This is a genomic window from Nocardia salmonicida (genome assembly GCF_036142455.1).
Classification (GTDB): Bacteria; Actinomycetota; Actinomycetes; order Mycobacteriales; family Mycobacteriaceae; genus Nocardia; species Nocardia salmonicida.
Genome location: NZ_CP108014.1, coordinates 4993194 through 5454566 on the forward strand (window position 1 = coordinate 4993194; position 461373 = coordinate 5454566).

Annotated in this window: 390 protein-coding genes, 7 tRNA genes and 2 pseudogenes (2 of these 399 running past the window's edge); 182 read left to right on the top strand and 217 right to left on the bottom strand. The window is 67.7% G+C overall.

Features of this window, described 5'->3' with window-relative positions; all coding sequences use genetic code 11:
• The 7 genes from OHS03_RS23495 to OHS03_RS23525 form a co-directional block, all read left to right on the top strand.
• A protein-coding gene (locus tag OHS03_RS23495; RefSeq protein ID WP_328657076.1) for an amidohydrolase family protein crosses the window boundary here: on the top strand, positions 1-1246 show its 3' portion. The gene continues 23 nt to the left of window position 1, outside the view; only the last 1246 of its 1269 coding nucleotides appear in the window; its start codon lies beyond the left edge, outside the window; its stop codon occupies positions 1244-1246.
• A 61-nt stretch (positions 1247-1307) separates the two neighbouring features.
• The gene (locus OHS03_RS23500; RefSeq protein ID WP_328657079.1) at positions 1308-2732 is read left to right on the top strand and encodes an FAD-binding oxidoreductase; all 1425 of its coding nucleotides are present in this window, start codon (positions 1308-1310) and stop codon (positions 2730-2732) included.
• 14 nt (positions 2733-2746) lie between these two features.
• Positions 2747-3772, top strand: a complete 1026-nt coding sequence (locus tag OHS03_RS23505) for an ABC transporter substrate-binding protein (protein WP_328657080.1) — start codon at positions 2747-2749, stop codon at positions 3770-3772.
• Complete coding sequence (locus tag OHS03_RS23510) at positions 3769-4536, top strand: ABC transporter ATP-binding protein (protein WP_328657082.1); 768 nt, start codon at positions 3769-3771, stop codon at positions 4534-4536. Before OHS03_RS23505 ends, OHS03_RS23510 begins: the two co-directional genes overlap by 4 nt.
• Positions 4533-5297, top strand: coding sequence for an ABC transporter permease (locus OHS03_RS23515; RefSeq protein WP_328657084.1), 765 nt, complete (start codon positions 4533-4535; stop codon positions 5295-5297). The genes OHS03_RS23510 and OHS03_RS23515 overlap by 4 nt, the downstream gene beginning before the upstream one ends.
• Positions 5294-6076, top strand: coding sequence for an ABC transporter permease (locus OHS03_RS23520; RefSeq protein ID WP_056813598.1), 783 nt, complete (start codon positions 5294-5296; stop codon positions 6074-6076). Before OHS03_RS23515 ends, OHS03_RS23520 begins: the two co-directional genes overlap by 4 nt.
• A complete protein-coding gene (locus OHS03_RS23525) occupies positions 6073-7086 on the top strand; it encodes a LacI family DNA-binding transcriptional regulator (RefSeq protein WP_328657086.1) in 1014 nt (337 codons plus the stop codon). Before OHS03_RS23520 ends, OHS03_RS23525 begins: the two co-directional genes overlap by 4 nt.
• Positions 7087-7112: 26 nt before the next feature.
• Here OHS03_RS23525 and OHS03_RS23530 read toward each other — a convergent pair whose 3' ends face one another.
• The gene (locus OHS03_RS23530) at positions 7113-7679 is read right to left on the bottom strand and encodes a DUF4245 domain-containing protein (protein ID WP_328657088.1); all 567 of its coding nucleotides are present in this window, start codon (positions 7677-7679) and stop codon (positions 7113-7115) included.
• Positions 7680-7806: 127 nt separating this feature from the next.
• Here OHS03_RS23530 and glpX point away from each other — a divergent pair, with 127 nt between their 5' ends.
• Both glpX and OHS03_RS23540 read left to right on the top strand, forming a co-directional pair.
• On the top strand, positions 7807-8850 hold the full coding sequence (glpX, locus tag OHS03_RS23535) for a class II fructose-bisphosphatase (protein WP_056813608.1): 1044 nt from the start codon (positions 7807-7809) through the stop codon (positions 8848-8850).
• Between the two features lie 128 nt (positions 8851-8978).
• Positions 8979-10379: a class II fumarate hydratase gene (locus OHS03_RS23540; protein ID WP_328657090.1), complete on the top strand. Its 1401-nt coding sequence runs from the start codon at positions 8979-8981 to the stop codon at positions 10377-10379.
• Positions 10380-10431: 52 nt separating this feature from the next.
• Here OHS03_RS23540 and OHS03_RS23545 read toward each other — a convergent pair whose 3' ends face one another.
• From OHS03_RS23545 to phoH2, 3 genes are all read right to left on the bottom strand, one after another.
• Positions 10432-11286: an acyl-ACP desaturase gene (locus tag OHS03_RS23545; protein ID WP_328657092.1), complete on the bottom strand. Its 855-nt coding sequence runs from the start codon at positions 11284-11286 to the stop codon at positions 10432-10434.
• Positions 11287-11369: 83 nt separating this feature from the next.
• Positions 11370-11996 carry an LGFP repeat-containing protein gene (locus tag OHS03_RS23550; protein ID WP_328657094.1) on the bottom strand — a complete coding sequence of 209 codons (627 nt, stop codon included), beginning with the start codon at positions 11994-11996 and terminating at the stop codon, positions 11370-11372.
• A 183-nt stretch (positions 11997-12179) separates the two neighbouring features.
• A complete protein-coding gene (phoH2, locus tag OHS03_RS23555) occupies positions 12180-13574 on the bottom strand; it encodes an RNA 5'-3' helicase PhoH2 (RefSeq protein WP_082843528.1) in 1395 nt (464 codons plus the stop codon).
• A gap of 307 nt (positions 13575-13881) precedes the next feature.
• Between phoH2 and OHS03_RS23560 the strand changes: the two genes are divergently transcribed.
• Positions 13882-14154: a hypothetical protein gene (locus OHS03_RS23560; RefSeq protein ID WP_328657097.1), complete on the top strand. Its 273-nt coding sequence runs from the start codon at positions 13882-13884 to the stop codon at positions 14152-14154.
• Here OHS03_RS23560 and OHS03_RS23565 read toward each other — a convergent pair whose 3' ends face one another.
• On the bottom strand, positions 14155-14574 hold the full coding sequence (locus tag OHS03_RS23565) for a limonene-1,2-epoxide hydrolase family protein (protein ID WP_328657099.1): 420 nt from the start codon (positions 14572-14574) through the stop codon (positions 14155-14157).
• Positions 14575-14618: 44 nt separating this feature from the next.
• A complete protein-coding gene (locus tag OHS03_RS23570; protein ID WP_328657101.1) occupies positions 14619-15332 on the bottom strand; it encodes a TetR/AcrR family transcriptional regulator in 714 nt (237 codons plus the stop codon).
• A 108-nt stretch (positions 15333-15440) separates the two neighbouring features.
• Here OHS03_RS23570 and OHS03_RS23575 point away from each other — a divergent pair, with 108 nt between their 5' ends.
• Positions 15441-16616, top strand: coding sequence for an FAD-dependent monooxygenase (locus OHS03_RS23575; protein ID WP_328657103.1), 1176 nt, complete (start codon positions 15441-15443; stop codon positions 16614-16616).
• Here the strand turns inward: OHS03_RS23575 and OHS03_RS23580 are convergent.
• Both OHS03_RS23580 and OHS03_RS23585 read right to left on the bottom strand, forming a co-directional pair.
• On the bottom strand, positions 16592-18082 hold the full coding sequence (locus OHS03_RS23580; RefSeq protein ID WP_328657105.1) for an amidase: 1491 nt from the start codon (positions 18080-18082) through the stop codon (positions 16592-16594). The two genes, OHS03_RS23575 and OHS03_RS23580, sit on opposite strands and share 25 nt — an antisense overlap.
• Positions 18079-19407 (bottom strand): purine-cytosine permease family protein, encoded by a 1329-nt coding sequence (locus OHS03_RS23585; protein WP_328664379.1) that lies wholly within the window; start codon positions 19405-19407, stop codon positions 18079-18081. Before OHS03_RS23585 ends, OHS03_RS23580 begins: the two co-directional genes overlap by 4 nt.
• A gap of 154 nt (positions 19408-19561) precedes the next feature.
• On the opposite strand from OHS03_RS23585, the gene OHS03_RS23590 reads away from it, so the two are divergent.
• Entirely contained in the window at positions 19562-20545 is a 984-nt protein-coding gene (locus tag OHS03_RS23590) for an LLM class F420-dependent oxidoreductase (RefSeq protein ID WP_328657106.1), read from the top strand.
• A gap of 2 nt (positions 20546-20547) precedes the next feature.
• Here the strand turns inward: OHS03_RS23590 and OHS03_RS23595 are convergent, their stop codons facing one another.
• The 4 genes from OHS03_RS23595 to OHS03_RS23610 form a co-directional block, all read right to left on the bottom strand.
• Positions 20548-21846 carry a hypothetical protein gene (locus OHS03_RS23595; protein ID WP_056813630.1) on the bottom strand — a complete coding sequence of 433 codons (1299 nt, stop codon included), beginning with the start codon at positions 21844-21846 and terminating at the stop codon, positions 20548-20550.
• Positions 21847-21850: 4 nt separating this feature from the next.
• The gene (locus OHS03_RS23600; protein WP_131816804.1) at positions 21851-22063 is read right to left on the bottom strand and encodes a hypothetical protein; all 213 of its coding nucleotides are present in this window, start codon (positions 22061-22063) and stop codon (positions 21851-21853) included.
• Between the two features lie 178 nt (positions 22064-22241).
• Positions 22242-23537 (bottom strand): serine hydroxymethyltransferase, encoded by a 1296-nt coding sequence (gene glyA / locus OHS03_RS23605; protein WP_056816047.1) that lies wholly within the window; start codon positions 23535-23537, stop codon positions 22242-22244.
• A 196-nt stretch (positions 23538-23733) separates the two neighbouring features.
• Entirely contained in the window at positions 23734-24945 is a 1212-nt protein-coding gene (locus OHS03_RS23610; RefSeq protein WP_056813633.1) for a hypothetical protein, read from the bottom strand.
• 199 nt (positions 24946-25144) lie between these two features.
• Between OHS03_RS23610 and coaA the strand changes: the two genes are divergently transcribed.
• Positions 25145-26077 (top strand): type I pantothenate kinase, encoded by a 933-nt coding sequence (gene coaA, locus OHS03_RS23615; protein WP_056813636.1) that lies wholly within the window; start codon positions 25145-25147, stop codon positions 26075-26077.
• Positions 26078-26121: 44 nt separating this feature from the next.
• Here the strand turns inward: coaA and OHS03_RS23620 are convergent, their stop codons facing one another.
• The 3 genes from OHS03_RS23620 to OHS03_RS23630 all read right to left on the bottom strand — a co-directional run bounded on the left by OHS03_RS23620 (position 26122) and on the right by OHS03_RS23630 (position 28708).
• Positions 26122-27249 (bottom strand): hypothetical protein, encoded by a 1128-nt coding sequence (locus OHS03_RS23620; RefSeq protein WP_328657108.1) that lies wholly within the window; start codon positions 27247-27249, stop codon positions 26122-26124.
• Between the two features lie 83 nt (positions 27250-27332).
• Complete coding sequence (locus OHS03_RS23625; RefSeq protein ID WP_056813643.1) at positions 27333-27899, bottom strand: hypothetical protein; 567 nt, start codon at positions 27897-27899, stop codon at positions 27333-27335.
• Positions 27900-27928: 29 nt separating this feature from the next.
• On the bottom strand, positions 27929-28708 hold the full coding sequence (locus tag OHS03_RS23630; protein WP_056813646.1) for an isoprenyl transferase: 780 nt from the start codon (positions 28706-28708) through the stop codon (positions 27929-27931).
• Between the two features lie 152 nt (positions 28709-28860).
• Between OHS03_RS23630 and trhA the strand changes: the two genes are divergently transcribed.
• Both trhA and OHS03_RS23640 read left to right on the top strand, forming a co-directional pair.
• Complete coding sequence (gene trhA / locus OHS03_RS23635) at positions 28861-29526, top strand: PAQR family membrane homeostasis protein TrhA (RefSeq protein WP_084465817.1); 666 nt, start codon at positions 28861-28863, stop codon at positions 29524-29526.
• A 115-nt stretch (positions 29527-29641) separates the two neighbouring features.
• The gene (locus OHS03_RS23640; RefSeq protein WP_328657109.1) at positions 29642-31123 is read left to right on the top strand and encodes an adenylate/guanylate cyclase domain-containing protein; all 1482 of its coding nucleotides are present in this window, start codon (positions 29642-29644) and stop codon (positions 31121-31123) included.
• Between the two features lie 54 nt (positions 31124-31177).
• Here the strand turns inward: OHS03_RS23640 and OHS03_RS23645 are convergent, their stop codons facing one another.
• Complete coding sequence (locus tag OHS03_RS23645; RefSeq protein WP_328657111.1) at positions 31178-33229, bottom strand: thioredoxin domain-containing protein; 2052 nt, start codon at positions 33227-33229, stop codon at positions 31178-31180.
• A gap of 264 nt (positions 33230-33493) precedes the next feature.
• On the opposite strand from OHS03_RS23645, the gene OHS03_RS23650 reads away from it, so the two are divergent.
• Genes OHS03_RS23650 through OHS03_RS23685 form a run of 8 tightly spaced genes read left to right on the top strand, consistent with a single transcriptional unit; the run spans position 33494 to position 44706 of the window.
• Positions 33494-34699: an MFS transporter gene (locus OHS03_RS23650; protein ID WP_328664380.1), complete on the top strand. Its 1206-nt coding sequence runs from the start codon at positions 33494-33496 to the stop codon at positions 34697-34699.
• Between the two features lie 13 nt (positions 34700-34712).
• On the top strand, positions 34713-35948 hold the full coding sequence (locus OHS03_RS23655) for an aminotransferase class I/II-fold pyridoxal phosphate-dependent enzyme (protein WP_328657113.1): 1236 nt from the start codon (positions 34713-34715) through the stop codon (positions 35946-35948).
• A complete protein-coding gene (locus OHS03_RS23660; RefSeq protein WP_328657116.1) occupies positions 35945-37510 on the top strand; it encodes a carboxyl transferase domain-containing protein in 1566 nt (521 codons plus the stop codon). The genes OHS03_RS23655 and OHS03_RS23660 overlap by 4 nt, the downstream gene beginning before the upstream one ends.
• Complete coding sequence (locus OHS03_RS23665) at positions 37507-39543, top strand: acetyl/propionyl/methylcrotonyl-CoA carboxylase subunit alpha (protein ID WP_328657118.1); 2037 nt, start codon at positions 37507-37509, stop codon at positions 39541-39543. Before OHS03_RS23660 ends, OHS03_RS23665 begins: the two co-directional genes overlap by 4 nt.
• A 41-nt stretch (positions 39544-39584) precedes the next feature.
• A complete protein-coding gene (locus OHS03_RS23670; protein ID WP_328657121.1) occupies positions 39585-41180 on the top strand; it encodes an ABC transporter substrate-binding protein in 1596 nt (531 codons plus the stop codon).
• 6 nt (positions 41181-41186) lie between these two features.
• Positions 41187-42188 (top strand): ABC transporter permease, encoded by a 1002-nt coding sequence (locus OHS03_RS23675; RefSeq protein WP_328657123.1) that lies wholly within the window; start codon positions 41187-41189, stop codon positions 42186-42188.
• Positions 42188-43054: an ABC transporter permease gene (locus OHS03_RS23680; RefSeq protein WP_328657124.1), complete on the top strand. Its 867-nt coding sequence runs from the start codon at positions 42188-42190 to the stop codon at positions 43052-43054. The genes OHS03_RS23675 and OHS03_RS23680 overlap by 1 nt, the downstream gene beginning before the upstream one ends.
• Positions 43051-44706, top strand: a complete 1656-nt coding sequence (locus tag OHS03_RS23685; protein ID WP_328657126.1) for a dipeptide ABC transporter ATP-binding protein — start codon at positions 43051-43053, stop codon at positions 44704-44706. The genes OHS03_RS23680 and OHS03_RS23685 overlap by 4 nt, the downstream gene beginning before the upstream one ends.
• Here the strand turns inward: OHS03_RS23685 and OHS03_RS23690 are convergent.
• The gene (locus OHS03_RS23690; RefSeq protein WP_328657128.1) at positions 44663-45283 is read right to left on the bottom strand and encodes an alpha/beta fold hydrolase; all 621 of its coding nucleotides are present in this window, start codon (positions 45281-45283) and stop codon (positions 44663-44665) included. The two genes, OHS03_RS23685 and OHS03_RS23690, sit on opposite strands and share 44 nt — an antisense overlap.
• 66 nt (positions 45284-45349) lie before the next feature.
• Here OHS03_RS23690 and OHS03_RS23695 point away from each other — a divergent pair, with 66 nt between their 5' ends.
• The gene (locus tag OHS03_RS23695) at positions 45350-46141 is read left to right on the top strand and encodes a helix-turn-helix domain-containing protein (protein ID WP_328657130.1); all 792 of its coding nucleotides are present in this window, start codon (positions 45350-45352) and stop codon (positions 46139-46141) included.
• Between the two features lie 58 nt (positions 46142-46199).
• Here the strand turns inward: OHS03_RS23695 and OHS03_RS23700 are convergent, their stop codons facing one another.
• Both OHS03_RS23700 and OHS03_RS23705 read right to left on the bottom strand, forming a co-directional pair.
• Entirely contained in the window at positions 46200-46580 is a 381-nt protein-coding gene (locus OHS03_RS23700; protein ID WP_328657131.1) for a type II toxin-antitoxin system VapC family toxin, read from the bottom strand.
• A 20-nt stretch (positions 46581-46600) separates the two neighbouring features.
• Entirely contained in the window at positions 46601-46873 is a 273-nt protein-coding gene (locus OHS03_RS23705; protein ID WP_328657132.1) for a type II toxin-antitoxin system Phd/YefM family antitoxin, read from the bottom strand.
• Positions 46874-47062: 189 nt separating this feature from the next.
• Here OHS03_RS23705 and OHS03_RS23710 point away from each other — a divergent pair, with 189 nt between their 5' ends.
• From OHS03_RS23710 to OHS03_RS23745, 8 genes are all read left to right on the top strand, one after another.
• Positions 47063-48271: a transcriptional regulator gene (locus tag OHS03_RS23710; protein ID WP_328657134.1), complete on the top strand. Its 1209-nt coding sequence runs from the start codon at positions 47063-47065 to the stop codon at positions 48269-48271.
• 203 nt (positions 48272-48474) lie between these two features.
• A complete protein-coding gene (gene adh, locus OHS03_RS23715; protein ID WP_328657136.1) occupies positions 48475-49992 on the top strand; it encodes an aldehyde dehydrogenase in 1518 nt (505 codons plus the stop codon).
• The gene (locus OHS03_RS23720; protein ID WP_062984631.1) at positions 49992-50369 is read left to right on the top strand and encodes a DUF779 domain-containing protein; all 378 of its coding nucleotides are present in this window, start codon (positions 49992-49994) and stop codon (positions 50367-50369) included. Before adh ends, OHS03_RS23720 begins: the two co-directional genes overlap by 1 nt.
• A 161-nt stretch (positions 50370-50530) precedes the next feature.
• Positions 50531-51958 carry an ethanolamine permease gene (gene eat, locus OHS03_RS23725; RefSeq protein WP_328657138.1) on the top strand — a complete coding sequence of 476 codons (1428 nt, stop codon included), beginning with the start codon at positions 50531-50533 and terminating at the stop codon, positions 51956-51958.
• A 46-nt stretch (positions 51959-52004) separates the two neighbouring features.
• On the top strand, positions 52005-53417 hold the full coding sequence (locus tag OHS03_RS23730) for an ethanolamine ammonia-lyase subunit EutB (protein WP_328657140.1): 1413 nt from the start codon (positions 52005-52007) through the stop codon (positions 53415-53417).
• Positions 53414-54271, top strand: a complete 858-nt coding sequence (gene eutC / locus OHS03_RS23735; RefSeq protein ID WP_328657142.1) for an ethanolamine ammonia-lyase subunit EutC — start codon at positions 53414-53416, stop codon at positions 54269-54271. The genes OHS03_RS23730 and eutC overlap by 4 nt, the downstream gene beginning before the upstream one ends.
• A 64-nt stretch (positions 54272-54335) precedes the next feature.
• On the top strand, positions 54336-54734 hold the full coding sequence (locus OHS03_RS23740) for an NUDIX hydrolase (protein WP_056816067.1): 399 nt from the start codon (positions 54336-54338) through the stop codon (positions 54732-54734).
• A gap of 92 nt (positions 54735-54826) precedes the next feature.
• Positions 54827-55000: a hypothetical protein gene (locus tag OHS03_RS23745; RefSeq protein ID WP_156677424.1), complete on the top strand. Its 174-nt coding sequence runs from the start codon at positions 54827-54829 to the stop codon at positions 54998-55000.
• Positions 55001-55010: 10 nt separating this feature from the next.
• Here the strand turns inward: OHS03_RS23745 and OHS03_RS23750 are convergent, their stop codons facing one another.
• A complete protein-coding gene (locus OHS03_RS23750) occupies positions 55011-55259 on the bottom strand; it encodes a hypothetical protein (protein ID WP_328664381.1) in 249 nt (82 codons plus the stop codon).
• On the bottom strand, positions 55259-56125 hold the full coding sequence (gene mca, locus OHS03_RS23755) for a mycothiol conjugate amidase Mca (protein WP_131816803.1): 867 nt from the start codon (positions 56123-56125) through the stop codon (positions 55259-55261). Before mca ends, OHS03_RS23750 begins: the two co-directional genes overlap by 1 nt.
• A 119-nt stretch (positions 56126-56244) precedes the next feature.
• Between mca and OHS03_RS23760 the strand changes: the two genes are divergently transcribed.
• Positions 56245-56709 carry a DUF4307 domain-containing protein gene (locus OHS03_RS23760; protein ID WP_328657143.1) on the top strand — a complete coding sequence of 155 codons (465 nt, stop codon included), beginning with the start codon at positions 56245-56247 and terminating at the stop codon, positions 56707-56709.
• A 278-nt stretch (positions 56710-56987) separates the two neighbouring features.
• The gene (gene greA / locus OHS03_RS23765) at positions 56988-57479 is read left to right on the top strand and encodes a transcription elongation factor GreA (RefSeq protein ID WP_056813695.1); all 492 of its coding nucleotides are present in this window, start codon (positions 56988-56990) and stop codon (positions 57477-57479) included.
• A gap of 90 nt (positions 57480-57569) precedes the next feature.
• On the opposite strand, the gene OHS03_RS23770 is transcribed toward greA, so the two are convergent.
• Positions 57570-58712, bottom strand: coding sequence for a cystathionine gamma-synthase (locus OHS03_RS23770; RefSeq protein WP_328657146.1), 1143 nt, complete (start codon positions 58710-58712; stop codon positions 57570-57572).
• 100 nt (positions 58713-58812) lie between these two features.
• Here OHS03_RS23770 and OHS03_RS23775 point away from each other — a divergent pair, with 100 nt between their 5' ends.
• Positions 58813-59994: an acyl-CoA dehydrogenase family protein gene (locus tag OHS03_RS23775; RefSeq protein WP_063054373.1), complete on the top strand. Its 1182-nt coding sequence runs from the start codon at positions 58813-58815 to the stop codon at positions 59992-59994.
• 1 nt (position 59995) lies between these two features.
• Here OHS03_RS23775 and OHS03_RS23780 read toward each other — a convergent pair whose 3' ends face one another.
• Together OHS03_RS23780 and OHS03_RS23785 are read right to left on the bottom strand one after the other, a co-directional pair.
• Positions 59996-60277 (bottom strand): hypothetical protein, encoded by a 282-nt coding sequence (locus OHS03_RS23780; protein WP_328657148.1) that lies wholly within the window; start codon positions 60275-60277, stop codon positions 59996-59998.
• A gap of 157 nt (positions 60278-60434) precedes the next feature.
• Positions 60435-61736: an NtaA/DmoA family FMN-dependent monooxygenase gene (locus OHS03_RS23785; RefSeq protein ID WP_328657150.1), complete on the bottom strand. Its 1302-nt coding sequence runs from the start codon at positions 61734-61736 to the stop codon at positions 60435-60437.
• 158 nt (positions 61737-61894) lie between these two features.
• Here OHS03_RS23785 and OHS03_RS23790 point away from each other — a divergent pair, with 158 nt between their 5' ends.
• Positions 61895-62239, top strand: a complete 345-nt coding sequence (locus tag OHS03_RS23790) for a DUF6401 family natural product biosynthesis protein (RefSeq protein ID WP_328657152.1) — start codon at positions 61895-61897, stop codon at positions 62237-62239.
• Between the two features lie 65 nt (positions 62240-62304).
• Here the strand turns inward: OHS03_RS23790 and OHS03_RS23795 are convergent, their stop codons facing one another.
• Positions 62305-63147, bottom strand: coding sequence for a mechanosensitive ion channel family protein (locus tag OHS03_RS23795; RefSeq protein WP_328657154.1), 843 nt, complete (start codon positions 63145-63147; stop codon positions 62305-62307).
• 397 nt (positions 63148-63544) lie between these two features.
• On the opposite strand from OHS03_RS23795, the gene erm reads away from it, so the two are divergent.
• Positions 63545-64369 carry an ErmE/ErmH/ErmO/ErmR family 23S rRNA (adenine(2058)-N(6))-methyltransferase gene (erm, locus tag OHS03_RS23800; RefSeq protein ID WP_328657156.1) on the top strand — a complete coding sequence of 275 codons (825 nt, stop codon included), beginning with the start codon at positions 63545-63547 and terminating at the stop codon, positions 64367-64369.
• A gap of 48 nt (positions 64370-64417) precedes the next feature.
• Here the strand turns inward: erm and OHS03_RS23805 are convergent, their stop codons facing one another.
• The gene (locus OHS03_RS23805) at positions 64418-65665 is read right to left on the bottom strand and encodes a Glu/Leu/Phe/Val dehydrogenase dimerization domain-containing protein (protein ID WP_328664382.1); all 1248 of its coding nucleotides are present in this window, start codon (positions 65663-65665) and stop codon (positions 64418-64420) included.
• Between the two features lie 156 nt (positions 65666-65821).
• Here OHS03_RS23805 and OHS03_RS23810 point away from each other — a divergent pair, with 156 nt between their 5' ends.
• Positions 65822-66793: a LysR family transcriptional regulator gene (locus OHS03_RS23810; protein WP_328657157.1), complete on the top strand. Its 972-nt coding sequence runs from the start codon at positions 65822-65824 to the stop codon at positions 66791-66793.
• Here the strand turns inward: OHS03_RS23810 and OHS03_RS23815 are convergent.
• Positions 66761-68143, bottom strand: coding sequence for a cystathionine beta-synthase (locus OHS03_RS23815; RefSeq protein ID WP_328657160.1), 1383 nt, complete (start codon positions 68141-68143; stop codon positions 66761-66763). The genes OHS03_RS23810 and OHS03_RS23815 overlap by 33 nt on opposite strands.
• An 87-nt stretch (positions 68144-68230) precedes the next feature.
• On the opposite strand from OHS03_RS23815, the gene OHS03_RS23820 reads away from it, so the two are divergent.
• On the top strand, positions 68231-69100 hold the full coding sequence (locus OHS03_RS23820) for an SGNH/GDSL hydrolase family protein (RefSeq protein WP_328657162.1): 870 nt from the start codon (positions 68231-68233) through the stop codon (positions 69098-69100).
• A gap of 61 nt (positions 69101-69161) precedes the next feature.
• Positions 69162-70382 (top strand): acetyl-CoA C-acetyltransferase, encoded by a 1221-nt coding sequence (locus OHS03_RS23825; RefSeq protein ID WP_328657164.1) that lies wholly within the window; start codon positions 69162-69164, stop codon positions 70380-70382.
• A 62-nt stretch (positions 70383-70444) separates the two neighbouring features.
• On the opposite strand, the gene OHS03_RS23830 is transcribed toward OHS03_RS23825, so the two are convergent.
• Positions 70445-71302, bottom strand: coding sequence for a Bax inhibitor-1/YccA family protein (locus tag OHS03_RS23830; protein WP_328657166.1), 858 nt, complete (start codon positions 71300-71302; stop codon positions 70445-70447).
• Between the two features lie 150 nt (positions 71303-71452).
• Complete coding sequence (locus OHS03_RS23835; RefSeq protein ID WP_328657168.1) at positions 71453-72601, bottom strand: class I SAM-dependent methyltransferase; 1149 nt, start codon at positions 72599-72601, stop codon at positions 71453-71455.
• Positions 72602-73002: 401 nt separating this feature from the next.
• Between OHS03_RS23835 and OHS03_RS23840 the strand changes: the two genes are divergently transcribed.
• The 9 genes from OHS03_RS23840 to OHS03_RS23880 all read left to right on the top strand — a co-directional run bounded on the left by OHS03_RS23840 (position 73003) and on the right by OHS03_RS23880 (position 78650).
• Entirely contained in the window at positions 73003-73584 is a 582-nt protein-coding gene (locus tag OHS03_RS23840; RefSeq protein ID WP_328657169.1) for an AMIN-like domain-containing (lipo)protein, read from the top strand.
• A gap of 24 nt (positions 73585-73608) precedes the next feature.
• A complete protein-coding gene (locus OHS03_RS23845; protein WP_328657171.1) occupies positions 73609-74136 on the top strand; it encodes a hypothetical protein in 528 nt (175 codons plus the stop codon).
• Positions 74137-74201: 65 nt separating this feature from the next.
• Positions 74202-74798 carry a DUF305 domain-containing protein gene (locus tag OHS03_RS23850; RefSeq protein ID WP_328657173.1) on the top strand — a complete coding sequence of 199 codons (597 nt, stop codon included), beginning with the start codon at positions 74202-74204 and terminating at the stop codon, positions 74796-74798.
• A 156-nt stretch (positions 74799-74954) separates the two neighbouring features.
• Positions 74955-75494 carry an Rv2240c family protein gene (locus tag OHS03_RS23855; RefSeq protein WP_328657175.1) on the top strand — a complete coding sequence of 180 codons (540 nt, stop codon included), beginning with the start codon at positions 74955-74957 and terminating at the stop codon, positions 75492-75494.
• Positions 75495-75582: 88 nt separating this feature from the next.
• The gene (locus OHS03_RS23860) at positions 75583-76890 is read left to right on the top strand and encodes a serine hydrolase domain-containing protein (RefSeq protein ID WP_328657178.1); all 1308 of its coding nucleotides are present in this window, start codon (positions 75583-75585) and stop codon (positions 76888-76890) included.
• A gap of 108 nt (positions 76891-76998) precedes the next feature.
• Complete coding sequence (locus OHS03_RS23865; protein ID WP_328657179.1) at positions 76999-77730, top strand: GntR family transcriptional regulator; 732 nt, start codon at positions 76999-77001, stop codon at positions 77728-77730.
• 86 nt (positions 77731-77816) lie between these two features.
• A complete protein-coding gene (locus tag OHS03_RS23870) occupies positions 77817-78092 on the top strand; it encodes a hypothetical protein (protein ID WP_056813742.1) in 276 nt (91 codons plus the stop codon).
• A 148-nt stretch (positions 78093-78240) separates the two neighbouring features.
• Positions 78241-78396, top strand: coding sequence for a DUF6131 family protein (locus OHS03_RS23875; RefSeq protein WP_165610278.1), 156 nt, complete (start codon positions 78241-78243; stop codon positions 78394-78396).
• Between the two features lie 41 nt (positions 78397-78437).
• Positions 78438-78650 (top strand): hypothetical protein, encoded by a 213-nt coding sequence (locus tag OHS03_RS23880; protein WP_056813745.1) that lies wholly within the window; start codon positions 78438-78440, stop codon positions 78648-78650.
• A gap of 43 nt (positions 78651-78693) precedes the next feature.
• Here the strand turns inward: OHS03_RS23880 and OHS03_RS23885 are convergent, their stop codons facing one another.
• Entirely contained in the window at positions 78694-79398 is a 705-nt protein-coding gene (locus OHS03_RS23885) for an MHYT domain-containing protein (RefSeq protein WP_328657181.1), read from the bottom strand.
• A 182-nt stretch (positions 79399-79580) separates the two neighbouring features.
• On the bottom strand, positions 79581-80027 hold the full coding sequence (locus tag OHS03_RS23890) for an SRPBCC family protein (RefSeq protein WP_328657183.1): 447 nt from the start codon (positions 80025-80027) through the stop codon (positions 79581-79583).
• 217 nt (positions 80028-80244) lie between these two features.
• Here OHS03_RS23890 and OHS03_RS23895 point away from each other — a divergent pair, with 217 nt between their 5' ends.
• From OHS03_RS23895 to OHS03_RS23905, 3 genes are all read left to right on the top strand, one after another.
• Positions 80245-81732 (top strand): peptide MFS transporter, encoded by a 1488-nt coding sequence (locus OHS03_RS23895; protein WP_328657185.1) that lies wholly within the window; start codon positions 80245-80247, stop codon positions 81730-81732.
• Positions 81733-81786: 54 nt separating this feature from the next.
• A complete protein-coding gene (locus OHS03_RS23900; protein WP_328657187.1) occupies positions 81787-83298 on the top strand; it encodes an APC family permease in 1512 nt (503 codons plus the stop codon).
• A 116-nt stretch (positions 83299-83414) separates the two neighbouring features.
• Positions 83415-83488, top strand: a tRNA-Leu gene (locus OHS03_RS23905).
• Positions 83489-83676: 188 nt separating this feature from the next.
• Here the strand turns inward: OHS03_RS23905 and OHS03_RS23910 are convergent.
• Positions 83677-83895, bottom strand: a complete 219-nt coding sequence (locus OHS03_RS23910; protein WP_328657189.1) for a hypothetical protein — start codon at positions 83893-83895, stop codon at positions 83677-83679.
• 322 nt (positions 83896-84217) lie between these two features.
• Here OHS03_RS23910 and OHS03_RS23915 point away from each other — a divergent pair, with 322 nt between their 5' ends.
• Complete coding sequence (locus OHS03_RS23915) at positions 84218-84766, top strand: carboxymuconolactone decarboxylase family protein (protein ID WP_328657192.1); 549 nt, start codon at positions 84218-84220, stop codon at positions 84764-84766.
• Positions 84767-84922: 156 nt separating this feature from the next.
• Positions 84923-86167 carry a hypothetical protein gene (locus OHS03_RS23920; RefSeq protein WP_328657194.1) on the top strand — a complete coding sequence of 415 codons (1245 nt, stop codon included), beginning with the start codon at positions 84923-84925 and terminating at the stop codon, positions 86165-86167.
• A gap of 16 nt (positions 86168-86183) precedes the next feature.
• Here the strand turns inward: OHS03_RS23920 and OHS03_RS23925 are convergent, their stop codons facing one another.
• The 4 genes from OHS03_RS23925 to OHS03_RS23940 are packed head-to-tail and all read right to left on the bottom strand — an operon-like array spanning position 86184 to position 89756.
• Positions 86184-86633, bottom strand: coding sequence for a cupin domain-containing protein (locus tag OHS03_RS23925; protein ID WP_328657196.1), 450 nt, complete (start codon positions 86631-86633; stop codon positions 86184-86186).
• A gap of 27 nt (positions 86634-86660) precedes the next feature.
• The gene (locus OHS03_RS23930) at positions 86661-87887 is read right to left on the bottom strand and encodes an acyl-CoA dehydrogenase family protein (RefSeq protein ID WP_056813771.1); all 1227 of its coding nucleotides are present in this window, start codon (positions 87885-87887) and stop codon (positions 86661-86663) included.
• Positions 87888-87939: 52 nt separating this feature from the next.
• Complete coding sequence (locus tag OHS03_RS23935) at positions 87940-88518, bottom strand: TetR/AcrR family transcriptional regulator (RefSeq protein WP_328657198.1); 579 nt, start codon at positions 88516-88518, stop codon at positions 87940-87942.
• Complete coding sequence (locus OHS03_RS23940) at positions 88515-89756, bottom strand: cytochrome P450 (RefSeq protein WP_328657200.1); 1242 nt, start codon at positions 89754-89756, stop codon at positions 88515-88517. The genes OHS03_RS23935 and OHS03_RS23940 overlap by 4 nt, the downstream gene beginning before the upstream one ends.
• 96 nt (positions 89757-89852) lie before the next feature.
• Between OHS03_RS23940 and OHS03_RS23945 the strand changes: the two genes are divergently transcribed.
• The 3 genes from OHS03_RS23945 to OHS03_RS23955 are packed head-to-tail and all read left to right on the top strand — an operon-like array spanning position 89853 to position 90808.
• Positions 89853-90119, top strand: coding sequence for a YdeI/OmpD-associated family protein (locus OHS03_RS23945; protein WP_328657202.1), 267 nt, complete (start codon positions 89853-89855; stop codon positions 90117-90119).
• Positions 90120-90164: 45 nt separating this feature from the next.
• Positions 90165-90380 carry a type II toxin-antitoxin system CcdA family antitoxin gene (locus tag OHS03_RS23950; protein WP_328657203.1) on the top strand — a complete coding sequence of 72 codons (216 nt, stop codon included), beginning with the start codon at positions 90165-90167 and terminating at the stop codon, positions 90378-90380.
• Complete coding sequence (locus OHS03_RS23955) at positions 90377-90808, top strand: type II toxin-antitoxin system VapC family toxin (protein WP_328657205.1); 432 nt, start codon at positions 90377-90379, stop codon at positions 90806-90808. Before OHS03_RS23950 ends, OHS03_RS23955 begins: the two co-directional genes overlap by 4 nt.
• 34 nt (positions 90809-90842) lie before the next feature.
• On the opposite strand, the gene OHS03_RS23960 is transcribed toward OHS03_RS23955, so the two are convergent.
• The 8 genes from OHS03_RS23960 to OHS03_RS23995 all read right to left on the bottom strand — a co-directional run bounded on the left by OHS03_RS23960 (position 90843) and on the right by OHS03_RS23995 (position 100188).
• Positions 90843-91802 (bottom strand): Ppx/GppA phosphatase family protein, encoded by a 960-nt coding sequence (locus OHS03_RS23960; protein ID WP_056813787.1) that lies wholly within the window; start codon positions 91800-91802, stop codon positions 90843-90845.
• A 45-nt stretch (positions 91803-91847) separates the two neighbouring features.
• Positions 91848-92369, bottom strand: coding sequence for a DUF501 domain-containing protein (locus OHS03_RS23965; RefSeq protein WP_056813790.1), 522 nt, complete (start codon positions 92367-92369; stop codon positions 91848-91850).
• The gene (locus OHS03_RS23970) at positions 92366-92944 is read right to left on the bottom strand and encodes an FtsB family cell division protein (RefSeq protein ID WP_056813793.1); all 579 of its coding nucleotides are present in this window, start codon (positions 92942-92944) and stop codon (positions 92366-92368) included. The genes OHS03_RS23965 and OHS03_RS23970 overlap by 4 nt, the downstream gene beginning before the upstream one ends.
• Positions 92945-92967: 23 nt before the next feature.
• Positions 92968-94254, bottom strand: a complete 1287-nt coding sequence (gene eno, locus OHS03_RS23975; protein WP_056813794.1) for a phosphopyruvate hydratase — start codon at positions 94252-94254, stop codon at positions 92968-92970.
• A gap of 115 nt (positions 94255-94369) precedes the next feature.
• On the bottom strand, positions 94370-95086 hold the full coding sequence (locus tag OHS03_RS23980; protein ID WP_328657208.1) for a lytic transglycosylase domain-containing protein: 717 nt from the start codon (positions 95084-95086) through the stop codon (positions 94370-94372).
• Positions 95087-95192: 106 nt separating this feature from the next.
• On the bottom strand, positions 95193-97751 hold the full coding sequence (locus OHS03_RS23985) for an ABC transporter ATP-binding protein/permease (protein WP_328657210.1): 2559 nt from the start codon (positions 97749-97751) through the stop codon (positions 95193-95195).
• Positions 97748-98677 carry an ABC transporter permease gene (locus tag OHS03_RS23990; RefSeq protein ID WP_328657213.1) on the bottom strand — a complete coding sequence of 310 codons (930 nt, stop codon included), beginning with the start codon at positions 98675-98677 and terminating at the stop codon, positions 97748-97750. The genes OHS03_RS23985 and OHS03_RS23990 overlap by 4 nt, the downstream gene beginning before the upstream one ends.
• Before the next feature lie 5 nt (positions 98678-98682).
• On the bottom strand, positions 98683-100188 hold the full coding sequence (locus tag OHS03_RS23995) for an ABC transporter substrate-binding protein (protein WP_328657215.1): 1506 nt from the start codon (positions 100186-100188) through the stop codon (positions 98683-98685).
• Positions 100189-100518: 330 nt separating this feature from the next.
• Here OHS03_RS23995 and OHS03_RS24000 point away from each other — a divergent pair, with 330 nt between their 5' ends.
• The 5 genes from OHS03_RS24000 to OHS03_RS24020 are packed head-to-tail and all read left to right on the top strand — an operon-like array spanning position 100519 to position 106522.
• Positions 100519-101595 carry a TauD/TfdA family dioxygenase gene (locus OHS03_RS24000; RefSeq protein ID WP_328657217.1) on the top strand — a complete coding sequence of 359 codons (1077 nt, stop codon included), beginning with the start codon at positions 100519-100521 and terminating at the stop codon, positions 101593-101595.
• Positions 101567-102577, top strand: coding sequence for an ornithine cyclodeaminase family protein (locus OHS03_RS24005; RefSeq protein ID WP_174552007.1), 1011 nt, complete (start codon positions 101567-101569; stop codon positions 102575-102577). Before OHS03_RS24000 ends, OHS03_RS24005 begins: the two co-directional genes overlap by 29 nt.
• On the top strand, positions 102568-104022 hold the full coding sequence (locus OHS03_RS24010) for an alanine racemase (protein ID WP_328657218.1): 1455 nt from the start codon (positions 102568-102570) through the stop codon (positions 104020-104022). Before OHS03_RS24005 ends, OHS03_RS24010 begins: the two co-directional genes overlap by 10 nt.
• 36 nt (positions 104023-104058) lie before the next feature.
• Positions 104059-105093, top strand: coding sequence for a PLP-dependent cysteine synthase family protein (locus tag OHS03_RS24015; protein ID WP_328657220.1), 1035 nt, complete (start codon positions 104059-104061; stop codon positions 105091-105093).
• Between the two features lie 37 nt (positions 105094-105130).
• Positions 105131-106522: an MATE family efflux transporter gene (locus tag OHS03_RS24020; RefSeq protein ID WP_328657221.1), complete on the top strand. Its 1392-nt coding sequence runs from the start codon at positions 105131-105133 to the stop codon at positions 106520-106522.
• 50 nt (positions 106523-106572) lie between these two features.
• Here OHS03_RS24020 and OHS03_RS24025 read toward each other — a convergent pair whose 3' ends face one another.
• The 4 genes from OHS03_RS24025 to mfd form a co-directional block, all read right to left on the bottom strand.
• The gene (locus OHS03_RS24025; RefSeq protein WP_056813802.1) at positions 106573-107148 is read right to left on the bottom strand and encodes a TerD family protein; all 576 of its coding nucleotides are present in this window, start codon (positions 107146-107148) and stop codon (positions 106573-106575) included.
• 38 nt (positions 107149-107186) lie between these two features.
• Positions 107187-107672, bottom strand: a complete 486-nt coding sequence (locus tag OHS03_RS24030) for a hypothetical protein (RefSeq protein ID WP_056813804.1) — start codon at positions 107670-107672, stop codon at positions 107187-107189.
• Positions 107673-107872: 200 nt separating this feature from the next.
• Positions 107873-108580 carry a nucleoside triphosphate pyrophosphohydrolase gene (locus OHS03_RS24035; RefSeq protein WP_328657223.1) on the bottom strand — a complete coding sequence of 236 codons (708 nt, stop codon included), beginning with the start codon at positions 108578-108580 and terminating at the stop codon, positions 107873-107875.
• Positions 108577-112191: a transcription-repair coupling factor gene (mfd, locus tag OHS03_RS24040; RefSeq protein WP_328657225.1), complete on the bottom strand. Its 3615-nt coding sequence runs from the start codon at positions 112189-112191 to the stop codon at positions 108577-108579. Before mfd ends, OHS03_RS24035 begins: the two co-directional genes overlap by 4 nt.
• A 218-nt stretch (positions 112192-112409) precedes the next feature.
• Between mfd and OHS03_RS24045 the strand changes: the two genes are divergently transcribed.
• Positions 112410-113669: a DUF7159 family protein gene (locus OHS03_RS24045; RefSeq protein WP_328657227.1), complete on the top strand. Its 1260-nt coding sequence runs from the start codon at positions 112410-112412 to the stop codon at positions 113667-113669.
• Positions 113670-113727: 58 nt separating this feature from the next.
• Positions 113728-114351 (top strand): TIGR03085 family metal-binding protein, encoded by a 624-nt coding sequence (locus OHS03_RS24050; protein ID WP_056813823.1) that lies wholly within the window; start codon positions 113728-113730, stop codon positions 114349-114351.
• A 1-nt stretch (position 114352) separates the two neighbouring features.
• Here OHS03_RS24050 and OHS03_RS24055 read toward each other — a convergent pair whose 3' ends face one another.
• Positions 114353-115000 (bottom strand): TetR family transcriptional regulator, encoded by a 648-nt coding sequence (locus OHS03_RS24055; RefSeq protein ID WP_328657229.1) that lies wholly within the window; start codon positions 114998-115000, stop codon positions 114353-114355.
• 160 nt (positions 115001-115160) lie between these two features.
• Positions 115161-115799, bottom strand: coding sequence for a TetR/AcrR family transcriptional regulator (locus OHS03_RS24060; RefSeq protein ID WP_194827177.1), 639 nt, complete (start codon positions 115797-115799; stop codon positions 115161-115163).
• Between the two features lie 313 nt (positions 115800-116112).
• Here OHS03_RS24060 and OHS03_RS24065 point away from each other — a divergent pair.
• The 6 genes from OHS03_RS24065 to OHS03_RS24090 all read left to right on the top strand — a co-directional run bounded on the left by OHS03_RS24065 (position 116113) and on the right by OHS03_RS24090 (position 120761).
• Positions 116113-116183: transfer RNA gene (locus OHS03_RS24065), tRNA-Gln, on the top strand.
• Positions 116184-116276: 93 nt separating this feature from the next.
• Entirely contained in the window at positions 116277-117767 is a 1491-nt protein-coding gene (glmU, locus tag OHS03_RS24070; protein ID WP_328657231.1) for a bifunctional UDP-N-acetylglucosamine diphosphorylase/glucosamine-1-phosphate N-acetyltransferase GlmU, read from the top strand.
• The gene (locus tag OHS03_RS24075; RefSeq protein WP_056813833.1) at positions 117764-118744 is read left to right on the top strand and encodes a ribose-phosphate diphosphokinase; all 981 of its coding nucleotides are present in this window, start codon (positions 117764-117766) and stop codon (positions 118742-118744) included. The genes glmU and OHS03_RS24075 overlap by 4 nt, the downstream gene beginning before the upstream one ends.
• Before the next feature lie 393 nt (positions 118745-119137).
• Entirely contained in the window at positions 119138-119572 is a 435-nt protein-coding gene (locus OHS03_RS24080; protein ID WP_328657232.1) for a hypothetical protein, read from the top strand.
• An 80-nt stretch (positions 119573-119652) separates the two neighbouring features.
• Positions 119653-120318 carry a DUF2461 domain-containing protein gene (locus OHS03_RS24085; RefSeq protein WP_056813838.1) on the top strand — a complete coding sequence of 222 codons (666 nt, stop codon included), beginning with the start codon at positions 119653-119655 and terminating at the stop codon, positions 120316-120318.
• A gap of 68 nt (positions 120319-120386) precedes the next feature.
• Complete coding sequence (locus OHS03_RS24090) at positions 120387-120761, top strand: hypothetical protein (protein ID WP_063915530.1); 375 nt, start codon at positions 120387-120389, stop codon at positions 120759-120761.
• Here OHS03_RS24090 and OHS03_RS24095 read toward each other — a convergent pair.
• From OHS03_RS24095 to egtA, 5 genes are all read right to left on the bottom strand, one after another.
• Positions 120758-121519: an MmpS family transport accessory protein gene (locus OHS03_RS24095; RefSeq protein ID WP_328657234.1), complete on the bottom strand. Its 762-nt coding sequence runs from the start codon at positions 121517-121519 to the stop codon at positions 120758-120760. The genes OHS03_RS24090 and OHS03_RS24095 overlap by 4 nt on opposite strands.
• A gap of 108 nt (positions 121520-121627) precedes the next feature.
• A complete protein-coding gene (egtD, locus tag OHS03_RS24100; protein WP_328657236.1) occupies positions 121628-122599 on the bottom strand; it encodes an L-histidine N(alpha)-methyltransferase in 972 nt (323 codons plus the stop codon).
• On the bottom strand, positions 122596-123474 hold the full coding sequence (locus OHS03_RS24105; protein ID WP_328657238.1) for a class II glutamine amidotransferase: 879 nt from the start codon (positions 123472-123474) through the stop codon (positions 122596-122598). Before OHS03_RS24105 ends, egtD begins: the two co-directional genes overlap by 4 nt.
• Positions 123474-124808 (bottom strand): ergothioneine biosynthesis protein EgtB, encoded by a 1335-nt coding sequence (egtB, locus tag OHS03_RS24110; protein WP_328657240.1) that lies wholly within the window; start codon positions 124806-124808, stop codon positions 123474-123476. Before egtB ends, OHS03_RS24105 begins: the two co-directional genes overlap by 1 nt.
• An 82-nt stretch (positions 124809-124890) precedes the next feature.
• Complete coding sequence (gene egtA, locus OHS03_RS24115) at positions 124891-126174, bottom strand: ergothioneine biosynthesis glutamate--cysteine ligase EgtA (protein WP_328657242.1); 1284 nt, start codon at positions 126172-126174, stop codon at positions 124891-124893.
• Between the two features lie 122 nt (positions 126175-126296).
• On the opposite strand from egtA, the gene OHS03_RS24120 reads away from it, so the two are divergent.
• Entirely contained in the window at positions 126297-127475 is a 1179-nt protein-coding gene (locus OHS03_RS24120) for an aminotransferase class V-fold PLP-dependent enzyme (protein ID WP_328657244.1), read from the top strand.
• Here the strand turns inward: OHS03_RS24120 and OHS03_RS24125 are convergent.
• A complete protein-coding gene (locus OHS03_RS24125; protein WP_328657246.1) occupies positions 127465-128025 on the bottom strand; it encodes a TetR/AcrR family transcriptional regulator in 561 nt (186 codons plus the stop codon). The genes OHS03_RS24120 and OHS03_RS24125 overlap by 11 nt on opposite strands.
• Positions 128026-128123: 98 nt before the next feature.
• Here OHS03_RS24125 and OHS03_RS24130 point away from each other — a divergent pair, with 98 nt between their 5' ends.
• Both OHS03_RS24130 and OHS03_RS24135 read left to right on the top strand, forming a co-directional pair.
• Entirely contained in the window at positions 128124-128780 is a 657-nt protein-coding gene (locus tag OHS03_RS24130; RefSeq protein ID WP_328657248.1) for a lysophospholipid acyltransferase family protein, read from the top strand.
• 122 nt (positions 128781-128902) lie between these two features.
• Positions 128903-130546, top strand: a complete 1644-nt coding sequence (locus tag OHS03_RS24135; RefSeq protein WP_328657250.1) for a fatty acyl-AMP ligase — start codon at positions 128903-128905, stop codon at positions 130544-130546.
• Between the two features lie 192 nt (positions 130547-130738).
• Here OHS03_RS24135 and pth read toward each other — a convergent pair whose 3' ends face one another.
• Together pth and OHS03_RS24145 are read right to left on the bottom strand one after the other, a co-directional pair.
• Positions 130739-131317, bottom strand: coding sequence for an aminoacyl-tRNA hydrolase (gene pth, locus OHS03_RS24140; protein WP_328657252.1), 579 nt, complete (start codon positions 131315-131317; stop codon positions 130739-130741).
• Between the two features lie 23 nt (positions 131318-131340).
• On the bottom strand, positions 131341-131961 hold the full coding sequence (locus tag OHS03_RS24145) for a 50S ribosomal protein L25/general stress protein Ctc (RefSeq protein ID WP_056813862.1): 621 nt from the start codon (positions 131959-131961) through the stop codon (positions 131341-131343).
• Between the two features lie 483 nt (positions 131962-132444).
• On the opposite strand from OHS03_RS24145, the gene OHS03_RS24150 reads away from it, so the two are divergent.
• Positions 132445-134085, top strand: a complete 1641-nt coding sequence (locus OHS03_RS24150) for a peptide chain release factor 3 (RefSeq protein WP_328657254.1) — start codon at positions 132445-132447, stop codon at positions 134083-134085.
• Positions 134086-134103: 18 nt separating this feature from the next.
• On the opposite strand, the gene OHS03_RS24155 is transcribed toward OHS03_RS24150, so the two are convergent.
• Both OHS03_RS24155 and OHS03_RS24160 read right to left on the bottom strand, forming a co-directional pair.
• Entirely contained in the window at positions 134104-134667 is a 564-nt protein-coding gene (locus OHS03_RS24155; protein WP_328657256.1) for a nuclear transport factor 2 family protein, read from the bottom strand.
• A 240-nt stretch (positions 134668-134907) separates the two neighbouring features.
• On the bottom strand, positions 134908-135780 hold the full coding sequence (locus OHS03_RS24160) for an Abi-alpha family protein (RefSeq protein WP_082843540.1): 873 nt from the start codon (positions 135778-135780) through the stop codon (positions 134908-134910).
• A gap of 396 nt (positions 135781-136176) precedes the next feature.
• Here OHS03_RS24160 and OHS03_RS24165 point away from each other — a divergent pair, with 396 nt between their 5' ends.
• Together OHS03_RS24165 and OHS03_RS24170 are read left to right on the top strand one after the other, a co-directional pair.
• The gene (locus OHS03_RS24165; protein ID WP_235569380.1) at positions 136177-137391 is read left to right on the top strand and encodes a DUF445 domain-containing protein; all 1215 of its coding nucleotides are present in this window, start codon (positions 136177-136179) and stop codon (positions 137389-137391) included.
• The gene (locus OHS03_RS24170) at positions 137382-138227 is read left to right on the top strand and encodes an Abi-alpha family protein (protein ID WP_328657258.1); all 846 of its coding nucleotides are present in this window, start codon (positions 137382-137384) and stop codon (positions 138225-138227) included. Before OHS03_RS24165 ends, OHS03_RS24170 begins: the two co-directional genes overlap by 10 nt.
• Here the strand turns inward: OHS03_RS24170 and OHS03_RS24175 are convergent.
• Both OHS03_RS24175 and OHS03_RS24180 read right to left on the bottom strand, forming a co-directional pair.
• Positions 138224-140014, bottom strand: coding sequence for an ABC-F family ATP-binding cassette domain-containing protein (locus OHS03_RS24175; protein ID WP_328657260.1), 1791 nt, complete (start codon positions 140012-140014; stop codon positions 138224-138226). The two genes, OHS03_RS24170 and OHS03_RS24175, sit on opposite strands and share 4 nt — an antisense overlap.
• A gap of 201 nt (positions 140015-140215) precedes the next feature.
• Complete coding sequence (locus tag OHS03_RS24180; RefSeq protein WP_056816101.1) at positions 140216-141151, bottom strand: 4-(cytidine 5'-diphospho)-2-C-methyl-D-erythritol kinase; 936 nt, start codon at positions 141149-141151, stop codon at positions 140216-140218.
• Positions 141152-141302: 151 nt separating this feature from the next.
• Here OHS03_RS24180 and OHS03_RS24185 point away from each other — a divergent pair, with 151 nt between their 5' ends.
• Complete coding sequence (locus tag OHS03_RS24185) at positions 141303-141509, top strand: heavy-metal-associated domain-containing protein (protein WP_062984973.1); 207 nt, start codon at positions 141303-141305, stop codon at positions 141507-141509.
• Positions 141510-141789: 280 nt separating this feature from the next.
• Here OHS03_RS24185 and rsmA read toward each other — a convergent pair whose 3' ends face one another.
• The 5 genes from rsmA to OHS03_RS24210 all read right to left on the bottom strand — a co-directional run bounded on the left by rsmA (position 141790) and on the right by OHS03_RS24210 (position 147459).
• On the bottom strand, positions 141790-142674 hold the full coding sequence (rsmA, locus tag OHS03_RS24190; RefSeq protein ID WP_056813872.1) for a 16S rRNA (adenine(1518)-N(6)/adenine(1519)-N(6))-dimethyltransferase RsmA: 885 nt from the start codon (positions 142672-142674) through the stop codon (positions 141790-141792).
• A gap of 34 nt (positions 142675-142708) precedes the next feature.
• Positions 142709-143863, bottom strand: a complete 1155-nt coding sequence (locus tag OHS03_RS24195) for a lipase family protein (protein WP_328657262.1) — start codon at positions 143861-143863, stop codon at positions 142709-142711.
• A gap of 84 nt (positions 143864-143947) precedes the next feature.
• On the bottom strand, positions 143948-145099 hold the full coding sequence (locus OHS03_RS24200) for an alpha/beta fold hydrolase (RefSeq protein ID WP_328657264.1): 1152 nt from the start codon (positions 145097-145099) through the stop codon (positions 143948-143950).
• A 205-nt stretch (positions 145100-145304) separates the two neighbouring features.
• The gene (locus OHS03_RS24205) at positions 145305-146432 is read right to left on the bottom strand and encodes a resuscitation-promoting factor (RefSeq protein ID WP_328657265.1); all 1128 of its coding nucleotides are present in this window, start codon (positions 146430-146432) and stop codon (positions 145305-145307) included.
• A gap of 172 nt (positions 146433-146604) precedes the next feature.
• A complete protein-coding gene (locus OHS03_RS24210) occupies positions 146605-147459 on the bottom strand; it encodes a TatD family hydrolase (RefSeq protein WP_357364994.1) in 855 nt (284 codons plus the stop codon).
• Between the two features lies 1 nt (position 147460).
• On the opposite strand from OHS03_RS24210, the gene metG reads away from it, so the two are divergent.
• The gene (gene metG, locus OHS03_RS24215; protein ID WP_328657269.1) at positions 147461-149029 is read left to right on the top strand and encodes a methionine--tRNA ligase; all 1569 of its coding nucleotides are present in this window, start codon (positions 147461-147463) and stop codon (positions 149027-149029) included.
• A 53-nt stretch (positions 149030-149082) separates the two neighbouring features.
• On the opposite strand, the gene OHS03_RS24220 is transcribed toward metG, so the two are convergent.
• Positions 149083-149835 carry an isocitrate lyase/PEP mutase family protein gene (locus OHS03_RS24220; RefSeq protein ID WP_328657271.1) on the bottom strand — a complete coding sequence of 251 codons (753 nt, stop codon included), beginning with the start codon at positions 149833-149835 and terminating at the stop codon, positions 149083-149085.
• 33 nt (positions 149836-149868) lie between these two features.
• On the bottom strand, positions 149869-150354 hold the full coding sequence (soxR, locus tag OHS03_RS24225; RefSeq protein ID WP_056813892.1) for a redox-sensitive transcriptional activator SoxR: 486 nt from the start codon (positions 150352-150354) through the stop codon (positions 149869-149871).
• Between the two features lie 153 nt (positions 150355-150507).
• Here soxR and arcA point away from each other — a divergent pair, with 153 nt between their 5' ends.
• Together arcA and OHS03_RS24235 are read left to right on the top strand one after the other, a co-directional pair.
• Positions 150508-151749, top strand: a complete 1242-nt coding sequence (gene arcA, locus OHS03_RS24230) for an arginine deiminase (RefSeq protein ID WP_328657273.1) — start codon at positions 150508-150510, stop codon at positions 151747-151749.
• Positions 151746-152111, top strand: a complete 366-nt coding sequence (locus OHS03_RS24235) for a GntR family transcriptional regulator (RefSeq protein WP_405148463.1) — start codon at positions 151746-151748, stop codon at positions 152109-152111. The genes arcA and OHS03_RS24235 overlap by 4 nt, the downstream gene beginning before the upstream one ends.
• Positions 152112-152121: 10 nt before the next feature.
• Here the strand turns inward: OHS03_RS24235 and OHS03_RS24240 are convergent, their stop codons facing one another.
• The gene (locus tag OHS03_RS24240; protein ID WP_328657274.1) at positions 152122-153726 is read right to left on the bottom strand and encodes a dolichyl-phosphate-mannose--protein mannosyltransferase; all 1605 of its coding nucleotides are present in this window, start codon (positions 153724-153726) and stop codon (positions 152122-152124) included.
• A 191-nt stretch (positions 153727-153917) separates the two neighbouring features.
• Here OHS03_RS24240 and rsmI point away from each other — a divergent pair, with 191 nt between their 5' ends.
• Positions 153918-154748 (top strand): 16S rRNA (cytidine(1402)-2'-O)-methyltransferase, encoded by an 831-nt coding sequence (gene rsmI, locus OHS03_RS24245; protein ID WP_328657276.1) that lies wholly within the window; start codon positions 153918-153920, stop codon positions 154746-154748.
• Positions 154749-154764: 16 nt separating this feature from the next.
• Here rsmI and OHS03_RS24250 read toward each other — a convergent pair whose 3' ends face one another.
• The 6 genes and pseudogenes from OHS03_RS24250 to OHS03_RS24275 all read right to left on the bottom strand — a co-directional run bounded on the left by OHS03_RS24250 (position 154765) and on the right by OHS03_RS24275 (position 162048).
• On the bottom strand, positions 154765-155892 hold the full coding sequence (locus OHS03_RS24250) for a glycosyltransferase (protein WP_328657278.1): 1128 nt from the start codon (positions 155890-155892) through the stop codon (positions 154765-154767).
• A gap of 177 nt (positions 155893-156069) precedes the next feature.
• A pseudogene (locus tag OHS03_RS24255) lies at positions 156070-156783 on the bottom strand (GAF domain-containing protein); the annotation flags it as partial.
• Positions 156784-156813: 30 nt separating this feature from the next.
• Positions 156814-158631, bottom strand: a complete 1818-nt coding sequence (locus OHS03_RS24260; protein WP_328664384.1) for a putative bifunctional diguanylate cyclase/phosphodiesterase — start codon at positions 158629-158631, stop codon at positions 156814-156816.
• 68 nt (positions 158632-158699) lie between these two features.
• Entirely contained in the window at positions 158700-160868 is a 2169-nt protein-coding gene (locus OHS03_RS24265; RefSeq protein WP_328657280.1) for an Rv1355c family protein, read from the bottom strand.
• Between the two features lie 299 nt (positions 160869-161167).
• Positions 161168-161608, bottom strand: coding sequence for a hypothetical protein (locus OHS03_RS24270; protein WP_056813908.1), 441 nt, complete (start codon positions 161606-161608; stop codon positions 161168-161170).
• Positions 161605-162048, bottom strand: coding sequence for a GyrI-like domain-containing protein (locus OHS03_RS24275; protein ID WP_056813911.1), 444 nt, complete (start codon positions 162046-162048; stop codon positions 161605-161607). The genes OHS03_RS24270 and OHS03_RS24275 overlap by 4 nt, the downstream gene beginning before the upstream one ends.
• A 190-nt stretch (positions 162049-162238) precedes the next feature.
• Between OHS03_RS24275 and OHS03_RS24280 the strand changes: the two genes are divergently transcribed.
• Positions 162239-164536, top strand: a complete 2298-nt coding sequence (locus OHS03_RS24280) for a glycosyltransferase family protein (protein WP_328657282.1) — start codon at positions 162239-162241, stop codon at positions 164534-164536.
• Positions 164537-164717: 181 nt separating this feature from the next.
• Here the strand turns inward: OHS03_RS24280 and OHS03_RS24285 are convergent, their stop codons facing one another.
• Positions 164718-165644 (bottom strand): alpha/beta hydrolase, encoded by a 927-nt coding sequence (locus OHS03_RS24285; protein WP_235569384.1) that lies wholly within the window; start codon positions 165642-165644, stop codon positions 164718-164720.
• Positions 165645-165968: 324 nt separating this feature from the next.
• Here OHS03_RS24285 and OHS03_RS24290 point away from each other — a divergent pair, with 324 nt between their 5' ends.
• The gene (locus OHS03_RS24290; RefSeq protein WP_328657284.1) at positions 165969-167453 is read left to right on the top strand and encodes an MDR family MFS transporter; all 1485 of its coding nucleotides are present in this window, start codon (positions 165969-165971) and stop codon (positions 167451-167453) included.
• A 68-nt stretch (positions 167454-167521) separates the two neighbouring features.
• Here OHS03_RS24290 and OHS03_RS24295 read toward each other — a convergent pair whose 3' ends face one another.
• From OHS03_RS24295 to OHS03_RS24320, 6 genes are all read right to left on the bottom strand, one after another.
• Positions 167522-169111 carry a glycosyltransferase family protein gene (locus OHS03_RS24295; protein ID WP_328657287.1) on the bottom strand — a complete coding sequence of 530 codons (1590 nt, stop codon included), beginning with the start codon at positions 169109-169111 and terminating at the stop codon, positions 167522-167524.
• A gap of 520 nt (positions 169112-169631) precedes the next feature.
• Positions 169632-169704, bottom strand: a tRNA-Ala gene (locus tag OHS03_RS24300).
• 97 nt (positions 169705-169801) lie between these two features.
• Entirely contained in the window at positions 169802-170809 is a 1008-nt protein-coding gene (gene sepX / locus OHS03_RS24305) for a divisome protein SepX/GlpR (protein ID WP_328657289.1), read from the bottom strand.
• Between the two features lie 136 nt (positions 170810-170945).
• Positions 170946-171596, bottom strand: a complete 651-nt coding sequence (locus OHS03_RS24310; protein WP_056816118.1) for a GNAT family N-acetyltransferase — start codon at positions 171594-171596, stop codon at positions 170946-170948.
• Between the two features lie 12 nt (positions 171597-171608).
• Complete coding sequence (glp, locus tag OHS03_RS24315) at positions 171609-172868, bottom strand: molybdotransferase-like divisome protein Glp (RefSeq protein WP_328657291.1); 1260 nt, start codon at positions 172866-172868, stop codon at positions 171609-171611.
• Positions 172869-172905: 37 nt separating this feature from the next.
• Complete coding sequence (locus OHS03_RS24320) at positions 172906-173832, bottom strand: UTP--glucose-1-phosphate uridylyltransferase (protein ID WP_328657293.1); 927 nt, start codon at positions 173830-173832, stop codon at positions 172906-172908.
• Between the two features lie 222 nt (positions 173833-174054).
• Between OHS03_RS24320 and OHS03_RS24325 the strand changes: the two genes are divergently transcribed.
• The 4 genes from OHS03_RS24325 to mscL all read left to right on the top strand — a co-directional run bounded on the left by OHS03_RS24325 (position 174055) and on the right by mscL (position 176393).
• Positions 174055-174654, top strand: a complete 600-nt coding sequence (locus OHS03_RS24325; protein ID WP_328664386.1) for a 5-formyltetrahydrofolate cyclo-ligase — start codon at positions 174055-174057, stop codon at positions 174652-174654.
• Positions 174655-174725: 71 nt separating this feature from the next.
• A complete protein-coding gene (locus tag OHS03_RS24330) occupies positions 174726-175040 on the top strand; it encodes an FmdB family zinc ribbon protein (RefSeq protein ID WP_328657296.1) in 315 nt (104 codons plus the stop codon).
• 90 nt (positions 175041-175130) lie between these two features.
• Positions 175131-175799, top strand: coding sequence for an SAF domain-containing protein (locus OHS03_RS24335; protein ID WP_328657298.1), 669 nt, complete (start codon positions 175131-175133; stop codon positions 175797-175799).
• 147 nt (positions 175800-175946) lie between these two features.
• On the top strand, positions 175947-176393 hold the full coding sequence (mscL, locus tag OHS03_RS24340; RefSeq protein ID WP_301903581.1) for a large conductance mechanosensitive channel protein MscL: 447 nt from the start codon (positions 175947-175949) through the stop codon (positions 176391-176393).
• Between the two features lie 72 nt (positions 176394-176465).
• Here mscL and OHS03_RS24345 read toward each other — a convergent pair whose 3' ends face one another.
• The 9 genes from OHS03_RS24345 to OHS03_RS24385 form a co-directional block, all read right to left on the bottom strand.
• Positions 176466-177122, bottom strand: coding sequence for an MspA family porin (locus tag OHS03_RS24345; RefSeq protein WP_328657300.1), 657 nt, complete (start codon positions 177120-177122; stop codon positions 176466-176468).
• Between the two features lie 61 nt (positions 177123-177183).
• Positions 177184-177852 carry an MspA family porin gene (locus OHS03_RS24350; RefSeq protein ID WP_328657302.1) on the bottom strand — a complete coding sequence of 223 codons (669 nt, stop codon included), beginning with the start codon at positions 177850-177852 and terminating at the stop codon, positions 177184-177186.
• 340 nt (positions 177853-178192) lie between these two features.
• Positions 178193-178852, bottom strand: a complete 660-nt coding sequence (locus OHS03_RS24355) for an MspA family porin (RefSeq protein WP_056813942.1) — start codon at positions 178850-178852, stop codon at positions 178193-178195.
• A 66-nt stretch (positions 178853-178918) separates the two neighbouring features.
• A complete protein-coding gene (locus tag OHS03_RS24360) occupies positions 178919-179599 on the bottom strand; it encodes an MspA family porin (RefSeq protein WP_056813945.1) in 681 nt (226 codons plus the stop codon).
• Between the two features lie 524 nt (positions 179600-180123).
• Entirely contained in the window at positions 180124-180345 is a 222-nt protein-coding gene (locus OHS03_RS24365) for a hypothetical protein (protein ID WP_056813948.1), read from the bottom strand.
• Complete coding sequence (locus tag OHS03_RS24370) at positions 180342-180836, bottom strand: MogA/MoaB family molybdenum cofactor biosynthesis protein (protein ID WP_228537147.1); 495 nt, start codon at positions 180834-180836, stop codon at positions 180342-180344. The genes OHS03_RS24365 and OHS03_RS24370 overlap by 4 nt, the downstream gene beginning before the upstream one ends.
• Before the next feature lie 47 nt (positions 180837-180883).
• Entirely contained in the window at positions 180884-182257 is a 1374-nt protein-coding gene (locus OHS03_RS24375; RefSeq protein WP_328657303.1) for a S1C family serine protease, read from the bottom strand.
• A gap of 92 nt (positions 182258-182349) precedes the next feature.
• Positions 182350-183804 carry a sensor histidine kinase gene (locus tag OHS03_RS24380; protein WP_328657305.1) on the bottom strand — a complete coding sequence of 485 codons (1455 nt, stop codon included), beginning with the start codon at positions 183802-183804 and terminating at the stop codon, positions 182350-182352.
• A gap of 9 nt (positions 183805-183813) precedes the next feature.
• The gene (locus tag OHS03_RS24385) at positions 183814-184500 is read right to left on the bottom strand and encodes a response regulator transcription factor (protein WP_056813964.1); all 687 of its coding nucleotides are present in this window, start codon (positions 184498-184500) and stop codon (positions 183814-183816) included.
• Positions 184501-184791: 291 nt separating this feature from the next.
• Between OHS03_RS24385 and OHS03_RS24390 the strand changes: the two genes are divergently transcribed.
• The 6 genes from OHS03_RS24390 (at position 184792) to OHS03_RS24415 (ending at position 190491) form a co-directional block, all read left to right on the top strand.
• Positions 184792-187611: an ATP-binding protein gene (locus OHS03_RS24390; RefSeq protein WP_328657307.1), complete on the top strand. Its 2820-nt coding sequence runs from the start codon at positions 184792-184794 to the stop codon at positions 187609-187611.
• On the top strand, positions 187608-188012 hold the full coding sequence (locus OHS03_RS24395) for a roadblock/LC7 domain-containing protein (protein WP_056813970.1): 405 nt from the start codon (positions 187608-187610) through the stop codon (positions 188010-188012). Before OHS03_RS24390 ends, OHS03_RS24395 begins: the two co-directional genes overlap by 4 nt.
• Before the next feature lie 6 nt (positions 188013-188018).
• On the top strand, positions 188019-188390 hold the full coding sequence (locus OHS03_RS24400; protein WP_056813973.1) for a DUF742 domain-containing protein: 372 nt from the start codon (positions 188019-188021) through the stop codon (positions 188388-188390).
• Positions 188391-188394: 4 nt separating this feature from the next.
• Positions 188395-188994: a GTP-binding protein gene (locus tag OHS03_RS24405; RefSeq protein ID WP_056813977.1), complete on the top strand. Its 600-nt coding sequence runs from the start codon at positions 188395-188397 to the stop codon at positions 188992-188994.
• A complete protein-coding gene (locus OHS03_RS24410; protein ID WP_328657309.1) occupies positions 188987-189763 on the top strand; it encodes an MHYT domain-containing protein in 777 nt (258 codons plus the stop codon). Before OHS03_RS24405 ends, OHS03_RS24410 begins: the two co-directional genes overlap by 8 nt.
• A gap of 503 nt (positions 189764-190266) precedes the next feature.
• Positions 190267-190491 (top strand): hypothetical protein, encoded by a 225-nt coding sequence (locus OHS03_RS24415; protein ID WP_056813982.1) that lies wholly within the window; start codon positions 190267-190269, stop codon positions 190489-190491.
• A gap of 54 nt (positions 190492-190545) precedes the next feature.
• Here OHS03_RS24415 and rpmF read toward each other — a convergent pair whose 3' ends face one another.
• Genes rpmF through mrf form a run of 3 tightly spaced genes read right to left on the bottom strand, consistent with a single transcriptional unit; the run spans position 190546 to position 192290 of the window.
• Complete coding sequence (gene rpmF / locus OHS03_RS24420) at positions 190546-190719, bottom strand: 50S ribosomal protein L32 (protein ID WP_328657311.1); 174 nt, start codon at positions 190717-190719, stop codon at positions 190546-190548.
• A gap of 3 nt (positions 190720-190722) precedes the next feature.
• Positions 190723-190989 carry a type B 50S ribosomal protein L31 gene (locus tag OHS03_RS24425; protein WP_328657314.1) on the bottom strand — a complete coding sequence of 89 codons (267 nt, stop codon included), beginning with the start codon at positions 190987-190989 and terminating at the stop codon, positions 190723-190725.
• Positions 190986-192290, bottom strand: coding sequence for a ribosome hibernation factor-recruiting GTPase MRF (gene mrf, locus OHS03_RS24430; RefSeq protein ID WP_328657317.1), 1305 nt, complete (start codon positions 192288-192290; stop codon positions 190986-190988). Before mrf ends, OHS03_RS24425 begins: the two co-directional genes overlap by 4 nt.
• Positions 192291-192393: 103 nt before the next feature.
• Here mrf and rpmB point away from each other — a divergent pair, with 103 nt between their 5' ends.
• From rpmB to rpsR, 4 genes are read left to right on the top strand one after another with little or no spacing between them, the layout of a single operon-like run.
• A complete protein-coding gene (gene rpmB / locus OHS03_RS24435) occupies positions 192394-192630 on the top strand; it encodes a 50S ribosomal protein L28 (protein ID WP_328657319.1) in 237 nt (78 codons plus the stop codon).
• A 9-nt stretch (positions 192631-192639) separates the two neighbouring features.
• Entirely contained in the window at positions 192640-192810 is a 171-nt protein-coding gene (rpmG, locus tag OHS03_RS24440; protein ID WP_056813994.1) for a 50S ribosomal protein L33, read from the top strand.
• Positions 192810-193115 (top strand): 30S ribosomal protein S14, encoded by a 306-nt coding sequence (rpsN, locus tag OHS03_RS24445; RefSeq protein WP_328657321.1) that lies wholly within the window; start codon positions 192810-192812, stop codon positions 193113-193115. Before rpmG (OHS03_RS24440) ends, rpsN begins: the two co-directional genes overlap by 1 nt.
• A gap of 36 nt (positions 193116-193151) precedes the next feature.
• Positions 193152-193409 (top strand): 30S ribosomal protein S18, encoded by a 258-nt coding sequence (gene rpsR, locus OHS03_RS24450; protein ID WP_056814000.1) that lies wholly within the window; start codon positions 193152-193154, stop codon positions 193407-193409.
• Between the two features lie 181 nt (positions 193410-193590).
• On the opposite strand, the gene OHS03_RS24455 is transcribed toward rpsR, so the two are convergent.
• Complete coding sequence (locus OHS03_RS24455) at positions 193591-194148, bottom strand: LysM peptidoglycan-binding domain-containing protein (RefSeq protein WP_056816130.1); 558 nt, start codon at positions 194146-194148, stop codon at positions 193591-193593.
• 169 nt (positions 194149-194317) lie between these two features.
• Between OHS03_RS24455 and OHS03_RS24460 the strand changes: the two genes are divergently transcribed.
• Positions 194318-194761 carry a hypothetical protein gene (locus OHS03_RS24460; RefSeq protein ID WP_328657324.1) on the top strand — a complete coding sequence of 148 codons (444 nt, stop codon included), beginning with the start codon at positions 194318-194320 and terminating at the stop codon, positions 194759-194761.
• A gap of 55 nt (positions 194762-194816) precedes the next feature.
• Here the strand turns inward: OHS03_RS24460 and purH are convergent, their stop codons facing one another.
• From purH to sucC, 6 genes are all read right to left on the bottom strand, one after another.
• Positions 194817-196382, bottom strand: coding sequence for a bifunctional phosphoribosylaminoimidazolecarboxamide formyltransferase/IMP cyclohydrolase (purH, locus tag OHS03_RS24465; protein WP_062986985.1), 1566 nt, complete (start codon positions 196380-196382; stop codon positions 194817-194819).
• A complete protein-coding gene (gene purN, locus OHS03_RS24470; protein ID WP_328664388.1) occupies positions 196375-197055 on the bottom strand; it encodes a phosphoribosylglycinamide formyltransferase in 681 nt (226 codons plus the stop codon). Before purN ends, purH begins: the two co-directional genes overlap by 8 nt.
• Before the next feature lie 36 nt (positions 197056-197091).
• On the bottom strand, positions 197092-198615 hold the full coding sequence (locus tag OHS03_RS24475; protein ID WP_328657325.1) for a cell division protein PerM: 1524 nt from the start codon (positions 198613-198615) through the stop codon (positions 197092-197094).
• Positions 198616-198729: 114 nt separating this feature from the next.
• Positions 198730-199758 (bottom strand): DUF5336 domain-containing protein, encoded by a 1029-nt coding sequence (locus OHS03_RS24480; protein WP_328657327.1) that lies wholly within the window; start codon positions 199756-199758, stop codon positions 198730-198732.
• Between the two features lie 204 nt (positions 199759-199962).
• Positions 199963-200880, bottom strand: a complete 918-nt coding sequence (sucD, locus tag OHS03_RS24485) for a succinate--CoA ligase subunit alpha (RefSeq protein WP_056814017.1) — start codon at positions 200878-200880, stop codon at positions 199963-199965.
• Positions 200881-200892: 12 nt separating this feature from the next.
• Positions 200893-202059 (bottom strand): ADP-forming succinate--CoA ligase subunit beta, encoded by a 1167-nt coding sequence (gene sucC / locus OHS03_RS24490; protein ID WP_056814020.1) that lies wholly within the window; start codon positions 202057-202059, stop codon positions 200893-200895.
• Between the two features lie 517 nt (positions 202060-202576).
• Here sucC and OHS03_RS24495 point away from each other — a divergent pair.
• Both OHS03_RS24495 and OHS03_RS24500 read left to right on the top strand, forming a co-directional pair.
• A complete protein-coding gene (locus OHS03_RS24495; RefSeq protein ID WP_328657329.1) occupies positions 202577-203617 on the top strand; it encodes a M23 family metallopeptidase in 1041 nt (346 codons plus the stop codon).
• A gap of 73 nt (positions 203618-203690) precedes the next feature.
• Complete coding sequence (locus OHS03_RS24500) at positions 203691-205112, top strand: DUF1731 domain-containing protein (protein WP_328657331.1); 1422 nt, start codon at positions 203691-203693, stop codon at positions 205110-205112.
• 14 nt (positions 205113-205126) lie between these two features.
• Here the strand turns inward: OHS03_RS24500 and OHS03_RS24505 are convergent, their stop codons facing one another.
• A complete protein-coding gene (locus OHS03_RS24505; RefSeq protein ID WP_235569487.1) occupies positions 205127-207469 on the bottom strand; it encodes a UvrD-helicase domain-containing protein in 2343 nt (780 codons plus the stop codon).
• Between the two features lie 616 nt (positions 207470-208085).
• On the opposite strand from OHS03_RS24505, the gene OHS03_RS24510 reads away from it, so the two are divergent.
• A complete protein-coding gene (locus OHS03_RS24510) occupies positions 208086-208379 on the top strand; it encodes a chorismate mutase (RefSeq protein WP_056816138.1) in 294 nt (97 codons plus the stop codon).
• Between the two features lie 101 nt (positions 208380-208480).
• Here OHS03_RS24510 and OHS03_RS24515 read toward each other — a convergent pair whose 3' ends face one another.
• Positions 208481-209938, bottom strand: coding sequence for an NAD-dependent succinate-semialdehyde dehydrogenase (locus tag OHS03_RS24515; RefSeq protein ID WP_328657333.1), 1458 nt, complete (start codon positions 209936-209938; stop codon positions 208481-208483).
• A gap of 247 nt (positions 209939-210185) precedes the next feature.
• On the opposite strand from OHS03_RS24515, the gene pgi reads away from it, so the two are divergent.
• Complete coding sequence (gene pgi, locus OHS03_RS24520; protein WP_328657335.1) at positions 210186-211829, top strand: glucose-6-phosphate isomerase; 1644 nt, start codon at positions 210186-210188, stop codon at positions 211827-211829.
• Here pgi and OHS03_RS24525 read toward each other — a convergent pair.
• The 4 genes from OHS03_RS24525 to OHS03_RS24540 form a co-directional block, all read right to left on the bottom strand.
• Positions 211798-212373 carry a potassium channel family protein gene (locus OHS03_RS24525; protein WP_328657337.1) on the bottom strand — a complete coding sequence of 192 codons (576 nt, stop codon included), beginning with the start codon at positions 212371-212373 and terminating at the stop codon, positions 211798-211800. The two genes, pgi and OHS03_RS24525, sit on opposite strands and share 32 nt — an antisense overlap.
• A 77-nt stretch (positions 212374-212450) precedes the next feature.
• On the bottom strand, positions 212451-213116 hold the full coding sequence (locus tag OHS03_RS24530) for a nucleoside/nucleotide kinase family protein (protein ID WP_328657339.1): 666 nt from the start codon (positions 213114-213116) through the stop codon (positions 212451-212453).
• A 49-nt stretch (positions 213117-213165) separates the two neighbouring features.
• A complete protein-coding gene (locus tag OHS03_RS24535) occupies positions 213166-214794 on the bottom strand; it encodes an acyl-CoA dehydrogenase family protein (protein ID WP_328657341.1) in 1629 nt (542 codons plus the stop codon).
• A gap of 18 nt (positions 214795-214812) precedes the next feature.
• Positions 214813-215418: a TetR/AcrR family transcriptional regulator gene (locus OHS03_RS24540; protein WP_328657343.1), complete on the bottom strand. Its 606-nt coding sequence runs from the start codon at positions 215416-215418 to the stop codon at positions 214813-214815.
• A 63-nt stretch (positions 215419-215481) separates the two neighbouring features.
• On the opposite strand from OHS03_RS24540, the gene OHS03_RS24545 reads away from it, so the two are divergent.
• Both OHS03_RS24545 and OHS03_RS24550 read left to right on the top strand, forming a co-directional pair.
• Positions 215482-216279: a crotonase/enoyl-CoA hydratase family protein gene (locus OHS03_RS24545; RefSeq protein ID WP_328657345.1), complete on the top strand. Its 798-nt coding sequence runs from the start codon at positions 215482-215484 to the stop codon at positions 216277-216279.
• Positions 216279-217616 carry a hypothetical protein gene (locus OHS03_RS24550; protein ID WP_328657347.1) on the top strand — a complete coding sequence of 446 codons (1338 nt, stop codon included), beginning with the start codon at positions 216279-216281 and terminating at the stop codon, positions 217614-217616. Before OHS03_RS24545 ends, OHS03_RS24550 begins: the two co-directional genes overlap by 1 nt.
• On the opposite strand, the gene OHS03_RS24555 is transcribed toward OHS03_RS24550, so the two are convergent.
• On the bottom strand, positions 217617-218306 hold the full coding sequence (locus OHS03_RS24555; RefSeq protein ID WP_328657350.1) for a TetR/AcrR family transcriptional regulator: 690 nt from the start codon (positions 218304-218306) through the stop codon (positions 217617-217619).
• 57 nt (positions 218307-218363) lie between these two features.
• Here OHS03_RS24555 and OHS03_RS24560 point away from each other — a divergent pair, with 57 nt between their 5' ends.
• Positions 218364-219038, top strand: a complete 675-nt coding sequence (locus OHS03_RS24560) for a DUF4386 family protein (protein ID WP_328657352.1) — start codon at positions 218364-218366, stop codon at positions 219036-219038.
• Here OHS03_RS24560 and OHS03_RS24565 read toward each other — a convergent pair.
• Both OHS03_RS24565 and OHS03_RS24570 read right to left on the bottom strand, forming a co-directional pair.
• Complete coding sequence (locus OHS03_RS24565; RefSeq protein ID WP_328657353.1) at positions 218987-219688, bottom strand: TetR/AcrR family transcriptional regulator; 702 nt, start codon at positions 219686-219688, stop codon at positions 218987-218989. The genes OHS03_RS24560 and OHS03_RS24565 overlap by 52 nt on opposite strands.
• 43 nt (positions 219689-219731) lie before the next feature.
• A complete protein-coding gene (locus OHS03_RS24570) occupies positions 219732-221030 on the bottom strand; it encodes an alpha/beta hydrolase (protein WP_328657355.1) in 1299 nt (432 codons plus the stop codon).
• A gap of 132 nt (positions 221031-221162) precedes the next feature.
• Between OHS03_RS24570 and OHS03_RS24575 the strand changes: the two genes are divergently transcribed.
• Positions 221163-223265: a bifunctional lysylphosphatidylglycerol flippase/synthetase MprF gene (locus OHS03_RS24575; protein ID WP_328657357.1), complete on the top strand. Its 2103-nt coding sequence runs from the start codon at positions 221163-221165 to the stop codon at positions 223263-223265.
• On the opposite strand, the gene OHS03_RS24580 is transcribed toward OHS03_RS24575, so the two are convergent.
• A complete protein-coding gene (locus OHS03_RS24580) occupies positions 223262-223954 on the bottom strand; it encodes a pyridoxamine 5'-phosphate oxidase family protein (protein WP_328657359.1) in 693 nt (230 codons plus the stop codon). The two genes, OHS03_RS24575 and OHS03_RS24580, sit on opposite strands and share 4 nt — an antisense overlap.
• 79 nt (positions 223955-224033) lie before the next feature.
• Between OHS03_RS24580 and pdxR the strand changes: the two genes are divergently transcribed.
• The 3 genes from pdxR to OHS03_RS24595 all read left to right on the top strand — a co-directional run bounded on the left by pdxR (position 224034) and on the right by OHS03_RS24595 (position 227169).
• Positions 224034-225410: a MocR-like pyridoxine biosynthesis transcription factor PdxR gene (gene pdxR / locus OHS03_RS24585; protein ID WP_328657361.1), complete on the top strand. Its 1377-nt coding sequence runs from the start codon at positions 224034-224036 to the stop codon at positions 225408-225410.
• A gap of 71 nt (positions 225411-225481) precedes the next feature.
• Positions 225482-225727 (top strand): DUF2630 family protein, encoded by a 246-nt coding sequence (locus OHS03_RS24590; protein WP_056814059.1) that lies wholly within the window; start codon positions 225482-225484, stop codon positions 225725-225727.
• Positions 225724-227169, top strand: a complete 1446-nt coding sequence (locus tag OHS03_RS24595; RefSeq protein ID WP_328657363.1) for a dihydrolipoyl dehydrogenase family protein — start codon at positions 225724-225726, stop codon at positions 227167-227169. The genes OHS03_RS24590 and OHS03_RS24595 overlap by 4 nt, the downstream gene beginning before the upstream one ends.
• On the opposite strand, the gene OHS03_RS24600 is transcribed toward OHS03_RS24595, so the two are convergent.
• On the bottom strand, positions 227162-228031 hold the full coding sequence (locus tag OHS03_RS24600; RefSeq protein ID WP_328657365.1) for an Fpg/Nei family DNA glycosylase: 870 nt from the start codon (positions 228029-228031) through the stop codon (positions 227162-227164). The genes OHS03_RS24595 and OHS03_RS24600 overlap by 8 nt on opposite strands.
• Before the next feature lie 43 nt (positions 228032-228074).
• Positions 228075-228815, bottom strand: a complete 741-nt coding sequence (gene cobF, locus OHS03_RS24605) for a precorrin-6A synthase (deacetylating) (protein WP_328657367.1) — start codon at positions 228813-228815, stop codon at positions 228075-228077.
• Between the two features lie 58 nt (positions 228816-228873).
• Here cobF and OHS03_RS24610 point away from each other — a divergent pair, with 58 nt between their 5' ends.
• The 6 genes from OHS03_RS24610 to OHS03_RS24635 all read left to right on the top strand — a co-directional run bounded on the left by OHS03_RS24610 (position 228874) and on the right by OHS03_RS24635 (position 233145).
• Positions 228874-229677 (top strand): thymidylate synthase, encoded by an 804-nt coding sequence (locus OHS03_RS24610; RefSeq protein WP_056814079.1) that lies wholly within the window; start codon positions 228874-228876, stop codon positions 229675-229677.
• Positions 229678-229679: 2 nt separating this feature from the next.
• Positions 229680-230159 (top strand): dihydrofolate reductase, encoded by a 480-nt coding sequence (locus tag OHS03_RS24615; protein ID WP_062987001.1) that lies wholly within the window; start codon positions 229680-229682, stop codon positions 230157-230159.
• Between the two features lie 105 nt (positions 230160-230264).
• On the top strand, positions 230265-230591 hold the full coding sequence (locus OHS03_RS24620) for a cupin domain-containing protein (RefSeq protein WP_056814086.1): 327 nt from the start codon (positions 230265-230267) through the stop codon (positions 230589-230591).
• 77 nt (positions 230592-230668) lie between these two features.
• A complete protein-coding gene (locus OHS03_RS24625; protein ID WP_328657369.1) occupies positions 230669-231724 on the top strand; it encodes a Dyp-type peroxidase in 1056 nt (351 codons plus the stop codon).
• Positions 231725-232522, top strand: a complete 798-nt coding sequence (locus OHS03_RS24630) for a family 1 encapsulin nanocompartment shell protein (RefSeq protein ID WP_328657371.1) — start codon at positions 231725-231727, stop codon at positions 232520-232522.
• A 95-nt stretch (positions 232523-232617) separates the two neighbouring features.
• Entirely contained in the window at positions 232618-233145 is a 528-nt protein-coding gene (locus OHS03_RS24635; protein ID WP_062987003.1) for a hypothetical protein, read from the top strand.
• 22 nt (positions 233146-233167) lie between these two features.
• On the opposite strand, the gene OHS03_RS24640 is transcribed toward OHS03_RS24635, so the two are convergent.
• Positions 233168-233848, bottom strand: coding sequence for a TetR/AcrR family transcriptional regulator (locus OHS03_RS24640; protein WP_328657374.1), 681 nt, complete (start codon positions 233846-233848; stop codon positions 233168-233170).
• A 217-nt stretch (positions 233849-234065) separates the two neighbouring features.
• Between OHS03_RS24640 and OHS03_RS24645 the strand changes: the two genes are divergently transcribed.
• The 4 genes from OHS03_RS24645 to OHS03_RS24660 all read left to right on the top strand — a co-directional run bounded on the left by OHS03_RS24645 (position 234066) and on the right by OHS03_RS24660 (position 239193).
• Complete coding sequence (locus OHS03_RS24645; protein ID WP_328657376.1) at positions 234066-235604, top strand: amino acid permease; 1539 nt, start codon at positions 234066-234068, stop codon at positions 235602-235604.
• Positions 235605-235718: 114 nt separating this feature from the next.
• Entirely contained in the window at positions 235719-236465 is a 747-nt protein-coding gene (locus tag OHS03_RS24650; protein ID WP_328657378.1) for a DUF1989 domain-containing protein, read from the top strand.
• Positions 236462-237076: an urea amidolyase associated protein UAAP2 gene (locus OHS03_RS24655; protein WP_328657380.1), complete on the top strand. Its 615-nt coding sequence runs from the start codon at positions 236462-236464 to the stop codon at positions 237074-237076. The genes OHS03_RS24650 and OHS03_RS24655 overlap by 4 nt, the downstream gene beginning before the upstream one ends.
• The gene (locus OHS03_RS24660; protein ID WP_328657381.1) at positions 237073-239193 is read left to right on the top strand and encodes a 5-oxoprolinase/urea amidolyase family protein; all 2121 of its coding nucleotides are present in this window, start codon (positions 237073-237075) and stop codon (positions 239191-239193) included. The genes OHS03_RS24655 and OHS03_RS24660 overlap by 4 nt, the downstream gene beginning before the upstream one ends.
• A gap of 15 nt (positions 239194-239208) precedes the next feature.
• Here the strand turns inward: OHS03_RS24660 and OHS03_RS24665 are convergent, their stop codons facing one another.
• On the bottom strand, positions 239209-240204 hold the full coding sequence (locus OHS03_RS24665) for an NAD(P)-dependent alcohol dehydrogenase (protein WP_328657382.1): 996 nt from the start codon (positions 240202-240204) through the stop codon (positions 239209-239211).
• 96 nt (positions 240205-240300) lie between these two features.
• On the opposite strand from OHS03_RS24665, the gene OHS03_RS24670 reads away from it, so the two are divergent.
• Complete coding sequence (locus OHS03_RS24670) at positions 240301-240942, top strand: TetR/AcrR family transcriptional regulator C-terminal domain-containing protein (RefSeq protein WP_328657384.1); 642 nt, start codon at positions 240301-240303, stop codon at positions 240940-240942.
• Positions 240943-241042: 100 nt separating this feature from the next.
• On the opposite strand, the gene OHS03_RS24675 is transcribed toward OHS03_RS24670, so the two are convergent.
• A complete protein-coding gene (locus OHS03_RS24675) occupies positions 241043-241207 on the bottom strand; it encodes a hypothetical protein (protein ID WP_156677429.1) in 165 nt (54 codons plus the stop codon).
• Positions 241208-241854: 647 nt separating this feature from the next.
• On the opposite strand from OHS03_RS24675, the gene OHS03_RS24680 reads away from it, so the two are divergent.
• Genes OHS03_RS24680 through OHS03_RS24690 form a run of 3 tightly spaced genes read left to right on the top strand, consistent with a single transcriptional unit; the run spans position 241855 to position 245775 of the window.
• A complete protein-coding gene (locus OHS03_RS24680; protein WP_328657386.1) occupies positions 241855-243987 on the top strand; it encodes an MMPL family transporter in 2133 nt (710 codons plus the stop codon).
• Positions 243988-243992: 5 nt separating this feature from the next.
• Positions 243993-245138, top strand: a complete 1146-nt coding sequence (locus OHS03_RS24685) for a sensor histidine kinase (protein ID WP_328657389.1) — start codon at positions 243993-243995, stop codon at positions 245136-245138.
• A gap of 1 nt (position 245139) precedes the next feature.
• Positions 245140-245775, top strand: a complete 636-nt coding sequence (locus OHS03_RS24690) for a response regulator (RefSeq protein WP_328657391.1) — start codon at positions 245140-245142, stop codon at positions 245773-245775.
• Between the two features lie 25 nt (positions 245776-245800).
• Here the strand turns inward: OHS03_RS24690 and OHS03_RS24695 are convergent, their stop codons facing one another.
• The 3 genes from OHS03_RS24695 to cobM all read right to left on the bottom strand — a co-directional run bounded on the left by OHS03_RS24695 (position 245801) and on the right by cobM (position 291922).
• Positions 245801-246835, bottom strand: a complete 1035-nt coding sequence (locus OHS03_RS24695) for an ATP-grasp domain-containing protein (protein WP_405148528.1) — start codon at positions 246833-246835, stop codon at positions 245801-245803.
• A 151-nt stretch (positions 246836-246986) separates the two neighbouring features.
• Positions 246987-290759 (bottom strand): non-ribosomal peptide synthase/polyketide synthase, encoded by a 43773-nt coding sequence (locus OHS03_RS24700; protein WP_328657392.1) that lies wholly within the window; start codon positions 290757-290759, stop codon positions 246987-246989.
• A gap of 419 nt (positions 290760-291178) precedes the next feature.
• A complete protein-coding gene (gene cobM, locus OHS03_RS24705; RefSeq protein WP_328657394.1) occupies positions 291179-291922 on the bottom strand; it encodes a precorrin-4 C(11)-methyltransferase in 744 nt (247 codons plus the stop codon).
• A gap of 92 nt (positions 291923-292014) precedes the next feature.
• On the opposite strand from cobM, the gene OHS03_RS24710 reads away from it, so the two are divergent.
• Together OHS03_RS24710 and OHS03_RS24715 are read left to right on the top strand one after the other, a co-directional pair.
• Positions 292015-292704: a thioredoxin-like domain-containing protein gene (locus OHS03_RS24710; protein ID WP_328657396.1), complete on the top strand. Its 690-nt coding sequence runs from the start codon at positions 292015-292017 to the stop codon at positions 292702-292704.
• Positions 292705-292727: 23 nt separating this feature from the next.
• Positions 292728-293882: a TerD family protein gene (locus OHS03_RS24715; protein WP_328657398.1), complete on the top strand. Its 1155-nt coding sequence runs from the start codon at positions 292728-292730 to the stop codon at positions 293880-293882.
• Between the two features lie 11 nt (positions 293883-293893).
• Here OHS03_RS24715 and OHS03_RS24720 read toward each other — a convergent pair whose 3' ends face one another.
• Genes OHS03_RS24720 through OHS03_RS24730 form a run of 3 tightly spaced genes read right to left on the bottom strand, consistent with a single transcriptional unit; the run spans position 293894 to position 296175 of the window.
• Positions 293894-294319: a PPOX class F420-dependent oxidoreductase gene (locus OHS03_RS24720; protein ID WP_056814116.1), complete on the bottom strand. Its 426-nt coding sequence runs from the start codon at positions 294317-294319 to the stop codon at positions 293894-293896.
• A gap of 60 nt (positions 294320-294379) precedes the next feature.
• Complete coding sequence (locus OHS03_RS24725) at positions 294380-294997, bottom strand: LuxR C-terminal-related transcriptional regulator (protein ID WP_062987034.1); 618 nt, start codon at positions 294995-294997, stop codon at positions 294380-294382.
• Positions 294994-296175 (bottom strand): ATP-binding protein, encoded by a 1182-nt coding sequence (locus OHS03_RS24730; RefSeq protein ID WP_328657400.1) that lies wholly within the window; start codon positions 296173-296175, stop codon positions 294994-294996. Before OHS03_RS24730 ends, OHS03_RS24725 begins: the two co-directional genes overlap by 4 nt.
• A 130-nt stretch (positions 296176-296305) precedes the next feature.
• Here OHS03_RS24730 and OHS03_RS24735 point away from each other — a divergent pair, with 130 nt between their 5' ends.
• The 4 genes from OHS03_RS24735 to OHS03_RS24750 all read left to right on the top strand — a co-directional run bounded on the left by OHS03_RS24735 (position 296306) and on the right by OHS03_RS24750 (position 299967).
• Positions 296306-297346 carry an ABC transporter permease gene (locus OHS03_RS24735; RefSeq protein ID WP_328657402.1) on the top strand — a complete coding sequence of 347 codons (1041 nt, stop codon included), beginning with the start codon at positions 296306-296308 and terminating at the stop codon, positions 297344-297346.
• Positions 297347-297431: 85 nt separating this feature from the next.
• On the top strand, positions 297432-298142 hold the full coding sequence (locus tag OHS03_RS24740) for an ABC transporter ATP-binding protein (protein WP_328657405.1): 711 nt from the start codon (positions 297432-297434) through the stop codon (positions 298140-298142).
• Positions 298143-298177: 35 nt separating this feature from the next.
• Positions 298178-298609: an NYN domain-containing protein gene (locus tag OHS03_RS24745; RefSeq protein WP_328657407.1), complete on the top strand. Its 432-nt coding sequence runs from the start codon at positions 298178-298180 to the stop codon at positions 298607-298609.
• 47 nt (positions 298610-298656) lie between these two features.
• On the top strand, positions 298657-299967 hold the full coding sequence (locus OHS03_RS24750) for a chloride channel protein (RefSeq protein ID WP_328657409.1): 1311 nt from the start codon (positions 298657-298659) through the stop codon (positions 299965-299967).
• Here OHS03_RS24750 and OHS03_RS24755 read toward each other — a convergent pair.
• A complete protein-coding gene (locus tag OHS03_RS24755; RefSeq protein ID WP_062987040.1) occupies positions 299927-300529 on the bottom strand; it encodes an SACE_7040 family transcriptional regulator in 603 nt (200 codons plus the stop codon). The two genes, OHS03_RS24750 and OHS03_RS24755, sit on opposite strands and share 41 nt — an antisense overlap.
• 88 nt (positions 300530-300617) lie before the next feature.
• Between OHS03_RS24755 and OHS03_RS24760 the strand changes: the two genes are divergently transcribed.
• The 8 genes from OHS03_RS24760 (at position 300618) to OHS03_RS24795 (ending at position 311624) form a co-directional block, all read left to right on the top strand.
• Positions 300618-302225 (top strand): carboxyl transferase domain-containing protein, encoded by a 1608-nt coding sequence (locus OHS03_RS24760; protein ID WP_328657411.1) that lies wholly within the window; start codon positions 300618-300620, stop codon positions 302223-302225.
• 5 nt (positions 302226-302230) lie between these two features.
• Positions 302231-304324, top strand: coding sequence for an acetyl/propionyl/methylcrotonyl-CoA carboxylase subunit alpha (locus tag OHS03_RS24765; RefSeq protein ID WP_328657413.1), 2094 nt, complete (start codon positions 302231-302233; stop codon positions 304322-304324).
• Positions 304321-305481: an acyl-CoA dehydrogenase family protein gene (locus tag OHS03_RS24770; protein ID WP_062987042.1), complete on the top strand. Its 1161-nt coding sequence runs from the start codon at positions 304321-304323 to the stop codon at positions 305479-305481. The genes OHS03_RS24765 and OHS03_RS24770 overlap by 4 nt, the downstream gene beginning before the upstream one ends.
• A gap of 92 nt (positions 305482-305573) precedes the next feature.
• A complete protein-coding gene (locus OHS03_RS24775) occupies positions 305574-306038 on the top strand; it encodes a MaoC family dehydratase (RefSeq protein ID WP_056814141.1) in 465 nt (154 codons plus the stop codon).
• A gap of 40 nt (positions 306039-306078) precedes the next feature.
• The gene (locus OHS03_RS24780) at positions 306079-306894 is read left to right on the top strand and encodes an HpcH/HpaI aldolase/citrate lyase family protein (RefSeq protein ID WP_328657415.1); all 816 of its coding nucleotides are present in this window, start codon (positions 306079-306081) and stop codon (positions 306892-306894) included.
• Between the two features lie 56 nt (positions 306895-306950).
• Positions 306951-308894: an acetoacetate--CoA ligase gene (locus tag OHS03_RS24785; protein WP_056814147.1), complete on the top strand. Its 1944-nt coding sequence runs from the start codon at positions 306951-306953 to the stop codon at positions 308892-308894.
• 12 nt (positions 308895-308906) lie between these two features.
• A complete protein-coding gene (locus OHS03_RS24790; protein ID WP_328657417.1) occupies positions 308907-310121 on the top strand; it encodes a TetR/AcrR family transcriptional regulator in 1215 nt (404 codons plus the stop codon).
• 81 nt (positions 310122-310202) lie between these two features.
• Complete coding sequence (locus tag OHS03_RS24795; RefSeq protein ID WP_328657419.1) at positions 310203-311624, top strand: DUF1254 domain-containing protein; 1422 nt, start codon at positions 310203-310205, stop codon at positions 311622-311624.
• A gap of 8 nt (positions 311625-311632) precedes the next feature.
• Here OHS03_RS24795 and OHS03_RS24800 read toward each other — a convergent pair whose 3' ends face one another.
• From OHS03_RS24800 to mftA, 9 genes are all read right to left on the bottom strand, one after another.
• On the bottom strand, positions 311633-312292 hold the full coding sequence (locus OHS03_RS24800) for a putative DNA-mimic protein (RefSeq protein ID WP_328657421.1): 660 nt from the start codon (positions 312290-312292) through the stop codon (positions 311633-311635).
• A gap of 30 nt (positions 312293-312322) precedes the next feature.
• On the bottom strand, positions 312323-312538 hold the full coding sequence (locus OHS03_RS24805; protein ID WP_056814159.1) for an MbtH family protein: 216 nt from the start codon (positions 312536-312538) through the stop codon (positions 312323-312325).
• Positions 312535-314661 carry an AMP-binding protein gene (locus tag OHS03_RS24810; RefSeq protein WP_328657423.1) on the bottom strand — a complete coding sequence of 709 codons (2127 nt, stop codon included), beginning with the start codon at positions 314659-314661 and terminating at the stop codon, positions 312535-312537. Before OHS03_RS24810 ends, OHS03_RS24805 begins: the two co-directional genes overlap by 4 nt.
• Positions 314661-332630, bottom strand: coding sequence for a non-ribosomal peptide synthase/polyketide synthase (locus OHS03_RS24815; protein WP_328657425.1), 17970 nt, complete (start codon positions 332628-332630; stop codon positions 314661-314663). The genes OHS03_RS24810 and OHS03_RS24815 overlap by 1 nt, the downstream gene beginning before the upstream one ends.
• 423 nt (positions 332631-333053) lie before the next feature.
• On the bottom strand, positions 333054-334418 hold the full coding sequence (locus OHS03_RS24820; protein WP_328657428.1) for a GAF domain-containing protein: 1365 nt from the start codon (positions 334416-334418) through the stop codon (positions 333054-333056).
• A 105-nt stretch (positions 334419-334523) separates the two neighbouring features.
• Positions 334524-335906 (bottom strand): mycofactocin dehydrogenase MftG, encoded by a 1383-nt coding sequence (mftG, locus tag OHS03_RS24825; RefSeq protein WP_328657430.1) that lies wholly within the window; start codon positions 335904-335906, stop codon positions 334524-334526.
• 10 nt (positions 335907-335916) lie between these two features.
• Positions 335917-337314: a mycofactocin biosynthesis glycosyltransferase MftF gene (mftF, locus tag OHS03_RS24830; protein ID WP_063003989.1), complete on the bottom strand. Its 1398-nt coding sequence runs from the start codon at positions 337312-337314 to the stop codon at positions 335917-335919.
• Between the two features lie 140 nt (positions 337315-337454).
• Positions 337455-338930, bottom strand: a complete 1476-nt coding sequence (mftC, locus tag OHS03_RS24835) for a mycofactocin radical SAM maturase (protein ID WP_082843567.1) — start codon at positions 338928-338930, stop codon at positions 337455-337457.
• Positions 338931-338932: 2 nt separating this feature from the next.
• Positions 338933-339037 (bottom strand): mycofactocin precursor MftA, encoded by a 105-nt coding sequence (gene mftA, locus OHS03_RS24840; RefSeq protein ID WP_101468422.1) that lies wholly within the window; start codon positions 339035-339037, stop codon positions 338933-338935.
• Between the two features lie 183 nt (positions 339038-339220).
• On the opposite strand from mftA, the gene mftR2 reads away from it, so the two are divergent.
• Both mftR2 and OHS03_RS24850 read left to right on the top strand, forming a co-directional pair.
• Positions 339221-339853: a mycofactocin system transcriptional regulator MftR2 gene (gene mftR2, locus OHS03_RS24845; protein ID WP_328657433.1), complete on the top strand. Its 633-nt coding sequence runs from the start codon at positions 339221-339223 to the stop codon at positions 339851-339853.
• 37 nt (positions 339854-339890) lie between these two features.
• On the top strand, positions 339891-340946 hold the full coding sequence (locus tag OHS03_RS24850) for a 2Fe-2S iron-sulfur cluster-binding protein (RefSeq protein WP_328657435.1): 1056 nt from the start codon (positions 339891-339893) through the stop codon (positions 340944-340946).
• Here the strand turns inward: OHS03_RS24850 and OHS03_RS24855 are convergent.
• The 3 genes from OHS03_RS24855 to OHS03_RS24865 all read right to left on the bottom strand — a co-directional run bounded on the left by OHS03_RS24855 (position 340943) and on the right by OHS03_RS24865 (position 343824).
• Positions 340943-341683 (bottom strand): DNA alkylation repair protein, encoded by a 741-nt coding sequence (locus OHS03_RS24855; RefSeq protein WP_328657437.1) that lies wholly within the window; start codon positions 341681-341683, stop codon positions 340943-340945. The two genes, OHS03_RS24850 and OHS03_RS24855, sit on opposite strands and share 4 nt — an antisense overlap.
• Positions 341684-341772: 89 nt before the next feature.
• Complete coding sequence (locus tag OHS03_RS24860) at positions 341773-342537, bottom strand: glutamate racemase (protein WP_056814186.1); 765 nt, start codon at positions 342535-342537, stop codon at positions 341773-341775.
• A gap of 87 nt (positions 342538-342624) precedes the next feature.
• Positions 342625-343824 carry an NAD(P)/FAD-dependent oxidoreductase gene (locus tag OHS03_RS24865; RefSeq protein WP_328657439.1) on the bottom strand — a complete coding sequence of 400 codons (1200 nt, stop codon included), beginning with the start codon at positions 343822-343824 and terminating at the stop codon, positions 342625-342627.
• 218 nt (positions 343825-344042) lie between these two features.
• On the opposite strand from OHS03_RS24865, the gene OHS03_RS24870 reads away from it, so the two are divergent.
• Together OHS03_RS24870 and OHS03_RS24875 are read left to right on the top strand one after the other, a co-directional pair.
• Positions 344043-344399, top strand: a complete 357-nt coding sequence (locus OHS03_RS24870; RefSeq protein WP_056814191.1) for an SPW repeat domain-containing protein — start codon at positions 344043-344045, stop codon at positions 344397-344399.
• Positions 344399-345016: a TetR/AcrR family transcriptional regulator gene (locus OHS03_RS24875; protein WP_328657441.1), complete on the top strand. Its 618-nt coding sequence runs from the start codon at positions 344399-344401 to the stop codon at positions 345014-345016. The genes OHS03_RS24870 and OHS03_RS24875 overlap by 1 nt, the downstream gene beginning before the upstream one ends.
• On the opposite strand, the gene OHS03_RS24880 is transcribed toward OHS03_RS24875, so the two are convergent.
• Positions 344942-346492 carry an MFS transporter gene (locus OHS03_RS24880; RefSeq protein WP_328657443.1) on the bottom strand — a complete coding sequence of 517 codons (1551 nt, stop codon included), beginning with the start codon at positions 346490-346492 and terminating at the stop codon, positions 344942-344944. The two genes, OHS03_RS24875 and OHS03_RS24880, sit on opposite strands and share 75 nt — an antisense overlap.
• Positions 346493-346595: 103 nt before the next feature.
• Here OHS03_RS24880 and OHS03_RS24885 point away from each other — a divergent pair, with 103 nt between their 5' ends.
• Positions 346596-347498, top strand: a complete 903-nt coding sequence (locus OHS03_RS24885; protein ID WP_328657445.1) for a helix-turn-helix transcriptional regulator — start codon at positions 346596-346598, stop codon at positions 347496-347498.
• A gap of 50 nt (positions 347499-347548) precedes the next feature.
• On the opposite strand, the gene fusA (OHS03_RS24890) is transcribed toward OHS03_RS24885, so the two are convergent.
• Positions 347549-349627, bottom strand: coding sequence for an elongation factor G (fusA, locus tag OHS03_RS24890; protein WP_328657446.1), 2079 nt, complete (start codon positions 349625-349627; stop codon positions 347549-347551).
• Between the two features lie 270 nt (positions 349628-349897).
• On the opposite strand from fusA (OHS03_RS24890), the gene OHS03_RS24895 reads away from it, so the two are divergent.
• Both OHS03_RS24895 and OHS03_RS24900 read left to right on the top strand, forming a co-directional pair.
• Positions 349898-350329, top strand: coding sequence for a PPOX class F420-dependent oxidoreductase (locus tag OHS03_RS24895; RefSeq protein WP_056814202.1), 432 nt, complete (start codon positions 349898-349900; stop codon positions 350327-350329).
• 194 nt (positions 350330-350523) lie between these two features.
• Positions 350524-350841 (top strand): nitroreductase/quinone reductase family protein, encoded by a 318-nt coding sequence (locus OHS03_RS24900; RefSeq protein WP_328657448.1) that lies wholly within the window; start codon positions 350524-350526, stop codon positions 350839-350841.
• Between the two features lie 85 nt (positions 350842-350926).
• Here OHS03_RS24900 and tuf read toward each other — a convergent pair whose 3' ends face one another.
• The 7 genes from tuf to hppD all read right to left on the bottom strand — a co-directional run bounded on the left by tuf (position 350927) and on the right by hppD (position 357754).
• The gene (gene tuf, locus OHS03_RS24905) at positions 350927-352117 is read right to left on the bottom strand and encodes an elongation factor Tu (RefSeq protein ID WP_056814209.1); all 1191 of its coding nucleotides are present in this window, start codon (positions 352115-352117) and stop codon (positions 350927-350929) included.
• A gap of 136 nt (positions 352118-352253) precedes the next feature.
• Entirely contained in the window at positions 352254-354356 is a 2103-nt protein-coding gene (fusA, locus tag OHS03_RS24910; RefSeq protein ID WP_056814212.1) for an elongation factor G, read from the bottom strand.
• 33 nt (positions 354357-354389) lie between these two features.
• Positions 354390-354860 carry a 30S ribosomal protein S7 gene (gene rpsG, locus OHS03_RS24915; RefSeq protein WP_056814216.1) on the bottom strand — a complete coding sequence of 157 codons (471 nt, stop codon included), beginning with the start codon at positions 354858-354860 and terminating at the stop codon, positions 354390-354392.
• Between the two features lies 1 nt (position 354861).
• On the bottom strand, positions 354862-355236 hold the full coding sequence (rpsL, locus tag OHS03_RS24920; protein WP_056814220.1) for a 30S ribosomal protein S12: 375 nt from the start codon (positions 355234-355236) through the stop codon (positions 354862-354864).
• Between the two features lie 271 nt (positions 355237-355507).
• The gene (locus tag OHS03_RS24925; protein ID WP_328657450.1) at positions 355508-356053 is read right to left on the bottom strand and encodes a DUF3558 domain-containing protein; all 546 of its coding nucleotides are present in this window, start codon (positions 356051-356053) and stop codon (positions 355508-355510) included.
• A complete protein-coding gene (locus OHS03_RS24930; RefSeq protein ID WP_328657452.1) occupies positions 356050-356580 on the bottom strand; it encodes a DUF3558 domain-containing protein in 531 nt (176 codons plus the stop codon). The genes OHS03_RS24925 and OHS03_RS24930 overlap by 4 nt, the downstream gene beginning before the upstream one ends.
• Positions 356581-356611: 31 nt before the next feature.
• Positions 356612-357754 carry a 4-hydroxyphenylpyruvate dioxygenase gene (gene hppD, locus OHS03_RS24935; protein ID WP_328657455.1) on the bottom strand — a complete coding sequence of 381 codons (1143 nt, stop codon included), beginning with the start codon at positions 357752-357754 and terminating at the stop codon, positions 356612-356614.
• Positions 357755-357886: 132 nt separating this feature from the next.
• Here hppD and OHS03_RS24940 point away from each other — a divergent pair, with 132 nt between their 5' ends.
• On the top strand, positions 357887-358402 hold the full coding sequence (locus OHS03_RS24940) for an Lrp/AsnC family transcriptional regulator (RefSeq protein ID WP_194826803.1): 516 nt from the start codon (positions 357887-357889) through the stop codon (positions 358400-358402).
• A gap of 18 nt (positions 358403-358420) precedes the next feature.
• Here the strand turns inward: OHS03_RS24940 and OHS03_RS24945 are convergent, their stop codons facing one another.
• The 9 genes from OHS03_RS24945 to OHS03_RS24985 form a co-directional block, all read right to left on the bottom strand.
• Positions 358421-359059: a GntR family transcriptional regulator gene (locus OHS03_RS24945; protein WP_328657457.1), complete on the bottom strand. Its 639-nt coding sequence runs from the start codon at positions 359057-359059 to the stop codon at positions 358421-358423.
• Between the two features lie 29 nt (positions 359060-359088).
• Positions 359089-360081 (bottom strand): isopenicillin N synthase family dioxygenase, encoded by a 993-nt coding sequence (locus OHS03_RS24950; RefSeq protein ID WP_328657458.1) that lies wholly within the window; start codon positions 360079-360081, stop codon positions 359089-359091.
• A gap of 11 nt (positions 360082-360092) precedes the next feature.
• On the bottom strand, positions 360093-361262 hold the full coding sequence (locus OHS03_RS24955; protein WP_328657460.1) for an ABC transporter substrate-binding protein: 1170 nt from the start codon (positions 361260-361262) through the stop codon (positions 360093-360095).
• 15 nt (positions 361263-361277) lie between these two features.
• Entirely contained in the window at positions 361278-362120 is an 843-nt protein-coding gene (locus OHS03_RS24960; protein ID WP_056814245.1) for an ABC transporter permease, read from the bottom strand.
• The gene (locus tag OHS03_RS24965) at positions 362120-362905 is read right to left on the bottom strand and encodes an ABC transporter ATP-binding protein (protein ID WP_328657463.1); all 786 of its coding nucleotides are present in this window, start codon (positions 362903-362905) and stop codon (positions 362120-362122) included. Before OHS03_RS24965 ends, OHS03_RS24960 begins: the two co-directional genes overlap by 1 nt.
• Positions 362906-363017: 112 nt before the next feature.
• Positions 363018-364331, bottom strand: coding sequence for an amidohydrolase family protein (locus tag OHS03_RS24970; RefSeq protein ID WP_328657464.1), 1314 nt, complete (start codon positions 364329-364331; stop codon positions 363018-363020).
• Between the two features lie 127 nt (positions 364332-364458).
• On the bottom strand, positions 364459-365571 hold the full coding sequence (locus OHS03_RS24975; RefSeq protein ID WP_328657466.1) for a winged helix DNA-binding domain-containing protein: 1113 nt from the start codon (positions 365569-365571) through the stop codon (positions 364459-364461).
• A 66-nt stretch (positions 365572-365637) separates the two neighbouring features.
• On the bottom strand, positions 365638-366612 hold the full coding sequence (locus OHS03_RS24980) for an NADPH:quinone oxidoreductase family protein (protein WP_056814252.1): 975 nt from the start codon (positions 366610-366612) through the stop codon (positions 365638-365640).
• Positions 366613-366667: 55 nt separating this feature from the next.
• Entirely contained in the window at positions 366668-368560 is a 1893-nt protein-coding gene (locus tag OHS03_RS24985; protein WP_328657468.1) for a serine/threonine-protein kinase, read from the bottom strand.
• A 187-nt stretch (positions 368561-368747) separates the two neighbouring features.
• Here OHS03_RS24985 and OHS03_RS24990 point away from each other — a divergent pair, with 187 nt between their 5' ends.
• The gene (locus OHS03_RS24990) at positions 368748-369518 is read left to right on the top strand and encodes an acyl-[acyl-carrier-protein] thioesterase (protein ID WP_056814260.1); all 771 of its coding nucleotides are present in this window, start codon (positions 368748-368750) and stop codon (positions 369516-369518) included.
• Between the two features lie 182 nt (positions 369519-369700).
• Here the strand turns inward: OHS03_RS24990 and OHS03_RS24995 are convergent, their stop codons facing one another.
• Positions 369701-371368, bottom strand: coding sequence for an FAD-dependent oxidoreductase (locus tag OHS03_RS24995; RefSeq protein WP_328657469.1), 1668 nt, complete (start codon positions 371366-371368; stop codon positions 369701-369703).
• Positions 371369-371523: 155 nt separating this feature from the next.
• On the opposite strand from OHS03_RS24995, the gene OHS03_RS25000 reads away from it, so the two are divergent.
• A complete protein-coding gene (locus OHS03_RS25000; RefSeq protein ID WP_056814265.1) occupies positions 371524-372015 on the top strand; it encodes a SixA phosphatase family protein in 492 nt (163 codons plus the stop codon).
• Positions 372016-372031: 16 nt separating this feature from the next.
• Here the strand turns inward: OHS03_RS25000 and OHS03_RS25005 are convergent, their stop codons facing one another.
• Entirely contained in the window at positions 372032-372235 is a 204-nt protein-coding gene (locus tag OHS03_RS25005; protein WP_056816178.1) for a hypothetical protein, read from the bottom strand.
• Positions 372236-372340: 105 nt separating this feature from the next.
• Here OHS03_RS25005 and OHS03_RS25010 point away from each other — a divergent pair, with 105 nt between their 5' ends.
• The 5 genes from OHS03_RS25010 to OHS03_RS25030 all read left to right on the top strand — a co-directional run bounded on the left by OHS03_RS25010 (position 372341) and on the right by OHS03_RS25030 (position 375589).
• Positions 372341-372709, top strand: coding sequence for a VOC family protein (locus OHS03_RS25010; protein WP_328657470.1), 369 nt, complete (start codon positions 372341-372343; stop codon positions 372707-372709).
• 88 nt (positions 372710-372797) lie between these two features.
• Positions 372798-373262 carry a MerR family transcriptional regulator gene (locus tag OHS03_RS25015; RefSeq protein ID WP_328657472.1) on the top strand — a complete coding sequence of 155 codons (465 nt, stop codon included), beginning with the start codon at positions 372798-372800 and terminating at the stop codon, positions 373260-373262.
• On the top strand, positions 373259-374275 hold the full coding sequence (locus OHS03_RS25020) for an aldo/keto reductase (RefSeq protein ID WP_328657474.1): 1017 nt from the start codon (positions 373259-373261) through the stop codon (positions 374273-374275). The genes OHS03_RS25015 and OHS03_RS25020 overlap by 4 nt, the downstream gene beginning before the upstream one ends.
• A 10-nt stretch (positions 374276-374285) precedes the next feature.
• The gene (locus OHS03_RS25025) at positions 374286-374603 is read left to right on the top strand and encodes a GNAT family N-acetyltransferase (RefSeq protein ID WP_328657476.1); all 318 of its coding nucleotides are present in this window, start codon (positions 374286-374288) and stop codon (positions 374601-374603) included.
• Complete coding sequence (locus OHS03_RS25030; RefSeq protein WP_328657478.1) at positions 374600-375589, top strand: pirin family protein; 990 nt, start codon at positions 374600-374602, stop codon at positions 375587-375589. The genes OHS03_RS25025 and OHS03_RS25030 overlap by 4 nt, the downstream gene beginning before the upstream one ends.
• A 121-nt stretch (positions 375590-375710) precedes the next feature.
• On the opposite strand, the gene OHS03_RS25035 is transcribed toward OHS03_RS25030, so the two are convergent.
• Together OHS03_RS25035 and OHS03_RS25040 are read right to left on the bottom strand one after the other, a co-directional pair.
• Complete coding sequence (locus OHS03_RS25035) at positions 375711-376190, bottom strand: SRPBCC family protein (protein ID WP_328657479.1); 480 nt, start codon at positions 376188-376190, stop codon at positions 375711-375713.
• Entirely contained in the window at positions 376187-376519 is a 333-nt protein-coding gene (locus OHS03_RS25040; RefSeq protein ID WP_056814285.1) for an ArsR/SmtB family transcription factor, read from the bottom strand. Before OHS03_RS25040 ends, OHS03_RS25035 begins: the two co-directional genes overlap by 4 nt.
• Before the next feature lie 124 nt (positions 376520-376643).
• Between OHS03_RS25040 and OHS03_RS25045 the strand changes: the two genes are divergently transcribed.
• Entirely contained in the window at positions 376644-377900 is a 1257-nt protein-coding gene (locus tag OHS03_RS25045) for an FAD-dependent oxidoreductase (protein WP_328657481.1), read from the top strand.
• Positions 377901-378043: 143 nt separating this feature from the next.
• Here OHS03_RS25045 and OHS03_RS25050 read toward each other — a convergent pair whose 3' ends face one another.
• Positions 378044-378889 carry a helix-turn-helix transcriptional regulator gene (locus tag OHS03_RS25050; protein ID WP_328657483.1) on the bottom strand — a complete coding sequence of 282 codons (846 nt, stop codon included), beginning with the start codon at positions 378887-378889 and terminating at the stop codon, positions 378044-378046.
• Positions 378890-378989: 100 nt separating this feature from the next.
• Here OHS03_RS25050 and OHS03_RS25055 point away from each other — a divergent pair, with 100 nt between their 5' ends.
• Complete coding sequence (locus OHS03_RS25055; protein WP_328657485.1) at positions 378990-380000, top strand: aldo/keto reductase; 1011 nt, start codon at positions 378990-378992, stop codon at positions 379998-380000.
• Between the two features lie 80 nt (positions 380001-380080).
• Positions 380081-380770, top strand: a complete 690-nt coding sequence (locus tag OHS03_RS25060) for a hypothetical protein (RefSeq protein ID WP_328657487.1) — start codon at positions 380081-380083, stop codon at positions 380768-380770.
• Between the two features lie 16 nt (positions 380771-380786).
• On the opposite strand, the gene OHS03_RS25065 is transcribed toward OHS03_RS25060, so the two are convergent.
• Positions 380787-381317: a CGNR zinc finger domain-containing protein gene (locus OHS03_RS25065; RefSeq protein ID WP_328657489.1), complete on the bottom strand. Its 531-nt coding sequence runs from the start codon at positions 381315-381317 to the stop codon at positions 380787-380789.
• Between the two features lie 38 nt (positions 381318-381355).
• On the opposite strand from OHS03_RS25065, the gene OHS03_RS25070 reads away from it, so the two are divergent.
• Positions 381356-382357 (top strand): EamA family transporter, encoded by a 1002-nt coding sequence (locus tag OHS03_RS25070; protein WP_328657492.1) that lies wholly within the window; start codon positions 381356-381358, stop codon positions 382355-382357.
• Positions 382358-382375: 18 nt separating this feature from the next.
• On the opposite strand, the gene cynS is transcribed toward OHS03_RS25070, so the two are convergent.
• Positions 382376-382825 carry a cyanase gene (gene cynS, locus OHS03_RS25075; protein ID WP_063004009.1) on the bottom strand — a complete coding sequence of 150 codons (450 nt, stop codon included), beginning with the start codon at positions 382823-382825 and terminating at the stop codon, positions 382376-382378.
• 159 nt (positions 382826-382984) lie between these two features.
• Between cynS and OHS03_RS25080 the strand changes: the two genes are divergently transcribed.
• A complete protein-coding gene (locus OHS03_RS25080) occupies positions 382985-383818 on the top strand; it encodes a formate/nitrite transporter family protein (protein WP_328657494.1) in 834 nt (277 codons plus the stop codon).
• A gap of 26 nt (positions 383819-383844) precedes the next feature.
• Here OHS03_RS25080 and OHS03_RS25085 read toward each other — a convergent pair whose 3' ends face one another.
• The 6 genes from OHS03_RS25085 to rplJ form a co-directional block, all read right to left on the bottom strand.
• Positions 383845-384192, bottom strand: coding sequence for a hypothetical protein (locus tag OHS03_RS25085; RefSeq protein ID WP_328657496.1), 348 nt, complete (start codon positions 384190-384192; stop codon positions 383845-383847).
• 94 nt (positions 384193-384286) lie between these two features.
• On the bottom strand, positions 384287-388240 hold the full coding sequence (locus tag OHS03_RS25090; RefSeq protein ID WP_056814320.1) for a DNA-directed RNA polymerase subunit beta': 3954 nt from the start codon (positions 388238-388240) through the stop codon (positions 384287-384289).
• Positions 388241-388345: 105 nt separating this feature from the next.
• Positions 388346-391846: a DNA-directed RNA polymerase subunit beta gene (rpoB, locus tag OHS03_RS25095; protein WP_056814323.1), complete on the bottom strand. Its 3501-nt coding sequence runs from the start codon at positions 391844-391846 to the stop codon at positions 388346-388348.
• 557 nt (positions 391847-392403) lie between these two features.
• Positions 392404-393483 carry an ABC transporter ATP-binding protein gene (locus tag OHS03_RS25100; protein ID WP_328657498.1) on the bottom strand — a complete coding sequence of 360 codons (1080 nt, stop codon included), beginning with the start codon at positions 393481-393483 and terminating at the stop codon, positions 392404-392406.
• A gap of 234 nt (positions 393484-393717) precedes the next feature.
• Positions 393718-394104: a 50S ribosomal protein L7/L12 gene (gene rplL / locus OHS03_RS25105; RefSeq protein WP_056814330.1), complete on the bottom strand. Its 387-nt coding sequence runs from the start codon at positions 394102-394104 to the stop codon at positions 393718-393720.
• 62 nt (positions 394105-394166) lie between these two features.
• Positions 394167-394730, bottom strand: a complete 564-nt coding sequence (rplJ, locus tag OHS03_RS25110; RefSeq protein ID WP_062988862.1) for a 50S ribosomal protein L10 — start codon at positions 394728-394730, stop codon at positions 394167-394169.
• Between the two features lie 415 nt (positions 394731-395145).
• Here rplJ and OHS03_RS25115 point away from each other — a divergent pair, with 415 nt between their 5' ends.
• Positions 395146-396756 (top strand): MFS transporter, encoded by a 1611-nt coding sequence (locus OHS03_RS25115; RefSeq protein ID WP_328657500.1) that lies wholly within the window; start codon positions 395146-395148, stop codon positions 396754-396756.
• Positions 396757-396831: 75 nt separating this feature from the next.
• Here OHS03_RS25115 and rplA read toward each other — a convergent pair whose 3' ends face one another.
• From rplA to OHS03_RS25165, 10 genes are all read right to left on the bottom strand, one after another.
• Positions 396832-397545 (bottom strand): 50S ribosomal protein L1, encoded by a 714-nt coding sequence (rplA, locus tag OHS03_RS25120; RefSeq protein WP_056814341.1) that lies wholly within the window; start codon positions 397543-397545, stop codon positions 396832-396834.
• A gap of 78 nt (positions 397546-397623) precedes the next feature.
• Positions 397624-398058, bottom strand: a complete 435-nt coding sequence (gene rplK, locus OHS03_RS25125; RefSeq protein ID WP_056814343.1) for a 50S ribosomal protein L11 — start codon at positions 398056-398058, stop codon at positions 397624-397626.
• 216 nt (positions 398059-398274) lie between these two features.
• Positions 398275-399096 carry a transcription termination/antitermination protein NusG gene (nusG, locus tag OHS03_RS25130; protein ID WP_062988970.1) on the bottom strand — a complete coding sequence of 274 codons (822 nt, stop codon included), beginning with the start codon at positions 399094-399096 and terminating at the stop codon, positions 398275-398277.
• A 107-nt stretch (positions 399097-399203) separates the two neighbouring features.
• Positions 399204-399572 (bottom strand): preprotein translocase subunit SecE, encoded by a 369-nt coding sequence (gene secE / locus OHS03_RS25135; RefSeq protein WP_062988858.1) that lies wholly within the window; start codon positions 399570-399572, stop codon positions 399204-399206.
• Positions 399573-399603: 31 nt separating this feature from the next.
• Positions 399604-399676 (bottom strand) — tRNA-Trp (locus OHS03_RS25140).
• Positions 399677-399870: 194 nt separating this feature from the next.
• Positions 399871-400941, bottom strand: coding sequence for a fused (3R)-hydroxyacyl-ACP dehydratase subunits HadA/HadB (locus OHS03_RS25145; protein ID WP_328664392.1), 1071 nt, complete (start codon positions 400939-400941; stop codon positions 399871-399873).
• Between the two features lie 163 nt (positions 400942-401104).
• Positions 401105-401275 carry a 50S ribosomal protein L33 gene (rpmG, locus tag OHS03_RS25150; protein WP_056814348.1) on the bottom strand — a complete coding sequence of 57 codons (171 nt, stop codon included), beginning with the start codon at positions 401273-401275 and terminating at the stop codon, positions 401105-401107.
• A 36-nt stretch (positions 401276-401311) separates the two neighbouring features.
• Positions 401312-401387: transfer RNA gene (locus OHS03_RS25155), tRNA-Met, on the bottom strand.
• Positions 401388-401446: 59 nt separating this feature from the next.
• A tRNA-Thr gene (locus tag OHS03_RS25160) sits at positions 401447-401519 on the bottom strand.
• Between the two features lie 239 nt (positions 401520-401758).
• Positions 401759-401841, bottom strand: a tRNA-Tyr gene (locus OHS03_RS25165).
• 175 nt (positions 401842-402016) lie between these two features.
• Here OHS03_RS25165 and OHS03_RS25170 point away from each other — a divergent pair.
• Positions 402017-402508, top strand: a complete 492-nt coding sequence (locus OHS03_RS25170; RefSeq protein ID WP_056814350.1) for a YajQ family cyclic di-GMP-binding protein — start codon at positions 402017-402019, stop codon at positions 402506-402508.
• A gap of 119 nt (positions 402509-402627) precedes the next feature.
• On the opposite strand, the gene htpX is transcribed toward OHS03_RS25170, so the two are convergent.
• Both htpX and OHS03_RS25180 read right to left on the bottom strand, forming a co-directional pair.
• Entirely contained in the window at positions 402628-403494 is an 867-nt protein-coding gene (gene htpX / locus OHS03_RS25175; protein WP_056814353.1) for a zinc metalloprotease HtpX, read from the bottom strand.
• Positions 403495-403555: 61 nt separating this feature from the next.
• A complete protein-coding gene (locus tag OHS03_RS25180) occupies positions 403556-404578 on the bottom strand; it encodes a polyprenyl synthetase family protein (protein ID WP_301903708.1) in 1023 nt (340 codons plus the stop codon).
• 145 nt (positions 404579-404723) lie between these two features.
• Here OHS03_RS25180 and OHS03_RS25185 point away from each other — a divergent pair, with 145 nt between their 5' ends.
• From OHS03_RS25185 to OHS03_RS25195, 3 genes are read left to right on the top strand one after another with little or no spacing between them, the layout of a single operon-like run.
• Entirely contained in the window at positions 404724-405989 is a 1266-nt protein-coding gene (locus OHS03_RS25185; protein ID WP_328657502.1) for a geranylgeranyl reductase family protein, read from the top strand.
• A 22-nt stretch (positions 405990-406011) separates the two neighbouring features.
• Positions 406012-406473: a helix-turn-helix transcriptional regulator gene (locus OHS03_RS25190; RefSeq protein WP_328657504.1), complete on the top strand. Its 462-nt coding sequence runs from the start codon at positions 406012-406014 to the stop codon at positions 406471-406473.
• Positions 406474-406482: 9 nt separating this feature from the next.
• Positions 406483-406899 (top strand): VOC family protein, encoded by a 417-nt coding sequence (locus tag OHS03_RS25195; protein ID WP_062988852.1) that lies wholly within the window; start codon positions 406483-406485, stop codon positions 406897-406899.
• A gap of 42 nt (positions 406900-406941) precedes the next feature.
• Here OHS03_RS25195 and OHS03_RS25200 read toward each other — a convergent pair whose 3' ends face one another.
• Positions 406942-407439 carry a DUF2505 domain-containing protein gene (locus OHS03_RS25200; RefSeq protein ID WP_328657506.1) on the bottom strand — a complete coding sequence of 166 codons (498 nt, stop codon included), beginning with the start codon at positions 407437-407439 and terminating at the stop codon, positions 406942-406944.
• 113 nt (positions 407440-407552) lie between these two features.
• Here OHS03_RS25200 and OHS03_RS25205 point away from each other — a divergent pair, with 113 nt between their 5' ends.
• The 4 genes from OHS03_RS25205 to OHS03_RS25220 all read left to right on the top strand — a co-directional run bounded on the left by OHS03_RS25205 (position 407553) and on the right by OHS03_RS25220 (position 414434).
• Positions 407553-407993: a DUF3592 domain-containing protein gene (locus tag OHS03_RS25205; RefSeq protein WP_328657507.1), complete on the top strand. Its 441-nt coding sequence runs from the start codon at positions 407553-407555 to the stop codon at positions 407991-407993.
• 72 nt (positions 407994-408065) lie between these two features.
• Entirely contained in the window at positions 408066-409208 is a 1143-nt protein-coding gene (locus OHS03_RS25210; RefSeq protein ID WP_062988848.1) for a glycosyltransferase family 4 protein, read from the top strand.
• 51 nt (positions 409209-409259) lie between these two features.
• Positions 409260-409973, top strand: a complete 714-nt coding sequence (locus OHS03_RS25215) for a demethylmenaquinone methyltransferase (protein WP_328657509.1) — start codon at positions 409260-409262, stop codon at positions 409971-409973.
• A gap of 198 nt (positions 409974-410171) precedes the next feature.
• Positions 410172-414434 (top strand): bifunctional nitrate reductase/sulfite reductase flavoprotein subunit alpha, encoded by a 4263-nt coding sequence (locus OHS03_RS25220; protein ID WP_328657511.1) that lies wholly within the window; start codon positions 410172-410174, stop codon positions 414432-414434.
• A 9-nt stretch (positions 414435-414443) separates the two neighbouring features.
• Here the strand turns inward: OHS03_RS25220 and OHS03_RS25225 are convergent, their stop codons facing one another.
• Positions 414444-415487 carry an aldo/keto reductase gene (locus OHS03_RS25225; protein ID WP_328657512.1) on the bottom strand — a complete coding sequence of 348 codons (1044 nt, stop codon included), beginning with the start codon at positions 415485-415487 and terminating at the stop codon, positions 414444-414446.
• Positions 415488-415569: 82 nt separating this feature from the next.
• Between OHS03_RS25225 and OHS03_RS25230 the strand changes: the two genes are divergently transcribed.
• Positions 415570-416202 (top strand): TetR/AcrR family transcriptional regulator, encoded by a 633-nt coding sequence (locus tag OHS03_RS25230; protein WP_062988843.1) that lies wholly within the window; start codon positions 415570-415572, stop codon positions 416200-416202.
• Between the two features lie 57 nt (positions 416203-416259).
• Here OHS03_RS25230 and OHS03_RS25235 read toward each other — a convergent pair whose 3' ends face one another.
• A complete protein-coding gene (locus OHS03_RS25235; RefSeq protein ID WP_328657514.1) occupies positions 416260-416850 on the bottom strand; it encodes a TIGR03086 family metal-binding protein in 591 nt (196 codons plus the stop codon).
• 181 nt (positions 416851-417031) lie between these two features.
• Here OHS03_RS25235 and OHS03_RS25240 point away from each other — a divergent pair, with 181 nt between their 5' ends.
• Positions 417032-417262 carry an Rv3202a family protein gene (locus OHS03_RS25240; protein WP_328657517.1) on the top strand — a complete coding sequence of 77 codons (231 nt, stop codon included), beginning with the start codon at positions 417032-417034 and terminating at the stop codon, positions 417260-417262.
• Here OHS03_RS25240 and menD read toward each other — a convergent pair.
• From menD to OHS03_RS25255, 3 genes are all read right to left on the bottom strand, one after another.
• Positions 417259-418890 (bottom strand): 2-succinyl-5-enolpyruvyl-6-hydroxy-3-cyclohexene-1-carboxylic-acid synthase, encoded by a 1632-nt coding sequence (gene menD, locus OHS03_RS25245; protein ID WP_328657520.1) that lies wholly within the window; start codon positions 418888-418890, stop codon positions 417259-417261. The genes OHS03_RS25240 and menD overlap by 4 nt on opposite strands.
• Before the next feature lie 269 nt (positions 418891-419159).
• Positions 419160-419420, bottom strand: coding sequence for a hypothetical protein (locus OHS03_RS25250; RefSeq protein WP_056814399.1), 261 nt, complete (start codon positions 419418-419420; stop codon positions 419160-419162).
• A 366-nt stretch (positions 419421-419786) separates the two neighbouring features.
• A complete protein-coding gene (locus OHS03_RS25255) occupies positions 419787-420233 on the bottom strand; it encodes a DUF6918 family protein (RefSeq protein ID WP_056814402.1) in 447 nt (148 codons plus the stop codon).
• A gap of 141 nt (positions 420234-420374) precedes the next feature.
• Here OHS03_RS25255 and OHS03_RS25260 point away from each other — a divergent pair, with 141 nt between their 5' ends.
• From OHS03_RS25260 to OHS03_RS25280, 5 genes are all read left to right on the top strand, one after another.
• Positions 420375-421268 (top strand): 1,4-dihydroxy-2-naphthoyl-CoA synthase, encoded by an 894-nt coding sequence (locus OHS03_RS25260; RefSeq protein ID WP_056816187.1) that lies wholly within the window; start codon positions 420375-420377, stop codon positions 421266-421268.
• Between the two features lie 13 nt (positions 421269-421281).
• Positions 421282-421674, top strand: a complete 393-nt coding sequence (locus OHS03_RS25265) for a VOC family protein (RefSeq protein WP_063004020.1) — start codon at positions 421282-421284, stop codon at positions 421672-421674.
• Between the two features lie 357 nt (positions 421675-422031).
• Entirely contained in the window at positions 422032-423156 is a 1125-nt protein-coding gene (menE, locus tag OHS03_RS25270) for an o-succinylbenzoate--CoA ligase (RefSeq protein ID WP_328664394.1), read from the top strand.
• A gap of 59 nt (positions 423157-423215) precedes the next feature.
• Positions 423216-424202, top strand: coding sequence for an ATP-binding cassette domain-containing protein (locus tag OHS03_RS25275; protein WP_328657521.1), 987 nt, complete (start codon positions 423216-423218; stop codon positions 424200-424202).
• Entirely contained in the window at positions 424199-425023 is an 825-nt protein-coding gene (locus OHS03_RS25280; RefSeq protein ID WP_328657522.1) for an ABC transporter permease, read from the top strand. Before OHS03_RS25275 ends, OHS03_RS25280 begins: the two co-directional genes overlap by 4 nt.
• Positions 425024-425077: 54 nt before the next feature.
• Here OHS03_RS25280 and OHS03_RS25285 read toward each other — a convergent pair whose 3' ends face one another.
• On the bottom strand, positions 425078-428698 hold the full coding sequence (locus tag OHS03_RS25285; protein WP_328657524.1) for an AfsR/SARP family transcriptional regulator: 3621 nt from the start codon (positions 428696-428698) through the stop codon (positions 425078-425080).
• Positions 428699-428810: 112 nt separating this feature from the next.
• On the opposite strand from OHS03_RS25285, the gene OHS03_RS25290 reads away from it, so the two are divergent.
• Both OHS03_RS25290 and OHS03_RS25295 read left to right on the top strand, forming a co-directional pair.
• A complete protein-coding gene (locus OHS03_RS25290) occupies positions 428811-429275 on the top strand; it encodes an SRPBCC family protein (protein ID WP_062988831.1) in 465 nt (154 codons plus the stop codon).
• A gap of 56 nt (positions 429276-429331) precedes the next feature.
• Complete coding sequence (locus OHS03_RS25295) at positions 429332-430204, top strand: 1,4-dihydroxy-2-naphthoate polyprenyltransferase (RefSeq protein ID WP_328657527.1); 873 nt, start codon at positions 429332-429334, stop codon at positions 430202-430204.
• On the opposite strand, the gene OHS03_RS25300 is transcribed toward OHS03_RS25295, so the two are convergent.
• The 5 genes from OHS03_RS25300 to OHS03_RS25320 form a co-directional block, all read right to left on the bottom strand.
• Complete coding sequence (locus OHS03_RS25300; protein ID WP_056814429.1) at positions 430201-430596, bottom strand: phage holin family protein; 396 nt, start codon at positions 430594-430596, stop codon at positions 430201-430203. The genes OHS03_RS25295 and OHS03_RS25300 overlap by 4 nt on opposite strands.
• Before the next feature lie 63 nt (positions 430597-430659).
• Entirely contained in the window at positions 430660-431235 is a 576-nt protein-coding gene (locus OHS03_RS25305; protein WP_328657530.1) for a Clp protease N-terminal domain-containing protein, read from the bottom strand.
• A complete protein-coding gene (locus OHS03_RS25310; RefSeq protein WP_328657531.1) occupies positions 431235-431456 on the bottom strand; it encodes a helix-turn-helix domain-containing protein in 222 nt (73 codons plus the stop codon). The genes OHS03_RS25305 and OHS03_RS25310 overlap by 1 nt, the downstream gene beginning before the upstream one ends.
• Positions 431457-431546: 90 nt before the next feature.
• Positions 431547-432632, bottom strand: coding sequence for an L-cysteine desulfhydrase Cds1 (gene cds1, locus OHS03_RS25315; RefSeq protein WP_328657534.1), 1086 nt, complete (start codon positions 432630-432632; stop codon positions 431547-431549).
• The gene (locus OHS03_RS25320) at positions 432629-432955 is read right to left on the bottom strand and encodes a DUF4229 domain-containing protein (protein ID WP_062988812.1); all 327 of its coding nucleotides are present in this window, start codon (positions 432953-432955) and stop codon (positions 432629-432631) included. Before OHS03_RS25320 ends, cds1 begins: the two co-directional genes overlap by 4 nt.
• A gap of 215 nt (positions 432956-433170) precedes the next feature.
• Here OHS03_RS25320 and OHS03_RS25325 point away from each other — a divergent pair, with 215 nt between their 5' ends.
• The 3 genes from OHS03_RS25325 to OHS03_RS25335 all read left to right on the top strand — a co-directional run bounded on the left by OHS03_RS25325 (position 433171) and on the right by OHS03_RS25335 (position 434416).
• The gene (locus tag OHS03_RS25325) at positions 433171-433380 is read left to right on the top strand and encodes a BldC family transcriptional regulator (RefSeq protein ID WP_056814442.1); all 210 of its coding nucleotides are present in this window, start codon (positions 433171-433173) and stop codon (positions 433378-433380) included.
• Between the two features lie 114 nt (positions 433381-433494).
• Positions 433495-433686, top strand: coding sequence for a hypothetical protein (locus tag OHS03_RS25330; RefSeq protein WP_063054496.1), 192 nt, complete (start codon positions 433495-433497; stop codon positions 433684-433686).
• A 79-nt stretch (positions 433687-433765) separates the two neighbouring features.
• Positions 433766-434416: a hypothetical protein gene (locus tag OHS03_RS25335; RefSeq protein WP_328657536.1), complete on the top strand. Its 651-nt coding sequence runs from the start codon at positions 433766-433768 to the stop codon at positions 434414-434416.
• A 79-nt stretch (positions 434417-434495) separates the two neighbouring features.
• Here the strand turns inward: OHS03_RS25335 and ccsB are convergent, their stop codons facing one another.
• The 7 genes from ccsB to hemL all read right to left on the bottom strand — a co-directional run bounded on the left by ccsB (position 434496) and on the right by hemL (position 440851).
• Positions 434496-435452, bottom strand: a complete 957-nt coding sequence (ccsB, locus tag OHS03_RS25340) for a c-type cytochrome biogenesis protein CcsB (RefSeq protein ID WP_062988809.1) — start codon at positions 435450-435452, stop codon at positions 434496-434498.
• A gap of 31 nt (positions 435453-435483) precedes the next feature.
• Entirely contained in the window at positions 435484-437112 is a 1629-nt protein-coding gene (gene resB / locus OHS03_RS25345; RefSeq protein ID WP_328657538.1) for a cytochrome c biogenesis protein ResB, read from the bottom strand.
• The gene (locus OHS03_RS25350; protein WP_131816567.1) at positions 437112-437927 is read right to left on the bottom strand and encodes a cytochrome c biogenesis CcdA family protein; all 816 of its coding nucleotides are present in this window, start codon (positions 437925-437927) and stop codon (positions 437112-437114) included. Before OHS03_RS25350 ends, resB begins: the two co-directional genes overlap by 1 nt.
• Positions 437924-438160, bottom strand: coding sequence for a hypothetical protein (locus tag OHS03_RS25355; protein WP_194826878.1), 237 nt, complete (start codon positions 438158-438160; stop codon positions 437924-437926). The genes OHS03_RS25350 and OHS03_RS25355 overlap by 4 nt, the downstream gene beginning before the upstream one ends.
• A complete protein-coding gene (locus OHS03_RS25360; RefSeq protein WP_056814454.1) occupies positions 438157-438798 on the bottom strand; it encodes a TlpA disulfide reductase family protein in 642 nt (213 codons plus the stop codon). Before OHS03_RS25360 ends, OHS03_RS25355 begins: the two co-directional genes overlap by 4 nt.
• The gene (locus OHS03_RS25365) at positions 438795-439412 is read right to left on the bottom strand and encodes a histidine phosphatase family protein (protein ID WP_301908144.1); all 618 of its coding nucleotides are present in this window, start codon (positions 439410-439412) and stop codon (positions 438795-438797) included. The genes OHS03_RS25360 and OHS03_RS25365 overlap by 4 nt, the downstream gene beginning before the upstream one ends.
• A 119-nt stretch (positions 439413-439531) precedes the next feature.
• Entirely contained in the window at positions 439532-440851 is a 1320-nt protein-coding gene (hemL, locus tag OHS03_RS25370; protein WP_328657540.1) for a glutamate-1-semialdehyde 2,1-aminomutase, read from the bottom strand.
• A gap of 207 nt (positions 440852-441058) precedes the next feature.
• On the opposite strand from hemL, the gene OHS03_RS25375 reads away from it, so the two are divergent.
• Entirely contained in the window at positions 441059-441445 is a 387-nt protein-coding gene (locus OHS03_RS25375) for a hypothetical protein (RefSeq protein WP_328657543.1), read from the top strand.
• On the opposite strand, the gene OHS03_RS25380 is transcribed toward OHS03_RS25375, so the two are convergent.
• From OHS03_RS25380 to OHS03_RS25400, 5 genes are all read right to left on the bottom strand, one after another.
• Positions 441446-441670: a hypothetical protein gene (locus OHS03_RS25380; protein WP_328657545.1), complete on the bottom strand. Its 225-nt coding sequence runs from the start codon at positions 441668-441670 to the stop codon at positions 441446-441448.
• 76 nt (positions 441671-441746) lie between these two features.
• Entirely contained in the window at positions 441747-442010 is a 264-nt protein-coding gene (locus OHS03_RS25385; RefSeq protein WP_328657547.1) for a hypothetical protein, read from the bottom strand.
• Between the two features lie 212 nt (positions 442011-442222).
• Positions 442223-442735 (bottom strand): hypothetical protein, encoded by a 513-nt coding sequence (locus OHS03_RS25390; RefSeq protein ID WP_245661450.1) that lies wholly within the window; start codon positions 442733-442735, stop codon positions 442223-442225.
• Positions 442732-443709 (bottom strand): porphobilinogen synthase, encoded by a 978-nt coding sequence (hemB, locus tag OHS03_RS25395; RefSeq protein WP_328657549.1) that lies wholly within the window; start codon positions 443707-443709, stop codon positions 442732-442734. The genes OHS03_RS25390 and hemB overlap by 4 nt, the downstream gene beginning before the upstream one ends.
• 42 nt (positions 443710-443751) lie before the next feature.
• Positions 443752-444930, bottom strand: a complete 1179-nt coding sequence (locus OHS03_RS25400; protein ID WP_328657551.1) for a serine hydrolase domain-containing protein — start codon at positions 444928-444930, stop codon at positions 443752-443754.
• A 254-nt stretch (positions 444931-445184) separates the two neighbouring features.
• On the opposite strand from OHS03_RS25400, the gene OHS03_RS25405 reads away from it, so the two are divergent.
• Complete coding sequence (locus OHS03_RS25405) at positions 445185-445463, top strand: hypothetical protein (protein ID WP_056814469.1); 279 nt, start codon at positions 445185-445187, stop codon at positions 445461-445463.
• A 56-nt stretch (positions 445464-445519) separates the two neighbouring features.
• Here the strand turns inward: OHS03_RS25405 and OHS03_RS25410 are convergent, their stop codons facing one another.
• The 5 genes from OHS03_RS25410 to OHS03_RS25430 form a co-directional block, all read right to left on the bottom strand.
• Positions 445520-447094, bottom strand: a complete 1575-nt coding sequence (locus OHS03_RS25410; protein WP_056814472.1) for a bifunctional uroporphyrinogen-III C-methyltransferase/uroporphyrinogen-III synthase — start codon at positions 447092-447094, stop codon at positions 445520-445522.
• Positions 447091-448122, bottom strand: coding sequence for a hydroxymethylbilane synthase (gene hemC, locus OHS03_RS25415; RefSeq protein WP_328657553.1), 1032 nt, complete (start codon positions 448120-448122; stop codon positions 447091-447093). The genes OHS03_RS25410 and hemC overlap by 4 nt, the downstream gene beginning before the upstream one ends.
• Entirely contained in the window at positions 448119-449591 is a 1473-nt protein-coding gene (locus OHS03_RS25420) for a glutamyl-tRNA reductase (RefSeq protein ID WP_328657555.1), read from the bottom strand. The genes hemC and OHS03_RS25420 overlap by 4 nt, the downstream gene beginning before the upstream one ends.
• Positions 449592-449667: 76 nt before the next feature.
• Positions 449668-450531 (bottom strand): redox-sensing transcriptional repressor Rex, encoded by an 864-nt coding sequence (locus OHS03_RS25425; RefSeq protein WP_328657557.1) that lies wholly within the window; start codon positions 450529-450531, stop codon positions 449668-449670.
• 206 nt (positions 450532-450737) lie between these two features.
• Complete coding sequence (locus OHS03_RS25430; protein ID WP_062988786.1) at positions 450738-451019, bottom strand: glutaredoxin family protein; 282 nt, start codon at positions 451017-451019, stop codon at positions 450738-450740.
• A gap of 88 nt (positions 451020-451107) precedes the next feature.
• On the opposite strand from OHS03_RS25430, the gene OHS03_RS25435 reads away from it, so the two are divergent.
• On the top strand, positions 451108-452133 hold the full coding sequence (locus tag OHS03_RS25435; RefSeq protein WP_371852035.1) for an HAD family hydrolase: 1026 nt from the start codon (positions 451108-451110) through the stop codon (positions 452131-452133).
• Here OHS03_RS25435 and OHS03_RS25440 read toward each other — a convergent pair whose 3' ends face one another.
• The 9 genes and pseudogenes from OHS03_RS25440 to OHS03_RS25480 form a co-directional block, all read right to left on the bottom strand.
• Positions 452134-453150: a lysophospholipid acyltransferase family protein gene (locus OHS03_RS25440; RefSeq protein WP_056814491.1), complete on the bottom strand. Its 1017-nt coding sequence runs from the start codon at positions 453148-453150 to the stop codon at positions 452134-452136.
• Positions 453147-454181, bottom strand: a complete 1035-nt coding sequence (locus tag OHS03_RS25445; protein ID WP_082843570.1) for an NAD-dependent epimerase/dehydratase family protein — start codon at positions 454179-454181, stop codon at positions 453147-453149. Before OHS03_RS25445 ends, OHS03_RS25440 begins: the two co-directional genes overlap by 4 nt.
• 237 nt (positions 454182-454418) lie before the next feature.
• Positions 454419-454520: a 30S ribosomal protein bS22 gene (locus OHS03_RS25450; protein WP_003402602.1), complete on the bottom strand. Its 102-nt coding sequence runs from the start codon at positions 454518-454520 to the stop codon at positions 454419-454421.
• A gap of 188 nt (positions 454521-454708) precedes the next feature.
• Positions 454709-454990: a helix-turn-helix domain-containing protein gene (locus OHS03_RS25455; protein WP_228537168.1), complete on the bottom strand. Its 282-nt coding sequence runs from the start codon at positions 454988-454990 to the stop codon at positions 454709-454711.
• Positions 454991-455134: 144 nt separating this feature from the next.
• Positions 455135-455953, bottom strand: a complete 819-nt coding sequence (gene proC / locus OHS03_RS25460) for a pyrroline-5-carboxylate reductase (RefSeq protein ID WP_056814499.1) — start codon at positions 455951-455953, stop codon at positions 455135-455137.
• A gap of 28 nt (positions 455954-455981) precedes the next feature.
• Entirely contained in the window at positions 455982-456848 is an 867-nt protein-coding gene (locus OHS03_RS25465; protein ID WP_328657559.1) for a thioesterase family protein, read from the bottom strand.
• Between the two features lie 168 nt (positions 456849-457016).
• Positions 457017-457901, bottom strand: coding sequence for a sugar phosphate isomerase/epimerase family protein (locus OHS03_RS25470; RefSeq protein WP_328657560.1), 885 nt, complete (start codon positions 457899-457901; stop codon positions 457017-457019).
• 16 nt (positions 457902-457917) lie between these two features.
• Positions 457918-458136, bottom strand: a pseudogene (locus OHS03_RS34740) (Rv0497 family membrane protein); the annotation flags it as partial.
• Between the two features lie 1841 nt (positions 458137-459977).
• Positions 459978-460964: a Ppx/GppA family phosphatase gene (locus OHS03_RS25480; protein WP_328657563.1), complete on the bottom strand. Its 987-nt coding sequence runs from the start codon at positions 460962-460964 to the stop codon at positions 459978-459980.
• 119 nt (positions 460965-461083) lie between these two features.
• Here OHS03_RS25480 and OHS03_RS25485 point away from each other — a divergent pair, with 119 nt between their 5' ends.
• Positions 461084-461373 carry the 5' end (the start) of a DUF3109 family protein gene (locus OHS03_RS25485; RefSeq protein WP_056816206.1) on the top strand. The gene runs 535 nt beyond the window's last position, so only the first 290 of its 825 coding nucleotides appear in the window; it begins with the start codon at positions 461084-461086; its stop codon lies beyond the right edge, outside the window.

Sequence of the window (461373 nt, forward strand, 5' to 3'; positions counted from 1 at the left end):
GTTCGTGCCGGTGCACGACGGGGCCGAACCCTATCGGGGATTCCTTACTGCCGAGAACGGCGTCGTCACCGCGACCGGACCCGGTTCACCCGAGATTCCGCCCGGCGCCACTGTGGTGGATCTAGCGGGCAAGCTGGTGCTGCCGGGCTTCGTCTCGGCGCACAGCCACCTGTGGCAGTCGGTGTTCCGCGGCCTGGCCGACGGCTGCTCCACCTACGGGTGGATCGAGCAGTTGCACATGCGATACGGCCCGCTGCTCACCGAGTCCGACATGTACGCCTTCACCGTGCACGGCGGTCACGACCTCCTGCGCCACGGCATCACCACGGTCTGCAACCACACGCACAGTTTCGGCGGCGGTGCGGCCGGGCAGTGGCGCGCCGCCCTGGATCTGCCACAGCGAACGGTCTACGCGCACAGTCCTTCTCGCACGGACACCGCGGCCGAACGCCGGGCAGGGATAGAACAGTTCCAGAAGATCACCGCCGAGGTCGACGATCCGCACATCCTCGGCCGTTCCTACAACACCACTTGGCCGCTCGACGAACCCGAGATGCGCGCCGAAGCCGAACTACTGACCGAGTACGGCATCGGCAAGCACCTGCACTATCTCGAGGATCCAGCCGCCGCCGACCGTCAGCGCGCCGACTTCCCGCTACTGCTGGCGACCGGAAGTGTCGGTCCCGACACGGTTTTCGCGCACTTCATCCACACCACACCCGAGATCGTGGCCGAGGCGGGCAGGCGCGGCGCGGCCATGGCGTGGAATCCGTTGTCCAACGGCAGGCTCGGCTCCGGCGTTCCCGACATCCTCGGATATCGCGCCGCGGGCCTGCGGATCGGGCTCGGCGTGGACGGCCAGGCCAGTGCCGACGTCGCCGATCCGTTCCAGAACATGCGCACCGGGCTGTACCTGTTGCGCGCGGCGGCCAGGGACGCGACGGTGTTGAGCAGCCGGGAGATCCTGCGGATGCACACCCTCGGCAGTGCCGAAGCGCTCGGTGTCGAGGACCGTGTCGGCAGCCTGGAGCCGGGCAAGTTCGCCGACTTCCTCGTCATCGATCCGGAGCGCCCGAGCACGGGCCCCCTGTCACCAGACCTCTACGCGCACACCGTACTTGCGCTGTCCGCTGCGAACATCACCGATGTTCGGTTGGGCGGGCGCACCGTATCGGCGGGACTTTTCGAGCCCACCGCCACCGGCGCGATCCACGAGCGCGTCGCCGCTCTACGCGCGCTGCTCTGACCCGAATTCTCGATGCCGGACGTCCCGGCATCCCTCTCGAAACACCTTGGAGCACTACCCGATGTCACCTATCGAAGCCCTGACAAAGCTGCGGACCGAGCTCGGTCCCATCGACCACTCCACCGACGCCCGTAAGTTACGCAGCAAGAGCCGCGACCGCTTCGCGCAGAGCCCGGTGCTGCGAGACCTGTTGCGCGGCCGCAACGCCGAGATCTTCATCGCCCCGCGCGACAAAGAGGAACTGCGCACCGCCGTCGCCGCGTGCGCGCGCCATCGCATCCCGATCACCGTGCGCGGCGCGGGTTCCGGGCAGTTCGGGCAGGGCGTGCCGCTCAGCGGTGGCGCGGTGATCGACGTGACCGCCCTGGCCGGGGTCCTCGGTTGGCACGGCGATCGCGGCAGGCAGATCCCGCGCACCGTACGGGCGCTCACCGGCACGGTGGTGGCCGATATCGACGCCGCGATCCGCCCGTCGGGTTGGGAGTTGCGCATGCATCCGTCCACCTCGCAGCAGGCCACCATCGGCGGCTACATCGCGGGCGGACACGCCGGAATCGGCAGCTGCCAGTGGGGAATTCTGCGTGACACCGGCAATATCACCGCGCTGGAAGTGATGACGGTGGAAGAACATCCGCGCCTGATCGAACTGCGCGGGCGCGATGTGAACACCGTGCACCACGCCTACGGCGCCAACGGCATCATCACCGAGGTCGAGCTCCCGGTCTCCCCGGCCTGGGAATGGCACGAGCTGGTGATCTCGTTCCCGGAATTCGAACAGGCCGCACGGTTTTCGGTCGACATCTGCAACAGCGACGGTGTGCTGAAGAAGGTCGTCTCGCCCCACGCACATCCACTCCCGCAGTACTTCCCCGATCTGGCGGGTCTCGTACCAGACGGCGAGGCGATGGTGCTGCTGATGGCGGCCGTGCAGTCGGTGCCGAATGTGGAGGATCTCGTGCACGCCAACGGCGGCCGGATCCGCTACCGCTGTCTCGAGGGCAAGGGCGCCTACGGCGCACCGCTGTACGAATTCACCTGGGGCCATTCGATGATGCACTACCAGCGCCGCAACAAGAAGCTGATCGGACTGCTCGCGCTGTACCCGCAGCAGAACCTGTACGAGTCGATCCTGCGGATTCACCGCGACTTCGCCGAGCTCGGCCCGCTACATCTGGAGATGAAGCGGATCGACGGTGGCCTGTCGTGCCAGGGCTCGCCGGTATTCGAGTTCGAGAGTCAGCAACAGCTGGCCGCGATCACCGCACAGTTGCAGCAGGCCGGGCTGTTCATCGCCAATACCCACACGCCCGTCCTCGGCGCCAGTGGCATGAAGCCGTGGGGACCGAAAGAGGCTGCGTTCAAACGGGAATTCGACCCCTACGGCCTGCTGGCACAGGGCAAGGCCGACGACGTCGTCGGCACCGACACCGTTTCCACCTCGACCGCGCTGCCCAACAGCGGCTGGTCCTACCGACTGAGCAATTGAGAAAGGCGCCCATCATGCAACTCTCCCGTCGTCACGCCTTGCGGCTGACCGGCTGTGTCGGCGTCGCCGCCGGCCTTGCCGCCTGCTCCCCCGCCGCCTCACGTTCGACCGAATCCGGCAATGCGATTGCCATGCAACTGGGTTGGATCAAGAACGTCCAGTTCGCCGGTGAATACCTGGCACTGGAGAACGGTCACTTCCGCGATGCCGGACTGTCCGTCGACCTGCTCGCCGGTGGCGCGGCGGGTACCAGCACCGAAGCCGGTATCGACACCGGCAAGGTGTGGATCGGCACCTCCACGCCGCAGAAGGTGGCCGCCGCGGTGGAACGCGGTGTGCCGGTACGCATCATCGGCGCGACCCTTGCCACGAGTCCCGCGTGCATCACCTCGCCGGAGTCGAAGCCGTTGCGGACACCGAAAGATCTGGTGGGCAAGCGGGTCGGCGTCGCGGACCACAACCTGCCGACGTTCGAGTCTCTGCTCACCGCCAATGGCGTCGACCCGTCGTCGGTGAAAGTCATTCCGGTGCAGTTCGATCCGTCGCCGCTGGTCAACGGCGAGGTCGACGCGTGGTCCGGGTTCACCACCAACGAGCCGGTCTCGCTGCGCGCCAAGGGATTCGCCACCTATTCGTTTCTGTACAACGATTTCGGATTACGCACATGTGCACAGGTTTTCGTTGTCTCCGAACAGTCGCTGGTCGACGAACGGGCCAAGTGCAAGGCGTTCCTCACCGCCGAGATCAAGGGCTGGAAGGACGCGCTCGCCGATCCCGATCGCGGTGTCGCACTGGCCGTACAGAAGTACGGTGCCGATCAAAAGCTCGACACCGCGCAGCAGCGTGCCCTGCTCGACGCGACACTGCCGCTGATCCAGACGCCCGATACCCGCCGCGACGGACTGCTCACCCTGTCGACGAGTCTGATCGCCGACACGGTGACGGCGCTGGGACGGACGGGTTCCACGGTGACCGCTGCCCAGCTGTTCGATTCCTCGCTCCTCACCGAGCTCTACACCGAGCATCCGGGGTTGCGATGACCGGCATCGACATCAGTGGACTGACCAAGACATTCACCGCGGGCAAGCGCAAGGTCGAAGCGCTCGCCGAGGTCGACCTACGGAGCAAGCAGGGCGAATTCCTGTCGCTGCTCGGACCTTCCGGCTGCGGCAAATCGACCATTCTGCGAATTCTGGCCGGTCTGGACACGCCGACCGCCGGCTCGGCGCTGGTCAACGGACGTACCCCCGAGCAGCTGCGGACCGAACACGAGCTGGGTATCGCCTTTCAGGACTCCGCCCTCTTGCCTTGGCGCAGTGTGCGTTCCAATATCGCGTTGCCCCTCCAGGTGGCGGGGCTGCCGATCGACCACGCGATGATCGACGGCCTCATCGAACTCGTCGGTCTCACCGGCTTCGAGGCGGCCAAACCGGCACAGCTGTCCGGCGGTATGCGGCAACGGGTTTCGATCGCCCGTGCGCTGGTGGTGAAGCCGTCGGTGCTGCTGCTGGACGAGCCGTTCGGCGCGCTCGACGACATGACCCGACAGCGGTTGAACATGGAACTGCTGCGGATCTGGACCGAGAAGCCCGCCACCACGTTGATGGTCACCCATGGCATCGGGGAGGCGGTGTTCCTGTCCGACACCGTCGCGGTGATGTCGACGCGGCCGGGACGCGTGCTGGAGCTGGTCGATATCGACCTGCCGCGACCACGGGCACCGGAGATGATGCGCACACCGGAATTCCATGCGCTGCACGATCATCTGTCGGGCCTGTTGTTCGGGGAACGGCGGCCCGCGTGAACGCCCGACTCGCCGGACTGCGTGGCCCCGCGGTCCTGATCCTGCTGTGGGCGGTGGCCGGTCTCAGCACGTCCGCCGTGCCCACCCCGTGGGCAGTCCTGGCCTCCGTAGCCGAGGACGGATTCGCCCTCTACGGCCCGAACGCGTCGATCACCGCGTGGGGTGCGGTCCAGGGCTTCGCGTTCGGCAACATCGCCGCCCTCGCCGTCGCACTCGCCGTGGCGGTGTTCCCCCGCACCGAACCCCTGGCCGCCCAGCTGGCAGTGATCAGCTATTGCGTGCCACTGCTCGCGCTCGGCCCGATCGTGCTGGTGGTATTCGGCGGACGCACGCCGACGGTCTTCCTTGCCGCGGTCTCGGTGTTCTTCACCTCCATGATCGGCACCCTCACGGGCCTGAAATCAGCCAACCGCACCAGCATCGATCTGGTCGACGCGTACGGCGGCAACGGCTGGCACCGCCTCGTCCGGGTCCGGATCCCCGCCGCCCTGCCCGCCGCGACCGCCGCACTCCAGATCGCCGCGCCCGCAGCCGTTCTCGGTGCGATTCTCGGGGAGTACCTGGGTGGGGTGGACAGTGGTGTCGGCGTCGCGCTCACCGCCGCGCAGTCCTCCTACGATCTGCCGCGCACCTGGGGCATGGCTCTGGCGGCCGGATTACTTTCTGGCGCAGGCTATTTCGTTGCCTCCTCGGCTGGCAAGATTGTTCGGACCCGGCTGTACGGCCCGGGCCCCATCACGCAACCGGAGAACGAATCATGAAGAGTGTCTGGGCTTTCCTCGGCTCGGTGGCGCTGGCCACGGTGCTCGTGCTCGCCGTGTGGTTCGGCTTCCTCGCCGCGTTCCCCCAGATCGGACCGCGAATCGGCCAGACCCCGATGGACGTGTGGGCCTACCTGTTCGACGGCGAACCCGCGCATCGCGCGCAGATCGTCGACGGGCTCACCATCACGCTGCGCGACGCGGGCCTCGGATTCGTCGTCGGGATGAGCCTGGCGCTCAGCGGCGCCGCGCTGGCCCTGCTGTCGCGCGAATTCGAGCGCAGCGCGGTGCCGGTGGCGACCCTGCTGCGCTCGATCCCGCTGGTCACCCTCGCGCCGATCCTGGTGGCCACCTTCGGCCGTGGGCTGACGATGGTCGCCGTCACCGGCGCGCTCGTGGTGTTCTTCCCCGCCTTCGTCACCCTCGTGGCCGGGCTGCGTGGCGCGCCGGCGCAGAGCATGGACCTGATCCGCGCCTACGGTGGCAGCGAGGCCGCGGCGCTGCGCATGGTCGCGCTGCCGGCCGCCCTGCCCTCGCTGTTCGCCGCGCTGCGGATCTCGGTGCCCGGCGCGCTGATCGGCGCGCTCATCGCCGAATGGCTCGGTACGGGTGCGGGATTGGGGTCCTCGATGCTCAAAGCGATTCCGCGCTACGACTATCCGCAGCTGTGGGCCTCGATCGCGGTGGTCGCCGCCGCGTCGATCGTGCTCTACACGCTCGTCGGCGCGGTCGAACGTGTCGTCGCGCTGCGCTTCGCCGATGCCTCGGTAATCTCATGACCACGAAGGAGGTGCGCGTGCCACCGAGGCCGACCATGCGCGATATCGCGGCCGCAGCGGGTGTCTCGCCGTCGGCGGTGTCGCTCGCGCTCGCGGGCAAGGGCCGGATGGAAGACAGCACCCGTGCCCGCATCCTGGCCACCGCCACCGAACTCGGCTACCGGATCAACCGCGAGGCCAGGGCACTGCGCACCGGGCGAACGATGATGATCGGACTGGTCACCTCGATGGTCGCCGATCAGGTCGACGACCACGAATCACGCCTGGACTGGTACACCCGCACCGCACTGGCCGCCGCCAACGAGTCCTTTCGGCACGGCTACGCGCTGGTCCTCGTCCCACCGCTGGGCGAGCACGACCAGGTCCACGATCTCGCCGCCGACGGCGTCCTGCTCATCGACCCCGACCCGGCCGAAGGCTTCGTCGAAACGGCGGCCGCCCGCGGCCTGGCGGTGGTGACGATCGGCGGTCACGCGCCCGCCCCGGCGAGCTCGGTATCGCTCGACCGCGACGCGGCGGTCGACCTGGCGATGACGCATTTCCTGAGCACCGGCGCTCGCCGACCCGCCCTGCTGGTCGACAACAGCGGCAGACAGAATGCGGCCGCCTCCAGAACCGCCTACGAACACTGGTGCGACATCGCGGGCATGACGCCGATCGTGGCGACCGTCGATTTCGCCGGGGGCGGCGGCCGCACCAGACTCGCCCATCGCGCGTGCGTGCAACTGCTGACCGAACGCCCCGACGTCGACGCCGTCTACGCCCCGCTGGACTCGGTCGCTGCCGGTTGCGTCACCGCGGCCCGCGAACTCGGCCGCACCATCGGCGCCGACCTGGGCCTGATCACCTCCGAGGGCAGCATCGCCCGTGACAACGATCCGCCACTCACCGCGATCGACACCCATCGCGAAGAACAGGCGGCGGCGGCGGTTCGCATGCTGGTCACAGCCCTCGCCAGCGGCGAAAGGCCACCGAACCAAACTTTCCTACCCAGCCTGATCGTGCGCTGAACCCACCTCGAGGCCGGGTGTGGCGGCTACTTCGACAGCGGTTGGGCCGCGGTGATCGCCGTGGCCAGCGTCGTGAACGCGGCTTCGTTGCCCGCGCCGGTGATCAGGATCCGCACCCCACCGAGGTCGGCGATCCAGCCGGTTTCCTCGGTCGGCTCGGTGTAGACGACCCACTTCTGCCCGGCCACCTCTTGTGTCCCGGTCGGGTAGCGCGAGCCGAGTTCCTGCCGCGACAACGCCTCCTCGGAGGCGCCGGTCTGCGAATACCGCATGTAGGTGCCCTGCGGCGTGATGTAGCCGACCGTGCTCACCGCACCGCCACCGGCGGCGGCGATGGTGTCGCGGCTGCCGGAGTTCGAGGTCCAGCCCTGCGGCAACGTCGGGTTGCGGATCGGGAACGACAGCGTCTTCGCGTCGGACTTCAGTGCGGCGTCGGCGTCGAAATGCGGGATCTGACCCTGCGTCGGGCCATTCGTCGCCACCGTGCACTGGCTCGCCACGCCCGCCAGCACCACCGCGGCCAGCACCAACGGGATCAACGACCAGAACAGATCGCGGTAGTCGTTGAAAATGCGGTGCTTGGTCTGTGCCACGGCTACCAGTATCCACTCGAGCCATGACCAGGCCGCCCAGGGGTCATCGCAGGAGGTCGTGCACGAGCGTGCCGTTTCGAAATGCGACAATGCCCCCGTATCACCAACGCCAAGGAGGCACTCCGCAATGACGCCCACCTCGCCCGTTCACAGCCGCCGCGAGGCACCTGATCGCAACCTCGCACTGGAGCTGGTCCGCGTCACCGAGGCAGGCGCGATGGCGAGTGGCCGTTGGGTCGGCCGTGGCGACAAGGAAGGTGGCGACGGCGCTGCCGTCGACGCCATGCGTCAGCTCGTCAGCTCGGTGTCCATGAAGGGCATCGTCGTCATCGGCGAAGGCGAGAAGGACGAAGCGCCGATGCTCTACAACGGTGAGCTCGTCGGCGACGGCACCGGCCCCGAGGTCGACTTCGCGGTCGACCCGGTCGACGGCACCACCCTGATGTCGAAGGGCTCCCCCGGCGCCATCTCCGTGCTCGCGGTCGCCGAGCGCGGCGCCATGTTCGACCCGTCCGCGGTGTTCTACATGCACAAGATCGCCGTCGGCCCCGACGCCGCGGGCTCGATCGACATCACCGCCCCGATCGGCGAGAACATCCGCCGCGTGGCCAAGGCCAAGCGCCTTTCGGTGTCCGACCTGACCGTCTGCATCCTGGACCGTCCTCGCCACGAGGACACCATCCAGCAGGCGCGCGACGCGGGCGCTCGCATCCGCCTCATTTCCGACGGCGACGTCGCGGGCGCCATCGCCGCCGCGCGTCCCGAGTCCGGCGTCGACATCCTGGTCGGCATCGGCGGCACCCCCGAGGGCATCATCGCCGCCGCCGCGCTGCGCTGCCTCGGCGGTGAACTGCAGGGCATGCTCGCCCCGAAGGACGACGAAGAGCGGCAGAAGGCGATCGACGCGGGTCACGACCTGGACCGCGTGCTCTCGACCACCGACCTGGTCTCCGGCGACAACGTCTTCTTCTGCGCCACCGGCGTCACCGACGGCGACCTGCTGCGCGGCGTGCGCTACTACGCGGGTGGCGCGTCCACCCAGTCGATCGTGATGCGGTCCAAGTCGGGCACCGTCCGCATGATCGACGCCTACCACCGCCTGACCAAGCTGCGCGAGTACTCCTCGGTCGACTTCGACGGCGACGACAGCGCGAACCCGCCGCTGCCCTGACATCAGCGGCCGGGGCCGCGGGTTCGCGGCCCCGAGGGCTCGCCCTTCGATGTATTCCCGCGGGCGGTGTGGGAATCGCCGCTGGTGTGGGGCCACCATTCGTGGTGTTCTCGTCCTAGGGTCGAACTATGGCTGACGACGACGGGCAGTACCGGATCGAGCACGACACCATGGGGGAGGTTCGCGTCCCTGTCGACGCCCTGTGGCGGGCGCAGACGCAGCGGGCCGTCGAGAACTTCCCGATCAGCGGACGTGGGCTCGAACGAGCCCAGATCCGGGCGCTCGGTCTGCTGAAAGCCGCCTGCGCGCAGGTCAACAAGGATCTGGGCCTGCTCGATCCGGTCAAGGCCGACGCGATCATCGCGGCGGCGGGCGAGATCGCCAACGGTGAGCACGACGACCAGTTCCCGATCGACGTGTTCCAGACCGGTTCGGGCACCAGCTCGAACATGAACGCCAACGAGGTGATCGCCTCGATCGCCGCGCGTAACGGTGTGACCGTGCACCCCAACGACGACGTGAACATGTCGCAGTCGTCCAACGACACCTTCCCCACCGCCACACACCTGGCCGCCACCGAGGCCGTGATCACCGACCTCGTTCCCGCGCTCGACCATCTGCGCCTCGCCCTGCTCGACAAGTCGCAGCAGTGGCGCACCGTGGTGAAGTCGGGCCGCACCCACCTGATGGACGCGGTGCCGGTGACGCTCGGTCAGGAATTCGGCGGCTACACCCGCCAGATCGCCGCGGGCATCGAGCGCGCGATGGCCACCCTGCCGCGCCTGGGCGAGTTGCCGATCGGCGGCACCGCGGTGGGCACCGGACTCAACGCGCCCGCCGGATTCGGCACGAAGGTCGTCGCGGAACTGGTGCGTACCACGGGAATCGACGCGCTGCGCGAGGCCCACGACCACTTCGAGGCGCAGGCCGCGCGCGACGGACTCGTCGAGGCCTCCGGCGCGCTGCGCACCATCGCCGTCAGCCTGACCAAGATCGCCAACGATATCCGCTGGATGGGTTCGGGCCCGCTCACCGGGCTCGGCGAATTGCAGCTGCCGGACCTGCAGCCGGGTAGCTCGATCATGCCGGGCAAGGTGAATCCCGTACTGCCCGAGGCGGTGACGCAGGTAGCCGTGCAGGTGGTCGGCAACGACGCGGCGATCGCGTTCGGCGGAGCAAGTGGCGCCTTCGAGCTCAATGTCTACATCCCGGTGATGGCCCGCAACCTGCTGGAGTCGATTCGCCTGCTGGCCAACGTTTCTCGACTGTTCGCCGACAGGTGCGTGAGCGGCCTGGTGGCCAATGAGGAGCACCTGCGCACGCTCGCCGAATCGTCGCCGTCGATCGTCACCCCGCTCAACTCGGCCATCGGTTACGAGGAAGCGGCCGCCGTCGCCAAAGAGGCACTGCGCGAGAAGAAGACGATCCGTCAGACCGTCATCGATCGCGGGCTGGTCCCGGACAAGCTCTCGCTCGAAGAGCTCGACCGCAAGCTCGACGTGCTGGCCATGGCCGACGTCGACCGCTGAGAACACGAACGGCCGCCACCTCGCAGGAGGTGGCGGCCGTTCGCGCAGCGGCTCAGGCCAGGTGCGCGAGTTCCGCGCGAGCCTTCTCGCCCGCTTCGCTGAAATCGGTGCGGGAGAAGATGTTCCAGCGCTGCAGCAGCGGCTTGAACACCAGTTCGTCCTCGTCGGCACGGTCGTAGATGCCCGCCTCGGCCAGCGCCTCGTCGCTCGATCCGCCACCGGGCAGATCCACGTGCGGCACCCGGAAGTCGGCGACTCGATCGGCGATCGCGCGCACCCCCTGGTCGGGAACCAAGTCGAGGGCGGCGGCGACGAGCGTGGCGAAGAACTCGGCCTGCAGCTCGTCGTCGGCGGCCAGCTTCTCGGCCATCGCGGTGACGGTCGGGTTCTCGCCGAGCGCGGCGGTGTTGCGATGACGGATCGCGGCAGCGGCCTCTTCGAACGCGCAGGTGGCCAGCACGTCGATCAGGTGCATGGGGGGCCGGTTGAAACCATCGGTCATGTGCTGCATGCGGGCCCGCTCGAGCGCGATCGGGTCCACCGCGCGCGTGAGCATGAGGTAGTTGCGGATCATGATCTCGTGGCGGTTCTCCTCCGCCGTCCACCGGCCGACCCAGCGCCACCAGGGGCCGATGCGCAGGTGCTTGCCGAGCTCACGGTGGTAGGACGGCAGATTGTCGGCGACCAGGACGCTCACGGTCAGCGCGAGCCTGGCGGTCTCGCTGAGCTCGGACTGTTCCGGGCTCCAGTCGGTGCCACCGAGGAAGGCGAAGTTGCGCCCGTCCGACCACGGCACCTGCTCGTGCGGCTGCCAGCCGTCGGCCACCTCGATGTGGCGACGCAGGTTGATTTCCACCTCGTCCGCGAGCGAATCCAGCAGCTCGCGGTCGGTCAAAGTTTTCTGCACCCAGACAACCTAGTACCTCGTACGCAAGCGCGGGGACCTACGGGGTGAACCGGGCCCCCGCGCTGGGGCGGAACACAACGCTCTTACTTGGGCGTCACCGTGATCTCACCGTTGACCCAGGTGATGGTGCCGCCGGTGAAGTCGCTCTGCTTGCCGCCTGCGATGTCCTTCTCGTCGCTGGTCGGGTAGCCCAGCGTGCCGTTGGCGCCGCCGTTGGCCTCCCACGCCTCGCGAATCTCACCCCACACGATGTGGGCACCGGCATCCTTGCTCCAGTAGATGGTGCCGCCGGTGAAGTCCTGGTACTGGCCGCCGTCGGGGCCGGATTCCTGGGCTTCTTCCGGTACGCCGAGCGGGCTGGCCGCGCCGCCGGCCGCCACGTACTTCTTGTAGACCTCGCCGGAGATGGTGATGTCACCGTTCGGGGTGGAGACGGTGGTCGATTCACCTGCGGCTCCACTGGTGGTGGCCGCACCGGAGGTGGTCTCGGTACCGGAGGTGGTTTCCGAACCCGGGGTGGTGGTCATGCTGCCCATGCCCGGCATGGTGGTCGCGCTGCCCCCTGGGGCGCCCATCGCGGAAGTCACCGAGGCGACGGCGTCGTTGGCCTTGTCCTGGTCGTCGTCGCTGCAGCCGGCGGCGAGCAGCAGACCCGCCGCGGCCAGGACCGCGGCGCTCCCGGCAACAGTACGTCGAGCGAAGTGGTTCATATCCATCCTCTCGCGAGTGGCTCCCCCCGGGGGTGCCCCGGATTGGAGCCTGGCCGACATCCGCAACGGCCCGGCGGAACAGTGTTCGCCGAGCCGTTGCTGGATTGGTGTCGGAGCGGATATTACCCACCGTTTGCGGTAATCAAACGGATTCGGACCGTGACGCGGCCCGATTGCCGGTGATTACGCGCTGGGCCCGTACTCCTCGAGCATCTCGGTCACCAGCGCCGCGATCGGCGAGCGCTCGCTGCGAGTGAGCGTGATGTGCGCGAAAAGCGGATGGCCCTTGAGCTTTTCGATCACCGCCGCCACGCCGTCGTGCCTGCCCACCCGCAGATTGTCGCGCTGGGCGACATCGTGGGTGAGCACCACCCGAGAACCCGTGCCGAGACGGCTCAACACCGTCAGCAGCACATTGCGCTCGAGCGACTGCGCCTCGTCGACGATCACGAACGAATCGTGCAGCGACCGACCACGAATGTGGGTCAGCGGCAGCACTTCGAGCATGTCGCGACTGAGCACCTCCTCGAGCACCTCACGGCTGGCCAGCCCGTCGAGCGTGTCGAAGACGGCCTGTGCCCACGGGCCCATCTTCTCGCTCTCCGAACCCGGCAGATAGCCCAGTTCCTGCCCGCCCACCGCGTAGAGCGGCCGGAACACGACCACCTTGCGCTGGGTCCGGCGCTCCAGTACCGCCTCGAGCCCGGCGGTCAACGCCAGCGCCGACTTACCGGTACCGGCACGCCCACCCATCGACACGATCCCGATGCTCTCGTCGAGCAGCAGATCGAGTGCGATGCGCTGCTCGGCCGAGCGCCCGTGCAGACCGAATGCCTCCCGCTCCCTGACCAGTTGGATCCGCTTGTCGGCGGTGACCCGGCCCAGTGCGCTGGAGCTGCTGCCCAGCAACCGAACACCGGTGTGGCACGGCAGTTCTCGCGCATCGTCGAGGTCGATCACCGAATCGGTGTAGAGCTGATCGATCTGGGAGCCCGAGACGTCGAGTTCCACCATTCCGCTCCAGCCGGAGGTCACCACGTCCTGGGCGTGGTATTCGTCGGCCGACAAGCCGACCGCGCTGGCCTTGACGCGCAGCGGGATGTCCTTCGAGACCAGCACCACGTCTTCGCCCTCGGCCGAGAAGTTCAGCGCGCAGGCCAGGATGCGGGAATCGTTGGTGTCGGAACGGAACCCGGCGGGCAGCACCGACGAGTCGGTGTGGTTGAGCTCCACCTGCAGGGTGCCGCCGTCGGTGCCGATGGGCAGCGCCTGGTCGAGCCTGCCGTGCTGCACACGCAGGTCATCGAGCATGCGCAGAGCTTCGCGGGCGAACCAGCCGAGCTCGTGGTGGTGCCGTTTCGCCTCCAGCTCACTGATCACGACCAGGGGTAGGACCACACTGTGTTCCCCGAACCGGGTGACGGCCCAGGGATCCGACAGGAGTACAGAGGTGTCGACGACAAAAGTCTTGCGACCGGAACGTGAGGGGCGAGCCCCTTTCTTCGAGGCCGAATTGCTCGAGGCCGAGGCCGAGGCCGTGTGCTTCGCGGAAGCGGAAACGGAGCGTGCAGCAGTCACGGTGGGCTCCTTATGTGTTCGCACGGCACCCGCGCGAACGATCTCGCTGGACCGGTCCGTCCTTGTGGGCGTTCGACGCTGAGTCAACCGCCCCGAGGGCCAGGTGCCGGCCCTCTCGCACTGAGTAGCTCAGTCACGGTCAGGACCTCCCGTACGAATCACACCGACGCGACTCGCATCACCGACGCTACCGCCGAATTCGTAGCCGCGCTGCTGGACCGGCACACGTGTCCGTGAATTTGTCGTTAACCGGCACTGTCGCGCCGGATCCGGCGCGTCCGCGCCGCCGAGCGCTAGAGTCGATGGCATGGCCGATGAACAGGATCTGGACAAGCTGTCGTCGAAAGAACTGCACGATCGCGCGGTGAAGACCGCCGTGCACCGCGGTGATGTGAAGTTCCTGTGGGAACTGCTCAAGTCGATCCCGGCAGCCCAAGCCGAGGCGGGCGACCTGGGTGAGAGCTCGGCCGACATCAAGTACGTGCTGCCGATGATCGACGACTACTTCCACGCGGGCGACGGCAAACTGGCCGATGTGCTGCGACCGACCTACCTGGCGTATCTGCGCAAGCACCAGTAGTCAGCGTCCGCGGATCGCCTCAACCACGCCCACGATGGTGCCGCGCAGGACGTTGCCCTTGCTGAAGTGGTCGTCCCACAGCACGATTCGGCCGTCGCGCAACTCGAAGGTGCCGCTCACCCAGAAGCCGATCCGCACCGGGCCCACGTGCAGGTAGTCGGTGCGGTCGGTGAGCACGATGTCGCCATCGGCGGCGATGTGGTGGATCTCCGCCGAGAACCCGAGCTTGGGACGATCCAGGCTGCGCAACACCGCGGCGACTCGCTTCTTGCCACGCACGCTGGGCAGCGAGGCGTTCTTCCAGACGATCTCGGGATCGAGCAGATCCAGCGACTCGTCCACCGCACTGAGCTCGAGCGCGTTGAAGAATTCGCGCACGATGGTGACAGCGGGCTCCGGCAGTTCCGGCTCGTCGGTCATGAGATGAGCCTAGGGCCCCGATCGCCGTGGGACCAGTGGTCCGCTCAGTTCCGCTGGTCGATCAGGACGGCGAGTCCGGCGATGATGCGGTCGACGCCGAACCGCAGGGCGTCGTTCGGGCCGCCTCTGCCCGCCGGGGCGGCGGCTTCCTCGGCGAAGGCCGCGAGTACCTCGGGGTAGCGGCCCGCGGCGGCGGTCATCATCGCGGTGAACTGCTCGGTGAACTGTAGTTCGCCGTCGCCGCTCACCGAGGCGACCTGCTGGGCCAGATTGCGGGCGTGACCGTTGAGCAAGACGATCGTGTCCAGCTTCTCCGAGCCGGTGAGGCCGGTCCCCGCCAACGCGGTGAGCGCGGCTTCGGTCCACCCCATCTCGTTCGGACCGAAGGGGCGCATGCCGAGGGTGAGCTCGATCGTCCACGGGTGCGCGAGATAGCGGGCGAAGATCGCCTCGCCCCAGTCCCGCAGACCGGTGCGCCAATTCTGTTGCGCACTCGCGGTATTCGGCGGCTCGCCCATCGCCGCGTCGAGCATCAGCGCGGTGAGCTGCTCCTTGCCCGGCACGTACCGGTACAGCGACATCTTGGTGAAGCCGAGGCGTTCGGCCAGGCGCTGCATCGACAACGCGGACAGCCCCTCGGCATCGACGAGCGCGATGGCCTCGGCGACGATCCCGTCGAGGGTGAGCGCGGGTTTGGGCCCGCGCTTGGGGCGCTGCGTGGTCCCCCACAGCAGCTCGACTGTGGTCGGCGGCGGCATCTGTCCATCCTCTCGAAAATCATCTTGACGCGAAACTGTGTCTACCATACTCTTATCTGCATCCACCGGATACAGATTCCATCGGACACAGAACTTCTAGGAGATCCCGTGCGTACCGTTCTCATCTCCGGCGCCAGCGTCGCCGGCCCCGCCCTTGCCTACTGGCTGCATCGATACGGCTTTTCCGTCACCGTCGTCGAGCGCGCCCCCGCACTCCGAGCGGGCGGACAGGCGGTGGACTTCAAGGGCAGGACCCACCTCGCCGTGCTCGAGCGGATGGGCATCCTCGACGAGGTTCAGGCCAGGCGTACCGGCACCACCGACCTGGTTCTCGTCGACGCCGACGGGCGCGAGCTCGGGGTGATGTCGGGCGAGTTCACCGGCGGCGACCTCGAGATCCTGCGCGGCGACCTGGCCGAGATCATGTACGACAGGACCGCCGACTCCGTCGAATACCTCTTCGGCGACACCATCACCGACCTGCACGACACCGGCGACGGGGTGGCGGTGCGGTTCGAGCACAGCCAGCCGCGCACCTTCGACCTCGTCCTCGGCGCCGACGGAATCCATTCCCGGGTAAGGAAATTGGCGTTCGGCCCCGAATCCGACTACGTCACACACCTGAATTATTACTACTGCGTGGCAGGCGCGAGCCGCTGGAGCGACGCGGCCACCCCCCGCGACAAAGCGTCAGGCTACGCCCACAACACCCCGGGCAAACTCGCCATCGACAGCGGCCCGAAGGCGCAGCAGATGTACATGTTCGCCGCTCCCGAACTCCACTTCCCCCGCGACGACGCCGCCGCCCAACGCCAGATCATCGAAGAAACCTTCGCCGACATGGGCTGGCACGTTCCCCGCATGCTCACCGACCTGGCCGACTTCGACGACATCTACCTCGATTCGATCAGCCAGGTCCGCCTGAACGGCGCCTACACCCGCGGCCGCGTCGCCCTCGTCGGCGATGCCGCCTACGGAAACACCCTGGCGGGCTTCGGCACCGGCCTCGCCGTCGTCGGCGCGTACGTGCTCGCGGGCGAACTGGCCGCCGCCGCGGGCGATCACGTCGCCGCCTTCGCCAACTACGACCGAATCATGAAGCGCTACGCCAAAATCGCGGGCAACACCAACGCGGGCCACTTCCTCGCACCGAAGACCGCCCTCGGCATCAGGGCCCGCAACTGGTTCCTCGGCTCCCGCTTCTTCACCCTGATGATGAAGTACGGCGACAAAGCCGCCAACGACATCGACCTGATCGACTACCCGCAACTGGTCGGGGTGTGAGACGGCAGATCGCCGAGCGGCGGGCGCAGGTGCGCCCATGGTGCCGCGCGTTCGATCGCGGCGGCCAGGCGCAGCACCGTGGCGTCGGCGAGGTGGCGGCCGATGATCTGCACACCTACCGGCAGTCCGTCGCGGGTCGACCCCGCGGGCACGCTCGCCGCGGGCTGGCCGGTGAGGTTGGCGGGATAGTTGAAGCCGATCCAGGCGGAGTCCGACACCTGGTGACCGTCGATCTCGGTGGGACCGCGCCCCTCGATCGGGAACGCGGGTACCGCCGAGGTCGGGGTGACCAGCACGTCGTAGCGAGTCATCAAGCGCGCCATGGCGTTCACCACCGCCTTACGGGTGATATTGGCGTCGGTGAACTGGTGCGCCGTCCACGGTGCGCGCAGCCAATCGACCAGGTGCGGTGACATCCGATCCCCGTGCCGATCGATCATCCGGCGCATGCCGGTCAGATCCGTCTCTGCCACGATCAGTGCCGAGAACGCCTCGGTCGGATCGGGCCACTCCGGCACCACCTCCTCCACCACACAACCGAGCCGATCGGCGATGACATCGGTGACCGCCGCGGTGACGACACGGCGTACCTCGGGATCGACTGCGAGATAACCGAAATCGACGCTGAACCCCACCCGCAATCCCGCTACGGAATCCTCGCGCGCGCTGCCCGCCGCGGCGGCGCCGAGCCAGTCGACGTCACCACAGGGAATCGAGTGCCGGTCGCGGGGATCCGGTCCGGCGAGCACCGACAACATCAGCGCGGCATCGGCGACCGTGCGGGTGATCGGGCCGATGTGTTCGATGCTCTCCCAACCGGATACGCCGGGCATTCGTTCGTCGCGGCACCCCGGATACACCGGGATGCGACCCATGGACGGCTTCACCCCCACCAGCCCGCACAGCGCCGCGGGCACCCGGACCGAGCATCCGCCGTCGCTGCCGAGCGCGACGGTCGCCATGCCCGCCGCCACCGCGGCGGCCGAGCCCGCGCTGGAACCGCCTGGGGTGAGCGCGGGGTTCCATGGGTTGCGGGTGGTCGGGAACAGCGGATTGTCACCGGTCGCGCTGTAACCGAACTCGGAGGTGTTGGTCTTGCCGAGGCAGATCGCGCCCGCCGCCAGACTGCGTCGCACCACGATGTCGTCTTCGTCGGGAACGAAGTCTCGATACACCCACGAGCCGAAGGTGGTGCGCACTCCCGCGGTGCTCAGCAGATCCTTGATCCCCATCGGCACCCCGGCCAGCGGACCCGGGTCGCCGCCGTTGGCCAGCTTGTCGGCGACCCGATGCGCCTGTGCCAGAGCTAGTTCCGGTGTCGGGGTGCAGAAGGCGTGCAGGGTGGGGTCGAGCTGTTCCATCCGGGCGAGCGCGGACTCGACGACCTCGACCGGGGAGACCTCGCGGGCCCGGATCAACGCGCCGAGTTCGGTCGCGCTGCATCGGGTCAGCTCCCCCGCACTCACGCCGGCACCTTCGCGGCATCCACCACAGCTGTGCGCGTGCGGCTTTCGACTGCGAGCGTTACGCCGACCAACACCGCGAAGGCGACGACGAAGCCGACCACCGCGTCGACCGAGCCGGGCAGTCGGTAGTGCGCGATTCCCGCCGCCGTGGCTCCCAGCGCCCACGCGGCGAAGGCGCTCCATCGGATATCGACCAGTGCCGAATAACCGCGCCGGTTACGCAACAGATGATCGGCCAGCAGCACGGCGCCGATCGGCGGCACGAACACCCCGAGCAGCATCAGCCAGTCCACGATCCGGCTCCACACTCCGGTCAACGCGATGATCGTGCCGACACCGCCGAGCGCCAACGCCATCCCGCGCATACGCAACGGCGTGATCCCCGACCAGCCGACGGCGCCGTTGTAGAGGCAGTGCGAGGCGACCGAGCCGAGATTGGTGAGCAAGAACAGCACCGCGAGACCGGTGAGCAGCGCGCCGTGCCCCGTGAGCAGGCCGAGGAACGCGCCGCCTTCGGTACCGGGATCGCCGACCCCGCCGACCGCGACCACAAGCCCGCCGACCAGGAAGGAGATGGTGTTGGCGAACGGAAAAGCGCTGGCGGCGGCCAGTACCGCGCTGCGGCCGTCGGCCGCCCAGCGGGTGAAGTCGGCGGTCATCGTGCCGGAGTCGGCGAAACCGGCGATCACGATGCCGACACACGCCAAGAAACCGAGCGCGTCGCCGTGCGCCTCATAGGACAACACCCCGCTCAGCGTGGCGTCGCCGTCGCGCAGGCCGAAGTACAGCGCGATCGCCGCCATCACAAGGAACAGCGGAGCGCCGATCATCCCGATCACCGAGAGCGCGCGGATGCCCGCGACCGTCAGCGCGGTGTAGATGACGGCGCCCAACAGCGCACCCCACAGCGGACTCCAGCCGAACACACCATGCAGGGTCGTACCGGTGAGACCGATCTGATACGAGAACCAGCCGATCACCACACTCGCGAGAAACCCTGCGGCGACGACCTTTCCACGTCGCCCGAAGGCCGACATGGCCTGTAGCGAGAAGTTGCGGCCGGAGTTGCCCGCGATCCAGCTCAGCGCGCCGACATAGCCGAAGAGCAGCAGGTTGCCGAGCAGGATCGCCCAGAAGCCGAGAACCAAGCCCTGATTGAATACGATCAGCCCACCGAAGACCGCGTTCCCGATGCACATCGGGAAGCCGACCCACACCGCCGCGACCGATAGCGTGCTTCGCCTAGCAGCAATCGGCACTGGTAAATGCTCATATTCCGCGGCTGAATCGAGTTCATCTGACGCTGGGGCCGACTGGACCGACATGATGCTCACCGGACTTCCTGTGATATTTTCGTATACGAAATCACGGGGAAGGGTAGGCAGGCCAGATTACCGTCGGGCGCTTCGCCGGTTACGTCGATGTGACTCACCCCCAGCGGTTGACTTGGAGTGCACTCCAGGTCATATCGTCGATCTCATGACCATTCGACTCGGTTATCAGATGCCCAACTTCAGCAACACGTCCTCGGTGCGTGCGCTGTTTCCCGCGGTGATCGCGCAGGCCAGGGAGGCGGAGGCGGCGGGCTTCGATGCCGCTTTCGTGATGGATCACTTCTATCAGTTACCGGTGATCGGCGAGCCGGAGGAGCCGATGCTGGAGGCCTACTCGGCACTGTCCGGTCTGGCTACCGCGACCGAGCGAATTCAATTGTCCGCCTTGGTAACCGGCAATACCTATCGGAATCCGGCGCTGCTCGCCAAGACGGTCACCACGCTCGACGTGGTGAGTGGCGGGCGGGCGGTGCTCGGGATCGGGGCGGGGTGGTTCGAGCTCGAGCATCAGCAGTACGGGTTCGAGTTCGGCACGTTCACCGAACGATTCGAGCGGCTCGACGAGGCATTGCAGATCATCACGCCGATGCTGCGCGGGCAGCGCTCCACCTTCGACGGCAAGTGGTACCGCACCGAGAACGCGATGAACGAACCCCGCATCCGCGACGACCTGCCGATCCTGCTCGGCGGTGGCGGCGAGAAGAAGACCTTCGGCATGGCGGCCCGTTACGCCGACCACCTCAACATCATCTGCAACGCCACCGAACTGCCACGCAAACTCGACGCCCTGCACCAGCGGTGCGCCGAAGCAGGACGCGACCGCGCCACCCTCGAAACCAGCTTCCTCGCCTTCGTCATCGTCGACCAGGACGGTGACCGCGCCAGGAAACTACAGTCCGAGATGCTCGCGCGGCTCGGTATCGACCTGTCCACGATGACCGACGCCGAACGCCTCGCCAGCATCGCCGACCGCCAATTCGTCGGCACCCCTGACGAAGTCGCCGAACAGGTCAAGGCGCGCGTGCTCGACCACGGCGTCGACGGCATCATCGTCAACCTGATCACCAACGGCCACGAACCCGGCGTCATCGAGCAGGTCGGTCGCGCCCTGCGCCCCCTGGTGAGCTGAGCTCACCACGACGCGAAGTGGTCTTCTCCCCGTTGACGGATCTGTTGGCGACGGCGGAAGAAGACCTCTTCGGGGGTGACGGTGGTCAGGGCGTCGGTGATGCGGCTCAGACGGGTGTCGTAGCGGTTCTCGTGGATGTGGCGTTCGATGCCGGCTTGCCATTCGGGGGAAAGGCGCGACCAGATCGCGGCGACCCTGGCCTGGGCGGCCGGTTCGGATTCGGCGAGTAGTTGCAGGAGAGCGGGCCAGTAAGTGGCGTCGGTCGCGTGGGCGGGCAGGGCGGCTACCGAGGTCTCGTCCAGTTCGGCGAGGGTCGCGGCGATGTGACGGCGGGCCGGTTCGCTCAGTCGGGCCGACAGTGCGAACAGGCCGCGCCACGGGTCGGCTTCGTTTTTGCCGTCCAGCGAGCGGACCAGCGCGCCGAGCACGTCGGTGTCGGCGAACTGGGGGTTCGTCGACAGTGCCCACAGCGCCACCGGATTGAGCCGGCCGATCACGGTGAGTAGGGCGGTGGACGCGTTCCGGTTGACCGCGGTGAGCAGGAACCGACCGACCTCGTGGGTGGTGCCGCGGCCGAAGAAGATGTCACCGAGGCTGCCCGCGATATCGGGGGCGACCTTGCAGAACAACGCGAGCATGGCGTGATGCAGGGTGGGTGGACCGGCCAGCACCGTCTGGAGCATTCCCGGGATCCGCTGTCGCGGGCCCGCGAGCAATTGCCGGACGATCCGGCTCAGCGTGTGCGCGGGGTAGGCGTAGGCGGCGGTGAAGATCAGCCCGGCGTCATCGTGGACCGTCTGCTCCAAGGCCGCGATCAGCGGCTCGTCCACCACCGCGAGGAACCGCGCCGCCGTCACGTAGTCGCGACGCCGCAGCAGCTCGTTGATGATGAGGGTGATCGGCTCCGGACTGCCGTATCGCATCAGCTGTTCGAAGACGTTCGGGTCGAGGTACGGCGCGCCGTCTGCCGCGTAGACGGCGTCGACCGCGCACAACGCCTGCGCGCACTTCACCGGATGTTTGACCCCGACCGCGCCGAGGAATCTGGCCGCCAGTACCGGCGGCACCACCCGCTCGAACAGCGCGACGCCGAGTCCGACCGGAAAGATCGGCACGACCGGGCCGATCCGGCGGAACGTAGCCGCGTGCTCGGCGTGCAGCGCGCGCAGAATCTGCTGGTGCATCGCCGAAAGGTGCACCGCGCCGAGACGAGCCAGCGGCGCGAGGTGTTGCGGCGGCACCTGCAGCGTGCGCGCGAGTACGACGAGTTGAGTCTGGGCTTCCAGTTCGGTCTCGATCATCGGTTCAGCTGCCGAACATGATCTTGCGGGTGATCTTGCGCAGCGGACCGGGCATCGCGATGAGCGCGGCGTCGATGGCCCGGCGCAATGCCCGCACCTCGTTGGCCCGCGCGGCTCGGAACAGTTCGATCAGCTCCCTGGCCTCGGCCTCGGTGAGCAACTCGAACGCATGCACCTCCCCGCCGACCTCACGCGCAAGCTCACGTCGATATCCCATGCGGACTGACCATGCCGTATTCCATTACCCCCGTAGGCACTTACTCAGAATTTTGTGCGTTCCGACAATCACACGTCACAACCCCTGTCACCGCGACACGCTCCTGCTACGAACGGCGAATCGCCCCGGTAGACCGAGTTTTCGGTCTACCGGGGCGATTCGCGAGTGCGAGTCGGTCTCAGCCGAGCAGGCGCCAGTCCTCGAGGCCCTGGTAGAGCGGGACGCTCTGGGCCAGCTTGGAGACCCGACCACGCAGCGTGTCGGTGTCGGAGGAGCCCGCGAGGGTGGCGGCGATGATGTCGGCCACCTCGGTGAACTCGGCGTCGCCGAAACCACGGGTCGCCAGCGCGGCCGTGCCGATGCGCAGGCCCGAGGTGACCATCGGGGGGCGCGGGTCGAAGGGGACCGCGTTGCGGTTGACGGTGATGCCGACCTCGTGGAGGAGGTCCTCGGCCTGCTGACCGTCGAGCTCGGAGTTGCGCAGGTCGACCAGGACCAGGTGCACGTCCGTGCCGCCGGTGAGGACGGAGACGCCCTTGTCCTTGACGTCGGCGCCGGTCAGACGCTCGGCGAGGATGCGGGCGCCGGACAGGGTCCGGACCTGCCGGTCGGCGAACTCCTCGGTGGCGGCGATCTTGAACGCGGCGGCCTTGGCGGCGATCACGTGCATGAGCGGGCCGCCCTGCTGGCCGGGGAAGACCGCGGAGTTGAGCTTCTTGGCGAACTCCTGCTTGGCCAGGATCAGGCCGGAGCGGGGGCCGCCGAGCGTCTTGTGCACGGTGGAGGACACGACGTCGGCGTAGGGCACCGGCGAGGGGTGCAGACCGGCGGCGACCAGACCGGCGAAGTGGGCCATGTCGACCCACAGGTAGGCGCCGACCTCGTCGGCGATCTCGCGGAAGCGAGCGAAGTCCTGGTGACGCGGGTAGGCCGACCACCCGGCGACGATCACCTTCGGCTTGGCCTTGAGTGCGATGTCACGCACCTCGTCCATGTCGATGCGGTGGTCTTCCTTGCTCACGCCGTAGGAGTGCACGTCGTAGAGCTTGCCCGAGAAGTTCAGGCGCATACCGTGGGTGAGGTGCCCGCCGTGCGCGAGATCGAGGCCGAGCAGGGTCTCGCCCGGGTTCATCAGCGCCATCAGCACCGCGGCGTTGGCCTGCGCGCCCGAGTGGGGCTGCACATTGGCGAACTCGGCGCCGAACAGTTCCTTGGCGCGGTCGCGAGCCAGGGTCTCCACCACGTCGACGGCCTCGCAGCCACCGTAGTAGCGGCGGCCCGGGTAACCCTCGGCGTACTTGTTCGTGAGGACGGAGCCCTGCGCCTGCAGGACCGCGCGCGGCACGAAGTTCTCCGAAGCGATCATCTCGAGGGTGTCGCGTTCGCGGGCGAGCTCGCCCGCCATCGCGGCGGCCAACTCGGGATCGAGCTCACCGAGAGACTGGGTATTCACCGAAGCGGTCGTCTGCGTCACGCCTGCGAGTCTATTGCCGACCGTGTACGCGCCGAGCACGGGGATACCGCAACACCGTCCGAGCCGCCACCTGAGAGACCAGGGTCACACCACGCCTGACCAGGTTCGATAGCCGTCGAACACGACAGACTCGGCGAAACGACCCGTCCGACGGTGACCGATGACACAGAGATGACCGCCCCGCCCGGCTGCGCCGTCATCCAGTAGCGACGCTCATCCGCCGGATCGCCCCCGGCGTCAGCGGCTCATCGAGCAGACGCCCGAACCGCTCGACCCGATCCTGGGCGCCGACCGCGCCGTCGAGCCAGCCACCGAGCAACCGGTAGCCCTCGACATAGGTGCTGATGTAGGCCCGCCACAGCGGCGAGGAGAGAAACCGCAACGACTGCCGCGCCCGCTCCGGCGTCGCCAGGATCCACCGCTGCAGAAACAGCGCCACCTCGTCCTCGCCGCGGTGCTGATCGTGCAGCAGCAGCGCGGCGTCCTGACGCACGTTCAGCAATTTCGCCGACGCGGTCGAGAAGCGTTCGGCCCGTTCACCGTCGAAACGAAGGCCGAGGTCGGCGTAGATCTCCTGGGCCCACACGCCCCAGCCGGGTCCGACGATCGACTGCAGGGCGAGGTCGGCGAGGCCCTCGGCCATCAGGCACTGCGGGGTGTTGACCAGGAACAGAGTCTGCTCGTCCTCGCCCGCCGCGACCAGTCCGGCTTCCTTGCGGCAGTGCTCGGTGTGATGGCCGGGGTAGGCCTCGTGCGCGATCAGCGCGGGGAGGTTGCCCATGTGCTGTTTGAGGTCGGAGTTGATCGCCACCGTCGAGGCGAAATTGCCGAGGTAGTAGTTGAAGCCGGACCAGGGCTTGTCGCCGACGACCTCGTAGGTGACGTGCTCGTGGTCGGGTAGCGGATACCGGTCGCGCACCCGCTCACGCAGGGCACTGGAGAATGCTTCGACGCAGGTAGCGAGCTTTTCCGGCGGGATCTCGTCGCCGCGACGGTAGGCGGCGGCGCGTTCGGCGAGCGGGCCGTCGCCGCCGAGCACCTCGTCCATCTGCCGGTGCGCTTCGCGATAGTCGTCTGGGTCACCCGGTGCGATGTCGACGTCGAAATAGGCGCGGACCTCGTCGACGAAACCGATCTGCTCACCGGCGAACTTGCGAGCCGAGCACTCCATCGCCACCAGGTGGGCATCGAGGAATTCGGTGCGCTGAGCCGAGAGCCCGGCATCGGGCAGGGCGGCCCGCAGGTCGACGGCGCGCCGGGCCAGCTCGGCGGGTTCGGGGACGGCGGCGTTCTCGACATCGCGACGCAGTTGCGGATCGCCGGTATAGGCGTCGACGAAGCCCTCTTCGAGGCGATCGAAAGCCAAACCGAGGCGCAGATATTCAGTGACAAGTGGATGTGACCCCATCCGCCCGACATTACGTGGTCTCCCGGAAAATGGCGCCTTACCTCGGCATTGTCACTAGTTACCGACCGGTAGCCAAACCCCCTGTTGCGCGCGGACGGCGAGCACGGAGCACAATCTCGCTATGCGGTCAGAGTTATCCCGGATCTCACCAGACGGGCAGCCAAGCTGTGCGGATGCGCCTGGACGGAGGGTCGGGTAGGTGGCACGGATGAGTGAACCGAGCCCCTATGTGGAGTTCGATCGAAGCCAGTGGCGCACCCTGCGCAAATCGACTCCCCTCGTCCTGACCGAGGACGAACTGACCGGCCTACGCGGTCTGGGTGAGCAGATCGACCTCGAGGAAGTCGCCGAGGTCTACCTGCCGCTGGCCAGGTTGATCCATCTCCAGGTCGCGGCGCGGCAGCGGTTGTTCGCCGCCACCGCCACCTTCCTCGGGGAGAAGCACCCCGACAAGCAGGTGCCGTTCGTGATCGGCGTCGCGGGCAGTGTCGCGGTCGGCAAGTCGACCACCGCGCGCGTGCTGCAGGCGCTGCTGGCGCGCTGGGATCATCACCCGCGGGTCGACCTGGTGACCACCGACGGATTCCTTTATCCCACCGCCGAACTCACCCGCCGCGGCATCATGCACCGCAAGGGTTTCCCGGACAGTTACGACCGGCGCAAGCTGCTGCGGTTCGTCACCGAGGTGAAGTCGGGCGCCGAAGAGGTGTGCGCGCCGGTGTATTCGCACAAGTCCTACGACATCGTGCCCGACGAGAAGCACTGTGTGCGTCAGCCCGACATCCTCATCGTCGAGGGCCTGAATGTGTTGCAGACCGGTCCGCGACTGATGGTGTCGGACCTGTTCGACTTCTCCATCTATGTCGACGCCCGCATCGAGGACATCGAAAACTGGTATGTGCAGCGCTTTCTCGCGTTGCGCAAGACCGGCTTCGCCGACCCCGACGCGCACTTCCACCACTATGCGGCGTTCAGCGACGAGCAGGCCACCGCGGCCGCGCGCGATATCTGGAACTCCACCAACCGACCCAACCTGGTGGAGAACATCCTGCCCACCCGTCCGCGCGCCACCCTGGTGCTGCGCAAGGACTCCGATCACACGATCAACAGGTTGCGCCTGCGCAAGCTCTGATCAGCCTGCGCGGCAACAGATTCCGCGATCCGATCGCGAACGGGTCAGCCGTTCGCGGTCGGCGGCGCACCGAGCGAGATGACCTGCTTCGCCAATTCCTCACGGACACCGCCCCTGTGCACAACCAACACCCCGTGCGGAGTGCCGCGCGCATCGGTGGGTTCACCGGCGACCACCTCGATCACCGACCCCGGCACCCGCCGGAGCATGTCGACCACCGGGTACTCCCCCACCGGCGCCCATCCCTGCGCCGCGGACTGCAGCCGGTCGACCATGCTCGGCGCGCCGACGAGATCGGCCCATTTGCGGGTGGCGATCGTGATCGATCCGTCTTCGCTCCAGCGCGGGCTGTACACCGCGGAGCACTCGCCCGGCAGCGTGGGCAGCGACCGGACACCGTTGGTCGCGACATCGATGGTGGCCACGTTGCCGCTGCCGCAGGTCGCGCTGCGCGCCGTCGCCCCGGCCAGGACGAAGGTGTGCCCATCGGGTCCGGCGGCGGCGGAGAGTCCGGCGTCGATGCCGGGCACGCGGCCCAGCGGCAGGATGGCGTCGGCGCCGATGGCATAGAGGTGGCTCTTCTCCCACCACAGTCCGCGCGATTCGACCCTGGCCAGCAGCACGAATTCATCGGTGGCCGCCACCAGCTCGGCGCCGTTCCACGTGCCACCAGTCAATGGACTCGGCGAATCCGGCAGGATGATCTCACGTTCGGGTGCGGCGGGCTCGGAACCGGCCAGATCCATGCTCATGATCTCACCGGGCTCACGCCACCAGCCGATCACCGAACCACGCAGCCCCACCGCGTTGGTGCAGTCGCACGGTATGCGGGTCACCGACCGGTCCCGCACACCCAGCGCCACCAGCGTCTTACTGCTCGTCTCCACCGAGAACGCGTACTGCCCGTCCTCGGTGAAGGTCACCGCGGCCGACGAATGGCCGAAACTACCCGGCGCCCGCACGGTTTCGGCGCCGTGCACCACCGCCAGCTCGGCGTCGGTGCGATAGGCGAACACGGGCCCCTTGGCGGCCTGCTCCTCGGCGGGTGTCAGTCGTGGCGGCGCGGGCTGCTCGACCTCACCGCAGCCCGCGACGACCATCGCGGCGCCGCACACCGCGCCGAGCACCGCGATCCGCGCACGCCATCCGCTCGCCTTCGTCGCAATTCCCACAGCTCACACCCCTGCAATGTGTCGTCGGGCCCGGTCTCGCGCAGCAGCCTAGCCGGGGGACGTCGCGGATCGGGCTTACTCCGCTACAACTTCCAGGCCGCGTCGAGCCTGGTCGCCACGTCGATATTGCGGACGGCCGCGATCTCGGGCTTGCGGATCTCCTGGGCGACATACCGGGCGACGAATCGGCGGATCTCGTGGTCGACACTGGCCAGCACGCGCAGCAGCTCACCACGCTTGGAGCTACTGGCGACATTGACCCGCACATCACCGGGACGTGGCTCGGCGATATCGATGACCACCCGCAGCGGGTCGGCGGTGCGCGCGGTGAGATGCAGATGCACGGTGCCGTCGACGCGGAACCGCGACCGGTCCACCGCCAGATCGAGGACCAGATCCACATGCAACGGGATGGTCAATTCGAAGGAGATGAACGCGTCGACGAAACGCAGGATTCGTGGCTGCATGAGCTCCACCTGCGCGGTGACCTTCGCCAGCCGCCCCGGCCCCACCCCGATCGGCCCGAAATCGAAAGCGGCCCCGGTGAGTTGGCCGAACGCGTCGGCGATGCGTTGCTCGGAGACGGCGTATTCCAGGAAACGCCTGCCGAATTCCTCATAGCTGATGTAAGAAGGCTGTTCGGGTTCCACTGACCGCAGAGTACGCGACGGCTACGACATCACACGCCGAAACGGCGGTGCCGCGCCGCGTAATCCCTTAGTGCGCGCAAAAAGTCGACGCGCCGGAACTCCGGCCAATACGCCTCGGTGAACCAGATCTCCGAATAGGCGCTCTGCCACAACAGGAAACCCGAAAGTCGCTGCTCACCAGATGTTCTGATCACCAGATCGGGGTCGGGCTGACCGGAGGTGTAGAGGTGCTGGCCGATCGCGTCGACCGTAATCGACTGCACCAGGTCCTCTCCCGACTCCCCCGACGCGATCTCCTGCCGCACCAGCGACCGCACGGCGTCGGTGATCTCCTGGCGTCCGCCGTACCCCACCGCGACGTTCACGTGCACGCCGTCGCGCCCGCTCGTCCGCTCGGCGGCTACCCGCAGGCGCTTGGCGATCAGCTCGGGGAAACCCTCGAGCGACCCGACGATCCGCACGCTCCAGTTCTGCTCGGGGGCGGACAGTTCCTCGACGACATCGGTGATCACTTCGAACAGGGTCTCGAGCTCATCGGCATCGCGGCGCAGGTTCTCGGTCGAGAGCAGGTAGACGGTGACCATCTCGATGCCCTGGTCGGAACACCAGCCGACGAGCTCGGCGATTTTCAGCGCGCCGACCCGATGGCCGTGGCTGACATCGGTGAACCCGTTCTCGCGCGCCCAGCGACGATTGCCGTCGCACATCACGGCGACGTGGCGAGGGTGCTGCTTGTCTGCCAGCTGCTGTGACAGCCTGGCTTCGTAGATGCGGTACGGCAATCCACGCACCCGACCAAGAAACTCCACGCCCGCACCCTACGCTCCCCCGCCTCTCCGGGAATTTTGCCGGTCGTGGGCGGGGTGTGGTCGGGGGCACGTTCTGTGGTGTCGAGGTGGGGGTTTGACGTACGGTTGGGAGCGTAACTTACGGTACCGTAGGTTTTGGCCCTGGAGGTTTCGTGGAGGCAGTTCTGACTGAGATCGGCACGGTGAGCAAGCCGCGGTTTCGGGGGTGGATTCACACCTGGGCGGTGGGCGTTGCCGCTGTCGCGGTGACGGTGCTCGTGGTGTTCGGGTTCCTGACGTCGTTGACGGCGGGATGGTCGACCTTGCTGTACGGGATCTCGGTGTGCGCGCTGTTCGGGGTGAGCGCGGTGTATCACCGGGTCACCTGGGCGAGCGTGCGGACCCGGGTGCGGATGAAGCGGGCCGATCATTCGATGATCTTCCTGTTCATCGCGGGCAGCTACACGCCGTTCGCGCTGCTCGGATTGCCCGGGCGGACCGGGCAGATCCTGCTGGTCGTGGTGTGGGCCGGAGCCATCGCCGGGATCGCGCTGAAGCTGTTGTGGCCCACCGCGCCCGCCTGGGTCGGGGTGCCGCTGTATCTGTTGCTGGGGTGGGCGATCGTGCCCGTGATTCCCGAGCTGCTGCGCAACGTCGGGGTCGCGCCGCTGGTGCTGCTCGCGGTCGGCGGCGTGATCTACAGCGTGGGGGCGATTCTGTACGCGACCAAGTGGCCCAATCCCTGGCCCGACTTCGGACATCACGAGTTCTTCCATGCGGCGACGGTGGTCGCGGCCCTGTGTCACTACATCGCGATCTGGCTGGTCGTGCTCGGCTGAACGGCGCGTGCGCGTCGCCCCGGTCGGCGCGCCTTCTATGCTCGGTAGTTGTGTCACCCGTCAGCGCAGCTCGTGATGCCCGGGCGTCCTCGGGCGCCGGGTCAGGGCGTGTGCGGTGAACCGGCTGGTCCGGTGGGCGCTGCAGTCCTACTGGGGGCTGGCGCTGGTGGTCATTACCGCCAACATGGTCGGAGTCACGGCCATCTTCCTGGTCAGCTGGGCGGGCGGGGTGTTCAGCCGCCTCGGCAACGATTGGCGCGACGCGGCAGCGCTGATCCTGATCTATCCGATCATCGCCTTCTCGGTCGGGATCGGGATCGCCCTCTACGACCGGCGCCGATATATGCGCTGGCTCGACGACAACCGCAAACCGACGCCGGAGGAAGCGCGAATCCTGATCCGGCTACCCGCCGCGATCACCCTGCGCGCGATCATCCTGTGGACGCCGGGCGTCGTGTTGACGGTGTGGCTGGTCGACCGGTTCACCGACTATCACAACATCACCGTGCTGCTGGCCGGATTCGCCCTCGGCGGGCTGGAAGCGGCGGGCGCGATCTATCTGATCCTGGACCGCCTGATCCGACCGGCGGTGCCCATCATCGCCGCGGTGCTCGGGCCGACCGTGCATCCCACCTCGACCGTGCTGGTGCGGGTGCTCGTCACCTGGGCGGTATCCAGTGCGCTGCCGGGGCTGATCATCATCGTGGTCCTCAGCGATACCACCACGTCCGCGGAGGACCGGGTGCGCGCCGCCTTGCTGTTCTCGATCGTCGCCCTCGGTGTCGGCGCGCTCGCCACCGCCTTGCTCGCGCGCTCGGTGGCGACGCCGATGCGCGCGATGTACCGGGCGCTGGACCGGATCACCCGCGGCGAACTCGATGTGCGGGTGCCGGTCGGCAGCGCGAGTGAGATCGGCCGGCTCGAACACTCGGTCAACGAACTCGCCGCCACCCTGCGCGATCGGATGCACACCGAGGACGTCTTCGGCCGACACGTCGGCTCCACCGTGGCCGAACGCGCGCTGTCGGGCAGCACCGACCTCACCGGCGATGTGCGCATCGTCTCGGCGCTGTTCATCGACGTCACCGGCTCGGTCCAGCTGTCCGCCGAAATGGCGCCGGAGGATTTCGTCCACAAGCTCAACCGGCTGCTCGCCACGGTTGTCGCGGCCACCGAGGACAACGGCGGCCTGGTGAACAAATTCGCCGGCGACGCCGCCCTGTGCATCTTCGGCGCCCCTTCCGCCCTGCAGGACAACGCCACCCCTGCCCTTCGTGCCGCCCGCCGCATCCGCGACGAAGTAGTCGCCACCGGCGAACTCGACGTCGGCATCGGGGTGGCCCGTGGGCAGGTGTTCGCCGGCGACGTCGGCGCCGACACCCGCCTCGAGTTCACGGTCATCGGCGACGCCGTCAACGCGGCAGCCCGCCTCACCGCCGTCGCGAAGGAAGCGCCGCGACGGGTACTGGTGAGCGATTCGGTGTGGCAGGCCGCCACTCCGACCGAGCGGTCCAAGTGGAAGCGCTACAAGGACTTACGCCTGCGCGGAATCCCCGGGCGAACACGAACCTGGACGGACATCTCGCCGGGTAAGTGAGTCCGAGCAGCCGATAGCTATCGACCGACGATCAGGCGTACCGCGCGGATCCGCTCACCGCCGCAGTGATGCTGTCAGGTCGGCGGGGTCGGTGACCGGAAGGTCGCAGACCGAGCCTCGGCAGACGTAGGCGGCGGGGGTCCCGTCGACCAGCGGCCGGTCGGTGAGGAGCGGGGCGGTGTTCGGTGGAGCCGCGAGGATGATCGTGCCGCCGGGCGCCGAAGCGCGGGCTGCGGCGAGGAGTTCCATTGCGGCGGCGGATTTTTCGGTCGCAGCGATGGCTACCTGATACGGCCCGCGGACCGCGGCTTCGGCGACGGAGAGCCAGTTGCCCGCGGTCCGGGGTGCGCGCGCCAGCAGGATCGCGCCACGGGCGAGGGTCTGGTCGGCGAGTTCGCGGTAGCGGACGGCGCGCTCGGTGTCGGCGACCGCCGATGCGGTGAGCAGGGCCTCGGCCAGGGCGGAGGCGCCGGAGGGGGTGGCGCCGTCGACGGGGTCGCGCGGGCGGGCTACCAGGGTTTCGGCGTCGTCGGCGGTATCGAACCAGCTGCCTGGGCGTTCGGGGTCGGCGAAGTGGTCGATCGTGTTGTCCAGCAACAGCTGTGCGGCGGCGAGCCAGTCCGGTTCACCGGTGGCCTGGTAGAGGGCGAGCAGGCCGGTGGTGAACCAGGCGTAGTCCTCGAGGACACCGGGCGGGGTGCCCGCGACACCGTCGAGGGAGGCGCGGCGCAGTCTGCCACCGACGAGATGGACGTCGAGCAGGTAGCGGGCGCACCGCACGGCGGCGGCGATCCACGACGGTTCCTCCAGCGCGGCACCGGATTCCGCGAGCGCGGTGATGGCCATACCGTTCCAGGCGGTGACCACTTTGTCGTCGCGGGCAGGCTGTGGGCGCCGGGTGCGGACCTCGAACAGTTGGGCGCGCAGTCGGTCGAAACGCGACGACTGCTCGGCGTCGACGGGGTCGCTGTGCCGGGTGAGCACCGAGGTGCCCTGTTCGAAATTGCCCGCGGTGGTGACGCCGAGAGCGTCGGCCGCCCACATCCCTTCGAGCGGACCGAGTTCGCCGACCAGCTCGGCGGGCGTCCACACGTAGGTGGCGCCCTCCACGCCGGGACCGTCCGGTTCGAGATGGGTGTCGGCATCGAGCGCCGACGCGAAACCGCCGTCGGCGGTCCCGAGATCACCCAGCAGGAATTCGACCGTCTCACGAGTCACCCTGTGCGGCAACGATTCCAAGGGGGTCGGGGGCGTGCGCCGCGAGAGGTGGGCATAGGCGCGCAGCAGCAGGGCGTTGTCGTAGAGCATCTTCTCGAAGTGCGGCACCAGCCACCCGGCATCGACCGAGTAGCGCGCGAAACCACCACGCAACTGGTCGTAGATCCCGCCACGCGCCATCGCCTCGGCTGTGCGCTCGACCAGATCGAACACGGCCTGGTCGCCGGTGCGCTCCCAGTGCCGCAGCAGTCCTTCCAGCAGCGCCGACGGCGGAAACTTCGGCGCCCCACCGAATCCGCCGTGGGTCGCGTCCTCGTCGGCGGCGATCTCCAGCACAGCCTTGTCGAGCAGTTCGGGAACAATGGTGAATTCGGCGTCGGGCAGGCCCGCTGCCTGCGACTGGAGCGCATCGGTCACCTGACGCGCGGCCTTGTCCACGTCGTCGCGCCGGTTGAGCCAGGTCTCGGCCACCGCGCTGAGCAACTGCGTGAACGACGGCATCCCCCCGCGCGGCTGCTTGGGGTAGTAGGTACCGCAGTAGAACGGCGCGCCGTCGGGGGTGAGGAAGCAGGTCATGGGCCAGCCGCCCTGCCCGGTCATGGCCACGGTGGCATTCATGTACACCGCGTCCAGATCGGGACGCTCCTCCCGATCCACCTTCACACAGACGAAATCGGCGTTCATCTGCTCGGCCGTCGCGGTGTCCTCGAAGGACTCGTGTGCCATCACATGGCACCAGTGGCAGCTCGCGTAGCCGATCGACAGCAGGATCGGCACGTTCCGCTCGGCCGCCTCGGCTAGGGCATCGGCGTCCCACTCCCGCCAATGGACGGGGTTGTCGGCGTGTTGACGCAGATAGGGCGAGGTCGCACCGGCCAATCGGTTCACGGTTCCACCCTGCCACACGCGACGAGCACAGGCCGCGCCCCAGGTGTCGAACGCTCTCGCCGTTCGGCCCGATGCGCTCAGGCAATTTCCTCGCATCCTCGTGCGAGGCACCGTGCCGTCATGAATACGCCACCGAATATTTACCTTTCCTAACTGAAATCAACGCGATCGCAACGGTGTTCGACCGCTTCGCCTGGCCGTATACCTATAACTCGGATCCAGCATCCTGCGTCATTCGCTCGGCCATAGGGGAGTGCATTGTCTGTGCAAGCGGAAACCGGCGAAATTCCGGCTTCCGCGGCAACACGCCGAGCAGTTGTCACAACGGCATGTGTCGCGGTCGCGGTCGCACAAATGGCGACAACCATCTATCTGCCGAGCATGCCCGCGCTCGGCACCGACATCGGCACCGGTGACGGCGTCCTACAGCTGTCGGTGGCCGTGTTCGTGGTGTTCGCCGCGCTCCCGGTCGTCGCGTGGGGCAGGGCGGCGGAGCGGTTCGGTCGGGTGCCCGCCTTCGTCGCGGCCGGGCTGTTGTTCGTCCTCGCCAGCGCGGGTCTCGCGCTGATCACCAACGCCCCGGAGTTGCTCGGGCTGCGCGTGGTCCAGGCGATCGGCGCGGGCGGTATCGCGGTCGTCGGCCGGATGATGATCAAAGATCTGTTCACCGGCGCCGAGCTCGCGCGCCAACTCGCGCTGTTGTCGATGGCGTTCGTCGTCGCGCTCGGCGGCGGGCAGGTGATCGGCGGCATCGTCACCTCGACGGTCGGGTGGCGATACGGATTCGTCGTGCTGGCCGTGCTCGCCGCGGTGCCGGTCGCCTTCGCCCTGCGCATCTCACTGCCCCGGCGTGAACCGGGGCCGAGGGACAAAGGCACAGCTAGACGCCTTTTCACCGACCGGGTCTTCGTCGTGAGCGCGGTCGCGGGCGGCATCGGATTCGCCGTGATCGTGATGATCCAGCAGAAGTCCGCGTTCATCTTCACCGACCGGTTCGCGCTCTCGCCGTGGGTGTTCGGCCTGTTCGGCGTCCTCTACGGTGCGGCCTACCTCGGCGGCGCGACCTACGTCCGACAGCGCGTGCGACAGGTAGGAGCGCATGCCATGATGCGGCAGGGGGCCGCGATCATGCTCGCGGGCTGCGTGCTCATCACCGTCGTGTGGGCCTTCGATCTGCCACGGGCGATCGCACTGCCGATCTTCCTCGCCGGGTACGTCACCACGACCTTCGGCCAGGCGACGCTGTTCCCCAACAGCGCCGCGCACGCCGTCAGCCACCTCGCCACCGGAGCGGCCATCGCCGTGTCGTGGTGCGCGCTGGTGCAGCAGGGCCTCGCGGGCATCGCCTCGCTGGCAGGCCCCACCCTGTCCGGGCTGCTCGCCTGGTCCATCGCCATCACGCTGCTCGCCGCGGCAAACGTGCTCGTCGTCGCGGCGCCCGAGAAAACTGACGCACCTTCGCCAACATAAGGAATGAACGCCAGTGCCCAGAAACCAATTCGCAAATATCCGCAGGCAGTTGCAACTGAGCAATACATTTTGGGACGACAGCACCGCCCACGGATTGGTCGATATCATCGCCGATGATATGCGCGACGGAATAGTGCATTCGCGCGACGGTCGCACGATCGTCAACTTCTCGTCCTATTCCTATCTCGGTTTGGACAGCGATCCACGAATAGTCGAGGGTGCTCACCGCGGACTCGACGAAACCGCGACGATCAATTCTTCTATTTCCCGGATGCGCATCCGGCTCGGCCTGCTGGAGGAGGCCGAACAGCGACTCTCCCGGACCTTCGGCGCGCAGGCGGTCACCGTGTCGTCGTGCGCGGCCGCCGCGTGGGCGACCCTGCCGCTGCTCGCCTCCGGCGAACTCACCGACGGGCACCCGCCGCTGGTGGTTTTCGACAAGAACGCGCACTTCTGCCTGAACGCGATGAAGCCGCTGGTCGCGGACGAGACCGAGCTGGTGACGATCGAGCACAACGACATCGACGCCTTGGAAGAGTTGTGCCGCACGCATTCGCACGTGGCCTACGTCGCCGACGGCGTCTACAGCACGGGCGGCGGGGCGCCGCTGGCCGAGCTGCACCGGCTCCAGGATCACTACGGCCTTTTCTTGTATTTCGATGAGGCGCACGGTATTTCGACACTGGGTAGCCGTGGCCGCGGATATGTTCTCGGAGCGTACGAAGGCTGGCGCGAGCGGACCCTCGTGATCGCCTCGCTCAACAAGGGTTTCGGCGCCAGCGGTGGCGTGATCTTCTTCGGCGCGGCGGGCGACACGTCGCGCACACCCACCCTGCTGCGTACGAGCGGGCCGCTGATGTGGTCGCAGCGCATCAACACGGCCGGGCTCGGCGCGATCATCGCCGCCTGCGAGCTGCACGACGACGGCACCGTCGATCGTCTTCAGGTCGAGCTCCAGGAGCGGGTCCGCCTGTTCGACTCGCTCGTCGATACCGACCTCGCCGGTGACGGACTGCCCATCCGGTTCGTCAGCATCGGCCAGGAGGACGTCACGGTCGCCGTGGCACGAGACATGCTCGACGCCGGCTTCTACACCTCGCCGGTGTTCTTCCCGATCATCCGTCGCGGCAGCGCGGGCCTGCGCCTGATGTTGCGAGCCGACCTCGACCCCGACACGATCCGCCGCTTCGCCGACACCCTGAGCTCGAGCCTCGCCGAGCATCAGGACCGGGAGGAACTACCAGCATGACCGCCGTCATCGAGAACACCATCGGGTTCGAAGCCCAGCGCACCCTGCTGCGCGATCACACCGCCGGGATCGTGGCGCCGCGTCGACGCAAAGGCGACACGAAACTTCCTGTGCGCGAACGGGTCAACCGCATCCTCGACCCCGGTACGCCGTTCCTGGAGATCGGCAGGCTCGCCGCGCACGAGGTCTACGACACCGATCTGCCCGCCGCCGCGCTGATCGTCGGCATCGGCACCATCCACGGCAGGCCGTGCATGGTGTTCGCCAACGATCCACACGTCAAGGGCGGAACCTTCTACCCGCTCACGATCAAGAAGCACCTGCGCGGACAGAAGCTGGCCAGGGAGTACCGCCTGCCGTGTGTGTATCTGGCGGACTCGGGCGGCATCTACCTTCCGTTGCAGGAGGAGATCTTCCCCGACGAGGAACACCTCGGAAAGATGTTCCGCAATATCGCGGAGATGTCGGCGCTGGGGCTGCCGCAGATCTCGGCGGTGCTCGGCATCTGCACCGCGGGCGGCGCCTACATCCCCGCGATGAGCGACGAGACCGTGATGGTGAAAGACCTCAGCACCGTGTTCCTCGGCGGTCCGCAGCTGGTGGAGGCCGCCACGGGCGTGGTGGTCGACGCGCAGACCCTCGGCGGCGCCGACCTGCACGTGCGCGAAACCGCGGTGGCCGACCATCTCGCCGCGAACGAACTGGAAGCGCTGGCGATCGTGCGCGACATCGTGTCTCGCACCCCCGGTGACCGCGTGCATCCCCCCGCGTTCGAGGTGCTCGAGCCCGCCGACGATCCGGCGCGACTACCGGATCTCATTCCGGCGACCACCAAGAAGGAGATGGACGTTCGCGCGATTCTGCGCTGCGTCGTCGACGCCACCTCGTGGGTCGAGTACCGCAAGGACTACGGCGTCACGATCGTGTGCGCCACCGCCCGGATCGCGGGGTATGAGGTGGGGATCATCGCGAATCAAGGCGTGATCTTCCCCGACAGCGCGCTCAAGGCCACCAACTTCATCCAGATCTGCGAGCAGCGTCGCATTCCACTGTTGTTCGTGCACAACGTGAGTGGGTTCATGGTCGGCGAGGAGTACGAGCGGGCCGGGATCGCCAAACACGGCGCGAAGATGGTCAACGCGGTCTCGTGCGCCACGGTGCCGAAGATCTCGCTGGTGATCGGCGGGAGCTTCGGCGCCGCCAATTTCGCGATGTCGGGGCGGTCGATGGGCGGCCAGTTCATGGCGATGTGGCCCAATGCCCGCTCCACCGGGGTCGGTGGCGAGCAGGCCGCGGCGGTGATGGCGATCCTCAAGCGTGACCGGTTGCGCCGCGAGGGCAAGGAACTCGGCGCCGCCGAGGAAGCCGCTATCAAGCAGCCGATCATCGACAGTTTCGAACGGCAATCGCTGCCGACCTACATCGCGGCGCGCATGTGGATCGATGCCGTCGTCGAACCGGAGGACACCCGGTCGTGGTTGGCGCGGTGCCTGTCGCTGGCTCACGAGCGCTGGGATCGACCGCAGCCGGCGGGTTCGAACTTCGGGGTGTTCCGGCTGTGATCTCCCGACTACTCATCGCGAACCGGGGCGAGATCGCCGCCCGGATCGCCCGCACCTGCGATCGCCTCGGCATCGAGTACGTGACGGTGAGCGTGGCGGCGGACCGGTCGCTCACCTATCACGCGGCGGCGGTGTCGACCGTCGCGCTGCCCGAGCGCGACAACCACGACGCCGCGGCAACCAGGACCCGGCCCACCGGCTACCTCGATATCGACGCACTGGTGCACGCCGCGACCGAAACAGGCTGCGACGCGGTACATCCCGGATACGGCTTCCTGTCCGAGAACGCCGATTTCGCGCGTGCGGTCCGTGCGGCGGGATTGGTGTTCGTCGGCCCGAGTTCGCGGGTGATCGAGACGATGGCCGACAAGTCCTCCGCGCGCCAGGTCATGGCCGAGGCAGGGGTGCCCGTGCTGCCCGGCACCATGCGGGCCAGCGATGACCTCGACGCCCTGGTGAACGCGGCAGCCGACATCGGGTACCCGCTGATCGTCAAGCCCGCGGGCGGCGGTGGCGGCAAGGGCATGTCGGTGGTGCGCGCGGCCGCCGGACTCCGCGAGGCGCTGGCGTCCGCTTCACGCACCGCCACAGCGGCTTTCGCCGATGGCCGTCTGCATCTCGAGCGCTACGTCGAACGCGCACGCCACATCGAAGTTCAGGTGTTCGGCGACGAATTCGGCCGTGCCGTGCACCTTTTCGACCGTGACTGCTCGCTACAACGGCGCCATCAGAAGGTGATCGAGGAAGCTCCGGCTCCGCGAATTCCCGATGCGGTGCGCGCGGCGATGTTCGCCGCCGCGGTGCAGGGCACGAAGGCTTTGCAGTACGTGGGCGCGGGCACTTTCGAATTCCTGCTGGTCGGTGACGAGTTCTTCTTCATCGAGATGAACACGCGGTTGCAGGTGGAGCACACCGTCACCGAGGAGATCACCGGCATCGATCTGGTGCAGTGGCAATTGCGGGTCGCCGCGGGCGAACCGCTGCCCGCCGACCAATCCGACATCGCGTACTCGGGCGCTTCGGTGCAGGTGCGGATGTACGCCGAGGACCCGTTCCGGTCGTTTCTGCCGTGCCCGGGCGGGCTCGAGGTCACCCACTGGCCCGATGTTCGCGTCGAACGCGCCTTCACTCGCCATCTCGACGTCACCGGCGGATTCGATCCGATGATCGCCAAACTCGTCGCCAGCGGCGCCACCCGCGACGACGCCCTCACCGCCGCCCGCCGGGCCTGCGAAGACCTTCGCTGGCAGGGCATTTCGACCAACCTCGGTTTCGTCGCACGCGTCCTGTCCGCCCCGATCGTCGCGGCGGCCGAGCACGACACCGCCTATCTGGACCGGATCGATCCGGTCGCCGAGTTCGGCGATCCCGACGAGCTCAGTGCCCTCGCGGTGGCCGCGGCGCTCACCGCACCCGACCGCGCGACACCCTGGTCGACCGGCGCGCCCGGCGGTGATCGGGCCTGGCTCGATCCCGCCGACCGCGACCTCGGCAGTCTCGATCTGTCGGTCGACGGGCGCGCGGTCACGGTGCGAGTCGGCGGCTACGAGGGCGACGCGGTGCTCGTGCGCGCCGACACCGTCGACCCGACCAGCCCCGCTACGCAGACCACCGACCAGAGCGCCGCCACCCGGCAGACGGCCGAGGTGGGCGTCACCGCTCGACGAACCGACGGCGACACGATCACGATCGGCTCGACCCCGTGTGTCGTACGACGCGACGGCGAGGGCTGGACATGCCAGGTAGCCGGGGTTTCCCGGCAGGTGCGCTACGCCGAATACCGCTCGCTCGGCACGACCGCGACGGATCCCGAGATCCGCTCGCCCATGCCGGGCACCCTCGTACAGCTCCATGTCGAATCTGGCAACCCGGTCGAGAAGGGGCAACTGCTCGGCGTGGTCGAGGCCATGAAACTCGAACACGAACTGACCGCCACCCATGCGGGGATCGTCACCGTGACCGCGGCCGAAGGCGCCGTGGTCACCACAGCTCAATCACTGTTTCTCATCGAAGAGAGGGGCGCCGCGCTGTGATGCGACATCGGCGACTATTTGCCACAGCTCTGGTATCGGCGGTGGCCGTGCTGGCGACCGCGTGTGGCGGAACGGACACCGCGGCACGCGAATCGGCGCAGCCGGTCAGCGGCGGCTCGTTGACGTGGGGGGTGGAGACCGAGCCGACCACGTTGAATCCGCACCTCAACGGCCAGAGCAATACGCATCTGATGTTGCGCAACGTCTTCGAGTCGCTTCTCGCGCGCACGACCGAGGGCGGTTTCGTGGCGGGGCTGGCCACGGGCCACGAGATCTCGCCCGACGGTCTCGTCTACACCTTCCCCCTGCGCGAGGGGGTGAAGTTCACCGACGGCAACCCGCTCACCGCGACCGCCGTGGCCCGCAACTTCACCACGATGCAGGATGTGTCCTATTCCGGCGGTTGGTCCGCCGGGCCGCTGTCACACCTGGCCGCGGTCACCGCCCGCGACGAGCGCACCGTGGTGTTCACCCTGAAGGACCCGTACGCGCCGTTCCTCGACTTCGCCGCCGGTTTCCCCATCATCTCCTCGGCCGCGTGGGACAAGCCGCAGCTCAAGGCCGGTGGGCCGGAGATCGCGGGTACCGGTCCGTTCATCCTCGACCGCTACGTGAAAGGTCAGGAACTGCACTTCCGCAAGAACCCCGACTACAACTGGGCGCCGCAGAGCGCCAAGCATCAGGGTCCGGCCTACCTCGACGAGGTGACCTACCGTTTCCTGCCCGAGTCGTCGGTGCGCACCGGCGCGCTCACCTCCGGTCAGGTCGACCTCATCGAAGGCGTCTCCGGCAACGACGCCTCACTGTTCCGCGACAACCCCGACTTCACCTATACGACCGGGCTGAACAACGGCAGCCCGTACACGCTGTACTGGAACGCGACCTTCGGCCCTGCCACCGATGAACGAGTCCGCAAGGCGCTCAACAATTCCGTCGACGTGAACGCGGTGCTGCAGTCGATCTATCGCGGCGAGCGCACCCGCGGCTGGGGTATCGCCTCCAGCGTCGACACCCTGTTCTACGACAAGAGCGTCGAGGGCACCTACGGCGCCGACAAAGCCGCCTCGAACCGGCTGCTCGACGAAGCCGGATGGACGGCAAAGGATTCCGAAGGATTCCGGACCAAGGACGGCCAGCGGCTGACCGTCGAACTGGTGCAGGCCCAGTCGACCGTGCGCGATCAGCGTGAGGTGCTGTTGCAGGCGGTGCAGGCGCAGGCCAAGCAGAACGCGGGCATCGATCTGAAGCTGTCCTACGTCGACCTCGGCACCTACAGCGAGCTCCGCAAGAAGAACGCCTTCGGGTCGATCGCCAACTCCGACACCATCACCGGCGGCATCGACATCGAGAACCACTGGTACCCGCCGACGCCGCTGGGCACGCTGAACTACAGCCGCGCCACCGATCCCGAACTGTCCGCCTGGCTGCGGGCCGCCGCCTCGACCACCGACTCCGCCGAGCGGGCGAAGCAGTACGCGGCATTGCAGCGGTTCGCGATCGTCGACAAGGCCTACGGGCTGCCGCTCTACATTCCCGAGAACCAGATCGCGACGGCGGCGCACGTGTACGGCGCGGGATACCGTCCGTACAAGCAGCTTCCGGAGAACGCGTACGACATCTGGGTCGATCGTGGATAGGCGACGATGACGCCGGAAGCGATCGCGCCGGACATCGTGACCGCCACAGCGGACAGCGATGCTCGCATCGGCACAGCCAAACGAATTGTGCTGCGGTTGATCACGGGTCTCGGCGTGCTGTGGGGTGCGACCACGCTGTCGTTCCTCGGAGTGCGGCTGGCGCCGGGCGACACGGTCGACGTGTTGCTCGGCGAACAGCAGCGCACCCCCGAGGTCGAGGCGGCCATCCGCGCGGAATGGGGACTCGACAGTCCGGCCGTCGTTCAGTACGGCCGCTATCTGTGGAATGTGGCGCACGGGGATTTCGGACGTTCCTATGTGCTGCAGCGGCCGGTGTCGGAAATCATCAGCTCGCAAGCCGGTCCCACCTTGGCGCTGACGGGTGCCGCGTTGCTGGTGGCGCTGGTGTTCGCGGTCGTCGTCGCGACGAGCACGGCGCAGCGGCGACGATCGCGCGCCATCGCGAATGCGGTGGAGCTCGCTCTTGTTTCGACGCCCTCCTTCTGGCTGGGCATCGTGCTGCTGTCGGTGTTCAGCTTCCAGCTGAAGATCTTTCCGGTGGCGGCGAACAAGGGCCTGTCGGCCTTGGTGCTGCCCGCACTCGCGCTCGGTCTGTCGCTGGGCGCGGTGATCTCCCAGGTATTGCGCGATGGGCTGGAGCGGGCGCTCGACGAACCGTTCGCGGTGACGGTGCGGTCGTGGTCGGTGAGCGAGAGCGCGTTGCGGCTGCGGCACGGTTTGCGCCACGCGTCCCTGCCCGCGGTGACCTTGACCGGCTGGCTGGTCGGTGGATTGCTCGGCGGGGCAGTGATCATCGAAGAGGTCTTCGGCCGTCCCGGACTGGGGCGGGTCACTGTCGAAGCCGTTCTCGCGCAGGACCTTCCCGTCGTGCTGGCCGTGGCGATTCTCTCGGCATTCGTCTACGTCGTGATCAGCACGCTGGTCGATCTGCTCTACCTGTGGCTCGACCCACGACTGCGCCGCGACTCACGCAAGGGAGAGCAATGATGACTGCCATCGGAGCGCGGCGAACAACCGACCGAATCAGCCTGCGCGCCAAGGGTTTCGTAGTATCTCCAGGTGTCGCCGTCGCAGCACTGACAGTGGGGCTGGTGGCGATCGCGGTGGTGGCCCCCGCCGTGCTGACCGGCGCCGACCCGCTCGGCGCCGATCCGCTGGCCGCCCAACTGCCGCCGAGTGCTCAGCACTGGTTCGGCACCGATCACCTGGGGCGTGACGTCTTCACCCGCGTCGTCCACGGCGCGCGCTACTCGCTGCTCATCGGCATCACCGCGGTCGCGATAGCGGTCGTCGCGGGCACGGCGCTCGGTCTGCTGTCCGGGTTGGCGCGCGGACCGCTCGACGAGCTGATCACCCGGTTCCTCGACGTGGTCTCCGCGTTCCCGGATCTGCTGCTGGCGCTGGTCCTGATCTCGTTCACCGGCCCCGGCACCACGAACCTGATCTTCGCGCTCGGCATCGCCTCGATCCCCCGGTTCGCCCGGGTGGTGCGCGCGCAGACCCTCGTCGTGCAGGAGTCCGGGTATGTCGAACAGGCGAGAACATTCGGGCTCACCAGAGCAACGCTGGTGCGCCGACACGTCCTGCCGCACGCGGTCGCGCAGGTCCCGATTTTGGCCACCATCGGCCTCGGCACGGCGATTCTCGGCGCGGCCGGTCTGAGCTTCCTGGGGATGGGTCCGCAACCGCCGGAACCGGAATGGGGCGCGATGCTCGCCGAGGGGCGCAACTATCTGCGCAATGCCTGGTGGATCGCGGTGCTGCCCGGTGTGGCGGTCACCGCCACGGTCATCGCGGTGAGCTCGCTCGGCCGGCACTGGCAGCGCCACTACGACGGAAGGCCAACGACATGAGTCTGATCGCGGTCGAGAATCTGCGAGTCGGGTTCGCGGGCAAGGAGGTGGTGCACGGCATCGATCTGCGGATCGAGCCGGGCAAGGCCGTCGCCCTCGTCGGCGAGTCCGGGTCGGGCAAGTCGGTGACGGCGCGCGCGCTGGTCGGCCTGGCCGGTCCGGGCGCAGGGGTGCGCGCCGACCGCCTAGACCTCTTCGGGCAGGACGCGCGTGGTCATCGCGATCGGCAGTGGCGGCGAATCCGGGGCAGCGACATCGGATTCGTCCTCCAGGACGCGTTGGTCTCCCTCGATCCGCTGTATTCGATCGGTAGCCAACTCGCCGAAGCGCAACGCGCGCTGACCGACCTGCGCGGGCAGGCGCTCACCGAACGCAGCGTGCGACTGCTCACCGACGTCGGCGTCCCCGAACCCGAACTGCGGCTGCGTCAGTATCCCCACGAGCTGTCCGGCGGGCTGCGTCAGCGCGTGCTGATCGCGACAGCCCTGGCAGGCGATCCGCGTCTCATCGTCGCCGACGAGCCGACCACCGCGCTCGATGTGACTGTGCAGCAACAGATCCTGGAACTGCTTCGCGCCCGCAAGGCCGACGGCACGGCACTGCTGCTGATCAGCCATGACCTGGCGGTGGTCGCCGAGGTGGCCGACCGGGTGCTGGTCATGCGTGACGGGGAGGTCGTCGAGGAGGGCAGCACGCACGACGTGCTGACCCGTCCGGAGCACCCGTACACGAAGAAGCTGCTCGCGGCCGTACCGTCCGCCGCCTCGCGCGGTTCGAAGTTGTCGGTCTCCGAACTCCGTGAGCTGCCGCCGCGCTCGGTGGACAACGCCCGGGTCGTGCTCTCGGTCCGCAATCTGCGCAAGACCTACGGCTCCGGATCAGCCGCCCGCACCGTGGTGGACAACGTCGACTTCGACCTGTTCGGCGGCGAAACGCTGGGCATCGTCGGCGAATCGGGTTCGGGCAAGACCACGACGGCCCGTCTCGCACTGCGGCTCATCGCACCGTCGTCCGGGCGGGTGGTGGTCGACGGCGAACCGTGGAGTGAGCTCTCCGACAAGGAATTACGCCCGCTCCGTGGGGCGGCGCAACTGATCGCCCAGGACCCCCTCAGCTCCTTCGACCCCCGCTACACCGTGGAGCGCGTCATCGGCGAGAGCCTCGACACGGTCGGCCTGCGCGGCAAAGCTCGCACCAAGCGCGTCCACGAAATCCTCGACGCCGTCCGCCTCGCCCGCGATCTGCTCCCCCGCCACCCGCGCACGCTCTCCGGCGGCCAACGCCAACGCGTCGCCATCGCCCGAGCCCTCGCCCCCAACCCCGCCCTCCTGGTAGCCGACGAGCCGCTCTCCGCCCTCGACGTCTCCGTCCAAGCCCAAATCCTCGACCTACTCGCCGAACTCCGAGCCGATTTCGGCACCGCCCTGCTACTCATCTCCCACGACCTCGGCGTAGTACACCACCTCGCCGACCGCGTGCTCGTGATGAAAGACGGCCAGATCGTCGAATCCGGCGAAGCCGACACCGTCCTACGCTCTCCCCGGCACGAATACACCCGCCAACTCGTAGCCTCGGTCCCCCGCCTCCCCGAGGCCACCGATCGCGTGATCAGAGCAGCAGACGAGCCAGCTCGGCGGGGCTCGACATCATGACCATGTGCCCACCGTCCATCTCGACCGGCTCGATCCCCAGCCGGGAGGCTACGAGTCCACGCATGAAGTCGGCGGGGAAGAAGCGGTCGTCGCGCAGCAGGATGAACCGGGTCGGCACCTCGGGCCACGACGCCAGCGGCCATGGGGACTCCATCGGGGTGCCGGACTGGCCGCACTCGTATTTCTCCGCCTCGGCCCGCTGCTCGGGGGTGAGCTGGTTGTAGAACACGTCCTCATCACCCGAGGTCGCGTGTCCCGTGTTGGCCCACCAGTCGCCCGGCGCCTCGCCGGGCGCCGGAATCATCGCTGATACCAACACCATTCGCCGCACCGGCACCCGCTCGCACACGAGCGGTGCGGTGAAGCCGCCGAACGAGTGCGCGACCACGACCACATCGCGTTTCTCGCCGATCGCCTCGACTACCGCGTCGGCGTATTCCCCCAACCCGGCGCTGTCGTCCTCGCTCGGCAGCGGCACGGGCACCGCGTCATGGCCGCGGCCGCGCAGTTGGTCGGCCACCTGCCCCCAGTAACCCGCATCGCAGCCCGCACCCGGGATCAGCATGAATGTGCTCATGCACCTTGATAGCAAGGACCACCGACAAGGGCGCCTGTTCGCGAACACGTCGATACCCTGGCAAGGGTGAGCGACAACGCCCGTTCGGTGATCCGCGGTTCGACGCGGACCCCGGCCGCGTGGGCGCGTCGAGGACACATCGGTTACGTGGGCCCCGACCTCGGCGTCGACGCGCATTCGCCGCCGGTCGCGATGCTCACCGTCGGGCTGGACGGCCCCCTGATTCTGCACACCGCGCGCGGCACGATTCGCACGGGCAGCTGCTTCGCACCGGCGCGAACCGCGCAGCGCGTCGTTGCCACCGAGGGATGGATACTGACACTTTTCGTAGACCCCTCCAGCGCTCCCGCCACCATGATCGCGGACGAAATGACCTCAGCTACAGGTCCTTTCGGGCTCTCTCACCGCCGCGAGCGGGAACTTGTCGAGATGTGCCGTGCTCCGATCGTCGACCCCGATCTCCTCTACGCCCGTGCCGTCGCGGGCCCGAACCTGGTCAGCGACCCACGTATCGCAAGGCTCACCGCCACCATCCGCGACGCCCCGAACCATGCCCTGCGCGCCGACCGGATCGCCGCGAACCTCGGCCTGTCCACCGGCCACTTCCTGCACCTGTTCACCCAGCACTGCGGCACCACATTCCGTGGCTACCAGCGCTGGAACCGCATGATCTCGGCGGTGACGAACGCCATCACCGGCCACGACCTCACCCGCTCCGCCATCGATGCCGGCTTCGCCACCCCCTCCCACTTCAGCGAATCCTTCCGCGAGATGGTCGGCCTCCCCGCCACCAAAATGCTCCACGCGGGCATCCACTTCGACCTCGGCACCAGGATCATTCCGCCAGGATCAGTGTGAGGGCGAGCCCACCTCCGCCCAGTCTCGATCAGCGATGGTCGGCCGTGTCTGTCTCAGCTCACAGCGCGACGATCTCGAGCATTGATTCCAAGCCCTTGAAGTCGGCCGCGTTGCGCGTATACAGCGGCAGATCGTTGGCGGAGGCGATCGCGGCGATGAGTAGATCCATCCGTCGCGGACGCGGGTCGCGTTTTGCCGCGATCGTCAATGCAACCAGGGTTCCGTACCGCGTCGCGGCGGCCTCGTCGAAAGGCATCGGGTCGAACTCGATGATCGCTGCGCCGAGCTGCTCGGAGCGCTCCGCACGCGCGACCGGATTCTTGGCCATCGCGACGCCTCGATTCAGCTCTGCCAGCGTGATCGCGGTAATTTCAGGTGTCTCCGGCAAATCCTGTGGGTCGAGCTGGCCCAGATCGAGGTAGGTGCAGGTATCGAGCACGCCGATGGGATGACGGATGCTCACCGTTCACCCCACGGGTCGTCGTCGCCGATCCGGTCTTCCGAACCGAAGTACTCGTCTGCCTCTTGGCGCATCAACGCATAGTCCACCCGAGGCAACGCGCGATGGCGCGCAACCAACTCTGCGGCACTGCGCCTGCGTCGACGGTTCACCGGTCGAACCTCCGCGATCTCGACGCCGTTGCGTGTTACCCGGATGGTCTCACCCGCCTCCACCGCGTCCATGATCGCCGCCGAATTGTTCCGTAGTTCGCGCTGGCTGATCTGCCTCATGGCAATAGCGTAGCCCGGTGCGCTACATCGCGCTACAAGCGGTAAACACCTCGGAACCGGAGTTCAGCGGGAGTCGATGCGGTGATGGTTGCGGTGGCTCAGGCTGACGAAACCGCGGCTCAACGGCGGGGGCTGCGGCATGATGAGATATGGATTCCTCGTCCAGTTCATCGAGTAGGAAGACCCGAGATGGTGCAGCTCACGCTTTCCGCGCAGCGCGCTGCGCTGGAGCGGGAGTGGGCGATGTGGGTGCCGGGTGGGGTTTCGGGGGTGGGGCCGAGTTCGGGGGTTCGGACCGAGGTGGCGCAGTCGTGGTCGCGGTCGTTGCGGACGGTGGATCCGGGGCGCGATCACGCGCCGGTCAGTGAGACCGATATCGGGCCTCGGTGGGCGGAGTCGCCGTTGCGGGGGCCGATCACCGAGCTGAAAGAGCAGTTGCACAGTGTCGCCGACGACGCGGGGTACGTCGCGGCGGTCACCGATGCCTCGGGGACGATTCTGTGGACGTACGGCGGGCCGGTCATGCGCAGGCGGGCCGAGCAGGTGAACTTCGCGCCCGGTGGCCGGTGGGACGAGGCGCACATGGGGACCAACGCGCTGTCTCTGGCGTTGCGCACCGACCAACCGCACACCGTGTTCTCGGCCGAACATCTCGTCGCGGCGCTGCACGGTTGGGTCTGTTATTGCGCGCCGATCCGCGCGGCCGACGGGACATTGCTCGGCGTGCTCGACCTGTCGACCACCTGGAAGCGCTCGCACCCGCTGGCCATGGCCACCGTGCGCACCATGACCAGCGCCATCGAGTCGAAATTGCACGCCGCCGTGCCCGCCCCCGCCGGCATGCGGCTGACCTGTCTCGGAACCGGGCGGTTGATGCGCGACGGTCAGCAGATCCGGTTGCGGCCACGCCACCTCGAGATCCTGACCCTGCTCGCCCTCGACGACGACGGCTACAGCCACGAACGCCTGCACTACGCCGTCTACGGCGATCGCGCGGTCGGCGCGAGCACGCTCAAATCGGAGATGTCGTACCTGCGCCGCGCCACCGGCGGCGACATCACCAGTCGCGTCTACCGCTTCACCACTCCCCTGTCCTGCGACGCCGTCGACGTGCTGCGCGCCATCGAGCGAGGCGATCTCGACACCGCCGTGCGCCTGTATCACGGTCCGCTGCTTCCCGATTCGGAGACGCCGGGCATCAGCGAATGGCGCGACTACCTCGAAGTCGCCATGCGCAACGCGGTCCTGAACAGCCCGGACGCGAATCACGCGCTGACATACGGCGATTGCGCACCCGACGACGTCGCCGTCCACGAACACGCGCTCGCCCTGCTCCCCGCCCGCGACGCCCGTCGCGCGGTCGCCACCGCACGCCTGTACAGCGCGCTGCGTACATAGGCCCTCGTTCTCGGCGCGCCTCCGCCTCTGGACTGAGTGGAGGGTGCGACGAAGGAGTGCCCGGAGGGAGGGAAGAGGCGGAGTCAAGCGCCGAGAACCGCGGCACCAGCCGCCAATAGATACAGCTTCAACGTTTCATCAACCCTGGTACCGGATAGTGATGGGCGTCACGCTTCACCGGAATCAGCGAGGAGCCACCACACATGATCTACGCCAAGCCGGGCACCGAGGGCAGCATTGTCAGCTACGCGCCGCGATACGACAATTTCATCGACGGCAAGTGGGTTCCGCCGGTCGAGGGCCGCTACTTCGAGAACACCTCCCCGGTGGACGGGCAGCCGTTCTGCGAGATCGCCCGCTCGAGCGCCGCCGATGTGGAACTGGCTCTCGACGCCGCCCACCGCGCGGCCCCCGCCTGGGGTGAGACGTCGGCCGCCGAGCGCGCCAACATCCTCAACAAGATCGCCGACCGGATCGAGGCCAACCTCGAGCCCCTCGCCGTCGCCGAGACCTGGGACAACGGCAAGCCGGTCCGCGAGACCCTCGCCGCCGACCTCCCCCTCGCGGTCGACCACTTCCGCTACTTCGCCGGAGTGCTGCGCGCGCAGGAAGGCGGCATCAGCGAGGTCGACTCCGACACCATCGCCTACCACTTCCACGAGCCGCTCGGCGTTGTCGCACAGATCATTCCGTGGAACTTTCCGATCCTGATGGCCACCTGGAAGCTCGCTCCCGCCCTCGCCGCGGGAAACGCGGTGGTGCTCAAGCCCGCCGAGCAGACCCCGGCCTCGATCATGAAGGTCATCGAACTCGTCGCGGATCTGCTGCCGCCGGGAGTTCTCAACGTGGTCAACGGTTTCGGCGTCGAAGCGGGTAAGCCGCTGGCCTCCAGCCCGCGCGTGGCGAAGGTCGCGTTCACCGGCGAGACCACCACCGGCCGACTGATCATGCAGTACGCCAGCGAGAACATCATTCCGGTCACCCTGGAGCTGGGCGGCAAGAGCCCCAATATCTTCCTGGCCGATGTGATGGCCGCCGACGACGACTACCTGGACAAGGCGATCGAAGGGTTCGTCATGTTCGCCCTCAACCAGGGCGAGGTGTGCACCTGTCCGTCGCGCGCGCTGATCGCCTCGTCGATCTACGACGAGTTCATGGCTCGCTGCGTCGAGCGCACCAAGGCCATCATCAGCGGCAACCCCCTCGACGAGACGACCATGATCGGCGCCCAGGCCAGCAACGATCAGTTCGAGAAGATCCTGTCCTACATCGACATCGGCAAGAAGGAAGGCGCCGAGGTGCTCACCGGCGGCGCGGTCCGCAGCGTCGACGGGCTGGCCGACGGCTTCTACATCGAGCCGACGATCTTCAAGGGCAGCAACGACATGCGCGTGTTCCAGGAGGAGATCTTCGGCCCCGTCGTCGCGGTCACCACCTTCGACTCCACCGAGGAGGCGCTGTCGATCGCCAACGACACCCTCTACGGTCTCGGCGCGGGCGTGTGGACGCGCGATATGAACACCGCCTACCGCCTCGGTCGCGGCATCAAGGCCGGTCGGGTGTGGACCAACTGCTATCACGCCTACCCCGCGCACGCGGCGTTCGGCGGCTACAAGAAGTCCGGCATCGGGCGCGAGAACCACAAGATGATGCTCGATCACTACCAGCAGACCAAGAACATCCTGGTCAGCTACTCGGCGACGAAGCTCGGCTTCTTCTGATGGTGCAGCGCGTCGACCTCACCGACAAGGCGGCGGCGCTGCTGCGGGACTTGACCGGGCAACACGGCCCGGTCATGTTCCACCAGTCCGGTGGTTGCTGCGATGGCAGCTCGCCGATGTGTTATCCGCGTGGGGAGTTCCGGGTGGGCGGTTCGGACGTGCTGCTCGGGTACCTGCCCGGCGAGACGCCGTTCTGGATGAGCGCCGACCAATTCGAATACTGGAAACACACCCACCTCACCGTCGACGTGGTGCCCGGCCGCGGCGGTGGATTCTCCCTCGAGGCTCCCGAAGGCGTGCGGTTCCTGATCCGATCACGTCTGTTCACCGACGAGGAAGCGGCCGCGCTCGAATCGACGCCGCCACCCACCGGGTGATCTGAAACACCCGTAATCAGATCGTTTTCGCAGGTCAGCGGTGCTCGATACGCACCGCTGACCTGACGGATCCACGGCCGTAACAGTCGTCAACCATTCTTCAACTCTCGACGATCACCGTTGCCGCCGAACGCGTATCGCTTGTTGATGAGGAGCTCCCCGTGAGTACAGAAACCAGCCCCGCCACCGACGAGGGCGCACCGGTCGACGACTATCTCGCCAAACGCACCCTCCGCAAGGGATCAGCGGGCTGGGTGCTGCTCGCGGGCCTCGGCGTGAGTTACGTGATCTCCGGCGACTTCTCGGGCTGGAACTTCGGTCTCGCCGAGGGCGGTTTCGGTGGCCTGCTGATCGCCACGATCGTCATCGCCGCGATGTATCTGGCCATGGTGCTCGGCATGGCCGAACTGTCCTCGGCGCTGCCCGCGGCGGGCGGCGGCTACACCTTCGCCCGGCGCGCGCTCGGACCGTGGGGCGGATTCGCCACCGGCACAGCGATTCTCATCGAATACGCGATCGCGCCCGCCGCCATCGCCACCTTCATCGGCGCCTATGTGGAATCGCTGAACCTGTTCGGGATCACCGACGGCTGGTGGGTGTATCTGGCGGTCTACGCGCTGTTCATCGGCATTCACCTGGCCGGTGCGGGCGAGGCGCTCAAGGCGATGTTCGTGATCACCGCGATCGCGCTGGTCGGTCTGGTGATCTTCGCCTTCGCCGCCGTCGGCAAGTTCGACGTGGCCAACCTGACCAATATCGCGGCCGATCCCGCGGCGACCGGATCGTCGTCGTTCCTGCCCTTCGGATACCTGGGCATCTGGGCCGCCATCCCGTTCGCGATCTGGTTCTTCCTCGCCGTCGAAGGCGTGCCGCTGGCCGCGGAGGAAGCCAGCGAGCCGGAGAAGAACGTGCCCAAGGGCATCATCGTCGCGATGCTGCTGCTGTGCGTCACCGGCGCGGTGGTGCTGTTCCTGGTGACCGGCGCGCTCGGCGCCCAGAGCGCATCCGCCTCGGGCAACCCCCTCGTAGAAGCGCTGGGCGACAGCTCGGCGGCCAAGGTCGTCAACTACATCGGCCTGGCCGGGCTGGTCGCCAGCTTCTTCTCGATCATCTACGCCTACTCCCGCCAGACCTTCGCGCTCTCCCGCGCCGGCTACCTGCCGACGGCCCTGTCGGTGACCAATTCCCGCAAGGCGCCGATGCTGGCGCTGATCGTGCCCGGCATCATCGGCTTCGCCCTCTCGCTCACCGGCAAGGGCGCGATGCTGCTGAACATGGCGGTGTTCGGCGCGGCCGTGAGCTACGTGCTGATGATGGTGAGCCACATCGTGCTCCGCAAGCGCGAACCGAACATGCCGCGCCCGTATCGCACCCCCGGCGGCATCGTCACCACGGGGTTCGCGCTGGTCATCGCGGCCGCGTCGGTGGCGGCGACCTTCCTGGTCGACCCGACCGCGGCGCTGTGGACCCTCGGTGTGTTCATCGCCTTCATGGCGTACTTCGGGCTCTACAGTCGCAAACACCTGGTCGCCAAGTCGCCGGACGAGGAATTCGCGGCGATCGCCGAGGCGGAATCCGAGCTGGAGTAACGCGCAGATACCCCGGTGGCCGACAGATCTTTTCGAAAGGGACCCGATGACCGTGTACCGCAGCACAATCGGCGTCATAACCTACACCTTCGACGGTTTGATCGACCTGATGGCCAAGGCCACCCCCCTGCGCAGCGGCGACGAACTCGCCGGCTGCGCTGCCGCCACGGATGCCGAACGCGCCGCGGCGCAATGGGCGTTGGCGGAGGTCTCGCTGACCACATTCCTCGATGACGTGCTCGTGCCCTACGAGACCGACGAGGTCACCCGGCTGATCATCGACAGTCACGACCGGGTGGCCTTCGCGCCGATCGCGCACCTGACGGTCGGCGGACTGCGGGACTGGTTGCTCGCGGTCGCCGCCACGACGGATTCGGCGGCGACCCTGGCCGCGGTGTCGCCGGGGTTGACGCCGGAGATGGTGGCCGCGGTCAGCAAGATCATGCGCAATCAGGATCTGATCGCGGTGGCCAAGGCGGCCGAGGTGACCGCGGGCTTCCGCACCACCATCGGTCTGCCCGGCCGGTTGAGCACGCGGTTGCAGCCCAATCATCCGACCGACGATCCGCGCGGGATCGCCGCCGCCACCTTGGACGGACTGCTGCTCGGCTGCGGCGATGCGGTGATCGGGATCAACCCGGCCACCGATTCGCCGCAGGCCACCTCGGATCTGCTGCATCTGCTCGACGAGGTGCGATCGCGCTTCGACATCCCGACGCAGTCGTGCGTGCTCTCCCACGTCACCACGACCATCGGGTTGATCGAGGCGGGGGCGCCGGTGGACCTGGTGTTCCAGTCCGTGGCGGGGACCGAGGGCGCCAATACCGGCTTCGGAGTGAATATTTCGCTGTTGCGGGAGGGGAACGAAGCGGGACGCTCGCTACGGCGCGGCACCGTCGGCGACAACGTGATGTACCTCGAGACCGGGCAGGGGTCGGCGCTGAGCGCGAATGCCCATCTGGGCGTCGGCGATCGGCCGGTGGACCAGCAGACGCTCGAAGCGCGCGCCTACGCCGTGGCACGGGATCTTCAACCGCTACTGGTGAATACGGTCGTCGGCTTCATCGGACCCGAATATCTCTACGACGGCAAGCAGATCATCCGGGCCGGGCTCGAAGACCACTTCTGCGGCAAGCTGCTCGGTCTGCCGATGGGCGTGGATGTCTGCTACACCAACCACGCCGAGGCCGACCAGGACGACATGGACACCCTGCTCACCCTGCTGGGCGCGGCCGGTTGCGCCTTCGTCATCGCGGTGCCCGGCGCCGACGACGTGATGCTCGGCTATCAGAGCCTCAGCTTCCACGACGCCCTCTACGCCCGCCAGGTCCTGAATCTGCGTCCCGCACCGGAATTCGAGGCTTGGCTGTCGAGGCTGGGCATGCTGGACGCGAACGGGCGTGTGCGACAAGTAGAACCGTTGTCCTCACCTCTGCGCGCGCTGACGGCCACCCGATGAGCGCGCCACGGCAGCCGGGCAAACCCACCGGCGCGGCACCTGCGAACCAGCCCGTTGCGGCCCCGCCGGTTGCCGCTCCCGACCCGGATTCGACTGTCACCGAGGACTTCTGGCGCGACCTGCGTGGCAGCACGCAAGCCAGGATCGGACTCGGCCGCACCGGCGACGCGCTACCGACGACCGATGTGCTCGCACTGCGCGCCGCCCACGCCGCAGCCCGCGACGCCGTGCACCTTCCGCTCGACGTCGAGTCCTTCACCGAGCAGATCGCGGCCGTCGGGCTCGGCACTCCGGTGACCGTCGCCAGCCGAGCGGCGGACCGCGCGGAATACCTGCGCCGACCAGACCTCGGTCGACTCCCCGACAACCTCACCGCGGTCCCCGACACCGGCGCCGACATCGGATTCGTCCTCGCCGACGGCCTGTCCCCCTTGGCTCTCACCGACCACGCCCCCGGCCTACTCGCCGCTCTCGCAACAGAACTCGGTGATCGCTACACCCTGGCCCCGCCGGTCGTCGCCACCCAGGCCAGAGTGGCGCTGGGCGACCATATCGCCGAAGCCATGGGCGTACGCACCGTCCTTGTCCTGATCGGCGAGCGCCCCGGCCTCTCGGTCGCCGACAGCCTCGGCATCTACCTCACCCATCTGCCCCGCCCCGGCCGTGCCGACGCCGAACGCAACTGCATCTCCAACATCCACCCGCCCGACGGCCTCACCTACGCCGACGCGGCCCGGGTGGTGGCGGGCCTCGTCGCGGGCGCCCGCGCACTCGGCCGCTCCGGTGTCGACCTCAAGGACACCTCCCGCGCCCTGACCGGCGCCGATCCCCGCACGATCACGCCGTCACCGTGAGCTGACCCAGACACCAGAGCCGTTCGATATGAACCGAAGCCGTTCGGTCCATAGAGTGATCCCCATGATCCGCACCGCCGCCCTCGCCCATGTCCGCGACCGCAGGCTGATTCAGACGCGTCCCGAAGGCAAGGATGTCTTCTACATGGCGGGCGGCAAGATCGACCCCGGCGAGACCCCTTTACAGGCGTTACATCGCGAGATCGAGGAAGAACTCGGCGTCGGCCTCGCCGGTGTCGCCGAGTTCGGCGTCTTCGAGGCCGAAGCCTTCGGACACCGCCGCAACACCGGCCTGCACATGACCTGTTTCCGTGCCGAACTCACCGGAGAACCCTTCGCCACCGGCGAAATCGCCGAATTCCGCTACTTCACCGTGAGTGAATACGCCGCGATGGAGCACGTCGCTCCTGGTTCGATGATGGTGTTCCGGCGCCTGCACGAACTCGACCTCATCGACTGGTGATTCGCGGCCGGCTTCGATTGGATATCGGCCGAAACGAACCCACGAACGGCAGCGATCCCATAGCTGTGAACATGCCGATATCCACCGCGCCGATGACTGTCTCCGAGCGCCGCGCAGCCCTACGCCGACTCGTCGCGCTGTTCGGCATGATGAACACGATGATCGAATTGAACGCCAGTGGGGCGCCGCGGTCGGTGGCCGAGCAGGCCGCCACCGCGCGCGACCTGGTCGGCGAACTCGTCGCCGACCTGGCCGCGGCGCGCTAGGCGCCCGTGCCTACTGGGAACCCTGCTTCGGTTCGGAATCCTCGACGGTGATCACGCCGGGCTCGGTGCCCTCGTCGGCCTTCTGATCCGGCTCCGGATGCTCGGGTTCGAACGTGTCGGGCAGGCCCTTGAGGTGCTTGTTCATCGAACGGACCAGCAGCACCGTGCCTGCCAGCAGGATCAGGATGACCAGCAGGCCGAGGGGCGAGGCCTTGCCGAATTCGGGGCCCGTCGGTTGCTGTGCGAGGTAGACCAACATCACCGGTCGTTTTCCTCGATGCCGGCGAACAGGTCTGTCTCCGGGATGGCGGTGGATACGCGCGTCTTGGCCAATTCGAACTCCTCGGTCGGCCAGAGCCGCTGCTGCATCTCCAACGGGATCGCGAAGAACGCGCCATTGGGATCGATCTGGGTCGCGTGGGCGCGCAGAGCGTCGTCACGCTGGGGGAAGTATTTCGAGCATTCGATCTGGGTGGTGACCCGGCCCATGATGTCGCTGCGCGCTCGCGTGTACTGCTTCATCCGGTCCAGCCACTCCTGCAGCGGGAACGGTTCACCGATGCGCTCGTACTCCGCTGCGAACGCTTCCAGTCGCTTCATGCTGAAACCGTGGTCGTAGTAGAGCTTGAGCGGCGTCCACGGCTCGCCCGCCTCGGGGAAGGCGCTGGGATCGCCCGCCGCCTCGTAGGCGGCCATCGACACCTCGTGGCAGCGGATGTGGTCGGGGTGCGGGTAGCCACCGTTCTCGTCGTAGGTGGTGATCACCTGCGGCTTGAACTCGCGGATCACGCGCACCAGCGCTTCGGTGGACTCCTCGAGGGGCACCAGCGCGAAGCAGCCCTCGGGCAGCGGCGGCAGTGGGTCGCCCTCGGGGAGGCCCGAATCGACGAATCCCAGCCAGTGCTGGCGTACGCCGAGCGCGTGGGCGGCCGCGGCCATCTCCTCGCGCCGCACTTCGTTGATCCGGTCGAGCACACCGGGCGTGTCCATGGCCGGGTTCAGGATGCTGCCGCGCTCACCGCCGGTCAACGTCACGACGAGCACCTCGACGCCCTCCGCGGCGTATCTGGCGGTCGTCGCGGCGCCCTTGCTCGATTCGTCGTCGGGGTGGGCGTGCACTGCCATGAGGCGAAGGCCACTCACTTCTCGTTCACCGTCGCTCTCGCTCGCGGGTGTCAGATGTCGTTACCTATAGTTCCATCCGACCCCCTGTTTGTTCCGACCACCCCCGGGAGCGCGAACCGATGACCGAGCCCGCACCGGACTCCGCCGCGACCTCGGCCGCCGCAGCAGCGCGACACGCCGACCGTTACGGCACAAAACCACCTGCGCGTCGCCTGTGGCTGATGGTTTTGCTCGGTGTCGGCGTCGTTGTCGTCGGCTTCGCGGTGGCCTATCTCGGCTTCCAGAAATATGGTCCGAAGGCGATCGAGACCGAGCAGCTCGGCTATGTGGTCGTCGACGACGCCACCTTGGAAGTGCGGATCAAGGTCACCCGCGACGATCCACAGCAGGCCGTGGTCTGCTTCGTCCGGGCGATGGATCGCGACGGCGCCGAGGTGGGGCGGCGCGAAGTACTCGTCCCCGGCTCGGATTCGACCAGCGTGCAGGTGACCACTACGGTCAAGTCGTCGGCACGCCCTTCGGCGGGCGATATTTATGGTTGCAGCGACCAGATACCTGGGTATCTGCGCACCAGCGCTCAGTGACCGCGCACCAGCGCTAGGTGGTCCGGCGGACCTGAAATGCCCGGCTGACTAGGCTGACCTGCATTTTTGTGAGACATGCTAAAATGGGCTGATACACGGTTCCGGGGTTCGGAGCCGTGTTTGCTGCATTGGCGGCCAGCGGTGCTGTTTGCGGGTATCGGGTTCACCCCCAGGATCGCTCCAGCCGTCGGGCTGGTGCATGCCCTCCTTCGGGAGGAATCGCGCTGGTTTCTCAGGAATCCCGGTGCGCCGGGAACAACTACTAGGGAGTGATCGAGATGACCGAGAATGTGACCTGGCTTACCCAGGAGTCGCACGACAGGCTCAAGGGCGAGTTGGACTCGCTCATTGCCAATCGTCCGGTCATTGCCGCCGAGATCAACGAGCGTCGCGAAGAGGGCGACCTCAAGGAGAACGGTGGCTACCACGCCGCGCGTGAAGAGCAGGGCCAGCAGGAGGCGCGTATCCGCCAGCTGCAGGAACTGCTGAACAACGCCAAGGTCGGCGTCGCCCCCACCAAATCCGGCGTGGCGCTGCCGGGCTCGGTCGTCACGGTCTACTACGACGGCGACGAAGGCGATACCGAGACCTTCCTCATCGCCACCCGCGAAGAGGGACTCGGCGCCACCGGCCTCGAAGCCTATTCGCCGAACTCGCCGCTGGGCGGCGCGCTGATCGACGCCAAGGTGGGCGAGACCCGCGAGTACACACTCCCCAACGGCAACACCATGAAGGTCACGCTGGTCAGCGCGGAGCCGTACCACAGCTGAGCCGGCTGAACCCGTACGTCGAGAACCCGAACGCAAGCGGCCGCATCCGGAATCCGGATGCGGCCGCTTCGTCATGTGTGGGGGTCCGGCTCAGCTCAGGGCCTGCTCGACGTCAGCGAGGAGATCGCTGATGTCCTCGATGCCTACCGAGAGGCGAACCAGGTCGGCGGGGACTTCGAGGGCCGAGCCCTCGGTGCTGGCGTGGGTCATCGCGCCCGGGTGCTCGATCAGCGATTCGATCCCGCCCAGCGATTCGGCCAGGGTGAAGATCTCGGTCCGCGAGCAGAACTTCAGCGCCGCTTCCCGGCCGCCGGCCAGTCGCACCGAGATCATGCCGCCGCTGCGACGCATCTGCTTCTGCGCGATCTCGTAGCCGGGGTGCGTGGGCAGACCGGGGTAGATGACCTGCGAGATGGCCGGGTGATTGGTCAGGAACTCCGCGATGACCTCGGCGTTGTCGCAGTGCTTCTCCATCCGCACGGCCAGCGTCTTGATGCCGCGCAGCGTGAGGAAGGCGTCGAACGGGCCGGGCACCGCGCCCGCGCCGTTCTGCAGGAACGCGAAGTCCTTGTCGAGCTCGGCGCTGTTGGTGATCAGCGCGCCGCCGACGACATCGGAGTGTCCGCCGATGTACTTGGTGGTGGAGTGCAGGACGACGTCGGCGCCGAGCAGCAGCGGCTGCTGCAGGTACGGCGTGGCGAACGTGTTGTCCACGACCAGCTTCGCGTCGGCCTCGTGGGCGATATCGGCCAGCGCGGGGATGTCACCGATGCTCAGCAGCGGGTTGGTCGGGGTCTCGATCCACACCAGCTTGGTATTGGGGCGAATGGCCGCGCGCACCGCGTCGAGGTCGGCGATGTGGGCGGGTGAGTGCTCGATGCCCCACTGGCTGAAGACCTTGTCGATGAGCCGGAAGGTGCCGCCGTAGGCATCGTCGGGGATGACGATGTGGTCGCCGGGGCGCAGCATGGCGCGCAGCGCACAGTCGGTGGCCGCCATACCCGAGGCGAAGGCGCGCCCGTAACTGCCCGACTCGAGGGCGGCGAGGTTGGCTTCCAAGGCCGTGCGGGTGGGGTTGCCGGTGCGCGCGTACTCGTAGCCGCCACGCATGCCGCCGACGCCGTCCTGGGCGAAGGTCGAGCTCGCGTAGATGGGCACATTCACCGCACCGGTCTGAGGATCGGGTTCGTATCCGGCGTGCACGGCCCTGGTGGAGAATCCCAGCTCACTCATATACCTCAGACTAGTTGGCCGGTTCGGGTCGCTTTCGCAGGGGTTCTCGACATGGTCGATGTGCCGGATTCGGTATCGGTACTGCGGTTAAGCTCACGCCATGGTCACCGTCGAAGAGTTGTTCGCCATTGATCCGTTGCTGTCGCCGGAGGAGCGCGAAATCCGCGACACGGTGGCGCGATTCGGGGAACGCAGGCTGCGGCCACACCTCGCGGACTGGTTCGAGGAGGGAACCTTCCCTGCCCGCGAGATCGCGCCGGAGCTGGGCAAGCTCGGACTGCTCGGCATGCACCTCGAGGGCTACGGCTGCGCAGGCGCGTCGGCCACGGCCTACGGGCTCGCCTGCCAGGAGCTCGAAGCCATCGACTCCGGCGTGCGCAGCATGGTGTCGGTGCAGGGCTCGCTGGCGATGGCGGCCATTCACTTCTTCGGGTCGGAGGAGCAGAAGCAGCAGTACCTACCCGCGATGGCGGCCGGTGAGGTGATCGGGTGCTTCGGACTCACCGAACCCGACTTCGGGTCCAACCCCGGCGGGATGCGCACCCGGGCGCGCCGCGACGGTGACGACTGGATTCTGAACGGGTCCAAGATGTGGATCACCAACGGGTCGGTGGCCGATATCGCGATCGTCTGGGCCTACGCGGACGAGCCGGGCACGGACAAGCCGCGAGTGCGCGGCTTCCTGGTGCCCGCGGGCACACCGGGTTTCACCACTCGCGAGATCCACCGCAAGTTGTCGCTGCGCGCATCGATCACCGCCGCACTGGATTTCGACGACGTCCGCTTGCCCGCCGATGCGGTACTGCCCGAATCGCTCGGGCTCAGTTCGCCGCTGGCCTGCTTGAGCGAGGCGCGGTTCGGCATCATCTTCGGCGCGCTCGGCGCCGCGCGCGACTGCCTGAGCGCGGCGATCGACTACGCCCGCACCCGTGACGTGTTCGACAAGCCGCTGGCCGGCTACCAGCTCACCCAGGCCAAACTGGCCGATATGGCGCTCGAGCTCGGCAAGGGACAGTTGCTCGCGCTGCACCTGGGCCGGTTGAAGGATCGTCACGAGATCACCGGCGAGCAGATCAGCGTGGGCAAACTGAACAGCACCCGCGAAGCCATCAAGATCGCTCGCGAATGCCGGACCATCATGGGCGCCAACGGAATCACCCTCGACTACCCCGTGTTGCGGCACGCCAACAACCTGGAGTCGGTGCTGACCTACGAGGGCACCGCCGAGGTGCACCAACTGGTCATCGGCAAGGCGCTCACCGACGCCAACGCGTTCCGGTAGGTCAGGGACCGGCGGTCAGGCCCGGCCTCGGCGCGGGCCTGATCATGCCGCCGGCGAAGGCCGCGGCGAGCATCACGATCACGACCGTCAACACGGTCAGCGCGATGGGCACGGTGATCGCTGTGGGGATGCCGAGCAGCGTCAGACCGGCCACACTGCCGCAACCCCAGAAGATCGCGGCGGCCAGCCGACCGAACAGCGGTGCGTAAGGCGAGCGACGCCAGGCGCCTGCGATTCGCGTCTGAGCCGAATACCCTGCGCTAGCAGCGATTACCGTGCTCATGCCGAACAGATGAACGGCCGGGTCGGTGACCTGCACTGCGGATCCCTTCGCTCGCCGAGCTCGTTTGCCGAAAGTTGCCTCGGAACGGTTATACCCATTCAGAGTCCATCGGACGCCCGGTTCGCGCAACTCCGCAGTATCGATCAGATCTCGTCGGCTACGCCCTCGTCGCTCCGGTCGGCGCAGGCAGTTCCAGGTTCTCGCGGTAGGTGCCGCCCAGATAGTCGGTATCGAGCAGACCTCTACGACGCAGCTCGGGCAGCAAGCCGTTGACGACGAAATCGTGGGTGCGTTCGTCGGTGAGCCCGCCGAGGGAGATCACGTCGAGCACATTCGCCCGATAACGCTCCTCGATCGCGTCGGCCAACTGTTCCGGCGTGCCCGCTGCGGCCCAGTGCCCGGTGTCCTTGGCGGCGATGACGAGTTCGCGCAGGGTCGCGCCGGAGGCCGCCAGCTTGCCGAAGATCTCGACCCTTCCGCGTCGGCGGTGGACCGAATCCAACTGCGGCAGCAGACTTTCCGGGATGGGCTTGTCCAACGGCAGGTCGGACAGGTCGATGGCGCCACCCAGCATGTCGGCCAGTTGACGACGACCCGCCTCGAAATCGGTGGCTTCGGCGGCCTCGCGGACCAACCTGCGAGCTTCCTCCTCCGTCGCACCGTAGGTGGCGTGGAAGGAACTGAAGATGAGCGGAAGCCCGTCCGGCCTGCCCAGTTCAGCGGCGCGGGTGCGAATCTTCTTCGTATAGGTGACCGCGTCCTCGAGCGTCGCCAGCGAGGTGAAGACCACCTCCGCGAATCGCGCGCCGAGTTCCACCCCACCGGCGGACTGACCGGCCTGGAACTGCACCGGCCTGCCCTGCGGCAACGGCGGGATGTTCAGCGGACCACGCACCGAGAAATGCTGTCCGGCATAGTCGATCGGCCGTACGAGCGATTCGTCCAGTGCCGCACCGCCTTTGCCATCCGGCCGAAGCGCACCGGGCTGCCAGCTGTCGAACAGCGCGTTGACCACCTCGAGGGACTCCGTGGCACGCGCGTAGCGCTGCTCGGGGCTCGGCAGGTCACCATCGCCGTAGTTCTCCTCACCCAGCGAGGAGGTCACCACGTTCCAGGCCGCGCGGCCGTTGCTGATGTGATCGAGCGTGCCGAAGAGCCGGGCCAGATTGTAGGGGTGATGGAAGGTCGTGGAGACAGTAGCGATCAGGCCGAGATCGGTGGTCACCGCGCCGAGGGCCGCGAGCTGGATCAGTGGTTCCTGCGCGCCGATCGCCCCCTGTGCGCCGAAGCTGAGCAGGTCCGCGGCGAAGATCGCGCCGAACTTGTTCTCCTGCGCGATCCGCGCGATCCGCACCGCTTCGTCGAGCGTCGAGCGGGTCGAGTCGAGGGCCGCGGCGTACACATCGCGCGATCCGCTGACCCCGGTGACGGTCTTCAATTTCCGACGTTCACTGCCCATGGACGACAGTCCAGCAGGGCGCAGGCGGAGCGACCATGGTTGCGCTCACCCGAATTCGATCGAACGCGACGAGGTTGCGGAATATTCGCCATGTCACCCTATTGATCTTGAAGAGATCCAATCTTTACCGGGACTGGATAGATTGCTACCATATTGCAATGTTTGTGCCCGGTCCCGCGTTGCTCGAACTCTCGGCGCAACGACAATTACAACAGTTGAACACCGAGTTCGGAGCCCCCGCGGCAGCCGTCGCCGCGGTGGTGCCCGCCCTGTCCGCCCAGTTGGATCAGCACGCCGCCGCGGTGCGCGACATCCTCGTACTCGGTGTCGATGATTCCGCTCGCGTGCCGATGACCATTCTGCTCGCCGGTTATGTCCGCGGGCTCCTCGACCATTTCGCCGAGCGAGCCGACGGATTCTTGGCCGGCGCGCCTGCCGACTGGCACGACGCCGACTGGCTGCAGTTACGGCTGGCCGCGGTGTGCGCGTACGCCGCCGACTGACACCGACCCAGGACAGACAGCGGCGCACCGCCACCCGAAGGTGACGGTGCGCCGGTGCCGATCGGCTATCGAGCCGTTTCGCCACCCCAGCCCGGTTCGCCTTCCGGGTAGCTGGTGCCGGGCGTCACCCTCGCCTGCCGAGCCTGCTCGGCCGTGCTCGGCGCCACCTGCTCGCCCTGACGCGCCGCGTCCTCGCGTCCACGCTGGTATGCCTGGGCGTGCCCCTTCATCGCGGGCATCTCCGATTCCAGGTTGCCCAGCCAATTGCTCCAGCGCTGCTCCATGGGCCTGACCAGGCCACCGCCGACACCGACCACCAGGATGCCGCCGATGGTGGCGAGCACGGCGATCAGGATCGGCGTGGTCACCGAGGTCGCCACGCCGATCTGGTTCAGCGCGGCGATGATGCCGATACCCCAGATGAACACGGCCGCGATCCGGCCGAGCATCTTCCCGTAGGACAGCCCGCCGAGCACGTTGGAGATCAGGTCGCTCACCGCGTGGGCGATGGCCGCGGCGATCACCACGATCACGATCGCGATCACGGCCCTGGGCAGCCAGGCCACGATGCTGGTGAGCAGGGCACTGACCGGGTTCGGCCCGAATACCGCGAAACCGATCTGCAGCGCGATCAACAGAATCGCGTAGTAGGCGATCTTGGCGATAATGTCGGAAGCGTCATATTTACTGCGGGACATCATATTTCGCAGTTCGCCGCGTTCGACGAGCTTATCGAATCCGACGCGCTCCAGCACCGCGTTCACGATCTTGGCGACTACCTTCGCGATGATCCAGCCGACGAGAAGAATGGCGATGAATGCCACCGCTTTGGGGACGAACTGCGCGACCGAACTCCACGCATCGGTCAAGCCCTGCTGGAAATCTATCGCAATGACGGAGTTGTCCACGGCCTGTCCTTTCGCTTTCCGATCAGTGCGGCTGAATTGCCGAAGCACCTGTCCGAGGTACTTACCCAGGTAATCTTCGTCGAATCGTGAAAGTAGCGATGAATTTGCCGACGGCCGGTCAGTGCCATACTTTCCGGTCGATCGGCCCGAGGGATCGCGCTCGCCACGCACTCGGGTCCGCTACTGGTGGTGTCCACACCCTCCCGACCGAAAATTCGGTTGCTCACCGTCGCGCCGATTCCTAGAGTCGGTCGCATGTCGTGTCACTTCTTCATTCGCATCCGCCACAACCGGGCTCTGGCCCGCTAGCGGACGCGGATAACTGCATCGGCGTCCACCGGCGCGCCAAGGGCCCTTCGAGCTTCCATCAACTCGAAGACCCGAAGGGGCAACTGCCGTGGCGCAGGACTATTCACACCGAAACTATTCACACACACAGCGCAAGGTCACCGGCAAGAGTGGCGGTCGGACCGCCCGTGACCAGGCGAGAAGAACACTGTCACAGAACTTCCTGGTGGATCGTGGCGCCGTCGACTCGATCGTGACGGCGGCCGACCCGGCGGGGACAGTTCTCGAACCCGGTGCGGGCGAGGGCATTCTCACGCGCGCCTTGGCTCGTCGCGGAGCGCGGGTCACCGCCTACGAGATCGACCCACTACTCGCGGCCAAGCTCTCGGCGCGCACGCGTTCCGAGGACGGAATCCGCGTCGTCCGTGGTGATTTCACCACGGCGAAGGCTCCCCGCGAGCCGTTCGCCGTGGTGGGCAACATCCCGTTCTCCGTGACCGCCGACATCGTCGACTGGTGCCTGACCGCACCCGCTCTGACCTCGGCGACGTTGCTCACCCAACGCGAATACGCCCGCAAACGCACCGGCGACTACGGCCGCTGGAGCCTACTGACCGCGACGACCTGGCCGTGGTTCAGCTGGGAACTTCGCGGGCAGATACCCCGCGACAGCTTCCGCCCGATCCCGTCGGTCGACTCCGCGATCCTGCGGATCGTTCGACGAACGCAACCCCTTGTCCCCCACCGTGATTCCTACACCGAGTTGGTACGCACCGCCTTCTCGGGATCAGGCGGCACGGTCCGGGCTTCCCTGCACACCCGCTACCACGGCGTGGACGAGGCCATGGCGGCCGCGGGCATCGCCCACGACACCGTGGTCGCCTATGTCCACCCGGATCAGTGGGTGGAGTTGCATTCGATGCTCACCTGCTGACGGACGATCGGTGCTGCCTTCCGCCCGAAGGCAGCACCGACGTCGGCCTCAGGGAATGACGACCGGCCCGGTGAGCGGTGACGGGTCGTCGGCCCAGCGGTGGCCGATCTCGCGAGGAGTGACGCCTTCGTCGGTCCACGCGGTCAGCAGCTGTGCCACCTTGTCGTGCATGGTGGTTCGCAGTCGGTCGAAGGAGGTGTCCGGGGTGTCGTCCACTTCGCCGAGCAGCAACCACCACGCCCAGGCCACCGCACCCGCGTTGGCGACGAAGTCGGGCAGTACCGGGATGCCGCGGGCGGCGAGCATGGCCTCGGCCTCCGGTGTGGTGGCGGCGTTCGCGGCTTCGACGATGACGTGGGCCCGGATGTCGTAGGAGTTGTCCGGCGTGATCGCGTACGAGATCGCCGCGGGCACAAGGATATCGACATCGGCGGCGACGATGGCGTTGCGTGGCAGCTGCTCGATACCCTCTGGCAGGCGGGACCGGTCGATCTCGCCGTAGCCGTCGCGCAGATCCAGCAGCGCCGGAATGTCGAGCCCATCGGCACACGACAGCGTGCCCGCGGCATCCGCTATCGCGGTGATCGTCATCCCGGCCTCGTGCAGGTAGTAGGCCGCCGCACCGCCCATGGTGCCGATGCCTTGGATCGCGACCGTCGTCTGAGCGGGTGCCTGCCCCCACTGCACCGCCGTGGCGAGACAGGCGTGCGCGACGCCGTAACCACCGATGACGTCACCGAGCAGGAAGCCGCCGTCTACCGCGGCATTGAGCCCGTTGCGGACCCGAGCCAGCGTCGCCACGGGGTCGGCGGCGCGCCGGATTGCCGCGTGGAAGCTCTGGTCCAGGTCGAGCTTTTCGAAGACTTCGTCGATCAGGTGCTGCGGAACCCCCAGGTCCTCCGCGGTCACCCAGTGCGCGTCGAGCCACGGGCGCATCGCCTCGCAGAATCGCCGCAGCACCTCCACGGCGCGCGGGTCCTTGGGATCGAAGTCGATCCCGCCCTTGGCGCCGCCGATCGGCAGGTCGAACGTGGCGGTCTTGTTGGCCATGCCGCGCGCCAGATCCTCGACCTCACCCAGGGTGCAACCGGCCCGCATCCGGGTGCCGCCGGTGGCCAAGCCGCCGCGCAGGGTGTGGACGACGAGGTAGCCGACCGCGTCGGTGAGCGAATCCGTCCACTGCAGACGCATGTACGGCTGGCTGCGGCGGACCGCGGGAGCAACGGCCGGGTCCGTGGATGTGGCCGCAACAGTCTGTGAAGTCACCTGCGGCGTTCCCCCATTCGGGTTCAGCATCGTCATGGCGCCCCACCTCCTCATTCGTCGTGATCGCCTGTGGCGGACCTCGTCGTCCCGGTAGCACCAAGCGTGCGTCACCCCCGCCGGCGCGTCTATTTACGGATCGTTCACGGCACCGTTCACGGTTCCTGCACAGTGCCTACCCTCGGTGCTATGGACCTGTCTCTGGCCCGGCTGCGAATGTTGCACGAGCTACACCAACGCGGCACGATCACGGCCGCGGCGGCTGCTCTGCACTACACCGCGTCGGCGGTTTCCCAACAGCTCGCACAGCTCGAACGCGACGCGGGCACCCGGCTGTTCGAACGACGTGGGCGCCGCGTGCAGCTCACCGACCTCGGGATCGTGCTCGCCGAGCACGCCGAGGAGATCCTGGCCGCGGTCGAGCGCGCGACCCAGGCGCTGGAGGAAGCGGGCGGATCGGTGACCGCGAAGATCACCGCCGGGGTGTGGGCGTCGGTGGCCTCCGGCCTGCTCCCCGACGCGCTCACCACCCTGGCCGCCTCGCATCCGGGCATTCTGGTGCGCACCACCGAGCTCGCGCCGGAGTCGACGGCCGCGGCCGTCCGTGACGGCACGCTCGATCTGTCCTTCGTTCTGGACTACTCGAACTATCCGATGACCTGGGACCGTGGCCTGGAGCGAGCGGTCATCGGTGTCGAACGGATCCACGCGGCCGTCCCCGCCGGCGCGGTGCCCGCGGCCAGCGTGACGCTGGCCGAGCTGTCCGAACATCCGTGGATCATCGCGCCCGCCCGGTCGCACTTCGGGCACGCGGCGCGGCTGGCGTTCCAGTCCGCCGGACTACGGCCGCGCATCGACCACGAGTTGGAGGAGCAGGCGACCGCGATGTCGATGGTCGCGGCCGGACTCGGCGTCACGCTGGTATCGGATCTGGGTTTGGCGTTGCGTCCACCCGGGGTGGACATCGTCGCGCTCGGCGACGCCCTCACCCGGACGGTGTCGCTGGCCTACCGCACCAACTCGGCGGGCCGAGCCGCGCTGCTCCTGGTGGTGGACGCGATCCGGACCGCCGCGGCCAAGAAGGGACTCGCCGCCGAGATCCGCACCGCGCCCACGGTACGTCGAGCCTCAGATACTGCCGGTGCTCAGGAAACCGAGTAGGTCGTGGCGGGTGATCACGCCGACGGGCTTGCCGTCTTCGACGACCATCAGAGCGTCGGAGTCCGACAGGGCCTTGGTGGCGGTGGAGAGGGGTTCGCCGGAGCCGATCAGCGGGAACGACGGGCTCATGTGCTGGGCCACCGAGTCGGTGAGGTTGGCGCGGCCCTCGAAGACGGCGGAGAGCAGGTCGCGTTCGGTGACGCTGCCCGCGACCTCGCCCGCCATGACCGGCGGCTCGGCGCCGACGACGGGCATCTGTGACACGCCGTATTCGCGCAGGATCTCGATGGCGTCGCGCAGGGTTTCCGACGGGTGGGTGTGCACCAGGTCGGGCAGGGCGCCGGACTTGCCGCGCAGCACGTCGCCGACCAGCGGTTCGGGGCCCGCTTCCAGCGGAGTCTGGAGGAAGCCGTAGGAGCTCATCCACTTGTCGTTGAAGATCTTCGACAGGTAGCCGCGGCCACCGTCGGGCAACAGCACGACCACCACGGCGTCGGGATCGCGGCGGGCGACCTCGATCGCGGCGACCACGGCCATACCGCAGGAACCGCCGACCAGCAGGCCTTCCTCGCGGGCCAGGCGCCGGGTCATCTCGAAGGAATCCGCGTCGGAGACGGCGATGATCTCGTCGGGGATCGACGCGTCGTACGCCGAGGGCCAGAAGTCCTCGCCGACACCCTCGACCAGATACGGGCGACCGGTGCCGCCGGAGTACACCGAGCCCTCCGGATCGGCGCCGATGATCTCGACCTTGCCGCCGGAGACTTCCTTGAGGTACCGGCCGGTGCCGGAGATGGTGCCGCCGGTGCCGACGCCCGCGACGAAGTGGGTGACCTTGCCCTCGGTGTCGGCCCAGATCTCGGGACCGGTGGTCTCGTAGTGGCTGTCGGGACCGCCCGGGTTCGAGTACTGGTTGGGCTTCCAGGCGCCCTCGATCTCCCGGACCAGGCGATCGGAGACGTTGTAATAGCTGTCGGGGTGCTCCGGCGGCACGGCGGTCGGGCAGACCACGACCTCGGCGCCGTAGGCACGCAACACGTTGCGCTTGTCCTCGCTGACCTTGTCCGGGCAGACGAACACGCACTTGTATCCGCGCTGCTGGGCGACCAAGGCCAGGCCGACACCGGTGTTACCGGAGGTCGGCTCGACGATCGTGCCACCCGGCTTCAGCAGTCCGTCCTGCTCGGCGGCGTCGATCATCTTGACCGCGATCCGGTCCTTGGAGCTGCCGCCCGGGTTCAGGTATTCGACCTTCGCGGCCACCAGACCCGCGTTGGGGCCGACCACCGAGTTCAGCCGAACAAGGGGGGTGTTACCGATGAGGTCGACCACATGATCCGCGATGCGCATTCCTCCATCGTTGCAGAACCTCTGATTTCGCGAGTACATGGGTAACTCGTCGGGTACTGGCGAACCCGCGTCGTAGAATTTTCGGATGTGAGCGCACCTCGAATCAGCTGGCGGACCGCTGTCGTGACCGGAGCGACGACGGTGCTCGCCGGATCGAGCGCAGGGACGGTCTCCTGGGCGACCTATCGTTTGCTGATGACGCAGGCGGGTGCGGCGCGCGCGGTGATCGGCCGCGACACCTCCAAACCGCCCGAGGCCGACGGCGTGTACGCGCCGGGCGCCACCCGTCCCGAGCCGTGGCGCAAGAACACGCCGGTCGACCTGCATCTGATGATCTTCGGCGACTCCACCGCGGCGGGGCTCGGTTGTCTCGGTGCCGCCGATGTGCCGGGAGTGCGGTTGGCCCGCGGTCTGGCCGAGGCCACCGGCCTGCGAATCCGGTTGAGTACCAAAGCGATCTCCGGCGCCACCTCGAAGGGCCTGGCCGGACAGGTCGACGCGATGTTCGTCGCGGGCCCACCGCCGGACGCGGCGGTGATCCTGGTCGGCGCCAACGACATCACCAAGAAGCACTCCATCCGGGCCTCGGCGGGCAGGCTCGCGGCTGCGGTGTCGCGGCTGCGTCAGGCCGACGCGCTGGTGGTGGTCGGCACCTGCCCGAACCTCGGCACCGTCACCGCGATCCAGCAACCCCTGCGCACGATCGTCGCGAACTGGAGTGTGCGGCTGGCCAAGGCGCAGACGGTGGCGACCACGATCGCGGGCGGTATCGCGGTGCCGATGGGTTCACCGCTTGTCGCGTCCGAGTTCCGGGCCGCACCCGAAACCCTGTTCGCCACCGACGGATTCCACCCGTCCGCGGCGGGCTACGAACTGGCCGCTGCGCAGCTGCTTCCCGTGCTGATCGCGCAGGTGCGCGACCGCCCTGCTCTTCCCGTGGGGCAGCTGGAGACGTAGATTCGAGAATGACCGGCATGTAAACAGCCGTTCACGTCGAACAATGCGAAAAGGAGTCCTCATGCCCGAGGCCGTCATCGTCAGCACCGCCCGTTCCCCGATCGGCCGTGCCGTCAAGGGGTCATTGGCGGGAATGCGCCCGGACGACCTGACCACGCAGATGGTTCGTGCCGCGCTGGCCAAGGTGCCTTCGCTGGATCCGACGCAGATCGACGACATCATCCTGGGCACCGGCTCCCCCGCCGGCGAGGGTGGCTTCGGTATGGGCCGCATGATCGCCATCGAGCTCGGCCTCGATGTCGTCCCCGGCACCACCGTGCAGCGCTACTGTGCGTCGTCGGTGCAGACCACCCGGATGGCCTTCCACGCGATCAAGGCAGGCGAGGGTGATGTGTTCATCTCCGCGGGCGTGGAGACCGTCTCGCGCTACGCCCGTGGCTCGGCCGACAGCTCGCCCGACACCAGGAACCCCATTTTCGACGAGGCCGTCGCCCGCACCGCCAAGGCCGCCGAAGGTGGTGCCGGTATCTGGCACGACCCGCGTCAGGACGGCCTGCTCCCCGACGCCTACATCGCGATGGGCCAGACCGCCGAGAACGTGGCGTCGCTGACCGGCATCCCGCGCGAAGACCAGGACCGCTGGGGCGTGCGCTCGCAGAACCGTGCCGAAGAGGCCATCAAGGCCGGGTTCTTCGAGCGCGAGATCACCCCGGTGACCCTGCCCGACGGCACGATCGTGAGCAAGGACGACGGCCCGCGCGCCGGCGTCACCTATGAGGCGGTCAGCCAGCTCAAGCCGGTGTTCCGTCCCGACGGCACCATCACCGCCGGTAACTGCTGCGCGCTCAACGACGGCGCCGCGGCGCTGGTCATCATGAGCGACACCAAGGCCAAGGAACTCGGCCTGACCCCGCTGGCCCGCATCGTCTCCACCGGCGTGTCCGGCCTGTCGCCCGAGATCATGGGCCTCGGCCCGGTCGAGGCCGTCAAGCGCGCGCTGGCGATCGCGGGCAAGTCGGTCTCCGACATCGACCTGTTCGAGATCAACGAGGCCTTCGCCGTGCAGGTGCTCGGCTCGGCGCGTGAGCTGAAGATCGACGAGGACAAGCTCAACGTCTCCGGCGGCGCGATCGCGCTCGGCCACCCGTTCGGCATGACCGGTGCCCGCATCACCACCACCCTGCTGAACAACCTGCAGACCTACGACAAGCAGTTCGGCGTGGAGACCATGTGCGTCGGCGGCGGCCAGGGCATGGCGCTGGTCCTCGAGCGCCTCAGCTGAGCTGAGATAGACCGAAAAAAGCGGCCCACCTCGATGAGGTGGGCCGCTTTTTCGTGCTCGGATCAGTCGCGCTGGAAGTAGCTCAGCAGGCGAAGGATCTCGACGTAGAGCCAGACCAGGGTGATGGTGAGGCCGAGGGCCACGCCCCACGCGGCCTTTTCGGGGGCCTGTGCGCGGATCAGCTGGTCGGCGGCGTCGAAGTCCAGCAGGAAGCTGAACGCGGCGATCGCGATGCAGACCAGGCTGAACACGATCGCCAGCGCGCCGCCGTCGCGCAGGCCGAAGCCGCCGTCGGTGAAGAAGCTCGCGATCAGGTTGCCGACCATCAGCACCAGCACGCCGACCATCGCGCCGATGAGCATGCGGGTGAAGCGCGGGGTAACGCGGATCGCGCCGGTCTTGTAGACGACGAGCATGCCGAAGAACACGCCGAACGTGCCGAGCACCGCCTGGCCGATCAGGGCGCTACCGCCCACCCCGCCGAAGGTGACGTCGGTGAACATCAGAGACAGCGCGCCGAGGAACAGGCCCTCGAAGGCCGCGTAGGACAGCACGATGGCCGGGTTGTCCATCTTGCGACCGAAGGTCGCGATCAGGACGAGCACCAGGCCGACGATCGCGCCGCCGATGACGAACAGTGGGGCCAGCGACGGGTTCGCGCTCGACAGCGCGAAGGAGATGATCGCCGCGACGGTCAGCACCGCGAGGGTGATGCCGGTCTTGGTGACCACGTCGTCGATGGTCATCGCGCGGGTGGCAGGGGCCTGCTGGAATTGCTGGCCGTACTGCTGCCCGTATTCGCCGTATTGCTGGTTACCGAGCTGGCCCGCGCCGGCTACGCCCGAACCGAAGTTCGCGTAACCGCCGACACCTTCCTGGCGGGGAAGGTTCTTGAACACCGGATTCGATGAGGTACGCACCGTGCGCCTTTCCTGGAGTTACGAGTCGCTGCAGAAGCTCCAACTGGCCTGTTCAACGTGTCACGATCGGACAAAGTTCCCAGCGATCAGGTCGATGACCACACCGCAGGCCCGTTCGGACAAATCGGACTCTACAGCTTTCGGGTCGTCCTATCGTTGTACGTCGCGCAGACCACGAACGGACCGCGTGACCGTGAACTTCTGGTTCCGGCCGATCACATCGGTGCGACCCACCATCCGCTCCACCACGCCGCGATAGTTCAAGTGCGAGTTGTAGACCATCCACAACTCACCGCCCGGCCGCAGCACCCGCCCGGTCTCGACGAACATCTTGATCGCCGAACCGGTGTGCACTGCTGCCCCCACGTGGAACGGCGGATTGCACAGCACAAGGTCGGCGCTGTTGTCGGCGGCCGAGGACATGGCGTCGTCGCGCACCACCGTCACCCGGTCGGCGACGCCGTTGGCAACGGCGGTAGCCCTGGCCGAGGCGACGGCGGCGGCGGACTGGTCGGTGCCGACCACCCGGATGTGCGGCCGCGATTTGGCCAGCGCGACCGCGAGAATGCCGGTGCCACAACCGAGGTCGACGGCATCGCGCGCGTCGGGCTTCATCCGGTCCATGTGTTCGAGCAGGAAGCGGGTACCGATGTCGAGGCGCGAGCCGGAGAACGCCGAGCCGAACGCGACGACATCGCCGTCGATCTCGATGACGTGCTCGCGGACAGGGAACCGGGATTCGCCCATCGGCAGCGGCTCGCCGACCACGAGCACCCGCGACTTCTGCCTGCCCCTGCCCGCACGGACCCGCGCGAATGATTCGGCGAGTACGTCGTTCATCGCGGGAGTGAGGTATTTGTCACGACCACCCGCGAACACCACCACATCGTCGGCGGCGTAGCGGGCGATGGCCTCGGCGATCTCGGCGACGCCCGACAGCATCCGCGGCAACCGCATCAGGATCACGCGCGCGCCGGCGAGCAGGTCGGCGTCGAGGGAGTGGGTGGTGTAGCGATCGGTGAGCCCGAGGGTCTTGGCGTTGGCCGCCAGCGCCGATTCGCCGGTGATCAGGTCCTGGTGGACGCGAATACCGGTGAGTCCGTGCTGCGCGGCGAGGCCGAGCGTGAGCGCTCCGTAGGCGTCGCCGATCACCGCAACATCACCGCTACCCGCGGCCGCGAGGGCGTCGGCTGCCGTGTCGAGGATCAGTCGGTCGGCGGCATCGACGGCATAGAGGTTCGGCGCCTCCACATCCGGATACCGGCGTAGTCGGTCGAATACGTCGTCAACACTGTCCACCCGGCAAGTGTGCTAGATCGTTGCCCCACCGTCACATCCGGGCCCGCTATCTGCTGTAGCGGCGACTCGCGACGGGTCTTCGTCGGATGTATTTCACTGAGCAGTAACGGGTTCCATCGATTTGCGACGCCCTTGCAGATCGCTCCGAATTCGCGGATCCGCCGAATTCCATTATTCCCCAGTGCTTCGGACGCGATCGTCGACCGATTTCGCGCCGCAGCCGATCACCGCAGGTGGCGCTAACTACCGAACTGGTACGCGTTCAGCGAAAATCCGGGCTGCGACCTGCGGGCGCCAACCGGAACAGCTCCTATTCCGTGGCCATCAGCAAACTTTCCGTAGCCGAAACACCCCGTGCTCCTTCGCCCACGACGCCGCCGTCCCTGCGTAGCATCAGGCACATGCGCAACGCCCTCGTGTTCGTGCTGATCGCCGCGGCCGCGGTTTCGGTGTCCGGCTGCGGCACCGACGACGCACCGGCCGCGGCTCCACCGACAACGACGAGCACCGCAAGCAGGTTCGCGGAGGCCACCGGCGAGGCGCCCGCCGACGCGAGCCCGAAGTCCGGCGCGGCCTCCACCGATGCGGCGCTCACCGTCACCGATATCCGGCTCGGCCGGCAGCCCGGCTTCGACCGCGTGGTCTTCGCCCTCGGCGGCACCGGGGCTCCCGGGTGGCAGGTGTCCTACACCGATCAAGCGGTGCAGGACGGCAGCGGCAAGACCGTCGACGTGGCGGGCCGCGCGATTCTCGAGGTACGGATCCTCGGCTCCGCGTATCCGTTCGACTCGGTCGTCCCCCCGTTCGCCGGGCCGGACCCGGTGACCGATCCGAGCACACCGGCCATCACCGGGGTCTACAAGAAGCTGGTCTACGAGGGCGTCACGCAGTCGTTCATCGGCCTCGACGCCGATCAGCCGCCGTTCACCGTGACCGCACTGGCCGATCCCCCGCGCCTGGTCGTCGACATCGCCACCCGGTAACCCTTACCCCTACCGGGTATCGCGATGACGATCGCTAGACTGGCCGCCGTGATGGACCAGCATCCGCCCGCGCGCGCACCCGGCCTTGCCAGGGCGCTCGCTGTGCTGATGCTGCTGGCCGGAATCGTCGCCATGCACTCCGCGGTCTTCGGCACCGCCCACGCGAGCGACAGTGCGCACGGCCCGGCTCCAGTCCTCACCATGGCACCGCCCGACCACCGATCCGGGGCTCCGACCGACGAGCACGCCACGATCCTCGCGACCGAGCACGCCGCCGCTCTGCCCGAAGCATCGCCGACGCTGCCCGTCGCCGCTCCGTCCGACCCGCACACGGGCTGCGGCGCGGCAGGCTGCGACGAGCACGCTGCCGTCCACGCCTGTGTTTTCGTTCTGGCCGCGCTCGCCATCGCGCTGACCCTGGTCCTGCTCTACCGCCTCGGCGATACCTCCGAGGCCACCCGGCACCCGTCGATGTCCTGGCGAGGCCGACGGACGCGCCCACCACCATGGACCGTCCTCACCCTTTCCCAACTGGCGATTCTGCGGATCTGACAGGCGTGGCACTTCTCGTGCCTCGCCAGTTTCGACACCTCACCCGAATCCCCAGGAGGATCACCATGCCCATCAGCCGTACCCATATCCTCGTCGCCGCGGCCGCCGCCGTCTTGCTCGCGGCCGGTTGTAGCGACGACAGCACCGCCACCCACCCCACCGAGCACTCCACCACCACCACCAGCGCTGCCGCGAGTACCGACTTCAACGATGCCGACGTCAGCTTTCTGCAGATGATGTACCCGCATCACGCGCAGGCCGTCGAGATGGCGAAGATGGTGCCGAGTCGCACCCAGAACCAGCAACTCATCGCGCTGGCCGCCCTGGTGGAGAAGGCGCAGGCGCCGGAGATGCAGCAGATCACCGACCTGCTCGTCGGCTTCGGCGAACCCGCCCCGAGCGCGACCGAAGGGCACGGCGGGCACGACATGCCCGGCATGATGACCGACGCGCAGATGGGCAGTCTGCAAGCGGCGAACGGCGCCGATTTCGACCGGCAGTGGCTGGAGATGATGATCGCCCACCACGAGGGCGCGGTCGGGATGGCCCAGACCGAGCTGAACGTCGGCGTGAATCCGCCGTCGCGGCAGCTCGCGACGAAGATCATCGCCGATCAAGAGGCCGAGATCGCCACCATGCGCGGCATGCTCGCGCAGAATTGAGCGGGGGCGGCGCCGGAGACGACACTCCGGCGCCGCATCTGAAGTTCGTCATCGAAATCGCCACCGCGACCTGACGTCACCCGGAAGTAGCCAGTACGGTCGATATGTTCGGCTCCGGCCCAACCGGTGCCTGCAGTCTCGAGGCAGGAGAGAGAAATGCGAGTACTGGAACGGCTGGGGCTCGGAACCGCGCTCGCGGCCACCGCGACCGGAGTGATCTTCATCGGCGCCTGTTCCAAGCAGGTGCCGGGCACCGCCGAGGTCAACCAGAGCGAGCTCGCCTCGTACACCTCCGAGGTGGCGGCGTCGTCTGCGGCGGCCTCGTCATCGAAGGCGGCGAAGATCGAGGCGGCCAACGACACGGCGTGCGACGGCCTGCGCTCGGCCAACAAGACCTCGGTCACCTCGTTCAACGCCTATATCGCGGCCTCCAACGATCAGGCGCCCGATACCGATGCCAAGGCCACCGACGCGGTCACCACCCTGCGCAACAGCGCCAAAGACCTCGACCGCAAGATCACCGGGGACGTGATCGCCGATCTGTCCGTGCCGCTGCGCGACTACATCCAGAAGACCAACACCCTCGCCGACACCCTCGAACGCAGGGCGCCCACCGACGAACTCAACGGTGTGATCGACACTTTCAACACGTCCAAGGACATCGCGATCGGGGTGTGCACGCCGTACGGCAGCTGATCGCCTCGTAACAAGAACGTGATCGTTCACGATTCCCCTCCCGACACACCATCTGGAGGGGTACGTGCAGGGCTATTTGAAACACGTTGTGGCAGCATCGATTACCGCGCTGACCCTGGTTTCGGGGGCATGGCTCCCCAGCCCGGCGACCGCCGACCCGGTCACCGCGAAGCAGTGTGAGGTCACCACCGGCCGCACTCCACAGTCCGCGACACCGGCCGAGGCCGCGCTCGACCCCGCCGTACTGGCCACCGCCATGGCGCGAGCGACCGACGTCACCCGCTTCAATATCCAGCTGTTCCGCAACAACTGCCTGATCGCGACCGGCCCGCGCAACGCCGAATCCGGTGGGGTGGCGTGGAATCTGTGGAGCGGGACCAAGAGCGTCGTGGCGCTCGTCGCCGGTGCGGCCGCCGACGAGGGACTGCTACGGATCGACGAGCCGATCGGCCGGTATCTGCCCCCTGGGCTCGGCGATGCCGGGCACCGTGAGATCACCGTGCGCAATCTGCTCACCGAGTCCTCCGGCATGGAAGTCGCCGTCGCCGCCGAGGGCGCGACGGGACTGGCCCAACTCGATCCCAATGTCGTCGCCCAAGCACTCGCGATGCCGATCGAACGCCCGCAGGGCACGATGTTCCGCTACAGCCAGCGCGCTGTCGACCTGCTGGTCTATGTGATCCAGCAGTCGGTGGGCGAGGACTTCCAGTCCTTCGCCCAGCGGAAGTTGTTCGACCCGTTGGGTATTGCCCGCAGCGACTACTACTGGGCCCGCGACCGCGCCGGAAACACCTACGGCCACGCGCATTTGATCCTGCCGCCGGACGACTTCGCGAAACTCGGTCTGCTCGTGGGCAATCGGGGCCGCTGGAATTCCCAGCAGGTGATCTCCGAGGACTACATGCGTGCGGCGGTATCACCGTCGCCGAGCATGCCCTGCTACGGCTTCCTGTTCGTGATCAACGGCGCACCGTGCCGCCTCGAGTTCCCCGGACTGCCCGACGACGCGGTGAAGATGTCGGGCATGCTGCGCAACGACAGCTTCATCGTGCCCAGCCTCGGCATAGTGCTGAATTGGACCGGCGTCGCGACGGTCGGCAGTTCGACCACCTACACCCACGACGTGCTGCGCACGCTCGTCTCCGCGTTCCGCGACCAGCAGGTTCCCGATCCCGGTCCGTTTCGGGAGCGTCCCGATGTGAGCGTGACCGACCCGATGATCGCGCGGCCCGATGCCTTCTTCGGCACCCTCGGCGTCGGCCCGTACGCCTACCCCGGCTGCAACTTCCTCGACTGCCTCGGCGAGACTCCGAAGGCCCCGTTCGCGGATTCGCCACCGGGATGCGTCATCCTGGGATGCGTCGGCACCGACCCACGCACGCCGGGCATCCGCTGAGCCGGGCATAGATCTCTGGGTTCCCGGGCGCCGGTCGCGTATTCTCGAATCAACCGGATAGGACCAGTAGGGACCGGTCGGCCTACCAGGAAAAAGGAGCCACTGGCGATGCCCGCACCGCTGCGCGACAGCGCAGTGCCCAAACACGAACAGCTGCGCGCGATTCTGCTCCAGAAGTGCACGCGCGAGCTACAACCGGGTGATCTGCTCACCAGCGAGCGCAATCTGATGCAGGACTACGGCGTCAGCCGGATCACCGTGCGCGAGGCGGTCGGTCAGCTGGTCAACGAAGGGTATCTGGTCAGGGTTCGCGGCAAGGGCACCTTCGTCGCGCATCGGCCCGTGCAATCGCGGCTGCACCTGGCCTCTTTCACCGAGGAGATGCGCGCGCTCGGCCACCATCCGACCACCCTGGTGCTCGTCGCCGAGGAAGCAGTCGCGCCCGAGGCCACCGCCCGCGGGCTGCGCCTGCCCCAGGGCGCGCTCGCCTACCACGTGCGGCGGTTGCGCCTGGCCGACGAAGATCCGGTCAGCGTCGACGACGCCTGGTTCAACCCCGAACTGGTCCCCGGTCTGATCTCACACGACCTCACCTCGTCGATCTACCGGACCACGGCCGATCGCTACGGCAGGCCGATCGAACGAGCGGTGCAGACGGTCGACGCCCAAGCCGCGGAGGCCGGTGTCGCGGCCCTGCTCGGCGTCAAGAAGGGCGCTCCCGTACTGCATTTCGACCGGGTGTCGTTCAGCGCGGAGGTGCCGATCGAGCACACCCAGAGCTGGTACCGCGCCGACCGCTATCGCGTGCAGATGGAAGTGGGTCAGCGGCCGCAGTCGTAGCCGACCACGCCGATCCGGTGTGAAATCACCGTATTTCAGTTACCGTCTGGGTTGCTATCACAGCGAAGCGCTCGGAGGTATCACCCATGTCCATCCGTCAATCCACCGCCGCCAGAGCGGGCCTACTGGCCGTGCTCGCCGCGGGAACCCTGCTCGGCGCCGGCGGCACCGCCAACGCGGTCGGCAGCGCCGATTGGGACCTGCTCCCCTCCGGTTCGGTCGAGCTCGGCCCGCCCACCGGTAGTTCGATGGGCTCGGTCGACGTCGGCAGCGGCACCGGCTCGTTCGACGCCGACCTCGGCTCGAGCGCCCCGCGCCCGGTCTCGACGGGCTCGGCCGCGCTGCCGATCTTCGCCCGCTGATTCACCCGACTGCCGTGGCCGACCAGGTCGGCCACGGCAGTCGGTCTCTTGCGGCACAGCCTGTTTCGGATCGGAAAAACCGGGCAAACGGCCTATGTGGGTGCCCACCGGTATTCCACAGTCCCGACACCGAACAAGGTGAGCTCTGATGATTCTTCTCGGCGCAGTACTTCTCATAGCCGGACTCGTTTTCGGCATCCCCCTCCTCAACACGGTGGGAGTCATCCTCTTGGTGGTCGGCGTAGCGCTGGCATTGATCGGCAGCACAGGACGTGCAGTCGGCGGCCGACGACACTACTACTGACCATGCGCAGAATCCGTCGAAGTAGTAGTAGAGGACCGGTCATGACAGGCAGTAGTTCTCGCATCATTTCGATCGTCGTACTGGTGTGGTTGCTGATCGGAGTACTGGCCGCGGGTCAACGCGGTTACTACACCGAACGCGATCAGAACTGTGCGACCCTCGGCACCATCGCGGTGACCCTGATCGCGGGCCCACTGAACTATGTGGGCGCCAATCCGAAGGTCGATGACTGCGAGCTACCCCAGCCGAGCTGATGGATACCGCCGTGGCCGAATATTCGGCCACGGCGTTAATCCGTCAGTCCGGTCGACTCTCGCCGACCTCCAACTCGGCCAACCCGACCACGATCACCAATCCGGTGACCACCAACGACACCGTCGCGATCAACGGCAGCAGCAATTGCACCGGAGTGAGGCCGTCCACCACGGTCATCGGGTCGCCGTGGCGGACGCGCATGGCCGCCATCGCCGTGTAGTGCGTGCCGCACACCGCGATTCCCATGACCAGCGCGGCGCCTGTTGTCATCAGCAGACCGCGCACGTGCAGCATGAACCACAGCGCCACCGTGGCCGCGACCACGGCGATCACGATCGACAACGCCATCAGCGCGGGCTCGTATTCGATGACGGCTCTGGCGCGTATCGCCCACATCCCCAGGTAATGCATGGCGGCCACCCCCAGCCCGGTGATCGCGCCGCCGAAGGGCAGGGTCACCCACTCGTTGCCCCCACCGGTGACGATGGTGAGCCCGATCAGCACCACCACGATCGCGATCACCGCACTGACCAGCGTCAACGGCACGTCGTAGCGGATGGGCGCACCGCCGATGCTGAACCCGAGCATGGCCGTGAAGTGCGTGACCCAGATGGCCGCTCCGCCCAGCCCCACGGCCGCGGCGATGAGCCAACCGAGCGGCGCCGACGACGCCTTGGCGTGCACCGCGCACCGTAGCCCCAATACCGAACCGATGAACGACAGGCCGAAGGCCAGCACCGGATTCATCCAGCCATTATTGAAGTGCTCGATATGAAGCACGCGCTTTTCCCCTGATCTACGTATTCAGTTAATCGGTAGAGACTAAACCAAGCGCGCAGATCGAACACAGCGACAGAGAATTCCACGCAAATATTTCAGCGCGAAATACTCGCTATCGAGAAATACGGACCGGTCGGAATTCCTGTGAGTCATTCATTCTGCGAACGTGCACGAATCAATGCGGCCAGCCGATCGAGGGATTCCTGGTTACGCGCCGAGAAGAGCAGATCCTGCGCTACCCCCGGAATCAACTGAGCGGGTCCGCTCCCGGCGCGTTCGACCATCCGGATCGTGGTGTGCCCCGGGGGTTGTTCGACGAGCGTGAGCGTGATCAGCGCCGAACCGACCGACCACAGCCGCGCCTCCAACTCGAGCCGGTGCGGCGGGTCGATCGCGCGCACCACCGTCGTATCGCTGATCAGCACCGGCCACAGCCCGAAGCGGTAGTGGATGCGGCTGCCGACGGCAGGCCAGCCGGGGTCGACCTCGCGGATATGCGAGGCGCCGACCACCCAGCTCGCGTAGAGCCAGCCGTCGGCCAGGGTCGCGAACGCCCTCTCCGGCCGCACGGGGACGGTCACTTGGGCTGTCAGCACGTCTGGTTCCTCGTCCGTCGCGGGAGTCCGGTCACCACAGCCTAATTGGCGCAGCGCTCCTCTCCCCGCGTACCGCCGCGGCGTTCGCGGCGGCGCGCCCCCTTGCGTCGGCGCCCCCGCCGGAGGTGTTCGCGACGGCCCGGCGGGTTCGGCACGCCGAAGCCGCGACGATGCGGGAAAATTGCTGTCCACCGTTTCGACGTGGGATCGTTCCCTTATGTCCACCGAAGAAACCCGGCTCGGCGACCCGCCGAACCCTGCCGACAAGGCGGCCGAACGCACCGTGTTCGGTCACCCCATCGGGTTGACCAACCTGTTCGGCGTCGAGCTGTGGGAGCGTTTCTCCTTCTACGGCATGCTCACCATCCTGGGCTACTACCTCTACTACTCCACCACCGAGGGCGGCCTCGGGATCGCCCAGAGCACCGCGCTCGGCATCGTCGGCGCGTACGGCGGCCTGGTATACCTGTCCACCGTGCTCGGCGGCTGGATTGCCGACCGGGTGCTGGGGATGGAGCGGACGGTCTTCTACGGCGGTGTCGTGGTCGTGGCCGGACACCTCGCGCTGGCGGTGTTGCCCGGCTTGACCGGCGTCGGCGTCGGCTTGGTGCTCGTCGCGCTCGGCAGTGGTGGGTTGAAGGCGAACGCGTCGTCGTTGCTCGGCACTCTCTACGCGCCCACCGACGCGCGGGTCGACGGCGGATTCACGCTGTTCTATCTCGGCATCAATATCGGTGCGTTCTGTGGCCCGCTGCTGACCGGCCTGTTGCAGCGCGAGTGGGGATTCCATGTGGCCTTCGGCGCCGCGGCGGTCGGTATGTCGCTCGGTCTGGCCCAGTACGTGATCTTCCGTCGCAACCTGGGCACCCACGGGCGCGAGGTGCCCAATCCCATCACCCGTCGCGAGCTCACCCCGGTACTGATCGGCGTCGCCGTCGCGGCCGTCGTGGTGCTGGCGGCCGTGCTGACGAAGCTGATCACCCTCGAGAATCTCTCCGACGTCACCACCGGCGTCATCGTGGTCGCCTCTGTCGTGTATTTCGCGGTGATGCTGCGCAGCGCCAAGGTGACGCAGGTGGAGCGGACGAGGGTGGTCGCGTTCATCCCACTGTTCATCGCCAACGCGGTGTTCTGGTCGCTGTTCCAGCAGATGTTCACCATGCTCGCGGTCTATTCCGACGAGCGCGTCGACTGGCGGATCTTCGGCTGGGAGGCGCCGGCGAGCTGGATCGGTTCGGTCGAGCCGGTGTGGATCATCGCGCTCTCACCGCTGTTCGCGCTGATGTGGACCAAACTCGGCAATCGCGCGCCGAGCACGCCGATCAAGTTCGCGCTCGGCGTGATCGGGATGGGCATCGCGTTCTGGTTGTTCGCGCTGCTCAGCGGTTTCGACGGCAAGACCGTGCCGGTGCTCGCGGTCTTCTTGATCCTCGGCGGCTTCGCGGTCTCGGAACTGCTGCTCTCGCCGATCGGTCTCGCGGTGACCACCCATCTCGCGCCCGCCGCGTTCCGCTCGCAGATGATGGCCCTGTATTTCTTCTCCGTCGGTATCGGCACGTCGATGGCGGGCACGCTCGCCCGCTTCTACAGCCCCGACAGCGAGACTGCCTACTTCGGGTTCAGCGGCGCCGCGGCCATCGTGGCCGGTCTCGTGGTTGTCGCGTGCGCGCCCTGGATCAAGCGCCGCATGCAGGGCGTGCACTGACCTGATTTCCGGGTAATCCCCGATTACGTTTTTCGCAGCAGAAGGAGAAATACCGTGCCGACACCGCAGGACGCTCCAGGCGTGGGCCGATCGCCCGGCCGCTGGGGCGGGTTGTTCCGCACCAAATCCGTCGAGCAGTCGATTCTCGATACCGATGATCCCGATTCCAAACTCCGCAAAGATCTGACGGCCTGGGATCTCACGATCTTCGGTGTCGCCGTTGTCGTCGGTGCGGGCATCTTCACGCTCACCGCGCGAACCGCGGGCAATCTGGCCGGGCCTTCGGTCTCGCTGGCATTCGTTTTCGCGGCGATAGCGTGTGGTCTCACTGCGGTCTGTTATGCGGAATTCGCTTCGACCGTGCCCGTTGCCGGTAGTGCCTATACCTATTCCTATGCCACCTTCGGGGAACTGGTGGCGTGGATCATCGGCTGGGACCTGATCTTGGAATTCGCACTCGCCGCGTCGGTGGTCGCGAAAGGCTGGTCGCAGTATCTCGGCACGGTATTCGGATTCGATTCCGCCACTGTGCAATTAGGTTCGATCACCTTCGACTGGGGCGCGGTATTACTGCTCGCCGCGCTCGGTGTGCTGCTCGCCATCGGCACCAAGGTGTCCTCGCGGGTGTCGGCGGTCGCCGTGGCGATCAAGCTCGCGGTCATCGCGCTGGTGCTCGTTCTCGGCATCACCTATTTCAAGGCGTCCAATCTGAGCCCCTACATCCCGCCGTCGCAGCCCGCCGAGGAAAGCGCCAGTGGTCTGCACCAGACGCTGTTCCAACTCATCACCGGCGCGGGTGACACCAACTTCGGCTGGTACGGCCTGCTCGCCGCGGCCAGCATCGTGTTCTTCGCGTTCATCGGTTTCGACGTGGTGGCCACCGCCGCCGAGGAGACCAAGAACCCGCAGAAGGCGGTGCCGCGCGGCATCCTGGGTTCGCTGCTGATCGTCACCGTGCTCTACGTGGCGGTGACGCTGGTGCTCACCGGCATGGTGCCCTACACCGATCTGTCCGGCGAGAATGCCACGCTGGCAACGGCATTCCAGATCCTCGGCGTGGACTGGGCCAAGAACGTCATCTCCATCGGCGCCCTGGCCGGCCTCACCACCGTGGTGATGGTGCTGTTCCTCGGGCAGACCCGCGTGCTGTTCGCGATGTCGCGCGACGGCCTGCTGCCCCGCGGACTCGCCCACACCGGCAAGCGCGGCACGCCGGTGCGGCTCACCGCCATCGTCGGCGTGATCTGCTGCGTGCTGGCCGGTTTCGTCGACTTCGGCACGCTGGAGGAAATGGTGAACATCGGCACGCTGTTCGCCTTCGTGCTGGTCTCGGTCGGCGTCATCGTGCTGCGCCGCACCCGCCCCGACCTGCCCCGCGGCTTCCGCGTCCCGCTGGTCCCCTTCATCCCCATCCTGGCAGTCGCGGCCTGCGTATGGCTGATGGTGAACCTCTCGGTGGAAACCTGGCTGCGCTTCGTGATCTGGATGGCCATCGGCTTCGCCGTCTACTTCGCCTATGGCCGTCGACACTCCGTCCTCGGCAAAAAGAGCGCGAGTGCAGACTGACCAGCACCTTCGATGACATGATCGGTCCCGGCGTGGTCTATCCCGACACGCCGGGCCGACCTTGTCGACCAACAGGATTCCGGTACACCCGTACGATTCGCTACGCTATCCGGGACGCCCCTATAGCCCAATTGGCAGAGGCAGCGGACTTAAAATCCGCACAGTCAGGGTTCGAGTCCCTGTGGGGGCACTCTTCATCGCAGGTCGCGGGCGCTATCTGCGCTTCTCCCCCGGTCGACTGGCCTGCTCGGTCCGCAGTGAGTCCGCAAGCGCTCGCGCGTCCTGCCCATAGCCGCCACCGGATCAAGAGCGTCCGCGGCGGCAACCGGATGGTAGGGGTCGGCCCGCCGGACTGACCCCTGGCCACTTCGAAGCGGGCTAGCCGACTGCTACCCGCCAGCCGTTTCCGTCACGCTTGCAGGTGTAGTTGGGGACGTTGATGTCGCCCTGCGAAATACGCTCGTCGACCTTGCGCTTCGCGGCAGCTTGGCAATCCTTGAGGTTCGCGTACTGGGCCGCCTGCGCCGCGGGTGCCATGGCGACCATGGTCCCTGTGGCGATCGCGCCCATCAGCAGTCCTGTAACAATCTTCTTCAATTCAGATCTCCCCTGGTGTGGATGGCTTCGCCCCTTGGGGCCTTGACACCCATGAAATTAGAGAGCGCTGCATACGGTCGACATGCGAAATCCTTAAAGTGCCGGCCACGGTGCGATGGGTATTGCACTGCGCTCCAACGGATTACACGGCAGCCCCCCTTGGTGGCGGCATGTCAGTGTCTTGTCCGACAACGGGCCCGCCAGGGCCGCATGGGGGCGGGCTCTCCGCCGGCAGGAAGCGAGGCGGATCACTCTGGGGTTCGGTGGGGTCTCGGCGTAGGTTCATCGGTAGGTGAATCGTCGGCACGAAGGGGTGTTATCGATGCGGGTGGTCAAGCGGGTTCGGGGATACGTCAAGGTCATCGGGCAGGCTCGGCGTCATCGGGGGGATCTGGTGGGGTGGCTCGGGCGGCGGCCGCAGATCGCGGCGGCGACGCTGACCTATGAGACGGCGTTGTTGTTCAGTAACAAGCTGGATCCTCGGCTCAAGGAGTTGGCCGAGCTCAAGACGGCGGGGCTGGTGGCTTGTCAGTTCTGTCTCGATATCGGGTCGGCGCTGGCGCATACAGCGGGGCTGACCGAGCAGCAGCTCATCGATCTGCCTCGGTATCGGACCAGTGATGCCTATACCGAGCTGGAGAAGTTGGTGATCGCCTTCGCGGAGGCGATGACGGTTACTCCCGCGGTCGATATCGACGAATTGCGTGACACGCTGCTCACGCACCTGTCGAAGGCGCAGCTGGCCGAGTTGGCGGCGAGCATCGCGTGGGAGAACCAACGGGCCAGGCTCAACCAGGGTCTCGGTGTGCAGCCGACAGGGATGGCCGACGGGCTGGCATGCGCGATGCCGGAACCACGACGAGCCCCGTAGAACGGCGGCGACCGGACACACCGTCGACGGTCCACCGCTACGTGGCGTGGGGCGCTGCCATGGGGTGCACTATGTTGGTCGCGAGCCGACCACGGTGACGTGGGCGCGCGGGATTCTTCGATAGTTCGCCAGTTCGAGCTCAGCGAGGGGATCGTCATGCATTCGGTCGGTGCTGTGATAGTTCGCGTCTGTTGTGTGGTGGCAACGGTGCTGGCCGCGGTGGGGTTCGCCGCGCCCGCCTCCGCGGATCCGCCGGACTCGGTGCTGTGCGCGTGGCGGTTCATGTCCAACAGCACCGTGCTGAATGTGGCTTTCCCCGACGCGAATTCGACATATTGGGTGATGCCCTATGCGCTGGGGCCTGGCGACTCGATCGAATTGTCCGGCACCTATCCGGCCGCCCGGTATTTCTCGTTGAACACCTACGGGACCGACCTCGACACCGTGGACACGTTGCGCGACGACCAGATCGTCGCCGACGCGGGCAGTGCCAATCCGTTCGTCGACGCTGACGCCGCATCGCTGCCCGCGTCGCAGCGGCGCTGGCACGCCACGTTGGTCAACGGACCGGCCGACCACAGCCGCAACGAGATTCAGGCTGTCGCGAACGGTCAGAGCACGCCGATCGGCTTCGTCATAGTCCGTGTCTATGTTCCGACCGACCCGGCCTCGCCCAGTGGCGGCGTCCCGCTGCCTGATGTGAAGCTCTCGATCGCGGGCGCCGACGTGCCCGCCCAGCCGTGCGCACAGCCCTTCGACCCGGCTTCGTACACCGGTCCCGTCGCCGACGCGGCCAAGGCTGCCTTCGACCGGGCGATCGCCGGAGCGGCATCGGGCGCGTTCCCCGGCAACACACCGGAGGCGACGTTCAGCAACCCGGCGAGCACCTCCGGGCTCTTCCCGAACGGCGACAACAAATACATCGGAACGCGGATCAGCTATCAGCCCGGACGCCTGCTGGTGGTGCGTGGCAAGGCGCCGATATTCCCGAATACCCGTGCGGGACAATCACCTACCGATCCGAGCCAGCAGGTGCGGTATTGGTCGATGTGTCAGAACGACCTGCGCTCGCCCTACCCCGTTGTGGCCTGCGCGGCCGACTTCCAAACCGCGCTCGACGGGTCCGGCTACTACACCTATGTGGTCGCCGCCCCCGCGGACGTGCCCGCGAATCTCGACCCGAGCGTGACGGTAATCCCCTGGGGCAGCACCGATGTGGACAAGGTGCTGTTCCTGCGGAACATGACCCCGAGCGCGACGTTCTATCCGAATTCGATCCAGGCGTCCCAGGACTCCGGCGACGACCCGGCCACCACGATGGGCCCTTACTACCCGAGAACCGCTTATTGCAGCACCGAAACGTTCGCGACAGGCGGCGCCGGAGCCTGCCTCGGCGCCTGAAACCCACGAGCGGCGGCTATGGGCAGTCCGGGGCAGGGGCGTCCACGAAGAGCGGTTCATTCGCGAGGTTGATATACGCGACGTACAACTCGGCAGGTTCGTTGCCTAGGTTGCGGCCTACATGGACGTGGTCAGGGCCGACGGTCTCGGACAAGCCCTGGCCCGCGGAGTACGTGGTCGGCACGCAGTCTGTCTCGTATCGGGCCAGCTGGCCCGCGGTGACCACCGCGAGAACAGTGCCGTCGTGGTAGTGCCAGCCGAGGGTGCCCCCGGGCGCGATGGTGATCCGCCGGAAGGTGAACTTGCTCGGCAAGGAGGCGAAAGGGCTGAATGCGCTGACATCGACCTGGGTCAGCGGTTCGACGGTCACACCGGAGGCCGGGGTGGCCGAAGTCGACGGCGCGAGGGCGACGACCGCGGCGACGACCACCACGGCGCCGGCAAAAGCATTCCGGTGGATTCGCATCTTCGTAGTATACGAGCGAACTACCAGCTACCCGGCGGTCAGACCCTTGGCGATGTGGGTTACCTGGATTTCGTTGCTGCCCGCGTAGATCATCAGCGACTTGGCATCGCGGGCCAACTGTTCGACCTTGTACTCGGCCATGTACCCGTTGCCGCCGAACAGCTGCACGGCCTCCATCGCGACCTCGGTGGCGGCGCGAGAGGAGTAGAGCTTCATCGCCGAGGCCTCGGCGAGGGTCACCTTGTCGCCGGCGGCGGTGCGCTCGATGGCGTTGAAGACCATGTTCTGCACGTTGATTCGCGCGATCTCCATCTCGGCGAGCTTGAGCTGGATGAGCTGGAACTGCGCGATCTCCTTGCCCCACAGCGTGCGGGACTTGGCGTAATCGACGCAGAGGCGGTGACATTCGTTGATGATGCCGAGCGCGAGGGAGGCGATGCCGATGCGTTCGGCCGCGAAAGACTCCTTGGCACTGTCTTTTCCGTCGCCCTTGGCCGGGTTCTCGGTTTCGCCGAGCAGCCGGTCGGGGGTGATGCGGACGTTCTCGAAGAACAGTTCGCCGGTGGGCGAGGAATTCATGCCCATCTTCTTGAACGGGGGGCTCTGTACGAAACCGGGCATGCCCTTGTCCAGCACGAACGGCAGCACTTTGCGGTCGCGGCGGTCGGTGCCGTCACCTTCGTCCAGCTTGGCGTAGACGACGGTGACGTCGGCGTACGGACCGTTGGTGATGAACGTCTTGCGACCGTTCAGGATGTAGTCTTCGCCGTCACGGCGCACATAGGACTTCATGCCGCCGAACGCGTCGGAGCCCGAATCGGGTTCGGTGATGGCCCAGGCGCCGACCTTGGCCATGGTGACCAGTTCGGGCAGCCAGCGTTTCTTCTGCGCCAGGGTGCCGCGACTGCGGATGGTGCCAACGGTGAGACCGAGGCTCACCCCCATGGAGGCCACCAGCCCGAGGCTGACGCCGGCGAGCTCACTGTTGAGGACGACGCCCATGCTGCCCGCACCGCTGAAACCGCCGCCCGACTTACCGGAGCCGGTGGTACCGGCCTCTTCGCGGGCGAGCGCCTTCTCGAGCCCGTCGCGCGCCATCTCGTCCAGCCCGAAGGTGGCGTACAGCTTGCGGATGATGTCGAACGGCGGCAGCGCGCCACTCTCCAGCTGGTCGACGTGCGGGGTGACCTCCTTGGCGATGAAGCCGCGCACAGCGTCGCGGAACATCAGGTCTTCGTCTGACCACTGGTACATATCTGAACTCCCGAGGGATCGCCGGAACTTTCCCTCGAATATAGAACACGTTCTAGTTCGGTGAGACGAAGGTGCGGGTGATGACCGGGGCGACGAACTCCTCGAGCATGGCCCGTTCGTCGGCGGCGTCGCGGCCGGGAGCCGACAGCAGCGAGACGATGACGCGGGTGAGCCAGCGGGCCAGCCTGCTGCGTTCCGGGTCGGTCAGGTCCGCGGGGCCGAAGATGGTCGCGGCCAGGGATTCGATGACGTCGGAATCCTGACTGATGCGACCCGCCGTGCCGGAGTCGGCGGGGCGGAACCAGGCGATGAGCAGGGGGTTGGCGCGGACTTCCTCGACCGCGCCGAGCATGGCGGCGATGATGCGTTCTCCCGGGTCGGCGATGTCGCGGAACCGTTCGTCGAGCTGGGCGACGATGCGGCGGGTCTCGCGGTGCACGAAAGCCAGACGCACCGCGTGCCGGTTGTCGAAGTAGCGGTACAGCGTGGCGCGGGAGCAACCTGCTGCCTTGGCGATGTCGGCCATGCCGACCGCGGCCACCCCGTGCTCGGCGAACAGTTCGGCGGCCGCGTCGATGATGCGTTCGGCGGCCAGGTCCGCCCGATCGGCGCCCAGCCAGTCACCGCTCATGACGAGCCCTCCGCGCGGAACGGCACCGAGACCGGCCAGCGCACGTAATTGCCCTGCGACCACTGCACCGCGTCGAGGTCGACGGTGAAGTCGGGGCAGCGGGTGAGCAGTTCCTCGAGCGCGACGCGCGCCTGCATGCGGGCGGCGGCCGCGCCGAGGCAGTGGTGGTGGCCGTGACTGAAGCTGAGGATGCGCTTGGGGTTGCGCCGGATATCGAGTTCGGCTGCGGTGGGGCCGAATTCGCGTTCGTCGCGGTTGCCCGAACCGTAGAGCAACAGCACGCGGCGGCCCTCGGGGATGATGGTGTCGTGCAGTTCGACATCGCGGGTGGTGGTGCGGGCCAGGCCCTGCACCGGTGAGGTCATCCGGAGGAACTCCTCGATGGAGTCCGGGATGAGCGAGGGATCGTCGATGAGCAGCTGCCGCTGGTCGGGGGCGGCGGTGAGCAACTGGACCGCACCGCCGAGATTGCCGGTGGTGGTGTCGTTGCCGCCGGTGATCATCGTGAACGCGAAGCCGAGGATCGCGACCAGACCTTCGTTGTCGCCGTCGGCGCCGAGACCGGAGGCCAGCAGGTGCGAGATGGTGTCGTCGCCCGGTTCGACGCGGCGGCGGGCGATCAATTCACTGAAATAGCCGACCATTTCGCCCACCGCGGTGAAGGCGTTCTGGTCGCCCGCGGCAAGCCCGGCCCCCGCGACCGCGCCGCCGACGATGTTCTCGGTCCACGCGTCGAACTTCTCGTGATCCTGTTCCGGCACACCGAGATAGTGTGCGACCACCATGGTGGGCAACGGCTTGAACAGGTCCTTGACGATGTCGCCCTCCCCCGCCGCACGCAGCCGCTCGATGCGTTCGACGATGAATCTCCGCACGGCGGGCTCGACCGAATTCACCTGGCGCGGAGTGAATCCCGGTGACACCCGACGCCGGAAATCGGTGTGCTCCGGCGGGTCCATGAAGACGAACGGCTTCACGGCGCCGAACCCGGCGGCGACCAAGTCGACGTAGTCGACGGTCAGTCCCGACGCGGAGGAGAAGGTCGCGGGGTCGCGCGCCGCCATCCACACGTCGGCATGCCGGGACAACACGTAGAAGTCGTTGTCCTCCTGCCCGGCGGGGACCACACGGTGAACAGGGTCGTGATCACGCAGTGCGGAATACATGGACCACGGATCGCGCCAAGTGTCTCCGGAGCGAAGTTCGAACCGCACCGAATGAGACGTCGTTGTACTCATGACTCCATAGTGAGACATATCAATCATTTTGTCTAGTAGCGCCGGCCACCCGTCCTGGTAACCGCAGGTCGAACGCTTGCGCGCTACCGTGGACTGATGAGTAGTCGACAAGTCTCCGGGGGCGTGGTGCACGAGTTGCCCGCCGATCTACGTGCGGCGCTGCTCACCAACTCGGTGGCGCTCACCGCGTGGCAGGACATCACGCCGCTGGCTCGCAACGAGTTCATCTGCTGGGTCGAGGACGCGAAGCAGAACGCGACTCGCGAACGGCGGATTCGGCGCACCCAGGAGGAGCTGGAAGAAGGCCAGCGGCGGCCGTGCTGCTGGCCAGGATGTAAGCATCGCGAACGCACCGGCAGCTAGCGCCACACGGCGGATATACACACATTGGTGTGTATAGTTCGGTGTATGGCGAGACTCAATGTGTACGTACCGGATGAGCTGGCCGAACGTGCCAGAGCAGCCGGGGTCAATGTTTCGGCGTTGACTCAGGCAGCGATTGTGGCCGCACTCGAAACGAATGCGACGTCGGCGTGGTTGGCCGATCTCACCGATCGCCCCGAGATTCCACATGACCGCGTGCTGGCGGCGATCGACGCGGCCCGAGACGAGTTCGACCAGTGAGCGAGGCCGAGCAGATCGTCCTCGATGCCAGTGCCATGGTCGATCTGCTCGTTCGCAACGACCGGACCGATGCGGTCAGCAAGCGGATCTCGGCAGCCGTCCTCCACGTGCCGGCACACTTCGACGTGGAGGTGCTCTCCGCGCTCGGCAGACTGAATCGGGCCGATCTGGTGTCCGCTGCCGAGGTCGAGACCGCACTCGGTCGCCTCGCGAGGGCGCCGTTGACCCGTCACCACGTCGTGAACCTGACGACGGGCGCCTGGAATCGTCGAGCTGCGATCAGGCTCGCCGACGCACTCTATGTCGAACTCGCGGAGCAGTTCGAGATGCCGCTTGTCACAACGGATGGTCGACTGGCGCGGGCTTACCCGGAAGCCGAGCACATCGGCGACGAGGCAGGTGGGCCGGAGTCGGACTCGGCCCCTTAGCGGTTGCGCGCGCCCCGGGTGCTCGAGGCGAACATCAGGCGGCGGCGTTGACGATCGACATGGCGATGCCGTCGAGGATGTCGTGTTCGCTGACGATGAGTTCGGAAACTCCCGCGCGCTCGGACAGTTCGTCGGCGAGAACCTCGGTGATCACCGCGCCGCCGCCGATCACGTCGACCCGGCCCGGATGCATCGGTCCGAGGGCTGCGCGTTCGTCGTGGTTCATGCCGATCAAGCGGTCGCAGACCTGGTGGACTTCGGCGAGACTCAGACGGGTGAGATGCACTCGCGCGGAGTCGTATTCGGGGAGGTCGAGGGCGACGGCGGTGATGGTGGTCATCGTGCCTGCCACGCCGACCCAGGTGTGCACCTTGTCGACGGGGACCTTCGCGAAGGCCTCGTCGAGCTTCTGCTGAGCGAATTCCCTTGCGGCAGCGACCTGGTCGGCCGTGGGCGGGTTGCCCGCCAGACAGCGTTCCGTGATGCGGACACAGCCGATATCCGCGGAATAGGCTGCCTGGACGCCATTTTCATCGCCTACGACCAGCTCGGTCGAGCCGCCGCCGAGGTCGACCACGACGAAAGGTCCTGCATCAGCGGACAATTCACCGACGGCACCGGCGAAGGACAGCCGTGCTTCTTCGTCGCCGGTGATCACTTCGGCGACCGCGTCGGGCACTACGCGGCCGAGTTCGGTGCGGGTCATCGAGAAGAAGTCGTCGCGGTTGGCGGCATCACGGGTGGCGGAGGTGGCGACCATGCGCACGCGCGAAACACCCTGCGCCACCATCACATCGACGTAATCGGACAACGCGAGGCGCGTGCGTTCGATGGCTTCGGGCGCGAGACGGCCGGTGGCGTCCACCCCCTGGCCGAGGCGCACGATGCGCATCTCCCGGTGCACGTCGGTGAGCCCGCCGTCGGCCCCCACCTCGGCGATCAGCAGGCGGATCGAGTTGGTGCCGCAGTCGACTGCGGCGATGCGCTCACTCATGGTGTCCTCCAGAGGTCTCGACCCGCGCACGGGCACTGACCGCGATTATGCCTGTTCGTCGGGTGTGCTCGTGGCAGGCCAGTCGGCGGGGATCGCGGTACCGCGGAAACCGGCGTCGGCGGCGAGGGCGACGGCCTCGTCCCCGAAGGGGTTCAGACCGGGTCCCTTGGCGAGCGAGTGCGCGATCAGCACGTGCAGGCACTTGACCCGGTCGGGCATCCCGCCACCGGTGAAATCGGTGCCGAGCGACTCGATTTCATCGCGTTCGGCCAGGTAGCTCTCGTGCGCGCGCCGGTAGGCGGCGGCCAGTTCGGGATCGGTGGCGAGGCGTTCGGTCATCTCGCGCATCACCCCGGCCGATTCCTGCCTGCTCGCCTCGGCGGTGAGCCGGGGGTCGGTCAGGTAGTAGAGCGTGGGGAACGGGGTGCCGTCGGGCAGGCGTGGCGCGGTCTTCACCACGGCGGGCAGGCCGTCGGGGGTACGGTAGGCGACTTCGAGCACGCCGCGAGGCTCGCGACCCAACTGCTTCGCGATGATCTCGAGGTCGTCGGCGTTCGGTGTCGTCACCGTGGTCCTTCCGGGGCTGGTTCGGAGATGCTGCGCCACAGGTCGGTGTACCAGGGGTCGGGCGCCGCTGTTCGGGTGCTCATCGGCGGCGGCGCTGGCGCCTCGATGCCGGGAATCTGCACGATGTAAGGGGTTTCGCCGGGCATCACCAGGCGCAGGCGGTCGCGCGCTTCGGAGCGGATGTAGGCCGGATCCTGTTGTTGCGCACGACGATTACGCAGATCGGCCAGGTCGGCTTCGAGTTCGGTCCGCTGCTTGGCCAGCGCCACGGCTTCGGCGCGCTGACTGAAGTAGGTGCGCGTCGGCACGGCCAAGGTCAGCGCGAGACCGCACAGCACCGCCGCCAGGATCACCGCTTTACCGGTCGAGAGACCGAGGATGGTGTGCTCGCTGCGTTCCAGCTTGCCGCTGGACTTACGGGTAGCACCCGCGGGTTGCGGGTGGCGCCGCGTCGGGCGCTTGGCCGCGGTGGGGCGGCCGGGCGTGTCGAGGCTGGGGCGGGAGCGCGCGGCCCGCGACGTGCGCCGGTCACCTCGTCCACCTGGACTGGTCCCACGCGCACGTCGCTCGGTCATTCGCTACCGCCCCTGCACTGCCTTCAGAATTCGCCGGTGAAACGCGGGAAGGCCACGTCACCCGCGTAGCGTGCCGAATCACCGAGGGCGTCCTCGATGCGCAGCAGCTGGTTGTACTTGGCGACCCGCTCGGAGCGCGCGGGGGCACCGGTCTTGATCTGGCCCGAACCGACGGCGACCGCGAGGTCGGCGATGGTGGTGTCCTCGGTCTCGCCCGAACGGTGCGACATCATGGTCTTGTATCCGTTGCGGTGCGCCAGCTCGACGGCGTCGAGGGTCTCGGTCAGCGTGCCGATCTGGTTGACCTTCACCAGCAGCGCGTTGGCCGCGCCCTTGGCGATGCCCTCTTCGAGGCGCTCGGGGTTGGTGACGAACAGGTCGTCACCGACGAGCTGCACCTTGTCGCCGATGGCGTCGGTCAGCGCGACCCAGCCGTCCCAGTCGTCTTCCGACAGCGGGTCCTCGATGGAGACCAGCGGGTACCGGGTGAGCAGATCCGCGTAGAACTCGCCCATCTCGGCGGCGGTGCGGACCTTGCCCTCGAACTTGTAACCCTCGCCCTCGGTGTAGAACTCGGTGGCGGCCACGTCGAGCGCCAGCGCCACATCGGTGCCGAGCTTGTAGCCCGCGCGCTCGATGGCGACGCTGATCAGGTCGAGAGCCTCCACGGTGCCCGCGACGTCGGGGGCGAAGCCGCCCTCGTCACCGAGACCGGTGGACAGGCCCTTCTCTTTCAGCACGGCCTTGAGCGAGTGGTACACCTCGGTGCCCCAGCGCAGTGCCTCGCGGAAGGTGGGCGCGCCGATCGGGGCGACCATGAATTCCTGCACGTCCACGCCGGTGTCGGCGTGCGCGCCACCGTTGAGGATGTTCATCATCGGGACCGGCAGCACGTGGGCGTTCGGGCCGCCCAGGTAGCGGAACAGCTCGAGGCCCGAGGACTCGGCGGCACCACGTGCCACGGCCAGCGAGACACCGAGCAGGGCGTTCGCGCCGAGGCGGGACTTGTCGGGGGTGCCGTCCAGATCCAGCAGGACCTGATCGACGGTGCGCTGCTCCACGGCGTCGAGGCCGATGATGGCGGGCGCGATCTCGTCGAGGACGCCCTCGACAGCCTTGGTCACACCCTTGCCGCCGTAGCGGTCGCCGCCGTCACGCAGCTCGACGGCCTCGTGCTCGCCGGTGGACGCACCGGAAGGTACGTCTGCCCTGGTCAGGGTGCCGTCGTCGAGGGCGATCTCGACCTCGACAGTGGGATTGCCGCGCGAATCCAGAATCTCGCGAGCTCCGACCTGTTCGATAATGGCCACGAAAACTGCTCCTTACGACGGAAGGCACGGTAGGTATCACGGGAAAGGGCCGTGCGGTGCCGAGCCTATCGTCTCGGCGGAGTGTGGAGTAACCGGCACTCCGGGCCGTGCGCAACTACACGCGGCGGCCGATGCTGTATATGGCGGCGCGATCGCGCACCACACGCATGTATTTGTTCGACTGGTTGTAGGCGAACAGGGCGCGCTGCCAGCCGTCAGCCGAGGTCAGATCGCCGCCGCGGGTGCAGAGGTAGCGGGCGGCGGTGAGGGCGGCGTCGTCGATGTTCTGCGGGTCGGCCACGCCGTCGCCGTTGGCGTCGACGCCCCAGCGCTTCCAGGTTTCGGGGATGAACTGCAGCGGGCCCACCGCGCGGTCGTAGGTGGTGTCGCCGTCGAGGCTGCCGCCGTCGGTGTCGCGGATGTCGGCGTTGCCCTTGGTGCCGTCGAGGGCGACGCCGATGATCGCCGGGCGCACCGTCCCGTCGGCGTCGACGCCCGCGCCGCGATGGGTGCCGTGCCCGCTCTCCACGCTGGCGATGCCGGCGATGGTGGTCCAGGCGATCCCGCATTCGGGCTTCGACTTCGCCAGCACGGCGGCGGCGTAGCCGTAGGCCTCCAGCGCGACCGGCTCGATGCCGATCGCCCCGGACTGCTCGTCGGCCCAGCCGCGCAACTGCTCGGCCGCGCGGCCGGGTGCGTCGACATCGATCATGGGCAGCGCGACTCCCGGCCCCGGCGGCATGTCATCGGGGATCGACGCGAGCGAACTGCACCCCGATAAGAGGGCGCTGATCGCCACCGCGGCGAGTACGCCGACCTTCTGCACTGACATCTGTTCAATCATCCAGATCCAGCAGTGTTCGTGCACATCTCACAGGGAGTTCTCAGCTCCGTGTCCCCGAGATTCCGGCCGGACCGAGGCGGTTGTCCGGGCGGTGTCAGCCGAGTAGCGCGGCGGTGGCTCGGTGGGTCGGGGTGGTGAGAACTGTTTCGGGGGTGCCGGATTCGACTATTCGGCCGTGGTCGAGGACGAGGAGGTCGGTGCAGTGGCCGCGGACGAGGGTCATGTCGTGGCTGATCAGGATGACCGCGGTGCCGTGGTCGGCGCGGAGGCGGTCGAGCAGGGACATGATGGCGGCGGCGGTGTCGGTGTCGAGGGCGGTGGTGATCTCGTCGCAGATCAGGACCGCTGGGTCGGCGGCGAGGGCGCGGGCCAAGGCGACCCGTTGGCGTTGGCCGCCGGAGAGTTGGTGGGGGCGGCGGTCGGCGAGGTCGGCGGGGAGGTCGACGGCGGCGAGTAGGGCGGTGACGCGGGGGCGAATTCCGGGTCTGGGGACGCGTGCGATGCGACGCAAGGGGCGCGCCAGGGTCTGCTCGACGGTGCGTCGGGGGTTCAACGCGGCCCGAGGGTTCTGGGGGACGAATTGAATACCGTTGGCGCCGAATCGAATTCGCCGCCGACTTCCCACCGGAACCCGCACACCATCTACCTCCAGCGATCCGATGGCATCGGCGTGCAAACCCGCGATCACCCGTGCGAGCGTGGTCTTTCCCGCCCCGGAAGGACCGACGACAGCAAGGGCAGCACCTGCGGGCAGGCTGAAACCGATGTTCTCGAGCACCCTGTGGCCACCCGCGTCGGCATGGATCGCCTCGGCGCGCAAGGCAATCTCCGCCGGGTCGGTTCGATATGCCGTCCTGCTCCCCGGAACCTCGCCCGACAAGTCGGTGCGCATGTCGGCGATGCGGTCGGCGCCGGAGACCGAGGCCCGTACCGAACTCCGGGCCGACAGGCGAGCATCCTCGACGGAATCAGCTACCGCAACAGCGACATTCATCGACCTATCGCCGGGCGGGTGGAGTTCGATCACGGTGTCGGCGATGGCCGTGATCGCCTCGGTGTCGTGGCCGGAGAGGAGGACGGTGGTCTTGTTCTCGGTGGCGAGGGTCGAGATCAGCTGGGCTATTTCGGTGCGAAGAGTGCCGTGCAGGCCCGCGAGTGGTTCGTCGAGTACGAGGATTCGGGGGCGGCGCAGGATGGCGCGGGCCAGGGCGACACGGCGTTGCTGGCCGCCGGAGAGCCGAGCGCAGCGGCGGCGGAGATGGGCGGGGTCGAGGCCCACTTGTTCGAGGACGGCCAGGCGGTCGGCGGCGGAGGCGCCGGGCGCCGCCTCGGCCAGGACTGCCCGGACGCGAAGCAACGGGTTGAGTTCGGAGCCGGGATCCTGGCCGACATAGGCGATCTGCCCACGGCGGAAAGCGCGCAGCGCGCCCGCGTCGAGCGCGAACACATCATGTCCCGCGACGAGCACCGCGCCCTGCCCACTGGCACCGGCGGGCAGATGTCCGAGCAGCGCACGCATCGCCGTCGATTTCCCCGACCCCGACGCCCCGGTGAGCGCGGTGACCGTCCCCGATGTCAACCGAAACGACACCGGCGCCAGCAACACGGCCCCACTGTCGGCAACGACGCTGAGCCCGTCTACCACCGCCGCGTCCCCTGAATCCACCACGGAGATCCCGCATACCCCTGCCCTCCCCGAATCCCTCGGGCGCCCAGCATCTCCCGCTTTTCCAGCGACGCTTACTCCCCCGTCTCCCCCGCTGAGTGCGCCCCTCTCAGCTCGCGGCTTCGAGACCCCGACCGCGTCGAGAGCATCCGAGGTTCTCGCGGTCCGGCGATTCCTCGGCCCACTCGTCACCACCAAATTCACACCGACCGCCACGATGGCGATGGCAGCGCTCGGCGCCAGCACCGCCCAGGGGTTCAGCAGCAGCCCGGAGGCATTGTCGCGGACCATGATCGCCCAGTTGTCGGGGCCGAGGGCGGAGACGCCGAGGAAGGCGATGGTGCTGACGAGGTAGACGGCGACGACGAAGCGCAGGCCGAGCTGAGTGGTGAAGACAGCGCGCAGGTTCGGCAGGATTTCGCGGAAGACCAGGTGCGACAGCGACTCTCCGCTGGCGACGGCGGATTCGACGTAGCCGGAGGCAGCGATGGTCGAGGCGGAGGCCGCGAAGATTCTGGCGCAGTAGGGAACTCCGAAGAGCAGGGATACGGCGACCAGCGCGGTGACGCCACCCTGTGGCCATGCGGTGAGTACCAGCAGGATGCCGAGGACAGCGGGCAGCAGGATGACCAAGTCGCCGCAGAGTTCGATGACCTTGCCCGCGCGCGGGCGCACGGCCGCGACGGCGCCGAGGACGGCCGACAGCACGGTTACCGCCACCGCGATCACCGCGGAGACGGCCAGCAGCTGCGTGCCGCCGGTGAGCAGGTGGCTGAGCACATCGCGGCCGAGCCGATCCGTCCCGAGCAGCGCGTCCCCACCCGGCTGCGCGAACGGCATCCCGACGGCCTTCTCCCCCGGATGGGGCGCGAAGAGCGGCCCGGCCACCGCGAGCAGCACAACCAGCCCCACACCGCCCGCCATCGAATACCGCCACCACCTGGACATCCGCGGCACCGCTCTACCTCCCGAGTTGGACCTCTTCACCGCGCGCTCCTCGATGCCCACGCCCGAACCAGGTCGGCGACGGCGAGCAGCACCATGATGACGATCGCCGTCAGGGCGACCACCGCGGCGACCATGGTGGCGTCACGGTCGGCGACGGAACCGGCGAGAACGGCGCCGATACCGGGGTAGTTGAAGAGTGTCTCGACCACCAGGGCGCCGCCGAAGAGCATGCCGACCGAGGTCGCGTACCCGGCGACAATGGTCGGCGCGGCGAACGGCAGCATGTGCCGGATCAGGATCGTGCGGGTAGGGAGTCCGTCCAGCACCGCGCTTTCCACATGGGGTGCGGCACCGACATCGAGCAGGGCCGAGCGCACGACTCGGGCGTTCCAGCCGATCTGCGGAATCGCCAACGCCAGCACCGGAAGTACCAGCATCTCGGGGCCGAGGGGAAAACCGGAACGGCCCGTGATGGTGACGGCGGGCAGCCAGCCGGTGGCCAGGGAGAACACCAGGATCAGCAAGGTGCCGCAGACGAACTCCGGAACGGCCACCGAGATCGTGCTGACAGGCTGCAGAATTCGCGAGCCGAGCGCGGTCGGCCGCATCGCCCACCAGCAGCCCAGCCCCAGGGACAAGGCGATGGTCAGCAGCAAGGCGAGCCCACCCAGCAGCAGAGTCTGCGGAAACTTGTCGGCCAGCAGCGCGCCGATCGAGTTCCCGCGCGCGGTCTGCCCGAAGTCTCCGGTGAGTACCCCGCGGATCCAGTCCAGGAACTGCACCGGCAGTGCGCGATCCAGGCCGAGCTCGTGTTCTTTCGCCGCCAGCGCGGCCGGATCCGCGTCCCTGCCGAGCGCCGCACGTGCCGCGTTGCCCGGCAGCAGATCCACCGCGACGAACACGATGGCCAGCAATGCCACCAGGAGCGCGATCCGCCGGAACATCGGCAGGGCAAAGGTTTTCATGACACTCACGCCAACCAGGCACGTTCCAGCTGAACGCGCGCGAACCCGCCGAGCGTCGGCAGATCACGCACCGTCGACGCGGCGATGTCGACACCGTCGGCCATGCCCCACACCAGATAGCCGCCCCGCTCGAACTCGATGCGCTGCAGTTCGCGCACCGCACGGGTGTACTCGTCACCGGACGCGGCGAGCGCCTTCGCGTCGGCGGTGTCGAATTCCGGCTCACGGAAGGCGGTTTCGTTGCGGTTGGAGCCGGAGGTCATCAGCTTGTCGGCCAGGAACACCACCGAGTCGTTGGTCCCCCACGACACCGTGTACAACGGTGCGTTGAGCCAGGTCCGGTCGTAGAACGCCGCCGATTCCACCACCTGCACGTCGAGCCGGACGCCGATCTCGGCGAGCTGGGTGGCGATCACCTTCGCCGATTCGACCTCGCCCGGCACCTCGGCCTTCGTCACGAACGGGTAGCTGCGCCCGGTGTCGAAGTTCGCCTCGCGCAGGAGGGTTTTCGCGCGATCGACATCGCGGTCACGACGCAGCGCGGTGTCGTAGAGCGGGTCGGCGGTGCCGAGAACATCGGCGGCGACGGTGCCGTAGCCGGAGTGCACCTGGTTGACCAGCGCGGTCCGGTCGACGCCCAGACGCAATGCGGTGCGCACCCTGGCATCGGCGAACGGGCCGTCGGCGACACGCATCGCCACACCGAGCATGGTGTCGTCGGCACGCCGGATCACCTGTAGGTCACCGCGTCCCGCGGCGGTACGCCCGGCGATCGCGCCCACGTTGGAGGCGAGGTCGATCTGGCCGCCCAGCGCGGCGTTGCCCAGCGCGGTGACGCTGTCGAACATCGTCACCTCGATGGCGTCGAGCAGGGGCGGCGTGCCGTGCCAGCGCTCGTTACGCACCAGCCTGGCGTTGCCGCCCTGATAGGACTCGAGCCGGAACGGCCCGGTGCCGATCGCGGCGGCGAAGTCGGTGGTGTCCTTCGGCACAGTGAAGGTCATGAGCCGAAGAAGCAGTGGCAGTTGGGTATTGGGTGCGGGCAGCGTGAACACGACACGGTTCGGACCGTCGGCGACGATGTCGTTCTCGGCCACCGGCATCTTCGAGGCGCCACCGACCGAGCGCAGGCGCCGCATCGACCACACCACGTCGTCGGCGGTCACCGGCGCACCGTTGTGGAAGGTCGCGCCCTCGGCGATGGTGAAGGTCCAGCGGCGGTTGTCCTGGCTCGGCTCCCAGCGCGAGGCGAGGCGCGGGGCGACAGTCGGGTCCGCGCCGGGAACGGTGAGTGCGTCGTAGACGAGCGAGGCGATGAGAAAGTCGCTGTCGTTGCTGAGATTTGCGTGCGGATCGCGTTCGCTGCGAGCCGCGGTGCCGAGCGCGCCGACGCGCAGAGTGCCACCGCGTTGCGCGGTGGCGGATCGATCATCGCTGGTGCATGCGGCGGCCAGCAGCACCGCGGTGACGCCGATGCCGGACTGGAAGAGCTGCCTGCGAGTGAAACCCATCGTGTTGCCTCCTCGAACCGCGTGCGCCGAAACCCCTTTTCCGGCGCCGCAAACCAGGCGAGGCTAGCCTAAAACTTACACCGAGTGGGGAGCTTCACATCGACCGTCACCGAACCGCAGCGACCTGACGACACCCCGGTCAGCGTTCGCTTCGGCAGTTCGGGGGTAGAACGCTATGTTATATGGATCGGCTATTTCCCTGGCCGACACGTTAGGTAAGTCTTGCCTAATCAGAGTATAGGCACTACCTTCGCACATCGAGTCTGAAGATCACCCGCGTTCGACCGATGCGAAGAAGGGAAGCCGGTGAAAAGCGTTCTCTCCGAACGTATGACGATTCACCAGCACGACATCGAGTATCGCGAGCTGGATCCCCGTGCCGCCACGGCGCTGCGATCGCTCGCGACCGATATCCGCCACCGATTAGGTGACGCACTACACACCGCGACTCTGCACGACCCTGCACTGATCGCCCAGATTACCGAGCGCGTCGGCGAACTGCCCGACAGCGTGCGCCACGCCGTTCGACCACCCGCCACCGCCGCAGGCGCGACCGTGGTGCGCGGATTGCCCGTCGACGACGCCGAATTCGGTGCGACTCCGGCGCATTGGCAGGCCGCGGCCGAGCACGCGCACCATGGCTCACTCGAGCTGGATATCACGATGTTGCTGCTCGGGCGTTGTGCCGGTGAGCCTTTCGGCTGGCACGGGCAGCAGGGCGGCAGGCTGGTCAACAACATCGTGCCCGCCGAGGGCCACGAGCAGGAGCAGTCGGGCGCGAGCAGTTCCACCCTGCTCAGCCCGCACACCGAAGACGCTTTCCACGCTCAGCGCGCGAACATGCTCATGCTGGCCTGCCTGCGCAACCCCGACCACGTCGCCACCACGGTCTCCTCGGTGCGAGAAGTACGCCTGTCCGACGACGATCTGCGCACGCTCACCACCCCGACGCTGCCGATCCTGCCCGACGTCTCCTACGGCACCGGGTTCGATCAGCTCGCACCGTTGCCCACGCTGTGGCTCGACGGAAATAATGCTGTCACAGCACGTTACGATCCCGCCTACACCCCGATCGACGACGCGGACGCGGTTTTCCGCGCCGCCTACGCCAGGCTCACCACCGAACTCGCCAGGGTCAGTCACGCCCCCGCGCTGGCCCCCGGCGAGATCCTGCTGGTGGACAACGATGTCGCCGTACACGGGCGCGTTCCGTTCCGCGCGCGCTACGACGGCACCGACCGCTGGCTCAAGCGTGTCAATATCCGGCTGCCCGAACGCCGTCGGCGCGCGCAGGAGTCGTCCGAGAATGGGTATGGCCAACGTGTGGTCGCCCCGTTCCGGGCGGTCGCTGATCGGACAGCAGAGCGGGGCATTGCAGATGAACGAGGATCCGTTGAACAACCGTGACCGCGGCATCGGGCTGCGGGTGCTCTCCCGCAGCGACCTGGCCGACGTGCCGATCAGCCCCGCCGAGGTGGTGCGCGCCGTGGAGGAGGCCTATCTCGCTTTCGCGGCAGGCGAATCCGACAATCCGCGCAAGCTGAGCGTCGCCGACCCCGGCGGCTCGTCTGTGTCCTATGCCATGCTCGGCCGCGACGGGCGGCGGCGCGTGGTGGCCATGAAGACTTCCTACAAATTCGACCCCGGCCACGACCGCAGCACCAAGCGGTATTACACGACCATCACCCTCTACGACGACACCACCGGCGCCCCCATCGCGATGATGGACTGCGCGCGGGTCGGCGCGTTACGCACGCCGGCCGTGTCGGCGCTGCTGGTGCGCGAGACGGTCCGACGCGGGGCGGAGAGCGTGCTGCTCATCGGCACCGGCACCCAGGGACGTAATGCGTTGCCGCACTTGCTCGCCGCGAACCCACAGCTGCGCAAGCTGATGGTGTACGGCACGCATCCCGAGGGGCTGGCCGCCGTGCACGCGCACCTGGCCGACGCGGCGCCGCACGCGCTGCTCGACGTGGTCGACGACCCGTACGCCGCGGCGGCATCCGCCGATGTGGTGCTGGCCACGGCCGGACCCGGTACCGAGGTGGCGCTCGAATCCTCGCATCTGGCACCGGGTTCGGTGGCGGTACTGGTCGGCTACGGACTGGCGCCGTCGACGCTGGTCGAAGCCGATCGGGTGGTGGCCACCAGCGCGGCGCAGATGGCACTGACGGGTACCGACATGGTCGGACCCGACGGGACCCTGCGGTCGGTGGATGCCGAACTGCCGCAGGTACTCACCCGCAGCGCCGTGGCGCGTCGCAACGAGGACGAGAAGATCTTCGTCTACAACAGCGGGCTGGTACTCACCGATATCGCGGTCGCGCACGCACTGGCCGCCAGGGCGATCAGCGAGGGACGTGGCACGGAGGTGCCGTTGTGGGACTGACGGGTGCGCAGCCCGGGGTCACCGGGGACAGCACCCCACTCGCCGCGCCCCGAACCGACGCGCGGGTGCCGCCGAGCCCGCCGCACATCGCGGACCTGGCCGTCGACTCGGCACCGACGGCAACCGACGAGCGGCTGGGGCACTGCGCACCACCCATGCCCGCCTACACCGACGTGGCGGAACAGCGGCTGCTCGCCGATCCCCGCCTGCTCGGGGAGATCGCCGATGCGGTCGGTGGGCCGTTCCATGTGCTGTTCCCCGAGCGGGTCTCGGTGAATATCAAAGCTTTTCAGTCAGCGTTCGGCGAGGTCGACGGGTTCGTCTACTACGGGAAGAAGGCGAACAAGGCCGCGTGCGTGGCTCGTGCGTGCGCGGAGAACGGCGCGGGGATCGATGTCGCCAGCACCGGCGAGCTGATCGCGGCGTTGGGACAAGGGGTGCGCGGCGAGGATCTGATGGTCACCGGGCCCGCGAAATCCGATGAGTTGCTGTGGTTGGCCGCGCGGCATCGAGCACTCATCGCTGTCGACGCACTCGATGAACTCGACCGCCTCACCGCACTGGATCTGCCGGTGCGGGTGCTGCTTCGGGTCTTGCCCGAAGGTTCGACCAGCCGGTTCGGGCTCGATGCCATGGAACTCGAACAGGCGATCCAAGCCATCGCCGTCTCCGGACCGATCACGCTGTCGGGCTTCAGTTTCCATCTGTCGGGCTACGACGCGGTCGCCCGCTCCGAACAGGCGGCCGCGCTGGTCGGGCACTGCGGGCGCGCACGGGCGAACGGTCATCTCGCGGATACGATCTCGATCGGCGGCGGCTTCGGCGTCGACTATCTCGATGCGTCGACGTGGGCCGAGTTCCGGAACAACGTCAGCGACAACTGGTTCCACGCGAGCCCACCCGGCGACTTCTACCCCTATCACTTCCCGGTTCCCGGCGCGGCCATGCTCGAAGCCGTCCTCGCCCACAACGATCTCGCCGGCCTGTTGCGCGACAACGGAATACGACTGGCGATCGAGCCCGGCCGGGCGCTCCTCGACCGTGCGGGCAGTTCCGTCTTCCGGGTCCAAGGCGTGAAAACCCGAACCACGCAGGGAAACCCGTACGACATCCTCACCGTCGACGGCACCAGCCTCAGCCTGTCCGAGCAGTGGTTCGACAGCGAATACCTCCCCGATCCCGTGCTGTGGCCGCAAGGCCCCGGCCGGCTCACCCCCACCTGCGTCGGCGCCACCACCTGTCTGGAGTCCGACCTGTTGAGCAGACGGCGCATCCCGCTCCCCCGCCGCGCACGCACCGGCGACCTGCTCGTCTACCCGAACACCGCCGGGTATCAGATGGATTCCAACGAATCCCCCTTCCACGAACTCCCGCTCCCGCCCAAAGTGGTGCTGCGCGAGGGCGCCGACCGACCGCGCTGGAGTCTGGACAGCACAGCCCGCTGATCCACCCGAGCTCTCAATCCGATGGAGGAACACCCCATGGCTCTCGTCACGCGCGTGACGGACCTGATCGGCCGCACCCCCCTGTTCGAACTCGCCGTCACCGACGCCGGTACCCGGTTGTTACTCAAGCTCGAACAGTTCAATCCGACCGGCGCCGCCAAGATCAGAATGGCTCGATCGATGGTGCTCGACGCGGAGCGGCGAGGTTTGCTGCGCGATGGCGGGCATATCATCGAGTCGACGTCCGGCAACACCGGACTCGGCTTGGCGGTGGTCGCGGCCGAACGCGGCTATCGGTTCACCGCTGTGGTCGACAACCACGCCTGTAAGGACAAGTTGCGCGCGATGCAAGCCATGGGCACCGACCTGGTGTTCGTCGCCGATGACGGTGACGACGAGCTCGCCACCTCGGCGCGGGAAGACCTCGCCGAGGCCATGGCGGCCGCCCGCGACGACGCGTACTTCACCGAACAGCACAACAACGACGCCAACGCCGTCGGCTACTACGCCGTGGCCGAGGAATTGCTGGAAGACGTCGAGCGGGTCGACATCCTGCTCTCGGCGGTCGGCACCGGCGGCTCGCTGTTCGGCACCGCCACCCGCCTGCGCGACCTCGGCAAGCCCGCCAGGGTGATCGGGATCGAGCCGGTCGGATCCATCGCCTTCGGCGGCGAGGGCGGGCCGTATTGGCAGTCGGGCACCGGCACCCCGCCCGGGGCGACCATCGGCACCGCCGTCGACTACGCGCTGCTCGACGAGGGCGTGAAGGTCAGCGATGTCGACGCCTTCGCCACCACCCGCGCCGTCGCGAGGACACACGGTCTGTTGATCGGCGGTTCGGCGGGCGGTTCGGTGCACAATGCCTTGGCGCGGCTGGAGGAGTTCCCGGCCGGGTCCACCGTGGTGACCATCGTGTGTGATGGTGGCGAGAAATATCTCGACACCGTGTTCGACGACGACTGGATGCGCGCGCGCGACCTGCTCGACTCCGCCGCCGAAGCCGAAGTGACCACGCTGCTGCGCCGCTATTCGCCGCTGCGGCATCAGGACGAATTGATGGAGGTCAGGTGAGCGCGAACGCGCGCGAGACGAACCACGGAGCGGGTGGGTGAACGGCACGCCGACCGATAGCAGCGCGCTGGCCAGACTGGCGACGCCGATCGCGCTCACCCAACTGGCGCAGATCGCGGTCTCGACGACCAACCTCGCGCTGATGGGCACGCTCGGTGTGCGCGAGGTCGCCGCGGGCGGGCTGGCGCTGGTGCTGTTCAACCAGATCCGCACCATGTGCGTCGGGCTGATCACCGGCACCGGGAATCAGATCGCGGGCGCGCTCGGCGCGGCAGGCAAGCGTGGCGGTTCGGCCGACGCCGAGGTGCGTGCGGTGGTGCGGGCCGCGTTCGTGATCGCGACTCTCGCAGGCCTGCTCGGTGGGGCTCTGCTGATCGGGCTCGGCTGGGTATTGCCCTGGCTCGGCCAGGACGCGGCGGTGCTCGAACTGGCCCGGCCGATGATGATCGCGCTCGCGCCCGGATTGCTGCCGTGTCTGTGGTTCCAGGTGTTGCGGCAGTACACCGTCGGCATGCAGCGCCCGCAGGCGCTGCTGCTGGTCACGCTCGGCTCGGTGGCGTTGAACCTGGTGCTCGCGCTGGCCTTCATCCACGGCTGGGCGGGTATTCCGGTGATGGGTCTGACAGGTGTGGGCATCGCGACCTCGCTGGTCTTCCTGATCACCTTCGGGGTGTTCTGGGCGATGGTGCGCCACGACGAACAACTCGGCCGCACGCTGCCGTCGACGCCGTGGCCGGTGTGCTGGGCGACGGTGCGCGAGGAACTGCGCCTCGGCACCCCGATCGCGCTCACCTACGGTTCGGAAGCGGGCATGTTCTCGGTGCTCGCGTTGGTGATGGGCAGTTTCGGGCCCGCCGCGCTGGCCGCGCACAACGTCGTCTACCAGATCATCTACATCGTGTTCCAGATGGCGATCGGGCTGTCGCACGGTGCGTCGATCCTGGTCAGCGACGCTGTCTCGCGCGAGGAGTTCACCCGTGCGAGGGCGCTGGCCTGGTTGGCGTTGCGGATGGCCGCGGTGATCGCGATCGTCACCGGTGTCGTCTATGTGCTGGCCCCGGACATCATTCTGGCGCCGTTCCTCGACACCACCGACACCGACACGATCGCCATCGCGCACACCCTGCTGCTCATCGGCATCGTGCTGCAGTTCTTCGACGCCGCCCAGAACATCGGCACCGGGCTGCTGCGCGGTCTGAAGGAGACGTCCGCGGGCTTCCGGCTGTCGCTGGTCGGCTACTGGGGCGTCGGCCTGCCCTCGGCGCTGCTGCTCGCGTTCCCGCTGCATCTGGGCGCGGCGGGCGTGTGGTGGGGTCTGACGGCAGGCTTGGCCACCACCGCCGTGCTGATGCTGCGCAAGTACTTCGCGCTGCTCGATCAGGTCAGCATGACGCCGCCACGACGCGTGCCCGTCACCCAGTCACGATGAGCACGACAAAGGCGGGCGACCTCGAGTCGCCCGCCTGATGTCGCGGTTCGTCAGAGATTCACGCCGTAGTCGCGAGCGATGCCCGCCAGGCCCGAGGCGTAACCCTGGCCGACCGCGCGGAACTTCCACTCGTTGTTGTGGCGGTAGAGCTCGCCGAAGACCATCGCGGTCTCGGTGGACGCGTCCTCGGACAGGTCGTAGCGCGCCAGCTCCACGCCGGTGTTCGCGTCGGTGACGCGGATGTAGGCGTTGCGGATCTGGCCGAACGACTGGCCGCGCGCCTGGGCGTCATGGATCGAGACGGGGAAGAAGATGTTGGTGATCGTCGGCGGGGTGGCGGCCAGGTCGACGTTGATGATCTCGTCGTCGCCCTCGCCCTCGCCGGTCAGGTTGTCACCGGTGTGCTCGATGGTGCCTTCCGGCGAGCGCAGGTTGTTGTAGAAGATGAAGTGCTGATCCGAGAGCACCTTCAAATTCGTCCCGGTGGCCAGCGCGCTGGCGTCGAGGTCGTGGTCGGCACCGGTGGTGGTGCGCACGTCCCAACCTAGCCCGACCGCCACCTTGGTGAGGTTGTCGGTCTGCTTCGACAGCGAGACATTGCCGCCTTTGGCGAGTGTGACGCTCATGAAAACCCTTCTGTCCAGATGATGTGCCGTAGAGGAACTTACGCTGTGGGTCCGGCGTCGATCCACGTTCGCAGGGTCTCGACCCGACCCTCGAGCGCTCGCAATTCGGTGTCGTCGAGAACGGTGCGCTGGATGCCGCGGTCGACGGCGAACGCGGACTGCCGATGGTCGTCGATCACATCCACGTCCAGCTGCACCGCGGTGTAGTCCTGTGCCGACGGCATCTGCTCGGCGAGGACCGTCGCCCGTCCGCGCGCGCACAACGCCACATTGCCGCCGCCGAGGATCAGCAATGCCACCTCCGGCCGCGCCCGCAATCGCGCCAGCGACCCACGATCGGACTTCAAGCTGAGGAGAATCCGCCGGTCACCCGCGCGCACCGGCCAGGAGACCGGGATCGCGTGCGGCCCCGGATCGGTGGTCACCAGCACCGCGATGGTTTCCTGCGGCCATACCGGCAACACGTCCAGCTCAGGATGGTCGGACGCCACGTCCTGCCTTGCCGAATCTACCTCTGTACCCATCAGCCTCACCTCGACGATCGCCGGACCCCTGCCCCGCCGCGAACGACGAGCTGCCTCGATTCTAAAGCGGTGCGGCCCTTGCTCGCTGGTGCGCGCATGATTGGCCACAAGATCTCAGCAACGTCTCAGACGCTGACGCCGTTCCCCGAACCCACGATCGACCATTAGCCGATCGGTAACTGACCGCCAGCGGGTAGTGCTCAGCGCGGCCAGAAGGTGTGCCAATCCTGGCTGGTGAGCGGCGAGCGGGTGCCCCGTTCGGCTTCGGCGGCGTCCTCGGCGGCCCGGATCGCGGTGGCGAAGTCGATGGACGCTGTGCGCAGGCGTTCCTCGGCCGAGTCGGGGCCGCCGAGCTCGACCACGCGCAGGGAGTCAGGGACGAGGTCGGCGGGCAGCCCCGCGGCGGCACTGCGGGTGCGGATCTTCTCGGCGAGGGCGAGGGCGGGTTGGGCCATCGCTATGCCATCGAGGCAGGAGCGACGGGACTTCTCCGCGGATTTGCGCTCCTCCCAAGCCTTTTCCTGCGCCGCGATCTTGTCGTCCACCGAGGCCCCCGAGGAGAAATCGGCGTCGGTGAGGTAGGGGCTGCGGTGGACGAGCTTGCCGACCAGGGTCGCCGCGACGTCGTCGACGGTGAATTCGCCCGCGTGTTCGGCGATTCGGGAGTGGAACAGCACCTGCAGCAGGAGATCGCCGAGTTCTTCCTTGATGGTTTCGGCATCGCCTGCCTGGATGGCGTCGAGGAGTTCGTAGGTCTCCTCGAGGAGGTAGGGCCGCAGGGAATCGTGGGTCTGGGTGCGTTCCCAGCCGCCGAAATGCCAGAGGCGGTCCATCACCTCGACGGCGTCGGACAGTCCCGCGGCGACCACCGCGGTGTCGGCCTGCTCCTGGGAGATCTCCGGGCTCATCGGGCCGCCGCGGTTTCCGTCGGAACCGAGAGATCCACCATTCCTTGGGGTTTGCCGTCGAGCACCAGCAGTAGATCGGCGACGAACTGCAGCACTGCCACGTCACGCACCCGGTCGGCGCCGACGCTGTCGGTGATCCGCGGCAGCGGCAGGGTGATCAGACCGCTCGCCGGGCGATAGTTGGCGGCGGGGTAGATCCGCTTGAGCCGAAGTTGTTTGGAGTCGGGCAGATTCAGCGGGGCGATCTTGAGCGAAGAACCGGTGACCACGATCTCGGACACGTCGTACTCGCGCGCGAGCAGGCGCAGCTTGGCCACCGCCACCAGTCGCCCGACCTCCACCGGCAGCGGGCCGTAGCGGTCGACGAGCTCTTCGATGACCGCCGCCAGGGCCGTATCGTCCTGGGCGGAGGCGAGTTTGCGGTAGCCCTCCAGCCGCAGGCGGTCGCTGGCGATGTAGTCGGGCGGGATGTGCGCGTCGACGGGCAGATCGATACGCACCTCCTTGTTCTCCTCGGTGACGATCGGCTTGCCGTCGGCCGCCGCGCGGTAGGCCTCCACCGCCTCACCGACCAGTCGGACATACAGATCGAAGCCCACGCCCGCGACGTGACCGGACTGTTCGGCGCCCAGCACATTGCCCGCGCCACGGATCTCGAGGTCCTTCATCGCCACGGCCATACCCGCACCGAGATCGGAGTTCTGCGCGATGGTGGCCAAGCGGTCGTAGGCGGTCTCGGTGAGCGGCTTCTCCGGCGGATACAGGAAGTACGCGTAGCCGCGCTCACGGGAACGACCGACGCGACCACGCAACTGGTGCAGCTGCGAAAGCCCGAGGGAGTCGGCACGTTCCACGATCAACGTGTTCGCGTTGGAGATGTCGAGGCCGGTCTCGATGATGGTGGTGCAGACCAGCACGTCGTATTCGCGCTCCCAGAATCCCTGCACGGTCTTCTCTAGCTGGTCCTCGTTCATCTGACCGTGCGCCACGACGACGCGCGCCTCCGGCACCAGATCACGAATCTTCTTGGCGGCTTTGTCGATCGAGGACACCCGGTTGTGCACGTAGAAGACCTGGCCGTCACGCATCAGCTCACGGCGGATGGCGGCGGTGACCTGCTTGTCGTTGTAGGCGCCCACGTAGGTGAGCACCGGGTGCCGTTCCTCGGGCGGGGTGAGGATGGTCGACATCTCGCGGATGCCCGCCAGGCTCATCTCCAGGGTGCGCGGGATCGGGGTGGCCGACATGGTGAGCACGTCGACGTGGGTGCGCAGCGCCTTGATGTGTTCCTTGTGCTCCACGCCGAAGCGCTGCTCCTCGTCGACCACCACCAGGCCGAGGTCCTTCCAGCGCACACCGGTCTGCAGCAACCGGTGCGTGCCGACCACGATGTCGACCGAGCCGTCGGCCATCCCGGCCAGGATCTCCTTGGAATCGGCGGCATCGGTGAACCGCGACAGACCACGCACCGTCACCGGGAAGCCCGCGACACGTTCGGTGAAAGTCTGCAGATGCTGCTGAGCGAGCAGGGTGGTCGGCACGAGCACGGTGACCTGTTTGCCGTCCTGCACCGCCTTGAACGCGGCGCGCACGGCGATCTCGGTCTTGCCGTAACCGACATCGCCGCAGACCACGCGGTCCATCGGCACCGCCTTCTCCATGTCCGACTTCACGTCGGTGATGGCGGTCATCTGGTCGACGGTCTCGGTGAACGCGAAGGCGTCCTCCATCTCCTGCTGCCACGGCGTATCCGGGCCGAAGGCGTGACCGGGCGCGGCCTGGCGCGCGGCGTAGAGCTGCACCAGCTCCCCGGCGATCTCGCGAACAGCCTTGCGCGCCTTGCGTTTCGTGTTCGCCCAGTCGGAGCCGCCGAGCTTGGACAGGCTCGGCAGTTCGCCACCGACGTAGCGGGAGAGCTGGTCCAGCGATTCCATCGGCACGAACAACCGGTCGCCGGGCTGGCCGCGCTTGCTCGGCGCGTATTCGATGACCAGGTACTCGCGCCGCGCGCCGCCGATGGTGCGCTCGATCATCTCGACGAACCGGCCGATGCCGTGCTGGTCGTGCACCACCATGTCGCCCGAGGTGAGGGCGAGCGGGTCGACCTGGTTGCGGCGCTTGGCGGGCAATCGCTTGCCCTCGGTGGGCGCGGTGACCCGGTTGCCGGTGAGGTCGGACTCGGCCACGACCACCAGACCGGCGTCGTCGAAGATCAGGCCGTCGTGCAGCGAACCACACAGCACCCCGACCACGCCCGACTCCGGTGCCGCACCGGCGGGCAGCAGGGCGGCGGGCACCTCGGCCTCGCCGAGCCGCTCCAGCACGCGTTGCGCGGTGCCGTGGCCGGTGACCACCACGACCGCGCGGCCGCCGGTGGCGACGTGCGCGCGCAGCGACGCGAAGATGGTGGCGACCAGTTCCTCGGAGCCGCGGGCGGTCGGCCCGGCGGATACCGGCAGGTTCACCTCGATCGGATCGCCGGAGCTGAGCGGACTCAACGTCCACCAGGGCAGGCCGAGTTCGTCTGCGCTGGTGTGCAATTCGGGCAGGCTGCGGTAGCCGGAGGCAGCCAGGTCGAGGCCGTTGGCGCCCAGCGGCGCGTCGCTGCCGAACGAGGCAGCGGTCCACGATGCTTCGAGGAATTCCTCGCCGGTGCGCACGAGATCGGCTGCGCGGGTGCGGATCTTCTCCGGGTCGCACAGCAGCAACTGGGTGCCCGCGGGCAGTGCCTCGGTGAGCAGGCTGAGCTTGCCCGGCGCCAGGACCGGCAGCAGAGCCTCCATGCCGTCGACGGGAATGCCGTCGGCGATCTTGTCCAGCATCTCGACCAGGGAGGCGTCGGCCTCGTTGTCGGCGACGACCGCGGCGGCGCGTTCGCGCACCGGCGTGGTGAGCAGCAACTCGCGACACGGCGACGCGACGACCAACTCGACCGTGTTCTCGCTGAGCGAGCGCTGATCGGCGACCGAGAACGGACGGATCTCGCTGACCTCGTCTCCCCAGAACTCCACGCGCACCGGATGATCCGCGGTCGGCGCGAACAGATCGAGGATGCCGCCGCGTACCGCGAACTCACCGCGCTTGCCGACCATGTCGACGCGGGTGTACGCGAATTCGACCAGGCGAGCGAGCAATTCGTCGAAATCGTATTCGCCGCCGACGCGCAGTACGACCGGTTCGATATCGCCGAGCCCGGCGGTCATCGGCTGCATCAGCGAACGCACCGTGGTGACCACGACCCGGAGCGGATCGGGGTAGACGGGGTCTTCGGGATGGGCCAGCCTGCGCAGTACCTCCAGCCTGCGGCCCACTGTGTCGGGACCGGGCGAGAGACGTTCGTGCGGCAGGGTCTCCCAGGACGGGAACATGGCTACCGACGGGCCGATCATCTCGGTGAGTTCCACGGTCAGATCGTCGGCCTCACGACCGGTCGCGGTCACCACCACCAGCGGGCGCTGGTCGGCGATCGTCGCGGCGACGAACGGCCGTACGGCCGACGGTGCGACCAATTCCACCCCGGACTTGCCGACCAGGTCGGTGACCGTCCGCAGCGCGGCGTCACCCGCGACCACTTCGGCCAGACCGGCGAGCGGAGGACGAAGGGAGGACATTGTTCGCTCCTGAATGCGCAGACGGGATCGGCGAGGCAGCCGTCTCGAAGTCTAGATGAGTGATTCCAGGGGGTCGGCCCGCGGCTGACCCCGGAGTGCGCGCTGCGTCGGGGGTGGTAGGCGACCTGTGAGAGACATCACATAAGGGATTTCGACCAGTCGCAGAACGCATTCGCCACGAACCTCCGAAAGCTATACGTCTATCGAGTAGGTGATTCATGACGACCACGGTCGGAATATCAGCGGAACGCACTGTCGTCCGGGGGGTGCTCCTGTCCAACGCACCGGGGAAACGGCCCGAGGTCCTGCAGGCAGTCGAGCAGCGGGTGGCAGACGGGGGCTCGATCGTCGGTGTGCTCGACGCACTCACCGAGTCGTCGCCGGTCGTCGCCGACGTTGCCGTGGCCTATCACACGGCGGAGGACCGGCAGCGGATCGTGTCGCAGCTGGCGGACGGGCAGTGGCGGGCATCGTCGCTGGTTTCGACCCGATCGGCACTGTTCGCGCTGGTCGGTGACATGCCCGAACTCACCGAGTTCGAGACCGTGGTGCTGCTGAACCTCGCCGATCGCACCGCGACCGCCGTGGTGGTCGGGCCGGATCGTCGGCAGATCCTGGCGTCGGACACCTGGACCACCGGATTCGCCGACGGCACCTCGCTCGACGGTCCGGTGGAAGCGTTCGATGCCGACGCGATGACCGAGACGATCGCTCAGGTGCGATCGATGCTGGAGTCGATTCCGACGCATCCCGGCGCGGTGGCCCTCTGTGGTTCATCGGCGGCCGATCCCGAGATCGCGGGCGCCTTGCGTTACGCACTCACCGCGCGCGTAGTCCTCGTGCCCGACTTCGCCGAGGCAACAGCGCGCGGAGCCGCGCTGATCGCCGCCGACCAGGTGCGACAGCAATCCGCCGAACCTCCGCGCGCGCCTCGGCGTCCCAAGCGGCTACTGCTGACCGCGGCGGCGCTCGCGGCTTTCCTCGGCGTGTCCGGATTCGCGGTCGCGCAGGTACTGGACGACAGCACCCCGACCACGAACGCGGGTTCCCTGGACACGACCAGCCATTCGCCATCCTCGACGCCGACAACCGTCGAGGCCCCGCTTCCGACCTCGCCACAACCACCGGCTGAGCCCGCTCCACCACTGGCACCTGCGCCTGACCCCGGCGTACCGTCGGCCGCCGCGCCCGCGCCGCCGTCGGCCGCGACGGCCCCGACCGCGCCTCGTGGTCCGAATCCGCCCACTCGGGTTCCAGCACCCGAGGACGGCCCCACAGACTCCTCCGCGCCACCGAGCTCACCGGAAGCGGCCGCTCCGAGCGCCCCTCCGACACCGGCGAAGGTCGGCCCTCCGGGTCCGCAGGGGCTGTTCCCGGGAGAATCGCCGCCCCCGGCGGCGGGCTCGGACCCCGCGGCGGAACAGGCGTGGTGGGCCAACCATTGGAACCTGAAGCGACAGTGGATGAACGGCGGCTGAAACACACCGCTGGGTGGGATCGCGCGGGGGTGAACGCCGACGCGCGTATGGTCGAGGCGTGAGTCTGGCTCGACGTGAACGCCACGCCCTCGTGGAAACGATGACCGAGGCCGGCCCTGCCGCGCCGACCCTGTGCGGCACCTGGACGGTGCACGACCTCGCCGCCCACCTGGTGGTCCGGGAACGCAGGCCCGACGCTTCGATCGGCATCATGTTCCGGCCGATGGCCGGGTACCTGGCGGCGAAGCAGGCGCAGATCGCACAGCGCCCGTTCGCCGAACTGCTCGAGCTGGTCCGCACCGGCCCGCCGTGGTGGTCGCCGCTACGCCCGGTCGACGCGGTGGCCAACCTCAGCGAGATGTTCGTCCACCACGAAGACGTGCGCCGGTCCGAACCGGGCTGGGAGCCAAGGCAATTGGCGGAGAGCGACGAAGAGCGCCTCTGGAAGACCCTGCGCACCGTCGCCCGTGCGGCCTACCGCAAGTCGCCGGTCCCGGTCGTCCTCGCGACGCCGCAGGGTGCCAGGATCACGGCGCATCGTGGCGACGGCGCCGAAGTGGTGCTCACCGGCCCGCCGTTGGAACTCCTACTGCACGCCTTCGGCCGCGACGAAGTCCGGATCACGCCGACCGGTGCCGACGCCGACGTGCGGGCAGTGCTCGGCACCGACCGCAGCGTGTGAACTAGACGACGTAGCGGCGCAGCCTGCGCGCGGCGAATTCCCGGAAGTACGACAGCTTCTCCGGCGGCACCAGCGAGGGCAGCAGGAAATACCAGGCCCGCTCCATCCGCGCCGCCATCTGATCCATCGTCTCGGTGCCGACCGCGACGATGTGCACGCCCGCGGTCAGTTCCTGCAGCAGCACGCCGACCACATCGGGATCGAGGTCGGCGATCAGATCGCCCTGGGCGATGGCCCGTTCCGACAGCAGCCGGTAGGTCTCACCCCAGGTCTTGGCGATGTTGTCGCCCTGCGCGCCGCGATAGTCACCGATCTGATGGGTGAGCTTGAGCATCGCCCCCACCATCGGATCGTTCATCGATAGATCGGCCACCACATAGGTGATCCCGATACCGGCTTCCAGCGCGGGCACCCGGGAATCGAAGAAGCCCTGACACGATCCGATCAGGCGTTCGTTGCCCTGATCGACCACCGCCCTGGCCAGCTCCTCCTTGGAGCCGAAGTAAAAGTACAAGGCGCCCTTGGTCACATTGGACTGCGCGATGATTTCGCTGAGGCTCGCGTTGGCGTAGCCCAAACGGAGAAAGACATCGGCAGCGCCAGCAAGGACGGAGTCGCGGGTGATCTCCGCGCGTGCTTGCCTAGCCATCAGATCCGCCTGTCATCCAATAATCCAGCCATCCTGAAGTAGACCGACATCCCGAAATTTGATCGACATACCGCCCGGCAGCACCCAAAAGGATGGGTGAACCGTACCACCAGGCGCCAAAGTGGCAGCCGAATCATGGATTCGGTCCACACTGCGTGCGCTAACGTCCGGTTACCCCACCGATAGTTGGTGTAGTCCCCGTATTCCATTCGGAGCTGAGCCCCGGTTCGGCTTCCAAATGACTCAAACCGTTCCAACACAGATTCACCAGGTGCGCCGCGACCACCTCTTTGGGCGGGGTTCGCTCGTCGAGCCACCAGGTGGCGGTGGTCGACACCATGCCGACCAGGGCTTGGGCGTAGAGCGGGGCGAGGCTGGTATCGAGATCACGGCGGCCGAAATCGCTGGCGAGCAGATGCGCGACCTGGTTGACCGCCTCGTTGAGCAGGCTCGAGTAGCGACCGTCGGAGCTGGCCGCGGGCTGATCGCGGACCAGGATCCGAAACCCGTCGGTCCGTTCCTCGATGTAGGTGAGCAGAGCCAGCGCGACCTGCTCCAGTCGCACCCGCGAGCGATTCTGGGTGAGCGAGGAGGTGATCATCTCCAGCAGCATCGACATCTCGCGATCGACGACCACCGCGTAGAGACCTTCCTTGCCGCCGAAATGCTCGTAGACGACCGGCTTGGACACCTGCGCGCGCTGCGCGATCTCCTCGATCGATGTCGCGTCATACCCCCGCTCCGCGAACAACGCGCGACCGATCTCGATCAACTGCTGCCTGCGTTGTGTTCCGGTCATCCTCGGCCTGGTAGCGCGACCCGGCTCACTGGAAGACATACTCCCCCGCCTCTCCGTGCCTGTTGCCGGTCTTCACGTGCTCCTCCACTACCGCACCGGACCGACGGACGTGCGCGGTCGAAGTTGTGGGCGCCCCCGAGGAGTAACCCAGGTACTCGCGAAATCTGTACGAACGTTCCAGAAGGCTAACAACGCGCCGCGAGGCGGTGCGCGACAGGCGTACACAAGATTCGCCCGGGGGCGGGATCGTGTGCGAGGATCACTGGCGTGCCGTAGCACAGTGGTGGGCCTCGACGGCCCACTGGTGTGGCGATCCGCCGTAGTGTAATGGCAGCACCTCTGATTTTGGTTCAGATAGTTCAGGTTCGAGTCCTGGCGGCGGAGCACACACGGACACAGTGACGTATCGTCGGCCCGCACCATCTACCGACCGAACCCGCCACAGCACACTCGCTGACAGGCAGCCGAGGGAGATCCATGCCACCGCAGACCGCCGTCGTCGTTCTCGCAGCAGGTGCTGGGACGCGAATGCGGTCGAAGACTCCGAAAGTGCTGCACCCGTTAGCAGGCCGGTCGATGCTCTCGCACGCGCTGCACGCCGCCGCCGAGATCGATCCGACCCACCTGATCACCGTCGTCGGGCACGACCGCGAGAAGGTCGGAGCCGCCGTGGCGGACGTGGGTAAGGAGCTCGGCCGCGAGATCGTGTGCGCGGTGCAGGAGCAGCAGCTCGGAACCGGCCACGCGGTGCAGTGCGCACTGGGTTCGATCCCGGCGGACTTCGACGGCGACCTTCTCGTCACTTCGGCCGATGTGCCACTGCTCGACGGACACACCCTCTCCGCGCTGCTCGACGAGCATCGCAGCTATGCCGAGCGGCCCGCCGTGACGGTCCTGACCTTCGTGCCCGAGGACGCCAACGGCTACGGCCGGATCGTGCGCGACGACGACGGCCAGCTCGCCGAGATCGTCGAGCACGCCGACGCGACCCCCGAACAGGCCAAGATCAAAGAGGTCAACTCCGGCGTCTACGCGTTCGACGCGTCGGTGCTGCGCACCATGATCGGCCGACTCTCGACCGCCAACGCCCAGCACGAGCTCTACCTCACCGACGTGCTTCGACTGGCCCGCGAGGCCGGTCGCCCGGTGCACGGCGCGAGGCTGGTCGACTCGAACAAGGTCACCGGCGTCAACGACCGGGTGCAACTGTCCCAGGCCGGCGCCACCCTCAATCGCTACATTCTCGAGCGCCACATGCGTGCGGGCGTCACCATCATCGACCCCGCGACGACCTGGGTCGACGCGAGCGTGCGGATCGGACGCGACGCCGTGCTGCGGCCGGGTACCCAGCTCTTCGGCGAGACCCAGATCGGCGAGGACGCCGAGATCGGGCCGGACACCACGCTCACCGATGTGTCCGTCGGCGAGGGCGCGAGCGTGATCCGCACCCACGGTGAGCGCGCCGAGATCGGCGAGGGCGCCACCATCGGACCGTTCAGTTATCTGCGGCCGGGCACGGTCGTCGGTGAGGAAGGCAAGCTCGGCGCTTTCGTCGAGACCAAGAACGCCTCGATCGGCGCGCACTCGAAGGTGCCGCACCTGACCTACGTCGGCGACGCGACCATCGGCGAGTACAGCAACATCGGCGCTTCCAGCGTTTTTGTGAACTACGACGGGGTGAACAAGCACCACACTGTGGTCGGTTCCCATGTGCGGACCGGTAGCGACACCATGTTCATCGCGCCGGTCACCGTGGGTGACGGCGCCTATACGGGTGCGGGTACTGTACTGCGCAGAAGCGTTCCACCGGGTGCACTTGCTGTGTCGGGTGGGCCACAGCGCACTATCGACAACTGGGTGCAGCGCTACCGTCCAGGAACCGCTGCGGCGCGCGCGGCGGCGGAAGCCATCGCGGCAGACGAGACGTCTTCGAAGACAATCGAGCAAAAGGATGGCAACCAGCAGTGACCGCGTTCTCGATCGACAATCAGAAGAACTTGATGCTCTTCGCAGGCCGGTCACATCCTGAGCTTGCCGAACAGGTCGCCAAGGAACTCGACGTCGACATCACTCCGCAGACCGCGCGTGACTTCGCCAACGGTGAGATCTTCGTCCGGTTCGAGGAGTCGGTCCGCGGTTCCGACGCCTTCGTGCTGCAGAGCTTCCCCGCGCCGCTCAACCAGTGGCTGATGGAACAGCTCATCATGATCGACGCGCTCAAGCGCGGTTCGGCCAAGCGGATCACCGCGGTGCTGCCGTTCTACCCGTACGCACGCCAGGACAAGAAGCACCGCGGCCGCGAGCCGATCTCGGCCCGCCTGGTCGCCGACCTGCTCAAGACCGCGGGCGCCGATCGCATCATCAGCGTCGACCTACACACCGACCAGATCCAGGGCTTCTTCGACGGCCCCGTCGATCACATGCACGCGCTGGTGCAGCTGTCGGACTACATCCGCACCAACTACCCCTCGGACAATCTCGCGGTGGTCTCCCCCGACGCGGGCCGCGTGAAGGTCGCCGAGAAGTGGGCCGACGCGCTCGGCGGCACGCCGCTGGCGTTCATCCACAAGACCCGCGACCCGCTGGTGCCCAACCAGGTGAAGTCCAACCGCGTCGTCGGTGACGTCGAAGGCCGCACCTGCGTGCTGATCGACGACATGATCGACACCGGTGGCACCATCGCCGGTGCGGTGAAGGTGCTCAAGGAAGCGGGCGCGGGCGACGTGATCATCGCGGCCACCCACGGTGTGCTCAGCGATCCGGCCGCCGAGCGCCTCGCCAACTGTGGCGCCAGGGAAGTCGTCATCACCAACACGCTGCCGATCAGCGAGGACAAGAAGTTCCCGACGCTGACCGTGCTGTCGATCGCGCCGCTGCTGGCCCGCACCATTCGCGAGGTCTTCGAGAACGGCTCGGTCACCGGCCTGTTCAACGGCAACGCTTGAGCTGTTCCGCCTCCCCGCGAATCTTGGCCAGACCGAGGTGCGGGGTGAGTAGGGGACGCGGCAAGACTCCCTGGGTGGAGGGTTAGCTCGTGCCCGGTGAGTTACCCATGTTCTCTCGAGATCAGTCGGTGCGCTTGTCCTCGGACAATGGCGCGCCGGCTGGTCTTTGGTGCATGGTGGTCCTGTAATTCGGGACGGGAGGGGGGCGGTATGGGGACTGAGCCGGAGCGGCGGGTCGAGCTCGGTAAGGATCGGGGTGTGCCTCGGGTGCAGGATGCGCCGGAGGTGTCTGATTCGTCGGGCGGGGAGCCGTGGGGTGGGATCGCCAACCCCGTGACACCTCGCGATGCGGCGCCGTATCCGCCGCCACCTGCCGTACAACCTTGGGGTGCAGTGGCGAATCCGGGTCCGGCTGTCGAGATGCCGCCGTATCCGCCGCCTCCGCCGGTTTTTCCCGCTCCTGGTTATCCCGCCGCTGGTTATCCCGTTTCCGGTAATCCGCCGCCGGGTTATCCCGCGCCCGTCCGGGCACCGTATGGCGTTGCGCCGTATCAGCCGTATCCGCCGCAGCCGGGTTATGGGTACCGGGACACCACGCCGCTGTGGTCGATCTTCAGTTTTTGCTGTGCCGCCGCGTCGGTGTTCGGCGGGTTGGCGTTGTGTGGGCTGCCGGTGCTGATCACCGCGCCGACGGGCATCGTGCTCGGGCTGGTCGGGCATGCCAAGGGCGAGGAAATGGGCAAGTGGGCCGCCATCGTCAACGGTGCGATCGCGGCGCTGGCCGCGCTGGCCGTCGTCGTGTTCGTGGCGATGATCGGCGGTATCTGAGCCGTGGCGCGCGATACTGGTAGCGGTAACCTGACCGATCAGGCCTGCTCCCCCGAACAGAACTGAGAAACGCCGCACCGATGGATGCTTTCACCGGATTCCCGCTCACCGGACTCGACTTCTACGAAGACCTCGAGGCCGACAATTCGAAGGCTTTCTGGAACGCGCACAAACACATCTACGACGACGCCGTGCGGGCCCCGATGACCGCGCTCGCCGCCGAACTGGCGGCGGAATTCGGACAGGCCAAGATCTTTCGGCCCTACCGTGATGTCCGGTTCTCGGCCGACAAGCTGCCCTACAAAACGCACCAGGGTGCGGTGGCGGCGGTGTCGCCCGGCGTCGGTTGGTACGTGCAGATCGGGGCGGCGGGGTTGTTCGTCGCCGGCGGCTGCTTCCGGCCCTCGCCCACGGCCTTGGCCGTCTTGCGGGCCACGATCGACGACGAGGTGCGCGGCGCGGAACTCGAGAAGATCCTGGCCGCGACGACGGCAGCCGGTTTCACCGTCGGCGGCGACAAGCTCAAAACCAAGCCGAGAGGCTATGCCGTCGACCATCCACGCATCGATCTGCTGCGCCACAAGTCGCTGACTCTGCACCGCGAGTTCGGCGCGCCGGACTGGCTCACCACCCCGGCCGCGGCCACCGAGATCCGCCGCGCGTGGAACGACCTCCGGCCGCTGGTCGAGTGGTTTGCCGCCGTCCTGGAGGGCGTCCCGGAGGACACGAGCGGCAGGCGCCCGTAGTAGCGGTGACCGACCGGCCCGAGCGTGCCTCGTGACGCCACGGCTCTCGGAGGCCGATACTGGGAACCATGAGCCGTGAACCGTTGGACATGGACATGGGCGATGACGATCAAGCCGACGACATCGTCGAATACGAGCGCTATGTGGAGGACCCACCTGCGGACCACGTGATCCGCAACCACGAAGCCGAAGCCGACGGCTTCCTCGGCATCAACGAGGAAATGTCCGAGGAGTACACCGAGAGCGGGTCCCGCCGCGAGGCGTTGGCACAGGACGAACGCCCCGCCGAGGAAGTCGCGATGGGAGTACGCGGCGACGACAAAGTCGATGGCGACCTCTTCGACGACGACGCCGTCAACGGCGAGGAAGGCACCGAAAAGGCCCTAGAGGGCGACGAGAACCTCACCAGCGGCGAATACCTCGCCGACGAACTCGACCTCTAACTCCCCGCGTCGCCGGTGCACGACACGCTGGCATACGGCCCGCTGGCCGTTTGCTCGGCGAGCACCTCGTCGCCGACGAGGATCCTGCAGGTGACATCGCCACCGTCGGCGTCGGCCGAGGCGGTGAGGGTGACGGTTTTGAAGATCCCGTCGATGCTGACCTCCTTCGTCCAGGGCAGAGCGGCGTCGGTGTCCTGCGCGATGTCCATATTGCGACCGGAGTAGGTGATCGAACTGGCCTGGCCGGTTCCGTCGACCTGATACGTCACGTTCACGGCGCGATTGATCTCGTTGTCGACCTCGTTCACCGTCGTCGCGACAATGGCGATGCACGAGCCGAGTCCGACCAGGAACACCAGTAGGACCCCACCGAGAACCCATGGCCAGACCTTGCGCTTCTTGGGCGGCGGGTAGCCACCTTGCGGATAGCCGCCCTGCTGGTACGGCGGGCCACCCTGCTGGTTCCAACCTTGTGGCTGTCCGTAGGGCTGCTGTCCATACGGCTGTTGTCCGTAAGGCTGTTGTCCGTACGGCTGCTGCTCATACGGCTGTTGTCCGTAAGGCTGTTGTCCGTACGGCTGCTGCCCGTACGGCTGCTGCTCATACGGCTGTTGTCCGTAAGGCTGCTGCCCGGACGGCTCATAGCCGGGCGGCTGGTCGCCCGACGGCGGAGAACCCGATGGCTGTTCACCGGAAGGCTGCTGATTGTGCGGGTCCGGCGACGATCCAGGAGGCTGCTGACCAGGTCGATCCGACATGTGAGCTCCTTTGCTCGGCGACGTGGCCCACTACACGCGTGAGACCTGGGTCACATGTTGATCTTACTGCGCGGGTCCTTTCGGTCGGAAGAGCCGCCGACCCCCTGATCAGCGGCGTTCGGCCAGGGCCAGGATGAACCGGTCGTCGGGGTCGGTCCAGGTGTGAGTGGGGGTGAAGCCGGCTTTATCGAGTTCGGCGGCGAGGGATTCGGGGCGGAATTTGGCGGAGATCTCGGTCCGCATTTCCTCGCCTGCCGCGAAATCGACGGTCAGGTCGAGTCCGGCGACGGTGGCTTTCATCGCTTCCGTAGCGCGCAGGCGCATTTCGATCCATTCGTTCTCGGCGTCCCAGATGGCGACGTGTTCGAATTTCTCCGGGACGAAGTCGGCATCGAGCCGGTTGTTGAGGACGTGCAGGACATTGCGATTGAATTCCGCGGTGACGCCCGCGGCGTCGTCGTAAGCGGGGACCAGGATCGCGGGGTCGATGACTAGGCCGGCGCCGAGCAGGAGCAGTTCGCCGGGTTCGAGGACCTCGTTGATGCCTGCCAGGAATTCGGCGCGCTCGGCGGGGACCAGGTTGCCGATGGTGCCGCCGAGGAAGGCGATCATGCGGCGACCGCCCCGGGGCAGGTTGTGCAGGGTGTCGGTGAAGTCGCTGACCACTCCGTGCACGGACAGGTTCGGGTACTCGGTCGCGATCTCGGCGGCCGCACCGCGCAGCGCCGAGGCCGAGACGTCCTGCGGAACGTAGGTTTTCAGTGAGCCTTCAGCGGTGAGGGCGTCCAGCAGCAGACGGGTCTTGGCGGCCGAGCCGGAGCCGAGCTCCACCAGCACCTCGGCGTTGGCCGCCGCGGCGATCTCGCCGACGACCCGCTCGAGGAGGGCTCGCTCGGTGCGGGTCGGGTAGTACTCGGGAAGTCCGGTGATCTGCTCGAAGAGTTCGCTGCCGCGTGCGTCGTAGAACCACTTGGGCGGCAGGGACTTCGGATCGGCGGTCAGACCGGTGCGGGCGTCGGTGCGCAAGGCCGCGGTGAGATCGTCGTCGGTGAGGTGGATGTCCAGCAGCGGCGCGGTCATGAACGGACCCTTTCGGTGGCGGGGAGTTCGAGAGCGGTGATGGTGCAGTGGCCGGGCGTGGCGACGACCAACTGGCGGTCGGTGACGGATTGCCAGCGCGGGTCGGCGTCGTAGGGTTCGGAGGACAACACGGTGTGGTCGTCGGCGACGAGCACCGACAGGGAATGCCAGCAGGTGGTGGCCCACAGCGCGGCGCCGTTGCCGAGCAACAGGTTCAGCCGAGCTGTCGGCTGATGGCGCAGGATGAGCGCGACCAGCAGTTGCACGGCCTCAGCCGGAGAGGTGATCGGCCCCTCCGGGGTGATCGCCCGGAGCAGACCTCGCAGCAGCACCCATAGTGCGGCGGAGTCGGTGAACGCCTCAGCTCGGAGCAGCACTGCGGGCGAGCTGAATGGTGTTGCGGGGGAACCGGGTCGAGCTACAACGGCGGGCGCCGCGGTGGCGAATACTTCGTCGATGTCGGCGAGTACGGCCACGAGGGTTGTTCGCCAGTCGGGGATGACGCCGTTGTGACTGAAGGCCCAGTGTTCGTCGGTGAAGGGGGCGCAGGCGGAACGCTCCACCGGCATGCCGACGGTGGCCGAGCGGACAGCGGCGATCACCGAGCGGGATTCGAGTTGGCCGAGGACTTCGGCGACAGCGGGATCGGTCCAGATCGGGGCCTGGTTGCGGTAGCGGGTAACGGCGTCACGGGCGGCTTCGAAGCCGATATCGGCTCGGCGCCACCAGGCGACGCCGAAGCCGTCGGCGTTGATGGTGCCGCCCGCGCGCATGTCGGCAGGGGCCCAGGACTGGGCGAACAGCGAGTGCGGGCCGCGCATCACCAGCTCGCCAACGCCCACCGGCGGGCCGACGTAACCGAGGTGTCTACACATCAGCGTTCGTCCTCGCGCAGGTCTCTGGCGAGGCGGAAACCGGCGAAGATCTGTCGGCGGATCGGGTGGTCCCAGTTGCGGAAGGTGGCGCGGCAGGCGACCTCGTCGGTACCGAAGGAGCCGCCGCGCAGGATGCGGTAGTCGCCGCCGAAGAAGACCTCGGAGTACTCGCGGTAGGGGAACGCGCGGAAGCCGGGGTAGGCCTCGAAACCCGAAGAGCACCATTCCCAGACATCGCCGATGAGCTGGTGCACGCCGGTGGCCGACGCGCCGGCCGGGTAGGCGCCGACCTCGGCGGGTTCGAGGTGTTGCTGGCCGAGGTTGGCCAGGTCGGCGTCCGGTTGGTCCTCACCCCACGGGTAGCGCCGCGACGCTCCGGTTTCCGGATCGAAGCGCGCCGCCTTCTCCCACTCGGCCTCGGTGGGCAGTCGCTTTCCGGCCCAGCGAGCGAAGGCCTCGGCTTCGAACCAGCACACGTGCACGACCGGCTGGTCGAGCCGCAGCGGGGTGCGGACGCCGAACGCTGTGCGCGTCCATCCGTCACCGTCGCGCTCCCAGAACTGCGGCGCGACCAAGCCCGCCTCCTGGCGGTGCGCCCAGCCGCGCTCCGACCACAGCTCGGCCCGGTCGTAGCCGCCGTCGTCGATGAAGGCGAGGAACTGCCCGTTGGTCACCGGTGCGACATCGATCGCGAAGCCGTCGACCTGCACCGGATGGGCTGGGCGTTCGTTGTCCAGCGCCCACGGATCGGCCGACGTACCCATCAGGAATTCGCCTGCGGGAATGACGATCTCGCCGCCGACCCGAACCCGCGCGACCGGCGCGGGCGGGGCCGAGAGCACCGGCGCGCCGATCCGCAATTGGTGGGTGGCCAGCATGGTCTCGTCGTGCTGCTGTTCGTGCTGGGCGATCATGCCGAAGACGAAACCGTTGTCCACCAGCGCAGTACCGGCCAGATCGCTGGAATCGAGGACATCGAGGACCTTTTCGCGCACCGAGCCGACGTAACCGCGCGCCTGCTCGGGATCCAACAGCGGCAGCGCCGGACGATTGACCCTGGCGTGCTTGAACGCGTCGTAGATTTCATCGATATCAGCGCGCACCGCCTCGCGCCCACCGACATCGCGCACCAGCCACAGCTCTTCCTGGTTCCCGATATGTGCCAGATCCCAGACCAGCGGCGACATCAGGGGCGAATGCTGCGCGACGAGATCGGCCTCGTCCAGGCTGTCGGTGAGCGTGGCGGTGCGGCGGCGAGCACGAGAGAGGACCTCGGCGATCCGGGCGCGCGTGCGGTCGCGGTCACTGTGGTCGGCGGGGACAGAAAGACTCACGAGAGCTCCGAAACAGACTGGTCGACAACGACTTCGGACAGAAGGACAGCGGCTCGCCCGCGATGGACGATCAGCCGTGAGGTCATCGCGACGAGCCGTTGCGCGAGGAGTCGACCTCGGCGAGCGGACTGCGACCGGACCTACATCGGCGGGCCGAGGCTGCCAATTCCGCCGCGGCCTCAGGGGTTCGCGCATGGGCGGCGGCCAGGTCGAACACATCCACCGCCGCGCGGCGCAATTGCGGCTCGAGCAATCCGCAGCGGGCCGACGTCAACCACTCCCCCGCGGTGGGCGCGGCGAGAGCGGTCGCCTCGGCGACGACGGCGGGGGTCGACAGCAGGGCATCGAACAGGTGGATCGGGGTGGTCCACGCTTCGCCGGGTTGGGTGTCGAGGTAGCGCACCTCGAGGTGACCGGACGGTCGGACCGGGGGAAACAGCGTGGTCAGGTGGTAGTCCAGGTCGGCGCGGGTGGGGCGGCGGCCGACTTCGTCGTCGAGGGCGCCCGACAGCCAGTCGGCGAAGGTGGCGCCGGGCGGCGGGAACCAATCGGCGTCCTCATCGGCACAGCGCACGCACAGCAGTGGCACGTCGAGGGCCCAGTGCGCGTAGGAGGTGATCGGGTCGGCCCAGTCGGCCACCGGGGGTCTGGCACGGGACGGGTCGAGGCGTAACCAGGTACGCATGCGCTGGGAGGCCCAGTCGCCCGGCGGGACGCCGTGCAGGCGCGGTGAGCAGGCGAAGGCGGCGATCAGGGTGGGGCCGAGCGCGTAGAGGGCGGTCCAGCGGGCCCGTATCTCGGCGGGATCGGCGCCCGCGTCCACACTGACCTGGGTGGCGGCGGTATTGCACATCATCAGCGTGCCGAAGGGGCCGACGCCGTCGAAACGACGTTCCATCGCCGCGTAGCGGGGTAGTCGGAGCAGGCGCTCGGCGGGACGGCCCGCATCGGCGGCGGCGGCGAAGATGCTGATCTCTCGGGCGGCGAGCAGGTCCCGCAAACGGGCCGCGTCAGCGCGCAGATACTGCGTCAGCGCTGCCGGATCGGCGAACGGTGCGCTGGAAAGTTCGATCTGACCACCGGGTTCGAGGGTGACCAGGCTCCCCCCTGGCAGGGGAACGGCGGCCGAGGCCGGGGCGATGGAGGTCGGTGCGTGCGGCCCGAGGGCCGCTGCCAGCTGGTCGAGCGAGGGGCGTGAACCGGTGGGCCCCGCGGTGAGCCACTCCAGTTCGGCGCCGATCAGCGCAGGTGGTCCGAGCTTGAAACACACGCCGCCGACATAGGCCTCCGCAGCCACCCTGGACGACATTTCGCCCTGGTCGGGGGCGTAATCGGGCCACGATGAGCGTTCCAGAGTGACCGCCATACCAACCTCCACGTGCTGCGTGCTGCCGGGGAACCTGCGTTTCGCTCATTCCAGAGTAGCGAGAACCACCGACAGGGAAAGTGTCGAAAAGGCCAACGACTCAGGGCGCTATCGTCGTCACCATGCTTGACCTCGCCGCGATCAGAGCCGCCACCTCAGGACTTTCCACCGGTCAGGTCTTCCTCGACAGCGCTGGATCGTCTCTGCCGCCGAAGATCGTCATCGACACGATGATCGCCCATTTACACCGCGAAGCCGAGATCGGTGGCTACCGCGCGGCTAACGAACGCCTCGACGACCTCGCCAAGGTGAAGACCTCGATCGCCACCCTCATCGGCGCCACCCCCGACACCCTCGCCCTCAGCGACAGCGCGTCCCGGTCATGGGCCGATTTCGCCTACTCGGTGCCCCTGAAACCCGGCGACCGCATCCTGATCTCCGGCGCCGACTACGCCAGCAACGCGATCGCCGCGCTACAGCGCGCGAAGCGCACCGGGGCCGTGGTCGAGCGTATTCCCAGCGACGACACCGGACGCCTCGACACCGACGCGCTCGCCGACATGCTCGACGAGCGCGTGCGACTGGTGTCGCTCCAGCACGCACCGACCAACGGCGGCCTCGTGAACCCGGTCGCCGAGGCCACCAGGATCGCCCACGAAGCCGGTGCGCTGGTACTGCTCGACGCCTGCCAGTCGACCGGCCAGCTGCCCATCGACGTCACCGAACTCGGGGTCGACGCCATGTCGAGCACCGGCCGCAAATGGCTGCGCGGCCCCCGCGGCACCGGGTTCCTCTATGTCCGTGCCGAATTGGCGCGGACGATGGAACCGGCCCGCCTCGACCTGCACAGCGCCGAGTGGGTGAGCCCCGGCGAGTATCGCCTCGCCGACGACGCGTCCCGTTTCGAGTTCTGGGAATGCGGCGTAGCCGCCCGTCTCGGCCTCGGCGCGGCCGTCGACTACCTGCTCGAACAAGGCCCCGACGAGGTCTACACGGCCGTCGCGAACCGCGCCGAGTACCTGCGCAAGACGCTGCCCGAGCTGCCTGGCGTGACCGTGCGCGACCTGGGTACCGAGCACAGCGGCATCGTGTCGTTCACCGTCGACGGCCACGACCCCGACCAACTGCGCGACCGCCTGGCCGAGCGCGCGATCACCGTTACCGTCAGCCGCGCGGGCTCCACCCTTCTCGACATGTCGGAGCGCACCCTGCCCGCCGTCCTGCGGGCCTCTCCGCACTGCTTCGTGAGCCCGGAGGATCTCGACCGCTTCGTCACGACGCTGGCCGACCTCAGCCGCTGAGCCTCGCGAGGTGCTCGCGGACGATCCGGTCCACGAGCACCCGCGGGTCCTGATCGGGGGCAACGATTTCCAGCGTCCGGTTGACGGCGATCGTCGCCAGACCGTGCACATTGGTCCACAGGGCCAGTGCGCGCTGCGGCGCCGACTCAGCCGCCACCGCCGCGACCAATTCGACCACCTGCCCGTACAGCGGCTGCGTCGTCGCCCGCAGGTTCTCGCCCGAACCCTCCAACAGATCGTGGCGAAACATCAGCGTGAACATCTCGGGCCGCGACACCGCGAAATCCACGTAGTCGACCGCCATCCGACGCAATCGTTCGCGCGGGTCATCGATCGTGGCGAGGACCGCGAACCGCTCGATCAGCTCCCCGAATCCGCGGGCCGCGATCGCCGCGAGCAGGGCCGCGTGGGTGGGAAACCACCGCCGCGGCGCGCCGTGCGAGACGCCGGCGGCCCGCGCGATCGCGCGCAGCCCGAGTGCGCCGACGCCGTCGGTCTCGAGCAGATCGACGCCGACGTCGATCAGGCGCTCGCGCAACGATTCAGGCATACCGGCAATTCTGCACACCAGCTCGGCGGCGTTCGCCGTCGCATACGTAGACAGTGTCTACTAGTCTTCGGTAGACACTGTCTACCGAAGGGCTGCCCATGTGGTACCTGTTGTGCAAATACGTCCTCATCGGCCCGGCGCTGCGCCTGCTCGGGCGCCCGCGCGTCGAAGGACTCGAACACATTCCCCGCACCGGCCCGGTGATCATCGCGGCCAATCACCTGGCCTTCATCGACTCGCTCTACCTGGCCCTGGTGATCCCCCGGCCACTCACCTTCCTCGCGAAGCAGGAGTACTTCACCGGCACGGGGCTGCGGGGGCGATGCAAGCGCTGGTTCTTCTCGGCCGCGGGCCAGGTACCGGTGGACCGAACCGGCGGCGACGCGGCCGCAGGCGCGCTCGCGGCGGCCACCGCGATCCTCGACGGCGGCGGCGCCTGGGCAATTCACCCGGAGGGCACACGGTCACGGGATGGCAGGGTCTATCGTGGTCGCACCGGGGCGCTGCGCGTTGCCATGGCCACCGGGGCGCCAGTGGTGCCCGTGGTCCTGGACGGTACCGATCGCATGAATCCTCGCGGTCGGAAACTGTTGCGTTTCACCAAGGTACGCATCACCGTCCACCCCGCGAGGCACTATCCCGCAGCAGTTCATCACGCCCAGGTCAGAGCGGCAACAGACCTGCTGATGCGGGAAATTGCCACGTTATCGGGTAGACCATATGTAAACCGCTACGCAGCCACCTTCGCTGGCTAGGGCGCAACAGCAGGGGTGCTGGGGTGTCAGCCCGGGTTAACACCCGCGGGGCGGGGCGGGATTTCTTGTTGGGAGTGCAAAGCACGGCCGTAACCGATCGTTGGCGTAAAGGGAGACCGACGTTGAGCAGGTTCACCGACGAAATGTTTGGCACAGCGCTGACCAGCCCGAAGGGACTGGTCACCGGAGAGCCGGAGGCACCACTGCGGCAGACCTGGGGGGAAATCCATAGGCAGGCACGGCGAATGGCGGGTGGTCTCGCGGCCGCCGGGATCGGGCACGGCGACGCTGTCGGCGTGCTGGCCGGTCTGCCCGTCGACATCGCGCCTGCCTGCCAGGCCATCTGGATGCGCGGCGCGTCGATCACGATGTTGCACCAGCCGACGCCGCGCACCGACCTGGAGGTCTGGGTGCGCGACACCGAAACGGTGCTGCGCATGATCGACGCGAAGGCCGTGGTTCTCGGCGCCCCGTTCGATGCCGCCGAACCGGTGTTGCGGGAACGCGGGATCGCTGTGGTGCGGATCGAAGACCTGCACGGTGGCCCGGATGCCGATCCGGTGCCCACCTCGGAGAGCGATATCGCCCTGCAACAGTTGACCTCCGGGTCGACCGGATCGCCCAAAGCGGTGCGAATAACCCACGGCAACTTCTACGTCAACGCGTACGCGATGTTCAACCGGGTCAAGTTCCAGACCGACGACGACGTGATGATCAGCTGGCTGCCGCTGTTCCACGACATGGGCATGGTGGGCTTCCTCAGCGTGCCCATGCAATTCGGCGCCGAGGTGGTGTGCGTGACACCGCTGGACTTCCTGGCCAGGCCGCTGCTGTGGGCCGAGCTGATCGACAAGTATCGCGGCACCGTCACCGCCGCACCGAATTTCGCGTACTCCCTGCTGGCACGGCGACTGCGGCAGGCCGAGCCGGGCACGATGGATCTGTCGAGCGTGCGCTACATGTGGAACGGCGCCGAACCGGTCGACCCCGACACCATGACCGCCCTCGCGGCGGCGGGACAACAGTTCGGGCTCAACCCGATGGCGCTCACGCCGGTCTACGGCATGGCCGAGACCACCCTGGCCGTATCGATCCCCGACCCCGGCTACGGGCAGGTGCTCGACGTGATCGACGCCGACCTGCTCGAAGCCGTCGGCAAGGCGGTGCCGGTCGCCGAGGACGGCCACCACGGCACCCCGCGCAGGCTGCCGACGCTGGGGCACCTGGTCGACGACCTGGAGGGCCGCGTCGTCGACGCCGAACGGCAGCCGCTGCCGGTTCGCTCGGTCGGCGTCATCGAATTGCGCGGCCCCGCGGTCACTTCGGGCTATGTCACCGTCGACGGCTTCCGCCCCGCCCAGGACGCCGACGGCTGGCTCGACACCGGCGACATCGGCTACTTCACCGAAGACGGCCTGATGGTGGTGTGCGGACGCATGAAGGACGTCATCATCATGGGCGGCCGCAATATCTACCCCACCGACATCGAACGAGCCGCCCTGCGGGTATCGGGAGTCCGCCCCGGCAACGCGGTAGCGGTGCGTCTGGACGCCGGTGAGAAACGCGAAAGCTTCGCGGTGGTGGTCGAATCCAACGACTACCAGGACCCCGACGAGGTGAAGCGCATCGAGCGGGAGATCGTCCACGAGGTCTTCGCCGAGGTGGGCGCGCGCCCCCGCACGGTAGCCGTCCTCGGACCGGGAGCCCTCCCGAAGACCTCCTCGGGCAAACTCCGCCGCGCCGACACCGCGGTGCATTTGCGGTAGCCCAACCTAGATCCGCCATGACAGCACTCCCAGCCCCCACCCGCGACCCCTAGGGAGCGGCGGCCACGAAGTGGCCGGTCGCGGCCGGGTCGCCGGTTAGCCACCGGGGCGTACGCGACGAAGGAGCAAGCCCCGGTGGCTAACCGGCGGCCCCTCGGGGCCGCGACTCGAGCGCGCCAGCGCTCCGATAATTCAGTGCAGGTTGTTCTGGGCCGCTTCCAGCCCGACCTTCAACAACAGCTCCACCGCGTCGGCGGCCTGCTCCACGATCACCGGAACCTCTTTGCGCTCCGGCGCGGCGAAGGGCTTGAGCACGTAATCGGCCGGATCCTGCCGACCGGGCGGACGTCCGATCCCGATCCTGGTCCGCAGGTACTCCTTGGTGGTCAACGCCTGCGAGATCGACCGCAATCCGTTGTGTCCACCTTCGCCGCCGCCCTGCTTGAGCTTGAGCGTCCCGAACGGCAGATCCAGTTCGTCGTGGACCACGATCACCTGGTCCACCGGCACCGAGAAGAACTTAGCCAGCGCGGCGACCGGCCGACCGGACAGGTTCATGAAGGTGCGCGGCTTCGCGAGGAGGATCTGGCGTCCGTCCAGTCGCGCCTGGAGCAGGTCGGCACCGGACTTCTTGTGCACGGCAAAACGGCCGCCGATGCGCTCGGCGAGCACATCGGCGACCAGGAAGCCCACATTGTGGCGGGTGCGCTCGTATTCGGGGCCGGGGTTACCCAGTCCGACTACGAGCGCGGGCCCGGAAGATTCGGTCATTGCCCGAATCGTAGTGCGCGGTCTTACTCGGACTCGGGAGCGGTCTCCGCGGTCTCGGTCTCGGCGGCGGCTTCACCCTCGTCGTCCATCTGCGAGGCGGACGGCGCCTCGATCACGTTGACGATCAGCGCTTCCGGGTCACCGGCCAGGGTGACGCCCTCGGGCAGCGCGATGGTGCCGGCCAGGATCTGGGTGCCGGGCGCGATGCCGTCGACCGAGACCTCGATGGTCTCGGGCAGGTTCATGGCGTCGGCCTCGATCGACAGGGTGTTGAGCTCCTGGGTGATCAGGGCGCCGGAGACGGCATCGCCGACGACCACGACGTTGACGTCGGTGGTGACGCGCTCGCCACGCTTGACGATCAGCAGGTCGGCGTGCTCGATGTAGCGACGGATCGGGTGGACGACGACCGACTTGGTCATCGCCAGCTGCGGCTGGCCGTCGATCTGCAGGTTCAGGATGGCGTTGGTGCCGTGCAGACGCAGGATCGCGGCGAACGCCTTGGCGTTCAGCGACAGGTGCTGCGGCTCGGCGTGGTGGCCGTACAGCACGGCGGGCACGTTGCCGTCGCGACGGGTACGGCGAGCGGCGCCCTTACCGAATTCGGTGCGGACGGCGGCTTCGATCAGATTGGCGTCGGACATACTGAATGCGCTCCTACGGCTGGTCATGGGTGACCCAACTCCGGGGTCAAGGTCTACTCGTCGGACGAAAGAACGAACGAGGACGGCCCAAACAAACTCAGCCGAGCCGCGTCGATCACGGTGTGCGCACCAAACGGGCACTCACCCTCGCCGAGACAACCCGCCAACCATACCGCATAGCAATCCGCGATCTAAAACCGCCATGACCGCACTCCGAACCCCGCACCTGCGACCCCTAGGGAGCAGCGGCCACAAAGTGGCCGGTCGCGGCCGGGTCGCCGGTTAGCCGCCGGGGCGTACGCGACGAAGGAGCAAGCCCCGGTGGCTAACCGGCGGCCCCCAGGGGCCGCGACTCGAGCGCGCCAGCGCTCCAAAAAACACAGCGTCAAACCTCCTGGGACTACCGAACAATTGATCCCCCCTGTGACCACCCCTTCAGCCCCTCGTACCCTGGAAAGGCTGCCCCCACCGAAAGGCTCCCCTTTGTCCGAGTCCGGAGAGAACGTCGCCCCCACCCCACGCGGGTTGCCCGCCGAGGTGGCCCGCCGGCGCACGTTCGCCGTGATCTCGCACCCAGACGCGGGTAAGTCGACGCTCACCGAAGCACTGGCGCTGCACGCGCGGATGATTTCCGAGGCGGGCGCGATCCACGGTAAGGCCGGTCGCAAGTCGACGGTGTCGGACTGGATGGAGATGGAGAAGGCGCGCGGTATCTCCGTGAGTTCGACCGCGCTGCAGTTCAACTACCGGGCCGCCGGGTCCGATATCGACAATGTGATCAACCTGGTCGACACCCCCGGCCACTCCGATTTCTCCGAGGACACCTACCGGGTGCTCACGGCCGTCGACGCCGCGGTGATGCTGATCGACGCGGCCAAGGGCCTGGAACCGCAGACGCTCAAGCTGTTCCAGGTGTGTCGCCACCGCGGCATCCCGGTGATCACCGTCATCAACAAATGGGACCGACCGGGTCAGGCCCCGCTGGAATTGCTCGACGAGATCAGCGAGCGGATCGGCCTCACGCCCACTCCCCTGTTCCTGCCGGTCGGCATCGCGGGCGATTTCCGTGGCCTGCTGCGCCGTGGGCCCGAGGGCGAGCCGAGCGAGTACATCCACTTCACCCGTACCGCCGGTGGCGCGACCATCGCCCCCGAGGAATACCTGAATTCCACCGAGGCCGAAGCGCGCGAGGGCGAGGCGTGGACGACCGCGGCCGAGGAGAGCGAACTGCTCTCGGCGACCGGACAGGACCACGATCAGGAGATGTTCCTGGCAGGCCAGACCTCGCCGGTGATCTACGCCTCGGCCATGCTGAATTTCGGTGTGCGCCAACTGCTGGAGACGCTGGTGGAACTGGCGCCCGCGCCCGGCTCGCGCGCCGATGTGACGGGCAAGGAACGCACGACCGGTGACCCGTTCAGCGCGGTGGTGTTCAAGGTGCAGGCGGGGATGGATACCGCCCACCGCGACCGGCTGGCGTTCATGCGGATCGTGTCCGGGGAGTTCGAACGCGGCATGGTGGTGACTCACGCGCAGACCGGTCGCCCGTTCGCCACCAAGTACGCGCTGACGGTCTTCGGCCGCGAGCGCACCACGGTCGACACCGCCTATCCCGGCGATGTGGTCGGCCTGGTCAACGCCACCGCGCTCGCACCGGGCCACACGCTGTTCGTCGAGAAGAAGGTGGAGTACCCGCCGATCCCGAGCTTCGCGCCCGAGCATTTCGCGACGCTACGCGCGCAGAGCGCCGGCAAGTACAAGCAGTTCCGCAAGGCCATCGACCAGCTCGATTCCGAGGGCGTGGTGCAGGTGCTGCGCAACGATGCCCGCGGTGACGCCACCCCGGTACTGGCCGCGGTCGGTCCGATGCAGTTCGAGGTCGTCACCGCCCGGATGCAGGGCGAGTTCAACGTCGAGACCCAGCTGGACTTCCTCCCCTTCACCCTGGCCCGGCGCACCGACGCCGAGTCGGCGCCCGAGTTGGATCGCCAGCGCGGCGTCGAGGTGTTCACCCGCACCGACGGCGTGATCCTGGCGCTGTTCAGCGACAAGTGGCGGCTGCAGTACATCGAGAAGGAACACCCGAAGCTCACGCTGGAACCGTTGGTCGCGACCGCGGACTAGGGCTGTCTGGGTCGGCCGCTACGCGGCCGGTCCCGGATTGCGTTCCACCGAGGAGATGTGGTTCTCCTGCGCGATCATTCCCCAGCGACTCGCGGTGACACGCAGGCTCGGCAGGTCGCTGAGCGAGAGCACCACCTCGTAGGTGCGCTCGTATCCGGTGTGCGAGATACGCCAATGTCCGTCGTCGCAGCGCACATAGCTGTCGGTGTAGAACGCGGCGCCGCGCAGGCACATGTTGTGTTCGGGGATGATCACGGTGTCGGCCAGGTACCAGGTACCGCTGGCGGTGTCACCGTCGACATCGACCTCGGGGTGGTCGCAGCGGTGCTCGGTGATCACGTGCGGCCCCAGGGTGTTGCGCAGGAAGGCCAGGAAGGCCTCGCGTGACTCGAACTGGAGGTATTCGCTGTAGGTGGCGGTGGCCTCGGGGATCATCGTGTCGGCGAACTCGTCCCACGACTTGGTGTCGAGGCTGCGCAGGTAGCGGTACTTCAGCCTGCTGATCGCGATGAGGTCGTCGGGGTGATCCGGCGGGCGCTCGATCGGTACGGGCTGTTCGTCGTCCAGCTGCTCTGACGCCATCCATGCCTCCCCCGAGTTCGACCCGGCGACCAACGGCGTGTCATCTCCGGGCAGTAACGGCGTAGGGCCTGTCCACGCGGCCGCGACAGGTTCGTCGACGTGCACGTTCGGAGATTCCGGACCCTGCTCCATCTCTCCACGATCCCACCGGAAACGGCTCGCCGCGCGTTCTGTATCAGATCGCTATCACTGCTGACACCGGAGTGTGACCTCCGGCGCCTGCCGTCCCGGCTGTCTGGGCTACCCGATGGTGAAGCAGGTGCGGCAGAAATCCTCACCGAATTCCGAGAGGCGAAGGCTCTTGCGCACGATCTTGGGCGCACGGCCCGCCTTCTTGAGCGCCTGCTCCACGACAGGCTGCACTTCCAGCACCATGTACCGGCTCAGCACGACCGGATCGTCGGAGGTGAGCGTGAGACCGAGTCGGTTGAGGTTGATCAGGTAGGACCGTGAGCGGTCCGGGTAGCGCACGCCCGCCTGCTCGGGGACCGAGGTCAGATCGCCCTGCACCAGCTCGGAGCCGATGCCGAGCGGTCGGTTGGTACGCACGTCGACGGAAGGTTGCGGACCGTTGAGGGCCATGAACCGCAGGATGCGGGCCTCGTCGGGAGCGACCTCGTCGAGGATGCGGTCGTAGGCCGGGTGCACGTCCTCGGTGAAGTACACGTCGGCCGAGCGGGCCAGCAACGCGTCGCCGCGCCGCCGCAGGTCATCGGTGGTGGCCGACTGCAGGTACGGGCCGACCGTGATGGCCTGCTGCGATGCCCCGTTGGGCGTCGGCACATAGCTGACGATCTCGCGCACCGACCCCTCGGTGACGCCGAGTGCGCTGCGGGCGATGGAGCGCAGGGCATTGCCGGTGCGCTCGGCGATATCGGCGGAGGATTCGCCGTCCAGCGCCGCCTGCGCCAGTTCCTTGGTGACCTCGTAGGTGGTGCCCACAGCCCACTGGCTGCCGCGCACGGCGGTACCGGCGGCCAATCCGGCGGCGCGGAAAACGCCACGGATCAACCGTGCCTCATTACTGATCTGTCGCTGCTCGACATCCGAGCTGCGCTCGACGGCGCGGGTACCGGCACGGGCCAGGTCCTGTCCGGTCCTGTCGTCTGTCACGTCCTACTCCGAAGTCTCGCCATGTGAACAGTCCTGCCACCGCGCCCCCTGTGCGCAAGTTTGTGGGCTGTCACCAAATGTGGTGGTGGTCATTGTTCCGACTTGCAAGGGTGAGTACGGCATTCAGGACAGGGTCTGTGACTGATGTCTCAGACACTACCCTGTGGTCTGACGCACGACGAATGGACCCAGTTCGTCAACTCACAGTAGGGTCACCTCGCCGCGGGGGTGATAAATTTTGGTTCTCGGTGAGGCGGTGGTCACCGGGTATCGGCAGGAGGGCGTGTCGTGTTGGAGAGTGTGTTCGGGTTACACCCGACACTCCTGCTAGAAATTGTGACCATTCCTCTTTTCACAGGAATTATCGGCTACATAACCAACTGGTCCGGCATTCTCATGCTGTTCCAGCCGATTCAATTCCATGGAGTCCGACTGCCCGGTTTGCGCGCGGTCTTCCCTTTTCTGCCCAAGCGGATCCAGGTATTGCCGCTGCTCAGCTATGACGGCCGGATCGGCTGGCAGGGCATCGTGCCCTCGCGCGCCGACAAGATGGCCAGCATCGCGGTCGACAAGGGGCTGTCCAAACTGGGCAGCGTCGCCGACTTCTATCGCGAGCTCGACCCGGAGAAGCTGGCCGAACATCTGGCCGAGGTGGCCGACGCGCAGATCCGCGACATCGTCGAGGTGATCCTGCGCCGCGAACACCCCCAGCTCTGGTACAACCTGCCCGTTCAGGTCAGGGAGATGATTCATCAGCGGGTGCGCTCGCAACTGCCCGAGATCTTGCGCGACCTCACCATGGAGCTCGGCGCCAATATCGACCAACTGCTCGACGTGAAGCAGATGGTGATCCGCTACTTCCAGGCCCGGCCGCAATTGCTCAACCAGCTGTTCCAGGTGCTCGGCGCCAAGGAGCTGCGGTTCATGCAGAATTTCGGCTTCTACTTCGGCGCGCCCTGCGGGCTGCTACTGGTGCTGGTGCTGCACACCACCGGGCTCTCGGCACTGGTCGTGCTGCCGGTCGGCGGGATCATCATCGGCTGGGTGGTGAACTGGATCGGGATCAATATGATCTTCGCGCCCGCCACGCCGAAGTGGTGGTGCCCGTGGCGGCAGGGTCTGCTGATCAAGCGCCAGCCCGAAATCACCGCGGGGTACGCCGCATTGGTATCCACCGAGGTCGTCACCGTGGCCAATATCGGCGACGAACTGCTCAACGGCCCGCGCTCGGACCGCACCCTGCAGATGCTCGAGGACACCCTGCGCCCGGCCGCCGACCGTGCGCTCGGGCCCGCGCGGCCCGCGGTGAAATTCATGCTCGGCAGCCGCGAGTACGACACGCTGCAAACAACTCTCACCACGCAGGCCATGACGATCGCGCCGATGGCGTTCGCCGACCCGGCGTTCAACGCTCAGCAGAGCAGGCAGGTCAACGATTACATCGCCCGGCAAATGTCCGCACTTTCGCCCCATGACTTCGTGGACATGCTGCGCTCGGCGATCAAACAGGACGAATGGTTACTTTTCGTCCATGGCGGTGTGCTGGGACTGCTTGCCGGATACGCTCACATCCTGGTCTTCGGAACAGGAGTAGCGACGACATGGATGTAGACGACGGGACCCCGTCCACCGACATGGTGCGACGACCGGTACCGCCGCTCGAGGCATCAGGCGACAAGCGTGGCCTGCTGCCTGTCTCACCGGTGCGCACTGTGCGGGCCGCGACCGGCGTGGCACGGGTCGCGTTGACCGCTGCCTCGGGGATGACGCTGTGGACCCTGGACACCGCGCTCGGGGTGACCGTCACGGTGGTGCGCGGCAGCATGGCGGGCAACCCGCCCAACGAGGTGCTCGCCGAAGCGGAAAACGCAGTACGCGACCGGCTTCGGCACGCGCTCGGCCTGCCGACGGGCGCCGACCACCGCGGTGACGACGGCGCGCCGACCCTGCGCGAGCAGGGCGCCGAACTGCTTCGCCTGTCCGCCAGCACACATGCCGCACTGCCCGACACCCATCCGGCCTATCCCGGCATCCTCGCCGAGATCACGCCGGACGAGGCACGGATCCTGCGATTCCTGCACGTCGACGGGCCGCAACCGGCCATCGATGTGCGCACCGGCCGTCAGCGGGCGTTCGGTGGCGAGCGGTTGATCAGCGGACTCACCATGCTGGGTGAGCATGCGGGCCTTCGGTTTCCGAACCGGGTGCCGCAATACCTGCCCAACCTGCGCAGGCTCGGGCTCATCGAGTACACCCGCGACCCCGTCGGCAACCCGCACCGCTACCAGGTCATCGAGGCCCAGGAGCAGGTGCGGGAAGCGTTGCGGCGCCCCGGTTTCGGCACGAAGGTGACCTACCGCAGCATCCTGCTCACCGAATTCGGCGCCGACTTCGTCCAGACCTGTTTACCCGTCGTGATCAACGACGGTCGCGAGACCGCGACCTAGTTCTCGCCGAGCTCCGCCAGTTCCATCCAGCGTTCTTCTGCTGCTTCCTTTTCGGCGACGACTTCCTTGAGTTCGGCTCCCAGCTTGATCAGCTTGTCGGGATCCGTCGCGGCGTCGGCCAGCGCCTTGTGGAGTTTCTGTTCGCGCTCGTCGAGCTTGGCGATGCTGCGTTCGACCTTCGACAGCTCCTTGCGGGCGGCGCGGCGGTCGGACGAATCCGTCGAGGTGCCACCGGTCTTCGCGGTGAGCGGCTTGGCGTTGCCCGCCATGGCGGCGCGCTTGTCGAGGTAGGAGTCGATGCCACCGGGCAGGTTGGTGAGTTTGCCGTCGCCGAACAGGGCCCAGGTGGAGTCGCAGATGCGCTCGACCAGGTAGCGGTCGTGGCTGATGACCACCAGCGTGCCCGCCCAGTTGTCGAGCAGGTCTTCGAGCTGCTGCAGGGTGTCGATGTCGAGGTCGTTGGTCGGCTCGTCGAGCAGCAGGACGTTCGGTTCGGCCATCAGAATGCGGGTCAGTTGCAGGCGACGGCGTTCACCACCGGAGAGGTCGCCGACCGGGGTGCGCTGGCGGGCCGGGGTGAACCCGAGCCGTTCGGCGAGCTGGCCGGCCGAGATCTCCTTGTCGCCGAGCATGATTCGCTGCGCGACCTGCTGCACGGCCTCGAGCACCCGCATATCGGTGGGCAGGTCGTCGAGTTCCTGACGCAACCAGCCGATCTGCACGGTCTGGCCCTGGATCCGCTTGCCCTTGGCGGGTTCGGTCTCCCCGGCCAGCGCGCGCAACAGCGTGGTCTTACCCGACCCGTTGACGCCGACCAAACCGACCCGCTCGCCCGGCGCGAGTCGCCAGGTGAGGTCGTCGACCAGCACACGACCGTCGGGGGTGGCGAGCGCAACGTCTTCGAGTTCGATCACCACGCGCCCCAGGCGCTTGCGCGCGAACGCGGCCAGCGAGACCGAGTCGCGCGGCGCGGGCACATCGGCGATCAGCGCTTCGGCAGCCTCGACGCGGTAGCGCGGCTTGGAGGTGCGGGCCTTGGCGCCGCGGCGCAGCCAGGCCAGTTCCTTGCGGGCCAGGTTCTGGCGACGCGATTCCGAGGCGTCGGCCTGACGTGCGCGTTCGGCGCGGGCGAAGATCCAGTCGCCGTAGCCGCCCTCGTAGACCTCCACCTTGCCGCCGACGACCTCCCAGGTGCGGTTGGCGACGGTGTCGAGGAACCAGCGATCGTGGGTGACGACGACGAGTGCGGTGCGACGGGCGACCAGGTGTTCGGCCAGCCACTGCACCCCCTCGATGTCGAGGTGGTTGGTCGGCTCGTCGAGGACCAGCAGGTCCAGGTCGCGCACCAGCGCCGCGGCCAGCGCGACGCGGCGGCGCTCGCCACCGGAGAGGTTGGTGACCAGAGTGTCGAGCCCGAGATCGGCGATGCCGATGCCCTCGAGGATCGAGCGCACGCGCGAATCGGCGGCCCATTGATGGTCGGCGATGTCGACGGTGGACAGATCATCGGAGAGCCCGGCGAACACGATCGAACCGATGCTCGCGCCCTCCGGCAGCACGCCACGCTGGGTGACCACGGCCATCCGCAGCCCACCCACCCGGCTCACCCGGCCCTTGTCGGGCGGTTCCAGTCCGGTCAGGACCTCGAGCAGCGTGGTCTTACCGCCACCGTTGAGGCCCACCACCCCGATCCGTTCCCCCGCGTGAATTCCGAGGGAGACGTCATCCAGCAGCGGCTTGACGCCGAAGCTCTTGGAGACCTGTTCCAGGTTGATCAGGTTGGACATAGATGTAGCCTGTTCCGCCTCCCCGCGACTTCTGGCCAGACTCAGGCGCGGGGAGGCGGTGCGTCGGCGGCCTACGTTGGATTGCTGGATCAGTGGGCCCGTCCCCGGCGAAGTTACCCATGTCCATACAAGATCTGTTGCCTGTGATCATAGAGGACCGGCCGTCGGCCGCTCTGGCCCCTGCCGCGGCGGCCGTGTCCGTCAGCGGTTGGGCTGCGTCTCACTGTCGAGCACACGCGCTCCCGAAACCGGTCCACTCGCGGTGCGCACGCTGCGACACACGCCCGCGCCCGCCAGTTCGGCGGCGACACCGATCGCGACTTCCTCGGATTCGCAGAGGAAGGCGCAGGTGGGGCCCGACCCCGAGACCAGGCCGGCCAACGCGCCCGCGCCGACGCCCGCGCGCAGGGTGCGGCGCAGCTCCGGTTTCAGCGAGAGGGCCGCGGCCTGCAGGTCGTTGCCGAGCAGCGGCGCGAGGGTGTGCGGGTCGCCCGCGGCCAGTGCCTGCATGAGTTTCTGGGGGTCGCCGAGACGCGGCGGCTCACCTTCGGCGCGGAGGCGGTCGAGTTCACGGAAGACCGAAGGGGTGGACAGGCCCTCCTTGGCCAACGCGAGGACCCAGTGAAAGGTATTGCGCGACAGCACCGGAAGTAGGCGTTCGCCGCGACCGGTGCCAAGCGCGGTGCCGCCGTGCAGCGCGAACGGGACGTCGCTGCCGAGTTCGGCGGCGATCGTGGACAGTTCGTCGCGGGTCAGCCCGAGGTCCCACAGCTCGTTCAGCCCGACCAGGGTCGCGGCCGCGTCGGCACTACCGCCCGCCATGCCACCGGCCACCGGGATGCCCTTGGTGATGGCGATCTCGACCAGCGGGGCACGGCCTGCCAGGTGCGCCAGGCGGACCGCGGCCTTCCAGACCAGGTTGGTGCGGTCGGTGGGCACCTCGGCGGCGCCTTCGCCGGTGACCCGCACGGCGAGCGAGGCCGACGGGGCCAAGCGGAGGTCGTCGGCGAGGGACAATGCCTGGAAGACGGTGGTCAGGTCGTGGTATCCATCCGGACGCAGATCAGCGACTCCGAGATGCAGGTTCACCTTCGACGGAGCTCGCACGACGACCGGGCTGGGCACAACTGACAGCACGATCACCAAGCGTAATAGGTTCGGCCGACTAGTACGCACGCCGAACACCCGCCGCTCGAACAAGGGGTTGCGCAAGGTACCCATGGGGGGTATCTTCGTCCGTGCCGGGGACATACCCCTGGACCGTATGTTCGAAGCGAAGGAGTCGGCCATGGCCACCACCACTTACACCGTCACGGGGATGACCTGCGGACATTGCGCGAGCTCGGTCAAGCAGGAGATCGGCAAGATCGACGGCGTCACCAGTGTGGATGTCGACCTCGCCAGCGGTCTCGTTCGCGTGGACAGCGCGGGCGAACTGGCCGATACCGAGGTGGCCGCCGCGGTCGACGAAGCGGGCTACGCGCTCAGCGCCTGATTTCCGCGCCGCCGGTGCACGGCTGACCAGCCGTTCACCGGCGGTTCACCCCTGTCGCGCAGCCCGACGAATCATCCACAATGTCATCCACATCCGTCCCCAGACGTGGTGAGACACGAATTCCGGGGTGCGACCGGGAACGCCACCCGCCGACCATGATCAACTCCGGACACGGCGAAAACCGGTTATCCACAAGTGCTTTCACAGGGACCACCCGACCCGCGTCGATGAACGGACGGTGTACTGCGGGTTCCCCTGCGAGAAACCATGATTCGCGGACCTAAGTCGTCGCCGCCAATCGGACGAACGCCGCGGTTTCGAGGGTCTCCCCCCGTGCCGTCGGATCGATGCCCGCGGCGACGAGCCTGCGCTCTGCCTCGACGGGCGAGCCTGCCCACCCGGACAGCGCTGCCCGCAACGTCTTCCGCCGCTGGGCGAAGGCCGCGTCGATCACCTCGAACACCCGGCGGCGATGCGCCTCGTCCATCGGCCACGGCGGTTCGACATAGCGGTCGATGCGCACCAGTCCCGATTCGACTCGCGGCACCGGCCAGAAGACCTGCGTCCCCACATGACCCGCGCGACGAACCTTGCCGAAGAAACCCGCCTTGACGCTCGGCACCCCGTACACCCGATTACCGGGCTCGGCGGCCAGCCGGTCGGCCACCTCGGCCTGGACCATCACCAGCGACACCATGATGCTCGGCAACGTCGCGAGCAGGTGCAACAGCACGGGCACGGCCACGTTGTACGGCAGATTCGCCACCAGCGCGGTCGGCACGGCGGGCAACTGCTCCGGGCGCACCCGCAGCGCGTCGGCCTCGACCACCCGCAGACGCTCGACCAAGCCGGGTGCGCGATCGGCGACGGTTTCGGGCAGGTAGTTGGCCAGCACGGGGTCGATTTCGACGGCGACCACCTGATCGACCACGTCGAGCAGCGCCAACGTCAGCGAGCCGAGACCGGGACCGACCTCGAGCACGGTGTCGCCCGCACCGACACCGGCCGCGGACACGATGCGACGCACGGTATTGCCGTCGTGCACGAAGTTCTGTCCGAGTTGCTTGGTGGGTCGGACGCCGAAACGTTCGGCCAGCGTCCGGACCTCGACGGGACCGAGCAATGCGGCACGGCTACCTCGAGCGGAATTCTCTGGTTCGGACACCGCTAGAACCTACCAACCTCGCCGATGAGGCAGCTCAGCGCTGTGTCGGGGCGGCGTTGACACGGGCGAGGAAACCGTCGATGGCGGCGAGCTGCTCGGGCGAGACCGAGCCGTGCTGGCCGGTGCCGGTGACCACCTGCTGATCGACGCCGTTGGCCGCGAGCTGGGCGACCAGCGCCGCGTGCAGTGGGGACGGTACGACCGTGTCGGTGACGTTCATCGTCAGCAGGATCGGGGCGTCGTAGCCGCTGGTCGGCAGCATCATGTACGCCGCGAGCGGCTCACGCAGCGGGGCGAGCGGGCGCGCCAGGAAATCGGCCGAGGTCACGCCCTTGGTCGCGGCGAGAATCTCGTCGAGACACTGGGTGCCCGCGTCGTCGACGAGCGCCTTGCCGCGCTCCGTCAGATAGGAGTCCACATCGAGTTCCGGGTGCGTGGCGCGCAGCCCGGCCAGGATGCTGACGACGAACGACGTGGTACCCGAAAGCCCGGGCGCCGACGGGATGTCCGGCCCGAGCAACGGCAGGATCTTCTCCACATCGGAGGCGGCGTCGATGGCGGCGGTGCCGCGGAAGTCCAGCTCGGGAGCGTATTCGGCCTGTACGTGCGCCGCGCTCAGCGCCGCGTGACCGCCCTGGGAGGTGCCCGCCGCAGTCCAGGTCCGCGACAGTTCAGGGCTGGCGGCACGGGCCGCGCGAACCAGGTCGATCGTCGCGGTCGCCTCGCTGCGCACTTCCAGATACGGGTGCGGGCCGGTGTCGAAGCGGCCGAGGCCGAGGTAGTCGGGGGTGACCACGGCGAAGCCCTGGTCGACGAACCGCTTGATCAGCCGGTCCTCGGACGCGCGATGCAGCGGCAGCGGCGCGAGCTCCGGGTCGGCCTGACCGCCGCACCCCGGGCCGGAGCCCGACGTGCCGTGGGCATAGGCCACGATCGGCCAACCACCGGCCGGGGCTTCGCCTTCGGGGAGGAACATCGCGCCGCTGGCCGGGCGCTGGGCGCCCGCCGAGTCGGTCATCCAGTATTCGACCGAGGAGCCCCTGGCGAGCCCGTGCCAGCCCGCGGGCTCGGCCTGCACCGAGATGAGCGAACCGGGGGTCTCGGCCGTTGCCGGGGTGAAGCCGGCGGCCGTGACAGCGCTCGCGGCCAGCGCGGCGACAACGGTCGCCCGGATCGGGTTCTTCAGCACAGTTCGGTCTCTCTACCAGGCGATCAAGATTTTGGACGAGTGTACAGATCAACGACCGTCGGGACCCCGAATGACAGAGAACCCTTAACCTGCGACGACCCGACCCAAGAACTCGTCGATCGCGGCCCACATCGCCGGATTCAGCTCGCAGTGACTGCCTGTCCCGACCACCGGCGTGTAGTTCACCCCGCCCGCGGTGAACTGCGCGGCCAGCGCCGCGTGGAGCGGCGAGGGCACCGTGCGGTCGGTGGCGTTGACCAGCAGCAGGATCGGCGCGTCGTACCCACTGGTCGGGACGGTCATGTAGTCGGCCATCACCGAGCGCAACGGCTCGTCTCCGAGCGAGCGGCTGAGCATCGCACCCAGCGTGAGATCGGCGACCCGGTCGTCGATGGCGTCGGAGCACATGGCACCGATCTCGTCGACGACCTGGCGGCCGAGCGGGCTCAGGTAGCTGTCGACCTGCGCGTCCGGGCGAGCGGCTCGCAGTCCGGCCAGGATGCTGGCCGAGAACCCCAGGATTCCGCCGCTGAGGCGATCGGGGTTCCCCGGCCCGAGCAGCGTGGCCACCTTCTCCACGTCCGACTCCGGGTCGATCGCGATGGTGCCGCGGAAGTCCAGCTCCGGCGCATAACTCACCTGCCGGTGCGCGGTGCCGAGCGCGGCCTGCCCACCCTGCGACATTCCCGTCGCCACCCAGACCGGCGACAGATCATCACGCACGGAATGCGCGGCCCGGAGCATATCGATCGTGGCAGTGGCCTCGGTGTCGATCCCGAGGTACGGATGCGGACCGGTGTCGAACCTGCCGAGACCCAGATAATCCGGCGCGACGACAGCGAACCCCTTCGACACCAGATGCCGCAGGAAAATGTCCTGGCCCACTTGCGATTGCGGCCACGGCGCACCCGCCGGATCCGACTGCCCGCCACAGCCCGCGCCGAGTCCCGTGGTCCCGTGGTCGTAGGTAGCGACCGGCCAACCACCCGCGGGCGCGACGCCGGTCGGCAGATACAGCGCGCCACTCGCGGGCTGCGGCACACCCCCCACACCCCGGGTCCAGTAGTCGATGACCTGGGCCCCCGACATCCCATGGAACCCGTCACCCTGCGGAACAACCGCGATCACCGTTCCCGGCGCGTCCGCGTGCGCCACCGTCACCGGCGCGCACACCCCGACCCCCGCCGACAGCACCACCGTGGCAATCGCACGCCACCAGGCCGAAACCGTAGACATCCCAACCACCCGTCGACTCGTTCAACGACCCGACTCCGCCGCACGAGCACAGCAGACTCGGCGAAACGAGAGCACTGTACCGGCAGTTCCGCCTCTCCGGGGGTATTCAGCGTGCCGTCCGGGAGCTCGATTGCTAGTTCTCGGCCTTGCGTCAGGTGCGCACCGGATGGGAGGTGGCTGGGGAGTTACCCATGTTCTTGCGAAATCAGCTGATGCCCAACCGTCCGGTGCAAGCAGGCCACGCGCCCCAGCCCTGTCGCGCCCGAGTCACCTCGGCGATCGCGATCTGCTCTTCCCGACTCGCCAGATCGGCGCGCGGCGCGTACTTCAACCCGCCCTGTCGTTCCCACGTGCTCTGATCGAACTGAATGCCGCCGTAGTAACCGTTGCCGGTGTTGATCGCCCAGTTCCCCGTCGACTCACACTTGGCCAGCGCGTCCCACACAGCGCCGTCTCGCACCGGCGGCACCTCGGTGCCCGGCTTGGCGCCCTTACGAATCGTCTTGGGCTGCGCGGGCGTGATCACATTCGAATTCACCTGCACGCGTGAGGCTTCGGCACCGTTGACCATCCGCACCGCGAACGTCGCCTCGTGCAGCCCGGGCATGCCCGGGTTCTCGACCACGGTGCGGCTCATGTTCATGGTCACGTCCTCGATCACCGTTTCGACGGGATCGAGGGGAAGGGTTTCGGTGCGCTGTTCGGTGTGCTGGCGCGTGACGACGACCCGCATGCCCTCGGCGAGCGGCGTCGTCGCGGCGGGCTCGGTGAAGTCCTCGTCCTTCAGCGGAACGCCTGCGGCAGCGAGGAATTCACCGATGGTCGCGGCGGCGAGGCGCACATCGGTCGGGGCGGCGCCACCGTCGACCAGCGAGATATTGCGCGGGGTGTACACGCTCAGCGCCGCACCGGCGAGGGGCAGCTTCTCGGCGCGGGACGGCAACACCTGGGTGTCGGACGGGATCTGCATCGACGCGAGCGCGTCGCCCGCGGTGGTGCCGGTCGTCCACACCATGCGCTCGACACCGTCGACGGTGACCGTGATCTCGCGGCCACGATTGAAAGTGATCGTGGCGCCGTCGCCGACCTTGGCGCCCGCCGCGGGAATCACCTCGTCGTGTTCGCCGATCTCGTAGCCCGCGTCGGCCAGAATGGCGCGCACATCGCGCGACATCGTCGAGAGCTCGGTCCGTTCGCCGTCGATGACCAGCGCCACCGTCTTGTGGTTCACGATCGCCAGCGAGGCGCCGACGAGAAGAATCAGCAGCATGGCCGCCACCGCTGCGAACAGCAGCGGTGAACGTGACGAGTTGATCCGCGCAAAAGCTGACATGATTACAGGACGATAACGACGAGGTGCGCGGTAGACAACACCAGGCCGCCCGAACAGCGGGATCGTAGATCACAATTCGATATAGACAGCGCTGGTAGATAACAACGTGAGCGCACGAATGTGAGCCGACTCACGTTTAATGTCCAGCCCCCTGCCGAACAGACGAAACGGACTACCGAATCCGATACAGCCTGCGCGCGTTGGCGGTGGTGATCTCGGCCAGCGCCTGCGGGTCCTGTTCGCGCACTTCGGCCAGCGCGCGGACGGTGTACGGCAAGCAGTACGACTCGTTCGGCGCACCGCGATACGGGTGCGGCGTCAGATACGGCGCGTCGGTCTCCACCAGGATCTGGTCGTCGGGCACCAGCTTGGCGGCCTCTCGAAGTTCGTGCGCGTTCTTGAAACTCACGGTGCCGGAGAAGCTCAGCACGTACCCCTCCGCCACACAGGCTTCGGCCATCGTGGCGTCGGAGGAGAAGCAGTGGAAGATCACCGTGTCCGGCGCGCCCTCGTCGAGCAGCACCGTGAGCAGGTCGTGGTCGGCGTCGCGGTTGTGGATCATCAGCGGTTTGCGCACGCGTTTGGCCAGGTCGATGTGCCAGCGGAAACCCTCGATCTGGGTTTCGACGTCGGCGCAGCCGTCGAGCTTGCCCGGCCAGTAGTAGTCGAGGCCGGTCTCACCGACCGCGACCACGCGCGGGTCGGCGGCGAGGTGCTCGAGCTCGGCCTTCGCCTTGTCGTCGAGGGCGTTGGCCCGGGTGGGATGCAACGCGACAGCGGCGTACACCCGCGGATCCCACTGCGCCGCCCGCACGGCCCACTGCGCGGCCGCGAGATCGTCGGCCACGGTCACCACGTGCCCCACACCGGCCGAGGCGGCGCGATCCACGATGGCCGTGGTCGACGCGGCATCGGTTGCGCCACAGGCATCGAGGTGGGTGTGGGCATCGATCAGGGGCGCGAGCGGCGTCGGAACTGGCGGAGCCGGACGATTCGTATTTGCCACCCGGATTACAGTAATGGGCATCATGAGTGCAGCCGAAGGCGCCGAGGCGCCCGCCTTCTACGTCACGACGGCCATCGCGTACCCCAACGGTGCGCCGCATATCGGCCACGCGTACGAGTACATCTCCACCGACGCGATCGCCCGGTTCAAGCGACTCGACGGTTATGACGTGTTCTTCATGACCGGCACCGACGAGCACGGTCAGAAGATGCAGCAGACCGCTGCCACCGAAGGCATCCCGGTACAGGAACTCGCGGCCCGCAACTCCGATGTCTTCGAGGCGATGGACAAAGCCCTCGACATCTCGTTCGACCGCTTCATCCGCACGACCGACGAGGACCACCAGGCCGCATGTGTGGCTATCTGGGAGAGGATGCTCGCCAACGGCGACATCTACCTCGGCAACTACTCCGGCTGGTACTCGGTGCGCGACGAGGCCTTCTACAACGAGGACGAGACCACCCTCCTCGCCGACGGCACCCGCGAGTCCACCGAGACCAAGACCCCGGTCACCTGGACCGAGGAGTCGAACTACTTCTTCAAGCTCTCGGAGTACCAGGACAAGCTGCTCGCCCTCTACGAGGAGCGCCCCGAGTTCATCGCGCCCTCGACCCGGCGCAACGAGATCGTCAGCTACGTCAAGGCCGGTCTGAAGGATCTGTCGATCTCGCGCACCACCTTCGACTGGGGCGTTCCGGTCCCCGGCGAGCCCGACCACGTGATGTACGTGTGGGTCGACGCGCTCACCAATTACCTGACGGGCGTCGGCTTTCCGAACACCGACTCCGCCGCGTTCGAGAAGTTCTGGCCGGCGAACCTGCACATCATCGGCAAGGACATCACCCGCTTCCACACGGTGTACTGGCCCGCGTTCCTGATGTCGGCCGGGATCGCGCTGCCGGACCGGGTGTTCGTGCACGGGTTCCTGTACAACAAGGGCGAGAAGATGTCGAAGTCGACGGGCAATGTCGTCGACCCGCTCTCGCTGGTGTCCACCTACGGCCTCGACCAGGTGCGTTTCTTCCTGCTGCGCGAGATCTCCTACGGCCAGGACGGCAGCTACAGCAACGACGCCATCGCGGGCCGGATCAACAGCGACCTGGCCAACGAGTTCGGCAACCTGGTCCAGCGCAGCCTGACGATGGTCAACAAGAACTGCGACGCCAAGTCCCCCACGCCCGGCGAGTTCACCGACGAAGACCGTGCGCTGCTCGACCGCGCGAACGGGCTGCTCGCCAAGTGCCGCGCCGAGTTCGACGTCCAGCAGATGCATCTCGCCCTGGAAGCCATCTGGCTCACCCTCGGCGAAACCAACCGCTACTTCTCCGCCAATGCCCCCTGGGCACTGCGCAAGTCGGGCACCGAAGAAGACCTGGCCCGCATGGCGACGGTCCTCTACGTCACCCTCGAGGTGGTCCGCATCGTCGCCATCCTGGTCCAGCCGGTGATGCCCGGCTCCGCGGCCAAGATCCTGGACCTGCTCGCCCAGGAAGGCCGCACCTTCACCGATATCGCCACGCCCCTGGCCCCCGGCCTCGACCTGCCCGCGCCGGAACCGATCTTCCCGCGCTACATCGAGCCCAAGGAATAGTCGAACGAGCTGTGGCGCACGGCCTTTCGTCGTGCGCCACCCAGAGCCCGGCTTTATTTCCAGGCGGCCAGCAGGTTGGTCGCTTCGGCGCCCAGCGCGGCCTGCAGGAACGGGCCGAAGCTGATGCGCGCTACGCCGAGTTCGGCGAAGTAGTCCTTGGCCGGGGCGCCCGGCTGCCCGATCGCGTTGACCGGCAACGGCAGCTCGGTGGTGAGCCGACGCAGGTCGGCGTCGGCGTGCTTGCCCACGGGGTAGAGAACGTCGGCGCCCGCTTCGGCGGCCAGGGTGAGGCGGGCGATGGCGCGGTCGAGGCGGTCGGCCTCGTCGCCGTCTTGACGCACGAACAGGTCGGTGCGGGCGTTGACCACGACATGCACGCCCGCCGCGTCGGCGGCTTCGCGCAGACCGCGGACCAGATCGGCGTGTTCGGCGGGCGATCGCAGGCGCTTGCCTTCGCTGTGGACCGTGTCCTCGATATTGAGGCCGACGGCGCCCGCGGCGAGCAGCCCGTCGATGAGCTGCAGCGGTTCGAGGCCGTAGCCGGATTCGATGTCGACCGAGACCGGGAGTTCGACGGATCCGGTGACCTGGGTGACGCGGGCGAGGAGCTCATCGAAGCTCATGCCCTCGCCGTCGGCGCGACCGATCGAGTCGGCGACCGGATGGCTGCCCATGGTCAATCCCGAAAAACCAGCGGCTACAGCGACATTCGCCGACCACGCGTCCCACACCGTCGGCAGCACCACCGGATTTCCCGGACGGTGCAGTTCGAGCAGAGTCTTCGCCTTGGCATCCAGAGAAGTCATACCCGCGATGATGCCCCAGGCACCCGACAAGAGCTAGACGCAGCCGGATTTGGGCGGGCAGTTCAGCTGAACATCGAGCACGCGCGCACCGGGGCCCTCCGCGCCGAGTCGGTCGTGCTCGTTGACGAGCTTGCACGAGCCGAGCGAGAGACAGCCACAGCCGATGCAGCCGGTCAGGTTGTCGCGCAGGCGCACCAACTGCGTGATGCGATCGTCGAGATCTTCGCGCCACGTGGTCGACAGGGTCTCCCAGTCGCGGCGGGTGGGCGTGCGCCCCTCGGGGAGACGATCCAGCGCCGAACGGATCTCGCTGAGCGGGATCCCCACCCGCTGCGAGATGCGAATGAAGGCGACCCGACGCAATGTCTCGCGAGAATATCGACGTTGATTGCCACTGGTTCGACGGCTCGATATGAGACCTTCGCGTTCGTAGAAGTGCAACGCGGACACTGCAACTCCACTACGATCGGAAAGCTGCCCGGGGGTCAGCTCCTTCGTTTGCCAATCGGCCATCGTCATCTATAGCTCCTCCCACTACCACCTAAACAATACTTCAGGTATTCGTGTCGTGTACGAAAAATGGGCGGAACACGTGTCAGAGGCGAGCACACTGTGGCCGAACCCAGCGCGTTGCGGCTCGCAGACACACCGTCCTCGCATTACGGTTTGCCAATGGGAACCGCCCCCGACTCGCGCCTGACCGTCACCTCCGAGGTCGGCCAGCTACGGACGGTGCTGCTGCACCGCCCCGGCGCAGAACTACGCCGCCTCACCCCGAGCAACAACGACCAGCTGCTTTTCGACGGAATCCCCTGGGTCGAACGCGCACAAGCCGAACACGACGCCTTCGCCACCGTACTGCGCGACCGCGGCGTAGAAGTGCTGTTGCTGGCAGATCTGCTGACCGAAACCCTCAGCGCCAGTGGAGCAGCCAGAATCCAGGGCATCTCGGCGGCGGTCCACGCCCGCAGGCTCGGCCACGGCCTGGCCGACCAGCTCGCCGCCGAACTGCGCAAATTCGACGCCCCCGCGCTCGCCGACATCCTGATGGCCGGGATGACCTTCGACGAACTGCCGTTCGGCCCCGACGCCGCCTCACTGGTGCGGCGCATGCACCACGGCAGCGACTTCGTCATCGATCCGCTGCCGAATCTGCTGTTCACCCGCGACTCCTCGTTCTGGGTCGGCCCGAAGGTCGCGATCACCTCGCTGGCGCTGCCCGCCCGCAGCCGCGAGACCTCCATCACCGATCTCGTCTACGCGTTCCATCCGCGCTTCCTCGGCGTGCGACGGGCCTACGAATCGCATACCGCGCCGATCGAGGGCGGCGATGTGCTGCTGCTCGCCAAAGGCGTTGTCGCCGTGGGCGTCGGCGAGCGGACCACGCCCGCGGGCGCGGAAGCGTTGGCGCGCAGCCTGTTCGACGACGATCTCGCGCACACCGTCCTGGTGGTGCCGATCGCGCAGAATCGGGCGACCATGCATCTGGACACCGTCTGCACCATGGTCGACACCGACGCGGTGGTGATGTACCCGGGCGTGCGGAAATCATTGGAGGCGTTCACGATCCGCCGCGAGGACGGCTTCTCCGGACGCGGTGACCTCGAACGCATCAGCATCAGCGGACCCGAGCCCTTCCTGCCCGCCGCCGCCAAGGCGATGGGCATCCCGAAGCTGCGCGTGATCGACACCGGCCGCGACGGACCCGACGCCGAACGCGAACAGTGGGACGACGGCAACAACACCCTCGCCCTCGAGCCAGGGGTGGTCGTGGCCTACGAACGCAACGAGATGACCAACTCGCGCCTGACCGAGGCGGGTATCGAGGTCGTCACCATCAGCGGCTCGGAGCTGGGCTCCGGCCGCGGCGGCCCCCGCTGCATGTCCTGCCCGCTGTCCCGAGACGAGGTGTGAGCACCGTGTTCCACGTCGAGCTGTCCACTGATTCCACCCAGCCGCCCTACGAGCAGTTGCGCACGGCTGTGATCGACCAGGTCCGCGCGGGCACGCTCACCGCGGGCACCAAGATTCCCACGGTCCGAGCGCTGGCCGCCGACCTCGGCATCGCCCCCAACACCGTCGCCCGCGCCTACCGTGAGCTGGAAGCCGACGGCGTCCTCGAAACCCGTGGCCGCCAGGGCTCTTTCATCGCCTCCTCCGGCGACCCGACCCGCGACATAGCCAGCCGCGCCGCCGTCGACTACGTGACCACGATCCGACGACTCGGCCTCGACGACGCCGACGCGATCGAATTCGTCCACCGCGCCATGGACTGACTGCCCGCCCCTACCGCCAACTCGGCAGCCAGAGGTGGTCCTGCCAGTTCTGCGGCGTGATCGCTTGACCCGTGAGGATCGGCCACAGCCAGACGAAGTTGGCGATCACCAAGCCCAGATAGATGCTCACGATCAGCAAGCCGAGGGCGTAGCGCTCGTTCACGGGGGCGGGCAGATAGGTGCCCGTGGGACTGCGCGGTAGCCCCGCGGGTCGCGCCGATCCGAGGATGTCACCGAGCGCCAGGGCCATCCCCATCACCAGGAACGGTGCGAGCACCACCGCGTAGAAGAAGTACATCTGCCGGTCCAGCGTCAGGAACCACGGCAGCAGCCCGGCGCCGTAGCCCACCAGCACCGCCGCGTAGCGCCAGTCGCGGCGCACGATCGAACGCCACGCCATCCAGCCGATCAGGGGCAGCGCCAGCCACCACAGCGCGGGCGTGCCGACGGCCATCACGGCCTTCACACACTGCGCTTCGCCGCAACCGGTGACCGTGCCGTCGGCGTAGTAGTAGAGCATCGGGCGCAGGCCCATGGGCCAGGTCCACGGCTTGGATTCCCACGGATGGTGGTTGCCCGCCGAATTGGTGAGGCTGGAATGGAAGTCGAGGGTCTCGCCCTGGTAATACCAGAGCGAGCGCAGCGCGTCGGGCAGGAACGCGAACGTGCCGCCGCTGCCGACCTGATTGCCCACCGCGTACCGGAACACCCCGTTCTCGCTGGCGAACCACGCCCAGTACGAGGACAGATACACCACCAGCGGAATCACCACCAGCACGTACAGCGCGGGCCCCACATCGCGGATCATCGTGCCGCGCCACGGCCTGCGCACCCCGTACGCGCGTCGCGCGCTCACGTCGAAGGCCACGCTCAGCAGGCCGAAGAACATGATGTAGTAGATGCCCGACCATTTGGTGCCGCACGCCAGCCCGAGCAGCACTCCCGCGCCGAACCGCCACCAGCGCACGCCGAGTCGCGGGCCCCAATCCGAGACGCCGACCCGGCCTGCCAGATCCGCGCGAGCCATGCGCTCGCGGACTTCGTCGCGGTCGACTATCAGACAACCGAAAGCGGCGGTGACCAGCAGCGACATGAAGATGTCGAGCATCCCGATACGAGAGGAGACGAAGGTCAGCCCTTCGGCGATGAGCAGCACTCCCGCGAACGCGCCGATCAGCGTCGACCGTGCCATCCGGCGCACGATCCGCACCACGAGCAGCACCAGGATCGTGCCCGCCAGCGCCGCGGTGCCGCGCCAGCCCCAGGCGTTGTAGCCGAAGATCGCCTCGCTGATGGCGATGAACTGTTTGCCGACCGGTGGGTGTACCACCAGGCCGTAGGCGGGGTTGTCCTCCACACCGCCGCCGGTGACCATCTGCCAGGCCTGTGGGGCGTAGTGCTTCTCGTCGAAGACGGGGGTGCGCGCATCGGTCGGATAGTTCAGGTTGACGAACCTGGTCAGCGCGGCGATGACGGTGAGCACCGCGGTGACCAGCCAGCCACGCGCGGTGTCGAGCGGGCCGAAATCGGCGGCCGGGCGCCGCGGCGCGGGACTCACCAACGCCGACACCGGACGCGACGGGGGCATCGCGCGCTCATCGGTCACCGGGATCACGCCCCGATCGTAGGCGGTACGCCCACCGAAGTCCGACCCGACACTGCGCCCCCTCGTTTCCCCACCTACGCGCGCACAGGGCCCGCGCGCTCGCCTGACAGAATGGATCGGGCGCCATCTGCTCATCGCACGCACCGCTCGCCGTACTGATCGCCTGCGGCCCCAAAATACCGGAGAGGCGGGACAACACTGTGTTGGTCTTAGCGGCAACCCCCATGGGCGATATCGGCGACGCGTCGCAGCGACTGCGCGACGCGCTCGGTTCGGCCGACGTGGTCGCCGCCGAGGACACCCGCCGCACGAAATCACTCGCGAAGTCGCTCGGCGTCGAGATCACCGGCCGCGTCGTGAGCTTCTACGACCATGTGGAAACCGCCCGCATCCCCGCCCTGCTCGACGATATCGCGAGCGGCCTGACAGTCCTGCTGGTGACCGACGCGGGCATGCCGTCGGTGAGCGACCCCGGCTACCGCCTGGTCGCCGCCGCTGTCGAACGCGGTCTGCCGGTCACCTGCCTACCCGGCCCCTCCGCGGTCACCACCGCGTTGGCCCTGTCCGGTCTGCCGGTGGAACGCTTCTGTTTCGACGGGTTCGCCCCGCGTAAGGGCGGTCAGCGCCGAGAGTGGCTGCGCACCTTGACCTCCGAACAACGGGCCATCGTCTTCTTCGAAGCCCCGCACCGCCTCGCCGAGTGCATGACCGACGCGGTCACCGTCCTCGGCCCCGACCGCCGTGCCGCCATCTGCCGCGAACTCACCAAGACCTATGAGGAAGTCGTGCGCGGCACCCTCGGTGAACTGGCGGCCTGGGCCGCCGACGGGGCCCGCGGCGAGATCACCGTGGTTCTCGAAGGCTCCCAACCGGTTTCGGCCGAGCCCGCCGAATTGGTCGACGAGGTCGAGACATTGGTGGCCGGTGGAATGCGGCTCAAGGACGCCTGCGCCGAAGTCTCGGCGGGCCGAGGCGCCTCCCGTCGCGAGCTCTACGACGCCGTCCTGGCCGCCCGGTCCGCCGAAGCCTGACCACGCCGCCGGGGCCTCAGCGCCCCAGCACCGCGAGCATCCCCGCGACCGCGCGCGGCCAGCCGAACTGTTCGGCACGGGAGCGGGCGGCGAGGCGGCGGCCCGAGGTCGGCATGGCAAGGACGTCGGTGACGGCTCGGGCGAAGGCTCGGGGTCGGTCGGCGGCGATGGCTCCGCATTCGGCGGTGACGATGTCGGCGAGCGCGGAGGAACGACTGGCCACTACCGGGGTGCCCGCGGCCAAGGCTTCCAGAGCCGCGAGGCCGAAGGTTTCGTGCGGGCCGGGCGCCAAGGAAACATCCGCGGTGGCAAGGAGTTTCGCCACCATCGCGCGCTCGTTGATGAAGCCGGTAAAGTGGACCGCCGGTTCACCACCGGGGAGGGCGGGCAGGGTGCGGGCACGGCGTTCGAGTGATTCGCGGCGAGGGCCGTCACCCGCGACGACCAGTCGGGCGGGTACCCCGGCCCGGTGCAGGGCGCCGACCGCTTCGATGCTGCGGTCCACGCGCTTCTCCACCGACAGTCGTCCGCAGTGCACCAGCATCGGATGTCCGTCGACCCCGAGATCGGCGCGCAGGCCGAGGTCACGGCGGCGTGGACTGAACAGGTCGAGGTCGACGCCGAGCGGCACCAGTTCCACGTTCGGCGCCCCGATCCGCAGGAACTCCTCGCGCGCGAAATCGGTGGTGCACACGACCATGTCGTATTCGGCGGCCGTGCGCCGATTGGCCACATCGGCGCAGCGGCGCGCGGCGGGCCCTGGCAGGAACTGGCCGAGCAGCCGGTCGAGGCGCTCGTGCGAGATCATCACGCTCGCCACCCCACGACGCCCCGCCCACCGACCGAATCCACGCAGCGTGAGCCGGTCCGACACCTCGAGCACATCCGGCGACAACCCGGACAGCACATCGGCCACCCGCCGCGGGTCAGCCGCCCGATAACCACCGGTCCACGGAATTCCCAATGCGGGCAGAGTAATTCGCAGCGCGCCCGTGGGCAGCACCTCTTCCGAACGACGCGACCCCGGCACGATCAGCACCACCTCGTGCCCCGCTGCCACATATCCCTCACCCAGGTGGTGCAGGGCAGTGCGCAACCCACCCGATCGCGGGCCGTAGAAATTGGCTAGCTGCACGATGCGCACCCGCCGATCGTCGCGCCGCGCGGGTTACCTACGGCTCCCGCCCGAGGAACGGGAGGTGAACAGCGTCGAAAGATGCGACAACCCATGCTCTGACACCCTTGCCAGCAGGATCTGGCACCCGTCGAGACCCCGAGCTCCGGACCATACGGCGGCGATCAGGCGTCACTCGGTCGATCGCTACCGGCCGGCCAGACCCGCAGCAATCCATGACCGGTGGCGGCGGTGGTGATCGTCACCAGCTCGGCGTCCGCCTGGATCCAACCCCTCCACGAAACGCACCCGCACCGGGAGTCGCCGTGCAGTGCCCGGCTGCCGGGCAGCGTCGGCGCAGGCCGCACGCAGCGCGGCGAAATCAGTGGGGTCGATGGTCGGTCGTGCACTTGCCACCATCTGGAATCGGCGAACGGCGTCGTCGTCACCGAGCATGTCGACCTCGCCCTGCCAGTGCCCGCCCGGTTCCAGCTTGGTGACCATGTCGAAATAGTCGACCCTGCCGTCGAAGCGAACCATCCGCCCGAACGCGTCGGGCGGCGTGCGCACCACCTGCACCTGCTCCGATTCCCTGGCGAACGCGAGCTCTTCCAAACCGGGCCCGTGGTGGGCGAGTTCGGTGACCGCGTCCCAATCCCAGGCAGCGACCCGTCGTTTCGGCCGCACCGGCGTATCCACCGGACCGATCCAGATCTGGACGCCATGTACCCCGCCGAATGCGCACCGGACCGGCTCGGCCAGTACCACGTTGTCACCCACGACCGTGCGTTCCGGGTCCCCCGAAGCCGCACTTCGCCGACCAGCGTCGACAACGAGACGGGCACGCGCCGGGCCTACGCTACGGTGCAGGCGTGCAGCCACGGTCCACGGTTTGGCCTGGGCGTCTTCAGCGACGAGAGTGGGTTCGAGATCTCCGGCGAACGTCCGCGATCAGCTCGGTGCCACGCCGCGGCCGGCGCGTGGCAGATCGAGATCGAGCGGGATGCGGCCCTCCCGTAGCTGTGCCTCAACTTCTTCGGCGGGCATGGGTCGTGCGATCAGGAAGCCCTGCGCGCGATAGCAGCCGAGGCCGACGAGCGTGCGGGCCGCCATCGCCGTCTCGACGCCCTCGCCGACCACGCCGAGGCCGAACGAACCGGCGAGTCCGATAATCGATTTCACGATCGCCAGGTCGTCGTTACTGTCACCGAGTCGCTGGACGAACCCGCGGTCGATCTTCACCGCGTCCACCGGCAGCGCCTTGAGATGCGACAGTGAGCTGTAGCCGGTGCCGAAATCATCGATGGCGATCTGCACGCCCATTCGCTTGAGTCCGCGCAATGTGAGCCGGGTGCGGACCAGGTCTTGCACCACAACGTGTTCGGTGATCTCGAGGCAGACCGAACTGCCGTCGATGCCGAACATGTGCAGGACATCCTCGATTCGTTCGACGAAGTCCGCCGAAACCAGCTGCACCGGAGAGACATTGATCCGGATAACGACATTCGAGGCCAGGCCGCGCCTGCGCCAATCAGCGAACTGCGCACAGGCGGAGCGGATCACCCACCGGCCGAGTTCGCCGGCCAGGTTGGTGGCCTCGGCGACCGAGACGAACGCACCGGGCGGCAGCAGCCCGCGGGTGGGATGCTGCCAGCGCACCAGCGCCTCCAGCGCCACGATCCGGCCGGTCCGTAAGTCGACCTCGGGTTGGTAGTGCAGCACCAGCGACCCGTCCGACACCGCGGTGCGCAGGTTGAGCTCCACGTCGTCCTGCAGTTCGAACTGCGCGCGCATGGCATCGGTGAACACCGCTACCCCGTTGCCGCCGCCGGACTTCGCCGACAACAGCGCGTGATCGGCGCGGCGCAGCACATCCGACACCGAGGTCTCCCCGGGAATGCCGAGTGCTACACCGACACTCACACCCCGGCTCACCGATTCCTGCCCCACCGAGACGCGGCGGCCGATGAGCTCCTGGATGCGGGTCGCCTCCAGTTCGGCAGCTACGGCGTCCATCGGCTTCGCGGGCACGATCACGAACTCGTCACCCCCGAGCCGGGCGATCATGTCGGTGGGTTCCAAATTCTGGCGCAGTCTGTGCGCCAGGGTGCGGATGAAGTTGTCGCCCGCGCTGTGGCCGAGGAAATCGTTGAGCGCTTTGAGCCGGTCCAGGTCGAGGAAGAAGGTAGCGATCGGGCCCTGGTTGCCCGCCTGCAGCCGCTGCTCCATGTATTCGAGCAGGGCGCGGCGATTGGCCAGCCCGGTCAGGTCATCGTGCAGGGCGATGTAGCGCAGCTGTTCCTCCGCCACCACGCGCGCCTGTAACTGCGCGAACAAGGCGGCGATCGCCTTGAGGACGTTGAGCTCCCGGTTGCTCCAAGCGCGGTCACCCATCTTCACGAAGCCGAGCACGCCGGTGGACTCGCCGCGCGAGACCAGCGGCACGCAGGCCATGGCCACCTCCGGGATGCCCGAGGACTTGCGGATCGTCTCCTGATAGTCGGCGCTATCGGTGCCGGGCCGCACGACCAGCGGTTCGACGGCGTATTCGAGCACCCGGAAGACCGAGTCGGCGTGTTCGAATTCGACGACGCGCAGCGGATCGGGATCTGGGATATCAGCGCGAGGTGGCCATTCCGCGATAAGGACGGTCGCACGCCGCGCACGGTCGGTGTGGCGTAAATAGCTCACATCGACATCGAAGTGCTCGACCAGGGCGGCGAGCACACGCTCGCTCACCGCCACCATGGTCGTGGCGTCGACACCCATCAACTCGGAGGCGACCTGTGTCACCAGTGAGTCGAGCGTTTGCCGAGGCACATTGTCTCCGATCCGCGCTATCCGTCGTTGCTACTGCCGGGCACCGGCACAGTCCTACTGCCGGGCACCGGCAACCGTCGACTGCGAACGCTCGCAGCCGCGGCGTAGCTCAGACGAAGAACCAATGCCACGTTCTCATCCTCAGGGATTCCCAGCAGGTCCAGGAAACGTCTCTGAATGCTGGCAAGTGTATCTGTGAACTCGGGAGAAACGCTGTGCAAATCATCCCGCCGGTCGGCATAGAGGAACACCGGCGACACCGGCTGCACCGCCAGACCCAGCAGGTGCGCACGTAGCCACACCCTTTCCACCGCCGCGCCGGCTCGTGCGTAGTCGGCCAGATCCGGTCCGCCGTCGCGGCCGGCGAAGGTGATCGCCACCAACGCGGAGCTGGCCCGCACTCGATCGACGGTGAACTCACCCAGTGCCGAACCCGCCGACCACTCGCGTAACCGGTCCATGACATCGGTACGGCGGCCGACCTGCATCTTCGCCAGTTCGTCCGGGGCCGGGTCGAGCGTGCGCACGTCGATCCCGGTGGTCGAGTCCTCGCCCGGCCACCGCAATTCGGCGTAGAGCTCTTCGTGGAGCTGGGGGGTGAGGTAGCGGACACGATCGCTGGCGCCGAGCAGCAATGCCGCCTCGGCCAGCGCGTCGGCGTGGGTGATCGCGCGCACGCTCGCCCGCTCGGCCGCCGCGGCGTCGGCCAGCGCGGGCAGGACTGATTTCGGCAGCGGCGTCGTGACGCCGAGGCGGCGGTTGGTGTGTCTGGCGAGCGCGAGCGGATAGTCGGCGGCGAGGTCGGGGTCGGTGCCCGCGCGCAGCCGCAATCGGGCGATCAAGGGAGCCGCCGGGTCGTCGACGATCAGTTCCTGGTCGGCGAGCAAGCCGTGCGCGGCGGCGGCCGCGCGGGCGTTGTGCAGTGCGGCGCCCACCGCGACGGCACTGCCACGCAGGTGCACGTCCATGGCGGTGGTCGTAGCGGGGTCGAGGGCGAGCTCGATCGTGGAGGTGTCGCCGCGCAACCGCCACGGCTGGATGTTGCCCCCCGACGGCGCGCGCTGGGCGCAGGCGAGAATCGCCTCGACCGGGTCGGCAGGCGGCGGTTCGACGGGCTCATCGACGACGGCGTCGATGCCGTCGTCGAGATAGCCGGGCTCAGCGAGGGAGTCCAGGGCCGCCTCGAGATCGACGCGGGTCCGGCCGGAGGACAACTTGGCGCCGAGCCCGATCCGGCGGACGGCCGCGGTCACGATCGCGGCGCCCAGCTGCACATCACTGCCGAGTTGTGGCCAGGTGGTGATCGTTTCACCGATCTCGGCGAGACTGGCCGCCATTCGCGACGACAGTTGTCCCGGGTCGAGAATCCGCAGCACGTGCGGCGCCTTGGCCTTGGTGTCGAGGCCGGCCAGCTGCTCGCCGGTGGTCGCGCCGAGCAGTCCGTGAAAGGGTTCGCGATCGGGTTCGAGGTCGTATCGCTCGACGTCGAACAGCCCACGGTCACTGGTCTCCATCAGCAGCGGGATCCGGTGCCTGCGCGCGGCCTCGCGGACCGCGAATTTGATGTCGAGGGAATCGCATTCCTCCACGACCACCGAGAGCCCGTCGAGGAACTCGTCGACCGTGTCGGCCAGCACGCCAGCGGGCCAGATCTCGACCGGCAGGAAGGGGTCGAGTTCGGCGATCCGGCGCGCGGTGACGACGGACTTGTTCACGCCGACATCGAACAGTCCGCCCGGCACCCGATTCAGATTCGACAATTCGATCGTGTCGAAGTCGGCGAGGCGAAGCAGCCCGCAGCCACCCTCGAGCGCGAGGGTGTAGGCGATCGAGTGGCCGACACTCTGCCCGACGACGCCGACGACCAACTGGGCGAGGCGCTGTTGTTCGCCGCTGGTGAGTTTGTTGCGGTTACGGTCCGAGCGGATCGCCCGGAACGCGGCAGGCCCGAGGATCGCGACCAGCGCGCGCCGCCACGGGTAGTAGATCCAGCGTTCCTCGGCGGGGTCGATCCCGGGCGGCAACCCGGTCAGCCGATCCAGTTCGGCACGCAGCCCCGCGCGCAGGTCATCGGTGCGCATCCCAGGTCGGCCTGCCAGCTGCCGCAGGGTTGCCGCGTCGGTGGGGTCGGTCGGATCGAGGACGAGGGGGCGATGATCCATCGCCGGATATTCAGGGTCGGTCATGGAGCGAGCCGACCCCGCACCCGGAGCACCCCGACGCGACGGTGAATGCTCCGCAACCTCACTCCAGCCCGCATAGCTTCGTCAGCCATCGTGTTCCTACTCCGTGCTCAACGCCTGCGCGCGGTCGGCGTCCTTCCGATGCCAACTCGTGCAGTATCCGTCATTCCGAAGGAATCCACCATACGAGTGGCTAATTTTCCGGTAACCTTCTGAGCCAGTTGAAATAATCCCAGGTCAGAACGGGCGAATGCGCGAAAGGTGAACGAGTCAAGACCGATCGGTTCGAATTCGGCTAACTTTCAGCTATCGACAGTGATCGACACGAACAGTTCCACCGTGTCGGGGCCGTGCCACACTTCGATCTCCTCGCGGTAGGCGCGGGAGATCTCGGCCGACGCCGTCGCGTCGTCGACCTGGGCCCACACGTCTTCCACCGGGTCGTGATAGTCACCGTTGGGCGCGAAACGGGCGTAGATGCCCTTGGGAACGCGCAGCATGAGATCGCCCACCGGCACGTCGGCCGGGGTCGCGTATTCGCGCGCGACCAGCGCGTTCCAATTTCCCGCCGGATCGGGGACGTAGACCGTGTGCAGCGGTTCACCGGCGCCGGGCCGGTCGCGCAGTCGGTCCTTGAGGAACTCGATCAGATCGCTGTTGCTCACTTTGAAGCTCGGATGCACCCGGGGTACGGCCAGGCCGCCGTACAGCGCCGCGCCACGGACCACGATCGAATAGGTCATCGCGGGTCGACCGCCAGGTACAGGTCGATCTTGTAGGCGTGCGGGTAGCACTCGAAATCGCCGGTGAAGGTGCGCTTGATCTGGTTGTGCTCCTCGGCGTAGGCGATCTGGGTCCACAGATCCGTCATCACCTGCGGGAAATTGCCGACCGAGGAGAAGCGCGCGTACGCGCCGCGCGGCAGCCGAGCCGCCAGATGTCCACGAGTCACCTGGTCGAGCGATTCACACTGATAACCCACGATCTGGGTGTTGTACGTGCTCAACTCGCCGGTGTAGTCGGTGTAGGCGCTGGCCAGTGGCCCGCCGAGATCCTGATGCAAGACCGCCGACCATGCCGCTTCGAGGTCACGGTCGCGCAGCTCACCGAGTGCGCGTTTGGGACTGCGAACCGGAAGACCGGCCACCCAGGTCTCGTCCCGCTCGACGATTTCGAACTGCAATTGATGACTCTCTCGAAGGGTCCTGCTCGGGTTGCGCAATGCTATCAAACCCCACCCTAACCATATCTGAGCTGGACAAATGTCCACCACCGCCGAATGGACGCCTGGCGCTATTGTTCGATTCATCTCCATGCTCTAAGCTCCCGCGCTCGTGTGGGTACGCGCGGTGCTGGAACCGCGGAAACAAGTCGTGGGTTGGGCCGGTGTCGTCATCGCGGCCGTGCTGGTCGGATATCTCGCTGTGCTGCTGGGGGATTCGCGGCACTTCTACACCGACGACACCGAGGCGCAATACGTGCCGATGTGGCAGTTGCTCGGTACCGAATTGCGGGCGGGCAGATTCCCGGCGATGGTGCCGTGGGAATGGATGGCGGGCAATTACAGCCTCGAAGAGGCCGGACTCTACAACCCCGCGCAGTTGCTGGTGTACGTGCTGGCGCCCTCGTTCGACAATCTCGCGCTGTACGCGACCACCGTGAAATTCGTGTTCTCGGCGATCGCCGCGCTCGGCGTCTTTCGCATCTGCCTGGCCTACGGCGCCCGCGCGCCATGGGCCGCGGTCGCCGGAGTGGCGTTTCCGTTCAGCGGCTGGTTCCTGTTCTTCGACGAGGCCAGCTGGTTCACCTCGCAGACCGGCACCGCCTGGCTGGTGCACGCGTGGGCCTCCGCGGTGCTCTACGCCCGAGGGCGGACCGGACCGATTCCGCTGTTCGTGTTCCTGTACCTCGCGCTGACCATCCAATACGCCTTTCCCGCAGTCGAATCCGGTCTGATGATCGCGACGGTCGCCGCGGGCGAGTACCTGCACCAGCGGCGGTGGGCGCCGGTATTGCGCCTGCTCACCGCGTCCGGCCTCGCGGTGCTCGCGTCGATGATCGCGAATCTGCCGATCCTGCTGTCCTCGCAGGCCACCTGGCGCGGTGACGTCTCCACCATCCACAACGACCCGTTCCTGACCGTGCCGTGGTCGGAATCGCTCAATGCCAGCCTGCCGAGCACCGTGCCCGCGTTCACCGCGTGGTGGGGGCATGTGCAGCCGCTACCGATGGTCTACATCGCGTGGTTCGTGATTCCCGCGCTCGCGTTCATCGACTGGAAGGCCGCCGCGCGCGCCGCCGCGTCCTGGAGCGGGATCGCGCTGTTCGCGGTGGCGACCCTGATGTGGACGGCCGGGCCGGGCGCGATCGGTCCACTGCGGTGGCCGGCGCGGGTGTTGCCGATGCTCGCGATCGCGTTGCTGGTGCTGGTGTGTGTGCTGATCAGTCGCTACGGGGATTTCTCGTCGTCGAGGCGGCGTTACGCGGCGGCGGGCGCGCTGATCGCGTTGCTGTTCCTCCGATCGTTCTCCGCCGCACCGAAACTCGTCGAACGGCATGCCCTCGCGGTGTTCGTGGTGCTCGGTCTCGGGGCCGCAGTGGTGTGGTCGGCCCGCACGCGCGGGATCGCCGCCGCGGCGGCGTTGACGATTGTCGCGACGTTCCCGATCGCCTTCGTCCAGGTGGCGTCGGCGCCACGGACCCCGATGTCGTACGGATTCGCCGAGCAGCGCTCGGACATGACCGCCGCGTTCCCCGACTTCGGCGGGCGCACACTGCAATTGGCGGACCGGATCATGGTGCGCGACGAAGAGCGAACGCTCGCAGGCACTTACGGCTCCATCGCACTGGGCAGCTACGCCAAGAACCTGGGGCTGCAATACGTGAACGGGTACACCCCCGTGGGGCACGCGGCCTTCGCCGGCTTGCTGTGCATGGCATGGGACGGCGGCACCTGCCCCGACGCGTACAAGAGGGTCTTCGCTGTCGAACCGTCGACCGACACACCGATCGTCGATTTGATGCGGCTGGATCGCATCGTCCTGCAGCGCAGTCAGTATCCGAACGCGGGAAACGACCCGGCCCCCGCGGGCTGGAAGTTCGTCCACTACCCCGGTCACGAACACCAGATCTGGGTACTGGAACGACTGAACCCACTACCCTCCCCCGGCGACCTGATCGCCCACGAATCCGGCGTCCACGCCAGCGTCATGCCCGAAGCCGGCCTCACCAACCGCGCTACCGTCTCGTCCGGGACCGGCGGCCGAATCGTGTTGTCCCGCCTGGCCTGGCCCGGCTACACAGCCACCCTCGGCAACAGCGAAATCCCCGTCCGAGCCGTCGCGGGAACCTTCGTCGCGGTGGACATTCCCCCCGGTACCCGCAACGCGACCCTCACCGTCACCTGGCGCCCACCCGGCCTGTCCATCAGCCTCACCACCGCCCTGCTGGCCCTGATCGGCATCACGACCCTGCAGTGGTTGTTCCGCCGCACCCGTCGGCACAACCCACCCGAAACCCTCGAACCCCACCCCTCGAGCAATCCCCCGACCCCCCAACTGGTCACCGTGATACCCACCCCGTCAACCCCATCCCCCGCACACCCGCCCCCACCGCGAACCCCAGCCGAGCCCTGCCTCCAACAACCCACCCACCGCACTCCCGACCCCTAGGGAGGGACGGCCACGAAGTGGCCGGTCCGCGGCCGGGTCGCCGGTCAGGCGCCGGTGCGTAGGCGACGAAGGAGCAAGCACCGGTGCCTGACCGGCGGCCCCTCAGGGCCGCGGACACGCGCGCGCCAGCGCGCCAAAAACACAGCGTCAAACCGTCCGGGACTACTTCTCACCCGATCTCTCACCCGATAGCGGCAGCCAAATGCGGCCAAGCCTCATGCAAGTCAGCCTGAAACTGCCCCCAGGTATGCGACCCGCTAGGCCGATGCACATGCACAGCCGGAATCCCCAACTGCCCCAACCGCCCCGCGAAAGCAGCCGTACACGCCCCCGCGAGAGCCTCGATCGGCGGCATCGGCAAACCCCGATCCTGCGCACCCGGAACCCCCGTCGCCGCGGACAGGAAAACAGCCTTCCCCGCGAGCCGCCCCGCGTTGGCGAAGACATCGTGCTCCTGCCACCCCGGCCCACCGGGCAGCCCCCACATATTCCCCGGATTCCCACCGCCACGCACCGCCTGCGCGCTGGCCATCGCGATCCCCATCGGATCCGACGCCCACGGGCAACCACTCAGCGCCGCCACCGCGGAAAACCGCGAACCACTCCGAATCGCGAGATCCAGGGCCGAGGACGCGCTCATCGACACACCGGCGATGGCATTGCGCCCACTCGTCTCGAGCGCGCCGTCGATCACCCCGGGTAACTCCTGCGTCAGATAGGTCTCCCACCGCACCCGGCCCACCCCGGGGTCATCGGAGATCCAATCGGTGTACAGCGTGTACGCGCCCCCGACCGGCATCACCACATTCACGAACTTGTCGGCGAAGAAGGTGCGTACGTCGGTGTTGTCCCACCACGAGATCCCGTCCGCCCCACCACCGGCCCCGGTGAGCAGATACAACGTGGGCGCCCCGGCCCCCGCCGCCTTGATCACCTTGTTCTGGATGACCCGCCCCATCGCGGGCGAGTACACATCGATCTGCGCGGACCTGCCACCCAGCGGCGCCTCGCCCGCCACATAGGCCCCCGGATCGGCCGATGCCTTCGCGCCCCCGAGAGCGGCAACAATCGCGCACACCACAGCAAGCCACGTTCTCGATGCAGTCACCTCATCGGTATACCCCGCATTTCGGGCGCCACTCCGGGAACACACCGGCGCGCCGTAGGTCGAAATCGGGCAGTGACCAGGCTCACCATCCCGCCCGAGATTCGCTTCGATATCCCCGGGACCTGCGACTTTCGATACGTTCGCGCTGACGCGAATCCGGAAAACCAGGTGATTTGTGTCGTACCCGCCCGGAATACTGACCGGCGCCCGATGAGTTGGACCGACGGAATCCGTCTTCTCTCTTGTGGTGCCGGGACGTCGTCGACTCGGCATCGGGCCACAGCTCACGCCCCGCCGTACCCATGTCCTCCGGAGGTTACCCCGATGCCAGCCGATCTATCCACGCCGACGACGAAGGGCAAGACACCGACCGTCATCCGCGTGCTGGTGCTCGCGACCTTCGTCGTCATCCTCAACGAAACCATCATGATCAACGCGATTCCGCGGTTGATGAGCGATCTCCACGTCACCGAGGTCGCCGCGCAGTGGGTCTCCACCGCGTTCATGCTCACGATGGCCGCGATCATTCCCACCACCGGCTGGTTCCTGCAGCGGGTCACGACCAGGCAGGCCTACGCGGCCGCGATGGGCGTGTTCATCGCGGGCACCGTGATCTCGGCGCTCGCGCCGACGTTCGCGGTGCTGTTGGTCGGCCGCGTCATCCAGGCGGGCGGCACCGCGGTGATGATGCCGCTGCTGATGACCACACTGATGACCGTCGTGGCGGAACAGGACCGTGGTCGCGTGATGGGCAACGTCACCCTGGCCATCTCGGTGGCGCCCGCGATGGGCCCGGTCATCTCCGGCCTGATCCTGCAGATCGCCATCCCCGGCATCGACTCGTGGCGGCTGCTGTTCGTGGTGATGCTGCCGATCGCCGGTCTGGTCACCTGGCTGGGTCTGCGTCAGCTGGAGAACGTCGGCGAGCCGCAACCCGGCACGCTCGACCTCCCCAGCGTGGCGCTGGCGGCTCTCGGCTTCGGCGGATTGGTGTTCGGGCTGAGCAAGTTCCACGGTGACAGCTACACCACCGCGGCACTGATCACCGCCGCCGGCGTCGCGCTGATCGCGGCGTTCGCGCTGCGTCAGATCAGCCTGCAGCGCAACGGAACCCCGCTGCTGGATCTGCGCGTCCTGCTGCAGGGCACCTACACCAAGGCACTGGTCCTGATGTCGATCGCGTTCCTGGCGATGATGGGCTCGATGATCCTGCTGCCGCTGTACCTGCAGAACCTGCGCGGTCTGAGCCCGCTGGAGACCGGCCTGCTGGTGATGCCGGGCGGTCTGGCGATGGGCCTGCTCGGCCCGACCGTCGGCAAGCTGTTCGACAAGTTCGGTGGACGCCTGCTGGTGATCCCCGGCTCGATCGGCATCGCGGCCTCGCTGGCCGGTTTCACCCAGATCTCGATGGACATGCCGTACTGGCAGCTGCTCGGCCTGCACATCCTGCTGATGGTGTCGCTGGCCGCGACGTTCACCCCGGTGTTCACCCTGGGCCTGGGCGCACTGCCGATGCACCTGTACTCGCACGGCAGCTCGATGCTGGGCACCATCCAGCAGGTGGCGGCGGCCTTCGGTACCGCACTGGTGGTCACCGTCATGTCGGCCCGCAGCACCTCGCTCATCGAAGAGGGCACCCCGGCGGCCGTCGCCACCCTCGACGGCATGCGCCTGGCCTTCCTGATCTCGGCCACCCTGGCCCTGGTCGTGATCGCCATGGCGGTCCTGCTGCCGAACCGCGCGGCGACCGACCCGCACGCCGCACCCGTGCAGGACGAGGCGGACGAGCCGGAGCTGGTCAAGAACTGACCTCCCGGAACCCAAAGACGAACCCCCGGCCGCCTTCGCGACCGGGGGTTCGTTTGTGTCGTCCTCGCTCAGTGCGTGGGTCGGGTGGTGGTCCGACCGTCTCGCCAGAGGCCGAGATCGAAATACAGCGTGGTCATGGAGTCCCACATGGTCGACCACTGCTGCTTCGGACCCTTGCAGACCCAGACGGCGGTCATGCGGTCGATGCCGGGAATGCCCATGGGATCGTCGAGGTGGACTACGCGCTCCACCTCGGTGAAACGGGTGCGCAGTTCGTGTTCGGCGGTGTCGAGCCCGACGTAGACCACCGACGTCGCCGAGTCCGGTGGCGGGCCGAAGAACCCGAAGCCACGGCTCGGGCTATAGGTGGCGGGTAGCCCGTGCTGCCTGCCGAACTGTTCTACGGCACCTGCTTGCGGATAGCCCTGCGCGACGATGACGGCGTCGGCCTTTTCCGCAGGCGTCAGCGTGCGGTAGCCGTCGTTGACGGCGGAAACCATCAATGACCAATTGGTGTTTCCGAAGAATGCCGTTCGGAGTCCGAGATCGATCGCGTCCTCGGCCTGTGTGCGCCAACTGGGCGCGAGGGGTATCACCGTGAGTGTCACGATGGTCGTCAGCACCGAGATTCCGGCGATCGGAACCAGCGCCACATTCATCCACCGTTTCCGGTCGTACTGCCAGAGGCCGGCGGCGCCGAAGGCGAACATCGCGGGAAAGAGACCGCCCGGATAATAAGGCCGTCCATGCGTGAACATGACAAATGCGGTCATGATCACAAGTGCCACCGCGATAAATCGATACGGGCGCAGCGACTCCTGTTCGAAGGCCGCCCAGAGTCCGATAGCGAGCAACAATGTGCCCAGGATGCCGGCCAAGATGGGAAACTGCGGAAGAAATCCCACCGGACCGTAACCGGTGGCATCCTGCTCGGCTCCGATGACCGCACCCATTGCCAGCTGTGGCCAATTGTGTTGTGACTGCCAGTAAAGAATCGGGATCAGCGACGAAGCGAGAATGCCGGTCGCCACCCACAGCGCGGGGCGGCGCAGGATGTCGCGGGGGCCGCACAGGACCACCGCTGTGCCCAGGCACGCCCAGACGATGGGGATCATCCACTTCACCTGCATATCAAGGGCGGCGACCAGTCCGGCTACGACGATCAGCCAGTCCTGGCGCGTGCGAACCCAGCGAATGAACAGCCAGGTGATCACGGCCGTGAAGGTGGCATCGAAGGAGAACGTGCTCAGCACGACCTGATTGGCCGCCAGTCCCGACAACGCGTACGCGGCCGCGGCGAGCATCTGAACGCGGTGGCTGCCCCGGAGTTCGTAGGCGATCAGTGCCGCCACGACTACCGCACCCACGCACATCAGGACAGCCGGGAAGCGCAGGGCCGTCACCGATCCCGGCGCGAGCTGGTCGGCGATCCACGCGAACATCGGCACCACCACGCCCTGATCGGCATAGGTGTAGTCGAGTCGCCGTCCGGCGGAGAGGAAATAGAGCTCGTCACCGAAGTAGTCGTAACGGCCCGCCGTTGCCGTCAGCGCGATCGCGGCGATCGAAGCGATCAGCGCGACGCCACGATACGCGAACGACGGATGGGTATTCGGTATTTCTTCGGGCTCGGTACGAACCTCGATGACCGCTGTCATGAACTGCCTCTGATGCTTTCCAACAGACGCGTTCGACGCCCCTCCCGATGGTGACGTCACATCTGTTCGCTGGTGAAACGATTCCTCCCCGGCAGCGAACTTGGTGAGCGAGCGCTCGCGGTCCTGCGCGGATCATGTGATTTACCGGAACGTTACTGCCATTCAGCAGGGTCCGCAAATGCATCGACCTGCACAGTAATAGCCATTTTCGGTCTATCGGCTACCACTTGGTCAGCGTTACCAACGTGACCGATATTACGGTTTATATAGTTTGCGAATAAGTTGAATCCAGTGCTGTACAGCAAAATGAAGCTTTCACAATGAAATTCTACATATACCGACACCGGGAATGAAACGACTATTACTCACCAGTAAATATTCATCAATGTATCGTGCCATAACTATTGGGGGCATGCGATCTATTCGTATCGCGCCTAGAGTGCGCGCCACGGCGGAGGGGCGGCGGATGTTCGCCAGGTACAGAGAAAGGGCCCGGTCGGTGACCGGGCCCTTCTGGGGGTGGAGCTAAGGGGAATCGAACCCCTGACCTTCTCGATGCGAACGAGACGCGCTACCAACTGCGCTATAGCCCCGTGCGGCTCTGGCGAACCGCGCTGTGACACTGTATCAGGGGTTGCGCCCCGATACCGAATCGGTACTCTGACCTGCTGATTTGCGTGGTTGCACCAGTTACTCGCCGACGGCTTGACCGAGGTCTTCGACCCGGTTGCGGAGTGCGCGAGAAGTGGCCGGATCGAAGATTTCGAGGAACTCGAACCTCGGGTCCTCGTCGTCGGTGTCGAGCAGGGTGGAGCGACGGCGCAGGGCGCGTGCGGTGTCGCGGTCCATGGTGCGCCGGGTGGTAGCCGCCTCCGGAGTGGCTTCAGCGGCTTCCTGGCGCTTGCCGCGAGTGAGGCGAGCCGCGCGCCTGCGGCGGATCTCCTCCTCCAGGTGGACCTGCTTACGCAGGTAGGCGAGATAGCCCGTGAGCACCGCCGCCGACAGCCCGCACGCCCACCAGAACATCGAGTTGAGCAGCAGTCCGAACGCGGCGAACAGGATCAGGCCGACGATCAGGCCCATGACCGCCCGCTGGCGAAAGCTGTAGCGGGCGGCGCGGGCGATCGCGTCGGCCTCGGGGTCGTAGCCGCCGCGACCGCGGCGCGACGGGGTGAAGTCGTCGTCATCGTCGAATTCGGCGTCCTCGACGACGAGGTCGTCGAGTCGGGCCGGCGGCGCGGGTGGGATGCGCGCGGCGACGGGTGGGTCCTCGTCGGCGTCCGCCGAGACCGGCTGCGCCGCAGCATCTTCTGTTTCGTCGTCGTCGGGATCGGCTGTCGCGGTGGGCTCTCCGAGGTCGTCGGGGTCCGCCTCGGCTTCGGCGGCCTCGAGTTCGACTGCGGGGGTCAGCTTTTCGTCGTCATCTTCGGTGACGGGCTCTTCGGTCGTCATCCGATCCTCCGAATCAGTTCGGTGGGAGCGCTTGCGAAGCACACGGGGTCGGTAATCGGGGTCACTCTCGTGACCGCCCGCCGCGCCGATGCGGATCCGTCGTTCGGCCCCGCCACGGTGCAGCACGCGTGTGGCGAGCGCGGCATCGGTGGTGCGGCGGATCCGGGGATGCCGGTCCGCCAGGATCGGGAACAGGACGAAGACCCACAGCACCACCAGTCCGATCCACAGGATCGAATTCGGCATCGCGGTCATCACCTCCCGTCCCCACCTACGTGTTGTCCCTCTGTGGACGCACCACTGACGTCCGTAGGTTAATTCGGGCAGACGCACCCGTGTGGCAGGCGCGCCGTGCACACCTGCCACATGAGTAACAGAAATTTCACGGCAGCGCCGCTCGACCCTCCCTGACCAGGCGATCTACCACAGTGCCCATAACCTCTTCGACGGTCAGACCGACCAGTAGGTGATCACGCCACGCACCGTCGACATCGAGGTAGCGGCGCAGCAGCCCCTCCTCCCGGAAGCCGACATTGCGCAGAACCGCCTGGCTGGCAAGATTTTCCGGCCGCACCGTCGCCTCGACGCGATGCAGGCCGACCGGGCCGAAGCAGTGGTCGAGGCCGAGCGCGAGCGCGGCGGTCGCCACCCCCTGACCGCCGAGATCCTTGGCCACCCAGTACCCGATCCAGCCCGAGCGCAGCGCGCCGCGAACAACGTTGCCGATGGTCAACTGACCGCTGAACTGCCCGTCGACCTCGATGACCAGCGGGATCATCGCCCCGCGCCGGGCCTCGGCCTTCAGGCTCGTCCACAGCGACGGCCAGTTCGACGCGTGATTGCGCGCCTCCCAACTGCCGCGCCCGGTCGGTTCCCAGCGCTCGAGGTGGTCGCGGTCGCGCAGCCGGATCCGGCTCCACGCGGCGGCATCACGAAAACGCACCGGTCGCAGGGTCACCTTGCCGCCCGCCACCATTACCGGACCGAGCCGGGCGGGCCAGCCGGGATGCTGTCCGGCCCGGAATACGTTCATGGATTCCATTTTTCAGCCGCGCTGCGCCAAGAACGCGACTTGCACTTCGTCACCGGTGCGGAAATCGGTGTCGTCGGGTTCCACCACGATCAGGCTGTTGGCCTCGGCGAGGGACACCAGCAGATGCGAGGAGCCCGCGTTGCCGTTGCCGAGCGGCTGCACCAGGTAGTCGCCGGTCGTCTCGTCGCGCAGCAGTTGCGCGCGCAGGTAGCCCTTGCGGCCCGGCATCGAGGTGATGGGAGTGATGGTGCGCGCGCTCACGATTCGACGCATCGGCTGACGGCGGCCGAGCGCGATCCGGATCAGCGGACGGACCATCACCTCGAACACCACCAAGGCACTCACCGGATTCGCGGGCAGCAGGAAGGTGGGCACCTCGTCGCGCCCGAGCCGGCCGAAACCCTGCACGGAGCCGGGGTGCATCGCCACCCGGTCGACCTCGAGCTCGCCGAGGCCGTCGAGCGCCTCGCGCACCTGATCCGAGGCCCAGCCGCCGACCGCACCAGCGATCACCACGACCTCCGAGCGCACCAGCTGCCCTTCGACCACGTCACGCAGTCGGCGCGGATCGGCGCTGACGATGCCGACCCGGTTCACATCGGCGCCCGCGTCGCGCGCGGCCGCCGCCAGGGCATAGGAGTTCACGTCGTAGACCTGGCCGGGACCGGGCGTGCGGTCGATGTCGATCAGCTCGCCACCGATGGAGATCACCGAAAGGCGCGGGCGCGGATGCACCAGCACCTTGTCCTGGCCGACCGCGGCGAGCAGGCCCACCTGGGCCGCGCCGATGATCGTGCCCGCCCGGACAGCCACGTCACCGGGCTGCACGTCGTCACCGATGCGGCGGACGTAGTCGCCCGAGCGAACCGGCTCGAAAACCTTGATCCTGGCCCGCCCACCGTCGGTGAACTCCACCGGCAGCACCGCGTCGGCCAGGGTCGGCAGCGGCGCGCCGGTATCGACCCGGACGGTCTGGCGCGGCTGCAATCGGATGGGCTGGCGTGAACCGGCCACCACCTCGCCGACCACCGGCAGGGTGAGGTCGATCAGCTCACCCTCCTCGTCGCGCACGTCGGTGCCCGCGGCGGTGACGTCGACGCTGCGCACCGCGTACCCATCGATGGCGGCCTGATCGAAGCCGGGCAGCGGCCGTTCGGTGATGACGTCTTCCGCGCACAGCAAACCTTGGGCTTCGGAAATCGCCACCCGGACCGGCCGGGGTGCGACCGCAGCCGCGGTGACCTTGATCAGCTGATCCTCAACCGAGCGCATCGAGCTCCTGAATCTATGGCGGTGTACCTGACCGCGTTTAGGCGACGGGCGACTGTGGATCCCACTCCGGACTGAGCCGGAACTTCAGCCACTCGCGCAGTTGCGGGCCGTATTCGTCCCGCTCGAGGGCGAAATCCACAGCAGCTCGAAGATAACCGCCCGGGTTGCCCAAGTCGTGGCGCGACCCACGGTGGACCACCACGTGTACCGGGTGGCCCTCGGCGATCAGCAGTGCGATGGCATCGGTGAGCTGCAGTTCCCCGCCCGCGCCCGGCTCGATCCGGCGCAGTGCGTCGAAGATCACCCGGTCGAGCAGATAGCGGCCGGCGGCGGCCAGGGTCGACGGCGCGTCGGCGAGATCGGGCTTCTCGACCATGCCCTTGACGCGCAACACGTCGGTCTCGGCTCCGTCGGCGCATTCCTCGACGTCGAAGACACCGTAGGCGCTGACCTGCGATTTCGGCACGTCGATGGCGCACAGCACGGAGCCGCCACGCTCCCGGCGGACCCGGCTCATCGTCTCGAGCACGCCACACGGCAGCACCAGATCGTCGGGCAGCAGGACGGCGATGGCCAATTCGTCGTCGTCGAGGACGGCTTCGGCCTGGCCGACCGCGTGGCCGAGCCCGAGCGGCTCCTCCTGGACGACCGATGTCACGTCGAGCAGCGCCGGGGCCTTGCGAACCTTCTCCAACAGCGCGAACTTCCCGCGCTCGGCCAGGGTGCTCTCCAACACCAGGTCCTCGACGAAGTGGGCCACGACGCCGTCCTTGCCCGGCGAGGTGACGATCACCAGCCGGTCGGCGCCGGATTCGGCGGCCTCGGCCGCGACCAGCTCGATGCCGGGGGTGTCGACCACCGGCAGCAACTCCTTGGGCACCGTCTTGGTGGCAGGCAGAAACCGCGTCCCGAGTCCGGCCGCGGGTACCACCGCAGTGCGGAAACCGGAAGTCTTGTCTGTCATGCGCATACCCTATCCATTCAGTGCCGTCCGATCGCCTCCTCGCGACGATCCGGCGTCGGCAAGAGCTTAGGCGTACCTCCGCCTTCGCTCCGGCCGTGCGCAAAAGAGTTCGGATCGCTGCGCGCCTGTGCAGACTATGCGTACCTCCGCCTTCGCCCTGTCCGTGCGCGAAAGACTTCGGATCGCTGCGCGCCTGTGCAGACTATGGTGGTCGCTGTGGAGATGCCCGGTGAGCGCACCAAATATGCGTGGCGCGGCGAGATCCTGGCCACTCGCGCACAAGTGCAGCCCACCGAACACGCCGTCGACGCGGCCGCGCTCGCTTCCTCGGCAGCCCGCTTGGCCGGGCCCGATGACGTCGTGTGCGCCTACGTGCCCATTCGCGGCGAACCCGGCGATCTGCGCATGCTCGACGTGCTGCGCGCGCGTGGCGCCACGGTGTTGCTGCCGGTGACCCGCGAGCCCGGTCCGCTGAGCTGGGCGCGCTACGAGGGCGCGGATTCGCTGCGCAAGGCCCGCTACGGCCTGCTCGAACCGGCCACCGAGACGCTGCCACCCGCCGTGGTGGCCGACGCCACAACGATCCTGGTTCCCGCCCTCGCGGTGGATCGACGCGGCGTCCGGCTCGGGCGTGGTGCCGGGTATTACGACCGGACGCTCGGCGCTGTCCGTGCTGACGTGCGCCTCATCGCCGTTGTACGGGATAATGAGCTGGTCGACCTGCTTCCCGAGGAACCGCACGATCGGCGGATGGGTTGGGTACTCACCCCGGGTGGCGGGCTGCAACAGCTGGGCCGCGACCTCCCCGTTTCGCCGGAATGAAACGGCGATTCGCGACGTTGGCAGTGTCGGCGGTAGAGTGCTAGATCGACGAGAGACTTGCGGAGGATCCTGTGCCAACTTATTCGTATGCGTGCACCCAGTGTGACAACCGCTTCGACATCGTTCAGTCCTTCTCCGACGACACACTGACGGAATGCCCGCAGTGCTCCGGGAAGCTGCGCAAGCTGTTCAACTCGGTCGGCATCGTGTTCAAGGGCAGCGGTTTCTACCGCACCGACAGCCGTGGCGGCGCGTCCACCGCGAGTGAACCGGCGAAGACCTCGTCCGAGAGCGGCAGCAACGGGTCGAGCACCAACGGGTCCGGCAGCAACGGCGATTCGTCGTCGAGCGCGTCCACCAGCTCCACTCCGGCCGCCGCCAGCTGATCTATTCCACAGTTGTCCACAGCCCCGTAGTTATCCACAGGCGGGGCTTTCGGCGGCTTTGCCGCCGTGCCGCGGTTCTACGCTGTCGCCATGACTCGCAGTCTCGCCGATCTGGGACGTGGCAGTTCCTGGCGCTTCGCCCTCGGTAACCGTCCGGCCTGGGCCGACGCGCTGCTCGCCCGACGTATCGCCGCCGCTGTTCTCGCCGTGGCTGCCGTGGTGCTGTTCGTGCGTGGTGATCCCGGTGGCACGAGGGTGGCGGTTGTTGTCGCGGCCCGCGATCTCGCACCCGGTCGGCTGCTCGCCGCCGACGATCTGCGTGTCGATCAACATGAATCCCGTTCGCTGCCAACAGGTTCGGTCGCCGATACCGCTCCCCTGCTCGGCGCGACACTGACCGGAGCCATGCACGCCGGGGAAACCTTCACCGATCTGCGCGTCGTCGGGCCACGGCTGGCCGCTGCGGCCGCGGGTAGCGCCGATGCACGGATCGTGCCGATTCGATTGGCCGATGCAGCGGTGGCTGATGTGTTGCGGTCGGGTGATCGAGTCGATGTCGTCGGGGTCGAGGATGCGGGCGGGCCGGGGGCGAGCCAACCCGCGCGGACGCTGGCCACCGATGCCGCGGTCGTGCTCGTCACCGCGACGGGCGATCGGCGCGGGGCGGAACGGGTGGTCCTGCTCGCACTGGACACCGAATACGCCACCGCCGTCGCCGGCGCGTCACTGCGGACGGCACTGACTGTCGTCTTCCACTGACCGCCACCTCTGTCGCCCACAGAGAGTTCGCGAGAAATTTGCCCGAACTCTCGTTAGCATCGGATAGGAACCAAGCAGACCGTTTCGCAACATTCGATATGGAGCGCAGCGCCCCGGGCCGGCTCCTGTACGAAGGAGACATCGGCAATGCTCAAAGGTTTCAGGGATTTCCTACTTCGCGGCAATGTGGTCGACCTGGCGGTCGCTGTCGTCATCGGCACGGCGTTCGTCGCGATCGTCACCGCGTTCACCACGGGGATCATCAATCCGCTGCTCGCGGTGTTCGGCGGATCGAACGAGATGGGGCTCGGCTTCCAGCTCATCGCGGACAAACCGGCCACCTTCATCGAAATCGGGCCGATCATCACCGCGGCGATCAACTTCGTGCTGGTCGCGCTGATCCTCTACTTCGTCCTGGTGGTGCCCGCGACCAGGGCGAAGAAGCGTTTCTCCGCCGCCGACGAGAAGCTCAGCGAAAACGAATTGCTCATCCAGATCCGAGACCTGCTCGCCGAACAGCACAGCCGCTCGAACGGCAAGCACAGCTACCTGGCCGAACCGGCGTCGGATACCGACGGTAAGAAAACCTACTGATCCGGCACTCCCGCAACGCATCGGGTCCCGCTCACCAGGTGAGCGGGACCCGAGTTCCTACCTGGTGATTGCTCAGCCGAGGCTGAACGGCGCACCCCAGAGGGTCACCCAGCTGATGACGTTGTCGGTTTCCACCTCGACGCTCACGAACGAACGAGCCTGGGCGTAACCACCGCAGCCGGACAGGCCGATGGTCTCGTCGGCCCAGGTCACCGAGCCCGACCCGCCCTTGAAGGCATTGCGGGTCTTGTGGGATTCATTGCCGTAGTCGTCGGGCATTTCGAGATCGAGGACGTAGAAGGACTTCGCCTGGCCGGGGCCGACGGTGAGCTCGCCGCCGGTGTTCACCTCGCCGAACTCCACGCCCTCCACGACCTCGCCTCCAGCGTCTCCGAGCGCATCACCACCGGCGATATTGACCTGGCAACCCACGGTGTAACCGGGGAAGATCTTGCCACCGCCGTCACCGGAGACCGAGACCTGCGCACTACCGGAAACCCAGGCGTTGCGATGCGCTGGAGTGGACCCCATGGACGGATTGATGTTGGCGGACTCGCCGATCAGGCTGATGTCGACGACAGTGCCGTCGGACAGCGTCTTGGTGATGTGGCCACCCGGCAGCGGAACCACGGTGTCGGCATCGGCCGCACCCGTGAACAGCAAACCCGATGCCACAGTCGCCGCCGCCATGAATCCGGCTGCGCGCGCCATGCTCTTACGGTTGATCATCACTGTGACCCCTCGAGGGTGAATTCGCGTGAACGAGAAAGAGTTTCGATTCGGCCGATGATCAGCCGATGCTGAACGGCGCGCCGTACAGCGTGGTCTTGGAGTAATGGTCGCCGATGATCTCGACCACCGAGTAGGACCGGGCCTGCGCGTAGCCCGCGCACCCTTGGATATCGATCTCCGCGTCTTGGTACTCCACCGAATAGACGCCGGGCTTCAGAATGTCCTTGGCATCGATCTGCACGAAGGCGACCTGCCCGGGGCCGAGGTGAAGGCCGATCGCACCACCGGCCGAGGCGCCGAGGGTCGATACTCCACCGGCGAACCCAGCAGCGATCGCCTCGTCGCCGATGCTCACCTGGCAACCGACGATGTAACCCGTATTCAGCTGTGACGCACCATGCGTCGAAGAATTATTGGAGCCGGAACGGTTCGTCGGACCGTTGTACGGCCCGACCTCGCCCTCCGGCGTGACCTGCACATCGGCGCGGGCATTGCCTGACACCCACACGACGCGACCAGCGCCGTTGGCGGCCAGCGACGGGGAGATCACGGCACGCTCACCGGTACGACTCAAAGTGACACCGGGGCCGGCCTTCTGGCCGTCCGGCAACGGTACGACGGTGTCCGCATCGGCAGCACCGGCAGACAACAGGCCGATCGTCACGGCCACGGCGGCGCCTACGCTCCAAGCGCCGCGACGCCCGCGGTTGGTGCGGTTCTCGCTCATTCTTCCCCTCGAGGTATACGCAAATCCGACCTCGACCATCGAGGTCGATATCTGTGTTGCGCCCGGACCCAGCTGGGGTGTGTCACCAGGACATGCACCGCTGGCAACAGGACAGATGCGCCCTGCCGGGAGGTGGATCGAGAAGCTGTTGGTCACCGGATCGGCGCGAGCTCAGCCGATCGGCGAACGAAAACGCAAGTGACTTCGACTGCAAGAGCAGTCGATTCGGGTTCAACATAGTGAGACTGACTCGTAATGTCCAGTGCTACTGGAGTTCGCGCACACAAAACGGGCCGGTCGCAGAGCGACCGGCCCGTTTCGAGTGCGGGATGCGAACAGATCAGCCGAGGCTGAACGGAGCGCCCCACAGGGTCACCCAGGAGATGACGTTGTCGGTCTCGACCTCGACGGAGACGAAGGCGCGCGCCTGCGCGTAGCCGCCGCAGCCGGTCAGGCCGATGGTCTCGTCGGACCAGGTCACCGAGCCCGAGCCGTCCTTGAACTTGTTCGACTTGCCGTGCGACTCCGAACCGAAGTCGTCGGCCTTTTCGAGGTCGAGGACGTAGAACGACTTCGACTGGCCGGGGCCGAGCGAGAGCTCGCCGCCGGAGGTCACGCCCGCGTCGACGTTGCCCTCCCAGTCGCTGCCGAGGTCGCCGCCGCCGGAGACGCCGCCGCCCGCGATGTTGACCTGGCAACCCACGGTGTAGCCGGGGAAGATCTTGCCGGAGCCGCCGTCGGAGACGGAGACCTGAGCGCTACCCGAAACCCACGCGTTGCGGTGGACCGGGGTGGAACCCAGCGACGGGTTGATGTTGGCCGACTCGCCGACCAGGGCGATGTCGACCACGGTGCCGTCGGACAGCGTCTTGGTGATGTGGCCACCCGGCAGCGGAACGAAGGTATCGGCATTGGCCGCGCCCGTCGAGAACAGGCCGACGGCCACGGTGGCCGCAGCGCTGACGCCCGCCACCTTCGCCATGAACTTACGGTTGATCATAGGATTTGTCCCTCGAGGATTGAGTTCGCCGAAGCGAGAAGAAGATTCGTGCCGGATCGAAAGACGTCAGCCGATGCTGAACGGCATGCCGTACAGGGTGGTCTTCGAGTAGTGGTCGCCGATGATCTCGACCACGGTGTAGGCCCGAGCCTGCGCGTAGCCGGCGCAGCCCTGGATCTCGATTTCCGCGTCCTGGTAATCGATCGCGTACGTACCGGCCTTCAGGATGTCCTTCGAGCTGATCTGCACGAACTTGACCTCGCCCGGGCCCAGGTTCACGCCGATCGAGCCACCGGCGGTCACGCCGCCGGTGCTCAGGCCACCGGACAGGCCGGCGCCGATCGCGTCATCGGCGATGCTCACCTGGCAACCGACGATGTAGCCGGTGTTCAGCTGGGAGGCGCCGTGGGTGGAGGAATTGTTGGAACCGGGGCGGCCGGTCGGGCCGTTCCACGGGCCGACCTCGCCCTCGGGGGTCTCGTTGACCTCGGCGACCGCGGTGCCCGAGACCCACACGACGCGACCCGCGCCATTGGCGGACAGCGACGGCGAGATCAGCGCGGACTCATGGGTGCGGGTGATGGTCACGCCAGCAGGGCTGACCTTCTGGCCGTCCGGCAACGGCACGAAGGTGTCGGCATTGGCGGCACCGGTCGACAGCAGGCCCAAGGCCACGGCGGCCGCGGCAGCGCCGACGCCCGCGGCACGGACGCCACGGCGCACACCGGTGGTGCGGTTCTCGCTCATACTTCCCCTCATCAGGTGTCTAACAGCCGACCTCGACTTTCGAAGCCGGACAAGTGGACCTCACAGGGCCCAGATCAGTGTGTCGCCCCTTTGTTGCCGTTACGTAACTAACTGTTATTTCGACGATACGGCCGGGGCCGGTGTGGCGAACCCGAGCCAGGGCTCCACCGGGTAGTTCAACGCACAGAAGCGGGAGTACTGCGGGGACCGATAGTTGGTGGCTCAATGGCGAACATTAAACGCCGTTCCACGGATATGGCAACGAAAGAGTTCGTAAATTTCACTGTGAAGCGCAGCACACATTCGTACATCGCCACATGCTTTGACGTGCATTGATGCAGTCGAAAAGGCTCCTGTCATGGCACCTTGACAGGAGATAGCCATGGGTAGCGATTCGGGCCTTCCAACGACAAAAGACCACGCTTTCGCGTGGCCTCGAGTATTTGTCGGCAGTGCCCGTTCGCGCTGAAATAGGCTATTCCGATACCGCCTATTACGTAGCGGCTACGTAGATAACGGGCCGATCACCCGTGATGCGGGGGAACCTGGGACCGTAACCATTCGTCCGCGCCGGAGTCGCGTGATCGGTCGCCGCGCTCGTCACCGGTGGTCTCGGGCAGCACATCGCCGAAGATCCTCGCCAGCCGCGCCGCCTCGGCGGCCTTGCGTCGGAGCTCGTCCGCCGACGCGGGTTCCCGGCCCTGATCATCGGGGCCGGGAACCGCGTCGCGCGGATCGGATGTCATTCGTCCAGACCGGACAGTTCGCCGATCACCTTGCTGGCCAGTGGGCCGAGGGTGGCCATGCCGTCGCGGACCGACGCACGGGTACCGGGCAGGTTCACCACCAGGGTGCTGCCGGAGATGCCCGCGACGCCACGCGACAGACCGGCGTCGAGCGAGCCCGCCACGCGACCCGACGCGCGCAGCGCCTCGGTGATGCCGGGCAGTTCGCGGTCGAGCACCTGGGTCGTGGCCTCGGGGGTGATATCGCGCGGCGACATGCCGGTGCCGCCGACCGAGATCACCAGGTCGACACCGCCGATCACCGCGGTGTTGAGAGCATTGCGGATCTCGACCTCCTCGGCCTGGACCGTCACCGAGGCGTCGACGAGGAACCCGGCCTCGTTGAGCAATTCGGTGACGAGTGGGCCGAGTGAATCCACGCCGCCATGAGCCGTCCGATCGTCGACGACAACAACCAGTGCGCGCCCTGCCACGGGAGCATCGATGTCCATGGTCATCACCGTAGCGCTTACGCACGACAGGTTTGCGTTCGAACGCATCATCGGCCGCCTTCGGCCGCCGCGGCGGTGAGCGTGACCTCGGCGATCTTGGAATTGCCGCCCTGTTCGTCGGTGTAAGTCACCTTCACCTTGTCTCCTGGCTGGTGCGAGCGGACGGCGGCGATCAGCGCGTCGCCCGAGTCGATGGGACGGTCGTCGAGGCGGGTGATGACCGCGCCCGCCGGGATGCCCGCCTTGGCGGCAGGGCCGTCGGGGGTGGCCTCGAGTACGCGCGCGGCGGTGTCCTGCGGGCGCAGTTTGATGCCGATCTGGGCGTAGGTGGCGTGGCCGGTCTTGATCAGTTCGTCGGCGACCCGGCGTGCCTGATCCACCGGGATCGCGAAGCCGAGGCCGATCGAACCGCTCTGGGCGCCGCCCGCCGCCTCGCCGCCGAGGCTGGCGATGGCGGTGTTGATGCCGATCAGCTTGCCCTGCCCGTCGACCAGCGCACCGCCGGAATTGCCCGGGTTGATCGCCGCATCGGTCTGGATCGCGTCGATCACCGGGTTCACCTGGCTCGGGGCTCCCTCACCGCTGGTCGAGACCGGACGGTTGAGGGCGGAGACGATGCCGGTGGTGACAGTGCCCGCCAGGCCGAGCGGCGAGCCGATGGCGATCACGGGCTGGCCGACCGCCAGTCCGTCGGAGGTACCCAACTCGATCGGCGTGAGCCCGGTCTTGCCGCTGACCTTGATGACAGCCAGGTCGGACACCGGATCCGCGCCGATCATGGTGGCGGGCGCGGTGCTGCCGTCGCTGAACACCACTTCCATCTTCGCCGAGGCGCCCGCGCCCGCGGCGACGTGGTTGTTGGTGAGGATCAGCCCGTCCGTGGACAGCACGACCCCGGAACCTTCTCCGGACGCACGACTACCCGCGACCTTGATCATCACGACACTGGGCAATACCCGCTGCGCCACCGCCTGAGTGGACCCGGCGGGCGCGTTGGCGACATTGTTCACCGCGGGCTTGGGCGCCTCGAGCGCGTTGGTCACCGGTGCGGAATTCGAATCGGTGGCGAGCACGCCGACAACCCCACCGATACCACCGCTGACCAGCGCCAAGGCGGTCGCTCCGGCGATCAGGCCGAGCCGCAACGGCTTTCGCTGCGGAGTCGGCGCGGGGCCGAACGCCTGCGGCGCGACGCTGTGCGGGGCCGGACCACCCTGCGGATGCTGGTGACCGAACGGCGCGGGGCCGCCATAAGGCGCGGGGTTGCCGTAGGGCCCGCCATAGGGAGCCTGGCTCGGGTGGGCGGCTTCGCCGCCGTAGGGCGGCTGCTCGCCCTGGTGCCCACCGAACGAAGGCTGATCCGGTTGCCCACCGGTCTCGGCGGGGTGGTCAGCAGGGTGCCGCTGGGGATCGTCGGTCATGGTGTCTGTCTCCTCACGCTTGCAGACCAGCTTCCTGACGGCTACTGAGAGGCGCCTGAGATCGGACTATCAGTTCGCCGTGACTCCGCCGATCACTCGGCGCCGGACTCGTCGAGCACGGTCGGCGCCTCCCCGGGCAACACGATGCGCACCAGCGCGCCGCCACGATCGGAGGTGTCCACCGCGATGGTGCCGCCGTGTTTGGTCACCACCTGCTTGACGATCGCGAGCCCGAGCCCGGATCCGGGCATCGAACGCGAGGCGGTCGTGCGGTAGAAGCGTTCGAAGACCAGTTCGCGTTCGTCGGTGGGGATACCGGGGCCCGCGTCGCCGACGGCCAGTTCGAGCAGACCGGGACCGGCCGGGCGCATGGTGATGCGCACGACCGCGTCGGGCGGACTCCACTTGGCCGCGTTGTCGAGGACGTTGAGGACGGCCCGTTCCAGGCCCGCCTCGTGCCCGTAGACGAACCACGGCGCCAGATCGGCAACGAAGGTGATCCCCACCCGCCTTCGTCGCGCACGCTCGAGCGCACGCTCGGCCACCTCGCCGAGATCCACCCGCTCGTACACGGTTTCGGGAGCGTCCTCACGGGCCAGATCGACCAGGTCGCCGACCAGTGTCGACAGCTCACCGATCTGGGCGACCACATCGGCGCGCAATTCGGCCATGTCCTCGTCCGGCAGCCGGGGCGCACCCGGCCTGCCCGAGGCGATGAGCAGCTCCATATTGGTGCGCAGCGAGGTGAGCGGAGTCCGCAGCTCGTGACCGGCGTCGGCCACGAGTCGGCGCTGCCGGTCGCGTGACTCGGTCAGCGCCCGCAGCATCGTGTTGAAACTCTCGGTGAGCCTGGCCAATTCGTCGTCACCGGTCACCGGGATCGGCGTCAGGTCGTCGGTGCGGGCCACGCGCTCGGTCGCCGCGGTGAGGCGGGCGATCGGGCGCAGACCGGTGCGGCCCACCGCGGTTCCGGCCGCGGCGGCCAGCACCACACCGCACGCGCCGACCACGAACAGCAGCCAGGCCAGCTGATCGAGTACCTCGCGGGTGCGATAGAGCTTCTGCGAGATGATCAGCGTCGCGCCGCTGTGCGTGCGCGCGGCGAGCACCCGCTGGTCGCCGACGGTGCGCAGCGAGGAGTTGATCTTGCCGTCGGCCACGGCGAGCTCCTGGGCGCCGACCGGCGGAATCGTCTGCTGGGGCGGCATATACGGCTTGTGACCGGCATAGATCAGCGCAACGCCGACATCGTTGGAGAACAGCCCGGCCAGCACGATCGACTGGAATCCGGCGGTCTCGAAGTTGTTGTTGATCATGGTGGCCGCACGGGCCTCCAGCTGGGCGTCGACATCGGCGTACAGCGCGCGCGCCACCATCGCGTAGGCGGCGATCGAGGTCACCGCGACGGCGATCAGCACCACCGACGCCGCCAGCAGCGTCACCCGCCAGCGCAGCGACACCGAGCGGGTCAGCGGGGTCGGCGGACGCATCTCGCCCGCGTCCAGCGGCCTGCCGAGAACGGCGACCGCGGGTTCCTTGGGTGCCATGCCGCCCGCCTACGGAGGGGTCTCGCGCAGCACGTAACCGACGCCACGCACGGTATGGATCAGTCGCTCCTCGCCGTCGGCCTCGGTCTTGCGGCGCAAATAGCCGATATAGACCTCCAGCGCGTTGCCGGAGGTCGGAAAGTCGTAGCCCCAGACCTCTTCGAGGATTCGGCCGCGGGTGAGTACCCGGCGTGGATTGGCCATCAACATCTCGAGCAACGAGAACTCGGTGCGCGTCAGACTGATCCCGCGTTCGCCGCGCGAAACCTCACGGGTGACCGGATCCAGCGACAAGTCAGCGAACACCATCGCCTCCGACGCTTCACCAGGATCGGGCGTTCGCCGACGCAGCAACGCCCGTAAACGCGCCAGCAATTCCTCCAACGCGAAAGGTTTCGGCAAATAATCGTCGGCACCCGCGTCGAGCCCGGCCACGCGTTCGGACACCGAATCGCGCGCGGTCAAAACGAGAATCGGCAGATCGTCGCCCGTACTGCGTAGCCGCCGGCACACTTCCAGGCCGTCCAGGCGCGGCATCATGACGTCGAGAACCAGCGCATCGGGCCTGGCTGCGGTCACTTTCTCCAGGGCGTCCAGACCGTCGACGGCCAGGTCGACGGTGTAGCCGTTGAAGCTCAGAGACCGGCGCAGTGATTCCCGCACCGCGCGATCGTCGTCGACTACCAGAATGCGCATGTGCTGTAGTTTGCCGTGACCGACTGAGAACGTACTGAGAGGGCTCGGCGCGCCGAACGTCGTGTTCTAGGCGATGTATGTTGTAGGTCTTGACAAACCTCAACGAATCGTCGTTGTGTGAGCGCATATTCGGCGAATTACAGACCGCGTGGCCCGGATTGCCGATGCCCACTCGGCACGGTATCTTTCCTGCGGTAAAAGAAGACCTCCAGTTGGTTCTGCGCTCGCATCGCTCCGCGACCTCCCCGCGCGGGCCGGGGTCACACGTGGAAGCAGAGGCAACGCACGCGGATGGAACCTGCATCGCGCTCCTGGCAATTCAGCCTGTCCAACTGGTCGGTAACGCGCAAGGTCGGTGTGGTGCTGGTGCTGCCGGTGATGCTCGCGACCACCTTCGCCGTGCTGCGGATCAACAACGAACTGCAAACGATGACGCAGCTCGGCGCGGCGACCGAACAGGCCACCGTCATCCGACCCGTCGTCAAATTCGCCACCGCGACCGAACAACTCGCCGTGGCCGCGACAGCCAACTGGGGTGCGATCGCCGACCCGCAGACCGACGCCGCGCTCACCAACTACGACCAGGCGCTCGCCGAGGTGCAGAGCGCGCTGCGCTCGGCTCGCATCGACGCCGGCGTCGCCAGTGAACTCACCGCGGCCACCACCACCGGCGCCACCCTGCGCAATACCGTGCGCGGCGGCTCCCCCGCGATGGTCGGTGAGCAGACCGACGAGATCGGCGAACGGATCGGCAACGCGCTGTCCAAGACCCCCCAGGTCGAGGACTTCATCGTGCAGCGCTACTTCCTGCAGCTGACTGCGCTGCACCAATCCCGCCGGGTGCTCACCCGCGAACGCACCCTGGTCGTCTCGCCCGAATCGGGTCGCAGCCAGAGCGCGCGGGCGAAGATGCTCGTCGAGCTCGGCTCCGAAGCGAACATGATCAAGACCTACGGGATGATCCTGCCCGAGCACGCGGGCAGCCAGGCGGCGCTGCTCGACGCGGTGCAGACCCGGATCAGCGTGTTCAGCCAGAACAACGGCGACCCGACCACCAACGCGGCGGTGCTCAATACGCTGCAGGTCAGCGCCGACACCTACGCCTCGACCATCTCCGCGCTGCTCGACAACATCGACCACACCCTCGACAGCAATACCGCCACGGCCCAGACCGGCGCCCTGCGCGAGACCACCCTGGTGCTCGGCATGCTGCTGGCCGGGCTCGCGCTCGCGCTCGCCGTGGCCCGCACCCTGGTGGTGCCGGTGCGCAGGCTGCGTCGCGACGCGCTCGAAGTGGCGCACGTGAAGCTGCCCGACGAGCTGGCCGTGGTCCGCAGCGGCGGCGCGACGCCGGAGATCACGCCGGTGGGAGTGCATTCCACCGACGAGATCGGTCAGCTGGCCCGTGCCGTCGACGAGATCCACGAGCAGGCCCTGAATCTGGCAGGCGACCAGGCGCGCCTCCGCCTGCAGATCGGCAACATGTTCGAGACGCTGTCGCGGCGCAGCCAGTCGCTGGTGGAGCAGCAACTCGCGCTCATCGAGGAACTCGAGCACGACGAGGACAACCCCTCGCGCCTGCAGACCCTGTTCCGCCTCGACCACCTCGCCACCCGCATGCGCCGCAACGGCGACAACCTGCTCGTGCTCGCAGGCACCGTGCTGCGCCGCGGCCACCTGCCGCCGGTGCCGCTGTCGGACATGCTGTGGAGCGCGGTCTCGCAGGTGGAGGACTACCAGCGCGTCGAGATCGGCAATGTGCCCGACGGTGTCGTCGCCGGTGAGTCCGCGGTCGATATCGAGCACCTGCTCGCCGAGCTCATCGACAACGCGCTGCGCTACTCCCCGCCGAGCACGTCGGTGGCGGTCATCGTCGGCCGGGCCGTCGACAGCGGCTATCTGATCGAGATCACCGACCGCGGCCTCGGCATGTCGGCCGACGATCTGCAGACAACCAACGACCGACTCGCCTCCGGTGGTGAGGTCACCATCGAAACCGCCCGCCGCATGGGTCTTTTCGTGGTCGGCAGGCTCGCCAAGCGCCACACCATCACCGTGAGCCTGCGCCGCACCAGCGGTGCCGCGCCGCAGCCCGGCATCACTGCCAGCGTGCATCTGCCGAGCGCGCTCGTCGCGCCGTCGCCGCCGGTGTCGTCGGGCCCGCCCACCGGGCCGAACCCGATCATGCCCACCGGAATCGGCCCGTACGCACTGACTCCGGCCGATATCACCGGACCGAATCCGATCATGCCGACCGGGCCGCGCCCCTTGGTCTCGCTGGACGCGGTGACCGATCTCGACCTGCCCGCCTCCCCGCTGCCCGGGCCCGCGATATTCACGCCGTCGGGTCCGAGTCCACTCGTCCCGACCAACGGCGTCGGCACGCCCAACTCCTCGCTCACCAATGTCGGCCTTCCACAACGCATTCCGGCCGCGGTACCGGCGCCCCCACCGGCACCGGTCGGCGTCGACCCCGACGACGACGCGACACCGGTAGGCATGTGGGCCGAGCACGATCACGACTCCGACGATCTCCCGGTGCCCACCGATCCGCCCACGGTCACCGACTCGCTGCCCTTCGGCCTGCCGCAGCGCGTGCCCGCGAGCGCGCTGGCCGAGCTCGCCGCTCAGTCCGCACCCGCCGCACCACCGAAGCCGGAGCCAGACCCCGAGCCGGAACCCGAGCCCGAGCCGACGCCGGTGTCGCGATCCATCGACACCGACCCGTTGCCGACGACGAGCACCCGCTTGCAGCCAGTTTCCGGCCCGGCACCGACCCCGATCTACCAGCGGATGGTCTCGGAGTGGCTCGTCGAACCGGCTTCCGCCGCTGCCGAATCCGACAGTGGCAACGGCGCGTCGTGGAGCGCCCCCGGCGACGCGGGCTGGACGGCCGCCGCCGAGGCGGACCACCCGCCCACGTCCTCGCGAACGAGCGGCGGCCTGCCGATCCGCAAGCCGGGCGCTCAGCTCGTCCCCGGTGGGCTCACCCCCGCGGAGGAAGCGGGCGATCGCGACCCCGAGGAGATCCGCAACAACCTGACCCGACATCTCAGCGGCGTCCGCAGCGGCCGTGCCGAGATCCAGCACAACGACGGAGGCCTCGAATGAGCAACGCGCACCCCACAGACGAGAATCTGAACTGGTTGGTCGCCCGCTTCACCCGCGACGTACCCGGCGTCTCGCACGCGGTGCTCGTCTCAGCCGACGGACTGCTCCAGGCGACCAGTCCCCATCTACCCGCGGACCGCGCCGAGCAATTGGCCGCGGTCACCGCCGGTCTGGCGAGCCTGTCGATGGGTGCGGCGCACCTGTTCGACGGCGGCAAGGTGATGCAGTCGATCGTGGAGATGCAGCGTGGATACCTGCTGGTGATGAGCGTCGGAAACGGTTCGCACCTGGCCGTTCTCGCCAACAAGAGCCACGACATCGGCCGTATCGGCTACGAGATGGCGTTGCTCGTCGACCGGGTGGGCTCGGCGGTTACCGCCACCGCCCGCTCCGCCGGCTGAGGTGAGATGTCGAGCCCTTACGGATCCGATCACCGGCCGACTACGCGAGTCAGGCCCTATGCCCTGACTTCAGGCCGCACCGAGCCCGCGATCGCGCTGCCCTTGGAAGCAGTCGTCGAGACGGTCTCTTATACAGCGCACAACGACTGGTCCGCAGGCGATTTGCGGATCGAAATCGTGCGTCTTGCCACACATCGGCTTTCTGTCGTCGAGATTGCCGCATACCTTGGACGCCCACTGGGTATGGTCCGGGTGATGATCGGCGATCTCGTAGTGGGCGGGATTCTTCGAGTGCATTCGACGCTGACCGAACAGGCGAGCTACGACGAACGCCGATCACTGATGGAGAGGACTTTGCGTGGACTCCGTGGCCTCTGATGGCATGCGCCCGCCGGCAACAGAACAACGCGTTGCATCGACCAAGATCGTTGTGGCCGGCGGATTCGGCGCCGGTAAAACGACTTTCGTCGGTGCGGTGTCGGAGATCGTGCCGCTGCGCACCGAGGCGATGGTGACCCATTTCTCCGATGGCATCGACGACCTCGCCGAGACGCCGGAAAAAGAAACCACCACCGTGGCCATGGACTTCGGCCGCATCGTGCTGCCCGGAAACCTGGTGCTCTACCTGTTCGGCACGCCGGGCCAGAAACGCTTCTGGTTCATGTGGGACGACCTGATCCGTGGCGCCATCGGCGCGGTGGTGCTGATCGATACCCGCAGGCTAGAAGATAGTTTCGCCGCCGTGGACTTCTTCGAGGCGCGCGGACTGCCGTTCCTGATCGCGGTGAACCGCTTCCCCAACGCCCCCCGCTTCCCCATCGCCGAACTGCGCGAAGCGCTCTCGGTGCGCGAGGGCATCCCGATCGTCGACATCGATGCGCGCAACGCCGTCGAGGTCCGTCAGGCACTGGCGGCGGTGACCGAATACGCCATTGCCCAACTCGAGCCGCAGCAGTTCGAAGGAGCGGGCAGGCGTGCTTGATGTGCTCGCCGCGACCGGTGCCGAAACCTTCGCGCACGGCACCGGTATCGCGTGGCTCGCATTGGATCTTTCGGCGCTCGGGGCGCTGGTGTCGTTCGCCTGCGTCCGGCACGCGAAGTACTCGATCCGGTTCCGGCTGATCTGGCTGACGATGGCCGCGGTCTCGCTCGGTGGGGTCGGGCTGTGGCTGGCGAATTCGGTCGCGCTGCTCGCGATGCGGGTGAACAACAGCACCGTGCGGTACAACGTCGCGCTCGGTGCGGCGGCGCTGGCCATCGCGGTGGTCGGCGTGCTCGCCGGATTACTGATCAGCGGCCGGACCACGCAGGTGCCGCGGCTGATCATCGGCGGACTGACGATGGGATTGAGCGTCGGACTGTCGACCTACCTGACCCTCGACGCGCTTGCCGTACAGGGCACCGTCGAGGAGTCGCTCGGCCTCGTCGGGTTGTCGGTACTGGTGTCGATGGCGCTGTGCACCGCCACGCTGTGGGTGGCCCAGGTGGTCCGGCGGGTACCGGTGCGGGTGTTGGTGTCGGTGCTGTTCGCGCTAGGCGTCGCCGGGGTGTACTACACGGCCCTCGCCGCACTGAAGTTCTCGATCGATCCAGCCGTCCGGACACCGGACGGGCTGCCGCTGTTCGACCTGGTGTTCCCGATGTTCGTGATCGGTGCGCTCGGCCTGACGGTGCCGATCACCGCGGTGCTGGTGGCACCGGATCGGCGCGACGTCGCGGCCCAGGCACGCCAGCCCGTTCCGGCCCGTTGAGGCCAACCAGCTAACGTCCGGTTTGCCGGAATCTTTCCGGTCTTCCGCCCCGCTGATCGAAGCGCTCGCGACCTGCGGTGAACTACCGCGAAAACCGCCCCTGAAGTGGCGATGAGCGGGTTCCCCTGACTCGGGGAACCCGCCCTCGTGCACGAGAGTACATACCCGTGAGGGACTCCGCATCAGTGGTTCGGGAATTTTCTTGTGGCGAAAAACAAACCAGGAGTTGGTAATTCGATTCTCAGCAAATGTTCCGCAAGCCATTCGGCGGGTCCGCGCCAAGTGGCGCGCATCACACCGTTAACGGGGCAGTTGCCCCACCCCTCCGACAAGGCTGTGAACAGGCACAACAGTGTCGGGGTAAGACCCCTGGACAGGTAGGCGCGCGGAACGAACCGCCGACCCCTCGGAAGCTCACCACACGATGCGCCAACCGAGTTATGGTCGCTGAAGGGCGCATTCGTCTCGCCCGGCACATCCAAGGTTCGTACGAAGGAGTTCGCATGGCCGTCAACGTGGTGCTCGACAAAGTCCTCGACAAGGAATTCGAGAACAAGACGCTCGCCGACATTCTCGCCGCTCCCCCGTCGGCGCTGGCCGGCCTCACCGAGGCGCACGACAAGCAGCTGCTCGAGGCGTTGAAGATCAAGACCATCGCCGACCTCGGCAACAACAAGTTCTTCCAGCTCGCCGCGGCCTTGGTGGCCCTCGCCGAACGCGAAGGCTGAGTTATCCGCAGATGACAATGGCCTGCCAGGCATTTCTGGCAGGCCATTGTTGTGTCAGAGCAGGGCGGGGTCGATCATGCCCTTGCGTACGGCGTTGACGATCCGGCGCGGCACTCGGTATTGCACGCCTGCCACCGTCACCGGGACCAGTTGTGGTACTTCCGCTTTCCACTGCGAGCGCCTGCTTCGCGTGTTGGAGCGCGACATCCTCCGCTTGGGAACCGCCATGACTCAGCCTTCCTTGCCTGCGCGCGAGCGCTTTCCGTACTTGCGCTCGAACTTCTCGACCCGGCCCTGGGCGTCGAGGTTGCGAGCGGTGCCCGTCCAGAACGGGTGCGAATCCGACGTCACGTCGACGGTCATGAGCGGATAGATGTTCCCATCCGCCCATTCGATCGTCCGGTCGCTGTTCGCGGTCGACCTGGTCAGGAACTGTTTCCCGGTGCTCGCGTCCTCGAACACGACGGGATGGTAATCGGGATGGATGCCCGCTTTCATGCTGTTTCTCCTCTCGGATTGGTGCGCTCGCTCGCCGAAGCCGTTGCCTCGGTGGGGTCAGCGCAGGGATCTTCGTGCCAGTCGCCGAAGGGGTCCTCCCACAAGGCGACTCGTTCCGGGGCCCGCTCGACGAGCATCAACTCGTCGTCCTCGACCAGCGCCCAGTGCAGGGCATGGCGGATCTCGACGGGGTCCGCGTCGTGGGCCAGGATCACCAGCGACACATCACGATCGCCGAACCGCTCGTCCCAGCCCAGCGCGGCCATCGCTCGTCGATCAGCGTCGACGACGGCCTGCTCCTCGGCGCTCATCGCCGCCAGCCAGCGCCCTGCCCCGCCGACGCGCAGGCCGCCGCCCGCCGACTCGAGCCACACCACGTGATCGGGTTGGGTCGCCAGCCAGACCCGGCCGCGGGCAGTGACAACGCCGTCGAGCAGGACATCGAGCGCCTCGTGCAATCGCTGGGGATGAAACGGCCTGCGCGCGGCGAATTCGACGATCGAGACACCACAGTCGGTGCTCAGCGGCGGCTGTCCGCGCAGCAACGGCGCGTGCGCGTCGAAGATCCGGCCTCGGCGCGAATCGGCGGGCACGCGGGTCAGCAAGGCGCCGATCTCCATCGCGTCGAAGCCGGGTAATTCGTCGAGCCAGGCGATCGGGGCCGCGGGCGCCAGTCGGTCGAGGACCGCCCCGAGTCGTTCGCGATCGAGCGCGTCGACTCCCGCGGCGAGGACCACCAGTGCGTCGGCGAAGTCGACCTGCCCGACCGCCACCTGCGCCACGGTGCGCTCGTCGTCGGCGGAAGCCAGGCCCCGATCGGCCAGCACCTCGTCACCGGTCGCGTCGGCCAGCCACTGCTGCCCGTCGAGGCAGGTGAGCACGGCCTCGATTCGCACGGAACGCCCGGCAGGCCCGTCGACGCGATCGGCGACTGCGGTCACCACGACATTCTCGATCGCGTGACACAGCGCCTCGGCCTCGATGCCGGGATCCAGCGCGAGCACGATGCGTTCGACATGGTCGCGGGTGGCGAGCGTGCACAGCATCGGCAGCAGATCGGCGCGCAGCGTGCACGAGACGCACCCGTGCGCGAGTTCGAGCACCGTGGTGCTCACGTTGCCCGCGGTGCGCACCGTGCGGCGCACCACGCCTTCACGGAGTTCGGCGAGTTCGTGATGCACCACCACGGTGCCCGCGTCCGCGCTCAACGTTTTCGCGATGTGTTCGACGCCGCCCATGGCGGGTCCCGAGAAGCCGGCCAGCAGCACCACGGGCGTTCTCCGGTCCGACTGGTCAAGCACCCGATACCCCTTTCGACAATGATTTTCATTTACTTCACGGCGACTGTACAGTGCGGAATAATCGTTGTCGAAAATGGTTGTCATAACCATGGAAGGAGGTCGCATGTCGGCCCACTGCCAGGTCACCGGTCGCAAGCCCGGCTTCGGAAAAGCCGTCTCGCACTCGCACCGGCGCACCAGCCGACGCTGGAACCCCAACATCCAGCACAAGACCTACTACCTGCCCAGCGAGGGCCGCCGCGTCACGCTGACGGTCTCCGCCAAGGGCATCAAGACCATCGACCGCGACGGGATCGAGGCTGTGGTGGCCCGTATCCGCGCTCGCGGGGACAAGATCTAGGAGCTGAACATGGCCTCGAAATCGACCGATATCCGGCCGATCGTCAAGCTGAAGTCCACCGCCGACACCGGCTTCACCTACGTCACCCGCAAGAACCGCCGCAACGACCCCGACCGGCTGGTCCTGCGCAAATACGACCCCGTCGTGCGCCGCCACGTCGATTTCCGCGAGGAGCGCTGATGGCGAAGAAGTCCAAGATCGCCCGCAACGAACAGCGGCGCGAGATCGTCGAACGGTTCGCCGATCGTCGCGCCGAGCTCAAAGAGATCATCCGCAAGCCGAACACCGGCGAGCCCGAGCGCGCCGCCGCACAGGCCGAACTGCGCAACCAGCCACGCAATGCCAGTCCGGTACGATTGCGCAATCGGGACGCTGCTGACGGCCGCCCACGCGGCTATCTCCGCAAGTTCGGCCTCTCCCGTGTTCGTGTGCGCGAGATGGCCCACCGGGGCGAGCTTCCGGGGGTCCACAAATCGAGCTGGTAGAGACTCCCCAAACTGATTCGTGAGAAGGAATATCCCATGGCAGTGAAGCGAGCACCGTCCAAGAAGGCCCGGGCCGATCAGGGCCGCAAGCCGAAGAAGAATCCGCTGATCACCGCGGGCATCGAGTACGTCGACTACAAAGACGTCAACCTGCTGCGCACCTTCATCTCCGATCGCGGCAAGATCCGTAGCCGCCGCGTCACCGGCCTGACCCCGCGCCAGCAGCGTCAGGTCGCCGTCGCGGTGAAGAACGCGCGCGAGATGGCGCTGCTGCCGTTCACCACGACCAAGTAGCCGTGAACGCGAAAGTGGCCCCGGAGCAACAGCTCCGGGGCCACCCTTGTTCGAGAACTCAATAACCACAAAGGGAGTCTTACGACCGACCCGTTCGCGGCTGGGTCGCCGGTCAGGTGCCGCGGCGTACGCGACGAAGGAGCAAGCCGCGGCGCCTGACCGGTGGCCCCGGCCGCCAAAATTACGGGATGGTCAGTACCTGGCCCGCGTTGATGAGATCCGGGTTGTCGATACCGGAGGCCGCGGCGATCTCGTGGTAGCGGTTGCCGTCACCGTAGAAGCGCTCGGAGATGGCCCACAGGGTATCGCCCGACTCGACCGTGTAGGTCTGCGCGGCCGGCGGCGGCGGAACCTCTTCGGCGATCGGAGCGGCGGCGACCGGCTCGGGGGCGGGCAGCGGGTTGTCGGTGTTGGTGGCGGTGGACCACGCGACCGAACCGTCGGTGCCGTAGAGCACGACGTTGCGGTCGGGCTGCACGACCAGCTTCTCGACGTTCTTCCCACTGGTGTCGGTCGCCCAGATCCGCGCACCGCCACCGCTGTAGACGACGAGGTCGCCGTCGTGCTGCAGAGCCGCGCGCTGCGCGTCCTGCCCATGCGTCATGGCGGCCCAGACGACGTTGCCGTCGGGCTCACTCAGCACCAGGTTGCCGTCCGGCTGCAGAGTCAGGGTGTACGCACCGCCGGTCAGGGACTGACCCAGACCCAGTTCTTCGCCTACGCGCAGCGTGTCGGCCACGTTGTTCCTTTCGAAGATCGCCAATTGCAGAGCACAACAGTAGATGCCGACCGATTGCCACAATGTCGCATCGCACCCGAATCTAGTCGCCGCGGCGGTGAAACGGAGGGGTTATGCGCAGGGTTCGCGGAAAGTTCACAGTAGGGCGGTGCCGTCTAGGGTTGGCAGCATGAGAACGATGTCGCGCTACACCGTCGCGGCGGCGGCCGTGGCCGTGCTGATCGCACCCCTCACCGCCTGCGGTTCCTCGGATGAGCCTGCGCCCCAACCGGATACGTCGACCACCAACAGCAGACCCGAGGTTCCGAATCCCGGCCTCGGCCTGCCCTTCACCGCCGATCCCACCCTCGTCAACCCCCACCCGATCCCCTTCACGTCCTGGAATCGACTGAGCGACAACACGATCAGCGTCAACTTCCAGACCGGCAACCCCGAGTGCTACGCCGTGGACGCCACCGTCACCGAGACCCCCGAGGCGGTCACCGTCGCGCTGCGCTCCGGGACGCGAGCGGATTCCGTGAACAAGATGTGCACCATGAACGCCGTCTTCGCCAGCTTGGCGATCCCCCTGAGCTCCCCACTGGGCACCCGCGAGGTACGCGACGCCGGATAACCGAAAACGGGTGCCGTGCCGAGGATTCGGCGCGGCACCCGTTTCGGCTGTCGACTCAGTGAGCGAAGTGACGAGCGCCTGTCAGGTACAGCGTGACGCCTGCTTGCTTGCAGAGTTCGATGGTGTCCTTGTCGCGGATCGAACCGCCCGGCTGCACGATCGCGCGAACGCCCGCGGCCACCAGGATCTCCGGCCCGTCCGAGAACGGGAAGAAGGCGTCGGAGGCGGCGACGGAGCCCTTCGCACGCTCACCCGCGCGCTCGACGGCGAGCTTGCAGGAGTCCACGCGGTTGACCTGCCCCATGCCGACGCCGACCGCGGCGCCGTCCTCGGCGAGCAGGATCGCGTTCGACTTCACCGAACGGCAGGCGCGCCAAGCGAATTCGAGGTCGGCGAGGGTGGTGACGTCGGCCGGGTCGCCCGCCGCGAGAGTCCAGTTGACCGGATCGTCGCCCGCGGCGTCGAGGACGTCGCGGTCCTGCAGCAGCGCACCGCCGCTGATCGGACGCAGCTCGACACCCTTGCGCTGGGGCGCCTCGGCCACCAGCACGCGCACATTCTTCTTGCGCTGCAACACTTCCACGGCACCGGGCGCGTAGCCCGGAGCGATGATGACCTCGGTGAAGATCTCGGCGACCTGCTCGGCCATCTCGACGCTGACCTCACGGTTGGCCGCGATCACGCCGCCGTAGGCGCTGACCGGGTCGGTGGCGTGTGCCTTGCGATGCGCCTCGGCGATATCGCCTGCCACGGCGATGCCACACGGGTTGGCGTGCTTGATCACCGCCACCGCGGGCTCGTCGAAGTCGAACGCGGCACGCCAGGCGGCGTCACCGTCGGTGTAGTTGTTGTACGACATCTCCTTGCCGTGCAGCTGCTCGGCCTGCGCGATCCCGACCGTGCCGTCGTTGCTGGTGTACAGCGCGGCGGCCTGGTGCGGGTTCTCGCCGTAGCGCAGCACCGCGGCGCGCTCCCACGAACCGGCGACCCAGCCGGGGAACTGCTCGGTCTCCTCGGCGACGGCGGGCACGGCGACCGAGCCCATCCAGCTCGCGACGGCCACGTCGTAGCTCGCGGTGTGCTGGAAGGCCTTGGCGGCCAGCGCGGTCCGCTCGGCGAGGGTGAACCCGCCGGACTTCACCGCGGCGAGTACGTCGTCGTAGTCGGTGACGTCGACGACCACACCCACGGACGGGTGGTTCTTCGCCGCGGCCCGCACCATCGACGGTCCGCCGATGTCGATCTGCTCGACGCACTCGTCGACGCTCGCGCCACTGGCCACGGTCTGGGTGAACGGGTACAGGTTCACCACCACCAGCTGGAACGCCTCGACACCGAGCTCGACGAGCTGATCGACATGCTCGGCGCGACGGGTGTCGGCCAGGATGCCCGCGTGCACACGGGGGTGCAGCGTCTTGACCCGGCCGTCGAGGGTCTCCGGGAAACCGGTCAGATCCTCGACCTTGGTGACCGGAATCCCGGCCTCGGCGATCTTGCCCGCGGTCGACCCGGTCGACACCAGCTCCACACCGGCCGCGTGCAGGCCGGTGGCGAGCTCGATGAGCCCGGTCTTGTCGTAGACGCTCACCAGCGCCCTCTGGATCGCCTTACGTTCACTCACCGGCGTACTCGCTCACTGGTATTTCTGCCTTTCGTCCGTCGGAGACAATGCCTCGCGTCGCGACGGCGGCGATGACCTCCGCCAGTAACCGTCGCTCGACAACCTTGATGCGCTCCTGCAACGTGTCCTCGTCGTCGCCGGGCACCACCGCGACCGTCTCCTGCGCGAGGATCGGGCCGGTATCGACGCCCGCGTCGACCAGGTGCACGGTGCAGCCGGTGACCTTCACCCCGTAGGCGAGCGCGTCACGCACCCCGTGCGCGCCGGGGAACGACGGCAGCAGCGCGGGATGGGTGTTGATGAGACGACCGCCGAAGCGTTCCATGAACGCGGGGCCGAGGATCTTCATGAAGCCCGCGAGGACCACCAGATCGGGCTTGTGCGCGTCGACGGCCTCGGTGAGGGCGACGTTCCAGGCTTCGCGATCCGAAAAATCTTTGAGCCCGACCTTGAAATGCGGCACCCCCGCGGCATCGGCGTGGGCGGTGGCCTGGCAGTCCCGGTCGACGCCGACAGCGACGATCTGCGCCGGGTAGCCGGGCTCGCGTGCGGCGGCCAGCAGTGCGTTGAGCAGCGAGCCGGTGCCCGAGGCAAGAACGACGACGGTGGCCGGTGTTCTGGCGGGCTTCCACGGGGCAAACGAGGACGTCAGCGCTCTACTCCTGCGTGTGATCGGGCGGCGGCGATGGCGATAGGCGCCGGGTCGAGCTTAGCGACCGGGGGTCTCGTCACCGTCCGGCAGGTCCGACTCGACCACTTCGACGTCGACGATGTCGTCGGTCGGCTCGTCGGTCGAGCCGGGTGCGGCGATGCTCACTTCGACGTCGTCATCGAAGTCTTCGACCAGTTCGCCGTCGACTTCGACTGCGGGATCGTCGTATTCGACAGCGTCCTCGTCGTCCTCGTCGTCGTCAGCGTCCTCGTCGTCCTCGTAGTCGTACTCGTCCTCGTCGTAGTAGTCGTCGTCTTCGTAGTCGTCGGCGTCGTATTCGTCGTAGACCTCGGTCGGCGCGGCGGGCGCGAGGAAGCGGCGGGCGAACACCATGCCCACGAAGCCGCCGAACCCGAACCAGGTGACCATCAGCACGACCAGCATCAGCAGATCGACGCCGACCCACCCGACGGCGCCGAGCTGACCGCTGCCGAGGATCGCGAGCACCAGGAACGTCAGCGTGGACAGCGCGGCGCAGGTGAGGGTCGCCCACGGGGCGCCGGGCCGATCGTCGCTGGTACGGCCGAGTTCGATCCCGCCGAGCACACCCACAGCGAGCGGGACGAGCAGCAGCGCCGCCCACCACCCGGACGCGGGCCCCTCCGGCACGGGAATCAGCGCGGGCAACACCGGCATGTGTCCGCCGGTGACCCCGAACAGACCCACCGACCCGGCGCCGAACAGCACCGCGGCACCGCTGAGGATCCCCGCCGCGCCGATCACCACATTCGGCAGGTAGAGCAGGGACAACAACGTCATCCCCAGTACATCGGTGACGTTGTGGGCCTGCTGGAAAGCGCCGTCGAGCCGGGACAGATGGACGAAGAAGGAGATCACGGTGGCCAGTGCGGCGCAGCCGAGCATGCGGAGCACGGTGCGACGCGCGGCGCGCGCGCCCAGGACCGCCCATTCCGGGATCTCGATCGGCACCAGCGCGCAGAGCGAACTCCACGCCCGACTGCCGATGCCCGCGGCGGCCGCGACCAGATACAGCACGAGTACCCAGCCGAAGGCCGCGATCGGACCGGCCGATTCCAGTGGCGTGACGCCCGCGGCGTCGCCGGTGACGGCCAGACAGACCGCTGTCATCAGCAGCGGTCCGGCCAGCACCGCACCGGTCAGCCAGCCCAGCTCGATAGGGGTCGGCCGGTTCGGGACCGCACGCGCGCATTCGCGCGCGGCCAGCCAGACCAGCACGGCCGTCGGTACCAGCGGGAGCAGGCCGAGCGTTGTCCTGCCGACCGTGAGCGGAACCTGGTGGGCGGCAAGCCACGTAGCGGCGACCGCGGCGGGCGCGCTGGTGAGATCGGTGCCGGTGGTGAGCATGACCACGAGTACGAGCAGTACCGTCGCCGCCAAGGCAGTGATCGTCGGCCTCGCCGCGACCAGCAGCAGGGTTCGCGCCCGCTCGGGCGAGAGCGACCACCAACCGGGCTCGGGCCCGGACGGTGGGGCGGTGACTGTGTCCCCGGTGCCGCGTGACCCGGAGGTCCGGCGCACGAGGGCGTTACGGGAGCTCATGACAATTCAGCGTGGCAGCTTCCTCGGCGGCCGGGGGTCAGGCGCGCCGCGAGCCCACAGGCGTACCTGTGGGCTCGCGATCGAACCTGAACCACCGTGCGGCAGCCGTCGGTTCTACTTGTTGTCGTCGTTCGGACGGAACGCGGTGGTCGCGTCGGCCGCCGGATCGGCGGTCTGCTCGCCACCGAACGGCTGCGGCTGACCCGGCGACGACGGCTGCGCGCCACCGTAGGTCGGCGCACCGAACGGCTGGCCCTGCTGCTGCCCACCGAAGGTCTGCGTCGCGCTCTCGTCGGGACGAGGCTGTGCCTGCGGCGCCGAACCATACGGCGAGGGCTGCTGCTGCGGCTGCGGGGCACCGTACTGCTGGCCGTAAGGCGACTGCTGCGGCTGCTGACCGTAGGCCTGCTGACCCGGCTGGCCGTAGGACGGCTGCGCCTGCGGCACCGACGGCTGGCTCTGCTGGCCGTACGGCGACGGCGACTGCGTCGGGTACTGGCCACCGGTCTGGGCCTGGCCGTAACCGGTCTGACCGTACTGCTGGCCGCCGGTCTGGCCGTAGCCCTGCTGGCCGTAACCCTGCTGACCGTACTGGCCGTACTGGCCCGGCTGCTGTTGCGGCTGAGCCGGTTTCGGCGCGGGCACCTTGATGATCCCCAGCCCGAACAGCAGTGCCAGCACCAGCAACACAGCGACGACGAACGAGAACGCGGCGACGACGAACGCGCCCCACTGCAGTTCCACGCCTTCGCCCACGCTGATCAGCGAGACGACGACACCGAGGAACGAGGCCACCGCGAGCGCGGCGGCGACACCGAGGACATTCTGCTTGGGCAGCAACGACAGCCCGGCCAGCAAGGCAGCGGCCAGGATGAGCGTCGCGATCGCGCCGTTGCTGGACTCGAACATGCTGCCGGTCGAGGTCTCACGCAGCGCGGTGAAGCCGACATAGGGTGCGAAGCCGAGGAGGAAGGTGACGACGCCGAGTCCGGCTGCGGCCGCGGTCAGAATGAACGGCAGCCCTTTGCCTTCCGAACCGGTCGCGGTCGATGGCGCAGCCGCGGCGGCTCCGGTACTCGGGCCCTGGGGCGCGGCGGGTGTCACGGGTGCGTTGTACCCGGAGCCCCCGGTCGGGTATGACATGTCTCGTCGTCTCCTTGTCGAGTCGTGCGCATCGGTCGCGTCGAACTGACTGGTGCCTGATCCGATACCTGACGCTACTGCACGCCACGGCCCCGGTCATCACCAACCGATGCAGGCTGTGGATAAACCACTACCTGTGGATGAATCGACGAAGGCCGCCCAGGTTAAACCTGAAAGCGGCCTTCGACAGTGTGAGATTTCAGATCACGCAGAAGCGATAGACGCCTTCTCCAAGATCTCGCGAGCGAGCGCGGCGGTGGCGGACGGCGTCTTGCCGACCTTCACGCCTGCGGCCTCGAGCGCGTCCTGCTTGGCCTGCGCGGTACCGCCACCACTGGAGACGATGGCGCCGGCGTGGCCCATGGTTTTGCCCTCGGGCGCGGTGAAACCGGCGACGTAGCCGACGACCGGCTTGGTCACATTGGCCTTGATGTAGGCGGCCGCACGCTCTTCAGCGTCGCCACCGATCTCGCCGATCATGACGATGATCTTGGTCTCGGGGTCCTTCTCGAACGCCTCGATGGCGTCGATGTGGGTGGTGCCGATAACCGGGTCGCCGCCGATGCCGATCGCGGTCGAGAAACCGAAATCGCGCAGCTCGTACATCATCTGGTAGGTCAGGGTGCCCGACTTCGACACCAGGCCGATCGGGCCCTTGCCGGTGATGTTGTTCGGGGTGATGCCGACCAGCGCCTCGCCGGGGGTGATGATGCCGGGGCAGTTCGGGCCGATGATGCGGGTCTTCTCGCCCTTTTCGACGTTGTAGGCCCACGCGTAGGCGGAGTCCTGCACCGGGATGCCCTCGGTGATGACCACGAGCAGCGGGATCTCCGCGTCGATGGCCTCGATGATGGCGTCCTTGGAGAAGGCGGGCGGCACGAACGCGATGGAGGTGTCGGCGCCGGTCTTCTCGATCGCCTCGGCGACGGAGGCGAACACGGGCAGCTCGATCTCGTTGCCGTCTTTATCGGTGTGCTTGACCGTGGTCCCGGCCTTGCGCGCGTTCACGCCGCCGACGACGTTGGTGCCCGCCTTCAGCATCAGCGCGGTGTGCTTGGTGCCCTCGCCGCCGGTGATGCCCTGGACGATGACCTTGTTGTCCTTGTTCAGGAAGATGGACATGTTTACGGTTCCTTACTTGGCTGCGGCGAGTTCGGCAGCCTTGTCGGCGCCTTCGTCCATGGTCTGGGCCAGCGTCACCAGCGGGTGGTTGGCCTCGGCGAGGATGCGACGACCCTCTTCGACGTTGTTGCCGTCCAGGCGAACGACCAGCGGCTTGGTGGCCGCGGCACCGAGCACCTCGAGTGCGCCGACGATGCCGTTGGCGACCGCGTCGCACGCGGTGATGCCACCGAACACGTTGACGAACACGCTCTTGACCTGCGCGTCGCCCAGGATGACGTCCAGACCAGCGGCCATCACGGCAGCCGAGGCGCCGCCGCCGATGTCGAGGAAGTTGGCCGGCTTCACGCCGCCGTGGTTCTCACCGGCGTAGGCGACGACGTCCAGGGTCGACATGACCAGACCGGCGCCGTTGCCGATGATGCCGACCTCACCGTCGAGCTTGACGTAGTTGAGGTCGTTTTCCTTGGCCTTGAGCTCGAGCGGGTCGGTCGCGTCGACGTCGGCGAACTCGAGGTGGTCGGGATGCCGGTACTCGGCGTTCTCGTCCAGGGTGACCTTGCCGTCGAGGGCAAGGATCTCGTCGGTGGGGGTGCGCACCAGCGGGTTGACCTCGACCAGGGTGGTGTCTTCGTTGATGAAGACCTCCCACAGCTTCTGGATGGTCACGGCCGCGGCGTCGAGCACGTCGGCGGGCAGGTGACCCTTCTCCGCGATCTCACGGGCGAAGGCCAGGTCGACACCCTTGACGGCGTCGACGGCGATCTTGGCGAGGCGCTCGGGAGTCTTCTCCGCGACCTCTTCGATCTCCATGCCGCCCTCGACCGAACACATGGCCAGGTAGGTGCGGTTGGAACGGTCGAGCAGGAAGGAGATGTAGTACTCCTCCGCGATGTCCTTGGCCTCGGCGACCAGAAGCTTCTTGACGATGTGGCCCTTGATGTCGAGGCCGAGGATGTTCTGCGCGTGCGTGAACGCGTCGTCCGGAGTGGCCGCGTACTTGACGCCGCCAGCCTTGCCGCGGCCGCCCACCTTGACCTGCGCCTTGACCATCACAGGCTTGCCGATTTCCTCGGCAATGGCGCGTGCTTCTTCAGCCGTGTCGCAAACACGACCCTCGGACGAAGGCACTCCGTGCTTAACGAAGAGCTCCTTCGCCTGATATTCGAAGAGATCCATGTACTCACCGTCTCGTCTGCGTTGCTATGACAACGTCTTTGTTGGCGGCCCGACGTCGGTAGCGGGTCGGATCGGACTGTAGCTAGTCACGGGGAGGGCTAAACGACCACGTTCATAGTAAGTGGCGCAGGTCACGACCCATAACGGAAGCCCCGGAAAACCGCTGGCCAAGGCTACTGGCGAGTAGTTTTTCGCCGTTTGCCAACGCCTTGGCAGGTCGGGCCACCTAAAGCCCGGACACCCCGGCATCTACTACGTTATGTCGTCGACAGACCTCACCCGAGATGCCGGAAAACGGTGAGTTATTCCTCGGCGTTACGGTGACGAATGTCACACACAGGTGTAGGTTTTCGACCAGCGCTTGCCACTCTGCAATCGCTTCGTTACCGTCAATGCGGTCGAAGTCACAACCAGGTCACGACAACCAGGTCACGACTGGCAAGTCAGGACTGAGGAGGACGACAAGCTTGAGGTACTTCAGTACTCGCTTGGAACAGCTGGCGATTCGGTACGGCCGATGAACCACCGCTCCACCCTTCCAGTCGAAAATCGCACCAGCTCCGACCGCCGTTACCGGTATGCCGACGAATACACGTCGCATCCGCAGGCCCGTCGAGCCCCCGCCGCCGCATGGCCGCAGACCGACGATGCGTGGCGCGATCAGAACACCTGGTCCGACGACGCGGCATGGACGCCCGCCGAGGACGAATGGACCGCGGACGAGTCCTATGACACCGGCACGTACGGCGCCGACTGGGCGCCCGTGGCCGAAGAGACCGCCGCGGAAGAGCGGCCCGCGCCGCGCCGCGCCGAACGTCGCGGCGGCGCACACCGCGTCCCCGCACCGCCCGCCGCGCTGAAGGGCCGCGCCGCGGTCATCGCCGTCGCCGCAGGCGCTGTTGTCGCCGCGGGTCAGGCGGCTATGGCCGATCCGGGCCAGCCCGCACACGGCATCGATTACGAGGCAGCGGGCCAGGTTCACGAGATCGCCGCCCAGTCGATGAGCACCGCCGACGTCGGCGACCCGGGCACCGGCGCTTCGCCGCAGGTACTCGACGCCACCGGTGTCGCCGACAAGAGCCATTTCGACGACATCCTCGCCAAGGGCGCCAAGTTCGCCGAAGACCTCGCCGCCCAGGAATCCGCCAAGCTGCGGCCCCTGTTCACCAAGTTCACCTCGGGCAACTACACCTCCGGCTTCGGCGCCCGCTGGGGCGTCCAGCACCTCGGCATCGACGTCGCCGGTCCGATCGGCACCCCGATCTACGCGGTCGCCGACGGCACCATCATCGAAGCGGGCCCGGCCTCCGGTTTCGGCATGTGGGTCCGCGTCCTGCACGACGACGGCACCGTCACCATCTACGGCCACATCGACACCGCCACCGTCTCGCAGGGCGAGCGCGTGATGGCGGGCGACCAGATCGCCACCATGGGCAACCGCGGCTTCTCCACCGGCCCGCACTGCCACTTCGAGGTCTGGCTCAACGGCACCGACAAGATCGACCCGGTCCCGTGGCTCGCCACCCGCGGCATCAGCCTGGGCGCCCAGCGCGACTGACGTGGCGTGAAATCGCTTCTACGTGACCAGTAGCACGCTTCCGCTCTGTCAGGGGCGGGGTTAGCGTTGCGGTATGGCTGGTACGACGAAGTACACACAGTTCATCGGGCTCGCACCGGAATTGGTGTGGGGTGTGCTCGGGGATCTCGAGCAGTGGCCGGAGTGGAATCCCGGAGTGCGATCGGTGCGGATGCACTCGCCGGTCGCTGTCGGGGCCACCGGCGATTATCTGCCCAACGGAAACGTCTCGGCCCGGATCCACAGGCGGTTCGCAAAAGCGTTCACTGTCACCACCTTCGAACCGAATCGTGAGATCGGGATCGAGCAGCCCGAACCCGCGGGCGCCATGCATCTCACCTGGCGGCTGACGCCCCGCGACGGTGGCACCGAGCTCACCCAGGAACTCCGCTTCACCGGCCCCTCCGCCGGTGCGGCGCGCACCGTCGTTCGCCCCTTCATCGAAACCGATGCGCGCGTGAACTTCTCGCGCCTGGCCCGGCTGGCCGGACTCGCCCCCGTCGACAGCGCGCTGAATGTCGTCATCGCGGGCGGCACCGGCGCACTCGGACTCCAGATCGCCGCCGATCTGACCTGCCGCGGACAGCGCGTCACCCTGCTGACCCGCCGCCGCAACCCCGATCTCCCGTTCCGCCAGACCGAATGGGACGGCCGCTCGCTCGGCTCCTGGTCGGCCGAACTGCGCGAACCCGGTCGGCTCGCGGTGATCAACCTCGCCGGAAAGCTGGTCGACTGCAGGCCGACCGAACGCAATATCGCCGAATTGCGCTCCAGCCGAGTCGATTCCACCGCCGCTCTGGTCGCCGCCGCGGGCCTGCGCGACACCCCCGTCGACTACTGGGTGCAAGCCAGCACCACGGCCATCTGGTCGGACGCGGGCGAAACCCGGTGCACCGAAACAACTCCCCTGCCGGTCGGTCTCCCGCAGATGACCGGCGTGGCCCAGCCGTGGGAGGAGGCGTTCGATCCCGCCCGCGCCGACCACTGGACGATCCTGCGCACCTCCATCGTTCTCGACCCCGACGCCCCCGCCCTCAAACGCCTCGGCCAGCTCACCAAGGCCGGTCTCGGCGGCCGCGTCGGCCCCGGCGATCAGTGGTTCAGCTGGATCCACATCGAGGACTGGCTGGCCATCGTCCGAACCTGCCTCGGCCTCGACCCCACTGTCGCCCTCCCCGACGGCATCCTCGTCGCCGCCACCGAATTCCCGGTCCGCAACGCCGAACTCATGGCCACTCTCCGCCGAATCCTGCACCGTCCCTCATCACCCCCCACCCCCTCGGCGATCCTGAAGATAGGCGCGGTAGCCCTGCGCACCGACCCGGCCCTCGGCCTCACCGGCCGACACGCCACCTCCGAAGTCCTCCACAAGGCAGGCTTCGAGTTCCGCTACCCCACCCTCGACGAAGCCCTGACAGACCTGCTCGGTTCCGCCTCTCCGCGTATTCAGCGTGCCGTGCGGGAGCTCGACCGTTAGGTTGCCCAACCACCTCACAACTTCACAATGGTCCGACTGAACTGTGGAATCAACCGAATCTTCCCCGCGGACCCGAAGTCGATGGTCACCGTAGCCAACGGCCCCACCCCGTCAGCGGCGACAACCCGCCCCAACCCGTACTTGTCGTCGGTGACCCGATCGCCCACGGCCAGCACCAATTCCGTGTTGTTGCGCTTCACCGCACCGCCCGGCGCCGGCCTGCGCTCGCCGGATCCTCCACGCACGCCGGGCCGCTGATCCCACCCGTTCCCACTGGTCCAGTCCCGATCGAAGCCGCTGTCCTCACCCCGACGCCGCCCCCGCTGCACCGGTGAGATCACCGGCTCCAGCCTGCGCCAATCCAGCAGATGCTGCGGAATCTCCTGCAGGAAACGCGATTCCGGGTTGGACACCGGCTGCCCCCACCCCGACCGCACCACCGCGCGCGAAAGATAGAGCCGCTGCCGCGCCCGCGTGATCCCCACATAGGCCAACCGGCGTTCCTCGGCCAGCTCGTTCGGATCACCCAGCGCCCGCATATGCGGGAACTGCCCGTCCTCCCAACCGGTGACGAACACCACCGGGAATTCCAGCCCCTTGGCCGTGTGCAGCGTCATCATGGTGACCACACCCGTGCCCTCGTCCGGGATCTGATCGGTATCGGCGACCAAGGACACCCGCTCGAGGAAAGCCGCCAGCGATCCCGGCTCCGGCTCACCGTCGCCCGCCTCCGGCACCAGCCCTTCCTCGCGCGCCGCCTCGGCATTGTTGAACGCCTCGGAACTGAATTCGCGTGCGACGCTGACCAATTCGTTGAGGTTGTCGAGCCGGGCGCCGTCTTGCGGATCGTCGGAGGCTTCCAGTTCGCCGCGATATCCGGTGCGGTCGAGCACCGCCTCGACCACGTTCCCCACATCGGGATAGTCGCTGTCGGCTCGCTTGCCCGCCACCCGAATCTCGTCGAGTAGATCGAGGAATCCCGCGATGGCCCGCTGCGCACGGGTATTCAGCAACGCGACCTTGCCATCGGCAGCGTCACGCAGCGCCGCGGCGAAACCGATACCGCGCTGTTCGGCGTGCACCGCCACGCACGCCTCCGCCCGATCGCCGATCCCGCGACGCGGCGTATTGAGAATGCGGCGCACACTCACCGCGTCCTCGGGATTCTCCAGCACGCGCAGGTATGCCACCACGTCACGCACTTCTTTGCGCTCGTAGAACCGCACACCACCGACGACCTTGTACGGCAGGCCCATTCGGATGAAGATCTCTTCCAGCGCACGCGAATTGTTGTTGGTGCGATAGAACACCGCCACGTCGCCGTAGTTGGCATCGCCCGTGTCGACGAGCCGGTCGATTTCCTTGGCGACGAAGGAGGCTTCGTCGTGTTCGTTGTCGGCGACGTAGCCGGTGATCAGTTCACCCTCGCCGGAATCGGTCCACAGTTTCTTCTCGCGCCTGCCCTCGTTACGCGAGATCACCGCGTTGGCGGCGGACAGAATGTGCTGGGTGGAGCGGTAGTTCTGCTCCAGCAGAATGGTTTCCGCATCCGGGAAGTCGCGTTCGAATTCCTCGATGTTGCGGATCGTGGCGCCACGGAACGCGTAGATCGACTGGTCGGCGTCACCGACCACGCACAACTCGCTCGGCTCGACCGCCTGTTCCTCCGACTCGCTGTGATGCCCGACCAACTCACGCACGAGCACGTACTGGGCGTGGTTGGTGTCCTGGTACTCGTCGACCAGCACATGCCGGAACCGGCGCCGGTAGTACTCGGCCACCTGCGGATGGTTCTGCAGCAGCGCCACGGTCTCGCCGATCAGATCGTCGAAGTCCATCGCGTTGGCTGTGCGCAACCGCCGCTGGTACTCGGCGTAGACCCTGGCGACCAGAGCGGGCAGTTCGGTGTCGTCGGCTTCGGCGTCGGCGGCGGCCTTTTCCGGACCGATCAGTTCGTTCTTCAGATTCGAAATGGCCGTCGACAGCAACCGCGCAGAATACTTCTTCGTGTCGATCTCGAAATCGCGGCTGATCATCGTCAGCAAACGACGCGAATCATCCGCGTCGTAGATCGAGAAATTCGAATTCAAGCCGGGCAGCAGCGCCGCCTGCATCCGCAGAATGCGCACGCAGCTGGAATGGAAGGTCGACACCCACATGCTGGTCGCGCGCGGACCGACCAGCCCGGCGACGCGTTCACGCATCTCGGCGGCGGCCTTGTTGGTGAAGGTGATGGCCAGGATCTCGCCGGTGCGCACACCCCGCGCCGCGAGCAGATACGCGATTCGACGGGTGAGCACCGCGGTCTTGCCCGAGCCCGCGCCCGCCACGATCAGCAGCGGGGACCCCGCGTGCATCACCGCGGCACGCTGGGGCGGGTTGAGCCCGTCGAGCAATCGCTCGATCTCCTCGGCGCGCTGTTGTTCGCGCTCCTGGCGGCGCTGGGACTGTTCGGCACTGTTCCTGGCCGCCGCCTGAGCCAGCGCGGACGCACCGCTTCCACCACCGTCCGCAGGCGGTAGCGCGGCACCGCTCGGCGCGGGCGCCGGTTCGCTGGGATCGGTGGCTGAGGCGTGGGGAGCGACCGTGATGTCCATCGTCTGTCCACGCTACCGGCGGCCACCGACAAGCCGCGAACCCCGGCCGCCGAGGTGGCCGGCAGGCGGCAGCTCGGCAAACTACGGGTGAACTCGACCAGGTAGGCGCGAGCAGCGCTGGTGAACGTTCTCAGCGAATTCACAAACTGAACTGTTTTGCCTACCTAGCGCCCCATGGCAGACTGGGCGACATGGTCAGCGCTTCTCCGCATGCCCGGATCGGAGGCCGATCCGATATCGTGGCGGCGAGTACGACTTGTGTGTACTCCCGGGGGATCATGTACCGCCCATCGGGAAAGTTTCAGGGTGACGGAACAGATCGGGTAACAGGCCGTTCGGTTTGACCGATCCAAGTTCTGACACGAGGAGATGAATGATGAGCACCCCCGCTACGACCACCGGCTCCGATTCGGCCTTGCCGCAGTCCGAAGCCGAGATCGACAAGCTCCGCCTCGAGATCGATCAGCTCGATGCCACGATCCTCGCCGCGATCAAACGCCGCAGCGAAATTTCCCGGATCATCGGCCGCACCCGCATGGCTTCCGGCGGGACGCGCCTGGTCCACAGCCGTGAGATGAAGGTGCTCGAGCGCTTCAGTGAGCTCGGCCAGGAGGGCCACACCCTCGCCATGCTCCTGCTCCGCCTCGGCCGCGGCCGACTCGGCCGCTAGCCCCAGACCACAGACCTCGCGGCGGACCAGCCAGTTCGCCGCTTCCGAAAAGCCGCCCCGGGTGCGACACCATCCCCGGGGCGGTTATTTTTTGGCCCGGCTCAGGTCAGGGCGATGTATTTGGTGTTCAGGTATTCCTCGATGCCCTCGGTGCCGCCCTCCCGACCGAAGCCCGACTCCTTGACCCCGCCGAACGGGGCCGCGGGGTCGGAGATGACGCCACGGTTGACGCCCACCATGCCGCTTTCCATCGCCTCCGAGATCCGAAGCGCGCGATCGAGGTCTCGGGTGAAGACGTAGCTGACCAGCCCGTATTCGGTCTCGTTGGCGGCCGCGACGCCCTCGTCCTCGGTATCGAAGGCGACGATCGGAGCCACCGGGCCGAAGACCTCCTCGCGCAGGATGCGGGCGGTCGGCGGCACATCGGCCAGGATCGTGGCCGGGTAGTACCACCCCGGACCGCTGGGGGCCTTACCGCCGATCAGGACTCGCGCGCCGACGGAGACAGCATCGTCGACCAGGTCGCTCACGATCTCGCGCTGGTCCTCGCTCACCAGCGGGCCGAGGGTGGTCGCGGAATCGGTGCCCGGCCCCATCACGACGGTGTCGGCCATCGCGGCGACGAACTTCTCGGTGAACTCGGCGACCACACCACGCTGGACGTAGAACCGGTTGGCCGCGGTGCACGCTTCGCCGCCGTTGCGCAGCTTCGCCTGCATCGCACCGGCCACGGCGGCGTCGATATCGGCATCGTCGAACACCACGAACGGTGCGTTGCCGCCCAATTCCATGGACGTGCGCAGCAACCGGTTCGCGGACGCGGAAACGAGTTTCTTGCCGACTTCGGTGGAGCCGGTGAAGGTGAGCTTGCGCAGCCGCGGATCGTCGATCAGCGGGCCCGTGACAGCCCCGGAACGCTGCGTCGTGACCACCGACAGCACCCCGTCGGGCAGGCCCGCTTCGCTACAGAGCTTGGCCAGCGCCAGCATGGTCAGCGGCGTCGCCGAGGCGGGCTTGACGATCATCGTGCAGCCCGCCGCCAACGCGGGCCCGATCTTGCGGGTGCCCATGGCGAGGGGGAAATTCCACGGCGTGATCGCCAGGCACGGCCCCACCGGCTGCTTGGCGACCATGATCCGCCCCGTGCCCGAGGGCGCGTTCAGATACCGCCCGTGAATCCGCACCGCCTCTTCGCTGTTCCAGCGGAAGAACTCGGCGCCGTAGCGGACTTCATTGCGGCTCTCCGCGAGCGCCTTGCCCATCTCGAGCGTCATCAACAGCGCGAATTCCTCCGCCCGCGCGGTCAGCTGCTCGAACACCGTTCGCAGGATTTCGCCCCGTTCCCGCGACGGCGTCGCGGCCCACGCGTCCCCCGCCGCGACGGCCGCGTCGAGCGCCCGCATCGCGTCCTCGGGGGTCGCGTCCGCCACCTGCGCGATCACCGCCCCGTCGGCCGGATTGCGGACGTCGAAAGTCCCACCCCCGGTAGCTTCAACGGGTCCGGAGCCGATCCACAAACCCTTGGGTACGAAGTCGAGTACATCGCGTTCAGACACCATGCGCCCAGCCTAAGCCCGCCACCCCAGCCAACACCTGAACACCGAGTCGGACGATCACCACCTTCCTCTCCCCGCGCCCGCGACCCCTAGGGAGCGGCGGCCACGAAGTGGCCGGTCCGCGGCCGGGTCGCCGGTCAGGCGCCGGTGCGTAGGCGACGAAGGAGCAAGCACCGGTGCCTGACCGGCGGCCCCTCAGGGCCGCGGACACGCGCGCGCCAGCGCGCCGATGACGCGGTACCCTCGGGTCGTGAGCAGCAGCGACATCACCGCGTCGGCGGCCTGGCAGGCACTGCACGGCAATCACCGCACCGTTGCGCCGATGCATCTACGGCAACTGTTCGCCGAGGACCCGAAACGCGGCCACGAGCTGACGCTGCGGGTGGCCGACCTGCACATCGACTACAGCAAACATCGCGTGACCCGCGAAACTCTGCGCCTGCTCATCGATCTCGCGCACACGGCCGGTGTGCCGCAGCGCCGCGACGCGATGTATTCGGGTCAGCACATCAACACTTCCGAAGACCGCGCTGTCGGCCATATCGCGCTGCGCCTTCCGGTCGGCGACCAGCTCTGTATCGACGGCACCGACGCCGACGCCGAGGTGCACGACGTCCTGCACCGGATGGGCGAATTCGCCGATTCGGTGCGCTCGGGCGAGTGGCTCGGCGCGACCGGAAAACGCATCGAGACCATCGTCAATATCGGCATCGGCGGCTCGGATCTGGGGCCGGACATGGTCTATCGCGCGCTGCGCCACTATGTCGACGCGGGCATCGCCGCCCGTTTCGTCTCGAACGTCGACCCCACCGATCTGGTCGCCAAGCTCGCCGGACTCGACCCGGCGACCACCCTGTTCGTCGTCGCGTCGAAGACCTTCTCGACGCTGGAAACCCTCACCAACGCGACCGCGGCGCGCCGCTGGCTGGTCACCGCGCTGGGCGAGGAAGCGGTCGCCAAGCATTTCGTCGCGGTATCGACGAACGCGGAACGGGTGGCCGCCTTCGGAATCGACACCGCGCACATGTTCGGTTTCTGGGATTGGGTCGGCGGTCGCTATTCGGTGGATTCGGCTATCGGGCTTTCGGTGATGGTGACCATCGGCAAGGAGAAGTTCGCCGAGTTCCTCAGCGGAATGCACGCCATAGACAAGCATTTCGCGACCGCACCGCTGCAAGAGAACGCGCCGGTGCTGCTGGCGATGCTCGGCGTCTGGTACTCGAATTTCTTCGGCGCCGAATCCCGTGTGGTGCTGCCCTATTCGAACGACCTGGGTCGATTCCCGGCCTATCTGCAGCAATTGACGATGGAGTCCAACGGTAAGTCGGTGCGCGCCGACGGCACTCCGGTGACCTCGTCGACCGGCGAGATCTTCTGGGGCGAGCCGGGTACCAACGGCCAGCACGCCTTCTACCAACTCCTGCATCAGGGCACGCGCCTGATCCCCGCCGACTTCCTCGGCTTCGCCAGGTCCACCGACGACCTGCCGACCCGCGACGGCACCGGCAGTATGCAGGACATCCTGATGAGCAACCTGTTCGCGCAGTCGAAGGTGCTGGCCTTCGGCAAGACCGCCGAGGAGATCCGGGCCGAGGGCACCGACCCGGAACTGGTGCCGCACAAGGTGATGCCGGGCAACCGGCCGAGCACCACGATCCTGGCGGCGGAGCTCACACCGTCGGCGCTGGGGCAACTGATCGCGCTCTACGAGCACCAGGTATTCGTCGAGGGCATCATCTGGGGCGTCGACAGCTTCGATCAGTGGGGCGTCGAACTGGGCAAGCAGCAGGCGCTGGCCCTGATGCCGTTGCTCAGCGGGCCGGAAAAGCCGGTGTCGGTGGGTGATTCGTCGACCGACGAGCTCATCGAGTGGTATCGGACGCACCGCCGCTGACGTCACGCGCTTCCCGCGCGGCACGAGTCGCGGCTTGGACCCGGCCGGTCACGCTGGTAGTGATGATGGTGAGCAGGGTGCCGAGCACCACCAGGTCGAACACGATCTGCACCATCGTCGCGATCCGCGCCGCCTGACCGGCGGCGTGCACATCGCCGTAACCGACGGTGCCGAGCGTGGCGAGCGTGTAATACAGTGCATCGGTGCGGGTTTCGAGCCCGTCGAATTGATCCGGATGAAGCTGCTGCAACCGGAAATAGAACAGGGCGAACACCACGCCGACGACGCACACGAGCAGCAGTAATCCGTCGACCTGCGCACCCATGGCGGTCGGCGCCCTGAGGTAGTTATCGATCCGCCGCCAGACCAGCCAGCCGATTCCCGCGAGCCCGGCCAGGAACAGACACACCCCCAGCAACCGCCCCGGCCACGCGTCGAGCTCGAACGCCCAACCCACTGGCACGCTGTAGTACAGCAACACCGAGCAAAACGCCGCCGCACCATTGCGCATCACATGATGGGGGAACCGCCGATCTCGCGTCATCACTCCATGATTGCCCCGAAGCCGCCGATTTCCGCGCACACGCGCCGAGCAGGTCGGAGCAGCCCGTTCGAAACGGATCAGGTTACCCGGTAGCCGTGCCCCGCGGCGGTCAACACGTGGTCAGCGCGGCCCCTACTCGCTGCTATGAGATCGACGTTGCGCAGATCGCTCCCCGTCACCTTCTCCCGTGCCTGATCCGGCGTTCGCCCGCCGGCGGTGTGGCGGTCCATGAGTCGTTCGGTGAGCACTCCACGCGGCGCGTCCAGGTACCAGCACGCATCGAGCAGCCCGCGGACCTCCGCCCAACCCGGCGCCTCGGCATCGGTCAGCAGCAGGTAGTTGCCCTCGACGATGACCACCCGCTCGTCACACACGACCACGCCGCCGTCGGTCGGCTCGTCGATCGCGCGATCGAACAGCGGCCATGGCACCGGCGCTCCGACCGGTGTTTCCCGCAGCAACCGCAGATCCGCGACGAACCCGCCCGCGTCGAAGGTATCCGGCTCACCCTTGCGCGCCAGGGCGTTGCGCGCCCGCAGCGCCTCATTTCTCAGGTGGTAGCCGTCCATCGGCGCTACCACCGCAGGCCGCCCCGACGTGATCGACTCGGCGCACAGCCGCTGCGCCAGTGTCGACTTCCCGGCGCCGGGCGGCCCGGCGATCCCGAGCAGGAACCGCTCACGGCGCATCGGAATCCGTTGAGCCAGTTCGCTCACCGACAGCACCCCGCTCGCCCAGGTCACCTGGGTATCCTACCGACGAGCGCACCGGATATCGGTGAGTACATCGGACTCAGCGCACGTCGACGAATCCGCGCTCGAGGATCGCGCCGGTGTCCGCACCGACCGGCAGCGTGCCGAACGCGATGCCCCAATCACCGCCGAGGCGCGTCGCGCAGAAGGCATCCGCGACGGCGGGATGTCCGTGCCGCACCAGCTGCGCGCCCTGCAGGACCAGTGCCATCAGCTCCACGACGCGTCGAGCGCGATATTCGATGTCGGCCAGGTCGGTGAGTTCCTTGCCGACGCGGTCGATCGCGTCATCGAGGCGCGAATCGGCACCACGAGCGAGACCGACCTCGGCGAAGTACGCCTCGACCGTCTCGGGCTGACGTCCCATGGCGCGCAGAGCGTCCAGCGCCGCCACATTGCCCGAACCCTCCCAGATCGACATGAGCGGCGCCTCGCGGTACAGCCGCGGCATCCCCGATTCCTCGGCATATCCGTTGCCGCCGAGACATTCCAGTGCTTCGGCGGCATGGGCGGGAGCACGCTTGCAGACCCAGTATTTGGTGATGGCGAGTGCGATCCGGCGCAGCGCCGCTTCGGCCGGATCGCTGCCCGCGCGGTCGGTGGCGCCGGCCAGTCGCATCATCACCGTGGTCGCGGCATCCGATTCGACGACGAGGTCGGCGAGCACATTGCGCATCGCGGGCTGATCGATCAGCTTGGCGCCGAAGGCTTCTCGATGCCTAGCGTGATGGATCGCGGTCACCGCGCCGAGCCGCATGCCGGTGGCCGAGCCGATCACACAGTCGAGGCGGGTCATATTGACCATCTCGATGATCGTCTTCACGCCTGCCCCCTCGGCGCCGACGAGCCAGCCGGTGGCGTTCTCGTACTCGATCTCCGAGGACGCGTTGGACTTGTTGCCCAGCTTGTCTTTCAGTCGCTGGATGCGGAGGGGGTTGCGGGTGCCGTCGGGCAGCACGCGCGGCAGCAGGAAACACGACAGGCCACCGGGGGCCTGGGCGAGAGTGAGGAACATGTCCGACATGGGCGCCGAGGTGAACCACTTGTGCCCGACGATGCGGTACGAACCATCGGGTTGTGGGGTGGCGGTGGTGGTGTTGGCCCGGACGTCCGAGCCGCCCTGCTTCTCCGTCATCGACATACCCGCGATGAGCCCGGCCTTGGTCGACGGCTCGCGCAGGCCGAAATCGTAGGTGCGTGAACCGAGTAGCGGCTCGAAGCGGGCGGCCAGTTCGGGATTGTGGCGCAACGCCGGCACCACCGCGTAGGTCATCGAGATCGGGCACATGTGCCCGGCGTCCGCGGCGCCCCAGGTGAAGAACTTGGCGGCGCGAGCGGTGTGCGCGCCCGGCCGCTCGTCCAGCCACGGCGAACCGTGCAGGCCGTGCGCCACCGCGACCTTCATCAGGTCGTGCCAGTGCGGGTGGAATTCCACCTCGTCGACCCGATTACCCCACCGGTCGTGGGTGTGCAGCACCGGCGGGTACTCGTTGGCCAGCCTGCCCCACTCCTGCGCCTCGAAACCGCCTGCCAGCGCGCCGAGTTCGCGCACTTCCGCCTCGGCCCAGCCTGCCCCTTCGCGGTGCAGTCCTTCCAGCAGCGCGGGGTTGCGCGCGCCGTCGAAGGGGATCAGCGGTGGCGCCTGGTTGAACACTTCGTGGGTCGGCATGTCCTGCAACTCCTTCGACTACAACGTTTCCGGGCGCGCACCGAGCGCGCGCACGGCGAAAGCAACCAATTCCGGAATGACGGTCTCGGCGTGCGGAGCCGCCGCCAACGGCCCGACGAGTACCTCGCCGATCGCGCCGACAAGGGCAGCGGCGGTGAGGCTCGGGTCCTGCGCGGGCAAACGACCCTCGGCGACACCGTGTGCGATAGCGGTCTCGAACGACGCGGCGAACGCGCGCCGGAATTCCAGCCGTTGCGCGTCGACCGCGGGGTCGACGGGCTCGGCCAGCAGGACATAGGCCAGTTTCGGATTCTTCAGCGCACGACCGGCGAAGGTCTCCACCGCCGCGGTGACCCGCCCGACCACGTCACCGGTGGCCACCGCGGCCCGCACGGCGTCGACCTCGCGGGCGACCACCGTCTCGAACACCGCCGCTACCAACTCGGCCTTGTTCTCGAACTGCTTGTACACGGTGCCGGTCGCGATTCCCGCCTCGGCGGCGACCGCGGCCATCGACAACCCGGCGAACCCGTCCCGCGAGAGCACGCCGGTGGCGCCCTGCACGATCAGCGCCCGTTGCGCGTCGAGCCGGGCCTGCACGGCCGGGGTCCTGCGGTACACCATGTGAAGAAGTGAACCACTAATTCACCTCTTCACACAAGGGTGCCTTGGCCGTATGGTCGAGGAATGGAACCATCGACCGGTCAGTCGGCTCCGCCCCCCGTGCGCGTCGAGCACGCAGGCCCGGTCACGACGGTGATCCTGGATCGCCCACAGGCCCGCAACGCGGTGGACGGCCCGACCGCCCGCGCGCTGGTGGAGGCCTTCCGCGCGTTCGACGCCGACCCCACATCCTCGGTGGCAGTGCTGTGGGGCGAGAACGGCACCTTCTGCTCCGGCGCCGACCTCAAAGCCCTCGGCACCGAGAACAGCAATCACGCCGCCGAGGACGGTGACGGTCCGATGGGCCCGACCCGGCTGCGCCTGTCCAAGCCGGTGATCGCGGCGGTCTCCGGGTACGCCGTGGCGGGCGGGCTCGAACTGGCCCTGTGGTGCGATCTGCGCATTGCCGAGCAGGACGCCACTTTCGGCGTCTTCTGCCGCCGCTGGGGCGTCCCACTGATCGACGGCGGCACCGTGCGTCTGCCGCGCATCGTCGGCGAAGGTCGCGCACTCGACATGATCCTCACCGGCCGCCCGGTGAGCGCGCCCGAAGCGCTGCAGATGGGCCTGGTCACCCGGGTCGTGCCCACCGGCGATGCCCGCCGCGTCGCCGAGGAGCTGGCCGCCCAGCTGGCGGCGCTGCCCCAAACATGTCTGCGCACCGACCGCGCCGCCCTGTACGACCAGTACGGTCACACCGAGGAAGAGGCGCTGCGCGTCGAATTCCGGCACGGCCTGACCGCCCTGACCGGCGGTGCGCTCGACGGCGCCGCCCGCTTCGCCGCGGGTGAGGGCAGGCACGGTAGCGCAGACCGCCGCTGATGGACCGTCTCACAGTCGTCGACGAGATCTTCCTGCGCACCCACCGCGGCATGGGCACCCCCATCGCGCTCCAGGGGCTCTGGCGCACCACCGATGCGATGGAACCCGCCCTCCTGCAAGCGATTCACGACCGCTTACGTCGCGGCCGGTTGGGTCGCAGAGTCGTCAACCCGCGAGTCCCCGGCGCCCGCCGCGCCTGGCAACCCAACACCGGAGCGCACCCTCTCGACCTCCTCCCGAACGCCGTCGGGACATCCGAAACCGGTTGGCCGACAACACCGATGAGCCCGAACGACCGCACTTCCAGCAGCGTGGGGCCACTCGCCGAGAACGCGATCCTGCCCTGGGCCGATGGACTCGGCACCGACCTCGACCCGGAGTACACCCCGGGATGGCGTCTGTCGGCCGCGCGCCTGGACGACGGCGGAACCGTGGTGGCCGTGACGTGTTCACACGCACTCGCCGATGCCCGTGGCCTGATCCACGCCATCACCGTCGCCCTCGACTCCCTCGGAGCCGACGAGCCCACTCGCGCATCACCGGCCGCCGAGCAGAACCTGAACAGCGGCGGGAAAGGCACCCGCGCAACGTCTTCGGACTGGGCTGACGCGCGGACCCAATGGACCACCATCATCAGCGGCACCGCATGTGCGCTGCGCCGAGGCATCCCGCGGCCACCCGCAACCAGCACCCCCGACACGTCGATCGATCGCGCAATCCACAGCACCCTGCTCACCTTCGACGCAGACCACTGGGACACCACCGCGGCCACTGCCGACGGAACCGCGAACAGCCTGTTCATCCACCTGATCGCGAATATTCTGTGGCACAACGGATTCCCGAATCCGACGATCATCGCGAGCCTGCCCGTGGACACCCGCGACGAACCACGCGTCGACAACGACCTCGCGATGACCGAGATCGCGATCCAGCGCGCCGACTCGCCCGCGACAATCCGCGACAAGGCCAAAGCCGCCTATCAGCGCCGAATGTCGAGCCCCGCGAGCCTTCCCGAGGAGATCCTCCAGGTACTCCCCGACCGCTGGGCCCACACCCTCAGCAAGGGCGCGGGCGAGCGAGACATCCTGTGCTCCAACATCGGCGCCCTCCCCGAAGCCGTGCGAAAAGTCGGGCCGCACAACTGCACCCGAGTAGCCGCGCGCGCGATCCACCCCGACATCACCACTTTCCCCCGCACCCGACTCGCGGGCTACCTCTCCCACCTCGGCGATACCTACACACTCGCCCTCGTCAGCCTCGCCGCGGACAACGACGCTCTGCTCGATGCCATCGACAAGGCTTGTGCGGCAGCGGGATTACACCCCCGACCCTGGTAGTCAACCGGCAGCTATCCCGGTGAGCAGGGCACGCAACCCCCAGACGAACTGATCTTCGGAATTCCACGCCGCCATCGCGTCCACCTGCGCGGCAGAGCGCGGCCAGCGTTCGGCATCGAGCAGGGCCAGCCCGTCACGACGGTGCGCGACCCGCTCGGATTCCGTTGTGAGCGGAGGCTTTCCGTCGGTTTCGGCCACCGTGAGCGCGATCCCGCCCAGCACCTGCACGATCACCGCGTACACGCCGTTCGCCTGCCTCGCCTCGGACAACCCGCCCCGAGCCAGGCACTCGAACATCGCCTCACCGACGTCGCTCGCCGCGGGCCCGTCCATCGGCCCCGACATCATCAGCAGCGCGACCGCCGGATGCGCGAGCAGTTCGGTGCGCAGGCCGAGCGCGAACTGGACCACCGCCTCGGCCCACTCCACACCCTGATCGCGGAGGGGTTCGAGGGCGACTGCCGAGAGCACGCGTTCGATCACGGCGCGCTCCAGATCGGCGCGGCTCGCCACGTAGGTGTACACCGCGTTGGGATTCACCCCGAGCTTGCCCGCGACCGCCCGGATCGACAGTGCCCCGGCGCCGCCCTCGTCGAGGAGTCGCAGCGCGATGTCGACCACCTGCTCCTCGGTGAACGAGCGTCGAGCCGGCCGCGACGCGCCGACACCTGTTGACTTCACCTTCGACATGCGGTGGACTGTACCCCGTACAGTTACCTGTACTCCGTACAGTCAGAATGGATTCTCATGCGGAACAACCCGTGGCCCACGATCACTCTGCTCATCGGCGCCCCGATTCTGATGAACCTCGCCTTCGTCGGCCTGGGGACGACGTTCGACTATCCCGACGTCCTGCAACTACCCGCCACCGAGGTCCTCGCCCGATTCCGGGCCGAGCAGACCACGATCGTCACCCTCTTCACCCTCCTCGCGGCTGCGGCCTGCGCCTTCGTCCCGCTGTCCGTCCTGATCGGCCGGCTGGACAGCTCCCCCACGATGCGGTGGGCGGTGCGAGCGGGCGTCGCCGCCGCCCTCGTGCAAACGATCGGGCTGCTGCGCTGGCCGCTGCTGGTCCCCACCCTGACCGACGCGGACACCTTGGAACGACAGCACGCCCTGCTCGGTACCCTCCTCGGCGAAACCGCCGGGTACACCCTCACCGCGATCTGGACCGCGCTGGTCATCGCGGCCCTGCGCACCCCGCGGTGGTTCGCCGCGCTCGGCTACACCAGCGCCGCCGCCATCGCGACCGGCGTCGTCATCCCCCTCGGCATCGAGCCCGCCGCCGTCGTCAACTTCGCCGGCTACGTGTTGTGGAGCGTGTGGCTGCTGGCCTTCGCCGCCCTGCTCGGCCGCGGCGCGTTCGCGCGTCAGGTCGCCGTCATCCCGACGAGCAGTACGCGAAGCCCCCAGACGAACTGATCGACGGAGGACCAGTCGGCGATCTCCTCGAGGTGCGCCGCGGCGCGCGGCCACCGGGTCGGATCCAGGTCGTGGAGAGCCGCGCGGCGGGCCGCGATCCGCTCGGATTCCCCTGGCAGCGGCGGCTTTCCGTCGGTTTCGGCCACGTCGAGGGCGATCGAGCCGAGCACGTACACGATCACCGCGTAGACCCCGTGCGCGCGGATGGGCGCCGGTAGTCCACCGCGAGCGAGACAAACGAACAACGACTCGGCCATTTCTCGTGCCGCGGGCCCGTCCGCCGACGGGCTGTCCATGGGACCCGACATGATCAACTCCGGCACCGCGGGGTGATCGAACAGCCGACCGCGCACACTGAGCGCGAACTGGACCACCGCCGCGGTCCACTCCACGCCGTCGTCGGTGAGCGGCCCGAGCGCCACCGACGACAGCACGCGTTCGATCACGGCGCGTTCGAGCCCATCCGAGCCGCCCACGTGAGCACGCACCGCGGCCGCGTCGACCCCGAGCCGCCGCGCCACCGCCCCGACGGACAGAGCCTGCCTGCCGCCCGCGTCGAGAACGGCGAGCGCGGCATCGGAAATGTGTTTCTCGGTGAGCGCCCCTGCTGCGTCACCGGCGTCCGTACCTGGGGTTTTCGCCTCGGGCATGCGTCGACTGTACTCCGGCGACCCGCGCGGAATCCGGCACCGATCAGGGTGTGAGGCCCAGCCGGGTGGCCAACCACGGCAGCTGATCGCGCAGCGCGGACGCCCACAGCGCGAAGTTGTGGCCGCCGGGCAGAATCCGCAGATGCACGTCCATCCCCGCGTCTTTCGCCGCCTGATACATCCGCTCCACCTGCGGCCGATACATCTCGTCATCGGCGCCGACCACGAACGCACCGGCGGAATCCGGATAGGTCCGCGATCGCAGCAGATCGAGTGGATTGACTCGCAGCAGCGCCGCGGTATCCCCGCCGAACGCGGCGTCCACGGTGCGCTGCCGGTCGCCCAGCGTTGGCTCGTCCTGACCGGAGATGTCGAGGAAGGTGGGATAGACGTCGGGATAGTTGGTGGCCAGTTGCAGTGCGCAGGTGCCGCCATAGGACAGTCCACCCACCGCCCAGGAGCGCGGATCCGGATCGATCTGCAGATTCGCCTTTGTCCAAGCGGGCACGTCGACGGCCAGGTAGGTGGCGACCTTACCGAGCGCGGAGTCCAGACACAGCGGGTTGGCCAGCTGGGAGCCGGTCCCGTCGGCCACCACGACCACCGGCGCGAGGCCGTTGTGCGCACGGGCGAAGGAATCCATGGTCTCGGCCAACTGCCCACCGACGAACCAGTCCTGCGGCGCGCCCGGCTCACCGGCGAGCAACACCAGGACCGGCAGCAGCGGCCGCGGATCCGCGAAATAGGCGGGCGGCAAATAGATCTGAGCCTCGCGAGCGGTGAATCCGGACGCCGTCGGCGGTACGGTCGCGGTCAGCATCCGCCCGCCGTCGGGCAATCCGTCGGGTGCTTGCCACGCGGGCTCGAGTGGACGCGCGCTGATCACCCGCTCGCGCCGGGTCAGCTCACCGGCCTCGACCCGATCGACCTCTTCCACCCCGAGCGCCGCGCCCACCGTCGGATACGACGCGTACACCAGGTTGATCCGGACTCCCACCGCGACCAGCACGACACCGGCCGCGAGCACGGTCACCACCACGGTCGCCACACTCCGGCGCACCAGAATCCGTGGCACCACCAGCAGCACCGCGGCCACCGCGATCCCGATCAGCACGTACACCGAGACGGCGATCGGATCGGGAAACGGCTGCCACACCTCTTCGACGAACAGGTACAGCGCCACGGTGAGCACCACGGCGGACAGCACCACGATCGGCATGGTCGTCGTGACGTACCGCCGTACACGAGGAAACAGCAACCACACCGCACCCACGGCGCCGAGCACCGTCAGCGCCACCGGCAGCCATCCGGTGAGCAACGACAGATCGGTGATTCGCGTCATCGCTGACCTCCACAGATGCCACCTCGACCGCCCTAGCGCGCGCATCGCGGTCCCCGTACGACCGCGATGACATACGGTACACAGAAGACGTCACCGCGCCGGTGCGGCGCACTCGCAGCAAAGGGTGGTTCCATGAACGACGACGCGGTTGCCACCGAACCAGCTCCTTCGCGCGGCGTCGCCTTGGCGCACACCGTGATCCGCCGGGTGCCGTTCACTCTCGGCTTCCTGGTCGCGGTCATGATTCTCGGCCTCGCCACCGGCGGCCTCTGGCGCAGGCTCGACCAGCGTTCCTGGTACCCCGATATCGCCTACGGCTGGCTCGCGCTCACCGAGGGCAAGTGGTGGACGCCGCTGTCGGGCTGGTTCTTCGGGCTCACCCCCGTCCAATACCTCTGCATGGCAATCTTTTCAGCGGCCGCGATCGGCTGGGCGGAGTGGCGGCTCGGCACCGTGCGCACCGCCCTCGTCTGCCTGTCCGGCCAGTTGATCGGGGTCCTCGGCGCGTCGGTGACGGTCGGGCTGCTGGCACATACCCATCTCGGGTGGGCCGACCGGCTTTCCGAGGTGCGCGATGTCGGGTTCACCACGGCGGCGATCTCGGCGGTGGCCGCGGTCTCGGCGACCCTGCGCTCGCCGTGGCGTCTGCGGGTGCGCGCCTTGCTGATGGCACACGTGGCGATCACCTTCCTGTTCGAATCGACCTTCGCCGATCTCATGCATCTCATCGCCGTCGCCGTGTGGCTGCCCGCGGGCGAAAAGCTCTTCAGCCGAACCGAACACGGCTTCTGGCCACGCACCCGACGCGAGGTGCGCATGCTGGCCTTCGCCGGATTGATGGTGATCGCCGCGGCCTCGGTGGCGGTGTATTTCTTCCCCGCCAACAGCCTGCTCGGCCCCACCGAGGGCGAACGCGGTTCGCTGTGGAGCACGATCGTCACGGTCGTGGTGATCGGGTTGGTCGCCGATCAGCTACGCAAGGGCAGACACTGGGCGTGGTGGGTCGCCCTCGGCTACGGCCTGCTGCACGTGGTGCTCACCCTGGTGCTGCTCGGCGTTTCCATCGGCACCGACTACGAGACCACCGGCGCGGTGACCGTCGGGACCGCCCTGCTGTGGGCGGGTGAGGTGGCCCTGCTCTACGGCGGCCGCGGCGCGTTCCGGGTGCCGGTCCGGCGCAGGATCTCCGACGGCGCGCTCACCGGCGCCGATCCCGGCGACGCGGTGCGCGCCCTGCTCGCCCGCTACGGCGGCAGCACCATGTCGTGGATGACCACGTGGCCGGAGAACAAATACTGGTTCGCCGACGACGGTGAACGGTGCGTCGCCTACCAACGCCACGCGGGCACGGTCATCGCGCTCACCGACCCGATCGGTCCCGAAGAACTGCTGCCGGACACCATCGCCGCCTTCACCGACACGTGCGAATCCCACGGCTTGGTTCCGTGTCTGTTCTCCACCACCGAGGCCGTCGCGGATATCGCGGGCGAGCTCGGGTGGCGCAGTGTGCAGATCGCCGAGGACACCATCGTCGACCTGCCCGAGCTCGAGTTCAAAGGCAAGGCCTGGCAGGACATCCGGTCGGCGATCAACCGGGCGACCAAGGAGGGCATCGAGTTCCGTCTCGTCGAACTCGGCGATCAGCCGTTTGCGGTGATCGCCCAGGTACGCGCGATCTCCGAGGAATGGGTGGGTGAGAAGGGCCTGCCGGAAATGGGATTCACACTCGGCGGAGTGGAGGAAGCCATGGACCCGGACGTGCGGGTGGGGCTCGCGATCGACACCCAGGGCAGCGTGCACGGCGTGACCTCCTGGCTACCCGTCTACGGCCCCGGCGACGAGATCCGCGGTTGGACCCTTGACGTGATGCGCAGGCGCCCCGACGGCTTCCGGCCGGTCGTGGAATTCCTCATCGCCTCGGCGTGCCAGGAGTTCAAAGAGGAAGGCGCCGAGATCGTTTCGCTGTCGGGGGCTCCGCTGGCGCGCAGCGCGAGCACCGAGGGCGCCGAACCGATCGATCGTCTCCTCGAAGGGCTCGGCGCCGCGATGGAACCGTATTACGGCTTTCGGTCACTGCATTCGTTCAAAGCCAAGTTCCAGCCCCGCCACGAACCGGTGTACCTGTGCTACCGCGACGAGGCGGACCTGCCCCGAATCGGCATCGCGCTGACGAAGGCCTACCTCCCCGAGGTCTCGGCCAAGGATCTGATGGCGCTCGGCGCGGCGGGGAATTAGGGAACCGGCACGTCGATCGATGTCACCCGGTCCGCGACATCGGCGGGCACGTCGATGCCCGATTCGAGGTTGCCGGCCGGGATCGGCTCGCCCCAGACCTGTCGCAGCGGCAGCACACCGGCCCACACACCACCGGCCGCGATGTCACCCTCGTCGTCGTTCGGCCCGCCCGTACGCACCTTCACCGACGCCTCGGTGAGGTCGAGCGCCAGCACCATCGTCGCCGCCAGCTCCTTGCGGTTGGGCGGCCGCACCCGGTCCCAGGCACCGGGGGCGGCGTGCTCGACGATCACCCGCAGGGCGTTGTCGCGCTCGGCCTCGTCGGTGACCAGCACCGCCCTGCCCCGGATCACCGCGCTGCGGTAGTTCATCGAGAAGTGCATGGCCGAGCGGGCGTACACCAGCCCGTCGACGTGGGTCACGGTGAGGGAGATATCGGTGTCGATCGCGGCGCGCATATTGCCGGCTCCGGTGGATCCGTGCAGGTAGACGGTGTCGCCGATGCGCCCGTAGATGGTGGGCAGCACGACCGGCGACCCGCCGAGCAGCACACCGAGGTGGCAGATGAGACCCGCGTCGAGCACATCGTCGAGTGCGGCGCGATCGGTGACGCCGCGTTCCTTGGCGCGGGTCAGCGTGGTGCGCGGGGTCGGCGACAGGGGGTTGCGGTGGACATCGTGCGTGCTCATAAGATGAGCTTCGCCGAAGAAGTGGACCATGTGTAGGTCCAATTCAACCGAATATCAACAGGCCAATTCGAGGTGGACGATGCTCGACGACCTTCCGATTCCCCTCGACCGAACCGCCCCCGAGCCGCTCTCGGTGCAGGTGGCCGACGCCCTGCGCGCCGCCGCGACCGACCGGGTGCTGCGCGTCGGCGACCGCTTGCCGTCTTCGCGCGGGCTGGCACAGCGACTCGGGGTGAGCCGGGCCGTAGTGGCGGGCGCCTACGACCAGTTGCACGCGGAAGGCTGGCTGACCGGCAGGCACGGCTCCGGCACCTACTTGAGCACCGCCCCGGCCACCGCCCCGCCGAGCCCCGAGACCGAGCACGGCGCCGATCCCGACGCGGGCCTGCTCGATCTCGGCCCCGGCGCACCGTGCGCCGAAGCGGTCGACTCCGCCGCGTGGCGCCGCGCCTGGCGCGCCGCAGGCGATCAGGCGCCGGAGGCCCGAAAGAATCGCGCGGGCGAACCGGACTTCCTCGCGGCGGTCGCCGATCACCTCCTGCGCCATCGCGGGCTGGCAGCAGGGGCCGGATCGGTGGTCATGGCCACCGCGGGAACCAGCGCGGCGGTGGGCGAGCTGGCCACCGCGCTGCTTCGTCCCGGCGATCGGGTGGCCATCGAGGATCCCGGCTACCTGCGTGCCGTCGGCGCGCTGCGAGCCGCGGGCATCGAGGCCGTCCCGGTGCCCGTGGACGCCGACGGTTTGCGTATCGACCTGATCCCGGACGGTATCCGCGCGGTGTATTGCACACCGGCACACCAGTTCCCGCTCGGCGCGATGATGCCCGCGGCCCGCCGGGTCGAGCTCATCGAATTCGCCAGACGAACCGGAACTTTCATCATCGAAGACGATTACGATGGCGAATTGCGTTACGACACAGCTCCGCTGCCGCTGTTGGCTTCATTGGCACCCGATGTCGTGGTACATCTCGGCACCACCAGCAAGATCATCGCCACCACCCTCGGCGTCGGCTGGCTCGTCGCCCGTCCCGGCATCACCGACGCCGTACTCGCCCATCGCGCCGAGATCGGCAGCTCCCCGAGCCCGGCGGGGCAACGGATCCTCAGCGAATTCGCCCGCCACGGCGATCTCTCGCGGCACCTGCGCCGACTGCGCCGGGTCGTGCCGCCCCGCCGCGCCATGGTCGTCGACGAACTCGCCCGCCACGGCCTACCCGTCATCGGTGACGACGCGGGCTCACACGTAGTCGTCGAACTCCCCGGCCCCGGCGCCGAACGCCACGCCGTCGACGCCGCCCGCGCACGCGGTGTCCTGCTCGACGGCCTGGCTCGCCACCACCTCGCCGAACCGCACCACTTCGGCGTCGCCATCGGCTACACCGCCCTCACCAGCGCCGACCTCGCCCGCGCCATGCCCGTCGCGGCCGACTGCCTCGCCGAGGCATCGCGCCGATAGCCGACCCTTCGCGGTCGTAGCATGGACCAGGAACCGGCACTACCCCTGGCGACTATCGAAGAGGTGAGCACATGACCGATCAGGACATTCTGGCGCGGATCAAGCAGCTGGTCGACGACGAGCACGCGCTGCGAGCCAAGGCCACCGCGGGCGAGATCGACCCGATAGCCGAACGCAAGCAGCTGGCCGAGCTGGAAGTGATGCTCGATCAGGCTTGGGATCTGTTGCGGCAGAGACGTGCTCGCACCGGCTCCGGTGAATCTCCCGAAGACACCGGGTTGCGTTCCCCCCGTGAGGTCGAGGGCTACCTGCAGTGACCGAGGCCGAATACGACGTCATCGTCATCGGCGCGGGACCGGCTGGTGAGAACGCCGCCGCCTACGCCATCGCGGGCAGCGACCGCACCGCCGCCCTCGTCGAGCGGGAGCTGTACGGCGGCGAGTGCAGCTACTGGGCGTGCATCCCCAGCAAGGCGCTGCTGCGGCCCGGCGCCGTACTCGGCCTCGGCGAGTCGATGCCGGGGGTGAGCGCGAGCGGCCCGCAGGTGGCCGACGTGCTCGCCCGCCGCGACAGCTTCGTGCACAACCACGATGACAGTTCCCAGGTCGAGTGGGCGAAATCGGCAGGCGTCGATCCCGTCCGCGGCGCGGGTCGCCTGATCGGCGAACGACTCGTCGAGGTCGCTACCGACGACGGCGTCAAGGTCTTGCGCGCCCGGCACGCGGTGGTCATCGCGACCGGCACCACCGCCACCATTCCGGACATCCAGGGCGTGCGTGAGGCCCTGCCGTGGACCTCCCGTGACGCCACCAGCCTGACCGTCGTCCCGCGTCGGGTCGCCATCATCGGCGGCGGTGTCGTCGCCTGCGAAACGGCGACCTGGCTGGCCGAACTCGGCGCCGAGGAGGTAACCCTGCTGGTCCGGGGTGACCGCCTGCTGCCACGCAGTGAGCCGTTCGCCTCGGAGCTGGTCCTGCGCGGCTTGCTCGACACCGGAATCGTCACGGTGCGGTTCCATACCGAACCGCTGCTGGTCTCGCGTCGCGATCCCGAAGACACCGGCGTCGGCCACATCCACGGCGGTCCGGTCACCGTGGTACTCGACGACGGCGAACTCGAGGTCGACGAACTCGTCGCCGCTACCGGCCGCACCCCCGCCACCTCGAATCTCGGCCTCGACGCCGTCGGCCTGCCCTCGGGATACATCGAGGTCGACGACCAGCTCACCGCGCGCGAGGCGCCCGGCGAATGGCTCTACGCCGTCGGCGACGTGAATCACCGTGTGGCACTGACACATATGGGTAAGTACCAGGCCAGAGTGTGCGGTGACGTGATCGCCGCCCGCGCCGAGGGCAGGGCACTGAACGGCACTCGGTTCACCGCGAGCGCCGACCACCAGCAGGTGCCCCAAGTCGTCTACACCGCACCGGAACTCGCGTCCGTCGGCCTCACCGAACACGAGGCGCGCACCGCCGGATTCGCGGTGGACACGGTCGAGCTCGATATCGCCGTCGCGGGTTCCGCGCTCTCGCGTGACGACTTCCACGGCCGCGCCAAGCTCGTCGTCGACACTGCGGCCGACCGCATTCTCGGCGCCACCTTCGTCGGCCCCGACATGGGCGAGCAGCTGCACGCGGCCACCATCGCGGTGGTCGGACAGGTGCCGCTGGACACGCTGTGGAACGCGGTGCCCGCCTTCCCAGCCGTGAGCGAATTCTGGCTCCGACTGCTGGAAGCCTGGCGCGAGAAGACTATTTGAGCAATCGCGACATCCGCCGGTCGGCGAGCACCTTGCCGCCGGTCTGGCAGGTGGCGCAGTACTGGAACGAGCGCTCCGCGTAGGACACCTCGCGCACGGTGTCCCCGCACACGGGGCACGGCTGTCCGGTTCTGGCGTGAACCCGCATGCCCGAACGCTTCTCGCCCTTCAACCGGGCCGCGTCCTGACCCACCGAACGGTCGACCGCGTCGAGCAGAACTGTGCGCATCGCGGTGTACAACTGCGCAACCTTGTCCGCCGACATCGTTTTGGTGTTCGCGAACGGCGAGATCTTCGCGGTGTGCAGGATCTCGTCGGAATAGGCGTTGCCGATCCCGGCGATCAGGGTCTGATCCACGATCGCGGTCTTGATCCGCTGCGAGGTGCTTTTCAGCAGCGCGGCGAATTCGTCCTCGGTCAGTCCCAGCGCGTCCGGCCCGAGCCGCGCGATGCCCGGCACCAGCTCCGGATCCTCGACGACATACACCGCCAGCCGTTTCTTGGTGCCCGCCTCGGTCAAGTCGATCGCGGGCGTGGCCCCCTCAGGCGTGAAGAAATGCACGCGCAGCGCCAGCGGACTCTTTCCACCCGGCTTCGGCGGCAACGGATTCGGCTCATCGATCCAGCGCAACCACCCACCGCGCGACAGATGGGTGATCAACCAGAGTCCGCCACAATCCATTCCGAGGAATTTCCCCCACCGGCCCGCACCGGTGACATCGCGGCCGGACAACGCGGTCACCGGCGGATCGAAGGTTTTCACCGCGCTCAGGGCCGCCACGTCCACACGGCCGACCACAGCGCCGACGGCATGATCCCGAAGGAACTGCGCCAACGCCTCTATTTCCGGCAGCTCGGGCACGGTTGCCAGTTTAGCGATCTCTTGCGGATCGGCGCGGGATCCGTCAGCCGGCGCGGAGCAGATAAACGTCCATGATCCAGCCTTTTTCCGCGCGCAGTTCCGCGCGGCGGGCCACGATATCGCGTTCGACCTCGCGCAGATTTCCCTCGATCAGCGTTTCGTCGGGCATGCCGAGGTAGGCACCCCACCAGATCTGGATATCGTCGCCGCGAACCTCGGTGAACGAGCATTCGCCGTCGAGCATCACCACGGTCGATCCGGGACCGAGCCCTTCTTCGCGCAGTCGGCGCCCGGTCGTGACATGGACGGGTTCGCCGATCCGGTGCAGCACCATGCGGTGACGGGCGGCCAGCGCGGCGATGCTGGTGACGCCCGGGATCACCTCGTAGTCGAAGTCGGCGCGCCCCCGCGCCAATACGTGCTCGACCATCCGCAGGGTGCTGTCGTAGAGCGCCGGATCACCCCACACGAGGATCGCGCCGATGCCGTCCACCTGGTCGAACGCGGCTTCGAGGAGCTCGGAGCGCCGTTCGTGCCAGTCCACGACGACGCCGGCGTAGTCCGCGGGGGTGCGCTCGCGCGGCGGGTCAGCGATCTCGATGATCCGATGCGGCGTGTCCACGTGCTCGGCCAAGATCGTGGTGCGTACGTCGACGAGTTCCTGTTTCTCGGCGCCCTTGCCGATCACGAAGAAGGCCTCGGCCTTCCGCATGGCCTTGACCGCCTGCACCGTCACCTGGTCGGGGTCTCCCGCACCGATGCCGATCACGTAGAGCTTGCGCATAGCCGAAGAGCTTGCCAGGTGCCGATCCGCCGAGCCCACCCCCGTAGAATCGCGAGACGTGGCCACCCCTGATACGCAGTACGAGGATCTGCTCCGGCTCGTTCTGGAGCAAGGCACGCCCAAGGCCGATCGCACCGGTACCGGAACCCGCAGCATCTTCGGTCACCAACTGCGCTACGACCTGGCCGAGTCCTTCCCGCTGATCACCACCAAGCGGGTCCACATGAAGTCCATCGCCTACGAACTGCTGTGGTTCCTACGCGGCGATTCCAATGTCTCCTGGCTGCGCGAACACGGCGTGACCATCTGGGACGAATGGGCCGACGCCAAGGGTGAACTCGGTCCCGTCTACGGCGTGCAGTGGCGCTCGTGGCCGACCCCGGACGGCACCCACATCGACCAGATCGCCCAGGTCCTGCACACCCTGCGCACCGACCCCGATTCGCGCCGGATGATCGTCTCGGCCTGGAACGTGGCCGACCTGGACAAGATGGCCCTCGCCCCCTGCCACGCGTTCTTCCAGTTCTACGTCGCCGACGGAAAACTGTCCTGCCAGCTGTACCAGCGCAGCGCCGACCTGTTCCTCGGCGTGCCGTTCAATATCGCCAGCTACGCCCTGCTCACCCTGATGGTCGCCCAGCAGACCGAGCTCGAGCCGGGCGAGTTCATCTGGACCGGCGGCGACGTGCACATCTACGACAACCACGTCGACCAGGTCCGCGAGCAGCTCACCCGCGAGCCCTACCCGTTCCCGACGCTGCACCTGCGCCCGGCGACGAGCCTGTTCGATTACGCCTACGAAGACATCGAGGTGTCCGACTACAAACATCACCCCGGCATCAAGGCGCCGGTGGCGGTGTGAAGATGATCGGCCTGATCTGGGCGCAGGCGAACAACGGCGTGATCGGCGTCGACAACACGATTCCGTGGCGCGTGCCCGAGGACATGGCCAATTTCCGCGATACCACCATGGGCCACCCGGTGATCATGGGTAGACGGACGTGGGATTCGCTCCCGGCGAGTTTTCGTCCGCTGTCGGGCCGCCGCAATATCGTAGTCACCCGCCAGACTGATTGGGCTACAGAAGGCGCCGAACGCGCCGCCTCGGTGCCCGACGCGCTGACCATGACCGACGAGACCGACACCTGGGTGGCCGGTGGCGGCGAGATCTACCGCGCCGCGCTGCCGCTCGCGACGACGCTGCTGGTCACCGAGGTCGACACCACCGTGGCGGGCGACGCCTTCGCCCCGGTCATCGGCCCGGAATGGCATGCGGACGACACGCCGTGGCTGACCTCGAAATCCGGTCTGCGCTACCGGATTCGCCGCTACACCCGCGACTGACAACACCCAGCTAACGGTCACGGCAAAACGCCCGAACGCGTGGGCGCTGTCGGGCATACTCCTTCGAAGACCAGCCCGCGAGAAGCCTGCGAAAGGCCCGATCCAATGGACAAGAAATCGCTGACCGCGGTGGCCCGTCAACAGCTCAAGCTGGCGGCCACCTCGACGAGCGGCCGAAGTTCGCAAACCCTCATCGGCGGCCATACCCATGTGCTGCGCCAGACGGTCGTCGCGCTGGCCGAGGGCCAGAGCCTGGCCGAACACGACAACGCGGGTGACGCCACCATCCAGGTGCTCTCCGGCACGCTGGTGCTGATCGCGGGCACCGACGAGTGGAAGGGTTCGGCGGGCGATCTGCTCGTGGTACCGCGCGCCCGCCACAGCGTCAAAGCCGTCGACGACGTCACATTTTTGCTGACCGTCGCGAAATAGCAGGTCGATCGCCCGAAGTGATCAACACCTCGAGGTGTTGATCAAACCTGTCGGTCCGGAGCCGTACTGTGGACGCCATGGGTGAGCCACAGCCGATCCTCGATCCCCTCACGCCGTCCGCGATTTTCCTTGTCGCCACCATCGACTCCGGTGGCGAATCCGCGGTCCGTGACCTCTTGGCAGACATCTCCGGATTGCGCCGTTCGATCGGATTCCGAGTACCCGGCGAAGGACTGACCTGCGTCACCTCGATCGGCTCCGCGGCCTGGGACCGGCTCTTCGTCGGCCCGAAACCCGCTGAGCTGCACGAGTTTCCCGGCTACGACGGTCCGATCCACAGCGCACCGGCCACCCCGGGCGACCTGTTCTTCCACATCAGGGGCGAGACCCAGGGCCCGTGCTTCGAACTCGCCATGGTGATCGGCGCCCGCCTCAAAGGCGCGGCGACCATCGTCGACGAGACCGTCGGCTTCCGCTATTTCGAACAGCGCGATCTACTCGGCTTCGTCGACGGCACCGAGAACCCGGAGGGCCGAGGCGCGGTCTCGGCGGCGCTGATCGGCGACGAGGACCCCGAGTTCACCGGCGGTAGCTACGTGATCGTGCAGAAGTACACCCACCCGCTCGACCAGTGGAACGCGCTGTCGATCGAGGAACAGGAGCGGGTGATCGGGCGGACCAAGCTCGCCGACTACGAACTGCCCGACGACGTGAAACCCGCCGACTCCCATGTCGCGGTGAACACCATCACCGACCCCGACGGCACCGAACGCCAGATCGTGCGCGCCAACATGCCGTTCGGCACCATCGGCACCGGCGAGTTCGGCACCTACTACGTGGGCTACGCCGCCACCCCGAGCGTCACCGAACGCATGCTCGAGCGGATGTTCCTCGGTACCGACGAGGCGGCCTACGACCGCATCCTCGACTTCTCCTCGGCCGTCACCGGCACACTCTTCTTCACTCCCACCGTGGATTTCCTCGATGACCTGCCCGACGCACCCGACGCGGCAGGCACCGAGATCGAGCCGGCGACCCTGCCGGAAATCGACCCCGTCGAACGCGCGAATGCGACGGCGGAAGCTCGCTCTGACGGCTCCCTCGCAATCGGCACGATGAAAAGGAGTATCTGAATGAACAACCTGCATCGCGAACTGGCGCCGATCACCGGCGAAGCCTGGTCGCAGATCGAGGAGGAGGCGACCCGCACGTTCAAGCGCAATATCGCGGGCCGCCGGGTGGTCGATGTGTCGGGACCGCACGGTTTCGACTTCTCGGCCCGCAACCTCGGCCGGGTCACCGCGATCGACTCGCCCGACGACGGCGTGCAGGCCCGTCAGCGCGCAATCCAACCGGTGATCGAGCTGCGGGTGCCGTTCACCCTGCAGCGCGCCGAACTCGACGACATCGCGCGCGGAGCGGACGACGCCGATTTCGACAACCTCAAGGACGCCGCGCAGAAAATCGCCTTCGCCGAAGACCGGGCGATCTTCGAGAGCTACGCCGCGGCGGCCATCACCGGTATCCGTGAGGCCTCCTCGAACCCTCCCGTCGCCCTCCCGAGCAATGTCGTCGACATTCCCGATGCCATCTCGCATGCCCTCACTGGCCTGCGCCTGGCCGGCGTCCAGGGCCCGTACTCGGTGGTGCTCAGCGCCGAGCTGTACACCCAGGTCAGCGAGACCTCCGATCACGGTCACCCGATCCGGACCCACATCGAGCGGCTGATCGACGGCGAGATCATCTGGGCGCCGGCGATTTCCGGCGGTTTCGCGCTCACCACCCGCGGCGGCGACTTCGAGCTCGCGCTCGGTCAGGACCTGTCGATCGGCTATCTCAGTCACGATGCCGAGACCGTGCAGCTGTACTTCCAGGAGACCTTCACCTTCGTCGTCGAGACCTCGGAGGCGGCGGTGTCGCTCGGCTCGTGAACCCGCGGCGGTGCGCACCGCTAGGGTGAGCCACGAATCGTGATTCGCCGATCGGCGCGAGCATCGGGCCCGGCGAGCTGGAGAGGGAGGTCCGCATGTCGGTCGTGCGTGCCGGTGTGGTGTCCACCAGGCGGAGCCTGTTCTATTGCTTGATCGGAGTCCTGGTCACCACGGGCGTCGTCGGGTTGTTCCTGGCGATGTTCGGGGTGAATCGGGTGGTCACCGGATTACTGGTCGGGGCGGTCGGCGGGTTCGCGGTGGGCGTCGCGCTGTTCGTCCGTGACGTGATCGAACTGCACGAGCACGCGATCTACACGCGGACCCCGTTCCGCTCGTCGACGGTGCTGTGGGACCGCGTCGTCGCGGGCCGCTTCACCCTCGACGAGCACGCGCGTTGGGCACTGGCGTTGGACCTCGACGGCGAGTCGGCCGACGAGCTCGTGCTGCTGTCGATCCCGCCGGTGATCCGGCCCGTCACCGGCGCCTACGACATGCGCAAGCGCGAACAGGTGAGCGAGATCAGGGAGATGCTGCGTGCCAAGCGCATCCCGATCACGGTGTTGCCCGAGATCGCCGGTGCGCTCAACCAGCATTGGCAGATCGCCCCACCGACCAGTCGCTGACCCGGCTATCGGTCGGCGGCCATCACGCAGGTGGGCTGCCGCCGAGCTCGTCGAGCCGGGTGAGTAGTGCGTTCGCCGCGGCACGCACCGCACCGATATCACCGCGGTGCCCCACGATCCGCACAACGCCGTCCGGGATGACGCGCTCGGCGTCCACGCCCACGGCTCCTTCGTCGTATCTGATCGCGATCACCGTCTCGACCAGCCGAAACGGCAGAATCCGCGCCTCATCGGTTTCACCGGCAGCCGTCGACGACTCGGCGGCGAGGCGCTCGTAGTGCCCGCGTAGCTCGTCACGACGACGCCGGAACGCGACGAAACGTTCGGTCCGCAACTCGGGCAGCAGATACAGCGCCCCCAGATTCCAGCGCGCCGTGCGCAATTGGCGCACATCGAACAGCGCCAGCGCGTAGAGCTGAGTCACCGCGTCGTCCGGTTCGGTCATCATCCGTTGCGCCAGCTCGACCGGCCCCGCCACGGTTTCCGCCAGCAGCGCGTCGAGGATGTCGTCCTTGGCCGCGAAGTGGTGATACAGCGACGCCTGGCGGATCCCGACCGCGTCGGCCACCGCCCGCGTCGAGGTGTTGGCATACCCCTTGGTCGTGAAGAGCTCCGCCGCCGCGTCGAGGATCTCCGCGCGCGGCGTAGTTCCCTGTCTGCGCCGCTGTTCCAGCCGGGGACGCCCGGGACCGAGATTCGCCACACCGGAGATTCTGTCATCGGGTGACGACCTGCACCGCAGCGGGCAGCTCACCAGCGAGGATGCCGGACGGTCGAATTTCTGTCATTTGACAGAAACTCAGGCAACACAGAAGTTACCGCGGGCCGCGCAGTCGATACACGCACGACACCGTTCGAGCGATCAGGCGCGCAAAACTATCGACTGATAGATATTGGCCGCACCGCTGAAGGACACCGACATGGCCACGACCCTCGAATCCCCCGCCGCCCCAGCCGAACTCGTCCGCGACAGCGCCGATCTGGCAGCTTTCGGATATCAACCGGTCCTGCACCGCAAACTGGGGCGCTACGCGTCCTTCGCGGCAGGTTTCTCGTTCGTCTCCATCCTCACCACGATTTTCCAGTTCTTCGGCTTCGGCTATTCGTTCGGCGGCGCCGCCTTCTTCTGGACGTGGCCGCTCGTGTTCGCGGGCCAGTTCCTGGTCGCGCTGAACTTCGCCGAGCTCGCCGCCCGGTACCCGATCTCCGGCTGTATCTATCAGTGGTCTCGTCGCCTGGCGGGCGGGATGATCGGCTGGTTCGCCGGTTGGATGATGGTGATCGCCCAGGTCGTCACCGCCGCCGCGGCCGCCATTGCACTCCAGGTGGTCCTGCCCTCGATCTGGAGCGGATTCCAGCTCATCGGCACCGACACCGCGCTCACCTCCCGCGACGGTGCGATGAACGCCGTACTGCTCGGCAGCGTGCTGCTCGTCGTCACCACCACCATCAACGTGATCGGCATCGACTTGATGTCGAAGATCAACTCGATCGGCGTCACCGTCGAGATCGTCGGCGTGCTGGCGATCATCGCACTGTTCTTCGTCAATACCGAGCGCGGCCCCGATGTGGTGTTCCAGACCGACCAGGCCTCGCCCGGCCCGTACTGGGCGGCGTTCCTGGTCTCGGGTCTGATGGCCGCCTATGTGATGGTCGGATTCGATTCCGCCGGTGAGCTTTCCGAGGAGACCAAGAACCCGCGCAAGGTCGCGCCGCGCACCATCCTGCTCGCCCTGGCCGTCTCGGCGCTGGGCGGCGGCCTCATGCTGATCGGCGCGCTGATGGCGGCGCCGAGTCTGACCGACGGCGAATTGTCCACCGGCGGGCTGGCTTACGTCATCACCTCGAAGCTGAACAGCCCGGCAGGCTCGGTGCTGCTCGGCTGCGTCGCGGTCGCGGTGATCGTCTGCACCCTCGCGATCCAGACCGCGGGCTCACGCCTGATGTTCTCGATGGCCCGCGACGGCAAGCTGCCCTTCGCCAAGGCCCTCTCGACCGTGCACCCCCGCTTCGGCACCCCTGTGTGGCCGGCCGTCGCGATCGGCGCTCTCGGCATCGGCCTGCTGGTACTGAACCTGGGCAACCCCGCGATCTTCGCCACCCTGGCCAGCGTCTGCATCGTCAGCCTGTATCTGGCCTACCTGCTGGTCACCGTGCCGCTGCTGCTCCGCCGCATTCAGGGCTTGCCCGCCCCCGATGACAAAACCCTGTTCCATCTCGGCCGCTGGGGCATCCCGGTCAACGCGCTCGCCGTCGTGTGGGGCATCGCCATGGTCATCAATCTGGCCTGGCCCCGCCCTGAGGTCTACACCCCCGCGGGCGGCAGTTGGTGGCAGCTCTGGGCAGGCCCACTGTCGGTGGCCGTCATCCTCACTGTCGGCGCGGTCGTCTACCGCTTCGTGGTCGCGACCCCGAAGGGCGCCGAGCCCGAGGCCGAAATAGCTCCCGCGACAGCGTGATCCGGTTTCGCGGCGGGTGCGGCGAGTACGCATCCGCCGCGCGAAACCACCCTGCTCGCACCACGAGCTCGCCCATCGTCCCCGTTCGTCAACCCACTCGCCGAGGAGTAATCGATGACGAGTACCCAATCCACCGACGGCGCCCGCGCCCACGCGCGCGCCCAGGCCGCGGCAGCAACCCCAGCTCGTCCCGAGACACCGCACGGCATCGATCCCGCCACGGTCGTTGTCGCACAACGCATCCCCTCGGGCGGCTACGCGAACGTCGTCCTCGGCCGCGGCACCCGAGTGCGCCTCACCGACCCCGCAGGCACCACCTGCGCCCACCTGTTCCTGCTGCGCGCCGAATCACCGTGGGAACGGCTGAATGTCGCCGACACCGTGAAGGTCCCCTGGCAGGCGTACCTGAGCGCGGGCCATCCACTGCTCTCCGACCAGGGCAGAGTCCTGGCGACCGTGCTCACCGATACCTCCGGCCACCACGACACCCTGTGCGGCCCAACCACCGACGGCCGCCACCAGCTTCATCTCGCCGCCGCCAAACAGGGCCTCGAACCCCGCGACATCGGCCCCTCCATCGCGCTGTTCCGCGGCGCTCGCGTAGCACCGAACGGCGCGATCGAGTCGACCGGCAACGGTGACGTGGGCGCCACCATCGACCTGATCGTCCATCTACCGGTGACTCTCCTGGTGGCCAACGCCCCCCACCCCCTCGACGACCGCCCCACCGGCGACCTCGACCTCCTCGCCTGGTCCGCGCCCGCCGACCGCGCCACCAACGACGACCCCGAATACCGACGGGCCGTGGAGAACACCGAAGCCGCCTGGACGGCCGCACTGAACACGGAGGTTCCGGCATGACCGCCACCCGCACCGTCGTCCTCGACGAAACCGTTCCCGCCCAGGCGCCGTGGTCGGCGATCGTCCGCGCGGGCGACCACCTCGACATCATCGACCTGCACGGCAACCAGGCCGTCGACTGCCTGCTCTATTCCGCTGCCGACCGCACCGACCGCTACAGCGCCCAGGCCACCGTCGCCGCCCAGCGCAATATCTTCCTCACCACCGGCAGCATCCTGCGCACCGAAGGCGGCACGCCCCTGATGACGGTGGTCGCCGACGAGGTCGGCAACCACGACACCATCGCGGGCGCCTGCTCCCAGGAATCCAACACCCTGCGCTACGGGCACCACACCCGCCACCAGCACGCCTGCGTGGAGAACTTCCTCACCGCCGCCCTCGAATGGGGCCTTGGCAAGCGCGACCTGGTCTCCAATATCAACTGGTTCATGAACGTCCCCGTCGAATCCGACGGCACCCTCGGCATCGTCGACGGACTCTCCGCCCCCGGTAAGAGACTCACCCTCCGCGCCGAGATCGACACCCTGGTCCTAGTCTCCAACTGCCCCCAGATCAACAACCCCTGCAACGGTTTCGACCCGACCCCGGTCCGCATGGTGGTGACCCGATGAGCCTCACCGACACCCGCGTCGACGACGCTCCTTCCGCCGCCTTCGCTACGACTTCGGGAGTGTCGGCTACCACGTCCACGGCAGTCGTCACCACGGTTGCGCCTTCCCCCTCGCAGCGGCACATCGATGTCGTGCGGCCCGGAATGCAGACCACCATCCAGGACTGGCCGGGTCGAATCGGCTACTGGCACATCGGCGTTCCGCCGTCGGGCCCGATGGACGACCTGTCGTTCCGCCTCGGCAACCGAGTGCTCGGCAACCCAGAAGGCGCGGCCGGGCTGGAGTGCACGCTGGGCGGGCCCGCAGTGCGGTTCTCGGCCCCCACGTGGGTGTGTGTCACCGGCGCGGTCGCCGATGTCCGGGTGGACGGCATCCCGGTCGAGCAGTGGCGCACCGTCGAGGTGCCGGCGGGCGGCGTGCTCGATGTCGGCGCGATCCGTGGCCCCGGCATGCGGACCTACATCCTGATCTCGGGCGGCATCGAGGTCGACGAATTCCTCGGCAGCGCGGCGACATTCACCCTCGGCAAGTTCGGCGGCGGTACCGGTGCGGCCCTGCGCGCCGACGAATCGCTCACGCTGGGCACACCGTCGACCCGCCTCGCCCCCGCCGTCCCGATGGCCGACCAGCCCGCCTTCGCCCACCGTTGGGAACTCGCCGTCACCGAAGGTCCACACGGCGCACCGGAGTTCTTCACCCGCAACGACTTCGACACCATCGTCGGTACCGACTACGAAGTCCACTTCAACTCCGATCGCACCGGCGTCCGGCTCATCGGCCCGAAGCCCGAGTGGGCCCGCACCGACGGCGGCGAAGCGGGCCTGCATCCGTCGAACATCCACGACAACGCGTACACCATCGGCGCCCTCGACTTCACCGGCGACACCCCGATCCTGCTCGGACCGGACGGCCCCAGCCTCGGCGGATTCGTCTGCCCGGTCACCGTAGTCGCCGCCGATCGTTGGAAACTCGGCCAGCTCACCCCGGGCGACAAGGTTCGCTTCGTCCCCATCCGCTCCGAACATGCAGCTCCCGCACAAGAACTCGGTGCCCGCCGACGCGCCGCGTTCGGCACCGTTCTCTCAGCAGGCCGCGACGGCGACGACGGCATCCTGCGCCGTACCGAGGTCGACGACGAAACCGGCGTGACCTACCGACGACAAGGCGATGACGGCGTACTCGTCGAATACGGGACGCTCACCTTGGATCTCGGCCTCCGCGCCCGAGTCCACGCCCTGCACCAGCACCTCATCGCGATCGGGCTGCGCGGCGTCATCGAGCTCACCCCCGGAATCCGTTCCCTCCAGATCAGGGTCGATCCGGCCGTCCTGCCGATTCCCCGCCTGCTCGACCTCCTCGCCGAAGCCGAAGCGCAACTACCGAATTCCGACCAACTGGTGGTCCCGAGCCGCACAGTCCATCTCCCGCTGTCCTGGGACGACCCCGCCACCAGGGAAGCGATCACCCGCTACATGCACGGTGTCCGCGCCGATGCCCCGTGGTGCCCGTGGAACATCGAGTTCATCCGCCGCATGAACGGCCTCCCCTCCGTCGACGACGTCTACAAGACCGTTTTCGACGCCGAGTACCTGGTCCTCGGCCTCGGCGATGTCTACCTGGGCGCCCCCGTAGCCACCCCCACCGATCCTCGCCACCGCCTCGTCACCACCAAATACAACCCTGCCCGCACCTGGACGCCTGAGAACGCGGTCGGCATCGGCGGCGCCTACCTGTGCATCTACGGCATGGAAGGCCCCGGCGGCTACCAATTCGTCGGCCGCACCACCCAGGTCTGGAACCACCGAGCCCGCCCCGTCGGCACCGCCGGACCCGGCGTGGACCGCTTCTCCACCGATGCCGAAACACCCTGGCTCCTGCGCTATTTCGATCGCATTCGCTGGCACCCGGTGGAGGCGGAGGAATTGCTCGACCTGCGCGCGGATTTCGCCGCGGGCAAGGTGGACATCACCACCGAGGACGGTGACTTCCGCCTCGCCGACTACCGCAAGTTCCTGGCGGACAACGACGATTCCATCTCCGACTTCCGCGCACTCCAAGCCGATGCCTTCGCCGAGGAGCGTCAATCCTGGCGCACCGCAGGAGAACTCACCGACTGACGACAGCTGGGGCGCTCATGCGACGAGAACGGTCTTTCCCGAGGCATGTCCCTGTTCGAAGGCCGCGATGGCCAGTGCCGTGTCGGACAACGGGAACTGTCGCTCGATCACGGGTCGCAAGCTTCCGCCGACAGCCAACCCGGCCAGATATTCCAGGTCAGCGGCAGCGGGTCGCATGAGCAGAGCCTTCAGGGTCTGCCGTGCGAACAGGTCGGTGAGCGCCACCTGACTCAGCCATCGGATCGGGCCGAACCAGTTGTTGCCCGGCGCGGCGGCAGAGGAGATGAAGACGCCGTCAGCGGCCAGCACTCGGCGGATCTCCCGTAGTTCGCGGTTGCCCGCGAGGTCGAAGATCACGTCGTAGGGCACCTCCGCACGAGTGAAATCGTCAGCGGTGTAGTCGATTACGACGTCCGCGCCGATGTCGCGCACCATCTCGATGTGCCGGGTACTGCACACCGCCGTCACGTGCGCGCCGAGCACTTTCGCGATCTGCACCGCGAAACTACCGACCCCACCGGACGCGCCGTTTATCAGCACCCGGTGCCCTGGCCCGACCTTGCCGATGTCGCGCAGACCCTGCAATGCCGTCATGCCCGAATCAGGCATCGCCGCCGCCTCTTCCATGCTCAACGCAGCGGGAACAACGGCGAACGCACCCGCGTCGGCACAGACGTACTCCGCGAACGCGCCGCTGGGGACCTCACCGAAGACCCGATCACCAACCCGAAGATCGGTCACCGAGCCACCGACGGAGACCACCTCGCCCGCCAGGTTCTGCCCGATCATCCGATGCTTGGGCCTGCGCAATCCGAACCCGAGACGCAGCAGATACGGCGTCCCGTTGAGCAGATGCAGGTCGCCACTGCACAGCGACGCCGCCCGCACCCGGACCACCACATCCCGATCCCCTGGCGTCGGCCGCGGCACGACCTCGGCCCGCAACACCTCACCCCCGCCGTACCGGGGCGCGATCCAGGCGGTCATCGACGTCGTATCCACATCGGTCATGAGAACTGTCCCTCGCCTCGCACTTACAGCGTAAGTTTCTACTGCGAGACGCTACGCTTACGCCGTAAGTAGGTCAAGGCAACAGTCAGGAGCCCCATGCCGCCGCGCACCCCACTTACCAGGGAACGAGTCCTGCGTGCCGCCATCGCGCTCGCCGACCAGCAGGGCCTGGCCGCCCTGTCGATGCGCAACCTCGCCAAGGCCGTCGGTGTGGAAGCCATGTCGCTGTACAACCACGTCGCCAACAAGGACGACCTCTACGACGGCATCATCGACCTGGTGGTCGCGGAGATCTACGTCCCCCGGGCGGGCGGCGACTGGCGGGCGGAACTGCGCCACCGCGCCACCTCCGCTCACGAGGTCCTGCTGAACCACCGCTGGGCCACCGGCCTGCTCGGCTCCCGCATCAACGTCGGCCCGGCCATGCTCGGCTACATCGACGCCACCCTCGGCTGCCTGATCACCGCGGGCTTCACCTACGAACAGGCCGATCGGGCCTGGAATGCCATGGACAGCCACATCTACGGCTTCACCATCCAGGCCATCAACTTCCCGCTCGACCCCTCCGAATACGCCTCCGCCGCAGCACAATTCCTCCCGCTCATCCCCACCGAGACCCATCCCCACATGCACGCGCTGGCCGCTCTCGTCATCACCGGAGCACACTCCGGCGCGGCTGATTTCACCTTCGGCCTCGATCTACTTCTCGAGGGGTTCGCCGGACTGCTGCCCCGCTGACAACGGAGCGGGATCCACCGATCGGTGGATCCCGCTCCGTTATCGACTTGTTATCCGAGCTACAGACGGCGGGAAACCAATAGATCAACGCCGGATGCGATCAGAAACAGATTTCCACGCTGCCCACCGGGAAGCAGATCCCCACTGATCCAACTTCTGATGCCTGCGGCGCAGGCGCGGCGGCAGAGGCCACCGGAGCGGCGACAGCGCCAAGAGCCAGAACGATGGCGGCCGCGGCGGCTGCCTTGCTCATCTTCACGGACATAGGGGAATCCTTCCCTCGGGTGAACTCGGATTGTTCTTAGCTGCGCGCCCCCTCAGTGTTCGCCGCCGAGAGGGTTAATTCCAGACAAGAAAGCATCACGTCGGGCGTAGCGGTGTCGCGGAACTGTCACTTTCGCCATTCGACGGTCACCCCCCCAAAAGCCCCCATGCTGTGAAGTCGACGGTTTTCCCGGCGTGACGCCGGAAAACCGAGTGTTACCACTTAGTGACCTTCGCACCACCGAATTCACCGTTCCGGAACGTGGCCAGAGGTTTATCCACAAGGGAAATGGACCAACCGTCCCAGTTATTCACATGCGCCCATGATCCGGTAGCTGCCGAACCTGAATATTCGTCGATAGTCATTGGGCCACAACCAGTTATGCACATTCGTGCACTCGACACCGAACCGCATCGGCAGCCGTCCTCAACGGAGGCCGAGCAGAGTTTGCGCGATATGATGCAATTCGCACAAATATTCGGCGTGCGCGGCGTGGCTGATTTCACCTTTCGTCCTCGATCTATTTCTCCAGGGGTTGGCCGTCCACTCTCCCGCTGACAACGGCACGGTGTCCACCGATCGGTGGACACGAAGTTCGACCGGTCGATGCTGTCTGCGACACCGGTCTCCCGAGCAGCATTGACGACATGCGAAATCGCTCGGTATCGATCGCCGTTGCCAGCGCACGCCATCCGTGGCGCGCCATAGTCGGCTGGTTCGTCTTCGTCGCGTTATGCGCCGGAATCGGCGCCGGAATCGGCGGGAAACCCGCAGCCACCGAGGATTTCTGGATCGGCGAGGCGGGCCGCGGTGAGGCGATCGCGACCTCGGGTGGGCTACAGCAGGTGCCGATGGAACGGGTGCTGATCACCGGCGGAGGAGCCGCCGCCGACAGTGCCGCTCGAGAGATCACCAACCGGATGCTCGCATTGCCCGAGGTCGAATCCGTGGCTGCGCCGGTGCGTTCACTCGACGGCACGTCGATGCGCGTCGACGTGACCATGGCGGGCGCGGAGCTCGATGCCAAGAAGCATGTGGCCGTGCTTCGCGAGCACACCGGTCAGGTACAGCGGGCGTACCCGGACCTACGGGTCGAGCAGACCGGCGGCCCCTCCATCAGCAGCGGCGTCGAAGCCTTGCGCGGGCGCGATCTGGCGAGAACCGAGTTGATCGCGCTGCCGATCACCCTGATCACCCTGCTCGTCGTGTTCCGTTCGGCGGCAATGGCTCTGGTGCCGTTGCTGCTGGCGATATCGTCCATCGTCGCGGCGATCGGGCTGTCGCTGCCCGCCTCACATCTGTTCCCCGACAACGGAGTCGGCACCAACATCATCCTGCTGATCGGGATGGCGGTCGGCGTCGACTACACCCTGTTCTATCTGAAACGGGCGCGCGAGGAGCGGGCCCGCGCGGGCAGCTCGCTCAGTTCACGGGCGCTGGTGGAACTGGCCGCGGCGACCTCCGGGCGCGCGGTGGTGGTCTCCGGTATCGCCGTCGCTGTCTCGAGCGCGACGATGTATCTCGCCGACGACGTGGTCTTCTCCTCGATCGCGACCGCCGCGATTCTCGTCACCCTGGTCGCGGTGACCAGCTCGCTCACCGCGCTGCCCGCCCTGCTGACAGTTCTGACCGATCGAGCCGAGCGCCGTACGGCACGCAAGCCGTCGAAACCGCAGCGAGAGAGCATCGGTCGGCTCACCGGCTCCCTGCTGCGACTGACCGCCGCACGCCCGGTAGCCGCACTGACCATCTCGGTACTTGCCATGCTCACGCTCACCGCGCCGCTGCTCGGCCTCGAACTCACCGACATGGGCCGCGAGACCCATCCACGCTCCATCCCCGCCATGCAGACGTTCGATCGACTCACTACCGCCTTCCCCCAGCTGAAGTCGATGCACCAGGTCGTGGTGGCGGCCGAGCCGACGCGCGCCGACGACGTCACCGACGCGCTGCGCGCACTGGCCCGACGAGCCGAGTCCGATCCCGCCCTCGCGGGCGAGACCGAACTGCGCACCTCCCCCGACGGCCGGGTCAGCCTGCTGGAACTGCCGGTCCTGCACCACGTCGGCGACGATGCGGCCCAACAGTCACTCGAACGCCTCCGCACGGACTACCTACCGGCAACCGTCGGGCTCCTGTCCGGAGTGGACTACGCGGTGACCGGTGATGTCGCTCGCTATGCCGACTACCCGCGTCACCAGGAACAGAAGCTGCCTCTGATCATCGCGACGTTGCTGCTGGTGACGTTCGTCCTGACCGTCCTGACATTTCGCTCCGTGGTTCTCGGACTGATCGGTGTCGGGCTGAATCTGCTCTCGGCGGGCGCATCGCTCGGCCTGTTGACCGCGGTCTTCCAGCACACCTGGGCCGAGGGCCTGCTCGATTTCCATTCGACCGGCTCGATCGGCTCCCGAGTCCCCCTGCTGCTGTTCGTGATCCTGTTCGGACTGTCGATGGACTACCAGGTTTTCGTACTCAGCCGCATCAGCGAGCTCGCACGCGCCGGCATGCCGACCCGCCAGGCCGTGCTCGAGGGTGTCGGCGGTTCGGCGAGCGCGGTGACCAGCGCCGCGTTCGTCATGGTCACGGTGTTCGCCAGCTTCGTTCCGCTGCACATCATGGAGATGAAACAGATGGGCTTCGCCCTCGCGGCGGCGGTCCTGCTCGACGCGTTCGTGATCCGGATCGTGATCCTGCCCGCGGTATTGCTGCTGCTGGGTGATCGCACCTGGTGGCCCGCCCGCCCCGCCGTCACCGCCGAGCCGGTGAAAGTAGGCTGAGCGGAATGGAGCAGAGGCCGACCCGGACGCAGATTCTGCGCCGGTGGTATGCCGGATGTTGGGTGCTGTTCGGCCTCGGTCCGCCGGTGATCGCGGTGCACGATCGCACCGATCCGACGAAGTACTCGACGTGGATCCTGATCACGGCGCTGGCCGCGAGCTATGTGGCGCTGACTACCTTTCCGCGCAACCGCATGGTCGGGACCACCAGCTTCCTCTGCCTGCTGGTCGCCGTCCTCGGCGTGACGGCGATCCTGCTCGAGGGCGGCGCGGCATTCTTCATCGTCTCGATTCCGCTGTTCTGGATCTACACGCCGACGCCGCGCCGCGCGATCGGCTTCCTCAGCGCGGCGGCGGTCGCCACCCTCATCGGGAACCTCACCGGACCGATCTTCTCTCCTGGCAATGCCACTTTCACCCTGCTCGGATACGCGGGCGGCGTCCTGCTCGGGCTGTGGATGGACCAGGTGATCAGACAGGGCGCGGAACGCACTCGGATACTCGGCGCCGAGCTGGAACGCACCCGATCGGATCTCGCCGCTGCCCACCAGCGGCAAGGCGCGGCCGAGGAACGCGAACGGATCGCCCGCGAAATCCACGACACCCTCGCCCAGGGCTTCGCCTCCATCGTCGTGCTGGCCGAGGCCGCCCGCGACGGCATCGGCGCCGATCCGGCGGCCACCGCCAAACAGCTGTTGTCCATCGAGCGCACCGCCCGCGAGAACCTCACCGAGGCAAGGGTTCTGGTCGGCGAAAGTCCCGCGGACAGCGGTGGAATCGCCCAGACGCTGCGCCGGGTCCTCGATAGATTCGCCGAAGACACCGGGCTGATCGTGCACGCCGAACTCGCGGACATCGTGTGCGACCAACCCGCGAGAATCGGGCTGCTGCGCTGCACGCAGGAATCCCTGGCCAACGTGAGCAAGCACGCGAAGGCGAGCACCGTCGGCGTCGTTCTCTCCCCCACCGACGCCGGTCTGGAACTCGAAATCACCGACGACGGGATCGGTTTCACGCCGCAGCAGGCCCGCGGTTTCGGCCTGAACGGGATGCGCAACCGGATCACCGAACTGGGTGGGGAATTCGCCGTCACCAGCTCACCCGGCGAGGGCACCAGGATCTTCGCCCTCCTCCCGACCGGGCGGAGCTGACGTGACCGAGCCCCTTCGCCTGATCCTGGCCGACGATCACGTCGTGATGCGCTCGGGCCTCGTCGCGCTGCTACAGGCCGAACCGTCCATCCAGATCGTCGGCGAGGCGGACGACGGCGCTCGAGCCATCGACCTCGCCGAATCCCTGTCCCCGGACGTAGCGATCCTCGATCTGCGGATGCCGGTCCTGGACGGCGTGGCGGCCACCCGAGAAATCGTGCGCCGCACCGGAACCCGCGTGCTGATCCTCACCACCTACGACACCGACGTCGATATCGAACGCGCCATCGAAGCCGGTGCCATCGGCTATCTCCTCAAGGACACCACCCGCGATCAACTCGTCGACGCCATCCACTCCGCCGCCCGCGGCCAGACCGTCCTCGCGCCCCGGGTCGCCGAACGCCTGGCCGCCCGGATCCGCCGTCCCGACCCGATCACTGTGACCCCCAGGGAGATCGAGGTCCTGCGCGCGGTCGCCGACGGCCTGTCCAACCCCGAGATCGGCAGACGCCTCGTCATCGCCGAAGCCACAGTCAAAACCCATCTACTCCGCATCTTCGCCAAACTCGACGTCAACGACCGCACCCACGCTGTCATCGTCGCCATGAACCGTGGACTGTTCACCACCGGCGACTGATCCGAACTCACTGTGCCGCCAGCGATCAACCGGGTACCAGGTCCGCACTCCTGCGCACCGCACCGGGCAGGTGACCATCCAACTGCGGCACGACCTCCATGACCGCTTCCGCCACGGCGAGACAGGCGCCCAGTCGCGGCGGCTTCCGCAATCCCGAATCACCTTGCAGCAGTAGCCGAACCGCGGCCCACGGCAGATTCACATCGGCGAAGGACGTGTGGAACAGGCCCGCCGAGGGTCGCGGATTCACCTCGAGAAGCACCGGTTCGCCACCGCGATAGCGCAATTGAACATTCGTCAGGAAGGCCAGTTCGAAGTGCCGTACGAGCCGGCGTGCGATATCGACCACGGTGGGATCGTCGAGCAGCATACGGAAACGCCCCTGCTTGGCCCGCGGAATCCCCATCAGCAGTTCGCCTCCCGGAGCCGAGAGACAGTCGATGCTGATCTCCGGACCTTCGAGAAACGGCATCACGAGCAGCGGCAGCACGGGTTCCCCGTCCTGCGCCGCCCGCCGCATCGCCCCCGCGATCGCCTCGACCGAGGCCACCGGCCGGGGCGCCACCCGCAGGTTAGCCATGGTCAGCGGGCGGTCGTCCAGGATGCGGAACCCGAACGCCGAATACTCACCGCTCGGCTTGACGCACAGCGTCTCCCCGGTGAGCGACAACTCGTCGACGGCCGAGCAGAACTCGTCGGCGTCACTCACCTCGCGCCACGGCGGCACGGGAATGCCCGCGGCACCGGCGATCTCGTAGGTGAGCACCTTGCTGGTCAGCGCCGTCACCGCCGACAACGGCGAACACATCACACTGGTACCGACCGCCGCGAAGTCCGCCACCCGACCCGCGAGCGCGTCGAGGCGGCGCGGCGGGATGAGCACGTCGATGCGGTGCATCCGACAGAAGTCGAGCGCGAACTGCGCGTACTCCTCGTTGCTCGCGTACCGAGGTTCGACCGCCGACACATCACACACCGAGAGAGCAGCCGCACTCGGATCCACATTGCTGGCATAAATTGTGACATCGACCCCGTCGGGGTTCTCCCGCAGCAACCGCATGACCTGAACGGTCGCCGCCCCCGCACTGCTCAGCCAAATCCGAAGCGTAATACCAACCGCTCCCTTCCTGTTTCCCGTAGAGAACCCGGACCATATCCCGGTTCTGCTTCAGGCACATTTCGACAGGAAGGACTTCACGTCACAGGCCGTACTATTCGGCGACGATCACCGTCACTTCACCCTCGGCAGCATCGGTCGCCTCGCCCGCCACCACGAACCAGTGCGTCACCTCGCCCTCGGCCAGGTCGTCTTCGACCGAGGCGTCGGGGAGCACCGACAGGGCGCCCGCGGTGGACGAGGCCAGGAATTCCTGGACGGCGGCCGGGCCGGAGGCATGGGTGGTGTAGATGGTGCATTCGTAGTCGATGCCGTGTTCGTCGCGGAGGCGCTCGGCGAGGGCTACCGCGTCGGACTGGCCGAGGACCGTGGTGTTCTCGCCGGAGACCAGCACGAAGGCTGGGTGGTCTTCGGTGAGCGGACGGACTCGGTCGGCGTAGGACACGGGGTGGGCCGCGGCCGCAGCGATGTCGGCTTCGATGTCGGGCATGACCAACCACTGGCCCGCCACGCCGGCGACCGGGGTCGCACTGATGCCGAAGGTCGCTCCGGCGGCCGCGATCTCGACGCCGGAGAGTTCGCCGGCGAACAGGGCCGCGGCGCCCGCCTTCTGGACCGCCCAGGCGGCGAGGACCGAATCCACGCTGCGCGGCAGCGAAATCGCGACCACATCGCCGGGGCCCGCACCGCGTGCGATGAGCACGCGGGCCAGCTGTGAAGACTTGCGATCCAGTGCGCTGTAGGCGATTTCGCTGTCGCCGCGCAGCAGAGCCGGGGCCTGCGGGTCGGCTTCGACGACCTCGGCCAGCACCTTGGCCACCGTCTGCGCGCCGACGCCGGTAGCCACCGGAGCCGAAACAGCGGCTGTCACACCGGAATCGGCGAGCAGCTGGGCTCGTTCGCTCGCGTCGAGGATGTCGATGTCGCCGACCAGGCCGGTCGGGTTGTCGAGCAGCTCGTCGAGCACGCGCAGCAGGCGCTGCGACAGTGTGCGAACCTCGTCGGCGGTGAAGGTACTGGTCAGGTACTTCATCGTGATCTCGATGGTCGACTCGGCCATCACCACCAGCGTGAGCGGGTAGTGGGTGGCGTCGTCGAGGCCCACACCGGTGACCTGCATGCCGTCGATCGAGCTCGCCGCGGTGACGGCGTCCTTGTCCATCGGGTAGGACTCGAACACCACGAGGGTGTCGAACTGCGAGCCCATGCCCGCCACCCGCTGGATGTCGGACATCCCGACGAAGTGGTGGCTGAGCAGTTCGGCCTGCTCGGACTGCACCCGCTGGGTCAGCTTCTCCGCGGTCATCCGGTCGTCGATCTGGATGCGCACGGGCAGGGTGTTGATGAACAGGCCGACCATCGACTCGACGCCGGGCAGCTCCGCCGGGCGGCCGGAGACCGTCGCGCCGAACACCACGTCGTCACGGCCGGTGAGGCGACCGACGACGATGCCCCACGCGGTCTGCAGCAGTGTGTTCACGGTGACGCCGAGTTCGCCCGCGAACTTGCCGAGGGCTCTGGTGCGGTCGTTGTCGATCTCGACGATGACCTTGTCGAGTTCGTAGCGTTCCTCGGTGCGCGGCGCGGGCGCGAGCTGGGTGGGGCCTTCGACCCCGGCCAGCGCTTCGGCCCATACCTGCAGCGACACCTCACGATCCCAGCCCGAGAGCCAGGACAGGAAGTTGCGGTAGGACGCCACCCGCGGGAGCGCGGTGAGGTCACCGCGCACCGCGTAGAGGACGAGCAGGTCGCGCATGAGCAGCGGCATGGACCAGCCGTCGACCAGGATGTGGTGGACGGTGATCGCCAGGTGCGCGGTGCCCTCGCCGGTCGTGTACAGACCGAAGCGGATCAGCGGCGCGGTGGCCATGTCGAACTGGTCGGCGCGGTCGGCGAGCAACAGTTGCCGCATGCGCGGCATCCGCTCGTCTTCGGGCAGGTCGGTGAGGTCGACCTCGCGCCACGGCACCTCGAGCTCGGACAGCACCACCTGCACCGGCTGACCGGCCGAGTCGGTGACGAACGCGGTCCGCAGGTTCGGGTACCGGTCGAGCACGGCCTGGGCCGCGCCGCGTAGACGCTCGGTGTCCAGGGTGCCGGTCAGGTCGAGCACGGCCTGCACGGTGTAGACGTCGACGGTCGCCGAGCTGAGCATGGCGTGGAACATCAGGCCTGCCTGCAGCGGCGAGAGCGGCCACACTTCCGACAGCGCGGGGTAGTCGCGCTCCCAGAGTTCGATATCGGACTGCCCGACCCGCACGAGCTGCATGTCGGACGGGGTGAAGCCACCCGCGTCGGCACGCTGCGCGTGAGTGGCGAGCGCGGTCAGCGCGGCCACGAACAGATCGGCGAACTCCTGGGCCTGGTCGGCGGTGAGCAGGCCCTTCGGGAACGCGATATTCGCGCCGAGCTGTGGGCCCTCGTCGCCGTCGTTGACGATGGCGTTGATGTCCAGCGTCGCGTTGGCGGGCATGTCGAGGTCCATCTCGGCGTCGAGCTGACCCAGATCCGCCACCGGCACCCAGCCGAGTTCGGCGAGCTCGGCGGGGATCTCACCGGCGGTCGCGCGGCCGAGGTAGTTGAAGCTGATCTGGCCGACGCTCGGCAGATCCGCGCCCTCGGTGGTGAGGTACTTCAGCACGCCGTAGCCGATGCCCTTGTCCGGCACGGCCAGCATCTGCTCCTTGACCGACTTGATCACGTCGGCCAGCACGGCGCCGCCGGCGAACGCGTCGTCGAGGTCGGCGCCTGCCAGGTCGAGTCGGATCGGGAAGGCGGTGGTGAACCAGCCGACGGTGCGCGACAGGTCGGCACCGGCGACGATCTCTTCCTGGCGGCCGTGGCCCTCCAGCTTGATCAGTGCCGCGGTGCCGGATTCGTCACCGCGCCACCGGGATACGGCCAGTGCGAGTGCGGTGAGCAGGCCGTCGTTGACGCCGCCGTGGTAGAGGCCGGGGATCGCGGTGAGGACCGCGTCGGTGACCTCGGGCGAGAGGGTGACCTGCACCCGGTCGACGGTGGCGAAGGTGTCGACCTTCGGGTCGAAGGCCCGCGCGCCCAGCTGCGGATCGGCGGTGGCCGAAACCTCGCGCCAGAACGGCAGTTCCGCACGACGATCCGTCGACTGTTCCACCAGGCTGTGCGCCCAGCGACGCATCGAGGTGCCGTTGACGGGCAGCGCGACCTGCTGACCCGCCGCGATCTGGCCCCAGGCCATGCCGAGGTCCGGGATCAGGATGCGCCAGGAGACGCCGTCGATCACGAAGTGGTGGCCGACGACGAGCAGCACGTCGCGACGACGCGGGCCCTCGGCGGGCGCACCGAAGGTGAACCAGACGAACTGCACCATGGCGGCGTTCGCGGGATCGAGTCGACCCATGGCCTCGTCGTATTCGACGCTGGCCAGCTTGGACAGCTGGTCCTCGGCGACGTCACCGGCGACCTCGACCCGACGCACGAGTGTGGTCACGTCGACCTCGCCCGGCGCCAAAGCCTCGAATTCCCACCCGTTCTCGCCGCGAGCCACCCGCGAACGCAGCACGTCGTGGTGGTCGAAGACCGCGCCGATCGTGGCGTGCAGGACCTCGGCCGTGATGTTCTCGGGCAGGCGCAGCACCATCGACTGGGAGAACCGGTCGTAGGTGGAGCCACCGGCCAGGATCTGGCGCATGATCGGCAGCATCGGGATGTCGCCGACACCGCCGCCCGGCAGTTCCTCGAGGACGATCTGCTCGGCGTCGCCCGCGAGCACGGCGATCTCGGCAAGCCCTGCCACGCTGCGCTTTTCGAACACGTCGCGCGGCTTGAAGAGCACGCCGCGGTCCTTGGCGCGCGAGACCAGCTGGATGGACAGAATCGAGTCGCCGCCGAGGGCGAAGAACGAATCGTCGAGACCGACGGCGTCGACACCGAGCACCTCGGCGAAGACGACGGCGATGATCGCCTCGACTTCGCTTGTCGGCGTGCGGAACTCGCGCGGGGCGAGAACGGGCTCGGGCAGTGCGCGACGATCGAGCTTGCCCGCGGGGGTCAACGGGATCTCGTCGAGAACCATCACGGCGGCGGGCACCATGTGCGCGGGCAGGTGCTGCGCCGCGTAGTCGACCAGGGCGGCCGGGTCGACGTTGCCGCGCACGTAGGACACCAGGATGGTGGCGCCCGCGTCGGTCTTGCGACCGATGGTGGCGGCGAACTCGACGTCGTCGTGCGCGGTCAGGACCGCGTCGATCTCGCCCAGTTCGATCCGGAAACCGCGGATCTTCACCTGGAAGTCGTTGCGGCCCACGTATTCCACGACCGGCTTGCCGTTCACCGTGCGCCAGGCGACGACGTCACCGGTGCGGTACAGCCGCTCGCCGACGGCGTACGGGCTGGCCACGAAACGCTCGGCGGTGAGGCCGTGGCGCGCGTGGTAGCCACGAGCCAGCGGGACGCCCCCGAGGTACAGCTCGCCGGCCACACCCTCTGGCACGGGCCGCAGGCGAGAGTCGAGCACCAGCACGGTCGCGCCCGCGATCGGGCCACCGATGTTCATGGTGTCGCTCGGCAGCAGCGGATCGGACAGGTTGGTGGCGATGGTCGCCTCGGTCGGACCGTAGGCGTTGTAGAACCGGTGGTGTGCCGGGTCGGTGCCCGCGCTGTGCCAGTTCGCGACCAGGTCGACGGGGGCCTTGTCGCCACCGACGATCAGCGCCTGGAGTCCGGCCAGCGCCGCGGGTTCCATCGACGCCGCGACCAGCGGGGTGAGGAACACGTGGGTGAGCCGCTCGCTCGCGATGATGTCGGCCAGCTCCTCGCCGCCCACCACGCCGACCGGCGTGATGACGAGGGTGCCCGCCGAGCCGGCCGCGAGCAGGAACTCGAGGATCGAGGCGTCGAACGACGGTGACGCGAAGGCCAGGGTCCGAGCGTTCTTGTCCAGACCGAACTGCGCGACCTGGGCGGCGGCGAAGTTGGGTACACCGGCGTGGGTCACGACGACGCCCTTGGGCAGACCCGTCGAACCCGAGGTGTAGATCATGTAGGCCGTGTTGTCGGGGCGCACCGCGCCACGACGATCGGCCTCGGTGATCTCGGCGTCGGACTGCGCGGCGATCTGGGCTTCGGTGGCCGCATCGTCGAGAGTGAGCCAGTCGCCCAGCGCGGGCGCGGGCAGGTGGTCGACCTCGGCCGACACCGTGATGCCCAGTGCCGCACCGGAGTCCGACATCATGTGCGCGATGCGCTCGGCCGGGTACTTCGGATCGACCGGCAGGAACGCCGCGCCGGTCTTGCTGACGGCCCAGATGGCCAGGGTGGTGTCGAGCGAACGCTGCATGGCGATCGCGACGACCGTCTCCGGCGCGGCGCCACGTTCGATCAGCACCCGCGCCAGACGCGAGGAGGCCGCGTCGAGTTCGGCGTAGGTGAGCGAGGCCGATTCGCCCGGCGCGACGATGGCCTGACCGGTCGGGTTCGTCGCCACGGCCTGCGCGAGGAGCTCCGGCAAGGTACTCACCGAAGCGGCGGGACCGCCTGTGCGAGAGAGCAGTTCGGTGCGCTCGGACTCGTCGAGGAGTTCGAGATCGCCGACCGGCGTCGTGGTGTCGGCGACGACCTCGGCGAGCAGACGCTGGAAGCGCTGCGCGAACTTCTCCACCGTCGACTGATCGAACAGCGCACTGGCGTAGGAGAACTCGGCGTAGGCGCCCGCGTCGTCACCGGCCGTCGCCTCACGCACGGTGAGCAGCAGGTCGAACTTGGCGGTGTCGACGTCGAAGTCGACGGCCGAGACCGACAGACCCGGCAGTTCGAAACTGGCGTCGGGCAGGTTCTCGAACGACAGCGCCACCTGGAACAGCGGGTGCCGCGCGGTGGAGCGCTCGGGGTTGAGCAGTTCCACCAGACGCTCGAACGGGATGTCGGCGTGGGCGAAGGCGGCCAGGTCGGCTTCCTTGGCCTGGGTCAGCAGCTCCGCGAAGCTCAGCTGTCCACCCACCTGCGTGCGCAGGGCGAGGGTGTTGACGAACATGCCGATCACGTCGTCGAGTTCGGCCTCGCCACGGCCCGCGATCGGGGTACCGATGACGATGTCCTCGGTGCCCGACATGCGCGCCAGGAATACCGCCAGCGCGGTGTGCACGACCATGAACAGCGTCGCGTTCTGCTCGCGAGCGATGGCGGACAGTCCGGCGTGGATGTCGCCGCCGATCGGGAACAGCACCCGGCCACCGGCGAAGGACTGCGTGCTCGGACGCGGCCGATCCAACGGCAGGTTCAGCTCGTCGGGGACGCCGGCGAGCGCGCGCTTCCAGTAGTCGGCCTGCTGGGCAACGAGGCTGGTCTCGTCGGTCTCGGCGCCGAGCACCTCACGCTGCCAGACGCTGAAGTCGGCGTACTGCACCGGCATCGGCGCCCAGCCCGGCGCCTCACCGGCGGCACGCGCGGCGTAGGCGATCATCACGTCGCGGGTCAGCGGGCCCATGGACCAGCCGTCGGCACTGATGTGGTGGGCGACGAAGACGAGGACGAACTCCTCGCCCGCGATGCGTCCGGCGGGCCCGGAGGCGGTAGCGGAGCGTGACCACGCAGGGCCCTCGGACGCATCGCCATCGGACACAGCGACCTGCATCAGCTTCGCGCGCAACGGGACTTCGTCGATCACGTCGAAGCCGGTGGTGATCAGTTCGGCGATCTTGTCGCGAACCTGTTCGGGGGCAACGGTTTCCGGCGTCAGGTCCGGCACATTGCCCTCGACCGGCAGGATCACCTGGTGCGGTGTGCCGTCGGTCGACGGGTACACCGTGCGCAGGGTCTCGTGCCGTGCGAGCACATCGGCGACTGCCAGCTGCAATGCCTCGACATCCAGCGCGCCCGACAGGCGGACGGCGACGGGGATGTTGTTCACCGAGGACGCGGTGTCGAACTGGTTCAGGAACCACATGCGCTGCTGTGCGAGCGACAGCGGCACCTGGTCCGGACGCGGCCCGGCGACCAGCGCGCGACGCCCACCGGCGCCCGCACCCTGCTCGACCTTCACCGCGAGACCGGCCACCGTGGATGCCTCGAACAGCAGGCGCACGGGCACCCGACTGTCCAGTGCGGCACCGAGGCGGGCCGTGACCTGGGTGGCCAGCAGCGAGTTACCGCCGAGGGCGAAGAAGTCGTCGTCGGCGCCGACGCGCTCGGCGCCGAGCACATCGGCGAACACGCCTGCCACGATTTCCTCGATCGGGGTCGACGGTGCGCGGAAGGCCTGTGCCTCGAACTCCGGCTCCGGCAGTGCCTTGCGGTCGAGCTTGCCGTTCACGTTGAGCGGCAGCGCGTCCAGCACCACGAAGGCGGCGGGCACCATGTACGACGGCAGACCGGCCGACAGCGTCGACTTGACCTGTGCCACATCGATATTCGTGCCGACCAGGTAGGCGACCAGGCGGTCGCCGGTGCGCGGATCGGACTTGGCGATCACGGCGGCCTGCGCGATCTCGGGCAGCGCGAGCAGCGCGGCCTCGATCTCGCCGAGCTCGATCCGGAAGCCTCGGATCTTCACCTGGAAGTCGGTGCGGCCTCGGTAGTCGAGTTCGCGGTTGTTCCAGGCCACCAGGTCACCGGTGCGGTACATGCGGGTACCGGGGGTGAACGGGTTGGCGACGAAACGGTCGGCGGTCAGGTCGGCGCGGCCGAAGTAGCCACGGGCCAGCTGCGCGCCGGCCAGGTACAGCTCACCGGCGACGCCGTCGGGCACCGGGCGCAGGCGCTCGTCGAGCACGTAGACCTGACTGTTCCACTCGGGCGAACCGATGGAGACCGACACCTGGTCGGCGGCGTTCACCCGGTGCGAGGTGATCGAGACCGCGGCCTCGGTCGGGCCGTACAGGTTGAACAGCTCGGTGCGGCTGAACTCGGCGCGGAAGCGCTGGGCCAGCGAGCCCGGCAGCGCCTCACCGATGGCCAGGACCCGCCACAGCGAATCGGGCATCCCCGAGGCGAGCAGCGCGTCGAGCATCGACGGCACCACGTGCAGGGTGGTGACCCATTCGCGCGACATCAGCTCGTTGAGATAGGCCGGGTCGCGATGGCCGTCGGCCGAGGCGATCACCAGGCGGCCACCGCAGGCCGCTGCCGACCAGAACTCCCAGACCGAGAGGTCGAAGGTGGCGGCGGTCTTGAGCAGCACCGCGTCGGCGGCGTCCATGCCGAACTCGATCAGCTTCCACTGCAGCTGGTTGGCGATCGCGGCGTGCGGAACCGCGACACCCTTCGGGCGGCCGGTGGAGCCGGACGTGAAGATCACGTACGCGGTGTTCTCCGGACGCAACGGTGCGGTGCGCTCGGCATCGGAGATCGGGGCGGCGTCGATCGATGCCAGGTCGAGCTCGTCGATGCGGATCACCGGTGCGACATCGGTGGCGAACTCGGCGTTGGTCAGCACGCAGACCGGTGCCGCCGTCTCGAGGATGTAGTCGGTGCGCTCGGCCGCCTGATCGGGGTCGACCGGCACGTACGCACCACCGGACTTGGCCACCGCGTACATCGCGACGACCAGGTCCACCGAGCGGCGCATCGCCAGCGCGACACGGGACTCCGGGCCCACGCCGAGCGAGATCAGGTGCCGCGCGAGGCGGTTCACCTTCGCGTCGAGTTCGGCGTAGGTGAGCTGCGCGCCGTCATCGGTGACCAGAGCGGTCGACTTCGGATCGGCGGCCACCGACGCGTCGAGCAGCGAGACCAGGGTGGCCTCGGCGTCGACCGGGTAGGCGGTGGCATTGCGGGCGTCGAGCACCTGGGTGCGTTCGGCCGGGGCCAGCAGCTCGATATCGCCGACCGCGGTGCGCGGGGTGGCGACGATCGCGCCGAGCAGGCGGACGAAGCGCTCCACGAAACCTTCGACCGTGGCGTGGTCGAACAGGTCGGTCGCGTAGGTGAACAGACCCGAGATGCCTTCGGGCTCGCCGGCGTCGCCGTAGCGGTCGGTGGCGATCAGGTGCAGGTCGAACTGCGACAGCTTGGAGTCGATGTCGAGGCCCGAGACCGTCAGGCCGGGCAGTTCCAGGGTGGCGCGGCTGAGGTTCTGGAACGACAGGCCCACCTGGAACAGCGGGTGCCGCGCGGTGGAACGGACCGGGTTGAGCACCTCGACCAGGCGCTCGAACGGCACATCGGCGTTGGCGAACGCCGCGATGTCGTCCTCACGCTGGCGGGCCAGCAGCTCGGTGAAGGCTTCGCCGCTGTCGACCTTGGTGCGGAAGACCAGGGTGTTGACGAACATGCCGATCATGTCGTCGAGGGCGGCTTCGCCACGACCGGCCATCGGGGTGCCGATGGCGATGTCGTCGGTGCCCGACAGACGGGCGAGCAGCACCGCGAGGGCGGTGTGCACGACCATGAACAGCGTCGCGCCCTCGGCGCGGGCCAGTTCGACCAGCGCGCGGTGGGTGTCGGCGTCGATCTGGACGTCGACCTTGCTGCCCGCGAACGTCTGCACCGCGGGGCGCGGACGGTCGGCGGGCAGGTCGAGCTGGTCGGGCAGATCGGCGAGGGCCTGCTTCCAGTGCGCGACCTGCTTGGACGCCATCGAATCGGCGTCGTCCTCGCTGCCGAGGAGGTCGCGCTGCCAGATGCTGTAGTCCGCGTACTGCACGGCCAGCGGCGCCCAGCCGGGCTCGGAGCCCATCGAGCGGGCCGCGTAGGCGGTCATCAGGTCGCGGGTCAGCGGGGCGACCGAGGAGCCGTCACCGGAGATGTGGTGGATGACAAGGGCGAGGACGAACTCGTCGGTGTTCTCGACGCGGAAGAGCGCGACCTTGAGCGGCACCTCGACGGTGACGTCGAACATCGTCGACATCAGTTCCGCGACCGCCGATTCCATCTCCTCGGCGGCGACGATGCGTTCGATCAGTTCCGGCGCCGCCTGCGCGGGCGACAGGATCACCTGTGCCGCACCGGATTCGGTCTGCGGGTAGATCGTGCGCAGGATCTCGTGGCGCGACACCAGGTCGGTGACCGCGGCACGCAGCGCGGCGATGTCGAGTTCGCCGGTGAGGCGGACCGCGACCGGCACGTTGTAGGCCGCCGACTGGGTGTCGAAGCGGTTGAGGAACCACATGCGCTGCTGCGCCAGCGACAGCGGGATGTGCTCGGGGCGAGGACCGGCGGTGAGTGCCTTGCGGTCACCGATTTCCGCGTGCTGCTCGACCCGGTGGGCGAGCGCGGACACCGTGGACGCCTCGAACAGCAGGCGCACCGGGATTCGGGTGTCGAGCGCTTCGCCGAGGCGTGCGGCGACCTGTGTGGCCAGCAGCGAGTTACCGCCCCAGGCGAAGAAGTCGTCGTCGAGGCCGAAGCGCTTGTCGGCATCGAGGCGGAGGACCTCGGCGAAGGTGGCGGCCACGAGCTGTTCGCTCGGGCTCACCGGCGCGCGGAACACGGCCTTCTCGACCTCGGGCTCCGGGAGAGCCTTGCGGTCGAGCTTGCCGTTGGCGTTGAGCGGCAGCGCGTCGAGCTGCAGGAACACGGTCGGAACCATGTACGACGGCAGCTCGGCGGCCAGTGCGGCACGCAGGGCCAGCTTGTCGACCGCGTCGTCGGCCACGACGTAGGCGACCAAGCGATCGCCGACCACGGGATCGGTGTGGGCCAGGACAGCGGCGGAGGTGATGCCCGGCTGGCGCAGCAGCGCGGCCTCGATCTCGCCGAGCTCGATCCGGAAGCCACGGATCTTCACCTGGAAGTCGGTGCGGCCCCGGTAGTCCAGTTCACCGTCGGCGTTCCAGGCGACGAGGTCACCGGTGCGGTACATGCGCTCGCCGAGCACCGAGAACGGATCGGCGACGAAACGGTCGGCGGTGAGATCGGCGCGACCGTAGTAGCCGCGGGCCAGCTGGGCGCCGGCCAGGTACAGCTCACCGGACACGCCGACCGGAACCGGGCGCAGGCGCGAATCCAGCACGTAGACACGGCTGTTCCACTCCGGCGCACCGATCGAGACCGACACCTTGTCGGCGTCGGTGACCGCGTGGCTGGTGATCGAGACCGCGGCCTCGGTCGGGCCGTACAGGTTGAACAGCGCGGCGGTGTTGGCGGTACGGAAGCGCTGCGCGGTCGCGGCGGGCAACGCCTCACCGATCGCGAGGACGCGACGCAACGTACGCGGGAGTGCCGCACCGGATTCGGTGAGTAAGGCGTCGAGCATCGACGGCACCACGTGCAGTGTGGTGACGCCGGTGGCCCGCATCAGGTCGTTGAGGTAGGCCGGGTCACGGTGGCCGTCGGCGGTGGCGACCACCAGGCGGGCACCCGCGACGGCGGCGGTCCAGAACTCCCAGACCGAGAGGTCGAAGGTGGCGGCGGTCTTGAGCAGCACCGCGTCGTCGGCTCCGATGCCGAATTCGGCCGTCTCCCAGAGCAGCTGGTTGACGATCGCGCCGTGCGAGACCGCCACGCCCTTGGGCTTGCCGGTCGAACCGGACGTGAAGATCACGTACGCGGTGTTCGCCGGAACCAGGGTGCGCCCGGTGATCGCGGCGTCGCTGACAGCGCTCAGGTCGAGCTCGTCGAGGACCACCACTTCGGCTGCCGCCGTGCTGAATTCGGCGTTCGACGTGGTCAGCACGACAGCGGGCGCGGCCGTCTCCAGGATGTAGTCGGTGCGCTCGGCGGGCTGATCCGGGTCGATCGGCACATACGCCGCGCCTGTGCGGGCCACCGCGTACATCGCGATGATCAGCTCGGCGGAGCGGCGAATTGCCAGCGCCACCCGGTCCTCGGTGCCGATGCCCCGCGAGATCAGGTGCCGCGCGAGGCGGTTCACCTCGGCGTCGAGTTCGGCATAGGTCAGGGTCGCGAAGCGAGTCGATGAGGGGTGGTGGTCGGGCGACGGGTGGGCGAGCTCGCGGCGACCGTCGGCCTCGTCGACGACCAGCGCGACGGCATCCGGAGTCGCGGTCACGCTGGCGTCGAGCAGCGACACCAGGGTGGCGTCGGTGTCGACCTCGTGCGCGGTGTCGTTCCACGCCGTGACGATCTGCGCGGATTCCGGCGTGGTGAGCAGGTCGATATCGCCGACCGCGATGGTGGCGTCGGCGGCGACCGCGTCGAGCACCAGCACGAAGCGGTCGGCGAAGCTCTGGACCGTCGCCTCGTCGAACAGGTCGATGGCGTAACCGAATTCGGTGACCAGCTGAGCCGGTGCGCCGTCGTCGGTGTAGCGGTCGTAGAGGGTGACGTGCAGGTCGGTCTTGGCCAGCTGCGAGTCGTAGTCGACGGCGCTGACGGTCAGGCCGGGCAGTTCGAAGGTGGTGTCGGCCAGGTTCTGGAACGACAGGCCAACCTGGAACAGCGGGTTGCGCGCGGTGGAGCGGACCGGGTTGAGCACCTCGACCAGACGCTCGAACGGTACGTCGGCGTTGGCGAAGGCTTCCAGGTCGCGGTTGCGCACATCGGCGAGCAGTTCGGCGAAGGACGCGCCGGAGTCGACGGCGGTGCGGAACACCAGGGTGTTGACGAACATACCGATCAGGTCGTCGAGCTCACGCTCGCCACGGCCCGCGATCGGGGTGCCGACGGCGATGTCGTCGGTGCCGGACAGGCGAGCGAGCAGCACTGCGAGCGCGGCGTGCACGACCATGAACAGCGAGGCGTTGTTCGCCCGTGCCAGGTCGTGCAGGGCCGCGTGGCGGTCCGGGTCGATCTCGAAGCGGATGGCCTGACCCTGGAACGACTGCGCGGGTGGGCGGGGCCGGTCGGTGGGCAGTTCGAGCTGGTCGGGCAGGCCCGCGAGCGTTTCGGTCCAGTAGGCGACCTGCTTGGTCGCCAGGGATTCGGGATCGGTCTCGTCGCCGAGGACTTCGCGCTGCCACAGCGCGTAGTCGGCGTACTGCACGGGCAACGGTGCCCACTGCGGCGCCTCGCCCTGCACGCGGGCCACGTACGCGGCCATGATGTCGCGTGCGAGGGGGCCCATCGACGAACCGTCGGCGGAGACGTGGTGGACGGTGAACGCGAGTACGTGATCGGTCTCGGTGAGTTCGAACAGCGCGACCGCCAGCGGCACCTCGCGGGTGACGTCGAAGGTCGTCATCGCGAATTCGATGACCGCGCCGAGCAATTCGGTCTCGTCGACCTCGATGTGGTGCACCTGCGCGCTGATCTGTGAGTTCGGCAGGATCACCTGATGAGGGCCGTCGGGCGAGGCCGGGTAGGTGGTGCGCAGCATCTCGTGGCGGGCGAACACGTCGCCGATGGCCTGTTCGAGCGCGGGCACGTCGAGTTCGCCGGTGAGGCGGACGGCCAGGGGGATGTTGTCGACCGCGGAGGTAGAGGTGTCGAACTGGTTGAGGAACCAGTACCGCTGCTGGGCCGGCGAGAGCGGGATGACGGCGGGCCGCTCCCCCGCGGTCAGGCGCGGTCGGGTCCGGCCGGAGCCCGCGTTGTGCTCGGCGCGGGCGGCCAGCGCGGAGACCGTCGAGGCCTCGAACAGGTCGCGCACCGAGAGCTGGGTGTCCAGGGCCGCGCCGATGCGGGCGGTGACCTGGGTGGCCAGCAATGAGTTGCCGCCGAGTTCGAAGAAGTCGTCGTCGGCGCCGACGCGGGTCACGCCGAGCACGTCGCCGAAGGTGCCCGCCACGATCTCTTCGATCGGGGTGGACGCCGCGCGGAACACCTTGGCCTCGAACACCGGCGCGGGCAGCGCCTTGCGGTCGAGCTTGCCGGAGGCGTTGAGCGGGAAGGCATCCAGGATCACGAAGGCGGTGGGGACCATGTAGGTCGGCAGCGCGCCACCGAGGTCGGTGCGCACGGCATCGAGGTCGATGCTCGTGCCGGCCGCCGGGATCAGGTACCCGACCAACTGGTCGCCGAGGCGGTCGTCGGAGCGGACCACGACCACGGACTGGGCGATCGAGGGCAGCGCGGTGAGCGCCGACTCGATCTCGCCCAGTTCGATGCGCAGACCACGCAGCTTCACCTGGAAGTCGGTGCGGCCCAGGTACTCCAGCTCGCCGTCGGCGGTCCAGGTGACGAGGTCGCCGGTGCGGTACATCCGCTCGCCGTCGGTCCCGAACGGGTCGGCGACGAAGCGGTCGGCGGTGAGGTCGGGACGGTTGACGTAACCGCGCGCCAGCTGGACACCGGCCAGGTACAGCTCGCCGGGAACGCCGACGGGCGTCGGGTGCAGACGCGAATCCAGCACGTACACCTGGGTGTTGAAGACCGGCGCACCGATCGGCACCGAGGTGGTGTCGGCGTCGGTGACCTCGTGGAAGGTGACGTCGACGGCGGCCTCGGTGGGGCCGTACAGGTTGTGCAGGGCCGCGCCGGTGAGGGCGCGCATCCGCTGTGCGGTCGGCGCGGGCAGTGCCTCACCCGAGGCGAACACCAGGCGCAGGCTGTTCGAGATCTGCCGTCCGTCGGCAAGCGCGACAGCGGCGGACTCGGCGAGTTCGGCGACGAACACCGACATCATCGACGGCACGAAGTGCGCGGTGGTGACGCCCTCGGTGGCGATGATCTCGGCCAGGTAGGCCGGATCGCGGTGACCGTCGGGCTTCGCGACAACCAGCTTCGCACCGATCTGCAAGGGCCAGAAGAACTCCCACACCGACACGTCGAACGTGGCAGGCGTCTTCTGCAGAACGACGTCCGCTTCGGTCAGGCCGTACGCGGCCTGCATCCACACCAAACGGTTGACGATCGCGCCATGGCTGACCGCCACACCCTTCGGACGACCCGTCGAACCCGACGTGAAGATCACATACGCCGTGTTCTCCGAACGCAGCGGGGCGATCCGCTCGGCATCGTTGACCGGCGCATCCGAGTAAACCGAGAGATCCAGGCGTTCGATGTTCAGCGCCGTGGTCGAACCCGCGTCGAATTCGTCACGGACAGTGGTCAATACGCACACCGGCGCCGCGGTCTCGAGCACGTAGTGGGTGCGCTCGGCCGGGTGGTCTGGGTCCAGCGGCACGTAGGCGCCACCGGCAACGCTCACCGCGTACATGCCGATCACGAGGTCGAGCGAGCGGCGCATGCCGAGCGCGACCATGGTGTCCGGGCCGACGCCCTGGGCGATGAGATGACGGGCAAGGCGGTTCACCTGCGCGGTGAACTCGCGGTAGGACAGACTCGTCCTCTCGAAGGTGACGGCGGTCGCGTTCGGGCTGGTCACGGCCTGCGCCTCGAACATCGACACCAGCGTGGCGGCCTGATCGACCGGGTGCTCGGTGGCGTTCCAGCCGGTGACCACCTGGCGGTATTCGGCCGGGGCCAGCAGGGCGACCTCGCCGATCGCGCGGGCGGGCTTGGCCACGACCGCTGTCAGCATCCGCACCAGGCGCTGCGCGAGGGCGGCGATGGTGTCGGCGTCGAACATGTCCGTGGCGTAGGCGAATTCGGCGGTCATGCCGTCGGCGGAACCGTCGGCACGGTGACGATCGGCCAGGTTCAGATGCAGATCGAACTTGGCGGTGACCACATCCAGCGGCACGCCCGCGACCTCGAGGCCGGGCAGTTCGAAGGACGCCTCGCCGGTGTTCTGGAACGACAGCATCACTTGGAACAGCGGGTGGCGGGCCTGCGAACGGGCCGGGTTGAGGATCTCCACGAGCCGTTCGAACGGCAGATCGGCGTGGCCGAAGGCGGCGAGGTCGTTCTCCCTGGTCTGCGCGAGCAGCTCGGTGAACGGCTGGGCCGGGTCGACGGCGCTGCGCAGGACCAGGGTGTTGACGAACATGCCGATGGCGTCGTCGAGCACCGCTTCACCACGACCGGCGACGGCGGTGCCGATGGCGATGTCGTCGCTGCCCGACAGGCGGGCCAGCAGCGCGGCGAACGCGGCGTGCACGACCATGAACAGGCTGGCGCCGTGTTCGCGGGCCAGCGCGTTGAGTCCGGCCGACAGGGCGGGGTCGATCGAGAACTCGTGTACCCCACCGCGGTTGGACGCGACGGCGGGACGGGCCCGGTCGGCGGGCAGGTCGAGCTGGTCGGGCAGCCCTGCCAGGTTCTGCGACCAGTAGGCCACCTGCTGCGCGATCATCGACGCCGAATCTGCTTCGGAGCCCAGCGTTTCGCGCTGCCACAGGGCGAAGTCGGCGTACTGCACGGGCAGTGGCGCCCAGCCGGGTGCCTCACCGCGCGAGCGGGCGGCGTAGGCGATCATCACGTCGCGGGCCAGCGGGCGCACCGACCAGCCGTCACCGGAGATGTGGTGCACGACGAAGACCAGCACGTGGATGTCGGGGTGCGAACCATCCATCGAGCCCGCGACGCGCAGCAGTTCGGCGCGCACCGGGACCTCGGCGGTGACGTCGAACCCGGCGAGCACGAGTGCGCTGATGCGGTCGCGGATCTCGTCCTCACCGACGGTGATCGGGTGCAGCGAGATCGGCATCTGCCCGGCAGGCAGGACGACCTGGACACCCTGACCCTCCGCAGTCTCCGGGTAGACGGTGCGCAGCACCTCGTGCCGGTCGACCACGTCGGCGACGGCCTGACGCAGAGCGTCGATGTCGAGGTCACCGGTCAGGCGGACCGCCAGCGGGATGTTGTTGACGCCGGTCGCACTGTCGAAGCGGTTGAGGAACCACATGCGCTGCTGGGCGAGCGAGAGCGGGATCTGGTCCGGGCGCGCACCGGCCACGAGCTCGCGGCGGCTGCCGCTGCCCGCGTGGACCTCGACCTTGGCGGCCAGCGCGGACACCGACGGCGCTTCGAACAGCGCGCGCACGGGGACGCGGGTGTCGAGGGCGGCGCCGAGGCGGGCGACCACCTGGGTGGCGATGAGCGAGTTGCCGCCCAGGTCGAAGAAGTCGTCGTCCAGGCCGACCGCGCGGTCTCCGGACAGGCCGAGCACCTCGGCGAAGGTGGCGGCGACGATCTCCTCGATCGGCGTGCGCGGCGCACGGAACTCCCGCGCCTCGAACACCGGCTCCGGCAGGGCGCGCCGGTCGAGCTTGCCATTGGCGCTCAGCGGCATCTCGTCGATGACGACGAAGGCGGCCGGAACCATGTAGGACGGCAGCTGCGCGGCCAGATGCGCGCGCAGCGCGTCGATGTCGACGGTCGCGCCCGCGGCGGGGACGACATAGCCGACGAGCTGGTCGCCGGTACGCGCGTCCGAACGCACGACCACCACGGCCTGCGTGACGGTGTTGTGCGCGGTGAGCGCGGCTTCGATCTCGGCGAGCTCGATGCGCAGACCACGCAGCTTCACCTGGAAGTCGGTGCGGCCGAGGTAGGTGATCACGCCGTTCTCGTCGCGGCGGACGAGGTCACCGGTGCGGTACATCCGTTCGCCGTGGGTTTCGAACGGGTCGGCGACGAAGCGGTCGGCGGTGAGATCGGGGCGGCCGAAGTAGCCGCGGGCCAGCTGGGCGCCGGCCAGATACAGCTCACCGGCGACACCGGCGGCGACCGGGTGCAGTCGCGAATCCAGCACGTAGGCCCGCGAGTTCCAGACCGGCGAGCCGATCGGGACGGCGCCGTCGACCTGGTCGGCGACCGGGCCGTGCGTCGCGTGGACAGTGAACTCGGTGGGGCCGTACAGGTTGAACAGGGCCGCGTCGCTCACCGTGCGCAGTGCCACGACCGCGTCGGCGGTGAACGCCTCACCGGCGATCAGCAGGGCGCGCAGCGAGGACAGCGCTCCGCCCGCGACGGCGGCGGCATCGACGCTGCCCGCGAAGACGGTGAGCATCGACGGCACGAACGAGGTCATCGTGACCTGTTGCGCGGCAATGACATCGGCGAGGTACTGCGGATCGCGGTGACCGTCGGGGCTCGCCACGACGATCCGGCCGCCGGTGCTCAGCGGGCCGAACAGCTCCCACACCGACACGTCGAAGGTGGCGGGGGTCTTGAACAGCACCACATCGTCGGCGTCGATGCCGTATTCACCGGTGATCCACCGGATCTGGTTCACCACGGCCGAGTGCGGCACGGCCACACCCTTCGGGCGGCCGGTCGAGCCGGAGGTGAAGATGACGTAGGCCGGGTGCTGCGGGAGCAGCGGAACGATCCGGTCGGCATCGCTGACCGGAGTCTGCGGGTACGCCGAGAGGTCGATCGCGTCGATGACCAGCGTCATCGGGGCGGTGTCCACGACCGCGTCGTCGTCGAGTCCGAACCCGTCGCGGGTGGTGGTGAGGACTGCGACCGGAGCCGCCGTCTCCAAGACGTAGGTGATGCGGTCGGCGGGCTGGTCCAGGTCGAGCGGCACGTAGCCACCGCCTGCTTCCTGCACCGCGTACGCGGCGACGACCAGGTCGATGCTGCGGCGCAGGCCGAGCGCGACGAGGGATTCCGGGCCGACGCCCGCGTCGATCAGGCGGTGCGCCAAACGGTGCACGCGAGCGGCGAATTCGGCGTAGGTCAGGGTCTCGCCGGTGGCGGGGTCGACCATCGCGACCGCGTCGGGAGTGGCCAGCGCCTGGCGGGCGAACTCGTCCACCAGAGTGCCCGCGCCGGGCAGCTCGTGCGCGGTGTCGTTCCAACCACGCACGGCCAGTGCGGTTTCAGCGGAGTCGAGCAGGGCGATGTCGCCGACAGCGCGGTTCGGAGCCGCGGCGATCTCGGCGAGCAGGCGAGCGAAGCGAGCGCCGAAGCGGTCCATGGTGGCCGCGTCGAACAGATCGGTGGCGTAGATCAGCTCGGCGACGATGCCGGACGCGTCGCCCGGCTTCTCGGTGAGCACCACCTGCAGGTCGAACTTGGCCACGTCGATCGGCAGTTCCACACCGCTCACGGTGAGGCCGGGCAGTTCCAGGCTGGTCTGGCCGGTGTTCTGGAAGGCCAGCATGACCTGGAACAGCGGGTGACGGGCCTGCGAGCGGGCGGGGTTGATGATCTCGACGAGCCGCTCGAACGGCAGGTCGGCGTGACCGAAGGCCGCGATGTCGCTCGCGCGGACCGCACCGAGCAGGTCGGTGAAGCTCGCGTCGCCGTCGACCTCGGTGCGCAGCACCAGGGTGTTGACGAACATGCCGATCAGGTCGTCGAGGGCACGCTCGCCACGGCCCGCGATGGGGGTGCCGATGGCGATGTCGTTCTCGCCGGACAGGCGCGAGAGCAGCAGGGCCAGCGCGGCGTGGGCGACCATGAACAGCGTCGCGCCGCGGGTGCGGGCCAGCTCGGTCAATGCCGCATGGGTTTTCGCGTCGATTTCGAAGGTGTGGGTGGCGCCGCGTCCGCTGGCGACCGCTGGACGCGGCCGGTCGGCGGGCAGGTCGAGCTGCTCGGGCAGGCCGCGCAGGGTCGAACCCCAGTACGAGATCTGCTGGGCGATCACCGATTTCGCGTCGTCCTCGTCACCGAGCACGGCGCGCTGCCACAGCGCGAAGTCGGCGTACTGGACCTCGAGGGGACGCCAGGCCGGTTCGGCGCCTTCCACACGGGCGCTGTAGGCGGTCATCACGTCGCGGGTCAGCGGGCCCATGGAGAAGCCGTCGGCCGAGATGTGGTGCACGACAAGGGCGAGCACGTGTTCGGTGGGGCTCACCTCGAACAGGGCGGCGCGGAACGGCACCTCGGCGGTGACGTCGAACGCGGTGAGTACCAGCTCCGAAAGCCGTTGCGGCAGTTCGGCGACGGTGGTCTCGATCGGCGCCAGGTCGGGGATGACCTTGCCGGTCGGGACGATCACCTGGTAGCCGGCGCCCGACACCTCCGGGTAGTAGCTGCGCAGGGACTCGTGGCGGGCGAGCACGTCGGCCACGGCCACCTGCAGCGCCTGACGGTCGAGCAGGCCCGACAGCTGAACGGCGGCGGGGATGTTGTCCACCGCGGACTCGGGGTCGAAGCGGTTGAGGAACCACATGCGCTGCTGGGCCAGCGACAGCGGCACCCGCTCGGGGCGCTGCTGCGGCACCAGCGGCGCGCGACGTTCGGCACCGGAGTGCGTCTCGGCGCGGGCGGCCAGCCCGGCGACGGTCGAGGCCTCGAACAGCTCGCGCACGCCGATATCGGTCTCCAGCGCGGCCGACAGGCGGGCGGCGACCTGGGTGGCGGTCAGCGAGTTGCCGCCGAGTCCGAAGAAGTCGTCATCGAGACCGACCCGGTCCAGGCCGAGCACGTCGGCGAAGGTCGCGGCGACGATCTCCTCGACCGGGGTAGTCGGGGCGCGGAACACCGCGGCCTCGAACACCGGCGCGGGCAGCGCCTTGCGGTCGAGCTTGCCCGAGGCATTGAGCGGGAACTCGTCGAGGACGATGATCACCGCGGGCACCATGTAGGCGGGCAGGTTGTTGCCCAGTTCCTCGCGGGCGTCCTCGATGTCGACGGTACGGCCGGTCGCCGGGATCACGTAGGCCACCAGCTGATCGCCGGTGTGCTGCTCGCCGCGCACGACGACCACCGACTGCGCCACCTCGTCGAGGCCGGTCAGCGCGGACTCGATCTCGCCGAGCTCGATGCGCAGACCACGCAGCTTCACCTGGAAGTCGGTGCGGCCCAGGTATTCCAGCTCGCCCTGTTCGGTCCAGGCCACGAGGTCACCGGTGCGGTACATGCGCTCGCCGTCGTCACCGAACGGGTCGGCGACGAAACGGTCCGCGGTCAGGTCGGGGCGCGCCACATAGCCGCGGGCCAGCTGGGTGCCCGCGAGGTAGAGCTCACCCGCCACACCGACCGGGACGGGGCGCAGGCGCGCGTCGAGGACGTAGACCTGGGTGTTGAAGACCGGGGCGCCGATCGGGACGGTGTCCAGATCGGTGTCGACGACCTCGTGGAAGGTGACGTCGACCGCGGCCTCGGTGGGGCCGTACAGGTTGTGCAGCGCGGCGCCGGTCAGCTCGCGCAGACGGTGCGCGGGCTTGGGCGGCAACGCCTCACCGGAGGCGAACACCATCCGCAGCGACTCGCAGCGCGCGACATCGGCGTCGGCGACGAACACCGCGAGCATCGACGGCACGAAGTGCGTGACGGTGACGCCCTCGACGCGAATGATCTCCGCGAGGTACGCCGGATCGCGATGGCCGTCGGGCTTCGCGACCACCAGCTTCGCACCGATCTGCAAGGGCCAGAAGAACTCCCACACCGACACATCGAACGTGGCGGGTGTCTTCTGCAGAACGACGTCGGCCTCGGTCAGGCCGTACGCGGCCTGCATCCACACCAAACGGTTGACGATCGCGCCATGGCTGACCGCCACACCCTTCGGACGACCCGTCGAACCCGACGTGAAGATCACATACGCCGTGTTCTCCGGACGCAGCGGCACGATGCGCTGGGCATCGGTGACACGAGTGTCGGCGTAGCCGTCCAGGTCGAGCAGGTCGATCCTGACCTGTGCGGTGTCGATCTCCAGATCGGTGCCCGAGGTGAGCACACAGACCGGATCCGCCGTCGCCAGAATGTATTCCGTGCGCTCGGCCGGATGATCGGGGTCCAGCGGCACGTAGGCGCCACCGGCCACGCTCACCGCGTACATGCCGACGACCAGGTCGATCGAGCGGCGCATGCCGAGTGCCACATAGGTTTCCGGGCCCACACCGCGGTCGATCAGCCAGCGCGACAGGCGGTAGACCCGCTGGGCGAACTCGGCGTAGGACAGGCTCGTGCCCTCGAAGGACAGGGCGGTGGCCTGCGGCGTACGAGCGACCTGGGCCTCGAACATCGAGACGAGGGTGGCCCGCTGGTCCACCTCGTGCGCGGTGGCGTTCCACTCACGCACGACGAGTTCCCGTTCGGCGGCGTCGAGCAGTTCGATATCGCCCACAGCGACCGTCGGTTCCGTGGTGATCGCGGTGAGCACCCGGATCAGGCGCTCGGCGATGCGATGCACGGTGGCGGCGTCGAACAGGTCGCTCAGGTAGCCGGCGCGCACGCGCAGCTGGGTGTCGAGCTGGGCGATCAGCGACAGCGGGTAGTGGGTGGCGTCGGCGGCGTCGAGGCCGGTGACAGCCATGCCATCGATGTCGGCGGCCTGGGCCTTGATGCCCTCGGCGTCGACCGGGTAGGACTCGAAGACCACCAGCGAGTCGAACAGGCCACCGATTCCGGCCGCGGACTGGATCTCGGCGAGGCCGATGTAGTGGTGGTCGAGCAAGTCGGCCTGCTCGCCCTGGGTGCGGGTCAGCACGTCGCGCACCGTTTCGGCGGCGTCGAAGCGCACGCGCACCGGAACGGTGTTGATGAACAGACCGACCATGGACTCCACGCCCGAGAGCTGCGCGGGACGGCCCGAGACGGTGGTGCCGAAGAGCACGTCGTCGCGGCCGGTCATCCGGCCGAGCACGATCGACCAGGCCACCTGCAGGACGGTGTTCGGGGTGACGCCGAGGTCGGCGGCCAGCGCCACGAGCCGCGCCGTGGTGGGCTCGTCGAGGTCGAACAGGTACTCCTCGGACAACGCGGCGATCTCGCGGCTCGCGTCGGGGCGGGCCAGCATGGTCGGCTCGGTGACGCCGCGCAGCGCGTGCGACCAGGCTTCCACCGAGACCGAGTGATCCTGGCGGGCCACCCATTCCAGGAAGTGGCGGTAGGAGCGGACGGCGGGCAGCGCGCTCGCGTCGCCGTGCAGGGCGTAGAGCGCGAGCAGGTCACGCATGACCAGCGGCGTCGACCAACCGTCGAGCAGGATGTGATGGTTGGACACCACGAAGCGCCACTCGTGCTCGGCGATCTGGATCAGCGTGAAGCGGATCAGCGGCGGGTTCGCCAGGTCGAAGCGCGCGGTGCGGTCGGCCTCGACGAGGTCGGCGTATTCACCGGTCTCGATGCGGTCGTGTTCGGTCCACGCCACGCGCGTGGTGTCGAGGACGACCTGCACGGCATTGCCGTCGTGGTCGGTGACGAACGCGGTGCGCAGGGTTTCGTGGCGGTCGAGCAGCGCCTGGGCGGCGGCGCGCAGACGGGTGGCGTCGACGCGACCGGTGAGCGTGAGGACCGCCTGGGCGGTGTAGACGTCGACCGAGGTGGCGGCCAGGCGGGCGTGGAAGAACAGACCCGCTTGCAGCGCGGCCAGCGGCCACACCTGGGTGAGCTCGGGGTAGCGCTTCTCCCAGGTGTCGATATCGCGCTGGGTGGAGCGCACCAGGGCGAAGTCGGACGGTGTGTGACCGCCTGCCTCAGCCGAATTGGCATGCCGGGCAACAGCTTCCAGCGCGGTGATCCACAGGTCGGCGAACTCGCGCACCTCGGCCTCGGCGAGCAGCGTGCTCGGGTAGCCGATATTGGCGCTGAGCTTGTCGCCGACGACGATCGCGTTCACGTCCAGTGGCGCCATCGCGGGCATATCCGCGTCGTAGGCGCCGCCGAGCGCTGCCAGCTCGGGTGCGGGGATCCAGCCGAAGCCGCGCAGGGCATCGGGGACATCGCTGTCGGCGACGCGGCCGAGGTAGTTGAAGCTGATCTGGCCGGGGAGCTGCGTGGGCAGTTCGGCGGCGGTCTCGGCGTTCATGTACCGCAGCAGGCCGTAGCCGATGCCCTTGTCGGGCACCGAGAGCAGCTGTTCCTTGACCGCCTTGACGGCCTGGCCGAGCGCCGGTCCACCGGCGAGAGCGGCGTCGATGTCGATGCCTGCCAGGTCGAGGCGGACCGGGAAGATGGCGGTGAACCAGCCGACGGTGCGCGACAGGTCGGCGCCGGGCGCGACCTCTTCCTCACGACCGTGGCCTTCGAGGCGCACGAGCAGTGCGTCGCTGGTCGAGTCGGCGCGGCGGCCGTTACCCAGCGCGCCGGGGCCGGTGCGGGTGGAGCGCCACTTGGCGGCGGCCAGCGCGAGCGCGGTGAGCAAGCCGTCGTTGACGCCACCGTGGAACAGGGCGGGGACCGTGGTGAGCAGTGCCTTGGTGACCTCGGCGGAGACCTCGACCGGCAGCTTCTCCACCACGCCGGAGACGTCGACCGCCGGGTTCATCGCCCGCTCGGTGAGCAGCGGGTCCGGGGTGTCGACGACCGCGCGCCAGAAGTCGAGCTCGGCGGCGCGTTCGGCGCTCTTCGCCTCGTCGGCGAGGGCGTGCGCCCAGGCTCGCATCGAGGTCGCGGGGGCCACCAGCTCCGGCTGTTGACCGGCCGAGAGCTGACCCCACGCGGCGACGAAGTCGGGGACGAGGATGCGCCAGGACACACCGTCGACCACCAGGTGGTGCGCGACGACGATCAGTCGACCCGCCCGTGCGGCGGACCTGGTGGACGTGGCCGAGTCGCCGGCGTCCGGCGCGCCGGGCTCGAGCCACACGAATCGCACCACGACACCGTCGGCGGGATCGAGGCGATCCAGGCTGGCATCCAGTGCGGCAGAGGCGATGTCGACGAGCTCGGCGTCGGAGACGGTGGGATCGAAGACGGTGTGGTCGATGCGCGCGGCGGCGTCGACCGTGCCTGCGGGGGCGGTATCGACGACCCAGCGGCCGTCGACCTGGTGCAGGCGCGAGCGCAGCATGTCGTGGCGGTCGATCACCGCGCCGACGGTGGCGGCGATGCCCGCGCGGTCGATGCCGACCGGCAGCTCGAGAGCCATGGTCTGGTTGAACCGGTCGAACGAACCGGACCGCTCCGCCATGAACCGCACGACCGGGGTCAGCGGCATCTCGCCGACGCCGCCACCGGGCAGCTCGGCGAGGGTGATCGCGGAAGCCGCGGCGACATCGGCGGTTTCGGCGACCGAGGCCAGCCCCGCGACGGTGCGCTGTTCGAAGACGTTGCGCGGGGAGAACAGCACGCCACGGGCCTTGGCCCGGGAGACGAGCTGGATGGAGACGATCGAGTCGCCGCCGAGGGCGAAGAACGAATCGTCCACGCCCACGCGCTCCACACCGAGTACCTCGGCGAAGACCTCGGCGATGGTCTGCTCGATCGGGTTGCGCGCGGCGCGGAAGGTGACCTCGGTGGCGAAGACCGGCTCCGGCAGCGCCTTGCGGTCGAGCTTGCCGACCGGGGTCAGCGGCACGTGGTCGATCACCATGATCGACGACGGCACCATGTACGCGGGCAGACGATCCTCGACATGCGCGGTCAGGGCGGCGACATCGATCGAATGACCCGGTGCGGCAACCACATACGCGACCAGCGAGACAGCGCCCGCAGTGCTCTTGTGGCCGACGGTGGTCGCGAAGTCGACAGTCTCGTGCGAGGCGAGGGCGGAGTCGATCTCGCCCAGTTCGATACGGAAGCCGCGGATCTTGACCTGGAAGTCGGAGCGGCCGACGTACTCGACGGTGCGCTCGGCGGTCCAGCGCACCACGTCACCGGTGCGGTACATCCGCTCCCCCGGAACGAACGGGTCGGCGATGAACCGGTCGGCGGTGAGCCCGGCGCGGGCGTGGTACCCACGGGCCAGCTGGATGCCCGACAGATAGAGCTCACCCGCCACACCCACCGGAACGGGCTGGAGCTGGGCGTCCAGGATCAGCGAACGCATGCCGCGGGTGGGGCCACCGATGGTGACCAGCTCGCCCGGCGCCAGCGCGGCGCTGATGTTGGTCATGATCGTGGTCTCGGTGGGGCCGTAGCCGTTGTGGAAGGCACGAGTCGTGCCGTCCGCCAACGGAACCGCCCACTTCGACACCAGATCGGCGGGCACCGCTTCGCCACCGGCGACCAGGACGCGCAGCGAGTCGAGACCGCTGGGATCGAAGGTCGCCAGGGCGGCGGGGGTGATGAAGGCGTGGGTGACCCGCTCGGTGCGGATCAGCTCGGACAGCTCGTCGCCGCCGTAGACGCCCGGCGGGACCACGACCAGCGCGCCGCCACGGGCCAGCGCCAGCAGCAGTTCGAGGATCGAGGCGTCGAACGAGGGCGAGGCGAAATGCAGTGCGCGAGTGTCGGTGTCGAGGGCGTAGCGCTCGGCCTGCTCCCCGCCGAAGTTCGCCAGACCGGCATGGGTGACGACGACGCCCTTGGGCACGCCGGTGGAGCCGGAGGTGTAGATGACATAGGCGGGCTGCTCGGGGGTGGTCATCCGCACGAGTTCCGCGTCCGCGATCGGACCACCGTCGACGGTGGCCGGATCCAGCTCGTCGAGCACCAGCCAGCGCGCCGAATCCGGCAATCCGTCACGCACGGAGGCGACGGTGAGGCCGAGCGGCGAGCCGGAGTCGGTGACCATGTGCGCGATGCGGTCGGCCGGGTAGGTCGGGTCGACCGGCACGAAGGCAGCGCCGGTCTTGGCGACGGCCCACGCGGCCAGCACCGAATCGGCCGAGCGCGGAACCGCGACGGCCACGAGATCTTCGGCGCCGATGCCCTCGGCGATCAGCAAGCGCGCCAGCCGGTTCGAGCGTTCGTCGAGCTCGGCATAGGAAACGCTGACCCCCTGGAACACCACGGCGGGGCCGGTCGGGTTCTGGGCGACAGCCTCGGTCAGGAGGTTGCGCAGGGTGCGGGCGGGTACCGGCGGCTGACCGACGCGGAACACCAGATCGGACCGCTCGGCGGCATCGAGGACATCGATCGCCCCGACCGTGATCGCGGCATCGGCGGCGACGGCCTCGAGTACGCGCTGCCAGCGCACCGCGATCGCGGCGACGGTGTTCTCGTCGAACAGTTCGGTGGCGTAGTTCAGTGCCAGCGCCATCCCGCCGCTGCCGGGTTCGCCCAGTTCGGACAGGGTGAACTGCAGGTCGAAGCGGGCAACGCTCTCGTCGAGATCGAGCGCCGAGACAGCGAGCCCCGGCAGTTCCAGGGTGGTGCGATCCAGGTTCTGGAAGGCCAGCATCACCTGGAACAGCGGGTTGCGCGACTGCGAGCGCTCCGGCGCGAGCAGTTCGACCAGGCGCTCGAACGGGACGTCGGCATTGCCGTAGGCGTCGAGGTCGGCCTTGCGTGCGCGTTCCAGCAGATCGGTGAACGATTCCGCCGGGCTGACGCCGGCGCGCAGGACGAGGGTGTTGACGAACATGCCGACCAGGTCGTCGAGGGCCTGCTCGCCACGGCCCGCGATGGGGGTGCCGATGGCGATGTCGTCGGAGCCGGACAGCCGGGCCAGCAGCACCGCGAGGGCGGTGTGCATGACCATGAACAGCGACGCGCCTTGACGACGAGCGACCTCGTCGAGCTTCGCGATCAGCTCGGGCGAGAGCTCACGGTGCACGGTGGCGCCGTGGTGCGAGGCGATCGCCGGGCGGGCGCGGTCGAAGGGCAGGGTCAGTTCGTCGGGGACGCCGGCGAGCTGGGTCTGCCAGTAGCCGACCTGGCGCGACATCAGCGATTCGGCGTCGTCCTCGGTGCCGAGCACGGCGCGCTGCCAGATCGCGAAATCGGCGTATTGCACCGGCAGCGGCGCCCAGCCGGGGGCAGTGCCCTGGGCGCGGGCGGTGTAGGCGCGCATCACGTCGCGGGTCAGCGGCGCGATGGAGAAACCGTCGGCGGCGATGTGGTGCACGACCACGACCAACACGTGCTCGACGGGGGCGCTGTCGGCCGATCCGGCGACGCGGAACAACCGTGCGCGCATCGGAACCTGTTCGGCCACATCGAAACCGGTGGACACGAACTCGGTGACCGTCTCGAACAGCTCGTCGCGATCGATCGCGACGGGACGCAGATCCAGCGAGATACGTTCCGCGGCAACGATCTGCTGCACCGGGGTGCCACCGTGCTCGGGGTAGCGGGTACGCAGCGATTCGTGCCTGCGGACCAGGTCGGCGAGCGCGAGCGCCAGTGCCTCGGTGTCGAGTTCGCCGGTGAGACGGATCGCCACGGGCAGGTTGTAGGCGGCCGAGGTGGTGTCGTACTTGTTGAGGAACCACATGCGCTGCTGGGCGAACGACAGCGGAACCAATTCGCCTTCGGCACGCTCGCGGGCGACCAGCGCCGCGCGGGCGGTGCCGCCGGTGTGCGATTCCACCCGTGCGGCAAGAGCTTCCACGGTGGAGGCTTCGAACAGGGCACGCACCGGCACCGTGGCGCCGAGCGCCGCGCCGATGCGGGCCACGACGCGGGTGGCGATCAGCGAGTTGCCGCCGAGGCCGAAGAAGTCGTCGTCGACACCGACCCGGTCCAGGCCGAGGACATCGGCGAAGACCGCGGCCACGGTTTCCTGCACAGGTGTGACGGGTGCGCGGAAGGCCCGCGCCTGCACCGCGGGGGCGGGCAGCGCGCGGCGGTCCAGCTTGCCGTTGACGGTCAGCGGGATCCACTCGAGGCGCACGAGCGCCGCGGGAACCATGTAGGCGGGCAGCTGTTCGGCCGCACCGCTGCGAATGACCTCGAGGTCGGGTTCCAGGTCGCCCTCGGCGACCACGTAGGCGACGATCCGCTGGTCACCCGGCTGATCCTCGCGCACGATCACCGCGGCCTGCGCGATACCCGGCTGCGCGAGCACAGCGGCTTCGATCTCACCGAGCTCGATACGGAAACCGCGGACCTTCACCTGATCGTCGGCGCGGCCCAGGTATTCGAGTTCGCCGAAGCGGTTCCAGCGGGCGAGGTCGCCGGAGCGGTACAGACGCGAGCCGCCCTGATTCGGCCCTGCGAGGGGGTTGGCGACGAAGCGGGTGGCGGTCAGGTCGGGTCGACCCAGGTAGCCGCGCGCCAACTGCGGTCCGGCGACATACATTTCGCCCGCGACACCCACCGGCACGGGACGCAACCGGTTGTCGAGGACGTACACGCCGAGCCCGGCGATCGCCCGGCCGACGACCGAACCCGCCGCGGCGGCAATGGTTTTCGCATCCAGGGCACGGAACGACACGTGCACCGTGGTCTCGGTGATGCCGTACATGTTGACCAGCGTCGGCGAGCTGTCACCGTGGCGGGCGACCCAATCCGACAGACGACGCAGCTCGAGGGCCTCGCCACCGAACACGACGTAGCGCAGGGCGAGCGGCTCCAGGCCGGGTCCGGCGTTCCGGTCCGCCTCGGCCAGTTGGTAGAACGCCGACGGCGTCTGGTTGAGCACCGTCACCTGCTCCACGCGCAGCAGTTCCAGGAACTGCTCGGGCGAGCGCGAGGTGTAGTAGTCGACGACGATCAGCGAGCCACCGAACAGCAGCGGGCCCCACAGCTCCCACACCGAGAAGTCGAAGGCGTAGGAGTGGAACAGCGTCCACACATCGCGCGGGCCGAAGCCGAAGTCGCGGTCGGTGTTGGCGAACAGGCGCACCACATTGCGATGCGCGACCGCGACGCCCTTGGGGCGACCGGTCGAGCCGGAGGTGTAGATGACGTAGGCGACGTTGTCCGGCGAGAGCGGTGCCAGCCGGTCGGCGTCGGTGATCGTGGCGTCGTCGGCGTCTTCGATATTGCCGGTTTCCACGGCGAATCCGTCGAGCACCACCGAGGGCAGATGCTGCGGCACCGTCACCTGGACGGTGGAATCGAGGACCACGCTGGTGGGGCGCGAGTCTTCGAGCACGTAGGCGATGCGCTCAGCCGGGTACGTCGGGTCCACCGGCACGTAGCCCGCACCGGTCTTGACGACGGCCAGCAGCGCGACGACGAGATCGAGCGAACGCGGCAGGATCACCGCGACCAGCGATTCCGGGCCGACGCCGTCGTCGATCAACCTGCGCGCCAACACATTCGCGCGGCGATCGAGTTCGGCGTAGGTCAGCGACTCGACCCCGAACTTGGCGGCGATGCGGTCCGGGTAGGCGGCGGCCGCGGCGTCGAACAGGTCGACCAGGGTCGTGTGCTTGTTGCCGAACAGGCCGCGCCGGTAGCCCGCGGGAGTGCTGGCGTCGTGGATGACCGGCAGACCGATGGCATCGGCGCCGGAGGACACCCAGCGCTGGGCGACATCGCGCTGCTCGGCCTCGCCGAGCAGGTCGATATCGCCGACGATCACGTCGGGGTTCTCGGCGACGCTGCGCAGGATGCGCACCAGCCGGTCACCGAAGGCGGCGACGGTCTCGGGGTCGAACAGATCGGTGGCGTAGTTCCACGACAGCGCGAGGGAGCCGTCGGCGGCTTCGCCCACGGTGAGCTGCACATCGAACTTCGCTGTGCCCGGATCGAAATCGACGACATCGAGCTCGAGGCCCGGCAGTGCGATGGTGCCGGTGTCGGCGGCGGTGGCCGCCTCGAAGGTGAGCGCCACCTGGAACAGCGGGTGGTGCGCCTGCGAACGGGTGGGGCTGAGCACGTCGACGAGACGTTCGAACGGCACATCGGCATTGGCGAAGGCCGACAGGTCGACCTTGCGGATCTGATCCAGCAGGTCGCTGAAGCTCGCGCCGGAGTCGACCTCGCTGCGCAGCACCAGGGTGTTGACGAACATGCCGACCAGGTCGTCGAGCGTGCGCTCGCCACGACCGGCGATGGGAGTGCCGATGGCGATGTCGGTGCTGTTGGACAGGCGTGCGGCCCAGGTGGCCAGTGCCGCGTGCATCACCATGAACAGGGTGACCCCGCGGGCGCGGGCGATCTCGGTGAGCGCATGGTGCAGGTGCGCGTCGATCGAGAAGCGGTGCAGGTCACCGGCATTGGTGGCGATCTCGGGACGCGGACGGTCCGCGGGCAGTTCGAGCTGATCCGGCAGGTCGCGCAGCTGCTCGGTCCAGTAGGCGAGCTGGCTCGCGGCGACCGATTCGGGATCGGACTCCTCGCCGAGGACCTCACGCTGCCACAGGGTGTAGTCGGCGTACTGGACTTCCAGCGGCGACCAGGCGGGGATCTCGCCCCGGGTGCGCTCGGTGTAGGCCACGACGACATCGCGCAGCAGCGGCCGCAGCGAGAAGCCGTCACCGCTGATGTGGTGCATCACCAATACGGCCACGTGATTACGGTCGTCGACCCGCAGCAGGCTCGCGCGGAAGGGGACCTCGCGGGTCACGTCGAAGTGGACGCTCGCCAACTCGACCACACGCGCGACCACGTCGCTCGCGGCGACCGGCTGGGCGGGCAGCGCGAAACGGACCTCGTCGGCGGGCAGGACCTGCTGGTAGCCGGCGCCTTCGTCGACCGGGCCCGTGGCGACGTCGGATGCCGGGTAGAAGGTGCGCAGTGATTCGTGCCGGGCCACCACATCGGCGACGGCCGCTTCGAGCGCGGCGACGTCGAGGTCACCGGTGAGGCGGATCGCGACGGGGATGTTGTTGACCGCGGTGCGGTTGTCGAAGCGGTTGAGGAACCACATCCGCTGCTGGGCCTGCGACAGCGGCACCAACTCGGGACGCGGGCGCGGGACGAGCGGGATCCGGCCGCCACGACCGGTGTGCGTTTCCACGCGAGCCGCCAGCGCCGCGACGGTCGAGGCCTCGAACAGCGCGCGCAGCGGCACCTGGGTGTCGAGCGCCTCGGACAGCCGCGCCGCGGCCCTGGTGGCGACCAGCGAGTTGCCGCCGAGTTCGAAGAAGTCGTCGTCGAGGCCGACCTGACCGGCGCCGAGCACTTCGGCGAACGTGGCGGCGACGATCTGCTGCACCGGGGTGACCGGCGCCTGGAACGTGCGGGCGGCGAAGACCGGCGCGGGCAGCGCCTTGCGGTCGAGCTTGCCGGAAGCGTTGAGCGGGAACGCGTTCAGCACCACGTACGCGGCGGGCACCATGTAGGCGGGCAGCTCGGTGCCGAGCGCGTCCTTGACCGCGTCGGTATCGATGGTGGCGCCGGTCTCCGGGATGACGTAGGCCACCAGCTGATCGCCGGTGTGCTCGTCGGCGCGGACCACGACCACCGACTGGGCGATCTCCGGCAGCGCGGTGAGCGCCGACTCGATCTCGCCCAGTTCGATGCGCAGACCACGCAGCTTCACCTGGAAATCGGTGCGGCCCAGGTACTCCAGCTCGCCGTCGGCGGTCCAGGTGACGAGGTCGCCGGTGCGGTACATGCGCTCGCCGCCCGCGAACGGGTCGGCGACGAAGCGGTCCATCGTCAGGTCGGCGCGACCGACGTACCCGTGGGCCAGCTGCACGCCCGCGAGGTAGAGCTCACCCGCGACACCCACCGGAACCGGTCGCAGTCGCGAATCCAGCACGTACAGACGGGTGTTGAACACCGGGGCGCCGATCGGCACCGTCTCGGTGTCGGCGTCGGTGACCTCGTGATAGGTCACGTCGACCGCGGCTTCGGTCGGACCGTAGAGGTTGTGCAGTGCGGCGCCGGTCAATTCGCGCAGGCGCTGCGCGGTCGGCGCGGGCAGACCCTCACCGGAGGCGAACACATTGCGCAGCGAGACACACTCGGCGGCCAGCGGTTCGGTGACGAACACCGCCATCATCGACGGCACGAAGTGCACCGTGGTGACCTGTTCGGCCCCGATCAGACGGGCCAGGTAGGCCGGGTCGCGATGTCCGTCCGGCTTGGCGACGACCAGGCGCGCGCCGACCTGCAAGGGCCAGAAGAACTCCCACACCGACACGTCGAAGGTGGCGGGGGTCTTCTGCAGCACCACGTCGTCGGCGGCGAGGCCGTAGGCGGCGTGCATCCACACCAGGCGGTTGACGATCGCCGCGTGACTGACCGCGACGCCCTTCGGACGACCGGTCGAGCCGGAGGTGAAGATGACGTAGGCGGTATTGTCCGAGCGCAGCGGGCGGTGCCGGTCGGCATCGGTGACCGGCGCGGTGGAGTGACCGGACAGGTCGAGCTGGTCGATGCGCACCTCGCGACCGGCGGCAGCGGGCAGGCTCTCCCCGGAGGTCAGCACGCAGACCGGCTGCGCGGTCTCGAGGATGTGCTCGATGCGCTCGGTCGGGTGATCGGGGTCGAGCGGCACATACGCGCCACCGGCGGCGGACACGGCGTACATGCCGACCAGCAGGTCGATCGAGCGCCGCATGCCGAGTGCCACATACGATTCCGGGCCGACACCGGCGTCCTTGAGCCAGCGCGCCAGCTGACGCACCCGCCCGGCGAACTCGGCGTAGGACAGACTCGTCCCCTCGAACGTGAGCGCGATCGCGTCGGGGGTCCGCGCGACCTGGGCCTCGAACAGGGCGTGGAGAGTGGCCGGTTCGTCGTCGCTCGGCGTGCTCAGCGCGGCGTCGACGGCGAATTCGGTGTCATTCCAGCGATCGAGCACCAGGGCGCGCTCGGCGGAGTCGAGCAGTTCGATGTCACCGACGGGGACCGAGGGGTCGACCACTACGGCGGTGAGCACGCGCAGCAGTCGGGCGCCGAAGGTCGCGGCGAAGCCCGCGTCGAAAAGGTCTGTCGCGTAGACGAGTTCGGCGTCCATGTGGCTGTCGTCGTCGGCCGGGACCTCGCTGAGCGCGAGCTGCAGATCGAACTTGGCCATGTGCTGGTCGATGCCCAGCTCGGAGACCGTGAGGCCGGGCAGTTCCAGGGTGGTGCGGCCCAGGTTCTGGAACGAGAGCATCACCTGGAACAACGGGTGCCGCGACTGCGACCGCGTCGGGTTGAGCACCTCGACGAGGCGCTCGAACGGTACGTCGGCGTGCGCGAAAGCGGCCAGGTCGTCTCCACGGACCTGAGCGAGCAGCTCGGTGAAGCTCGCGCCCGGGTCGACCTGCGCACGCAACACCAGGGTGTTGACGAACATGCCGACCAGATCGTCGAGCGCCTGCTGACCACGGCCCGCGACCGGCGTGCCGATGGCGATGTCGGAGGTGCCCGACAGCCGCGCCAGCAGGACGGCGAACGCGCTGTGCACCACCATGAACAGGGTGGTGCTGTGCTCGTGGGCGACCCGGTTCAGTGCCTCGACGAGCTCGCCCGGCACTTCGAAGCGGTGCGTACCCGCCTGGTAGCTGGCCTGCGCGGGCCGCGACTTGTGGCCGAGGCGCAGTTCGTCGGGCAGGTCGGCCAGCGCACCGCGCCAGTGCTCGAGCTGCTCGGAGATCAGCGAGGTGGGATCGGTTTCGTCACCGAGGACTTCGCGCTGCCAGAGCGCGTAGTCGATGTACTGCACGGCCAGCGGCGGCCAGCCGGGTTCGGTGCTCGCGGTGCGGGCGACGTAGGCGGTCATCAGGTCGCGCACCAGCGGGCGCAGCGAGAAACCGTCGGCGGCGATGTGATGGACCACCATCACCAGCACGTGCTCGCGTTCGCCGAGCTCGTAGACCCGAAGGCGCACCGGCGCGTTCGCGGTGACATCGAAACCGCGGCGGGCGAACTCGTAGAGCGAGATCGCCATATCGGTCTCGTCGGCCTCGATCAGCTCGACGTCGGGGATGGAGCCCGCGGCGGCGAGGACCTTCTGGTACGCGGTGCCTTCCGCCATGGTGGCGCGCCCCGACTCGGGGGCCACGTACACGGGGTAGACCGTGCGCAGGGTCTCGTGGCGGGCGATCACGTCGGCGACCGCGCCGCGCAGGGCGGGCAGGTCGAGCAGGCCCTGCAGGCGGACCGCCACCGGGATGTTGTAGGTGCCGGTGTCGGCGACGTCGAAGCGGTTGAGGAACCACATGCGCTGCTGCGCGAGCGACAGCGGCGGGTGCTCGGGACGCGGACGGGCGGTGAGCTCGGCGCGCAGACCCGAACCCGCGTGCGATTCCACGCGCGCGGCCAACGCGCCGACGGTGGGCGCCTCGAACAGCGTGCGGACGCCGACCTCGGCGTTGAGCGCCTTGCTCAGGCGGGCCGCGACCTGGGTGGCCACCAGGGAGTTGCCGCCGAGGGCGAAGAAGTCGTCGTCCACGCCGACGCGCTCGGCGCCGAGCAGGTCGGCGAAGATCTCGGCGACGATCTCCTCGATCGGGGTCGAGGGCGCGCGGAACACCTTCGCCTCGAACACGGGCGCGGGCAACGCTTTACGGTCGAGCTTGCCGGAGGCGTTGAGCGGGAAGGCATCGAGCACGACCAAGGCCGAGGGCACCATGTAGGTGGGCAGCTCGGCGGTGACGCCCGCCTTCACGGTGGCCACGTCGACGGTCGTTCCCGCCTCGGGCACCAGGTAACCGACGAGCTGGTCACCGGCGTGCGCGTCGGAGCGCACGACCACGACCGACTGCGCCACGCCCGGCTGGGCCAGCAGGGTCGCCTCGATCTCGCCGAGTTCGATGCGCAGACCACGCAGCTTCACCTGGAAGTCGGTGCGGCCCAGGTAGTTCAGCTCGCCGTAGGAGAGCCCGTCGCCGGCGGACACCGCGGTCCAGGTGACGAGGTCGCCGGTGCGGTACATCCGCGAGCCTGCCGCGCCGTACGGGTTGGCGACGAAGCGGTCAGCGGTCAGGTCGGCCCGGTTGAGATAACCCACGGCCAGCTGATCGCCCGCGAGATAGAGCTCACCCGCGACACCGGGGGCCACGGGGTGCAGCCGCGAATCCAGCACGAATACCCTGGTGTTCCATACCGGGCGGCCGATCGGCACCGACTCCACATCGGTGTCGACGACCTCGTGGTAGGTGACATCGACCGCGGCCTCGGTGGGGCCGTACAGGTTGTGCAGGCGGGCGCCGGTGAGCTCGCGCAGCCGCTGCGCGGTGGGCGCGGGCAGCGCCTCACCGGAGGCGAACACCTGACGCAGGCGCACCGCGTCACCGTTGCCGTTGCTGCCGAGGGTCGAGACGAACACCGACAGCATCGAGGGCACGAAGTGCGCGGTGGTGATGTGGCGCTCGGCGATGATCTGGGCAAGGTACACCGGGTCGCGGTGGCCGTCGGGCTTGGCGACGACCAGGCGGGCGCCGGTCTGTAAGGGCCAGAAGAACTCCCACACCGACACGTCGAAGGTGGCCGGGGTCTTCTGCAGGACGGCGTCGGCGGCGTCGATCGGGTACTCGTGCTGCATCCACAGCAGCCGGTTGACGATCGCCGCGTGGTCGACCGCGACGCCCTTGGGGCGACCGGTCGAGCCGGAGGTGAAGATCACGTAGGCGGTGTTGGTGGCCCGAAGCGGCTGCACGCGTTCGGCATCGGTGATCGGGGCGCCGCTGAAATCGGCGGGCGAGAAGATGTTCTCGACCACGTGCACGGTGACGCCGTCGGCCTCGAACGAGTCGCGACGGCTGGTGAGCACCAGTCGCGGCCGCGCGGTCTCGATGATGTGGCCGATGCGGTCGGCGGGCTGATCGGGATCGAGCGGCACGTAGGCGGCGCCGGTCTGCAGCACCGCGTACATGGCGACGACCAGCTCGGTGGAGCGCCGGATCGCCAGTGCCACATGGTCACCGGGGCCGACGCCGTCGGCGATCAGGCGGCGCGCGATGCGGTTGGCCCGCTCCTGGAGCTCGCGGTAGGACAGTTCTTCCTGCTCGAAGACCAGGGCGACGGCGTCCGGGGTCCGCTCGACCTGCGCGTCGAACAGCGACACCAGCGTGCCCTGCGGGACCGCGTGCGCGGTGTCGTTCCAGTCGACGAGAACCTGCGCGTGCTCCTCGGGCGCGAGCAGATCGATGTCGCCGACGAACACCTCGGGATCGGCGACGATCGCGGCGAAGATGTTGTCGAGCCTGCGCGCGAACGCGGCGATCGTCGATTCCTCGAAAAGATCGAGCGCGTAGGAGAACTCGGCCGCCATGCCGCCGGCTTCGCCGTCGGAGTCCTGCACCTCGGTGAGCGTGAGCTGCAGGTCGAACTTGGCCAGCTGTGGGTCGTAATCGATGCCGCTGACCGCGAGGCCGGGCAGCTGGAGCGAGGCCTGCTTGTTGTTCTGGAACGACAGCATCACCTGGAACAGCGGGTGGCGCGCCTGCGAACGGGCCGGGTTGAGCACCTCGACGAGCCGCTCGAACGGCACGTCGGCGTGCGCGAAGGCCTGCAGGTCGGTCTCGCGGGCCTGGTCGAGCAGGGTCGCGAACGGGGTGGCGCCCTCGACCTGCGAGCGCAGCACCAGGGTGTTGACGAACATGCCGACCAGGTCGTCGAGGGCCTGATCACCACGGCCCGCGACGGGGGTGCCGATCGCGATATCGCTGGTGCCGCTGGCGCGGGCGAGCAGCACGGCCAGCGCGCTGTGCATGACCATGAACAGCGAGGCGTTGTAGCGGCGGCCCAATTCGACCAGGGCGCGCTGGGTTTCGCTCGCGATCACGAAGCTGTACGTGCCACCGCGGTAGGAGGCGGCGGGCGGGCGCGGATGATCGGCCGGGAGGACCAGCTCGTCGGGTAGGTCGGCGAGTTCCTTCGCCCAGTAGGCGATCTCGGAGGAGATCAGCGACTGCGGATCGTCCTCGGAACCGAGCACCTCACGCTGCCAGAGCGCGTAATCGGCGTACTGGACCGGCAATTCGGCCCAGGTCGGTGCTTCCCACGAGGTGCGGGCCGCGTACGCCATGATCACATCGCGCGAGAGCGGCGCCATCGACCAACCGTCGGCGGAGATGTGGTGCACCACCATGCCGAGCACGTACTCGGACTCGGACACCTCGAAAAGCCGTGCGTGCAGCGGCACTTCGCTGGTCACGTCGAACGCCATCGACGCCAGGTCGATCAGGTGATCGATGAGGTTGTCCTCGGTGACCCGGTACGGGGTGAGGTCGGGGACGATCTGCGCGGCGTCCAGGACCACCTGCACGGGGCCGGTGCCGGAGTCGGGGAACACGGTGCGCAGCGACTCGTGCCGGTCGATGACGTCGATGACCGCGACCTGCAGTGCGGCTACGTCGAGATCACCGGAGAGCCGGATCGCGACGGGGATGTTGTTGACCGCCGAGGCGGTGTCGAAGCGGTTGAGGAACCACATGCGCTGCTGTGCCAGCGACAGCGGCACCCGGTCGGGGCGCTCGCGGGCGACCAGCGCCTTGCGCGCGCCGTCACCGGCCTGGGACTCCACCCGGGCGGCCAGCGCCGCCACCGTGGGCGCCTCGAACAGCATGCGGACCGGGACACGGGTGTCGAGGGCGATACCGATACGGGAGGCGACCTGGGTGGCGATCAGCGAGTTGCCGCCCAGCTCGAAGAAGTCGTCCTCGACGCCGACGCGGCCCAGTTCGAGCACGTCGGCGAAGATCTGCGCGACGATCTGCTCGATCGGGGTGGTCGGGGCACGGAACTCGCGCACCTCGAACACCGGCGCGGGCAGCGCGCGACGGTCGAGCTTGCCGTTGACCGTCAGCGGGATCGCGGCGAGCACCATGATCGACGAGGGCACCATGTACGCGGGCAGGCGCTGCGCGACGTGGTCGGTCAGTTCGGCGATCTCGATCGACGTGCCGGGCACCGCGACGACATAGGACACCAGTGAGGTGCTGCCGCCCTTGTTCTTGTGGCCGATGCTGACCGCGAAATCGACGGTCTCGTGCGAGGCGAGCGCGGAGTCGATCTCGCCCAGTTCGATACGGAAACCGCGGACCTTCACCTGGAAGTCGGAGCGGCCGACGTATTCCACATTGCGATCGGCGGTCCAGCGCACCACGTCACCGGTGCGGTACATCCGCGCGCCGGGGGCGTAGGGATTGGCGACGAATCGGTCGGCGGTCAGCGAGGCGCGCGCGTGGTAGCCACGGGCCATACCGACGCCGCCGATGTAGAGCTCACCCGCGACGCCCACCGGCACGGGGCGAAGGCGGTCGTCGAGGATCAGAGTGTGCACGCCGCGGATGGGTCCGCCGATGACGACCCGCTCCCCCGGGATCAGCCCTTCGCTGAGGTTGGACGCGATGGTGGTCTCGGTGGGGCCGTAGACGTTGCCCAGCATGCGGCGCGAACCGTCGGGCAGGCGCACCGCCCACTTGGCGACCAGTTCCGGCGGCACCGCTTCGCCACCGGCGGCGAGCACCCGCAGGTGATCGAGGCCGCGCGCGTCGAAGGTGGCCAGCGCGGCGGGGGTCACGAAGGCGTGGGTGACCTGTTCGGTGATGAGGATGTCGCGCAGTTCCTCACCGCCGTAGACGCCCGGCGGGACGACGACGAGGGTGCCGCCGCGACCGATCGCGAGCAGCAGTTCCAGCACCGAGGCGTCGAACGAGGGCGAGGCGAAATGCAGTGCGCGCGTGTTCGAGTCGAGCGAGTAGAGGTCGATCTGCTCGGCGCAGAAGTTGGCGACGCTGGCATGGGTCACCACGACGCCCTTGGGCACACCGGTGGAGCCGGAGGTGTAGATCAGGTACGCGGGCTGCGCGGGATCGGTCGGGCGGACCAGTTCGCGCGGGGCCAGCGGGGCGTCGGAGATGTAGTCGAGGTCGAGGTCGTCGACCACCAGCCAGCTCACCGAATCGGGCAGCTCGCCTGCTTCCCCGGTGACCGTGATACCCACGGACACACCGGCATCGGCGATCATGTGGGCGATGCGATCGGCCGGGTAGTTCGGGTCGACGGGCACGAACGCGGCGCCGGTCTTGGCGACCGACCACACCGCCAGCACCGACTCCAGCGAACGCGGCACGGCCACGGCCACGAAGTCCTCGGCGCCGAGACCCTGCTGGATCAGCAAGCGCGCCAACTGGTTCGAGCGCCGATCGAGTTCGCCGTAGGAGACAGCTGTCCCCTCGAACACCACGGCGGTCGATTCGGTGTCGCGGGCCGCCTGGGCGATGAGCTGCGGCAGGGTGCGCGCCACCGCGGCGGTGGCGCCGAAGCGAGTGACCAGGTCGGTGCGTTCGGCGGCGTCGAGCACATCGATCGCGCCGACGGTGACGGCCGGGTCGGCCAGGATCGCGTCGAGCACGCGGCGCCAGCGCAGCAGCAGCTCTTCGACGGTCGACTGGTCGAACAGGTCGATGGCGTAGGTGAGCACGCCGGTCATGCCCGACAGCGAGCCGGTGCCGGTGTGTTCCTCGGTCAGCGTCCACTGCAGGTCGAACTTGGCCATGTCGACCTCGACCTCGTCGGCCGTGACCGTGAGACCGGGCAGCTCGAGGGTGCCGTGCGACATCTCCTGGAACGACAGCACCACCTGGAACAGCGGGTGCCGTGCCTGCGAGCGCGACGGGTTGAGCACGTCGACGAGCCGCTCGAACGGCACGTCGGCGTTGGCGAACGCGCTCAGGTCGGTTTCGCGCGTACGGGCGAGGAATTCGGTGAACGGCTGGGTGGGGTCGACGTCGGAACGCAACACCAGGGTGTTGACGAACATGCCGATCAGGTCGTCCAGCGCCTGCTCACCACGGCCGGCGATCGGGGTGCCGACGGCGATGTCGGTGGTGCCCGACAAACGCGCGAGCAGCACCGCCAGGGAGGCGTGCACCACCATGAACAGGGTGACGCCGTTGGCGCGGGCCACGGCGGCGAGCTGTTCGTGGGTGTCGGCGTCGATCTCGAATCCGACGCGCGCGCCACGGAAGCTCTGCTGCTGTGGGCGCGGGCGGTCGCTGGGCAGGTCGAGCTGGTCGGGCAGGCCCTCGAGCGCGCGCTGCCAGTAGTCGAGCTGACGCGCGGCCATCGAGGTCGGGTCGGACTCGGCGCCGAGCAGATCGTGCTGCCACTGGGTGTAGTCGCGGTACTGGACCGGCAGCGGCAGCCAGGCCGGGGCCTCACCCGCGGCACGGGCCAGGTAGGCGGTGGCGACGTCGCGGGCCAGCGGGCCGAAGGAGAAGCCGTCGGCCGCGATGTGGTGGACGACGAAGGCCACCGCGTATTCCGGTGTGCCGTTGGTCGTTCCGCCGACCACCTTGAAGATCTGCACGCGGATGGGCAGTTCCAGGGTGACGTCGAAGCCGGTGGAGGCGAAGTCGATCAGTTCCTCGCGCAGGCGCGACTGGTCGATCGGGGTCACCGCGATGCCGAGATCGAATTCGTCGGCGCCGAGCACCTGCTGGAAGCCGCCGTCGGCGTCGGGGAAGATCGTGCGCAGCGATTCCTGGCGCACCACAACATCATTGAGCGCGGCGATCAGGGCGTCGACATCGACGCGGCCCTTCATCTGCACCACGAAGGGCAGGTTGTAGGTGGGCGCGGTGGGGTCGAACTGGTTGATGAACCACATCCGCTGCTGGGCCAGCGACAGCGGGACCTGCTCGGGATGGGGCTGCGCGACCAGCGGCGGACGCGCGGCGGAAACATCGGCGGGCGTAGCGGATTCGGCCCGCGAGGCGAGACCGGCCACGGTCGGGGTCTCGAACAGCGCGCGCACACCGAGCTGGATGCCGAACGCGGCGCCGACGCGGGCGACGACCTGGGTGGCGACCAGCGAGTTGCCGCCGAGTTCGAAGAAGTTGTCGTCGGCACCGACCCGAACCTGGCTCAGCACGTCGGCGAAGATACCGGCCACGATCTGTTCGGCCGGGGTGCGCGGTGCGCGGAAATCGCCTGCGGCGGCGGTGAAGACGGGCTCTGGCAGGGCCTTGCGGTCGAGCTTGCCCGAGGTGTTGAGCGGGAACGCGTCGAGCACCATGATCGACGCGGGCACCATGTAGGCGGGCAGCTTCTCGGACACGAAGCGGGTCAGCGTCGCCGGGTCGGCGGACTGACCCGGCGCGGGCACGATGTAGGCCACGAGCTGCTGGCCGGTCGCGGTGTCGACCACGAGGACCGCGGCCTGGCTGACGCTCGGGTGCGCGAGCAGGTCCGTTTCGATCTCACCGAGCTCGATGCGCTGACCACGGAACTTCACCTGGAAGTCGGTGCGGCCGATGTATTCCAGCACGCCGTCGGCGTTCCAGCGCACCAGGTCACCGGTGCGGTACATGCGCTCGCCGGGGGCGCCGACGGGGTTGGCGACGAAGCGATCCGAGGTCAGGTCGGGGCGGCCGCGGTAGCAGCGGGCCAGCTGACGACCGGCCAGATACAGCTCACCCGGCGCGCCGATCGCGGCCGGTCGCAGCCGCGAATCCAGTACGTAGACTTCGACATTCCACTCGGGGATACCGATCGGCACCTGGGTGGTGTCGGCTTCGGTGGCCTCCCAGTAGGTGACCGAGACCGCTGCCTCGGTGGGGCCGTAGAGGTTGTGCAGGCCAGCGTCGGAGATCGCGCGCAGACCCGCTGCGGTCTCGGGCGGCAGTGCTTCACCGATGACGAAAACCGCACGCAGCGTGGCACATTGGGCCTGCGTCGCGTGGGAGACGAACACCGTGAGCATGGACGGGACGAAGTCCGTCACGGTGACGCCGTGGCGTTCGATCATGTCCGCGACGTAGAGCGGGTCGCGGTGGCCGTCGGGGCTCGCGATGACCAGTTTCGCGCCGACCATCAGCGGCAGGAAGTAGCCCCACAGCGACACGTCGAAGGTGGTGGCGGTCTTCTGCAGGTAGACGTCGTCGGCGGTCAACCGGTACTCGTCGAGCATCCACAGCTCTTGGTTGACGATCGCGTGGTGGGTGACCGCGACGCCCTTGGGGCGACCGGTGGAACCCGAGGTGTAGATGACGTAGGCCGTGTTGTCCGGGCGCAGCGGGGACAGGCGGTCGGCATCGGTGACAGGTGTGGCGTCGAAACCGGTCGTGTCGAGTCGATCGATCTCGACGCGGGCGACGGTGTCGGGCAGGTCGAGGTCGTCGCCGGTGGTCGTCAGGACGCAGACCGGTGCCGCGGACTCGAGGATGTAGGCGGTGCGGTCGGCCGGATGATCCGGGTCGATCGGCACGTACGCGCCACCGGCCCGCAGCACGGCGTGCATGCCGATGACCAGGTCGAGCGAACGGCGCATACCGAGCGCGACGAGGGATTCCGGGCCGACGCCGTCGGCGATCAGGAAGCGGGCCAGCCGGTTCACCTTCGCGGCGAACTCGGCGTAGGTGAGGGTCTCACCTACGAAGTCGAGGGCGATGTTGTCCGGGGTCAGCGGGATCTGCGCGTCGAGCAGCGCGGGCAGCGTGGTGGCGGGGACCTCGTGGGCCGCGTCGTTCCACTCGGTGAGCGAGCGTTCCAGCTCCGCGGTGCCGGTGACCGGCAGCTTCCAGACCGCGAGGTCGGCGTCGGCGGCCAGGAACCGGTCGAAGAACTCGAGGAACCGGCCGTGATGGGTCTGCGCGTCGGCGGCCGAGTACAGGTTCGGGTTGGTCTCGAAGTCGATGTGGGAGCGGGTGCCGCCGTGCGACTGATAGAAGTTGACGCCCAGGTCCTCGATGCTGCCCGTGGACAGCACGTTGAGCGTGCCCTCCATGCCACCGAAGCTCAGGTGGTTGTCGAACAGCATGATGTTGACCCACGGGCCGAAGAACTCCGTGGAGACCACACCGTCGCCCGCCGAATCACGGCGGATGTCCTCGTGGCGGTAGCGCTGGTGGCGCAGGGCGCCGGAGACCTCGGTGGTCACCGAACGCAGCAGCTGCGCGACGGTGGTGTCGTGGCCCACACGCAGGCGCAGCGGGACGATGTTGGAGGTAACGCCGCCGGAGCGACGCATCACCGCGGTGGTGCGAGCGGTGACCGGGAGACTGAGGATCACGTCCTCGGTGCCGGTGATCTGGGCCAGATACGCCGCGAAACCCGCGATCAGCAGCGGTGCGGCGGTGCTGTCGTGGCGGGCGATCGCCGCGGTGAGCAGCTCGTCCTGGGCCGTGCTCAGCGCCGCGCTGGTGACGTCGTTGACCGGCGAGGGCGGGGCCGAGCGGCCGGTGAGGCTGCTGCCCTCTTCCAGACCCGCTACGCGCTGGGCCCAGTGTTGTTTGTCGGACTGGAAACGGGTGCTGTCGCGGTAGACGAGCTCGGACTCGTAGAGCGCGCGCAGGTCGGTGGCCTTGTTCGGCGGGGCCGGGGTGCCGGTCACCTCGGCGGTATAGAGCTCCGCCGTGCGGTTGACGAAGTTGTTGGCGCCGAAACCGTCGAGCACGATGTGGTGGACGCGGGCATACCAGTACCAGCGATCATCGCTGAGCTGCAGCGCGGCGGCCTGGACGAGGCGGTCTTCGACGATGTCGAGCGGGCGGCTGTACTCGGCGCGCATCCACGCGGCGGCGGCCGCTTCGGGGTCGGACTCGCCACGCAGATCGACATAGATCAGCGTCGCGTCCTGGGTGGGGTCGATGGTCTGCATCGGCTCACCGTCGACCTCGACGATGCGCAACCAGCCCGATTCGAGGTCGGTGGCCGCGTCGGCGCTCGCACGCTCGAGCACGGCGACATCGAGGCGTCCGCGCAGGTCGACGTACTGGGCGATATTGATCGGCACCTGTGGGTCGACGTGCTGCGCGTACCAGATACCCAGCTGTGCGGGCGAGAGCGGGAAGTACTCCGAGGAGCCTCCACGTCCGTCACCAGTTTCGCCGTTTCCGCCGAAATCCAGCCGGTCCAACCCAAACCTCGCTTCCGGAACACCCAATCAGGCGCTCCCCGACGACACCGGAACGCGAGCGCCCACCTAACTACCAGCGTGGCGCCCGCGTCTCGGGTTCAGTTCTCGAATCAATCAGGCAAAATGTCCATTGGCACTATCTGTCGCCCGGGTCGGTCTCGTTACACAGCCGAGACCATGCACCTGACCGTCCGGCCGCCAGCGCCGGTCTACTCGTCGCAAACCATCGCACCAATCTACCGGTGTGGCCGCCCCGCAACCAACCACCTCCATAGCTCGCAAACATCGTCCCTGGTGAAGCCGCCGCCCCACGTTTGCTGACGCTTGTCCGCGTTCTCACATCCCAGCCCGATCACCGGTGCACCGTATGAACTGAGTGATGGCTCACACCGATCGGTCTGCTGTCATGGCAGCGGGTGTTACCGGGTCCTGGCGGGGTCGTAGAGGTGCGACTGGGCGCAGTCGATTGCGGTGGACAGCGCGCGCCCGACCAGGATCACTGCGGCTTGACGCAGGCCCGCGCCCTCCACCTGATCGGCGATGTCGGCGAGCGTGCCGCGCAGGACGAGTTGTCCGGGTTGGCTGGCGCGATAGACGACGGCGACCGGGCAGTCCGCACCGTATTCGGCGACCAGCTCCTCGGCCAGCACTCTGATCCGGGTGATGGCGAGATGGAGGACGAGGGTCGCGCCGGTGGCGGCGAAGTTCCCCAGGGCCTCGCCCGCCGGCATCGCGGTGGAGCGGGCCTGGGTCCTGGTGAGTACGACCGACTGGACGACCTCGGGGACGGTCAGTTCGGTTCCGAGGGCCGCCGCGGCGGCCGCGTAGGCGGGGACGCCCGGGGTGATGTCCCACGGCACGTTGTGGGCATCGAGCCTGCGGGTCTGCTCGGTGAGGGCCGAGTAGAGGGAGGGATCGCCCGAGCACAGCCGCGCCACGTCACGGCCCGCCTCGGTGGCGCGCACGAGATGGTCGATGATCTGGTCCAGGTTCAGGTGCTGGGTGTCGATCATTTCGGTGTCGGGCGCGCAGTGCGCGAGGACCTCGGGATCGAGGTAGGTGCCCGCGTAGAGGCAGACCGGACTGTCGCGTAGGAGCTCGACCGCTCGCACCGTGAGCAGGTCGGCGGCGCCGGGGCCTGCCCCGATGAAGTGCACAGTCATAGTCGGGAGTCTAGAAGTGCCCCCGAGACCGGGAGACAAGTAGGTTCTGTGTCGGATGGCAAGCGGCGGCGACGAGGAAACGGGGGTCCGCGATGCGGGTTTCGAGTAGGTCCGGTGGGGTGCGCGGCGCGGGCGCTTGCGCGGCGGTGGTCGTGGCCGCCACGCTGGCGACGGGGTGCTCAGCCGAGAAGATCGTCGGTAAGGCCACTGCTACCGCGGACAGCTTCGCCCCGTCCTCGGACAATCGTGACCCCTCGCTCCAGATCCCCGGCGTCGTCGTCACCGAGATCGCGCCGGGGCAGCAGCATGTGCGCCCGAACCAGCGAGTGGCCTATCCGTCGATTCCCCCGGTAGGCGGACCGCATGACGCGCAATGGGCGGCTTGCACCGGTGTCGTCTATGCAAAGGCCCTACGCACCGAGAACGCGGTGCACTCGCTGGAGCACGGCGCGGTATGGATCGCCTACGACCCCGCGAAGGTGAGCCCGCAGGACCAAGCGGTGTTGAGCGCGAAGGTGACCGACAGGCAGTACACCCTGATGTCGCCCATCCCCGACATGGACCACCCGATCTCGTTGCAGTCGTGGGGCCATCAGCTCCCCCTCGACGACGCCACCGACGAACGCATCGACCAGTTCATCGTGGCCCTCCGCGAAAACCCTTACACCACCCCGGAAGTCGGCGCGACCTGCTCGTCTCCCCTCTTCGACCGCACCGATCCCCCACCGTACGACCCGACCCCGCCGGGCCCCGACGCGGTTCCCATGTCGGGTATTCGGTAGTCGGACGAGAGCGGAGGACGACCATGGAGTTGGCCAAGGGCGCGAACACGCCGATCCCCGCGAGCGAGGTGCGGGTGACGGTAACTGCCGCGACACCAGTCGATATCGCCGCACTGCTGCTCACCGCTGCCGGAAAAGTGCGCTCCGACAGCGATTTCGTCTTCTACAACCAACCGGTCGCACCCGGTGTCGAGGTCGTGACGCCCGAGGCGATTCGAGTCGTCCTCGGGTCGGTCCCCCTCGATATCGAAAAGATCGTTCTGACAACCAGTCTCGATGGAACCGGACCAACTGACTGGGGCCAGGCCGGACCGATCCGGATCGCGGTGACCGACGCGGTGACCGACGCACTGCTGGCCACTTTCAGCCCGACCGGACTCGGACCGGAGACCGCGTTGATCGCCTGCGAGATCTACCGGCGCGACGGCGCATGGAAGGTCCGCGCTGTCGGGCAGGGGTACGCGCAGGGATTAGCCGGGATCGCAAGCGATTTCGGTATCACCGTCGACGACGAGCCGACCCCACAAGCCGCGCAACCACTTCCGACGCCACCTCCGGCGACCCCCGTCGATCCGCCACAATTCGGGCGACCGACGGTCGATTTGTCCAAGGGCCACGTCACGCTGCGCAAGAACGAGACGGTATCGCTCACCAAGCAGGGCGCGCCGCCGCTCACGCGGGTGCGGATGGGGTTGGGCTGGGACCCGGCCACGCACGGCAGCAGGGTCGACCTCGATGCTTCTGTCATCGCCTACGACGACCGGGCGAAGAAACTGACCAACGTGTGGTTCCTGCGGCGGGAGGCATTCGGCGGCGCCATCGCCCACTCCGGCGACAATCTGACCGGCGAGGGTGACGGCGACGACGAGGTCATCACCGTCGACCTCACCGCCCTGCCGCCGGAGGTCCACGCCCTGGTGTTCACCGTGAACTCCTTCGCGGGCCACAAGTTCGATCAGGTCGGCCGTGCGCATTGCCGGCTACTCGACGAACACACCGGCACCGAGTTGGTGCGTTTCGAACTGTCGAAGGGCGAACCGACCACGGGGGTGTTCCTGGCGATGCTCACCCGCGCCGCGCACGGATGGAACATGACGGCCCTCGGCGAGTACTCGAAAGGCGCGACCGTGCGAAAAATGGTCGATCCGGGCAAACAGTTCGTGCTGTCGAGTCGCTAGCGAGCGAAGGCCTAACCGGTCATATCGAACTGCGCGATGATCTTGGTCGGCCGAACCCGGACCACGAGCTCACCGGCCACCCCATTGCGCTTGCCGAACTCCTCCGCCTTGTCCGGCCCCATGTACCGGGCGGCGATGTCGGTGGCCGTGCGCACCAGCTCATCGAGGTCTTCGGACAGCGTGACCGTCCCCTGCACCTCGACCAGCCCATACGGCGGTTCCTCGAGATCGACGCACACCGCGACGCGGGGATCACGCGCGAAAGCCCGCCCCTTGGCCGAGTTCTTGCCCGTATTGAAAACCAGCTCGTCACCTTCGACGATGAACCACACCGGCGTCACCAACGGACGCCCATCCGCCGCCGCGAACGCCACCTTGCCCGTTCGCGTTCCGTGGGAAAGAAATTCGAGCACCTTGGGATCCGACAGAGAGGCCATGCACTCAGGGTAAACGCAGCACTGGAAGAGACGCCGAAGGTGAAAGGTGCATGTCGACGGTCAGATCGCACCGCTTTGTCTAGCGGTCGCGACGGCGGAGGTTCGGGACTTGACGCCCAGTTTGGCGTAGATGTGGACGAGGTGGGACTTCACTGTTGTCTCGCTGAGGAACAGTTGTTTGGCGATGTCGCGGTTGGACAAGCCCGCGGCGACCAGGCGCAGGACTTCGACTTCGCGGGGGCTGAGGGTGGTGTCGGCTCGGCGGACTCTGGTCATCAGGCGGGAGGCGACAGTTGGGGAGAGAACGCTTTCGCCCGCGGCGGCGGCGCGGACGGCGGCGAGGAGTTCGGTGGGTGGGGTGTCCTTGAGGAGGTAGCCGACGGCGCCTGCTTCGATGGCGCCGAGGATGTCGGCGTCGGTGTCGTAATTGGTGACGACGAGGACGTTCGGTGGGGTGGGGAGGGCGCGCAGGTCGGCGGTGGCGGAAGCGCCGGAGCGGCCGTCGCCGAAGCGCAGATCCATCAGGACCAGGTCGACGGGGGTGGCGGCGCAAAAGGCCACTGCCGCGTCGGCATCCGCGACATCGCCGACGACGGTGATGTCGGCGGCGGCGTCGAGGAGCGCGCGCAGGCCCGCACGGACGATGGCGTGGTCGTCGGCGAGGAGAAGGCGGATCATGAGGCGGATCCGAGCGGGAAGGACACCGTCACGGCGGTATGGCCGGGTTCGGATTCGACGGTCATCGCACCGCCCTGTTGCTCGACGCGACTGCGCATGGCGGCGAGGCCGAACGCGCCGGATCGAGGGTGGCGCAACATATCCTGGTCGATCCCGATCCCGTCGTCGACGATGTCCAAGTGCGCGTCGGTGTCGCCGTAGGTGAGGGTGACCCGCATGCGCGCGGCCTGCGCGTGCTGGACCACATTGGCCACCGCACTCTGCGCGATCCGCACCAGCGCCGCCTCGACCGGCATCGGCAGTCGTTCCGGTTCACCCTCGACGAGCAGTTGCGTGGACAGTGTCGGCGACTGCGCGCGAAGGCAGATACGTTCCAGCGCTTCGGCGAGCGATTGTCCGTCCAGCGCGGCGGGCGACAATTCGTCGATGAGCCTTCGGGTTTCGGCCAGGTCTTCGGCGGCGGTCTCGCGTGCGAGCCGAATACGGTCCAGCGCAGGATGATCGGGTGCGGCCTGCTCGGCGGCGTGCAGGAGAAGTTGGATGCTGCTCAGCCCCTGGGCGACGGTGTCGTGGATTTCCTTGGCCAAGCGTTCACGCTCGGCGAGCTTGCCCGCTGTTCGTTCCTGTTCCGCGAGAATCGCTCTGGTGCCGATCAATTCGTCGATCAGCCGCTCCCGCTCGACCGCCTCACGATGCAGGGCCTGATAGCCGAGCCCGATCCCGATCGCCACCAACGCGCCGAGCACCGGCCCCACCACCGCACCCGCGGACCAACCACGATGCGCCGCGAACCCGAGTACACCGACCGCCGTCGCCGAGACCACCGCGACCAGACTCCACGGCCGTGGCAGCAGGTGCAGGTAGACGAAGAACAGCCCGAACGCGAGGTAGACCGCATCAGGAGTGAGCGCGAGCAAGACCAGCCACAACACGGTCAACGCCGCCAGCCATACCCACACCGCTCCATCGGGAACCGTCCGCGAACGCGAGCGAGGAAACTCGGTCCCCGCGAAATAGACCAGCAACCACACCACCGTCAGCGCGACCACCGCGATACCGTGACCGCCGCCGTCGGGCAGCAACGCACGCACCGCGACCACCACCGCCAGCACCGTCACCAGCACATGCAGGCCGAGGCGCAGAGTGGTGACCACCGGGGTCAGGGGGGACGAGTGCACGTCGACCAGCTTATGTGCGGCAACCACACGGGCATCCATCGAAAGATGTAAACGCCGCCAGACCTTGGATGGACGGCGTTTCGTGCGCCGGTGCGATGGCGTCGGCAGCCGAGATCGACAGAGTGGAGTCATGTTCGTCGCACTCCGAGATCTCCGAGCCGCCCGTGGCCGCTTCCTGCTCATCACCACCGTCGTGCTGTTGGTGGCGGTGCTGGTGAGCTTCCTCAGCGGTCTCACCGCCGGGCTCGCGCACCAGAACATCTCCGCAGTCCAGGGCATCGACGCCGACCAGGTGGTTTTCGCCGAGACCGGGGCCGATCCGTCCTTCGACTCGTCGGTTCTCACCGAGCAGCAGATCGCGCAGTGGCAATCGGCGGACGCGACCCCGATCGGCATCTCACGCACGAGGGCCGAGCACGCCGGCGCCAGCCCGACGCAGGTCGCGTTGTTCGGCGGCGACCCGTCGGCGTTCAGCAATCGCCCTGCTACCGCCCCCGGCGCCGTGGTGCTGAGTTCGGCGGCGGCTCGTGAGCTGTCGGCGGGTACCGGTGACGTCGTGCTGCTGGCGGGCCACGAGTTCACCGTCGCCGACGTCGCCGGTGACGAGTGGTACAGCCATACCCCCGTGATCTGGACGAGCATGCAGGACTGGCAGGCAGCCAGCCCGCGCGCCGGTGCCGCGACCGTGCTCGCGGTGACCGGCGATGTCCCCGGCGGCCTCGACGCCGAAGCCGGAACGCACTCGCTGCCCGCCGAGGATGCCGTCCAGGCGATCGGCTCCTACCAGGCCGAGAACAGTTCACTCACCTTGATGACCGTGCTGCTGTTCGCCATCTCGGCGCTGGTGATCGGGGCCTTCTTCACGGTCTGGACCGTGCAGCGCCAACCCGACATCGCCACCTTGAAGGCGCTCGGCGCGACCACCGGCTCATTGGTTCGCGATGCCCTCGCCCAAGCCGCGATCGTCCTGACCGCGGGCGTCACGGCGGGCCTGGCGATCACCGCTCTCGCCTCCCTGTTCCTCGGCGAGGCAATGCCTTTCGTGCTCAGTCCCGCGACGACCCTGGTCCCCGCGCTGGCCTTGATCGTCCTCGGCCTCGTCGGCGCCGCTGTCGCCCTGCGCTTCCTGTTCACCACCGACCCGCTGACCGCGCTCGGCGCGACCCGCTGACGAACCCATGACGACCGTCGCCCGCACCGACGCCGCAGTCGCGCCGCCGATCCGGTGCAGCACGCGACCAACCGAAGGATCCACCGTGGCAATCACTCTCACCGACGTAACTCTCACCTACCCCGATGGCGCCGACCGGCTCACCGCCCTCGACCGCGTGAACATGCACGTCCCCGGCGGGACCATCGCCGCGGTGACCGGCGCGTCAGGCTCAGGAAAATCGAGCCTGCTCGCCGTCGCCGCGACCCTAATCCGGCCCGACTCGGGCACGGTTGTGCTCGAAACCGATTCGGCCACTACCGATCTGGCCGAGCTGAGCCGCCGAGCGGCCGCCACGGCTCGCCGGACCTCGATGGGCATCGTCTTCCAGCAACCGAATCTCATCCCGTCGCTCACCGCCGTCGAGCAGCTGGAAGTGACCGCCCACCTCGGCGGACCGAAGCGAGCTTCGCGTAGCGAAACCAATTCCCGCGCAAAGGAACTACTCGACGCGGTAGGTCTGGCCGAACAGGCTCACAAACGTCCCGCCCAGCTCTCCGGGGGCCAACGCCAGCGCGTCAACATCGCCCGAGCCCTGATGAACGACCCAGCCCTGCTCGTGGTCGACGAACCAACCAGCGCGCTGGATTCCGAACGCGGCGCCGCGATCATCGCCCTGATCACCACCATCGCCCGCGAACACCGCGCCGCCACCATCCTGGTCACCCATGACCCGACCCACCTGCACCGCATGGACGCGGTCTACCGCATGACCGACGGCCACCTCACCGACGTCGCCGTCCCCGCGCCCGCCTGACGCCTGACCGTTCCGCCACCGGGCAGACTGGACCTATGAGCGATCCGAGGCATCTCATCGTGGTGGATGCGGCCAATGTCATCGGCTCGCGGCCCAACGGTTGGTGGAAGGACCGCGCGGGTGCCGCTCGCAGGCTTCTCGCCGACCTGGCGAACCTGACAACCCGCCTGCCCGAGACCACCGCGGTCACCGTCGTCCTCGAAGGCGCGGCCAAAGCCGCCGCCGACGGCGCCGAACCCTCCGCGCCGCGGCTGACGGTGGTCCTCGCCGACCGGTCGGGTGACGACAAGATCGTCGACGTGGTCGCCGAGCCCGATTCCCGCGAACAGATCACCGTCGTCACCGCCGACCGCGAACTCCGCACCAGAGTCGAAGCCCATGGCGCCGAAACCGTCGGCCCCGGCTGGCTCTGGAACCGGATCGAAGCTTCACCCGCTTCGGGTGAGGACAGGACCGAGTCGAGCTGACAGGCTGACTTCGCTCCTCATCGTGGGGATTCGGTCATGGAGGTGTGATGGCGGATACGCATGCCCCGGACGTCGATCCGGTTGCGGTCATGCGCTCCAAGCGGTACCTCGTGGCTCTACTGCTGGCGGCGGCTCTGGGCATACCGATCTCGTTGGTCGCGTATGGCTTCCTGGCCGCGGTAACGAAGATCCAGCAGTTCCTCTTCAGCGACCTCCCTGGCGACGTCTTCTCCGGTGGCACGCCATCATGGTGGCCGCTGCCCTGGTTGGTGCTCTGCGGCGTGTTGACCGGGGCGACCATCCGCTATCTGCCAGGCAACGCCGGCCACTCTCCGGCATTCGGGTTCCACGCCGGAGGCACGCCGGTCGACAAGGAATTGCCGGGCATCATCCTGGCGGCACTGGCCACGCTCAGCCTGGGTGCCGTCCTCGGTCCGGAGGCCCCGTTGATCGCGATCGGCGGCGGACTCGCAGTGCTCACGGTGCACCTGCTGAAGAAGGACGCGCCTCCGATGGCGCTGGTGATCATGGCGTCGGCGGGCAGCTTCACCGCCATCAGCACCCTGTTCGGCTCCCCGATCCTGGCGGCGTTCCTGATCATGGAAGCCGCCGGAATCGGCGGCGCGACGCTGAGCCTCGTCGCGGTACCGGGACTGCTCGCCTCCGGTATCGGCGCCGTCGTCTTCGTCGGACTCGACAGTCTCACCGGACTCGGCACGTTCTCCCTCGCGCTGACATCCGTTCCGGCGGCGGTGAACCCCACTGTGGCCACGATGTGCTGGGCTGTCGTCGTCGGTGCGATCGCGGCGCTCCTCGGCTGGGCGATCCGCTGGGGCGGGCTGGCACTTCGACCGCTCGTACACACCCATCGCATCCTCGTGACGGCAATGCTCGGGTTGCTCGTCGGTCTTACCGCCACCGCCTACCAACTGATGTCCGGGAACAGCTTCAACCAGGTGTTGTTCTCCGGACAGGACGCCCTACCCGAACTCGTCGCCCACGCCGCCGACTATTCGGTGGGTGTCCTGCTTCTGCTCGGTCTCTGCAAAACGGTGGCCTATTCGATTTCGCTGAGTGCGTTTCGTGGTGGACCGGTCTTCCCGTCGATCTTCATCGGCGCCGTTCTCGGCATCGCGATGAGCGGGCTGCCGGGCATGAGTATGGGCCCGGCGATCGCGATGGGCATCGGGGCGATGTGCGCGGTGATGCTGCGCCTCCCGTTGACCTCAGCGCTGCTGGGTGTGCTGTTGCTCGGTACCGACGGCATCTCGGTGACCCCCCAGGTGGTCGTCGCTGTGGCCGTGGCCTTTGTCCTGATCAATGTCCTGCCGACAACGCCGCCAAAGCCATCTGCCTGAGCACCGGACGGGCCCGCGAAGCGCTCGCCGCCGACGCGCTGTGCGGGGTGGAGTTGATCAGGCCGAAGGCGGCGTGGGCCTGAATACGGGCGGCTTCCTCGGGGAGACCGGGGTTCAGTTCGCGCAGGACGCCCACCCAGATCTCGACGTATTGGCGCTGGGTGCGGCGCAGGATCCGGCGGTCGTTGGCGGGCACATTGTCGAGGTCGCGGTCCTGGATCCGGATGAGTTCGGGATTACCGAAGGCGAAGTCGAGGTGGAAGTCGACCAAGGCCGTCAGCGCCGAGGCGGCCGACGGCGATTCGTCGACGACGGCGCGACCGCCCGAGAGCAGGCGCTCACTGATGCCGACCAGGAGTTCGACCAGCAGCGCCTCTTTGTTCGCGAAGTGCCGGTAGACGGCGGGGCCGCTGATGCCGACCGCCGCGCCGAGGTCGTCCAGACGCACGCCGAAGAAGCCGCGGTCGGCGATGAGACGGGCGCCCGCGGCGAGCAGCTGTTCGCGACGCTGAGCTTTGAGCTGCTCGCGCCGGGTCACCTGGACAGGCTCGCTAGTCGACATTGTGGCCGCCCCCTCTGGACAACTTGGTTAGTGAAGATTAACCTGAATTTCAGTTATTAGCGATTAACCGAATGAGAGAATGGGCGCGATGACGGTTACGCACGAGACCGAAGACGGCACCGTGGCCGCGACGAGCAACCGGGATACGCACGGCGCCCTGGTCGCGGATCTGCGGCAGCGGCTGGCCACAGCCGCGCTCGGCGGTCCGCAGAAGTCCCGCGAACGCCACGTGGCCAGGGGCAAGCTGCTCCCCCGCGAGCGCGTCGACCAGTTGCTCGACCCCGGCAGCCCCTTTCTCGAACTGTCCCCGCTGGCGGCCGACGGCATGTACGGCGACGAGTGCCCCGGCGCGGGCGTGATCGCGGGCATCGGCCGCATCGCGGGCCGCGAGTGTCTGATCCTGGCCAACGACGCCACGGTCAAGGGCGGTACCTACTACCCGATCTCGGTGAAGAAGCACCTGCGCGCACAGGAGGTGGCCGCGCAGAACAACCTGCCTTGCGTGTACCTCGTCGACTCCGGCGGCGCCTTCCTGCCACATCAGGACGAGGTGTTTCCCGACCGCGAGCACTTCGGCCGCATCTTCTACAACCAGGCGAACATGAGCGCCAAGGGCATCGCCCAGATCGCGGCGGTGATGGGTTCGTGCACCGCCGGTGGCGCGTATGTGCCCGCGATGGCCGACGAGGCCGTCATCGTGCGTGACCAGGGCACCATCTTCCTCGGCGGCCCACCGCTGGTGAAGGCGGCGACCGGCGAGATCGTCACCGCCGAGGACCTCGGCGGCGGCCTGCTGCATTCGCGCACCTCCGGCGTCACCGACCACCTGGCCGACGACGACCGCGACGCGCTGCGCATCGTCCGCACTATCGTCGCCACGCTCGGCCCGCGCCCCGAGGCGCCGTGGGAGGTACTGCCGAGCACCCCGCCCGCCAAGCCGGAGGACGAGCTCTACGACGTGGTCCCCGTCGATCCGCGCACACCCTATGACGTGCGCGAGGTCATCGACCGCATCGTCGACGGCGAGAGCGGCTTCCAGGAGTTCAAGGCCGAATACGGCAAGACCCTGGTCACCGGCTTCGCGCGTATCCACGGCCATCCCGTCGGCATCGTCGCCAACAACGGCGTGCTGTTCAGCGAATCCGCCATGAAGGGCGCGCATTTCATCGAACTGTGCGACAAGCGCAAGATCCCGCTGCTGTTCCTGCAGAACATCACCGGCTTCATGGTCGGGCGCGACTACGAGGCGGGCGGCATCGCCAAGCACGGCGCGAAGATGGTCACCGCCGTCGCGTGCGCGCGGGTGCCCAAGCTCACGGTCGTGATCGGCGGCTCCTACGGCGCGGGCAACTACTCCATGTGCGGGCGCGCGTATTCGCCTCGCTTCCTGTGGATGTGGCCCAACGCGCGCATCTCGGTAATGGGTGGCGAACAGGCCGCGTCGGTGCTGGCGACGGTGCGCGGCGATCAGCTCGACAACGCGGGCAAGCCGTGGTCGGCCGAGGATCAGGAGGCGTTCAAAGCCCCGATCCGCGAGCAATACGAGACCCAGGGCAACCCCTACTACGCGACCGCACGCATCTGGGACGACGGCGTGATCGCCCCGGCCGACACCAGAACTGCGCTCGGCCTTGCCCTTTCGGTGTGCGCGCAAGCGCCGCTCGAACCCGTTTCCTACGGCGTCTTCCGGATGTGAGCCACATGCTGAACAAGAACCAACCCGTCGAATTCGACACCGTCCTGGTCGCCAACCGTGGCGAGATCGCGGTGCGAGTGATCAAGACGCTGCGCGCCATGGGCATTCGCTCGGTCGCGGTCTACAGCGACGCCGACGCCGACGCGCGCCATGTGCGTGAGGCCGATGTCGCGGTGCGGCTCGGGCCCGCGCCGGCACGCGAGAGCTACCTGTCGATCGAGAAGGTCGTCGACGCCGCCGTTCGGTCCGGTGCGCAGGCTGTGCATCCGGGATATGGCTTCCTGTCGGAGAATTCGGCCTTCGCGGCGGCGCTGTCCGACGCGGGCATCGTGTTCCTCGGCCCGCCGGCCAAAGCGATCGAGGTGATGGGCGACAAGATCACCGCGAAGAAGACGGTGACGGCGTTCGGGGTTCCCGTGGTGCCCGGCATCGCCGAGCCCGGCCTGACCGATGACCAACTGATCGCCGCCGCGACAGAAATCGGCTATCCGGTACTCGTGAAGCCCTCCGCCGGTGGCGGCGGCAAGGGCATGCGCCGAGTCGCCGACCCCGCCGATCTGCCCGCCGCGCTGGTGAGCGCCCGACGCGAAGCCGGTGCGGCCTTCGGCGACGACACCCTGTTCCTCGAACGGTTCGTCAACCGGCCCCGTCACATCGAGGTGCAGGTCCTGGCCGACAAGTTCGGCAATGTGGTGCACCTGGGCGAGCGCGAGTGCAGCTTGCAGCGCAGGCACCAGAAGGTGATCGAGGAAGCGCCGTCACCACTGCTGGACGCGCAGACCAGAGCGCGGATCGGCACCGCCGCCTGCAATACCGCCCGCAGCGTGGACTATGTGGGCGCGGGCACCGTGGAGTTCATCGTCTCGGCCGACCAGCCGGACGAGTTCTTCTTCATGGAGATGAATACCCGCCTGCAGGTGGAACATCCGGTGACCGAGCTGGTCACCGGCGTCGATCTGGTGGAGTGCCAGGTGCGGGTGGCCGCGGGCCAGAAGCTGGCGCGCACCCAGGACGAGATCGACCTCGTCGGGCACGCTATCGAGGCACGCGTCTACGCGGAGGACCCGGGCCGCGGGTTCCTGCCGACCGGCGGCACCGTGCTCGCGCTGTCGGAGCCCGAAGGCGCTGGCGTGCGGGTGGATTCGGGCCTGTCGGTGGGCACCGTGGTCGGTAGCGATTACGACCCGATGCTGTCGAAGGTGATCGCGCGGGGCAACACTCGCGCCGAAGCACTCGCCGCGCTGGACCGGGCACTGGAACAGACTGTGCTGCTCGGCGTGACGAGCAATATCGAGTTCCTACGGTTCCTGCTCGCCGACGACGACGTGCAGGCGGGTCGTCTCGACACCGCGCTGCTGGACCGGCGCGTCGCCGACTTCGTGACCGCCGAGGTCACCGATGCCGAATTCATCGCCGCCGCAGCTCATCACTGGTTGCGACGCTGGCCCGCCACCGGTGGCGATCCCTGGGCGACCCCCTCGGGATGGCGCCTCGGCACACCCGCCCCGACCTCGATCAGACTGTCCGCGGGCGAGCAGGTGCGCCACGTTTTCATCGCGGGCACACCGGCTTCGGCGACGGTGTGGCTCGACGAGCCGGGGGCCGAGGTGTCGACATCGACCGAACTCGCGCCGCACACGCTCACCGCCAGTGTCACTGCCGAGGGTCTCGCGGCGACTCTCGACGGACTGCGTCGCACCTACCGCATCGCCGAGGCCGACGGTCAGCTGTGGGTGAGCCACGACGGCGCCCTCGCCGTTCTGCGCGAGGTCGCCGAGGCGAGCGTGCGTGGCGATGTCGCCCATGTCGGTGACGCCGAGATCCGCAGTCCCATGCCGGGTTCGGTGATCGCCACGCCGGTCGAGAACGGCGCGACCGTCGCTGTCGGTGATCCGGTGATCGTCATCGAGGCCATGAAGATGGAGCACGCGCTCACCGCGCCGGTGGCAGGCACGGTGGAGGTGCTCGCCGCGCCTGGCGCCCAGGTGAAGCTCGACCAGGTACTGGTGCGCGTCGTCGCCCATCCCGCAGAAACCGTCGCGGCCGATAGCGCCGCAGCAGAAACCCCCGAAACCGAGCGCGAAGGATCCCTCGCATGACCGACTACCTGTCCTCCGGTTCGCTGCCCGAGGAATATCGCCAACTCGCGCTGACCGTGCGCGACTTCGCCAACCAGGTCGTTGCGCCGGTGTCGGCGAAACACGATGCCGAACACAGCTTTCCGTACGAGGTCGTGGCGGGCATGGCCGAGATGGGACTGTTCGGCCTGCCGTTCCCCGAGGAGTTCGGCGGCATGGGCGGCGACTACTTCGCCCTGTGCCTGGCGCTCGAGGAACTCGGCAAGATCGACCAGAGCGTGGCGATCACCCTGGAGGCGGGCGTGTCGCTGGGCGCCATGCCGATCTACCGCTTCGGCAACGACAAGCAGCGCACCGAATGGCTGCCGCAGCTCACCAGCGGGCAGGCGCTGGCGGGCTTCGGGCTCACCGAACCCGACGCGGGCAGCGACGCGGGCGGTACAAGGACCACCGCCGTGCAGGACGGCGAGAGCTGGGTGATCAACGGCAGCAAGCAGTTCATCACCAACTCCGGCACCGACATCACCCGGCTGGTCACCGTCACCGCGGTCACCGGGCAGTCCGGGGGCAAGAAGGAGATCTCCACCATTCTGGTGCCGACCTCCACGCCGGGTTTCGTGGCCGAGCCCGCCTACAACAAGGTCGGCTGGAACGCTTCCGATACCCACCCGCTGAGCTTCACCGATGTGCGGGTGCCGCAGGAGAATCTGCTCGGCGAGCGCGGTCGCGGCTACGCCAACTTCCTGCGCATCCTCGACGAGGGCCGCATCGCCATCGCCGCGCTCGCCGTCGGCGCCGCGCAGGGCTGTGTGGACGAGAGCGTGCGCTACGCGGGCGAACGTCAGGCATTCGGGCAGGCGATCGGCCGCAATCAGGCCATCGCGTTCAAGATCGCCCGGATGGAGGCGCGGGCCCATGTCGCGCGCACCGCCTACTACGACGCCGCCGCGTTGATGCTGGCCGGCAAACCGTTCAAGAAGGCGGCGTCGATCGCGAAGATGGTCGCCAGCGAGGCGGCGATGGACAACGCCCGCGACGCCACCCAGATCTTCGGCGGCAACGGGTTCATGAACGAGTACCCGGTGTCGAGGCACTACCGTGACAGCAAGATCCTGGAAATCGGCGAGGGCACCACGGAGGTTCAGCTGATGCTGATCGCAAGGGAGCTGGGTCTGTGAACGCGCCTGATCACGGCGGCCCGGAGGCGGCAGCGGAGCGTGACCACGCAGGGCCTCGAGAGCAGGCGCCATCGAGCACCGAGGAACGCCGGGTGGTCCAGCGTGGCCTGTGGTTCGAGGAGTTCGAGATCGGCACGATCTACGAGCACCGACCCGGCCGCACCATCACCGAGGCCGACAATGTCCTGTTCACCACGCTCACCATGAACACCCAGGCCCTGCACCTGGATGCGGCCTTCGCCGACGCGCAGCCGCCGTTCAACCAGCGCTTGGTGAACTCGATGTTCACCCTCTCGACCCTGGTCGGGCTCTCCGTCGCCCAGCTCACCCAGGGCACGCTGGTCGGCAACCTCGGCTTCTCCGAGATGACCACGCCCGCGCCGCTGTTCCACGGCGACACCATGTACGCCGAGACGATGGTCACCGACAAGCGGGAATCCAAGAGCCGTCCCGGCGAGGGCATCGTCAGCCTGGCGCACACCGCACGCAACCAGCACGGCGTGATCGTGGCAACGGCGGTACGCAAGACGTTGGTCCGCAAGGCGCCGACAGCATGAGCGACCGCCCCACGCATGGCACCCGTCGAGAGGACGCAGTATGAGCTGGCAGCCGAGTGGTCCCGCGTGGCTGTTCTGCCCCGCTGATCGCCCCGAACGCTTCGCGAAGGCCGCCGCGGTGGCCGATGTGGTGATCCTCGATCTCGAGGACGGCGTCGCGGCGGGTGACAAGGCCGCGGCCAGGCAGGCGCTGATCGACACCCCACTCGACCCGCAGCACACCGTGATTCGCGTCAACGCGGCGGACACCGACGACTACGCGGCCGATCTGGCGATCCTCGCCCAGACCGCCTACCGCCGGGTGATGCTGCCCAAATGCGAATCGGCCGAACAGGTTCGAAGCCTCGCGGGCTACGAGGTGATCGTGCTGGTCGAATCGCCGCTCGGCGCGGTGCGAGTCACCGAGTCGGTACAGGCCGACAACGCCATCGGCGTGATGTGGGGTGCCGAGGATCTGGTCGCCGGACTCGGCGGCAACTCGAGCAGGCACGCCGAGGGCGGCTATCGGGAGGTCGCCCGCCACGTGCGCTCGTCGACCCTGCTGGCGGCCAAGGCATTCGGCCGCTTCGCGCTGGACTCGGTGTACTTGGACATCAAGGATCTCGGCGGTCTCGCCGCGGAGACGAGCGATGCCGTCGCCGTCGGCTTCGACGTCAAGGTCGCCATCCATCCGAGTCAGGTCGCCGTGATCCGCGCGGGCTACGCGCCCGACCCCGCCGAGCTCGACTGGGCGCACCGGGTGCTGGCGGCGGTGCCCGACCACCGTGGCGTCTTCGCGTTCGAGGGTCGTATGGTCGACGCTCCGGTGCTGCGGCACGCCGAACAGATAGTCCGGCGCGCGGGCGTGCCCGGCTGAACATCGGGTAACCACTCCCCGATACCCGAAGTAGTCCAGTCCGAGGAGGACATCCGGTGCAACCGCAGTGGGTACCGAACGCACACGACGTCGCGTCGGCCCGAATCACCGACTTCGCCGCCTTCGTCACCGCGCGAACCGGCGAGGAATACCCCGACTACCAGGCACTGTGGCGATGGTCGGTGGACGACATCGCCGGTTTCTGGCAGGCGGTGTGGGACTATTTCGAACTCGGCGAGACCGCCGGTGAGGTCCTCGGCTCGCGGGAGATGCCGGGCGCGCAGTGGTTTCCCGGCACCCGGCTGAACTACGTCGACCAGGTCATCCGGATGGCCCAGTTCGGCCGCCCGGCGGTGATCGCCCTGCACGAGGACGCCGAGCCGAGGGAGGTTTCCTGGTCGGAATTGATCGAGCAGGTCACGGTGTTCGCGCGCACCTTGCGTGAGCAGGGTGTCGAAGCGGGCGATCGGGTGATCGGCTACCTGCCCAATATTCCGGAAGCGATCGTCGCGTTCCTCGCCACCGCGAGCATCGGCGCGGTGTGGAGTGCCTGCGGTCAGGACTACTCCGCCAAGGCCGCGCTCGACCGGCTCGGCCAACTCGAACCGACGGTGCTGGTCACCGCCGACGGCTACCGTTTCGGTGGCAAGGAGCACGACAAGCGGGCCGACATCGCGGCCTTGCGCGACGGGCTGCCCAGCTTGCGCGCCACCGTCGTCGTCTCTCAGCTCGAACTCGAGGTCTCCGACACACTGTCCTGGACGGACGCGATCGCCGACGCCGGACTCGGCGTGATCGAGACTGTCCCTGTCGATTTCGATCACCCGTTGTGGATCGTGTTCTCCTCCGGCACCACCGGATTGCCCAAAGGCATCGTCCACGGACACGGCGGCGTGCTGCTCGAGCACCTGAAAGCCGTAGCGCTGCAATCGAACATGGGCCCCGAGGACACGTTCTTCTGGTACACCAGCCCGAGCTGGATGATGTGGAACTTCCAGGTGGCCGGGCTGCTGACCGGTTCCACCATCGTCACCTACGACGGCAGCCCGACCGCGGGCGGACCGGATGCGCTGTGGCGCCTAGCGGCCCAGGTGGGCGCCACCGTGTTCGGAACGAGTCCCGGATACGTTCTCGGGTGCATCAAGGCGGGTTCCGTGCCGCGCGCCGATCACGACCTGTCGGCCCTGCGCTCGGTCGGCATCACCGGTTCCTCGCTGCCGGTGTCGAGCGCACTGTGGTTGAACGAGAATGCGGGCGAGCATGTTCAGGTGAACTCGATCAGCGGCGGTACCGACGTGGTGTCGGCGTTCGTCGGCGGCGTGCCGACCGTGCCGGTCTGGCCGGGTGAGCTGTCGGCGCCGTATCTCGGCGTCGCCCTCGACGCCTTCGACGAGCAGGGCCTGCCCGTGCGCGGCGAGGTCGGCGAGCTGGTGGTCACCGCACCCATGCCGTCCATGCCGGTCAGCTTCTGGCGCGACGACGACGGAAAGCGCTACCACGCGGCCTATTTCGACACCTTCCCCGGCGTATGGCGCCACGGCGACTGGATCACCCTGACCGAACACGGCAGCATCGTCGTGCACGGCCGCTCCGATTCCACCCTCAACCGCCACGGCATCCGGATGGGCAGCGCCGACATCTACCAGGTCGTCGAACAGTTCCCCGAGATCGCCGAGGCCCTGGTGATCGGCGCCGAACAACCCGACGGCGGCTACTGGATGCCACTGTTCGTGCTGCTCGCCCCCGGCGCGGAACTCACCGAAGACCTGAAAACCCGCCTCGCCACGGCGATCCGCACCGAGGTCTCCCCCCGCCACGTCCCCGACGAGATCCGCGAAGCCCCCGGCATCCCGCACACCCGAACCGGCAAGAAACTGGAAGTCCCCATCAAGAAGCTCTTCCAGGGCGCCGACCCCGCCCGCGTGGTCGAACGCAGCGCCGTCGACGACCCCGCACTGCTCGACTGGTATGCCCGGATAACCCCGCCCGACAAGCCCTAATACACTTCTCGCATGAATGTCAGCGAGTCTCGTGGGGCGCGTGGGGTAGCTGGGACCGAAGTGCGGCGTAGGCCGAAGAATCGTCGGGCGCAGATCGCGGCGTCGTCGGCGGTGGCGTTCGGGGCCGCGGGGTATCACGGGGTGAGCATGGAGGACATCGCGTCCGGGCTGGGGATCAGCTCGGCCGCGCTGTACCGGCACTACCCCAGCAAGTACGCGTTGTTCCGGGAGGAGTTACTTCGGGTCGGGCAGGCGTTCACCGCGTCGATCGTGGTGTCGGCCGAGGACACGCTGCCCGCGGCGCAACGGTTGCGGCACATGCTGACCGGGCTGATCGGCGCGACCGTGGAGAATCGGGCGACGGTGCGGCTGGTGCGGTGGGAGGGCCGCTACCTCGAACCGACCGATCGAGTGGTGCTCGACGAGCAGCAGGAGTCGGTGCTGGTCGCGCTCGACGAACAGTTGGCGGACCTGCGACCCGAATTGACCACGGCTGAGCGGCGCATGGTCTCCACGGCGGTTCTCGGTGTGATCACCAGCGTCGCCGATCACCACGCGGCTCTGCCCGTTCGCACGCTGAACAGGTTGCTCGGTGCGGCCTGCATGGCACTGACCGACAGGGAATTGCCGCCCGCGGCAACCGTTTCGGAGCAGGGCGCCCGCGCCGAGATTCCGGATTCGTTCAAACACGAACTGCTGCTTCGTAAAGCGGTGGACCTCTTCCACAAACGTGGCTATCCCAATGTCAGCGTGGAGGACATCGCCTCGGCGGCGGGATTGTCGGCGGCGTCGGCGGTGTATCGGTTCTATCGCGGCAAGAGCGATATCCTCGCCGCCGCGTTCCGGCGGGCGGCGGACCGGGTGTCCGGGGCGATCGGGCCCGCGGTCGCGAGCACGTCCGACAGCGGCGCGGCGCTGGGCGTGCTGGTCGATCAGTTCGTGGCCGACACGTTCAACGAGCGAGCGCTCGCCGTCGTCTATTACGCCGAGTTCGGGCACGTACCCGCCGAGGAGCGTGCCGTCCTGCGCAATATCCAGCGGTTGAGCGTGCAGGAGTGGGCGCGGCTGGTGCGCGAGATGCGGCCGGAGCTTTCCGCGGCCGAGGCGAGATTCCTGGTGCACGCGGCGTTCGCCATGGTCATCGACCTCGGTCAGCGGTTCGGCGACGACCCGATCGCGGGCCGGGCCAGGGTGGGGTTCCTGATGCGGCGGGTGCTGCTCGGTTGAGGCAATTCACCCGTCGCGTATGAGGCAGACCGTTCTCGATTCGGCCTACGCTCGGCGATCAGGCCGTCGAACGGAGCGTGCATGGATCCCCGCGCGAGCGCGCTGACCAGGCGATCGTTGCTGGGGCTCGGTGCCGCGGTCGCGGTGGGAGCGGTGTTGCCCGCATGTGGCGACGAACCGACGTCCTGGCCGGTCCGCACCACCGGTCGCCCGGATGTGCTCGCCCTGGCGATCGACGCCTACATCTTCGGTTATCCGTTGATCATGATGGACGTGATGCGGGCGGCCAGTGGTCCGACCAACAGCCTCGATCACAGCGTGCTGCCCGATCCCTACGACCGCGGCGTGGCCAGACTCAGCAACGACATGGTCTACACGCAGGCGTGGCTGGACCTGACCGATGAGCCGATGGTGTTGCAGATTCCCGGGGCGGAGCCCGACCGGTTCTGGCTTTTCCAGTTGCTCGACGGGTGGGGCAATACCGTGCACGACCTGACCAGCAAGAATCCGCGGACCGCCGTGAACGCCGACGGTCCGCCCTTCACCTATCTCCTCACCGGCCCGCAGTGGACGGGCGAGCTGCCTGCGGGAATGACACGGCTGCGGATGCCGTCGGAGCTGTGCACGATCGTCGGGCGGATCCAGATCAACGGCACCGAGGACGCGCCGAAGGTCAACCAGTGGCAGCAGCGGATGAAACTGATCCCGCTGAGCGCCTGGAACCGCGGTGAACTCGACAGCACGGTCAGCCGCGTCCACCCGATCGACCGTGGGCCGGAACCCCCGACGAAACGGATTGCGGCACTGGACGGCCGCACCTATCTCAACCGCGTCTGTCGGCTGATGATCGCCGATCCCCCCACCCCCGACGACGCACCGCTGATGACCGAGCTGGCCACGGTCGACATCCAGCCCGGCGGAGTAGTCGACAACCTTCCGGCCGACGTCCTCGACGAAGCGGTCCGCCAGGCCCAGCGCCGCATCGCCGACTGGCAAGACCCCACCGCCCGCCGGGTCAACGGCTGGGAAATTCCCATCGACCTGGGCGGCACCTACGGCACCGACTACCTACGCCGCGCGGCCAACACCAGGCTCTCGCCCGGCCTCGCCCCCATCCGCGACGTCCTCTACGCGAACCTGGACGCGCCCGCCACCGACGACCGAGGCGAAGCCCTGCGCTACCGAATCCGCTTCGAACCTGGCCAATGGCCCCCGGTCGACGCCTTCGCCACGATCACCGCCTACGACACCCACGGCTTCCTGGTCCCCAACCCCGACAAGATCCACTCGGTCGGCCACTTCCCCGCCGTTGTCCGCGCCCCCGACGGCTCCGTGGAACTGACTGTCCAACAACAGGACCCACGCCCCGCCGTCCCCACGGGCAACTGGCTCCCCATTCCCTCGACCGGCGTTTTCTCCCTGACTCTGCGCCTCTACGTACCCAAGGAGGCTGCGCGCGAAGGGAAGTGGCAGCCACCACCGATGACCCGCGTCGACGATTAGGTCCGGATTCACCCGAATTCGATGACGGTGCCGTTCTTGATCGAAACCCTGGCGGCCTCGAAGAACAACAGCCAGGTGTTCAACTCCCGGTAGAACGGGTGCTCCGCGTTGTTGTTGCTGTCCAGCACTGCCCGGATCCGGGCGAGCTCGGCATCGGAGAGTTCACTCTCGACCAGCCTGATACCCAAATACGGTGCGACATAGGCTAGTTCGCGCATCAGCGCCATGCTCGACCCGACCATGCCACCGGCGATGTCGACCCCGTCGCCGACGAAGAGAACTTCGTCGAATTCGACGGGAACGTAGAGCCCTTCGCAATCCGAGTGGCAGACGAGGTGGGAGTCGAAGGTGGATCCGACCACGTTGATGACTGGATCATCCGAAGCCCGCTCACCCTCGGCAACGGGAGTCAGCGGCTGCTCGGGGTATTCGCGCGCCAGGGCATACGCGCGGCGCAGCGAGTGCACGAAAGAGTAGGGCACGCCCGATATCCGAGCGCGGTCCACTGCTGAGCCCGCGACCCTCGGCTCGTCGTGAGGGGGTAGCCCCTCCCGCACCAGCAATTCGTTGAGCGCACGCAACTGATCTCTCAGCCTGTCGAGATTTTCCGGGTCACTGCCGTCTTCCACGGCATAGGCCAGTCCCCCGGTCCCTACGGTAAGTCCCATGGGGAGAAGCTAGCTCGACCGTCTGACAGATCAGGGCTTGTTGGACATGGCGGCGATGAGGGAGTTGGGGCGCATGTCGAGCCAGTGGGATTCCACGTAGTGCAGGCAGGAGGTTCGGGGGGCGGCGCCGAAGGCTACCGACCAGCCGCCGGGGACGGCGGCGAAGGTGGGCCAGAGGGAGTGTTCACCCTCGGTGTTGACCAGAACGTAGAACTGGGCGTTGTCGTCGTCGAACGGGTTGGTCACGGGGTGGCCTTTCCGAGGAGAGTGCCCAGATGGGCTAATGCTGATGGGGTGCCTTCGATGTCGTGGTGGGCGAGCTCGCTGGTGCGGAACAGGCGGTCGCTGTGGGTGGGGTGGGCGGGCGCGAAGTGCGGGGTGAAGTCGGTGGTGGTGACGCCGTAGGCGGTGATGAGGGTGGCTAACCGGGAGGGGTCGGGCGGCTCGGTGAGGACTACGGTCGCGCCGACGCGAAGAGGTAGCAGGTAGCCGTGCCAGGCGGTGGCGTCGCCGGTGTGGGCCTGGTGCAGGTAGACGTCGCGAGTGGAGAGCTGGTGGCGGGCCTGCATGGCGGTCACCCGGTGGACCGCGGCCGCGTGGCTGATGGTGACGCTGTGGGTCGAGCCGGGCGGAAACAGCACGAGGGCGGAGTGCTGCGGCAGGATCGGGGCGCGATGTTCGCCGCGGGCGATCGGTTCGCTGGAGTAGGCCGACAGCGCGACCCGGTCGACCGTGACCGTCGGGATGTCGTAGGCCCCGAGGTGTTCGCGGGCCGCGACGGTCAGGGCCAGTGCGGGGTTGACGACCGGTGGGATCAGGGGGTTCGCGGTGTCGATCGGCACCACGGTGCCACCGGCCTTGAGCACCGCGTAGGCGGCGACCACGAACTCGATGGAACGTGGAACATCCACGAGCACAGCGGATTCGGGTCCGATACCGAGGGCGGACAGATGCCGGGCCAGTTGGTTGGTGCGCCGGTCGAGGTCACCGTAGGTGATGATCGATGTCGGGCCGTCGCTCGGCGCATGGACGACGGCCGGGTCGAAAGGGGTCGCGGCGGACTGCGCTTCGAATTCGTCGAGTAGGAGCTCGCCCGGCAGTCCCACCGCACCGGAATAGTGCCCGTCGTCGATGCGGCCGACGAATTCGATCTCGGCGGTCCAGGCATCGCCCGGCGGCCTGCGCCGCACCAGGTCGCCGGTGGCGAACATGCGGTCGTCCACCGGGCCGATGGGGTTGGCCAGGAAGGTCGCGGCGGTGGCCTGCCTGCCGACGTAACCGCGCGCCAATTGCACACCGGAGACGTAGAGTTCGCCGATCTCACCGTCGGCGACGGGGCACAGGTGCTCGTCGAGGATCAGCAGTTCGACGTCGTCGGCGGCCGATCCGAACGGGACCACCTCCAGATCGGCCCCGGTCACCTCGTGCGCGACGAACTCGCCCGCGGTTTCGGGCCTGCCGTACACATGCCACAGGGTCGCTCCGCTCACCGAGCGCAAGGCAGCAGCGGTTTTCGCGAGCAATGACCCACCGGAGCCGAGCACCACGCGCAGCGAGTCGAGGCGTTCCTCGGCATCGGGCAGCGCCGCCAGTTCGGCCAGCTCGGCGTGGTCGAGACATGCTGTGGTCACGCCTGTTCGGGAGATCGCGTCGGCGAGCACTTCCGACGGCGAGACCACCAGCGTGGCACCGGTTTGCAGGGCGAGCAGCATCTCCCCTACCGCGGCCTGTCCGGTCAGCGGTGCGTGCCAGAGCACGGAATCACCGGCGCCGATACCGCAGAGGCGCTGGCGCCAGCTCGAATTCGCCTGTGCCGCGCGATGTCCGACGACGACCGCGGTCGATGCGGCGATGTCGACGACGAGATAGGCCGGGTTGTCCGCGGTAGGCCCTGGTAGCTCGTCGGGAGTGATCTCGACGGTGGCGTCGGTGTACAGAACCGGGAACCCGGCCGGGTGCCGCGTGCGGGCGCTTGTGAGGACGAGCATCGGCGCGGCCAGCGCCGAGGTGCGGCTTTGCACTTCCGCGGGGGTAGCGGGGTCGAGCAGAACGAAGGCACCGCCCGCGGCGAGCACCGCGTGCACGGCGACAACGAGTTCCGCCGAGCGCGGTAGCGACACCGCGACGGTGGTCTCGGGGCCGACGCCGTGTTCGATGAGAGCCGCGGCCAAGGCATCGACACGCTCGGCTAGTTCGCCGTAGGTGAGGCCGATTTCGCCGTCGCGCACCGCGAGGATGTCGGGTTGGCTATCGGCGCAGGTGGAGAAGGCGGCGAGCAGGGTCGCCGGGTCACGCGGCCGGTCGCCGTCCAGGTCACGCAGGAGCGCGGCGAGGGTGGCGGCGGTCGTGACCGAATCCGTGTGCGACATCAGAGTTGTCCTTCCGAGTCGTCAGCCGACCCCGCCCCGGCGATTACCGCGGCAGCATCGGTCACCAGTGTTTGCAGAGTGGAAGACAGACCGACCGCGCCGAGTGCGGCGAGCACGCCTGGCACGAGGCCGGCCAGCGCGACGTTCACCAACGCTTCAGGTTTCATCTTCGCGCCCATCGCCCTGCTCACCGCGGTGAGTTTGGCGTCGAGTGCTCCGTAGGAGATGGCGTGCTCGCCGTGGGCGAATGCCACGGTCGCCGGCGCGAGCCGAGCCGCCGAGCCGACGAGGCCCGGAAGATCGGCGATGGTGTAGGTGCTCGGTGGTGGGGTCTTTTCGGCGTCGGTGCGCATGTCGATGGCGCGCACCGCCACGGCGGGATCGGCGGCGACGGCGGCGAGGATTTTGCGGAACCGTTCGGCCAGCGCTTCGACTGTCGACGCGTCGAAAAGGTCGATGGCGTAGCCGAAGTGGACATCGAGACCGTCCAGGTCGCCGTTGTCCGCGTAGCGCTGCAGGGCGGTGAGGTGGAGGTCGAACTTGGCTTCCGTCAGGCCGGGGTCCAACGTTCGAACGTGTAGGTCCGGTAGGTCGATACCGCCCGGCGGCATGTTCTGGAAGGTCAGCATCACCTGGAACAGCGGGGTGTAGGCGCCGGTCCGCGTGCGCCCCATGGCATCGACCACCTGCTCGAACGGGACGTCGGAGTGGGAGAGGGCGGCCAGGTCGCGTCGCTTGGCCTGGGCCAGCAGATCGGTGAACGGCGCGCGTGAGTCGACCTCGGTGCGCAGGGCGACGGTGTTGACGAACATGCCGACGAGATCGTCGAGTTCGCGAGCGCCGCGACCGGATACCGGGGCGCCGATGGTGATGTCGGCGCTGCCGGATTGTTTGGCGAGCAGAACGGCCAGGGCGCTGTGAACCACAGTGAACAGGGTGGTCCCGTTGGCGCGAGCTACCTGGTCGAGGCTGCGGGTGAGCTCGGCATCGATCTCGAATTCGAGCGTCGCGCCGCGCATGTCACGCCGGGCCGCGCGCGGGCGGTCCGTCGGCAGCGCCAGCAGTTCGGGTGCGCCCGCGAGTTCGCGGGTCCAGTAGGTGAGCTGCTGGGTGAACACACTGTCGGGGTCGGCCTCGGTGCCGAGCAACTCTCGTTGCCAGGCGCTGAAGTCGCCGTACTGGATTTCCAGCGGGCTCCAGCCGGGTTCACGCCCTTGGCTGCGATCGACGTAGGCGCGCACCAGGTCTCGGGTGAGCGGGTCGATCGAGTAGCCGTCGGCACTGATGTGGTGCACCACCACGACGAGGACGTGATCGTTGTCGGCGAGGCGGTAGAGGGCGACTCTGATCGGGGGCGCGGCCGTGATGTCGAAGGGCTGCGCGACCAGTGCCGCGATTCGGGTTTCGACATCGGCGGGCGCGACCGGGATCGGGGCGAGGTCGACGGCCGCGGACCAGGCGGGCATCACCTGTTGCACGGGACCGGCTGCGGTGTCCGGGTAGCGGGTGCGCAGGGTGTCGTGGCGGGCCAGGAGGTCGGCGATCGCCGCTTGTAGGGCCGGCAGGTCCAGGTTTCCGGTCAGGCGGATGGCGGCCGGGATGTGATAGGCCGAGGACTGCGGAGACAGTTGGTGCAGGACCCACATGCGTTGCTGCGCGGGCGAGAGGACCGCGGGACCTTCGCCGGTGCGTTTGGTCAACGGCGGGCGGGCGGCGGTGCGATCGGCGGTCGCGAGGTGTTCGGCCAGTGCGGCCACCGTCGGGGCATCGAAGACCGCTGCTACCGGGACTCGGATGCTGAGCGCGGCGCCGAGACGCGCGGCCAGCCGGGTGGCCATCAGCGAGTTGCCGCCGAGAGCGAAGAAGTCGTCGTCGAGTCCGGCGGTCGGGCAGCCGATCACCTCGGCGAAAGTCCGGGCGACAAGTTGTTCGACCTCGGTGACCGGGGCGCGGAAGGCCGCCTCGGCGAACTCCGGTTCGGGCAGGTCGGCCCGGTCGACCTTGCCGTTGGCGTTGAGCGGCAGCGCGTCGAGCACCACCAGCGCGGCGGGAACCATGTAGGCGGGCAGGCTCGCGGCGAGTTCGCCGCGCAGTCGGGCCGCGACGGATTGTTCGTCGCCCGGGGTCAGGTCGGCGACCGCCGCGTAGGCGATCAGCCGCGCCCCCGCACGCTCGTCGGTCTTGGCAACGGCGACCGCGGCCCGCACATCGGCGCAGCGCAGCAGGGCTGTCTCGACCTCACCGAGTTCGATGCGGAAGCCACCGATCTTGACTTGGAAGTCCGCTCGTTCGAGGTACTCGAGGGTGCCGTCGGCACGCCACCGCACGATGTCGCCGGTGCGGTACATCCGCGATCCGAGCGACGCACCTGCCCTGGTGGCGAAGGGGTTGGCGACGAAGCGGTCGGCGGTGAGCGCGCGGCGGCCGTGGTAGCCGCGGGCGAGTTGATCGCCTGCCAGGTAGAGCTCGCCTGCTACGCCGATCGGGACCGGCCGTAGACGCGCGTCGAGAACGTAGACGGCGCTGTTCCACGCCGGGGTGCCGATCGGAACGACGTGCGACGGGTCACGGGCTACTTCGTATTCGGTGATCGAGACGGCGGCCTCGGTCGGGCCGTACAGGTTGTGTAGGGCGGCGGCGGTGCCGCCGGCACGGAACTGGGTAGCGGTGGCGGCGGGCAGTGCCTCGCCGATGGCGAGGACGGCGCGCAGCGACACCGGGAGTTCGGTTTCGGTGGTCAGGAGCATGCCGACGAGTGACGGCACCGCGTGCAGGACCGTGACGCCGTGCCGGGTCATGGTGGTGCGCAGCCGATCCGGGTCACGCTCTTCGCCGGGGCGGGTGACGATCAGGGCGCCGCCGGAGCTCAGGGGCGACCAGAACTCCCATACCGAGAGGTCGAAGGTGGCAGGGGTTTTCAGGAGGACGCGATCGGTGGTGGTCATGGCGAAGCGGTCGTGCAGCCAGGCGAGCTGGTTGACGATCGCGGCATGCGGGACGGCTACGCCCTTGGGGCGACCGGTGGAGCCCGAGGTGAAGATGATGTACGCGGGGTGTTCCGGACGCAGCGGGGCGATGCGCTCGACATCGGTGACCGGTTCGGTCGAGAGATCTTGCAGGGCGCGGTGATCCAGCTCGAAGACGGGGACGTCGACGGAGATCGGGAGACCGTCGACCGCGGTGGTGAGCACGCACAGCGGTGCCGCGGTGGCGACGATGTCGGCGATGCGGTCGACGGGGTGATCGGGGTCGATCGGCACGTACGCGCCGCCCGCCCGGACCACGGCGTGCATGGCGATCACGAGGTCGATACCCCGGCGCATGGCCAGCACGACGGTGCGTTCCGGGCCGACGCCCTCGGCGATCAGGAGCCGAGCGACACGATTGATCTGGGCATCGAAGGTGGCGTAGTCCAGGGATTCGCCGGTCTCGTCGTCTACCAGCGCGAGCGCGGCCGGGGTTCGGTGTGCTTGGCGGGCAACCAGTTCGGCGAGGGTGGTCGACTCGACCGGATGTGCGGTGTCGTTCCACGTCTCGAGGATCAGGGTGCGGTCGGCGCCGAGCACATCGAGGTCGCCGACGACGACATCCGGTGTAGTGGTGACGGATTCGAGCACCCGGCGCAGCTGACTGACGAAGCGTTCGGCGGTTGCGGCGTCGAACAGATCGGTGGCATAGCCGAGGGCCATCTCGATGCCGGCCGGAGAGCCGTCGGCGGTGTAGTTGTCGAGGGCGAACAGGTGCAGGTCGAACTGTGCTACGCCGGAGTCGAATTCGATGTTCGAGACGGTCAGGCCGGGCAGTTCCAGCTGACCACGCTCGTGGTTCTGGAACGAATAGCCGACCTGGAACAGCGGGTGCCTTGCGGTGGATCGAGCCGGGTTGAGCACCTCGACCAACCGTTCGAACGGCACGTCGGCGTGCGAGAAGGCGGCGATATCGGTGGTGCGTGCCGCGGCGAGCACATCGGTGAACGCGGCGTCGCCCGCGACCTGGGTGCGCAGCACGAGGGTGTTGACGAACATACCGATGACCTCGTCGAGTTCGGCTTCGCCGCGTCCCGCGTTCGGGGTGCCGACGGCGATATCGGCGGTGCCGGAAACTCTGGCCAGCAGGGCCGCGAAGGCCGCGTGGACCACCATGAACAGCGTGGCGCCGTTGCCGCGCCCGAGGGCGATCAGCGCGGCGTGTAGATCGGCGTCGACGGTGAAGCTCACCTTGTCGCCGCGCAGGCTCTGGCGGGCGGGGCGTGGCCGGTCGGTCGGCAGGGTCAGCTGATCGGGCAGTCCGACGAGCTGGGTCTGCCAGTAGCGAACCTGCTGGGCGGCAACGGATTCCGGATCGGACTCGTCACCGAGCAGGTCGCGTTGCCACAGGGCGTAGTCGGCGAACTGCACGGCGGGCGGCGCCCAACCGGGTGCGGCATCGGCGAGCCGGGCGGTGTAGGCCCGCATCAGGTCGGTCACGAAGGGCGCGACTGACGAGCCGTCGGCGGCGATGTGGTGCATGACGGCGGTCAGCACGAATTCGGTGTCGGCCACCTGGAACAGCCGCATGCGCACCGGAATCTCGGTGGTGACGTCGAAGGTGGTCTCGGCCAGTTCGCGAATCGCCGCGGGCAGGTCCGCGTCGGCGACCGCGATCGGTTCCAGCGACACCACGGCGTCGGCGGCAGCCACGATCGACTGCGTCGGAGTGCCGTCGATATCGGTCCCCGTGGCCGGCGACACCGGGTACATGGTGCGCAGCGACTCGTGCCGGGCGACCACGTCAGACATCGCGGCCTGCAACGCACCGGTATCGAGCGCACCGCTCAGGCGCAGCGCGAACGGGATGTTGTAGGCCACCGACGCGCCGTCGAAGCGGTTGAGGAACCACATCCGCTGCTGAGCCGGGGACAGCGGAAGGAACTCGGGACGGGCCCGGCCCACCAGCGCGGGCCGATCGACCTCGGACTGAGCGTCGACGGCGGCGGCCAACTCGGCGACGCGCGGCGTCTCGAACAGGGTCCGCACACCGACGCGCCGGTCGAGGGCGGCACCGATGCGGGCGACGGCCTTGGCTGCCAGCAGAGAGCTGCCGCCGAGGGCGAAGAAGTCGTCGTCGGCGCCGACCGGCTGCCCGTCGGTACGGCCGAGGACCTCGGTGTAGACGTCGGCGATGATCTGCTCGGTGATCGTGGCGGGCTTGCGGTAGGCGGTGGTCTCGAAGACGGGTGCCGGGAGTGCGGCACGGTCGAGCTTGCCGTTGACCGTGAGCGGAATGCGGTCGACCAGCACCACGGCGGCCGGGAGCATGTGCTCGGGCAGGGTCCGCGCCAGTTCATTGCGCAGGTCGGCGGTGTCGACGTGGGTCGAGTCCGCGACCAGATAGGCCACGATCCGCGGCTCGTCGACCAGGTCGGTACGGACGAGGACCGCCACTTCGCGCGGGGCCACCGAACTGCGCAGCAGCGCGGCCTCGATCTCGCCGAGCTCGACGCGGAAGCCGCGCAGATTCACCTGCTGGTCGGCACGGCCCAGGTATTCGAGTTCGGCGGCTGCCGAAGTCGGCGACGCGGGATCGTCCGGCGCTACCGTCCAGCGGGCGAGGTCGCCCGAGCGGTAGGCGACGGATCCGGCGGGCCCGTAGGGGTCGGCGACGAAGCGGCTCGCGGTCAGGTCGGGCCGCCCCAGGTAGCCGCGCGCCAACTGCGGTCCGGAGACGTAGATCTCGCCGGGCACGCCGACCGGAACGGGGCGCAGACGCGAATCCAGCACGCGCACTGTCAGTCCCGCGATGGCGCCACCGATCACGCTGGCGGAGCCCGTGTTCGGGGTGATCTCCCGGTAGGAGGCGTGCACGGTGGTCTCGGTGATGCCGTACATGTTCACCATGCGGGGCGAGTCCGGGTAGCGGGCGAACCAGCCGGCCAGACGCTGGGGTTCGAGCGCCTCGCCACCGAAGATCACTGTGCGCAAGGCATATTCGGTGGGTTCGAGCGTGGCCAGGTCGGCGGCGACGAGCCCGTAGAACGCTGACGGCGTCTGATTGAGCACGGTGACGCGTTCGGCGCGCAGCAGCTCGCGGAACTGTTCGGGCGAGCGGGAGGTGAAGTAGTCGACCAGGACGATCGAGCCGCCGTGCAGCAGGGCGCCCCACAGCTCCCACACCGAGAAATCGAAGGCGTAGGAGTGGAACATCGTCCACACATCCGAGGGGCCGAAGTCGAAACGCGACGCGGTGTTGTCCAGCAAGGCCACGACATTCGCGTGCGGTACGACGACGCCCTTGGGGCGGCCGGTCGAGCCGGAGGTGTAGATGACATAGGCGGTATTGGTGGGCGTCAAGGGCGTACGCCGATCCGCGTCGGTCATGGGTTCGGCGGCGAAGTCGGACAGGTTGCCCGCGTCGGGGTCGATGACCGGGCCACCGAACCAGTCGGGCGCCAGGCCGGTGTCAGCGTTGGTGATGGCGCAGTGCGGGCGGGCGTCGTCGAGCACGTATTCGATGCGATCGGCTGGGTAGTTGGGGTCGATCGGCAGGTAGCCGCCGCCCGTCTTCAGCACGGCGAGCAGGGCGACGGGCAGCTCCACCGAACGCGGAAGTGCTACCGCTACGAGCGATTCCGGGCCGACACCCGCGGCGACGAGACGCCGGGCCAGGCGGTTGGACCAGGCGTCGAGCTCGCCGTAGCTCAGGGTGAGCTCGCCCGCCTTCACGGCGACGGCGTTCGGGTCGAGGGCGGCGGCGCGGGCGAATCGGTCCACCATGGTGTCGGCGGCGGCCACCGAAGCGCCGGTGGACGACCAATCGTGCAGGGTGCGCTGCTGCTCTTCGGCACTGAGCAGTTGGATGTCGCCCACCACGACGGTCGGGTCGGCGACGACGGCGGCCAGCACCTGGGTGAAGCGACGAGCCAGCACCGCGACGCTGCCCTCGTCGAACAGATCGGTGGCGTAGGCGATGTCGATCGACATGCCGTTCGCGCGTCCATCGATGTCGTCGGATTCGCCGACGGTGAACTGCAGGTCGAACTTCGCCACGGCAGCATCGAAATCGACAGGATCGACGCGCAACCCCGCGGCTTCCAGCGCGGGGACGGTGAAGTTCTGCAGAACCAGTGCCACCTGGAACAGCGGGTGGCGGTTGCGAGCTCGCGCCGGGTCGACAGCATCCACGACCTGCTCGAACGGGATGTCGGCGTGCGAGAGGGCGTCCAGGTCGCCCGCGCGGACAGCGTCGAGGGCAGTCTCGAATTCGACGCGCGGGTCGATCTGGGTGCGCAGGACCAGGGTGTTGACGAACATGCCGATCAGGCCGTCGAGGGCGGCCTCGCCACGGCCCGCCACCGGAGTGCCGATGGCGATGTCGGTGCCGCCGGAGAGGCGCGCCAGGAGGACGGCCAGTGCCGCGTGCACGGTGCTGAACAGGGTGGCCTCGTGCTTGCGGGCCAGTTCGCGCAGTTCGCTGTGCAGATCGGAGTCGATCTGGAAGCGGTGGACTGCGCCACGGTAGGTGGATTCGGCGGGGCGGGGACGGTCGGTCGGCAGGTCGAGCTGCTCGGGCAGGCCGGCCAGGCCGTGGCGCCAGAAGGCCAGTTGGGTGTGCGCCTGCGATCCGGAATCTGCCGTGTCACCGAGGTTTTCGTGCTGCCAGAGGGTGTAGTCGGCGTACTGGATCGGCAGCGGGGTCCAGGTGGGGGTGGTCCCTTCGCGGCGGGCGGCGTAGGCGGTCATCAGGTCGGCGGCCAGCGGGCCGAGCGAGAAACCGTCCGCGGCGATGTGGTGGACCACCAGGACGAGCACGTGGTCGCCGTGCACCGCGAACAAGGCCGCACGCAGCGGGATCTCGGTGGTGAGGTCGAATCGGACCGCGGCGCACGACAACAGGCGTTCGGGCAGTTCCGTCTCGGTGATCGCCTCGGGCCGCAGGGTGAGTTCTGCCGTGTCCGAGATCAGCTGTTCGGCGCCCTCCGGGCCGTCGGGGTAGCTGGTTCGCAGGGTCTCGTGGCGGGCGACCACGTCGGCCAGGGCGGCTTCGAGAGCGGCGATATCGAGGTCGCCGGTGAGCCGCAGCGCGACCGGGATGTTGTCGACGGCATCGCCGATGCCGTCGACGTCGGCGAGGTAGCGGTTGAGGAACCACATCCGGCGCTGAGCGGCTGAGAGCGGAATCCGCTGTGGCCGTTCGCGAGTGGTGAGTTCGAGGCGGCCACCGGTACCGCGCAGGGCGGTGCAGCGGTGGGCCAGGTCGGCCACGGTCGGCGCGTCGAACAGCAACCGGACCGGGATCTGGGTGTCGAGGGCGGCGCCGAGACGGGCCGCGACCTGGGTGGCATTGAGGGAGTTGCCGCCGAGGGCGAAGAAGTCGTCGTCGAGACCGACTTCGCGATCGGCGGGGAAACCGAGGACCGTGGCGAACGTGGCTGCCACGATGCGAGCGACCTCGGTGGTCGGCGCACGGAACACCGCAGCCTCGAAACTCGGTGCGGGCAGCAACTTCCGGTCGAGCTTGCCGGAGGTATTGAGCGGGAACTCGTCGAGGACCACGAACGCCGCGGGGACCATGTAGGCGGGAAGGGTACGGATCAGCGTGGACTTCACCGCATCCACGTCGAGGTGCTGTGGTGCGACGAGGTACGCCACCAGGGCGTCGTCGCGGACGATGACCGCGGCCTGGGTGATCTCGGGAAGTCCGGACAGGACGGCTTCGATCTCGCCGAGTTCGATCCGCAGACCACGCAGCTTCACTTGGAAGTCGGTGCGGCCCAAGTACTCCAGCTCACCGTCCGTGGTCCACGTGACGAGGTCGCCGGTGCGGTACATGCGCTCGGCGGGGGTGAACGGGTCGGCCACGAAGCGGTCCGCGGTGAGGTCGGCACGGCCCGCGTAGCCTCGCGCCAGTTGAGCACCTGCCAGGTACAGCTCGCCGGGAACGCCGACGGGGACCGGATGCAGTCGACCGTCGAGGACGTACACCCGGGTGTTGTGCACAGGTGCGCCGATCGGGACAGAGACGGTGTCGGCGTCGCTGACCTCGTGGAAGGTGACGTCGACCGCGGCCTCGGTGGGGCCGTACAAGTTGTGCACAGCCGTACCGGTGCGTCGGCGCAGCAGTTGGGCGGGCGTGGGCGGCAGCGCCTCGCCCGAGGCGAACACCAGGCGCAGTGATGCGCAGCTTGCGGTGGTCGCATCGCTCGCTTCGTCGAGCGCGGCGACGAAGACCGCCAGCATCGAGGGGACGAAGTGGGCGACGGTGATCTGCTCGGTGTCGATCAGCTGGGCCAGGTAGGCCGGGTCGCGGTGGCCGTCGGGGCGGGCCAGTAGAAGGCGGGCACCGATCTGCAAGGGCCAGAAGAACTCCCACACCGACACGTCGAAGGTGGCGGGGGTCTTCTGCAGGACGACGTCGTCGGGGGTGAGGCGGTAGGCGTCCTGCATCCACACCAGGCGGTTGACGATGGCGGCGTGGGAGACGACGACGCCCTTGGGCTGACCGGTGGAGCCGGAGGTGAAGATCAGGTAGGCGGCGTTGCCGGGAGTCAGGGTGGCGAGGCGGTCGGCGTCGGTGATCGGCTCGGACGAGTAGTCGGTGGTGTCGAGTTGCTCGAGGTCGAGGATCGCGGGGCGAGCGGTGGCGGGCGCGTCCTCGCGATCCTGCGCGGACAGGTCGATGTCGTCGATCGCGCGGGTCAGGACGCAGACCGGGTCGGCGGCGGAGATCACCTGGGCGATGCGCTCGGCCGGGTGGTCCGGGTCGAGCGGCACATAGGCGCCGCCCGCGGCGAGGACCGCGTACATGGCGACGACCAGGTCGGTCGAGCGACGCATACCGAGAGCCACGGTGCGGTCGGGGCGGACACCGATCGAGATCAGCAGGCGAGCGAGGCGATTCACCTGGGCGGCGAGCTCGGCGTAGCTCAGCGATTCGCCGTCGAAGCTCACGGCGGTCGCATCCGGGGTGCGCTGGGCCTGCGCGGTGAACAGCGAGACCAGCGTCATGCGCTCGTCGACCGGGTACGCGGTGGCGTTCCAGGTGTCGAGCAGGTGGGTGCGCTCCGCGGTGTCGAGCAGGTCGATGTCGCCGATCACGACGGTGGGATCGGCGGTCACCGTATCCAGCATCCGCAGGAAGCGGGTGCCGAGATCTGTGATGGTCTGCGCGTCGAAGAGGTCCGTCGCGTACTCGAAGCGGCCGAAGAGTCCGTCGGAGGTCTCGCGCAGGGTGAGGTGCAGATCGAATTTCGCTGTGTGGGTGTCGATCTCGATTTCGGTGGCGGTCAAGCCCGCGAGTTCGAGTTCGGTGCGGGAGTTGTTCTGGAAGTCGAGCATCACCTGGAACAACGGGTGCCGCGCGGTCGAGCGCTCGGGATTGAGCGCCTCGACGAGACGGTCGAAGGTGACGTCGGTGTTGGCCAGGGCGCGCAGGTCGCTGTCGCGGACCGTGCCGAGGAGTTCGGTGAAGGTGGCGTCGGGCCGGATCCGGGCCCGCAGCACGAGCGTGTTGACGAACATGCCGACCAGGTCGTCGAGCGCCTGGTCACCGCGGCCGGCAACCGGCGTGCCGATGGAGATGTCCTGTTGGCCGGACAGTTTGGTGAGTGTGGCGGCGAATACGGCGTGCAGCACCATGAACAGCGAGGCGCCGGCATCCGCGCCGAGGCCGCGCAGTCGTTCGGTGATCGCGGCGGGCACGGTGAAGGTCTGGCGCGCACCGCGACCCGAGGCCACCGCCGGGCGCGGACGGTCACTCGGCAGCGAGAGCAGGTCGGGCAGATCCGCCAGTTCAGTAGTCCAGAAGGCGATCTGGCGCGACAGGGAGGAGTCGGCGTCGTCCTCGGCACCGAGGGCATCGCGCTGCCAGAGGGCGAAGTCGGCGTATTGCACCGGCAGTGGCGTCCACTGGGGTGCGGTGCCCGCTCGGTGAGCGGCGTAGGCGACCATCACGTCGCGGGTCAGTGGTGCGACCGACCAGCCGTCGGCGGCGATGTGGTGCAACACGATGACGAGGACGTGCTCGTCGGTGTCGGTGTGCAGCAGATGCAGGCGAACCGGGGGTTCCTGGTCGACCGTGAACGGGACAGCGGCCAGCGCGCGGATCCGGCTGTCGAGGTCGACCGGGGCGACCGCGTGCGGTTCGAGGGTGATCGTCAGCTGGTCGGCGTCGAGCACCTGCTGGAACGGGATGCCGTCGACGGCGGGGTAGCGGGTCCGCAGCGCTTCGTGCCTGGCGAAGACCGCGGCGACGGCCGCGTTCATCGCGGTGTAGTCGATGGCGCCGGTCAGGCGGATGGCGGCGGCGATATTGTCGGCGACCGATTCGGCGTCGAACTGGTTCAGGAACCACATGCGCTGCTGGGCGTACGACAGCGGAACCCGGTGCGGCCGTTCGCCTGCCACCAGGGCGGGCCTCGGCGCGACCGCTTCCGCGGAGCCGAGCACGGCGGCCAATGCGGCCACGGTCGGCGCCTCGAACAGCACCTTCAGTGACACCGCGCGACCGAGCGTGGCGCCGAGGCGAGACACCACCTGGGTGGCGACGAGAGAGTTGCCGCCGAGCGCGAAGAAGTCGTCGTCGGCGCCGACCTGCTCGACCCCGAGCACCTCGCCGAACACCTGAGCCACCGCGGACTCGATGCCCGCGGCGGGCGCACGGAAGGCGCGCGCGGTGAACACCGGCTCCGGTAGCGCCTTGCGGTCGAGCTTGCCGTTGGGGGTGAGCGGCAGCGCATCGATCACGACGAACGCGGAGGGCACCATGTGCGGGGCGAGGGTGCCGCGCAGGGCAGCGGTGATCGCGTCGACATCGAGAGCCACTGCCGTCGCACCGACGGCTCGGTCTTCGATGGCAGCGGGCACCAGGTAAGCGACGAGCTGGTCGCCACGGTGGGCGTCGGCACGGACGAGCACGACGGCCTGGCGGATCGACGGCAGGGCGAGCAGGGCGGTTTCGATTTCGCCGAGTTCGATCCGGAAGCCGCGGAGTTTGACCTGGTCATCGTTGCGACCCAGGTACTCGAGGGTGCCCTCGGTGGTCCAGCGGACCAGGTCGCCGGTGCGGTACATGCGCCCGGACGGCGCCCACGGGCAGGCGACGAACCGCGCCGCGGTGAGGGCCGCGCGGGAGCGGTAGCCACGGGCCACCTGGGCGCCCGCGACGTACAGCTCGCCCGCGACACCGGTGGGGACCGGTTGCAGCCGCGCGTCGAGTACCCACTGGGTGATGCCGCGCAGTGGGGTGCCGAGGGTCAGCGGGGAATCCGCGGTGAGGGGGGCACTGATATTGGTGGCGACCGTGGTCTCGGAGGGGCCGTAGGCGTTCACGAACGCGCGCGGGACGGGTCCGGTGGTCCAGCGGGCGATCAGGTCGGGCGGGCAGGCTTCACCGCCGACCATCACCATGCGAAGGGCGTCGAGTCGAGCGGGGTCGAGCACGGCAAGGCCGGAGGGCGTCATCAGCGCGTGGGTGACGCGCTGTTCCGACAGCAGTTGGGCCAGTTCGTCTCCCACGTGGCGACCCAGCGGGGCGATCACCAGCGTCGCGGCGGAGTTCACGGCGAGCAGGAATTCCATCACCGAGATGTCGAAGGACGGGGAGCCGACCTGGAGGACGCGGGCGTCGGCGGAGCCGAACATGCGGGCGGTTTCCTCGGCGGCGAAACCGGCGATGCCCGCCTGGGTGACCAGTACGCCCTTGGGCAGGCCGGTGGAACCGGAGGTGTAGATGACGTAGGCGAGGTGCTCGGTGCGCAGGGGGCGAACGCGCTCGACGTCGGTGACGGGGTCGCTGGAACGCCCGGCGCATTCGGCCATCAGCTTCAGTTCGTCGAGAACCAGCCAGTCGATCGAGCCGGGCAGCGCGGGCTGCGACTCGGACACTGTAAGACCCAGTCGTGCACCGGAATCGGTCACCATATGGGTGATCCGATCGAGCGGGTAGCTCGGGTCGACGGGCAGCCAGGCCGCACCTGACTTGGCGACAGCCCACACCGCGAGGACCGACTCGATGGAGCGGGGGATGCCGACGGCGATGACGTCGTCGGGACCGATGCCACTGTCGATGAGGACCCTGGCCAGGCGTGACGACGCCCGGTCGAGTTCACGGTAGGTGAGGGTGCGATCGCCGTCGGTCACGGCATCGCGATCCGCATCGGCCGCGACGGCCCTGGCCAGGAGGTCGGGTAGCAGGCCGGTGGCGGTCACCGGCGCTCCGCGCATCCCGACGAGCTGGGCATGTTCGGGCGCCGACAGCAGCGTGAGGTCACCGACCGCAGTGTCGGGGGCGGTGACCGCCGCGGCCAGTAGTCGCACGAAACGCGCGCCGAGAGTGTGCATCTCGGGCTCGTCGAAGAGGTCGGTGGCATACAGGGTGACGGCGTCGATGCCGTCGGGTTCGCCCGCGGCACCGCGTCGTTCGGCGAGGGTGAGCTGTAGGTCGAACTTGGTGATGTCGAGTTCGATCTCACGCACCGTGACCGGCGAACCTGCCAGTTCGAAGGTGGTGTCGAGCACGGCCTGGAAGTTGAGCGCCACCTGGAACAGCGGGTGCCGCGACTGCGAGCGGGCCGGGTTGACGACGTCGACCAGGCGATCGAAGGGAACGGTGGCATGGGCGAAGGCGGCCAGGTCGGTTTCCCGGGTGTCTTCGAGCGCGGCGGTGAAACTCGCCGCCGGGTCGACCTCGGTGCGCAGAACCAGGGTGTTGACGAACATGCCGATCAGGTCGTCGATGGCACGGTCACCACGGCCCGCCACACCGGTACCGATGGCGATGTCGGTGGTCCCGGACAGGCGCGCGAGGAGCACGGCCAGCGCGGTGTGCAGGACCATGAACAGCGAGGCGCCCGCCTGCTGGGCCAGATCGGCGAGCCGCCGATGCAGGTCGGCGTCGATGGTGAAGGCGGTGCGTGCGCCGCGCATGCTCGGCTCGATCGGCCGCTGCCGGGCCGAGGACAGCTCGAGCTGGTCGGGCAGTCCCGCCAGAGTCCGCTCCCAGAACGAGATCTCGCGCGAGGCGAGCGATTGCGGATCGGCTTCGGCGCCGAGCAGCTCGCGCTGCCAGAGGGCATAGTCGGCGTACTGCACGCTCAGCGGCGACCAACCCGGATCGACGCCGTCGGCCGCGGCGCGGTAGGCGGTGAGTACGTCGCGGACGAGCACCTGCAGCGAAACGCCGTCTGCCGCGATGTGATGCAGCACGACTGCGAGTACGCACTCCCCTGCCTGGACGTCCGCGATGGGCTCGGCGAGCCGCGAGGCGGAGTTGTCCACAGCGCTGTCGACAGCCTCCGGGACGACGAAGATGCCCGCGCGGAAAGGAGCTTCGCGTTCGAGATCGAACCCGGCGCGAGCGAAGCGAGTCAGCTCGGCGTCGAGGTCGGCGGCCGACACTGCGACAGGATCACCGATGCGGACCGACCCGGCATCGCGGACGACCTGCTCGGCAACCTCGCCACCAGGGGCGTCGACCGCGGGGAACACGGTGCGCAGGGCCTCGTGGCGGTCGACGACCTTGTGCAGCGCGGCGACCAAGGCGGGGAGATCGGCGGTGCCACGCAGGCGGATGACGAACGGCATGTTGTAGCCGGGGGCCGAGGGGTCGAAGCGGTTGAGGAACCAGATTCGTTGCTGCGCGGGGGAAAGCGGGATCAGCGCCGGGCGGGGGCGAGCGGCGAGCACGGGGAGCTGAGCCGAGACGCCGGTGTCGGCACGTTCGGCGATGGCGGCGGCGAGGCGGGCGACGGTGGTCGCGCCGAACAGTTCGCGCACGCCGAGGCGGCAGCCGAGGTCGGCGCCGAGGCGGGCCGCGACCTGGGTGGCCACCAGGCTGTTGCCGCCGAGGGCGAAGAAGTCGTCGTCGCGACCGATGCGGTCGAGGCCGAGTACCTCGCCGAACACCCTGGCCACCGTCTGCTCCACCGGGCCGACCGGTTCGGCGTAGGTGACGACGGTGCGAACGGGTGCGGGCAGAGCCTTGCGATCGAGCTTGCCCGACGCGTTCACCGGAAGGGCATCGAGCAGCACGAACGCGGCGGGCACCATGTAGGCGGGCAGCGCGCGCAGCGCGGACTCGCGCAGATCATCGATCGCGACCGCGCCCGGCTCGGCTTCCACCACATAGGCGACCAACTGCTCGCCGACGCCCGCGTCGTCACGGACCACGACCACGGCGCGCGCCGCGGAGTCGACGCTCTCCAGGACGGCCTCGATCTCGCCGAGCTCGATCCGCAGACCACGCAGCTTCACCTGAAAATCGGTGCGCCCCAGGTATTCCAGCTCACCATTGGTGGTCCAGCGAACCAGGTCACCGGTGCGGTACATCCGCTCACCCGGCAGCGGGTGCACGACAGCGACACCGGATCCGCCCTCGGCGACCGAGCGCCCGGAGTCGGCGGACACCACCGCGGGCGCGGCGACGAAACGTCCGGCGGTGAGCTCGGGACGTCCTACATAACCCCGGGCGAGCTGTACCCCCGACAGATACAGCTCACCCGGAGCCCCGACCGGAACAGGCCGCAGCCGTGAGTCGAGAACATGGAGCCGGGTGTTGAACACCGGCGCGCCGATCGGCACCGTGACCCGGTCGCTGTCGTTCACCTCGTGGAAGGTGACGTCGACGGCGGCCTCGGTCGGGCCGTAGAGATTGTGGAGCCGGGCACCGGTCAGCAGCCGCAGGCGCTGGGCGGGCGCGGCGGGCAGCGCCTCACCGGAGGCGAAGACCAGCCGCAGCGAGGTGCGCTCGGCGATTTCCTGTTGGGCCAGAAAGACTTCCAGCATCGATGGCACGAAATGTGCCACGGTGACGCCGTATTCGGCTATCACGCGGCGCAGGTAACCGGGATCGCGGTGGCCGTCCGGCTCAGCCAGGAGCAGCGTCGCGCCGATCTGCAAGGGCCAGAAGAACTCCCACACCGACACATCGAATGTGATCGGAGTCTTCTGCAACACCACGTCGACGCCGTGCAGCCGGTAGGTCTGCTGCATCCACACCAGCCGGTTCACGATCGCGGCGTGCTCGACGGCGACGCCCTTGGGCAGACCGGTGGAGCCGGAGGTGAAGATGACATACGCGGGGTGAGTTGGGCGCAGCGGCACGGTGCGGTCGGCATCGTTCAGCGGGGCGTCGTCGTAGTCGCTCAGATCGAGCGTGTCCACGGTCAGCACCGGCAGCCCGTCGACAGGCGCGCGGTCGCGGGTGGTCGTGAGTACCGCGGCCGGGGCGGCGGTGGCGAGGATGTGCGCGATGCGCTCGGCCGGGTGATCCGGGTCGATCGGCACGTAGGCCGCGCCCGCGGCGAGCACCGCGTACATCGCCACGACCAGTTCGGGCGAACGCCGAATACTCAGCGCCACCAGCGATTCCGGGCCGATGCCGTCCGCCCGCAGGCGCCGGGCGAGCCGGTTGACCCGCCGGGCCAGCTCGCGATAGGTCAGCGTCGCGTCCTCGGTGGGCGAAGACGTTGCCATCCGCACGGCCACATCGTCGGGGGTACGCGCGACCTGGGCTTCGAACAGGGCGGGCAGGGTGGCCGCCTGCACCGAACGTTCGGCCAGCGCGGCATCGACATCGAACCGAGTGGAGTTCCAGATCCGCGTGCTGACCTGGAGTTCCAGCTCGGTCGCCACCTCGATCGCGCTCAGCGCGGTGTCGAGGTCGGCAGCGGCCAAGCGCTCGAGGAAACCGAGGAATCGGGCGTGATGCCTGGCCAGGGTGTCGGCGTCGTAGAGGTGCGGGTTGGCCTCGAAATCGACGTGCACCCGATCGCGGTCGCCGTAGTAGACATTGAGACTCAGGTCCTCGATCGGACCGGTGGACAGCACCCGATAGCGGCCGGTGGTGGTACCGAGCGTGAGGTCACTGCGGAAGAGCATGAAGTTGGCGAGCGGACCGAACAGCGCACGCCGGGCGGGGCGGCCGTCGTCCTCGGCGTCGCGGCGGATGTCCTCGGCACGGTAGCGCTGATGGCGCAGCGCACCCGCCACCTCCACCCGCGCCGCGCGCAGCAGCTCACCCCAGGTAGCGGCCGAACCCGCCGCGCCCGTGGGGAGTCGCAGCGGCACGATATTGGACAGCATCCCCGCCGAGCGGCGCATGACCGCGGTGGTGCGGGCGGTGACGGGCAGGCTCAGCACCGCGTCCGGGCGGTCGGTGAGGCGGCCCAGGTAGGCGGCGAAGGCGGCGAGGAGTACTGCGGAGATCGCCGAATCATCGCTGGCGGCAATGGTTTCCAGCCGGTCGACCAATTTCTCCGACAGGCGCCCACCGGTCACCAGGTTGATCGCCGAGCGCGGCGCGGTGCGGCCGTCGAGCGCGGTGGGACTGTCCAGGCCCGCGATGCGCTGGGCCCAGTGCTCACGATCGCCGAGGAAACGGGTGCTTTCGCGATACCGCTGTTCGCCCTCGACCAGCGCCGACAGCTCGCCCGGCACCACCTCGCGGGCCGGGATGTCGAGCATCCGCGCGGTGTAGAGCTCGGCGACGCGCTGGGAGTTGGTGAACGCGCCGTACCCGTCGAGCACGATGTGATGGCCGCGCAGATACCAGAACCACCGCGCTTCGCCGACCCGCAGCACCGCACCCGCCACCAGCCGGTCGGTGAGCAGGTCGATGGGGGCGCCGAACTCGGCGCGCATCCATTCCTGCGCGGCGGCCACGGGGTCGTCGTGGTGGCGAAGATCGATCAGCGGCAGCTCCTGCTCGACCGCGATGGTGTGGTCGACGTACTGGTGCGGGACACCGTCGAATTCGCCGATGCGCACCAGCGGCGAGCCGTAGGCGTGCGCGGCCTCGGCCGAAACCTGCTGCAGCACAGCGATATCGAGCTCGCCGTCGATGTCGACGTACTGGGCGATGGTGATCGGGACATCGGGGTCGAGCAGCTGCGCGTACCAGACGCCCAGCTGGGCCGGGGTCAGCGGAAACGGCAGGCCGACGACCTGCGCGTCCTGTGGTCGCGCACTGAACCCACCCAACTCCGTACCGTGCACCAGAGCCTCCTCGAATCGCGAAAGAACAGCAGATCGAATGTTTTCGGGCAGCACGAATACACCTCGTGAACCGGAAGATTCGATATGAACGCGGTGGGCGTGACGCCACACTCGCGCAAGATCCCCGACAGATCATGTGGACGAGATCGGCGACCACTGGTCGCCGAAGCAAACGGACGTTGCGTCCGTCGCGGGTGCCTAGCTGATGATCGTTCCTCCAACGGCTGTGTCAGTTACGTCACATGGTGCCTGTCCATGCAAGGCCGACAGTAGGCGCTCATTTAATAAAAGGGAACTTATTCCGGTAAAAAAACCGGTCGATTGTCCAGTCTGTCCGAGTGAGTACTCACGACCAGGGCATGAGTGTGGGCTCCAACACATCGGATATCGATATGTGAGCCACCACACCTTCAGACCCGGACACTATGAGCCGAAACGTTGCATCTGCGTTGCATCCGCGCCGATGCGCCGATCGAGCACCCGGATCTTGGCTTCTATCTGCGCATACAGCGGCGAATCACGATCGACCGTCGATCGATAGGCGGCCCACGCTGCGGCATCGTCGCGCCCCTCCGGGCCCGACGTCCAGCGACGCAGTACACCGGCGTCGGGGGCGGCGAGCACGGCGGTTCGCAACCGGACCCGGAGCTCGTCGCGGATGTCGCAGATGCCGGGAGCCGAGGAGCGCGGCAGCACCGGGCCCGCGTACAAGCGCAATGCGGATTCGATATCACCGGAGTCGAGGGCGGCCCGCAGGGCCTCCACATCGGTTGCGACATGCACGCGCAGACGGTAAGGACGCGAACCGACGACCGAGGCGCCGATCACCGACCGCAGCCGCGACATCGCCGCGCGGATCGTGCCGTTGTCCAGATCGGTGTCGTCGAGCAGCAGCGCCAGGTGGTCGGCGCCCAGGCCTTCGGGATGTTCGGTGAGCAAGAGCAGGATCTCGGCATGACGTTGCGAGAGCGGCACCCGCTCCCCCGCGATACTCAACTGAGGTTGGCCGAGGCCCAAGACGTCGAGACCGAGGTTGGCCTGTTCGGTGTCGTCGCGGTTCGCAGGCGCCGGCGCCGCGATGCCGTGGCTCGCCCGCATTGCCCGCAGCACGAGGTCCATTTCGGCGGCAGTCGCGGCGGCTTTGACCAAGGCGAGGATTTCCGGCTTGGCCACCCGCATCCCGCCGGCAATCATCAGAACGCCGATCAGACGGCCGTCCGGCTCGTGTACGGGGGCCGCGGCGCCGGTGATCTGATGCATGCGATGCAGGAAATGTTCGGGTCCGTGGATCCAGGTGGCGCGGCCGGTGCGCACCACGAGGCCGACGGCGTTGGTGCCGATCCGGCGTTCGCTGAGATCGTCGCCTTCGCGCACGCCGATCTCGGCGGCGGCGGCAACCTGCTCAGGATGACCGTGCACCGAGAGCACGCGACCGAACTGGTCGGCCACCGTCACGATCAATCCGGCGTGCGACGCGTCCTGGACCAGCAGTTTGTCGATCAGCGGCATGAGCGCGGCGATGGGATGGGCATCGCGATACCGCTCGAGATCGGCGCCGCGCAGCCCGCGACCGTCGATGACGTCCGTCGGATCGACACCACCGCGCACACTGCGCAGCCATGATTCGAGAACGAGCGGACGTAGAAGACCGGCCAGCTGGGTAAGCTGTTCACCACCGGCACTGAGATATCCATGGGCCTGTGCGGCATAGGCTTCCAGAGCACCGAGCTGTGCGCCCGACTCCGATGCCTGCCGTGGGGGCCTCCCACCTGCAAGATTGCTGACCATTTGCCTTTCTTTCCCGCTACAAACTGTACCGGGCAGTTATCGGGCAAAACGCCAGAAGTCTGGGTTTGTCCCGCAGGTCACATCGTGGTATCCGCCGTCACTTCGTCACACGACCATGTGGTCGGCTATGGCTGCGGCGAGCATCACTGTGGTGGCCTGCGGACCACGGCGCAGCGGGACCGGGACGACCGACAGATCGGCGACCGTCAGGGCGTCGATGCCGTGGACGCGACCCTGTTCGTCGACCACCGCGCGCTCGTCGTGCGCGGGACCCATGCGGCAGGTACCGGACAGGTGTTGCGAGGTCCCGAGGTTGGCGTACAGCCAGGCGTCGTCGATGCGACTGCTCGGTCGACCGAGCAGATCGGCGGTGAGCGCTGCTCCGTCGCGCAGGCGGGCGCGGTCTCGCGCACTGCGGAGATAGCGCTGGTCGACGTGGGCGGGAACGGTGGGATCTGTCGAGACGAGCGTCAGCTCGCCGGTCGACTCGGGATGCATCAGGGCGACCCCGATCCGGCGCAGACCCGGCGTGAACATCGGGGTGTACGGGCGTAGTTCCAGGTCGTCGATTTCGAGGACGTATTCGAGCGGGACGGCGGACTCGGCGGGCTCGTCGACGCCGAACTCGACGCCGATCTCGGGGTGATCGGCGCACCACGCGCCGACCGGCGCGGCCCGCACGATCTCGACACCGAGCGAGCGCAGCAGCGGTTCGGGGCCGATTCCGGATCTGATCAGCAGCGCGGCCGACTCGACCGCGCCCGCGCACAACACCGTCTGATCGGCATAGCTTCGCCCGCGCTCACGACCGCGCGCCCACTCCACACCGATCACCTTCGTGCCGCGGAGTAATAGCCGGGTCACCATGGTGTCGCTGGTGACCGTCAGGTTCTGTCGCCCCATCGCTGGATAGAGATGAGTGATGGCGGGCCCCGCTCGACGACCGCGCGACACCGCCAACGGCACCCGGCCGAATCCCCCATCGCCGGATTCGGCCGGTGCGTTGAGGTCGGGGATCTCGGGGAACCCCGCTGCCGCGCACCGTCGCGCGAACTCGGCACTGAACTCCGTGGGATCGCTGGTTCGCGAGATCGGGATCGGGCCGCCGACGCCGTGGCCGGGGGCGCTGCCGAAATCCATGTCGTGTTCCAGGTCGCGAAAAACAGGCAGGACCGCTTCGAACGACCAGCGTGGGCCCGCCACCGCACTCCACGCCGCGAAGTCGGTGGCGGGTGGGCGGATGAAGTAGCTGCCGTTGATCGCACCGGATCCACCGATCAGCTTGCCGCGCACCAGGTTTCCCGGGTACCGCCAGAGCACCCCGGATTCGGGACCGACCGGTAGATGGGCCGGGTCGAGCAGTTTCCCCGTCGTTCGGTGGGCCGGTCCAGCTTCGAACACGCGCACCGAGCGCGCCGGGTCAGCGCTGAGCCGGGCCGCGAGCACACACCCCGCCGACCCGGCTCCGACGATGAGAGTGCTCGTCACGCAGGCGTATTCAGCGGGGAGGCACGCTCGGCTTGAGCGCTTCGAAACTGCGCGCCCGGAGGACACCTAGCCACAGGCCGGTGCCGTAGGCCACGTCGTCGAGTCGCTTGTAGGCCACATAGCGCAGCGGGTCGAGGCCGCCGGAGTCGCGATGGGTGAACCAGTCGGCCAGACCGTCGGCGAGCGCCATGGTGATGGCGATCCTGCGAATCCGGCTCGACGCGATGACGGCGAGCAGCGTCACCGGCCAATAGTCCCGACACATCGCCGAAGCCAGTCGCCACATACCGGCGAAGTAGCCGCGGGCCAGGTAGACCGCGGCGATCCTGGTCGGGTTGTCGAGTTCGGTGAAGACCCGGCGCAGACGAACAAGGGCCGTGGCGAGGGTGACGAGTCCGCCGAGCAGACCCCACTTCGACAGTGTCGCGAACAGCAGACTCGCCAGCACGGTCCAGGTCGGCACCGAGAGCGGCGAGACCAGGCCCGAGTGCCGTTTGCCGAGCGGTGCGGCGCCGGTGCCGTAGAACAGCTTTCGTCCGAACCAGGCGCGGAAGGCGACACGGTGATCGTGGGCGACGTGCGCGGCGGGCTCGTAGCGCAATCGCCAGCCGGCGCGTTCGAGCCGCCAGCACAGGTCGACATCCTCTGCCACCTGCATCGATTCGTCGAATCCGCCCTCACCGAGCAGCGCCGCGCGCCGCGTCAGCAGCGCCGCGCTCGGCACATACGACACGATGCCGCGCGCGTGCACCGCCGACTCGCGGCGGCCGAGATCGAGTGAGGAGCGGGTGTGTTCGTAGCGGGCGAGCGCGTTGGATTCGGAGTCGAGGGCGACGATGCGCGGCGCGACGAGCGCGACCTGTGGATCGCTGAAGTGCCCGAGCATGACCTCCAACCACCCGCTGCGAGGCACCACGTCGGAGTCGAGGAACGCCACGAAGCCCGTTGTCGCCGCCTGCAATCCGGCATTTCGGGCAGCCGCGGGGCCGAGCGGACTCTCGTGGCGCAGCACCGTCACCTGACCACGGCCCGATCGCGGCGGGATGCGGACAGGTTCGTCGGACCCGTCGTCGACGACGATCACGTTGTGCCCGCGCAACACCGCAAGCAGACGTAACAGTCCGTCGGCATTGTTGTAGAGCGGGATGACGACGGTGACGTCGTCGAGTGACGGTTCGAGCCGCGGACGCGGGTTGGCCACGCCGGAATCGAGCAGTCGGCGGGCGACGATCGCGGACTTGGTGTCGGTAACCTCCAGGTATCCGTCGCCGATCAACTCGGCGGCCTCCGGGGCCAAGCGCAGCATCCGTGCGGGCGATCCTCCGATCAGGATCCGACCCCCGGAAAATGCGCGTACCCGTGGATCGATCCGTACCCCGAAGCCGTCGGGCAGACGATCATGGCGCATTCCTCGCATGCTATTCGCAGTTGGGCTCTCAGACATCATCACCCCACAAAAAAGGAGGAAAGTCTGCCTGAAATGCCGCCCTGACCGGTTGCCGGACGTGTCAACAAGATCGGCAGCGCATTTCCGGCAACCGGATTCGACTAGCCGAGCGGACTCTCGTTGCACGCCTTGGCAGGTGGGCGCTTCACGGTCAGCGGCAGCGACACCCTGGCACGGCTGCGAACCGGGCGTGAGTGGTCGACGGCGGGGCGCGGAATGGTGCGACCCGGCGCTGTCAATGCCGCTTCACCGTAACCCTGCACGCATTCCGGATCAGGTCCGTTGGCGGGCAGACCGGTGAAGAACTTCGCCGCCATGCAGCCACCGCGGCAGGAGTCGTAGTGCGAGCACTTCGTGCACGCGCCACCGTCGACCGGTTCGCGCAGTTCGGCGAAGAGCGCCGAATCGGTCCAGACCGACTCGAAACCACCGTCGGCGACGATGTTTCCGGCCTTGAAGCGGTCGTGGATGGCGAAGGGACAGGCATAGACGTCGCCGACCGGGTCGACCAGGCAGACCACACGACCCGCGCCACACATGTTCAAACCCGGTAGCGCCGAGCCGAATGCGGACAGGTGGAAGAACGAGTCGCCGGTGAGCACGCCCTCGCCGTTGCGGACGAGCCAGTCGTAGAGCTCGCGTTGCTGCTCGGGCAGTGGGTGCAGTTCGTCCCACACGTCGGCGCCGCGACCCGAGGGGCGCAGCCGAGTGAGTCGCAAGGTGGCGCCGTACTTGTCGGCGATGGCCTTGAACTCGTCGAGCTGGGAGATGTTGTGGCGGGTGGCCACAACCGAGAGCTTCGCGTCCTTGAAACCCGCCGCGGCGAGGTTCGACAGCGCCTTGATCGCGGTGTCGTAGGACCCGGGACCGCGCACGGCATCGTTGACCGCGGCGTCGGCGCCGTCGAGGGAGATCTGCACGTCGACGTAGTCGCTGGCCGCCAAGCGCGCGGCGACCTCTTCGTTGATGCGAACGCCGTTGGTGGAGAACTTGACCCCCACATTGTGCGCGGTGGCGTAGTCGACCAGTTCCCAGAAGTCCGGGCGCACGGTCGGTTCACCGCCGCCGATGTTGACGTAGAAGATCTGCATGCGCTCGAACTCATCGATCAGCGCCTTGCACTGCTCGGTGCTCAGTTCGTTCGGGTCGCGGCGGCCCGACGAGGACAGACAGTGCACGCACGACAGGTTGCAGGCGTAGGTGAGTTCCCAGGTGAGGCAGATCGGTGCGCCGAGGCCCGATTCGAAGCGGTCGATCAGCCTGCCGCCCTGAGGAGCGTCACCCGCGGGCAAGGCTTCGGGTGCGGCGGTGACCGGGCCGGGCGATGCCACGATCATGTCGGTGTCAGCGAGCTGCCCGAGCGCGGCCAGGTGCGCGTCGGAGGCGTCGATGCCCTTGGCGCGCAGCGCCTCGCGCACCGAGGAGTGCGCGGGCAGCGACCGGACCACGTCGACGAGATCGCGGCTCTTGAGGAACGAGAGCTTGCGGGTCCCGAAGTGGTACAGCAGCGCGCCGAAGGACTCCGGGCGCAACGAGACCCGCGGGTGCAGCGTCCAACGGGTGTCGAGATCGAGCATGGTCAGTACACGCCGCACATGCCGTCGATGCTGACCTCTTCGATCAGCGTCTCGGTGACCAGGTCCTCGTCGGATTCGACGGTCGCAGGCGTGGTGTTCTCAGGCATGACTACCTCCATTGTGTTGCCGGTCACCTCGAACCTTAACGTCAGTGACTGCCATAAAGGGCGGAATCGGAAAATCTTTCTCTGAGCACACCCCGCCCCATCACCTGCGAACCCCTCTAGACTTCCGGGGGCAGGATGGGAAAAGGGCTGATGGCCCGGTGGCAACAGAGGTGAGGCAGAGGCTTGCGTAACCATGGTGGGGCGGGCGCTAGTTCGACACTGTCCGAGACCGAGATCGTCGACGCGGCACTGAAGGTGGTGCGTGAGGACGGGGTCGAAAAGCTTTCGATGCGACGGCTCTCGCGCGAGCTCGGGGTGTCGCCGATGGCGCCGTACTACTACGTGGCCGACAAGCGCGAGTTGCTCGACCTCGTCGCCAGCGCCGCACTGCTCGGGGTGCGCAAGCCGCCGCGCGAATCCGGTCCGTGGCAGCAGCGCCTGCGCGATCTGATCGATCAGATAGACGATAAACTCCGCACGCATCCCGGCCTCGGCGACATCTTGCTCGAGCAGATGCTCGGCAAGCAGCTCGACCTGATCGAAGCGGTGATGGAGATCCTGTTCGACGCGGGCTTCAGCGACCGCAATGTGCTGGCCGCCTACGCGACCATCCACACCTACCTGTTCGGCCGCAGCAGAGTGAACCCGCGCGACCGTTCCGCGCCGGCGGACGTGCTGCTGCCCGAGTCGGTGGCCCGAGCCACGAAGTACATGCCCGACCTGCGCGGCAAGTACTCCTACGACTTCGGGATGGAGGTGCTGGTCGCCGGACTCGAGGCACAGCTTGCCCTGCAGGCGCGTCCCGGCCTAGCATGAAACTGAAACACGTTCTAGTTTTGCCCGAGAGGACGACATGACCACAGTCGAGGTTCCGCACGGCTCGCGCTCGGTGGTGCTGCGGGTAGCAGCGGTGATCGCCGAAACGGCCGATACCCACTCCGTGGTCTTCGAGGTGCCCGCCGAACTGCGCGAGCGCTTCGCCTACACCCCCGGCCAGTTCCTGACGCTGCGCATCCCGAGCGAGCAGACCGGATCGGTCGCCCGCTGCTATTCGCTGGCCAGCTCGCCGTTCACCGATGATCAGCCGAAGGTGACGGTCAAACGCACCGAGGGCGGATACGGCTCGAACTGGCTCTGCGACAATCTCGCCGTCGGCGACGAGGTCGAGGTGCTGCCGCCCTCCGGTGTGTTCACGCCGAAGGATCTCGACGAGAACCTGCTGCTGTTCGGAGCGGGCAGCGGGATCACGCCGGTGATGTCGATTCTGAAGTCGGCGCTGTCGCAGGGTTCGGGCAAAGTCGTGCTGGTCTATGCCAATCGCGACGCGAACTCGGTGATCTTCGCCGACGAACTGCGCGATCTCGTCGGCAAGCATCCCCAGCGACTCACCGTCATCCACTGGCTCGAGCCGCTGCTCGGCCTGCCGACCGCCGACATGATGGCCACCCTGGTCTCGCCCTACACCGGCTATGAGGCGTTCATGTGCGGGCCGAAGCCGTTCATGGACCTGGTGCACGACGCGTTGGCCTCGCTCGAGGTGCCACGCAACCGGACCCATGCCGAGGTCTTCAATTCCCTCGCGGGCGATCCGTTCGCCGCCCACGCACCCGCCGAGGTCTCCGAGGCCGAGGCTGCCGACGCGGCGACGGTCGAGGTGGAGCTCGACGGCGAGGTGCACGAAATATCGTGGCCGCGCAAGCAGACGCTGGTCGACATCATGCTCGACAAGGGCCTCGACGTGCCCTACTCCTGCCAGGAGGGCGAGTGCGGGTCGTGCGCCTGCACCGTGTTGGAAGGCAAAGTGGAGATGGCCAATTCGGAGATCCTGGATCCCGAGGACATCGAGAACGGGTACATCCTCGGCTGCCAGGCGCGGCCGGTGACCGATCGGTTGCGGATCCAGTTCTAGCGCATGGCGCGGTAGGCGGCGCGTTGCTCGGGCTCGAGGTGTTCGGTCGCGTAACTCAGAGCGGTGCGGCCCAACTCGGGCGCGTTCTCGTCGAGAAAGTCGGTGAGCGCGGCCCGGTCGACGCGTTTGCCTACTTCGCGCAGCATCCAGCCGAGCGCTTTCTGGATCAGATCTCGGCGGTCCGACCGAAGGATCTCGGCGAGTTCCAGGGTCGTGCTCGGATCACCCGCCTTGATGAAGGCGAAGGTGGACAGCAGTGCTACTCGGCGCTCCCAGAGTGAATCCTGGTCGGCCAGTTCGAAAAGCAGGGCTCGGTCTTTGTCGAGCAGCCACGGGCCGATGATGTTCTCGGCGGAGGCGTCGACCAGGTCCCAGTTGTTGACTCGCCCCCTTCGGACGGCTGCCAGGTAGAGGTCGACCATCTCCTCGCGGGCCTTGTCGTCGCGGACGCGCGGTTTCGATGCCTCGGCGAAGCGGGCGTTGAGGATGAACAGGGCGACCAGACGTTCCTCGTGGAGTGGGCTGTCGAGGAGTTCGTCGATCTGCGAAAGGGGAAGTGTGGCGAACTGTTTCGCCACCTTCCTGGTGACGGGAACTCGGATGCCGAGGAAGATATCGCCTTCGCCATATTCGTCGGCGCCGGTTTTGAAGAAGCGTTGCAAGTGATGCGCGTCGGTGGGGTTCGCCAGGTCGGCGAGGGCCTTGCGCACCTGTGCAGCGGTGGGGAGCTCGGACACACGCACCTCCGGGTCGGGGATTCCCCCGCATTCAACACTGGTGCGGTGACATGTTCGCGCAGGCTGTCGCCCGACGGCCGCGCCGCCGATCACGCAGGAAGCGCACCGAGCAGTCGGCCCGACTCGAATGTCGCCGCACCGGAGGGCAATTCGCCCGGTCGCCCGCTGGTGCGAACGGTGACCGTGCCGGTGCCGGTGGTGGGGCGACCGAGTTCGTCCATCTTGCGGACAGTTTGGGCGGCGACGGCTTGGGCGCTGTCGAACAGGCGCACACCGTCGGGCAGGGCTGCGACGATGGCGTCGATGACCAGCGGATAGTGGGTGCAGCCGAGGACCACGCCCTCGACATCGGCCGGGGTGCGGGCGGCGGAGTCGGCGATCGACTCGCGAATGGCCTTGACGTCGCCGCGGTCGATCGCGTCGGCCAGCCCGTGGCAGGCGACCCCGACCACCTTCGCGTCACCGCCGAACCGGGCGATCAGATCGGCTTGGTAGCGACTGGCCGTGGTCGCCGCTGTCGCCCACACCGCCACCGAATTACATTGCGCGGCAGCAGGTTTGATAGCGGGAACGGTGCCGATCACCGGCACCGAGTCCCCCACCTCGGCCCGCACATGGTCCAACGCGGTGACGCTGGCGGTATTGCACGGCAGCACGATCACCTCGGCCCCCGACTCGACCGCCTGGCGCGCCGCGCCGACGACCCGCTCGACCACCCACTGCTCGGGCTTGGGCCCCCACGGCGCGCCGTCGGGGTCGAGCAACAGCAGCAGGTCGACATCGGGCCGCAGTTTGCGCAACCACGAAGCCGTAGGCAGGAGGCCGAGGCCGGAATCGATGAGCGCGACGATCACCGCTACACCGTATTACAGCGGCGCGATCGGCCGATCGCGACCGGGTGTGCGCCGCCGTGGCGCCCGTGCCGAGACGTGGGGTGGCCCTCAGCCCGCGGCGGCGAGGAGATCGGCCACCGGGGTGGGCGTGGCCAGCTTCGCGCGCAGTTTCATCACCTGGCCGGTCAGGCCCGCACCGAGGACGGCGGTGAGGATGCCGTCGCGGGAGTAGTAGGCGAGGAACTTGCGGCCGTCGTCGCTGACGATGGTGAGGTCGTCGTCGGGCGATGGGGTGCCGAGGGCCTGGATCTTGACGTCGTACTGATCGCTCCAGAAGTACGGGACGCGGGACATGGTGGGGGGTGCGCCGCCGAGGAGGGCGGTGACCAGCAGTTTTGCCTGTTCGCCCGCGCTGGTCCAGTGTTCTACGCGCTTGCGGACGCCGGTGTCGTGCTGCCAGGCGGCGACGTCGCCGACCGCCCAGACCGCGTCGGCGGAGGTGCGGCCGACCTCGTCGGCGAGCACACCACCGCCCGCCGACCTGTCGGCCAGTTCGATGCCGGAGTCGGCCAGCCAGTCGGTGACGGGCACCGAACCCACACCGACCACGACCAGGTCGGCGTCGATTTCGGTGCCGTCGGTGCAGACGGCGCCGGACACCCGGCCCGCGTCGTCGGCACGCAGGGTGTCGACGCCGGTGCCGCAGCGCAGGTCCACGCCTTCGTCGAGGTGCATGCGCGCCACCAGGCCGCCGATCTGCTCGCCGAGGATCGACGCGAGCGGGGTGGGCTGCGGTTCGACGAGGGTGACCTCGACTCCGGCGGCGCGGAAGCTGGCGGCGAGCTCACAGCCGATGAAACCGGCGCCGATGATCAGCGCGCGGGTCGCGCCGTCGAGTTCGGCGCGCAGCGTTTCGGCGTCCTCGTGGGCGCGCAGCACATGCACGCCCGCGACCTGGGGCAGGCCGGGGAGCCTGCGGGGGCGCAGACCGGTCGCGATGATCAGCTGGTCATAGGCGATGGTGCTGCCGTCGGCCAGGGCGACGGTGCGCGCGGCGGTGTCGACGCCGGTGACGGCGGTGCCGAGGCGCAGCTCGATGTTCTTGTCCGCGAAGAACTCCGGCGGGCGAAGGGTGGTGTCGTCGGTCTCGCCACGCACGAACTGCTTCGACAGGGGCGGACGGTCGTACGGCGGGCGCGTCTCGTCACCGAGCAGCAGCACACCGCCCTCGTACCCGGCCCGACGCAGTTCCTCGGCCGTTCGCAGGCCTGCCAGACCCGCTCCGACGATCACGATGGGCGCGCTCATGTTGTGTCCTCTCGGCATGCTCGGTCACCGACCGCACCCATGCCATGTTCTGCTGTGTCGCGGACCACTACGGCCCCCAGATGTTTGTACCAGTGCGCCGGGCCACCTGTGACACCCACGTCGCAACCCAACCGTGCCGCTCCCGATATCGACCGGGCGGTCAATCAGGAGTAGACCGAGGTCAGAGGTATTTTCGTCTCAACGAGGAGGCATTCCCCATGTTCACCAACAGTCGCGCACAGGATTTTCTCGCCGTGGTGCTCGGCGCATTCACCGCATTGTCGCCCCTGTGGCTCGACACCAACGACAATGCCCGCTGGACTCTCATCGTGCTCGGCGTCCTCATCGCCGCGACCGGTCTGATCCAGATGGCCAGGGACGATCTGTCCGTCGCGGACTACGCGATGGGCGTGTTCGGCGTGCTGCTGTTCATCTCGCCGTGGGCCATGGACTTCACCGCCTTCGGCGGCGCATCCTGGACCGCATGGGTGGTCGGAGTGGTGACGGCGGTGGTGGCGGTCGCCGCGCTGCCCGCGATGAACCAGCGCCTGCACAACATGGCTCCACATCACTGATGCCGGGCCGACGAGTCGGGCGCCGCAACGCGAAACGCGATGGCGACGCCCGGCAACTCATCCTGGATGCCGCCGAAACCCTGTTCGCCACACAGGGATTCGATGCCACACCGACCGCGGCCGTCGCCGCGGCCGCCGATGTGCCGAAAGGACTGGTCTTCTACTACTTCCCCACCAAGAACGCGATCCTGTCCGCGCTCATGCGCGAGCGCGTCCCGGCACACCCGATCGACGACCTCGCCGCCGTGGTGAGCCCCGGCGATCCGGCCGCCAGCCTCATCAATCTCGACACCGCGATCAACCTGCGCGACCACCATTCCTCGGTCCTGCGCGTGATCATGTGGCGCGAGGCCGACACCCACCCCGATGTCCGCCGCACCCTGCGCGTCCTGCGCGACCAGCTCCTCGACGTCACCGCCCGGGTGCTGCAAGCCAGCGCTCCGGTCCCGATTCGGCCCGGCACCCTGCACGCGTGCGCTGCCGCCTGGGTGTCCGCCATGTTCGCGATCGCCAGCACCGACCGCCTCCACGCCCTCGACGGTCTACCCGTTCCGACGGCCGACGACCTGGTGAACGTCGCCCAGGTGGTCGCGGCGGGGATGACCCAACTCGGCTGATCCCGGCGCGATCGCTCGACTCGCCCGCGAACCGCCACCGAGGACCCGGATGGCCGCCAGACCGAGGACTACGTGCAGGACGGCCGCCGTCGCGGCGACGACGTGCAATCCGCTGACGAAGGCGCTGCGGGCGGCGTCCAGCGCTGCGGGCGTGAGCGCCGAAAGGCGCAGGGTTTCGCCGAGGGTGGGAGCGAGGTCGGGACCCTGGACGCGGAAGAGGACGGCGGCCAGGGAGCCGAACAGGGCGATACCGAGCGCGTTGCCGAGTTCGTTGCCGGTTTCGGCCAGAGCGGCGGCTGCCCCGGCCCGTTCGCCCGGGACCGCGGCGACGGCGATATCGGCGACCACACTGAACGAGATGCCGTAGCCGATGCCTGCGACCACGGTCGCGGCGATGTACCAGCCCACACCGCCGCCGGAACCGGTCGCCAACAGCAGCAGCAGGCCGACCCCGATCGTGAAGTGGGCGGTGATCAGGGCTGCCGAGTGTCCGACGCGGGCGACGGCGGCCGGGGTGAGGACGGCGGCCACGGTGAGCACGAGGGCGCCGGGGACCGCGAGCAGCGCGGCGACGGCGATCGACATCCCGAGGACCGATTGCAGGTAGGTCGCGGCTAGGTAAGCGGTCGCCGACCAGGCCGCCAGGGGCAGGAACCCGGTGAGGATCGCGATGGTGAAGACCCGGTTGCGGAACAAGGTGAAGTCGACGAGCGGGTTGTCGATGCGCCCCTGCCTGCGGCCGAACGATCCGAGCAGAGCCACACCGGCCGATCCGACCATCACCGTCGAGATCGAGACGCCCTGGGCGGCCGCGTGTTTCACCGCGTACATGGTGAGCAGGAGCCCGGTCGCCGAGGTGAGCACGCTCGCCACATCGATACGGCCGAGCCCGGTCGCGCGCACCTCACCGAGCAGGACCGGCGCCAGCACCAGGAACACCAGCACCACGGGCACATTGATCAGCAGCACCGATCCCCACCAGAACCGCGTCAGCAGCTGACCGGCGACGATCGGGCCGATCGCGAAACCCGCCGCGAAGGTGGCGGCGAAAATGCCGATGGCCTGAGCGCGGCGGCGCGGGTCGGTGAACAGGGTGCCGAGCACGGCGAGAGCCGACGGCAACAGCGTCGCGCCGGCCACACCCATCAGGATCCGGAAGGCGATCAACAGTGCGGGACTCGTGGCGAAGGCCGCCCCCACCGAGCCGAGGCCGAACATCGCGGCGCCGATCATCAACAGGCGCTCGCGGCCGTAGCGGTCGCCGATGGTGCCGAACGCGATCAGCAGTGAGCCGACCGCGAAGCCGTAGCTGTCCAGGATCCACAGGGCTTCGTCGGCCGAAGGTGACAGTGCGTCGGTGATGGCGGGCATCGCCAGGAACAGCACCGAGCCGTCCATCGCGACGAGCAGGACGGGACCGAGTACCACCAGCAGGCCCAACCAGGACCGCACGTCGGTGTCATGGGTTCGATTCATGTCACTCACCCTGCGAGTGCGGGCGGGTGACAACCAGGCCCCTGACGTGGGTACACCCAGCCGGGATACGCACGACCGCGCCCCGGTGCCTACGATGGGAACGATGGAGTTGGAAAGCCTCGGAACGTTCCTCAAGTCCCGCCGCGACCGAACCACCCCTGAACGGATCGGCCTACGGACCTTCGGCGTCACCCGCCGCGTGCCCGGCCTGCGCCGCGAGGAGCTCGCTCAGCTCGCCGGGGTCAGTGCCGGGTACTACACCCGCCTCGAACAGGACCAGGCGGGAACCGTCTCCGCGCAGGTCATCGACGCCATCGCCCGGGTGCTCCAACTCGACCCCGCCGAAACGGCCCACCTGCACAATCTCGCAGGCCAACCGGCCGTCCCGCGCCTGGTCAGAGACGAACCGGAGCAACCTCACCCTCGAGTGCTCGCGCTGCTCACCTCGCTCGGCGACACCATGCCCGCCATCGTCCTCGGGCGCCGAGGCGATGTACTCGCCTGGAATCGCGCCGGGCACGCGCTCGTCGGCGAGCACCTCGATGTCACCGCCCCCGACGACCCCGCGCGGCGCCCATCGATTCCGCGGCTGTTCTTCCTCGATCCCCTCGCCAGGGACCTGTACCGAAACTGGGACGAACTCGCCCGCATCCACGTCGGATATCTGCGGTTGACCGCGGGACGCTATCCCACCGACGCGCGCCTGGCCGAACTGATCGGCGAACTCGTCATGCGCAGTACGACTTTCGCGACGCTGTGGGCCGCGTCGGAGGTCGCCGATTGCACCGTGGGGCCGATGGATCTGCGTCATCCGACGATCGGGCGCGTCGATGTCGACTATCAGGTGTGGTTGCAGCCCGACAGTCCCGACCACCGGCTCGAGATCTACACCGCGCGCGATGAGAGTTCGGCCGACGCGCTGCGCCTGCTGACTGCCGGATCCGCTGGCAAACGTCAGCTTCCGGCGATGGTCGACTCCGAGACATCCGACGGCACCCCGACATGAGGCATCGACGACGAACCGGTGACGCCGCACTGCGACGCCACCGGTGTCGATCAGCCGCCCGCGATGATCGAGGCCGCCGCGCCCGGTGGGACCGGGGCGTAGGAGTCGAACACCATCGAGTAATTCGCTCGGCCACGGGTTTTCGAGCGTAGGTCCCCGATGTAGCCGAACATCTCCTGGAGCGGGGTCAGGGCGCGGATGATATGCGCGCCGCCCCGTTCCGTGAGCTCGGTGACCCGGCCACGGCGGGCGTTGAGGTCACCGATCACCTCGCCGACGTACTCCTCCGGAGTCACGACCTCGACGGCCATCACCGGTTCGAGCAGTATCGGCTTCGCCCTCGCCACTGCGGCACGCACCGCTGCCGCGCCCGCGAGACGGAACGCCAGCTCCGACGAATCCTGCACGTGTGCGGCGCCGTCGAGCAGCGTCACTTTCACGTTCACCAGGGGGAAGCCGGCGAGAGTGCCGACCCGCAGCGCGTCCTGTGCGCCCGCGTCGACCGCGGGGATGTACTCCCGCGGTACCCGTCCGCCGGTGACCCGGCTCTCGAATTCGTAGATCGCGTCGTCATCGGCCACATGTGCTTCCAGCGCGATCACCACCTTGGCGAACTGTCCGTGCCCACCCTGTTGCTTGCGGTGGGTGTATTCGAACAGATCGACTGCGGTGGTGATGGTTTCGCGGTAGGCCACGCGTGGGGCGCCGATGTCGGCGTCGACGCGGAACTCCCGCTTCATCCGGTCGACCAGGATCTCCAGGTGCAGTTCGCCCATGCCGCCGATGACCGTCTGGCCGGTTTCGGCGTCGACGCGCACGGTGAACGTCGGGTCCTCGTCGGCCAGGCGAGCCAGGGCGGTGCCCAGCTTGTCCTGGTCGGCGCGGGTCCTCGGTTCGATCGAGACGGCGAGTACCGGGTCGGGGAAGGTCATCGACTCCAGGACGACGGGGGCTTCCCGATCGCACAGGGTGTCGCCGGTTCCTGTTGCCTTCAGACCGATCACGGCACAGATCTGACCGGCCCGCACCAGCTCGACGGCGATCTCGGTGCTCGAATGCATCTGGAACAGTTTGCCGAGGCGCTCCTTTCGCCCATTGGTCGAATTCAGTACGGTCGCACCGGGTTCGGCGGTACCGGAGTACACCCGCAGGTACACGAGCTTGCCGAAGAACGGGTGCACCGCGACCTTGAACGCCAGGGCCGCGAACGGCTCGGCGACATCGGGCGCGCGGTGGATGTGCTCGCCCTCCGGCGAGAATCCGTGCACAGCGACAACATCCAGCGGCGACGGCAGGTAGTCGACGACGGCGTCCAACAGCGGTTGCACACCGATGTTCGCCAACGCCGAACCACACAGGACCGGGTAGGCCTGTGCGTCGATCGTCATCCGGCGGATGGCGGCTTTCATGATCTCGACGGTGATCGGCCGACCGGCGAGGTAGCGCTCGAGCACTTGCTCATCGGCTTCGGCGACCGCCGCTTCCAGTGCGTCACGATGCTGGAAGGACTTGGTGCGCAGGTCTTCCGGGATCTCGATCGTCTCGAAGTGGGTGCCGCGGTCGGTGTCGCCACGCCACACCTTCGCGGTCATCTCGACCAGGTCGATGATGCCGTCGAACTCGCGCTCCGCGCCGATCGGCAGCTGGATCACCAAAGGACGCACGCCGAGTCGCTCCGCGATGGTCCGCACGGTGAACGCGAAATCGGCGCCGAGCTTGTCCATCTTGTTCACGAAGCAGATCCGTGGAACGCCGTACTTGTCGGCTTGGCGCCACACCTGCTCGGACTGCGGTTCCACGCCCTCCTTGGCATCGAACACCGCGATCGCACCGTCGAGTACCCGCAGTGAACGCTCCACCTCGACGGTGAAGTCGACGTGGCCGGGGGTGTCGAGGATGGTGATCTGGTGCTCGTTCCACCAGCAGGTGGTCGCCGCCGCCGCGATCGTGATGCCGTGCTCGCGCTCCTGGACCATGCGATCCATCACCGCGGTCCCGTCGTGCACCTCGCCGAGAGTCCGGGTGACGCCGGTGTAGAACAGCACCCGCTCGGTGGTCGTGGTCTTACCCGCGTCGATGTGGGCGGCGATGCCGATATTGCGTAGTCGGGCGAGATCGAATCTGGTCATGAGAATCCCCCAGGCTGGTTCGGTCGATGAATCGACGCTCGCCAGTTGTGCGTTCCTGGGACGGCACGGGCGTCGGATCACGCGGCGCCACACCGGCGCCGAAGGACCCGATGCGAGCTAGAACCGCGACTGCGGACGTGCTGTAACCATGCGACAAGTTCTACGCGCCCGATCGCGCGCTGTCGACGGGATTTCCGCCGCCCGGGCATAAACAGGCGAGCACGGCGGTTCGTCACAACGAACAGCCCCGCCACCCCTAGGAGCCGACCGATGCCCGAAACCCCACTCGACCTGCACGCTCTTATCGCCGACTCCCGCATCGGCATCCTGGCCACCATCAAGTCCGACGGCCGCCCCCAGCTCTCCCCCGTCACCCCGTACTACGACCGTGCGGCGGGCATCATCTACGTCTCGATGACCGAGGGCCGCGCCAAAACGGTCAACCTCCGACGCGATCCCCGGGCCGCCCTCGAGGTCACCAGCGCCGACGGATGGTCGTGGGCCACCGCCGAGGGCACCGCGACATTGACCGGTCCCGGAACCGACCCGAACGGACCGGAAGTCGAGGCACTGGTCGACTACTACCGTGCGGCCGCGGGCGAGCACCCCGACTGGAACGAGTACCGCGAAGTCATGGTCTCGGACCGGCGGGTACTCATGGCGTTGTCCGTCGAGCACGTTTACGGGGCCAAGATTCGCTGAGTCATCTTGTCGCCGAGCGGAATTCGGTGACAGTGGGAGCGAACCGGGGTGTTTCGTCGGTTGGCCGCGATCGCGGATGACTCTCAGCGCTTTGCCATAGATCCTCGGTAGCGTCGGGAACAGCACGTTCGTTCTTCAGCAGGCAGGAGAAGCCGTTGACTCGAGAATCGTTGTTGCGTCGGGGATTGAAGGGGATGAATGCCGGGGTGGTGGCGTTGACCGAAGCCCCTGTCATCGGGAAGGTTCTGGGTAAGTCTTTCGCGCAGATCAGCTACGTGGGGCGGCGGTCCGGGCGCACATTCACGACGCCGGTCAACTATCGGCGTTCCGGCGACGAGTACATCATCGGCGCCGCGATGCCCGACAAGAAGCAGTGGTGGCGCAACTTTCTCGGTGCGGGCGGCCCTGTCAGCCTCCGCATCGACGGCGTCGACCACTCCGGCCACGCCGTCGCCCAACGCGATCCCAAGGGTCGGGTCACGGTCCGCGTACACCTCGACGCCTCTGCCTGACACCCATCACTCGAAGCCCGGAAACGCCGAACGGCGCCACCCCGGAAAGGGGTGACGCCGTTGCGGTGTCAGTGGGTCTACAGACTCACTTGATGATCTTCGTGACGCGACCGGCACCGACGGTGCGGCCACCTTCGCGGATCGCGAAGCGCAGGCCCTCGTCCATGGCGACCGGCTGGATCAGCTTGACCAGCATCTCGGTGTTGTCGCCGGGCATGACCATCTCGGTGCCCTCGGGGAGGGTAACGACGCCGGTCACGTCCGTGGTACGGAAGTAGAACTGCGGGCGGTAGTTGTTGAAGAACGGGGTGTGGCGGCCGCCCTCGTCCTTCGACAGGATGTACGCCTGGCCCTCGAACTCCGTGTGGGGAGTCGTGGTGCCCGGCTTGACGACAACCTGGCCACGCTCGACATCTTCGCGCTTGATGCCACGAACCAGCAGGCCGACGTTGTCGCCCGCCTGGCCCTGGTCGAGCAGCTTGCGGAACATCTCGATGCCGGTGACGGTGGTCTTGGTCGACTTCTCCTTGATGCCGACGATTTCCACCTCCTCGTTCACGTTGACGATGCCGCGCTCGACACGACCGGTGACGACGGTGCCACGACCGGTGATCGTGAAGACGTCCTCAACGGGCATCAGGAACGGGAGCTCGGTCTCACGGACCGGGTCCGGGATCGAGTCGTCGACGGCCTGCATGAGCTCGACGATGGCCTCGGCCCACTTCTCGTCGCCCTCGAGGGCCTTCAGGCCGGAGACGCGCACGACCGGCGCGTCCTCGTCGAATTCCTGCGAGGCCAGCAGTTCGCGGACCTCCATCTCGACGAGCTCGAGGATTTCCTCGTCATCGACCATGTCCGACTTGTTCAGCGCGACCAGGATGTAAGGCACGCCGACCTGACGGGCGAGCAGCACGTGCTCGCGAGTCTGCGGCATCGGGCCATCGGTGGCCGCGACCACCAGGATGGCGCCGTCCATCTGCGCCGCACCGGTGATCATGTTCTTGATGTAGTCCGCGTGACCCGGGGCGTCGACGTGCGCGTAGTGGCGCTTCTCGGTCTGGTACTCGACGTGGGAGATGTTGATCGTGATACCACGAGCCTTCTCCTCCGGCGCCTTGTCGATCTGATCGAACGCAAACGCGTCGTTCAGGGTCGGGAACTTGTCAGCCAGCACCTTGGTGATCGCTGCAGTCAGCGTGGTCTTGCCGTGGTCGACGTGACCGATGGTGCCGATGTTGACGTGCGGCTTCGTCCGCTCGAACTTCGCCTTCGCCACTTTTGGGTCCTCCTGGACTTGTTGGTGCGTGCATTTGCAGCAGTGCGTGTGTCATCCCCGCTGGAGGCGGGGATCGGGGGTATTACTTGACGCCCGGCACTTGCGGTCCAGTGTGCCACTGGACCGCAAGAGGGTTTTATTCGCCGGTCGCCTTGGCGATGATCTCCTTGGACACATTGGCCGGAACCTCTGCGTACTGGGCGAACACCATGGAGTAGTTCGCGCGACCCTGGGTCTTGGACCGCAGGTCACCGATGTAACCGAACATCTCCGAGAGCGGAACCAGCGCCTTGACGACACGGGCACCACTGCGTTCCTCCATGGCCTGAATCTGGCCACGGCGGGAGTTGAGGTCGCCGATCACGTCGCCCATGTATTCCTCGGGCGTGATGACCTCGACCGCCATGAGCGGCTCGAGGATCACCGGACCGGCCTTACGGGCCGCTTCCTTGAGGGCCTGCGAACCCGCGATCTTGAACGCCATTTCCGAGGAGTCGACGTCGTGGTACGCGCCGTCGAGCAGGCTGACCTTCAGGTTCACCAGCGGGTAGCCGGCGAGCACGCCGTACTGCATGGCATCCTGGGCGCCCGCGTCGACCGACGGGATGTACTCACGGGGCACGCGACCGCCGGAGACCTTGTTCTCGAACTCGTAGGTCGCGCCGTCTTCGCCGACGAACGGCTCGAGGGCGATGATGACCTTCGCGAACTGGCCGGAGCCACCCGTCTGCTTCTTGTGGGTGAACTCGTGCTTTTCGACCTTCTTGGTGATGGTCTCGCGGTAGGCCACCTGCGGCTTGCCGACGTTGGCCTCGACCTTGAACTCACGACGCATACGGTCGACGAGGATGTCGAGGTGGAGCTCGCCCATGCCGCCGATGACGGTCTGGCCGGTCTCCTGGTCGAGCTTGACCGAGAACGTCGGGTCTTCGCGCGCCAGCTTCTGGATCGCGGTGCCGAGCTTCTCCTGGTCGGACTTGGTCTTGGGCTCGATCGAGACCTCGATGACCGGATCCGGGAAGGTCATCGACTCGAGGACGACCTGGTTCTGCGCGTCGGACAGGGTGTCACCGGTGGTGGTGTCCTTCAGGCCGATGACCGCGTAGATGTGGCCTGCCGACGCCGTGGCGACCGGCATCTCCTTGTTGGAGTGCATCTGGAACAGCTTGCCCAGACGCTCCTTCTTGCCCTTGGTCGAGTTCACGACCTGGGCGCCGGAGGCAACCTGACCCGAGTACACGCGCACGTAGGTGAGCTCACCGAAGAACGGGTGCACCGCGATCTTGAACGCCAGGGCCGCGAACGGCTCGTCGACGTTGGGCTTGCGGGTGATCAGCTCTTCTTCTTTGTTGGGCACGTGGCCGGTGGTGGCCTCGACGTCCAGCGGGGAAGGGAGGTAATCGATGACCGCGTCGAGCATGGGCTGAACGCCCTTGTTCTTGAACGCGGAACCACACAGCACCGGGTACAGCTCGGAGTTGACCGTCATCTTGCGGATGGCGCCCTTGATCTCCTCGATGGTGAGATCCTCGCCACCGAAGAACTTCTCGAGCAGTGCCTCGTCGGACTCGGCGACGGTCTCGAGCAGTTCCTGACGGTACTGCTCGGCCTTCTCCTTGAGGTCGGCCGGGATCTCGACGACTTCGTACTCTTCGCCGAGCTTGGTCTCGCCCTTCCAGACCTTGGCATTGTTCTCGACCAGGTCGACGATGCCCTCGAAGTCGTTCTCAGCGCCGATCGGCAGCTGGATCACGAGCGGGCGAGCGCCGAGACGGTCCTTGATGGTCTGCACGGTGAAGTAGAAATCCGCACCGAGCTTGTCCATCTTGTTCACGAAGCAGATACGCGGCACGTCGTACTTGTCGGCCTGACGCCACACCTGCTCGGACTGGGGCTCGACACCCTCTTTGCCGTCGAACACCGCGACCGCGCCATCGAGCACGCGGAGCGAACGCTCCACCTCGACCGTGAAGTCGACGTGCCCGGGGGTGTCGATGATGTTGATCTGGTTGTCTTTCCAGAAGCAAGTGGTAGCCGCGGAGGTGATGGTGATACCACGCTCCTGCTCCTGCTCCATCCAGTCCATCGTGGCCGCGCCATCGTGAACTTCACCGATCTTGTACGTGATACCGGTGTAGAACAGGATGCGTTCGGTCGTGGTGGTCTTGCCCGCATCGATGTGGGCCATGATGCCGATGTTGCGGACCTTGTTCAGGTCGGTGAGCACGTCCTGTGCCACGAAATTCTCCCTTTTAAGTGACGGGCCGGGCAATCACCAGCGGTAGTGCGCGAAGGCCCGGTTCGACTCGGCCATCTTGTGGGTGTCCTCGCGACGCTTCACGGCGGCACCGAGACCGTTGCTGGCATCGAGGAGCTCGTTGGCGAGACGCTCGACCATGGTCTTCTCGCGACGGGCGCGGGAGTAGCTGACCAGCCAGCGCAGCGCGAGGGTGTTGGCGCGGCCCGGACGGACCTCGACCGGCACCTGGTAGGTGGCGCCACCGACACGACGGGGCTTCACCTCGAGGGCGGGCTTGACGTTGTCCAGCGCGCGCTTGAGGGTGACGACCGGATCGGTGCCGGTCTTCTCACGCGCCTGCTCGAGTGCGCCGTAGACGATGCGCTCGGCGGTGGACTTCTTGCCGTCCATGAGGATCTTGTTGACCAGCTGAGTGACCAGCGGGGACCCGTAGACCGGGTCGTTGATCAGCGGACGCTTGGGTGCGGGGCCCTTGCGTGGCATATCAGCTCTTCTCCTTCTTGGCGCCGTAGCGGCTGCGCGCCTGCTTGCGGTTCTTCACGCCCTGGGTGTCGAGCGAGCCACGGATGATCTTGTAACGGACACCGGGAAGGTCCTTCACACGACCGCCGCGGACGAGCACCATCGAGTGCTCCTGCAGGTTGTGGCCTTCACCGGGGATGTACGCCGTGACCTCGATCGCGCTGGTCAGGCGAACACGCGCGACCTTACGGAGCGCGGAGTTCGGCTTCTTGGGGGTGGTGGTGTACACGCGAGTGCACACGCCACGACGCTGCGGGCTCCCCTTCAGGGCCGCAGTCTTGGTCTTGGTGACCTTGTCGCGGCGACCCTTGCGGACCAGCTGGTTGATGGTTGGCATAGACCGGCTTTCCTTATTGGTAATTCGCTTGGTGTGCAGTGTCTTGCAGTTCATCGAGCTTTCACTCGCACGTCAGACCACGTTTCCGTTAACCCGTGGTCGGGCGTGTCGCCGTGGCGCTCAGTGCCCTTTTCAAGGCACGCTGGAACGTATCGGCCGCTTTCGCTGGCCTACGTTCACACACGAACTTGCCCGTAGCAATCCGGGCACAGGGATCTACGATACCCGCGTGCCTGATGGGGGGTCAAAGCGGGGGGCCGCGTCAAGCCTTCTACCGGGCGAGATCCAAGGTGAGCTCGACCAATTTCTGGGCGCCCGCGCACGGATCGGGGTGAGCCGAGCCGGGCCGGTAGTTGATCCACCAGCCGACGACGCCGACATCGGCCGCCGGTGCGGTGACGCCGCACGAGTCGTTGTCGCCCGGTCGGCGCACCTGCAGCGCCCTGCGGCCCTGCACGGTGATGTCGCCGGAGAGGTAGCCCAACTTGTCGTTGGTGGCCTTCTCGTTGTTCAGCGTACCCATCTCGTACCAGTTGAGGCTGGCCATGGCTCCCCCGCCGGGTGCGTCCTCGATGTCCCACATGCAGACGGCGCCACTGAACGAGGCGCTCACGCTCTTGGCGTTGCCGATGATCTCGCCGATCTTGTCCGCGGCCACCACCTCGCACTCGCGCAGCAGCTTGTCGAAGTCGGTGTTGATCGACTCACCGCCGCCGCCCTTTCCCAGCGGCTGGGCACTGCCCTCGATCTTCTGGCCGCAGCCTGCCAACGCGAGGGTGAGCATCAGCGCCGCGGCGGCGACCCTGCCGGCGCTCACCGCAGCCGTCCCACGGTCAGCTCGGCCAGTTTCCTGGTGCGATCGCACGGATTGCCGCCGGTGGCGAACAGGCCGGTGGACATCGACCACTCGAAGAAGTCGTCGTCGAGTTGCACGGCGAGGTCACAGACAGTGCCGCTCTGCGGGTCGAGCGCCATGAAGCCGGGATGTCCGCCCACGTCGATGGTCTCCGGTGCACGGCCCACGTTGGACACCCACGCCTTCTCACGTTCGATCGGACTGCCCCGGTACGAGGCGAAAGTGACGCTGGGCGAGGACAATCCGGCAGATTGCCAGTTGCAGCCGGTCGCGTTCTTGTAGACCCGAGCGATCTGGCCGAGGCCCGCGAGGCTGCGCACTTCGTCGTCGGTGACATGGCCGCATTCGCCCACGAAGGGGCCGAGTGAGGCGACCTTCGGTGGTGGTCGGTTGGGCCCTGTCGGCGTATCGGAGTCGCCCCCCGATCCGCACGACGTCAGCATGACGACCAAGGTCATGCCGGTGATGATCGCCGAGGGGATCCGCATGGCATGAACTGTAGTAGGTCCGCGGACCCGGTCACAGGTTGCCGCGAGCCTCTTGTTCTCGTTCGATGGCCTGAAAAAGGGCCTTGAAGTTGCCCTTTCCGAAACCGAGTGAGCCGTGTCGCTCGATGAGTTCGAAGAAGACGGTGGGGCGATCGGTGAGGGGACGGGTGAAGATCTGCAGGAGGTAGCCGTCCTCGTCGCGGTCGACCAGGATGCCGCGGCGCTGGAGTTCGTCGACCGGTACGCGCACGGCCCCGATGCGGGCGCGCAATTCCGGGTCCTCGTAATAGGCGTCGGGGGTGGCGAGGAACTCGACGCCCTCGGCTCGTAGGGCATCGACGGTGTCGAGGATGTCGCCGGTGGCCAGCGCGATGTGTTGTACGCCGGGGCCGCGATAGAACTCGAGGTACTCGTCGATCTGAGAACGCTTGCGGCCCAAGGCAGGTTCGTTGAGGGGGAACTTCACGCGGTGGTTGCCGTTGGCGACGACCTTGCTCATCAGCGCGGAGTACTCGGTGGCGATGTCGTCGCCGACGAACTCGGCCATGTTCGTGAATCCCATGACGTCGCGGTAGAAGTCGACCCAGCGGTCCATCATGCCCAGCTCGACATTGCCCACTACGTGGTCGATCGCCTGGAACACGCGCTTGCCCGGCGCGCGGGTGGAGGTGCGGGCGATATAGCCGGGGAGATAGGGGCCGACGTAGCCGGAGCGGTCGACGAGGGTGTGTCTGGTGTCGCCGTAGGTGGCCAGCGCGCCGGAGCGGACGGTGCCGAATTCGTCGGTCTCGTCGTGAGGTTCGGTGAGGATCGTCGCGCCGTGTTCGCGGGCCCTGGCGATGCAGCGGTCCACATCGGCGACCTCGAGCGCGATGTCGACGATGCCGTCGCCGTGGCGGTCGTGGTGGGCGACGAGGGGGCTGTCGGGGTCGACCGCGCCGGTGATCACGAACCGCGCTCCCCCACTGCGCAGCACGAACGACTTGTGGTCGCGATTGCCGGTCTCGGGGCCCGAGTACGCCTCCAGTCGCATGCCGAACGCGGACTGCAGGAAGTGGGCGCTCTGGGTCGCGTTGCCGACAACCCAGACGAGGGCGTCCCACCCGATCACCGGAAACGGATCGACACTGTCGTCGTGCTCGATCAGCCCGACGAGCTGCTGCTCAATGGTCATGACCTAGGAAATCGCGTCACGCCACAGGTGGGCAACTACTCCATATTTGCCTGAACAGGCTGGCTCGAGAAGCCACCGAATACGCGCAAATGGTGGACAATTTGAATAGCTACCGGACAGGGAGGTCTTCGCATGCGCACGCCCGCGAAATTGGATGAGCTCGATCTGGCGATCCTCACCGCGATGCACGAATTCCAGCGGGCCGGAATTCTCGAGCTGTCGCGGCGAACGAAGGTCGCGCGGGCGACGGTGCAGGCGCGGATCAACCGGATGGAGGAATCCGGGGTGATCGCGTCCTACGATCCGCAGATCGATGTCACCGCAGCGGGTTTCGATGTGCAGGCGTTCGTGACCTTGGAGATCGCGCAGGGGGCGCTCGACCAGGTGAGTTCGGAGCTCACCGCGATTCCGGGGGTGGTCGAGGCGTACGCGACGACGGGCTCCGGCGATGTGCTGTGCCGGATCGGGGCCGATTCACACGCGGGATTGCAAGCGGTGTTGTTGAGCATCGATCGGACGGGTTCGGTGGTGCGGTCGCACAGTGTGGTCGTGCTGTCGACGGTGGTCGCGCACCGCACGATGCCGCTGCTGCACACACTGACCCCGGCGGGCACCGCGAAGGCGCCCGCGTACCGGGATCAACGCTGAGGTTTCCTGCCGGAGCTGTTATTGCCTGGCGAGGCGGGTCAGTAGCCCCTGCACGTGTGCCTCCGCGGCGGCGCGGGCGGACTCGGGGTGACCGGACTCGAGGGCTTCGACGATGCGGCGGTGTTCGCGCAAGGCGACGCGACGGTTGCGGGCCGAGCACCACAGGTCGCCGCGATAGAGGTGGGCCTGGGCTTCCAGGCGGGCCAGTTCGTCGACGACGCACGCGTTGCCGGAGGCGTCGCGGATGAAGGTGTGGAATTCCAGGTCGAGCTGGGCGTCGCGCGCGGGGTCGGTCGGATCGTCGAGGTGCGCTTGCTGGGCACTGATGATGCCGGTGAGCTTGTCGAGGTCGGCCTCGGTGAGGCGGGTGGCGGCCGCGGCGGCGGCGAGGCCGTCGAGGGCGGCGCGGACCGCGAGCACGTCGCGGATGCGGTCGTCGTCGACGGCGGCCACCTTCGCGCCCGCGTGCGGCGCGCTCACGGCGAGACCCTCGTAGATCAACTGCTGCACCGCTTCGCGAACAGGGCTGCGGCTGACCCCGAGTTCGGTCGCCAGCGCCGGCACGCTGAGCGATTGGCCCGGGGTCAGCTCGCCGGCGAGGACCATCTGCCTGATCTGCCGATGGACGGACTGGCCGAGCAGCGAGGCTTCGGTCATCGCAGTGCCCTTTCCGTTGATTGCGGCAATTATCCCTGGGGCCGGTAGTTCGCCTGCACCCGCTGAGTCAGGAAGTCCGCCGCGGTGACGGGCGGATACTTGCCCGCGGGCCCCTGGATGACGGCGTCGCGGTCGGCCTGGGCGAAGTAGGCGATGCTGTAGCGCTCGCCCTGGTACTCGCCCTCGCCGGGGCTGCGTACGCGGTGGAAGTTCGACGGCAGCAGGTCGTCGCTCCAGCGCGTGAGCATGTCGCCGATATTGCAGGTGATCAGGCTCGACGACGGGGTGATGGAGGTCCACTCCTGTTCCGCCATCTCCTTGCCGGGGCACACCTGCAACCCACCCTGACCGTCACGCTGGAAAAGCAGTGTGAGGCAGTCGAAGTCGGTATGGGCGCCGGCCCGCCAGCGCCCGGGGACGCCGCGTAGTTCCTCGGGGACGGCGAAGTAGTGCAGCAACCGCAGGGCGCTCTGGTAGTTCTCGGAGCCGGGATCGTGTGCGGTGGTGAAGTGTTCACGTTCGAGGCCGAGGCGGTCGGCGAAGCACGACAGCACCCGCATCGCCACTTCCCAGGCCCGGCGCTCGAAATCGAGCACACGGGAACGGAATCCGGCCAGTTCGGTCTCACTGGGCCACAGCTCGTCCATATGCGGACGAGTGATCTGGTAGGACTCCTTCTGATCGGGCACGCCGATGGACGGGCGCACCTGACTCAGGCTCTCCCAGCCCGCGTTGTTCTTCTTGACCAAGGGGTACTGACCCTTGACCTCTTCGGGAAGGGCGAAGAAATCGGCCGTGGCGCCGAACATGTCGTCGATCAGGTCCTGCGGGATGCCGTGGCCGGAGAGCTGGAAGAAGCCGATCTCGGTGGCGGCGGCCCACAGTTCCTCGGTGATCTCGGCGCGACGGTTCTCGAAGTCGGCGAGGTCGATGACGCGGATCTCGCGGTCGGTGGTCTCCTTGCCGAGACCGCCCATCTGCTTCTCGCGCGAGACTTCGGACAGGTCGTAGCTGGTGGTCATGGGGTGTCTCCTTAGCCGGTGACGGAAATGGCGGGGTCGAGGAATTCCTTGGTGACCAGGTCCTTCGCGGTCAGGCCGGTGGGCACGTTCGCGCCGCCGGCTCGCAGGATGGGTCCGAATTCGTCGATGATGCGCTGCACGCGGGCCTCGTCGAAACTGCCGAGCACGCCGTCGGTGTCGTTGCCGATCAGGCCGCCGTCGATGAGGGCCTTGGAACCGAATTCGGCCAGTTCGGCGCTGTAGGGGCTGAGCTTGGGGTTCTGTTCGACCACGTCGACGACGACATCGTTGACGTGACCGGGATCCGCTTTGAACGACGCGGTGGCCTGCTGGATCATCGGCACCAGCTTCCGCAGGCACGGGCGCAGCTCGGCGAGCTTGTCGGCGCGCACGTTCACGGTGCGGGCATAGCCCTCGTAGCCGACGTCCTTGAGCAGCTGGTAGCCCACCGGCTTGTTCCAGGCCCGCACTTCGTGCTCGTAGGTGAAGGGTTCGGCGTTGGCGAAGCCCTGTTGGGCGAAGGACGGATCGGTGACGAAGCGCGAGGGCGAATTGTCGTAGGAGGCGTCGATCTGATCCTTGTTCACCAGTCCGCGGGCGACGAGCCAGTCCGGGTAGAGCTGACCCTTGGACACCACGACCGGCTTGCCTGACCTGCCGATATCGGCGATGCCCTTCCAGTCGGGATTGGTCTTCGGGTCCCACATCAGCATCTGCGGGCTGTTGCGCAGCAGGGTGGTGACGGCGACGATCGGCTGCTGACCGGCGGCGGCGATGGCGTGCTCGGAATGGGCGAGACCGAGGGTGATGCTCTGGTCGACATACATCTGCGACGGCACGGTCTGGAAGCCGATGGCCGGGCCGCCCGCGCGGATCTCCAGCTTCACGCCGGTGTCCTTGCCGTCGGCCACGAGCGGGCCGGTGATCTTGTTGTTGTCGGCGTCGACGGTGTACCCGGGGCCGAGCAGACCGAAGATCGGGCCGGAGTCGGTTTCGGGTGCCCACTGGAGTTGGACGACCACGGTGGCGGGGCAGGCACCGGCGAGTTGTTGTTCGGCCGGTGCGGGTTCGAGCGCGACGGCGGGTGCGTCGGTGGTGTCGTCGGAACAGGCGGACGCGGTACCGGCCAGCAGCACGGCCAGCGCGGCGAAACCTATGCGGCGCAGCGGAAGTGTCTTCATGGTTGTCCTTACGAGCTATTGGGCGGAGTTGTGCCAGCGGCCGACGCTGACCTTCTGGATGACCGTGAACACGGTGAACACGAGCACGCCGAACAGGGCGGCCAGCAGCAGCGCACCGATCAGGTCCTCGGATTGCAGGCGGGCGCGGTAGGTGTCGAGCAGGGTGCCGATGCCGGGTTTGCCCTGGGCGAAGAACATGTCGCCGATGATGGCGCCGGTGACCGAAAGACCCGCCGCGGTGCGTAATCCGGTCAGCGTCGAGGGCAGAGCGGCGGGCAGTTGCAGCGACCAGAGGCGGCGCAGTCGGCCCGCTCGGCCGAGGGTGAACAGTTCCTGAAGATTGCCGTCGACGGATTTGATGCCGAACAGGGTCATCGCGATGATCGGGTGGATCGCGATGAGCACGCACACGGTGGTGCGGGCGGCGAAGCCGTAGCCGAGCCACAAGCCGATCAGCGGGACCACGGCGAGCACCGGAATCGCCTGCAAGACCACCGCGTACGGGTAGACGACGTTCTCGATCGGCCTGGCCTGGCTCATCAGCACCGCGATGGCCACCCCGAGCACCGCCGAGATCAGCAGGCCGGTGATCGCGACCCTGGCGGTAACGGCCAGCGCCTCGAGCATCACCTCGAGCTTCTTCGGGTCGGCGAGCGATTCACTGAACACCACATGCGGCGCGGGCAGCAGGAAGCGGCGGCCCTCGCTGAGGATCAGCATCGACACCGCGTACCAGGCGGCCAGCGCCAAGGTGATCGACACGATCGGCGCCACCAGGGCACTGCCGAATCTGCGCAGTTGGGTAGTCGGCAGTTGCACCTTCGCCGTGGCAGGGACACGGGCCGCGATACTCACCATCAGGCAGCCTCTTTCAACGAGCGCGAGATGCGCGAAACGAGTTCGGTGAAGGCGGGTTCGAAGCGCAGTTCGCGGTCCCGCGGGTAGGGCAGGTCGACGTCGATCACCTCGTGAATGCGGCCCGGTCTGGCCGACATCACCACCACGCGCGAAGCGAGGAACACGGCCTCGGAGACCGAGTGGGTGATGAACAGGGCGGTGAAGGCGTTGTCGCGGTAGAGGCGCAGCAGCTCTTCCTGCATGTTCAGCCTGGTCATCTCGTCGAGCGCGCCGAACGGTTCGTCCAGCAGCATCAGGCGCGGTTCCAGCGTCAGCGCCCTGGCCAGCGAGACGCGCATGCGCATGCCACCGGAGAGCTGGCTGGGCAGCTTGTTCGCGAAGTCCGCGAGGCCGACGGCTTCGATCGCCCGCTCGACCCGTTCGCGGCGCGTCTTGCGGTCGACACCGGCCAGTTCGGCCGAGAGTTCGACATTGCGGCGCACCTTGCGCCACGGCAGCAGCGTGGCTTCCTGGAAGATGAAGCCGATCGAATTCGTGCGCACCGCAACGGCTCCCGAGCTCACCGGCTCGAGCCCGGCGGCCAGGCGCAGCAGCGTGGACTTGCCGCAGCCGGACGGGCCGACCACCGCCACGAATTCGCCTCCGCGGATGTCGAGGTCGATGTCGGTCAGGGCGAGCGTGCCCTCGTCGCCGCCGAAGCGCTTGCTCACGTCGGCGAAGGAAACCTCCATGCCGGACAGCAGCGTCCTCGCGTCGGCGTCGTTCACCGTGTCGTAGAGCGTCACCGTGATCACCTTCTCCTGCGGTATATCGGTGTTGCGTGCAACTTGTGGGTGGATTCAGTGTGAACGAACTGGATTACATGCAATGTGTTGTTCGTTTCGGACTCATTAACAGTCATCGCATGTGGATCAGACGACGCGCGAGGTCCCGATGATCGACGCGGGTGCTGGCGCCGTCGCGGATCACGGCCTCGCCGTCGACCCACACGGTGTCGATCACGCGAGGCGACGCGGCGGTGAGCAGGGTGGCGCCGGGGTCGAGCACCGGCAGGCAGGCGAAGTCGCGGTCGAAGCGCACGAGCGTGAGGTCGGCGCGGTCGCCGATCGCGATGCCGGTGTGCGACGGGCGGCCGAGTACGCGGCCCGCGGCGCCGGTCGCCATCCGCACCATCTGGTCGAAACCGAGCAGGTCGGCCTTCTTGTGGGCCGCACGCTGCAGATACGCGCCGATACGCAGGGCCAGCAACATGTCCTGGGTGTCGTTGCTCGCGGCGCCGTCGACCCCGAGGGTGACATCGATGCCCGCGGCCAGCATCTGCGGAACCGGGGCGACGCCGCTGCCGAGCCGCATGTTCGAGACCGGGTTGTAGGACACGGCGACGCCGCGCTCGGCGAAGACCTTGCGGCCGTGGTCATCGAGGTTGACGCAGTGCACGGCGAGGGTGCGGTCCCAGAGGAAACCGCTCGCGTCGAGGTAGTCGACGGCCGAGACGCCTGCATGCAATCGGCACATATCGTCGTCGGTGGTGGTCTCGAGAACATGTATCGACACCGTTTTGCCGGTGGCCTGCGCGTACTCGCGCGTGGCCGCCATGCCGTCGGGGGTGAGGCAGCGCGGGTTGGGCACGGCGAGCGCGGTGGCGATGCGGGTGCCGACCAGTTGCTTGTCGAGTTCGTCGACGTGGGCCAGGGCCTCGCCGAGTGGTTGCATCAGGCGCGGGTCGAGGCCCCATTTGCGGGTGATGTCGGCGCGGTCGGCGATGCCACGCCCGAGGACCACGCGGATGCCGAGTTCCCGCAGCGCGCGGATCATCGCCTGATGAACCTCGTCGGACGGGCTGGGCCACATGTGTTCGACGACCGTGGTGACGCCGCTGCGCAGTAATTCCAGACCACCCGCCAGCGCCGAGAGGTAGGTCTGTTCCGGGGTGGCGGCCACGGTGTGTTCGCCGACGCAGCGCAGCCATTCCAGCAGCGGCAGGCCCTCGCCGACTCCCCGCAGGACCGCCTGCTGCAGGTGCGTGTGCGTGTTGACGAAGCCGGGGAGCAGGTAGCCGCCACCGCCGTCGAAACGGGGCAGGGCCGCGTGTTCGGGCCCGGCGCGGAGAGCGATGACAACACCGTCGTGGACCACGACTTCGCCGGGCGTCCAGCCCTGCGTGGTGTAGACGGTGACGTCGGTGATGACGACGGACGCGACAGATTCCACGCGCGCACCTCTTTCGGGATGCGGCTGGTTAGCGCGCCGGATTCAGCGCCGCACGTCGTCCGTTGCAGCCATGAACGTCGTGGGGACGACCCTAGGAAGCGGTTGTTGCCCCGACGTTAAAGCGATGTCACAGGCGAAGGTCGGCGCCGGGCTCGAGGATCTCGACGACAGGTTCGGATTCGGCTTCCAGAAAGGCGAGCAACGCCCCCGCTTCCGCTCCCACCTGCGCCGCTTCGGTTTTCGTCCACGGACGGGCCGGACTGATCCGCAGGCGAGCGGTCCCGGACTTGACGAAGATCTTGTACACCCCGGCCGCGAAACCGTCGATCAGGATCGGCGAGACATTGGTGGCGAACGCGCGCAAGGTCGGCGGGTTGTCGTCGCCGGTGATCCGCGCGCGGTCTTGATGCGACAGCAGCGCGTTGTCGTACCAGCCGAGCAACCGGACCGGGGCGGGCAGGTCGGGATCGGCGAGTTCGAGGTCGGCCGCGTCGTAGAGGGTGCGGCCGCGGGCGTCGGTGTAGGTGCGCACCCGGTCGCCGAGTTCGGCGACGGCCTTCTTCATGGCGGGTAGGCGTGACCATGCCTGCATGTCCATCGTGCTCGCCGGGCCGAACGCCCGCAGATAGCGCAGGATCAACTCCGACACCGGGTAGGTCGGGTCGAGTGGTGCGCCCAGCCAGGGCTGAACTCGCGACCAGACCGGGCGACTGTTGTCACCCCAGCGGCCGCGCGGGGGTGTCTGCAGGACGGGGAGTTGGTACAGCCACGTCTGCAGAACCGCACCGGCGTCGCGGTCGGGGTAGCGGCGGGCGGCTTCGGCGCGCAGGTCGGCCGCCGACTTCGGCTCGTCACCGAGCGCCGCCTCCCCGTGCGCGCGCACCTCGTCAGGGTCGAGCCCGACCATCGCGCCGTAGTTGAAACCCTGACGGAACGGGGCTTTCTCGAGCTCGGGCTGAATGTGCGGCGCGATCCGCAACGCATCCGTCGGAGTGACGAGATGAATCGTGCCGCGCATCAGAGTGATCCGCACGAGCGACCGGTCATCGAGGCCCTTCGATACCGTCGCCGGATCGAAATCGGCTATCCGACTCCACAAGCCGATGAACGGCGGCGGTACGTCCTGGGCCTGCAAGCCGACCAGGTGCTCGCACATCTGATCGGTGGTCAGCGTCGAGCGCTCCAGTAGATGCTGGCGGGCCAGCAACGTCCGGTTGAGCGTTCTGTTCGACAGCTGCATTCGGCTTCCTTCGTCGACCCGCGATGATCCGCCGACATTACCGCCGACCCGTGACAGTCGGCGCGGTCAGCGCAGCTGCACGACCACCTTGCCGGTGGCGGTCCGGTTGTCCAGTGCCGCAACGGCTTCGGCGGTCTTGTCGAGCGGGTAGAGCACCGGATCGGGAGCGGAGATCGCACCGGAGGCCAGCAGCGGCGCGATCTCGGCCCACTGTTCGGCGAGGTAGGTGGGGTGCGACATCACCCATTCGCCCCAGGCCGCGCCGATGACCTCGACGTTCTTGAGCAGCAGGCGGTTCACCTTCACCGTCGGGATCTCGCCCGCCGTGAAGCCGACGACCAGCAGTCGGCCGCCGCCCGCCAGGGAACGAACGCTGTCGGTGAAGCGGTCGCCGCCGACCGGGTCGAGAACGATATCGACGCCGCGGCCTTCGGTCAGGTCCTTCACCGCGGCGAGCCAGCCGTCGGTGAGCACCACATCGGTGGCGCCATTGGCCTTGGCCACTTGGGCTTTCTCGTCGGTGCTGACCACGGCGATCACCCGGCCCGCGCCGAGCGCCTTGGCCATGCGCAGTGTGGAGGTGCCGATGCCGCCTGCCGCGCCGTGCACCAGGACCGTCTCACCCTCGGCCAGCCTGCCGCGCTTGGTCAGGCAGAAATGGACGGTGAGGTCGTTGAACAGCACGCCCGCGCCCGCTTCGAGGGAGACGTTGTCGGGCAGCACGAACACGGCATGCTCGGGGGACACGGCCACCTCGGCGACACCGTTGCCGAGCATGGTCAGCGCCGCGACCCGGTCACCGGGGCGCAGCGACGAACCCTCCGGCGCCTCGCGCACCACACCGGCCACCTCGCCGCCGACGACGAAGGGCAGGCCCGGCTTCATCTGGTAGAGACCGCGCGTCATCAGCACATCGGGGAAGGCGATGCCCGCGGCGTGCACGTCGATCAGCACGCCGCCCGGATAGGCCACCGGCTCGGGCAGATCGACGATCTCGATCGCCGACGGTCCATCCAACTTGCCGACCTGGGCTGCGCGCATTTTTTCGACACCTCTCTCTATGACATTCACCTGCGAACATAACCCGGAGACGGGATCAACGATGGGCGAACTCGATCACCGGCTCGCTGGCGAGCACCGAACCGGCCTTGATGATCGTCAGACCGGATGCGTTGAGCTGGTACTGGGTGCCGTCGGTCGGGTTGGTCACGGTGTACGCGCCATCACCGTTCGGTACCGGATCGTCGAGTTCGATCCCGGCTCCGTCGCTGGCTCGTAGGCCCTTGTAGTAGTACCGCTGGTCGCCGGTGTGGCAGATGACGACGCGCGATCTGGTGGTGCGGGCGATGGACATCGCGGCGTCGTTGTCATTGCACCGAGGGCCCGCGGTGAGGAAGCCCTGGCCGTCGGCGCCGGAGACACTCGATTGCAGTGGAGGGACGGTAGTCGTGGCCGGCGCTGTGGTGTAGCCCGTCTGGCTGCCGGTCTCGATCACGGTGGGATCGACGACACCGGACGCGGGCGGCGGCGGGACGGCCACGTTGCGGCGGTCGTCGGCGTTCATCATGAACCACACCCCGATACCGACCGCCGCCAACACGATCAGCGAACCCAGCGCACCGGCCAGGATCGGAGTCGCCGAATTACGCTGCGGAGGAATCGGTATCGGCGCCGACGGATGGGTATAACCACTTCCCTGACCGGGCCCGCCCACGCTGGGTGACGCGCGCAGGACGGTGGGCTCGTGCCCCGCTGCCCGATACGCGCCGGCGGGTTGGGGTCCGGTCACGCGGCGCGTCGGCTGCGGTCCGGCGGATTGTGGGCCGGTCACGCGGCGCGTCGCATGCGGTTCGCCGGGATGGGCGACCGAGCCGCGGATCGTCGGGGGCGACTGCGAATCACGCGACAGCGCAGCGGAATCCCGGGTAGCGGGTGAACGAGAGTCGGGCGACAACGCCCCGGAAGCCCGGGTCGGGGGCGAGTGCGCGTCGCGCGAGAAGGCCGCGGAGTCCCGAGTCGGTGGGGGTTGCGAGTCGGCCGGGACAACCGCCGAGCCACGGGTTGTCGGCGGGGAAGGAAGGTCGTCGGACCGGTTCGGCGGCGTCTGCGGGCCGGTGATCTCGATTCGGGGGCCGGATACCGTTGCGGGAGTGGAGCGTTCGGCCTGGATCAACGCGGCCCTGGCCGCGCGGGCCAGCTCGACGGGGGTGGCGTAACGCTGGTCGGGGCGCTTGGCCATGCCCCGCTCGACGACCGGGTCGAAGGTAGCCAGCGTGGAGTCGGCGGCGCTGGGGCGCGGCGCGGGCGCCATCTGATGTGAGCCGATCGCGCCCGCGAGGCTGTTCACCGGGTACGGCACCCGGCCGACCAGGCATTCGTAGAGCACACAGGTGAGCGCGTAGGTGTCCACCGACGGTGACATCGGCACACTCTCGAACCGCTCCGGCGCCATGTAGGCCATCGAGCCGACCGCGCTGCCCGCGCTGGTGAGCTGCGGGTCGGTGGCGGAGTGGGCGATGCCGAAGTCGACCAGGTAGGCGAACAGGTTGCCGGTGAGCAGGATATTGCCCGGTTTCACATCGCGGTGGACCAGGCCGATCTCGTGCGCGGCGTCGAGCGCGAACGCGATCTGCTCGACCACCTGCACCGCCTCGACGGGCGTGAGCCTGCCGTACTGCTGCAGCCGCTCCTTGAGATCGACGCCCTTGACCAGGCGCATGTCGATGTAGAGGACACCGTCGACCTCACCCCAGTCGTGCACCGGGATGACGTGCGGTTCCTGCACGCTCGCCATCGCGTGCGATTCGCGGCGGAAGCGCTGCACGAAGGTGGGATCGGTGGCGAGTTCGCGATTGAGCATCTTGAGCGCGACAACACGATTCTTGGAGGTGTCGTAGGCCTCGTAGACCTCCCCCATGCCGCCGACTCCCAGAAGTCTGCGAATTTCATAGCGCCCGAACATCGAGCCCGCCATTGCTCCGCCGGCCATTACAGCAGGCTACCTGGGCGCGGATAGGTCTGTCATGTAGGACAACCGCGCCGCTACCCCCGTGGTGACCGACACCTGGTACCCCTAGTCCCGACTCGGCGTGAGGGTGTGATCTGCGACCCGTAAAGTCGTCTACAGAACTACGCAAGAAGTCGCGACGCACTGGTGTGTCGTGCAAGGAGCACACGTGTCACTCGATCAGCCACTGGCCCCGCTTCCCGAGGAGGGCACGGGTTTCGCCACGGCGTGGCCCGTCCGGGCCGGCGACGTGGATCCTTATCAACGACTGCGCCTGGATGCCGTGGCGCGCTATCTGTCCGACATCGCCTGGGACGAGCTGAATCAGACGGCTCTGCATCTCACCGATCCCACCTGGATCGTGCGCCGCACCGTCATCGACGTGGTCCGCCCGATCGTGTGGCCCGATCACGTGCACCTCGAGCGCTGGTGTTCGTCGATGTCCACGCGGTGGACGAATATGCGCACGCGCATCACCAGCGAGCGCGGCGGACTGATCGAGACCGAGGGTTTCTGGATCAACCTCAGCGAATCGAGCAATCTGCCCGCCCGGATCAGCGACGACGGCCTCGCCTACCTGGCCCGATCCACCGACGAGCACCGCCTACGCTGGCGGCCGTACCTCACCGATCCGGCGCCGCGTGAGTCCGACAACGACCTACCGTTCCCGGTGCGGGCGACCGATATCGACCAGTACAACCACGTCAACAACGCTTGCTACTGGCAGGCCGTCGAACAGTTCCTCGTCGACTTCCCGAAGCTGGTCGCCGGACCGCACCGCGCCGTGATCGAGTACGTGGCGCCGGTGCTGGCCCGCGAGCACATCACGGTGCGCGCCCGCCACGAACCGGGTGACCGGACCGGGCAGATGGTGCTGCGCCTGTGGTTCGTGGTCGGCGGCGTCACCACCACCGTCGTCCGAATCATGCCCCTGCCGTAATTCGGCGGCTGGCGCCGCGTGTTCTCGGCGCTTGACTCCACCTCTTCCCTCCCTACGGGCGCTCCTTCGTCGCGCCCTTCGGTCAGTCCATCGGCGGAGGCGCGCCGAGAACCGGCCTTCGGCCATTTCTATGGCAGCCGACACGGGAACCCGGCGCTGCGGGCCCCGTGCCGGCTCTACGTCTAGCCCTTTGCTGCCTTGAGCAGGTCGGCGCGGGTGGTGAACTTGACCCGTGGCCTGCCTGCCGCCTTGCCCGCGGTCTTCTCGGCCTGGTCGATGGTCTTCCAGCCCTTGCGGTCGACCAGATCGGGCTGGCGCTGTGCGAGCAGTGCGCGCAGAGCGGCCCGATCGCCGGTCGGCGTGGTGAGTTTGCCCGCGATGAAGTCGGCGATCACCGCTTCGACGGTTTCCTCCGCGTCGACCCGGTTGGAGCCGATCACTCCGCGCGGGCCGCGCTTGATCCAGCCGGAGACGTAGACGCCGGGGACGGGCTCTGCGGCGTCGATGACGCGGCCGTACTCACTGGGCACGGTGCCGCGGCGCTCGTCGAAGGGCAGGCCGGCGATGGGTTCGCCGCGGTAGCCGATCGCACGCAGCACCAGGCCGGTCTCGATGGTCTCGGTGCGGTCGGTGGCGGTGGCCACCAATTGCCCGTTCTCCTCGGTCAACTCGTTGTGCGCGAACTCGATCGCGGTGACCGCGTCGGTGCCGTGCACGGCGGTCGGCGTGGCGAGATAGCGGAAGACGATCCGCTTGTTCGACAGGTCCGGCTGCGCCGTCGAATACTCCTGCGCGAGTTCGTACTTCAGGCGCAACGAGGGTTCGATGTTCGGATCGTCGAGCACCGCGCGGCTGTGCGGGTCGAGTTCGATATCGGCGGGGTCGATGATCACATCGACGCCGTTGCGATGGGTGAGCGCCAGGAACTCCGGTGAGGAGTAGGCGGCCTGCAGCGGACCGCGCCGACCGAGGATCACGACCTCACGAATGTTGCTGCGACGCAGGGCGTCGAGCGTGTGGTCGGCGATGTCGGTCTTGGCCAGCTCGTCCGGGTCGGCGGTGAGCACGCGCGCCACGTCGAGGGCGACGTTGCCGTTGCCGACGATCACCGCGCGCTCGCCGGACAGGTCGAACTCGCGGTCGGCGAAGTCGGGATGACCGTTGTACCAGGCCACGAACTCGGTGGCCGAGTGGCTGCCGGGCAGGTCCTCGCCGGGGATGTCGAGCGAGCGGTCGCTCGAGGCACCAACGGCGTAGATCACCGCGTGGTGGTGGTCGAGGAGTTCCTGGTGACTGATGTGCTCGCCGACCTCGACATTGAGGTAGTACTGCAGCGTGTCGCGACGGAACGCCGACTCGAACATCTCGGCGACGCCCTTGGTGCCCGCGTGGTCGGGGGCCACGCCCGCGCGCACCAGCCCCCATGGGGTCGGCAGTCGGTCGAACATCTCGATCTCGACATCACTGCGCCGCAGTAGTTCGTCGGCGGCGTAGCAGGCCGCAGGGCCCGCGCCGACGATCACGACGCGCAGCGTGCCCAATGTCTTGGGCGGGCGGACCGGGGTGCTCAGTGGGTCGAAGTTCGACTCGAGCGGGTGGCGCTGGAAGTAGGCGGCGTTGATATCGCGATACCTGGCCAGCGAGGCGAGCAGGTCGTCCTCGGAGAAGATCGCGTCCACCGGGCACGCGTCGACGCAGGCACCGCAGTCGATGCAGGTGTCCGGGTCGATGTACAGCATCTCCGCCGTGGCGAACTCCGGTTGATCCGGAGTCGGGCGGATGCAGTCGACCGGGCATTCGGTGACGCAGCTGGCGTCGTTGCAACAACGCTGCGTGATGACGTAGGCCATAGGTGCAGATCCTCGAAATGTGTGGTCGGTGGCTCGAGACGCCTCCGATCAGGGCCCGTGGCGGGTGAACCACGAACCCATCGATGGTGACGCAGCTTTCAGTGTGCCTCGAGTGTGACTGCTACCTCCCCGCTGCCCGGCATTACGGTGGTCTCATGGCGGCGACCCTGATCCTGATGCGGCACGGAAAATCGGCCTATCCCGACAACGTCGACGACCACGCGCGCCCGCTCGCGCCGCGTGGCGAACGCGAAGCAGCCCTGGCCGGTGACTGGCTGCGCGCCGCCCAGCCGCCCATCGACGCCGTGCGCTGCTCGACGGCTGAGCGCACCAGACAGACGCTGGCCGCCACCGGCATCACGGCGCCGGTCGAATACACCGACGACATCTACGACGCGAACCCGCACGCTCTCATGGAGCTGATCGGGCTCACCGACGACACGATCTCGACACTGCTCATCGTCGGCCATGTGCCCGGCATCCCGTGGACCGCGTGGGAACTGGCGAGCAACCGTGAATCCGATCAGGCGACCGAACTCAGCCGTAAATTCCCCACCTCGGCCCTTGCGGTGCTCGAATTCGACCTGCCATGGGCACAACTGGGCCCCGGCACGGGCGAGCTCACGACGTTCCACGTCCCGCGCTGAGTTCATTCGGCGCGGCTCACTTGAGTAACTTGCCTCCGACGACGATGCCCACCCCCAGCAGCACGAGGAGCACGAACGCGACGAATCCGTTCGTCAGCGCCCAGACCACGCCTAGCACGAGTACCACCGGCGCCACCGCGATAGCGGTGATCACCGGGCTCTCCTTGACCGTTTCCCAAGCCGAGCGGGCCCTGACGCGGTCGATGTCCTTACCAGCCATGTGATCCACACTACGTTTCCGCCGGACCCCGGTACACCGGCTCGCACGCACCCACATGTGATCCACATCTTGTTTCTGTCCGACCTCGCAACGATGCTTGACCACATGGATTGGAAAATCGAACTCGTTGCCATTCCGGTCACCGATGTCGACCGGGCCAAGGATTTCTACACCAGCATCGGCTTCAACGCCGATCACGACCACACCCCGACCCCGGAGATCCGTTTCGTGCAGCTCACTCCGCCGGGATCGGGCTGTTCGATCTGCATCGGGCGCGGGCTCACCAGTGCGGCGCCGGGCAGCGTCGAGGGCATGCAGATGGTCGTGGCCAGCGCCGACAAGGCCTATGAACAGCTGATCGAAGCAGGCGTGGCGGCCACGCCCGTCGAGGACATGGGTTGGGGCCGGTTCACCTTCTTCGCCGACCCCGACGGCAACAAATGGGCTATCCAGGAGCTGCCGAACTACAGCTGAATTCGTCCGCCCGTGAGAATTAAGTCTTGCTTGGAGCGCACTCCAGGTGGATAGCTTCTAGGAAGTTCCACGGGAAGGGACGAGCACGATGGATCAGGACGCGGCGCTTCGCGACGACAGCGGCGACGACGAGCACGGGCGCCCGAGGTATTCGATCGGCCAGGTGGCGCAACTCTCGGGCCTGAGCCGCGACACGCTGCGCTGGTACGAGCGGATCGGGCTGATGGGCTACATCGGTCGCGATCACACCGGCAACCGCCGGTTCAGCGACCGCGACCTGGAGTGGCTGGCGCTGATCGGGCGGCTGCGGCTCACCGGCATGCCGGTGGCCGACATGATCCGCTACGCCGAACTGGTCCGGGCGGGTGAACAGACCTACCCCGATCGGCTGGAGATGTTCCGGCAGACCAGATCCGATGTGCTCGACAAGATCGCGGAGCTGCAGCAGACCGTGGCCGTTCTCGACTACAAGATCGCCGTCTACGAAGGCCGATCCGATGTGTCGCGTCCCGCCACGATCACCGTGCACACGAGCGAAGGAAGCGACACATGAGCACCACCGCGACACTGCCGACCACCACTCTGGGCGCCGACGGACCACTGATCGGCACCCAGGGCCTCGGCTGCATGGGCATCAGCGAGTTCTACGGCGACACCGACGCGGCCGAATCGCGGGCCACTCTCGACCACGCGCTCGAACTCGGGGTCACCCTGTTCGACACCGCCGATGTGTACGGCTCCGGCCACAACGAGGAATTCCTGTCCGATTTCGTCCGGTCCAACCGCGAGAACCTGCTGATCGCCACGAAATTCGGCATCGTGCGCAAGGCCGACGACCCGTCCTTCCGCGGGTTCGACAACTCCCCCGCCTACATCCGCGCGTCGGTCGATGCCAGCCTGCGCAGGCTCGGCGTCGACACGATCGACCTGTACTACATGCACCGGCGCGATCCAGCGGTGCCGATCGAGAAGACCGTCGCCACGATGGCCGAACTCGTCGCGGCGGGCAAGGTGCGCGCGCTCGGGCTGTCCGAGGTGACCGGTGACGAGTTGCGCGCCGCGCACGCGGTGCACCCGATCGCGGCGCTGCAGTCGGAGTGGTCGCTGTTCTCGCGCGACGTGGAGCACACCGCGGTGCCCGCCGCGGCCGAACTCGGGGTGGCGTTCGTGCCGTACTCGCCGCTGGGTCGCGGTTTCCTCACCGGCGCGTTCACCTCGGCGAAGGATCTGAGCGACAAGGACTTCCGTCGATTCCAGCCTCGCTTCACCGGCGACAATGCCCAGCACAACGCCGAATTGCTCGCGCCGTTGGCCGCGATCGCCGCGGCGCACGACATCACCCAGGCCCAAGCCGCGCTCGCGTGGGTGCATGCCAAGGCGGGGGTGCACAACCTGTCGGTGGTGCCGATCCCCGGTACCCGCAAGCGGACCAGACTGGCCGATAACGTCGCCGCGGCGTCGGTGCGTCTGTCCTCGGACGAACTGGCGACGCTGGAACCGATCGCCGGGCAGGTGGCGGGCAGCCGGTACGCGGATATGTCGTTCACCTCGGCCGGTCGCGAATAGGATCGCGACCATGACCGATGCCACCGCCGATCCGCAGCGCCGTGTCGTGCGCAATGTCGAGAAGAACCGCTACGACGTGTTCTTCGATGATGTACTCGCCGGTTTCACCGAGTACATCGAGCGCGACAACGACACCGACTTCATCCACACCGAGATCGACGACGCGTTCGCGGGCAAAGGGCTCGGCGGGGTCCTCGCCCGCCAGGCCGTCGAGGACGTGATCGCGCGCGGACGCACCGTCACCGCGCACTGCCCGTTCATTCGCGGCTGGCTGGACAAGCACCCCGAGTACGACGCGCATGTGGTGGGCAAGGGCATCGCGCAATGAGCGACTTGGAAATCGACCCGGACGAGGCGCTGTGTGAGCCCTCGCCTCAGCCGGGTCCGATCACCGAGTCGTACCCGGCCAGGGAGGTGCCGCTCGGCGGCGTGCGCGGGGTGTACGTGGAACGCACACTGCCGCAACGGGATCTGCCGACCGTGGGCGCGTGGTGTTTCCTCGACCGGTTCGGTTCGGCGTCGGCGACCGAGGCCGGCGCCTCCCCCGACATCCTGCCGCACCCGCACATCGGCTTGCAGACGGTGACCTGGCCGCTCGACGGCCGCATCCGGCATCGCGATTCGGTGGGCTCCGACGTGGTGATCGAACCGGGTCAGCTGAACCTGATGACCTCCGGTCGCGGCATCGCGCACTCGGAGTTCGGTGTGCCCGGCGCCGAGTCGGCCAACGGCCTCCAGCTGTGGATCGCGTTGCCCGGCACCGCGACGGGCGTCGATCCACATTTCGAGCAGCATCGTGAACTGCCGATCTACGCGGCACCGGGCCTGCGCGCCACCGTGCTGATCGGCGCGCTGGGTGGAGTCACCTCGCCGGCGAAGGCGTACACGCCGATCGTCGGGGCCGACATCCTGCTCGATCCCGGCGCCGAGGTGCGGCTGCCGCTGGAGCGCGCGTTCGAGCACGCGGTGCTGGTGATCGCGGGCACGGTGTCCGTCGACGGCACCGACCTCGCCCCTGGACCGCTGTTGTACCTGGGTACCGACCGCGCCGAACTGCGGCTGTCCAGTACCGACGGTGCGCATTTCGCGCTGATCGGCGGCGAACCCTTCGCCGAGGAGCTGGTGATGTGGTGGAACTTCGTCGCCCGCAGTCATGACGAAATCGTCGATGCCCGCGAGGCGTGGGAAGCCCGCGACACCAGCCGCTTTCCCACGGTCGTCGGCCACATCCCCGACGAGCGGATACCTGCCCCGCCGCTACCGCCGTTGCGCTTGAAGCCACGCAGAAGAGCGACCGGCTGCGATCACCGCTGACTCGACACCGAGATCGAATCGCAGCCCCGAATCAGCCTGCGCGCGAGCCGAATCGGCAGAACCGGATCAGTCCGCGCTCGCACCCGATGCGGCTCCCCGACGCCGCACCGGGTGTACGCGATCAGCGACCGTCGGCGAGTAGGGCGTCGAGGGCACGGTAGCTGTCGTTGAGACCGCCCTCCATACCAGAGGCCAGCATGCCCGCGCATTCCTCGGCCGTATGGAAGACGCTGTCGGTGACGACCCTGGTGCGGCCGTCGCCGAGGTCGACGAAAGTGGTGTCGTCGATGGAGATGTGGGCGGGCATCCCGTCCCATTCGAAGGACTGCACGATGCGTTCCTTCGGGGTGATCTCGCGGAAGCGGCCTTCGAACCCGTGGGACGCGTCGCCGTCGTGTTCGACGAAACGCCAGTGCCCGCCCTTGCGGAACTCCCAGCGCTCGACGTCGACCACATGGCCGCGACCCCACCAGCGCGAGAGCTGCTCGATGCGGCTGTAGGCGTCCCACACCCGGTCCAGCGGCGCGTCGAAATCGCGTTCGATGTGGACTTCGCGGTCCGAGGTCGAGGTGATGGCCGCGTCGTTGGTGGTTGTGCTCATTGCTCTGGCTCCGTTCGTTGCAGGAATTCACCGAGACGGTCCATCCGGGCTTCGAGCATCTGCCGATAACCCTGCATCCAGGCCACCTCACGATCGAAGACGTGCTCGGAGATCCGGCAGTACCGCACCCGCCCACGCTTCTCGGTGACCACCATGCCCGCCTCCTCGAGCAGTCCGATGTGCTTCTTGATGCCGGTCAAGGTCATCTCGAACCGCTCGGCCAACTCGCTGATACTCGCGGGCCCACGCCCGAGTTGCTCGAGGATGCCCCGCCGTGTGGGGTCCGCGAGCGCCCCGAACGAGGCGTCTAGGAAGTCATACTGAACCATCTAGTTCAGTATTGCGCCTCGGTTTCATCCGGTCAACCCCTTCCGGAAAACCCTGGACGGGCCAACAGATTTACTACTACGCTTTGTCGTAGAACTTGGCGGGAATCATCGAGGGGGAACACTCATGGACAAGACCACGTGTTGCATCGTCGGCGGTGGCCCCGCGGGCACGATGGCCGGCCTACTGCTCGCCAGAGCCGGTGTCGAAGTCACCGTGCTGGAAAAACACGCCGACTTCCTCCGGGATTTCCGTGGCGACACGGTGCACCCGTCGACGGTGCGGCTGATCGACGAACTGGGGCTCGGCGCCGAGTTCGCCGAGTTGCCGCACTCCGAGCTGACTCGCATGTGCATGTACGCGGGTGACCGCATGGTGGTCGCCGCCGATCTCACCCGGATTCCCGGCAGGTACCGGCACATCGCCATGGTGCCGCAATGGGACTTCCTCGACCTGCTCGCCGGCGCCGCGGCCGAGGAACCGTCCTTCACATTGCGGATGCGCTCGACCGCGATCGGGCTGATCCACGAGGCGGACCAGGTGGCCGGCGTGCGCTACCTCGATGCCGACGGCGTCGAACACGCCTTGCGCGCCGATCTCGTGATCGCTTGCGACGGACGCGATTCCGTGGCGCGCGAGGCCGCTGGCCTGCGCCAGCGGATGGAGGACGTACCGATGGACATGTGGTTCTTCCGCATCCCCAAAGCGCGCGACGACATCGACGGCGGGGCCGTGCAGGCCCGCTTCACCAGCGGCAATTCCGCGGTGGCCATCGACCGCGGCGACTACTACCAGACCGGCTACATCATCGAGAAGGGCTGCGACGCAGCGCTTCGCGCAACCCACGACGTGCGATGGCTCCGCAATCGCGTCGCCGAACTCTTCGGTTGGTCCACCGAGGCCACGGCGGCGATCCGGACCTGGGACGACGTCAAGCTGCTGGAGGTCACGGTGGGCATGCTCGACCGGTGGTATGTACCCGGTCTGCTGTGCATCGGCGATGCCGCGCACACGATGTCACCGGTCGGCGGGGTCGGAGTCAACCTCGCGGTACAGGACGCCGTGGCTGCCGCGCGCATCCTGGCGCAGCCACTGCTCGACGGCACCGTGCGGACCGCCGATCTGGAAAAGGTGCAGCGCAGGCGGATGCTGCCCGCCAGCTTCACCCAGCGGTCCCAGCGTGGCGAGCACGACATGCTCATCGCGCCCGCGCTGCGGGGAACCCTGCACACCGCGCCCCTGCCACTGCGCGTCGTCGACGCCGTGCCCGCGCTGGCCGGACTCACCGCCTATCTCGGCGGCATCGGCCTGCGCCCCGAGCACGCACCGGAGTTCGCGCGACGTCCGCAGTCGGGCGTCGAGCCGTCGAACGCGACGCGCTGATCCGTCCTACCGCTCCAGTCGCTCACGCCGATCAGCGAATCCACCGCACCGGTGCGCGACCTCAGCGCGCTGGAACGCTTCTTCGCCGAAACCCAACGCCTGCGACCGAAGACCATCGAAGGTGCCGCATCGGGGCACCCTGATTACTGTGTCGGACTGAGGAGTTGGGTCCCGATCACGCGCAGCAGCGCCATCTTCTCCGCCGCGTCGGTGCCCGGTCGAGGCAGGTAGACGAGCAGTCGCTGGGCCGCGTTCGGGGTGAGCAGGGTCTCGCAGATCGTGTCGATCAGACCGATCTCCGGATGCAGGAACTGCTTGGTGTCGGAGATCCGCACGGCCACTTCGTGTTCGTTCCACAGCTGTTCGAATTCCGCGCTGTTGGTGCGCAATCGGCTGATGAAATCGACGACTTCGACGTCATCGGCTCGGCGCGCCGCGGTGGCGCGGAGATCGGCCACATGGCTGCGGCTCATGCGGGACCAATCCGATTCGGGGAACAGCGTTCTGGCCGAGGGGTCGGTGAACCAGCGCCAGGAATAGAAGCGATCGAGGCCGCGGCGGGTGCTGTGGTCGCCGGCCAGCAGGCTGTGCATGCGGTTCTGGACGAGGACCTCGCCGAGGTCGGTGATCACGGCGGCGGGGATGTCGTCGAGTTTGTCCAGCATGTGCAGCAGGCCGGGGCCGACGTGCTTGTCGCGTAGCCCGCGGTCCGGGGATTGGTGGCCGCACAGATGGAACAGGTGGTCGCGCTCGTCGGCACTCAGACGCAGCGCGCGGGCCAGCGCGGCGAGGACCTGGGTGGACGGTCGAGGACCGCGCGCCTGCTCGAGGCGCGTGTAGTAGTCGGTCGACATGCCGGTGAGCAGGGCCACCTCGTCGCGGCGCAGGCCGGGGGTGCGTCGGCGCGCGCCGGGCGGCAGGCCCACGTCGGCGGGGGTGAGCAGGTCCCGGTGACGGCGCAGGAAATCGGCCAGCTCGGATCGGTCCATTCCTCCATGGTGCGCTTCGCGCCGACGCCCAGCCAGGGACTGCCGATCCCCCGATGAACGATCTCTGCCGCGACCGGCGCTCGCGGCGCAGGCTCGAAGCATGACGAACTCACAGATCCCCACCGTCGTCCTCGGCGACACCGGCCCCCGCGTCAGCCGCATCGGCCTCGGCGCCATGGGTATGTCCGGGATGTACGGCGCTTCCGACGACCGTGAATCGATCGCGACCGTCCACGCCGCTATCGACGCGGGCATCAATCTCATCGACACCGGCGACTTCTACGGCGCCGGCCACAACGAAATGCTGATCGGCAAGGCCATCGCCGAACGCGCCCGCGAGGACCTGGTGCTCAGCGTGAAGTTCGGTGCGCTGCGCGGGCCGGGCGGAACCTGGGGCGGCTTCGATGGGCGTCCGGCCGCACTGCGCAACTTCCTCACCTACACACTGACTCGACTCGGTGTCGACCACATCGACATCTACCGGCCCGCGCGCCTGGATCCCGAGGTGCCGATCGAGGACACCGTCGGCGCCATCGGCGAACTCGTCGAGGCAGGATACGTGCGCCATATCGGACTCTCCGAGATCGGCGCCGATACGTTGCGACGGGCCGCTGCCGTGCATCCGATCACCGATCTGCAGATCGAGTACTCGCTCATCTCCCGCGGCATCGAAAAGGAAATCCTGCCGGTCGCAAGACAACTCGGCACCGGCATCACCGCCTACGGCGTGCTCTCGCGGGGGCTGCTCAGCGATACTTTCCGCAGTGGCGGCCCCTCGTCGGCGGGCGACTTCCGTGCCCACAGCCCGCGTTTCCAGGGCGAAAACCTCACTCGGAATCTGCGCTTGGTCGAGGCGTTGGCCGATATCGCTGCTACGAAACAGGTTTCGGTCGCCCAGCTGGCGATCGCCTGGGCACTGAGCCGTGGCACGGACATCGTGCCGGTGATCGGTGCGCGAACCCGGATGCGACTCGACGAGACGGTCGGGGCGCTCGCGATCTCGCTTACGCCCGACGAGTCAGCCGTGATCGAAGCAGCGGCTCCGGCCGATGCTGTCGCCGGCGAGCGGTACGCGGCCGAGCAGATGGCGATGCTGGACAGCGAACGCTGACTTTCGCCGGATCACCCGACGCGCGTTGCCGCCGGTCTCCGCTACCGTTGACGGCAGTAAGTCCGCACGGGTGGGTGGTGATGAGAGTGGTGTTCGACCCGCTGGCCGATATCGAACGCGCACTGGCCGAACAGGCCGGGTGGACGTGGTTCGACGACTACCTGCTGTACACGTGTGGGGTGGCCGATCTACTGGCGCGCGGTGAGGTGGCGCTGATCCCGCACACCGCGACGCGGGTGCGGATCGAGCCCGGTGAGGTCGGTCTGGCCGAGGGGCCGGTCAACTGGTACACGTGGCGGGCGACGGGCGACGGCAGCTTGCCTCGCAGCCGCAGCACCGTCGTCGGCCCGAACCCGGTTGTCGTGGCCGGGCAGCTGGGCAACGCCGTCGTGAACCGGACCCGGCGCACGCAGGCAGCAGCCGCCGCGCAACCGCGCTGGGTGGCGGAACGGGCAGGGTCGGTGATGATCTCGGACCGGCGGCTGCACCTGACCAACCCCGAGCGATCGTTCTCGCTGTACTGGTCGGCACTCGAGTCCATCGACCTCACCGCGCCGGATCGCGTCGGCTGCCGATTCCCCGACCGGGACGGGAAGTTGCAGCAGATACAGGTCCAAACTCCTTGGGCAGCATTACTTTTCGTCACAGCCGCCTTGCGGCATTTTCCGCATCATCCGCTGCTGAAGACCGGGACCTGGCTGCCCGCCGGATTCGAGGACAAGTGCCATCTGGCGGGTAAGAAGTGCCCGAAGGTGCGCACGCTGGGCTGAAACGACCAGCCGACCCTCAGCGTTGACGCGCGCGATAGGCAGCGACGGCGTTGCGATTACCGCATGCCGTACTGCAATAGCGACGGGAACGATTGCGGGACAGGTCGAGCACCAGCCCCGCGCAGTCGGCGTCGGCGCAGATCGAGAGGCGGCTCAGGTCGTCCGCGCGGATCAGGTCGATCATCGCCATCGCGGTTTCGACGGCGATGCGGACCGGGAGCGGGGCCTGCGGCGGGACTGCGTGCACGTGGTAGTCGACGTCGCCGTGGCGGACCAACTGCGGCACGGCGCGATGCTCGGCGAGGGTTTCGTTCACGAGCGTGACGGCGGCATCGCGGTCGCTGGTGAGCATCGCGCGTAGTGGCGCGCGCAGGGCCCGGACGGCGGCCAGTTCGGCGGGGTCGCCGGCGTGCACGCCCGTATAGACGTGTCGGTCGAAGAACTCGGCGAGCTGGGCTGTCTCGGTCAACGTGTCGGGATCTTCGGCGGAATTGACCAGTTCGACCGCCGCCAGCAGGGCCGCCTCGGTGTCATGAGCAAAAGCCACATTGACATATTACCGCAGGCTGCTTACCGTCATTAGTCATGGCGACCTTGACTCATGACAGTGCGATCCGGATGCGATCCGGGCTGCTGTTCGCGCTGGCGTCGGCCACCTCGTTCGGGCTGTCCGGTCCGCTCGCGCGCGGGTTGATGAACGCGGGGTGGAGTGCCGCCGCCGTTGTCGCCGCGCGCGTTCTGCTGGCCGGAGTGGTTCTGCTGCCGCTCGCACTGCCCCAGCTGCGCGGAAACTGGAAGTTACTGCGCGCCAACGCGAGTCTCATCGGCGCGTACGGACTGGTCGCCGTGGCGGGCACTCAGCTCGCCTACTTCAATGCCGTCGCGCACATGGAAGTCGGCGCCGCACTGCTGATCGAATACACCGCACCGATCGCCGTGGTGGGCTGGTTGTGGGTGCGCCACCGGCAACAGCCCGGCGCGGCCACGATCGCCGGCGCGGTTCTCGGCATCACCGGATTACTGCTCGTCCTCGATGTGGCCTCCGGCCTGTCGACCGACCCGATCGGCATCGCCTGGGCGCTGGCCGCGATGGTCGGCGCGGCGGCCTATTTCGTCCTCTCCGCCCAGGGCGGCGACCTCCCCGGCACCGTCCTGGCCTGTGGCGGTCTGCTGATCGGCGGCCTCATCCTGATCATGGCGGGCACCATCGGCATCGTCCCCCTGCACGCCACCACCCACCAGGTCGTCTTCGCCGACTTCACCACCCCCTGGTGGATCCCCATCCTCCTCATCGGCATAGTCACCGCCGCCATCGCCTACGTCACCGGCATCGCCGCCACCCGCCGCCTCGGCTCCCGCCTGGCCTCCTTCGTAGCCCTCACCGAAGTCCTCGCCGCCCTGATCTTCGCCTGGGCCCTCCTCGGCGAAGCCCCCCGCCCGATCCAATTACTCGGCGGCGCATTGATCCTCATCGGAGTCGTCGCCGTCCGCCTCGGCGAACCGACGACCTCCGCCCTCGGCGACCCCGAGACACCGGCAGACACCCCGACGGAGATCCCAGCGGCTCGGTCCGAGCAAGGATCCTGACCGATGACAGAGTGTGGCTCACCAGCGGTAGTCGAGGAATTTGCCGTCCAGAGTGATGACGACGCGGTCGCCGTCGGGGTGGGGGCGGCGGGCTATGTCGATGTTGAAGTTGATGGCGCTCATGATGCCGTCGCCGAATTCCTCGTGGATGAGTTCTTTGAGGGCGGGGCCGTAGACCGAGACGGCCTCGACGAGGCGGTAGACGGTGGGGTCGGCCAGTTGTGCCGGGTCGGCGCCGCGGGAGGGCTGTAGGCGCAGGCTTTCGGCGACGGTGTCGTCCAGGTCGAGCAGGGTGCAGACGGCGGCGGCCTGCTCTTCGGTCATCGGATGCTGGCCGAGCAGCGCCGCTGTCGTCCAGACCAGCGGCGCGCCGATCGATTCCGCGATGCCCGCCCACGTGAGCCCTTTGCGGATACGGGCGGCGACGACGAGGTCGGCGGCGGCGGACTTGCTCAGGATCGGCTCCATACGGGCTCCTAGGTCGGTGGGTCGCCGCTAGCCTGCCATTCGGAGCCGCTCACTCGCCATAGTGGAATACCGCTATTTACGCGGGCGCAACCTCGAGTGATCACGAGGCAATGTCGACAGCGAAAACTCCTGCGCTAGAGCCACTACGAAGGGGTTTTCATGTCCTATCTCACACCGGCGGACTTCGTCGAGAAGATGATCGACGCCGGCGAAGCCAAAGCGTTCATGTCCACCCGCGACACCGTGATCCGCGCTTACATGGCGGGCGCGATCCTCGCCCTCGCCGCCGCCTTCGCGGTGACGATCACCGTGAACACCGGCGAACCACTGCTCGGAGCCGTGCTCTTCCCGGTCGGGTTCTGCATGCTCTACCTGCTCGGATTCGATTTGCTCACCGGTGTTTTCACGCTGGTTCCACTGGCGTTGATCGACAAACGGCGCGGCGTCACCGTGGGCTCGATGTTGCGAAACTGGGGGCTGGTGTTCGTCGGCAACTTCGCCGGCGCGTTCACCGTGGCGGTGATGATGGCGATCATCCTCACCATGGGCTTCTCCGTCGACCCCAGCGTTGTCGGCGAAAAGCTCGGCGAGATCGGCGAATCCAGAACCCTCGGCTACGCCGAACACGGCGCCGCGGGCATGCTCACCTTGTTCATCCGCGCCGTGCTGTGCAACTGGATGGTCTCCACCGGCGTGGTCGCCGCGATGATGTCGACCTCGGTGTCGGGCAAGGTGATCGCGATGTGGATGCCCATCATGCTGTTCTTCTACATGGGCTTCGAACACTCCATCGTGAACATGTTCCTGTTCCCCTCCGGCCTGCTCCTCGGCGGCGACTTCTCGATCGGCGACTACCTGATCTGGAACGAAATCCCCACCGTCGTAGGCAATCTCGTAGGCGGGCTCACGTTCGTCGGCCTGACCCTCTACGCCACCCACGCCCGAACCGCCCCCTCCCGGCCTCGACCCGAGGCTGCCGAAGCAGAGGTCTGACCGATGTGCGATTCCTGCTCGCAGAGCTATCGAGTTTCGAGGTATTCCGCGGCCTCGATCGTGAGTGCGGTGCCGGGCATCTCGATCGTCAGCAGGGCCGTTTCAGCCGCCCAGGTGACACGCGCTTCGTGGGCCGGATAGGGGACGCTGTAGATCAACCCACGGTTGGATGAAGGGCCGACGAGGATCTCGTACTCGGTGTTCAACAGGCCCCACGTTGTGCGGTGGTACACGCAGTACTCGGCGTTGCGCTGTTGGCTGCAACCCAGCACGACCTCGGTCGACATCACGGTGGCCGCGACACGACAGGCCGTGAACACCATCGCGAGCACGCCGATCACCGCGAGCACACCGACGACGATCTGATACTTCACACGGCGACTGTACGCAGACTCCGAGGGGACCACACACACGAAAACGGCCCCCGCCCTGATGGGCGGGGGCCGAAATCTATTGCCTACCTACGGACTAGCGGTAGTCGCTGAAGCCGTAGTCGTCCAGCGGCACCGCTGCGCCGGTGGAGGAGCCGAAGCTGTCCGGGGAGTAGTAGGTGTCGTCGTAGGACGGCACCGCGTACGCCGCGGCACGGGCTTCTTCGGTCGGCTGCACCTGGATGTTGCGGTAACGGTTGATACCGGTACCGGCCGGGATGAGCTTACCGATGATCACGTTCTCCTTCAGGCCGATCAGCTTGTCGGAGCGGCAGTTGATCGCCGCATCCGTCAGCACTCGGGTGGTCTCCTGGAAGGAAGCCGCCGACAGCCACGAATCGGTGGCCAGCGACGCCTTGGTGATACCCATCAGCACGGGACGGCCCGAGGCCGGCTCGCGGCCTTCGGCCACCACGCGACGGTTCGAGTTCTCGAACTCGGCACGCTCGGTGAGCGAGCCGGGCAGGAACTCGGTCGCACCCGAATCGATGATCGTCACACGACGCAACATCTGGCGAACGATGACCTCGATGTGCTTGTCGTGGATCGACACACCCTGCGAGCGGTAGACCTCCTGGACCTCGTGGACCAGGTGGACCTGCACCTGACGGGGACCCATCACGCGCAGCACCTCGTGCGGATCGGCAGCGCCCTCGAGCAGCTGCTGACCCACCTCCACGTGGTCACCGTCGGCCAGCAGACGCTCGGAGCCGTCGTCGTGCTTGAACACCCGCAGACGCTGACGCTTCGAGAGCTTGTCGTAGACAACTTCCTCGGACCCGTCATCAGGGATGATCGTGATCTTGTAGAAGCGGTCGTCGTCCTCGAGACGCACCCGACCCGAGACCTCCGCGATCGGCGCCTTGCCCTTGGGGACACGGGCCTCGAAGAGCTCCTGAACACGCGGCAGACCACCGGTGATGTCGTCGCCCGCGACGCCACCCTGGTGGAAGGTACGCATGGTCAGCTGGGTACCGGGCTCACCGATGGACTGGGCCGCGACGATGCCGACGGCCTCGCCGATATCGACCAGCTTGCCGGTGGCCATCGAACGGCCGTAGCAGGTGGCGCAGACGCCGGTGCCGGTGGTGCAGGTCAGCACGGAGCGGACCTTCACCTCGGTGATACCGGCCTCGAGCAGCGCCTCCAGCGCGGGGTCGCCGAGGTCGGCGCCCTTCGCCACGATGACGTTGCCCTTGGCATCGACCGCGTCGGACGCCAGGGTCCGAGCGAAGGTCGAGGTCTCGACGTGCGCGTCACGGATGATCGTGCCGTCGGCCAGCTTCTCCGCGATCGGCACCAGGATGCCGCGCTCGGTGCCACAGTCCTCTTCGCGGACGATGACGTCCTGCGACACGTCGACCAGACGACGGGTCAGGTAACCCGAGTCGGCGGTACGAAGCGCCGTGTCGGCCAGACCCTTACGAGCACCGTGGGTGTTGATGAAGTACTCGAGCACGGTCAGGCCCTCACGGAACGAGGACTTGATCGGGCGCGGGATGAACTCACCCTTCGGGTTCGTCACCAGGCCCTTCATACCCGCGAGGGTACGAGTCTGGGTGAAGTTACCCGTGGCGCCGGAGTCGACGATCGTGATGATCGGGTTGTCCGGCGGGTAGTGGGTCCGCAGCGCGGCGCCCACTTCCTCGGTGGCTTCCTGCCAGATCTTGACCAGAGCGTTGTTGCGCTCGGCGTGATCGAGCGCACCACGCTGGTACTTCTTCTCGATCAGGTCCGCCATGGCCTCATAGCGTTCCATGATCTCGGGCTTCTCCGGCGGAACGAGCACGTCCGACATGGAGACGGTGACACCCGAACGCGTGGCCCAGTAGAAGCCGGCGTCCTTGAGCTTGTCGACGGTCTGCGCGACGACGATCATCGGGTAGCGCTCGGCCAGATCGTTGATGATCGTGGCCTGACGCTTCTTCGGCATCGGCTCGTTGATGAACGCGTAGTCCGCCGGAAGCAGATCGTTGAAGATCACGCGACCCAGCGTGGTCTCGGCCAGCCAGGCCTCGCCGCGCTTCCAGCCGTCCGGGAACAGCTCGGTCTCGACATCGCGTGGCGGGCGCTGCTCGGTCAGCCGCACCTTGATGGTGGACCGCACGGTCAGCTCGCCACGATCGACGGCCATCTGGGCCTCGGCGGGCGAGGAGTACACGCCGTACTCCGGCTCGTCGGTGGCCGCGGCGCGGTAGGTGCCCGCACCGTCCTCGTCGAGACGGGTCAGGTAGAACAGGCCCGTCACCATGTCCAGACGCGGCATCGCCAGTGGGCGACCCGACGCCGGGGACAGGATGTTGTTCGACGACAGCATCAGGATGCGTGCCTCGGCCTGCGCCTCCGCGGACAGCGGAAGGTGCACGGCCATCTGGTCACCGTCGAAGTCGGCGTTGAACGCCTCACAGACGAGCGGGTGCAGCTGGATGGCCTTGCCTTCGACCAGCTGAGGCTCGAAGGCCTGGATGCCGAGGCGGTGCAGGGTGGGCGCGCGGTTCAGCATCACCGGGTGCTCGGCGATGACCTCTTCGAGGACATCCCACACCTGGGCACGCTGACGCTCGACCATCCGCTTGGCGGACTTGATGTTCTGCGCGTGGTTGAGATCGACCAGACGCTTCATGACGAACGGCTTGAACAGCTCGAGCGCCATCAGCTTCGGCAGACCACACTGGTGCAGCTTCAGCTGAGGACCGACGACGATGACCGAACGGCCCGAGTAGTCGACGCGCTTGCCGAGCAGGTTCTGACGGAAACGACCCTGCTTGCCCTTGAGCAGATCGCTCAGCGACTTCAGCGGGCGGTTACCCGGTCCGGTGACCGGACGGCCACGACGGCCGTTGTCGAACAGTGCGTCGACCGACTCCTGCAGCATCCGCTTCTCGTTGTTGACGATGATCTCGGGCGCACCCAGATCGATCAGTCGCTTGAGGCGGTTGTTGCGGTTGATCACGCGGCGGTACAGGTCGTTCAGGTCGGAGGTGGCGAAACGGCCACCGTCGAGCTGAACCATCGGACGCAGCTCCGGCGGGATCACCGGGACAGCGTCGAGCACCATGCCCATGGGCGAGTTGCCGTTGGTCTGGAAGGCCGCGACGACCTTCAGACGCTTGAGCGCACGCAGCTTCTTCTGGCCCTTGCCCGAGCGAATGGTCTCGCGCAGCTTCTCGGCCTCGGCGTTGATGTCGAAGTTCTCCATCAGCTTCTGGATGGACTCCGCACCCATGGCGCCGGTGAAGTACTCGCCGTAGCGATCGACGAGCTCGCGGTAGAGCACCTCGTCGACGATGAGCTGCTGAACCGACAGCTTGGTGAAGGTGGTCCAGATCTCGTCGAGACGATCCAGCTCACGCTGCGAGCGGTCGCGCAGCTGACGCATCTCGCGCTCGCCGCCGTCCTTGACCTTGCGACGCACGTCGGACTTGGCGCCCTCGGCTTCCAGCTCGGCCAGGTCGGCCTCGAGCTTCTGCGCACGGGCCTCCAGGTCGGCGTCGCGCTGATCGGCGACCGACTTCTTCTCGACCTCCATCTCGGCTTCGAGCGTGGAGAGCTCGTTGTGACGCAGCTCCTCGTCGACACCGACGATGACGTAGGCGGCGAAGTAGATGATCTTCTCGAGATCCTTCGGCGCCAGGTCGAGCAGGTAACCCAAGCGCGACGGAACGCCCTTGAAGTACCAGATATGAGTAACGGGAGCAGCCAGCTCGATGTGGCCCATCCGCTCACGACGCACCTTGGCGCGAGTTACCTCGACGCCACAGCGCTCACAGATGATGCCCTTGAAGCGGACACGCTTGTACTTGCCGCAGTAGCACTCCCAGTCCCGGGTGGGACCGAAGATCTTCTCGCAGAAGAGCCCGTCCTTCTCCGGCTTGAGCGTGCGGTAGTTGATGGTCTCCGGCTTCTTCACCTCGCCGAAAGACCACTGGCGGATGTCATCGGCGGAGGCAAGGCCGATCCGGAGTTCATCGAAGAAGTTGACGTCTAGCACGTAACTTCCTTTCCCCTATTCGGGTCGAATTCGAGCAAAAGTTCACTAGTTGTCGAGCGCGGTGCGCGGTGCGGTCGCTTCCACAGCGACCGCACCGCTAACCACCTAGTTCGCCAGATCGTCGATGGTTGCTGCTTCGTTCCTGGACAGGTTGATGCCCAGGTTCGCCGCAGCGCGCTCCAGATCCTCGTCCTCGCCGCCACCCATCTCGATCGCGGCGCCGTCCGAAGACAGCACCTCGACGTTGAGGCACAGCGACTGGAGTTCCTTGAGGAGCACCTTGAACGACTCCGGAATGCCCGGCTCCGGAATGTTCTCGCCCTTGACGATGGCCTCGTAGACCTTCACGCGACCGACCACGTCGTCGGACTTGATGGTCAGGAGTTCCTGCAGCGTGTACGCCGCGCCGTAGGCCTGCATGGCCCAGCACTCCATCTCACCGAATCGCTGACCACCGAACTGCGCCTTACCACCCAGCGGCTGCTGCGTGATCATCGAGTACGGACCGGTCGAACGGGCGTGGATCTTGTCGTCGACCAGGTGGTGCAGCTTCAGGATGTACATGTAGCCGACTGCGACCGGGTACGGGAACGGCTCGCCGGAGCGACCGTCGAACAGGGTCGACTTGCCGTTCTCGTCGACCATGCGCTCGCCGTCACGGTTGGGCAGCGTCGACGCGAGCAGGCCGGTCAGCTCGTCATCCTTGGCACCGTCGAAGACGGGCGTGGCGATGTTCGAGTCGGCAGGCGCGGCCAGCATCTCCTCGGGCAGCGTGGCCGCCCAATCGGGACGAGTACCGTCCGTGGCCACGTCGATATTCCAGCCGGCCTTACCGATCCACCCGAGATGGGTTTCCAGGATCTGGCCGATGTTCATACGACGGGGCACACCGTGGGTGTTCAGGATGATGTCGACCGGCGTGCCGTCGGGCATGAACGGCATGTCCTCGATGGGGAGGATCTTGCCGATGACGCCCTTGTTGCCGTGGCGACCGGCGAGCTTGTCGCCGTCCTGGATCTTGCGCTTCTGGGCCACGTAGACGCGGACCAGCTCGTTGACACCGGGAGGCAGATCGTCGTCGTCCTCGCGCGAGAACACGCGAATGCCGATGACCTTGCCGGACTCACCGTGGGGCACCTTCAGCGAGGTGTCGCGCACTTCGCGAGCCTTCTCACCGAAGATGGCACGCAGCAGACGCTCTTCCGGGGTGAGCTCGGTCTCGCCCTTGGGCGTGACCTTGCCGACCAGGATGTCGCCGTCGCGAACCTCGGCACCGATGCGGATGATGCCGCGCTCGTCGAGGTCGGCGAGGACCTCGTCGGAGACGTTCGGGATGTCCCGAGTGATCTCCTCGGCACCGAGCTTGGTGTCGCGAGCATCGATCTCGTGCTCTTCGATGTGGATCGAGGTGAGAACGTCCTCTTCCACGAGGCGCTGCGACAGGATGATCGCGTCCTCGTAGTTGTGGCCTTCCCACGGCATGATCGCGACGAGCAAGTTCTTGCCCAGCGCCATCTCACCGTTCTCGGTGCAGGGGCCGTCCGCGAGGACCTGCCCCTTCTCCACCCGATCGCCCTCGTCCACGATCGGACGCTGGTTCGAGCAGGTGCCCTGGTTCGACCGGTTGAACTTGCGCATCCGGTAGGACTTGCGGCTGCCGTCGTCGGCCATCACGGTGACGTAATCGGCCGAGACCTCTTCGACCACACCGGGCTTCTCGTTCACGACGACGTCACCGGCGTCGACGGCTGCGCGCAGCTCCATGCCGGTACCCACGATCGGGGACTCGGAACGGATCAGCGGCACGGCCTGACGCTGCATGTTCGCACCCATGAGGGCACGGTTGGCATCGTCGTGCTCGAGGAACGGGATCATGGCCGTCGCGACCGACACCATCTGGCGCGGCGAGATGTCCATGAAGTCGACCTGAGCCGGCGTCACGAACTCGACCTCTTCGCCCGCACGGCGGACGAGGACCTTCTCCTCGAGGAAGCGACCTTCGGCGTCGACCGGGGAGTTGGCCTGCGCGCGAACGTAGCGGTCTTCCTCGTCGGCGGTCAGGTACTTGACCTCGTCGGTGACCTTGCCGTCGACAACCTTCTGGTACGGCGTCTCGATGAAGCCGAACGGGTTGACCCGCGCGTACACCGACAGCGAACCGATCAGGCCGATGTTCGGGCCTTCCGGGGTCTCGATCGGGCACATGCGGCCGTAGTGCGACGGGTGGACGTCACGAACTTCCAGACCGGCACGCTCACGGGACAGACCACCGGGGCCCAGCGCCGACAGGCGGCGCTTGTGGGTCAGACCCGACAGCGGGTTGTTCTGGTCCATGAACTGCGACAGCTGCGAAGTTCCGAAGAACTCCTTGATCGCCGCGACGACCGGACGGATGTTGATCAGGGTCTGCGGCGTGATCGCCTCGACGTCCTGAGTCGTCATCCGCTCACGAACGACACGCTCCATGCGGGACAGGCCCACGCGGATCTGGTTCTGGATGAGCTCACCGACGGTGCGCAGACGACGGTTACCGAAGTGGTCGATGTCGTCGATCTCGACGGGGACCTCTTCACCGCCGGGGGCGGTCATCGTGCGGTCACCGGCGTGCAGACGCACCAGGTACTCGATGGTGTCGACGATGTCTTCCTTGGTGAGAACCGAGGAGGTCACCGGCTCGTGCACGTGGATGCCGAGCTTCTTGTTGATCTTGTAACGACCGACGCGGGCCAGGTCGTAGCGCTTCTCCTTGAAGAACAGGTTCTCCAGCAGAGTCTGCGCGGACTCCTTGGTCGGCGGCTCGCCCGGACGCAGCTTGCGATAGATGTCGAGCAGCGCCTCGTCCTGGCCGGGCGTGCTGTCCTTCTCCAGGGTGGACATCATGATCTCGGAGAAGCCGAAACGCTCGACGATCTCCTCGGTCGTCCAACCCAGCGCCTTGAGCAGCACGGTAACCGGCTGACGACGCTTGCGGTCGATACGGACACCGACGGTGTCGCGCTTGTCGACGTCGAACTCCAGCCACGCGCCGCGCGACGGAATCACGCGCACGCTGTGCAGGTCCTTCTCGGTGGTCTTGTCGATGTTGTGATCGAAGTAGACGCCCGGGGAACGGACCAGCTGGGAGACGACGACACGCTCGGTGCCGTTGATGATGAAGGTGCCCTTGTCGGTCATCATGGGGAAATCGCCCATGAACACCGTCTGGCTCTTGATCTCGCCGGTGTTGTTGTTGATGAACTCCGCGGTGACGAACAACGGCGCCGCGTAGGTCATGTCCTTCTCTTTGCACTCGTCGATGGAGGCCTTGACCTCTTCGAAGCGCGGATCAGAGAACGACAGGGACATGGACCCGGAGAAGTCCTCGATCGGAGAGAGCTCTTCGAGCACCTCCTCGAGGCCGCCTGCGAGACCGACGTCGCCGCGAGCGGCTGCCTTCTCGCGCCAGTCGGGAGTACCGACCAACCAGGCGAACGAGTCCGTTTGTAGGTCGAGAAGTCCGGGCACCTCCAAGGGCTCTCGGATCTTCGCGAACGAAACCCTCAACGGGGCTCCGGGGATACCAGCCTTGGTCTGGGTGGAGACTGCCAAGATGCGTCCTTCCAGCACCTCACGCGCGTCGCGTGGTGGTCCGCGACCGTCGCTTGTCTGCTACGAATTCCGCTGGTTACAGCCCGAACGAAACCAGAACAAGCAGCAGCGGAAGTAACACCGGAAGGGTGGAACTTTCGAGTGCGAATCAAGGTGTGGACAGGAGGCAGCCAGCGCAACGTCCAAACTTACACCCCTAGACAAGGGAGTGTCAACATACCATCCGTGTGACCGCTCGCACGGATAACGCGCCGAAGCCCCGGAACGCTGGCCGCGTCGGGTTCCCTCGGCGCCGGGCCAACTATCAGCTGGCCGCTGGTGCCCCTTAACAGCTTGTACTGCTGTAGATAGGGTGACGGTTCCCGCGCGCCTCGTCAAGTGCCGCGGGACGGTCTGTTCGCGAAGTGAGATCGCCTGGGCCGCTGGACTTCCCCGGCCTCGAACCGCGGCTATTTTACCCGCGACACGCCGTGTGCGCCAACCGGCGGGGCGGCCGGTCAGCGGCTGTTTTCCGGCCCGTAACGCAAATGAGCCCCGGCCGTGGGGCCGGGGCTCACTCAGGACGTGAAAGTCGCTCAGCTGTTGAGCTGGCCGTGCGGAACGGTCTTGAACGTTTCGGTGGGCTGATCGTTGCCGCCGTAGGCCGCCATCACCTGAGTGTCATCGGAGGAATCCAGCGACTCGCGGATCGCCACCTGTGCCGCGTGCGGCAGGGTGTGGATGATCTCGCGCACGCGCGCCTGCCGACGGAACACGGCCTGGCGAGCGGGCATACCGGGCTCGGCCTTCATCTGCGGGATGATGCCGTCGATCTCCTCGGCGCCACCGTGGTGGTGACCGGCGTCGACGAGCGCCTGCTCGCGCGCCATCTGCGCCTCGTCCTTCTCCTCCGACATGCCGATCGGACCGATCATGCGGCCGTTGAGGAACTGCTTGACCACCGGCTCCTCGCTGGTGAGCAGCACCTCGCGGGGGCCGAACATCACCAGGTTGCGGCGGAAGAGCATGCCGATGTTGTCCGGCACGGTACGGGCCAGGTTGATGTTGTGGGTCACGATCAGGATCGTGGCGTCGATCTGCGCGTTGATGTTGAGCAGCAGCTGCGCCAGGTACGAGGTACGCACCGGGTCCAGACCCGAGTCGGGCTCGTCGACGAGGATGATCTGCGGGTCGAGGACCAGCGCGCGGGCCAGACCGGCGCGCTTGCGCATACCGCCGGAGATCTCGCCGGGGAGTTTGCCCTCGGCGCCGAGCAGACCGGTCAGCTCGAGCTTCTCCATGACGACACGGCGGATCTCGGATTCCGACTTCTTCGTGTGCTCACGAAGCGGGAAAGCGATGTTGTCGTACAAGTTCATCGAGCCGAACAGCGCGCCGTCCTGGAAAAGGACGCCGAACAGTTTGCGGATCTCGTAGAGCTCCTTGTTGGAGCACGTCATGATATCGGTGCCATCGATGAAGATGGACCCGCGCTCGGGTCGCAGCAGACCGATGAGCGACTTCAGGAACACCGACTTACCCGTACCCGAAGGTCCGAGCAACGCACTGACCTCACCCGAAGGGAGCGTGATCGACACGTCCTGCCAAATTCGCTGTGAACCGAAGGATTTGGTTACACCCTCGGTCCTGACCTCGACGCCCACTGCTACCTCCATTGATCCCTGCGAGCACCCCACCGGCGTTCCCGCGCGCTCACATCACGGCGGTGCGCTACGACTCTGTGGGTCCGGTCACTGTAACCCATCAGTGAGACGGGGCACACCCCTACATGACTGAAGAGTAACCTGGCGCGGTTCCTACGACCCGGATCACTTTCGCATGTCCGGACAAATAGCAAACGGGCGGCCCGGAAAGGACCGCCCGTTCACAACAACAGCACTGGTTCCGAATTACTTGACGGAAACCTTGGCGCCGGCCTCTTCGAGCTTCGCCTTGGCGGCCTCGGCGGCATCCTTGGCGACCTTCTCCAGGATCGGCTTCGGGGCGCCCTCGACCAGGTCCTTGGCTTCCTTCAGGCCCAGGCCCGAGACGATCTCACGGACCACCTTGATGACCTGGATCTTCTTGTCGCCGGCACCCTCGAGGATGACGTCGAACTCGTCCTGCTCTTCGGCGGCGTCGGCCGGCGCAGCAGCGCCACCGGCGGCGGCGACCGCGACGGGGGCAGCGGCGGTGACGTCGAAGGTCTCTTCGAAGACCTTGACGAACTCAGCGAGCTCGAGCAGGGTCAGCTCCTTGAAGGCGCCGATCAGTTCTTCGGTGCTCAGCTTTGCCATGGTGGTTCCTTTCGTGGTGTACCTCGCAGCGCATACGCACCCCGAGGCGGGTAATAGATGTCTTATTCGGCGTCAGCCGCGGGTGCTTCTTCGGCAGCAGGAGCGCCTTCGGCACTCGTGCGCTTCTCGAGCAGCGCCTGGGCGAGCCGGGCGACCTGCGAAGCGGGAGCCGCGAACAGGGCGGCAGCCTGCGAAGGCTTGGCCTTGAACGCACCGGCCAGCTTGGCCAGCAGCACCTCACGCGAATCGAGGTCAGCGATGCGCTCGACCTCGGACACGGACAGCGCGCGGCCGTCCATGTATCCGCCCTTGATGACCAGGGACTTGTTGTCCTTGGCGAACTGCTTGAGCGCCTTGGCGGCATCGACCGGCTCACCCTGGATGAAGGTGATAGCGGTCGGGCCGACGAACAGCTCGTCGAGACCCGCCACACCGGCTTCGCCGGCAGCGATCTTGACCAGGGTGTTCTTGGCGACGGAGTACGTGGCGTCGGCGCCGAGCGCACGACGCAGCTCGGTGAGCTTGCCGACCGACAGGCCACGGTATTCCGTGACAACAGTGGCCGTGGAGTTCTTGAACTGCTCCGCGATCTCCGCGACAGCGGTGACCTTTTCAGGTTTCGCCATACTTCGCCTCCTCTCTGATGTCGGTTTCGTTGGTGCACTACCGAATCAGGGGCCGGCGACAAAACGAACGCCCCGGACGCAAGGCGTACCGGGGCGCAAATAACTTCGGCCTCAGCTCTCCCTGCGTGGGTCGCCGGCAATGTCGCCGGACCTTCGATCGACACCGTGAAATTCGGCGTCAACGACCAACGGTCTTCGGTAGAACGAATGGGTGTGGTCTTCGACGATGTATGCACATCCCGCATGACCGTTGACCACTGTACCTGCACCTACCCCCATCTGCCAAAACGGGTCGGAAACCCTCGAATCGGGCCGAATTCATGTGTCCCAGCTCACATTCGACAGTCGAATGTGGCCGGAATCCCAGGGGAAAGGTGTTACGCGCGGTGACAGTAACCTGGTTCACTCCAATGCTATGGCAACCTCCATAGTCGCTCCACCAGTGCTGCTGGGCCGACGCCCGCAGCGATTCATCGCGCTAGTCGTCATCTGCCTGGCAGAACTGCTGGTAGTACTCGACAACACCATCGTCAACGTGGCGCTGCCGTCCATCGGCGTCCAACTCGCCACCGGCGTCTCCGGCCTGCAATGGATCGTCGACGCCTACACCCTGACCTTCGCCGGACTACTACTCGCCGCGGGCAACCTCGGCGACCGCTACGGGCGCCGTCGCATCATGATCGTCGGCCTCGTCGGCATCGCGGTGATGTCGGTCGGCGGCGCACTCGCCGATTCGATGACCCAGGTCATCGCCGCCCGCGCCGCGATGGGCATCTTCGCCGCGGCCGTCTTCCCCGCCACCCTCGCCCTGATCATCAACATCTTCACCGACCGTCGCGAACGCGCACTCGCCATCGCCGCCTGGACAGCCATGGCGGGCTTCGCCATCGCGATCGGGCCCATCTCCGGCGGCTGGCTACTCGAACACTTCAGTTGGCACTCGGTGTTCTGGATCAATGTGCCGGTGGCACTGATCGCCCTGATCGCGACCCTGATCTGGGTGCCGGAATCGCGCGCGGCGCAGGTCGGCAAGATCGACCTGGTCGGCATCGGCCTCTCGATCGCGGGCATCACGCTGGTGGTGTGGGCGATCATCGAGGCACCGCACAACGGCTGGCTCTCCCTCACCACGCTCGGCACCGCCACCCTCGGCGCCACCATGCTCGCCGGCTTCGTCACGTGGGAATTGCGCACCGCCGCACCGATTCTCGATATGCGACTGTTCCGCAATCGCCGATTCTCGTTGCCCGCCTTGGCCATCGCGATCGGCTACTTCTCGATGTTCGGATTCCTGTTCCTGATCACCCAGTATTTCCAGGGCGTGCGTGAATACACCCCGCTCGAATTCGGTATCGCCTCACTGCCGTTCGCCGTCTCGGTCGCGATCGGCGCACCGGTCGCGACGCTGCTCGCGCAACGGGTCGGCACCACCGCGGTACTGGTGATCGGCCTGCTGCTCATCGGCGCGGGTCTCTACCTGGGCGGACAGGTGACCGTCGACAGCAGCTACCTGATCGGCGTGCTGCCCTCGATGGTGCTGATGGCGTTGGGTCTCGGCATCGTGCAGGGACCGGCCACCGAGTCGATCATGTCCTCGTTGCCACTGGACGAGGCGGGCGCGGGCTCGGCCGTCAACGACACGACCCGCGAGATCGGCGGCACCCTCGGCGTCGCGGTGCTCGGGTCGATCGTGGCCTCGTACTACACCAGCCGGATCGGCGCCCGCATCGACGCGATTCCGATGGGAATCATGAACGACAACGAGAAGAGCCTGGTCAAGGCCAGTCCACTCAGCGTGCTGGAACTGCGTAAGCGCGAGCTCGCGCCGTTCTTCGAGACTCAACGCGAGAACTTGATCGTCGCCATGAAGACCGCGACGCTGCAGGGCGCGCATACTGCCTCGCTGGTCGCCACCGGCGCGGTGCTGGTGTGCGCGGTGATCGTGGCCGTCTTCCTGCCGTGGAAGCCGCAGAGCGGTGAGTCGGTGCTGCTCGGCTGGCGGGACAAGACTCCCGAACAGTCCTGACAAACGCCGCGAGGGTGGGAACGCAGTGCGTTCCCACCCTCGCGGTTGCTCTAGGAGCTAGCGGTCAGCCGAAGCTCACGCATCCTCGTCGAGGAGGTTGCGGGTGCGGTTCGGGTCCACCGGGATGCCCGGTCCGGTGTTCGTCGAAACCGTGATCTTCTTGACGTAGCGACCCTTGGCGGTCGACGGCTTCACACGCAGGATCTCGTCCAGCGCGGCGCCGTAGTTCTCCACCAGCTTGGCGTCGTCGAAGGACGCCTTGCCGATGACGAAGTGCAGGTTGGCCTGCTTGTCGACGCGGAAGTTGATCTTGCCGCCCTTGATCTCGTTGACGGCCTTGGTCACATCGTTGGTGACGGTGCCCGTCTTCGGGTTCGGCATCAGACCACGCGGGCCGAGGACACGCGCGATGCGGCCGACCTTGGCCATCTGATCCGGGGTGGCGATCGCGGCGTCGAAGTCGAGCCAGCCGCCCTGGATCCGCTCGATCAGGTCCTCGGCGCCCACGGCGTCGGCGCCCGCGGCCTCGGCCTCGGAAGCCTTCTCGCCCGCGGCGAACACGATGACGCGAGCGGTCTTACCGGTGCCGTGCGGCAGGTTGACGGTGCCACGGACCATCTGGTCGGCCTTGCGGGGATCCACGCCGAGACGGACGGCGACCTCGACGGTCGCGTCGGTCTTGGTGGTCGCGGTCTCCTTCGCCAGGCGCGTGGCGGCCAGCGGGGAGTACAGGTTGTCGCGATCGACCTTCTCAGCAGCGGCGAGGTACGCCTTGCTTCGTTTTGCCATGATTTTCTGTCCTTAGAGTTTCGGGTTCAGATGTGGTTGTCGGGCCTGGCCGGCCCTCCCACATGGAGCGAGATTCGCTCAGCCTTCGACGGTGATACCCATCGAACGCGCGGTACCGGCGATGATCTTCGCGGCCTGATCGATGTCAGTGGCGTTGAGATCCTCGGCCTTGGTCTTGGCGATCTCCCGGACCTGGTCCATGGTGACCTTGGCGACCTTGGTCTTGTGCGGCTCAGCGGAGCCCTTCTGCACACCGGCGGCCTTGAGCAGCAGACGAGCGGCAGGCGGGGTCTTCAGCTTGAAGTCGAACGACCGGTCCTCGTACACCGAGATCTCGACCGGAATGACGTTGCCACGCTGCGACTCGGTCGCGGCGTTGTACGCCTTGCAGAACTCCATGATGTTGACGCCGTGCTGACCGAGCGCGGGGCCGACCGGCGGTGCCGGGTTGGCTGCGCCGGCCTGGATCTGCAGCTTGATGATCCCGGCGAGCTTCTTCTTCTTGGGGGGCATCTTTCTTCCTTGGCTTTCTGGGGTTCGGTTCCTTACGGTTGCCGTAAGCCTCGTATCCGCGCACGACTAGGCCCCGACAGGTACTGCGGGGAAGTCAGAACACGAACCATCACACTCTACTTGACATAGGTCATGACCTAGCAATCGGGTGGCGACCAGCACAAACGCGAAACGGCACCGCCGATGAGCGGTGCCGTTTCGCGAAAGCGGTGAAACTCAGATCTTGGAGACCTGGGTGAAGTTCAGCTCGACCGGGGTCTCGCGACCGAAGATCGACACGAGCACCTTGAGCTTCTGCTGCTCGGCGTTGACCTCGGAGATCGACGCGGGCAGGGTCGCGAACGGGCCGTCCATGACGGTGACCGACTCGCCGACCTCGAAGTCGACCTCGATGGTGGGCTTGCCCGAAGCCGAGCTACCGGCATCCGAACCACCGGCGGCGGCCGCGGCGGCCTTCTTCTGCGCCTGCGCACCGGCCGGGACCAGGAACTTCACGACCTCGTTGATGGTCAGCGGGGTCGGCTTGGCGCCGGGGCCACCGCCGGTCATGCCGACGAAGCCGGTGACGCCGGGGGTGTTGCGAACCGCGCCCCACGACTCGTTGTTCAGTTCCATCCGGACCAGGATGTAGCCCGGCAGCACCTTGCGGTTGACGTTCTTCTTCTGGCCGTTCTTGATCTCGGTGACCTCTTCGGTCGGCACCTCGACCTGGAAGATGTAGTCCTCGAGCCCGAGGTTCTGCACACGGGTCTCGAGGTTGGTCTTGACCTTGTTCTCGTAGCCCGCGTAGGAGTGCACGACGTACCAGTCGCCGGGCACGCGGCGCAGCTTGGTCTTCATCGACTCGATCGGGTCGGCCTCGGGGTCATCCTCGGTGGCGACTTCTTCGATCACGGTTTCGTCGACGACAGCCTCTTCGGCAGCGGCTTCGTCGGTGTCGGCGAGCTCGGCGGCCTCGACCTCGTCGGTGGCGTTTTCCGCCACGACAGTGTCGTCAACCGGGAACTCGTCGTTGGTGTCGTTCTCCGGGGTGCTCACTGAGGCACTCGCTTCCTGTGTCGTCACGTACATCCTCTGGGTCGGGCGCGCGGAGGCACACTCCGCCGTTCCGGCCCGCGATCGGCTACCGGCGTGGGTGTCGGCGATCAGCCGAACAGCCAGTCGACACCCTTGACGAACGCTACGTCGATCCCGGCGATGAACGCGACCATGAAGACCACGAACACCAGAACGACGGTCGTATAGGTGACCATCTGCTTCCGGTTGGGCCAGATCACCTTGCGCAGTTCCGCGATGACCTCTCGCAGGAACTTGAGCAGCCGCTTGAACGGGTTGCCCGTGCCGGCAGACTTATCTGCCTTCCGCGATGCCGACGGCCGATCCAGCGTGGCCACCGAGCCGTTGTCTGCCGGAGCATCCGACGCGCGCACACGACGAGCAGACCGCTTGCCACTCGGTCGAGTGGCAGCGGCGGTGTCCTCGCCGTCTTCGCGAGTATCCCGCTCGTCGCTCACGTCGATCCTCTCTCGTCGCTGGCATTCAGGGCAGGGGCGACAGGACTTGAACCTGCAACCTGCGGTTTTGGAGACCGCTGCTCTGCCAATTGAGCTACGCCCCTTCGGTTGGACCAGCCTGAGCTGTAGTGCCCAACCACATTCGATATTCGGTTGTCTCCAGTGTCACACAACACGCGCGCCGCTTCCATGAGGGGTTAACCCCTCGGGAAGATCAGCGCGCAGCACCTCATGACCCCAGAGACCCGACTATACGTCACCGCGCGCGGTTATCGCCAATCCGGGACACTCGACCAGGTCAGGACAGCTGAACGGTTGCCGTGGCGCGACCGAAGATCTTTTTGCCCGCCGATTTCGCCGTGATGGCGACCACGGCGGTGCGGGTCTGCGGGTCGACCGATTTCACCTTGCCGGTGTATTCGACCTCGGCCGGGACGTCGGAACCGACATAGACCGGGCTGGTGAAGCGGACGTTGTATTCCTTCACCGCACCGGGATCGCCCAGCCACGAGGTGACGAAACCGCCGCCGAGACCCATCGTGAGCATGCCGTGCGCGACCACGTTGTCCAGGCCGACCAGCTTCACGACCTCGTCGCTCCAGTGGATCGGGTTGGCGTCGCCGGACACGCCCGCGTAGTTGACGAGGTCGCCACGGGTGAGCCGCGCCACGCGCGGGGGCAGCTCGTCGCCGACCGACACGCTGTCGAAGGACAGGGCGTGCACGCTGACCGTCGGCTCCGGCTGCTTGGTGACCGGGTCGACGGCGCTGCCGACGGAAAGCTCGGACGGTGCGTGGTGGGTGGGCTCCTCGTCGCCGAGGCCGTGCATGAGCACATTGCGCACCGCGTCCGACATCCGTGGGTCGATGTCACCGCCGCTGCGGCCGATCAGGGTGGTGTAGGTGGTGAGCACCAACTCGTCGTCCTGGGCGGTGACGATGTTCTTGGTCACGATGATGTCGCCGCCGAAAGCCTGGCGGAAAGAATGCAGATACACATCACAGGTCAACTGGTCGCCGACCCTGATCGGGCGGTGAAACTCCAGGATCTGGTCGGTCTGCATGATCTGACTCAGGTCGTACCCGGTCACGATCTGTTCGAACAGTTTGCGCTGGGCGAGGATGCCGACCAGGGAGATGAAGGTGAGCGGGGCGACCAGGCCCTGGTGGCCGTACTCGCGCGCGATGTCCTCTTCCCAGTGCACCGGGTGATAGTCCTGCACCGCACGGGCGTATTCGCGCACCTTCTCGCGGCCGACCTCGTAGTAGTCGTCGACGCGATAGTGGTGGCCGACCATCGACGCCGCGTGGGCGGCGGGATCGAATTCGGCGGCTGCGGCAGGGACCGCTTCGTGAGTTCCGGTGTTCACTGTCACAACGTGGACCTTACTCACCTGTAAGACAGCACCGAAGTCGACCGGTGCAAAACGTGACCTGTCCGAGTAGTGTATCGGCCCCGAACTTCGCATGAACTTACCGGGAAAAGCACAAAGGCCGGACTCTCGTCCGGCCTTCGGCAGATGCTGTTGAAAACTAGCGCGACTCGCGGTGCGCCCGGTGGGTTCCGCAGTTGGGGCAGAACTTCTTGAGCTCGAGGCGATCCGGGTCGTTACGCCGGTTCTTCTTGGTGATGTAGTTGCGGTGCTTGCACTCGTCGCAGGCCAAGGTGATCTTTGGCCGGACATCGGTGGACTTCGCGGCCACGATTTGCCTTCTTTCCGGTCTGGGCTGAGTTGAAATTGGTAGCGATGGCCGGACTTGAACCGGCGACACAACGATTATGAGTCGTTTGCTCTACCAACTGAGCTACACCGCCACGGCGGACTAATATCCCGATGATGCCGCGGTTAGCCGCTCACCACCGGCAATCCGGCGAGCCCCCTAACGGAATCGAACCGTTGACCTTTTCCTTACCATGGAAACGCTCTACCGACTGAGCTAAGGGGGCATGACAACGTGGCACAGAGTCTGTATCGGCAAGCCGATCAGCGTGACCCCGTGCTCCGGCGTCCTGAACGAGATTACACACTCGCACCCGACACCACCAAATCGGCAGCTCAAGGCCCGTTTTCACGACATCGAAACCAGTCTGGCACGCGGTTTCTCACGAGGCTACCTCGGCTGCGCGCCGGGCGAGCCCTCGAACCAAAGAACCCCGCCGATCTTCATGATCGACGGGGTTCGAGGTGGCAGATGTAGGATTCGAACCTACGTAGGCATAAGCCGACGGATTTACAGTCCGCTCCCATTGGCCGCTCGGGCAATCTGCCGTGTGCGCCGTTTCCGGTGCGCTGAGCAGCTTACAACGTACCCACCCGGACTATCAAAACGCCTGCACAGACCCCCTGCGAGCACCGGTTGGCCGCCTATGCGGGTACAACTGTCTCGGTGGCCGGTAGAACCCCGGCCGGAGTTCGCCGGACCTTCACAGGACAGGAGCGCAGTGTGGCTGATTCGTCATTCGACGTCGTGAGCAAGGTCGATCGCCAGGAGGTCGACAACGCTCTGCATCAGGCGGAGAAGGAGCTGAACTCGCGCTACGACTTCAAAGGCACCGATGCGTCCATCGCGTGGTCGGGCGAGGAAGCCATCGTGCTGACCGCCAATGCCGAGGAGCGGGTGCAGGCGGCGCTCGACGTCTTCAAGGAGAAGCTGATCCGTCGCGATATCTCGCTCAAGGCGTTCGACGCCGGCGAGGCGCAGCCCTCGGGCAAGGTGTTCAAGATCACCGGCACGCTGGTGCAGGGTATCGACACCGAGAAGGCCAAGAAGATCTCGAAGAAGATCCGCGACGAGGGCCCCAAGGGCGTGAAGGCGCAGATCCAGGGCGAGGAGCTGCGAGTGAGCAGCAAGAAGCGTGATGATCTGCAGGAAGTGATCTCGCTGCTCAAGGGCGAGGATTTCGGCATCGCCCTGCAGTTCGTCAACTACAGATAATTCAGCGGTTGGTGCCGCGGGTTCGCGGCACCTGTGTGCCTCACGGTCGAGGACCGATACTGCGCCTGCGGCGTTCCGTCTCGGCCCTCGACCGCGAGGCGGGCCGCGAACCGTGGCGATCAGTGCTGATGGGTATCGCCCCTGGCCAGGTCTTCGAGGCGCTTGATTCGTTCGTCCATCGGGGGGTGGGTGGAGTACCAGCGGGCCACGCGGTCGCCCGCGCGGAACGGGTTGGCGATCATCAGGTGCGATTCGCTGGTGATCTTCGGGTCCGGCGGCAGCGGGGCCGCCTGCACGCCGCGTTCGATCTTGCGCAGGGCCGAGGCCAGGGCCAGTGGGTCGCCGGTGAGTTCGGCCCCGGACTGATCGGCCTGGTATTCCCGCGATCGTGAGACCGCCATCTTGATCAGGCCCGCCGCGATCGGGCCGAGCAACGAGACCAACAGCACCCCGATGATGTTCGGGCCGTTTCCGTCTCTGCTGCCGAACGAGCTCGCGAAGAACGCCATGTTCGCCAAGCCGGTGATGACCGAGGCCATCGCGCCCGCAACCGACGAGATCAGGATGTCGCGGTTGTAGACGTGGGACAGCTCGTGCCCGAGCACCGCCCGCAGTTCCCGTTCATCGAGCAGTTGCAGAATGCCGCTGGTACAGCAGACCGCGGCGTGCCGCGGGTTACGGCCGGTCGCGAACGCGTTGGGGGCGCTGGTCGGACTGATGTAGAGCCGGGGCATCGGCTGGCGCGCGGTCGTGGCGAGTTCGCGCACGATCCGGTACATGACCGGCGCCTCGAGTTCGCTCACCGGTTGCGCGTGCATCGCCTTCAACGCCAGCTTGTCGCTGTTGAAGTAGGCGTAGGCGTTCATGCCGACGGCCAGCACGATCGAGATGATGAGGATCGTCGGACTGCGGAACATCGCCCCGATGGCGACGATCAGCGCCGACATCCCAACCATCAAACCGAAGGTTTTGATCCCATTGGGCATGAATGAGCAACGCGAATCGAGGGCCGAAAGTTCCGAGGAGAAGACGCCTCGACCTTCCGTCTCAGCCCACGCGTTCGATGGTGTAGCGGACCAGCCGGGTGAGGGCGTCGTTGGCGGGGCCTGCCGGCAGGGCCGCGAGTTCGGTGTCGGCGAGGTCGGCGTATTCAGCGAGCTTTTCCTTGGCCAGCGCCATGCCGGGTGAGCGGCGCAGCAGTTCCAGTGCCTCGTCGACCTCGGCATCGGTTTCCAGTGGGCGGGCCAGCAGGGTGCGCAGGCGGTCGCCGTCGGCGCTGATCTCGCGCAGGGCGTAGAGCACCGGCAGGGTGTGCACCCCTTCGCGCAAGTCGGTGCCCGGCGTCTTGCCCGACTGCTCGGCCGAGGACGAGATGTCGATGATGTCGTCGGAGATCTGGAAGGCGGTGCCGACGGCGTCGCCGAGGCGGGCCAGGCGTTCGACATGCTCGAGGCCCGCACCGGAGAAAGTGCCGCCGAAGCGGCCCGCGGCGGCGATGAGCGAGCCTGTCTTCTCCCACACCACGCGCAGGTAGTGCTCGACGGGATCCTGGGTCTGCTTGGCGCCCATGGTTTCCCGCATCTGGCCGGTGACCAGCTCGGCGAAGGTCTCGGCGATGATGCGCACCGCGTCGGGGCCGAGGGTGGAGGTCAGGCGCGAGGCATGGGCGAACAGGTAGTCGCCTGCCAGGATCGCGATGCTGTTGCCCCACCGCGAGTTGACGCTCTCCGCACCGCGGCGCTGGGACGCCTCGTCCATGACATCGTCGTGATAGAGCGTCGCGAGGTGCACCAGTTCCACGACCGTACCCGCGGTGATCAACGCCGGATCGGTGGGATTGGGGCCGAGCTGGCCGGTGAGCACGGTGAACAGCGGCCGGAACCGCTTGCCGCCCGCCCTGGCCAGGTGCAGCGCGGCTTCCTGCAGGAATTCCGCGCCGTCGGAGAGTTCGTCGACGAGCAGTTTCTCGACCGCGGCCAGTCCGTCGCGCACGATGACAGCGAGTTCGGGATCGACAAGATCTACCCCGGCAACCACGGTGCTCTCGTCGCTCACAGCCGATGTGCTCATTATCTTCTCCCAGCGATGCGTCCGACCCCGACGGGTAGCAACCTAGCGTGTTCCGGCACTATGGCCGATGAACCCCGTCACACAGTGACAATTCCCGGTGTACCCGACACTCTCGCACAGCGGCCGACAGTGCCAGTATTGAGCCATGGGTTCACCGGATCTCACCCCTGCCGACCGCGCTCCCCTGCCTGCCACCGTCGAGGTACTGGTGGTCGGGGCCGGGCCTGCCGGTTCCGCGTCGGCGGCCTGGGCCGCGCGCGCCGGACGCGATGTGTTGCTGCTCGATTCGGCGGTTTTCCCGCGCGACAAGACGTGCGGTGACGGGCTGACGCCGCGCGCCACCGCCGAACTGGAGCATCTGGGTCTGGGCGAATGGTTGCGCGCGCACACGGTGAACCACGGACTGCGGATGGCGGGGTTCGGCAAGGAATCGCTGCTGCCGTGGCCGGGCGGGTCGTTCCCCACCTACGGAAGTGCCGTTCCACGAACCGAACTCGACGACAAACTGCGCGAGACCGCGATCAAGTCCGGTGCGCGGATGGTCGACGGCGCGAAGGTCACCGAGGTGCTGCGCGAAGGCGAGCAGGTCACCGGGGTGACGGTGCGTATCGGCGAGGACACCCACACGGTGCGCTGCCGGGTGCTGGTGGTGGCCGACGGCGTGCGCTCCCCCGTCGGAAAGCAGTTGGGCCGTACCTGGCATCGCCGCTACGCCTACGGCACGGCGGCCCGCGCCTACATCAAGTCCGGCCGGAGCGACGACCAGTGGATTTCCTCGCACCTGGAACTGCGCAACGCCGCCGACGAACTGGTTCCCGGCTACGGCTGGATCTTCCCGCTCGGCAACGGTGAGGTGAACATCGGCGTCGGCTCGCTGGCCACCGAGGCCCGGCCCTCGCACGTCGCGCTCAAGCCGCTGCTCGAGCACTACACCCGGCTTCGCCGCGAGGAATGGGAACTCGAGGGCGAACTGCGCGCGGTGGCCTCGGCGCTGTTGCCGATGGGCGGTGCGGTCTCGAACGTGGCGGGTCCGAACTGGGTGCTGGTCGGTGACGCCGCCGGCTGCGTGAACCCCCTCAACGGCGAAGGCATCGACTACGGCTTGGAGGGCGGGCACATGCTCGCCGACCTGCTCGACGAGCCCGATCTGAGCCGGGCGTGGCCGCAACTGCTGCGTGATCACTACGGACGCACCTTCTCGGTGGCGCGCAGGCTCGCCGGCCTGGCCACCCAGCCGAGGATGGTCCCGTTCGGTGGGCCGCCGGTGATGCGCTCGAAGTATCTGCAGCGCACGGCGGTTCGAGTGATGGGCAATCTGGTGACCGACGAGGACCTCGACCTCACCGCCCGCGCCTGGCGTGCCGCGGGACGGGCCTCGCTGCGTGCCGACGAACTCCCGCCGTTCAGCTGATGACCGAGCGCGGGCGAGCGTCGTGAGCGGGGCGGGGCGTCGTCCGGTGCTCGCCCTGCTGCCGCACCTGCGCAAGGCTCGCGACCTGGTCGACCGGCGGTACGCCGAACCGCTCGACCTGGACGAACTCGCCCGCGCCGCAGGTGTTTCCAAGTATCACTTCCTGCGCGCGTTCGCCGCTGTGTACGGGCGCACACCGGCGGTGTATCTGGCCGAACGGCGGATCGAGCGGGCGCAGGATCTGTTGCGGTCGACCAACCTGACCGTCACCGAGGTGTGCATGATGGTCGGCTATTCGAGCCTCGGCTCGTTCAGCGCCAAGTTCCGTCAGCTCGTCGGGGTCACGCCGAGCGAGTATCAGGCGAAATTCGCCGACGGGGCGCCGCACATTCCGGGCTGCTACGTCTTCATGCACGGGCTCTCCGACCGCGTCCGCCACGACACCGCAATTTCGGAGAAGCCGGATGACACCGCGCGGCCATAGCCTGCAACCATGACACCGATCACGAACGTTTCCCTGGTCACCGTGTACGTCACCGATCAGGACGCCGCCAAGCAGTGGTACATCGACAAGCTCGGCTTCGTCGAATCCGCGGATGTGAGCATGGGCGACAACGGGTTCCGCTGGGTCACCATCGCCCACCCCGATCATCGCGAGCTCGAGGTGACGCTGATGGTGCCGGGGCCACCGCTCACCGACGACCTCGCCGACGCGATCCGGCGGGCACTGGCCGACGGCACCCACGGCGCCCTCGGGCTGCGCACCGCCGACTGCCAGAAGACCTACGAAGAACTCACGGCCAAGGGGGTCGAGTTCATCCAGCCACCGTCCGAACGCCCGTACGGCACCGAGGCGATCATCCGCGACAACTCGGGCAACTGGCTGGTTCTGGTCGAGAATCGCGGCTGAGGCGAGGGTGCCGCTCGCCGGAGCGGCACCCGTCGCACCGGCTCAGAGCTTGGCGAACCAGTTCTCGATGAACTTGCGTTCACTGTGCAGGACGCGCTGATGCAGCTGCTCGGCCAAGGGCTCGATGGCGCCGCCGACCAGGGGAACCTTGACCTTCACGGTGCCGACGACCTCGATTTCGCTGCCTTCGGCGGTGGGGCGCAGTTCGTAGGTGCCCGACATCTCGGTGGTGATGCCGCTGGTGTTGCCGGTGAAACTGCCCTTGGCGGTCTCGCCCTGCAGCGACTGCCAGTTGTCGGTGCGCACCAGCACGAGATCGCTCTTGAGCACCTTGCGCACGAGGGCGGGGACCTTGTCCTTACCTGGTGTTTCGGTCATATGGATGGTGATCGAGTCGGGGCCGTCGGGATGGGAGAGTTCGATGGTCGCGGTCTCGGCGGCGGCGAAACGGGCCTGCCAGACAGCATCGTCGACAAGTGCCCGGTGAAGCTCTTCGACCGGGACGGTATAGGGCACGGTGAAGCTGAATTTGCGGGACATGCCGAAAATGCTAGGCGTATTCGCTGTGCCCGGCTGCGGCAGTCCGTGGTTCTCGGTCGCCTCGTTCCGGAGCGGCACCAGCCGCCGGGACAACAGCCGGTACTGTGTGGCGGGTGTCGGAATCCAGCCTGTCGGAGCGGCGGAACAAGCGCCTGCGACGGGTTCGGGTGTGGGTGGTCGGTGCGGCTGCCGTGGTCAGCGTGCTGATGGTGTTGCTGGTACTCGCGGCCTGGCGCAACGATTTCGAGATCGAGCGCCATCGCGGCGTGACCTCCGGCGAAGTGCTTTCCGCGGGCCGGTTGCGCTCGGCGGTGACCTACGTGACGCCCGACAGCGTGACCCATAATCCGAAGGTCGGCATCCTGTATCCGACGAACCTGACCGCTGGTCAACGGATCAACGTGGAGTACAGCACGCGCGATCCCGACCTGGTCCGGGTGGCCGGGCGCGATGCGCGGGTGGCGATCATCCCGGCCGCGTCGGTGATCTTCGTGGCATGGGCGATGGCTCTGCCGGTGCTGTGGATCGTGCGCCGCAAGCAGCGCGAGTTGTAACTTCGCTTGCTGTTCGTCCCGGCTTCACGTCGGTGTGGGTGTGGCGCGCGGTGTGGCGGTCACCCTGAGAGAGTGCGCGTAGCCATCGTCTCGGAGTCTTTCCTGCCGAACATGAACGGCGTCGTCAACTCCGTGCTTCGGGTGTTGGACCACCTGGACCAGCACGGACACGACGCGATGATCGTGGCGCCCGATACCCTGCGCGGCGCCCCACCGGCGCCACGTTTTCACGGCCGCTTCCCGGTGCACCGCGTGCCCGCGATGATGGTGCCGAAGGTGAGTTCGCTGCCGGTGGGTCTGCCGCAACCGGGAATCACCGCGGCCATCGCCGATTTCGATCCCGATGTGGTGCACCTGGCCTCGCCGTTTCTGCTCGGCGCCGGCGGGCTCGCCGCGGCGACGCGGTTGGATCTGCCGACCGTCGCGGTGTATCAGACCGATGTGGCGGGGTTCGCCAAGAGCTACGGGCTCGGGTTGGCCGCGCGGGCCGCGTGGGCATGGACGCGCCGGATTCACGAGGGCGCTACCCGCACGCTGGCGCCGTCGTCGGCGGCCGCGCACGACCTCGCCGAGCACGGCATCCCGCGAGTGCATCGGTGGGGCCGTGGCGTGGATATCGCCCGGTTCAACCCGGCCGCGCGCAGTGCCGAGTTGCGGGCGAGCTGGCTGGGGTCGAGTGAGCGACTCGTCGTGGGGTTCGTGGGCAGGCTCGCGCCGGAAAAGCACGTGGAGCGGCTGGCCGCGCTGGCTGGTGACCCGTCGATCCAGCTCGTCGTGGTGGGCGACGGACCGGAACGGGCACGACTGCGCAGGTTGATGCCGGACGCGGTGTTCACCGGCGAGCTGGGTGGCAGCGAGTTGGCCACGCACTACGCCAGCCTGGACGTGATGGTGCATCCCGGCGAGCACGAGACGTTCTGCCAGGGCGTGCAGGAAGCGCTGTCCTCGGGCGTGCCGGTGATCGGGCCCGACGCCGGTGGGCCTCGTGACCTCGTCTCCCATTGCCGCAACGGGTACCTGCTGCCGGTCGACCGGTTCACGGAATTGCTGCCGAGCGCGGTGTCGGCCCTGCGTGATGCCGGGCAGCGCGGGTTGTTCGCGGCGGCGGCACGCAAGTCGGTGCTGCACCGCACCTGGCCCGCGGTCTGCACCGAGCTGATGGGCCACTACGCCGATGTCACCGGGATGCGCGCGCGATTGCCACGGTCGGCCTGAGTGGTGAAACCCACCCGCGCTATCGCGGCGAAAAAACTCTAAGCTCGGTTCGTGGCGACAACAGAGCAGCGAGAACCGATTCGGGCTTCGCTGGACAAGCAACCCCACGAGGTCGCGTCGATGTTCGACGGTGTGGCGAAGCGCTACGACCTCACCAACACGGTCATCTCCGGCGGCCAGGATCGGTACTGGCGGTGGGCGACGCGACGTGCCCTCGGGCTGCGGCCCGGCGAGCGGGTCCTCGACCTGGCCGCAGGCACGGGCGTCTCGACAGTGGAGCTCGGCAAGTCCGGTGCCTGGTGCGTGGCCGCCGACTTCTCCCAGGGCATGCTCTCGGCGGGCCGGTTCCGGCAGGTACCGATGGTGGCGGGCGATGCGATGGCCCTGCCGTTCGCCGACGATTCGTTCGACGCGGTGACCATCTCGTTCGGGCTGCGCAATGTCGCCGACATCGATGTGGCACTGCGCGAGATGCTGCGGGTGACCAAACCGGGCGGACGGGTGGTGGTCTGCGAGTTCTCCACGCCGGTGTTCGGGCCGTTCCGCACCGTGTACATGGAGTACCTGATGAAGGCCCTGCCCCGGGTTGCGCGCGCGGTGAGTTCCAACCCGGACGCGTACGTATACCTGGCCGAGTCGATCCGCGCGTGGCCGAACCAGCGCAGGCTGGCCCGCCGGATCGCGGACGCCGGCTGGGACTCGGTGCAGTGGCGTGACCTCACCGGTGGCGTGGTGGCGCTGCACCGCGGCTACAAATTGAGCTGAAACGCCCTCGACAGCCGGGGTGAGTCCCGTCACCCCGGTTCGTCCGCGGTTACCTGCCCGCCGCTCGGAATGCGCCCTGATCAGGGGTGATATCCGGGCCGAGCCCTCACAGTCTGGATTTCGACTTGTGAGGTCGATTGTCACCTGGACATAACGTTCGGTAAATCGAGCGCAACGACCGATGCGGATGATCGAGTCATGACAGGCGAAGCGGATGGCCGCGGCACGGACACTGTGCGTACACAGTGCTCGTATTGCGGCGTCGGCTGCGGCATAAACGTCCAGACAAAGACTGATCAGTCTGGTGCGCGATTGATCGCCAAGGTCAGCGGCGACAAGTTGCATCCGGCGAACGCGGGCAGACTGTGCACCAAGGGCGCCACCCACGCGGAGATGATGGCCGCACCCGGCCGGATGGACACCGCCTACCGGCGCCCCGAACGCGGCCAGGTCCCGGTCCCGATGCCGGTCGACGAGGCCGTGCACGAAACGGCCACCCGCCTGCGCACGATCCTCGACGAGCACGGCCCCGACGCGATCGCCCTCTACGTCTCCGGACAGATGTCGCTGGAAGCCCAGTACCTGGCCACCAAACTGGCCAAGGGCTACCTGCGGACGAAGCACATCGAAGCCAACTCGCGCCTGTGCATGGCCAGCGCGGGCACCGGCTACAAACAATCGCTCGGCGCGGACGGTCCGCCCGGTTCCTACGACGATTTCGAACACGCCGACCTGTTCCTGGTCAGCGGCGCGAACATGGCCGACTGCCACCCGATCCTGTATCTGCGCATGGCCGACCGGCTCAAGGCAGGCGCCAAGCTGATCGTGGTCGACCCACGCCGCACCGATACCGCCGCCCGCGCCGATCTGTTCCTGCAGATCGCACCGGGTGCCGACCTCGCCCTGCTCAACGGACTGCTGCACCTGCTGGTCGCCGACGGCGCGATCGACACCGCGTTCATCGCCGAACACACCGAGGGCTGGGAGGCGATGCCCGAGTTCCTCGCCGACTATCCCCCGGCCCGCGTCGCCGAGTTGACCGGCCTGGCCGAGGCCGATATCCGCACCGCGGCCACGATGATCGCCGAGGCGGGCGAGTGGATGTCGCTGTGGACGATGGGGCTCAATCAGTCCACGCACGGCACCTGGAACACCAATGCCCTGGTCAACCTGCACCTGGCGACCGGCACCATCTGCAGGCCGGGCAGTGGGCCCTTCTCGCTCACCGGCCAGCCCAACGCCATGGGCGGCCGCGAGATGGGCTATATGGGCCCCGGTCTGCCCGGCCAGCGCAGCCTGCTCTCCCCCGCCGACCGCACCTTCGTCGAAACCGCCTGGGACCTGACCGAGGGCACCCTGCGCACCGAGTCGGGCCCCGGCACCATCGACATGTTCCGCGGCCTGGCCGACGGCGAGATCAAGGCCGCGTGGATCATCTGCACCAATCCCGTTGCCACCGTGGCCAATCGCAAAACCGTGATCGCGGGTCTCGAAGCGGCCGAGTTGGTCGTCGTGCAGGATGCCTACGCCGAGACCGCGACCAATGCCTACGCCGATCTGTTGCTGCCCGCCGCGCTGTGGGCCGAAGCTGATGCGGTGATGGTGAATTCGGAGCGCAACGTCACCCTGCTGCAACAGTCGGTCGACCCGATCGGCGACGCGCGACCGGACTGGCTGCTGATCGCCCAGGTCGCCACGGCCATGGGTTTCCCCGGCTTCGACTTCACTTCCAGCGCCGAGGTGTTCGACGAGGTGCGGCAGTTCACCAATCCCGCCACCGGCTACGACCTCAGCGGTATGAGCTACGAGCGTCTGGTGCAAGGCCCGATGCAGTGGCCGTGCAAGGACGCCGACACACCGCGCAACCCGATCCGCTATGTCAACGACGGCACCCATCAGCCGTTGCACGTGGCGGATGACGGCACCACCCCGCGGCTCGCGTTCGCCACCCCGAGTAGGCGCGCGGTCTTCTTCCCTCGTCCCCATCTGCCCGCCGCCGAACTGCCCGACGACGACTACCCCTTCCTGCTGAATACCGGTCGGCTGCAACATCAGTGGCACACCATGACCAAGACGGGCAAGGTGACCAAGCTGACCAAGCTGACCGGGGAACCGTTCGTCGAAGTGCATCCCACCGATGCCGAACGACTCGATCTGAAGCCGGGCGATCAGCTCGAGATCGCGTCGCGCCGGGGCCGGGCTGTGCTGCCGGTGCGCATCAGCGACCGGGTGCGACCTGGTGATTGTTTCGCTCCCTTCCACTGGAATGACGAACAGGGCGAATATCTGACGATCAACGCGGTGACCAATGACGCGGTGGATCCGGCCTCGTTGCAGCCGGAGTTCAAGGCGTGCGCGGTGGCGCTGCGCCGGGTCGGCCCCGCCGCCACTCCCGAGCACGCGCCCGCCCAGCCCGCACAGCTGCCCGCCCCACCGGCCGCGCATCCACTGGCCGGAATTCTCGGCCTCGATGCCGGGACCTCGCCCACGCTCAGCGAGACCGAACGCATCTACCTCGGCGGTTATCTCGCCGCCCTGCAATCGCTGCCGGTGACCGGGCAGCCGGTGCTGCCGGTGAGCGCACCGTTGTCGACACAGTCACGCCTGTGGGTCGACGGTCTGCTGGCCGGCATGTACTCCCGCAATGTCGGCGCCGTCGCCGCCGAAGCGACCGACAGCCCAGCGCCCCACCCGGTCACCGTGCTGTGGGCCTCCCAGACCGGCAATGCCGAAGAACTGGCCGCCACCGTCGCGGCCCGGCTCTCGGAAGCCGGTCTCACGCCGTCGTTGCTCGATATGGATTCGTGCGAGCTGACCTCGATCACCGGTGACGTCCTCATCATCACCAGCACGTTCGGTGACGGTGGGCCGCCGGACAACGGTGCCGACTTCTGGACCAGGCTCGAAGACAGCATCATTCGCCTCAACGGCGTTCGCTACGCGGTATTCGCGCTCGGCGACTCCTCCTACGACGATTTCTGTGGCCATGGCCGCAAACTCGACACACTGTTCGCCGAACGCGGCGCTAAGCGACTGCTGCCGAGGGTCGACAGCGAACCCGATTTCGCCGATGTCGCCGATCAGTGGCTCGATGATGCTCTGGTCGCGGTCATCAGCGGATCACCCGACGGCGGCGGTCCGGCAGGCGGTGCCGCACGAGGGCGCGACGGTTCGCTCGTTGGCGCAACGAATGGCCGAGACCCGCTCGGCACCCATGGTGTTGTCCTGCAAACGAACTCGTCCCACATGATGCCGTCACCCGCCGGGCGCGGTGGCACGACCGTGCTCGACCGGCAGCTCGCGCCGGCCCCCTCCAGGACGCAGCGCACCACCGCCGCTCCGTTCACCCGCCAGTCCCCGGTCCGCGCCACCCTGATGCGCAACGAGATCCTGAGCGCGCCCGGTTCGCCGAAAGAGGTGCGCCGCTTCGGTTTCGACCTCCACGACCTCGATGCCGGATACGAAGTAGGCGATTCGCTGGGCGTGCTGCCCGCCAACTGCCCCGACCTCGTCGACGAATGGCTCGCCTGCACCGGGCTCGACGGTCGGCGCACGATCGAAGTCGACGACCGCGAACTCACGCTCACCGATGCCCTGCGTACGCATTACGACATCACCAAGGTGAGCCAGGATCTGCTCGGCTTCATCGGCGAGCGCAACCCACACCCGCAGCTGGCCAAGCTGCTGCGGCGCGACAACCGCAATGAGCTCGCCTCTTACCTATGGGACCGCCAGGCCGTCGATGTGCTGCGCGACTTCCCGGTGCGGACCGATCTCGTCGACTGGCTGGGAGCACTGAAAAAGCTGCAGCCCCGGCAGTATTCGATCTCCTCGAGCCCGTTGACCACCCCAGACGAGGTGCAGCTGACAGTGGGCGTGGTCCGCTACGGCGATCCGGTGGGCACCTCGGCGCGGCGTGGTGGGGTGTGCTCGACGTTCCTGGCCGACCGGGGCACCACCGAGGTCCCGATCTTTCTGCAGCGGGCACCGCATTTCCGTCCGCCGCTGGATCCGAATGCCCCGATGATCATGGTGGGGCCGGGTACCGGTATCGCTCCTTTCCGCGGATTCCTGCACGAGCGGCGGGCCATCGGCGCGACCGGCCGCAACTGGTTGTTCTTCGGCGACCAGCACGCCGCCCAGAACTTCTACTACCGCGCCGAGCTCGAGGACATGTTCCGCTCCGGCTTCCTCACCCGCCTCGACTTGGCCTTCTCTCGCGATCAGCGCGAGCGGGTCTATGTCCAGCACCGGATGATCGAGCACGGCGCCGAGCTGTGGTCGTGGCTGCGCGACGGCGGCCACTTCTACGTCTGCGGTGACGCCGCCCGGATGGCCAAGGATGTCGACGACACCCTGCTGCGGATCGCGCAGATCCACGGAAAGTTGGACGAGGCGGGTGCGCTGGCCTTCAAGAAGCAGCTCGTGGCCGAGAAGCGGTACGTGCGCGACGTGTACTGATCGGCCCGATCAGGCCGCGCGGATCGCGGGCGGGTTGAGCCGGGCGAAGTCGGGCAGCCGGTGGTACGGGTAGTAGGGGTACGGCGGCGTGGTCGCGCTCGCGGCGTCGAGGGCGGCCAGGTGTTCGGGTTCGAGCTGCCAGCCGATCGCACCGAGGTTCTGACGTAACTGTGCCTCGTTGCGGGCGCCGATCAACACGGAGGCGACGGTGGGCCGGGTGAGCAGCCAGTTCAGGGAGATCTGCGGGACGCTGCGACCTGTTTCAGCGGCGATGCGATCGAGCACATCGACGACATCGTAGAGTCGTTCATCGTCGACGGGCGGGCCCGCTTGGGCCGTCTCGTGCAGTCGACTTCCTGCCGGAAGCGGTTGTCCACGGCGAATTTTGCCGGTGAGCCTGCCCCAGCCGAGCGGGCTCCAGATGATGGAGCCGACGCCCTGGTCGGCGCCGAGCGGCATCAGTTCCCATTCGTAGTCGCGACCCACCAGCGAGTAGTAGACCTGGTGCGCCACCGGCTTTTCCAGGCCGAGCGCATCCGCGGTGGCGAGCGTTTTCATCAACTCCCAGCCGGCGAAGTTGGAGACGCCGAGGTAGCGGATCTTGCCCGCGCGCACGAGATCGTTGAGGGCCGTGAGGGTTTCCGCCAGCGGGGTGCCCGCATCGAAGGCGTGCAGCTGGAACAGATCGAGGTAATCGGTGCCGAGGCGGCGCAGCGAGGCGTCGACGGCACGGATCAGCCTGGCACGGCTCGAGCCCGCCTCGTGTGGGCCGGGACCGGTGGGCAGCGCCGATTTCGTCGACAGCAGCACCTGCTCGCGCCTGCCCTTGATCGCCGCGCCGAGCACTTCCTCCGACGCGCCGTCGGAATACACATCGGCCGTGTCGAACAGGGTGACACCGGCATCCAGGCTGATGTCGATCAAGCGCCTGGCCTGCGCGGCATCGGTATCACCCCACGCGCTGAACAGCGCACCACGCCCGCCGAAGGTGCCTGCGCCGAAGCCGAGCGCCGGAACGAGAAGACCAGATGCGCCGAGCCGCCGGTATTCCATGAGAGCTCCTAAAGGGTCTATTGTTTCGTTAACAGAACCGACAATACACCCGCTGCGCGCTAAATGAAACAGGAGTTCCGTTATGGATCACGATATCGCTTGGCCGGGCTCTGTTCGGCCTGGTGGACGCACTGCTCGCGTGCGCGAGTCCGTCCTGGAAGTGGCCGGTGATCTGCTCGCGGACCGCGGATTCGCCCATCTCGATCTGACCGAGGTCGCCACCGGCGCCGGGGTCGGCAAAACCACCGTCTACCGCCGCTGGCGCACCCCTGCCGGCTTGGTCGCCGACCTGCTCGTCGAGATGGCAGAGCAGTCGTTGCCTCGCGCCGATACCGGCTCACTGCTCGACGATCTGACAGCCAACGCTCGACTGGTCGCGAAAACCCTCGCCGACGGCCGCCAGAGCAACCTCTTCCGCGCCGTAATCGCGGCTGCCACCTGCGACGATGCCACCGCCGCCGCGCTGCACACCTTCTACGACACCCGCCTCAACGAGTGGGCGCCGTGTGTCGAAGCCGCCGTCCTCCGCGGTGAAGCACCTGTCGGCACCGACCCGCGCGCTGTGCTCTCCGCCGTCTCCGCGCCGCTCTACTACCGATTACTGGCCAGTGGCGATCCCATCGACGACGACATCGCCGACCGGTCGGCCAAGGCCGCTACCATCGCCACCGCCGCGGGAACGTTCGTCATCACGCCCGACGACGTCAGCGCCTGACTCCCGACAAGTTCGCCCACGGGCCACGTTCAGCGCCGCAAGATATCGGGGTCAGTTTCACGATGCGACGGCGGAGCGCCACGCGGGATCACGGCCGGTGAGGCCGAGCAGTCGATCGAATGCCGGTGCGTCGGCCGGGATCTCGACGATCGGGCCGAACAAGCCGGGTGTGCCCTCGGGGTCGGTTTCGCGCAGGAACTCGTGCAGGATCGCCAGGTCCACGGGGTCAACGGTCAACTCCTGCCCTGTCGCTACGGCGAGATCCCACGCGTGGATGGTGATCTCGTCGAGCGCGACGATCGCCATCACCGAGGCAGGCAGCTCGACCCCACCGGCTTCGGTATCGCCGTCCCATGCCTGCGCCACCCGCCACACCGTCGTCAGCGTCTCGAGCTGCGCGGCGATGCGGGTGCGCCAGTCATCGGGCAGCGGGCTGTCGGAACCGGCGGGCGGCGGCACGGACCGGCCGACCGATTCCTTGGTCGCAGCCTGTCGGAACGCCTCGGTGAGCCCGACCACGTGGGCGAGCAGGTCGCGCACCGTCGACTCGGCACACGGCGTCGGGTCGGCGAGCTGGTCGTCGGTGATGCCGTCGACGACCGCGGCGAGCGATCGAGCGGCGGGTTCGAAATCGAACTGCGGTTCCATGAGTACTCCTCGTCGATGACTTCGCGGTCGCACTCATGCAGACGAACCCATCGCCCCGAAGTCATCGGTGCGGCTTGCCGTGCGCGCCGGATCGGCGCACCCTGGACAGCGCAGGACCCGATCAGCGCACATCACGTCCGAGGCTCAACCGATCGAGCAGGCCGACGAACGAGGAGCACCGATGATCGATGACGAACCCGCTCGCCCACTGGACGAGGTCCCCGAGGCCGATCGCATCGAGCAGGAACAGTCCGCCTTCCGCGATGACGACCCCGACGATCCGGCCTACTCCGACGCCGAGATGGCGGCCGATATCGCCCGCGAGGCCGACACCGCGAATCCGGCGGACGTGATCGAACAGACCATCCCCGTCCCCTTCGACGAGGCCGACGAGGGGTTCACCGGCGCCTAACCGGCGATCTTGGCCCGCAGACCCGCGTGCAGTTCACGCAGGCTGGAACGCTCGGTCGCGACCTCGAGCACCCGCAGGCCGTGCGCGTCGGCGGCCAGTTCCACAGCCAATTCGGCGGGATCGACCTGACGGTGCGGGATGCGGTAGGCGGCGCACAGGGCGGCCAGATCCATGCCGTGGGGCGTGCCGAATACCCGCTCGAACACCCCCGCGTACTGCGGATCGCCCTGTTCGAGCAGCTCGAAGATGCCGCCGCCGTCGTCGTTGGCGACGACGATCGTGAGATTGTCCGGGCGCGGTTCGCCGCGCCCGATCAGCAGACCGGACGCATCGTGGAGGAAAGTGAGGTCACCCATCAGCGCCACGGTGCGGCCGGGATGCGCCAGGGCGGCACCCACGGCGCCCGAGACCGTGCCGTCGATACCGGCGACACCGCGGTTGGACAGCACCCGGATGCCCGGGCGCGGATACGACACCAGGGCGGCGTCGCGCACCGGGTTCGACGCGCCGAGCAGCAGTTGATCGCCTTCTCGCAAGCCATCCATGACCACGGCCGCCACGTGCAGACCGGTCGCCTTCGGATGCGTGGCCAACTCGGCCCGCACCACCGACTCGGCCTGCTGGTTCAGTTCCGAGCAACGCGCCAACCAGGCGGGATCGGGTGTACCGGTGGTCACCGCGCGCGTGCCGGTGCCGACGACATTGCCGGAGACATCGGGCCAGCGCGGACCGGTGGTGAGCGCGAACACGGTGACGTCCGGATCGGCCAGCACCCGCGAGACCTGCCGGTGCAGGGTCGGACGTCCGGTGATGATCGCCTGGGTCGGCTTCAGCAGCGACAGCGCGAGCGGGTGCAGGGCGGGGCCGTGCATCGGCGCGGTCGGCTCGGCCACCGTCGGCAGCGCGGCGAGTTCGGGCAGCAACCGCGCGCCGTGGCCGGAGATGACGACGGTGTCGGGCGTCAGGTCGATGTCGAGCGGCACGTCGAGGGTGGCGTATTGGGTTGCCGTCCATGGCCGTTCCCCCTCGCGACCCACGGGTAGCGGATCGTCGGACAGCTCGGGGACCAGCGGTTCACGCAGCGGGATGTCGAATTGCACCGGACCCGCGTTACCGGAACGGGTTCCGCGCGCGGCCGCGAGCACCCGGCATACCGACGAGCGCCACACGCTGTTCTGTCGCGGGTAGGCCGACTCCCCCACCTCGGCCTCGGCCAGCCCGAGGCTGATCGTGGCGCGCACCTGCGACCCGAACAAGCCGAGCTGCTCCACCGTCTGATTGGCGCCGGTACCGAGCATCTCGTAGGGCCGGTTCGCGCTGACGACGATCAGCGGCACCCGCGCGTAGTTGGCCTCGAGTACGGCCGGACCCAGGTTCGCCACCGCGGTGCCGGAGGTCATCACGACCGGAACCGGCCGCCCCGACGACACCGCGAGACCGATCGCCAGAAATCCCGCGGTGCGCTCGTCGACGCGCATATGCAGCCGAAGCTCCCCGGCCGCGTCCGCGGCCTGCAGCGCGAAGGCCAGTGGCGCGTTGCGCGATCCGGGGCACAGCACCACTTCACCGACGCCGCCGCGGACGAGCTCGTCGACGACCACTCGTGCCTGCGCAGTAGACGGATTCACAATCACAGCCTGTCAGACCGGCGCGCACCCGTCTGCCCCCGGCCCGCGTTGTCTGCGTCACCGAGTGCGACCAGCGCACCAGTATTCGACTCTGCGACCGATTGCCGGGATATCCGGGGCGCGATGAACCGACATTCATATACCGGGGCAACCGACATTCATGAAATCGCAAAGACAACAACAGAAGAAAGAAATCCGGCGACGGGCTATCTGCCCGCCGCCGGAATTTCCGTCAACCCGACAAAAGGTTGGTCGAACGAATATTCAGCTCACTCCGCGGGTGCGGTGAGATCCTGGATGCCCGTGACGGACTCGATGATGTTGAGGACGGCCGAGGTAGCGCTGTCGACCGCGGCGCTGCCCGACTCCAGCACACCCGAACCAGCGGACGAGCCGGTCAGCACGTCAGCCGAGCCCGTGGCGGCCTCGGCGGATCCGGTGGCGTCGGCACTCGCGACGGCGGGACCGAAGAACATGACAGCGGCAGCAGCGGCAGCACCGGTGGCGGCGAGGGTCTTACGAGAGATCATGTGAGCAAACTTCCTTTCGACCTTTGCAATGCAGTCATCTAAAAGCAATTCGATTTCCGGATCGCTTGATTGGCAACGTATCCGATAAGGCAGGGTGGTTGTCAATCGCGCCGATGACTGGCGCGCTCTCGTCGAATTAGCGGCAACCCGCAATTATCCTGGCGTTCACCGTGGCGGTAATTTTCCTCACACCGGCTGTCACGGAATTTACCGCCGACCGGGAATCGATGTGTCCGAGGCCACCGCATGCCCCCGTTACGTGAGGGTGGTCACCCGCGAACGCGAAAAGGCCGGTGCGGTTCGGTTACCCGAACTCGCACCGGCCTCGTTCACACGATCACAGCGGGGGCTACCCCGCTATACCGCTCAGCCTGCGTGCTTCTGCACCAGATCGCCGACGCGCGGCAGTGCCTCGATGACGTGCTTCTTGGCCGAACCACGCATCGACGAGTACACCTTCTTCAGCGCGGGCCGGGTGGACGACTCGGCACGGGCGTCGGTGACGGCCAGCAGCGACTCGGCAACCTCATCGGACTTCGCGGCCAGCAGATCGGCGAAGGTGCCGGTGCCGGAGGTGGTGAATTCCGCCCAGTACGGCTGGAGCTGATCGAGCAGTTTCGGCGCCAGCGACGCGAGGCCGTCGGGAACGATGGTCGGGCTGATCTTCTTGACCGCCGCGTAGCCACCCTTCACGGCCAGGCCGGACGCACCACCTTTGTCCGAGACCTCGGCGTCGAGCACCTCGACGGCGTCAGCAAGGAAAGCCGGACGCTTGGCGTCGTCGAGCAGGGATTCAGACAGTGCTGCAACCACTTTCAGGTTCCTCCGGATCGGTTCGATGTACGAGCAGGCGCAACTATACGCACCAGGTGCTCAGAGTATGCGGCGACCGCTCGAGCTGCGGTGTTACGACCTCGTACCGCGGCGTCGGACGGTAGGGCAATAATCGTGTTCGTGACTTTCGATCCGAAGCTGTGGCAGCCCGTCCCCGGGTTCGAGGACCTGACCGACATCACCTATCACCGCCATATCGAGCAGGGCACGGTGCGGGTCGCATTCGACCGGCCCGAGGTACGCAACGCGTTCCGCCCGCACACCGTCGACGAGCTGTACCGCGCGCTCGACCATGCGCGGATGAGCCCTGACGTGGGCGCGGTGCTGCTCACCGGCAACGGTCCGAGCGAGAAGGACGGTGGCTGGGCGTTCTGTTCCGGTGGCGACCAGCGCATCCGCGGCCGCAACGGCTACCAGTACGCCGACGGCGAGACCGCCGACACGGTCGACGCGGCGCGCGCGGGCCGACTGCACATCCTCGAGGTGCAGCGCCTGATCCGCTTCATGCCCAAGGTGGTGATCGCGCTCGTCAACGGCTGGGCCGCCGGTGGCGGGCACAGCCTGCACGTGGTCTGCGATCTGACGCTCGCCTCACGCGAGCACGCGCGGTTCAAGCAGACCGATGCCGACGTCGGCTCGTTCGACGGCGGGTACGGCAGCGCGTATCTGGCGAAGATGGTCGGCCAGAAGTTCGCCCGCGAGATCTTCTTCCTCGGCAGGCCGTACACGGCCGAGGAGATGCACCAGATGGGCGCGGTGAACAAGGTCGTCGACCACGACGAGCTGGAAAACGTCGCGCTGGAGTGGACCGCCGACATCAACGGCAAATCGCCGCAGGCGCAGCGCATGCTGAAGTACGCGTTCAACCTGCTCGACGATGGTCTGGTCGGTCAGCAACTGTTCGCCGGTGAGGCGACTCGCCTGGCGTACATGACCGACGAAGCGGTCGAGGGCCGAGACTCGTTCCTGGAGAAGCGCAAGCCCGATTGGACGCCCTACCCCTGGTACTTCTGAGAACGGACATCCCATGGAGATTCTCAACAGCCGGATCATCGTGCGCCCCAGCGATTACGGTCGCACGCTGGCGTTCTACCGCGACGGCCTCGGCTTGGCGATCGCACGGGAGTACCCCGGCGGCACGGTGTTCTTCGCCGGGCAGTCGCTGCTCGAGGTCGCCGCGCACGGTGGCAGCGGGCAGTCGGGCAGCTTCGACGGCGCGATCTGGTTGCAGGTGCGCGATGTCGACGACGCGGCGGCGGAGTTGGCGCTGAAGGGAATCGAGATCGAGCGCGCACCGGTGCTCGAACACTGGGGTCTGTGGGAGATGTGGCTGCGCGATCCGGACGGCGTCGCCATCGTGCTGGTGCAGGTTCCCGCCGAACATCCGATCCGGCGGGATCAGCGCTGGTCGCCGGAGTGAGAGGGCCGTGCCCGCGGCCGAGCCGAGTTGCCGATGACGGCTCGGCCGCGCACGATAGCTGCGAGCAAGCGCCCGACCGACGTCGTCCGGACCGCAGTGCGAGTGGTGTTGTCCATCTACTGAATCGCAGTCGCTATGTCTGGCTTTGCCGACCCGTTTCCCGACAAACCGACCCGTTGGCCGGGTCTTGTCGGTCGCATGACACGATCGAAGCCGTGAGGGCGCGCGGCAAGCTGTTTCCGGAGGTGGTGGCATGAGGGAGCGCAGCGAGCGAATCATGTGCCAGCGTGCAATGCGCGCGCCGCAGCTGAGCGCCAGCGAGGCTGCGGCGTGAGCAGGACCCTGCGGACGCTGCAGATGCCGACCGGTTCCGGGGTCAGCGAAGTGATGCCCCACCTGCGCCAAGCCCTCGACGGCAGCGGCCCGGCGTGGTTACCGATTCCGACCACCGATCGTCGGGAGGCGCGCAGGCTTTCCGACGCGCTCAAGCCCGGCGATCCGATCGACGACGATGTCGCGCTGGTCGTGACGACCTCGGGCACCACCGGTATCCCCAAGGGCGCGCTGCTCGGCGCCGAAGCCCTGCGTGCCAGCGGCAACGCCACGCACGACCGTCTCGGCGGTCCGGGTAGCTGGCTGCTGGCGCTGCCGACCCATCACATCGCCGGTATCCAGGTGTTGCTGCGCAGCATCCTCGCCGGCACCGAGCCCACGGTGCTCGACGTGTCGGGCGGGTTCCTGCCCGAAGCGCTGGCCGGGGCTGTCGGCGCGATGCGTGGACCGCGTCGCTACACCGCGCTGGTGCCCACGCAGCTCATCAAATCGCTGGATTCGCCGGTGGCGGCCAAGGCGCTGGCCGAACTCGACGGTGTGCTGGTCGGCGGTGCGGCCACGCCCGCGCCCGTCCTCGACCGGGCGCGTGACCTCGGTATCACCGTGGTGCGGACGTACGGGATGAGTGAGACCTGCGGTGGGTGCGTCTACGAGGGCGTGCCGCTCGACGGCACCGAACTGCGCATCGAGGACGGTCGCGTCATCCTCGGCGGTGCGATGATCGCGCGCGGTTACCGCAATCTGCCCGACCATCCGGCCTTCGCCGAGCCCGGTTGGTTCCGGACCGAAGACGCGGGCTCCTTCGAAGACGGTGTGCTCTCGATTACGGGGCGCCTGGACGAGGCCATCATGACCGGTGGCCTACTGGTGATTCCGCAGGTGGTGGAGGCTGTGCTGTCTCACCACCCGGGCATCAGCGAATGCATCGTGCTCGGCCTGCCCGACGAACGACTGGGTCAGCGAGTCGCGGTCGCGGTCGTGCCGACACCGGGCGCCGCGCCGACGCTGGACGAACTGCGCGCCTACGTGGTGGCCGAACTCGACTCGATCGCCGCACCGCGTGAACTGGCCGTGCTGTCGGAGATCCCGCTACGCGGCCCCGGAAAGCCCGACCGCGCAGCGCTGCGCAAGCTTCTACAAGCTGAATAGCGGCCAGACGACAGCGCGACGCAAGGGGCGTGCAAGTCGGGGTGGGCACGGTAGTGCTCATGACTTACACACCCACTTCATCCCTCGCCGTCGAGGCGGACGGGCTGGTCAAGGTGTTCGGCAAGCAGCGCGCGGTCGACGGGGTGAGCCTGACGGTGCCGCGCGGCGCCGTGTACGGCGTGCTCGGACCGAACGGCGCGGGCAAGACCACGACCATCAAGATGCTGGCGACCCTGCTCCGCCCCGACGGCGGTAGCGCCCGGATCTTCGGCCGCGACGTCGTGGCCGAACCGAACGCGGTGCGCTCGCTGATCGGTGTCACCGGCCAGTACGCCTCGGTCGACGAGGAACTCACCGCCACCGAGAACCTGATCATCTTCGCCCGCCTCCTCGGCCTGAGCAGGTCCGATGCCCGGCGCAAGGCGGTCGAGCTACTCGAGGAGTTCGACCTCGCCGAGGCCGCGTCCAAACCGCTGAAGAACTTCTCCGGCGGCATGCGCAGGCGTCTCGACCTCGCCGCCAGCCTCATCTCCACCCCGCCGCTGCTGTTCCTCGACGAACCGACCACCGGCCTCGACCCACGCACTCGCGCGCAGATGTGGGAAACCATCCGCAGGCTCGTCCGCGAAGGCGCGACAGTGCTGCTTACCACCCAGTACCTCGACGAGGCCGATCAGTTGGCCGACCGGATCGCAGTGATCGACCGCGGCAAGGTGATCGCCGACGGCACCGCCGACCAGCTCAAAGCCTCCGTCGGCGGCGCGTCGGTCCACCTGACGCTGGTCGATTCCGGGCAGCTCGACGAAGCCCGCCGCATCATCGGCGACTTCCTCGACGTGAGCGTGCAGATCAGCCCCGAAGCGGGCAGGCTCACCGCGCCACTGCCCGACCCCAACCTCACCGCCGACCTGCTGATCCGGTTGCGCGACTGGGAGATCGGGGTCGACGAGATCACCGTCAGCAAACCGACGCTGGACGAAGTGTTCCTCACCATCACCGGCCATCCGGCCGACGAATCCGACGACACCGAACGGAGCGCGGCATGACCGCAGTACTCACCGCTCCCGAATCCCTCGACAAACTCCCCGAGGCCAGCGACCGGATCGCCCTGCGCGAGACGATCGCCACCTCGTTCACCATGGCCTATCGCGGCCTGCTCAAGATCAAACACAATCCCGAACAGCTCTTCGACGTGACGGTGCAGCCGATCCTGTTCACCGCGCTGTTCACCTACATCTTCGGCGGCGCGATCTCGGGCAGCGTGTCCGGCTATCTGCCGGTGCTCATCCCGGGCATCCTCGTGCAAACCGTGGTGCTGACCTCGGTGGTCACCGGCACGCAGCTGCGCGAGGACATGGACAAGGGCGTGTTCGACCGCTTCAAATCCCTCCCCATCGCCCGGGTTTCGGCGCTGGCGGGCGCGCTGCTGGCCGATATGGTGCGCTACGCCATCGCCTCGACGCTGACCGTGCTGGTCGGATTGTGCCTGGGCTACCGGCCCGGTGGCGGTCTGGTCGGCGTGGTCGCGGCCTGCCTGGTGGTCGTGGTGTGCTCGTTCGCGGTCAGCTGGATCTGGGCGCTGGTCGGCGTCACCGGCAAGAGTGCCGCGTCGGTGCAGGGCATCTCGATGATGGTGATGTTCCCGCTGACGTTCATGTCCGGCGCTTTCGCCCCGGTGAGCACCATGCCGGGCTGGATGCAGGGGCTCAACCATGCCAACCCGGTGTACTACATGGTCAACACCTGCCGGGAACTGATGAACTCCAACAGTTACGGCACCGACCTCGTCTGGTCGCTGGTCGGCTCGCTCGTGGTGATCGCGATCTTCGCGCCACTCGCGGTACGGGCCTACATGCGCCGCGCCTGAATACTGCTGTCCCGCAACGGCATCCGATCCATGGGATCGGGTGCCGTTGTCGTGTCAGTGCAGTCCGGCGAGGATTTCGATGATGCGCGTCGCGGCATCGAGACGACGCGTACCCGCCGCCCGATGCAGCGCGGCGTCCATCGCGGCATCGCCGACCACGCTCCGATGCAAGGCGATGTGCGCGGCCAGTTCCATCGACGGACTGTCCTGTCTGGCCATCGATGTCCCTGCCAGTGTGAGCAGTTCGAGACCGTCGGTACGCCCGTTCTCGGTGGTGAGCAGGTAGGAACCGAGTGCGCACGCCACCGCGCCGATCTGCGGCAGGTCGATGTACTGCGCCAACCGTTGATCGGCGGTCTCGATCATCTCGGCCACCAGGGGGCCGGCCACCGACGCCCGGCCGTGCAGCACATGGGCGCTCACGGTGCCCGCCGCGATCATCAGTGAACCGGGGCCTGGCGTCGGTTCGAAATCGGGCCACCCGAGCAGCTCGAGCCCGCGGCGGAAATGGCGCAGTCCGGCGTCGATATCGCCCTCGGCGATCTCGAGTTCGGCGAGGGCGGTGGCCGCGTTCGCCAGCCGGTGATTGCGGCGAACGCTGGGGTCGTCGACCGGACTCACGCCGGAATCGTCCGGGCGTAGGGCGAAGTCGAGTTCGGCGCGGGCCTGCTCGAGTCGACCGCAGCCGACCAGGGAAGCCGCCAGGTAGCAGCGGCTCTCCATGATCTCTTCGTGCACACGGAGCTTGCCCATCAACTCCAGCGCGCGGCGGTAATAGTTCACGGCGTCGGCGTAGTGCGCCGACTGACCGGACAGTTGGGCCAGGTGCTGGCTCACCGTCGCCATGCCCCACACTTCCGCCGGGTCCATGTCGTCGAGTGTGTGTAAGGAGTCGCGGGTCGAGCCCGCGACGTTGCCCGCGTTCTCCCAAAGATTGGCGCGTGCGATCAGCGCGGAGACCCGAACTTGCCGATGGTGTGAACGCGCACCACGGGCCAACAGTCTGCCCAACCGGAACTTTTCGGGCCGAACGGTGATCACCGTACCGAGGAAGGACAAGCCCGGATCGAGATCGGGGTTCGTCACCAACCGCCGCGCGCGCATGCGCACGATCGCCGTCGCGCGGACGCCACCGTCCTTGAGGAACAGCATGTGCAGGCAGGTCAGCAGATGCGCGATCATCTGTAGGTCGGCGGCGTCGCCCGAGGCCGGTGGCGGCGGTACGAGAGCGACCAATCGCATGGCCCACCCGGTGAATTCCAGGTGTGCGCCGCGCATCACCCAGGCAATCGCGACCACCGGGAACACCGAGTAGGCGGTGTGCGCGTCGGCGCGATCGACGGCAATGCGCAGTACCGCGACGAGGTTGTCCAGGTCGGCGGTCACCGCGAGCACCGCCCGCACCTGATGGCCGCCGCGGTAGCCGCGAAACGACGCCAGCGCGAATTCCCTCGCCCAGCAGAACATTCTGTCGAGCACCAGCGCGGATTCGGCGCCGTCGGTCGCCGCGTCGACGGCGGCGATCTGTTCGGCGCCGAACTCACGAACCGTTTCGAGCATGCGATAGCGGATGCCCGCGCCGTCGGGGTCGTCCAGGACGGTGAGCAGGGACTGGCCGACCAGCCCGTCCACCGCGGCGGCCACATCCGGGCCCGCGGCGACGATCTCGGCCGCGGATAGGGTGAACCCGGCCGGGAACCGGCTCAGCCTGCGCAGGGTCACCTGCTGATCGGGGTCGAGGAGGTTCCAGCTCCACGCGATCACCGCGTGCAGCGTGCGATGCCGATGCGGCGCGGACCGATCACCACTGCGCAACAGGGCGAAACGGTGTTCGAGCCTGGTCTCGATCTCGGCGACGCTCATCGTGCGCACCCGTGCGGCGGCGAGCTCGATCGCCAACGGGAGACCGTCGAGGGTGCGACACAACCTGGCCACGGTGTCGGGGTCGAGGCGCACATCGGGACGCACCGCCCGTGCACGTGCCGAGAACAGTTCCGTGGCGGGTGAACCTGCCGCGTCGATCGCCAAAGGAGCGAGCGGATAGACGGATTCGGCGGTGATCGCCAGCGGTGAGCGGCTGGTGGTGAGCACCGTCAGCTGGGCGCAACTGCCGACGAGATCGGCGACCACCTCGGCCGCGGCGTCGATCACGTGCTCGCAATTGTCCAGAATCAGCACCATCGGCCGCGCCGCGAGCGCCTCACGCAGGCGGGTGCGCGCATCGATCTGCCTGCCCTGCCGGATGGCGCCGGGGTCACGGATCACCTCACCCAGGCCCATCACCTGCCCGATCACGATCTCGATACCGGTGCGCGAGTCGGCGCCCACCTCCGATTCGGGCTGCACCGAGGCCAATTCGACGAGTACCACCGGCATCGAACGAGCCAGCCGTTCACCCACCGCGTTGGCGACCCTGGTCTTGCCGGTGCCACCGGGTCCGAGGACGGTGGTCACTCTGGAGCGGTGCGCCAGATCGGTGATCGCGTCGAGATCGGCGGTGCGACCGAGCAATTCATTGGGTGCGGCGCGCAGGCCGAGCGCCGTGCGTGGCATCGGGGCGTGGCTCGATCGGTCAGGTGCGCTGCCGTTCGCCGCTTCGGCGGGCAATGTGTTCGGCTGCTCCCGCTCGTCCAGCTCCACAGGTGACGCGCCGGTCCGCCGCGAGCCGCCGTCGCTGGTCGAGTCGACCAGATCTGTCTCGGCACCCTCGTACCGGGTGGCAGCAGCCGAATAGCGCGCGTCGGTGGGGCCTTGTCCGGTGTCGAGGCCCGGTCTACCGGCGCCGTTGTCCATACCGAGTGCCGACGAGTCGGCAGATCGGTGTGCGGACGTCGAGACACTCGGCTCGGCTTCTCGGTTGCGCCGCGCCGTGCGGATTCCAGGGAGCTCGATCGGTTCGCCGCGCAGGATGGCGATGTTGAGGGCGAGCAGGGTGGGGCCCGGGTCGGCGCCGAGTTCCTCGATCAGGCGCAGGCGGTACGTGGCGAAGACTTCGAGGGCTTCGTTGGTTCGGCCCGCGGCGGCGAGCAGGCGGATCAGGGTCGTGTGGGCGGATTCGTCCAAGAGGTTGGTCGCGGCGGCGGCGCGGGCCAGCGGGAGGGCGGCGGCGACATCGCACCGGGCGGTGTGGGCGGCGAGTTCGGTGTGATCGAGGTGGCGGCGCAGGTCGACGGCGGCTGCGCGTAGGTCGTCGGCGGGGGCGGAATCAGGAAGATCGGCGCCCGGTTCGCCGCGCCATAGGGTGCGGGCCAGTGCGATCGCGGCAAGACTGTCGGCGGTGTTGCCCGCGGCCAGGTGTTCGTCGGCTCGCCGGGCCAGCGCTGCTACCGCGGTAAGGTCGACGCTGTCGGCGGGCAGGGTCAGCCGGTAGCCCGCGGGGCCGATCTCGAGCGCGCCGTCGGGCAGCATCGCCCGCAGTCGCGAGACCTGGGTGTGCAGCGCGTTCATCGGCGCCCGGGGTGGTTGTTCGCCCCAGACTTCGCCGATCAGCGCCTGGGCGCTGCGGGCCCGGCCAGGGTGAACAGCGAGGGCGGCAAGCAGTAGCCTGGCGCGGGCGCCGGGCAGCGCGATCATGGCCTCGTCGCGGCGGATCGCGATCACGCCGAGCACCCCCACGACAACGCGGGAGAGAGCCTCGGAGAGCGACCCCTCGGGGCCGCGATGCTGTACAGACATGCCGATGTCATCGTAGGCGAGCGCGGCGTCGGGTTCTCGACTCGCACTCGCCGCGACACCCGAGGTCGATGTGTCCCGCGATTTGTCCCCGCCTCGCCTTAGGCTCACGCGCATGGGCAACTTCGAGGTGTCGCGGCGCACCGCCATCGCCGCCGAACCAGCACGGATTCACGCACTGATCGACAACTTCCACCAGTGGCGGCTGTGGTCGCCATGGGAGGACGCCGATCCGCAGCTCGCCCGCACCTACACCGGCCCGGAATCCGGCGTCGGCGCCCGCTACGCGTGGCGTGGCAACCGCAAAGCCGGTGCGGGCACGATGGAGATCAAGGCCGACGCCGAACGCGAGATCGGGGTGGAGCTCACCTTCGAGAAGCCGTTCAAAGCCACCAATTTCGTTACCTTCACGCTCGCTCCGGTCGCCGGTGGTACCGAGGTGACCTGGAAGATGACCGGCACCCGCTCCGGCATGATGGGCGTGCTCGGCAAGGTGTTCCCGATCGACAACCTCATCGGCAAGGACTTCGACAAGGGTCTGGCCCGGCTCAAGACGATCGCCGAATCCACCCCGGCCTGACACCGTGACCAGGCGCACCCGCGCCCTCCCACCGATGTCGGATTAGGCTTCGATCCATGGCTACAGCAGCGGAATGGATCGAGGGCGCCCGGCCGCGGACGTTGCCCAACGCGATCGCGCCGGTACTCGCGGGCACCGGCGCGGCCGCGTCTGTCGACGGGGCCGTCTGGTGGAAAGCGATTCTGGCGCTGCTGGTTTCGCTGGCGCTGATCGTCGGGGTGAATTACGCCAACGACTACTCCGATGGCATTCGAGGCACCGACGACGTGCGCGTCGGGCCGCTGCGGCTGGTCGGCTCGAAGCTGGCATCCCCGAAGGCCGTTCGCACCGCCGCGGTGCTCAGCCTGGCGATCGGCGCGGTCGCCGGGCTCGTGCTGGCCGTGACCACCGCATGGTGGTTGGTGCTGATCGGAGCGGTGTGCCTGGCGGGCGCCTGGTTCTACACCGGTGGCAGCAAGCCCTACGGCTACAGCGGTTTCGGCGAGATCGCGGTATTCGTGTTCTTCGGGTTGATCGCGGTGCTCGGTACCCAATACGTGCAGGCGCTGCGGGTCGACTGGGTCGGCCTGCTGCTCGCGATCGGTGTCGGCGCGTTCTCCAGCGCGGTGCTGGTGGCCAACAACCTGCGTGACATCCCGACCGACACCGAGGCAGGCAAGGTCACCCTCGCGGTGAAACTCGGCGACGCCCGCACCCGCACCCTGCACGTGGTGCTGCTCGCGACGCCTTTCGTGATCAGCCTGGCGCTGATCGCGAGCACGCCGTGGGCGCTGGTCGGATTGCTCGCGTCGCCGCTGGCGATCCGGGCCAACGCCCCCGTGCGGACCGGCAAGGGTGGGCTGGAACTGATTCCGGCCCTCCGCGATTCCGGGCTGGCCCTGCTGGCGTGGTCGGCGCTGAGCGCGCTGGCCGTCGGGCTCGCCGGCTAGTCGCCGTCGGGTACCAGAATGCCGAGCACCCAGTTGACCAACGTGATGATCAAGCCACCCCACAACGCCGCCCAGAAGCCGTCGACGCGAAGGCCGTAGTCGGTGATCTCGGTGATCTTGGCGGTGAGCCACAGCATCCCCGCGTTGACCACCAGCAGGAACAGGCCGAGCGTGAGGATCACGAACGGCAGCGACAGGAGTTGCACGATCGGCTTGATCACGGCGTTGACCGCCGTGAACACGAGCGCGACGATGAGCAGGACCAGGGCCTTGCCCCAGTTGCCCCACTCCGCTGACCACTCGGGCGGCACGTAGATATCGATCTTGTCGATCCACGCGGCCGCAGCCCAGATGGCTATGGCGTTGATGACCAACCGGATTGCTAGTTGCATACACGCAATGCTAGGCCGGGAAACGGACATTGCGGCGGGTCTGACACACACCCGACGTGGAATTCACGCGGCGCGGTCCAGCATCGCGTAGAGATCTGCGCGCACACCCGACACCGCGTCGCGCCCGCCGAGCAGATCGACAGTGGTCTGGTCCGCCCCGCGCAGAATCCCGAGCAGCATGTAGACCGAGGTGATCTCGCGATCCTTGCGGTGGATCGCCTCCCGCAGCGCGAGTTCCAGCGTCTTCTTGGCCGGGCCGGTGAACGGGATGTGCCCGGAGCCGAGCAGTCGCCCGAGCATGCCGCGTTTGGCCTCCGGTTCGGCCCGGTCCCAGGCCTGCGGCCCGAAGTTCTCGGCGATGCTGGCCTGCACCGCGTCCAGGTCGATGCCGATCGAGCGCAGGGCCTGGGCATCATCGGCGCCGAGCGGCGGCTCGTCCGTGCGGGCGGCGAGAGCGGTGCGTACCCCGTCGGCGGTGATGCCGCGCGCGTCGAGCACCGCCCGGAGTCCGGGTTCGGCGTTCGACAGGGTGCCGAGCAGGACGTGCTCCGGCCCGATCCGCTTCGCGCCCAACTCTTTGGCGTCGTCCTGGGCGCTGACCACCGCGATTCGGGCCTCGCGACTGAATTTTTCGAACATCAGCGGGTTCCACCTTTCCGATTGTGTTTCTGATGGACCGCTTGCTTGCTCACCTCTAGTGCCTCCGCGATGGCCTGCCACGACCATCCATTGGCTCTGGCGTTGGCCACCTGGATCGTTTCGAGGCGGTCGGCCAATCTGCGCAGTGCGAGCACGGCGCGCAGCCCGACCGCCGGGTCGGGATTGCCTGCCGCTGAGGCGAGGGTTGCTACATCGGTCATGGCGTCAATTTTGATTGACGATGCCGACTTTGTCAACAAAAATTGACACCACCGGCCGCAGAAGGACCCTGAGGAGTGGTGCGGGAGGTGTCAGCCGTTCCAGCGACCGGTGGCCGCGAACTCGGCGAGGATGTCCGCTGGACCGGTCAGATCGATGTGCTGGGCTGCCACCCAGTCGTCGTTGAAGTAGGTGCCCGCGTACCGGTCGCCGCCGTCGCACAGCAGGGTGACCACGCTGCCGCTGCGGCCCGCCGCGACCAGCTCGGCGACGAGATGGAAGGCGCCCCACAGGTTCGTGCCGGTCGAACCGCCGACGCGACGGCCGAGCGCGGTGCTCGCGTGGCGGGCGGTGGCGATCGAGGCCGCGTCGGGCACCATAATCATGCGGTCGACCACCTGGCCGACGAACGACGGTTCCACGCGGGGACGGCCGATTCCCTCGATGCGCGAAGGCATTCCGGTTTCATAGCCCGCGTCGCCGGTCTCGTAGCCGCCGTAGAACGCCGAGTGCTCCGGGTCGACCACGGCCAGCCGCGTCGCGTGCCTGCGATAACGGATGTAGCGACCGATCGTCGCGCTGGTGCCGCCGGTCCCGGCGCCGACCACGATCCACTCCGGCACCGGGTGATTCTCCAGCGCCAGCTGCTCGAAGATGGATTCGGCGATGTTGTTGTTGCCGCGCCAGTCGGTGGCCCGCTCGGCGTGGGTGAACTGATCCATGAAGTGCCCGCCGGATTCGGCGGCGAGACGTTTGGCCTCGGTGTACATGTCCGGCGGTCGATCGACGAAATGACATCGGCCACCGTGCGCTTCGATGAGCGCAACCTTCTGCGGCGAGGTGCTCGCCGGCATCACCGCGACGAAGTCGAGGCCGAGCAGCTTGGCGAAATACGCCTCGCTCACCGCCGTGGAACCCGACGACGCCTCGACCACGGTCGTTCCCTCGGTCACCCAGCCGTTGCAGATCGCGTACAGGAACAGCGACCGCGCCAGCCGGTGCTTGAGGCTGCCGGTGATGTGGGTCGATTCGTCCTTGAGGTAGAGCTGCACCGGCCAGTCGGCGGGCAGCGGATACCGCAGCAGGTGGGTGTCGGCGGAGCGCTGGGTGTCGGCGTCGATCAGCCGGACGGCGTTGTCGACCCAGTCACGAGGGGCGCTGCGGTCGAGGTACTTCACGCCGACGTACCGTCGTCGTCACCCCGCAAGCGGGCCCGCAGCTGCGCCTTGTCCTGGCGGCGGCGCGCGTCGACGACGGCGATGTCCTCGTTCACCTTCACCCGCAGCTTCTTGAACAGCGTCAGCGACAGCGGCATCGCGACGATCAACGCGAACAGCGCCGCGACGATGACCGGCACGTCGACGCCGATCAGCTTGGCGACGCCGACGATCAGCGCGGCGATCACTACTACCAGCCCGAGACGAGCCAGCGTGTAGAGCGCGAGATTGCGTACCAGCCGCTTCCCGGCGCCAGAACCCTGCTGACCTGTTGCTTCACTCACGACTACAGCCTAATGGGCGCCGACGCGACACCGTTCAGCAGCCGCGCACCGCCCGAGGTGCGCGTAGGCCCGGCGCGAAACGCTTCGATACGGCACGTTCGCGGCTTTTGTCTATTACTTCCCCTTTACCAACAGTAGGTGGTTCGACTACGTGGGGGTCGTAGTGCGACGATGACGCCACTGATGAGGGAACTGTCGAAACGGAGAGGTTAGCTATGACTGCGATCACCGTCGGCCTTCAGGACACTCTGCTGACACCAGGCCAAGTGGCCGCCATGTTCCATGTAGACCCCAAGACCGTCACCCGGTGGGCTCATGCCGGCAGGCTCGGCTCGCTGCGCACACCGGGCGGACATCGCCGTTTCCGCGAGTCCGAGGTCTTGCAGTTGCTCAGATCGCTCACCACCGAGGCAGCACCGCGCTGACTCGCCGGCCGACGCGAGCCCACCGCGGGCTCGCGTTTGCCAAAAATTTCCCTCCCGTTGCGGATGTGCACACGGCGCGGACACGGCTACCCTCGATAGCAGGAGGTGAGCGACGTGACGTTCCTATTGGCACTCATCGCGATCGTTGCCATCGCAGTGTTGTGCTGGAAGGCGTTCGGCCCCGAATTGCCGCGCCCTAATTCCGGCCCACCCCCGCGCAGACCGGTTCTCGGTCCTGACGACGATCCAGAATTCCTCTGGCGCCTCGGCAAACAACCACGCGACGACTCCGGTCCTACCGAGTGACCTCGCGATGTGCGTCGCCGTGAGCTGTCGCACATACCCCCGTTGCGCGTCGAAAGAGCTGGGTAGATAACGTATTCCGGTGATTGATGTGCAGCAAGGTTCTGTCCCGACCACTTGGCGCGCGGCCGACGGCAGCGCCGTGACGTTCACCGAGGCCCGGTTGGAGTGGACTCGCGCCGCACATGAAGTGCTGGCCGATACCGCCACCCGGTTCAACAACTTCATCGTCAACACCGAGCTGGCCGAGCTGGTCCAGGAGGAGTCCGGCATCCGCACCGCCGTGAAGTGGCAGCACTGGCTGCCCGTCGTGCTGGACAAGGTCGCCGAGCACTGTCACCAGAACAACGAGCCGCCGCTGAGCGCGCTGTGCGTGCGCAAGAACCAGACCGTAGGCACCGGCTACCGCTACATCCTCGAACTCGCGGGCCTGCCCATCCCCGACGACCTCGAAATGCACGCCGCCGCGGCCCGCTGGCAGTGCTACCAGCATTTCGCCACCGACCTCCCCGCCGACGGCGGCCTGCCCACCCTCCCCCCGAAGGTGGCCGCCATCCGCCAGTCCACCTCCGCGGACCTGGCCACCGCCGAAGCAGCCGAGGCAGCCGTCAAACGGCCCTCCGCCGCCCGCCGCAGCACAGCAGCCATCCCCAAGCCCGAACCGCTCCGCAAACCGGTCTGCCTGAACTGCCACGTAGAACTCCCGGCGAACAAGATCTGCTACTACTGCTGATCCGCGAACAACAAAGGCCCAGAAGCTCTTCCGAGCCTCTGGGCCTTATGTATGTGCGCAGTAGGGCGCGGCAGAACGGCTAGTTCAGTCCGGCGTAGCTGTGCAGGCCGCTGATCACCATGTTGATGATGAAGAGGTTGAACAGCATCGCTACGAAGCCGGCGATGTTGATCCAGGCGGCCTTGGTGTCTCGCCAGCCGGAGGTGGCTCGGGCGTGCAGGTAGGCCGCGTAGAGGACCCACGCGATGAAGGAGCAGGTCTCCTTGGGGTCCCAGCCCCAGAAGCGGCCCCAGGCGGCTTCGGCCCAGATGGCGCCGAGGATGACGCCCGCGCCGAAGAGGGGGAAGCCGATGATGGTGGTTTTGTAGGCGAGCTGGTCGAGGGTGCGGGCGTCGGGGAGGCGGCGGGCGATGGTGCCGAGGATGCCGGTGGATTCCTCGCCCGCGGGCTGACGCATGCGGAACAGGTAGAGCAGGCTGGCTACGCCGGAGACCAGGAAGACGCCGCTGCCGATGCTGACGATGGTGACGTGGATCGGCAGCCAGAACGAGCGAAGAGCCGGGACCACGGGTGCGGCGTCGGCGTAGAGGACCGTGCCCGCCAGGAACATCAGGATCAGCACGGGGACCAGCAGGAACGCCCACATGGCGCGGTAGCGCTGGTCGCGCAGGAAGATCAGGCCGATCACCACGGCGGCCGCGGTGGCCATGGTGGTGAACTCGTACATGTTGCCCAGCGGGAAGCGGTGGGTCGCGAAGCCGCGCAGCACGATCGAGCCGATGTGCAGCACCGCGCCGACCACCAGCACCGAGAAGGCCATGTTGCCCAGCCGTTCGGCGAGCGGCTTGGCCTCCGGGGTTTCGATGCGGCCGGGCAACCCCGGGTCGCCCGCCGGGACGAGTTCGCGCGCGGCGACCTGCTTGGCGCGCGCCGAGGCGTACTGCACGATCAGCAGGACCGTGGCCAGGGCGTAGATGGCCATGGCCGACATGAACGCGAAGTCGCTGTACCGTGCCAGCGTTTCGTCGATCTGCATCAGGATTCCGTCTCCATGTCGAGTGCGCGGATCACTTCTCCGCTCCCAGCAGCCGTGTCCGCAGTCGATCGAACTCGGCGCCCCAGCCCGCTTGATCGCTTCTGGCCAGGCCGCCCATTTCTACTACGGCGCGTCGTTGACCCACGGTACCTGCCGCGGCCTCGACTGGGTACGCCCGGATCCAGATCCGTCGCCGTTTCAGCAACAGCGACACCAGCAGACCGGCCATCATCGTCAGCGCGCTCACCAGCACCCACTGCTGGGCCGGGTCGTGCGAGACCTGCAGGTTGACGAATTCCTCGGCGCCGTCGAAGGTGACCTTCGCTCCGCTGGGCAACGTGGTCGACTCGCCGGGACGCAGGTTGACCCGCGCTTCCTTGGACAACCGACCCTGCTTGATCATCTCCGGGTCCAGCGAGAACAGCGACTGCGAGCGACCGGTGTCGAGACCGGTATTGCCGCGATAGACATCGACCGCGACCGCCGGGTCATCCATCCGGGGGAACGACGAGGTGAGCAGGCTGCCGTGGAACATCGCGGTCGGCGCGAACAGGCCCTCGATGGCGATCTGGTTCTGCCTGCGTTCCTCGTCGGTGGCGTACATGCCGCCGGGCGGGTCGATGCGCAGCACACCGCTGGACAGGAAGGTCTGGGCGTCGTCGGGCCGCCACTGGATGGTCTCGGTGCGGGTCTGCCCGTTGGGGAAGGTGACCGTGAACGTCGGCGCGAAGCCGTGTCCCTGCAGGTAGACCCGATCACCGGCGACGCGCAACGGATGGTTCACCTGGAGCTCGGTGCTGCGCCAGGTGTCGGTGCTGAGGTCGGCACCGGCCTGATATTCGATGTTCGAGTGGAACATCTCGGCCTGACCGGTGGGCAGGTAGTCCGCCTTGAAGTCCTTCACCTTGATGCACAGCGGCGTCATGCCGGTGCCGTCATTGGTGTTGCCCGCCCGGAACGAGTCGAAGACCGCGGGCGAGGTGGTGCAGATACCGGGACCGTCGTTGGCGATCACGATGACATTGCCCTCGTAGCCGAGCAGCTTGCCCAGCGCGATCGCGACGAGCAGCCCCACCAGCGACAGGTGGAACACCAGGTTGCCGAACTCGCGCAGATAGCCCTTCTCCGCGGACAGCGTCACCTCACCGTCGCGCTGACCGGGACGAACCTCGGTCCGCCACCCACGTAAGGAAGCCTTGGCGGCCTCGATCACCTCGTCGGGCGTCCGGTCGTCGGTCTCACTGGAGTGGTGCGGCAACCGGCTGAGGTTGCGCGGCGCGGGCACCGGCGGGGTGCGCAGGGCCCGGTAGTGGTCCCAGCAGCGCGGCAGGATGCAGCCGACCAGCGAGATGAACAGCAGCACGTAGATGGCGGTGAACCAGAAGCTGCCGAACACGTCGAACAGCTCGACCCGGTCCATCCACGGGCCCAGCGTCGGACGGTCGGCGATGTACTGGTCGACCTTCTGCGCGTTGAGACTGCGCTGCGGCAGCAGTGCGCCGGGGATGGCGGCCAGCGCGAGCAGGAACAGCAACACCAGCGCGGTGCGCATGCTCGTCAGGCCGCGCCACGAATTGCGGACCAGGGCCCAGACCCGGCCCAGCAGCGACTGCCGGACGGGCGGGGTGGGGGTGATCGGAGTAGTCAGCGTGTCAGTCATCAGATCGGAAGAGTCACCTCGGAGACGAACCCGTCACGCACCCAGCTGACGAACTGATCCCATGCCCCCGTGACCAGCGCGACGCCGACGGCGACGAGCAGAAAACCCCCGATTACCTGAATGGTGCGCGAATTGCGCCGCAGCCAGCCGACCCCGCGCAACGCACCGGCCGACCCGAAGGCCAGCACCACGAAGGGCAGTCCGAGGCCGAGGCAGTAGGCGACGATCAACGTCACTCCGCGCACCGCGGTGGTGCCCTCGGTACCCGCGGACACCGCCATCACACCCGACAGCGTCGGCCCGAGACACGGTGTCCAGCCGAGCGCGAACACCCCGCCGAGCAGCGGCGCGCCGAGGATGCTGGTGAGCCTGCGCGGCTCCATCCGCGTGTCGCGCTGCAGGGCGGGGACCAAGCCGATGAACACCAGTCCCATCAGGATCGTCACCACACCGCCGATGCGCTGCAGCAGTTCCCGATTCACATTGAGGGTCTGGATCACGCCGAAAACAGTGGCCGTGGCCAGCACGAACACCACCGTGAACCCGGCGACGAACAGCCCGGCGGCACCGGCCACCCGCATCTTCGCGCTACGGCGCTGCGCGGTGAGCGTGCTCGCCTGCGCGTTGGTGGCAGGCGGCGCCTCGGCACCGACCAGCCCGGCCAGATACGACAGGTAGCCGGGGACGAGCGGCACGACACACGGTGAAGCGAACGACACCAGGCCCGCGAGCAGGCAGGCTCCCAGCGCCAGCAGAAGCGGACCCGATGCCGCCGTCTGCTGGAAGGAATCCCCGACTGCGGCGAGCGGTATCACTCGTCGGTGTCCGTTTCCATGTCCTGCTGCTCGTCGCGCGGCAACGACAGGGTGCGCTCGGTCTCGGCCGGTTCAGCGGGGCCGAAATCGAACAGACCGGCACCGGCGACACTGCGCGGCACGGTCGCGATGCCGGCCCAACGGTCATCGACCGTCCAGCCCGCACCCATTCGGCGGGCGCCCTGACGGGGACGACACGCGGTCAGATTTCCTGGACGACGACGGCTGCTCACTGCTTCTCCTCGGCGGCGATGCGCTCGACCACGGGCTGAAGGTCTTCGGCCAGTAGCGAGCGAAGGAAGACCGCGGCGACCCGGTGCTGACGATCCAGGATCAACGTGGTCGGAATAACACTGGTGGGAAAGTTTCCGCCGAGAGCGAGCAAGGTCCGCATCGACGGGTCGTAGATGGACGGGTATTCGATCTTGTTGTCCACTACGAAGTCCTGGGCTTTGTCGCGCTGATGGTCACGGACGTTGATCCCCAGGAACGCGACGCCTTGATCTCTGGTCGCCGCGAAGACTTTTTCGAGAGCGGGCGACTCGGCGCGGCACGGGCCACACCACTGTCCCCACAGGTTCACGACCACGATCTGGTTCGGGAAATCGTCGACCGAAACGGTCTTTCCCTCGTTCATCAGATCGGGCCCCGAGAGGGTGCCGATCGTCCCGCGCGTCGCGGGCGGATCGTAGTAGATATCCGTTCTACCACCGGGTGAGACGAATTCGAAGGTCCCACCACCGGTGGCTACCGCATCGGTACCCGTCGAGCAGCCCGCCGCGGTGATGATCACCAGCAGGGCGGACAGAACGGCGGTCAGCGCCCGCGGCCGACGGCCACGGGCGGATCCCGATGAGGACCAGCGTGTCATGCGCCGTGTACCGACGGGTCCGACGCGCCTGCAGGCTCGGAATAGACGATGTCGACGAGCGTATCGCCCTGATAGACCAGCGAGGTCAGCGACGCGAGCGAGCACTGCCGGTTGCGCGGGTCGTGCCACAACCGCTGGCCCTGCAGGAAGCGACGCAGCGTCCACACGGGCAGCTGATGCGAGACCAGCACCACCTCGTGACCGGCGGCCTCGACGCGGGCCTTGTTCACCGCGGCGAGCATGCGATGAGCGATCTGCAGGTACGGCTCGCCCCAGGACGGGGTGAACGGGTCGCGCAGCTTCCACCAATGCCTCGGCTTGCGCAGGGCGCCGTCACCGACGGAGACGCGCAGGCCCTCGAAGGTGTTGCCCGCTTCGATCAGGTTCTCGTCGGTGCGCACGATCAGATCGTGGGCGGCCGCGATCGGCGCCGCGGTCTCCTGGGCGCGCTGCAGCGGGGAGGCGATCACCATCGCGATGTCGTGATCGGCCAGCGAACGCGCGACGGCACCGGCCTGCGAGCGACCGGCCACCGAGAGGCTGAAGCCGGGCAGGCGGCCGTAGAGGATGCCGTTCGGGTTGTGCACCTCGCCGTGGCGCAGCACATGCACGATGGTTTCGACGGTCGACGGGTCGTCGTCGAGCGCGGGCGGCGCGGCGGCGGGGACAGGATGAGGCGCCTCGTCGCTATCCGCCGGGACTGGGGCGAATTCTGCGTCGGGCTGGTCGGAGCTCACGCTGGGGATCCTTCGGGGGTTGCGGCCGCGGCCGCGAGGGCGGCGGCGGGCAGAGCGGCGGCGATACGGTCGAACGCGTCCTCGTCGAGTGCCGCGGAGACGAACCATGCCTCGAACGCGCTGGGCGGCGCGTACACGCCCGCGTCGAGCAGGGCGTGGAAGAAGGCAGGGTAACGCCAGGTCTGGCTCGCTTTGGCGGCGGCGTAGTCGGTCACCGGGCGCTCGGCGAAGAACACGCTCACCATATTGCCTGCGAACTGGACTTGATGCTCGACACCGGCCTCTGTCAGGGCTTTCGCGAACAGCGAGCCGAGCCGATCGGCATTGCGGTCCAGCGCCGCGTACACCTCGGCGTCTGCCGCGCGCAGCGTCGCCAGGCCCGCCGCGACGGCGACGGGGTTACCGGACAGGGTGCCCGCCTGATAGACCGGGCCGAGCGGAGCGAGGTTGTTCATGATCTCGGCGCGACCGCCGAACGCGGCGGCGGGCAGGCCACCGCTCATCACCTTGCCGAAGGTGTAGAGGTCACCGGCGACGCCTTCGCGGCCGTACCAACCCGACGCGCTGACCCGGAAACCGGTCATCACCTCGTCCATGATCAGCAGCGCGCCGTTGTCGTGCGCCAGCGTGCGCAAGCCTTCGTTGAAGCCGGGCAGCGGCGCGACCGCGCCCATATTGCCCGCGGCGGCCTCGGTGATGACGCAGGCGATCAGGCCGGGGTGCGCGTCGAAGGCAGCGGCGACGGCGGCGAGGTCGTTGTAGGGCAACACGATGGTGTCGGCGGCTTGCGCGCCGGTGACGCCGGGCGAGGTCGGCAGGCCGAGCGTCGCGACGCCCGAACCCGCGTCGGCCAGCAGCGCGTCGACGTGGCCGTGGTAGCAGCCGGAGAATTTGATGATCTTGGATCGGCCGGTGAAGCCGCGGGCCAGGCGGACCGCGCTCATCGTGGCCTCGGTTCCGGAGTTCACCAGGCGGACCCGCTCGACGGGGTCGACGCGGGCGGCGATGGCCTCGGCGAGCTCGATCTCGGCCTCGGTCGGCGCACCGAACGACAGTCCGCTGGTCGCGGCCTTCTGCACGGCCTCGACGACGGCGGGGTGGGCGTGCCCGAGAATCATCGGACCCCACGAGCACACCAGATCGACGTAGTCGTTGCCGTCGGCGTCGATGAGCGTGTAGCCGCTCGCGGAGGTGATGAACCGCGGCGTACCGCCCACCGAGTTGAACGCACGAACCGGGGAATTGACGCCACCCGGGATCACCGAGGCTGCCCGCTCGAAGAGCTGGGCGGAAACCGGTACCTGCGTAGGACTCACGGATTCCAGTCTCTCAGCTCGCCTCGGCACGCCGGACGACAGGGTGGAGCACAGTGACCCAGACCGCAGCGACCCACCGACGACACGCCCGACACGCCGCCCCTATCGGCGGAAGAATTCGATCTAGGCCCATTGGCCTGCGACTACGCTCCGTGCGGCTCAGCACCTGGGCCGCAGAGAAATCAGCTATCAGCGAGAGGGTATTTCATGCGTTTCGGCGTCACCAGCACTGCCCTTGGCACAGGGTTCGTCGCGGCGGGAGTGCTTCTGGGCGCGGGTTCGGCCACCGCCTTCGCACCGCAGGTCCAGCCCGATCGGATCGGCGCCCAACTCAGCCACGAGGAGACCGTGGCACTCGGGGCGGGGCCGATTCCAGCGATCACCGCGATGCTCGTACCCCCCAATCGGATCGGCGCGGGTCTACACACCGATACCGATCTGTACCGTGACGCCGACGGCGGCATCCGTGCCACCTTGCGCCAGGTGGTGACGGAGGCGGCGGCCCATCCCGACGGCACCGTCTCCGTTTTCCTGAACGCGGCCGGCACGCGGGGCGGGCGCGTTATCGACGTCTACCAGCAGTGGACCGACTGATTACGTGTACATGCAGGGCACTTCGGCGGAGATCGTGTGCAGCTGGCACATGATGCCGTTGTAGATCCCGCTAGAGCCGGTCTCCGGGGCGAAACCGTCGGCGGCCGGCTCAGCGGTCAACGGGGTCAGCGGCAGGCCGGGGGCGGCCTGGGCGGGCGTGGCGGCCAGCGCGATCGTCGCCACAGCGGCGGCGACGGTACAGATTCCTGCGGTCAGTCTGGTCATCGATTCCTCCTCGAGGGAGCCCGCGGTGCGGGCTCGCGTCCCGAACCCCCACGCGCACATCGGAATTCGGCTTCCTCTAGATCATCGGTTCGACGTCGCGACGTGCTACAGATCTGGCGTAGATCCTGGCGAGGGCGTCGATCACCAACAGCCCACCCACCGTCACCAGCGCGCAAGCGAGCAACAGCAACGGCGGCACATAGCGCACGGCCACGAAGCCGGGATGTTCATCGGTGCCGACGAACTCGGTGGTGCGCCGCGCCGCCTGCCAGCTGACGACCGCGCAGGCCAGGAAGAGCACGGCGAAGCCGAGTTCGAACAGCGCGATCCAGCGTCTCATTCCTGCGATCCTGCCAGGGGCGAGATCGAATCAGCTGACCAGGCTCGGTACCAACAACAGCGCGATGACGGCCAAGGTGAGGACAACCATCAACCCGATGACCAACAGGTCGCGCCGCAGGCTGTGTGGTTGCTCGATCACCACGCGCATCATTGCCTCCGCTCCCCCGGCGCCACGCCGGTGTGATAATCCTCACCCTACACTGTGCAGTGTTACTTCCGGTGGGACTGGAAGTACTTCGTCGACTCCGGCCGGTAGCTGAGGAACGCCGCTCCCGCGGCCAGCACGCCCTGCACGATCGCCGAGCCACCCGCCACGATCGTCGCCGCATTGGCGACGGCGGAGAAGGTGAACATGGTCGCGACGGCGCCGAGCCCGAGCCAGATCGCGACGACCGTGAGCACCGTGCGCGCCCAGGACTTGCCGCGGCCGAGCTGATGCGCGATGGCCACGGTGACCCCGGCCAGCAGCACGCCGACCAGCGCGGTCAGCGCGAAAGCCACCAGCACCATCGCGTCGACGGTAGATGCCGGGAAGTTCGGATCCGACTTGTGCATCTCGTCGAGGAACTGCTTGCTGAGCTCGTCGCGCTCCCCCGTCATGGTGATGACGCTGGCGAAGGTGTAGATCACACCGAGGCCGGCGATCGCCCACCACAATTGACGGGCGGTGCCGACGTCTTCCGGCATGGGAAGGGTTTCGGGTTTGTTCGGCGGAACGATCACGACAGCCAGTGTGCTGCCTCGGTCGCCCAGTAGGTGAGCACGATGTCCGCGCCTGCCCGCCGGATGCCGATCAACGACTCCAAAATCGAGGCCTTGCGGTCGATCCAGCCACGCTCGGCGGCGGCGGTGATCATCGCGTACTCACCGGAGATCTGATAGGCCGCGACGGGGACCGTCGAGCGATCAGCGACGTCGCGCAAGATGTCGAGGTAGGACATCGCGGGCTTCACCATCACGATGTCGGCGCCCTCGGCGAGGTCGAGATCGAGTTCGCGCAGCGATTCGCGACGGTTGGCCGGATCCTGCTGGTAGGTGCGGCGATCGCCTTCCAGCGAAGAGCCGACGGCCTCACGGAACGGTCCGTAGAAGGCCGAGGCGTACTTGGCCGCGTAGGCCAGGATGGCGGTGTCGGTCCGGCCGACCGCGTCGAGTCCGCGCCGGATCGCGCCGACCTGGCCGTCCATCATCCCGCTGGTCCCGAGCAGATCGGCGCCGGCGTCGGCCTGCGACAGCGCCATCTCCACGTAGCGGTGCAGGGTCGCGTCGTTGTCGACCGCGCCGTCGGTGCCGATCACACCGCAGTGGCCGTGATCGGTGAATTCGTCGAGGCAGGTATCGGCCATGATGACCGTCGAGTCCCCGACTTCCTCGGCCAGCGCGCGCAGACCACGATTGAGAATTCCGTTCGGATCACTGGCCTGTGAACCGGTCGCGTCCTTGTCCTCGGACAGCGGCACACCGAACAGCATCAGCCCGCCGACCCCGGCGGCCACCGACTCCGCCGCGGCTTTGCGCAGGGAGTCCAGCGAATGCTGGTACACCCCGGGCATCGAGCTGATCTCCCGCGGCTCGTCGAGACCATCGGCGACGAACATCGGCAGCACCAGCTGACGCGGCTGCAGCGTGGTTTCGGCGACGAGTCGACGTAATGCGGGTGTCCTACGCAACCGCCGCGGGCGGTCGAAAGCGGTCATAGCCCGCAGAATACGCCTCGCGCCGGTCGGTCGTGGCAGCGCCTACAGCGGGCCGGAACCGCGGGCCAGTTCGCCCAAAATCTGCTCGAAGGTTGCGAAGACCGGCGAGGGGCCCGCCGAACTCCAGGCTTGGTTGGTGAGCAGGATCGCCGTCACCGCACCGTCGTTGGACCAGGTGGATCCCAGGCCGCCGTCCCACCCGTAGGCACCTGCGCGGGGACCGCCGGGCTGGTCGCGCAGCTGGATGCCGACGCCGTATCCCCAGCCCGCGCTGCCGTCGGGGGCGGGCCCGCCGCGGTCGAGTTGCTCGGCGGTGAGGTGGTTGGTGGTCATGGCGGAAACCGCTCGTTCGGACAGGATGCGGGTGCCGTCGAACTCGCCGCCGTCGCGCAGCATGCGGGCGAAGCGGTAGTAGTCGGCGAGGGTGGAGACCAGGCCGTCGCCGCCGCCTTCGAAGGCGGGTGGGGTGCTCCATTGGCCGAGGGCAGGGTCGAAGACGGTACGGACGCCGTCGATGTCCGCGTAGTGCGGGCCGAGTCGGGCCAGCTCGTCCGGCGAGACGGAGAAGCCGGTGTCGGTCATGCCGAGCGGACGCAGGACGCGGTCGGCCAGGAATTCCGAGAACGGCGCGCCCGCTGCCCTGGCGATCAGGATGCCGAGGATGGGTGCGCCGACGTGATAGAGCCAACGTTCGCCGGGCTGATACTGCAGCGGCAAGGTGCCGAGTCGCCGCATCCAGGTGTCCGGTGGCAACATCTGCGCGGGCGTCGGCGGACCCCAGCCGAGGCCCAGTTCGCTCCAGGCGGTGTCGAGTGGTTTGGGTGAGAAGTCGGCGAAATCCATTCCCCAGCCGAGGCGGAAGGTGAGAAGGTCCTCGACGGTGATCGGGCGGTTCGCCGCGACCGTGTCGGCGAGTTCGGCGGCGGGGTTCGCGAGCACCCGGAGGTCGGCGAGTTCGGGCAGCAGTCGATCGACCGGTTCGGTCGGGTCGAGGACACCGTCGTCGACCAGGATCGAGGCCGCGACCGCGGTGAGCGGTTTGGTCATCGAGGAGATCCGGAAGATCGTGTCGGTGCGCACCGGCGCGTTGCGCGCGGCGTCGAGATGGCCGATGGCGCCGGTTGTTACGTCGTCGCCGACCGCGACGAGCCAGGCCAGGCCGAGCAGCTCGTCGGCCGCGACGTGCGCGCCGAGCCGCTTGTCGATCTCGTCCACCGTCATCGCCTCTCCTCGGGTTGCGTTGCGCTACTAGACCACAGCGGTCCGACAGCTACCGGCGAATCGCCACCCGCAGTGCTTCGCCGAGGTCGCCGACCTGTCGCGGCGAACCTGTGGATAACATCGAAAGACACTGGAGCTCAATGGCTTCCGCGCGAGATCGACGAAACCTGTCGGTGCCTCTCGCTATAATCGAAAGCGTGTTCGAGGGTTCCGACAATCGGGGGCGGGACCCAAACGCAACGGGAGGACGCCGAATGAACGCCATTGCCGCTCAGACCACTTTCATCACCGCGCCGTACGTGCCGCTCGAGAAGAAGCGACTGCCCGCGGGGCGTCCGCGCCGCTGGTACGTAACGCACAATCGTCGGCTCAAGGCCATGCGGTTGACGATCGCACTGCTGGATTCCGGTGTCTACCTACCCAATCAGGCCACCAACGAGACCATCCGACGCACCGCCGAGAAGATCGACATCCGCCCGCCTTCGGATGCCACCTGCCGGCTCGTGCGCACGCTGTTGCGCTACAGCCGATGACTCTGATACGCCGAAAGCCCGCCGTTGCGGGCGGGCTTTCGGTGTATCTACCGAGTTCAGCGGCTGCTGCTGCGGCGACTCTTCTTACGCGGCGGGGGCAGCAAGCCCTCGGCGCGCAGGCGCGAGGCGTGCTCGGCCAGTGCCTCCACCAGTGGGCCGACCTGTGCCGACTCCGGCTGCACGTCCACGCGCAGACCGAACTCGATCGCGGTCTCGGCGGTCTTCGGGCCGATGCACGCCACGATGGTGCGCGCGTGCGGCTTGCCCGCGATGCCGACCAGGTTGCGGACCGTGGAGGACGAGGTGAACAGCACCGCGTCGAAACCGCCGGTCTTGATCATCTCGCGGGTCTCCGCGGGCGGCGGCGAGGCGCGCACCGTGCGGTAGGCGGTGACGTCGTCGATCTCCCAGCCGCGCTCACGCAGGCCCTCGGCCAGGGTCTCGGTGGCGATGTCGGCGCGGGGCAGCAGCACCCGGTTCACCGGATCGAACACGTCGTCGTAGGGCGGGAAGTCGGCGAGCAGGCCCTCGGAGGACTGTTCGCCACTCGGCACCAGTTCGGGGTTGATACCGAAGGAACGCACCTTCTCCGCGGTGGCCTCACCGACGCAGGCGATCTTCACCCCGGAGAACGCGCGAGCGTCCAGACCGAACTCGGCGAACTTCTCCCACACCGCGCGCACGGCGTTGGTGGAGGTGAACACCACCCACTGGTAGCGCCCGTCGACCAGACCCTTGACCGCCCGTTCCATCTGGGCGGGGCTACGCGGCGGCTCCACCGCGATGGTCGGCACCTCGATCGGGATCGCGCCGTGGGTGACGAGCCGCTCGCTCATCTCCCCCGCCTGATCCTTGGTGCGCGGCACGAGCACGGTCCAGCCGTAGAGGGCACGCGATTCCCACCACGACATCTTGGCGCGCTTGTCGACCTCCTTGCCGACCGTCACGACCAGCGGGCCGACCAACTCGGAAGCGGCGTTGTTCAGCGAGGCCAGCGTGGCCTCGATGGTGCGCTGCTGACGGGTGGTGCCACGCACGGTCACCGCGACCGGAGTCTGGGGCGCCAGACCGTGTTCCACCAGCGCGCTCGCGGTCTCGGCCAGGTGCCCGGAGGTGGCGTGCAGGACCAGCGGGCCGGGGGCGGCGGCCAGCGCCGACCAGTCGACCTCGCCGCGCACATCGGCCTCGGTGTGCCCGGAGCCCAGCGCGATGCCCGCGTAGCTGGGCACGGCCGAGCCGTTGGGCAGGCCGGGCAGCACCTCGAACACCATGTGCGAACGGGTGACGGCGTTGACCTCGTTGATCACCGAATCGGTAGTCAGCGGGTCGCCGGTGACGATACGGACCACGTCGTGACCGTTGCGCGCCTCGGCAATCAGCGTTTTGGCCACCTCGGCGGGTTCGCCGAGAGCGGGCCGCACGTCGACCGGGCTTTCGCCGTTTTCGCCCACCTCGTGCGCGATGCCGATCAGGGCGAGCACGCCCTTGTCGACATCGGGGTCGGTGAACGCCAGCATCGCCCGCTCGAGCACCTCACGGGCGCGCACGGTCAGCAGGGCCGGGTCGCCGGGGCCGGATCCGACGAAAAGGATCCGCCCTGGTTGCTTCTTGGTAGCTCGGCTGCTGCTCATCGGTTGTTCTCCATCGGGCTGGAATTAGTGAAGTCGGTGGGCGCCGGTTCGTCTGTGACGCTCAGCAATGCGCGAGCACCCAGGTCCAGCAGTTCGCGCGCCAGCGTGCGACCGAGTTCGGCCGCGTCTTTCGGCGCGCCGACGATCGAGGCGCGCAAGACGTCGGAGCCGTCGATCGCGGCGGCACAGGCGCGCAGCGAGAGTTCGTCGAAGATCCGGCCGTCCTCGTCGATCGACTCGACGATCTCGGCGAGTGCTCCGATCGGTGCGGTGCAGCCTGCTTCGAGCTCACCGAGCAGCGAACGCTCGGCGAGCACCGCGGCTCTGGTCGCGGCATCGTCCAGACCGGCGAGTACCTCGATCAATTGCGGGTCGTCACTGCGGCATTCGACCGCGAGGGCGCCCTGCGAGGGGGCGGGCAACATCTGCACCGGTTCGAGCGATTCGGTGATCTCGTCGGTGCGCCCGATCCGGCACAGGCCGGCGCGGGCGATGACGATGGCATCGAGCTCGCCCTCGCTCACCTTGCGCAAGCGGGAGTCGATATTGCCGCGCAGCGGAAGGATTTCGAGACCGAGGCCGAGGGCGCGCAGCTGCGCGGCACGGCGCGGGGCCGAGGTTCCCACTCGGGCACCGGCGGGCAATTCGCCGAGAACCATGCCGTCGCGAGCCACCAGCGCGTCGCGCGGGTCCTCGCGGGGCGGGATCGCGGCGATGGTGAAGCGCGGGTCCTGCGCGGTGGGGAGGTCTTTATAGGAATGCACCGCGATGTCGATGCCGCCCGCGGCGAGCTCGTCGCGCAGTGCGGAGGTGAACACCCCGACACCGATCTTCTGCACCGGATCCGACGACAGATCGCCCGGCGTCTTGATGACCACCAGTTCGGCGGGTTGCCCCGCCGCGATCAGCGCATCGCGGATGGTGCCCGCCTGTGTCAGCGCGAGCAGGCTGCCGCGCGTGCCGATCCGCCACGGCGCACTGGCGCTGCCTGCGGTCACGGTGTCCTCTTCCTGCACTGTCGTGGTCATGCGGTTTCCTCCTGCGCATGCCCGAGCGGCGCTGCGTGGTTTCGCATGCTGCCTGTGTCGGGTCTTGACTCGGTCAAGCGTGACGGCCCATCGCCGAGGTGGCCTGCGGTGAAGTCGTCGGCCAGCGCGGACTCGCCCGCGGCGACCTCCATCGGCGCGGCAACCGCTTGTACCGCACCGGGTTTCAGTTCGAACAGCTCACGCAACGCTTCGGCGTAGCTGTCGCCGCCCGGCGTCGATGCCAACTGCTTCACCCGCACGGTCGGCGCGTGCAGCAGCTTGTCGACGACGCGGCGCACCGTGCGCGCCACCTCGTCGCGGGCCGGGTCGGCCAGGTCGGGCAGCCGCGAGTCGAGGCGGAGCAGTTCGGCCTCCACCACATCGGCGGCACGCTGGCGAAGCGCGGCCACCGTGGGGGTGACCTCCGCCATACGTTGCCCGGCAAGGTATTTGGCGAGTTCGTCGGCGACGATGAGGCGCGCGGCGGCGGTGTCGTCGGCCGCGGCGCCCGCGGCCGGATCGCGCTGCAGCGATTCGATGTCGATGACGGCGACGCCGGGCAGGCCTGCCACGGCGTGCTCCACATCGCGGGGCAGGCCGAGATCGCAGAAGACCAGCGGCCGCTCGGCGACGTCGGTGCGGGCCCGGCCGGCGAGTGCGCGGTGGGTGTCGGCCAGGGTAACCACGGACCCGACCGCGCCGGTACAGGTGATCACGACATCGGCGCCGGCCATGGCCTCGGTGAGCCGTGACATCTCGACCGCCTCGGCATCGACACCGTGCATGGTGCGACCGGTCTCGGCCAGACGCTGTGCGCGTTCGAGGGTCCGGTTGACGACGATGATGCGCCCGATCCCGGCCCGCGACAGATGCGCCACGGCCAGCCCGCCCATCGCGCCCGCACCGACGACCACCGCGGTCCGCCCGGCGAGATCGCCGACGACACCACGTGCCCGATCCAGCGCCACCGACACCACCGAGGCGCCTGCCCGGTCGATCCCGGTCTCCGAATGCACACGCTTGCCGACCCGCAACCCGTGCTGGGCCAACTCGTGCAGCGTGCGTCCGACCGCCTGCTGACCGTCGGCACTGGCGTAGGCGCTGCGAATCTGGCTGAGCACCTGCTGCTCGCCGACGACCATCGAGTCGAGGCCGCTGGCGACCGCGAACAGATGCTCGGCCGCGGCCTCGCTGTAGCGCACATAGGCGTGCTTGGTGAGATCGCCCAGCGGCAGTCCGGAATGCTTGGTGAGCAGCTCGCTCACCTCGCCGAGCCCGCCGTGGAAGGCGTCGACGACCGCGTAGACCTCGACCCGGTTGCAGGTGGAGACGATCATGGCCTCGGACACGTGGCTCGAGGAGAGCAGCCGATCCACCAGTTTCGGCCGTTCGGACTCACTGATGGCGACTTTCTCCAGCACCGATACCGGGGCGCTCCGATGCGAAATCCCGACCAGCAGAACACTCATGACCACACCTCGCCGACGCTGTGTCGTGTCATGCGCGTCCCCACGCCGTGTCGCTGTTTAGCTCGCTGGCGCTCGCTCATGGCGTGATCACCGATCCCTTGGTGCTTGGCTCCGTTGCCGAGTGGGGCGTGACCGAACGCGGCGCGGTGCGACGCGACGGCCTGCCGCGAGCCGGTTCGACCGGCGCGGCATGTGTGAGGTGGTTCGGCGGCGCTACCCGGCGCGCGACGCGGCTGGCGCCGACCTCGGCGATCTCGGGCAGCGCGGGCGCGTCGTTGCGCGCGGCATCGAAGGACAGCATCTGCAGTTCCATCGCCAGGTCGACGCGGCGTACCTGAACATGGGCGGGCGCGCGAAGTTCCAGCGGCGCGAAGCTCAATATCGACGGCAGTCCGGCGGCGACGAGCCGGTCACACACGTCCTGGGCGGCCTCGTCGGGCACGGCCACCACGGCGATCGTCGGCGTCAGCGCCGGAATCTGGGCGGTCAGCTGCTCGACATCGCGCACGACGAGACCGGCGTACGACTGGCCGATCACCGAAGGGTGGTTGTCGAAGATCCCGACCACGGTGAAGCCTCGTACCCCGAATCCGCCGTAACCGACCAGTGCGCGGCCCAAATTGCCCGCGCCGATCAGCACTACCCGATGTCCCTGTGACAGTCCGAGCACATCTTCGATCCTGGTGCGCAACTTGGCTACGTCATAGCCGACACCCCGCACACCGTTGGGTCCGAGGAAGGAAAGATCCTTGCGCAGCTTCGCCGAATTGACACCCGCCGCGACAGCGAGTTCCTCACTCGATACGATGACTACACCCTCGTCGGCCAACCCAGCGAGAACCCGGAGATAGGTAGCGAGACGAGTCACCGTGGCCTGCGGAATGTCCCGCACAAGAGCCTTGCCGGAGACGCCACTCGGCGTCTCGTGCTGCTCTGTCACGTCGTCGGCTCCTCGTTCCGGGCCTGATCGCGGTCCGGTTCCTCTGTTCGTTCACCGGTGTGGGTCGCTGCGATTACGAGAGCGCGACCGGTGCCATAGGGGCGGTACAAACCCGGCCACCGCCGCTGCGTGCCAGGGGCGGTGCGGATTGCGTGTCACCACCGTAACCGCTTGTGCAGGCGTTCACAAAGTCGGTGAATTCGGCCTCATTTTCCGTCGCGACCAGCGATCCGGCTCAGGTCGGCCCGCAAACGGGGCTCGTCCACGTCGAAATAGCTGTGTTCACGGCCGTTCAACAGGACCACTGGCAGGCGATCTCCGTATTCAGCACGCAGCTCCGGATCCTTGACCGCGGCTTCGTCGACGTCCAAGGTGGCTACCGGGAGACCGAAATCACCACAGATCGTCTGCAATTGCGCCAGCGCGGTGCCGCACAAGCCGCAACCAGCGCGGGTCAACAGGGTCACCGTCGGTGTGGGATTAGTCATGAGCCCTATTTAATCCTCGAGCCCTAAGCGAGTTGTCGGTGCAGCCGGTTACTGTGGACATGGTTCGCGCGACTAGCGGAGGGTACTGGTGCCGGAACGTTCGAAGGTGACTAGGGCCGGATTCGTCGCAGGGCGATTCGGGGAGTTCCCTGCGCGGTGGCAGCCCAGCCGCCTCGGTCAGGAACTACAGGAACAGTTCGCACGGCTGCCACGCAGCCCGTTCGGGCCGAGCGAGGAAGAGCTACGCGCCAACCTCGCCGGTGAGGCAAGCGCCGACGCGGCGCTCGAGCTACACGTTGCCGATCTCGCCGAACAGGGCGCCGACGCGGGCCCCGAGGTCCCTCGCGACCTCACCGCCGCGGCGTTCTTCGACGTCGACAACACCCTGGTCCAGGGTGCCTCGATCGTCCACTTCGCCCGAGGGTTGGCCGCGCGCAAGTACTTCAAGACCTCCGACCTGGTCGACGTCGCCTGGAAACAGGTGAAGTTCCGGGTCACCGGCAAGGAGAACTCCTCCGACATGGTCTCGGGCCGGGAGAAGGCGCTCAGCTTCATCGCGGGCCGCCCCACCGCCGAGCTCGCGGCGCTCGGCGAGGAGATCTACGACGAGATCATCGCCGACAAGATCTGGCCCGGCACCCGCGCGCTCGCCCAGATGCACCTCGACGCCGGCCAGCAGGTCTGGCTGGTCACGGCCACTCCGGTCGAGCTGGCGAATGTGATCGCCAAACGCCTCGGCCTGACCGGCGCCCTCGGCACGGTCGCCGAAAGCGTCGACGGCAAATTCACGGGCCGCCTGGTGGGCGACATCCTGCACGGATTGGGCAAGGCACACGCGGTGCGCACCCTCGCGATTCGCGAAGGTCTCAATCTCAAGCGCTGCACCGCCTATTCCGACAGCCACAACGACGTCCCCATGCTGTCGCTGGTCGGTACCGCGGTGGCCATCAACCCCGATTCCGACCTGCGCGAGGTCGCGAAGAACCGCGGCTGGGAAATCCGCGACTTCCGCACCGGCCGCAAGGCGGCGAAGATCGGTGTGCCCACCGCGCTGGCACTCGGCGCGGCGGGCGGAGCGGTAGCGGCTGTCGTAGCCCGCCACCGCGACAACTAACTAACCCAGCACCACGTTCCGGCGCTTGGCCAGCAGCTTGTAGAGGGTCTGCTGGATGGTCTCGCGGACCTGGTCGGTGACCTCGAACATCGTCATCGGGTCATCGGCCTCTTCCGGCTCGAACGCCGTGGTCGCGATCGGCTCACCGAACTCGATGTACCACTTCGACGGCATCGGCACCGCGCCGAGCAGCCCCAGATGCGGGAACAGCGGCGTCACCGGGAAATACGGCAATCCGAGCAGGCGGGCCAGCGGCTTGATATCGGCGAGCTTCGGGTAGATCTCCTCGGAGCCGACGATCGACACCGGGATGATCGGCACCCCGGCCCGCACCGCCGCCGACACGAATCCACCGCGCCCGAACCGCTGCAGCTTGTACCGGTCGGCGTAGTTCTTGCCGACGCCCTTGAATCCTTCGGGGAACACTCCCGCGATGTGCCCGGAGCGCAGCAGCCGCTCGGCATCGGGGTGGCAGGCCATCGTGTGCCCGGCTTTGCGCGCGAGCGCACCCAACAGCGGCATCTCGAAGATGAGGTCGGCGGCCAGCAGCCGCAGCGCCCGCTGATTCGGGTGCTTGTCGTGCACGGCCAGCTGCAGCATCAAACCGTCGAGCGGCACGGTGCCCGCGTGATTGGCGACCAGCAGCGCGCCACCGACGGCGGGAACGTTCTCGATGCCCGTGACCTCGGCGCGGAACCAGTACTCCGACAACGGTCGCAGTGTGGGCAGGATGACCGATTCGAGTAGGTGCCGGTCGTAGCCGAACTCGTCCACCTGGTAGTCCCCGGTGAGCCTGCGGCGCGCGAATTCCGCGGTCCGTTCGATCTGCTCGCCGACGGCATCGCGCACGATGTCGGTGAGCGATTTCGGCGGCAACGCGGGCATTCCCGGCCGACGCTCGCTGAGAGAGGTGACCGGCATCGCCTGCATCGGCTGATCCGGCCATCGCCGGGTCTGCGGTCGCTGTCGGGCCTCGACATTCACGTCGAGACGAATGACTTTCGCTCCCTCGTTCATTTATGCGCTCCTGATCCGGCCCCGATGAGGCCGAGCAGTTTGTGTTCCGCGGCGTCGATCCATGCCGGATCGAAGACTGGCCGCAACGCTGCGCCCGCGATGAAGTCATCGAACGCCTGGACCGTGGTCCAGCGTGGGGTGAAGCCGAGCTCGGTTCGCATACGGGTGGTGTCGAGCCCGCAGCCGAAATAGAAATAGTCGGGTTGTTCGCCACTGAATCCGCGCATGATCGGGCCCATCAGCGAGCGACCGACCGTGCGGAAGACGAAGAACGGCACCGGCGCGACAATGCGCCCGGCCCGCCGGATCGCCTGCGACATGGCCAACGCGCCGTCACCGGCGATATTGACCGTGCCACCGTGGGCACGCTGCGCCGCGTGCACGAGCACCGCGACCGCGTCTTCCTCGTGCAGCAATTGCAGTCGGGCTTCGCGACCGAGAACAGTCGGCGTGATCGGCGAACGCAGATATTGCACGCCTCGATCGGCCAGGCGCGGCCCGACGATCGGCGCGAAACGCAGAATCGATGCGGAAATATCGGGCCTGCGCCGCGCCATTCCACGCACCAGCGCCTCGATATCGATCATGTCGCGCGCGAACCACCCCGCGGGCGGAGTGCGCGCGCCCATTTCCTCGGTGAATTTCGCCGGATCCTTGGCACTGCATCCATATACCGCCGACGACGATCGCACGACCACGCGCCGCACCGACGGCGCTTTTTGACACACGGCGAGCAATTGCATCGCGCCGAGGACATTGAGATCCTTCATCACCGCACGACCGCCACCGGCGGGCGGACGAGTGAGCACGGCCGCGTGCACGACAGTGTCGACGTCGTTGCCCTCGACGACCTTGCGAATAAGCGGATTCCTGATATCGGCGCGCACGAACTCGGCACTACCCATTTTTCGACGAAGCTCACGGCTGGGAGTGACGGTATCCACGGCGATGACACGTTCGACGCCGGGTTCGGCAGCTAGGCGTGCCGCGACATTGCCACCGAAGAAGCGGCTGGCACCAGTGACCAGCACAACTCTCGGCGCGTGTCGTTCCCGTGTATCGGAACTCGTACCTGACCCCACTCAAAGCCCCCTGCTCATCGTGTTTCGCGTACCAGAGTAGCCGCATTCACGCCACTCACCGTCACGATCTACAAGCATTTAACGAGGACGACCCGTCCCCGCATAGCGAGATTCACAAACCCGGGCTTTTCACAGCGAGAGCCCGCCACCTTCGAAGGGTGACGGGCTCGTCGCAGGCACGCAGGCTTACTTGCCGAGTTTGCGCCGCTGAACACGCGTGCGGCGAAGCAGCTTGCGGTGCTTCTTCTTCGACATACGCTTGCGGCGCTTCTTGATCACAGAACCCATAGGGTTTCCTCGCGTTCTCTCTACTCGGCATACACACGCGGTGTTCACGTGCGTCGTTTGGCGTCCGCGCCGCCGGGGCAACCGGACACCACGAACGGTGCCACCGGCAGGCGGACACGAACCAGTTGTCCATGCTACCGGGGCACCCGAGCAGCAACGAAACCGCCCTTGTACCTGGCCGAACTACGTCATCCGGCGTCGAAGTACGACGTCTCCAGGTAGTCGTGCACCGCCTTCGCGTGCACTCGGAACGAGCGCCCGACACGCACCGCGGGCAGTTCACCCGAGTGCACGAGCCGGTACACCGTCATTTTCGACACCCGCATGAGATCGGCGACTTCGGCGACGGTGAGAAACTGAGTGCCACCGCCGATCACCGTTTGCGGGGTGGCGCCGACCCGTGGAGCGGGCGAACCCGAACCACCGCCCGACGCCGATGGATTACTTGACATTCTGTTCGCAGACATCATGGCACCATTGACCTCCGGCACGCCCGCGCCGCCGGCTTCCCCACCAGCGGAACAGACACGCACGTGCTTCTACGAGCTTAGCGGGACCAGTGGGATTACTGCGACGGGTGTGAGAAATCGGTTCTCGAACCGGGTACCCGATCGTCACTCGTTCGTTGCGCCCTGTTCGGCCGACCGCCGCTTCGCCGCGTGTAGCGCTTCGGTGAAGGTCGAGCGCAGCGCGCCACGCTCCAGCTCGCGCAGCGCCGCGGCGGTGGTGCCGCCGGGTGAGGTGACCGCGGCCCGCAGTTCGGCCGCGCTCTGCCCGGTTTCGTCCAGCAGCGCCGCCGCGCCGATCATGGTCTGCACGACCAGTTCGCTGGACACCTCGCGGGTGAGACCGAGGCCGACACCGGCATCGATCATCGCCTCGACGACGAGGAAGAAATACGCCGGTCCCGAACCGGATACCGCGGTGACCGCGTCCATCTGCGCCTCGGGCACCGTCACCACTTTGCCGACGGCTTCGAGCATCTCGCCGACCTGCTCTAGCTGCTCGGGCTTGGCGTAGCGACCGGGCGATTGCACACTCATCCCCTGCCCGACCAGCATCGGGGTGTTCGACATCACCCGCACCACCGGGAAACCGGCGGGCAGTTTCGACTCGAGCCGGGCAGTGGAGATCCCGGCGGCCAGCGAGACGAGCACCTGATCGCGACCGTTTTCGAGATCGGCCTTGGACAGGTCGGTGAGCACCGAGTCGACCACGCCGGGCTTCACCGCGATGACCACGATGTCGGCGCCCTCGACGGCGTCGGCGACCGAACCGCTCACCCGCACCTTGAACCGCTCGGCCAGCTGCGCGGCGCGCGCGGCGACCGGCTCGACAACAACCAGATCCTTGATCGCCCTGCCGGATTCCAACAATCCGGCCACCAGCGCCTCACCGATCCGACCGCCACCGACCACCGCAATTCTCGTCATGAGAACAAGGTTAGTTGGCCCGGTGGCCTCAGCGTGCCGCCGGGATCAGGGCCAGCTGGCGACTCTGGGCGACAACGGCGCCGGTGGAGTCGATGACCAGGTGGTCCTCGTCGAACATCCGCTCACCGACCTCACGGGCGGTCGCGACCACGCGTAGCCAACCGGGCGCGGGGACGCGGCGCAGATAGGTGGTCATCTGGACGGTCGGCGACCAGCCGAAGTGGCCCAGGTTCATCGGGACGGGCGGGCTGATGTCGGCGGCCATCATCGCGAAGGCGGCGCGCGCCCGCGGATCGGCTTCGTCGCCGTCGAACGGACGGATCCACAACCGCAACCGAGGCGGGCCGGTCTCGCCGCGCAGGAATTCGCCCCAGGTCGGATCGATCACCATGTGGGCGCCCTGGCTCACGTGCACGATCTTGCCCATCGGCGAATCGGGGGTGTACTGGAAGGCCTGATCGCCCGGCTCGGCGGGCATGTCGGTGTCGGGACCCGTCCAGCGAGTCTGCGCGGAGTCGAGGTGGCCGAAGGTGAACGCGGTCCGGACGAGGATGCGGCCGTTCTGGATCAGGTCGACGTCGGCCAGGCAGATCTGGCGGCCCTTCTTCCGGATGTGTACCGCGTATTCGACCTCGCCGGGATCGGGGGCGCCGAGGAAGTCGGTACTGCCCGCGATGGGCGCCATCTGGGCCAGTGATTCGTCGGCCTCGGTGAGCCAGCGGGTCGCCGCGGCGGCGGTGGCCGCGACCATGGTGCCGCCGTGCACCTTGGGGCCGATGGTCCAGGTGGGTGCGATGACGCCGGCGTAGCGGCCGGTCTCGGCATCGGTGGTGGTGAGCTCGGTCAGGTCGAGAACCTGGCTGAACGGCGCGTCGGTCGCGAGTTCTCGCGTCATCGTCACTCCTGGTCGGGGGGCACTACAATTCGTACAGCGTACAAGCACGCTGCGGCCGCAACTATTCCGCGCTGCGTACGCGGACACGGCGATGTCGGTACAGGCGGGCCGCTCCGCGCGATCACGGCCACGTCCAGGCGGTGAGACGATGTCCCCGCCGCACCACGGTCATGGCAGGTCGGCGTGGCGCGGCTGAGGGTCCGGCGTCGCACCGGTGAGGTGACGGCGCGCGAACTCGAGAGTGCGCGCCAGTTGCACGGAGCGTTCGGCGGTGGTTCGCGCGTTCTGGGTGTTGATCTCGGCGACCGCGTGGCCACGGAAACCGGTGTGTACCAGGTGTTCACACAGTTGCGCGCACGGCTGGGTGCCGTCGCCGGGCACCAGGTGTTCGTCGTGCGCGGCGCCGCGCCCGTCGGCCAGGTGCAGGTGGATCAGGCCGTCGCCCATCCGGCGCGCCAGCTCGAGCGCATCGGTGCCCGCGGTCGCGGTGTGCGAGAGGTCGAGGGTGTAGTGGTCGAAGCCGGTGTCGGTCGGATCGTAGGAGGGGCTGAACGCGCTCACCGCGCGTCCGGGGCCCGCGCGCCGTTCCAGCCTGCGCACCGCGCCGTCGCGGAACAGGGTGTCGGCCCGCATCGGGAACATGTTCTCCACCGCGACCTTGACCGGGTGATGCGCCTCCAGCTCACCGACCTGATCGGCGAATCCCCTGGCGTAGCGACGCTGCCAGCGAAACGGCGGGTGCACCACCACGGTGTCGGCGCCGAGCGCTTCCGCGGTGCGCACGCTGCGTTCCAGCTTGGCTACCGGGTCGGCGCCCCACACCCGTTGGGAGATCAGCAGACACGGCGCGTGCACGGCGAGCACCGGCACGCCGTAGCGCTTGGCGTAGGACTGCACGGTGGCGATGTCCTGGCTGGCCGGCTCGGCCCACACCATCAATTCCACACCGTCGTAACCCAATTCGGCGGCATAACGGAACGCCGCCTGCGTGTTCTCCGGATATACCGAGGCCGTCGACAGGCCGATCGCGATGTCCGCTCGTGCGTTCCCCACAGCCCACTCCCTGTATTCAGCTGGTACTGAGGAGAAAGGCTAGCGGTCCCAGCGTCACGAAGACGCCGACGACGACGGCGATCACCGTGCTGAAGATGTCGTCGGTGCGACGCAGGACGCGAACCAGCGCCACGAGACCGAGGATCACCACCATCGCCAAGGCCAGCGCCACCCACGGCAGCGTTTCCCACATCGTCTCGAAACCCTTGAACAGCAACATTCCGGCGACTGCCGCGCCCGCGCTCTGCGCGCCGAGGATCATCCACTGGCGACGGTTGGTGTCGTCGCCGTTGCCGCGCGCCATCGCCGAAACGCGGGCGGCTCGGCTGGCTACCGCACCGCCGGCGCGATTGCCTGCCATCCGGCTCGCGGTCCGCGAGTCGGCGCGGCCCGTGGTCTTCGATTTGGCTCGGCTCGCGACCTTCGACCTGGCCCGGTCTGCCACCTTCGCAGCGGCCGCTTTGGTCGCGGCGCGCCTGCTCGCCCTGGTCGGCTTCGGTTCGTAGTCGTCGTCGTAGTCGTCGTCATCGTCGAAAGGCGCGTCGTCGTAATCGGATTCGGAGTAGTCGTTATCGACGTAATCGCGATCGACGTAATCGGACTCGGCGTAGTCGTCGGTATCGTCGTCGTCGGCCTGGTCCGCGCCGACCCGATACACGATCTCGGTGTGCGCGTCGGCGTCGCCGCGATCGGCCCGCTGCCGCAGCAGGTCACCGGCCACCGACTGCCCGGACACCAGCGGCTGCTCCTGGCTGACCGGCGACCACGCGGCCGTCGGGAAACCACCGCTCTCCGGGGCGGGCGCTGCCTTGTCCGGACGATGCCTGCGCGCAGACCACGACGGCAGCCCACCGGACTTCGGCTCCCCCCGCCTGCGATCCAGCGACGGGCGCTGATCCGCACCGCGTGCCGGTGGGGTCTCGACACCCGGCGCCAGGTTGTAGGCCTGCGTGGCCTCGGCATTCGGCGGCGGAAACCCGTTGAACCCGGGTACCGGGGGCTGCCCGTTGAAACCCGGCGTCGGGTCGTTGCGGCCCGGCCCGTTGAAACCTCTGGCGGGCTCAGGGCCCGGCCAACTGTCGGCGCCAGGCTGCGGATCGAACGACTCGCCCGGTCGACCGTTGAACCCGGACGCGGGTCGGCCGTCGAACGACTCGCCCGGTCGACCGTTGAACCCCGACGCGGGTCGGCCGTCGAAGGATCCGGCGCCCCGACGCTCGTCGAAGCCCGATCCGGAACGGCTGTCGAAACCGGGGCCGAGATCGGCGAGATCGTCCAGTCCGCGGGACTGCCCCGGACGACCCATGAATGCCTGCGGCGCGTCGATGCCCGCCTCGTACAGCGGCGCGTCGAACGACGGGCGGCCAGGGGGCGGGCTCGGCTCGTTGGCCTCCTCCGCGGCTTCGGCGGCCCGCCTGCGCGCCGCCCGCCCACCGGTCACCGGGGGCGGCGTCGGCGGCTCGGGATACGGGGCGGCGTCGGACTCGTCCGGCCGATGCCGTCTGCCGCCACCGACAGCGGGCAGCGCACCGGAGCCGAACATCTCGGCGATACCGGGATCGACCGGCTGCGCGGGCCCGCCCGGCACGCCGAGCCGACCCGGACCACGGCCCGCGCGAGAGCCGGTGTCGCGGGCTTCGGCGCGGAACGGACCGAATGGATCCGACGACGGTCGCTGTTCGCCGAGACCGAGTGGATCGGGCGCTGAGTACCCCGCGTCGGGATCGAATCGGGCGATCGGGCCCGACATCGGAGAGAAGGCCGGTTCGGCCGGGCCGGGCGGCGGGTAGGGGGCGGGCTGATAACTCGCGGGCGGCTCGTATGTCGGCGCGGGTTCGGGTGCGTAGGTCGGCGCGGGGACATAGGCGGGCGGGGGTTCCGGCGCGGGAGGGGCGGGCGCAGCGTGCGAATTCGGCTTCACCGCCGCGTTCTCGCCGGTCAGATCATTGACCGAGAGCCCGCGACCACTGCGCCGTCGTCGTCCACCGCCGCCGCCGGAAGCAGCGGGCGCGGCCCCCTGCGCGGCATTGCGAGCCAGCAGCTCGGCGACCGATAGCTGCTTCGAATCCTCACTGCTCATGCCGACTCCACTTCCGCGACCGGCGTGACCGGCGGCACCGCGGCCGGTCCACCTCCGTTGGGCTCGGAGTCCAGTTTGCGCAAGATAAGGCCTTCGCGCAGCGCCCATGGGCAGATTTCGATGCTGTCGAGCGATAACGCCCGCATACTCGCCTCCGCGACCAATGCTCCGGCCACCAATTGCTGGGACCGGTCCGAACTCACGCCCTCCAGTTCCGCGCGGTCCGAGGCGGTCATCCGAGAGATGAACGCGATCAGCTGGCGCAGACCGGAGCTGGTCAGTGTACGTCGCACCCGAGGGCCGGCGGCCGAGGGTGCCGCGCCGGTCAACCGGGCCAGCGAACGGAATGTCTTCGAGGTACCGACAGCCAGGTCGGGTTTGCCTGCCTCGACGAGGGTCTTGGACGGGACCACCAGTTCGGAGTCGAGCCAGTCGCGCAGGACCGCGATCTTGCGCTTGCCCGGCGGGTCGTCGCGCAGCCACTCCCTGGTGAGCCTGCCCGCGCCGAGTTGCAGCGACAGCGCCACATCGGGTTCTTCGTCGCCGCCGTTGGACAGCTCGAGCGAGCCGCCGCCGATGTCGAGATTGATGATCCGCCCCGCGCTCCAGCCGAACCAGCGGCGCACCGCGAGGAAGGTCAGGCGGGCCTCGTCCGCACCGGTGAGCACCTGCAGATCGACCCCGGTCATGGACCGCACGCGAGTGAGTACTTCCTCGGAATTGGTCGCCTCACGCAGGGCGGAGGTGGCGAACGGCATCAGTTCGACGCATTTGGAATTGCGTGCCAGATCGGCGAACTCGAGGATGGTCGCGACCAGTCGGGCCTCGCCCTCTTCGGTGATCCGGCCCATCGAGTCCATGCTCTCCGACAGGCGCAACGCCGACTTCGACGAGCTCATCGGCATCGGGTGGCCACCACGATGGGCGTCCACCACGAGCAGGTGGACGGTATTGCTTCCGACATCGAGAACACCAAGCCGCACACGAATACGGTACTTGGTGATCCGGTACCACAGGCCAGGCGACTGAACTGTTAGCGTCAGCAGCTGTGACCGAAGGCGCAGCTGGCACCGCGGAGACCGGGCTACGACCTGGGCGAAAGATCGATCCTGCCCCGGAAGTCGAGCTCGATTTCCCACGGGAGTGGATCGAGTTCACCGACCCAGCAAACGACGAGCACCAGATCGTCGCCGATCTGACGTGGCTGCTGTCGCGCTGGACGTGTGTGTTCGGCACACCCGCCTGCCAGGGCATCATCGCCGAACGGCCCGACGACGGCTGCTGCTCGCACGGCGCGTTCCTCGCCGACAAGGACGACCGCAAGCGCCTCAACGGTGCTGTGAAGATGCTCACACCCGAGGACTGGCAGCTGATGGGCGAGGCCACCGAGCA

Excerpts from the sequence above, each read along its gene's own strand:
- OHS03_RS23560 (WP_328657097.1), top strand. The coding sequence starts at position 13,882 with ATGGCCGATGAACAGGATCTGGACAAGCTGTCGTCGAAAGAACTGCAC.
- OHS03_RS23520 (WP_056813598.1), top strand. The coding sequence starts at position 5,294 with ATGAAGAGTGTCTGGGCTTTCCTCGGCTCGGTGGCGCTGGCCACGGTG.
- OHS03_RS25220 (WP_328657511.1), top strand. The coding sequence starts at position 410,172 with ATGACAGGCGAAGCGGATGGCCGCGGCACGGACACTGTGCGTACACAG.
- OHS03_RS24345 (WP_328657300.1), bottom strand. The coding sequence starts at position 177,122 with ATGATCAACCGTAAGAGCATGGCGCGCGCAGCCGGATTCATGGCGGCG.
- OHS03_RS23855 (WP_328657175.1), top strand. The coding sequence starts at position 74,955 with ATGCGAGTACTGGAACGGCTGGGGCTCGGAACCGCGCTCGCGGCCACC.
- OHS03_RS24570 (WP_328657355.1), bottom strand. The coding sequence starts at position 221,030 with ATGACGCGAATCACCGATCTGTCGTTGCTCACCGGATGGCTGCCGGTG.
- rpsG (WP_056814216.1), bottom strand. The coding sequence starts at position 354,860 with ATGCCACGCAAGGGCCCCGCACCCAAGCGTCCGCTGATCAACGACCCG.
- metG (WP_328657269.1), top strand. The coding sequence starts at position 147,461 with ATGAGTGCAGCCGAAGGCGCCGAGGCGCCCGCCTTCTACGTCACGACG.
- mftF (WP_063003989.1), bottom strand. The coding sequence starts at position 337,314 with ATGCGCCATGATCGTCTGCCCGACGGCTTCGGGGTACGGATCGATCCA.
- mftC (WP_082843567.1), bottom strand. The coding sequence starts at position 338,930 with ATGCTCGATCTCGACACCCGTTGGACGCTGCACCCGCGGGTCTCGTTG.
- OHS03_RS25400 (WP_328657551.1), bottom strand. The coding sequence starts at position 444,930 with ATGACGGTGGACGAGATCGACAAGCGGCTCGGCGCGCACGTCGCGGCC.
- OHS03_RS25300 (WP_056814429.1), bottom strand. The coding sequence starts at position 430,596 with ATGCAACTAGCAATCCGGTTGGTCATCAACGCCATAGCCATCTGGGCT.
- OHS03_RS23790 (WP_328657152.1), top strand. The coding sequence starts at position 61,895 with ATGTTTGTGCCCGGTCCCGCGTTGCTCGAACTCTCGGCGCAACGACAA.
- OHS03_RS23980 (WP_328657208.1), bottom strand. The coding sequence starts at position 95,086 with ATGTCAGTGCAGAAGGTCGGCGTACTCGCCGCGGTGGCGATCAGCGCC.
- OHS03_RS24545 (WP_328657345.1), top strand. The coding sequence starts at position 215,482 with ATGGAACCATCGACCGGTCAGTCGGCTCCGCCCCCCGTGCGCGTCGAG.
- hppD (WP_328657455.1), bottom strand. The coding sequence starts at position 357,754 with ATGACCATTGAGCAGCAGCTCGTCGGGCTGATCGAGCACGACGACAGT.
- OHS03_RS23675 (WP_328657123.1), top strand. The coding sequence starts at position 41,187 with ATGACGCCGGAAGCGATCGCGCCGGACATCGTGACCGCCACAGCGGAC.
- OHS03_RS24535 (WP_328657341.1), bottom strand. The coding sequence starts at position 214,794 with ATGCCGACCCACGAAGTGTTCAACCAGGCGCCACCGCTGATCCCCTTC.
- greA (WP_056813695.1), top strand. The coding sequence starts at position 56,988 with ATGACCGAGAATGTGACCTGGCTTACCCAGGAGTCGCACGACAGGCTC.
- OHS03_RS25225 (WP_328657512.1), bottom strand. The coding sequence starts at position 415,487 with ATGGAATACCGGCGGCTCGGCGCATCTGGTCTTCTCGTTCCGGCGCTC.
- OHS03_RS24060 (WP_194827177.1), bottom strand. The coding sequence starts at position 115,799 with ATGACCGGAACACAACGCAGGCAGCAGTTGATCGAGATCGGTCGCGCG.
- OHS03_RS23705 (WP_328657132.1), bottom strand. The coding sequence starts at position 46,873 with ATGAGGCAGATCAGCCAGCGCGAACTACGGAACAATTCGGCGGCGATC.
- menE (WP_328664394.1), top strand. The coding sequence starts at position 422,032 with ATGCCGACCGGTTCCGGGGTCAGCGAAGTGATGCCCCACCTGCGCCAA.
- OHS03_RS25230 (WP_062988843.1), top strand. The coding sequence starts at position 415,570 with ATGGATCACGATATCGCTTGGCCGGGCTCTGTTCGGCCTGGTGGACGC.
- OHS03_RS24865 (WP_328657439.1), bottom strand. The coding sequence starts at position 343,824 with ATGAGCGCGCCCATCGTGATCGTCGGAGCGGGTCTGGCAGGCCTGCGA.
- OHS03_RS24550 (WP_328657347.1), top strand. The coding sequence starts at position 216,279 with ATGGACCGTCTCACAGTCGTCGACGAGATCTTCCTGCGCACCCACCGC.
- OHS03_RS24515 (WP_328657333.1), bottom strand. The coding sequence starts at position 209,938 with ATGGTGTCTGAACGCGATGTACTCGACTTCGTACCCAAGGGTTTGTGG.
- OHS03_RS23590 (WP_328657106.1), top strand. The coding sequence starts at position 19,562 with ATGACCATTCGACTCGGTTATCAGATGCCCAACTTCAGCAACACGTCC.
- OHS03_RS23950 (WP_328657203.1), top strand. The coding sequence starts at position 90,165 with ATGGCGAGACTCAATGTGTACGTACCGGATGAGCTGGCCGAACGTGCC.
- eutC (WP_328657142.1), top strand. The coding sequence starts at position 53,414 with ATGAGCGCGCCACGGCAGCCGGGCAAACCCACCGGCGCGGCACCTGCG.
- OHS03_RS25290 (WP_062988831.1), top strand. The coding sequence starts at position 428,811 with ATGGGCAACTTCGAGGTGTCGCGGCGCACCGCCATCGCCGCCGAACCA.
- OHS03_RS23880 (WP_056813745.1), top strand. The coding sequence starts at position 78,438 with ATGACAGGCAGTAGTTCTCGCATCATTTCGATCGTCGTACTGGTGTGG.
- OHS03_RS24265 (WP_328657280.1), bottom strand. The coding sequence starts at position 160,868 with ATGACCGACCCTGAATATCCGGCGATGGATCATCGCCCCCTCGTCCTC.
- OHS03_RS23870 (WP_056813742.1), top strand. The coding sequence starts at position 77,817 with ATGTCCATCCGTCAATCCACCGCCGCCAGAGCGGGCCTACTGGCCGTG.
- egtD (WP_328657236.1), bottom strand. The coding sequence starts at position 122,599 with ATGACCGCGCCGCTGCTGGACATCCACCTCACCGACGACGATCTCACC.
- OHS03_RS24350 (WP_328657302.1), bottom strand. The coding sequence starts at position 177,852 with ATGAGCGAGAACCGCACCAACCGCGGGCGTCGCGGCGCTTGGAGCGTA.
- OHS03_RS24590 (WP_056814059.1), top strand. The coding sequence starts at position 225,482 with ATGACCGATCAGGACATTCTGGCGCGGATCAAGCAGCTGGTCGACGAC.
- OHS03_RS23825 (WP_328657164.1), top strand. The coding sequence starts at position 69,162 with ATGCCCGAGGCCGTCATCGTCAGCACCGCCCGTTCCCCGATCGGCCGT.
- rplJ (WP_062988862.1), bottom strand. The coding sequence starts at position 394,730 with ATGGCGAAACCTGAAAAGGTCACCGCTGTCGCGGAGATCGCGGAGCAG.
- OHS03_RS23550 (WP_328657094.1), bottom strand. The coding sequence starts at position 11,996 with ATGAACCACTTCGCTCGACGTACTGTTGCCGGGAGCGCCGCGGTCCTG.
- OHS03_RS23885 (WP_328657181.1), bottom strand. The coding sequence starts at position 79,398 with ATGAATCCGGTGCTGGCCTTCGGCCTGTCGTTCATCGGTTCGGTATTG.
- OHS03_RS25465 (WP_328657559.1), bottom strand. The coding sequence starts at position 456,848 with ATGACGCGAGAACTCGCGACCGACGCGCCGTTCAGCCAGGTTCTCGAC.
- OHS03_RS24685 (WP_328657389.1), top strand. The coding sequence starts at position 243,993 with ATGGAGCAGAGGCCGACCCGGACGCAGATTCTGCGCCGGTGGTATGCC.
- rpmF (WP_328657311.1), bottom strand. The coding sequence starts at position 190,719 with ATGGCGGTTCCCAAGCGGAGGATGTCGCGCTCCAACACGCGAAGCAGG.
- proC (WP_056814499.1), bottom strand. The coding sequence starts at position 455,953 with ATGACGAGAATTGCGGTGGTCGGTGGCGGTCGGATCGGTGAGGCGCTG.
- OHS03_RS24710 (WP_328657396.1), top strand. The coding sequence starts at position 292,015 with ATGCGGGTTTCGAGTAGGTCCGGTGGGGTGCGCGGCGCGGGCGCTTGC.
- rplL (WP_056814330.1), bottom strand. The coding sequence starts at position 394,104 with ATGGCAAAGCTGAGCACCGAAGAACTGATCGGCGCCTTCAAGGAGCTG.
- OHS03_RS24790 (WP_328657417.1), top strand. The coding sequence starts at position 308,907 with ATGAATGTCAGCGAGTCTCGTGGGGCGCGTGGGGTAGCTGGGACCGAA.
- OHS03_RS24385 (WP_056813964.1), bottom strand. The coding sequence starts at position 184,500 with ATGCGCATTCTGGTAGTCGACGACGATCGCGCGGTGCGGGAATCACTG.
- OHS03_RS24620 (WP_056814086.1), top strand. The coding sequence starts at position 230,265 with ATGGACAAGAAATCGCTGACCGCGGTGGCCCGTCAACAGCTCAAGCTG.
- OHS03_RS24155 (WP_328657256.1), bottom strand. The coding sequence starts at position 134,667 with ATGGCGTCAGAGCAGCTGGACGACGAACAGCCCGTACCGATCGAGCGC.
- OHS03_RS24955 (WP_328657460.1), bottom strand. The coding sequence starts at position 361,262 with ATGAAGACACTTCCGCTGCGCCGCATAGGTTTCGCCGCGCTGGCCGTG.
- arcA (WP_328657273.1), top strand. The coding sequence starts at position 150,508 with ATGGGAACCGCCCCCGACTCGCGCCTGACCGTCACCTCCGAGGTCGGC.
- OHS03_RS23690 (WP_328657128.1), bottom strand. The coding sequence starts at position 45,283 with ATGAGCACATTCATGCTGATCCCGGGTGCGGGCTGCGATGCGGGTTAC.
- OHS03_RS24290 (WP_328657284.1), top strand. The coding sequence starts at position 165,969 with ATGCCAGCCGATCTATCCACGCCGACGACGAAGGGCAAGACACCGACC.
- OHS03_RS24820 (WP_328657428.1), bottom strand. The coding sequence starts at position 334,418 with ATGGTCAGCAATCTTGCAGGTGGGAGGCCCCCACGGCAGGCATCGGAG.
- OHS03_RS25185 (WP_328657502.1), top strand. The coding sequence starts at position 404,724 with ATGGGTTCACCGGATCTCACCCCTGCCGACCGCGCTCCCCTGCCTGCC.
- OHS03_RS24870 (WP_056814191.1), top strand. The coding sequence starts at position 344,043 with ATGTTCACCAACAGTCGCGCACAGGATTTTCTCGCCGTGGTGCTCGGC.
- mfd (WP_328657225.1), bottom strand. The coding sequence starts at position 112,191 with ATGTCCTCCCTTCGTCCTCCGCTCGCCGGTCTGGCCGAAGTGGTCGCG.
- pth (WP_328657252.1), bottom strand. The coding sequence starts at position 131,317 with ATGACCGAATCTTCCGGGCCCGCGCTCGTAGTCGGACTGGGTAACCCC.
- rpmG (WP_056813994.1), top strand. The coding sequence starts at position 192,640 with ATGGCCTCGAAATCGACCGATATCCGGCCGATCGTCAAGCTGAAGTCC.
- rpmB (WP_328657319.1), top strand. The coding sequence starts at position 192,394 with ATGTCGGCCCACTGCCAGGTCACCGGTCGCAAGCCCGGCTTCGGAAAA.
- sepX (WP_328657289.1), bottom strand. The coding sequence starts at position 170,809 with ATGCCGAATTCGATCCTGTGGATCGGACTGGTGGTGCTGTGGGTCTTC.
- OHS03_RS24670 (WP_328657384.1), top strand. The coding sequence starts at position 240,301 with ATGCCGCCGCGCACCCCACTTACCAGGGAACGAGTCCTGCGTGCCGCC.
- OHS03_RS23710 (WP_328657134.1), top strand. The coding sequence starts at position 47,063 with ATGGTGCAGCTCACGCTTTCCGCGCAGCGCGCTGCGCTGGAGCGGGAG.
- OHS03_RS24565 (WP_328657353.1), bottom strand. The coding sequence starts at position 219,688 with ATGCCCGAGGCGAAAACCCCAGGTACGGACGCCGGTGACGCAGCAGGG.
- OHS03_RS23720 (WP_062984631.1), top strand. The coding sequence starts at position 49,992 with ATGGTGCAGCGCGTCGACCTCACCGACAAGGCGGCGGCGCTGCTGCGG.
- rplA (WP_056814341.1), bottom strand. The coding sequence starts at position 397,545 with ATGGCAAAACGAAGCAAGGCGTACCTCGCCGCTGCTGAGAAGGTCGAT.
- OHS03_RS25325 (WP_056814442.1), top strand. The coding sequence starts at position 433,171 with ATGACTGCGATCACCGTCGGCCTTCAGGACACTCTGCTGACACCAGGC.
- OHS03_RS25310 (WP_328657531.1), bottom strand. The coding sequence starts at position 431,456 with ATGACCGATGTAGCAACCCTCGCCTCAGCGGCAGGCAATCCCGACCCG.
- sucC (WP_056814020.1), bottom strand. The coding sequence starts at position 202,059 with ATGGATCTCTTCGAATATCAGGCGAAGGAGCTCTTCGTTAAGCACGGA.
- OHS03_RS25005 (WP_056816178.1), bottom strand. The coding sequence starts at position 372,235 with ATGGCTGGTAAGGACATCGACCGCGTCAGGGCCCGCTCGGCTTGGGAA.
- OHS03_RS24375 (WP_328657303.1), bottom strand. The coding sequence starts at position 182,257 with ATGACCGACGATCCCCAGCGGCACCCTGCTGACCACCCCGCCGAGACC.
- OHS03_RS24695 (WP_405148528.1), bottom strand. The coding sequence starts at position 246,835 with ATGCGGTTGCTGCGGGAGAACCCCGACGGGGTCGATGTCACAATTTAT.
- OHS03_RS24260 (WP_328664384.1), bottom strand. The coding sequence starts at position 158,631 with ATGGGTGTCGACGCCACGACCATGGTGGCGGTGAGCGAGCGTGTGCTC.
- OHS03_RS23660 (WP_328657116.1), top strand. The coding sequence starts at position 35,945 with ATGACCGCCGTCATCGAGAACACCATCGGGTTCGAAGCCCAGCGCACC.
- OHS03_RS24630 (WP_328657371.1), top strand. The coding sequence starts at position 231,725 with ATGAACAACCTGCATCGCGAACTGGCGCCGATCACCGGCGAAGCCTGG.
- cobM (WP_328657394.1), bottom strand. The coding sequence starts at position 291,922 with ATGACTGTGCACTTCATCGGGGCAGGCCCCGGCGCCGCCGACCTGCTC.
- OHS03_RS25100 (WP_328657498.1), bottom strand. The coding sequence starts at position 393,483 with ATGGAGGTAGCAGTGGGCGTCGAGGTCAGGACCGAGGGTGTAACCAAA.
- OHS03_RS24475 (WP_328657325.1), bottom strand. The coding sequence starts at position 198,615 with ATGAGCTCCCGTAACGCCCTCGTGCGCCGGACCTCCGGGTCACGCGGC.
- OHS03_RS24405 (WP_056813977.1), top strand. The coding sequence starts at position 188,395 with ATGCGCCCGCCGGCAACAGAACAACGCGTTGCATCGACCAAGATCGTT.
- OHS03_RS24370 (WP_228537147.1), bottom strand. The coding sequence starts at position 180,836 with ATGGACATCGATGCTCCCGTGGCAGGGCGCGCACTGGTTGTTGTCGTC.
- OHS03_RS23875 (WP_165610278.1), top strand. The coding sequence starts at position 78,241 with ATGATTCTTCTCGGCGCAGTACTTCTCATAGCCGGACTCGTTTTCGGC.
- OHS03_RS24995 (WP_328657469.1), bottom strand. The coding sequence starts at position 371,368 with ATGGCCTACGTCATCACGCAGCGTTGTTGCAACGACGCCAGCTGCGTC.
- OHS03_RS23925 (WP_328657196.1), bottom strand. The coding sequence starts at position 86,633 with ATGCGAATCCACCGGAATGCTTTTGCCGGCGCCGTGGTGGTCGTCGCC.
- OHS03_RS24575 (WP_328657357.1), top strand. The coding sequence starts at position 221,163 with ATGAACGACGACGCGGTTGCCACCGAACCAGCTCCTTCGCGCGGCGTC.
- OHS03_RS23510 (WP_328657082.1), top strand. The coding sequence starts at position 3,769 with ATGACCGGCATCGACATCAGTGGACTGACCAAGACATTCACCGCGGGC.
- OHS03_RS24880 (WP_328657443.1), bottom strand. The coding sequence starts at position 346,492 with ATGAATCGAACCCATGACACCGACGTGCGGTCCTGGTTGGGCCTGCTG.
- OHS03_RS23990 (WP_328657213.1), bottom strand. The coding sequence starts at position 98,677 with ATGAAAACCTTTGCCCTGCCGATGTTCCGGCGGATCGCGCTCCTGGTG.
- OHS03_RS24675 (WP_156677429.1), bottom strand. The coding sequence starts at position 241,207 with ATGTCCGTGAAGATGAGCAAGGCAGCCGCCGCGGCCGCCATCGTTCTG.
- OHS03_RS24030 (WP_056813804.1), bottom strand. The coding sequence starts at position 107,672 with ATGGGTACAGAGGTAGATTCGGCAAGGCAGGACGTGGCGTCCGACCAT.
- adh (WP_328657136.1), top strand. The coding sequence starts at position 48,475 with ATGATCTACGCCAAGCCGGGCACCGAGGGCAGCATTGTCAGCTACGCG.
- OHS03_RS25200 (WP_328657506.1), bottom strand. The coding sequence starts at position 407,439 with ATGTCCCGCAAATTCAGCTTCACCGTGCCCTATACCGTCCCGGTCGAA.
- OHS03_RS24310 (WP_056816118.1), bottom strand. The coding sequence starts at position 171,596 with ATGAACGTATTCCGGGCCGGACAGCATCCCGGCTGGCCCGCCCGGCTC.
- OHS03_RS25450 (WP_003402602.1), bottom strand. The coding sequence starts at position 454,520 with ATGGGTTCTGTGATCAAGAAGCGCCGCAAGCGTATGTCGAAGAAGAAG.
- OHS03_RS23960 (WP_056813787.1), bottom strand. The coding sequence starts at position 91,802 with ATGAGTGAGCGCATCGCCGCAGTCGACTGCGGCACCAACTCGATCCGC.
- OHS03_RS24095 (WP_328657234.1), bottom strand. The coding sequence starts at position 121,519 with ATGTCGGATCGACCTGGTCAGCAGCCTCCTGGATCGTCGCCGGACCCG.
- OHS03_RS24045 (WP_328657227.1), top strand. The coding sequence starts at position 112,410 with ATGACGACCACGGTCGGAATATCAGCGGAACGCACTGTCGTCCGGGGG.
- OHS03_RS23770 (WP_328657146.1), bottom strand. The coding sequence starts at position 58,712 with ATGAGTGAGCTGGGATTCTCCACCAGGGCCGTGCACGCCGGATACGAA.
- OHS03_RS24560 (WP_328657352.1), top strand. The coding sequence starts at position 218,364 with ATGCGGAACAACCCGTGGCCCACGATCACTCTGCTCATCGGCGCCCCG.
- OHS03_RS25060 (WP_328657487.1), top strand. The coding sequence starts at position 380,081 with ATGAGAGTGGTGTTCGACCCGCTGGCCGATATCGAACGCGCACTGGCC.
- OHS03_RS23895 (WP_328657185.1), top strand. The coding sequence starts at position 80,245 with ATGTCCACCGAAGAAACCCGGCTCGGCGACCCGCCGAACCCTGCCGAC.
- OHS03_RS24635 (WP_062987003.1), top strand. The coding sequence starts at position 232,618 with ATGTCGGTCGTGCGTGCCGGTGTGGTGTCCACCAGGCGGAGCCTGTTC.
- OHS03_RS24930 (WP_328657452.1), bottom strand. The coding sequence starts at position 356,580 with ATGCGGATCCCCTCGGCGATCATCACCGGCATGACCTTGGTCGTCATG.
- OHS03_RS25360 (WP_056814454.1), bottom strand. The coding sequence starts at position 438,798 with ATGACACGCTGGTCCTCATCGGGATCCGCCCGTGGCCGTCGGCCGCGG.
- OHS03_RS23570 (WP_328657101.1), bottom strand. The coding sequence starts at position 15,332 with ATGCCGCCGCCGACCACAGTCGAGCTGCTGTGGGGGACCACGCAGCGC.
- glpX (WP_056813608.1), top strand. The coding sequence starts at position 7,807 with ATGACGCCCACCTCGCCCGTTCACAGCCGCCGCGAGGCACCTGATCGC.
- OHS03_RS24655 (WP_328657380.1), top strand. The coding sequence starts at position 236,462 with ATGACCGCCACCCGCACCGTCGTCCTCGACGAAACCGTTCCCGCCCAG.
- glp (WP_328657291.1), bottom strand. The coding sequence starts at position 172,868 with ATGCGCTCGGTTGAGGATCAGCTGATCAAGGTCACCGCGGCTGCGGTC.
- OHS03_RS24735 (WP_328657402.1), top strand. The coding sequence starts at position 296,306 with ATGTTCGTCGCACTCCGAGATCTCCGAGCCGCCCGTGGCCGCTTCCTG.
- OHS03_RS23970 (WP_056813793.1), bottom strand. The coding sequence starts at position 92,944 with ATGACCGAGCGACGTGCGCGTGGGACCAGTCCAGGTGGACGAGGTGAC.
- OHS03_RS25250 (WP_056814399.1), bottom strand. The coding sequence starts at position 419,420 with ATGATCTCTCGTAAGACCCTCGCCGCCACCGGTGCTGCCGCTGCTGCC.
- OHS03_RS25010 (WP_328657470.1), top strand. The coding sequence starts at position 372,341 with ATGGATTGGAAAATCGAACTCGTTGCCATTCCGGTCACCGATGTCGAC.
- OHS03_RS23840 (WP_328657169.1), top strand. The coding sequence starts at position 73,003 with ATGCGCAACGCCCTCGTGTTCGTGCTGATCGCCGCGGCCGCGGTTTCG.
- OHS03_RS23805 (WP_328664382.1), bottom strand. The coding sequence starts at position 65,665 with ATGCTGAACCCGAATGGGGGAACGCCGCAGGTGACTTCACAGACTGTT.
- OHS03_RS25275 (WP_328657521.1), top strand. The coding sequence starts at position 423,216 with ATGACTTACACACCCACTTCATCCCTCGCCGTCGAGGCGGACGGGCTG.
- OHS03_RS24025 (WP_056813802.1), bottom strand. The coding sequence starts at position 107,148 with ATGAGCGTCACACTCGCCAAAGGCGGCAATGTCTCGCTGTCGAAGCAG.
- resB (WP_328657538.1), bottom strand. The coding sequence starts at position 437,112 with ATGACTGACACGCTGACTACTCCGATCACCCCCACCCCGCCCGTCCGG.
- OHS03_RS25285 (WP_328657524.1), bottom strand. The coding sequence starts at position 428,698 with ATGTCTGTACAGCATCGCGGCCCCGAGGGGTCGCTCTCCGAGGCTCTC.
- OHS03_RS23865 (WP_328657179.1), top strand. The coding sequence starts at position 76,999 with ATGCCCGCACCGCTGCGCGACAGCGCAGTGCCCAAACACGAACAGCTG.
- OHS03_RS23915 (WP_328657192.1), top strand. The coding sequence starts at position 84,218 with ATGCGGGTGGTCAAGCGGGTTCGGGGATACGTCAAGGTCATCGGGCAG.
- OHS03_RS25280 (WP_328657522.1), top strand. The coding sequence starts at position 424,199 with ATGACCGCAGTACTCACCGCTCCCGAATCCCTCGACAAACTCCCCGAG.
- OHS03_RS23780 (WP_328657148.1), bottom strand. The coding sequence starts at position 60,277 with ATGAGCACGGTAATCGCTGCTAGCGCAGGGTATTCGGCTCAGACGCGA.
- OHS03_RS23945 (WP_328657202.1), top strand. The coding sequence starts at position 89,853 with ATGAGTAGTCGACAAGTCTCCGGGGGCGTGGTGCACGAGTTGCCCGCC.
- OHS03_RS24165 (WP_235569380.1), top strand. The coding sequence starts at position 136,177 with ATGCTGTTCCAGCCGATTCAATTCCATGGAGTCCGACTGCCCGGTTTG.
- glmU (WP_328657231.1), top strand. The coding sequence starts at position 116,277 with ATGCCACCGCAGACCGCCGTCGTCGTTCTCGCAGCAGGTGCTGGGACG.
- OHS03_RS24425 (WP_328657314.1), bottom strand. The coding sequence starts at position 190,989 with ATGAAAGCGGGCATCCATCCCGATTACCATCCCGTCGTGTTCGAGGAC.
- OHS03_RS24145 (WP_056813862.1), bottom strand. The coding sequence starts at position 131,961 with ATGTCCGACGCCAATCTGATCGAAGCCGCCGTCCGCACCGAATTCGGT.
- OHS03_RS24360 (WP_056813945.1), bottom strand. The coding sequence starts at position 179,599 with ATGAGCGAGAACCGCACCACCGGTGTGCGCCGTGGCGTCCGTGCCGCG.
- OHS03_RS24765 (WP_328657413.1), top strand. The coding sequence starts at position 302,231 with ATGCTGAACAAGAACCAACCCGTCGAATTCGACACCGTCCTGGTCGCC.
- OHS03_RS23930 (WP_056813771.1), bottom strand. The coding sequence starts at position 87,887 with ATGTACCAGTGGTCAGACGAAGACCTGATGTTCCGCGACGCTGTGCGC.
- OHS03_RS24650 (WP_328657378.1), top strand. The coding sequence starts at position 235,719 with ATGACGAGTACCCAATCCACCGACGGCGCCCGCGCCCACGCGCGCGCC.
- OHS03_RS25055 (WP_328657485.1), top strand. The coding sequence starts at position 378,990 with ATGACGAACTCACAGATCCCCACCGTCGTCCTCGGCGACACCGGCCCC.
- OHS03_RS23775 (WP_063054373.1), top strand. The coding sequence starts at position 58,813 with ATGGTCACCGTCGAAGAGTTGTTCGCCATTGATCCGTTGCTGTCGCCG.
- OHS03_RS24980 (WP_056814252.1), bottom strand. The coding sequence starts at position 366,612 with ATGCGCGCAGCCCAGGTCGGCAAGTTGGATGGACCGTCGGCGATCGAG.
- OHS03_RS24780 (WP_328657415.1), top strand. The coding sequence starts at position 306,079 with ATGAGCTGGCAGCCGAGTGGTCCCGCGTGGCTGTTCTGCCCCGCTGAT.
- pdxR (WP_328657361.1), top strand. The coding sequence starts at position 224,034 with ATGCTCGACGACCTTCCGATTCCCCTCGACCGAACCGCCCCCGAGCCG.
- OHS03_RS25020 (WP_328657474.1), top strand. The coding sequence starts at position 373,259 with ATGAGCACCACCGCGACACTGCCGACCACCACTCTGGGCGCCGACGGA.
- OHS03_RS24975 (WP_328657466.1), bottom strand. The coding sequence starts at position 365,571 with ATGCAGCTGTCGAACAGAACGCTCAACCGGACGTTGCTGGCCCGCCAG.
- OHS03_RS23740 (WP_056816067.1), top strand. The coding sequence starts at position 54,336 with ATGATCCGCACCGCCGCCCTCGCCCATGTCCGCGACCGCAGGCTGATT.
- OHS03_RS24745 (WP_328657407.1), top strand. The coding sequence starts at position 298,178 with ATGAGCGATCCGAGGCATCTCATCGTGGTGGATGCGGCCAATGTCATC.
- OHS03_RS24940 (WP_194826803.1), top strand. The coding sequence starts at position 357,887 with ATGCGCACGCCCGCGAAATTGGATGAGCTCGATCTGGCGATCCTCACC.
- OHS03_RS25035 (WP_328657479.1), bottom strand. The coding sequence starts at position 376,190 with ATGAGCACAACCACCAACGACGCGGCCATCACCTCGACCTCGGACCGC.
- OHS03_RS23850 (WP_328657173.1), top strand. The coding sequence starts at position 74,202 with ATGCCCATCAGCCGTACCCATATCCTCGTCGCCGCGGCCGCCGCCGTC.
- mca (WP_131816803.1), bottom strand. The coding sequence starts at position 56,125 with ATGGCAGTGCACGCCCACCCCGACGACGAATCGAGCAAGGGCGCCGCG.
- OHS03_RS24760 (WP_328657411.1), top strand. The coding sequence starts at position 300,618 with ATGACGGTTACGCACGAGACCGAAGACGGCACCGTGGCCGCGACGAGC.
- OHS03_RS24895 (WP_056814202.1), top strand. The coding sequence starts at position 349,898 with ATGCCCGAAACCCCACTCGACCTGCACGCTCTTATCGCCGACTCCCGC.
- rpsR (WP_056814000.1), top strand. The coding sequence starts at position 193,152 with ATGGCAGTGAAGCGAGCACCGTCCAAGAAGGCCCGGGCCGATCAGGGC.
- OHS03_RS25040 (WP_056814285.1), bottom strand. The coding sequence starts at position 376,519 with ATGGTTCAGTATGACTTCCTAGACGCCTCGTTCGGGGCGCTCGCGGAC.
- rpsL (WP_056814220.1), bottom strand. The coding sequence starts at position 355,236 with ATGCCAACCATCAACCAGCTGGTCCGCAAGGGTCGCCGCGACAAGGTC.
- OHS03_RS24175 (WP_328657260.1), bottom strand. The coding sequence starts at position 140,014 with ATGTCCAACCTGATCAACCTGGAACAGGTCTCCAAGAGCTTCGGCGTC.
- OHS03_RS24170 (WP_328657258.1), top strand. The coding sequence starts at position 137,382 with ATGGATGTAGACGACGGGACCCCGTCCACCGACATGGTGCGACGACCG.
- OHS03_RS23920 (WP_328657194.1), top strand. The coding sequence starts at position 84,923 with ATGCATTCGGTCGGTGCTGTGATAGTTCGCGTCTGTTGTGTGGTGGCA.
- OHS03_RS25235 (WP_328657514.1), bottom strand. The coding sequence starts at position 416,850 with ATGGAACCGCAGTTCGATTTCGAACCCGCCGCTCGATCGCTCGCCGCG.
- OHS03_RS23730 (WP_328657140.1), top strand. The coding sequence starts at position 52,005 with ATGACCGTGTACCGCAGCACAATCGGCGTCATAACCTACACCTTCGAC.
- OHS03_RS24120 (WP_328657244.1), top strand. The coding sequence starts at position 126,297 with ATGCTTGACCTCGCCGCGATCAGAGCCGCCACCTCAGGACTTTCCACC.
- OHS03_RS24395 (WP_056813970.1), top strand. The coding sequence starts at position 187,608 with ATGAGCAACGCGCACCCCACAGACGAGAATCTGAACTGGTTGGTCGCC.
- OHS03_RS24090 (WP_063915530.1), top strand. The coding sequence starts at position 120,387 with ATGAGCCGTGAACCGTTGGACATGGACATGGGCGATGACGATCAAGCC.
- OHS03_RS24005 (WP_174552007.1), top strand. The coding sequence starts at position 101,567 with ATGAACGAGGATCCGTTGAACAACCGTGACCGCGGCATCGGGCTGCGG.
- OHS03_RS25015 (WP_328657472.1), top strand. The coding sequence starts at position 372,798 with ATGGATCAGGACGCGGCGCTTCGCGACGACAGCGGCGACGACGAGCAC.
- soxR (WP_056813892.1), bottom strand. The coding sequence starts at position 150,354 with ATGACGATGGCCGATTGGCAAACGAAGGAGCTGACCCCCGGGCAGCTT.
- OHS03_RS25305 (WP_328657530.1), bottom strand. The coding sequence starts at position 431,235 with ATGTTCGAAAAATTCAGTCGCGAGGCCCGAATCGCGGTGGTCAGCGCC.
- OHS03_RS25080 (WP_328657494.1), top strand. The coding sequence starts at position 382,985 with ATGTCCTATCTCACACCGGCGGACTTCGTCGAGAAGATGATCGACGCC.
- OHS03_RS23940 (WP_328657200.1), bottom strand. The coding sequence starts at position 89,756 with ATGAGTACAACGACGTCTCATTCGGTGCGGTTCGAACTTCGCTCCGGA.
- OHS03_RS24185 (WP_062984973.1), top strand. The coding sequence starts at position 141,303 with ATGGCCACCACCACTTACACCGTCACGGGGATGACCTGCGGACATTGC.
- OHS03_RS24320 (WP_328657293.1), bottom strand. The coding sequence starts at position 173,832 with ATGACAGACAAGACTTCCGGTTTCCGCACTGCGGTGGTACCCGCGGCC.
- ccsB (WP_062988809.1), bottom strand. The coding sequence starts at position 435,452 with ATGCAGATCGACGAAACGCTGGCACGGTACAGCGACTTCGCGTTCATG.
- OHS03_RS24810 (WP_328657423.1), bottom strand. The coding sequence starts at position 314,661 with ATGTCGCACACGGATTCGGTCACGACCGCCGCCACCCTCGCCGCGCTC.
- OHS03_RS23845 (WP_328657171.1), top strand. The coding sequence starts at position 73,609 with ATGACGATCGCTAGACTGGCCGCCGTGATGGACCAGCATCCGCCCGCG.
- OHS03_RS24035 (WP_328657223.1), bottom strand. The coding sequence starts at position 108,580 with ATGAGCCCGGAGATCTCCCAGGAGCAGGCCGACACCGCGGTGGTCGCC.
- OHS03_RS24795 (WP_328657419.1), top strand. The coding sequence starts at position 310,203 with ATGGATCCCCGCGCGAGCGCGCTGACCAGGCGATCGTTGCTGGGGCTC.
- OHS03_RS25025 (WP_328657476.1), top strand. The coding sequence starts at position 374,286 with ATGACCGATGCCACCGCCGATCCGCAGCGCCGTGTCGTGCGCAATGTC.
- OHS03_RS24000 (WP_328657217.1), top strand. The coding sequence starts at position 100,519 with ATGACGATTCACCAGCACGACATCGAGTATCGCGAGCTGGATCCCCGT.
- OHS03_RS24105 (WP_328657238.1), bottom strand. The coding sequence starts at position 123,474 with ATGTGTAGACACCTCGGTTACGTCGGCCCGCCGGTGGGCGTTGGCGAG.
- OHS03_RS24085 (WP_056813838.1), top strand. The coding sequence starts at position 119,653 with ATGGATGCTTTCACCGGATTCCCGCTCACCGGACTCGACTTCTACGAA.
- OHS03_RS24015 (WP_328657220.1), top strand. The coding sequence starts at position 104,059 with ATGGCTCTCGTCACGCGCGTGACGGACCTGATCGGCCGCACCCCCCTG.
- OHS03_RS24900 (WP_328657448.1), top strand. The coding sequence starts at position 350,524 with ATGAATGCCGGGGTGGTGGCGTTGACCGAAGCCCCTGTCATCGGGAAG.
- OHS03_RS24505 (WP_235569487.1), bottom strand. The coding sequence starts at position 207,469 with ATGCACGCGGGGTCCCCGCTGCTGATCGTGGCGGGCGCGGGCTCGGGC.
- OHS03_RS24355 (WP_056813942.1), bottom strand. The coding sequence starts at position 178,852 with ATGATCAACCGTAAGTTCATGGCGAAGGTGGCGGGCGTCAGCGCTGCG.
- OHS03_RS24270 (WP_056813908.1), bottom strand. The coding sequence starts at position 161,608 with ATGACCTATTCGATCGTGGTCCGTGGCGCGGCGCTGTACGGCGGCCTG.
- OHS03_RS23500 (WP_328657079.1), top strand. The coding sequence starts at position 1,308 with ATGTCACCTATCGAAGCCCTGACAAAGCTGCGGACCGAGCTCGGTCCC.
- OHS03_RS24755 (WP_062987040.1), bottom strand. The coding sequence starts at position 300,529 with ATGTCGACTAGCGAGCCTGTCCAGGTGACCCGGCGCGAGCAGCTCAAA.
- OHS03_RS24295 (WP_328657287.1), bottom strand. The coding sequence starts at position 169,111 with ATGACAGCGGTCATCGAGGTTCGTACCGAGCCCGAAGAAATACCGAAT.
- OHS03_RS23680 (WP_328657124.1), top strand. The coding sequence starts at position 42,188 with ATGACTGCCATCGGAGCGCGGCGAACAACCGACCGAATCAGCCTGCGC.
- OHS03_RS25045 (WP_328657481.1), top strand. The coding sequence starts at position 376,644 with ATGGACAAGACCACGTGTTGCATCGTCGGCGGTGGCCCCGCGGGCACG.
- OHS03_RS24615 (WP_062987001.1), top strand. The coding sequence starts at position 229,680 with ATGATCGGCCTGATCTGGGCGCAGGCGAACAACGGCGTGATCGGCGTC.
- OHS03_RS25195 (WP_062988852.1), top strand. The coding sequence starts at position 406,483 with ATGACACCGATCACGAACGTTTCCCTGGTCACCGTGTACGTCACCGAT.
- OHS03_RS24945 (WP_328657457.1), bottom strand. The coding sequence starts at position 359,059 with ATGACCGAAGCCTCGCTGCTCGGCCAGTCCGTCCATCGGCAGATCAGG.
- OHS03_RS24500 (WP_328657331.1), top strand. The coding sequence starts at position 203,691 with ATGGCTGGTACGACGAAGTACACACAGTTCATCGGGCTCGCACCGGAA.
- OHS03_RS24210 (WP_357364994.1), bottom strand. The coding sequence starts at position 147,459 with ATGCCCATTACTGTAATCCGGGTGGCAAATACGAATCGTCCGGCTCCG.
- OHS03_RS25000 (WP_056814265.1), top strand. The coding sequence starts at position 371,524 with ATGGCGGCGACCCTGATCCTGATGCGGCACGGAAAATCGGCCTATCCC.
- OHS03_RS25405 (WP_056814469.1), top strand. The coding sequence starts at position 445,185 with ATGAACGCCATTGCCGCTCAGACCACTTTCATCACCGCGCCGTACGTG.
- OHS03_RS24125 (WP_328657246.1), bottom strand. The coding sequence starts at position 128,025 with ATGCCTGAATCGTTGCGCGAGCGCCTGATCGACGTCGGCGTCGATCTG.
- OHS03_RS23595 (WP_056813630.1), bottom strand. The coding sequence starts at position 21,846 with ATGATCGAGACCGAACTGGAAGCCCAGACTCAACTCGTCGTACTCGCG.
- OHS03_RS25385 (WP_328657547.1), bottom strand. The coding sequence starts at position 442,010 with ATGAGACGCTGGATCGCGCTGTTCGAACTCGGCTTCGCCGTGCTCTTC.
- OHS03_RS25070 (WP_328657492.1), top strand. The coding sequence starts at position 381,356 with ATGGCGACCTTGACTCATGACAGTGCGATCCGGATGCGATCCGGGCTG.
- hemC (WP_328657553.1), bottom strand. The coding sequence starts at position 448,122 with ATGACCACGACAGTGCAGGAAGAGGACACCGTGACCGCAGGCAGCGCC.
- OHS03_RS24390 (WP_328657307.1), top strand. The coding sequence starts at position 184,792 with ATGGAACCTGCATCGCGCTCCTGGCAATTCAGCCTGTCCAACTGGTCG.
- OHS03_RS25115 (WP_328657500.1), top strand. The coding sequence starts at position 395,146 with ATGGCAACCTCCATAGTCGCTCCACCAGTGCTGCTGGGCCGACGCCCG.
- OHS03_RS23600 (WP_131816804.1), bottom strand. The coding sequence starts at position 22,063 with ATGGGATATCGACGTGAGCTTGCGCGTGAGGTCGGCGGGGAGGTGCAT.
- OHS03_RS24510 (WP_056816138.1), top strand. The coding sequence starts at position 208,086 with ATGAGCACCCCCGCTACGACCACCGGCTCCGATTCGGCCTTGCCGCAG.
- OHS03_RS25420 (WP_328657555.1), bottom strand. The coding sequence starts at position 449,591 with ATGAGTGTTCTGCTGGTCGGGATTTCGCATCGGAGCGCCCCGGTATCG.
- OHS03_RS24715 (WP_328657398.1), top strand. The coding sequence starts at position 292,728 with ATGGAGTTGGCCAAGGGCGCGAACACGCCGATCCCCGCGAGCGAGGTG.
- OHS03_RS24540 (WP_328657343.1), bottom strand. The coding sequence starts at position 215,418 with ATGGTGTACCGCAGGACCCCGGCCGTGCAGGCCCGGCTCGACGCGCAA.
- mscL (WP_301903581.1), top strand. The coding sequence starts at position 175,947 with ATGCTCAAAGGTTTCAGGGATTTCCTACTTCGCGGCAATGTGGTCGAC.
- OHS03_RS24555 (WP_328657350.1), bottom strand. The coding sequence starts at position 218,306 with ATGTCGAAGGTGAAGTCAACAGGTGTCGGCGCGTCGCGGCCGGCTCGA.
- OHS03_RS25430 (WP_062988786.1), bottom strand. The coding sequence starts at position 451,019 with ATGACTAATCCCACACCGACGGTGACCCTGTTGACCCGCGCTGGTTGC.
- OHS03_RS25410 (WP_056814472.1), bottom strand. The coding sequence starts at position 447,094 with ATGAGCAGCAGCCGAGCTACCAAGAAGCAACCAGGGCGGATCCTTTTC.
- OHS03_RS23995 (WP_328657215.1), bottom strand. The coding sequence starts at position 100,188 with ATGGGTTTCACTCGCAGGCAGCTCTTCCAGTCCGGCATCGGCGTCACC.
- OHS03_RS24220 (WP_328657271.1), bottom strand. The coding sequence starts at position 149,835 with ATGACTTCTCTGGATGCCAAGGCGAAGACTCTGCTCGAACTGCACCGT.
- egtA (WP_328657242.1), bottom strand. The coding sequence starts at position 126,174 with ATGGCGGTCACTCTGGAACGCTCATCGTGGCCCGATTACGCCCCCGAC.
- fusA (WP_328657446.1), bottom strand. The coding sequence starts at position 349,627 with ATGACCAGATTCGATCTCGCCCGACTACGCAATATCGGCATCGCCGCC.
- OHS03_RS24480 (WP_328657327.1), bottom strand. The coding sequence starts at position 199,758 with ATGTCATACCCGACCGGGGGCTCCGGGTACAACGCACCCGTGACACCC.
- OHS03_RS25380 (WP_328657545.1), bottom strand. The coding sequence starts at position 441,670 with ATGACCAGACTGACCGCAGGAATCTGTACCGTCGCCGCCGCTGTGGCG.
- sucD (WP_056814017.1), bottom strand. The coding sequence starts at position 200,880 with ATGTCCATCTTCCTGAACAAGGACAACAAGGTCATCGTCCAGGGCATC.
- OHS03_RS25180 (WP_301903708.1), bottom strand. The coding sequence starts at position 404,578 with ATGAGCACATCGGCTGTGAGCGACGAGAGCACCGTGGTTGCCGGGGTA.
- cynS (WP_063004009.1), bottom strand. The coding sequence starts at position 382,825 with ATGGAGCCGATCCTGAGCAAGTCCGCCGCCGCCGACCTCGTCGTCGCC.
- rplK (WP_056814343.1), bottom strand. The coding sequence starts at position 398,058 with ATGCCCCCCAAGAAGAAGAAGCTCGCCGGGATCATCAAGCTGCAGATC.
- OHS03_RS24960 (WP_056814245.1), bottom strand. The coding sequence starts at position 362,120 with ATGGTGAGTATCGCGGCCCGTGTCCCTGCCACGGCGAAGGTGCAACTG.
- OHS03_RS24625 (WP_328657369.1), top strand. The coding sequence starts at position 230,669 with ATGGGTGAGCCACAGCCGATCCTCGATCCCCTCACGCCGTCCGCGATT.
- OHS03_RS25440 (WP_056814491.1), bottom strand. The coding sequence starts at position 453,150 with ATGAACGAGGGAGCGAAAGTCATTCGTCTCGACGTGAATGTCGAGGCC.
- OHS03_RS23585 (WP_328664379.1), bottom strand. The coding sequence starts at position 19,407 with ATGTCGGTCCAGTCGGCCCCAGCGTCAGATGAACTCGATTCAGCCGCG.
- OHS03_RS25295 (WP_328657527.1), top strand. The coding sequence starts at position 429,332 with ATGGCTACAGCAGCGGAATGGATCGAGGGCGCCCGGCCGCGGACGTTG.
- OHS03_RS24770 (WP_062987042.1), top strand. The coding sequence starts at position 304,321 with ATGACCGACTACCTGTCCTCCGGTTCGCTGCCCGAGGAATATCGCCAA.
- OHS03_RS23610 (WP_056813633.1), bottom strand. The coding sequence starts at position 24,945 with ATGGGGTCACATCCACTTGTCACTGAATATCTGCGCCTCGGTTTGGCT.
- OHS03_RS24205 (WP_328657265.1), bottom strand. The coding sequence starts at position 146,432 with ATGTCAGCTTTTGCGCGGATCAACTCGTCACGTTCACCGCTGCTGTTC.
- OHS03_RS24055 (WP_328657229.1), bottom strand. The coding sequence starts at position 115,000 with ATGGCTAGGCAAGCACGCGCGGAGATCACCCGCGACTCCGTCCTTGCT.
- cobF (WP_328657367.1), bottom strand. The coding sequence starts at position 228,815 with ATGCGCAAGCTCTACGTGATCGGCATCGGTGCGGGAGACCCCGACCAG.
- OHS03_RS24400 (WP_056813973.1), top strand. The coding sequence starts at position 188,019 with ATGTCGAGCCCTTACGGATCCGATCACCGGCCGACTACGCGAGTCAGG.
- rpsN (WP_328657321.1), top strand. The coding sequence starts at position 192,810 with ATGGCGAAGAAGTCCAAGATCGCCCGCAACGAACAGCGGCGCGAGATC.
- hemB (WP_328657549.1), bottom strand. The coding sequence starts at position 443,709 with ATGACCGCTTTCGACCGCCCGCGGCGGTTGCGTAGGACACCCGCATTA.
- OHS03_RS23750 (WP_328664381.1), bottom strand. The coding sequence starts at position 55,259 with ATGTTGGTCTACCTCGCACAGCAACCGACGGGCCCCGAATTCGGCAAG.
- OHS03_RS25240 (WP_328657517.1), top strand. The coding sequence starts at position 417,032 with ATGATCGATGACGAACCCGCTCGCCCACTGGACGAGGTCCCCGAGGCC.
- OHS03_RS24660 (WP_328657381.1), top strand. The coding sequence starts at position 237,073 with ATGAGCCTCACCGACACCCGCGTCGACGACGCTCCTTCCGCCGCCTTC.
- OHS03_RS24750 (WP_328657409.1), top strand. The coding sequence starts at position 298,657 with ATGGCGGATACGCATGCCCCGGACGTCGATCCGGTTGCGGTCATGCGC.
- OHS03_RS24720 (WP_056814116.1), bottom strand. The coding sequence starts at position 294,319 with ATGGCCTCTCTGTCGGATCCCAAGGTGCTCGAATTTCTTTCCCACGGA.
- OHS03_RS24680 (WP_328657386.1), top strand. The coding sequence starts at position 241,855 with ATGCGAAATCGCTCGGTATCGATCGCCGTTGCCAGCGCACGCCATCCG.
- OHS03_RS24335 (WP_328657298.1), top strand. The coding sequence starts at position 175,131 with ATGACTCGCAGTCTCGCCGATCTGGGACGTGGCAGTTCCTGGCGCTTC.
- OHS03_RS24725 (WP_062987034.1), bottom strand. The coding sequence starts at position 294,997 with ATGATCCGCCTTCTCCTCGCCGACGACCACGCCATCGTCCGTGCGGGC.
- OHS03_RS23810 (WP_328657157.1), top strand. The coding sequence starts at position 65,822 with ATGGACCTGTCTCTGGCCCGGCTGCGAATGTTGCACGAGCTACACCAA.
- OHS03_RS24875 (WP_328657441.1), top strand. The coding sequence starts at position 344,399 with ATGCCGGGCCGACGAGTCGGGCGCCGCAACGCGAAACGCGATGGCGAC.
- OHS03_RS23935 (WP_328657198.1), bottom strand. The coding sequence starts at position 88,518 with ATGAGCGGTGACTGGCTGGGCGCCGATCGGGCGGACCTGGCCGCCGAA.
- OHS03_RS24985 (WP_328657468.1), bottom strand. The coding sequence starts at position 368,560 with ATGGCCGGCGGAGCAATGGCGGGCTCGATGTTCGGGCGCTATGAAATT.
- OHS03_RS24645 (WP_328657376.1), top strand. The coding sequence starts at position 234,066 with ATGGCCACGACCCTCGAATCCCCCGCCGCCCCAGCCGAACTCGTCCGC.
- OHS03_RS24665 (WP_328657382.1), bottom strand. The coding sequence starts at position 240,204 with ATGACCGATGTGGATACGACGTCGATGACCGCCTGGATCGCGCCCCGG.
- OHS03_RS23505 (WP_328657080.1), top strand. The coding sequence starts at position 2,747 with ATGCAACTCTCCCGTCGTCACGCCTTGCGGCTGACCGGCTGTGTCGGC.
- OHS03_RS23685 (WP_328657126.1), top strand. The coding sequence starts at position 43,051 with ATGAGTCTGATCGCGGTCGAGAATCTGCGAGTCGGGTTCGCGGGCAAG.
- OHS03_RS23760 (WP_328657143.1), top strand. The coding sequence starts at position 56,245 with ATGACCGAGCCCGCACCGGACTCCGCCGCGACCTCGGCCGCCGCAGCA.
- OHS03_RS24460 (WP_328657324.1), top strand. The coding sequence starts at position 194,318 with ATGAGAACGATGTCGCGCTACACCGTCGCGGCGGCGGCCGTGGCCGTG.
- OHS03_RS24380 (WP_328657305.1), bottom strand. The coding sequence starts at position 183,804 with ATGGCACCCAAGGAACCCGCGGTCGCCGTTCTCGGCAGGCCGCTGGAC.
- OHS03_RS23540 (WP_328657090.1), top strand. The coding sequence starts at position 8,979 with ATGGCTGACGACGACGGGCAGTACCGGATCGAGCACGACACCATGGGG.
- OHS03_RS24950 (WP_328657458.1), bottom strand. The coding sequence starts at position 360,081 with ATGACCACCAGCTACGACCTGTCCGAAGTCTCGCGCGAGAAGCAGATG.
- OHS03_RS23785 (WP_328657150.1), bottom strand. The coding sequence starts at position 61,736 with ATGGGCAGTGAACGTCGGAAATTGAAGACCGTCACCGGGGTCAGCGGA.
- OHS03_RS24415 (WP_056813982.1), top strand. The coding sequence starts at position 190,267 with ATGGCCGTCAACGTGGTGCTCGACAAAGTCCTCGACAAGGAATTCGAG.
- mftA (WP_101468422.1), bottom strand. The coding sequence starts at position 339,037 with ATGCCTGAGAACACCACGCCTGCGACCGTCGAATCCGACGAGGACCTG.
- OHS03_RS23525 (WP_328657086.1), top strand. The coding sequence starts at position 6,073 with ATGACCACGAAGGAGGTGCGCGTGCCACCGAGGCCGACCATGCGCGAT.
- OHS03_RS24495 (WP_328657329.1), top strand. The coding sequence starts at position 202,577 with ATGAACCACCGCTCCACCCTTCCAGTCGAAAATCGCACCAGCTCCGAC.
- OHS03_RS25375 (WP_328657543.1), top strand. The coding sequence starts at position 441,059 with ATGCGTTTCGGCGTCACCAGCACTGCCCTTGGCACAGGGTTCGTCGCG.
- OHS03_RS23565 (WP_328657099.1), bottom strand. The coding sequence starts at position 14,574 with ATGACCGACGAGCCGGAACTGCCGGAGCCCGCTGTCACCATCGTGCGC.
- OHS03_RS25265 (WP_063004020.1), top strand. The coding sequence starts at position 421,282 with ATGGAGATTCTCAACAGCCGGATCATCGTGCGCCCCAGCGATTACGGT.
- OHS03_RS24325 (WP_328664386.1), top strand. The coding sequence starts at position 174,055 with ATGCCCGGTGAGCGCACCAAATATGCGTGGCGCGGCGAGATCCTGGCC.
- OHS03_RS24800 (WP_328657421.1), bottom strand. The coding sequence starts at position 312,292 with ATGGGACTTACCGTAGGGACCGGGGGACTGGCCTATGCCGTGGAAGAC.
- OHS03_RS25455 (WP_228537168.1), bottom strand. The coding sequence starts at position 454,990 with ATGATGTCTGCGAACAGAATGTCAAGTAATCCATCGGCGTCGGGCGGT.
- OHS03_RS24130 (WP_328657248.1), top strand. The coding sequence starts at position 128,124 with ATGTGGTACCTGTTGTGCAAATACGTCCTCATCGGCCCGGCGCTGCGC.
- OHS03_RS23745 (WP_156677424.1), top strand. The coding sequence starts at position 54,827 with ATGACTGTCTCCGAGCGCCGCGCAGCCCTACGCCGACTCGTCGCGCTG.
- OHS03_RS24580 (WP_328657359.1), bottom strand. The coding sequence starts at position 223,954 with ATGAGCACGCACGATGTCCACCGCAACCCCCTGTCGCCGACCCCGCGC.
- OHS03_RS24850 (WP_328657435.1), top strand. The coding sequence starts at position 339,891 with ATGACCACAGTCGAGGTTCCGCACGGCTCGCGCTCGGTGGTGCTGCGG.
- OHS03_RS25030 (WP_328657478.1), top strand. The coding sequence starts at position 374,600 with ATGAGCGACTTGGAAATCGACCCGGACGAGGCGCTGTGTGAGCCCTCG.
- OHS03_RS24885 (WP_328657445.1), top strand. The coding sequence starts at position 346,596 with ATGGAGTTGGAAAGCCTCGGAACGTTCCTCAAGTCCCGCCGCGACCGA.
- htpX (WP_056814353.1), bottom strand. The coding sequence starts at position 403,494 with ATGCCCAATGGGATCAAAACCTTCGGTTTGATGGTTGGGATGTCGGCG.
- OHS03_RS25050 (WP_328657483.1), bottom strand. The coding sequence starts at position 378,889 with ATGGACCGATCCGAGCTGGCCGATTTCCTGCGCCGTCACCGGGACCTG.
- OHS03_RS24200 (WP_328657264.1), bottom strand. The coding sequence starts at position 145,099 with ATGTCTACGGTTTCGGCCTGGTGGCGTGCGATTGCCACGGTGGTGCTG.
- OHS03_RS24525 (WP_328657337.1), bottom strand. The coding sequence starts at position 212,373 with ATGACGCGAGATCGGCGGTTCCCCCATCATGTGATGCGCAATGGTGCG.
- OHS03_RS24365 (WP_056813948.1), bottom strand. The coding sequence starts at position 180,345 with ATGACATCCGATCCGCGCGACGCGGTTCCCGGCCCCGATGATCAGGGC.
- OHS03_RS23815 (WP_328657160.1), bottom strand. The coding sequence starts at position 68,143 with ATGCGCATCGCGGATCATGTGGTCGACCTCATCGGTAACACCCCCCTT.